This is a genomic window from Kribbella sp. WER1 (assembly GCF_054189145.1).
On sequence record NZ_CM135186.1, the window covers coordinates 4,611,897 to 5,055,646 of the forward strand.

The window sequence follows — 443,750 nt, forward strand, 5'->3', positions numbered from 1 at the left end:
GTCGACCCCTCCGCGACCAGCAGCTTCACGTGGTCCCGGGAGATCCCGCGCGCCTCCGGAGGTTCGCCGGCGTTCAGCGCGTCCGGCAGGTCGAACCTGGTGTGCGGGTGCATTTTCACGACGTCACCGCCGGCGCGAACTCGGCCGCTCGGTACCGCCCACTCGCCGGGCGCTTGTCCAGCAACTGCAGGAACGACGGTACGACGGTCGCGGGCTCCGGCCGGTCCGAGATGTCCTCCCCGGGGAACGCCGCCTGGTGCATCGCGGTCCGCAGATCGCCGGGGTCGACGGCGTACACCGCGAGCGCCGGGTGCTCCGCTGCAAGGATCCGCGTCGCGTGGTCGAGCGCCGCCTTCGCGGAGCCGTAACCACCCCAGGTCTCGTACGGCTCCACGGCAGCGTCGGAGCTGATGTTGATCAGCACACCGGACGCCGTGGTGAGCGCCGGGAGCAGGAGCTGTGTGAGGGCGAGCGGCGCGAGGACGTCGACCTCGTACACGCGACGGAGTTCGTCGAGGTCGGCCGCGGCGAGCGCCTGCAGCGGGCTCGGGCCGAGATAGCTGGCGTTGTTGACGAGCAGGTCGAGACGGCCGAGCTCGGTGATCGCGTCGAGCAGGTCGGCCCGGTGCTCCGGATCGGTGACGTCACCCGCGAGTGGTACGACGTCGGTCCGGGCCGCGAGCGCGTCCGCGGCGTCTTTCAGGGCTTCCGCACCGCGTGCGTCGATCACCAACGCCCAGCCCCGCTCGGCCAGACCGTGCGCCAACGCAAGCCCCAGCCCCGCGGAGGCACCGGTGATCAGAGCAACAGGACGTTCGGACGGTTCAGGAGTCATGCCAAAACCGTCGTACCTCAACCAAACTTGAAGTCAAGGGAGCAGGATGCCGGGGTTCAGGACGGCGTGTGGGTCGAGGGTTTTCTTGACGGCTTGTAAGACTTCGACGGCGAGTGGGCCGATCTCGGCGACGTAGGCGGCTTGGTGGTCGGTGCCGATGCCGTGGTGGTGGGAGATGGTGCCGCCGGCGGTCGCGATCGCCTGGGTGGCGGCGGCTTTCGCGGTTCGCCATTGGGTCACGGGGTCGTCGGTCTGAGCGCAGACGACGGTGAAGTAGAGCGATGCGCCGGTCTCGTACACGTGCGAGATGTGGCAGAGGACCAGCGGCGGCGTGCCGGGGAGGGCGCCGACCAGCGCGTCCGTGACAGCGGCCTTCAGCGCCGGGATGCGGGACCAGAACGCGGCGGTCTCCAGCGTCTCGACCAGCGCGCCTTCGTCGAGGAGTGGATCCCGGAGGTACGGCGCGCGGTACCGGCCGACGCGCCACGTCTCACCCGGCCCTTCGCCGAGGTTCGTACCGCCCGCCGCGGCGAGTACGTCGGCGGTCGCCTGGTTGTACGGGCCGTCGAAGCCGATGATCGCGAGTACGCCGCCCGCGCTGCCGCCGAGCACGTCCGGGGCGGCGAGGTTCACCGCGGTCTCGACCTCGTCGGACAGCCGGAGCACCGTCGGCAGCGGGCCGTCCTGCGCGAGTCGCCGTACCGCGGTCAGGCCGGCGTCGAACGTGTCGAACTTCCAGCCCTCGAAGTGCCGCTCGGCCGGACGCGGGCGGATCCGGACGACCACCGACGTGATGATGCCGAACGCCCCCTCGGAGCCGAGGAACAGTTGGCGGAGGTCCGGACCGGCGGCGGACATCGGCGCACGGCCGAGCTCGATCGTGCCGCGGGGCGTGGCGATCGTGAGCCCGACGACCATCTGGTCGAAGCGCCCGTAGCCGGCCGACGACTGGCCGCTGGACCGGGCCGCCGCGTACCCGCCGATCGAGGCGCCTTCGTACGACTGGGGGAAGTGGCCGAGGGTGTAGCCGCGCTCTGCCAGCAACGCCTCGGCGGCCGGGCCGCGGACGCCGGCCTGCAGGGTGGCCGTCCGCGAGATCTCGTCGAGTTCCACCAGTTGATCGAGCCGGCGGAGGTCGAGAGTGACGAAGCTCCTGGTCGGGGCCAGACCGCCTACTACCGAGGTGCCACCCGAGTACGGGACGACGGCCAGGTCGTGCTCAGCGGCGCCGGTCAGGATCGCCTGTACCTCGTCGTGGTTGCCCGGGTAGACGACGGCGTCCGGTACGTCGGTGGTGTCGGCGGCGCGGAATCGGAGCAGGTCAGTCGTCGAGTAACCGCGGGTGTGGGACCAGCGGGCGTCCCACTCGGTAGTCACCTGCTGAGGACCCACCACTGACGACAGGAAGCGCAGTTGGTCGTCGGTTGCCTGTGAGGTCTGCTCGGGTGCGGTGGTCGGGGACGCCGGACGGTGGATGCCCAGGTGCTTGAGTGCGTCGAGCGCGGCGGCGGGTAGTTCGGCGGGATGGGCCGGGTCGCCCCAGCGGCCGGGGGTGAGTTGCGCCACCGGGAGGTCGGATTCGGTCATCGCTGACTCCCTTTCGGTGGCCTGGACGAGGTAGCGTCGCTGGGAGGTGGAACCCCCTGGCTCCCACCTCCCAGCGACAGTTCCGGGAAGCCGCTGCACAGTTCCGGGAAAACGAAGGCGCTGATACACTTTGGCATGTGATGTCTCAGCGTAGCAGCGAAACAGAGCAAGAGACCAGCACCCGTCCGACGCCGGCGAACGCGATCGGCGAGGAGCGGATCCTGGACGCGGCGTACGAGTTGCTGCTCGCGATCGGGATGCGCCGGATGACGATGGCCGACATCGCCCGGCACGCCGAGGTCTCCCGCGCGACCCTGTACCGGCGCTGGCCGAACGTGCAGGCCGTGGTCGCCGCGCTGATGACCCGGGAGTGGACGATCGCGCTGGTGTCCGCGTTCCAGCCGGACGCCGTCGACGGCCGCGCGCGCCTGGTCGAGGGTGTCGTCGAGGTGGTCGCCAAGACCCGGGTGCACCCGCTGATGCGGAAGATCATCGAGCTCGACCCCGAGTTCCTCACGCCGTACCTGCTGGAGCGCCGCGGCAGCAGCACGGTCGCGCACCTCGCGCTGGTCGAGGAAGGTCTCCGCCAGGGGCAGGCCGACGGCTCGATCCGGGACGGCGACCCGGTCTGGCTGGCCCGGCAGATCATCCTGGTCTCGCTGGCGTCAGCGGTCTCCGGCCCGGTGATGGCGGAGAAGAACGAGTACCCGAAGCTCGACGAGGAGCTGCGCGTGATGCTGACGAGGTACCTGATGCCATGACCACCTTCGGCAACGCGAGTCTGAACGCGGCCCGCCGGACCCGGGAGCTCGGCGAGCTGACGGCGGTCGACGTGCTCGTGATCGGCGGCGGCGTGACCGGCGCCGGCGTCGCGCTGGACGCGGCCGCCCGCGGACTGAGCGTTGCCCTGGTGGAGAAGCACGACCTCGCGTTCGGCACCAGCCGGTGGAGCTCGAAGCTCGTGCACGGCGGCCTGCGGTACCTCGCGTCCGGTCACGTCGGGATCGCCTACGAGAGCGCCGTCGAGCGCGGGATCCTGATGAAGACGACCGCGCCGCACCTCGTGCATCCGGTCCCGCAGATCGCGCCATGGTTGCCGCAGGCAAAGTTCGTGCAGGCCGCGCTGCTGCGGTCCGCGTTCCTCGGCGGCGACGTACTGCGGACGTTCGCGCGGACCAGCGACGACTACCTCCCGCACTCCCGCCGGGTGTCCTCGGCCGAGATCCTGCGCTACGCGCCGACACTGCGCCCGGAAGGGATGCGCGGCGGCTTCCTCACCTGGGACGGGCAGTTGTACGACGACGCCCGCCTGGTGGTCGCGATCGCCCGCACCGCGGCGCAGTACGGCGCCCGCATCCTGACCCACGTGGCCGCGACCGACGTCACCGGGCAGGGCGCGGTGCTGGTCGACCAGCTGACCGGCGAGACGCTGTCAATGGACGCGCGGATCGTGATCAACGCGACCGGGATCTGGGCCGATCAGGTTGCCTCCGGCATCAAGCTCCGACCGAGCCGCGGCACCCATTTGGTGCTGCCACAGTCCGTGTTCGGCGGTCTGTCCGCGGTCCTCACGGTGCCGGTGCCGGGCGAGCTGCGCCGGGTGGTGATGGCGATCCCGGCGCCGGACGACCGGGTGTACGTCGGCCTCACGGACGTGGACGCCCCCGGCCCGGTCAGCGACGTACCGGAGGCAACCAACGCCGAGATCGACTTCCTGCTGAGCACGATCAGCGCCGCCGTCCAGCAGCCGGTGACCCGCGCGGACCTGCTCGGCACGTACGCCGGGCTGCGGCCGCTCCTCGACACCGGCCGGTCCGGCGGCACCGCGGACATCTCCCGGCGGCATGCGGTGATCACCAGCGACGACGGCGTCGTGACGATCGTCGGCGGCAAGCTCACGACGTACCGGCGGATGGCCGAGGACGTCCTCGACACGGCGCTCGACCAGTCGGAGGTCGAGGTCCGGCGGCAGTGCGAGACGCACCGGATCCCGCTGGTCGGCGCGGCCGATCGCGTGCAGCTCGCCGCGGTCCGGGCGCCGGCGCGGTTCGTCCAGCGGTACGGCGTGGAGGCGCCGCGGGTGATCGACGGTCCGCCGGAGTGGCGGGATCCGATCGCGCCCGGGCTGCGGACGACGTACGCCGAGCTGGCGTTCGCGATCCGGCACGAGGGCGCGCTGACCGAGGACGACGTACTCGATCGGCGGACGCGGATCGGCCTGTCGGCGACGGACCGGGAGCTGGCGCTGCCCGCGGTCCGGGAGGCGTTCGCCGCGGTCTGAGGTTAACTTAGCTGCGGGGAGGTGGAAGGTGACGCAGCCGTATCAGCCCGGGCCGTATCAACCCGCGCAATTCCAGCCAGGGCCGTATCAGCCCGTGCCGTACCAGCCGGTGTTGCCGCGGTTCCGGCCGTTGCGGGCGCTGGCCATCGTCAGCACGGTGCTGATGGGGCTGACCGCGGTCGCGGCGGTGATCCAGTGCGTGCTGCTCTGGCGCTCGTACGACCAGGTCAAACGACTCGTGTACGGGCTGCTCTCGGACGCCGAGATCGAGCGTGGCGCCCGATCGGTCGCCGGCGCCGGGCCGTTCCTGGACCTCCTCAGCTACCTGCTGATCGGGACGGCGATCGCGTTCCTGATCTGGCTGTGGCGCGCCCGGGACAACGTCGACTTCCTGCATTCACCGTTCGCCCCGCGGCCGGTCGTGCCGCAGTACCTCCTGCACCGCCACGCACCGGGCTGGGTGATCGGCTCGTGGGTCTGCCCGATCGTGCAGTTCTGGTACCCGTACCAGGTCGTCGACGACGTCGTCCGCGCCAGCAGGCCGCCTGAGAAGCCGCTCGGGCGGGTCCGCACGCTGCTGGTCGGGTGGTGGGCGACGTGGACCGGCTTCTGGGTGATCACGGTCGGCGGCGGGGCGATCGCGCTGATCGGGTTCATCGTGTGGGTCGTCCGCCTGGTCCAGGCGACCGACAACGGCACCGGCGAGTACGTCGACGTGTACGACCTACAGGACTTCATGGTGCACGTCGCGCTCGCCGTCGACATCGGGTTCACGGTCGCGACCGTGCTGCTGATCGTGGCCGGTGTCGCGATGGCCCTGCTGATGCGACAGGTCGGCGACTGGCAGGACGAACAGATGGCGCCGCCACCGCCGGTGCAGGACCACCGCCCGCCGTTGACACCGCAGTACGCGCCGCGGCACCCCGGTCCGGGATTCCCCACCTACGGCCGCTGAAGCAGGACGACGCTCGCGTCGTCGTACTGCTTCCACCGGCCCTCCGTCGTGGTCGCGTCGTACTGCCGGACGCGGTCGATCAGCTCACGCGGACCGGCGGTCGTGAGTACGTCGATCAGCTCGGCCCAGGAATGCCCGTACAGCTCGGTGAAGCGGGAGGCGCCGTCGGAGAGGATCGCGATCACGTCGACGGCGGCCAGGTCGGTGTTGCCGGTGATCGCCTCGTACGCCGCCTTGGGTTCGGTACTCGCGGCCCAGAACCCGCCGGGCTGGTTACGCAGCCGGCGTACCGCCTCGAGTGTCCGCTCCGGGAGCTGCGCGATCCGGTCGTCGCTGTGGACGGTGATCTGCCCGCCGGCGGACCGCATCACGACCGGGGAGTCGGCCAGGACCAGGTGCTCGACGTGGTCCGGGTGCAGCCGCACGATCGAGACCGTGGACGACGGACTGTCCGGATTGCTGACGTCGCAGGTGTCCGCGTGGGTCGCCCGGACGTTGGCGATCGCCTCCGCGAGCAGGTCGGGCAGCGGGGCGGACGTCTGCGCAAGTAGCGCCGGGGCCAGCTGGATCGCGAGCTGCTTCACCAGCCACGGGACGTCGTGAAGGCAGCCGGAGTCGACGCCCTTCGGTGCCGTCGCGCCGTCCAGGACGAGCGCGAAATCGGGGCCGGTCAGGACGAGATCCTCGTTGACGGCAGGTGGTCGCCGATCCGGCGCGGCCTCACTGAGCGAACGAATCTGCACCCGTCTAGTCTCGCTGAGCCCAACTGTCGGCGAGAGACTGGTCGAGCGCGACCTTGGGTGACCAACCGAGCTGCTCGCCGATCAGCGTGCTGTCGGACTGCTGCCACGGTGCACCGAGCAGGGTCTCCTGACCGGCCTCGTCGACGATCGTCGCCGCCAGGCCGCTGAGCTCGAAGAGTTGCCCGGCGACGTCCCGCGCGAGGGTCGCCCGGCCGGTACCGACGTTCAGCAGCGGCGGCAGCTTCCCGTCCGCGAGCGCGACCGCGAGGACCGCCTCGGCCACGTCCCGGACGTCGACGAAGTCCCGCCAGACGTCCAGCGCCCCGACCTCGATCAGCTGCCGCGTCCGCAGGTCCCGGATCACCCGGCCGGTGAGCGTACTGTCCGGCGCCCCCGGCCCGATCACGTCGAAGATCCGCAGTACGACGGCATCCGCGCCGGCCCGCTGCGCCCGGAGGACGAGCTCGGACCCGGCCAGCTTGGTGATCCCGTACGGGCCGAGCGGACGCGGGGCACTGTGCTCGGGCATGCTCGTCCCGTGCGCGGCGCCGCCGTACTCGGCCGCGGAACCGAGCTGGACGAACCGCGCGTGCCCGGCGTGGTCGCGGACGGAGGCGAGCAGCGCCTCGACGGCGATCACGTTCGCCCGGACCAGCTCGGCCGGCGCACCGAACGTGGCGCCGACCGCGTTGATGATCACGGTCGGCTTGTACATCCCGATCTGGGTGTCCAGCGCGTACGGGTGCATCGCGGTCAGGTCGCAGCGCCGGTACGGCTCGCTCCGGGTCCGGCTCAGCCCGCGGTACTCGATACCCCGGTCGGCGAGCAGCGCGCAGATCCTGGCGCCGAGAAAGCCTCCCGCGCCGAACACCATCACCCGCTCAGTTCCGGTCACCCCTCCATCGTGCGGCCCATATTTGTCGGTCGCCCTACCGTTCTCCTGCCTTAACATCACAACTCTGTAGGTGGGGCATGGCAGGGTGACGCTATGGCTACACATGCGGCAGCGCCTACCGAGTCGACCGTCCGGGACTGGGACGACGCGGATCCGTCGGGGCAGACGTACCGGCGGGTGCTGTTCGTCGACGCGGACCTGACCGAGGTGGAGAACCGCGGTGCGGTGTTCGAGGAGTGCACGTTCCGCGGGGTCCGGTTCAACGCGTCGACGCACACCGACGCCGCGTTCGTGAACTGCACGTTCGTCCGCTGCTCACTCTTCGACACGACGTTCACCCGGTGCAAGTTCGTCGGCAGCTTCTTCGACGACTGCGCGCACAGCCTGATGAAGGTGTCCGGCGGCGACTGGTCGTTCACCGGGCTGCCGGGCGCGGACCTGAAGGGCACCGAGTTCACCGGCGTGCGGCTCCGCGAGGCGGACCTGACCGGCGTCCGGGCGCAGAAGGCGGTGCTCCGGGATCTGGACCTGTCCGGCGCGATGCTGCAGAAGGCCGACTTCTCCGGCGCGGACCTGCGCGGATCGGACCTGTCGACGCTCGATCCGCTGACCGTCACGCTCAAGGACGCCCGGATCGACGTTACCCAAGCGATGGTGATCGCGGCCGCCCTGGGACTCGACGTACGGCCGTGACTGTGGATATCCCCAGGTAGTCACACGGTCATCCACGGTCCCATCCACAGCCTGTGGATAACTATCCGGATAACTGTGTATTCGTTCTGTGATATCTCCCAGCCGCGTTACGACGGGTCGGCGCGACCAGCGTCCCGCGGCGATGCCGGGCCGGTGGTCTGGACCGTACGACGAGCAGTCCGGTGTGCTCGACGACGTACGGCGCCGTGACCAACCGGCGCCCGCGGGTCGTGGCCAGCAGTCCGTGGGCGACCGTCTGCAGGGCCGCCGCGAGGCCGACGCCGCAGACGGACCCGAGCGAGTTCGTCAGTACGTCGTGCAACTGACAGGTGCGGCCGAGCGACGGCAACAGCGACTGGATCGCCTCGATCGCCGCCGACAGCCCGATCCCGGCCGCGATCGCCGCCGAACGGCGACCACCGGCCAGCGTCAGCATCCCGGTGAACGGGACGAACAGCAGCACGTTGAGCGGCGCCTGGATCGAGGTCAGACCGCCGATCCCCTCCATCCTGGCCCCGCACATCCCGACGGGTCCGTAGCGGAGCGGGGTCGGCGTGAGGGTGGCCGCGACCACCAGCGCGAACGCCGCCGGGAGGCAGAGCGCGGCCAGCCGGGGAATCAGGTCGCCGCGGTGGCGCATCGAGGAGAGAGCGATCGGCAACGTCATGCCGGTCAGCACGAGCCAGGTGTCCAAGAGGTGTGGGATACCGCGATAAGTCTCGAGCACGCGTCTGGTCCTCCGTGGTCGACCGGCTGACTCGAACCCTTCTCGACTTCCAGGACGACCATCTGCCGCCGCCTCCCGCCGCCGGAACCCCTGTCCGGACATCTGCACGCAGCCGTAAACCGTCCGTGACAGTTCGTGACAGTCCGTGCACAAACTGACACGGAAGGAAGGTGCTCGGGGCAACGATCATGTGCCAGCGGCGGACCGGTGGAGCGGGCCGCTCCACCGATCGGTGGAGGCGGGTGGAGCCGCCCGGGCGATGTGCCGGACCGGGTCCGAACGGGACAGTCGTAGTACCGAAAACACCCCGGAAAGGACCCACCGAGATGACTACCCCCGCGAACGTCGGACACCCGCGCAGCGCCGCCGCGTTGCGGAGCGTGCAACTCCTGGTGACCGGCTACCTCGCGATCAGCGTGCTCACACTGATCGCGATCATCGTCCTGCGGCACCACACCGACGTCGTCAACAGCGCCGTCTGGGTCCGCGGAACGATCGTCGTCGGCAGCTCGCTGCTGACCTTCCTCTTCGCCCGCCGTGCGGCCAAGGGTTCCCACCGCGGCTACCTGCGGCTCCGGATCGTGTCGGCCGTGATGCTGGTTGCGATCTTCGTGATCATCGCGCTGCCCGGCACGTTCCCGCTGTGGATGAAGGGTGAGCAGGCGGTCTGCGGACTGCTGCTGCTCGGCGTGACACTCGTGGTGAACGGCAAGCACCTTCGCTCGGTGTTCACTAAGTGACATGAGCGAGCGCAGCGAGCGAGCAAAAGTAGAGCCGAGCAACGCGTTCGCTCACACCGGAACCGAGCGCAGCGAGGTGGAGGTGTGAGCGAGCGCGTCTGGCCGGTGCGGTTGACGGTGGTGCCGTATGTGTTCCTCGCATGCCTCACCGCCGTCACCATCCTGATCAAGCGCGACCGGCCCGGGTCGCTCACCGTCGACCTGGTGCTGTGTGCGCTGATCGCGGTGTGGACGCTCGGCATGTTCACCCTCCGCCCGGCCAAGCGGACCGACCAGCGCTGGATCGGCGTCTTCATCGTCGGGTACGTCCTGCTGCTGGCCGTGCTGGTGGTGCGGGATCCGTGGTTCGGCTTCCTCACCCCGGCCGGCTACTTCTACACGTTCATCCTGCTGCCCTGGCCGATCGAGCTGGTCGGCGTCGGCAGCGTCGCGGTCGTCGCCGGATACGCCCAGTCGTACGCGATCCCGAAGTCGGACATCTTCGGACTGCTCGGGACCGCCGCCGTGATCGGCGTCAACGTGGTCGGGATGTGCCTCGCGTCCTGGCTCGGCCGCCGCGGCGAGGTGCTCAGCCAGCAGCGCAAGGACGCGGTCGACGCGCTCACCGAGACCAACCAGCGGCTCGAGGCGACGCTCGCTGAGAACGCCGTACTGCACGAGCAACTGGTGACCCAGGCCCGCGAGGCCGGGGTGATCGACGAGCGGCAGCGGATGGCCCGCGAGATCCACGACACGCTCGCACAGGGGCTGACCGGGATCGTCGCGCAGCTGCAGGCCGCCGAAACCGCGGACGACTGGCGACGGTACGTGACGACCGCGATCGGGCTCGCTAGGGAGAGCCTGACCGAGGCGCGGCGGTCGGTGCACGCGCTGCGTCCCCAGCCGCTGCAGTCGGCGACGCTGGGCGACGCGATCGCGGACGTCGTACGGCGGTGGTCGGCGCTGCACGGGGTCGACGTACAACTGACCACTACCGGCACGCAGCGGGTGATGACGCCCGAGGCGGAGTCGACCCTGCTCCGCGCGACACAGGAGGCGTTGGCGAACGTGGCGAAGTATGCACAGGCGACCCGGGTGGGTGTGACGCTGTCGTACATGGAGAAGAAGGTCGCGCTGGACGTGCGGGACGACGGCGCCGGGTTCGATCCGGCGGAGCCCCGGCCGGCGTCGGAGTCCGGCGGGTTCGGGCTGGTCGCGATGCGACAGCGGGTCGAGGCGCTGAACGGGACGCTGGAGATCGAGTCCGAGCCCGGATTCGGTACGGCGATCTCGGCGACCGTGCCGTTGACCGGAGCGGGCGCATGATCCGGCTGCTGATCGCCGACGACCACCCGATCGTCCGCGACGGGCTGAGCGGGATGTTCGCGGCGGAACCCGAGTTCGAGGTGGTCGGCCAGGCGGGCGACGGCGCGGAGGCGATCCGGCTGGCCGAGTCGCTGCAGCCGGACGTGATCCTGATGGACCTGCAGATGCCGGGCGTGAACGGCCTGGACGCGATCAGCGAGCTGGCCGAGCGCGGCGTCCGGTCGCGCGTCCTGGTGCTCACGACGTACGACACCGACGGGTACGTCGTACCCGCGATCGAGGCCGGCGCCACCGGGTACCTGCTCAAGGACGCGCCGCGGGACGAGCTGCTCCGCGCGGTCCGCTCCGCCGCCGAGGGTCGTTCGGTGCTCGCGCCGTCGGTGGCCAACACGCTGATGAACCACGTCCGCGCGCCGCGCACCCCGGAACAGCTGCTGAGCCCGCGGGAACTCGAAGTACTGCAACTGGTTGCCGGCGGCAACACGAACCGTGAGGCCGCCCGGCACCTGTTCATCAGCGAGGCCACGGTGAAGACGCACCTGCTGAACATCTACGCCAAGCTCGACGTCTCCGACCGCGCGGCCGCCGTCGCGGAGGCGTACAACCGCGGCTTGCTCACACCAGGCTGAGCCGGTACTCGCTGTCACGCCGGTCGGTGACGAACATGTACCCCGGCGCGTGCGTGATCGCGTACGGCGGCCGCGACGCCATCAACGCCGCCTGCGGAGTCACCCCACACGCCCAGAACACCGGTACGTCGCCGTCCGCCGCGTCCACCGGATCGCCGAAGTCCGGCCGCCCGAGGTCGGCGATCCCGAGCCCGGCCGGATCGCCGATGTGCACCGGACCGCCGTGCACGGCCGGCATCGCCCGGGTGATCCGGACCGCGTCGTCGACCCGGTCCGCGGGGATCTGCCGCATCGAGACCACCATCGGACCGTGGAGCCGGCCGCCGGGTTCGCACGCGCGGTCGGTCCGGTACATCGCGACGTTCCGCGCCTGCTCGACGTGCCGCAGCGGGATCCTCTCGGCGGCCAGCGCGGACTCGAACGTGAAGCTGCAGCCGAGCGAGAACGCGACCAGGTCGTCCCGCCAGAATTCGGTCGCGTCCGGCACCTCCGCGGCCAGCTCGCCGTCGCGCCAGATCCGGTACCGCGGGAGATCGGTCCGCAGATCGGCGCCGGACGCCAGCCGCGTCGTCGGGTCGCCCGGATCGCTGACGTCGAGGACCGGGCAGGCCTGTGGATTCCGCGTGCAGAACAGCAGCACGTCGTACGCCCAGTCGGCCGGGACGGCGATCAGGTTCGTCTGTGTGTAGCCGCCCGCCCAGCCGGTGGTCGGCACGCTGCAGTCGTCCCGGAACAGCGAGCGGGCCTGCGCCGCGGTCAGCGTTGCAATCGTCATGGGACCCCCTTGCTCAGGTGATCCCACGATAGATATTGTTCAACAATACGACAAGAGTCAGACGACGAGTTCGTGGAGTGTCAAGGTCGGTACTTGGCCACCGCTTCGGCGGTCGGGTGCTCGTCGGCGGCGTGCAGCCCGTCGATCACGCCGTCGATGTCCGCCGCCGGCCGGTTCTGGCTGAGCTTGAACTTCGCCTCGATCCGGGAGATCGCGATCTCCACCCCGACGATCGCCCGAAGCTGCCCACTGACGTACTTCGCCGGCGCGTCATCCACCGACCACGGCTCCGGCCGGCCCGCCTCGTGCAGCTCGGACAGCCGCCGTACGACGTCCTCGACCCAGGCGGGGTCGTCGTACACGGTCAGCGTTCCGTAGACGTGCGCGGTGAGGTAGTTCCAGGTCGGGACGACGCGCCCGTGCTCCCGCTTCGACGCGTACCAGGCAGGGGAGACGTACGCGTCCGGCCCGCGCATGATCACCAACGCCTCACCGATCGCCGGACGCTGCCAGTGCTCGTTGTTCCGCGCGAGATGCCCGAGCAGGACGTTCCGCTCACGATCATGGACGAACGGCAGCATCGTCGCCAGCAACCCGTCCGCCGTCATCGTCACCAGATCCGCCGCACCATGCTGAGCCAGCAACTCCTGCACGGCCACCTCATCCGGCGCGAAATGCGCAGGAACGTACATCATCCACATCCTCAACTCACGGGTCTTCCCCAGTCTCACCCCGACCGGCCCGCCACGGCAGATCCATTCGCCCGCGGTTTCACCAACCCATTCAGACGAGCGCGGCGACCACCGACGCGACCCGCTCGGCACTCCACATCACCGTCGGGTCCGCCTCGACCTGCCCGCTGACGACGGCGGCGATCGCCAGCCCCGGCAACGACCAGTCGGCCGGACGGCCGGTGCCGAGCGGATCGGCGTGCAGACGCTCGGTCGCGGCCGCCGGCGTCGACTGCGCGGTGATCACCAGGCCCCGCATCGTCGCGTTCGCCAGCGTCGCGACGGTCCGGAACCCGACCTCGGATCCCATCCGCAACCGATACCCGAGCAGGTCTGCGATCCGCTCGTACACCGCTGCGATCCGCTCCACGAATCCCTGCTCGGACGCGGCCAGCGCCTCCTGGATCTCGTCCCGGAGCTCGCCGTCCGCGAGGCTCTCGAACGTCGCATGCAGGGCGAGGTACGTCCGCCACTCCGTCGACCGGTGGATCGCGTCGAAGTCGTGCCAGGCACCGCGCCGGAGCAGTTCGCTCCACACCCACCGCCGCCCCTCCGCGGTCTGCAACTCGTCGGCGTGATCGGTCACGATCGCCCGAACCAGCGCGGTCCCGCCCTGCGCGCCGACGATGGCCGGCACCGCCGCCTTCGCCAGTGTGCGGAGCAGGTCGCCGACGAACAGGTCCTTGTACGGCCACCGCCGGTACGCCGCACTCCGCGAGACTCCTGAATCGCGGATCACGTCCTCGAGGCTGATGTGCTCGAGGCTCACGGTCAGACCGGACGCGTTCACCATCGCGACCGCCGAGTCGAGCATCCGGCGCGCGGTCTCCTCGTCGGAGATCCGCTGCCGACGCCGGGTCGGCCCACCCGCCAGCGTCATCGGGCCGTCGCCGGGTCGCGCTTCCACAGGTAGCTGACCGCTGCGAGCCCGGCCAGGCACGGCAGCGCGCCCGCGACCGTGACGAACAGCGGATGCGGCTGGGTGAAGTCATATAGCAGGATCGCGGACCCGAGCACGAACACCGCGGTCGCCGCGGGCTTGGCCCAGGTCTTGCCACGGCGGCCGGCCCAGGCGAGCACCAGCCACGCCATCAGACCGATCGCGCTGATCGTGAACAGATAGGTGAGGATGCTGGACTTCGCCATCTCCGCGTACTGCGTGCGTCCCGGGTAGGCCGCGAGCAGCCCGTGGCCGAGCCGATCTCCGGTCGCACCGTCGACGATCGGCGCCGCCACCCCGAGCACGGTGAGGCCGGCGCCGACGTACATCGCCCTGACTGCCTTGTTCGTCGATTCGCTCATGGGTCTCAAAGTACCAGACTTGATACTTGAAACACCATGTCTCAAACGTGACGACTGCGGAGCTCGGCAGCCTGGTCGTAGTCGCGGCGCCAGTCGCCGGTGGGTGGGAAGATGAGGCGCTCGGTGCCGGCAGCCTCGTAGGCGGCGAGTTGTTCGAGGGGGTCGCCGGTGAGTTGCGGGGCGACCACGGTGGCCTTCAGGTGTTTGCCGTCGGCACGTTCGTTGATGCGGTCCAGGGCCGCGCGGACCTCGTCCGGGGACTGCGCGATCGTCGCCCATCCGTCGGCGTACTTCGCCGCCCGGCGATGCGCCCGTACGCCGTTCCCGGCGACGAAGATCGGCGGCACCTTCGCGCTCGGCGAGATCTCGGCGCCGGCGATCAGGTCGGGCAGTACGGCGAGCGCCTCGTCCGTCAGCCGGCCGCGGTCCGTGAACTCGACCCCGGCGGCCTCCCATCCGGCGGCGCCGTGCGCCGGGTTGCCCGTACCGACGCCGAGCACGACGCGGTTGCCCGAGACGTACTGCAGCGCACTGATCTGCTTCGCCGCCCACGCCACCGGCCGCAGCGCCAGCAGCATCACGTTGTACCCGATCGTGATCCGCTCGGTCACCGCCGCGGCCGTCGCCAGTACGACGGAACTCTCCAGCAGCGGCGCGCTCGCGATCAGATGATCCGTCGACCAGACCGAGTCCAGCCCGACCTCCTCGGCGTACCGCGCGCTCTCCCGGACGTCACCCAGGATCGGCTGGTCGGGATCAGGTGTCGACGTCGGGAGGATGACTCCGAACTCAAGGCTCATACCGGCGACAACCCCGGCGTGGACCGGGCCTATTCCGGCTGGTCGGCCTTGGTCAGCGAGAGGACCGCCGGGCGGAGCAGTTCGACGATCTCGTCCGGGTCGGCGTCGGCGAGCTCGTCGAGTTTGACCAGGTGCCGGCCGAGCACCACCCCGATCAGGATCGCGCTCACGACCGCGGCGCGGAGGTTGCCGTCGACGCCGGGGATCGCCTTGCTGACCTTCACGCGCTCGGCGTGCGCGTTGCCGACCTCGGCGGCCGCGTCCGGGTGCGTGAGCATCGAGCGGAGGGCGGCCAGCGACGCGATCGGCTCCTCGATCAGCGACTGCCGGAGGATCCCGAGCAACTCCTCGGCGACCTCCTCGGGCGTGTCGCCGGTGACCAGCGGCGTCTCGGTCTTCGTCGCCTGCGCGAACAACTGCTCCTTGCTGCCGAAGTAGTGCATCACCAGCCCGGCGTCCACCTGCGCCGCGGCGGCGACCGCGCGGATCGTCGTCCGGTCGTAGCCGAGCGCGGCGAACAACCGGCCCGCGGCGGACAGGATCCGCTCCTGCGTGTCGATCCGCTGCTGGGCCCGCGACGGCCGGGGCGTGGGCTCACTCATCGGATTCATTCTACGACCGTTGACCCGTCGCCGGTTTCGTTCTACGCTCGTTGAACCGTTCTACATCCGTTGAATGAAGGAGCATCATGACCCCCGAGGAAGTCCTGGAACTCCGCCGCCGGCACCTGATCGCCGGCGACTACAACGCCTTCGCCGACCTGTTCGCCGAAGACGGCGTGATCGAACTCCCGTTCGCGGTCGGCGGCCTCCCCACCCGTCTCGAAGGCCGCGAAGCGATCCGCGAGTTCTCCCTCCGCACCAGCGACCGCCCGATCCAGATCATCGACCTGCACACCAACCAGCTCCACCACACAGCCGACCCCGAGGTCGTCGTCCTCGAACTCACCACGAACGCCCGCCACACGACCACGGGCGCCCCGTTCGAAGCCCGCTGCATCCAGGTCTTCCGCATCCAGAACGGCCAGATCAAACTCTTCCGCGACTACGTCGGCGCCCACACGATCCCGGACCTGACCAGCTGACGCACTAGGTTCGGGGGATGAGTCAGCGGGTGGGTGCTTACGCGGTGTGCGTCGACGACGGGCGGGTGCTGCTCGCGCGGTACGTGTCGCCGTACGGGGACGGGAGTTGGTGGACGTTGCCGGGCGGGGGCGTCGAGCAGAACGAGGATCCGTTCGACGCGGTGACGCGGGAGGTGATGGAGGAGACCGGGTACGAGTCGGTGGTCGAGGAACTGCTCGGGATCGACTCACGGATCGTGCCGGCCGCCGTACGTCGGCGTCGCGGGCGCGGGGATCACCAGAACATCGGCGTCTTCTACGCGGCCCGCATCACCGGCGGAACCACCCGCCCGGAGCCGAACGGCGAGACGGCCGAGTCGGCCTGGACACCGATCACCGACGTACCTGGACTGCACCGGGCGGCACTCGTCGACGTGGGGATCGCGTTGTGGGAATCCCGCCCACGAACCGGGCGAGTACCGGCGATCGCCGTCGGCGGGCTGGTCGAGCGCTGACGTCGATCCCCTGACAGCCTGTCAGACTTCCCGCAAGCCGCGCACCTTCTTTCACCTGCCGCCGCGGTGGGTGCGGCTGACGGATCACAGGCCTATGTGGAGGCGGGTCGGTTGCTCGACGAGACGTACCGGAGGTTGCGGGATGGATTCGAAGGCTGAGCTGTTGCGGGTGTTGCAGGGGACCCGGCTCACGTTGCTCGGGAAGCTTGACGGGTTGGGGGAGTACGACCGCCGTCGGCCGCTGGTGCCGACGGGGACCAACCTGCTCGGGCTGGTCAAACACCTTGCGGGGTTGGAGTACGGCTACCTCGGCGAGGCGCTCGGGCGCATGCCACCGGTGCGGCCGTCGTGGTTCCGGGACGACGTATCGACGGAGATCGACCTGTGGGCGACGCCGGACGAGTCGAGCGAGTACGTCGTCGGCCTGTACCGAGAGCTCGCCGCGCATTCCGACCGTACGGTCGCGGACCTCGAGCTCGACAGTCCGGCGTACGTCGCGCACTGGGCGGAAGGCCACCGCGACACGACCCTCGGCGTACTGCTGATCCGGATGCTCGCCGAGACCAGCCAGCACACCGGCCACGCGGACATCCTCCGCGAGCAGCTCGACGGGCGGCTCGGAGGTGGTGCCGCCGTCGCCGACGATCCCGCGTTCTGGAACGACCGCCACGCAGAGATCCAGTCGGCCGCCGACCACTTCAGCGATCGTCGCCGTCACCGCTGAGAACACCCCGCGACTTCCGGTCCGCGATCTTCGCAATGTTGCGCTCGGCAACATCCTCGAGGCGGATCCCCAGCCTTGTGGACAACTCCGACAGGTACCAGAGCACGTCGCCCAGCTCGAGCGTCAGCGCCTCCCGGTCCGCGTCGGTGATCACGCCCGCCCGGTCCCGGAAGATCTTCTTCACCTTGCCGGCGACCTCGCCCGCCTCGTTCACGAGCCCCAATGTCGGGTACACAATCGGGTGATCGGTCGAGACCAGGCCCGCGGTCCGCGCCGCGGCTGCCTGGTAACCACTGAAGTCGAACGCGCTCTGCTCGGTCATCGCGCAAGTCTGCCAGCCCGCACCGACAACCCTGACGGAGAGATCGATGGACAGCACCGGAGAGTTCGTCACCGAGACCTTCGCGTACGACGGCGGCCGCCAAGTCACCGTCTACGTACCGCCGACCATGCCGGAGGCCGTCGTGTACGCCGGCGACGGCCAGCTGATCTCGCAGTGGGGCCCGGACCTCGCGCGTGCCGACGTACCTCCGACGCTGGTGGCCGGCGTACATCGGACGGACGATCCGGACGAGATGGTGCGGATCCGCGAGTACTCGCCGTCGTTCGAACCGGAGCTGTTCGCGGCCCACGAGACGTTCTTCGTCGACGAGGTCCGCGACTGGGTCCGCACACGCTTCGGCGTCGCGCTCCCGGCCGAACGGACCGCGGTGTTCGGCGTCTCCGCCAGCGCGGAACTCGCTCTCGCGATGGGCGTCCGGCACCCCGACGTCTACGGCTCGGTCTTCGCGGCATCCCCCGGAGGCGGCTACCACCCACCGTCGGACCTGCTTGACCGGTTACCACGGACGTACCTCGTCGCCGGCACCGAGGAGCCCTGGTTCCTCGAGAACGCAACCCGCTGGTACGACGCGCTCCGCGCCGCGAACGTCGACGTGATCCTGACGGAACGCCCGGGGAACCACGGCGATCCGTTCTGGCAAGCGGAGTTCCCGTCGATGGTGCACTGGGCCTTCGGTCAGTAGGACCGTTCAACAGCGCTCGAAAGGGTGGCCTGCTGACGGACGGGGCGGTTTGCTGGTGCGACCAGCCAGCCGACAGACGGGTGCACATATGAAGAACCGAAGACTGTTGACCGCAGCAACCATGCTGCTCGCAACGGCCGCCACCTCTGTCGCGGTCGCCACCCCGGCCCACGCCGGCGGCCCTGCCCAGTCCGGCGGGTACTACGCGACGCTCGAACACTGCCTCAACCAGGGACAATGGCAACTAGCCACGCGCCCTGGCGACTGGTCCGACTACTACTGCAAGGGCACTGGCCCGGGCGCCAACGACCCGTGGCAGCTGTGGCTCGTCCCGCGGTAGCTCCTTGACCTACCCGGCCGACTCGACCACGTCGACCGAGATCTCGACGGCCGGCACCGTGCCGCGGTTCTCCAGCCAGTGCACGGTATTCCGGTCCTCGGGCCAGCCGAGGCCTGGTCCGTAATCGGTCGTCCTGCCGTCGCGGTGGTCGGTGATCGTCCCCTCGAGGACGTATACCGTCCCCGGCCCGCCGACGTGGTCGTGCAACGGGCCGAAGACCCCGCCCGGTTCGATCGTCACCATCCGCATCCGCAGCCGATGTCCGTCCATGCCCGGGATCTCGACCCCGAGATCGACCGACGCCAGCAACTCCACGGAGACCCCTTTGGACTGCTCACCGTTCATCTTCGCCCCCTCCGGCTAAGGAGAGTGTGCACCCGCGGACCACCGAACAGCTACTCGCCGGTGGCGCCGTCGATGCACTCGCGCAGCAGATCGGCGTGCCCGTTGTGCCGGGCGTACTCCTCGATCATGTGCAGGTAGATCCACCGCAGCGTGTAGTCCTCACCCGGACTCCGCTCGACCAGCCCGACCCCCGCGACGGCGGCCCGCGACCGGGCGACACTCGCCTGATAACTCGCCAGGTCGTCCCCGGGTCGAGGTCCTCGAAACTGTTCCTCGCGCCCGTACGTAGTTCCAGAAGTACCGGTGGTCCGGCTGCCCGTCGTACTCGTGGAACCACCCCTCGACCGCCGACAGATGCCGCACCAGCCCCAACAACGACAACCGCGACGGCGGCACCGCCCGCACCACCAACTGCTCCGGCCTCAGCCCACCACACTTCACCAGCAAGGTGGTCCGCTGAAACTCCAGCCGCCCCACCAACGCCTCCAACTCACCCACCGGATCAACCGGCGGCTCCACCCGCTCAGGCACACCCCAAACCGACATGCCCGAAAACTACCCCCGTCAGAACCCCGTGGTCCCGTCGATTCCCTCCCGAATGATGTCCGCATGCCCGTTGTGCCGCGCCGTCTCCTGCACCATGTGAAGCAGAATCGCCCGCAGATTCACCTCCGCACCCCAAGGCGTCACGACCACATCATCAAGCTCCCCACCAGCAACAACACCCCGAGCCCGCTCACAAACCGCCAAATACTGCCCCACCAGCCCATCAGCCGTCTCGTCGTCCCCCACCCGAAAGTCCTCATCCGCCGGCCACAGATCAGGCTCGTCAACCCCGCCATAAATCTTCAGAAACCACCCCTGCTCAGTCCCCGCCAAATGCTTCACCAGCCCCAAAAGACTGACCCCCGACCCCGTCATCACCCGCCGCAACGCCGCCTCATCCAGCCCATCCAACTTCCCCACCAAAGTCGCCCGCTGAAACTCCAACTGCTGAACCAACCCCTCCCGCTCCCCAACCACCCGCCCCGGCACCACCCGCTCCACACCCGCCCTGAACACCATCCCCCGACAATAGGGCTGGGCAGTTGAGCAGCGCAGGCTGTAAACAAGACAGCCCCATCAGCATGGGCGACATCATCGCGATCGACTTCAACACCGACCTGGAAGCAGACGGTGTCTTTCGCGGCGCCATCACCTTCGTGTACTCCGACGAGCGCAGCCCCTGACGTCAACGCCCCCGAGCGCCATCCCCCGCAGCCAGGCGGTCGAGTTCGTCGGCTCGACGGTGGTCCTTGGGACGACCCGCAGCTCGGCGCATGCTGACCAGATCGTCCAAGCGGAGGTAGTGGACCTCCAGCCCGTCGTCCGCCACCGCCTGGAGGCTGCGTGCGAAGTACTCCGCAACGGGGAGAGTGCCCCAAGGAAGCGCGGGAGTACAGCAGTCGCCGCCAACAGTGGCGGTAGAGAACAACACCTTGGGACCGAGGAACGACGCAGCCTCGCACGGAACCGGCAGGCCGTCCTCGTCCTTCAAGACGGCAGGTCCACCCTCGACCTGGGCGAACGCCGCGGCGAGCGCGGCCGCGTCGGCAGGGTCACCGTCCCACAACAGATCAAGATCACCGGTGAGCTCCATCGACCCATGCATGATGCCGGCCACCTGGCCGATCACCACGACCCGGACACCCGACCGCTGCAACGCCCGCAGCAGAGGAAACGGATCGAACCCGATCGCATCATCAGTACCGATGGTGCCGACCGTGTCATCCGCATCCACATGAGACAAACCAGTGACCGCCCGATCCCGAGTCAACGCAGCGATCCTGCCAACAGCCACCCCCAGTCGCGCCACCGGCTCACCCATCGGCACCCGTTCAAACACAGCCATCCAGCCATCATCCGCCGCGCCTGGTCCACCACCTCGGCACACCGGCCGAGCCCTGGTTGGCGATCGAAAGATGCCGGGGAGCGGTGTGCGCGGCGAACAACGAGAGCTAGCGAAAACCGATTGCGTGCTGAGTCAGAACCTCGGCAGAGTGGCGGTCATGCGGCCTGGGGATGTCCTGGACGAGTGGCGAACGCGTGGGTTTGTGATTCTGCCCGGGTTCTTGTCGACCGAGGAGCTGGCGCCGGCTCTCGGCGAACTGGCGACGATGTTTCCGACGGCCGAGGGATTTCACGACGGCACGGACGATCGCCGGTCGAGGTACGTCGAGGACGAGTTCGACGGCATCGACGCCTTCCCGTTCGCCGGCACCGAGTTCAGCATGCTTGCGGTGCATCCAAGGATCGTGGAACTTGCAGAGCTGCTGCTCGGACAGACCGATCTGCGGCTGTCATCGGCTGAGGCATGGGCGAAGTACACAGGTGCCACGTCGTACGACCAGGCACTGCACCGCGACTACCTGAACCAAACGATCCTGGTGCCATCCACCGACGACCGATACCAGCACCTCGAACTGTTCGTCTTTCTCGTCGATGTCCCCGAAGAGCTCGGGCCGCCGCACCTGGTGCCGTACGACCACACCGCGGACCTCCCGATGAACCCGAACTTCTACCCACGCAACGGCGGTAGCGGCGACTTCGTCTCCCGTGACGACAACAGCCGTCTGTACGACGCCGAGGAATCCGGGGCCGCTCCAGCGGGAACGGTGATCGCGTTCAACACCCGCACGTTCCACCGCGGGACCGGACTGCGGAAAGCGCTGGGCGCACGGTACTCAATGCAGCTCATCTATCGGCCGGCGGATGCGGACTGGGGCCAGCGCATCGCGTGGGCGACACGCAGCCACGAACCGGCCTGGTACGAGTTCGTCCACCGCGCAACGCCACGCCAGCTCGAACTGTTCGGCTTTCCTGCACCCGGCCATCCGTTCTGGACCGCCCAGACGCTCGCCGGCATCACCCAGAGGTATCCGAAGCTCGACATCACGCCCTGGCAGACCACGGCGCCGCGCTGACCCGGCGAAAACATCGATGTATCCACAGGGTTTGCCACAGTCGTGGAGAACCAAGCCCAACTGCCGGGACGCCGAGCCGGGGGAGGACGGTTGGGTTTCATCGACCCGGCCGGTGGCAAGATCCGCTGGCGGAACTTCTGGAAGAAATGCTTTGGTGGAGACGAGGGGACTTGAACCCCTAACCCCTGCCTTGCAAAGGCAGTGCTCTGCCAGTTGAGCTACGCCCCCGTGGGGTGGTCAGTGGCCCGGGGTTACCGGGTCGGCGACCTCGGCCCAGAGGTCCTTTTCGGCGCGGGACTGCTGGGTCTTCTTGTAGACAAAGTATCCGCCGACGCCGGCCAGTAGCACCAGCAGGAACTTTCTGAGCACTGGAGACTCCTCGGATCGGAACTTCGAACTACGTGATGGGTGGGCCTAACTGGATTTGAACCAGTGACCTCTGCCTTATCAGGGCAGCGCTCTAACCAACTGAGCTATAGGCCCGCGTTCTGCGGTGTCGAACCCGGGAGAGATTACCGCACCAAGTGCCGTACTCCCAAACCGGTTACGGCCGGGCCTCGATCGGCCCGGCCGGGGCCGGTCAGTCCTCCGACGCGAGCGTGACTTCGAGGCCGCCGAGGAGCGCGGCGGCGATGTTGTAGAGGAAGGATCCGAGGGTCGCGAGGGCGGTGATGATCAGCACATCGGCGCACGCGAGCAGGGTCGTGAAACCCATCACCTTGCCGGTGTTGATGTAGTTCTCCACCCGGAACGGCTCGCCGGTCGGTGTGCCGAGGACCTCGCGGACGGTCGAGTTGATGTTGTCGAACACGCCGGCCGCGCCGATCGCGGACCAGATGATGAAGACCGCCACCCAGGTGACGATGCCGAACGCGATCGCCAGCAGGAACGCCGTCTTCATCACCGACCACGGGTCGATGCGGGACATCCGCAGCCGGGCCTTCCGCGTCTGCGGCCGGCCGGACGACTTCGCGTCCTTCTCGGCGAGCCGGGCCTGCTTGGCCTCGGCCCGCTCGGCACGCTCCGCGGACTTGTCCGGCTTCGCCGCCTTCACCGCGGCGGCCTTGTCCAGGACGGCCTGGCGCGCCGCGTTCATCCGGTCACCGAACGACTCGGTCTTCTCGTCAGGCTGCTCGCCGTACGCCGCTCCGTTCGCTGCTGCGCCGTTCGCAGCGACGTCGCCCGGCACCGGGCCGGGAGTGGCCCACGGCTCCGGACGGCCCGGCGTACTCGGCGCCTGTTGCGGACGCACCGGAGCCGATCCGGCACCCGGAGTACCCGGACGGGGCTGCGGGCGGTACTCCGACGGTCGTTGACCGTTCGGAGTCGCGGCTCGCTGCTGGCCGTTGGCGCCGGGGACGCCGTTGGAACGACCGTTGGAAGCCGGGTTGCCCGGGGCAGCAGCCGGCTTCCCGCCCGGCGCGGTGCGCTGGGACTTGGAGCCGTCGGCCGCACCCTCAGGCCAGTTCGGCCTCGCGCGGTTGGTCATCAGTCACCCTCCTGGCCGGCTTCGTCGCTTTCGACGGTAGCCGCGCCGTCAACCTCCGTCGAACGCTCGTCACCATTCTGGACGCTCTCAGAGGGGGATTCGGTTGTCGATCCGTCCACATTCTGGGCACCTTCAGCGACAGTACCCGCGTCGGACCCCTCTGACTCCTCCTCGGCGACGGTCAGATCGGTGTTCCGGGCGATCGCCACCACCGCGTCGGACTCGCCGACCCCGGCGAACCGGACGCCCATCGTGTCCCGGCCCTTGACCGGCACGCTGTCGACCCGGCTGCGGACGACCTGGCCGCTGGCCTTGATCGCCAGCACCTGGTCCTCCTCGACGACGATGATCGCGCCGACCAGCGAGCCGCGGTCGTCGTTCAGCTTGACCGCCTTGATGCCGAGCCCGCCGCGACCCTGCTGGCGGTACTCCGAGACCTTCGACCGCTTGGCGTACCCGGCGCCGGTGACCGTGAAGACGAACTGCGAGTCCTCGTCCGCGCCGGCCCGGATCACCGACATCGACAGCAGCTCGTCCCCGGACCGGAACTTCATCCCGGTCACACCGGACGTCGCCCGGCCCATCGGCCGCAGCTGGTCGTCACTCGCGGTGAACCGGATCGACTGGCCCTTCCGGGACACCAGCAGCAGGTCGTCCTCGGCGCTGGCCAGGTCGGCCCCGATCAGCTCGTCGTCGTCCTCGCGGAAGTTCACCGCGATGATGCCGCTCTGCCGCGCGGAGTCGTAGTCCCGCAGCGCCGTCTTCTTGACCAGGCCCTTCTTGGTCGCGAGCAGCAGGTAGTCCGCCTGGTCGTAGTCACGCAGCGTCAGCACCTGCGCGATCTCCTCGTCCGGCTGGAACGACAGCAGGCCGGCGACGTGCGAGCCCTTCGCGTCCCGAGCAGACTCGGGCAGCTGCCACACCTTCGCCCGGTACACCCGGCCCTTGGTGGTGAAGAACAGCATCCAGTGGTGGTTCGTGGTGGCGAAGAAGTGGCTGATCTCGTCCTCGGCCCGCAGCTGCGCGCCCCGGACACCCTTGCCGCCGCGGTTCTGCGTCCGGTACAGGTCGGTCTTGGTGCGCTTCGCGTACCCGCCGCGGGTGATCGTGACGACCACGTCCTCGTCCGGCACCAGGTCCTGCACCGACAGGTCGCCGTCGGCGGCGATGATCTCGGTACGCCGCTCGTCGCCGTACCGCTCGACAATCTCGCCGAGCTCGTCCTTGACGATCGTGCGCTGCCGCTCCGGGCTGGCCAGGATGTCCTCGAGGTCGGCGATGATCGCCTCGAGCTCCTGCAACCGCTCGATGATCTTCTGCCGCTCCAGGGCGGCCAGCCGGCGCAGCTGCATGTCCAGGATGGCCTGCGCCTGGATCTCGTCGATGTCGAGCAGCTGGATCAGGCCGGTGCGCGCCTCGTCCACGTCGGGGCTGCGCCGGATCAGCGCGATCACCTCGTCGAGGGCGTCGAGCGCCTTTACGTAGCCGCGGTAGATGTGCGCGTTCTTCTCGGCCTCGCGCAGGCGGAACCGGGTCCGCCGCTGGATGACCTCGATCTGGTGGTCGATCCAGTGGGTGATGAACAGGTCCACGCTGAGCGTGCGCGGTACGCCGTCGACCAGGGCCAGCATGTTGCACCCGAAGGTGTCCTGCAGCGGCGTGTGCTTGTAGAGGTTGTTCAGTACGACGCGGGGCTGGGCATCCCGCTTCAGCACGATGACGAGCCGCTGACCGGTCCGGGAGGAGCTGTCGTCGCGGATGTCCGCGATGCCGCTCAGCTTCCCCGTGTTCACCAGATCGGCGATCTTCAGCGCCAGGTTGTCCGGGTTGACCATGTACGGCAGCTCGGTGACGACCAGGCTGGTGCGGCCCTTCGCGTCCTCCTCGATGTCGACGACCGCGCGCATCGTGACCGAGCCGCGACCGGTGCGGTACGCGTCGTCGATGCCCTTGTAGCCGACGATCAGCGCACCGTTCGGGAAGTCCGGGCCCTTGATGTTCTGTAGGCAGGCCTCGAGGAGCTCCTCCCGGGTCGCGTCCGGGTGCTCGAGCGCCCAGTCGACCGCGGCCGCGACCTCGCGCAGGTTGTGCGGCGGGATCTGCGTCGCCATGCCGACCGCGATCCCCGACGAGCCGTTGACCAGCAGGTTCGGGAAGCGGGCCGGCAGGATCACCGGCTCCTGCGACTTGCCGTCGTAGTTCGGCCGGAAGTCGACGGTGTCCTGGTCGATGTCGCGGACCATCTCCATCGCCAGCGGCGCCATCCGGCACTCGGTGTACCGCATCGCGGCCGCCGGGTCGTTACCGGGCGAACCGAAGTTCCCCTGGCCCTGGATCAGCGGCGCCCGCATCACCCACGGCTGCGCGAGCCGGACCAGGGTGTCGTAGATCGCCGAGTCGCCGTGCGGGTGGTACTGACCCATGACGTCACCGACGACGCGGGAGCACTTGTTGAAACCACGGTCCGGCCGGTAACCGCCGTCGTACATCGCGTAGAGGATCCGGCGGTGCACCGGCTTCAGGCCGTCGCGGACCTCGGGCAGCGCGCGGCCGACGATCACGGCCATCGCGTAGTCGAGGTACGACTGCTGCATCTCGGTCTGCAGGTCGAGCGGCTCGACCCGGTCGTGGCCCGGCGAGGTGGGGGTCTCGGTCATGAATAAGTCCCGTTCAAATCAGTACGTCGGAGGGCTGCAAGATCAGATGTCGAGGAAGCGAACGTCCTTGGCGTTGCGCTGGATGAAGCTGCGCCGCGCCTCGATGTCGTCACCCATCAGCGTCTGGAAGGTCTCGTCCGCCCGGATCGCGTCGTCCAGTGTGATCTGCAGGAGCACCCGGTTCGCCGGGTCCATCGTGGTGTCCCACAGCTCGTTCGCGTTCATCTCGCCCAGACCCTTGTAGCGCTGGATCGGGTTCTCCTTGGGCAGCTTCTTGCCGGCCTCGGCACCGGCCTCGAGCAGGCCGTCGCGCTCGCGGTCGGTGTACGCCAGCTCGTGCGGCTGGTTGCTCCAGCGGATCTTGTACAGCGGCGGCTGCGCGGCGTACACGTGACCGCGCTCGATCAGCGGCCGCATGAACCGGAACAGCAGCGTCAGGAGCAGCGTCCGGATGTGCTGGCCGTCGACGTCGGCGTCGGCCATGATCACGATCTTGTGGTACCGGAGCTTGTCCTCGTCGAAGTCCTCGTGGATGCCGGTGCCGAGCGCCGAGATGATCGCCTGGACCTCGTTGTTCTGCAGGACCTTGTCGATCCGGGCCTTCTCGACGTTCAGGATCTTGCCGCGGATCGGCAGGATGGCCTGGAACTTCGGGTCCCGGCCGCCCTTCGCGGAGCCGCCGGCCGAGTCACCCTCCACGATGTAGACCTCGCACTCCTCCGGGTTCGTCGACTGGCAGTCGGCGAGCTTTCCGGGGAGGCCGCCGCCGCCGAGCAGACCCTTGCGGTTCCGGGCCAGGTCGCGGGCCTTGCGGGCCGCGATCCGGGCGCTCGCCGCGGCACTCGCCTTGCGGATGATCTCGCGGCCCTCGGCCGGGTTCTGCTCGAACCAGGCGCCGAGCTTGTCGTTCACGACCCGCTGGACGAAGCCCTTGACCTCGGTGTTGCCGAGCTTGGTCTTGGTCTGGCCCTCGAACTGCGGCTCGGCCAGCTTCACCGAGATGATCGCGGTCAGACCCTCGCGGATGTCGTCACCGGTGAGCCTGTCCTCCTTCTTCTTGATCATCCCCTGGTCCTCGCCGAAGCCATTGACCAGTGAGGTGAGCGCGGCCCGGAAGCCCTCTTCGTGCGTGCCGCCCTCGTGGGTGTTGATCGCGTTCGCGAAGGTGTGCACGGACTCCTGGAAGGAGCCGCTCCACTGCAGCGCGACCTCGAGGCTCATGGTGTCGTCCGCGGTCGCCGCCTCGAACGAGATGACGTCGCGGTGCACGGTCTCGCGGATGCCGGTGAGGTACTTGACGTAGTCGACCAGGCCGTCGTTGTACTTGAACGACTGCTCGATCGGCTTGCCGTCCTCGTCGACGTGGTCCGGACGCTCGTCGCGGATCACCAACTCGAGGCCCTTGTTCAGGAACGCGTACTCACGGAAGCGGGTGACCAGCGTTTCGTAGGAGTACGTGGTGGTCTCGAACACGTCCGGGCTGGCCCAGAAGGTGATGGTCGTGCCGTTCGAGTCCGAGGTGCCGATCTCGGCCAGGTCCTCGTCCGGGTTGCCCATCGTGAACGTCTGCGTGTACAGCTTGCCGCCGGTCTTCACGTCGACCTGGAGCCGGGTGGACAACGCGTTCACGACCGAGACGCCGACGCCGTGCAGACCGCCGGACACCTTGTAACCGCCGCCGCCGAACTTGCCGCCGGCGTGCAGCACGGTCAGTACGACGGTGACGGCCGGCTTGCCCTCGGATTCGACGATGCCGACCGGGATACCGCGGCCGTTGTCCTCGACCCGTACCCCGCCGTCGGCGAGCAGCGTCACGACGATGCGGTCGCCGTACCCCGCCATCGCCTCGTCGACCGCGTTGTCGACCACCTCGGTGACCAGATGGTGCAGACCCCGCTCACCGGTCGACCCGATGTACATCCCGGGACGCTTCCGGACCGCGTCCAGCCCCTCCAGGACCTGGATGGCGCTCGCGTCGTACTCCCGCTCGACGACCGACGAGGGAATCTCGTCCAGATCGGGTGCGGTGGTATCGCTGGGGCCGATGGGGTCGGCGGACTGGTTGGCGTCGATCTCGATCGGCTCGTCGGTCACCGGTGGTTGTCCTCCTCGGACCCCGCGTTCGCGAGGCATCGCGGCACAGTAGAGCCGCCCTCTACGGTGATGGCAAAGGCGCGGCTCGCTCTACGGCCTCCATTCTACCCGTCGACCGAAGCAGAACCTGCCATCAGGCGCCTGAAACTCACCTCAGGGCGTCTTTTCGCCCTCGTCACCATGTCCCCTCTCGCGGGTGGGGGGCCAAAAAGCGCTCACGGGCGCTCAGTGGCCTTCGGCAGTTTCGCGACTGACCGTTCCGGCGATCTCCGGTCCAGACCGCTGATCGGACTCCGGGACGGCTGTGGACGACGGATGGTCGGCGCGCACCCACCGCCCCTTAGGATCGCAGCCGTGGAGAGTCTCGACGAGGTCATCGATGCGATGATCGCCGACCGGGTGATTCACCGGCACCGGCGTGTCTGGCTGCTGGTGATCGCCCTCGTCATCGCGGCGATCCTCGTGGTGCTCGCAACCGGCGGCTGGAAAGAGAAGAAGGGCCGCACGGTCCCGACCCTGGACGCACCCGCCACGGTGACGGCCGGCCGGTTCGAGTACACGTTCACTAAGGCGGAGATCTGGCGGAAGCCGAAGACCGAGTACAGCAAGGCCGAGGCCAGCCTGAAGGTCTACTTCACCGCGAAGAACATCGACTCCGAGGAGCAGACCAGCGACTCGGTCCAAGGCAATCTGATGCGCTTCGTGCCGCCGAACCACGCGGACCTGGTCGAGTCCAACGGCAATTCGTGCAAGGGCGACAACCTGAACTGGGTGCTGGTCTACGGCCTGCCGCCGGAGGAGTGCAGCACCAAGTTCGACGTCGGACCGAACTTCGCCCAGCAAGAGGTCGAGATCGGCATCCTGCAGGAGCACTACGAGGGTGACAACTCCGCACTGGGCGCGAACCCGAAGCCGTACTGGCACAACGAGGACGCCGCCGCGGTCGTCCGGCTGAAGACGTCCGTTGTCATCGACGACGGGAAGTCCAAATGAAGCTGTACCGCCCCGCGACCATCCTGGTCGGCCTGCTGTTCGTGCTGCTCGGCGGCGTGATCCGGCTGGCCGGCTCGGACAACGTGTACCACGACACCCCGAACCTGGCGATCGTCCGCGGCCAGATCGGGCAGTCGCTCGAGTACGCCGGCAGCGGCTCGACGATCAAGGTGACCCGGATCAAGTTCGCGCAGAAGCTGATCAGCGCCAAGGCGAGTGACGACGACAAGCCGATCGAGACCAACGGCGTCTTCGTCGCGGTCGAGTGGGACGCTGTCCGCGGCGTCGACAAGCCCGACTCGTTCACCCCGACCCTGACCACCGACGGCGGCAGTGTGTATACAGAGGTCAGCGACCCGTCCAACAGCGGGATCGACTTCCCGGACGCCGGCTTCGCGCGGACTGGTGCGGTGGTGTTCGAGGCGAACCCGGCCGACCTGAAGGGCCTGACGCTGCGGCTGAAGCCGAGCCTGTTCTTCAACGTGAACAGCAGCGAGATCCGGGTCGACCTCGGGATCCCCACCGACGCGATCGCCCAGCAGATGGTCGACACCGCCGAGGAACAGTACGTCGTGAACGACGCCGTCACCCGGGTCGCGTCGTGAACGTCGGGAGCCGGTCGACCCGGCTGATCGCGCAGGTCCTGGTGCTGATCGCCCTGCTGGCGGTCGGCGCGTTCGCGATGCTGCGCCCCTACCTCAGCGACGACGAGGACGCCTACAAGCAGGGCAGGATCGACCAGGTCGTCAGCCAAGGCCCCGTGACGATCGCGAGCGTCGAGTGGAAGCTCGACTCGCTGAAGGTTTACACGAAGATCCTGAACGAGGACGGCGAGCCGATCGAGCTCGCCGGTCCGGCCGGCACCGTGATCGTGCTGGCCGACATTACCGTGACGCCCAAGCCGGGCCTGTACCTCAAGGACCACGGGTTCACCTGCGACGCGGTACTGCGGGACAGCAAGGGCAACACGTGGGACGACCAGCAGGCGTACGGCTACCCGCTGCCGACGTACTGCGGTGACGACGACCATCCGTTCACGATGGACAAGCCGGCCAAGATCGCGAAGATCTTCGTCGTGCCGAAGAACGCCGTACCGAACCTGGTCGGGATCACCACCGAGGACTTCTACCTGCACAAGCGGGTGCTGATCACCCCCTGATCGGGGCGGGGTTCAGGCCGGAGCGGGCTGTGCCGCCTTCGGTGCCTTGGCGTCGGCGATCGCCTTCGCCTCGACGCGCCGTTCGCTGCCGACCGAGATGCACAGGTCGAACGCGGCGGCCAGCAACGCGATCCGGAGCGGCTCGAAGATCAGATCCCCGATCATGCTGGCGATCTCCATGTTCATCAGGCCCCAGTGCATCCCGTGGATGCCGAGCAGGCGCTCCAGCGCGACGAAGCCCCAGTCGTCGGCCAGCCACCACAGCGTGTAGACCAGGCAGACGACACCGAGGAACACCGGACCGACCCGGACCAGCAGCCGGAACGCGTTGATCGCCGGGTAGAACTTCTCCCGCAGACCGCCGAGCACCAGATCCGGTGCCTTGTAGGTCAGTTCGACGATCCGGCCGCGCGACGCGGTCTCCTGCTGCTCGGCCTGTCCGCCGAGCCGGCGCTCGAGGCGCGTGCCGCGGAAGACGCCGCCACTCGACAGCACCCGGTGACCGAACACGACCGTGGTGATCGCCAGCCAGGTCAGCGGCTCGGCGATGCCGTCCTTGAACAGCGGCCAGAGCGACTGCCAGAAGAAGCCCCAGAGGAACTCGATGCCGGCCGGGATCGGGATGTGGATCTTGTCGAAGATGTTCTTGAAGCCGTCCCACCAGTCCAACGACCAGTACCAGAAGCTCCGGTCCTTGAACCACCCCTTGCCCTCGGCGATCGCGAACGGCGTGATCACGAAGGTGAGCAGCACGAAGAACGACTCAGCCCAGACCTGGGCGAACTTCACCGGACGGCTGGGCCAGCGGTCGTCGACGCTTTGCAGGACCCGCCGGAGCACCAGCAGGATGATCAGCGCCGGCAGGTAGTTGTGCCAGCTGTGGATCCCGACCTTGAAGAACCCCGAGCCCTCCTGGGTGCCGACCTGCACCAGGAACGACGCGCTCAGCTGGCTGACCTGCTTGTCGAAGAAACCCCAGGCGGACCACACCGCGACCAGCGGCAGCAGCGTGACGGCCAGCAGCTCGAGCAGGCCGCGCTGCGTCGGGTCCGCGGTCTCCTCGGCCTCGCTGCTCGCGGCGTCGCGCCAGCGGTACAGCGACATCGCGCAGGTCCGGATCATGCCGACGGTCGCGGCGATCTGCAGCAACACACCGACGGCGAACAGGCCCGTACCGAGACTCGAGTGCAGGTGCTTCGCCAACCAGATCGCACCCTGCGAGCAGAGCGTGAAGCCGAGGTACCCGGCCGCCCACCAGGTGGTCATGGGCAGCAGGTTCTTCCACCAGAGCCGGAACGTATCCCCGATCAGGTGGACCATCTCGCGAAAGCCGTCGACGAGCGTGCGCATCGCGCCTGATCCTAGGGCATGGGTGGTGCTACAGCACCGTCGCGAGCAGGTGCAGTGGCACCACCGATGCCCTTAGGGGAGGCGTGGGTCCTACCGGCAATCCAGCCCGTTATCCGTAGGTGTCCCGGGGGCCGCGGCCGCCGCGGACCGTGCGGGTGCCTTTGCGCCAGGTGTAGGTGTTGGGGCCGAGGACCTTGACCTGGGTGACGGTGCCTTCGCCGAGTTCGGAGTTCAGGCGGAAGAGGAGTTGGGGGACCAGGAGGTCCAGTTGGACCTTCCAGGCGGTGGAGGACGTGCGGACCGTGAGCACGGTGTCGTCGTACGACTCCGGTTTGCAGTGTTCGGCCATTTCGGGGCCGACGATCGTCTGCCAGCGGGCCATCACGCCGTGGACCGCGACGTCGACCTCCCAGCCCTGGTCGCGCATCAGGCGGCCGAGCGTGTTGGTCAGCTTCTGGGGATCGCGGTCGTCGGGGCGGGCGCTGCTGATCTGGGCGCCGTCGATCCGTGGCCGGCGGCGGCGTTTGACCGGCTTGAAGCCGCCCTTGGCCGCCTGCTGCTTAAGTCGGCCGGCGAGCGACTTCGCCAGGTCGAGGCCCTGCTTGTCGTGCTCTTCCTCGCCCTCCGGAAGGTTCTCAGGAAGGCTCTCAGGGACGCTCTCGGAGGAATCCGGGGGTTCAGGCACGCTGAACGACCCCCTCACCCACCTCGAAGCGCTGCCCGCTGAGCTCAGCGGGCACGTCAGCGCCGACCGCGGCGGTCACCAGCACCTGCTCGGCCGGCGCGACCAGTTCCGCCAGCCGGTCCCGGCGCTGCGAGTCCAGCTCGGCGAACACATCGTCGAGGATCAGCACCGGTTCACCCCCGTCCGCGCGGAGCAGTTCGTACGACGCCAGCCGCAGCGCGAGCGCGAACGACCAGGACTCACCGTGACTCGCGTACCCCTTCGCGGGCAAGTCGCCGAGCCCGAGGACGACGTCGTCGCGGTGCGGGCCGACCAGCGAGACCCCGCGCTCGAGCTCGTCCTGGCGCTTCTCCCGGACGGCCGCGAGCAGGATCTCCTCGAGCTGCTCGCGGGACGCCACCCCGGGCTCGAGCAGGACGGACGACTTGTACTCCAGCCGCGCATCACCCTTGCCCCGGGCAACAGCGTCGTACGAGCTCGAAACCAGCGGACGGAGGGCTTCCAGCAGTTCGAGACGGGTCGCGAGCAGTTCGGAACCGGTCCGGGCCAGGTTCGAGTCCCAGACCTCGAGCGTGCGCAGCTGGCTCTCGGCGGCGCTCGACCGGTTCTGCCGGCGGGCCTGCGAGGCGCTCCGCAGCAACGAGTTCCGTTGCTTGAGCACCCGGTCGTAGTCCTGCCGTACGCCGGCCATCCGCGGCGCGCGCAGCGTCAGCAGCTCGTCCAGGAACCGGCGCCGCTCGGACGGATCGCCCTTCACCAGCGCGAGATCCTCCGGCGCGAACAGCACCGTCCGGAGCAGACCGAGCACCTCGCGCGGCCGCGGTACCGGCGAACGGTTGATCCGGGCGCGGTTCGCCTTGCCCGGGTTGATCTCCAGCTCGACGACCACGTCCCGGTCGTACTGGCTGCGGATCTCGGTCCGCACGATCGCCCGGGTGGCACCGGCCCGCACCAGCGGTGCGTCGTTCGCCACCCGGTGCGAGCCGAGCGTTGCGGTGTAGTGAATCGCCTCGACCAGGTTGGTCTTACCGTGGCCGTTCGGCCCGACGAAGGCCGTCACGCCCTGCGTGAGCTGGACCTCCGCCTGCTGGTAGGACCGGAAGTCGAGCAGACCCAGGGCGGTGACGTACACCTCAGTGCTTGGGTGGGGTGGCGTACGACGGGTCCGCGGCCTCGGCACCCTTCACCGCGTGACCGCCGAACTGGTTGCGCATCGCGGCGATCGCCTTCATCGCCGGCGAGTCGTCCTGCCGGGACGCGAACCGGGCGAACAGCGCGGACGAGATCGCCGGCACCGGGACCGCCAGATCGATCGCGGCCTCGACGGTCCAGCGGCCCTCACCGGAGTCTTCGGCGTACCCGCGGATCTTCTCCAGGTGGTTGTCGTCCTCGAGCGCGTTCACCAGCAGGTCCAGCAGCCAGGACCGGATCACGGTGCCCTCGCGCCAGGACTGGAACGCTTCCGGCACGTTCTCGACGATGTCGGAGGCCTCGAGCAGCTCGTAGCCCTCGGCGTACGCCTGCATGATGCCGTACTCGATGCCGTTGTGGACCATCTTCGAAAAGTGCCCGGCGCCGACCTTGCCGGCGTGCACGAAGCCGAACTCGCCCTCGGGCTTCAGCGCCTCGAAGATCGGCATCACCACGTCGACGGTGTCCTTGGCGCCGCCGCACATCAGCGCATAGCCGTTCTCCAGGCCCCAGACGCCGCCGGACACGCCGCAGTCGACGAACCGGATGTCCTTCTCGGCGAGCTGGGCGGCACGGCGGGTGTCGTCCGTCCAGCGGCTGTTGCCGCCGTCGATGACGATGTCACCGGGGGAGAGCAGCTCGGCCAGCTCGGTGACGACCGGGTCGATGGCCTGCACCGGCACCATCACCCAGACCACCTTCGGCTGGTCGGTGGCCGTCAGCTTGCCGACCATGTCGGCAAGATCCTTGGAGTCGGAGATGTCCTGGTTGTTGTCGAATCCGACCACGGTGTGCCCCGCGTTCCGGATCCGCTGGCGCATGTTGCCGCCCATCTTGCCGAGACCGACAAGGCCGAGCTCCATCTGAATCCCCTTGTTCTGTTGGCTTTTCAGCTGTTCAGGCGGACCGGCATCAGCACGTACCGGAACTCGCTGATCGGTTCGCCGTCGAAGTCCCGCACACCGGTCAGTTCGGCCGGCTTCGTCGCCTGCGTGAAGGCCAGGTGCGCGACCGGCGTACCGATCGCGCCGAGACCGTCCAGCAGGTACGTCGGGTTGAAGCCTACGGTCACCGGGTCGCCGACCACGCGCGCCTCCAGCGACTCCGACGCCTGCGCCTCGTCGCCGCTGCCGGCGTCCAGCGTCACGCTGTCGTCGTCGAAGGTCAGCCGGACCGGGGCGTTCCGCTCCGCGACCAGCGCGACCCGCTTGACAGCCTCGACCAGGGTCGCGGTGTCGATCCGCACCCGGGTCGCGATCGACGCGTCGTTCGGGATGATGCCGCGGACCTTCGGGAACTCGCCGTCCAGCAGCCGGGTGGTCGCACGCCGGTTGCCGCCGGAGACCTGGCCCTCGAAGCCGACGATGCCGTCACCCGTGCCCGGGGCGGCCAGCGAGACGGTCACGTCGGAGCCGGTCATCGCCTTCGCGGTGTCGGACAGCACCCGCGCCGGGACCAGCGCGGCCGCGGACGCGTCGGGGGACTCCGGGTTCCACTCGAGCTCGCGGATCGCCAGCCGGTAGCGGTCGGTGGCCAGCAGGGAGATCGTCGATCCCTCGATCTCGACCCGGACACCGGTCAGCACCGGCAGCGTGTCCTCGCGGCCGGCGGCCGTGACGACCTGTGAGACGGCCTGGGCGAAGACATCGGCCTTCACCGTGCCGCTGGCCGCCGGAAGCGACGGAAGGGCCGGGTATTCCTCTGTGGGAAGCGTCTGGAGGGTGAAGCGCGAGCTGCCACAGGTGACCTGTGCCTTCGCGCCGTCGACCGCGACGTCCACGGGCTGGTTCGGAAGACTCTTCGAGATGTCGGCGACCAGCCGGCCGGAGATCAGGCACTTGCCGACGTCCGCCACCTGTGCGGGCACCGTGACTCGGACCGAGGTCTCGTAGTCGAAGCCGGACAGGGTGATCTGCCCGTCCTCGGCCTCGACCAGAAGGCCGGCAAGGATCGGGACGCTGGGGCGACTGGGCAAGCTGCGCGCGGCCCAGGCCACCGACTCGGCCAGTACGTCGCGCTCGACGCGAAACTTCACCGCTGGGTGCCTCCTGTTTCGGCTGTGTGCCAGGCAGATCCTGCCACGGACAAGTGTGCTGTGCGCCATTCGGGCCGGACGTGGCGCTTCGGGCGGGTCGCGTCGGCGTCGTACCGATCCTGCTGCTGGTGCTCGTACTGCTGCCTCCGGGACCAGCCTGACAGGTCCCGCAAGCCGACGCGAGATCGGGGTTTTCCCCAGATCGGGCCGCTCGATCGTTTTCCGGCCTTCGAGCTCTCTATAGATTCCATAGTGTTCTTAGCACCGGTGGATAGTGTGGAAAAGCCCTGTCTTCGCAGGTCAGACCACGAATTGCCATGTGGATGCCATGTGGACAGTCTCCGCTTTGGTTGAGGACAGCCGTGGACGAAGATTTCTGTCCCCACAGCCGATCCACAACCAAAGCGAGGGTTTCCCACAGTTTTCCACAGCTGCGTCCCCAACCTGTGCGTCCTGATTACTGCTGCTTCGCCTGGTGCTTGATCCGGTTCGTCAGCTCGGTCACCTGGTTGAAAACGCTGCGTCGCTCGGACATCAGTTGGCGGATCTTCCGCTCCGCGTGCATCACCGTCGTGTGGTCGCGGCCGCCGAACTGCTGGCCGATCTTCGGCAGCGACAGATCGGTCAGCTCGCGGCACAGGTACATCGCGATCTGACGGGCGGTCACGAGGACGCGGCTGCGGCTCGAACCGCACAGGTCGTCGATCGAGAGCCCGAAGTACGACGCCGTCTGGCCCATGATCATGCTGGCCGTCACCTCGGGCTTGCTGCCCTCGGGGATCAGGTCCTTCAGCACGATCTCGGCCAGGCTCAGATCGACCGGCTGCCGGTTCAGGCTGGCGAACGCGGTGACACGGATCAGCGCGCCTTCGAGTTCCCGGATGTTCGTCTGCACCTTCGATGCGATGAACTCCAGCACCTCCGGCGGCGCGGTCAGCCGCTCGGTGGCCGCCTTCTTCCGCAGGATCGCGATCCGGGTCTCGAGGTCCGGCGGCTGGATGTCGGTGATCAGGCCCCACTCGAACCGGTTCCGCAGCCGGTCCTCGAGCGCCTCCAGCCGCTTCGGTGCGCGGTCGGAGCTGATCACGATCTGCTTGTTCGCGTTGTGGAGCGTGTTGAAGGTGTGGAAGAACTCTTCCTGGGTCTGGATCTTGCCTTCGAGGAACTGGATGTCGTCGATCAGCAGTACGTCGACATCGCGGTACCGGCGCTGGAACTGGGACGCCTTGTCGTCGCGGATCGCGTTGATGAAGTCGTTGGTGAACTCTTCGCTGGAGACGTACCGGACGCGCGCGCCGGTGTAGAGGCTGCGCACGTAGTGGCCGATCGCGTGCAGGAGATGGGTCTTGCCCAGACCGGAGTCGCCGTAGATCAGCTGCGGGTTGTACGCCTTGCCCGGCGCCTCGGCGACCGCGACGGCGGCCGCGTGCGCGAACCGGTTCGAGCTGCCGATGACGAACGTCTCGAACGTGTACTTCGGGTTCAGGCGGGCCTCGCCCTGCGCCTCCGTGGCCGGCTGGCTCGAACCGTTCGGCGGCGGGGCGACCGAGCCGAGCGGCTGACCGAACGGGGTCTGCTGCTGCGGCGCCGGCTGCTCGTAGTGCTGCGGCTGTGCGGGCTGCTGGTTGTACTGCGGGCCGTTGTCCGGATCGGTCAGCGCCGATTGGATGGTCGGCTGGTACGCGCCGTCGGTACGGAGCGGCTCGCGGACCGCGGGCGGTTGCGGCGCGGGCTGCTGGACCGGCTGCTGCGTGTACTGCGGTTGCTGCTGCGCGGGTTGCTGCATGGGGTTCTGCTGCAGCGGGTTGTGTTGCATGGGGCTCTGTTGCGGGTGGTTCTGCTGCAGAGAGTTCTGTTGGAGAGGGGTCTGGTGCAGCGGGCTTTGCTGGTGTTGCTGCGGCTGGTGCTGGGGGGCCTGCTGCTCCGGGTCGAGGGACGGGTCGACGGTGACGGCGATCCGGATGTCGCGGCCGAAGCTCTCGGTGAGGATCCGCTCGAGGTCCGGGCGGAGACGCGTCTCGAGCTGGCCGCGGGTGAAGTCGTCGGGGACCGCCACGATCGCTGTGCTCTCGTGGAGGGTGACCGGGCGTGAGTTGGTCAGCCAGGCGCGCTGGTTCGGCGGCAGGCCGGCGAGAACCCGCGCCCAGGCTTCGCCGAGATCGGTGACAGCCGGAGCCACCTCGGTCACGCGTGGCTGCTGCATCTGCTGCAGGTGCTGCTGAGGAGCGGGCTGCTGAGGTGCCTGCTGCTGGGGAGCCTGTTGCGGAGCCTGGTGGGGTGCGTGCTGTTGCGGCGCGTGCTGTTGGGGCTGCTCGTGAGCGGCCGGCTGGTGCACGGTCTGCTGGTGCACGGTCTGCTGGTGCACGGCTTGCTGTGGCTGGTGCTGCTGCTCGTGCTGTGGCGACTGCTGCTGGTGCGGCGGCTCTTGGCGCGGGGGCTCCTGCTGCACCGGCTGGTGCTGGTGGAACTGGTGCTGCTGGGCGACCGGCTGCTGCTCAGGCGCGCGCTGCTGCGGGGCCTGACTTTGCTGGTGCTGCTCAGGCTCGGGCTGCTGCTGGGGAGCTGGTTGCTGCGCAGCGGGCTGCGCCTGGTGGTGGAGCTGCTGCGGCTCCTGCGGCTGCTGGTCGGGCTGCTGCGCAGGGGTGGAGCGTTCGGGAGTTTCGTCGGCAGCGGGAGGGGGCTGCGTGGGGTTGTTGTCGGGTGACCACTGGTTTGTGGCTGTGTTGTCCACACGTGCCTCGCCCTCGTTGGGTGCCGAGCCAGCTGCGTTGCTGCTGCCGGTACCCCATTCCGCCCTTCCCCAGGCAGTACCCGGGTCGGGTTGGCGGTAGTTGCCGACGGCTGGGGCCGCACCGAAGTACGTCGTACCTGCGGTGGGCATGGGTGGGCCGGGCGGGAGATCGGTGGCCGCACGTTCGAGCTCGGATCGGTAGCCGTACGGCGCCGGCGGCGGCGCAGGACGGTACCCGAAGGCCGACGGCTCGGGCATCGGGATCGGGAGCGACGGGCTCAGGTAGTCACCAGGGTCCATCCGCGGCGCCGGTTCGGGCAGCGGAATCGGCAAGGTCTCGGCCTGCGGCGCAGCCTCACTCCGCCGCCGCGGCTCCGCCCGAGCAGGCTCCGGCCGAGGCCCCAGCTCCGGACGCGGCTCCGGGTCCGCGCGTGGGGTGGGCTCCGACCGAGGCATGGGCTCTGGGCGCGGCTCCGGCTCTGCCCGCGGCATCGGCTCCGGGCGCGGCGCGGGCTCGGACCTCAGCGTCGGCTCCGGATACGTCGGCTCCGGGCGCGACTGGTCCGGGCGCGACTGGTCCGGGCGCGACTGGTCCGGGCGCGACTGGTCCGGACGAAGGGGCTCGGTGCGCGGGGTCGGCTCGGGACGGGGCAGGGCCTCGGTGCGGGGCTGGGGCTCCGGAGCGGGTGGGACCTCGGTACGGAAGTTGGCTTCGGGTTCGGGGCGGATGTCGGCGTCGGGCTCGGGCCGCAGATCCTGACGGCCGTCGGCGCTGTAGTCCGTCCGGTACTCGCTTCCCGTGAATTCCGCCGGTGTGAATTCCGCACTGGCGGAATGGTCCTCGACCACGCGTTGCTCCCCGAATCCATCGCTACGGTGGCCGGCGCGTTCCGGAGGGATCCGGGCTGCGCGACCGTTCGACCCGACACCGTGCCGCCGCTCTGTCCACACGGTTGTCCACAGTTGTGAACGACCGCCGGGACAGGTTGGTTACCGATTGCGGGGTGTGGGACCTCTGGTGTGAGGGAGTGACGCTAACAAGTCCGCCCAGGCACCTTCAAGCCGTCATCCACAGGCTATGAACAGGAAATTGGGGGCAACCTCCGGCGTGTCGGGTAGACGCCGGAGCGTAGTCATGGTTGGAGATCGCTCTCCGTTGCCATCCGGTCCGGACAGTGACGAGCTCTCCGGCAACCAGTTACCCACTATGCTGTCCACAAGCCTGTGGAAAACTCTGGGGATACCTGGTTTGACCTGTCCACAGGAGGCCACGTACCGTGGATCGGTCGGTGTTGAGCCGGCCCTTTCGTGCTGCGCTCGCTGCGGGACCCTCTTCTGGTTCTCCGACGGTGTGCAGGACAGGCACCCGGGCAGATCCAATCAGTGGATTTGTCGACAAATTTGTGATCTCGAGTAACCGGAGTCATTCCAGTGAGCAAGCGGACGTTCCAGCCGAACAACCGTCGCCGGCACAAGAAGCACGGCTTCCGTCTTCGCATGCGTACCCGTGCGGGTCGCGCGATCATCGCCGCCCGCCGTGGCAAGGGTCGTCAGCGCCTCGCGGCCTGAGCGACCCGTCTGACGGTGACCACCTCGTGTTGCCCGCGTCGAACCGGTTGGTCCGGTCCGACGACTTCCGTCGCGCCGTCCGGTCCGGTCGGCGTGCGGCGCGACGCGCGGTGGTCTTGCATGTGCTGTTGGAGGCCGGTCACGCCGGCCCCCCGCGCGTCGGATTCGTTGTGAACAAGGCGGTGGGCAACGCGGTTCTGCGGAACCGGGTCCACCGCCGTCTGCGTGCTGTCCTGGCAGCGCGGATCCCGGAGTTGCCGGCCGGCAGCCTGACGGTGGTCCGGGCGCTGCCGTCGTCCGCCGCGGCGTCGTACGACGAGCTCGTCGCCGACGTCGACGGTGCGTTCCGCCGATTGTCGAAGCCATGATGCGGTTCAATCCCGTGCGCAGCGGGATCATCGGTTTCCTGAAGCTGTACCGCCTGCTGATCAGCCCGCTGTACGGGCAGGTCTGCAGGTTCTACCCGAGTTGTTCGGCGTATGCCCTGGAAGCGGTCGAGCGCCACGGTGCGGTGCGCGGTAGCTGGCTGGCGGTGAGGCGACTTCTCCGCTGCCACCCGTGGAACCCCGGAGGCTACGACCCCGTTCCACCCAAAGATGTCGACCAGCGCGGAGAGTCTGTCTCCGCCAACCAGCCCGGGCCGTCAGCCGACGCCGGGCCTGTGCAGCGAGGTGTGTGAGTGACTCTTCTGGCCATCCCCGGGCTCGCGGTGTGGGACGGGATCGTAGATCTGTTCAACACGGTCATGACGCCGCTGTACTGGGCCGTATCGGCACTGCTGGTCGGCTGGCACTGGCTGCTCAGCCAGGTCGTCGACGCGAACAGCGGTTGGGCCTGGGCCTTCTCCATCGTCGGTCTGACGGTGACGATCCGGACGATCCTGATCCCGCTCTTTGTCCGGCAGATCCGTTCCAGCCGGAACATGCAGCTGCTGCAGCCGAAGATGAAGGAGCTGCAGAAGAAGTACGGCCACGACCGGGAGAAGCTCGGTCAGGAAATGATGAAGCTGTACAAGGAGACCGGGACCAACCCGTTCTCCTCGTGCCTGCCGCTGCTGCTCCAGTCGCCGATCTTCCTGGCGCTGTTCCGGGTGCTCGACTACGCGGCCAAGGGCCAGTGGCACAGCGAGATCATGAAGCCGTATGTCAACTCGCTGCAGCACGCGAAGATCTTCGGCGCGGAGATCTCGCAGACCTTCCTGAAGGCGAGCGGTACCGGCTCGGGCAACGTCAAGGTCGTCGCGATCGTCCTGATCATCCTGATGACGGCGACCATGTTCACCACGCAGCTGCAGCTGATGCGGAAGAACATGCCGAAGGAGGCCCTCGAGGGCCAGGCCGCCCAGATGCAGAAGATCATGCTGTACGTCTTCCCGATCTTCTTCCTGATCGGTGGCTTCAACTTCCCGATCGGTGTACTGATCTACTGGTTCATCTCGAACCTGTGGACGATGGGCCAGCAGTTCTACGTGATCCGCCGGAACCCGGCCCCGGGGACGCCGGCGTACGACGCGATGCAGGCGCGTAAGCGGGAGCACAACCTGCGCCACGGCCGTCCGGCCGACGAGAACGTCCCGGGTACGGCGGGTGCGGCGACCGAGACCGCGACGACGGACCGGCGCCCGGCGCAGCGGCAGCAGCCGAAGCGGCAGTCGCGCAGCGACCGTAAGGGCGGCCCGGCGGCCACCGCGTCGAGCAACGGCCAGACGACCGAGGCGGACACCGCGGCGGTCCAGGACGAGACGCCGAAGCAGGACGCGCCCAAGAAGACTCAGGCCGGTGCTGCCAAGAAGCAGCCGGCCGCCAAGAAGGGGTCGGGAGGCAAGCGCCAGCCCGCGGCGAAGTCGGCCGCGCAGAAGAAGGCGGCGCAGAAGCGCTCCGGCGGATCGCGCTGACCCCCGCGCACCGCAATCCCTTTCTTTGACGAACCCGGGTCCCCGTGGGGCGGATCTTGACACTGTGAAGGAGTGGCCGTGACCGACGGCATGCAGAACACCGAGACGGCGGACGAGTCCGCCAGCCCGAAGAACTCCGCCTCGGAGCGGCTGAAGGCCCTCGAGGCGGAGAGCGACATCGCGGCCGACTACCTCGAGGAACTACTCGACATCGCCGACCTGGACGGCGACATCGACATGGACATCGACGGTGACCGGGCCGCGGTCTCGATCGTCGGCGCCGAGCTGAACAACCTGGTCGGCGAGAACGGCAAGGTGCTGGAGGCGCTCCAGGAGCTGACCCGGCTGGCGGTGTACCGGGAGACCGGCGAGCGCTCGCGGCTGATGCTGGACGTCTCGAACTACCGGGCGAACCGGAAGGCCGAGCTGGAAGAGGTCGGCCGGAAGGCGGTCGAGGAGGCCAAGGCGACCGGTACGCCGGTCCGCCTGGACCCGATGACGCCGTTCGAGCGCAAGGTCGTCCACGACGTCGTCGCGGCTGCCGGCCTGACGTCGGAGTCCGAGGGCGAGGAGCCGCGCCGCCGCGTGGTGGTCCAGCCGTGACCACAGCATGACCGTACACATGCCGCGCCTCCGGCGCGGCGGGCCATGGGGCTGTGCCTCCCGGCCTTCCCTCGTCGCTCCAGTCGCTCCAGTCGCTTCGCTCCCTCCGCTCCTCAGTCCAGGCCGGGAGGCCCCATGACCGAGGACGTTTCACGTGAAACCCCGCCGCTCGTGGACAAGCTGTTTCCACGGGCGGCGGTCCGGCTTTCGGCGTACGCCGAGTTGCTGGCCACCGAAGGCACCCTGCGCGGACTGATCGGGCCGCGGGAGGTCCCGCGGCTCTGGGACCGGCACCTGCTGAACTGTGCGGTCGTCGAGCGGCTGATTCCGGAGGAGTCGTCGGTCGCCGATGTCGGCACCGGCGCCGGCCTCCCGGGGATCGTGCTCGCGATCGTCCGGCCCGACCTCCAGGTGGATCTGGTCGAGCCGCTGCTCCGGAGGATCACGTTCCTGGAGGAAGCCGTCGACGCGTTGGGGCTCGACAACGCACGAGTGGTTCGAGCTCGGGCCGAGGACCTGCCGCCGGCGTCGTACGACGTGGTGACCTCGCGGGCGGTCGCTCCGCTGGCCAAGCTGGCGCGCTGGTGTCTGCCGCTCTGTGTCGAGGGCGGATTGATGCTGGCGATGAAAGGGGCGTCCGCAGAGGAGGAATTGGACGGCTCGGAACGCGAATTGATGAAGCTTGGTGCAGAGGTTTGTCATATTCACCAACTCGGCGGCGATGAACTGGCCCTCCCCACGACTGTGGTGAGTATTGTGGCCGGACGTGCTGCAGGGGGATCCCGGCACGGACGACACGGGAGGTGAGCGGGTTGGTGAGTCGTGCCCTCGGATGGCCCGAGAAGAGCACCGGTGAGCCGCGGCCATCGCAGGGCATCGGCTGGCCGACCGAGGCGGACCCGACCGTTCGTGTCGTGACTTCGGAGCCCGCTCCCGACGCCTCCCCGGCACCGGCACCGCCGGTCGCCACCGCGCCGGCTGGAACGCCGGTCGCCGCACCAACTGCCCCGCCCGCGGCCGCGCGGCCGGCGCCTCCGATCGACACCTCGGGACTGCGTGCCGCTGCCGCGGCCGGTCTCGACGGACCAACTACTGACGAGACCCGCGCTGTTTCACGTGAAACGCCGGAGATGCGGGATGATGGTTCCGGCCCCGATTCGACGCCACTGGTGGACGCCGAGACGGACCATTCGGAGTCTCCACCGCCTGTGGATGACCACCGCATGAAACTGCCCCTGCACACGGGAATTCGTCCACAGAAGCCTGTGGACGGAGCTGGGGGTAGACCCGCCCCGACCCCTACAGACATCCTCTTCGGGCCGAGTCCCGCACCTATTGGAATGGGCGCTATGACTGCCGCACAGATCGCCGCGCGGGCCACGACGGACGAGCTTCAGCGACGCCTCCTTGAGACTCCGATCGCCGCCGCGACCGAACGGACCCTGCTGGTGAATGAAGGACGCACAATGGGCCGTGAGTTCCCGCTGCCCGCCCAAACCCGCGTGTTCGTCGTGGCGAACCAGAAGGGTGGCGTCGGCAAGACGACCACCACGGTGAACGTCGCCGCCGGCCTGGCGCTGTACGGCGCGAAGATCCTCGTCATCGACCTCGACCCGCAGGGCAATGCTTCGACGGCCCTGGGTATCGAGCACGCCGAAGGTACGCCGGGCGTGTACGAGGCGGTCATCGAGGGCGAGCCGCTGAGCAAGCTGATCCAGCCGTGCGCCGAGCACCCCGGCATCCAGGTGATCCCGGCGACGATCGATCTGGCCGGTGCAGAGATCGAGCTCGTCAGCCTGGTGGCCCGCGAGAGCCGGCTGAAGACGGTGCTTGAGGCCTTCCTCTCCGAGACGGAGGCCGCGGGGGAGAAGTACGACTACGTCTTCATCGACTGCCCGCCGTCCCTCGGCCTGCTGACGGTGAACGCGCTGACCGCCGCACGCGAGGTCCTGGTGCCGATCCAGAGCGAGTACTACGCGCTCGAAGGCCTTTCCCAGCTCCTCCGCCACATCGACATGGTGAAGTCCCACCTGAACCCGGGGCTCGACGTGTCGACGATCCTGCTGACGATGTACGACGCCCGTACGAAGCTCGCCGGCGAGGTCGCGGCCGAGGTCCGCGGCCACTTCAAGGACGCCGTACTGCGGACCGCCGTGCCGCGGTCAGTGCGGATCTCGGAGGCGCCGAGCCACGGGCAGACCGTGCTCGCCTACGACCCGGCGTCGGCCGGTGCACTGTCGTACCTGGAGGCGTCCCGCGAGATCGCCATGCGGAACAACGCCTGAGGATCTACCGTGACACGCAGCCGTTCCACGTGAAACGGTTGCGTCGTGCGGTTCCGTTCCACGTGAAACGGGACACGGGGGTCGGTCCAGGAGTGCCGGAACCCGTTCGGCGTTGTGATAGGCCAGCAGTAGCTCAGCAGGATGTCGAACTCGAGGGAGCGCGATGAACACCCGACTCGGACGCGGACTTGGTGCGCTGATCCCCAGCTCGCCGGCCCCTGGCACCACGACCCTCGGCAGTAAGTCGTCCTCGATCCCGGGCGCACCCCCGGCACCGACGCCGGCCGAGCCCCTGGCGTCGTCGGAGCCGGAGCTTGCCGCGGTTCCCGGCGCCTCGTTCGCCGAGATCGACGTCGAGAAGATCACGCCGAACCCGAAGCAGCCGCGAACGGTCTTCGACGAGGACGCGATGGACGAGCTCGTCCACTCGGTCAAGGAGATCGGTCTGCTGCAGCCGATCGTCGTCCGGCGGCTCGAGGACGACACGTACGAACTGGTGATGGGTGAGCGGCGTTGGCGCGCGACCCAGGCGGCCGGGCTGACCACGATCCCCGCGATCGTCCGCGAGACGTCCGACGACGCGATGCTGCGCGATGCGCTGCTGGAGAACCTGCACCGCAGCCAGCTGAACCCGCTGGAAGAGGCGGCGGCGTACCAGCAGATGCTCGACGACTTCGGGTGCACGCAGGAAGTCCTCGCGACCCGGATCGGCCGCTCCCGTCCGCAGATCTCCAACACGCTGCGGCTGCTGAAGCTCCCGGCCTCGGTCCAGCGCCGCGTCGCCGCCGGCGTACTGTCGGCCGGTCATGCGCGGGCGCTGCTCGGTCTGCCGAGTGGCGATGCGATCGAGCGACTGGCACAGCGGATCGTCGCCGAGGGGCTCTCGGTGCGTACGGTCGAGGAGATCGTTGCGCTCGGCGACATGAACGCCGACGACGCGACTGCACCCCGGCGGCGGAACAAGCCGGTCGCTCCGCGGCTGGTCGACCTGGCGGACCGGCTGTCGGATCGGTTCGAGACCCGGGTGAAGGTCGACCTCGGGAAGACCAAGGGCAAGATCACCGTCGAGTTCGCTTCACTGGACGATCTGGAGCGGATCGTCACGCTGATGGATCCGAACAAGCAGAACGGGTCCTGACAAGCCCGACACGCCGCAAAAGCCCGCGAATCCTCAGCGCGGTCGGCCAGGAATCACAGGGATGTAAGTCGGCTCAGACGGCTTAGGATCGCGTTCAGCGAGGTAGTTCGAGGTTCGAACTACAGGGTTATCTCGACCAAGCTCTTTGTCGACAAAGTCACCTACCGGTTTCCGGGCAATGTTTCATGTGAAACATTGCGGGTCGCCACGATCCGGTAGGTGGCGGGGAGTGCGGAGGCTTTCGGTCCGAGCCCGGCATAGCTCTCGGGCTCCGGCGCTTCCTCGAACCGGGTGAGGGTGAGGCCGGCCTTCAGGAGAGCGGTGATGACATCGCTCGGTGGCCAGATGAAGGCCTGGAAGGTCGGCGCGTCCGGGTTGTCGCGAGCGCCGGTCGGACGCTTCGAGTTCTCGACCGCGGCGAGCGGCGTGGTACGCCCGAAGTAGTCGGCGGTGATCTCGATCTGGTTCGGACCGCGGACCGCCAAGGTCTCCCACACCGGATGGTGCTCGGCGATCAGGACGGACCCGCCGGGAGTGAGCCGGGCGGCGACCGACGTGGCGAAGACATCGAGGTCCGGCACCCAGCAGATGGCGCCCCAGCTCAGGTAGATGAGGTCGAACCCGGTTAGTGACTCGGGCAGCGCGAGCATGTCCGCGCGGACGAAGTCGGCCGGGATCCCAGCGGCCACCGACTTCTCGGTCGCCATCGCGAGCGCGATCTCGGAGATGTCGACGCCGGTGACGGAGGCGCCGAGCTGTGCCCAGGAGAGGACTTCGTCGCCACACGAGCAGGCGAGGTGCAGGACCCGGCGGCCACGCACATCGCCCGCCGCGGCCAGCTCCTCCGCAGTGAGGGTGGAGCCGCCCGCGCGGAAGAACGACGCGGTCTGGCCGGGACGGGCGTGGTGGATCTGGTTCCAGCTGGCCCGATTCGATTCCGTGATGTCGTGCAGCATGCGCGCGACGCTACGGCGGCGAACCGTAGCGGGACAACGGAATTAGCGACCGAGCAGCTCGTGCGACGTCTTGCGCTCGGCGTAGAACGACAGGAACGGGATCGTGCCGGCCAGCGCCATCAGGACGAGCCGCGGGAACGACCACCGCACCCGGCGGAACAGGTCGAACGTCAGCAGCAGGTACACGACGTACAGGAAGCCGTGCAGCGGGCCGATCACGTTCATCGCGCCGGGGTTGTCGGCGAAGTACTTCAGCGGCATCGCGAGGAACACCAGCAGGAGCAGCATCACACCCACCACGTACGCGATCACGCGGTACCGCATCAGTGCGCCGCGGACGGCCGGGGTGATCGGCTGCGCGGAGGTGGCGGGGTCGGCAGAGGAAGTCACGCTGAAACGGTACCGCTTGACTCCACGGCCGATCCGACCCGGTCCGCATCCGGACCGGCGGACCGAGCGTCGTCGCCGGACGGGTCGTCGCCTGAGGTGTCGCCGGCAGGGTCGTCCTCGTCGGGGGAGCGGTGCGCGTCCAGCACCATCCGGCCCCACATCCACAACGTGAAGGCGGCGAAGATCCACCACTGGAAGGCGTACGCCACGTTCCGTAGGCCCGCGCTTTCGGTCGGCGGCGGAGGCGGTACGACGGCGGCGGGCGCGGGCGACGTACCGGCCGCAGATGTCTGTACGACGAAGGCGTCGTACACCCGGTACTTCACGAGGTGCACGATGGTCGGGATCCGCAGTGACGACAGCACGCGTCCCTTGGCGGCATCGTCCGACGAGTCCTCGGCCTCGGACGCGACCACGGCTCCGGTCAGCGACACCGGACCGCTCGGCGCCTTCGCTGCCGGGTCGGACACCGAGGCGACCCAGCCGCGCACGACCATCACCGCATCGGTGTCGGAGAGCTTCAGCGGCGACACCACCCAGAACCCCTGGTGTCCGTCCTGCAGCCGGTCCGCGACGAATACCTGGTCCGCCGTCGGACCCCAGGTGCCGTCGATCGTCACCTGCCGCCCGACCGCCTTGGCCGGCAGACCTTCGTCGACCGTGAACAGCGACTGCAACGGCACGGGAGCGGCGGCCGCGCGATGCGCGGTGGCCTCGGCCGTCTTCGACTTGTAGACACCGAGCTGCCAGATCCCCATCGCGGTCATCACTCCGGCGATCGCGAGCGCGAGGGCGAGCAGGCCGATCCACCGTGGCTGGACAGCAGTCCGCCAGAGCGGCTGGGGTGTGGCGTCGGACATCGGCGTCAGCGGGCGGCGGCAGTAGCCAGCAGGTCGCGGCAGAGTACGCCGAGCTCGATCCCGGCGGCCTCGGCGGCGAGCGGGACGAGCGACGTCTCCGTCATCCCTGGCGCCACGTTGACCTCCAGGAACCACGGAACGCCGGCTGCGTCGACGACCAGGTCCGTCCGGGACAAGTCCCTCAGCCCCAGCGCCTGATGCGCCTGAACGGCCGCAGCGGCGCACGCACCGGCCGCCTCCGGCTCGAGCCGGGCGGGCACCACAAACTGTGTCGCACCGGCCGTGTACCGCGCCTCGTAGTCGTAGAACCCGGAGTCTGGGCGGATCTCCACCGCCGGCAGCGCGCGCGGTCCGTCGCCGACGTCGACGACCGTGACCGCTACCTCGGTGCCGTCGATGTACTGCTCGATCAACGCGACGGGTCCGTACGCGTAGCAGTTGACCATCGCCGCCGGCAGTTCGTCCGCGGACCGCACGATCGAGGCACCCAGCGCCGAACCGCCGCGGGCCGGCTTCACCACGAGCGGCAGCCCGATCTGCGTGACCACGGCCTCCATCAACGCGGCGGCGCCGAGCTCGCGGAACGTGTCGTGCCCGAGCACGACCGACGCGGGCGTGTGCAGCCCGGCGTTACCGACGACCGTCGACGCGACCGGCTTGTCGAACGCCGCACGGCACGCAGCCGCGTCGGCACCGACGTACGGAACGCCGTACAGGTCGAGGACCTGGCGGAGGGCGCCGTCCTCGCCGGTGACGCCGTGCAGGACGGGGAAGACCGCGTCCGGTGGATCCTCGCGCAATCGATCGACGAGGGAGGCATCGACGTCGCGTTGCTCGACCTCGACGCCGACGCTGCGCAGAGCGTCCGCCACGCGGCGGCCGGAGCGCAGCGAGACATCACGCTCGTGCGACAGACCGCCGGCCAGAACCAGCACTCGACCCAGATCACTCATCACAAATATCCCGATCACTCGTGGGCGTCTCCGGCGCGGTCGCCGGCCCCGAGGCCCACTGGAACGGTACCCCTACCGCATCATGGACCCCCGGCCACCCGTTGGTCCCTTGCGCAACCTTTGCGGTGGGACCTAGCTCAGTTCCGGCCCCGGAGCGTCGTAGTCACGGCCGGTGCCCGGGGGTAGCGGGCCGAAGGTCTGCCGGAGCTCCAGCTCCTCGTTGATCACCGCGGCCAGCCTGCCGACGCCCTCGGTGATCCGCTCCGGCGTCGGATGACAGTACGACAACCGCATGCACTGGGACCCGAAACCGTCGGAGAAGAAGGCGGTCCCGGGTACGTACGCGACCCGCGCGGTGACCGCTCGCGGCAGCATCGCCTTCGCGTCCAGGCCCTCCGGCAGGGTCAGCCAGACGTAGAAGCCGCCCCGTGGTTTCGTCCAGGTGGTTGCCGCTGGCATCTTTTCGGTCAGCGCCGCGAGCATCGCGTCCCGGCGCTCGCGGTACATCTCGCGGAACTGCTTCACCTGCCCCATCCAGTCGTGCCGGATCAGGTACGACGAGATCGCGAGCTGGCTGAACGTCGGCGGACACAACGTCGCGGACTCCTGCGCGAGCACGAGCTTCTCCCGGACCGCGTGCGGCGCGACTGCCCACCCGACCCGGAACCCGGGCGCGAACGTCTTCGAGAACGAGCCGAGGTAGATGACGCCTTCGCGATCCGCGGCCCGCAACGCCTTCTGCGGCTCACCTTCGAAACCGAGCAACCCGTACGGGTTGTCCTCGAGGATCAGCAGCTCGGCCCGCTGGCAGATCTCCAGCACGCGGGCGCGCCGCTCGTCGGACAGCGAGACACCGGCCGGGTTGTGGAAGTTCGGGATCGTGTAGAAGAACTTGACCCGCTTGCCGGCCGCCCGCACGGAGGCGATCGCCTGCTCCAGCGCCTCCGGTACGACGCCGTCGTCGTCCATCGCGACGTGCACGACCTCGCACTGGTACGCGCGGAAGACGCCGAGCGCGCCGACGTACGACGGCGCCTCGCAGATCACCACGTCGCCCGGATCGCAGAACACCCGCGTGACCAGGTCGACCGCCTGCTGGCTGCCGACCGTGACGACGACGTCGTCCGGGTGCGCCTCGATGCCCTCGAGCCGCATGATGTCGCAGATCTGGTCGCGCAGCGTCGGGTCGCCCTGACCGGAGCCGTACTGCATCGCGACCGCGCCGTTGTCGATCACCAGGTCGCGGACCGCGCCGCCGACGACGTCCAGCGGCAGGCCGCCGATGTTCGGCATCCCGCCGGCCAGTGAGACCACTTCCGGCCGGCTGGCGACCGAGAACAGGGCGCGGATCTCCGATGCGGTCATGCCCTTGGTCCGGGCTGCGTACGCCTCGACGTAGTTGTCGAGACGGGTCTGCCGGACATCGGGCACGTCAGCACTCACGAGGGCCACTCCAACGGTGATCGAGGGGGAAGTCACCAGGTTACGTCGAGAGACCTCAGTGCGGGCTGGGGATCGGCGTGACCTCTCACTACCATGCCTTATAGGGGCAGGTTCGACCATGCCGGAATCTGGCTGTTGAGACAGCCGGCGGACCGGTGCGGCCTGAGAGGCGGAGCGGAATGAGCGTGGGCAAGACAGCCGGGTGGACGCTCGGTGGTCTGCTGCTGGGCGTGCTGGCCGGGTTCGCCGGCGAGCTGTTCCGGCGGCAACCGGCCAAGGTGCAGCAGCGGTACGTCGCCCCGCGGGCGACCCGGACACCCGATGCGTGGACCCCGTCCGCGGTCCCGGAGCGGGCCGCCGCGGAGGTCACCGCGCCGGAGACCGAGCCGGCCGCCCGATGACGTGTCGTGACGAATCTAACAGTCCGTATCGCTGATCGGATGCGCTGATGGCCCGCCGGCTCGAACCGCTGACCCTCGACAACCTCGACGGGTTACCGGTGCCGTGCCGGGACTGTGTCTTCTGGGAGCTCGACCCGGTCGCGGCGCGGCACGCGATCCGCAACGGTGACACCGCCCTGGAGAAGGAGGCATGGCTGTCGCAGCTGCTGCTCGACTGGGGGACTGCCGGGATTCTGCTGTCCGTCGACGACGAGCCGGCCGGGTTCGCCGTGTACGCGCCGGCGAAGTACCTGCCGCGGATCCAGGCCTTCCCGACCGCACCGGTCAGCCCGGACGCCGTCGTACTGGCCACCGGGCGGATCCTGCCGCGGTACCTGGGGCTCGGGCTCGGGAAGGTCCTCGTGCAGGCGATCGCGAAGGACGTGATGAAGCGCGGCTTCCGCGCCGTCGAGGCGTTCGGGGACTCGCGCTGGGACGGGCCGAGCTGCGTGTGGCCGACCGAGTTCCTGCGGGCAGTCGGCTTTGGTGTGGTCCGGGAGCATCCGCGCAATCCACGGCTGCGGCTGGACCTTCGATCGACGATCACCTGGCGCAGCGAGATGGAGGCGGCGGTGGAGCGGCTGATGGGCGCGATCCGTCCGGAGCAGTCGCCGTCCGCGCCGGTCACCGTCCGGGACGCGTTGCGGACGGGCCCGGAGTAGACCGTGGTCTGGCTGGCGCTGGCCGACCTGATCGCGGTCGTGCACGGCGCTCTGCTGCTGTTCTTCCTGGTCGGCGGATTCCTCGCCTGGCGGTGGCCGCGGCTGATCTGGTTCCACCTCGTGATCCTGGTGTGGAACGCCGCGATCACACTCTTCAGCTTCACCTGTCCGGTGACCTGGACCGAGCAGTACTTCCGGAGCCTGGACGGCCGGCCCCGCTACCGAGGCGGCTTCATCCGGCACTACTTCGAAGGCCGACTCTGGCCGGTCGGAGACACGCCTCTCGTCACCTGGTCCGGCTTCGCCGTCGTCGTGATCGCCTATCTCGGGTTCTTCGTCGTCATGGTCCGGCGACGGTCGAAGGACCGAGCCTTTCGATCCTGATCGACAGGAGGGCAGGACGGCAGCCGTTGTGCTTTGCTCGCGCGCATGGGCAAGGGGCGGGTTCTGATCGTCGGCGCGAGTATCGCGGGTCCGGCGCTGGCGTGGTGGCTGAACAGCTACGGGTACCAGGTGACCGTCGTCGAGCGGGCGCCGGCGCTGCGGACGGGCGGATACAAGATCGACATCCGCGGCGCGGCGATCGACGTGGTCGAACGGATGGGGCTGAAGACCGTCCTCGAGGGGCTCGAGACCGACATGCGGTTCATGTCGTTCGTCAACGGCGCCGGGAAGCGGATGGTCGACGTACCGGCGGACCTGTTCATGGGGCGTGGCGAGGCCGACCTCGAGGTGATGCGTGGTGACCTCAGCCGGATCCTGTACGACGCGACGCGGAGCAGCGTCGAGTACGTCTTCGGGGAGACCGTCACGGGGGTGGACGCGGAGACCGGCGAGGTCACGTTCGGGCAGGCCGGGCCGCGGACGTTCGACCTGGTATTCGGCGCCGACGGGCTGCACTCCGCGGTCCGTGAGCTCGCCCTCGGCGGGAGCCCGCTGGACGATCTCGGCCACCTGGTCTCGATCGGTACCGTGCCGAACCATCTCGCGCTGGATCGCTGGGAGCTGATCTACTCGGTGCCCGGGCGGACCGTGAACCTGTACAGCACCGCGGGCAGCGCCGACGCGAAGGTGCTGTTTCTGGCCACGGCACCGGCCGGCGGCGTCGACCGGCACGACCGTTCGGCACAGCTGAGGTTCCTCGAGGACCGGTTCCGGGGTGCGGGTTGGGACACGGACCGGCTGCTCGACGGGATCGCTCAGGCGGACGACTTCTACTTCGACACGGTCAGCCAGGTCCGCCTCGACCGGTACGGCCAGGGACGCGTCGCACTGCTCGGCGACGCGGCATACTGCCCGTCCTTCGCCTCGGGGCAGGGGACCAGCCTCGCGCTCGTCGGCGCGTACGTGCTGGCCGGCGAGCTGTCCCGATCAGAGCCGCAGACGGCGTTCGCGCAGTACGAGCGCCTGATGCGGCCGTACGTCGAGCAGAACCTGAAGCTCGGGCGGGACAACCTCGGCCGGATGATCGCGAAGAGCACGTTGCAGAGCTGGATGGGCGCACAGCTGCTCCGCGTGCTGCCGCGGATGCCGGGCAAGGACGCGATGATCGCGAAGGTGACCAAGCCGATCCACGACGCGGCGCGCGCGATCGACCTGCCGCAGTACTGATCAGGGGCGACTCAGTGAGACCCCGGACGTGGGCCGGGTCCGGCCTCCCCATACTGGAGGGGTGCCCACCACCAGTACGCCGGTCGACGACTACCTGGCCGCGCTGCGCCGCGAGCTCCGGGGCCCGCGGCGGCGGAAGGCGGACCTGCTCGCCGAGGCGCGGGACCATCTGACCGACGCGACCGAGGCGTTCGAGGCGGACGGGAACGAGCGGTACGACGCGGAGCGCGCGGCGGTCGCCGACTTCGGCGAACTCGCGGACGTGGTCCCGGGGTACCGGGCCGAGCTGGCGATCAGCCAGAGCCGGCGGATCGCGATGATGCTGTTGTTCGCGCTGATGATCCAGCCGATCGTGTGGCAGGGCGGCGCCTGGATCTGGACGCAGGAGCCGGAATCGGCGAGTGCGCTCAACGACCTGCTGCAGACCGTCGTCCGGGCGATCGGCGGCGTCGTGATCGCGGGTGCGCTGCTCGCGGTCCTCGCGACCGGGGTCGGCGTCCGCTATCCCGTGGTGCGGGAGCACCTGAGCCGGGTGACGGCGCTCTTCGCGCTGGCCGGATCCGCGATGGTCGCCGGGATCGGCGTACTGATGGCGGCGACCAGCTCCCACGCGCCGGGCGTGCCGGCGTTCGGCGTGGTCGGGACGTTCGTCGTGCTGCCGCTCGCGCTGGTCAGCGTGCAGGCCGCGCGCGGTCTACGCCTGGCTCGGGCGTAGCACCCCCTCGACCACGGCCCGGAACGTCAGCCAGTCCTGCTTCCCGGACGCGAGCATCTTCGCGCCGGAGCTGGTGAGCTGGTACGTACGCCGCTTCCGCCCGCCGACCGTGCTCCACTCGCTGGCCAAGTACCCCGCGCGCTCGAGGCGCCGGAGCGCCGGGTAGAGCGTGCCGGTCGGCAGGTCGAGCTCGCCGCCGCTGCGCTCCAGCAGCGCCTCCATGATCGCGTAGCCGTGCAGCGGCTCGGCCTCGACGACCGCCAGGATCATCGGGTCCAGGTGTCCACGCAACGCATCCGCCTTCATGTAGCCAGTCTACTCATATGCCTGTTACTGTCGAGAGGCAACATGTAGCCAATCTACTTATCAAGGATCTCCGATGACTGTGGACGCTCCGATCCGACCAGCGACCCGACCCGGCGTGCTGCACCGGGTGTCCGGGTGGGCCATGCAGCACGCCGGTCTGGCGCTCGTGCTGTGGGTGGTCGTGCTGGCCGCCGTCACCGGCGCGGCGACGGTGGTCGGCGCCAACTACCGCGGCGACAACTCGCTGCCGGGCACCGACTCCCAGCGGGTGACCGACCTGTTCACGGCGCACCAGCCGAAGGGCGACACCGCATCGGTGCAGATCGTCGTCCGCGCCGACGGCGGCCTGGATGCGGACAAGTCCCGGGTCGAGTCGATGCTGGCCGCGGTCCGGGTCCTGCTGCACGTGTCCGCAGTTGCCGACCCGTTCGGTGGACAAGGAGATTTGTCGACAGATCGACGTACGGCGTATGCGACCGTGAGCCTGGACGTCGCGGCCGCGGACATGCCGGTGGACGGAGTACGGGCGATCATCCACCGCGCGCAGGACTTCGCCCGGCCGGGATTCCAGGTGGAGGTCGGGGGAGACCTGGCGCGGAGTGCGGCCGACAGCTCGGGCGGTGCGTCCGAAGGTGCCGGAATCCTTGCCGCGCTGGTGATCCTGGTGTTCCTGTTCGGATCGTTGCTCGCGGCAACACTTCCGTTGTTGACCGCGGTGTTCGCGGTCGGCAGCACGGTCGGCCTGCTGATGCTGGCGTCGCATCTGTTCAAGGTCCCGGAGTACACGACCCCGGTGATGATGCTGGTCGGGCTCGGCGTCGGGATCGACTATGCGTTGCTGATCTTCTCCCGGTATCGCCACGAGCTGGTGAAGGGCACGGCCGATCCGAAGGTCGTTGCCCTGGACACCGCGGGGCGGTCGGTGATGTTCGCCGGCTGTACGGTGGTGATCGCGCTGCTCGGCCTGCTGGCGTTGGGGCTCGGCTCGTTGCAGGGCATTGCGCTCGGCGTGACGATGACCGTACTGATGACGATGCTCGCGGCGGTGACGTTGCTGCCGTCGTTGCTGACCTTGTTCGGCAAGCGGATCGAGCGCAGTGTCCGCAAACATGCCGCGAAACAACGGCGTACGCCGGGGGACGGATGGCGGAAGCTGGCCGGCGTCGTCCAGCGCGGCCCGTGGGTGCCGTTGGTGCTCGGCGTCGTAGCGCTGGCGGCGTTGTCGTTGCCGGCGTTGGGGATGCGGCTCGGGTTCGCGGATGCCGGGACCGACGATCCGGCGAAGACCAGCCGGAAGGCGTACGACCTGTTGGCGGAAGGATTCGGGCCGGGGTTCAACGGACCGCTCGTTGTGGTGACCGAAGGAGGCCGGGCCGACCTGCTCGGACCGACGCTCGCGAAGGACCCCGACATCGCCGCGGTGACGCCGCCGCAGGTCACGCCGGACGGGAAGGTCACCACCGTGCTGGCGTTCCCGAAGTCGGCGCCGCAGGACGCGGCAACGAGCGAGCTCGTTCAGCGGCTGCGCAAGGACACGTTGCCGAAACTCGAAGGGACGTACCTGGTCGGCGGAGCGACGGCGGCCGCGGACGACTTCGCCGCCGCGGTGAGCAACCGGCTGCCGATCTTCGTCCTGGTGGTGGTCGGGTTGTCGGCGGTGCTGCTGATGGCGGTGTTCCGATCGGTGCTGATCCCGTTGAAGGCGGCTGTCCTCAACCTGCTCAGCATCGGCGCCTCGCTCGGCGTGATCACGCTCGTCTTCCAGCACGGCTGGTTCGGCGCGCAGGCCGGCCCGATCGAGGCCTTCGTCCCGGTGATGATCTTCGCGATCGTGTTCGGGTTGTCGATGGACTACGAGGTCTTCCTGGTCTCCCGGATCCACGAGGAATGGCGGCGTACCAAGGACACCACGGTCGCCGTCCGCGAAGGCCTCGCGACCACCGGCAGCGTGATCACCGCGGCAGCCGCGATCATGATCGTCGTCTTCGCCGCGTTCCTCCTCAGCCCAGACCGAATGCTCAAACAATTCGGCCTCGGCCTCGCCACCGCAGTACTCCTCGACGCCCTACTCATCCGCTGCATCATCGTCCCCGCCGTACTGCGCCTCTTCGGCACACGCGCGTGGTGGCTACCACGCGGCCTGAACCGGGCGCTACCGACGATCAAGCTCGAGGATCACGCGTAGTACAACTCAACCCACGTTGGTGTCGAAGGTTGCCAACCCCAACGACTTCCACGCATCGAGGAGGCGCTTGTCACCGGATGCGACGACAAGATCGGCGTCCTCCAACTGTTCGGCGGACGCGCAGTGAACAGCGTCGTACCCGCGCAGCGCCAGCAGGTCCGCGAGTTCGGCCGCCCGCTGGATCAATGGCTGGTCCACCTCGGCGATCTCGAGTTGTGCCCAGAGTTGGTCCAGCAGTCGTCGGCACGACGCATACGCCTGGTCGTCCAGGCGCGCCCCACGATGCGCTTGCGCGAGTGCGGCCGCGGTCTCGACATACAGCAATCGGCTCGAGACCACGGCGTCGGCGTCATCCCAGAACCGGCGACAGGCCGCACTGCTCGGCTCGCTGACCAGCAGCGGTACGAAGGCCGACGTGTCGAGATAACCGATCACCGGCGCTGCTCGTCGACGAGTTCGGTGACCAACCCCTCGGCATCAACCGGGTCCGGCGCGGGCTGCTTATTCTGGCGGGCGGGCTGCACCCGCCCTTCGGCACGAAGTTGCTCCAGCCGCGTCGGCCGGCCGACGGGCACGATGCGGGCCACCGGTTGCCCGTGGTCTGTGACAGTCACGGTGTGTCCGGAACGGACCTCGGCCAGATGGCGACTGAGGTTGTCGCGCAGTTCCCGAATGCCGACGTCCATGCCGACTCCCTTATGTGGCTACTTCTGTTGAGCCCATTGTAGCCACGGCGCCTTAAACGGTCAGCTGGCCGAGGCGGAGCATGCCGGTGGCGGCGTCCTGGTCCGGGGGGAGGTAGACGCGCTGGATGGCGACCACGATCGACTCGGCGATGACGTCGCGGAAGGCTGGGTCGGCGAGGCGGGCCGAGTCGTGGGGGTTGGTGACGTAGCCGATCTCCAGGCGGACGGCCGGCATCTTGGTGCGGCGCAGGAGGTCCCAGGTCTTCTCGTGGGTGCGGCAGTCGAGGAGGTCGGTGCGGGCGACGATCTCGCGCTGGACCAGGCCGGCGAACTGTTCGCCGACGCTGGACGAGGCGCCGTGCAGGTCGTTGCCGTAGAAGTACGTCGCGACGCCCTGCGCGTCCGGGTTCATCGAGCCGTCGGTGTGCAGGGAGACGCAGAGGTTCGCGTCGGTCTCGTTCGCGAAGGCGGCCCGGGCCAGCTCGTCCGGGCCCTGGTCGCGGCCGCGGGACAGGTACGCGCGGACGCCGGTGGCGCCGAGGCGGCCCTCGATCCGGGAAGCCAGGTCGTACGCGATGTCGGACTCACGCAGGCCGTACCCCTCCCAGCCGTAGTCGAAGCCGCCGTGCCCGGGGTCGATCACCACGGTCTTGCCGGACAGCCGCGGCCCGGCGGCGCGGACGGCCTCCCGCGCGCGCAGCGCGTCCGGACGACCGCCGGTCGCCATCGGGCGGATCCGCTGCAGCGCCTTGAACGTTGACGGACCACACGTACCGTCGGCCGGCAGACCCATGTTCCGCTGGAACTCGGTCACCGCGCGCTGCGTGTCCGCGCCGAAGATCCCGTCGATCCGGGCGACCGCGAAACCCAGCTCCTGCAGCTTCGCCTGCAGGCTCAGCACGTCGTCGCCGCTCAGCGGATGCGTCGGGACGAACGTCAGCAGCCGGTCGCCCAGCCGCCAGCGCGCGTCATCGATCGCGCGGTACGTCTGCGGGCCGACGATGCCGTCGATCATCAGCCCGCGTTGCTGCTGGAAGCCCCGGACGGCGTGCGCGGTCGCCTCGTCGTAGACGTCGTGGCCGCCGGTCAGCAGCCCCAGTCTCTGCAGCTTGCCGACGATCTCCGCGACCGCCTCACCGCTGTCGCCGATCCGGTACACGCCGTGCGGGGATTCCATCAGGTAAAGCTCCTTGCCGGTGTGGCGGGACAACTCAGGCGGTGAAGTCGGCCAGCTCCTTCAGCAGCGCCGCCTTCGGCTTGGCGCCGACGATGGACTTCGCCAGTTCACCGTTCACGTAGACGTTGATAGTAGGGATACCGGTGACCTTGTAGTTGCTCGGGGTGACCGGGTTCTCGTCGACGTTCATCTTCAGGAACGTGAGCTTGTCGCCGTGGTCCTGGTTCAGCTCCTCCAGGATCGGGGAGACCTGGCGGCACGGGCCACACCACTCGGCCCAGAAGTCCACCAGGACCGGCTTGTCGCTCTTCAGCACGGTCTGGTCGAACTCGGCGTCGGTGACAGCGTTCATCTTCTCGCCCACGGCGATAACTCCTTCAGGGTGATTGTGTATGAGGTCAGACGGAGACGGACTCGGTGGCGGCCGCGGCGTGCTCCGCGTCCTCCAGGGTGGCCAGGAAGCGCTCGGCGTCCAGGGCGGCGGCACAGCCCGTACCGGCGGCGGTGATCGCCTGCCGGTAGGTGTGGTCCACCAGGTCGCCGGCCGCGAACACGCCGCGCAGGTTGGTCTCGGTGCTGTCGGGCTTGACCAGCACGTACCCCTCCTCGTCCAGGTCGACCTGGCCCTTGACCAGCTCCGAGCGGGGGTCGTGGCCGATCGCGATGAACAGGCCGGTGGCCGGCAGCTCGCGGGTCTCGCCGGTGACGGTGTCCTTCAGCGTCAGGTGGCTGAGCTTGTCCTCGCCGTGGATCGTGTCGACCGCGGAGTTCCACTGGAACTCGAGCTTGTCGTTGGCGACCGCACGGTCGGCCATGATCTTCGACGCGCGCAGCTCGTCGCGGCGGTGCACCAGGTGCACCTTCTTCGCGAACTTGGTCAGGAAGGTGGCCTCCTCGACGGCGGAGTCGCCGCCGCCGACGACCGCGATCTCCTGGTCGCGGAAGAAGAATCCGTCACAGGTCGCACACCAGGACACGCCGTGCCCGGACAGCCGCTCCTCGTCGGCCAGGCCGAGCTTGCGGTAGCCGGAGCCCATCGCCAGGATGACGGCCTTCGCGCGGTGCTCGGTGCCGGTCGAGTCGGTGACCACCTTGACGTCGCCGGTCAGGTCGACCTTGATCACGTCGTCCGGCACGAGCTCGGCGCCGAAGCGCTCGGCCTGGGTCCGCATCTCGTCCATCAGCGCCGGGCCCATGATGCCCTGCGAGAAGCCGGGGAAGTTCTCCACCTCGGTGGTGTTCATCAGCGCGCCACCGGCGGTGACGGAGCCTTCGAACACCAACGGCTCCAACGCCGCACGGGCGGCGTACACGGCAGCCGTGTAACCGGCCGGCCCGGAGCCGACGATGATGACGTTGCGGACTGCGGTGGACTCGCTCATACAGGCGTTCCTCGGTGTCGTCGAGAACAGTGACGTCGTACTCAACGGATCCTAGAGGCCGACCATTCCCACGGTACCCATCGACAGCCCGCTCTACCGCATCGGCCGGATCAGCGGTTGCGGAGCGTCACTGTCGTGTCGTAGAACGACGTGCCGACGCCGCCGGGGGAGCTACATCCGGTGACCGCGAAGATCTGGATCTGGCTCACCGCCGCGCCCTGCAGCCCGATGATCGTGGCCCGCTTGCCGTCCACCTTGGCGGGCTGGACGAGCCGGACGTTCGAGTTCGAGCGGCCGGCCGCGAACGCACGGGCGCAGGCCTGCTCGTCGCTCGAGCCGTGCAGGATTGCGTTCGGGGTGTTGTCCAGCCAGCGCTTGGTGGCCGAGCCGATGTCCTTGCTCGCGATCGTCACGGTGTCGGCCGGCGGCGTGTTCGCGTCGGTGGATGCGGCTCCGTCGTTCGCCTGGTCCTTGGTGGCGAACACGACACCGACACCCAGCGCGGCGATCAGCACCACACCAGCGGCGGCGCCGAGCAGCTTCGGCAGGTGCCGGCGCGGCTCCTCGCGGAGCTGGGCCAGCGAGTGCACGCCGACGGTGGACGCGCGCAGCACCGACTCGGACACGATCACCGCGTCCAGGTGCTCGGCGACGTCGGTCGGCATCGGGATGTCGCTGCGGCCCTCCTCGGCGAGGTCTTCGGTCAGCTGCAGCAGGGCATCGTACGTCTGCTGGCACTCCGGGCATGCCTTCACATGCTCACGAGCGCTGTGTGCCTCGGGGGCAGGCAGCAGGTTCTCGATCAGGTCGGCGATCGTGTCCGTGTCCAGGTGCTCGAGGTGCTCACTGGTCGGCAGACCGGGATCGGTCATCGGGGGCTCGCCTCCTCACGGGAGGTGCGCGGCGTGTTCATAACGGACTCCGGGTAGGCGTCAGGCGTTCGGTCGCCAGAGGCAGGCGACTTCGCTTCGACGGCATACCCACTCATTCGGTTCCCACTGCTTCCGCGGCGGACTCTTTCTTGGAAGTTTGCCAATGCCGCAGCAACGGGAGCAGCTTGGCGCGGCCCCGGGCGCACCGGGACTTGACCGTGCCCGGCGCGCAGTCCAGGATCGCGGCCGCCTCCTCGATCGAGTACCCCTCCATGTCGACCAGGACCAGCGCCGCGCGCTGGTCCTCGTTGATCTGCTTCAGGGCGTTCAGTACGTCGAGCCGGCGCTCGCGGACCTCGGCCGGGTCGTCCTCGGCCGGGCCGGCCAGCTCGGCGGCGCGGTCCTCGTCCTCCGGCAGCGGGTCGGCCGCGCGCACCTGGCGGCGGCGGATCCGGTCCAGACAGGCGTTCACCACGATCCGGTGCAGCCAGGTGGTCACCTTGGCGTCGCCGCGGAACGAGTCCGCGCGCCGGAACGCCGAGATGAACGCCTCCTGGAGCGCGTCGGCGGCCTCCTCGGGTTCGCCGAGGGTGCGGATCGCGACCGCCCACATCCGGTCCCGGTGCCGCTTGACCAGGAACCCGAACGAGTCCGGGTTGCCGGCCACGTGCATCCGGAGCAGTTCGTGGTCGTCCAGCTCGTCGTAGCTGGTCGGGCCGGTCGGCCGGGCAGGCTGCGCGCCACCCTGGGCGACCGGGTCGTCGGCGCCGATGCGCGGGACGTCCGGACGACGGGGCGGCGGATTGCCCGAGTCGACGTGAGCGGTCATTTCTGGATCGTGACCTCCGCGATGGTGCCCTGGTAACCGTCCGACACCTTCGGCAGCTTGGTCAGCCAGACCAGGACGTACCGCGTCTCGGTCGGCGCCGAGGGGGTCAGGACCACCGTACCCTCGGGCTGGTCCGCCTTGGTCGCGACCGGCGTCCAGCCGCTGATCCCGGTCGGCGACGTGCTGGTGTCACCCTTCGGAACCATCAGCTGCAGGCTCGTGCCGTTGCCCTGCAGGAGCACCGCGACCTTGGACACCGGGGTCTTGGTGCCGAGGTCGTAGATGATGCCGACGCCGGTCTTCAGGCCGCCGAGGTTCGGGTTGCCCTTGTACGACTGCGTCTTCCAGGTCGTGCTCGGATCGCCGTCGTACGTGTTCGGGACGTCCTTGTGGTGCTCCTCGCCGTTGCCGGGCGGCGGGTCGAAGTCCTGAGCCCCGACGATCGTCGCTTTCCCGCCGGTGGTCGACGGGGTCGTGCTGGTCTGCGGCGGGGCACTGGTCGTCGTACCACCGGTGCCGCCATTGGTGCTGCCGTTGTCCTTGTTCATCGCACCCTTGAGCAGGAACTGCGCGAGCAGGATCACCGACAGCAGGGCGAGGATCGCGAGCAGGATCAGGATCCGGCCGCCCCACGAGCCCTTCTGCTTCTGCTTCGGCTCGTCCCGGCGACGGCCGTTCCCGTTCGTGGCCGTGGGCTGCCGGCGGACCGGTCGGGTGTCGGTCGACGGCTCGTACGCCGGCTGCGGCGGGCGGTACCCGTTCGGCTCCGAGGTGTACGTCGGGTCCAGGGCCGGCGGGGCGGACTGCGGCACCACCTGGGTGGCGTCGTCGACGCTGCCGTTCTGGCTGGCGACCTGGACGGTCTCGTCCATCTGGTTCGGCGGCTCGTGCGAGCTGCCGACGACACCGGACAGCGCGGCGGACAGACCGGCCGCGCTGGTGATCGGCGGCGCGTGGTGCCGCGGCGGGTCGCCGAGCAGCCGGTCGCTGATGTCGTCCAGCGACCGCGGTACGCCGGCGCGCACCTGGCGCGGGCTCAACAGCCGGCCGTGCTCGACCGGGGCCGGCTGCAGACCCCAGGCCGGGGCCGGGCCGGGCCAGCGGCCGGTGAGCGACGCGAAGAGCAACTGTCCGAGCGAGTGCACGTCCTCCTCGGGCGAACCCGCCCCGGACGAGCGCAGCGCCGCCTCGGTGGCGACACCGACGACCTTGATCGCGCCGGCGTCCGTGACCACCACGGTCGCCGGGCTGATCGCGCCGTGCGCGTAGCCGGTGCGGTGCAGGTTCTCCAGGGCCTCGGACACCTCGCGGGCCAGCCAGCCCGCCTGCTGCCCGGTGAGCGGGCCACTGCCGAGCATCCGCTCGAGCGACCGGCCGCCGGCCCATTCGCGCACGCAGTACGTCACGCCGTCGTGCATGTCGCAGTCGAGCACCCGGAGGAAGCGTGGGTCGTTCGCCGCGGCGGCCCGGCGGGCGGCGTCGAAGAGCAGGTTGGTCCGCGGGTCCCCGACCGGCAGCACGTCGACCACGACGGCCCGGCTGAGGACCTCGTCGACGGCCCGCCACACCCGGGCACCGTCGATCTCCGCGAGCAATTCCGCGATCCGGTACCGCCCGGCCAGCAGAGCACCAGGACTCACGGTCTGGTTCGACACGGTGTCTCTCGCCCTCCTAGAAGCGCCAGCGGCCTGATCGCAGGCCCCATGTTAGTGCCCCACTGACCAGACAGGTGGTGCACTAACGCACAAGCAGTTCGGATCAGCGCCCGATCGGCAGCTTCGATGTGACCATGGACACCACATCGTTCACCTCATGGATACGCAGTACCCGCGACACGGCGGCGTACACCGGCAGCATCACGATCGCCGCGACGGCGAGTTCGAGAATCGCGCCGAGCGGCCCGGACCAGTCGATCGCGAGGCCGAGGACCCACAGCACGATCTTGCCCGCACCGGCGCCGGCCACCGCCGCGATCACCATCGCGAGCAGCGGCAGCCCGATCCCGGCGCCCGGCACCCGCGGCACCCGCCGGCGCAGGACCGGCCGGGAGAGCAGGACCGCGACCAGGTAAGCGAGCGCGTACGCCGCGCCGAGCATCACGCCGCTGAACCGCAGGTGTGCATCGTCGAGCAGCACCCGGACCCCGAACAGCGCGGCGCCGATGTTCGTCGCCGCGATCACGCACTGCAGCAGGAACGGCGTCCGGGTGTCCTCGAAGGCGTAGAACGTGCGCAGCTGGAAGTACTGGATGGTGAACGGGACGACCCCGAGCGCGAGCGTCATCAGCGTGTACGACATCAGCGTCAGGTTGTTCCGGCCGGAGCCGTAGCCGGCGATCAGCGTCACGATCGGGTAGGCGAACGCGATCATCGCGGCCGCCGCCGGGACCACGATCGCCAGCGTCTGCCGGATCGAGCGGGCCGACATCCGGGCCACCTCGGCGGTGTCGCCGTCGGCGGCCAGCGCGGACATCTGCGGCAGCGCCGCGGTCGCGAGCGAGACCGTGACGATGCCGTGCGGCACCAGGATGATCAGCATCGCGGTGCTGTACGCGAACAGACCCGCCTTCGCGCCCGGGTCCTCGGAGGCGCTACCGGCGATCGCCAACTGGGTGACCACCACCAGTGTCACCTGGTTCACGGCGACGAAGAGCACCGTCCACAGCCCGAGCTTTGCGGTGTGGCCCAGACCGGTCCCGCGGAGCCCGAACTTGACCCGGTACCGGTGCCCGCTGGCGCGCAGGTACGGCAGCAGCACGAGCAGCTGCACCGCGATCCCGACCGTGTGCCCGAGCCCGAGCAACAGTTCCTCGCCGTGGCTGTACGTCGGAGGCGTGTCGCCGACCCGGTACACGAACAGGAACACCACGATCGAGGCGCACGCGACGATGTTGTTCGCGATCGGCGCCCACATCATCGGACCGAACCGGCGGCGCGCGTTCAGCACCTGACCGACCAGCACGAACGCCCCGTAGAAGAAGATCTGCGGCAGGCAGAGCCGGACGAACATCACCATCGACGCCCGTTCGGACGCCCGCTCCGCCTCGTGCAGCTCCGGTGGCAGGTACAGCTCGGCGATCGCCGGCGCCAGCAGCACACAGCCGACCGTGACGACCGCGAGGACCACGAAGCCGAAGGTCAGCACCCGGTTGGTGAAGTCCTGGCCGCCGTCGTCGTGGTTCTTGATCGCCCGCACCAGTTGCGGGACCAGGACCGTGTTGAACACGCCGCCGGCCAGCAGGATGTACAGACTGTTCGGGATCGTGTTCGCGGCGGTGAAGATGTCGCCGCGCAGCGCGGTGCCGATAGCGGCTGCGAGCAGGGCGATCCGGATGAATCCGAGCAGGCGGGACAGCACTGTTCCGGCTGCCATCACCGCCGCGGATCGCAGGGTGCGGTCAGCCATCCTTCGAACCGACTCCTTCTTTCAGGGACGTGCCCGGAGTCTCCTCCGGTACGCCGTTCGCCGCGGGGCGGCCGTGGGCGGGATCAGGGGTTTCGTCGCCGGACTCGCCGGGTTCCTCGGACCCGGCCGGCTCGGTGGACTCCGTCGTCGTGGTGACCGCGGCCGGGTTGCGGCGCTCGATCCGGACCCGGCGGTAGATCCGGACGAACGACGTACCGAACAGCAGCGCGCAGGCGGCGCCGACCAGGATCCAGCCGACGCTGCCGTACTGGCTGGCCTGGATCAGCAGCTCCTGGGACTTGCCGACCGGCTGGCCGGCCGCGTTCGTGACCTGGGCGTTCGCGCGGATCAGACCGTTCTGCTCGGCGCTCGCGTTGATCCGCGGGGTCCACTTCTGGCCCGGGCCGAGGATGACGGTCTGCGGGGTCTTGATCTTCAGGTCGGTCCGGTTCACCGGCGTGACGACGATGCCGACCCGGACCGACCAGTCGGTCTCGTTGGTGATCGTCAGCGGGAACGTGCCCTTGCTGCCGGCCAGGTTGACCTTGATCTCCTTGCGGAGCCCGCGGTCGACGCTGGCGTTCACCAGGTGCACCTTGCCGAGCTGCTGGTTGACGGAGCCGAGCTCGATCGCGCTGAAGTACTGCGCTTCCTCCTGGTATCCGGTCCAGCTGGTCGAGGTGGAGCGCAGCAACGCCTGGGTCATCACCTCGGGCAGCTGGCTGCCGTCGACGAGCAGGCTCTGCATCGTGCTGGTCGCCCGCTCGAGCTGCGAGACGCTCTGCAGCTGGCCCTCGGACAGGACCCCGTTGGTCCGCGGCGCGGTCGGTGCCTTGGTGGCCGCCGGCTTCGGGGTGGTCGCGACGATCGTGGTGAGGTCGGCAGGCTTGATCCACGGCAGCGACGACAGGCTGCCCGCGAGTGCCGCGGTGGCGGTCCCGGTCGGGTCCCAGCCGCGGGGCGGTACGGCGACCACCGAGGCGGTGTTCTTCCCGGCGGCCGCGATCAGCGCGGTCACCGCCGCGAACCGCTGCCGGACCTGGAGCGGGTTGTCCGCGGTCTCCGGGTCGGGGCCGCCCTCGGTGAGCGCCGAGTCCGCGATCACGGCCCGGACGGCGCGGTCCGGGCTGCCGGGCGTGAGTACGTCGTATACCGGGGTGCTGGTCAGGACCGGGCGAGTGCGGGCCGACCAGGACGAGCTGCTGACCAGGTTGAGGTCGTCGGCGGTGGAGCCGGCGAAACCTCCGGACGCGGCGCCCAGGTACCGGCTCGCGGCGGCGCCGCCCTCGAGCCAGAGGCCGTTGGTGAACGACGGGGTCAGCTCGCCGCCCGAGTGCTCGGTCCTGGTGCGGGCCCGTCCGACCAGGTCCTTCAGCGGATCACCGGCGTCCAGCAGCCCGGCGACGTCCGGATCGCCGTACGGCAGCAGGACGACTTGGTTGCCCCTGGCGGTCGTGGCCTCGAACTCCTTCAGCCAGGCGGCGGCCACGGTCTGCCCGGTGCCGGTCGTGGTCTGGCCGTTCTGGCCGAGGATCACGTAGCCCTTCGACATCTGCTTGATCTCGTCGAGCGTCGCGGGGTCGGCCAGCCAGGTGACCTTGCGGTTCTTGCCGAGCGCCAGCAGGCGGCCGAGCGAACCGGTCGGGGCGAGGGCCTTGGCCAGCGCCTCGTTCGCGAAGTTCCGGCCACCGAGCTGGGTCGGGCGGAAGCGCAGCGGTACGACGAGGGCGGTGTTCACGGTGCGCTGCAGCGGCTGTTTACCGATCACCGGCATCAGCAGCCGCGCCCGGCCGGCCATCACCCGGCCGCCGTCCGGTGTCTCGCCGCGGAACGTCACGCCGACCACGTACACGCCGGTGTCGGCGTCGATCCGCCATTCCTTCCACGGCACGGTCAGCGAGAAGTTGACGGTCTGTTTCGGCGCCAGCGGCTGCTCGAACCGCTGGTACGTCTGGCTGTCGTTGGTCAGGTTGCTGCAGCTGTCCCGCTTGTCCATCGGGACGTTCTGCTCGGTCGAGATCGCCTCCAGCGCGGCGGTGCTGGCCAGCCGGGTCCGGTCGATGCACGCCAGCGCCTGAGGGGCGTCGAAGGTGACCGAGCTGGTGTTCGTCACCCGGCCCTTGATCACCACCTGCTCACCGGGCTTGGGGGCGACCGGGCCGAACGTGTCGATGCTGACCTGGACGGCCGGCTCGTCGACCGGCTCGGCCTCGGCAGGAGCGCTGAGAGTCGCTGCCGAAGCAGCAACCAACAGGCCGGCACCCAGCACCGCTGGGAGCCTCAGTCGCCGTCTGAACACGCCGTCACCGTAACCTAGTTCCCCGTGTCACCCTTTGCCGACCAGTCACCCTCCGCCGGATCTCTGTCCGGCGTCCAGCGACGCGCCGTCCAGGCCCTGCTGGAACTCGCTCCCGTCGTCGACGAACTGGGCTCCCGGTTCGCTGCCGCCGGCCACGAGATCGCCCTGGTCGGCGGTCCTGTCCGGGACATTCTCCTCGGTCGGGGGAGCAAGGATCTGGACTTCACCACGTCAGCGCACCCCGATGTGATCGAGCGGTTGCTGTCCGGTTGGGCAGACCACGTGTGGGACATCGGCAAGGCGTTCGGCACCATCGGTTGTCGCAAGGGTGAGTGGGTCCTGGAAGTCACGACGTACAGGTCGGAAACCTACGATCCCACCTCGCGCAAACCGGAGGTGGCCTACGGCGACAGCCTGGAGGGCGATCTGGCCCGCCGGGACTTCGCGATGAACGCGATGGCGGTCCGGCTGCCGTCGCGGCAGTTCGTCGACCTGTACGGCGGGATCGAGGACGTCGCGCACAAGCGGATCCGCACTCCCGGTACGCCGGAGGACTCGTTCAGTGACGACCCGCTGCGGATGATGCGAGCCGCCCGGTTCGCCGCCCAGCTCGGCTTCACCCCGGACCCGGCCGTGGTCCAGGCGATGAAGGCGATGGCGGACCGGATCACGATCGTCTCCGCGGAACGGGTCCGGGACGAGCTGGAGAAGCTGATCTGCGCCGACCACCCGCGGATCGGGCTCGACCTGCTGGTCTCGACCGGTCTGGCCAAGCACGTGCTGCCGGAGCTCCCGGCGCTGCTGGAGACGGCCGACGAGCATCAGCGGCACAAGGATGTGTACCAGCACTCACTCACCGTCCTCGATCAGGCCATCGATCTGGAACCCCGCCTATCTGTTCCGACGCCGGACTTCGTCGTTCGGTTCGCAGCCTTGATCCACGACATCGGGAAACCGAAGACCCGGCGCTTCGAGGACGGCGGGAAGGTGACGTTCCACCACCACGACGTCAAGGGCGCGAAGATGGCCCGGAAGCGGATGAAGGCGCTGCGGTTCAGCAACGAGCAGATCGACCAGGTCAGCAAGCTGATCGAGCTGCACCTGCGCTTCCACGGGTACGGCGAGGGCGAGTGGACCGACTCCGCCGTCCGCCGGTACGTCCGCGACGCCGGCGACCAGCTCGAGCGGCTGCACGTCCTCACCCGCGCCGACTGCACCACCCGGAACCGCCGCAAGGCCGAGTCGCTGCGCGCCGCGTACGACGACCTCGAGGCCCGCATCGAGCGTCTCCAGGAACAGGAGGAGCTGGACGCGCTCCGTCCGGATCTGGACGGCAACCAGATCATGCGGATCCTCGACATCCCGCCGGGCCGCGAGGTCGGCGAGGCGTACAAGTTCCTGATGAACCTGCGCCTCGACGAAGGCCCGCTGGGGGAGGACCGCGCCCGCGAAGCGCTGCTCCGCTGGTGGGCCGAGCGCTCCTAGGGCGTGTCTCCTAATCCCCCGCCTACTGCGGGGCACCCGGCACGGCACCTCGCCGCGCGGGCGCAAAGGCCACGATGCTCCGCATCGAGACCTTCGCCCCCGCACGCCGAGCTACCGCACCGGGCACCTCCTCGCGACGGCGCGGGATTAGGAGACACGCCCTAGATCGCCTGCGGCCGCTGGGTGCCGTACGCCGTGGCGATCGCGGCGGCGGACTCCTCGTGCTTCTCGAATCGGACGTCGTTGATCGAGGCGACCGGTAGCGCCGGGTCGATCGAGTTGGTGAGGTACGCGGCGTCGTACGTCGCGAGGTCGGCGAGCGGCACCGGCTCCGTGGTGTGGGTGGGCAGGCCGCGCTGGAGGAGTTGCCGGCGGATACCGGGCAGGACCGGGGCTGCCGGGAAGATCAGCTGCGCGCCGCGGGCGAAGCAGATGTTCCAGATCGAGGCTTCGGAGATGTGCCCGTTCGCGGTGTGGAAGAGCGCGTCGTCGTACCCGTCCGCCTTCGCGCGGCGGCCGTAGTAGACGAGGTCGAACGTGCCGGTGTGCTTGAGGTGCGGGACCGCGCGCTCGTGCTGGTAGGTGCGCAGCCGGACCGGTTCGGTCGTGGGCATGACGGGCGGGCCGACGCGGGTGAGGAGATGTACCTCGTCGGTGGCGAAGACGTTGATGCGGACAGACAGGTCGCCCGAGCCGGCTTCGCGGAGGGCGGCGCGGAGGTCGTCGCGGACCCGGTCGGCGGGGAGGGCTTGGCCGAAGAGTTCACGGGTGCTGCGGTCCAGGCGGTCGAGATGCAGGTCTAGGCCGTCGACCCGGCCGTCGCGGACCTGCAGCGAGGTGAAGTGCCCGAAGCTGGTTGCGCGCAGCAACGTCGGGTCGACCGTCGGCCACCGGGTGCCGTCGAGCAGGAGGAACTCGTTCACGCCCATTAGTCTCGCGCTGTGGATGTGTGGAGTGTCATCGGGTGGGGCGGATCCGCGCTCGTCGTGCTGTCGTTGCTGCAGACCCGGATCCTGCGACTGCGGGTGCTGAACCTGATCGGCTGCGTGATCCTGGTCGCGTTCAACGCGGTCGTCGGCGTCTGGCCGATGGTCGGGATGAACGCGGTGCTCGCGGTCATCAACGTCGTCCACCTGTGGCGGCTGCTCCGGCACCGGCACGACGAGACGGCGTACCAGGTGCTCCAGGTGAACGCCGGCGACGCGTACCTCGGGTTCGTCCTCGACCGGCACCGCAACGACATCACCCGGTTCAACCCCGGCTTCACCGCCGGTACGAGCCCGTACGCGTTCCTCGTCCAGCACGGCGACCGGACCGTCGGCGTGGTCCTCGCGCACGACGCCGGCACCGGGCGCGCGCAGATCGACCTCGACTACGTGGTGCCGAAGTACCGCGACTTCACCCCGGGCGAGTTCGTGTACCGGCGCAGCGACGTGTTCACCGAGCAGGGGTTCCGGCAGGTGATCGCGCCGCCGCGGATGCGCGACTCGTCGACGTACCTCAAGAACCTCGGCTTCCGCCGCGACGGCGACGACCTGGTGCTGAACCTCTAGAGGTCCTTCGCGAAACAGAGCGAGGCGACCTCGTTCTCGAACGGCGGGTACGGCGGCGTCGGGCGGTACCCGTGGTTCGTGTAGAGCGCGATCGCCTCGGCCTGCTCGGTCCCGGTCTCCAGCCGGAGCATGGTGAGACCGCGGGATCTGGCCTGCGATTCCACGGTCTCCAGCAGCAACCGCGACAGTCCCCAGCCGCGGGCGGCCGGTGCGACGTACATGCGTTTGATCTCGCCGAGACCGGGAGCGACCGGTTGCAGGCCGACGCATCCCGCCGGGGTGCCGTCCAGCGTCAGAACGGTGAACGCGATGTCGGGATGCAGGTCCACCAGCGGCTGGTCCTCGCCGTACAGGGCTGCCAGCTCGGCCTGCTGAGCGGTCGTCAGCGCCAGCACCTCGGGATCCGTCGGCGCCGCCGCGCGCAGTTCCACACCCTCGATCACCATGCCGTCGCACGGTAGCAACCTGGCATGACGCTGCTGTTTCGTCTTTCTCTCCCGGAGGCCGAGCGGGCGTGAGGGATCAGCCGCCGAACAGTTTCCAGTCGCCCTCGCTGATCACCTCGACGTCGCCGTCGACGACCTTGATCGCGGTGTCGTCGTCGATCGCGTACGTCGGCACCGGGATGCCGGCTGCCCACTTCCCGATGTTCTCCGGGGTGGTGTCCGCCATGTCCGGATGCCCGAGATGCGGGTACAACGTGAAGTCCACCAACCCGAGGGCACGTTCGGCACCATCCCCCATGTCGCTGCCCGGCGGCACGAACTCCCGGTCGAACTCCGCGTCGCAGTTGTACGGCGTCACCGCGATGCTCCCCGCGCTCACCCCGAGGTACACCGAGGTCAGCGTCGGCAGCAGCTCCGCCAGACCGGACTGCCGCATCCAGTACGTCAGGTACAGGACGTCGCCGCCCCACACGATCAGCGCGTCCGCCTCCCGAACGGCCGGGACCCAGCTGTCCTCGCGGATCGTCGGGAGGGCGGTCAGTTCCAGCACGCCCACGGACTTCCAGCCGAGGTCGCACGGCGAACTCTTGGCGTTCCCCGAGATCGCGTTCCACCCCTGGACGGCGCCGCCGGGGAACGGGTAGATCCCGGTGGGGACGAAGAGCGCGCTGGACTCCGCGATCGGTTTGCCCAGGAGCTCGACGAGCGCGTCGGAGATGCTCTGGTTCCGGATACCCGACGATGTCAGCAGGAACTTCATGACGCCCGACGCTACTCCGGACTCGGCGTGGTCGCCCTCAGCGCGCGGCCGCGGAGGTAGCGCTGTTCGGTGGTGTTGGTGGTGAGTTTGGCCGCGGCGAGATACATCTCGGCGGCCTGTCCGGTGTCGCCGCGGAGTTCGAGGAGATGGGCTCGGACTGCGTGGTACCGATGGTTGCGGGTCGCTCGTGGCTCCGTGGCCAACGTGTCGAGCAGTGCAAGACCGGCGTCGGGCCCGTGCACCATCGCGGTGGCGACGGCCCGGTTGATCCGGACGACCGGCCCGTCCAGCAAGGGTTCCAACAAGTTGTACAGGGCAAGGATCTGCCGCCAGTCGGTCGGCTCCTCGCAGTGGACGGCGGCGATCGCGGCCTGCAACTGGTACGGCCCGAGCGGAGTCGTCCGCATCGCCCAGGTGATCAACTCGGTGCCCTCGGCAATCGCCGCGGAGTCCCACCGCGACCGGTCCTGCTGGTCGAGCGGTACCAGCGCGCCGTCGGCCGTGGTCCGGGCCGGGCGCCGCGCCTCGGTGAGCAGCATCAACGCGAGCAACCCGGCCACTTCACCGTCGTCCGGCAACAGCTCCCGCAGCATCCGCGCCAGCCGGATCGCCTCGCGGGCCAGGTCCACCCGGCCGAGCTCGTCGCCCGCAGTACTCGTGTGCCCTTCGGTGAAGATCAGGTACAGCACCTGCAGAACCGGCTCCCAGCCCTGGTCCGACTCCGGCCGGCGGAACGGCCGGCCGCGGAGTTTCTGTTTGGCGCGGCTGATCCGCTGCCCGATCGTGGCCTCCGGGGTGAGCAGGGCCGCGGCGATCTCGCCGGTCGTGAGCCCGCCGACGGCGCGGAGCGTCAACGGGATCTGCGAGGCCACCGGCAGGTCCGGATGGCAGCACAGGTACAGGACGGTCAGCGAGTCGTCGGTGTCGCCGACCGGCGCCGGCGCGAGGTCCGGCGTACGGACGATGTCCTCGCGCCGGCGGCGGGCCTCCTCGTTGCGGAGCAGGTCGATCAGCCGCCGGGAGGCGACCCGGATGAGCCAGGTACGCGGCTCCTCCGGGACGCCCTGGGCGGGCCACTGCTGCGCGGCGACGAGCAGCGCCTCCTGGACGGCGTCCTCGCACGTCTCGAAGTGCCCGTACCGGCGAACCAGCGCGCCGAGCACCTGCGGCGAGAGGCTCCGCAGCAGCTCCTCCATCGTCAGCCGGCCGGCCGCATGTCCTCAGGCCCGGCCATGATCGGCCGTACTTCGACGGTGTCGCCGACCGCCTCGACGATCCGGGCCGCGATCGCCATCACCCGGTCGTGGCTGTCGCAGTCGACGATCGCGAAGCTCGCGAGGACCTCCTTCGACTCGGCGAACGGCCCCTCGCTCGCGACCGGGCCGGCGTCCGTACGGCGTACCGTCCGGCTGAGCGCCGGATGCGCCAGCCCTTCGGTGCCGAGGAGTTCCCCGCTCGCGGTCAGCTCCGCGGCGAGGTCCTCGTAGAACTTGCACATCGCGACGAACTCGGGGCTGTTCACGTCGACCGTGTCCCAGCCCGACTGGTCGCCGTACGCGAGCAGCAGGTACTTCATCGCTCTCCTCCTTCAGGCCGCGCTGCGGACCATCGTCGCGTGGTACCCGCCGCCCGGGTACACCCAGTCTCCGATCAGGCGGTCCCCGCCGTCGGAGAACACACCCTTGAAGTAGCCGGGCGAGCCCTTGAACCCGCCCCAGATCGTCAGCTCGTCACCGGTCAACTCGTACACGTAGTCGAGCGTGTTGCCGTCCGCGTCGTACACCCGGGACTTCACCTCGGTACCGCGCTCCTCGCCGAACAGGTGCTCGTACCCGATGATCTCGGTGATCCGGACCTGGTGGCCGTCGTGGTCGAGCACTCCGCGCTGCATCAGGAAGTGCTCGCCGTCCATCCACGCGAAGGTCGTCGTGCCCGTGGCGCCGCCGGACACGTTCCAGGTGCCGACCAGGCGGCCGAGTCGCTGCAGTTCGTTCATGGTCGTAGTCCTCTCTGGTTCCTGCCTTGTGCTGCTACCTCGAAGCTGTCCGGCGGCTTTCGACAGCTGGGCTTTGTCCAGATTTGACTGCGAGGCAGTGCGCGAAACGGCTCGGTTGTGGCAGGTTTTGCTCATGAACCTACGGATCGGCATTGCCGGGATCGCCATCGAGTCCAGCACGTTCTCGCCGCACCGGGCTGGGCTGGCGGACTTCGACGTACGGCGTGGAGACCACCTGCTGGAGCGGTACACCGACTTCCTCGGCAAGGACTGGGCGCAAGGGATCGAGTGGGTACCGCTCGTGCACGCGCGGTCACTGCCCGGCGGCGCGGTGCTGCCGGAGGTGTACGACGACCTGTCCGCGGAGATCATCACCCGGCTGCAGGACGCCGGCGACCTCGACGGGTTCTTCTTCGACATCCACGGCGCGATGAGCGTCGTCGGCCGCCAGGACGCGGAGGCCGACCTGGCCACCCGGATCCGGGACGTGCTCGGCCCCGACGTCCTGATGTCGGCCTCGATGGACCTGCACGGCAACGTCTCCCGCGAGCTCGGGACGGCCGTCGACCTGATCACCTGTTACCGGATGGCGCCGCACGAGGACGCGATGGAGAGCCGTGAGCGCGCGCTCCGGAATCTCGTCGAGCGACTGCGCTCCGGCGGCGGCAAGCCCGGGAAGGCGTGGATCCAGGTCCCGGTGCTGCTGCCCGGCGAGAAGACCTCGACGCGGCTCGAGCCGGCGAAGTCGATCTACCACCGGGTGGCGGAGATCGCGGACGAGCCCGGCGTACTGGATGCGGCCGTGTGGGTCGGGTACGCGTGGGCGGACGAGCCGCGCTGCCGGGCCGCCGTCGTGGTCACCGGTGATGACACCGAGCTGATCACGGCGCGGGCGAACGAGTTGGCGAAGGCGTACTGGGATGCGCGGGACGCGTTCGCGTTCGTGGCGCCGACCGGGACACTGGACGAATGCGTGACGGCCGGTCTCGCGAGCAGCGCGCGGCCGTTCCTGATCAGCGACTCCGGCGACAACCCGACCGCGGGTGGCGCCGGCGACGTGTCCTGGACGCTCGGCGAACTGCTCAAGGTCGAGGACCTCGGCTCCGGCAAGGCCACCGCGATCCACGCCAGCATCACCGACCCGGACGCGGTCGCCGCCTGCGTGGCCGCCGGTGTCGGCAACCCGGTCGAGGTCACCGCAGGCGGCAAGGTCGACCCCGGCCCGTCGGGACCGGTCGCGCTGGCCGGCACGGTGTTCTCGATCTCCGAGGACCCGGTCGGCGGCACCGTCGCGGTCGTCAAGGCGGGCGGCCTGCACTCGATCCTGACCAGCCGCCGCAAGCCGTACCACCACATCGCCGACTTCACGCTCCTTGGCCTGGACCCCGCGAAGACCGACCTGGTCATCGTCAAGATCGGCTACCTGGAGCCGGAGCTGTACAACCTCGCCGCCGACTGGCTGCTCGCCCTCACTCCGGGCGGCGTCGACCAGGACCTGCTGCGCCTCGGCCACCACGGCGTACTCCGACCACTGTTCCCCTTCGACCCGGAGATGGCCGACCCTGACCTGACCCCGGAGCTGCTTCCTTAGTTCTTGCGGCTGAAGTCCGTGACGGCCGGCTGTTTCTCGAAGCCGGCCGACACGTACGCCGCGACGCCGCCGACGTTGCTGCTCGGCGTACACACGGTTGCGCTGGACGACCCCAGCTCCTGCAACGCAGCCGCTGCCGCGACGGTGATCGCCCGGCCGTACCCGTGGCCGCGGTGATCGCGGTGTGCGCCCAGCGGTTCGATCAGCCCGGGGCGTCCTTCCCCGGCGGACCAGACCGTCGTCGCGGCAACCGGCACGCCCACGTCGTCGTACCCGACCAGGCAGCGGCCCCGGCGGTACGGCGCTCCGGCGGCCATCGCCTGCCAGCGCTCCAACGTCAGCTTCGCGTTCGGGAACGCCGCGCGGTGTACCGCGATCCGGTCAGCGAGGATCCGGTCGCGGATGTTCTTCGCGTCGACGGACTCGATCGTCAGTCCGCAGTCCGGCACCGGCGTACCGAGGTCGCGGGTCAGCGGCGTCCACGGCTCGTCGGCCGCCCAGCCGCTGCGGTGCAGCAGTTCGCGGAACGCCGTACCGGCGCGGGCCTCGACGAGTCCGGCGTCGGCCGGCAGGACGCCCTGCGCGGGATCCGACAGGTCGGCCAGCAACCGCGCGGCGAACGGCTCGTCCTCGTCGACGCTCGGCGCGATCGCCATCCGGATCAGCCCGCTGTCGTCGTCCACCATGCCCGCGGCAACGAGTTCGCCGTCACGGCGCCAGGCCCGGACGGCCGCGGCCAGCGCCTCGGCGCCGTCGCACCAGTTCCACCCGAGGTCACCGGGGTGCAGCTGGACGGGCGCCCCGTGCCGCTGCCAGAGCGCGACGGCCTCGACGATCTCGTCCAACGAGTCCCGCGTCGCGGTCTCCAGTGTGATCGACATGTGCCGATCAAACCTCATGCCGCTGACCCGGCGCACGTACTTTCTAGAGCTTCCGCAGGACGTGCAGGGCCTCGATCGCGTGGTCGATCAGCCGGCCGGTGTTGTACGGGCGGTCCGCCTCGGGAAGGCCGGACCACTCGATCGCCAGGTCCTCGGTGTACGACAGCCACGCGTGGATGCGGAGGTACTCGGCGGACTTCGGGTCGTCGGCCACCTCGGGCGTGCCGAGGTACGTGAGGATCCGCTTGGTCAGGCCGGCGCGGGTCTCGTCGTACACCTCGACGGCGAAGTCGTCACCGCCGGCGGCGCCGCGGACGAACGAGATGTACGCCGTCCGGCGGCGCTCGATGAACGCGACGAACTGGACCAGCATCTCGCGCAGCTGATTCTCCGGCGACAGTGCCTCGTCGGGCTTGGTGACGCGGAGCAGCCGGCGGCCGGCCGCGGAGATGACCGCGACGTAGTAGTCGCGCTTGCTCGGGAAGTAGTGGAACAGCAGCCCGCGGGAGATCCCCGCGGCGCTCGCGATCTCGTCGATCGACAGCTCGTGGATCGGCTTGGTGCGAAGCATCATCAGGCCGATCTTGACCAGTTGCTTCTTGCGGTCGTCCGCTGTCAGACGGTGTTCCATCTATTGAGCATTGCTTAGACGCTGAGCTACGGTCAAGCTGAGGGAGAGGAGTCTTGATGGGGTTCGAACCTTCGGCCCGGGCACAGGACCTGATCGGTCGCGTGGAGTCCTTCCTGCGCACCGAGATCGAGCCGGCCGAGGCCGAGCTGCACAGCGCGATCCGCGCCGCCGGAGACCCCTGGCAGCCGCAGCCGATCATGAAGGACCTGCAGGCGAAGGCCCGCGCGGCCGGCCTGTGGAACCTGTTCCTGCCGCCCGCCGAGCCGGGCAACGAGCAGTACGGCGAAGGCCTGAGCAACCTCGATTACGCCCCGATCGCGGAACTCACCGGCCGGTCGTTCATCGCGCCGTACGTGTTCAACTGCAACGCGCCGGACACCGGCAACATGGAGGTGCTCCTCCGCTACGGCAACGCCGAGCAGCAGAAGACCTGGCTGGAACCGTTGCTGGACGGCACGATCCGGTCCGCGTTCTGCATGACCGAGCCGGACGTCGCGTCCTCCGACGCCACCAACATGGAGGCGACCGCGGTTGTCGACGGCGACGAGGTCGTCCTCAACGGCCGCAAGTGGTGGAGCACCGGTATCGGACACCCGGACTGCCGGCTGCTGATCTTCATGGGCCTCACCGACCCCGAAGCGCACCGGTACGCGCGGCACACCATGGTGCTCGTCCCGCGTGACGCCCCGGGCGTGAAGGTCGAGCGCCTGCTCCCGACGATGGGCCGGTACGACGAACCGTACGGCCACGGCGAGGTGTCGTTCACCGAGGTCCGGGTGCCGGCCGCGAACATCCTGGTCGGACCGGGCCGCGCGTTCGAGATCGCCCAAGGACGGCTCGGTCCGGGACGCGTGCACCACTGCATGCGGCTGATCGGACTGGCGGAGAAGTCGCTCGAGCTCGCCCTGCAGCGCGGGACCAGCCGGACCGCGTTCGGCAAGCCGATCGTCAACCTCGGCGGCAACCGGGAGCGGATCGCCGAGGCCCGGATCGCGATCAACCAGGCGCGATTGCTGGTCCTCCACACGGCGTACCTGCTGGACACGCAAGGACTGGCCGGGGCGTTGAGCGAGGTCAGCCAGATCAAGGTCGCGGTGCCGCGGATGGCGCAGGACGTCGTCGACATGGCGATCCAGTTGCACGGCGGCGGCGGGCTGTCCGAGGACTTCCCGCTCGCGGCCGCGTGGACGAGCGCCCGCGCGTTGCGGCTGGCCGACGGGCCGGACGAGGTGCATCGTGGAGTGGTCGCCAGGATCGAGTTGGCGTCGTACCTCTCGGCCGTTCAGGAGGCCAAGTGAGTCGTGTCCTCGTCACCGGCGCCGCGAGCGGTCTCGGCGCGGCCCTGGTCGCCCGCTTCGTTGCCGACGGCCACCAAGTGCTCAGTACGGACGTGGGGGAGGACGGACCCGCGCCGTACCTGAAGCTTGACGTCCGGAGCCCGGCGGACTGGGACGCGGCGGTCGCGTGGTGCCAGGACAACTGGGGCGGCCTGGACATCCTGGTGAACAACGCGGGGATCGCGACCGGCGGCCGGATCGAGGTCGAGACGCTCGACGAATGGGACCGGGTCGTCGACATCAACCTGATGGGCGTGGTCCGCGGGTGCCGGGCGTTCGTCCCGCTGTTCAAGGAGCAGCGGTCCGGGTACATCGTGAACACCGCGTCCGCGGCCGGGCTCGTGCATCCGCCGATGATGAGCTCGTACAACACCGTCAAGGCCGGCGTGGTTGCGCTGTCGGAGACGCTGTCGCACGAGCTGCATCCGTACGGCGTCACCGTGTCGGTGGTGTGCCCGTCGTTCTTCCGGACCAACCTCGCGGACTCGATCCGCGGCGCGGACAGTGCGATGGCCACGACCGCTCGGCAGCTGATCGAGAAGTCGCCGCGGTCCGCGGACGACATCGCGACGAACGTGCTGGCCGGGATCAAGAAGAAGCAGCACCTGATCAGCCCGGATCAGCCGGCCCGGGTCGCGTTCTGGACGAAGCGGCTGGTGCGGCCGTTGTACGACCGGCAGATGCGGCGGATCGCGGCGCGTGCACAGGCGCGCGCGACGGACGGGCGGTGACCGGAGTGCCGGAAGGCGCCCGGGCGGTGCGGGACGAGGACGCGTTCGACGTACCCGCGGTGGACGCCTGGCTGCGGGAGCAGACCGCCGTACCGGACGGGTTGCCGGAGGTGAAGCAGTTCTCCGGCGGTGCGTCGAATCTGACGTATCTACTGAGCTATCCGGGGCACGACCTGATCCTGCGGCGGCCGCCGGCCGGTACGAAGGCCAAGGGTGCGCACGACATGGGACGCGAGTTCCGGATCCAGAAGGGGCTCAAGCCGGTCTACCGGTACGTCCCGGAGATGATTGCCCACTGCAACGACGAGTCGGTGATCGGCTCCGAGTTCTACGTGATGGAACGGGTCGTCGGCACCATCCCCGGGCATCACCGGCTGGGCGTCGACCTGACGCCGGCGCAGACCCGGCAGCTCGGGTTCACGTTGATCGACACGCTGGTCGAACTGCACGCCGTCGATCCGGCGGCGGCCGGGCTCGCCGATCTCGGGCGCGGTGCCGGCTACGTCGAGCGTCAGGTCAGCGGGTGGACGGAGCGTTACCGCAAGGCGAAGACATGGAACGTGCCGAGCTACGAACGGGTGATGACCTGGCTGGCGGCGAACCAGCCTGTGGATGTCCGGACGTGCGTTATCCACAACGACTTCCGGCTGGACAACGTCGTACTGGCACCGGACGACCCGCTGCGGGTGGTCGGCGTACTGGACTGGGAGCTCGCCACGCTCGGCGATCCGTTGATGGATCTCGGCAGCGCCCTTGCGTACTGGGTGCAGGCCGACGACGACTGGGCGTTCCGCCGGTTCAAGCTGCAGCCGTCCGACGTACCGGGCATGATCACTCGCTCGGAGATCGTCGACTACTACGTGAAGCAGTCGGGTCTGCCTGTGGACAACTGGGCGTTCTACGAGGTGTTCGGGCTGTTCCGGCTCGCGGTGATCGCGCAGCAGATCTACTACCGCTACCACCACAAGCAGACCCGGAACCCGCGGTTCAAGAACTTCTGGCTCCCGGTCAACCTGCTCGAGCGGCGCTGCCGCCGGATCATCCGGCAGTCGTAGATGGCGGTCGTCTACCTGATCCGGCACGCGCAGGCGTCGTTCGGTGCGCGCGACTACGACAAGCTGTCGCCACTCGGCGAGCAGCAGGCTGTGCGGCTGGGCTCGACATTGAGCGAGGTCCGGGCCGATGTGGTGGTCTCGGGGTCGATGCGCAGGCACCAGCAGACCGCGTCGCTGGCGGGGTTCACCCCGGAGGTGGATGCGGGGTACGACGAGTTCGACCACCAGGAGTTGATCGTCGCCCACAAGCCGGCGTACAAGCGGCACACCGTGATGGTGGCCGACCTGGCGCGCAGCGGGCACCCGAAGAGGGCGTTCCAGGAGATGTTCACGGCCGCGACCCAGCGCTGGATCGACGGCGGCGACGGGTACGCCGAGACGTTCCAGGCGTTCTGCGACCGGTCGGAGGCAGCGGTACGGCGTACCGCCGAACGGCTCGGCAAGGGAGAGACCGCGCTCGTCTTCACATCCGGCGGGCCGATCGCGGCCGTGGTCAGCCGGCTGCTGTCCGGCGGCGACGGGCTGTGGACAAAGTTGAACCCGGTGACGATCAACACCGCGATCACGAAAGTCGTGTCCGGTCGCGGCGGGCTGACTGTGGTGAGCTACAACGAGCACGTCCACCTCGGTGCGGACCTGCTCACTTACAGATAGGACTCCCTCGATGCGACGGAACCTCCTGATCACCGGTGCCAGCTCCGGCCTCGGTGCGGAGATGGCGCGGCAGTTCGCCGCGAAGGGCCATGACCTGGCGCTGACCGCCCGGCGTACCGATCGGCTGGAAGTGCTCCGGGACGAACTTGCCGCGAGTTATCCACAGACAAAGGTGGTTATCCACAGCCTGGATGTGTGTGACCACGACCAGGTGTTCGACGTGTTCCGCGCTGTCGACGCCGAGTTGCCGCTGGACCGGGTCGTGGTGAACGCCGGGCTGGGGAAAGGCGCGCCGCTCGGCACCGGCCGGTTCGCCGCGAACCGGGAGACGGCGCTGACGAACTTCGTCGGAGCGCTTGCGCAGGCGGAGGCCGCCCTCGAACTGTTCCGGGCGCGGAACGCCGGACACCTGGTCCTGATCGCGTCGATCTCGGCGCTCCGCGGGATGCCGAAAACGGTCACGACGTACGCCGCGACGAAAGCCGGACTCGCCTCGCTGGGCGAGGGGCTGCGGCTGGAGTTGCTGGGGAAGCCGATCAAGGTGAGCACGATCTACCCCGGGTACATCCGGTCGGAGATGAACGATCGGGTCAAACACACGCCGTTCATCGTCGACACCGAGCCGGGCGTGCGGGCGATGGTCGCCGCGATCGAGGCGGAGAAGGCGAAGGCGTACGTACCGGCGCGGCCGTGGTGGCCGCTCGCCCAGGTGATGCGGGTGGCGCCGCTGCCGTTGCTGAAGAGGATGATCTGAATGCGGTGGGGGCTGACCGTTCCGCTGACCGGCGTACCGCTGCGGGAACATCGTGCTTTGATCTCTGAGCTGCACTCGTTGGGGTACACGGATCTGTGGTCCGCAGAGGTCGCTGGCGCGGACGCGTTCACGCCGCTGGTGCTCGCGTCCGAGTGGGACGCCTCGCTGCGGTTGGGGACGGCCGTCGTACCCGTGCACACGCGCGGGCCGGCCGCGCTCGCGATGAGTGCCGCCGCGCTGGCGGACCTCGCGCCCGGACGGTTCGTGCTCGGGATCGGGGCGTCGTCCGAGACCATCGTGACCGGGTGGAACGGGATCGCGTACGACCCGCCGCTGGCGCGGACCCGCGACGTACTGCGGTTCCTGCGGCAGGCGTTCGCGGGAGGTCGCGTGGACGGGACGTTCGACAGCTTCACCATCGAGCGCTTCCGGCTGGAGAAGGCACCCGACGTACCGCCGTCGATCATGCTCGCCGCGCTCCGCCCCCAGATGCTCCGCCTCGCCGCCCGCGAAGCCGACGGCGCGATCACCAACTGGCTCTCCGCCGACGACGTACGCCAGGTCCGCGCCGAACTCGGCCCCGGCAAAGAACTCGCCGCCCGCATCTTCGTCTGCGCCACCGAAGACGCCGACATGGCCCGCAACATCGGCCGCTACCTGATCGCCACCTACCTCACCGTCCCCGGCTACGCCGCCTTCCACGACTGGCTCGGCCGCGCCGGCCTGATGCAACCCATGCGCGAAGCCTGGTCCGCGGGCGACCGCAACGCAGCCATGGCCGCCATCCCCGAGTCGCTGATCGACGCCCTGATAGTCCACGGCACCCCCGACCAGTGCCGCACCCACATCAACCGTTACCTGGAAAACGGCCTCGACACCCCCATCATCGCCACCCTCCCCACCGGCACCAACCCCCTGGAAACCGCCCGCTCCCTAGCCCCCAACTAACCACCACCCCGCGAAAGGACACCGCTCCGCGGCGGCTGCTTGTTGGCGCCTTCGGCGCGCCCGGGCTTGTGAGGTCCGTGGGGCGGCCGTTCATGGGACCCGCTCGTTGAGGGGTTAGCGTCTGAGATGCGGGGTTAGCTACCCGTATACCGGTTGCAAACCCGGCGTTTCAGGCGTTAACCCCTCAAACGGTCACCACCGCTGACGGCCGAGGCCCGATGGTGCGTGGCCGGTGTCGCGGGTGTGGGCGGGGGTGAGGCAGGAGTGCCGGGGTAGGTCTTGCAGCGGGAGGATCTGCAGGGTGACAGGTAGTGCACCGCGAGACGCCGTACGCGATCTGCGATTTCGCGCTCGAGTGCACCGCCCAGGGACCGGCACCTCCTGCCGAGTTGCCGACCACAGCCCGCCCAGACACCAGGCCGCTCTGGGGCTGTGTCGACGACAAGGTGCTTCCGGATTGGCAGCCGCCCGCGGTTCCGGTCGAGTCGATCCCGGCGCGGGTTGTCAGGGCGGTGGTCGTCGACGCCCACATCCCGGAAGCCGACGTCCGCCTGATGACCAAGGCGCGGGCGGTCCAGCGGCTGGCCGAGTTCTACACCAGCGGGGAGTAGGTCAGCTGAGGCGGTTCGCCTTGAGCCAGGTGGTGGCTCGGCGGGGCGAGGCTCGGGAGAGCCAGGCGTCTTGGATTACTTCGGTGAGTTCTTGTGTGGTGAGGGCGCCCAGGTCGCGGGCTCGGATGAGGACGGAGGGGTGGCCGTCGAAGTGTGGAGTGGTGAAGAACGGGGTGGGGTCCGCCGCGAGGAGGGCGAGCTTTTCGGATTCGGAGTCGACCCAGATCATGATCACGTCGTCGTACTTCTCGCCGGTGACGGGGTCGACGGCGTCGGGGCGGGGAGTGCGGAAGAAGACGAAGGACTTGCCGCCGACCTGGTAGACGGGGCGGTCGGTGCCGTCGTCGCGTTCCCACTTGGTGACGTGCGGCATGCCGGACGCGATCTCGTGGACGTCGGCCAGGCGTGCCTTCCTCGGAGCCATGGGAGCGAGTCTAGGCGGGGATCCAGATCGTGAAGGTCGAGCCGGAGCCGGGGCGGCTGGTGACGGTGATGTGGCCGTGGTGGGCTTCGGTCAGGTGTTTGGTGATGGCGAGGCCGAGGCCGCTGCCGCCGGTGGTGCGGGTGCGGGAGACGTCGGCGCGGTAGAAGCGGTCGAAGACGTGCGGAAGGTGCTCGGCGGCGATCCCCGTCCCGTTGTCGGTCACGGTGAGGTTGTAGCCGTTGTCCACAGGGCGTACGCCGACCATCACGCGGCCGCCGGTCGGCGTGTAGCGGATGGCGTTCGAGACCAGGTTGCCGAGGGCCTGACGTATGCGGGCGCTGTCGACGACTGCCGGCGACGGACCGGAGGCCGTGGCGGTGAGGGTGACAGAGGCTGCTTCGGCGGCGGGTTGGTGGGCCATGACCACTTGCTGCGCGAGCTCGGTGAGGTCGCGGGGCGCGGGATGCAGGCGGAGCATGCCGGCGTCGGCCAGGGCGAGGTCCTGGAGGTCGGCGACCAGGTGTTCGAGGAGTGCGGTTTCCTCGAGGAGCGACGTGACGAGCGCGCCGTCGAGCGGTACGACGCCGTCCTCGGACGCCACCAGGTAGCCCTTGATGTTCGCGAGCGGCGTACGGAGTTCGTGGGCGACGTCGCTGACCATCGCCTTGCGCTGGAAGTCGTGCCGCTGGATCGCCTCGGCCATGTCGTTGAACGCGTGCCCGAGCCGCGCGACCTCGTCCTTCCCGCTGACGGGGACCCGCGCCGCATGATCGCCGTTCCGCATCCGTTGCGTCGCACCGGTCAGCGCGACGATTGGCCGGACCAATCGTCGGCCGGCGAACAGCATCACGAGCGCCGCGATCAGGAGTACGCCGAGCGCGGTCGCCGCGGTCCGGAGCAGGCCCTCGCCGGAGAACACGTTGAACGTGCTCTTCGCCCCGAGGTACAGCTTCGCCGGCGGAGCGACGTACGGCGTCAACGCCTGCACGCGGGCCTGCGCGACGCAGTTCGCGAACGTCTCGTCGACCGCGGCGTCGGTGATCGGCTCGACGGATCGCAGACCGGAGTAGTCGTTGATCTTGTACTTGATCCCGGCCGCGTCCAGGCATGCGGTGGACCGTCGTACCTCGTCGTCGTTGACGATCTTCGCCTTCGCGCTCGGTGCTGTCAGGCCGGGCGGGAGGCAGTCGTCCTTGGTGGGCGCGGAGTTCACCCGGATCCCGGCGACGGTTTGCGACGACTCGATCATCACCTGGGGGACGGTGCCGTCGCTCTGCGCCACGTTCGCCGACTTGCCCTTCGTGGCGAGGCAGTTCACGGCTTGCTTCGCGAGCTGCTTCCGCTGCTGGATCTCGTCGTCGGTGAGTCCCCAGTCCGACGCCGGCACGAACGGAACCCCGATCGCAGCGGTCGCCGCGAACCCGCTCGCGAACGTCACCGGCTTGCGCGTCTGGTACACGGTCATCGTGCTGTTTGCCTTCCCCAGCCCACCGCCGCGCGCGTCGATGGTTGCCGCAGGCACTGAAGGGAGTTCGGGGGCGGCGCCGAGCACTCGAGCCGAGTCCGCGATCACGGTCCCGTTCTCGGCGGTCACCGCGACCCGCCGGCCGAGCCGATCCGCGAGGTCGTGCACCACCTTGTCGACGCCCGACCAGGTCGGATGGTCGGAGGCGTACTTCGCCAGCTCCCCGTAGATCTCGCCGTCGACCTGCAGTTGGCCCGTATTCGCGTCGATCTCGCCCTGCAGCTTCTCCGAGGTGCTGTACGTCGCGATCAGCGCGGTCGCGATCACCGCCCCGAGTGCCACCGCGAGCGACAACCCGAGGAAGCGGACCAGCACGCTACGACGCATGGGTCTCCTCCGTCAGCTTGTAGCCGACGCCGTACACGGTGCGCAGGTACGTCGGAGCGCCCGGCGACGGCTCGATCTTCTTCCGCAGGTTCATCACGTGGACGTCGACGGTCCGGTCGAACACGTAGTGGTCGAAGCCGAACGCGTGCTCGAGCAACTGCTGCCGGGAGAACGCCCGCCCGGGCGACGCGGCCAGGCAGGCGAGGATCTTGAACTCCGCCGGCGTCAGCTCGACCAGCTTGCCCGCCAGGCGTACCTCGTGCCGGGACGGGTCGATCTCCAGCTCGCCGACGCGGTACACCTCGCCTTCGGAACGGATCCGGGTACGGCGCAACACCGTGCGGACCCGGGCGACCAGTTCGCGCGGGTTGTACGGCTTGGTCAGGTAGTCGTCCGCGCCGAGGTCGAGCCCGAGCAGCAGGTCGTCCTCGGTGGAGCGGGCGGTCAGCATGATGATCGGCACCCCTGAATCGGCTGAGCCGTCGGCGCGCAGTACCCGGCAGACGTCCAGACCGTCGACCTTCGGCATCATCACGTCGAGCACCAGCAGGTCCGGGCTGCGCCGGCGGGCCTCGTCGATGGCCTCCCGCCCGTCGTGCACGACGACGGTCAGGTGCCCTTCACGTTCGAGGTACCGCCGGATCAGCTCGGCCTGCTTGAGGTCGTCTTCGGCGACCAGAATCCGCGCTGGCATACCGATCAATGTCCCCGAAGTTGATGAGAATCCGATGAAGATCGGCTGAGAGCATCGGGTGCAAACCGGTCCTTCACAGGTTCTTCACGGTCCGGGCGGCACGCTCGACCGCCATGAAGAGCAAAACAGCACTCGCCGTCCTGGCGGTCCTCGCGTTGGCTGCCTGTGGCAACGACAAGGCGCCGGTCGCGTCCGATCAGAAGAGCGACAAGAGTCCGCTCGCGGAGTACATGGGCGACGGTTTCGTCAGTTCGTCGGGAGGCGGTGGCGCGTTCCGGATCGCCACCCGGGCGGGCGGTGCACAGCAGCCGAGCGACGAGGAGCTGGCCAAGCAGCGCAAGGTCGAGGACGCCACCGTCGCGTGCATGAAGGACGCCGGGTTCGAGTACGTCGCGGTCCCGCCGGAGCAGCAGGCGAAGGGGAAGTTCAGCGACGCGTTCAACCTGCCCGCGGACAAGTTCGCCGAGCAGTACGGGTACGGGATCAGCACGATCGACTGGTCGAAGGCGGGCGACGACGACAGCAACCCGAACGCGAAGATCCGTAAGGCGCTCTCGCCGACCGCGCAGAAGGCGTACGACAAGGCGCTGAACGGGCCGAACGCCAACGGGAACGGCGCGGTCGTGATCCAGGGCGGCGGCGACGGTCCGAACTCGAGCGGCGAGCAGGACCTCGGCTGCCGGGGCAAGGCGGTCAAGCAGGTGTACGGCGACAACAAGGGCGCGATCGACTTCAAGAAGTTCGACAGCCTGTTCAAGGACATCCAGGCGCTGCAGAAGCGGATCGACTCCGACCAGCGGGTGACCGACGCGACCAGCGCGTGGTCCGACTGCATGGCTGACGCCGGGCACTCCGGGTACAAGAAGGTCTCGGACCCGCGGGACGAAGTACAGCAGAAGCTCGACGCGTTGACCGGGAACCAGCCGCCGGCCAAGGGCAGCCCGTCGAAGACGATCGGGGGACCGCCGTCGTTCGACAAGGTCGACTCGGCGAAGCTGTCCGACCTGCGGAAGCTGGAGATCGAGCTCGCGACCGCGGACCAGAAGTGCAAGGCCATGGGGTACGACGACGCGTACAAGAAGGTGCAGTACGAGCAGGAGAAGGAGTTCGTCGACCAGCACAAGGCCGAGCTCGAGGCGTACCGCGACGAGACGGCGAACCGGTGACCGCTACACCCAAGTCCCGGCGCCGGGTGCTGGTCGGCGTCGCAGGGGTGGCCGTGGTGTCGCTCGGGATCGGGGTCGCGGCGGGCAGCCGGATCAGCTCGCCGGAGGACGCGGCCGCGAAGACCGCGCCGCCGGCCGCGTCCCAGATCACGGTGCCGGTCGCGAAGAAGCTGCTGTCGAGCAAGGTGGTCGGGAGGGGTGACGCATCGTTCGACGGCGCGGTGAACATCCGGGTCGAGACGGCCGGGCTGACCACGCCGCCGATCGTCACGGGCAAGGTCCCGACGGTCGGGTCGACGATCACCGAAGGCAAGGCGCTGCTGGAGATCACCGGGCGGCCGGTGATCGGGCTGGCCGGCGTACTGCCGATGTACCGGACCTTGTCGCCGGGGAGCAAGGGGCCGGACGTGCTGCAGTTGGAGCAGACGCTCGAGCGGCTCGGGTACGACCCGGGGACGGTGGACGACGAGTACACGCTGTCCACATCGGCCGCGGTGGAGAAGCTGTACGAGAACGCCGGGTACGACGCTCCCGCGCCGGAGGACCGCCTTACGCAGGCGGTCGACCAGGCGAAGAAGCAGGTCGACGCCGCGAAGAAGCAGCTCCGGCAGGCGCAGTCGCAACTCAAGGCGGCCAAGGATGCCAAGGCGAAAGACACCTCCGTCCAGCAAGGCGCGGTCGACGACGCCGAGCAGAACCTGTCGGACGCCCAGCAGGCGCGCTCCGACGCGGAGTTCAAGGCGGGTACGCCGCTGCCGGTGTCGGAGGTCGTCTACGTGAAGACGCTCCCGCGCCGCGTCGACGACGTGAAGGTTGAACGCGGCGGGACCGTCAACGGCGTGGTGATGTCGGCGAGCGGTGCGTCGCTGGTCGTCACGCTCAAGGTCGACGCGGAGACGGCGCAGCGGCTGAAGGCGGGGATGACCGCGGCGCTCGAGCTCAGCGACGGTACGTCGGTCGCGTCGAAGGTGCGGCGGGTGACGAAGAACGGGAACCAGTACGACGTGGTCGTCGCGCCGAACGCGTTGACCGGTAGTCAGCTGGCGCTGCTGCGGGACGCGAACGTCCGGGTGACGATCCCGGTGAAGAGCACCAGCGGCAAGGTGCTCGCCGTACCGGTGGCCGCGTTGTCGTCCGGGTCCGACGGGGCGTCGCGGGTCGAGGTACTGCGGGACGGGAAGGTCGAGCTGATTCCGGTCACGGTCGGGCTGTCGGCGGACGGGTTCGCGCAGGTGACGCCGAAGGGCGACGCGAAACTGAGCGAGGGCGATCAGGTGGTGGTGGGGAAGTGAGTACCGCGGTGGCGCTGCCGGCGCCGGTGGTGGAGATGATCGGGGTACGGCGGTTCTTCCCGGGGCCGCCCGAAGTCCGCGCGATCAAGGGGATCGACCTGACCGTCCGGGAAGGGGAGTACCTGTCGATCGTGGGGCCGTCCGGGTCCGGGAAGTCGACGTTGCTGCATCTGCTCGGGTTGTTGGACAACCCAACGGATGGGGTGTATCGGCTGGATGGCGTGGACACGATGCGACTGCGCGAACGCCGCCGGGCGGTGTTGCGCGGGCAGCGGATCGGGTTCGTCTTCCAGTCCTTTCATCTGCTCGACCATCGGACGGTGCTGGAGAACGTCGCGCTCTCGATGGTGTACGTCGGGGTGCCGCGCCGGGAACGGCTCGCCCGCGCCCGGGTCGCGCTGGAACGGGTCGGACTCGCACACCGGATGGAGTTCGCGCCGACCACCCTCTCGGGCGGCGAACGGCAGCGCGTCGCGATCGCCCGCGCACTGGTCGCCGAACCCAGCCTGCTGCTCGCGGACGAGCCGACCGGCAACCTGGACAGCAAGAACGCGGAGGCGATCCTGCAGGTGTTCGACGAACTGCACGCCGAGGGCATGACGCTGGCCGTCATCACCCACGACGCCCACGTCAGCCGCCGCGCCCAACGCCAGGTCCGCATAGTCGACGGAACCCTCCAGTGGTAACCCATTCAGGCCCCCCGGACCCGACCGGCGGGCCGTCCACGGCGCGGCGACGCCGGCTCCGGTCACGTCCAGCAATTCGTGATCTTCTGGACGAGGCCCTGGCCGGCGTTGCCGCTCGGCCTACGCGGTTGATTCTCACCACGTTGGGGACTGTGCTCGGGGTTGCTGCTCTGGTGGGGACTGTGGGGTTGGGGCAGACCGCAGCCGGGCAGATCACGCAGCGGTTCGACCTGGCCGCGGCTACTCGGGTGGTGGTGTCGCCGGACGACAAAGGTGGCCAGCAAGGGGAGGCCGCGACACAACTCCCGTGGGATGCCCCCGAGCGGATCCAGCGGCTGAACGGCGTCGACGCGGCCGGCACGGTCAGCAACCTGGAGATCGGCGACGACCTCGTGCAGAACGTCACCGGCCTCGACAGCGGCACCGGCAAGGCACTCCCGGTGATGGCCGGATCCGCCGGCCTCTGGGACGCCGTACGTGCGGTGCTGAAAACCGGAAGGTTCTTCGACGACGGCCACGACCGCCGCGCCGACAAAGTGGTTGTCCTCGGCAAGCATGCCGCGGAACGCCTCGGCATCAACCGGGTCGACGCGCAACCGGCCGTGTTCATCGGCGACCAGCCGTACACCGTGATCGGCATCCTCGACTCGGTCAGCGGCCGCGCCGAACTGAACGACGCGGTGATCATGCCGAACGGCACCGCCCGCGAGGCCTACAACCTGCAGTCCCCGGACGCGGTCGAGATCCGCACAGCCGTCGGCGCCGCGCAGCTCATCGCCGAACAGGCCCCGATCGCGATCCAGCCGAACGACCCGAGCACCCTGAACGTCGACGCTCCACCCAAACAGGGCGCCGTACGCAAAGGCGTCGAGTCCGACCTGAACGCGCTCTTCCTGCTCCTCGGCGCGGTGGCGCTCCTCGTCGGCGGACTGGGTATCGCGAACGTGACCCTCCTGTCCGTCCTGGAACGCATCTCCGAGATCGGCCTGCGCAGAGCCCTCGGCGCGGCGCGAAGACATATCGCCGTGCAGTTCCTGGTGGAGAGCGTGATCGTCGGCTTCCTCGGCGGCCTGCTCGGTACGGCGGTCGGCGTGATCCTGACTGTCAGCGTGTCCTGGATCCGCGACTGGACGCCGATCCTCGACAACCGGCTGGCGTTCGGTTCACCCCTGCTGGGTGCGTTCATCGGCCTGGTCGCCGGTACGTACCCCGCCTGGAAGGCCTCCGCCATCCAGCCGATCACCGCGCTGCGAGGCACGTGAGTACAGCAAGGCGGTGACCGCGTACCCGGCCACGATCAGCGCGAGCACCGGGTACGACTTCCCGCTGTCGGGCAGGATCGCCGCGCCGAGTGCGGCCGCGGAGACCTGTCCGACGTTGTAGATCATGTCGTACAGCGCGAACACCCGCCCGCGGTACACGTCGTCGACACCCGTCTGGACGAGTGTGTCGACGCTGATCTTCACGCCCTGCGAGCAGAACCCGACGAGGAACCCGCCGATCACCACCGCGGGCCGGGTGTAGAGCCCGATCGGTACGACGCTGACGACCGCGGCGCCGACGAACAGCCAGCTGATCCACCGGCGCAGCGACAGCACCCGGGTGCCCCACGGCGTGATCAGCGCGGCGACGAACACTCCGGCGCCGACCGCACCGGTCGCGATCGCCAGCCCGCCGAACGCCCGGTCGAGCTGCCCGGGCCCGTAGAAGTAGTTGCGGTACAGCAGGATCATCGAGACCGTCATCAGCCCGAAGAAGAACCGGAGCGAGCCGATCGCGACGAGACCGAGCGCGGGCTGCCGGCGTTCGCGGAGGTGCCGGCCACCGTCGACCAGGCCGGCCGCGATCGTCCGGAGCGCCTCGGCGATGCCGGGCTCGTCACCGCTCAGGTCGGGGCCGAGTTGGTCGCGGCGCAGCCGGAGCGCGAGCAGGGCGGCGGTGGTGTAGATGACCACGGTGAGCCCGAGGACGGTGAGGTCGGAGTCGACCAGCAGCTTCACGCCGGCACCGATCCCGCCGCCGACCAGGAACGCCGCCGTACCCGAGGTCGGGGTGACCGCGTTGGCCATCACGAGTTCGTCGCGCTCGACGACGTGCGGGAGGCCGGCGGACAGGCCGGAGAGCAGGAAGCGGTTGACGCCGAGCGTGAGCAGTACGGCGAGGTAGAACGGCACGCCCGCGTTGCCGACCGCGACGAGCGCGCCGACGCCGATCACGAGCACCGCGCGGGTCAGGTTCGCACCGAACAGGATCTGCCGGCGCGACCAGCGGTCAAGCAGTACGCCGGTGAACGGCCCGAGGATCGAGTACGGCAGCAACGACACCGCGAACAACCCGGCGATCGCGGCCGCATCCGGCGCCCGCTCCGGCGAGAACAGCACGTACGACGCGAGCGCGACCTGGAACACCCCGTCGCCGCACTGCGACGTCAGCCGAACCGCGAACAACCGCCGGAAATCCCGCCGCTGCAGCAACGTCCACAGATCCCGGATAAACCGCACGGCAGCACTGTAACTACTACTTGAGCCGTTCGGCGGCGGTGTTCCCGCGCTGACCGACCGGTACGACGCCCTCCACCCGACCGTGGCCCCCTCGACCGCGTCACCCATCCCGCGTCGTCCGATCAAGCCTCTGTTAAGGACATTGTCGGACGCGCCGCAGCCGAGGGAAGTGACGCCGTACGGGAGTAGTGTTTTTGTGCCGGTGTGACCGTCAGTGGCGCGCCGGTTACGATTGTTCTCAGTTCTGAACCGCAGCGCGGATGGGATGTTCATGGCCGAATCGCACGACGCCGACGTCGACCCGGGGGTCTACGAGCAGCTGCGCCTCGACCGACCGCACGCGGCACGGGTGTACGACTACTTCCTCGGTGGCAAGGACAACTTCGCCATCGACCGGCAGGCCGCCGAGCATCTGCTGAAGGCGTTCCCGGGCTGCCGCGTCACCGCCCAGTCGAACCGGATGTGGATGCACCGCGCCGCGCGGTACGCCGCCGACCAGGGCATCACGCAGTTCCTCGACGTCGGCACCGGCATCCCCACCAGCCCGAACTTGCACGAGATCGTCCAGAAGGTCGTCCCCGAGGCGCACGTCGTGTACGTCGACAACGACCCGATCGTGCTCACCCACGCGCGCGCCCTGCTCTCCAGCGAGCCGCTCGGCAAGACGGCGTACCTCGACGCCGACATCACCGTGCCCGGCACGGTCCTGCAGTCCGAAGAGGTCGGAGAACTGATCGACTTCGGCAAGCCGGTCGCGCTCAGCCTGGTCGGCGTCCTGCACTCGCTCGCCGACGACCTGAAGCCGTACGACATGGTCCGCGACCTGCTCGAGCCGCTGGCGCCCGGGTCGCTGCTGATCATCTCGCACGCGACGCAGGACTTCGCGCCGGAGATGTGGGACCGCGCGGTCCAGGGCTACAAGTCCGACGGCGGCGGCAACGCCCAGGTGCGCAACAAGGCGGACGTCACGCGCTTCTTCGCCGGCACCGAGCTGGTCGAGCCGGGCGTGGTGTCGCCGATCCGGTGGTTCCCGGACGAGGAGACGAACCGCCGGGTCGACTCGGGGGAGTTCACCGAGATCATGTGCAGCCTGTACTGCGGGGTCGGGCGTAAGCCGTAACCGGCCGATGGACCGCGCCGCGTATCCGCACCACCTGGCGATCACGCTGCGGTGGAAGGACAACGACGTGTACGGACATGTCAACAACGTCGAGTACTACAGCTTCTTCGACACGGTCATCAACGATTTCCTGATCCGCGTCGGCGGCCTCGACATCCACGCCGGCGAGGTGATCGGCCTGTGCGTGGACTCCCAGTGCACGTTCAAGCAGCCCCTCGAGTTCCCCGGCGTCGTCGACGCCGCCCTACGCTGCGCCCAACTCGGCAACTCCAGCGTCCGCTACGAACTCGCCCTCTTCCGCGAAGACACCCCCCACCCCGCCGCCACCGCCCGCTTCGTCCACGTCTTCGTCAACCGCACCACCCGCCGCCCAGTCCCGATCCCCACCCCCATCCGCACCGCGTTGGAAGGAATCACGCCATGATCGTGCGGGGCGCAGTTCTGCGCGAGATGGGTTTGCCGGCGCCGTACGTCGAGTCGCGTCCGCTGCGGGTGGAAGAGGTTGAGCTGGCGCCGCCCGGGCCGGGGGAGTTGCTGGTGCGGATCCGGGCCGCGGGACTCTGCCACTCGGATCTCTCGGTGATCGACGGTTCGCGTCCGCGGGTGATGCCGATGTTGCTCGGCCACGAGGCGACCGGCGAGGTCGTCCAGTCGTCGGCCGAAGGTTTCGCGCCAGGGGACGTCGTCGTCTGCGCCTTCGTCCCCGCCTGTGGAATCTGCGCGCCCTGCGCCTCCGGCCGCCCCGCCCTCTGCGAACCCGGCGCCGCCGCCAACACCTCTGGCACCCTCCTCACCGGCGCCCACCGCCTGACCACACCAGACGAAACAGTCCACCACCACCTGGGCATCTCCGGCTTCGCGGACCACGCCGTGATCTCCGCGCATTCAGCCGTGAAGATCGACCCGGCCCTCCCACCCGAGATCGCCGCGCTCTTCGGCTGCGCGGTCCTCACCGGCGTCGGCGCGGTAGTGAACACAGCCCAACTCCGCGCCGGCCGCAGTACCGCGGTCTTCGGACTGGGCGGTGTAGGCCTCTCCGCCCTCCTCGGCGCGGTACTCGTCGGCGCCCACCCGATCGTCGCCGTCGACGTCGTACCGGCCAAACTCCAGCTCGCCCTCGAACTCGGCGCCACCGCCGCGATCGACGCCCGCGCCGACGACGCCGTCGACCAGGTCCGGGAGGCGACGGCCGGCGGAGCGGAGTACGCCTTCGAGACAGTCGGCAGTGCCAAGGTCCTCGAGCAGGCGTACGCCGCCACCCGCCGCGGCGGCACCACGATCACCGTCGGCCTCCCGCACCCGTCGCAGCCATTCACGGTCCCCGCGGTCAGCCTGGTCGCCGAGGAACGCACCGTGAAGGGCTCGTACCTCGGCTCGTCGGTCCCGTCCCGCGACATCCCGCGGTACGTCGCGCTCTACCGGTCCGGCCGCCTCCCGGTCGACCGGCTGCTCAGCGCCACCGTTGGCCTCGACGACCTGAACGCGGCGTTCGACGACCTCGCCGCCGGTACGTCGATCCGTCAGGTGCTGCTCTTCTGAAGGTTCTCCGCGGCCTTGTGGAACGTCACGTCGTTCCGCTGCTGAGCCTCCTCGGTGTAGTTGTCACCGAAATACTCGGCGCCTGGGACCGGCCGGATCTCCAGCAGCCCGGAGGTGTCCGGGTCGCCGGCGCCCAGCGCGTCCGCCGCGATGCACCGCCAGCCCCATTCCTCCGCCTCCGCCCGGGACGCCACCTCGATCAGGCAGAACCCGGCGATCAGCTCCTTGGTCTCGGCGAACGGACCGTCGACCACCCGGCGCTTCCCCTCGTCGAGCTGCAGCCGGAAGCCCTGCGCACTCGGCAGCAGCCCGTCGCCTGCCAGCAGCACGCCCTGCTCCGCCATCTCGGCCATCACCAGGCCCATCGCGGTCAGCGCTGCCTCGCTCGGCGGCTGCCCGGCTTCGGACTCCTCGCTGGCCTTGAAGATCATCATGAATCGCATCGGGGACCCTCCCAAGTCGGCGTTAAATCCCGAGACGAATCTATACAGCGGCGGGGACCTTCGGGCAGGCTACGCACAGTGCGTTCGCGTACACCGCTCGTGAAGATGTCAAGTGAGGCACGCCGGAGTACCTGAGGAGTTCCCGCCCCATGCCAACCCGCCGCCCCCTGAACCGCCGCCGGATCAGTGCTCTTGCTGTCGCCGGTGCGCTCGCTTGTGGATCCCTGGCCGTCGCTCTGGGCAACCAGGCCGACGCCAAGGAGCCCGCCCCGCTCTCCATCGACCAACTGCTCGGCCGGGAACAGCCGGGCCGGACCGCGCTCGGCCGGGTCCAGTCCCGGCTCGACGAGGTCGCGGCGAAGAACAAGCTGACCACCGACCACCTCCGGCAGATCCTGACGAGTGACAAGACGGCCTGGCTGGATCACGGCGGCCGGCTGTTCTACCGTGAGCCGGTCGCCACCACCGTCGAGCGCTCGGCCGACGCCGCGGCGTCCCCGCGCTGGGCTCGGTCGGCCGTCGCCGGCGCGACCGGTCCGGCGTTCGAGCTGCACAGCAAGCCCGGCTCGAACCGGGTCATCTACCTCGACTTCACCGGCCACACCATCACCGGGACGGCGTGGAACGCGAACGGCAAGCCCGCGACGGTCACCATCACGCCGTACGACACCGACGGCAGTCCTTCGAGTTTCAGCATGGCCGAACAGGACGTCGTCCATGACGTCTGGGCCCGGGTCGCCGAGGACTACGCGCCGTTCGACGTCGACGTGACGACGCAGGAGCCGACCGCGGCCGCGATCGACCGCGCGGGTGCATCCGACCAGCAGTACGGCACGCGCGTCGTGATCGATCCGACCACCTGGTACCAGTCGAGCTGCGGCTGCGGCGGGGTCGCGTACGTCGGCGTGTACGACAACACCAGCAACCACGCGTACTACCAGCCGGCGCTGGTCTTCACGAAGGGCGTCGGCACCGGCGCGAAGAACATCGCCGAGGCCGCGGCCCACGAGGCCGGGCACAACGTCGGGCTCTCCCACGACGGCACGTCGTCCGTCGGGTACTACGCGGGCCACGGCGCGTGGGCGCCGATCATGGGCGTCGGGTACTCCAAGGCGATCAGCCAATGGAGCAAGGGCGAGTACACGGGCGCGAACAACAAGGAAGACGACTACGCGGTGATCGGCCAGAACGGGCTGACCCTGCGCGCCGACGACCACGGCAACACCACCGCGACCGCCGACCCGATCACCCTCGGCACGAGCGTGAAGGGCATCTACGAGAAGGACACCGACGTCGACCTGTTCCGGATCGACCTCAAGGCCGGGACCTTCACGTTCGCCGCGAACACCGCCGCGTCCGGCGCCGACCTGGACATCAAGCTCCAGCTGCTGAACGCGTCGGGCACCGTCGTCGCCACCGCCGACCCGGCGTCCGGACAGTCCAACGCGAGTACGCCGACCGGCCTGAGCGCCAGCATCACCCGCCAGATCACGGCCGGTCGGTACTACCTCCGCGTCCAGAACACCGGGTACGGCGATCCGCTGAACACCGGCTACTCGACGTACGGCAGTCGCGGCGCCTACACCGTCCGCGTCACCGCCGCCTGAGACCCCCGGGGCCGCCGATCCCACCGAGATCGACGGCCCCGGGTCTGCTGTGTGGGGGGAACCGCCCGCGGGGGGACGTGAGGAGGAACCCGTATGAACAGAATCCGCCGCGCCGGCGCACTCGCGTGTGCCGGTGCTGTCGCTTTCGGAGGGCTGGCTGTCGCGCTCGGCGGCCAGGCCGATGCGCAACAGACACCGATCGACCAGCTCCTGTCGCAGCCGGTGGTCGGCAGCCAGGTGCTCGGAAAGGTGCAGTCGCGGCTGGCTGAGGTGGCCGCGCACAACGGACTGCCGACGGACCAGTTGCGGCAGATCCTGGCCACCGACAAGACCGCGTGGCTCGATGCCGACAGCAAGTTGTTCTACCGCGAACCCGCGCTGACCGCGGCGCAGAAGGCGCCGGAGGCGTCGCCGCGCTGGGCCCGGACCGCCGTCGCCGGCGCGACCGGGCCGGCGTTCGAGCTGCACAGTAAGCCCGGCTCGAACCGGGTCATCTACCTGGACTTCGACGGCCACACGATCACCGGTACGGCGTGGAACGCGTCGAAGGGCATCGACCCGGTGAACATCTCGGCGTACGACACCGACGGCGATCCTTCGAGTTTCAGCACGGCCGAGCAGGATGTCGTCCGTGAGGTGTGGGCCCGGGTCGCGGAGGACTACGCGCCGTTCGACGTGGACGTGACGACGCAGGAGCCTGACCCGGCGGCAATCGACCGGGCGGGTGCGTCGGACCAGCAGTACGGGACGCGGGTTGTGATCGATCCGGACACCTGGTACCAGTCCGGCTGCGGGTGCGGCGGGGTTGCTTACGTCGGGGTGTACGACAACTCCTCGCAGCACGCGTACTACCAGCCGGCCCTGGTGTTCACGAAGGGCGTCGGCACCGGCGCGAAGAACCTGGCCGAGGCGGCGTCGCACGAGGCCGGGCACAACGTCGGGCTGTCGCACGACGGCACGTCGACGGTCGGGTACTACCAGGGCCACGGCGCCTGGGCTCCGATCATGGGCGTCGGCTACTACCGCGGCATCAGCCAGTGGAGCAAGGGCGAATACGCCGATGCGAACAACAAGGAAGACGATTTCGCGGTCGTCGGCACCCACGGCCTCGCCCTCCGCGCCGACGAGGCCGGCGACACGACCGCCGACGCCGCCGCGCTGACCGTCGGTACGCCGGTGTCCGGGATCATCGCGGCGGAGGACGACACCGACGTCTACCGCGTCGACGTGAGTGCCGCAGGCAACTACACCGCGACGGCGAACCCGGCCGCGGTCGGCGGCAACCTGGACATCAAGCTCGACCTGCTGGACAGCTCCGGCGCAGTCGTCGCCTCGAACGACCCAGCCTCCGGCCAAAGCGACGCAGGTACGCCGACCGGCCTCGGCGCGACCGTCACCGGCACCCTCCAGCCCGGTACGTACTACCTCCGGATCGACAACGTCGGGTACGGCGATCCGCTGAACACCGGGTATTCCACCTACGGCAGCCGCGGCGCGTACACGCTCGGCATCTCGCAGTCCTGAACCCTTGGGGCTGGTCGATCTCGCGCGGATCGACCAGCCACAGGTCCTAGATGGCCCGTTCGAGTGGGGCTGTGAGCGACTGCGGAGCGACCTCCAGCCGATCGAACCGCCAGCCTTTCGAGGTCCGCCGCGCGCCGTAGTGGTGGATCGCGGCGGCGATCTCCTCGGTCATGTCGTGCCGGACGAGCACGGCGAGGTCGTTCGCCCGCACGGTCGCGGTGTCGCCGTCGATCGTGATCACCAGGTTGGACTTGTTGTGCAAGGTGCGGACGTAGACGTCGTGCCCCTTGCGGGCCAGCTGGACAAGCGCCTCGATACCCACGGCCTCGCCGCGGAGCGACTTGACGACCACGTCGTCGGTGAACAGTTCGTCGCTTTCGTCGTACCGCAGTTCGTCGATCCACAGACTGTGCCGGGCAACCAGCTCGGCCAGCTCGCTGCGATCAATCAGTTCGCGCAGGTCGTTCATCAGGAGAACCCCTCAATAATTAGGCTGACTAACATTGGCGCCGCCAATGAATATAGATCGTTAGTCTGACTAACGCAACAGGCGTACGCTGTCCCCATGGACGAGGACCTGCGGTTCGATCACGGTGACCAGACGCCCGAGCGGCTGCGGGCGCAGCTGTCTCGTCTGGTCGGGATGACCGCGGCCCAGACGCAACGCGTTTCCAGCGAGGCGCTCCGCGCGATCGGGGCCCACAAGGACCACTTCGTCGTACTCGCGGCCCTCGCCGAGTTCGGCCCCGCGAGTCAGGCGGCGGTCGCCGGCCGCGCCCGTGTCTACAAGAGCGACCTGGTCGCCGTCCTCAACGAACTGTCGGAAGGTGGCTGGATCCGCCGCACCCCGGACCCAACCGACAAACGCCGCAACGTCATCACGATCACCCCCGCCGGCGAAGCCCGCCTAGCCGAGCTCGACGGCGTACTGTCCGCGGTCAACAACCACATCACGGCACCCCTGACCGCAGACGAACGGACTCAGCTCTTCGCCCTCCTGACCCGAGTCAACAACCACCTCTCCGCTCAGCCCTGAGCCCGCGGGATCAGGTGCCTGGCAGCGAGTGCAGCCAACGCCGCCGCGTTGTCACCCAGGACCGCGTCGTCGAACCGCACCACGCTCGAGTGATTCGACGGCGCCTCGCCTGCCGCCACGTCCTCCGGCCGCGCGCCCACCATCGCGAACGTTCCCGGCACCTCCCGCAGCACCATCGAGAAGTCCTCGGCGCCCATCAACGGATTCTGCAAGCGCTCGACCCGGTCCACGCCGAACATCTCGGTCAGCACCTCGGTCGTCTCCGCCGTACGCCCGGCATCGTTCACCGTCACCGGGTACTGCGGATTCAGCCGCGCGTCGACCGTGCAGCCGTGCGCGGCCGCGATCCGCTCCGCGAGCGCGGGCAGATCCCGCGTCAGCTGATCGAGCATCGCGTCGGACAGCGTTCGCACCGTCGCGCCGAGGCGGGCCGAGTTCGGGATGACGTTGATCGCAACGCCGGCCTCGAGTTGCGTCACCGTGACCACCACCGGGTCGAACACGTCGACCCGCCGCGTCACGTACGCCTGCAGCGCCAGCACGATCTCCGCCACCACCGGCACCGGATCCACCGTCGTCGCCGGCATCGACCCGTGCCCGCCCTTGCCGTACACGGTGATGTGCAACTGGTTCGAACTCGCCATCATCGTCCCCGGCCGCAACTGGAACACTCCCTTCCCGGCCTGCGCCCAGACATGCAACGCGTACGCCGCAACCGGCTTGTCGCCAGTCGCCTTCAGCAGCCCTTCACGCAGCATGTACCCGGCCCCGCCGAGCCCTTCCTCGCCGGGCTGGAACATGAAGATCACGTTCCCGTGCAGCTCCTCCCGACGTGCACTCAACAGCCGCGCCGCGCCGACCAGCCCCGCCGTGTGCAGATCGTGGCCGCAGGCATGCATGTTCCCGTTCTCCGCCGCATACTCCAGCCCCGTCTCCTCGACCACCGGCAAGGCGTCCATGTCCCCGCGTAACAACACGGTCGGACCCGGCGCCCCACCGCGCAACACCCCGACCACGGAGGTCACCTCGCGCCCGGTACTGGTCTCCAACGGCAACCCGGCCAACGCATCCATCACCACCTCCTGGGTCCGCGGCAACACCAGCCCCACCTCAGGCTCGCGATGCAGCACTCGCCGCAGCTCCACCAATCTCGCCAGAATCCCCGCACCCTCGGCAACGAAGCCCACAACCAACCTCCAGTCCCTTCCACACCAACGTGCCCGCCACCGTACCCACGTAGCCGCGAGATGTGGTGAGTGGTGAGAGTCGAGGTGTGATGCGGAAGTCGAGCAACGGGCGAGCAGGCGATCCATCAGGTGGCCTGTTCTGCTGCTACTGCGCGAGCGAGTGGGGCGATCAGGCGGCGGGCGCTGGGGCGGTCGGATGCGGGTTCCAGGGTGATGGCGAGTTCGTGAAGGCGTTCGGCTTCGGCGGCCAATTGGTCTGTGTCGAGTGACTCGATGGCGATGAGTACGCGCCGGAATTCGGCTCTGAAGGTCTGGAAGTCCATCGGTGCTGCCTCCGAGTAGATGCGGCTGGTGTTCATCTGGTCAGTTCCGGGGTGCGGGTGGCGGGACGAGGCTTGGACGGGGTGTGAGTGGTGGCTGTTGGGCGCGGGACAGCTAGGCCTGAGAGGGCTGTGCGGGTGCAGGCGTAGGTGGATTCGGCGGTCTGGATCTCCTGGTTGAGATGGGTCAGGACGGCCTCGGCGGTGCGGCGGGACTTGGCGGCTGCCTCGTCGGGGGAGGCGATTTCGTGACTGTCCAGGCGGGAGAGGCCGGTGCGGAGGATGGTTTCGAGTTGGGCCCGGGTGGGAGCGTCTGGCGGCTCGAGGGTGGGGAGGCGGGTCGAGTTGTAGAGGCGGCCGACGAGGAGGGGGAACTGGCCGGCGGCGGTTTGGCGGTTGAGGGACTTGAGGGTGTGGCCGGGTGGGTGGTTGGTGCGGGCGTCGAGATCGGCAGCCAGGTGGCGGACGGCGGGGACGAACGCGGGGTAGTAGCCGCCCGAACGGACGGACTTGATGCCGGGGGCAACCTTGTCGATGCCGAGGCGGCGGATGTACTCGTCCAGGTGGTCCTGGGCCCAGGCCTCGGTGACGCCTTCCTCCAGCTCGCGGCTGCCGGGTTTGAGGAAGCCTTCGCGGGCGGCGTCCTGGGTGGCGCCGGACGGGCCGAGGAAGTGGGCGTGCTCGTGCAGGATGGTTGCCAGCGATTCCTTGTAGGCGAGCAGGATCGGCGGCGCCTGGTACTCGCCGGCGTGCTCGTACATGTGCTGGAGCGGCTCGAGGATCTCCTCGCGGTCGAGGTACAGCGTGCCGTCCCAGTGGGCGAGGCCGAGCATCACGCTCGAGGTCGCGACGACGCCTCCGTTCCACGCGGACTGGTCGGCGCCGGCGAGTTCGCGGGCGGTCTCGCCGCTGATCGTGAGCAGGTCGCCGAGCGATTCCGGCGTACTCACGGGCGCATCGCGAGCGCGAGCCGGGTCAGGGAGTCGGCGGCGCGGCGGTATCTGGTCTGCTCGTGCGGATCGTCGGCGGCCGCCGCGAGCCGGGTGAGTTCGGTGATCAGCCAGTCGTTGCGGGCGCGCCGCTCCGCGCGGGCGTCGGCTGTGGTGCCGGTCGAGTGCTCCATGGGTTGTCCTCCCGAGTCGTGAAGTCGGCGGAGAACATACGGAGTTCGGTGCCTTTTCCACGGGGGACTTTCGGAGCTGTGGATAACTAGAACAGCGTGGGCGGCTCGGCTTCGACGGGTTCCGGGAGCGGGGCCAGCGTGGGAACGGCCGCGGCGACGGTGGCGTGGAAGCGGCGGGCCAGGTTGAGGGCCTCGGCGTTGTCGGGGGTGTGCAGGAAGATCGTCGGCGAGCGGCCTTCGGCGAGCCAGTTCACGACCAGGTCGACGAGGTACGCCCAGCCGTCGACGGTCTCGGCGACCGAGTCACGGCCGATGTACCGGACGATCGGGGAGCCGGTCAGCGCCCGGGTTCGGCGGGCCACGCGCGGCTTCTTCATCCACGCGTCGCGCTCGGCGAAGCTGGTCGGGCGGCGGGAGAACAGCGTGCCGGTGTCGAAGGGGATCCACTCGGCTTGAGCGCGGGCCAGCACCCGTTCGAGATTCGCCGCGGCCTGGGGCTCGTCGAAGAACGCGCGGTGCCGGACCTCCACGGCGTACCGCTGGTCGGTCGGCGCCTTGTGCAGGAAGGCGGCGAGCGTGCCGAGGTCGGTGGGGGAGAACGCGGCCGGCAGTTGGATCCAGACCGCGTGGTTGCGCGGGCCGAGCGGCTCGATCGCAGTGAGGAAGGCGCGGAGTTCCGCGTCGATGTTCGTGAGTCGTCGTTCGTGCGTGATGACCTGCGGCAGTTTCACCACGAAGCGGAAGTCGGGTGGTGTCTGCGCGGCCCAGTTCTCCACCGAGGACCGGGACGGCGTCGCGTAGAACGTCGTGTTGCTCTCGACTGCGTTGCACCACGACGCGTACGACCGCAGCTTGTCCCGCGACGGCTGCGGCCAGGCGGCATGCGTCCACTGCGCGCACCCGACGGACAGCATGCCTACAACTTTCGCACGTACTGCCGACACACGTGCACTCGCCCGAACCGCTCCCGCATCTCCGCCTCGGCCGAGATCGGCGCCTGCATGAACGCGTTCACGACCCGGTCCACGCCCTGGGGCGCCACGAGCGCCTCGTCCTGCCACGTCTTGTAGACATGGAGATACCGGAACTCCTCGATGAATCCGGACCGCCGGTACCAGTCGTTCGCGGACGCATCACCACGAGTCCACGCATCGAGTACGTCGGCCGACAAGCGTGGAAGTACTGCTTCGAGGAGTCTCGTCGCCAGGCCCCGACGTCGATGGTCGGGGTGGACGGCGAGCGTGGCGATGGTGGCGCGGTCCGGGAAGATCTCGACGTCCATCAGGCCGACGACCGTGCCGTCGTCGGCGGCCACCAGCCGATGGGCGGGGTTCTCGAACGTGGGCCGCTCGACGACCACGTCGTCGAAGTACTCGGTGTCGAAGAAGCTCAGCAGGCGGCAGCGCAGCCAGCCGGCGGCGTCGGAGTCGCGGTACTCACGGATCTCGGTCATCCGGCGCCATGATCGCACGCTGCCCCGCACCCGGCGAGGGGTACGGGGCAGCGTCCGGTGCGAATCAGATCAGCGCTCGACCTCGCCGCGGATGAACTTCTCGACGAGCTCGCGGCAGACGTCGTCGGCGTACTGCTCCGGCGGCGACTTCATGAAGTACGACGACGCGGACAGGATCGGGCCGCCGATGCCACGGTCCTTGGCGATCTTCGCGGCGCGGATCGCGTCGATGATGATGCCGGCCGAGTTCGGGGAGTCCCAGACCTCGAGCTTGTACTCCAGCGACAGCGGGACGTCGCCGAAGTTGCGCCCCTCGAGCCGGATGAAGGCCCACTTGCGGTCGTCCAGCCAGGCCACGTAGTCCGACGGGCCGATGTGGACGTTGCGGTCCTCGATCTCCTCGCGCAGCTGCGAGGTGACCGACTGGGTCTTGCTGATCTTCTTGGACTCCAGCCGCTCCCGCTCGAGCATGTTCTTGAAGTCCATGTTGCCGCCGACGTTCAGCTGGTACGTGCGGTCCACGGTGACACCGCGGTCCTCGAACAGCTTGGTCAGCACGCGGTGCGTGATGGTCGCGCCGATCTGCGACTTGATGTCGTCGCCGACGATCGGCAGCCCGGCCGCGGTGAACTTGTCCGCCCACTCCTTGGTACCGGCGATGAACACCGGCAGCGCGTTCACGAACGCGACACCCGCATCGATCGCGCACTGCGCGTAGAACTTCGCCGCCTGCTCCGAACCGACCGGCAGGTAGCAGACCAGGACGTCGACCTGCGCCTCACGCAGCGCCGCGACCACGTCGACCGGCGAGGCGTCGGACTCGGTGATGGTCTCGCGGTAGTACTTGCCGAGGCCGTCGAGAGTGTGACCGCGCTGCACCGTCACGCCGGTCGGCGGTACGTCGCAGATCTTGATCGTGTTGTTCTCGCTGGCGCCGATCGCGTCGGCGAGGTCCAGGCCGACCTTCTTGCCGTCGACGTCGAACGCGGCGACGAACTCCACGTCGCGCACGTGGTACTCGCCGAACACGACGTGCATCAGACCCGGGACACGCTCCTCGGGCTTGGCGTCGCGGTAGTAGTGCACGCCCTGGACGAGCGAGCTTGCGCAGTTGCCGACGCCGACGATCGCCACTCGGATCGAGGTCATCTGGAATCTCCTTGGGTAGGCGGATGGTGCTGGTCAGGGGGCCGCTGTTGGCGCCGCTCGCCGTCGATCAACTCGTTCAGCCAGCGGACCTCGCGCTCGGCCGACTCCAGGCCGTGCCGTTGCAGCTCGAGGGTGTAGGCGTCGACCCGCTCCGCCGTCCGGCTCATGGCCGCCCGGAAGTTGGCCAGTCGCTCCTCCATCCGGGCCCTGCGGCCCTCGAGGATGCGCAACCGGGTGGCCGGATCGGTCCGGCCGAAGAACGAGAAGCGGACGCCGAAGGTGTCGTCCTCCCAGGCCGACGGACCGGCTTCGTGCATCGCGTGCGCGAAGTAGTCCTTCCCGTCGGCGGTGATCGTGTACACGATCTTGGGCCGGCGACCCGACTCCGGCGTCCCGGGGTCGGCCGTGATCAGCCCGTTGCGGAGCATCGCCTTCAGGCACGGGTAGAGCGAACCGAACGACAGCACGCGTCCCCAGCCGAACTGGGCGTTGACGCGCTTGCGGAGCTCGTAACCGTGCATCGGCGCTTCGTGCAGCAGACCGAGTACGGCGAGCTCCAGGACCCCACTGCGGTTTCCCATGACTCACCTCCCACGGTCTAGTTTGTCATGACCTGATGTATCGGCTCGATACATCGTGCTGCCACTGTAAGCAGACCTGACGCCTGTGGACAACTCTTGACAAACACGACCTTTGTAACCCTCGAATCCCGCCGCGCCGAGAAACCTGTTACGTCAGGCGCCGAGCTGCGTTAATCGAATGACACCCAGCGTCGTAGCCCGGGAGCGGAGGGTAATGACCGACAGTCATGGGAAGCACGCCAGATCCGAGGTTGCGGCCGAAGGCGTGCTCGCCCGGCTGGCCCTGCGGTTCACCGCCTTCACCGAGAAGTGGCTCCCGGACGCGTTCGGGTTCGTCCTGGTCGGGACGTTCGTGGTGCTGCTGTTCGGCCTGGTCACCGGTGAGCCGCTGCTGAAGCGCCCGGACGACCCGGCCGCGACCAAGGGCTTCGGGATGGTCGATGCCTGGGGCATCGGGTTCTGGTCGCTGATCACATTCACCCTGCAGATGGCGATGATCATCATCGGCGGGTACGCCGTCGCCACCAGCGGCCCGGTCGCCCGGTTGATCACCCGGCTCGCGCGGATCCCGAAGAACCCGCGGAGCGCCGTCGCGTTCGTCGCCGCGGTCGCGATGATCGCGTCGTACCTGAACTGGGCCTTCAGTCTGATCTTCGCCGCGATCCTGGCGCGCGAGGTGGCCCGGAACGTCCCGAAGGCGGACTACCGTGCGCTCGGCGCGATGGCGTTCCTCGGCCTCGGAACCGTGTGGGCGCAGGGGTTGTCGGGCTCGGCCGCGTTGCAGGTCGCGAGCGCGAGCAGCAGCCCGCCGCCCGTGCAGGAGGTCATCAAGGCGGCCGGTCACGCCAGCGGATTGATCCCGCTCAGCGACACGATCTTCACCTGGCAGGCGATCGTCGCGACGCTGATCGTGTACGTCGTCGGCGTCGCGATGGCGTGGTTCATCGCGCCGGGCGAAGGCGCCGCGCGGACCGCGGCAGATATCGGCATCGAGCTCAAACCGCTGATCGGGCGTGGATCGCAGTACAACGGTCAACGCGAGGAGAAGCGCAGGCCCGGTGACTGGCTCGAGCACTCGCCGCTGTTCAGCCTGCTGATCGTGCTGCTCGGTGCGGTGTATCTCGTGCGCTACTTCAGCGGCAAGAACTTCTTCAACGCGCTGGACCTCAACACGGTCAACCTCGTGCTGTTCCTGCTCGCATTGCTGCTGCACTGGCGCCCGTGGCGGATGGCCCGCGCGGTCCGCGACGGCGCACCGGCGGCGGCCGGCGTACTGCTCCAGTTCCCCTTGTACGGCGGGATCTTCGGGATGATCGCGTACACCGGGATCTCCGCACGCCTGGCCGGCTGGCTGGTGCATGCGAGCAGCCAGTTCCTGTTCCCGCCGCTGGTCGCGATCTACTCGTGCATCCTCGGCATCTTCGTCCCCAGCGGCGGCAGCAAGTGGGTGATCGAGGCGCCGTACGTCCTGCAGGCCGCGAACACGCTGCACGTGGACGCGGGATGGATGGTTGTCGTGTACGACCTCGGGGAGGCGAGCGCCAACCTGCTGCAACCGTTCTGGATGCTGCCGACGCTCGCCATCCTCGGACTCAAGGCCCGCGACATCATGGGCTACACGTTCACGATGTTCTTGGCCTGCTTTCCTGCCGCACTGATCGCCGTGACGCTATTGGCTCCGCACGTCACCTCGTGACGCGGAAGTAGTCGAACTGTGCGGTCGCCTTGCCGTACTGCGCTTCTGTCTGCGCCGACGAGCCCTGCGACACCAGCCCGATGCGCGGCGTCGTACCGGCCGGCAGGGTCCACGCCGCGCCCCACACCCAATGCTTCCCGTCGGTGCTGGACGCCGCCCGGTACCGGTGCTCGCCGGTCTGCGGTACGACGTCGTGCGCCAGCCGCAGCCACGTCGTCTCGGCCGGCGGGCCGATCATCGCGCCGCCGAACGTGACCACCGACGGAGCACCGGCCGGCGTGAACCGCATCCGCTTGCCGAACTCGATGAACCGCCCGGTGCCGCCGGCAACATGGTCGAGCCGCATCCAGTTCTCGTCGTCCAGGTAGACCAGCAGACCGGCCTGCTGGTAGTTCCGGACCGTGTCGGTGCCGACGTCGAGGTGCAGTTTGGTCTCCACCACGAAGTTGCCGGTCGGCTGGTCGCGGAGCAGCAGTGACGCCTTCGCCGCGGTGTTGTTGTCGGTGAGGTCGTTCGCCTCCGTCTTCCACTGCAGCGCACCGTTGGCGACGGTGGCGTCGGGGCTGACGTTCCGCCAGGTCCAGCCGGAATTCAGGCCGCTCGTGAACTCGTCGGAGTACCGCGGGTCGATCCGGCCGATGCGGGGCGTCGGGGCTGCGCGGGTGACCGGCTTGTAGAGCGGAGCAACCGAGAAGTTGCTGGCACCGCCTACGGGCGCGGCGGCGCCAGCACCCGGCGCAGGCAGTTGCACTGTCGCCAACGGGTCGCCCAGGCGGTCCTCACTGAACTCTGCGGTCGCGTGGTTGTCGCGGAGCTCCAACGCGATGGTGCCGGGTACGTTCAGCGGCACTGGCACGCTACGGCTATAACCGGTCCGGTTGGTGACCTTGAGCTGACCCTGGCTCAATACAGCCGTCACACCGTGCGCTGAGACGCCTTGGCCGGTGCCCGTGACGTCTGCTTCGACCCGTACGTTGCCTGCTGTCGCAGTAGACGTGGTGACCGGCGAGACCTTGCTGGACTCGCTGGGACCGGTACCTGCGTTCACTTCCGGCCAGCCGTCGATCCAGTCGAGTCGATCGAGCAGCATCGGCCGGAGCAGCCAGCCGTTGCTGTTCGTCACGAACGGATCAGTGCGGTCGACCCCGTGGTACGCGAGCCACTGCTGGCCGCTCAGGTCCGTGACGACCGACGAGTGGCCGGTCCCGACCCAGCGGTTCCCGTTGGACGCGACCACCGGCGTACCACCGGTGCGCGAGGCGTTGAGGTCGTGGCCCTCGCGGTCGAGGAACGGGCCGAGCGGACTGCGCGACCGCCCCGCGAACACGGCGTACCCGGTGGTCGGGCCGGCGCAGCAGTTCGCAGAGGAGCCGAAGAGGTAGTAGTACCCGTCGTGCTTCACGACGTACGGGCCCTCGAAGCGGTCCCGGGCGACGTCGGTGACCGCTCCGGTCGTACGAAGCCCGTCCGGCGTCAGCCGTACGGCGTGGATGCCGCCGTTGTAGCTGCCCCAGTACAGGTACCGCGTACCGTCCGTGTCCGTGAACTCCGCCGGGTCGATGGTCCACTGGAATCCCCCACCCGCGGCCGGGCGCGGCGCGACCACCGGGGCGCCGGAGTCGGTCCACGGACCGGCCGGGGTCGGCGCGGTCGCCGCGCCGATCGCGTAGTCCCAGTCGCCCGGCGTCGTCGTGGTGTTCGGGACGGTGAAGTACAGGACGTACTTCCCGTCGATGTAGCGGATGTCCGGCGCCCAGAACCCGCTGCTCGGGTCCGCCCAGGTCGGGCGGTTGGTCGCGTTGAAGACCGAGCCGACCTTCTCCCAGTGGGTGAGGTCGCGGGAACGGGCGATCTTGTACGAGTCGCCGTCGTGCCCGTCCTTCGCGTACGGGCCGCCGGTCGAGTAGGCGTACCACCAGCCGTCGCGGCCCTTGATCATCGAAGGGTCCGGGAAGTCGGCGGAGTACCCGGCGGTGACGGGGTTCGAGTAGCCGGCGGCCGGCGGGGCCGCGGCGTGACTGACCGAGGAGACGAGCAGCGTCAGGCCCGCTGCGAGCAGTGAGAGGCGGATCACATCCTCAGGGAACCGGATGCTTCCAACGTTGTAAAGACTCCAGCTGAGAGTTCCCCTGGACCACTTTTCGCCAGGTCGGCCCGGTGTTGCTAGCATCCGGAGCGGATTCGGGCCTGTTACCACACCCACCGTAGTCTGTGGGGCAATGACTTCCGCGAGATCGTCGAGGATTGCACTGTGAGTGAAGCTCGTAGAAAGGCCGCCCCGTCGCGCCGGCGGAAGAAACACTGGGCGCTCCGGGTGCTGGGCTGGCTCGCCGCACTCTTGTTCCTCGGCGTCATCGGAGCGGTCGCAGCGTTCTTCATCATCTACCAGACGACGAAGATCCCGAACGCGAACGCCGACTTCCAGACCAACACCACCACGGTGACCTTCGCCGATGGGCGCAACCCGCTGGGTTCGTTCTATGAGCAGAACCGGCGCACCGTGCCGCTGTCGCAGATCCCGAAGTGGGTCCAGGACTCGGTGATCGCGGCGGAGGACCGGACGTTCTGGACAAACCCCGGCATCTCGCCCCAGGGCATGGTGCGGGCGGCCTGGAACATTGCCCAGGGTCAGCAGATGCAGGGTGGTTCGACGATCACCCAGCAGTACGTGAAAATCATGTACCTGACCCAGGAGCGGACGGTCTCCCGGAAGCTCAAAGAACTGTTCATCGCCACCAAACTCGGTCGGCAGCAGGACAAGAGCAAGACGCTCGAGGGTTATCTGAACACGATCTACTTCGGTCAGGGTGCGTACGGCATCGCCGCCGCCGGCAAGACCTATTTCGGGGTGAAGGAACCGAGTCAACTGTCGGTCCCGCAGACGGCACTGCTCGCGACCGTCCTCAACAACCCGACGCTGTTCGACGTCACCGATCCGGACCCGCGCACGAAGAAGCGGATCATCGACCGGTATCACTACGTCCTCAACGGTATGCAGCAACTGGGCACGATCACGCCAACCCAAGAGAAGCAGTACGGCGCTCGCCTACCGAGCCTTGAGAACTTGCAGAAAAAGAGCAGCCGCTACGCAGGACCGAACGGCTTCCTGCTCGACATGGCGCGTAAGGAGCTGGCGCAGCACTTCGACGAGGACGAAATCCAGGGCGGTGGCCTGACGGTCACGACGACCTTCAACTACCAGCAGCAGAAGCGGATGCTGGTGGCGGCCCAGAACGAGCTGCCGAAGAAGCGCGACGGACTGCATGTCGGGATGGCCGCGGTGCAGCCGGGGACCGGCCAGTTGCTGGCGTTGTACGGCGGTCCGGACTTCCTCAAGAGCCAGCTGAACTGGGCGACTGCGAAGGCGCGGCCGGGTTCGTCCTTCAAACCGTTCGCGCTGGCCGCGGCGCTTGAGGACAAGAAGTCGCTGTGGGGCGTCTATCAGGGCGACAGCCCGATCGTCGTCCAGGGACAGAAGTTCCGGAACGAGCTCGGCACCGACTACGGTGACGTCACCTTGATGAAGGCGACCGAGCAGTCGATCAACACCGCCTTCTACGACTTGGTCGACAACCAAATGGACAACGGTCCGGAGAAGGTCGTCGCCGCGGCGGAGGCGGCCGGTATCCCGGCTTCCAAGACACTCGAGGACGACAAGGCCAACCCGTCGACAGTGCTCGGCCCGAATGCGTACGCGTCGCCGGTCGACATGGCAAACGCCTACGCGACCTTCGCAGCCGGTGGTAAGTACACGCCGGTGCACGTCATCAAGGAAGTACGCGACGCCAAGGGCAAGGTCGTGTACTCGGACGCCGATCTGCTGAAGAAGCAGAAGCAGGCCTTCAGCCCGGAGATCGCCAACCTGGTGAACTACGCGCTGCAGAACGTGGTGCAGAAGGGCACCGGCGTGGGCGCGAAGGATCTCCAGCGCCCGGTCGCGGGCAAGACCGGCACCGCGGGTGGGGTCGCCGTCGAGGACCGTGCGAAGAACAAGGCGTGCGACGGCTGCAAGGACAACTCGGCGACGCTGACCTCGTGGTGGACCGGGTACACGCCGCAAGAGTCCACCTCCGTGCTGTACCGGGCCGGCGCCAGTGGTGAGTCCAACCTCGACCCGTACAGCAGCGACCCGGCATTCTTCGGTGGGAACTGGCCGCTGAAGACCTGGCTGGCGTTCATGTCCGCGGCCCTCGAAGGCGTGCCGACTGTGCCGTTCACGGAGCCGAACGGCGACGACATCAAGGACACGTCGACGCCGACGTACACACCGACGCCGACCGATACGCCGCCGCCCAGTACTCCGATCAACACACCGCCGCCGAGTACACCGCCGCCGAGTACCCCGCCACCCAATACGCCCCCGCCCAGCACGCCTCCGCCGAACACACCCGATCCGACGAAGACGAAGACCAAACCGACGCAGCCGACGAACACCCCCGTCATCACGCTGCCAACCGGTGGTCCGCCCCAGTCGACCAATACACCGAGGAAACCCGGCACCGGTCAGTAACCGCACCAGAACGGCACCCCGCACGGGGTGCCGTTCTCGTTGCAGCAACGTGCGCCTGCAACAACCTGCAGATTCGTTGACCCGGCAGCTACGGGATCACTACGTTCTCCGTGCGTGCATCACCGACTGCAGAGCGTGATCTCTGCCGAGAATATGGGGGATCTTCATGATGCGAACCAAGCTGCTCCGCGCCGTTCTGGCGCTACGATGCGGATCGGTGTCTCCGTACTTGCACTGCTAGCCGCGACTGCTTGCACCAGCCGCGCTCGGCAAGACAAGTTGGAGATCATCGATCCGCGGGGCGCCGAGTTCCAGCGTGCGCTGACGGTTACCAGGGCCCGACTGGCGCCGGCTGAGCGAGCTGTTCGCGCGGCCGCGCCGAAGGCCCGGGTCGTGGGCACCCGGGAGGAAGTCGGCTGTGTCCGTGGAAACAAGGGTCCGAAGGGACAGCAAGACCCTTGGGACTCAGAGTGCGGCGTTCGGCGAAGCTTGGGGCTCTTTGCACCGGACCCGGTCACAGCGCTGCTGGTGGCCGACAAGTCGCTGGCCGCGGCTGGGTACCACGGGAAGTGGTACCTCGCAGATGGCAAGACCGAGGTACCGATCGCGCGTTCGAGTGCTGTCGCCAGCGCGGTCTACGTCAACTCGGGTGGGAGCTTGGTTCGGATGCAGGTGGGACTGACCGGGCAGAAGCAGATGTTTCAGTCCTCTCGTCCGCGTCCTGGGTACTTCAATGACACCGTCGGGCAGAACTGGGAGCAGGTCGTACCGTTCGGTGCCACGTTCACGTCGCCGGTGATCGCGGCTGAGTTCCGGGTGGATCCGTTCATCAGGAGGCCGGTCACGTCTTGACGGCAACCGGGTTCGGGCGGCTGGAACCCGGATGGGGGACGATAGGGGGGTGACTCGGGCGGACTGTGGTGTGCGGTGGTGGCGGCGTGTTTGAGCGCGCGGCTGCCGGCGAGCCTCGGGCGGGGCGGGCGCGGCGGGCCCGGGTTGACGGGGTTTGGTGGCAGCGGTGGATGCCGTCGGCGCTCGGGCGGGACGTGCTCGGGTGGTGGCTGGTCAGCCGGTTGGGGCTGTTCGTACTGTCGGTGTCGGCGCCGTTGCTGTTCAACCGCGGTACCGACTACCCGAACGTGTGGCGGGCCTGGCTGCAGTGGGACGTCTGGCACCTGAACGCGGTCGCGCAGTACGGGTATAACCACGGTGAGCCTTCCGGTGCGCCGTTGGCCGCGTTCTTTCCCGGTTTCCCGTTGCTGGTGCACATCGTCAACTACAGCGGGATCGGCTACGTTGCCTCGGGCATCGTGGTGTCCGCGGTCGCCAGTGCGTTCGCGGGCGTGTACCTCGCCCGGCTGGCGGAGTACGAGTTCCCGGAGCTGAAGGGGCTGGGGCCGCATGCGGCCATGGTCTGGTACGGCGCTCCGGTCGGGGTGTTCCTTGCGGCCGGGTACACGGAGTCCCTCTTCTGTGCTTTTGCGTTCCCGGCGTGGCTGGCGGCGCGGCAGGGGCGTTGGGCGCGTGCGGCCGTGTTCGTCGCGCTGGCGTCGACCGTACGGGTGTCTGGGCTGTTCCTGATCTTCGCGCTCGGTGTGGAGTTCCTGACGTCGAAGAAGCGGGACTGGATGTCGCTGCCGTGGCTGGCGCTCCCGTTGGTACCCGTCCTGGGCTTCATGGCGTACCTGAAGCAGATCCACGGGTCCTGGTTCGCGTGGCACCAGGCGCAGGAGAAGGGCTGGCCCCGGACGTTCACCTGGCCGTGGACGTCGCTGCAGCACACCTTGGAGGCCGCAACCAAGGGCCGGTTCCCCGCGGACCGTATTGACTGGACCTGGATGTTCCGGGCCGAGCTGGTCGCGCTGTTCGTCCTCCTGGTGCTCCTGGTCTGGCTGGTCTGGCGGCGTTCCTGGGGCGAGGCCGCGTGGGTAGCGGCGACGTTGGGCGCCTTCTGTACGTCGTACTGGGTCTTCTCGCTCACCCGGGCGACCCTGCTGATGTGGCCGCTGTGGATCGGCCTAGCAGTGCTACTGAAGCGAAAACCATGGCTAGGCCGGCTGTACCTCGCCTTAGCGATACCACTGGCTGCTGTCTGGGCCGCAGCCTTCTTCACAGGCCGCTGGTCCGGCTGAGTCAGCCCGGTCCCGTCCGGCATGTGGACAGTTTTGGGATGAGGCAACCCCTCGGCGGGTTCGAGCGTCGATAGGGAAGAAGGGGTGGCAGTCCGGGCGGGGACCGCCACCCCTCATTACCAGTATTGAATTGAAGGCTGGCGGCGGAACCTCTCAGGGGCAGGCTCCGCCGGGTAATCCGTACCGAGGGCGACGGCAGCTGCCGTCGCCCTCGTGCTTTGTGCTCAGCCCCAGTTCCGGTCGATCGACTGCGACGGGGTCGGGCTCGGCTGGGCGGCGGCTCGCTTGTCGCTCGGGTGGGTGCCGGGCTCGACGCCCTTCAGGGTGCCGAGGAGTTCGATCTCGGCGAGCGTGACGCCGTCGGTCGCCGGGGCGAAGACCAGGCGGTACTGCGTGTACGCCTTCGGTGCGGCGACGCTGAAGGATCTCGTGTACGACGCCCACGCGAAGGACTCACCGGATCGGCGGTCCACGGTCGTCCACGTCGTACCGTCGTTCGAGCCCTCCAGGGTCCACGCGGACGGCGCCGTACCGGTGGCGCCGCTGGTCAGCGTGTACATGCCGACCGGTCGGCCCTGCGGAAGGGCGACCGTGACGGTCGGCTGGGCGCCGGTCAGGGTGACCTGCGTCTTCGCGTCGTTGTCGATCAGCTTCGAGACGTCCGTACCGCCCGCACCGATCACCGCGCCGGTGTCGGAGGTGGAGTCCCGCCAGGTCATCGGGTCCTCGCCGGGGGTGGTGATCGACGGCGGGGCGTCGTTGCGTCCGGTGCCCCACTTTGTCGGCCGGTCGGTCATCTCGAACTCGATCTTGCCGCCTCCTGCGATCAGGTCGTGCGGCAACGAGGTCGACGTCCACGGTTTCCCGTTGACGCGAACACTCTTCACGTAGATGTTCTTCGACGAGTTCTGCGGAGCGCTGACGACGAGCTTCTTGCCGCCGGCCAGCTTGATCGTCGCCTTGGTGAACAGCGGCGAGCCGATCGCGTACGACGGCGAGCCGACCTGCAGCGGGTAGAGGCCGAGCGCGCTGAACAGGTACCACGACGACATCTCGCCGTTGTCCTCGTCGCCCGGGTACCCCTGCCCGATCTCCGAGCCGGTGTACAACCTCGACAACACCTCACGGACGAGAGCCTGCGTCTTCCACGGCTGCCCGGCCACGTCGTACATGTAGGTGATGTGGTGCGACGGCTGGTTGCTGTGGCCGTACTGGCCCATCCGGACGTCGCGCGCCTCGAGCATCTCGTGGATCGTGCCGCCGTACCCGCCGGTGTGCAGGGCGTCCTCGGGCGTGCTGAAGAACTCGTCGAGCTTCTTCGCCAGCCCGTCCCGGCCGCCGTAGATCGCGGCCAACCCGGCGCCGTCCTGCGGGGTCGAGAACGCCATGTTCCACGCGTTCGTCTCGGTGTAGTCGTGGCCCCAGTCGCGCGGGTCGAACGTGCTGGGGGAGTTGCCCCAGACGCCGCTCGGGTCCTTGCCCTGGAAGAACCCGACGGCCGGGTCGAACAGCGTGACGTAGTTGCGGGCCCGGTTCAGGAAGTACTTGTAGTTGTCCAGGTACTCCTGTTTGCGCGGGTCGTTCTTCTTCGCCTTGTCGTACAGCGCCTTCGACAGGTTCGCGATCCCGAAGTCGTTGATGTAGCCGTCCATCGACCAGCTGAAGCCTTCGCCGGTGGTGTTGGCGGTGTAGCCGTTGAACGTGGACAGGTCCATGCCCTTGCGGCCGACGTTCTGCGACGGTGGTACGACGGACGCGTTCTTGACCGCGGCGTCGTACATGTCCTGGACGTCGATGCCCTTGATGCCCTTGAGGTACGCGTCGGCGAAGGCCACGTCGGACGACGTACCGACCATCAGGTTCGCGTACCCGGGGGAGGACCAGCGGGAGATCCAGCCGCCGTCCTTGTACTGCTGGACGAACCCGTTGACCAGGGCCGCCGCGTCGTCCTGGGAGAACAGCGAGTACGCCGGCCACACCGTGCGGTACGTGTCCCAGAAGCCGTTGTTCACGTACGTCTGCCCGGCGACGATCTTCGAACCGGTCGTGGTCGGCGTGTCCGTGCCCACCTTCGCGGAGGTCGGCGACGCGTACTTGATCACCGGGTCCTTCGTGGTGCCGGTGTTCTCGGAGCCGTTGTTCGGGTAGAGGAACAGCCGGTAGAGGTTCGAGTACAGCGAGGTCAGCTGGTCGGCGGTGGCGCCCTCGACCTCGATCGTGCTGAGCTTCTTGTCCCACAGCGCCTGGGCGTCGTCCTTGACCTTGCCGAACTTCGAGCCGGCCGGGAGCTCCAGCTCCAGGTTCTTACGTGCCTGCTCGGTGCCGATCAACGAGGTCGCGATCCGCAGCTGCACCTGGGTGGTCTTCGCGTCGAACATGAAGTAGCCGCCGACTGCTCCGCCGCCGCCGTTCGACAGCTTGCCCGAGGCAAGGACCTTCTGGTCGACCACGCCGTACACGAACAACCGGCCGGCGCCTGTGGACAACCCGCTCTTGATGTCGGAGTACCCGCTGACCACGCCGGTCGTCGGGTCGAGCGTGAGCCCGCCGCTGTTGCTGACGTTGTCGAAGACGAGCGACGCCTTGCCGGCCGGGAAGCTGAAGCGCAGCATCGCGGCGTGGTCGGTCGGCGCGATCTCGGCCGCGTTCCCGTTGTCGAACGTGACGCCGTAGTAGTACGGACGGGCGATCTCGTTGTCGTGGCTGAAGGACCAGGCGCGCGCCTTGCGGTCCGCGGTCGGCGTGTCCGCCGTCGACGGCATCACCTGGAACGTCTGCCGGTCACCCATCCACGGGCTCGGCTCGTGGCTGATCGACAACGCCTGCATGGTCGGCCGGTTGGCCTCGTTGTTGCCCTTGGCATAGTCGTACAGCCAGGACGTGGAGCCGGCGTTCGTGACCGGCGTCCAGAAGTTGAAGCCGTGCGGTACGGCGGTCGCCGGGAAGTTGTTGCCCCGCGAGAACCCGCCGGTCGCGTTCGTACCGCGGGTGGTGAGCGCGAGGTCCGACGGGTGCTTGGCCGCGGTCTTCTGGGCCGCGCGGTCCGGGTTGATCGCGGCGGCGATCCGGATGTCGTCGACCCAGCCGCGGAAGTCGGCCGGACCGGAGGGCTTGTCGTAGCCGATCAGGATCCGCTTGACGGTCTTGCCGGCCGCCACCGCGCCGAGATCGGCCTCGACGTTGTTCCACTGGTTCGTATACAGCGCCTTCGAATCGCCTTGGCCGCGCGGACTCAGCTCGAACCCGTGGTGGTCCTTCGCCTTCAGGTCGCTCAGGTACGTCCCGTCGTCGAACGCCAGGTCCAGCGCGGCGTACGTACTCGGGTAGCTGAGGTCGCCCTCGACGTGCTCGGGGAAGATCTTGTACGACAGCCTGGTGTCCTTGCCGACCTTGAGGTCGACGTCGGAGATCTTGTTCCACGTGTACCCGCGGCCCGTCGCGTCCTGGTGGCCGGCGTACCGGAAGGATTTGACGCCGGTGAAGCCGACGCGGGCGCGGGCGTTGTACGCGCTGGTCGGGCCGGAGTCGAGCCGCGACTCAGCGACCGGTCCCGGCGGCGGCAGCGGGTCTCCGTTCGAGAGGTACCAGTCGGCGAGCTGGACGATGTTCTCGCCGTGGTTCAGCGTGACGTCGAACTTGAAGTACGTGTACGCCGTGTCGTTGGCGAAGCTGTACTCCTTGGTCTGGAAGCGGTTCTCGAAGTTCTGGTTGGTCTGGGTGTCCAGCGTGGTCCAGGTGGTGCCGTCGTTCGAGCCCGACACCGTCCAGTTCTTCGGGTCGCGGCCGTCGGCGTCGTTCGCCGAGGTCAGGGCGTACTTCTTGATCACGACGGGCGCCGAGGTCTGGTAGACGAGCCAGCCGGTCGGCTCGAACACCAGCCACTTGGTGAACTTGTCCCCGTCGGCGGCGTTGGTGGCGATCTCACCGCCACCGGTGTTCTCGCCACTGGCGGTGACTTTGGTGACCTTGTCCATCTCGCTGCCGCCGACCCCGGTCGGCGTCGGGCCGCGGACACCGTCGGTGCGCGGTTTCCCGTCCGGACCGGTCTCCACAGCGTCGGTGTAGCCGGGCTGTGGCTGCCCGGGCTCGAACGAGGTGAAGTACGACGAACCGCTGACCACGGGCTGCTCGGAGGCGGCCGGTGACGCGGCATGCGCTGGCGTCATGGCAACAGACATTGTCACAACCAGCGTGAGAGACGTGACGAGCCCCAGTGGGCGGCGGAGATCCATCTACGCTCCTAGCACGGCCGGACCGGCGCGACCCCCGTCCGCCGGTGTGGGTACGCGGCCCCGATGACAAGGTTGTCAGCCCACGCCCGGCGGGAATCGTCTCCCGCCGATCACTCGCGGTCAAGACCTCGTCGCAGTCAGTCCGCCTTGGGGAGTGAGTTTTCCACAAGTGGCAACGGGATCGTGGTGCGGCCGGCACAGCCGGTAACTACAGTGAGCTTGCGCGGTCCGGTGGAGACCGCTCGTTCTCGGGAGGATCCGGTGGCTGGGAAGCCTGTGCGCCGGCAGTACACGCACCTGCTGCTGCCGCATGCCTCACTCGACGATCCGCAGCGGGCGCTGTTCGAGGTGGCGCTGCGGCCGGCCGGTTGGGTCGCGGACCCGGACGAGAACTCTACGATGGCGCTGCGCTGGACGAAGGGGCATGCGTCGCTTCGGGTGCAGACACTCGGGTGGTTCCCGCTGCTGGTGACCGTCGGCCCGATCGGCCGGCCGGCCGCGGTGCATCGGGACGCTGCCGCGCGGCTGACCGCGGCTGTGCTGGCCGGTGGCGGCAAGAGCTTCACCGACCGGCAACTGGTCGAGTACCTGCCGCAGGCACAGATCCGCTGGCAGCGGGCGTTACTGGAGCGTCAGCGGTTGTCCACAGCCGAGCGGATGCTCCAGGCCCGCCGCTGCGCGTACTGCGGTTCCTGGTCGGACACGTCCGCGACACACTGCGCGGGCTGCCGTCGGCGGTTCACGACCGCGGACGACCGTGAACGGGACACCACGGTCAGCCGCGCCACGGCAACGGTCAAAGAGGCAGAGTTGGCGCTCACGCAGCTGGCACGCGGTGTGATGCTGGAGCGGTTGGGCGGTGCCACGCATGGCTGAGGCTGTTGCGACCCGTGAGGCCGAGCAGTGGGGTTGGGAGTACCGCGGGCGCGAAGTGGTGCTCGTCGAGCAGCAGGACCCTCCTGTTCCCGCAGTACCGCCGCCGTCGGCCTTGGCCGCGTTGGAGAGCAAACGGGCCACGGCGGAGCGCCTGCGCCCGGTGCTGGTGTGGGTGGTGGCTGGCGCTGCCGTGGCCACGGTTGTGGTTGCTATTGTCGTGCAGCCGTTGCTGGCGTTGATACCTGCCGCGGCGGCGTTGGGGGTCGCGTGGCTCTGCTGGGGGCGGCCGGAGCTGCTTCGGCGTGCGACCGTGAAGGAGCACCAGCTGTGGCTCGCGGACTGTGTCAGCACGATGGCCGCCTTCGAACGCGACGTACAGGCGTGGCAGGACGACCGGAGGGAGCGCGAGCGCACCAAGTCGCTCGAGGTCGACGCCGTACGGCCGTGGGTTCCGGTGGGACCGGTGACCAAGGAACGGGTCGATCTGTACGGCGGTACTGCTGCGGGCTGGCGTGCTGCGTTGCTGGCAATGGGTACGTCGCTGATGAGCGCGGGCGGGCGGCTGGTCGTTCTTGATCTAACGCAGGACACCGTGGTCGAGCCGCTGCGCCAGCTGGCCGAAGAGCACGGTGCGCCGATCCGCGCGTCGGTAATACCCGAGCATTCGCTGAACCCATTGGCCGAGTTGAGCACTGACGAGGTCGGTGTGGTCGTGGCTGAAGGGCTACGAGCGGCAGAGCCCGAGCAGAGCGAGTCACGCGGTGTTGACGCGACCCTGGTGCAGCAGGTGGCCGAGTGCCTTCAAGATGCACCGGTCACGTTCAAGAGACTGCACTTGGCGTTCCAGGTGTTGCTGCGGCAGCTGACGCCGGACCAACGCGGCCTGTTGACGCGGTCCGAGTACGCGAAGCTGACCGATCTGCTGAGCGAATCCGCCCGGCGTTCGGCTGAGGCGCGGCTGTTCCGGCTGGCGGCTGGAGTGCAGCGGCTGGCGGCGGTCACCGGTGATGCCGCGATGGACGGCTGGGACGGCGAGGAGGTCTCGCTGCGGGTCTTCGAGCTGTCGCATCGGGAGTCCGAGCTGACGGCGGCGTTGCTGCGGCACCTCTTGTTCCAGATCACAATGGTCCGGATCCAGCGCGGCGAGCTGTCCGGTCGAGGCGAGCGGATCGTCGTGATCGCGGGCGCGGACGCCTTCGCGCGGCCGGAGCTGGAGCGGTTCGACAGCATCTGCCGGCGCAACGGGCTGCGGCTGGTGCTGCTGTTCGCGCATCTGCGGGACAGCGCGGTGGAGATCCTCGGCGGCGGGGACGCCGTACTGTTCATGCGGCTCGGCAACGCGAAGGAGGCCGAGCAGGCGGCGACGTTCATCGGCCGCCAACACCGGCTCGTGGCCAGCCAGTTCACGTACTCGCACGGGACGAACACGTCGGTGTCCACCTCCGACAGCACCACGCGCGGCAACAGCGCGTCGACGAGCGAGTCCCTCGGCGTACAGACGTCCGACAGCCGGCAGGCGACGTTCGGCCTGCTGTTCAACCGGCGGCACCGGTCCGGATCCAAGACGAGCGGCGAGCAGTACTCCGAGTCGACGACGGGCGGTACGTCGTGGTCGGAGTCGACGTCGACCTCGGAGTCGACCGGGACGAACGAGAGCACGTCGATCGGGTACCAGCGGACCTACGAGTACGCGATGGAACCGACCGTGCTGCAAGGGTTGTCGCCGACCGCGTTCGTGATGGTGGACCCGCTCGACCCGGCGAGCCCGCGGCTGGGGGACTGCGACCCGCGGTTGGCGCCGTCGTGATTCCGACGCAGCGCATCACCGAAGTACCGCTGGCCGGGGGAGCCGACGCCGAGGTCGCGCAGCGGCTGACCGCGCTGCGGCGTGGATTGCTGCCTGCGTTGACGTTGCAGGCTGCGGCCTGGGAGCCGTTCGGCTTCTGCTGGACACGTACTGTTCCTGGCGGTCCTCTCGAGATCCGCGCGGACGTTTGTCCGGTCGGGGCTCAGGCGGTGGCCGCGGAGGCGGTGGACTTCCCGTGCTGGGTCGGCGTTGGCGGTGTGCACGACGTACTGACTGCGTTGCCGGAGGTCGACGTCGAGCCGGCTGGGTTGCTGGAGGACTTGGTCGAGACATTGCCGCCGTTCGCGTGGCTGGTCACGGCTGTTCCTCTCGCGGATCGGGGTGAGCTGCTCGACGACCTGCATCTGCGGATGGCGATCGGGCTGGACCGGGAGAAGGCCTCCGGCCGGGACGCTCTCGAACTGGAACGCGACCGCGCCCGCTACCGGGACTTCTCGGCGGCGCAGGGCGGGCTGTGGACGGTGCGGATCCAGGTCGGCGCCGCGGACGAAGCCACGGCGCGGGTGATCGCGCGGACCTTGTGCGGGACGGCCGACCTGCACGCGACGCCGTACCACCTGACCTTGCGGGACGCGCAGTTCGTGGCAACCGGAGAGCTGCTCGCCGCGATCGGCCGGCCGCCGGTGCGGGAGATCGCCGGGGTGCGGGTGGTCGAGCAGGTGCGGTTCGACCTGACGCCGGAGACGCCCGCGGACGGGATCCCGCTCGGCGACGTCATCGACACCGCGGGGCGGGCGGTCGCGCCGATGACGGTCTCGCGGGACACGCTCAACCGGCACGCGTTCGTCGCCGGAGCGACCGGTTCGGGCAAGTCGCAGACGATCCGGCACCTGCTCGAAGGGTTGAGCGGGGCGGGCGTTCCGTGGCTGGTGATCGAGCCGGCGAAGGCGGAGTACGCCGGGATGGCCGGGCGGCTCGGCGCGGACTCCTCGGTCGCGGTCATCCGCCTCGGGGACCCGGACGCCGTACCCCTGAGCCTCAACCCGCTCGAGCCCGAGGCCGGGTTCCCGCTGCAGACGCACCTCGACCTGGTCCGCGCCCTGTTCCTCGCGGCCTTCGAAGCGCACGAACCTTTTCCACAGGTGCTGAGCCAGGCCTTGACGCGGTGCTACACGTCGTACGGCTGGGACCTCGCCCTCAGCCGCGGCGCCACGCAGTACCCGACGCTCGCGGACCTGCAGACGACGGCCCGCACGGTCGTCGACGACATCGGGTACGGCGCCGAGCTCGCCGCGGACGTCCGCGGATTCGTCGACGTCCGGCTCACCTCGCTCCTGCTCGGCACCCCCGGCCGCTTCCTCGGCGGCGGCCACCCGCTCGACGTCGCGGACCTGCTCCGCCGCAACGTCGTCCTCGAACTCGAAGACGTCGGCGACGACCAGGACAAGGCGTTCTGCATGGGCGTCGTCCTGATCCGCCTGATCGAACACCTCCGCGTCCACCGCACCGCATCTTCCGGCCTGCAGCACGTCACCGTCGTCGAAGAAGCCCACCGCTTGCTCAAGGCAACCACCGACGGAACCACCGACCACGCCGTCGAACTGTTCGCCGGACTGCTCGCCGAGATCCGCGCCTACGGCGAAGGAATCGTCGTCGCCGAGCAGATCCCCAGCAAGGTCATCCCCGACGTCGTCAAGAACTCCGCCCTCAAGATCCTCCACCGCCTCCCCGCCGCCGACGACCGCGAAACCGTCGGCGCCACCATGAACCTCACCACCCCCCAATCCCGAGCCGTAGTCTCCCTCCCACCCGGCCAAGCCGCCACCTTCACCGACGGCATGGACCGCCCGATCCTCGTCCGCATCCCCCACGGCGAACCCCGCGAACGACGAGCGCCGTCGCCGCCAACAGTCGCGGCAGCCGCCCGCCGGAGCTCGACCTGCGGGGTCAGCTGCGACGGGCGCCTCTGCACGGTCCGCGACATCGCGGACGCGGGACGGTTCCTCCGGGAGAACCCGCGCTTCGTCCTGTGGATAGAGCTGTTGACCGTCGCTCACCTCACCGCCGTACCGAAGCCGTTCCCGTCTGCTCCGTGGGCGTTCGGCGACGTTCCTCCCCAGGTCGTGGAATGCGCGATCGCCGAGGCCGCCGGATCAGCCGTCCTCGGCCGCGCCGACGCGATCGGCCGCGACGTCGTACCGTCCCGCTTCATCGAACACCTGGCTGACGTCGCTCTCGACGTCATCCGACACCACCGTCTCACCTGCCCCTCAACCGAGATCCCCTGGCAGGGCGGCGACTTCCGCTACGCCGACGTAGCCGACGCCCTCCGCACCTACACCGGCCCATACGACGCCCCGCACCCGTCGACCCAGGACTGGGAAGCCCGCGGCCTCAAACTCTGGGGCTCAACCATCGAACAACAAATCGGCAGCTACCTGAAGAGCCGTTCCGCCAACGCCTCACCCACCCTCCTCTTCGGCAACGGCACCCTCCTCGACACCACCGCCACCCTCCTCGACACCACCGCCACCCTCTCCAAATCCCCCGACCCCTACCTCCAACTCCTCACCGCCACCCGAGGCCTCACCATCCCTGGCAACTGGCACCGCTACCTCTTCCGCCCCCTCGAAACCCCGGCCATCTGATGGACCGCCCCTCCCGCAAACCCATCGAACCGAACGAACCCGCCGACCAACCCACAAGCCCCGCAAGCCCTGACGTGCCGACGCGTTCCGTCGCCGACAGCCGCCCTGTTCCTGACGACCGCGTATCGGAGACCATCGCCGATCCGCCCGACCGGCCACGCACCGATCCGCCTGGCACCGCGGACGCGCGACAGCGCGACCAGGCGGAGGAAGTCGCAGTGGAGCGTCCAACCGACGACAAGCCGGAACCGGCCCGCGACGCTGCAGACCACCTACCGACCAACCTCCGCGAGCAGATGCGCCAGGATCGGACCTTCACCCGGCTCGGGTGGGGAGTCGACGAGGCGGCGAGCACGCATCACGACGAGGCTCAGCCAAGTGGCTCGGACCCAGCCGATCGTCCAGCGAAAGAGTCGCGCCAGAGCGATGATCGTCGCGTCAATCCGCCCGACGCAGAGTCGCCCGCAGCAGAGCGCGCCGCCGCGGATGATTCGACCGCGGTGCAGGCCGACGACTCCGCTGCGACCTCTGCTCGGCACGCAGACACAGCCACGGATTACGACGGAGCAGCGGCGCATAGCGAGGACCAGACCGACCCCGAGGAGAAGACCGCACCTCCTGACTCGGCGGCGAAGCCCCCGGCGGACATGATCATCGAGCACGACCGGCGATGGGACTCGCGCCGAGCCGGTGCTCCGCCTGGCCCACTTCCGAAGTCGGCGGAGAACCTCGAGCCCGAGGTGATCGAACGGCTGGACCCGGGGGTTCGGCGGATACTCGAGTACCAGGGGGCCGCGGAGTACATCGCCGAGAAGTCGGACGACCGACCCTGGCTCGAGCCGGCTGCCGACGCTCCTCCTGCTGCGCAAAGGATCTTCACCGCCATTGACCAAGGTAAAGGTCATGCCCACATCCGTCATGGACCGATGGGTACGGACGAGATGTACGCGCGGCGCGTCGCCTATCTGGAGGATCCGGCGCAACTGGATCCAGCCCTGCGAGCGAAAAGCGTTGACGGACTGAGGCCGGACAAGATGCATTTCTGCGCGGACACTGCCACCCGGATCAACGACGCAACTGCGTTCGCCGCTGCGTATGCCGGGGTGATCGAGCATCCGAAGGTTCGAGAGGTTCTGGATGCACCCGTCGGCCAAATGCAACAGGCACACGCAGTAGAGATCCCGATTGCGGATCTCCTGGGTGTCGATGGCCATCTCTACTGCACCGGCTACCGTCTGGTGGGCGATTGGGCCGAGGCCAACGCGATTCGCAAAGAGTGGGCGACCGCGCGGGCGGAAGGTCGCGACCTCAGTGACCTTCCGGAGCCGCAGGCCGAACGGATACCGACGTTCGAGAACGGGACGATGATGGTGCGGTTCGGACGCGACCACGACAGCAACCGATTCTATGTAGCAACGATGTTCGTCCAGCCGCCACCGGACGAGGACTGAGGAAGGTCAAGGCATGGCAATCGCCAGGTACTGGCTGACGGACAAGGATGCGCCGTTCGCGACGGTTCTGAATTTCCTTGAGGCCTACTTTCATCCAGAGATCCGCGATGACAACTTCCAGGATCTCGTGCAGCGCGTGAGTTCGGCCGTCCCCGAGGACACCGAGCTCGTCACCTTCAAGCGTGAACTGATCCAACTCCTCCTGGGCGACCGAGAAGGCCTCCATCCCAAGGCACTCGCCACGGCCGCGGGCTACGACCAGCGAAGCGATGACGAGTTCCTGTCATGGTTCTGGCACGAGCTCTATCCCCATGAGCCGACCCCTGGCCGACGCGATTGAGCTCGGTGGGTTGTGCGCTTGAAGTGCTTGGGCAGTGACCCTGGGTGATGTGCGTGGTGGGGGGTGGACCGGCGCGGGTAGGTTGAGCGGTATGGATGAGCGTGTGCTGGTCACCGGGGCTTCCGGCTTTATCGGGCGGGCCGTGGTGGCGGCTTTGCGGGAGCGGGATGTGGCGGTTACTGCGGTGGATCGGGAGCCGCCGGATGCCTCGTGGGATGCGGGGGTGCACGTGGTGACGGGGGATCTTGCGGAGCAGGAGACGTGTGTGGCGGCGTTCGAGACGCGGCCTACCGCGGTGGTGCATCTCGCGGCGTTGACGTCAGTGTTGCGGTCGGTGGATGCGCCGATGCAGACGTTCGCGCAGAACGTGACGATTACGCAGGTGCTGTTGGAGTTGTCGCGGGGCAGCGGGGTGGACCGGTTCGTGCTCGCGTCGACCAATGCGGTGGTGGGTGATGTCGGTACGTCGACCATCACCGCGAACCTTCCGCTGCGGCCGTTGACGCCGTACGGCGCGACGAAGGCCGCGTGCGAGATGTTGCTGTCGGCGTACTCGGGGAGCTACGGGATGGCGACCGCCGCGCTGCGGTTCACGAATGTGTACGGGCCGGGCATGTCGCACAAGGACAGCTTCGTACCGCGGATGATGCGGGCCGCGTTGAGCGACGGCGGCGTGCGGGTGTACGGCGACGGGAAGCAGCGGCGGGACCTGGTCTTCATCGACGACGTGGTGAGCGGGATCCTGCTCGCGCTCGACAGCCGGTACGACGGGCGCGCGATCATCGGGTCGGGGCGTTCGGTGTCGGTGCTGGAGATGATCGAGACGGTGCGCGCGGTGACCGGGTGCAAGGTGCCGGCCGAGCACATCGACGCGCCGGCGGGGGAGATGCCGGCTGTGGTCGTGGACATCGCCAACGATCTCGGATACGAGCCGACGGTCTCGTTGGAGGACGGACTCGCCCGCACGTGGCAGTACTTCAAGAACCAGTGACCCTCAGTTCACTCGGGAAGTCGCTGCGGAAGGCGCTGCGGACGCACTGGCTGCTCGCCGTCTTCCTGACCCTGGGTCTGGTACTGCGGATCCTCGCGACGATCGGCTACACACCGGCGATCGTCTACGTGGACTCGGTGCAGTACCTGACCAACATGGGCAAGCTCAGCCCGGACCAGCTGAACCCGATCGGGTACGACTTCGTGCTCGGGCCGATGGTGTGGCTCGGCGGGCTCAAGCTGGTCGTGATCATCCAGCACCTGGTCGGCCTGCTGCTCGGCGTGGTGATCTACGCGCTGGCCCGCCGGCTGACGGTGTACCGCTGGCTGTCCGCGGTCGCCGCCGCGCCGATCCTGCTCGATGCGTACCAGGTGCAGATCGAGCAGAACATCATGGCCGAGACCACGTTCGACGTGATCCTGGTGGCGATCCTCTGGCTGCTGCTCGCGAAGGGCGTGCCGGGCTGGCGTCGCGCCGCGGTGGTCGGCGTACTCGTCGGTGCCGCGTTCACCGTCCGCGCGATCGGCATGGTGCTGTTGATCGCCGTCGTGCTCTACCTGGTCGTAGCCTCGCGGAAACGGCGCGCGGACCTGGTACGGCGTACCGCTGCCGCCGTCGCCGGGTTCGCGCTGGTCTTCGTGGCGTACGGCGCGTACTTCCGGATCGACACCGGCCGTTGGGGCTTCACCGGCGCCGAGAACGAGATCCTGTACGGGCGGACCGCCACGGTCGCGAACTGCGACAAGTTGCCGCTGAACGACGGCACCCGGTTGTTCTGCCCGAAGGAGCCGCTCGGGCAGCGCCTGGGCGTGGACAAGTACGCCCACGACCGGTACGGCGACAAGAACTGGCCGGGCCCGTTGCCGCCCGGTACGACGAAGCGCGAGCTGGCGACGGAGTTCGCGCACCTCGTGATCATCCACCAGCCGCTGGACGTGATCTGGGCGGCGTTGAAGGACTTCGCGAAGGGTTTCGCGCCGACGCGTACGACGTCGCCCGACGACGTACCGCTGGACCGTTGGCAGTTCCAGCTGGTCTATCCGAACCTCAAGGACCCCAACACCGCCAAGGCGGCCGTGAAATGGGGAGGGTCCGAGCCACACGTCTCTCACGTGCCCGCGGTCATCCTGCGCGGCTACCAGCTGCATGGCGGGTACACCTCGGGCGCACTGCTCGGGCTGTGCGTTCTGATCGCTCTTGCAGCTGTAGCGGGCGTAGGGCGTGCCAAGACGTCAGGGCTTCGTTCTGCGGCTCTACTGCCCGCAGCGGCCGGTGTAGTGCTGCTGCTCGGTTCTGCCGCGTTCGAGTTCTCCTGGCGCTACCAGCTCCCAGGACTAGTCTTCTTCCCCTTGGCAGGGGCCATAGGCCTCCGGGCGATCCTCGGCAAGGACCAGGCGCGCCCTGCGATGGCTCCGTACCCCGACGCGGTGGACGCAGCAGCAGCCAAGGGCCTTGGCGACGTAGCGCTCGCCCCGGTAGTCGTCGTCATCGCCGCGTACAACGAGGCCGCCGGACTCGGCCCGGTGCTGACGAACATGCCCAAGACCTGCGCGGGCATGCCCGTCGACGTCCTGGTCGTGGTGGACGGCGCCACCGACGACACGGCCGACGTCGCGAAAGACCACGGCGCGTACGTCTGCGTCGCCCCGGCGAACCGCGGCCAGGGCGCCGCCCTCCGGCTCGGGTATCACCTGGCGGCCGCCGGCGGAGCGCAGTACGTCGTGACGACCGACGCCGACGGGCAGTACGACAACGACGAGCTGGAGGTACTGCTCGAGCCGATCCTGCTCGACCGGGCCGACTTCGTCACCGGGTCGCGCCGCCTCGGGGCCGAGGACGCGGACAGCCGGCTGCGCTGGGTCGGCGTCCGGGTGTTCGCCGTACTGGCGTCGATCCTGACCCGGAAGAAGCTGACCGACACGTCGTTCGGGTTCCGCGCGATGCGGGCCGAACTCGCGACCGCGGTGACGTTGCGTGAGCCGCAGTACCAGTCGTCCGAGCTGCTGCTGGGTGCGCTCGCACTGCGGGCCCGCGTCGTCGAGCTGCCGATGACGATGCGCCGCCGCGGCGACGGGAGCAGCAAGAAGGGCCCGGGGATCGTGTACGGCGCGAACTACGGGCGGGTGATGACGACTACGTGGCTACGGGAGTACGTGCTTCGGCGGGGGCGGCGGAGGGCTTGGCGAACACCAGCCGATCGAACAGTACGAACTTCACGATGAACAGCACCGCGTAGGTCCCGAAATACGAGCCGGTCACCAAGAGTGTCTTCCACGCATGCGAGTCGATCCCCCGGACCAGGTGGTCGGTCAGCGAGGTGACCAGCGCGGCGGAGACGGCCGAGCCGATCACGATCAGTGTGTACGGCAGCTTCTGGCCGCTGCGGCCCCAGGTGTAGCGGCGGTTCAGTACGTAGTTCGGGATCGCGCCGGCGAGCCAGGCGACCAGCGTCGCGACGAGGGCCGGCGTACCGAACCAGTAACACAGAGCGAACGCGACCTGGCTGACCACGGTGGCGACCACGGAGGACGCCGAGTACTTCGCCCACAGCAACCATCTGCCGCGGCGGGACCGGAGCTTGGTGAGAGCGCGCATCGGGGCCTATTCTGCACCCCCGCACCGGCCGGCGGCAGCCCGCCGCGATTTCTCAGTCGATTGCCAGCGAATAGATGACTCCTGTCACGTTACGGGAGTGGGTACTCAGGATATGAAGGATCCTGACGATGGTTTCTGACGGAAGGCGGCCGAACCGTGCGCGTACTCGTCCTGGGCGGTGACGGCTACCTAGGGTGGCCGACCGCTCTGCACCTTTCCGACCGCGGCCATGACACGGCTGTGCTCGACAACATGGCCCGCCGCGGGTACGACCGCGAGCTGGGCGTCCAGAGCCTGGTCCCGATCGAGGATCTCGAGTCTCGGGTCAAGGCCTGGGAGGAGGTCTCCGGCAAGACCATCCCGGCGTACGTCGGCGACCTGCTCGACGCGGACTTCGTCTACCGGGTCCTGCAGGAGTTCAACCCGGACGCGATCGTGCACTTCGCCGAGCAGCGGGCCGCGCCGTACTCGATGATCGACCGCGAACACGCTGTGTACACGCAGCACAACAACGTGGTCGGCACGCTGAACCTGATGTACGCGATCGCTGAGATCAACCCGGACATCCACCTGGTGAAGCTCGGCACGATGGGCGAGTACGGGACGCCGAACATCGACATCGAGGAAGGCTGGCTGGAGGTCGAGCACAACGGCCGCAAGGACCGGATGCTCTACCCGAAGAAGCCGGGCTCGTTCTACCACCTGAGCAAGGTGCACGACTCGCACAACCTCGAGTTCGGCTGCCGGATCTGGGGGATGCGGGTCACCGATCTGAACCAGGGCGTCGTCTACGGTCAGCAGACCGAGCAGACGGTGCGCGACCCGCGGCTGCAGACCCGGTTCGACTACGACGCCGTCTTCGGTACGGTGCTCAACCGGTTCGCGATCCAGGCCGTCCTCGGCGAGCCGCTCACGGTGTACGGCGGCGGCGGCCAGACGCGGGGCTTCCTGGACATCCGGGACACCGTCGAGTGCATCCGGCTCGCGGTGGAGAACCCGGCCGACAAGGGCGAGTTCCGGGTCTTCAACCAGATGACTGAGAGCTACTCGGTGTCCCAGCTCGCCGAGCTGGTCGCGGAGTGCTTCCCCGGCCCGGTCCAGGTCGAGCACCTGGAGAACCCACGCGTCGAGCAGGCCGAGCACTACTACAACGTCAAGCACACCGGCCTGGTCGGCCTCGGCCTCCAGCCGCATCTGCTGTCCGAGACGCTGATCGAGTCGATGTTCGACATCGTCTCCGCCAACAAGGACCGCGTGGACCCGGCGGCGCTGCTGCCGACGGTTCGCTGGCAGGGTCCGCTCAAGAAGTAGCCGACACCAGCAGCGTCGGGATCGCGGCCAGGAAGCGATCCCGACGGCCTCGGCGTGCCTGCTCCGCGAGCCAGCCGGCCGCGTCCTCCTGCGTGATCAGTGCCTTCGCGACAGCTGCCTCGGCCGCGTCCTTGAGCTCCGGAGCCATCAGCTTGTGGTCGGTGACGACCTCGGTGTGTACGGCGACCTCGACATCGTGGAACCCGGTGTCCAGGAGTACGTCGCGCAGCGTGCGGGTGGCGCGCGGGGAGACCGTCCGGGACTGCAGCCCGAGCCCGATCACGTCGGTCAGGTCCTGGTCGGAGCTGTCGATCAGGAAGAACCCGTAGTCCTGGCCGCCGACCACGATCCGCCCGCCGCGGTGCAGCACCCGGCGGGCTTCGGCGATCGTCGGCCGTGGATCGTCCAGCAGGTGGAACAGCCGCAGCGCGCGGTACCCGTCCATCGACGCGTCCTCGAGCGGCAGCTCGTCGGAATGTGCCACGTGAAACATTGCGCCGGGTGCTCGCTCCCGGGCCGCCTCGATCGCGTCCGGGTCCGCGTCGACGCCGGTCACCTTGAGGCCCTTCCGGGCCAGCTCGGCGACCGCATGCCCGGTCCCGCACGCGACGTCCACGCAGGTCGCCCCGCGCTTCAGCGCCAGCATCCGGTACGACGCCGCGCGCAACTCGGCCGCACCGGGCCGCTCCTCGATCCGATCCAGAAAGCTCATACGGTCCACGCTGCAACCTCAGGTGGACCTGAAGTCAATCCATCGACACCTTGTCGTACGTCGTGATCGTGTGCCGGACGTCGAGGTCGACCTCGTCGCCGACCGCCGGCGGCGCCACCGCGGCGGGCAGGAACAGCATGCTGGCCTGCATGTGCGGCGGCTCCGCGAACCACCGCTGCTTGCCCTCGATGCTGAACGGCGACAACGCCATCCCGGCCGCGTCCAGGCCGCCCTTGGCCATCGCGATCGCCCGCTGCCGGACGGTCGCCGCGCCGGTCGGCGCCTCCAGCCCGACGCCGTGCGCCGTACCGCCGGAGACGATCAAGATGTGCCCGTCGCCGCTGACCCGGCGCTGCCGGTACCCGACCCGCTCGCCGCGCCGGACCGAGTGCACGTCGAGCACGGTCGCCTTCACCGAGAGCGCGCCGCGGTCGCCGAGCCACAGTCCGGTCCCCATCCGGAGCTTCACGTCGTCGCCGATGTCGGCCAGCTTCTGCGCCGGCACATGCGACACCCACAAGGTGTTCTTCCGTACGTCGAGCGCGGCCTTGGCCAGTTGCTGCGCCTCGCGGAGGTTCGCCGACGTACCGCCGGCGCCCATCGGGAAGTGCAGCGACCAGCCCTCGAACCGGATCCGGTCGAGCGCGTTCAGCAGCATCGTGTGCCGCAGTTCGCGGGCGCCGATGCCGTGCCGGCGCATCGAGGTCATCACCTCGATCAGCACCCGGCTGCCGGCCGGGATCGAGACCAGGTCGGCGAGGCGGCTGACCGTGTGGATCACGTTCTGGCTCTGCGGCATCTCCAGGAACGGCCGCCACGGCGACAGCACCACGACGTCCTCGCGTGGGTCCGCGGGAACCTCGAAGTACGTGCCGACCGCGACCGTCCGGGCGCCGAGCGCGCGCGCCTCCGCGAACAGCCGATGGTTGCCGAACCCGTACCCGTTGCCCTTGGCGACCGGGACGATGTCGGGGTTCCACGTGGAACGCAGGTGATCACGCCATCGATCGGAATCGACGTGCAGGACTAGGGGCATGGTGTCAACGCCGTCTCATGTAGAGGTCGAATGCGGTGTAGAGCGCCTTGTTCAACGGCAGGTCCCACTCACCGACGTACTCGACGGCCTCGCCGCCGGTACCGGTCTTGAACTGGATCAGCCCGACGTGCGGGTCGTTCGGGTCCAAGGTGTCGGTGATGCCCCGTAGGTCGTACACGGACGCGCCCGCCGCGAGTGCGTCCGTCATCATGCGCCACTGGATCGCGTTCGATCCGCGCACGTCCCGCTTGGCGGTCGAGCTGGCACCGTAGGAGTACCAGGAATGACCGCCGACCCGGACCCAGATCGTCGATGCGACCAGGTCGCCCTCGTGATGGGCGTTGTAGATCCGGAAGTCACAGCAATCGGCCGGCTGGTTGGCCATCGCGGCGTACATCTTCTCGAAGTACGGCAGCGGGCGCGGCGTGAAGTGGTCGCGGTGCGCGGTCTCGACGTACAGCGCGTGGAACGCCTTGATGTCCTCGGGCCCGCCCTGCGTCACCTCGACGCCGAGCTTGGTCGCCTTCTTGATGTTGCGCCGCCAGAGCTGGTTCATGCCCTTCAGCAGGTCGTCCTCGGTGCGGCCGGCCAATGGCACCTGGAAGACGTACTGCGGCTGCCCGGCCGCGAACCCCTCCGCGATGCGCGGCGGCTTCCAGCCGAGCTTGCGGAGCTTGTCCGCGACGGTCGCGCCGGACGGCTCGATCACGTCCGGGCGGACGTCGCCGAGCCGCGGCTGCTGCCCGCCGGCGATCGCGTCCTTGATCGTCTGCGCGCTCCACCGCCGGGTCGCGACCGGCGGACCCATCCGGATCCCGAACGCGCCGCGCTCGGCCAGGTGTGCGGCCAGCGGGCGCAGGTAGCTGCCGAGGTCGATCGCGTCCCAGTCGACGACCGGGCCCTCCGGGAGGTACGCGAGGTACCGCTTGACCTTCGGCATCTGCCGGTAGAGCACCAGCCCGGCGCCGACCAGCTGGCCGGGTGTGCCCGGTTCGTACCAGCCGAGTGACTCTGCCTTCCATTCGCTCTTCACCGCGGCCCAGCCGGGCGTCTGCAGGAAGCTCGCCGCCGGCTGCGCCGCGATGTACGCGGCGTGCTCGTCGGACGAGATGGTCCGGATGCTCAAGTCACTCACGGTGGGTCAGGCTACCGGCCCAGCCGCGGGAACCGTAGCTGAGCCGGTGTCTGATCAAACGAGCTTCTCGGAGAGCTCCCACAACCGAGTGGCCGACTCCGGATCGAGCGCGTACGCCGCGACGCCGGTGTTCTCGCCCGCGACATTGGGCAGCGCCTCGTTGTTGTCCTCGAAGTACCGGCCCGTCACGCCCTGGACCAGCGGCGAGGCGGCCAGCAGTACGGACGTCGCCGCGCCCTGCTCGGCGGTCTTCCAGCGGTACTGGTCCCAGTCCTGCTGCACCTCCGCCGAGACGTGCCGCTGCAGGGCGGTCCGGATGCCGCCGGGCATCAGCGCGTTCACGACGATCCCGTCCGTGGCCCACCGCTTGGCGCCCTCGACGGCGAACAGGATGTTCGCGGTCTTCGACTGCCCGTACGCCAGCCACGGCTGGTACTCCCGGTGCTCGAAGTGCAGATCGTCGAAGTCCACGCCCGACCGCAGGTGCGCGCTCGAACTGACCGAGACGACCCGTGCGTCGCCGGCCGCCGCGAGCGCGTCGTGCAGGCCGAGGGCGAGACCGAAGTGCCCGAGGTGGTTGGTGGCGAACTGGTGCTCCCAGCCTTCCGGCGTCCGGTTCAGCGGCTCCGCCATCACCCCGGCGTTGTTCACCAGGATGTGCAGCGGGCCGGCCCAGCCCTGCGCGAACGCATGCACCGAGGCCGGGTCGGCGAGTTCGATCGGCGCGACGAAGACGTGGTTGTTGCCGGTGTCCTCGATGATCTGCCCGGCGACGCGCTCGCCGGCGGCGGTGTTCCGGACGGCCAGGGTCACCTCGGCCCCGGCCCTGGCGAGTGCCCGGACGGTCTCGACCCCGATCCCGGACCCGCCGCCGGTGACGACCGCGCGGCGGCCGGTCAGATCGACCCCGGCGATCACCTCGGCCGCGGTCGACTCGTACCCGAAACGTGTGGTGAGTCTGCTCATTGGAGTCCGTCCTATGCTGTTAACCGGAGGAGCCTCCGGTATCCCGAGTTAACCGGAGGAGCCTCCGAATATCAAGTTCGGCTAGGTTGTGGAGTTCCGGAGGGGAGGGGACATGGGCAGTACGAGCGAGCGCCCGCTGCGGGCGGACGCCCAGCGCAACCGTGGTCAGATCCTGACCGCGGCGTCTCAGGCGTTCACGAAATGCGGGCTGGAGGCGACCCTCGAGGGCATCGCAAAGGACGCCGGCGTCGGGATCGGAACCCTCTACCGGCACTTCCCTACCCGGGAGGCCCTGATCGAGGCGGCGTACCGCAGCGAGCTCGCGGCCGTGTGTGACGCGGCCACCGAACTGCTCGGCACGCTCCCGCCCGCCGAGGCGCTGCGGGCTTGGATGGACCGGTTCATCGACTACATGTCCCGCAAGCTCGGCATGGCCGACGCGCTGCGCGCCGTGATCGCCTCCGGTGCCGACCCGTACGCCCACAGCCGCGACCTGCTGGTCGGCGCGATCACGCCGCTGCTCGAGGCAGGTGTTGCCGCCGGCGAGCTGCGGTCCGACGTGACCGCTGACGACGTACTGCTGAGCCTTAGCGGTGTCGGGCTGGCCGCGGGCGGGCGTCGCGAGCAGGCCGACCGCCTCCTCAACCTCCTCCTCGACGGACTCCGGTACGGCGCGTGAAGGTCGCCCTGGTGACCGGGTCGACGTCGGGGATCGGCGAGGCGACCGTACGGCGGTTCGCCGCGGACGGGATGACCGTCGCGGTGCACTCCCGGTCGACCCGTGACGCCGGCGAGAAGCTGGCCGCGGAGCTCGGCGGGTCGTACCACCAGGCCGACCTCTCCGACGACACCGCGGCCGCGGCGCTCGTACCGGACGTGCTCGCCGCGCACGGGCGGATCGACGTACTCGTGAACAACGCCGGCATCAGCTGGCCCGTCCCGCACGCGGACCTCGACGCGCTCACCGCCTCCGACTGGCGCCAGCTGCTCGACGTGAACCTGATCGCCCCCTGGCTCCTCTGTACGGCGGCCCTGCCCGCACTCCGCGAGACAGGCGGTTGCATCGTGAACGTGACCAGCCACGCGGGCGTTCGCCCGAAGGGCAGCTCGATCGCGTACGCCGCCTCGAAAGCCGCCCTGAACCACGTGACCAAACTCCTCGCCGCGGCACTCGGCCCCGACGTCCGCGTGAACGCGGTCGCCCCGGGCCTCGTCGACACCCCGCTGACCGAGTCGTGGACCGAAGCCCAGCACCTGTGGAAAACCTCGAGCCCGATGCGCCGCGCCGCCCAGCCCGCCGACGTCGCGGACCTGATCTCCGCGGTTGTCCACAACTCTTACCTCACCGGCGAGGTGATCCTCCTCGACGGCGGCCTCAACCTCCGCTGACCGATCCGGATTCTGTCCGTGGCTGGTCCTACGATCGCGGGATGTCTTTGGGTCGAGACTTCCGGCGGTTGTGGGTTGCGTTCACGGTCAGTGCGTTCGGATCGGCGGTCGGGCTCGGGGCGTTGCCGCTCGTCGCCGTGCTCGCGCTCGACTCCACCACCTTCCAGGTCTCGATGCTCGCCGCGTTGTCCGCGCTCGCCGGGGCGGCGCTCGCGTTGCCGATGGGCGACTTCATCGAGCAGCGGCACAAGCGGCCGGTGATGATCGCGTCGGACCTGGTGCGGTTCGTGGCGCTGGCGTCGGTGCCGGTCGCGGCCGCGTTCGGCGTACTGACATATGTGCACCTGTGTGTCGCGGGCGTGCTGCAGGCGGCGGGGACGATCGCGTTCCAGGCGGCGAGCGGGGCGCATCTGAAGGCCTTGGTTCCGGCGGCGGGGCGGGCCGAGGCGAACAGCCGGTTCGAGCAGACGAACTGGGTCTCGCTGAGCATCGGTCCGGCGCTCGGCGGTGCGCTGGTCAGCCTGGTCGGCGCGACCATGACGCTCGCCGTCGACGCGGTGTCGTTCCTCGGGTCGGCGCTCGGCATCCGGCGGATCCAGCAGCCCGAGCCGGAGCCGGTGAAGCGCGAGGGCAAGCGCGACATCACGGCCGGCTGGCGGTACATCTTCGAGCGTCGCAGCCTGCACGCCCTGTTCTGGAACGCGATGCTCTTCGGCGGTCCGGTGATGATGACGTCGCCGTTGCTGGCCGTCTTCATGCTGCGCGACCTCGGCCTCGCGCCGTGGAGCTACGGCGTGATGCTGGGCGTTTCGTGCATCGGCGGGATCGTCGGCGCGCGGATGGCGCCACGGCTGACGAAACGGTACGGCCTGCACTGGATGCTGCTCGTCTTCGGCGTACTGCGGGCACCGTGGCTGCTGCTGTTTCCGCTGGCGCCGCACGGGTGGGGCGGCTTCGTCGTACTCACGGTCGCCGAGACGGCGTTGCTCGTCGGGGCGGGGGCGTTCAACCCGTCGTTCGCGACGTACCGGATGGAGGTCACCGAGGACGGGTACATGGCGCGCGTCGTCGGATCGTGGTCGATCAGCTCGCGGTGCGTGCAGCCGGCGTTCATCGCGCTCGGCGGGGTGCTCGCGACGGTGGTCGGGATGCGGGGCGCGCTCTGGGTCGCGGGTATCTGCTGCACGCTGAGCGCCGTACTGCTGCCGTGGAAGTCGGCTAAACCAGCTGCATTGCCTGAGCCAGCCTGACGACCGAACCGACCTCTTCCACCTGACCGTCGAGGTACTCGGCAGCGGCCTCCGGCGGCAGCACCAGTACGTCGGTGACCTGTTCGCCGTCCGCGGGGTTCGTCGGCGGCTGCTCGATCACCACGTCCGCGACGTAGTTCGCCCAGTACGACACCGGGTGCGGCAGATGCGGACGGTACGGCGCCGGGCGCCGGTGGTCGGCCCGGTGTGCGCCGAGCCAGGTGAGCGGTCCGGTGAGCCGCGCGCCGGCCTCCTCGAGCAGCTCCCGCTCGACGAGCTGCTCGATCGTCTCGCCCGGTTCCCGGGTCCCGCCGGGCAGGAAACGCCAGCCGAGATCGTTGGCACAGACAACAACCCCGTCGGCGGTCCGGCAGACCACGTGCACGTTGCTGATCAACTCGTCCGGCGGCTGCTCCACCGTGTACCGGACGTCCAGCTCGCCCCACTCCCAGTACCCCGGCGCGAACAGGTCAGGGAACCGCTCCGCCCAGGGCTGCATAACCTCATTCTGCGCTACCGTCGCTGCCATGGCGCAGTCAGACCCCGAGCCCCGCCCACCCGCAGCGGAGCAGAACGGGCAGGTCGAGTCGGAGGAGACGGCTGCGTCGACCGAGTCGGCGGAGTCGAAAGAGCCGGAGCTGACCCCGGAGGAGAAAGCTCGCCGGACGGTCCGCACGTTCCTGTGGACGTGCGCCTGGCTCACCGTGCTCGCGGCGGCCTTCCTGCTCTCCGACATCGTCCAGTCGACCAAGTCCTTCGGCCCGGTCGGCTGGTTCAGCGTGGTGCTGACCTACCTGTCGGTGGCCGCCCTCCTTGTCGGGTACTTCGCCTGCGCGCTCGGCCGAGCCACCCTGCGCACCCGCCTGCTGAGCCGGTTCGACCTGTTCCAGGTCAGCACTCTGCTGATCGTCATCGCGGTCGTCTTCGGCCTGCTGATCCCGACCAGCCACAAGGCTGCCGTGGCGCTCCTGCTGCCGTGGGCGTTGACGTACTGGATGTACGGCCTGGACCGGGCCAAGCCGCCGGCCGACTCGGACGCGACTACGTGAGGTGTGACCGGAGGTAGTCGAGGTCGGCCTTCTGGCCGTTGTCCGCGTTCGGCGTCTCGACGACGACCGGGGCGCCGGCGGCCTGCACGACCGCGACGATGTCGGCCGGGTCGATGTGCCCGTCCTCGAAGTTGCTGTGCCGGTCCGCGCCGGAGCCGAACTCGTCGCGGGACCCGTTCGCGTGCACCAGGTCGATCCGCCCGGTGATCGCCAGCACCCGCTCGACGATCGTCGGCAGCTCCTCGCCGGCCGCATGGAAGTGGCACGTGTCCAGGCAGAACCCGACGTTCTCCAGCCGGTCGTTGCCGGACGCCTGCACCGCCTCCCAGAGCCGCTCGATGCGCTCCAACTGCCGGGCCATCGCGTTCTCCCCGCCGGCCGTGTTCTCGATCAGCAACGGCACCGGCAGGTCGGCCCGCTCGATGCACTTGCGCCAGTTGTCGAACCCGGCCTCCGGGTCGTCCTCGTCGCCGACGTGCCCGCCGTGCACGATCACGCCCTTGACGTCGATCTCGGCGGCCTTGTCCAGCGTCTGCTGCAACAGCTTCCGGCTCGGGATCCGGATCCGGTTGTTCGTGTTCGCGACGTTCAACCGGTACGGCGCATGCACGTACAGATCGACGCCTGCCGCGGACGCCCGCTCCTTGAGCGCGTCCTCACCGTCGGCGTACGCAAGCTTCGGCGCCTTGTAGTCCTGCGGATTCCCCAGGAAGAACTGCACCAGATCGGCCCCACGATCCGCGGCCTCCGCCAACGGATCCTCCTGGTCCACATGCGCACCGAGCTTCACAGTCATACCCACACCCTAGAACCGCCCACCGACAGTTCACGAACCCCAGCCGGCCGAGCGGGTGACCTGGCGTTGGCCGGGGGCGGGGGGCTGGACGGGGCGGCCTTCGAACTCTGTGGACAAGACGATGTGGGTGTTCATCTCGCCGTGTTCGCCGAGGCGTTCGAAGAGGCCTTCGAGGTGTTGCATCGAGGTGACGCGGACGCGGAGCATCGAGCAGGAGTTGCCGCTGAGCTTGTGGATCTCGAGGACTTCGGGGAAGTCCTCGGCGCGGGTGGTCTTGAGCAGGCAGCGGCCGGTGGTGCAGCGCATCTGGACGAACGCCGACAGCGGCTGGCCGGCGCGGGCGGGGTCGACCTCGGCGTGGTACCCGGTGATCACGCCCGCCTCTTCCAAGCGGCGTACCCGGTCGGCCACTGCGGGCGGGGAGAGGTTGACGCGCTTGCCGAGCTGGTTGAAGGACAGGCGGCCGTCGGACTGCAGTGCGGCGAGGATCTGCCAGTCGATGGAGTCAAGTTCTCGCTCCTGAAAGGTCATCTCTTCAGAACACCTTCGAAATCGATGGTGTGCAAGCCTGGACGCCTTTCTTCGGGTATTCTGCGGGCGGCTCCACCTTTCTAGCGTTGTGGGCATGCTGACTCCCGTCGTTCTCGCCGCCGCCCTGATGAACGCGGCAATGGTCGCTGCTAGCGCGGTCAGCGCGATCGTGATCGCCGACGACCTCGGTCCGGCATTGGCCGGGCTCCCTAACACCGCGGGCGTGCTCGGGACTGCCGTGGGCGCCGTACTGATCGGCCGTTGGACCTCACGGCTCAGCCGGGCTCAGGCGCTCCGCTTTGGGTACGCCGTGGGCGTGGCCGGCGCTGCGGGCACCGTACTGGCCGCTGTAGGTGCGCCGATCGCGCTCCTGTTCGTGGGGATGTTCCTACTGGGCGCAGGCAACGCGGCCAGCCTCCTGTCCCGCTACGCGGCGGCAGACCTCGCTCCGGCCGCCAAACGGGCGCGGGCGATGAGCACTGTCGTCTGGGCGAGCACACTCGGCGCTGCGGGCGGGCCGTTCCTCATGGCGCCCTCCCAGTCCGCCGCGTCCACCCTGGGCCTGCCCGAGCTCGCCGGACCGTTCCTACTCGCGCTGGCCGCAGTCTTCGCAGCGCTGGTCGCCTCGACGTACATCCGACGTACGGACGCCGCAGACGAGCCACAGGTCCGTACGGCGACCAGCGGGCGGCCTGTGCTCCTGGCCGCCGGCGTCATGGTCGTCGGGCAGCTCGTGATGGTGTCGGTGATGACGGCCGTCCCCGTCCACGCCCACCTGCACCACGACGGGCTGGGCGTGCTCGGCGTGATGCTGTCTGTCCACACCCTGGGGATGTTCGCGCTGTCGCCGCTAACCGGCTGGTGGATCGACCGCTCCGGGCCGCGCGTAGTGATGCTCGCCGGGCTAGCAGGACTGCTCGTAGCCGCCGTACTGGTCACCCGTACGGGCATGGTGTTCACGCCGTCACTGTTCCTGCTCGGGTACGCGTGGAACCTCTGCTACCTCGGCGGCAGCGCCCAGCTCGGATCAGCCACGCTGGAGAGCCGCGTGGAGTCCTCGATCTGGACGGTGTCCGCCCTGGCCACGGCCACGTCCCCTTGGCTGTTCACGCTGGGCGGCTTCCCCGTCCTGGCAGCACTCTCACTCACCCTCGCCGTACCGCTACTGGTCCTGGTGCTTCGCGAACGGACGGTGAGATTTGCTGACGTAAAGTGACTGCAGTCAGTCGCCGCGCCCACCGCGCTCGATGCCTCGCGCGTCCCGCTCCCGCGGCTCTCTTGCTCTCGGGCTCCGCTCCGACGATGGTCCCGCTTGGTCGCGCGGCGGAAACTCCACTCCGATGGAGATTCCCTGCTGCTCCCTGATGACCCGCATGTTCGTCTCCTGCCTGATGCGGGTTTGCTCCGCCATCTCCCGTTGCGCGCGCTCGAACCAGTCGTCCGCGATCTGCGGAGCCTTGGCCGGTTTCGGATCCGTGTAGCTGCCGCCGAATCCCTTCCACGTCGACTCCAGTTCGCGGCCGTACGCGATCACCTTCTGGACGAGGTCGATGCCGTTCGGCTTGTCCCGGAAGAGTCGGTTGGCCGTGTTGATCAGCCGCCCGACGCTGCCTGCGCCCGCGCGGTTCGGGCCCTTCTCGGTCATCTGCTCGAGCTGTCGGCGCAGCTCCTGGGCGGTCCGGCCTTCGCTTCGTTCGATTCGCTGCAGTGCCTCTTTGAGGTGAGGCTGCAGCTCCGGACCTGCCTGCTTCAGAGCCTTCGTCCGGAGGCGTTCCAGTTCCTGCTTGACGCGCTGGTCGTGCTTGGCCAGGCGGGCTCGGCGTTGGGCCTCGCTCTCGGCGCCGGATTCGACGTACAGCAGCTCGGCGTGGGCGCGGTGGCGCTGCACCGGTACGGCGGTGTCCGGTATGTCCCAGGCGATCCAGCCGGGCGCGGCCAGCGACTCGAAGTCGGCGCGTGCGTTCGCGGCGCGGTGGATCCGGTCGACCGTCACGGACCGTAGCGACTCGAGCAGATCTTCGGAGCCGTGCGCGTCGATGGCCGCGATCGTCTCGGGGACGCCGTACTGCTCGGCGAGCCGGATGTGGACGAGTTCGTGTTCGACCAGCGTGCGGAGGGCCCTCCGGTCCGCGGCGGCCACGGCGTCGAGCTCCGCGCGCAGCAGGCCGAGCGTGGCGGCGATCCGGGGGCTCGGATCGAGGTAATCCAGGACGATGCGGCCGTCCACGGTGCGGCGGGGATGCCTGTGGACAACGAGGTTATCCACAACCTCGCGCAGTACGGCCTCGTACCCGTCTCGGCTCCTGTCGGGGAGCAGATCGGCCGCGAGGTCCTCGAAGAACCTGTGCCCGTGCAGGTCCGCGGCCGCGATGGAGAAGTCGATCAGCGCGGGCAGGTGGCAGTACAACTGCTCCAACTCGGCGAGGTCCGTAGCGGGAAACACGATCGTCATGCCCCCGACGGTGGCGACCCGGCAGCCCCGGCGGGAGGGGCTGGCCGCGTCCGGCCAGGCGTTGGCAGCTTGGAGGCATCAGGCCTGTGGATATGGTCAAGTGGCCGTCCGAACGCTGGTACTCTTTTTGGTGTGGCCCGGTCCATCGACCGGGCTCATTGCTTGGCGCCGGTGGCAAGTGCCGGCGCGGAGCGCACCCGCATCGCCCTCCTGCCACGGAGAGACCGTGGCCGCCAAGTCCGAAGGAGGTGGAGTTCGCGCATGCGTCGTTACGAAGTCATGGTGATCCTCGACCCGGAGCTCGATGAGCGCACCGTGGAGCCGTCCATCGACCAGTACCTGAACATCGTCCGCAAGGAAGGTGGCACGGTCGAGAAGCTCGACATCTGGGGTCGTCGCAAGCTCGCTTATGACGTCAAGAAGAAGTCCGAAGGCATTTATGCCGTCGTCGACCTGACCGCCGAGCCGGCGGTGGTGAAGGAGCTCGACCGTCAGCTCACGCTGAACGAGTCGATCCTGCGCACCAAGGTCATCCGGCCGGACCAGCACTGACCCTGGGGTCGTCAGCAGCCATCGGTACTGTCGGCTCCAGCCGATACCAATAGCTGTAGACACAGCCACACCCGATAGCAGGAGGAACGGCAATGGCAGGCGAACCACCCATCACCCTGATCGGAAACCTCACGGGTGACCCGGAACTGCGCTTCACGCCCTCGGGCGCCGCGGTGGCGAATTTCACCGTCGCGTCGACCCCGCGGACGCTGGACCGGCAGAGCAACGAGTGGAAGGACGGGGAAACCCTCTTCATCTCGTGTTCGGTGTGGCGGCAGGTCGCCGAGAACGTTGCCGAGTCACTCACCCGCGGATCCCGGGTCGTCGTGACCGGGCGCCTGAAGGCGCGCAGCTACGACGACCGCGACGGGAACAAGCGCACCGTGTTCGAGTGCGATGTCGAGGAGATCGGCGCCAGCATGCGGTATGCGACGCTGAAGATCTCCAAGACCTCGCGCTCCGACGGCGGCGGTGGCGGCGGCTTCGGCGGTGGCGGCAACCAGGGTGGCGGTGGCTACCAGGGTGGCGGCAACCAAGGCGGCGGCTACGGCGGCAACCAAGGTGGCAACCAGGGGGGCGGCGCCCCCCAGAACGACCCCTGGGCAACCCCGCAGGGCGGCGGTCAGTCCGCCCAGCAGAACGACCCCTGGGCCAGCCAGGGCGGCGGCTCGATGGAGGAGCCTCCGTTCTGATCGGCCCGCAACACCACTAGTCAGTGACCATTCCGGCAGTCCTGCCGGGCTCTGGAAATAGGAAGAGAGCACCACAATGGCCAAGATCGTTCGGAAGCCGAAGAAGAAGGTCTGCGGCTTCTGCAAGGACAAGGCGACGTACGTCGATTACAAGGACACCGCGCTGCTGCGGAAGTTCATCTCGGACCGCGGCAAGATCCGCGCCCGCCGGGTGACCGGGAACTGCGTGCAGCACCAGCGCGACGTGGCCACCGCTATCAAGAACGCTCGTGAGGTGGCGCTGCTGCCGTACACGAGCACGGCTCGCTGAGGGAGGCGCGGACCATGAAGCTCATCCTGTCTCAGGAGGTCGAGGGCCTCGGAGCCCCCGGCGACATCGTCGAGGTCAAGGACGGCTACGGCCGGAACTACCTCGTCCCGCGCGGCCTGGCCATCGGCTGGACCCGCGGTGCGGAGAAGCAGATCCAGACGATCAAGCGGGCGCGCGACGCCCGGGCGATCCAGGGCAAGGAGCACGCGAGCGAGGTCAAGAACCAGCTCGAGCAGCTTGCCGTCAAGCTGGCGGTCAAGGCGGGTGACACCGGTCGCCTGTTCGGCTCGGTCACCCCGGCCGACATCGCCGGCGCGATCAAGGCCGCCGGCGGCCCCCTGGTCGAGAAGCGGGCGATCGCGATCGCCTCGCCGATCAAGACCACCGGCAAGCACCAGGTAGCCGTCCAACTGCACCCCGACGTGGCCGCCACGGTCCGCCTCGAGGTCGCAGCCGGCTGACAGCCGCAGCACAACGAAGGCCCGCATCCCCGTTGGGGGTGCGGGCCTTTGCCTTGTGCGGGCGATTCAGTTCTGTTGTGGACTCGGCCAGTCGGTGGGTTGAGGCTCGGTCGCTTCGCCCTTGACCGAGTCGGACGACGGCGGGGACGGCCAGTCCACCGGCTGCGGTTCGGCCGCGCTGCCCTGCTCGACGACGGTGACCGTCGGCCAGGCGGTCGGCGTCGGCTCCTCGTTGTCGGCGAGCGCACGCCCGGCCGGCAGCACCATCGTTGCCGCCAGCACCGCAGCCGTGAACCGCGCCGCCCGGCGCCCGAACCGACTCATTTCGACGGGTCCAGCGCGTAGAGGACGGAGCCGTACACGAGGATCGCGTGGTTGCCGGCGATGCCCCACGGCCGGGTCATGCCGGTCGGCATCAGGTAGGTCTTGCCGAGCGCCGACGCGGCGTACAGCTTCGTCGCGATCGTGCCGTAGACGTAGCCGCCGCTGATCGACAAGGGCTGGAAGTCCTTGATCGACGTGGTCTTGCCCGCGGTCAGGTTGATCATGCACTCGCCCCAGGCCGCGAACCTGTGCTGCACGTCCGGGACCCAGGCCCAGTGGTCGGGATCGGTGGACGAGGCGCTCGGGCAGATCGCGACAATCTTCCCGCTCGCCGTCGAATGCACGACCGGGATCGTTCGGTCCGGCTGCTTCGGGTCCGTCCACAGCACCAGCGTGTAGTCGGCGCTGGCGGTCACGACTTCCTTGAGGTTCCCCGACGGGACGCCCTTCGGCGGCGCCGGGTTGATCGTTACGAGGTCCTTGCCCGGCTGCGACCAGTCGAGCGGGCCGTTGGACAGGGCGTGCAGCGTCCGGTCGCCCTCGGCGAGCAGTGGCGTGGAGAACCGCAGCCCTTCCGGCGAGCCGACGAGCTTGCCGCCCGACACCACCATCGAGCCCGCGTCGCTGCTCAGCATGATCAGCGGAGACTTGCCGAAGTACGTGACCTTGGCGCCGTCCGGCAGCTCGAGCTTCGTCGGCAGCGCGCCGTTGCCGGCCCAGTACGACAAGGTGTCCGGCGTCGCGACCGCGAGTACCAGCTTGGAATCGACGGTCGTGTAGACCGGGCTGAGCGCGTCCTTGGTGACCTTGTCCTGCCACAGCAGCTTGCCGGCGCTGCTGAAGACCGCGACCTTCTGGTCCGTTGTCAGGATGGCGACCTCGGTACCGTCCGGCTTGATCGCCGGCGTACTGTTCGGCGCCATGTCCACCGTCCAGCTCGCGTGCGTCGACCAGCCCGGCGGCTGGGTCCGGGGCGGGTAATTGTCCGCCCTGACGTTCGGACCGGGCAGCACCGGGAGCTTCGGCGACTCGGTGACCACCGGCTTGTCGTGGCCGAGCTTGCTGAAGACGGACAGGTAGAGCACAGTGCCGAGGATGAGTACGAAAGCCACACCCATGGCCACGAAGATCGGCCACACCGACTTCTTGTTCCGGCGGTTGTCGGTGTCGATCGCATCGACCTGACCGTCCGGGTGGATGACCAGCGGCCAGGAGGCGCCGTCGGCCTCGACCGCGGTCGCCTTGACCGGGCGCCCCAACTGCGCCGCTCGCTCGGCGACCAACTGGATCGCGGCCTGCCGGGGATCGGAGTTGTTGAGCGGATGACTACGACCCGCGATCTTCACCTCGGCGTTGTGGTCGTCGTAGAGCCGAATCGTGACCTTCGGCCACGAAGGGATCTTCTCAGCCACGATGACCTCTCATTCCCGCCACAGGTCTCCCTCGTTCATCCGGTTCCGACGTCCTCGTTCTAGCATGTCCCCCGCACGAGGCATGCCAGGGATTCCGGGCACGCAGAAACCACGCGGGCCCGGCGGCTCGACTGACCCCGACAAGGGGGTAGAAACATCCTCGCCTGTGGATGGGTCATGAAAGTACACCCGGAAAGCGAGAGAATACGGTGGGCGACTGCCTGTGACGGAACGCGAGAGGAGGGGCCATGACGCAGAACCCGTGGACACGAGAGCAGTCTCCGGGTCCACAACAGCAGGCGTCAGCGGCTCCAGGACCTCAGCCGGACATCACCCCGCGAGGGCCGTCCGCCCCGCAGCACGGGGTGCCGGCGCCCGCGGAGGATCAGCGCTTGCCCAAGTTCGCGATTCCGGCGGCGGACACGTTGTGGTGGGTCGGTGTGCACGGTGGCGCCGGCGAGACGACGATGTCCGTGCTGCTTCCGGGGACCCGGGCGGCCAACCACCGTTGGCCGATCCCGCCACCGCCGGTGCCCACACCGGTGATCCTGGTCGCCCGGACCCACGGGTCCGGTCTGCGCGCCGCGCAGCGAGCCGCGATCGAGTGGGCCTCGGGAGTCGTGCAGGGCGTCGCCGTACTCGGCCTGGTGCTGATCGCGGACGCCCCGGGCCGGCTGCCCCGAGTGCTCGACGACTTCGCCGACATCGTCGGCGGAGGTGTCCCGAGGGTCTGGGACATTCCGTGGATCGAGGAGTGGCGTCGAGGGGAGGCTCCCACGCCTGACAACACCCCCGACGAGGTTTTCGAAGTACTTGAATCCATCTACGCACTTCGCGCGTCAAACCCAGCGGACTACCCCGCCCCGTACTGAAAGGTAAGAGAACCATGATGTTGGCACACCACCTGATCACGGAGCTCCCGAACGTGCTCCCCCAGGATGCGCCGCCCGGTGTCGAGGGTCCTTTGAAGCAGGTTCTGGGCTGGGTGAAGTGGCTTGCGTACGGCGTCTGCACGCTCGGCATCCTGATCGCCGGCGGCATGATGGCCGTCGGTCAGCGCCGCGGTGAGGGTGGCGAGCACGCCGCCCGTCTCGGCTGGGTGCTGGCCGCGTGCATCGTCATCGGCGCTGCCACCGCTCTGACCCAGGCCCTGGGAGGCTGGTAGTAGGTGGGGCTGTTCAGCAGGGGCACTGACTCCGATGGTGATTCCGACGGCGAAAACCCGACCCGCTCCTTCTTCGAGGAGCGTGGGTTCATCGCGTCGGCGATCATCATCGGAGCGGTGCTCATCTGCCTGGTGGTCTGGTTCATGACCCGTGGGTCGGGCTCCGGCCCGACCGCCGGTCCGACCCAGTCGCCGAGCACCTCTGCTCCTACCGGACAGCCCACCGAAGTAGAACCCACCGGCCCGCCCGCGACTCCGGTCGACACCCCACCGCCCGCCACCCAGACGGCCCCACCGCCGCCGACCAGCCACACCGGCGGGTGTCACGACAAGCAGCCGGACCAGGGCATTCCCCGAGCCGCTGCACCGACCGCGGTCACCTGGCAGTACGAGGCCCAGATGCTGGTCCCGCTGCAGGCGGCCAACGGTCCCGCGACCACCGGCCCGGACGGCGTCCGTTCGTGCTTCTCGCACTCGCCCACGGGCGCGGTGCTCGCCGCGATGGTGCTGCTCGGCCAGGTCCAGAATTCGGCCGTCAGCGTTGCCGCGCTGCGGGATCGGGTGCTGCCCGGCCCGGGCAAGACGCTGGCGATGGCCGCTGCCAAGCAGGACGCTCGCACGCCACCGACCGATGCCGGCAGCGTGCAGTTCGCCGGCTTCAAGGTGCTCTACTATCCGCAGAACGCCACCCAGACGATCGTTCAGATCGCGTGCGACCTGAACCGCAAGGCGTACGGGGCGATTCAGGTCACCATGCAGTGGTACCGCGGTGACTGGTACGCCGTCCTCCAGGACGACGGCACCTTCAACGGAACTGTGGAGCCCGACATCCTGTCCAGTCTCGACGGCTACGTTAGGTTCAGTGGTTCAGCATGATCGCACTTGGATGCTCGAAGTGGCCGTGGGACTGGGGCGACTGCATCAAGGACGGACTGAAGGTCGCCGTCGAGTGGGCGTTCGGTAAGTTCTTCGACTTCATCTTCGACGCGATCAAGAGCGTCGTCATCTCCGCCGTCGAGGCGGTGCTGAACGCGGTCGGCCTGATCTGGGTCCGGATCGGTACGCCGGACATCGCGGCGAACACCCCGGCGCTCTGGATCCAGGAGCACACCAAGTTCATCGCGTTGTTCATCGCGTCGATCGCGGTGATCGTCGGCGCGATCCAGATGGCGTTCTCGCACCGCGGTGAGCCGGCCAAGGAGATCCTGCGTTCGCTGATCACGCTGGTCGTGGTCTCGTTCTCGGCGACCGCTTTCGCGGGAGTGCTGATCGCGACGGCGGACGACTTCTCCGGCTGGATCATCGACCAGGCACTCGGGACCAACGACCACGAGTTCGCGAACCGGCTGGCAACACTGCTGATCGAGCCACTCAAGACTCCGAGCGAGGCGCTCGGCTTCTTGCTCGTGATCTTCGTCGGCATCCTGATGGTGATCACGTCGATCATCCAACTGGGCCTGATGCTGGTCCGTTACGCGATGCTGATCCTGCTGATCGGTGTGCTGCCGCTGACCGCGGCGGCGACGAACACCGAGATGGGGATGATGTGGTTCAAGCGCGCCTTGTCCTGGCTGGTCGCGTTCATCATCTACAAACCGGTGGCGGCGCTGATCTACGCCTCGGCGATCTACATGATGTCGGCCACGACCCCGACGTCCTCGCATGCGACGGGCGACACCAACCTGACCCTCAAGATCGTCATCGGCATCACGATGATGATCGTGGCCGTCGTCGCCCTGCCGGCCATTCTGAGATTCGTCTCGCCAAGGACGTCTTGACATGATTCCGCTGAACTGGGCCACGGATCTTCTCAAAGAGGCGTTGTCGAAGGTCCTGGCCCCTGTGATGGAAGCGGTGATGAGATTCGTGTTCGAGCCCATCCTGAACGCCATCGCCAAGGCTGTCGGAACCCTGATGGCCACGATCGCCACGTTCTGGATCTACGTGCCGACCCCGGACGTCGGCAACGCCGATGGGCAGCCGGCCAACGACACGGTCAGTTGGGTCTGGCAGCACACGAGCTTCATCGCGTTCTTCGTCGCCACGGTGGGACTGGTGTTCGGCTGTATCCAGATCGCCTGGGCGCAGCGCGGCGACTCGGCGCGTGAGGTACTGAAGTCGCTGATCACGCTCGGCATCGCCTCCGCGTTCGTGGTCGCCGCCGCGCAGGTGCTGGTCAAGGCCGGTGACATCTTCTCCAGCTGCATCGTGACCAGCGCCTTGGACACCGGGAACCAAGCCGGCTGGACGCAAGGCTGCCAAGACATAACGAACGCCGACCCCACCGCGTTCGGTACGACGATGGCGACCGTGCTGGGGTTCGGCGCAGTGGTGGCCGTCGCCGGTTCACCCTTGCTGATCGGCATCATGATCGCGATCGGCATCCTGACCGTGATCGCAAGCGTGATCCAGATCGTGCTGATGGTCGTCCGGACCGCGATGCTGATCCTGCTGCTCGGGGTGCTGCCGATCGCGGCGGCCGCGACACATACCGAGATGGGCAAGAACTGGTTCAAAAAGATCATCTCGTGGTTGCTCGCGTTCCTGTTGTACAAACCGGTCGCGGCGATCGTCTACGCGACAGCGATCCGCCTGGTCTCGAACAACGGCAACCTGAACTTCAAGTATTCGACGGCCGAGAAGATGCTCGAGGACCCGCACAACCTCGGCATGCTGGTGATGAACGTCGTCACCGGTCTGACGATGCTGGTCCTGGCCCTGTTCGCGATGCCGGCGCTGATGCGGTTCATCGCTCCGATGGTCGGGGCGACCGCGGGCGCGGCCGGAGCCGGCATGCTCGCGGCCCGAATGGCCGGCATGGACAAGCTCGGCGACATGGCGAACAAGAGTGCCGAACAGGGCAGCAGCGACGCCACCGGCAGCGGTGGCAGCGGCGAAGGCCCCAGCGGTGCACAGAACGTCGGAACCGCACCACAGCAAGCGCCTAGCGGTAGTGGCGCGGGCGGTGGCGGCGGTGGAGGCGCAGCGGCCGCGGGCGGTGAAGGCGGCGCGGCTGCGGGCGCGGGCGGCGGAGCGGCTGCCGGTGGTGGCGCAGCGGCCGGCGGCGGAGCGGCCGCGGGCGGTGGCGCTGCGGCTGCCGGTGGTGGTGCTGCCGCGGCCGCAGGCCCGGTCGGTGTCGCCGCGGTGGTCGCGATCAAGGCCGGCAAGGCCGTAAAGGACGGCGCCCAGGCACTGGGCACCGAAGCCATGGGCGAGGACGCCGGTGGCGGCGGTGGCGGTGGCGGGGGAGGCGGCGGTGGTGGCGGTGGTGGCGGTGGCGGCACTGGCCCGTCCGGCGCCACTCGCAACACCTCGCAGGGCTCGAACGACAGCGGTGGAGGCGACCAGCCACCACCTCCACCACCAGCACCGGACGGACCAAGTGGCAGCGGCTGAGAACGTACGACGCGCACCCCGCACCTACGGCAACTGGCGACAGCCCGCTTCGGCGGGTATCGCCGGTCTGGGCATGCTTGGCACCGGCCTGTTGATGGGTGGCCTGCTGGCCGTCGTCTTCGCGACGATGGCCGGCGGTATCCAGGCCGCCCTGGTCACGTTGCTGATCGTCGGCGCGGGGCTGGGGCTGCTGGTCACCAAGGACAAGCACGGGCAGTCCACGCTGCAGCGGCTCTCGACCTACATTGGATGGCAACGAGCAAAGATGGCTAAGCACAACCTTTACCGTTCCGGCCCGCTCGGTCGCACCGCTTGGGGCAAGTTCCAGCTCCCCGGTCTCGCCGCGGCCTCTCAGCTGAGTGAGTACCAGGACTCGTACGGGCGCCCGTTCGCGCTGCTGTTCTACCCGAGCACCCGGCACTTCACGGTCGTCATCAACGCCGAGCCCGACGGTGCCTCACTCGTCGACGAGGAGCAGGTCGACATCTGGGTGGCGCACTGGGGCCAGTGGCTGGCATCGCTCGGCCACGAGCCAGGCATTGTCGCCGCCTCGGTGACGGTGGAGACCGCGCCGGACACCGGCATCCGGCTGCGCCGCGAGGTCGGCAGCAACATGATGGACGGTACGCCGCCGATCGCCCGCGCGATGCTGACCGAGGTCGTGCAGACGTACCCCGAGGGCTCCGCGCTGGTGTCGGCCCGGGTCGCGCTGACCTTCAAGGGCACCGACCGGAGCGGCAAGCGCCGTAAGGAAGACGACATGGGTCGCGAGCTGGCAGCCCGGCTGCCCGCGCTCACCCAGAGCCTCAACGCGACCGGTGCGGGTGCGGCCCGGCCGGTCAGCGCGCAGGAGCTGTGCGAGGCGATCCGGATCGCGTACGACCCGGCGTCGGCGGCGTTGATCGACGAGGCCCGCGGCCAGGGCATGCCGCCCGAGCTGCAGTGGACCGATGTCGGCCCGGCCGCCGCGCAGGCGTTCTGGGACAAGTACCGGCACGACTCGGCCTGGTCCGTGACCTGGCAGATGTCACAGGCGCCGCGTGGTGAGGTGTTCTCGTCGGTCCTGTCGCAGCTGGTCGCGCCGCACGCGGACATCGACCGCAAGCGCGTGACGCTGCTCTACCGCCCGCTGGACGCCGGTACGGCGGCCCGGATGGTCGAGGCGGACAAGCGCAACGCGTCCTTCCGCGCCACGGCGTCCTCGCGCCCGTCCGCCCGGAACCTGGCAGAGGCCCGGGCCGCGGACCGGTCGGCACAGGAAGAGGCCCGCGGTGCGGGTCTGGTCAACTTCGGCATGGTCGTGACCGGCACGGTGATGACGGCGGAGCAGATCCCGGACATGATCGCCGCGGTCGACAACCTCGGAGCCACCGCCCGCGTGCTGCTGCGTACGTCGTACGGCTCGCAGGACTCTGCTTTCGTTGCCGGGTTGCCGCTGGGTGTCGTGATCCAGAGCCACCTGGCGGTTCCGGCCGGGCTGCGGGAATCTCTATGATTGAGCCCCGCACAGTGGCACCTGGGGAGTCACAGTGAGCGACAAGAAGCAGAAGCAGAAAAAGCCGGTGGATCCGACCCGCCGGGGCCGACGGCCGATGCCGCGCGGCTGGCCCGGTCCGGGCGGAGGCTACTCGACGTACCTGCAGGCTCCACAGGAGTGGCGTGGTACGACGGTCCAGGTCTGTGGAATGTGGCCGTTCGGCGCCGGTACGGGCAGCCCGATGGTGGGTGTGCCGATCGGGCGGAACATCCTGTCCGGCGCGACCATGTGCTGTGATCCGATCAGCTGGTTCATGCGGGCGAAGCTGATCTCGAACCCGTCGATGTTCGTGCTCGGCAAGCCGGGTCTGGGCAAGTCGACGATCACCCGGCGGATGGCGCTCGGCCTCGCCGGGTACGGCGTACAGCCGCTGGTGCTGGGCGACCTGAAGCCGGACTACAAGGACCTCATCGAGGCGCTCGGCGGGCAGGTCATCCAGCTCGGACGTGGTCGCGGGCACCTGAATGTGCTGGACCCGGGTGAGTCCCGCGAGGCCGCGCTGCGGCTGACCGGCAAGGCCCGGGAGGCGATCCAGGCGGACGCGCACGGTCGCCGGCAGACGATGGTGTCGGCGCTGATCGCGATCATGCGGAACCAGAACCCGAACGACCGCGAGGAGACCATCCTCGACGAGGCGCTCAAGGTCCTGGACGAGCGGTTCCAAGGTACGCCGGTGCTCCGCGACCTGCTGCAGGTCATCCAGGACGCCCCGGACCGGGTCCGCAACGTGGCGCTTGACCGCGGCAGCCTGGACCGCTACCGGCAGATCACCGAAGGCCTCGAGGCGTCGCTGATCGGTCTGGTCGGCGGTGGCCGGCTGGGCGAGATCTTCTCCGAGCAGACCGACAACCCGATGCAGATGGACCGCCCGGTCGTGTTCGACGTGTCGAACGTCGACGACTCGGAGACCAGCCTGCAGGCCGCCGTACTGCTGGCCTGCTGGTCGTACGGGTTCGGCGCGGTCGCGGTCTCCCAGGCGCTGGCGGACGCCGGGCTGGAGCCACGGCGGCACTACTTCGTCATCCTGGACGAGCTCTGGCGGGTACTGCGGGCCGGAAGTGGCCTGGTCGACCGGGTCGACGCGCTCACCCGTCTGAACCGGCAGCGTGGTGTCGGCATGGCGATGATCTCGCACACCATGTCCGACCTGCTGGCGCTGCCGAACCCCGAGGACCGGATGAAGGCGAAGGGTTTCGTCGAGCGTTCCGGCATGGTCATCTGCGGCGGTCTGCCGCGCGCCGAGATGGACAACCTGACCGAGGTCGTGTCGATGTCCATGGAGGAGCAGAACATGCTCGTCGGCTGGCAGGACCCGCCGGCCTGGGACCCGGCGACCGGCAAGGAGGCAGCGCCTCCTGGTCGAGGAAACTTCCTGATCAAGGTCGGTGGCCGCCCGGGGATCCCGGTGCATGTCGGTCTGACCTCGGTCGAGCGGGAGATCAACGACACCAACAAGCTGTGGACGACGGGCGAGAACGGTCAGCCACAGGTTGTCGAGGTTGCGCCGGACGGCTCCGAAGCCGTCGTCGGCGAGTACAACCTGGACGACCCTGCGATGCTGCCGCCGCCCGACCCGAACACCCGGGTCTCCGCGCGGACGGGAGTTGACGAGTAATGGCCGACGGCAAGCGGAGTACCGGACCGGGCGGGATCTCGCCCGAGGCGATCTTCATCTTCGTCGGCCTCGGCGCGCTCGCGATCGTCGTGTTCGTGGTGTGGATCGCGCTGAAGATCGCGTCGCTGGTCAACGGCACGCTGCCGGCGAACAACCCGTTCAACGCGATCGTCGACCTGGCCAAGGGCAACATCGCCTGGTCGGGTGCCGCGACCGGCGTGCTGATCGTCGAGGTCGTGGTGCTGCTCGGCATCACGAGCGGCATCTGGTGGTACGTCCGGAACCACAAGCAGTCGATCGGTCGGGTGGACCGGCAGGCGTCGTTGATGGCGAAGCGGTCGGAGATCTACAAGCTGACCCGTGAAGGCGCGCAGGAGAAGGCGAACCAGCTCGGTATCGCCGACTCGGGCCCGGGCATCCTGATCGGCCGGACGGTGCAGGGCAACCTCGAGGTCTTCGGCAACTGGGAAGACATGCACGTCGACATCTGGGGTCCGCGGACCGGTAAGACCACGTCGCGCGCGGTGCCGGCGATCCTGGACGCGCCGGGCTGCGTGATCGCCACCTCGAACAAGCGCGACATCGTCGACGCCACCCGCGGCCCGCGGTCGGAGAAGGGCCCGCTGTGGGTGTTCGACCCGCAGGAGGTCTGCGAGGAGCCGCCGAACTGGTGGTGGAACCCGCTGACCTACATCACCGACGAGACCAAGGCCCGTGAGCTGGCCGAGCACTTCGTCGCCTCGCAGCGCACCGTCGGCGCGCAGACCGACGCGTTCTTCGACGCCGCCGGTACGGACCTGCTGGCCGGTCTGCTGCTCGCCGCCGCGGTGGCGAAGCGGCCGATCACTCAGGTGTACAGCTGGCTGGCCGACCAGCGGAACGACGAGCCCGAGCGGATCCTCCGCAACACCCCGGGCCTGCAGCTGTCCGCGGACGCGCTGGCGGGTGTCATCAACGCCCCGGACAAGCAGCGCGCGGGTGTCTACGGTACGGCGCAGCAGAGCGCCCAGTTCCTGGTCAACCGCAAGGTCACCCGCTGGGTGATCCCGAACGGGCCGAACGACAACCGCCCGCAGTTCAACCCGCACGAGTTCGTCCGCAAGGGCGGCACGCTCTACAGCCTTTCCAAGGAAGGCGCTGGTACGGCGGGACCGCTGGTCACCGCGCTCACCGTCGCCGTCGCCGAGGCCGCCGAGCAGTACGCCCGCGGCTGCCCGCTCGGCCGGATGCCGAAGCCGTTGGTCGGCGTCCTGGACGAGGCCGCGAACGTCTGCCGCTGGAAGAACCTCCCGGACCTGTACTCGCACTTCGGTTCCCGCGGCATCGTGCTGATGACGATCCTGCAGTCCTGGGCGCAGGGCCAGGAGTGCTGGGGCGACCACGGCATGGAGAAGCTCTGGGGCTCGGCCAATATCCGCGTGTACGGCGGTGGCGGCGCGGACCCGAACTTCCTCGAGCGGCTCAGCAAGATGGTCGGCGAGTACGACATCCAGTCGAACTCGGTGTCCTACAACGAGGGCAAGCGCGGTACCAGCCAGCAGACCCAGCGGCACAACATCTTCGACGTGTCCGCGCTCGCCGCGCTGCCGGCCGGGCGGGCCGTCGTCCTGTCGTCGGGGCAGCCGGCGACGCTGGTGAAGACGGTCCCGTGGTTCAGCCGGCCGGACGCCGGTACGGTGAAGGCGTCGCTGGCGAAGTACGATCCCGGAGCGGCGTCGAACGTCCCGGTGAGCAACAACCCGTGGGTGGCCTCGCAGCAGCCGGCGCTCCAGCAGCGCGGCCCGGAGCGCCCGGTCTGGGAGCAGAACGAGGGGAACACCGGTGGATGGTGAACAGGAGCTCTTCTACCCGCACGTCGCGGAGTTCGTCGAAGACCGGCTGATCTACCTGTACACCCGGCGGCTCGGGCAGCAGTTCGTCTGGTGCCCCGAGTGGTACCGGCATGCGGAGGCGCTCAGCCGGCTGGACTCGATCTGGCGCGCCTGGGAGCACCTGCGGCTGGACCCGGCGACCGGGATGTCGGTCTGGTGGCGGGACCACGCGGACCCGCACATGATGGCGCTGCTGGACCCGGACGGCCCGTTCGCGGCCTGCCGGAACAACCAGCACACCGACTACCCGATCCCGCCGCTGCCGGTGCAAGAGCCGCCGGCCGGCCTCTTCTTCGACCAGCGCCAGCCGAACATCCGCGGCGTCTGAGATGTGGAAGGCGGCGAACCTGCTGCTCGCCTTCCTCGTCGAACTCCTTGCCCTCGGCATCTTCGCGCGCTGGGGCTGGCACACCGGCGGTACGACGGCGACCCGGCTGCTGCTCGCGGTCGGGCTGCCCGTCGTCGGGGCCGTCCTGTGGGGGCTGTTCGCGGCACCGAAGGCAACGCGCGGGCAGCTCGCCCGCTGGATCGTGAAGGTGCTGGTCTTCGGCCTCGCGGGTGCCGCCCTGTGGAGCCTGGGGCACCCGCTGCTCGGCATCGTGTTCGTCGTGGTGGTCGCCGCGAACTTGGCGATCATCCACACCCAGAAGCTGCAGCCTTAGCTGCGTTCCCGGCGCCGATCGATGGTCAGGTCGGGGGTGCCGGCCCGGCTCGGGTTCGGCTTCAGGGCCTTGCCCTTCTGGTCGCGAACCTGTGCGTGGCCGCGGACGTGCAGCCGCGCCTGGGGGAGCTGCGCCTCGGGCGCTTCCTCCGGCGGCGTACGGACGGCCTCGGACGCGTGCGGCTGGGCCTCGCGTGCCTCGGCGCGGTGATCCCGCGCGGACGCGTCGTACCCGTCGGCGATCCGGTCCTCGGCGACGGCGTTGCGCTCCTCGATGGTCGCCACGTTCTCCATCCGCCGGCCGGCCGCGTCGAGCTCCGCCGCGCCCGGATCGTCCGGTCGGACGGCTGCTTCGTCGCGCTCGTGCCGGCCGTGGGCGCGGTCGCCGAGACTGTGCTGGATGTCGGTCGTGGCGTTCTGCCGGTGTACGTCGCGCGCGTACTCGTCGGCGTATGCGAGCCGCATCGCCTGGCTGGCCTCCGCGGTGGCAAGGTCCTCGTTGCGGAGGCGGTGCTCCTCGAGGGTCTGCTGGTCCTTGGTGGCGAGCTCGATCTCCTCGGCGCGGGCGGCCGCCTCCTCCTCGTCGTCGAGGTGGGCGTGCTCGGCCTCTTCGTCGAGGTGTTTGCGGGTCTCGTCGTCGAGGTCGTGCGTCGGGTTCCGGTCGGCCTCGGCCCGAGCTTTGGCGGCGCGCCGCTCGCGGGCGGCCTCGGTGTCGTCGTCGCCCTGCTCCCGCTGAACGGGGTCGAGCTCGACGGACAGGTCGTCGTCGGTGTCGGGCATGCCGCTCCTTTCCTTCGGCTCAACGATGCCGTACCGCAGGGTCAGCGGGTAGCCCCGGTGACCAGCCAGCCGTCGCGCCGCTCGCGGGTCGTCAGCGTGAGGAATCGGAGCAACATGTAGCCGCCGAACGCCCACCACAACGCGACGATCCCGCCGCCTGCCCACAGCACCGCGAGCGCCAGCGGAACGTACAGCACGAGCGCCACCACACCCGCCAGCGCCAGGTACCGCCCGTCACCGGCCCCGATCAGTACGCCGTCCAGCACGAACACGACCCCGTTCACCGGCTGCCACAGCGCCGCGACGATCAGCACGGCCGCGAGCGTCCGCCGTACGTCGGGATCCGAGGTGAACCACGGGACGTACACGCCTCGCAGGCCCCACAACGCGAGCCCGCCGAGCAGCCCGGAGAACAGGCCCCACCACATCATCCGGCGGGTGATCGCCCGGGTCCCGGTGACGTCGCCGGCGCCGAGCGCGCGGCCGGTGAGCGCCTGCGCGGCGATCGCGATCGCGTCCAGCGCCAGCGCGAGGAACGACCACAGCGTGAACGCCACCTGATGCGCCGCCACGGACGTCGTCCCGAGCGCGGTCGCGACGAACGTCAGCAGGATGATCGCGGCCCGGAGCGTGAGCGTCCGGACGATCAGCGGTACGCCCATCTGCGCCGAGGCGAGGATGCCCGGGCGGTCCGGTCGCAGCTTGGCGCCGTCCCGCCGGGCGCCGCGGACCACCACGACGACCAGTGCGACCCCGGCCCCGGTCTGCGCGAGCGCCGTACCGAGGGCGGAGCCGGCGATGTTCAGGTGGACGCCGTACACGAGTAGCACGTTCAGGGCGATGTTCGCGAGGTTGGCCGTGATCGCGACGACCATAGGGGTCTTGGTGTCCTGCAGACCCCGCAGTACGCCGGTGGCCGCGAGCAGGAGCAGCATCGACGGGATGCCGAAGCAGGAGATCCGCAGGTACGTCACCGCGTACCCGGCGACCTCGGGCGACGGGTCGAACGCGCCGATGGCCTGCGGCGCGAACACCAGCCCGAGCAGCGCGAGTACGACGCCGAGCAGCAACGCCAGCCACAGCCCGTCGATGCCCTGCGCGAGCGCACCCTTGTGATCGCCGGCGCCGATCCGCCGCGCGACCGCGGACGTGGTGCCGTACGCGAGGAAGACGCAGACTCCGACCAGCGTCTGCAGGATTGTCCCGGCGACCCCGAGCGCGGCCAGTTGCGGCGTACCGAGGTGGCCGACGATCGCGGAGTCGGCGAGCAGCATCAGCGGCTCGGACACCAGCGCGAAGAAGGCCGGGACCGCGAGGCGCAGGATCTCGCGGTCCTGCTCGCCGAACCTCACCGGGGGCAGACAAATGTCAGGGGCATGGCCGCTATTGTGCCTGACGTAGCCTGTGGACAACCTGCGCTGTCCCGGACTCCGGAAGAACCTTCGGAAGTTTTTCTCCTCCACAGTTGTGCACCAGAGAAACCGCAGGTCAGGCCGCACATGTGGATCCGTTGTCCCCAGATATCCACAGGCTTGTGCCCAACCTGTGCACACGACTTCGGCGAGTTACCCACAGCTCATCCCCACCCCCTGTGGACGGCCAGGTGGCTTTGGGTCACAGGACCGGCGTACGGTCGCGAGGCCGATGCTGTTCGGCGGACCGGAAACTGTCCGTGGAGCTGGCTATGGTTCGATCAGGTGTTCGAATCCGGCACCGATGATCGGCAGGGCGGCGAGGAGGTCGGGCGAAGTGAGCGTGGCGGAGTTCCGCGGGGGCCAGGACGACGGCCACGAAGAGCGCAGTCCGGCGATGGGCTTCGACCGCACCCCACCGCAGGACCTGGCCGCCGAGCAGTGCGTCCTCGGCGCGATGATGCTGAGCAAGGACGCGATCGCCGACGTGATCGAGAACCTGCGCAGCACCGACTTCTACCGGCCGGCGCACGAGGTCGTCTTCGACGCGATCACCGACCTGTATGCACGGGGCGAGCCGGCCGACGCGATCACGGTCGCTGCCGAGCTCAACAAGCGCGGCGAGATGACCCGGATCGGCGGCGCGCCGTACGTCCACACGCTGGTCGCCTCCGTCCCGCTGGCCGCGAACGCGTCGTACTACGCGCACATCGTCCGCGAGAAGGCGATCCTCCGCCGCCTGGTCGAGGCCGGTACCAAGATCGTCCAGCTCGGGTATGCCGGCGAGGGCGAGGTCGACGACGTCGTCGACGAGGCGCAGGCGGAGATCTACTCGGTCACCGAGAAGCGCACCGCCGAGGACTACGCCCCGCTGAAGGACATCATGGAGGGCACCCTCGACGAGATCGAGGCGATCGACTCCCGCGGCGACGCGATGGTCGGCGTGCCGACCGGGTTCACCGACCTGGACGAGCTGACCAACGGGCTGCATCCCGGCCAGATGATCATCGTCGCCGCCCGGCCCGCGATGGGTAAGGCACTCGCGCTCGACACCCCGCTGCCGACGCCGTCCGGCTGGACCACGATGGCCGAGGTCGCGGTCGGCGACCAGCTACTGGACGCCGGCGGTTTGCCGACCACGGTGGTCGCGGCCACCGAGGTGATGGTGGACCGGCCATGTTTCCGGCTGTCGTTCTCCGACGGCAGCACGATCGTCGCCGACGCCGAGCACCAGTGGCGCGTCGAGGACGGCGGCCGCCCGGTGATCTGTACGACCGAAGACCTCTACACGGCGATGTCGGCGAGTCCCGGACTGACACCGTCGATCCCGGGGTCGGCGCCGCGGCAGATCACCGGTCACGGCTACCCGGCCGCGCTGACCGGCGAGGGGGAGCGGCGGCTGGAGTGGGTCGACCCGGTCGCGAGCGTCCCGGTGCGCTGCGTCGAGGTCGACAACGCCGACCATCTGTACCTGGCCGGCAAGACGATGATCCCGACCCACAACTCCACCCTCGGTCTGGACTTCGCCCGTTCCTGCTCGATCAAGCACGGCCTGACCTCGTGCATCTTCTCGCTGGAGATGAGCCGCAACGAGATCACCATGCGTCTGCTCTCCGCCGAGGCGAAGGTGCCGCTGCACCACATGCGCAACGGCAAGATGACCGACGAGGACTGGGCCCGGCTGGCCCGCAAGATGGGCGAGGTCTCCGAGGCCCCGCTGTTCATCGACGACTCGCCGAACCTGACGATGATGGAGATCCGCGCCAAGGCCCGCCGCCTCAAACAGCGCCACGACCTGAAGCTGATCATCATCGACTACCTGCAGCTGATGACATCCGGCAAGAAGGTCGAGTCCCGCCAGCTCGAAGTCTCCGAGTTCTCCCGCTCGATCAAACTCCTCGCCAAGGAACTAGAGCTCCCCGTCGTCGCCATCTGCCAGCTGAACCGAGGCTCCGAACAACGCTCCGACAAACGCCCGATGGCCTCCGACCTCCGCGAATCGGGCTGCCTGACCGCGGACACCCGGTTGCTGCGGGCGGACACTGGGGCGGAGATCACGCTCGGCGAGTTGCTTGCCGAAGACGTTCGTGACATCCCGGTCTGGTCGCTCGACGATCGGCTGAAGCTGGTGCCGCGGACCCTCACACACGCCTTCCCCAGCGGCGTGAAGGAAGTCTTCCGGGTCAAGCTCGCCTCCGGCCGTGAGGTCAAGGCCACCGCGAACCATCCGTTCTTGACCTACAACGGGTGGAAGCCGCTGGGTGAGCTGTCACCCGGCGCCCGATTGGGGTCGCTCCGGCACGTGCCGCCGCCGCTCGACGTCAAGCCGTGGGACGAAGACGAGCTCACCCTGCTTGCCCACCTGCTCGGCGACGGCTCGTTCGTGAAGCGCCAGCCGATCCGTTACGCGAGCATCGACGAGGCCAACCTGACCGCGGTGTCCGAGGCGGCGCAGCGGCGCTTCGGTATCACCGCGGTTCGCGACGAGTACGCCGCCGCCCGCGTCACCACCTTGCGCCTACCCGCGCCGTACCGGCTGGCGCGCGGCAAGCGCAACCCGATCGCCGCCTGGCTGGACGACCTCGGACTGTTCGGTCTCCGCAGCCACGAGAAGTTCCTTCCGGACGGCGTGTTCGGCCTTCCGAAGGATCAGGTGGCGCACTTCATCCGCCACCTCTGGGCGACCGACGGCTCGATCCGCTGGGACGAGAAGGCCGGCCAGGCACGGATCTACTACGCGAGCACCAGCCGCCGCCTCGTCGACGACCTGGCCCGCCTGCTCCTCCGCCACAACATCTTCAGCCGGATCAAGACGGCGAAGAAGGCTGGGTACCGCGACAGCTATCACTTGTACATCTACGGGGCCGAGAATCAGCTTCGGTTCTGCGACGGCATCGGCGTTCACGGCCTTCGAGGTCTGAAAGTGCTGGAGGTCGCGACCGCCCTGCGAGACGTCAAGGCCAACACCAATCTGGACACGGTTCCGCAGGAGGTCTGGTCCCAGGTCCGCCAGGTGCTTGCCAAGCGCAACGTCACGCACCGCGAGTTCGCGGCCGCCATGGGCACCCAGTTCTCCGGCTCGACGATGTGGAAGCACGCCCCGAGTCGTCAGCGCCTGGCCAAGGTCGCCGACATCCTCGACAACGCCGACCTCGAAGTGCTCGCCACCAACGACATCTTCTGGGACACCATCACATCGGTCGAGAGCCTCGGCGACCAAGAGGTGTACGACGCAACAGTCCTCGGGACGCACAACTTCGTCGCGAACGGCATCGCCCTCCACAACAGCCTGGAACAGGATGCTGACGTCGTGATCCTGCTGCATCGGGAGGATGCGTACGAGCGTGAGTCGACCCGGCCCGGTGAGGCGGACTTCATTGTCGCCAAGCACCGGAACGGGCCGACTGCGGACGTGGTGGTCGCGTTCCAGGGGCATTACTCACGCTTCGTGGACATGGCCCACGACGGCTAGCCGAGTTCGGGTTCGGCCCAGGTGGAGAGGCAGAAGGGGTGGCCGGCGGGGTCGGCGTAGACGAAGCAGTGGTCGGAGTTCGGCTGGTAGTCGAAGCGGGTGGCGCCGGCGTCCAGGACGCGGCGTTCGGTGGCTTCGAGGTCGTCGACGTAGAACTCGAGATGCATCTGCATCGGGATGTCGCCGTCCGGCCAGTCGGGCGGCCGGAAGTCGGCGACCTGCTGGAATGCGATGCTGCCGCCGTCGCCGGTGGTCATCGCCCACTGTTCGTCGCCCTTGGCGACACCTCGGGTGAGCACGGCGTAGAAGGTCGCGAGGGCCAGCGCGTCGGGTGCGTTGACGGTCACGCCGTTGAAGCTGATCCGGTCCGACATCAGTCGACCTTCCTGTCCTCGTATGCCGCGGTCAGCTCGGTCCAGCGCGCGTGCCAGGCGGTGGCGGGTCGCTCTCCCGACCAGCCGCCTTCGTGGGCGGCGCCGCCGAGGGCGAGCGATCGCCCGAGGTCCTCGAGGTGCGCCTGCCAGCCCGCTCCGTAGTAGTGCAGCTTGTCGACCGGCAGGCCGCGTTCCTCGACGACCAGCCGGGTCCGCGACCCTTCGGGCGTGAGCCAGGCCTCGAGTTGTCCCTCGTCCTCGGCGCCCGGCTCCGACGTGATCAACAGATGGTGGGGCGGCTCGCAGATCTCGATCCGCGCGGCGCCGTTCCAGCTGCTGGTGAAGACGAGCTGGACGGTGCCACCCACCCGGAGGTCGCCCGACACGTCGGCGATCCAGCGCGCGAGCCGGTCCGGCGTCGTACACGACTCCCAGAGGTCGTGGATGTCGGTGTCGTACACGTCGTCGACGCGTACCGCTCCACGGGTCTGGTCGAGTGCTCGCATGGTCCCGATCAGCTTCACTTGTTCCGCTCCTTCTTTCCCCGGGCGATCTCGGTGTGCAACGCGTCCAGCCGGTTCCGCCACAGCGCGCGATAGCCGTCCAGCCATTCGTCCACCTCGACGAGCGCCTCGGGGCGCAGGCTGTAGACCCTCCGCTGCGCGTCCTGCCGTACGTCGACCAGCCCGGCCTCCCGGAGCACCCGCAGGTGCCGCGAGACGCCGGGCCGGGCGATCGGAAGCGCGTCGGCCAGTTCGCCGGCCGTCGCCTGGTGGTCGCGAAGGATCTCCAGCATCGTCCGCCGACTCTCGTCGGCCAGCGCGTGCAGCACCGCATCCATGCACTGCACTGTACCCAATCGGTTACGTACCCACAAGGTTACATGCGCGCCACCGCAACGAAGACCGCCAATGCGAGCAGTACGACGTTCATCGCGACGCTGGAGTACTCCGACCGCCGGGCGTGGGTGACGATGGCGCCGACCATGACGACGGCCAGGCCGACCGCCGCGACCGGGGTGAGCCAGGCAGCGAGGTCGAACGCGCGGGGGAGGATCAGCCCGACGGCGCCGGCGATCTCGGCGACACCGATGAACTTGATCAGCCCGATCGGAAACGGCGCCGCCCAGCCCATCCGCGGGTTCGCGGCGAGCGCAGCCTTGGTGGCGGGGACCTTCATCACGCCGGACATCAGAAACAGCGCGGCGAGTACGCCGGCGACGATCCAAGCGGCCACGTTCACGCGGCGACTCCTTCGGGGAAGAGGATGACTTGAAAGTTCAAGTAATACGATAGAGCGATTGACATGAACATTCAAGTCATGGTGGGCCTGGCTATGCTGCTGGGATGGGGAGTGGGACGCGCTGGCTTCAGGACGACGAGCTCGAGACCTGGAAGAGCCTGCAGCTGGCGATGGCGCTGCTGACCAGCGCGCTCGGCGAGCAACTCCAGCGTGATTCGAACCTGAGCTTCCTGGAGTACTACGTCCTCGCCGGCCTCTCCGACCAGCCCGAGCACACGATGCGGCTGAGCAATCTCGCGGTCCTCGCCAACTCCGAGCTGTCCCGCCTGTCGCATCTGATCCGCCGACTGGAGAATCGCGGGCTGGTACGCCGCGAGCCCGACCCGAGCGACGGCCGCTTCACGAACGCGATCCTCACGCCCGACGGGTACGCCGAGCTGGTCAAAGCCGCCCCCGGCCACGTAGAACTGGTCCGTAAGCTGGTCTTCGACCCACTGTCCGAGACCGAACGGCGTGCACTGCAGTCGGCAATGTCCAAGCTGCTGCCCGGACTCCTCGGCGACTGTTAGCGGTTCTTCCAGCGCTCGGCGGAAATCGACTCCTGGGCGAGCAGCCGAAGCGAGGCGATCAGCGTCTCGCCGAGGATCGTCCCGATCACGACCGATTCGGCCAACTGGTCGCGCGTCGGATTGGCCGTCACTGCGTCGATCTCGAACTGGGTGAACCGCTCGACGGAGTCGGCGTACGTGTCGAGATGGGCGACGAGGCTGTCCTGTCCGAGGCTGCGGAGTGCGGCGATCGTGTCGATGAGGGTGGCGAGCGCGGGCGCCTCGGGGTCGACTTTCCAGTCGCGGTCGTGGATCAGCTGGGTGACCTGAGCGGTCGCGGCCGTACGCGCCTCGTCGGTCGCGGACAGCCGGCGCGTCGGGGTGAGTGCCCGATGGGCGCGCCCGATCTGCTCGTGCAGCGGCTCGGTGTCCGAGTCGAGTGACTCGAGGATCTCCTTCACGGTGGCCACCGGTACCTGCGCCAGTTCGGTCAGCGCGCGGATCAGTCGCAGCCGGCGGACGTGTGTCTCGCCGTACGACGCCTGGTTCGGGCTGCTGAGTTCGCCGGCCGGGAGCAGGCCCTCGCGTAAGTAGTACTTGATCGTCGGCACCGGGACGTCGGTCGCCTTGCTGAGTTCCCCGATTCGCATCGCTTGCCTTCCGCTGGACTGTCATGGATAGTATCAGTATCCATAAGCGGATACCTGAGCTATACATAAGGAGGCGAGTCGGATGATCCCGCTCGTACTGATTCTGGGCGCCGTCGGCTTCCGGGCGCTGGGTGCGCTCGGCGTCCGCCGGTTCGCGAGCCGGCCGGTGGCCGCGGCGCACGCGATGGCCGTGATGCTGGTGCTGACCGCGAGCGCGCACTTCGTCCCGGCGGGCGTGACGGTGATGCCCAATCACGCCGACATGGTCCGGATGGTCCCGCCGTTCCTCCCGTACGCCGACGCGCTCGTCTACGTCACCGGCGTCCTCGAGTTGCTCGGTGCCGCCGGACTGGTCGTCACCGCGACCCGCAAGCCGGCCGCCTACGCCCTGGCCGCGTTGTTCGTCGCCCTGCTGCCGGCCAACATCCACGCCGCGGTCGCGCACGTACCGTTCGCCGGCGGCGCGGCGACCCCGCTTTGCCAGCGCATCCCCGAACAGATCCTCTACCTCGCCGTCGCGCTCTGGATCGCGCGCTCGGCCACCAAGCCCGCACCAGTCAAGGAGCGCGTGTTCGCATGACCGACTCGTCCCGCACCATCGCCGGCGTCATCCTGCTCACGATCGTGACGATCCAGTTCGGCGGCTACTTCATGACCCGGATCGTCCGCGGTCAGGTCCCGATGACCGACTTCCAGAAGTCCTTCGCCCGCGCGGGCCACGCGCACGCCGGGGTGCTGGTGATCCTCAGCCTGGTCGGCCTGCTGTACGTCGACCAGACCGGGCTGACCGGGTTCTGGCTGTGGGTCGGCCGGCTCGCGCTCCCGGTCGCGGCGGTCCTGATGTCCGGCGGCTTCTTCGCCTCGTCGGCCGGCAAGGATCGCACCGCGCCGAACCAGTTCCTGTGGATCCTGTGGCTAGGCGCCGCCGCGCTCGCGGTCGGCGTCCTCACCCTCGGCGTCGGCCTGATCGTTGCCTAGCGCAAAGGACCGGGCGAGCCGGCCGCCGACGCGGCTGATCAGCGCGGCGGTCTCCGGGCTCGCCTGGTCGACGGTGAGCGGACCGAGGGCGGCCAGTGCGGCCACCTGAGTGAGGAGCATTCCGGAGGTGTCCGCGCTGAACCGGACCTTGCAGGACGAGTCGCCCACCGGCGTCACGATGCCGCGGACCACACCCTCGAACGTCGAGGTCACCTCGGCGGCGGAGGCCTCGACGGTCACCTCGACGGTGTGCTGGTACTGCGCGGACACGAACGACTCCACCAGGTACCGCGGCCCGTCCACCACCCGCGGCGTGAACCGGTGCAGCACCGACGCCACCGAGGTGATCCGGTCCACCCGGAACGTCCGCCAGTCGTCCCGGTCCGGGTCGAACGCGAGCAGGTACCACCGAAAGGCCAGCGTCAGCAGCTGATGCGGCTCCACCCGCCGCCGGGTCGTCTCCCGGCCGCGGCCGTTGTAGTCGAAGGCGACGATCTCGTGGTTCCGGCAGCAGCGGGCGAGGACGGCGAGCACGCCCGGATCGGCCTGCGGGAGACCTGGCCGCGGGATCGCCTCCGCAGCCGATCCGACCGCGGCGAGCTGCGGCCGGAGCCGCGCGGGCAGCACCTGCTCGAGCTTGGCGAGCGCGCTCATCGAGCTGTCTGCCATCCCGCTGACGCCGGCGCCCGCCGCGCCGACCAGGCTGACCGCGACGGCGATCGCCTCGTCGTCGTCCAGTTGCAGCGGCGGCAGGTGCGTCCCGGAGCCGAGCCGGTACCCGCCCGCGGTGCCGGTGGTCCCGGTGACCGGGTAGTCGAGCGCCCGCAGCCGGTCGACGTCCCGCCGTACCGTGCGTTCGGTGACGCCGAGGCGGTCGGCGAGCTCGCGGCCGGACCATTCGCGGCGGCTCTGCAGCAGGGACAGCAGCCGCAGCAGACGGCCCGGCAGGTCTCTCATGAGCCCCATGATGCCTTGCGGACAGGATGTGTCCGCAAGGGCTTCTAGCGTGAGTTGCATGATGCTGACGACGACAAGCACGGGGTACGACGAGGCGCGACTCGGTTTCCAGCGGCGGGACCCGCACCGGCCGGCGGTGATCTTCGAGGTCACAAGCGCCGACGAGGTACGGCAGGCGGTCCGGTACGCGATCGACCACGACCTGCGGATCGCCGTCCAGGCGGCCGGGCACGGGCTGACCGAGGGGATCGACGGCGGCGTACTGATCGCGACCTCCGGGTTCAACGGCGTGACGGTCGACGCCGAGAACAGGACGGCCTGGATCGAGGCCGGTGCGACCTGGCGGGACGTGCTGACCGCGACCGCGCCGTACGGGCTCGCGCCGTTGTCCGGCAGTGCGCCCGGCGTCGGCGCGATCTCGTACACGCTCGGCGGGGGACTGGGGCTGATGGCCCGCCGGCACGGGTACGCCGCGGACCACGTCCGGCGGATCGAGGTGGTGACCGCGGACGGCGTCCGGCGGAACGCGGAGGACGACCCGGACCTGTTCTGGGCGCTCCGGGGCGGCGGCGGGAACTTCGGGGTGGTCACCGGGATCGAGGTCGACCTGTTCGAGGTGCCGACGATCTTCGGCGGCAGCCTGTACTTCGACCTCGCCGACTACCCGGAGGTGCCGGAGGTGTGGCGGGAGTGGACGCGGACGGTGCCGGAGGAGGTGACGTCGGCGATCGCGATCCTGCCGATGCCGGACATCCCGCAGGTGCCGGCGTCGCTGCGCGGGAAGTACGTCGGCCAGGTCCAGGTCGCGATCCTCGGCGAGCGTGGTCCGGAGCTGGTCGCACCGCTGAGGGCGATCGGTACGCCGTTGATGGACACGGTCGGCGACCTGCCGTACGTCGACTCCGGGCGGATCTTCGCGGAGCCGGAGCGCCCCGACGCCTACACCTCCCTGAACGCGCTGCTCACCGATCTCGACGCCCTCAAGACGCTCCCGGGACCGGACGCGCCGCGCAGATACGTGATCGGCATCCGGCACCTCGGCGGGGCACTCGCTCGGCAGCCCGAGATCCCGAACGCCGTCGGTCATCGCGACGCGAAGTACTCACTGACCGTGCTCACCCCGGGCACCGGCGAACCCGGGACCGAGGTGCTCGAACCGTGGCGCGAGGCAACCATTGGCCGCGCCCTCAACTTCACCTTCGCGAAGCTGACCCCGGACGAGGTCGCCGAGGCGTACGACGACTACGACCGGCTGGCCGAACTCAGGCGTCGCTACGACCCGGAGCGTCGGCTGCGGGCGAACCACCAGCTCTAGTGTCCTGAGTCGGAGGTTCGGCGGCGCTTTCGGCGCCCAGGCACGCACCTCGCGGCACTCGCCCAGCGCCCACGATGCTCCGCATCGAGGCCACTGACCGAGCACCACGATGCACGCACCTGACCACCGAAATCACTCGCCGAACCTCCGACTCAGGACACTCGCGATCATCTCCTCGACCAAGGCGCCCTTGCCGGTGACATAGGCGCCGCGGTCGGTGGTGAGCAGGTGCGCCAGTTCGCGCTTGCGGGCGGCGTACCGCTCGCGGTCGGCGGCGTCCGCCCGTAGGTGGTCGCGCAGCAGCACGTGGTCGCGGTGTGCTTTGTTGCCGTCGACAACGACATACAGGTGGTGGTAGTGCACCGCGTTCGGCGGCAGCGCGAACGCCTCGCGGCCGGCGATGCCTTGGTCGCCCTCGTGCACGTATCCGGCCGCGGCCAGTCGGGCGATCGCGGTCCGGACCAGGTCGGCCGACGGTACGACGATGTCCACGTCGATGATCGGCTTCGCCGCCAGCCCGGGGACCGCGGTACTGCCGACGTGCTCGACCCGGTGCGGGAGCTCCGCCAGGTACGGCGTCAGCCGCCCGCGGATCTCGGCGAACCACAACGGCCAGCGCGGGTCGTACTCCACCACCTCGGCGGGAGCGCTCACAGAGCCGCCGTGACGTCGACCTCGACGAGCTGTCCCGGGAACCCGAGCTGGGCGACGCCGAGCAGCGTACTCGCAGTCGTGAACGCCGGTGCGAGGGCCGACTCGTTCAGCCGCGTCCACACCGCACTCAAGTCCTCGCGCTCGGAGCTGGCGACGTAGATCACGGTACGAACCACCTGATCAGGCGTCGCGCCGACGGCCTTCAACGCGGTCAGAATGTTGTCGATCACCTGCGCGGTCTGTCCTCCGAGACCGCCTGGGGCCAGCTCGCCGGACGGTTGCAGCGGGCACTGTCCGGCCAGGAACACCATCGTGTCCGCCTCGACCCGGGTCACGTGGTGATACCCGGGTGTGGCGTGCAGTCCGTCGGGGTTGCTGCGCTCGATCGTCACGCTCCGACCCAACGCGATCCCTCACGCGCCGGTCAAGAGATTTTGCACGTACCGCTTCTGCCACGGCGTCTCCACCGCGTGCTTGTCGTAGTGCTGCCGGACGTAGTCGACCGCCTGAGCGGCCGGCACCCCATCCAGTACGGCGAGGCACGCGAGCGCCGTACCGGTCCGTCCGCGGCCGCCGTTGCAGACCAGCTCGACGCGCCCGGTCGCGGTCCGCTCCAGCGCCTCGCGGAACGCCGTCAACGCCTGTGGACGGTCGACGGGCAGCCGGAAGTCCGGCCACTTCACCCAGTGCGACTCCCAGGGCACGTCGGGCGGTTCCTTCCCGAGCAGATACACGCCGTACGTCGGGAACGGCGCTGCCGCCGGGCCGTGCCGCAGACCGCGTCCGCGGACGAGCCGACCCGACGGCAGCTCCATCACTCCTGGTGCATGTTTGTCCCAGTAGCCCACGGGATCAGACTACGAGGCGCTCCTCGGTCGAGGTGGAGAACAGGTGCAGCTTGTCGGGATCCGGGGCCAGGTAGACCTCGGTGCCCTTGTCGTTGTGCAGGCGGGTGCCGATCCGGGCGATGATCTGCTGGTTCTCGGCGTGGTCCGCGGAGCCGTACAGGAACGCGTCCGAGCCGAGCTCCTCGATCACCGACACCTTCACCGGCAGGCCCTTGTCGGCCAGGTGCAGCGCTTCCGGGCGGACGCCGAGTGTCAGCGTCTTGTCGTCACCGGCCTTTGCCAGCAGGTCCCGCGCGATCGGGACCACGAAGTCGCCGATCTTCGCGCCGCCGTCGACGATCTCGGCGGTGATCAGGTTCATGGCCGGCGAGCCGATGAAGCCCGCGACGAACTTGTTCCGCGGCCGGTCGTACAGGTTCAGCGGCGTGTCGACCTGCTGCAGTACGCCGTCCTTCAGTACGGCCACCCGGTCGCCCATCGTCATGGCCTCGACCTGGTCGTGGGTCACGTACACCGTGGTGACTCCGAGCCGGTGCTGCAGCTCGGCGATCTGCGTACGCGTCTGGACCCGCAGCTTGGCGTCCAGGTTCGACAGCGGTTCGTCCATCAGGAAGACCTTCGGGCTGCGCACGATCGCGCGGCCCATCGCGACCCGCTGACGCTGACCGCCGGACAGCGCCTTCGGCTTCCGGTCGAGGTACTCCTCCAGACCGAGCAGCTTCGCCGCCTCCTGCACGCGCTGGGCGCGCTCCTCCTTGTGGATGCCCTGCATCTTCAGCGCGAAGCCCATGTTGTCGGCGACCGACATGTGCGGGTAGAGCGCGTAGTTCTGGAACACCATCGCGATGTCGCGCTCCTTCGGCGGGGCGTTCGTGACGTCCCGGTCGCCGATGAAGATCGCGCCCTCGTTCACCTCTTCGAGCCCGGCCAGCATCCGCAGCGCGGTCGACTTCCCCGAACCCGACGGGCCGACGAGCACCATGAACTCGCCGTCCTCGATGTCCAGGTCGAGCTTGTCCACCGCGGGGATGTCGGTGCCCGGGTACACCCGGGTGGCTCCCTTGAACGACACAGTAGCCATGTCGCTTCCTCTCCTTCGCCGGCAGGAACGTGCCGGACGATCCGTAGCAAAGGCCCCCAGGTCTTGGGTGTCTGATGAGCTACAACGGTCGTCCGCCGATTTACATTCCCGCGTGAAGCAAGGGTGCTAGAAGTACCGGCCGTCCGGGCTGATCAGCTCGAGCAGGGCGGTCACCGCGCGGCTCGGCCGGCGGCCGGCGGCGGTTGCCACGGACAACGTCCAGGTCAGGTCGACGTCCGCGAGCGGGATCTTCGCGACCCCGGGATCGCCGGTGAGTTCCGGCTCCGGGACGACCGCGACTCCGAGGCCGGCGCCGACGTAGTCCGGGATCGTGGTCAGTTCGGGGACCTCGACCTGGATCCGCCGCGGCCGCCCGATCGCCTCGAACGCCCGGTCGACCATCTTCCGGTTCCCGAAGCCGCTCGGCATGTCGACGAAGCGCTCGCCGGCGATGTCCTCGAGCCGGAGAGTCTCCCGCTGCGCGAGTTCGTGCCCGGCCGGCAGCAGTACGACGAACGCGACCGTGGCGATCTCGCGGACGTCGAGCCCGCCGAGCTCCGGCTTAGGCAGGCCGAGCAGTGCGACGTCGAGCCGGCCGTGCCGTACGTCGTCCGCAAGGCCGGTCGACCCGGTCGGCGAGGTGGCGACCTGCACCTCGACCAGCGGGTACTTGCGGTGGAACGCGCCCAGCAGTTCGGCCATGTTCACCAGGCTGAGCCGCGCGAGCGTACCGATCCGGATGCTGCCGCGCAGGCCGGTGGACGCCTCCTCGACAACGGCGCGGGCCCGGTCGAGCGCCTCCAGCGCGGCCTTCGCCTCGGGAAGCAGCGCCTGCCCGGCGGTGGACAAGACGACCCGGCGCGTCGAGCGGTCGAAGAGAGTCGTCTTCAGGTCGGTCTCCAACGCGCGAACGGCGGCCGACACCGTCGACTGGACGGTGAACATCCGCTGCGCCGCGCGGGTGAAGCTCAGCTCCTCGGCGACCGCGACGAAGTACTCGAGCTGGCGACTGTCCACAGGGTCAATTATCGGAGTTGCCGATAAGAGCGTGCAAGAACTTTCGTTGGACTCGATAGATCCGGCGCGGCAGCCTGGAAACATGTCCATCATGACGTCTTCGCGGACCGGCGTACGGATCCGGTTCGCTCATGCTCCGGGGTTCTGGGTGATCGCGGCGGCCTTCCTCACCACGATGGCCTTCTCGACGATCCCGACCCCGCTCTATGCGATCTACCAGCAGCGCGACGGGTTCCCGACGTCCGTGATCACGGTGATCTTCGCCAGCTACGCGGTCGGCGTGATGGCGTCGCTGTACCTGGCCGGTCACGTCAGCGACTGGCTCGGGCGGCGCCGGGTCGCCCTCGTCGCGGTCCTCGCGGAGGCGTTGTCGGCGGCGATCTTCCTGCTCTGGCCGGCCGTTCCCGGGCTGCTGCTCGCGCGGTTCATCTGCGGCGTCGGGGTCGGCGTACTGACCGCGACCGCCACCGCGCACCTGTCGGAGCTGCGGCAGATCGCACGGCCGGGGGAGGACCCGAGCCGGTCGGCGCTGATCTCGAGCATGGTGAACCTCGGTGGCCTGGCGTTCGGGCCGCTGATCGGCGGGCTGCTGGCGGAGTACGTCGACGCTCCGCTGCAGCGCCCGTACGAGATCTTCCTGGTGTTGCTGCTGCTCAGCGCGGTCGGGATCGCCTTGGTGCCGGAGACGGTCGAGCGGCTGGAGGAGCGGCCGGCGTACCGGCCGCAGCGGGTCTCGCTGCCGTCGTCGGCGCGGCCGTTGTTCTTCGCGTCCGCGATCGGGGCGTTCGCGGCGTTCGCGATCTTCGGGCTGTTCACGTCGCTGGCGCCGACGTTCCTGGCCGGCGTACTGCATCACACCTCGCGGTTGCTGGCCGGAGTGGTCACGTTCGCGGTGTTCATCGCGGGGGCGGCGAGTCAGGTGGTGTTCGTGCGGATGTCGCGGCCTCGGCAGTTGCGGCTCGGACTGGTTGCGATGAGCGTCGGCCTGGTCGGTGTCGCAGTCGGTGGGCTGCTGCCGAACCTCTGGCTGTTCGTCGTCGGCGGGGTCGTGGCGGGCGCCGGTGTGGGGCTGGTCTTCCGTGGCGCCGTCGCGACTGCCGCGTCGCTGGCGGATCCGTCGTCGCGCGGCGAGGTCCTGGCCGCGCTGTTCCTGATCGCGTACGCCGGACTCGCGATCCCGGTGCTTGCGATCGGCCTCGGAATCGCGCTGCTCCCGGCGCAGGTGGCGCTGCTGATCTTCTCGGCGCTGATCCTGGTCCTGGTCAACGCGGCAGTATTACGGATGCTCGCCGCCCAGCAGAAGTGATCTGATGCAGGCGTGGACCTCGCACGCGACTACGGACTGACCGTCACCGAGCTCGCGCCGCACCCCGGCGGATTCGCCACCGAGGGCTGGGTGGCGGACCGCCGCTGGTTCGTGAAGCGCTGGCAGGACGGCGCGGAGCCAGTGGGCCTGGCGCAGCTGGGGGAGTTGCGCGCGCTCGGGCTCCCGGTCGTCGAGCCGCTGCGTACGGTCGACGGCGAGCTGTCCGCGCTGAGCGGTTCCCGTGCGTACGCCGTCTTTCCTTATATCCAAGGACGTACGGCGACGTGGGCCGACTGGCGGGTCGTTGCGCGCGCGTTGCGCCGGGTGCACGAGGCGCCGTTGCGGGTCACGCTTCCGCCTTCTGATGTCAGTGAGCCGCAGATCCACAACCTGATGCGGTATTTGCAGCACCCGTGGGTCGTGGATCGCGCGGACGCGGTGCGTGCGGCGATCGCGCGGCTGGACGACGTACGGGCGCGGCTGGCGCCTGTACCGGAGGTCGTGTGCCACACCGACTTCCACGGGCTGAACGTGCTGATCGGGTCGGACAGCGACGTGGTGGCGATTCTCGACTGGGAGAACGCCGTCGTCGGGCCGCGCGAGTACGACCTGTGGGTGGCCGCGGACGGTGAGCCGCTCGAGGAGTTCCTCGACGAGTACGGCGCCCGCGACCTGGACGCCGATCACCTCGAGTTCGCGCTGCTCGCCCGTGGGCTGCGGGACCTGGCCGCGCGGGTGATGAACGACGTCGACCGGCCCGGCGTCGACACCTGGGGCTTCGACCGGATCGCCCGCGTCGACAGCGACCTCGAGATCTTCAGGCGGTACTGCGGCTAGCGCCCGGCCCGGGAAGTACGTCGATGTCGTCCGCGTGCATCGGCTTGCCGCAGTGCGCGCAGGTCAGGTCGACATGGCTGATCTCGCCGCACGCGTGGTGCCGGTACAGCACCGGCGGGCCCGCCGTACCGGCCAGCCATTTGTCGCCCCAGGCAACCATCACCATCAGGACGTCGACCAGCTCGCGGCCCTTGGTGGTCAGCACGTACTCGTACCGCGGCCGCTGGTCGTACGGCCGGCGCTCGATCACGTCGCGGTCGACCAGGTGGTTGAGCCGCTCGGTGAGCACCTTGCGGGAGATCCCGAGGTCCGCCTGGAGTTGCTCGAATCGGGCGAGGCCGACCCAGATGTCGCGCAGGATCAGCGGCGACCACGGCTCGCCGATCACGTCCAGCGTGCGCGCGATCGAGCACGCCATCTCACCGAAGTCCGTTCGCTGCATGGAATCAGTCTAGCCGTTGGGGTTCCCTTAAGGAACTTAAGCATGTAGCGTTCCTTCAAGGAACTCCGAACGGAAGGCGACACGATGAGCAAGGTCCTCGCCGCGCTGGCGGTCTCGGTCGACGGATACATCAGCGGCCGCGACTCCGGCCCGGACCACGGCCTCGGCGACGCGCCGATGCTGTTCGACTGGTATTTCGACGGCGACACCCCGAGCCGGGCGTTCGACGGGTTCAAGCTCAGCGCGCCGAGTGCGCGGGTGTTCGACACTGTGGCCGGTCGGGTCGGCGCGGTCATCGCCGGGCGCAAGACGTACGACGACTCCGGCCACTTCGGCGGCAACAGCCCGCATCCGAAGGCATCGCTGGTCGTGCTCAGTCATGGGTCGGTCGCCGAGATCAGCGAGCGGCAGACGCTCGCGCACACGATCAAGGAAGCCGTTGGTGCTGCGCGCGACCTGGCCGCCGGGATGGACGTCGGGCTGATGGGCGGTGGGGTCGTCACGTCGGCACTGCGCGCCGGGCTCGTCGACGAGCTGATCCTGCATCAGGTCCCGGTGCTGCTCGGCGGCGGACGACCGTTCTTCCAGGAGTTGCCGGACCACATCCGCCTGAACCTCGTCGAGGCCGTCCCGGCGCCCGGCGTCACCCACCTGCACTACGAGATCGTTCGCTGAAGGAGCACCGTCATGTTGAAGCCCGCCGTACGCGCCGCCGTCGACAGCACGTCGATCGCCCACCTGGCCACCGTCCTGCCCGACGGCTCGCCGCACTCGATCCCGCTGTGGGTCAGTACCCTCGACGACAAGATCATCTTCCTCACCGGGCCGACCTCCCAGAAGGCCCACAACCTCCGCCGCGACCCGCGCGTCGCGCTCTCGCTGGCTCCCGTCGACAACCCGTACGAGCCGGTCATCGTCCGGGGGCGTGTCGTCGAGTGGATCGACGGCGACCGCGGATGGGAGCTGGTGGACAAGATCGCGCTGAAGTACATCGGCCAGCCCTACTCCCGCGACCTCGACCGGGTAATCGGCGTAATCGACCCCGACCACCAAACCGTAGGCGTCTAGCGCCGCCCAGGTTGGGGAGGATTTCCGCCCGGATCGGCACAAGATCCTCCCCAGGCCGGTCGCGACAGGTGTGCGGGCGCGACCCGGCGGTTTCATTAGGATCTGCGTATGGGTGTGACTGTGGCGGTTGGGGAGCAGGGCGCTTACCTGGCGCGGGTCGGGCGGGCGGGGATGTTGCTGCTGCCGATGATCACGGGGATCGGCGAGCAGCTTCGGGAGTGGGCCGACGAGCTTGCCGGGGAAGGGATTACCGCGTTGGCGTGGGATCCGTTCAAGGGGCGGAGTACGGACAACGCCACTCGCGAGGAGTTGAGTGGGATGTTGCGGGGGATGGACGACGACGCGGCGTTGGCGGAGCAGGGGGAGTTGCTGGACTACATGTTCGGTGAGCTCGGGTGCAGCACGGTCGGGGTGATCGGGTGGTGCTTGGGTGGGCGGTTCGCCTTACTGCTCGGGGCGCGGGATCGGCGGGTTGCGAATGTGGTCGCGTTCCACCCGACGGTGCCGTCGGAGCGGCCGGCGCATCACGCGTACGACGCGATCGCCGAGGCGGCCGGGATCACGGCGCCGGTGCTGGTGAGTTACCCGGGCGCGGATGCCGCTGTACCGAATGCGGACTTCGAGACGTTGCAGACCGTGCTGCAGGCGCGGACCGTCGGGGCGACGTTCGCGCAGTACTTCCCGGGGGCGGACCACGGGTTCTCGGACAAGTCGCGGCACGGGAGGGACGTGAACGCGGACGCGTTCCGGCTGGCGTGGCCGCAGGCGCTTGCGTTCATGAAGTCGACGGTCGCCTGAGCGCGGACTCCGCCGCGCGGTGCAGCTCGCCGAGGCAGCCGCGGCCGGGTGTGCCTTCGGGGTAGCGCGCGATCACCTCGCGGACGGTGTCCGGTACGTGCTCGACCGCCCACGCGATCACGGCGTCGGCGGCGGCCGGATCACCGGTGGCGAGCTCTTGCGCGTACGCCGCGTACTGCGCCGCCCCGACGATGTGCTTCACCTGCGTGGCCGCCGCAAACGGATGCAGGTACGCCGACCCCGCCGCCCCGACCGCCGCCCGAGCCGCCGCCGCTCCCGCCGGCTCGAGGGACCCGGCCGCCTTGAGGGCTGCGAAGGCCGCGGTGCGGATGGCCTTCGTACGCTTGCCTCCGGCACCGAACTCCCGGACGGCCTCGATCGCCTCCCGCGCGCGCCGATCACCCGGCGCCGCCGCCTCGAACACCGGCAGCGCCCGCTCCGCGCAGTCCGCCGTCCACCGGCTCAGCTGTCGCAACTCGTCAAGACTCAAAGGGATTTCGGGATGATCCATGAGCCTCAACCGTATCGTTGAACTCGGCGGTTGAGACTTTCAGGCCGCCCGGCGATGGTCCGTCGGCGTGATTCCACGGACACGCTTGAACGCGACGCTCAACGCGAACGCATTCGCGTACCCCACCCGCCGGGCGATCGTCTCGACCGTGTCCCGGGTCGACCGCAGCTGGTCGGCCGCGAGCGTGATCCGCCACCCGGTCAGGTAGCTCATCGGCGCCTCACCCACGACGGCCGTGAATCGCCGCGCGAGCGACGCCCGCGACACCCCGACCCGCTCCGCGAGTTCGGTGACGTTCCACGGGTACGCCGGATCCTCGTGCAGCAGCCGCAACGCCGAGCCGGCCACCGGATCGGTCTGCGCCTGGTACCACCCGGGCGCATGCGACTCCGGCCGCGCGAACCACGCCCGCAACGTGGTGATCAACGCGAGGTCGAGCCACCGATCGAGCACCGTCTGCTGCCCGGGAACATCCCGCTGGATCTCGCTGGTGATCATCTCCATCACCGCCCCCGCCACCTCGGCCGCCGGTACGACGAGCACCGAGGGCAGCGCGGTCACCAGCCGCCGGCTGACGTCGCCCGCGACCGAATAGGTGCCGCTGGCAACCATGATCTCCCCGGACTTGCGGCCGCCGAACGTCCGGACGCCGAGCTGCGCCGAGTAGTCGACCGGTGCCCCGGGCAACCTTTCGCAGATCCCGCCGGGGTGGATCCGCAGTACCGGCGCGGTCTGGACGGTGTCGCCGACGACGTACGGCTCCGGGCCGGTGACGATCGCGACGTCGCCCTGCGCCATCCGCTGCGGCTCGGTCCCGGGCCGGGTGATCCAGCCGGATCCGCGGACGATCGTCGCCAACGCGAGCGGCGCCTCGTCGCGGATCTCCAGCGCCCACGGCAGATCCAGGATCGTCATGTTGAACACGCCGTCCTGTGCGCGCGTCCCGGTGAGCAGCTCGTCGAGTACGTCCATGCTCCGAGCCTAGGCCAGGATGAGCGCCTGGAACATCCAATTGCGGCAGACAGCCATGGTTTGTCTCATCCAGAGCCAGTGGAATGAAGCCATGACACCGATTCTGATCCTCAGCGGCAAAGGCAAGACCGGCCGTCGCGTCGCGGCCCAGCTCGACGCGCGCGGCATCCCGTACCGGCTGGCGTCGCGGTCCAGCGAGCCGCGGTTCGACTGGTACGACGAGAGCACCTGGGCGGACGCGGTCCGCGGTACGACGACGGCGTACCTCGCGCCGCCGGTCGGGCCGACCGGGCTGGCGCAGGCCGGCAAGTTTATCCAGCAGGCGAACGGGCTGCGGCGCGTGGTGCTGCTGTCCGGCCGCGGCGTCGGCAGCCCGGGGCGGGACTTCGCCGTGTACGACGGCCAGCTCGAGCTGGAGAGCGTCGTACAGGCGAGCGGCCTGGCCTGGACGATCGTGCAGCCGGCCTGGTTCGCGCAGGGTTTCAGCGAGGACTTCTTCCGGTACGACGTACTCGCCGGGCAGATCAGGTTGTCCGCGGGCACTGGCGGCGAGGCGTGGATCGACACCGACGACGTCGGCGACGTGATGACGACCGCGCTGCTCGACGACAAGTACGTCGGCCAGGTACTCCCGATCTCCGGGCCGCGCGTCCTGACGATGACCGACATCGCCGCGGAACTGACGACCGCGACCGGCCGACCGATCGAGTACGTCGACCTCGCCCCGGAGACGCACGTCGCCGAGCTGCTCGGCCACGGGCTCCCGCGCGAGGACGCCGAGGCCGTGCGCGACCTGTTCGCGGTGATCCGCAACCACCGCTCGGAGTACGTGTCGGACGGCGTCGAACGCGTCCTCGGCCGCCCGGCCCGCGACTTCACCGACTGGGCCCGGGAGACCGCCAAGACCGGAGTGTGGTGAGACGCGGACGCCCAGCACTCCACAACTGACGTGCGTCCGGCGGTCGCACGCTCAGCCCGCCGTGGGCGGGCGGATTGTGATGGCCTGGCGGTCCGCCTCCCCGCCCACCTGAGGTGCGGGGAGGCGGACCGCGTTCAGCGGAGAGCCAGTGCTTCCTCGTGGGTTAGTTCGCGGAGCTCGGACGCCGGGGTCTTCGCGCGCGGCTGGGTGCCGCCGCCGACCGCGCCGCCGCCGAAGACGATGTTCGCCCAGTTGTTCTGGGCAATCAGTACCGACGTGGTCTTGTCGCCGTTGATGTCCGCGGCCGTCGTGGTGTCGTTGGTGTCACCATCGCAGTTCCAGTCGATCGGCTGGTTCGCGGCGCCGGTCGTGGTTCGGGTCTTGCCGTCCGGGCATTTCCAGCTGGTCTTGTACCCGGCGCCGAGGCTGCCGAGGCCGACGGTCTCGTCCGGTCGCGCCTCGTTGATCGACGTCGGCTGGACGTTCGAGTAGCCCCAGTACTTGGTGCCGTCGGCCTTGAGGACGCCGCCGAGCTGGAACGAGTAGTTCATCACGCTCAGGTAGTTCGGCTTGTAGTTCAGCCCGTCGGCGCCGCCGTGCTGCAGCCCGAGGTTGTGCCCTCTCGTTGTATTTGGTGGGGTTTGGGATGTTGAACGCCTGCCCGCTGCTGCAGCCGCCGTCGTAGCTGTCGCCCCAGAGCATGTAGCGGCTAGCTCAATTGGAATTTGGCGGCCTTCCGGGCAGTCGCGAAGTTCGCCGCCTTGATCGCGTTCGTCTGGGTTGCCGACGGGTTCAGGTCGTCGTCGTACGTGACCTCGTTGCCGCCGCCCAGGTCGTACTTCGCGCCGCGGGCGCCGCCGGCGTCGAGGTGGATCGTGATGCCGGTGCTGCCGTCCGGGTTGCTCACCGGCGCGGTCGCGAAGACCTGCACGATCCGGTCCAGGGCCGCCGTACTGGCGAGCCGGCCGGACATGTAGTCCATCTCGACGAACAGGTCCTTCTTGTTCGGGTTCGCGCCCATCGCGGGCAGGTCGACGTCCACGACGGTGGCATCGGTTGCCGCGGCCGGAGCAGGTGCCGCGGCGGCGTGGGAGCCGGCCAGGGCAGCGGCGGCGAGCGAGGTCAGCGCGACGATCAAGGCGGGGCGGGGCCTCATCGGATCTCCTTTGGGGGCGGTGGGTGATCTGTGCGCTACCGTAGGTGAGATTTCGGGGCCGGAACGGCGCAGTGGCGACAGTGGCTCAATTGGGTCACCTGCCGGTAGCGGACAGAATCTGGCCGCTACCCGTGGCAGTCTGAGGGCATGGCCGAAACCTCCGCCCGCCTCCTCGCGCTGCTGTCGCTGCTGCAGGCCCGGCGCGACTGGCCCGGCGCCCTGCTCGCCTCCCGGCTCGAAGTGAGCCCGCGGACGGTACGCCGCGACGTCGATCGGCTGCGCGACCTCGGGTACCCGGTCCGCGCGACCAAGGGTCCCGACGGCGGGTACCGGCTGGACGCGGGCGCCGAGCTGCCGCCGCTGCTGTTCGACGACGACCAGGCGATCGCGGTCGCGGTGGCGTTGCAGACGGCAACGACCACGGTCACCGGGATCGAGGAGGGCGCACTGCGGGCGCTGGCCACGGTCCGTCAGGTGATGCCGGCGCGGTTGCGGCAGCGGGTCGACGCGCTGCAGGTCACCACGGTCGACCGGTACGCACACCGTCGTACGACGGTCGACTCGGATCTGCTGATCGCGATCGGGATGGCCGTCCGCGCGCAGGAGGTACTGCGCTTCGACTACGCCGCGCCCGGTGCGCCCGAGGGCGAGTGGGTGCCGCCGCGGAAGGTCGAGCCGCACCACCTGGTGACCTGGGGCGGCCGGTGGTACCTCGTCGGCTGGGACCTGGATCGCGGCGACTGGCGGACGTTCCGGGTCGACCGGATGACGCCGAAGACGCCGACCGGTCCGCGGTTCACGCCGCGCGAACTGCCCGCGCCGGACATCGCGACGTACATCTCGAGCCGGTTCCGCGGGCAGGACAAGAGCCCGTGCCGGGGCGAGGCGATCCTGCAGGCGAAGGCGTCGGACATCGCGCAGTGGGCCGGGTACGGCGCGGTCGTCGAGGAGCTGTCGCCGACGAGTTGCCGGCTCGCGCTCAGCGGGTGGTCGTGGACCGGGCTGGCCGCGACGTTCGGGATGTTCGAGTGCGATCTGGAGTTCATCGGCCCGCGGGAGTTGAAGGATGCCGCGATACACCTCGCGGCTCGTTACCAGGAGGCGTCGTCGTGAGTGCGGAACTGATCGTCGTGGATGCGGCCGCGTGGCGTGACTGGTTGCGCGCGAACCACCGCGAACCGGACGGCGTCTGGCTCGTGCTCGCGAAGAAGAACGTGACGACACCGACGAGCCTGACGTACGACGAGGCGCTCGAAGAGGCGTTGTGCCACGGGTGGATCGACGGGCAACGCCGCGGGCGAGACGACCAGACGTTCATCCAGCGGTACACGCCGCGCCGCGCCCGCAGCATGTGGTCGCAGCGGAACGTCGACCTGATCGCGCGCCTCGACCAGGAGGGACGGATGCACGACGCCGGCTGGGCCGAGGTCGAGCGGGCCAAGTCGGACGGGCGATGGGACAAGGCGTACAGCGGGGCGAGTGTCCGTGAGGTCCCGGACGATCTGGCGGCGGCGCTGGCCGCGGAGCCGCGGGCGCAGGCGATGTTCGAGATCCTGACCAGCGCGAACCGGTTCGCGGTGATCTTCCGGGTGAACGACGCGAAACGCCCCGAGACCAGGACGAAACGCATCACGCAGTACGTCGAACAACTGGCCCGCGGCGAGACCATCTACCCGCAGAAGCGGACGCTGTAGGTGGCGTCTGGTGATTCCCCGCCTACTGCGGGGCACCCGGCACGGCATCTCGCCGCACGGGTGCAAAGGCCACGATGCTCCGCATCGAGACCTTCGCCCCCGCACGCCGAGCTACCGCACCGGGCACCTCCTCGCTACGGCGCGGAATCACCAGACGCCACCTAGACGAGGTCGAGCGTCGCCTCCTGCCCCGCGGTGAGCGGGAAGTAGGCGATGAACGTGACGCCCTCGTCGGCGGTGTCGAACCGGCTGATCCGGTCGACGGCCGGCTCGTAGAACACGTCGCCCGGGTGCAGGATCTGCGGCTCGTCGTCGGCGTCCTGCTGGTAGATCGCCGACCCGGACAGGATGTTCCCGAACACCGGACCGTTGTGGACGTGCGCACCGAGCGCGGTGTGCGGCGCGATGGTGATCCGGCGGACCTCGACGCGCTGGACCGGGAGCGCCGCCGGCAGTTGCTGATCGAGGACGACGACACGGCTGATGTCTTCAGTCATGCCGTACATACTAATAGGTACAGACATCAGTAGAGGATCGGGTTCAGCGGCGACGAGATGGTCTCGCCCGGCTGGTCGCCCGGCATCCAGGTGGCCAGGTCGGCGACCTGGTTCGCGTTCACCGGCTCGGAGATCTCCATCGCGGCGTCGACGTAGATGACCGTCATCACCCGGCGCGGGATGTCGGTGGTGTTCGGCGGCGCGTGGTGGAACGTCCAGCCGAGGTGGTAGCTGACCTCGCCGAGCTCGTACGGCTCCGACACCTCGGCGAAGTCCTGCGCGGCCAGCGCCTCCTGCAGGACCCGCTCGGACTCGTCGCTGATCGGCAGATCCCGCCCGAACTCGAACGCCTGACTGCCGGCCGCGAACGACAGCGGCCCCATCTCCATCGGGGTGTCCTGCAGCGGCACCCAGACCGTCACGCAGCGGTCGGTCGCGAACGGCCAGTAGTACTGGTCCGCGTGCCACGGGGTGACGCCGCCGCCGGACTCCTTGTACAGCGCCTGATCGTGGTACAGCCGCACCGACTGCACCCCGAGCAACTGCGCCGCGATCCGCGCCAGCCGCGGCGACGACACGAACTCGAGCACCCGCTCGCTGTCCTGCCACAGGTTCGACACCTGCAGGAACGCCTTCCCGTAGGTGTCGCGCTCCTCCAACGGCAGATGCTGCGTGTTCAGCTCGATCACCTTGCCGGTGATCTCCGGCTCGTACTCCGCGATCGTCTCGGCGCTGAGCACGTTCTTCAGCTTCACGAATCCGTACTCGGCGAAGTGGGCGGCGGCGGACCGGCTGAGGGCGTAGTCGGTCTCGAGCTCCGGGCGGGTCAGAGTCATGGGAGACAAGAGTTCCCGCACCTTTGACGGCTGTAAAGATCAGTGATCAAATCTTTGCCCGGCGTGCACGTGCACATGCAAAACCGGTCAGGTCCGTAAAGCAAACCGGTCCAGCGCGGCGAGGATCAGCTCCTGCGTGGACCGCCTGCCGGCACCGTGCCCCTCCTGTTCGACCAGGTGCAACTCGGCCCCCGGCCAGGCCTGAGCCATCCGCCACGCGACATCCGCCGGGCTGCTGATGTCGAGCCGCCCGTGGATCAGGACACCGGGAATGCCCGCGAGCTTGCCCGCGTCACGAACCAGCACGTCCTCGTCCAGCCAGGCGGCATGTCCCCAGTAGTGCGTGACAAGCCGCGCAAGCCGAAGCCGCACCGCCGGGTCGTCGTACCGCGGATCCGGCCGCCAGCCCGGATGCGTCCGTACATGCGTGTCCTCCCAGTCGCACCAGTCGCGCGCGGCCTTCTCCCGGACGGCTGGATCGGTGTCGTGCAGGAGGCGGCTGTAGACGAGGGCGAGATTCCCGTCCCGCTCCTCCTCCGGTACGCCGTCCCGGAACCGCGCCCACTCCTCCGGGAAGATCCGCCCCATGTCACGGGTGATCCACTCGACCTCTCGCCGGGTCGTGTTGGTGACACTGAACAGCACGACCTCCGAGATCACCTCGGGATGCTGCTCGGCGTACGCGAGGCCGAGCGTCGCGCCCCAGGACGCGCCCAGCAGCAACCACCGCTCGATCCCGAGCAGCTGCCGCAGCTGCTCGAAGTCCGCGATCAGCTGCGCCGTCGTGTTCGCCGACAGATCCACCTCCGGCTCGGCGGCATCCGGCGTACTGCGCCCGCAGTTCCGCTGATCGACGAGAACCACCTTGTACTCAACAGGATCGAAGTACCGCCGCCACCAGGAACCGGCGCCGGACCCCGGTCCACCGTGCACCACCAGAGCCGGCTTCCCGTCAGGGTTGCCGCAGGTCTCCCAGTACACGTGATGCCCGTCGCCGACGTCGAGCAGGCCCTGGGCATACGGCTCGATCGCTGGGTACATGGTCAGAGAACTCCTGTGTAGGTGAGGGCGAAGGCGGCGCAGGGGAGGAGGAACAGGGTGGCCAGGACGATGATGCCCTTGAAGGACTGGTGGGGGCCGATGAGTTTCGGATACGCCGCGACCAGGACGGGGACCGTGATCAGTTCGAGGGGGAGCATCGTCCGCGGGATGATCGTGTCGGTGGCGGCGAGGACGACCGACAGGGTGGCGGCGGCGATCCACGCGGTGTAGGCGAGGCGGTACGTCGTGCGGGCGCCGAAGCGGACGGCGATCGTGTGGTAGCCCGCGGCGCGGTCCGCGTCGAGATCGGCGAGGGTGGTGGGGAGGTAGAGGCCGACGGCGGCGAGCGTGCCCTGGAGGCCGATCAGCCAGGGGAAGTCGCTGAGGTCGGGGTTGATCGCGGCCCAGCCGGCGAGCGGTCCGAAGGCGCCGAGCGCGAGCGCGTTCACGGCGACGTCGAAGCCGGCGCGGGTCTTCAACCGGACGGGCGGCACCGAGTACGCGTACCCGAGCAGTACGGCGAGCAGCACACCCAGCGCGAACACGACCCCAACGAGCAGGCTCAACCCGACCGCCGCCACCCCGGCCGCGAACGCGAGCCGCAGCGCCGTCCGGAGCGTGACCCGCCCATCCAGCAGCGGCGACTTCGCCTTGCGCGGGTTGAGCCGATCGCTGGGCAGGTCGTAGGCATCGTTGACCGCGAGGACCGCGAGCCACACCAGCGGACCCATCACGACCGCACCGACGATCAGCCGCGGCCACTCCGCGACGGGCGGGATCAGCCGGTGCGTCGCGAGCAGGATCCCTGTGTAGTAAGGGACGATCGACACCACCCAGAACGCGGGCCGGCCGACCGCGACCACATCACGAACCCGCGGTCCCCGTACCTGCACGTCCATGCGCACAGCTCCACTGTCCACCTCCGCGGTGCACCGCGTCCTCCCTCCATCGAGTGAACCTGCTCACCCGCGCGGCGGGATGTGAGCCACCGAACCCTTCTCGAGTGCGACCCACACGTCCCCGCCGGCCGCGAACACCCCGTGCGGCTCGGCGTCTTCGGCAAACCTCACTTCGGCGATGATGTTGCCCTGGGCATCGAGGTGGACCACGGCCGACGCCGCCCACAACGTGACCCAGCACCCGTCCGCCGTCGCCGCCACCGCATGGGGTTTCGACCCGGCCGGTACCGCGAACTCCTCGACCTTCCCGTCCGCGTCGATCCGGCCGACCCGATCCGCCGGCAGCTCGGTGAACCAGACACCGTCCGGCCCCGCGCCGATCCCGACCGGCCCGGCGCCGTCCGTCGGCAGGGGATAGGTGGTGACCTCCCCGGCCGTGCTCATCCGCCCGATCGCGTTCGTCTGATTGAGCGTGAACCACAGGTCCCCGGCGTACGTCGTGATCATCGCAGGGAAGGCCCCCGTCGTCCCGATCGGGTACGTCGTTACCTCGCCGTCGAGGGTGATCCGCCCGATCGCGTCGGCGCTCATCAACGTGCACCACAACGCCCCGTCCGGTCCGACGCACAGCCCGTACGGCGCGCCCGCGACCTCGACCGCCGACACGGTGCCGTCGTACCCGATCCGCCCGACCCGGTCGTCGCCGTTCCGGGTGAACCAGACCGCGTCGTCCGGCCCGTCGACGATCACGCTCGGGCGGGACTCGGGGGCTTCCAAGTCGAACACCCGCCCGGAAACGGTCGCGACCTGCCCGGTGTGGACGAGCGTCGTCCACACCTCGCCGCCGGCCGCGACCACGCCGTACGGAGCACCGTCAACTGCATGTTCAACAGACACAACTGGCCTCCTCTATTTCAAGCACAGCTCCGCGCCAGTGGGATGCGAAGCGGCGGTCGTGGCTCACGACCACGAGCGCGCCCAGGTAGCCGTCCAATGCGGCCTCCAGCTCCTCCACCAGGACGAGCGACAGGTGGTTCGTCGGCTCGTCCAGCAGCAATACGTCATACGGCGTTGTCAGCACCCGGGCCAGCGCGAGCCGTCGGCGTTGACCTGTGGACAACGCGCCGACCCGAGTCCCGAGCTGCTCCTGGCGGAACAGCCCGAGCCCGGCCGCGCCCGGCTGCCGCGCGAGCGCCTGGCGCAGCGTCAAGTCCGGTTGCGCCTCGTCCACGTCCTGCTGGAGGTACCCGATCCGCCCGCGGCGCTCGACGTACCCGGTGTCCGGCGGCAGTGCGCCCGCGAGCACGTCCAGCAAGGTCGACTTGCCGGCACCGTTCGGCCCGGTGATCAGCAGCCGGCCACCCGGGGGTACGTCGAGTGACGTCGGCCGCAGCCGGTCCGTGACCGCGACGCCGACCGCCTCCAGCCCGGCCGCCGCACCCGTCGTACGGATCGAGGCGGTGAACCGGAGCGGCTTCGCCGGAACGGCCGCCGGGTTCTCCTCCAGCCGGCGCAGGTGTTCCTTCGCGTTCCGGATCTTGCTCCGCTCGGCCTCGTTGACCCGGCCGGTCGCCCGGTCGTACGCGACCTTGTTGTTGTCCTTCATCGGCCGCCCGTACGCGACCCGGTCGGCCGTCGTCCGGACCTGCGCCCGCGCCTCCGCGACGTCGTCCTCCCACTGCTGCCGGGCCTGTTCGAGCCGCGCCCGTTCGGCGGCCTTCTCGTGCAGGTAACCCTGGAAACCGTTGCCGTACCGCGTCATCCGGTGCGTGTCGCCGTCCACCTCGAACAGCGTGGACGCGACCCGCTCCAGGAACGCCCGGTCGTGCGAGACGACCACCGTCGTACCGCGCCGGGACCGCAGGTGGTCCTCCAGCCAGGCCGCGGCCGACACGTCGAGGTGGTTCGTCGGCTCGTCGAGCAGCAGGATCTCCGGCGACGACGCGAGCACGGCGGCCAGGTGCAGCCGCGCGAGTTCACCGCCGGACAGCTCGGACAGCCGGCGGTCACCGGGCAGTGTGGACAGCCCCAGCCCGTACGTCGCGCGGGCGAACCGGGCGTCCGCGTCGTACCCCTCGCGGATCTCGAAGGCGGTCTGCAGCTCGCCGTACTCGGTCAACACGTCCTGCCCCTCGGCCAGGTGCGCTTCGAGTTCGCGCAGCCGGGTCTCGATCCGGCGCAGGTCCGCGAGTGCGTGATCGGCGAGCGCCCGTACGTCGAGGTGCAGCGGCAACGGGTTGTCCTGGGCAAGGAAACCGATGCTTCCGGCAACGGTCGGCGTACCGTCGGTGGCCGGCTCCAGACCGGCCAGGATCCGCAGCAGCGTCGACTTGCCGGAGCCGTTCTCGCCGATCAGGCCGCTGACCTGGCCGGGCGGGAAGGCGCAGCTGATCCGGTCGAGCACCAGACGGTGGTCGTAGGACTTGGAAACGTCGTGCAGGGACAGCTGGGTAGACATGAGGATCCTCCTGACCTCTCGCGGGTTCGTGATGGCGAACGGCGGGTCAGAAGATCACTGGCTACTCCCTAAGGCGACGAATGTTGCGTTAAGATGATGGCATGACCGACGACGTTCGCGCAACCAGGCCGGGAGGACGGACTGCCCGGGTGCGCGCCGACGTGCTCGCGGCCGTGGAGGCCGAGCTGGCCGAGCACGGGTACGACGGGCTCACGATCGACGCGGTCGCCGTACGCTCCGGCGTCCATCGCACCACGCTCTACCGCCGCTGGAAGACCGTGCCCGGGTTGCTCGTCGACCTGCTCGAAGCCGGCGCCGACGACGCGTGGACGCCCGCCGACACCGGATCGCTCGAGGGCGACCTGATCGCCGTCAACCGCGAGATCCACGCCGCGCTGACCGCCCGCCCGTCGGTCACCCAGGCGGTGATCGCCGCCTCGTTCCGTACGCCGGAAGCCGCCGAGGCACTGACCCGCTTCTGGAAGGACCGCTATGCGCGCACCGCCCTGCTCGTCCGTCGAGCCGTCGAACGGGGCGAGATTGAAGCCGGAGTCGACGCCCATCAGCTCCTGCTCACCGCGACCGCTCCGCTCTATCACCAGCTCGTGTTGCTCCGGCAGCCGATGTCGCGCGCGAAGGCCGATCACCACGCCCGGACGGCCGCAAAAGCCTTTGCGACCGCGCGTGACGCCGACCTACCGTGACGATATGGCTACCTCTCTCTACGCGCTCTCGATCGATGCAAAGGATCCAGCCCGGCTCGCGCGGTTCTGGGCCGGCATGCTCGGGTTCGAGCCGGCTGAGGGGAACGAGCTGCTGCCGAAGGACAACACCGGGTTCCGGCTGCGGTTCCTGCCGAGCGACGTCGTCAAGGACCGGCAGAACCAGGCGCACTTCGACCTGACCAGCCAGACGCCGGAGGAGCAGCAGCAGAGCGTCGCCCGGGCGCTCGAGCTCGGCGGCCGGCACATCGACATCGGCCAGACCGGCGAGGAGGGGCACATCGTCCTCGGGGACCCGGAGGGCAACGAGTTCTGCGTGATCGAGGCCGGGAACAACTTCCTCAAGGACACCGCGTTCGTCGGGTGCCTGACGTCCGACGGCTCCGAGGCGGTCGGGTACTTCTGGAGCAAGGCGCTCGACTGGCCGCTGGTCTGGGACCAGGACGAGGAGACCGCGATCCAGGCACCGTCGGGCGGACCGAAGATCAGCTGGGGCGGCGGGGAGGTGGCCCCGAAGGCGCCGAAGAACCGGCTGCACCTGGACCTGGTAGCGGACGGCGACCCCGAGGCCGAGGCCGCGCGGCTGGTGGCGCTCGGCGCGACCCGGCTGGAGAGCGGCCAGGAAGGCGCCGCCGCGATCCCGATGGCCGACCCGGACGGCAACGAGTTCTGCATCCTGATCACCCCGCCGGCCTGAAGCCCGCCCCGACTAGGGTCGTCCTCGACGCCTAGTTGAGGGAGACGTTTGTGACTGGTCGGTTGGCGAACGAGGTCGTGTTGGTGACCGGGGCCGCGCGGGGAATCGGACGGGCGGTCGCGGTGAAGGCGGCGGCGGAAGGTGCCGCGGTCGGGCTGGTCGACATCCTCGCGGACGAGCTGACCGCGACCACCGCGGAGCTGGCCGAGGCCGGTGCGAAGGTGGCCGCCGCGGTCGGTGACATCACCGACGAGGTGTCGGTCCGGCAGGCGGTCGGCAAGCTCACCGAGGACCTCGGCGGACCGGTCACCGTGCTGGTCAACAACGCCGGCAAGAACTCGTACGCCGACCCGGCCCGGATGTCGGTGTCCGAATGGGACGACGTGTTCGACGTCGACCTGAAGGGCGCGTTCCTGATGTCCCGGCAGGTCCTGCAGCCGATGATCGACGCCAAGCGCGGCGCGATCGTGAACATCGCGTCGATCCACTCCAAGCTCACCCAGGCCGGTATGTTCCCGTACGCCGCCGCGAAGTCCGGCCTGGTCGGGATGACCCGGTCGCTCGCGCTCGACGTCGCGCCGCACAACGTCCGGGTGAACGCGGTCAGCCCCGGCTACATCGCCACCGACCTGCTCGAGGAGTTCTTCGACACGATCCCGGGCGAACGCGAGAAGGCCCTCGGTGTGCACCCGCTCGGCCGGATCGGCACCCCGGAGAACGTCGCCGAGGTGGTCTGCTTCCTCGCCTCCGACGCGGCCTCCTTCGTCACCGGCGCCAACTGGGCCGTCGACGGCGGCCTCGGCATCCGCTACGCCTAGGGCGGGTCCTAGCCGGTCGCGCCCGGGTTGTAGGCGCAGGCCGACGTGAGGTCGCCGCTGTCGTCGGGTTTGGTGGTGACCTTCGGCTGGGTCGCGGTGGCCGGCGGCACGGTGGTGGTACGGCGCGGTACGGGCTTGGTACCGCGGACCGGGTTGATCGCCTGCGCCACCAGCGCGCGCATCGCCGCGTAGTTCGGGTTCCGGCCGTTCGGGAAGTTCTTCTTCTTGTCCAGGTCGACGTTCGCGATCTTCCCGGCCTTCACCCGCTGACCGAGCGGGACCAGCGCCTTCAGCAGGTTCTGCGGGATGTCGGTGCGGATCAGCTGCTCGCCGGCCTGCGCGATCTCCGAGTAGTTGGCGAGCACGTTCTGCGGGGTCGCCTGGTCGACGATCGCCTTGAACGTGCAGTGCTGCCGCGCCTGCCGCGCCAGGTCGCCGGTCTGCAGCCCGTACCGCCCGCGCGCGAACCACAGCGCGTCGGTGCCGTTGAGCTGCCGGTTCGGCCCGGGCGCGAGGTACCGGCTGGGTGGAATCTTCTTGTCGTCGTTGCCGCCGACCGGGACCGGGTAGTTGACGTTCACGGTGATCCCGCCGAGCGCGTCCACCAGCTTCGCGAATCCGGCCAGGTTGATCTGCACGTAGTAGTGGATCTGCAGCCCGAGCGCCTCGCCGACGGACAGCTTGAGTACGTCGGCACCCGGGTTGTCCGACGCGCCGATCAGCTCGGGCCACTGCTTCGGGATGTTGCGGTACATCGCATCCAAGTAGAACTCGGGCTGCTCGGCCGGCCCGTTCGGATCCCAGAACCCGCTCGGGAACTTCTTGTACAGCGCCGTACCGGCCGGGAACGGCATCCGCATGAAATTCCGGGTCAGCGAGATCAGCGACGTGTTGCCGGTCTTGGTGTCGATGCTCGCGACCATCACCGAGTCGGTCCGGACACCGTCCCGGTCGGCGCCGTCGTCCGCTCCGAGCAGCAGTACGTTCAGCCGCGGCAGCTGTTCCCAGATGTCCTTCTTCGGGATGATCGTCGGCCGCGTCTGGCTCTTCGTCTCCGAGCCGGCGAACACCTTCGTGACCAGTTCGCGTTGCGCCATCAGCGTCTGCGCGCCGCTCGCCGTACCGACCGCCAGCGAGAAGCACAGCGCGCCGATCACGAGCGACCCGAGCGTCCGGGACGCCGGCCCGGCGGTCAGCGGGCGGAGCATCTTGTACGACGTGACCAGCACGACGACCCACGCGAGCCCGACCGTGGCCAGGCCGACGACCATCCAGAGCAGCACGGCCGGATCCAGCGCCCACGAGATCACCGCGTCGCGCTGCCGGAGCCCGACGTACGCCGCCGCGCCGTACAGCGTGAGGCTCGCCAGCGTCACCGCCGTACCGAGCTTGGTCCGCCGTGCGACCAGGTACGCGGTCCCTGGGATGAGGATCCCGAGGACGGCGATTGCCAGGGCCCCGATCCCGGTCGGTCGGCGTGGTCCGGCACGACGTGCGCGGGCGGCGCGCGGGGCTCTGGTCTGGGCCATATCACCTACGATTCACTGACTCCGCAAAAAGTTGGCATGATCGATAAAGTGAACGAAAGTCAGACACAACAGCCGCTGGTCCGCCGGGCAGGTGCGAACGACGCGGGGTCGCTGGTCGAGTTGCGTGCGTTGATGCTGTCCGCGATGGGCGCCGACGTCGGCGGGCCGGACGCGCCGTGGCGGATCGAGGCGCGCGAGTGGTTCGCCGGGCAGCTGGCCTCGCCGGAGACGTTCGCGGCGTACGTCGTCGAGGACTCGAACGCGGGCGTCGTCGCCGGTGCGGCCGGGAACGTGCACGCGCATCCGCCAGGCCCGCGGGACGCGTCGACCGTCCGCGGGCATCTGTACAACGTCAGTACGCACCCGGACTTCCGGCGCCGCGGTCTGGCGAAGGCGTGCGTGGCGGCGCTGGTGGACTGGTTCCGGGACGAGACCGCCGTCGGTCAGATCGAGCTGCATGCGACCGACGACGGCATCGACCTCTACCGCGGGCTCGGGTTCATCGAGACGACGTACCCGACGTTGCGTTTCCGGACCACCACGGCGTAGCGCGGCTGGTGTCGCGGAGCGCGTTCGTCGAGCAGTGCACCTCGCCGCCGCCGAGGTGTGCCCAGAAGAAGTCCTCGACCCAGCGCACCCGGACGCCGTTGCCGGCCAGCGCGCGCTCCGTGACCTGCTTGAACACGTCCTGACCGTGCAGTCGCGGGCCGTGCGGGTCCGGGGCGGCGAACGAGCGATCGGTGATCGACAGGCCGTTCGTGATGCCGGGGCTCAGCGCCTTCAGCAACCCGTAGCCGGGCACCTTGTCGAAGAGCACCGGCAGCCGGACCAGCTCGCCGGCCTTGAGCCCGGTCGCCTTCAGCAGGACCTTCAGCTGGTCGTCGATGTGCTCGGCCGCTTCCTCGTTGCCGGGCAGGCCGCCGCGGAGCAGCTCGTCGACCGTCGGCTTGTACTTCGAGCCGGTGTCCGCGAACAGTCGCGCCGAGCCGCCGTGGTGTCGTTGCACGTCCCGCAACAGCCGGGCGGCGAGCCGTGGGTCGGCGACGGCGAGCGTCCAGCCGCGGGCGTTGTTCGCACGGACGACGTGGGTCGTCTCGTCCGCGTGCCCGATCATCAGCCAGGAGGTGTCGACGACGACCGGCGGCTGGTACCCCTGGCCCGTCACCATCGTGATGAACCCGGCGTCGGGGTGCCGCGCGCCCGATCCGTACACGATCCGGCCGTGCGGATAACCGGCGTACGGCGGGAGCGACTCGATGTTGCCGCCCATGTTCAGCAGGTCGTCGAGGCCTGGCGACGCCTTGTCGCCGAGCTGTTGGACGACGCCGACATCGGGTCCGCGGAGGTCGCGGTACAGCAGCCGGCCGGATGGGCGCGGGGTGTCCGCGGCCGGTAGGTCCCAGACGTTGCCGGAGCGGATCAGGATGCGCATCGTGTGCGGACCACCGACCGCCGGCATGCTCGCGGTCGCCGGTTCGAACGAGTCCTGCAGCCACATGTCTTTCCAGCCGTTCGGCGTCCCCTGCAGGAACCGGACTTTGGTTGCCTTGCGCAACGTCGCCGCGAAGGCGGGCCACTCGCCCGGCGCGCCTTGCTGGTACGGCGGGGTCCCGCCCCACCAGCCCTGCCCGGTGCTCGGTTTCGCGGCCAGGACCGTCTGCGCGGGTTGCAGATCGTTCTGCAGCATCAGCGGCGCGACCCGCATCCGCACGGCGTCCGTGCCGGTGTGTCCGCGATCCGTGACCGACAGCGTGACCGTGATCCGACCGTCCCAGACCTTCGGGTCGCGGACGATGTCGCGTCCCTCGAGCAGCAGGCGTACGCCGTGTCGCAGATCCTTCGCGGTGAGAGTGCCGACCGGGCCGCCGTTCGCGAAGACGCGGGCCTTGTCGGCCGGGGTGATCGTGACGGTGCCGGTGGCGTCGTCGGACAGGTTGCGCTCGGCATCGATCGACAGCGGCGCGAGGTCGGCCGCGTCGCGTGGGCCGTTGATCCGGTCGTCGGCCGCATCGTTGCAGGCGGCAAGCTTGTCGTCGACCGCGCGGCCGGGCGCGTCCAGGTCGGCGGGATCGACCGTACAGCGGTGTTCGTCGTCGTCCAGGTTCGGCAGGAAGATCGCGCCGCGGGCGTCGGTCCAGGTGGTCTTGCCGGCGTCGTCCGCCTGCGTGAGCAGGCCGTCCCGGTTGACGTCGGCGGTCAGTCGCGGTGCCGGCGTCGACAGCGGTGCCGTACCCCAGGCGGTGGCCGCGAGCAGGCTGCTGACGCCTGCGATCCAGCGTTTCATCGAAGGCTCCTTATTTGATACAGGTGTGCTTCTTCGATGAAACTACCCAGCGGTCGCCCGGCTGGGGAGATGGAGAATCCCTTCTCCACCCGTGGACGGAGAAGGGATGAACGGGGTCAGTCCTGCTGGAGGATCGAGAGGATGTTGCCCGCCGGATCCTTGAACCAGGCAATCAACGGTCCGCCGCCACGGTTGATCCCGAGCTCGTCCTGGGCCTCGTTGTACCGCTCGAACGTGACGCCGAGCGCGGTCAGCGCCCGCACGGTCTCCTCGATGTCCGGCACCGGGAAGTTGAGCACGGTGAACTCCGCCGGCACGTGGTTGTCCTTCGGATACACCAGCACCGTGTTGCCGCCACCGGTCCGCAGCTGCAACATCCCGTGCTCTTCACCGACGTCGAGCCCCAACGTCTTCGTGTAGAACTCCTGGGCCCGCGGGATGTCGTCCACCGAGAACCCACTGAACGCCTTGCTGTCCTGAAGCATCTGATGCCCTCCTAGTCACTCGACATCAGCTACGTCGTTACCACCAAGCCGTTTTCGACACTAGTTATGGGAAACCACCTGATGCTGTGGATTGACGGCAGCTGCGACCGAGGCGGACTCGAGGCCGTCGGCGACGGTGTGCAGTAGGCGGACCAGGTGGGCGGCGTCGGTCGGGCCGAGGATGCCGGTGACGACGTCGAGGACGCGGACGGTGAGGCCGTCGAGCTGGGAGAGTCGCGCCTGGCCCATCCCGGTGACGGCCAGTGTCGGCGTGGTCCGGACCATGCCGAGGGCTTCCAGGTCGGCGATCGCCAGCTCCGCCTCGCCCGGCGTGATGCCGACCTGCTGCGAGACCTCGTCCGGGGTCGTCCGGCCGTTCGCGATCGCGCTCAGCACCAGCGCGGCCGGCATCTTGATCCCGACCGCCTCCTGCAGGCCGAGGATCAACGGATGCGCATGCCCCCGGACCCGCTCGACCGCGTCCAGCAGCCGCAGCGCGTCGCCGACGTCGCTGATCAGGTGCTCCGTCTGGACCGCGGCGATCCCCGCCGGCCCCGGCCGGACCGGGGACGGTACGACGCCGCCGATCACCCGCTCCGGGACGACGAGCGCCTTCGCCACGACAGGTTCTTCGACAGCGTCCGTCAGCGGCCTGATACCAGCGTCTTCGATGGTCACGCCTCCAGCGTACGGAGCCGTTCCGACAGCTTCGGCGTGTCTTTCCTGAGGAAACACTGTGAATCTCATGACGTTGCCGTCATATTCTCCGCCCATGCAGCTCAGCGGTAAGCGAACCCTGGTGATCGGCGGCGGTGGCGGCGGCATCGGCCGCGCGACGACGGACCTGTTCGGCCGGGAGGGCGCCGCGGTGGTGGTCGCGGACCTCGACCCGGCCCGCGCCGCCGAGGCGGCGGACGCGGTCCGCGCGGCCGGCGGGACGGCGTACCCGGTCTCCGGCGACGTCCGGTCGGCGGACGACATCGAGGCGATGGTCGCGGGCGCGGTCCGGCAGCTCGGCGGGCTCGACGTACTGGTCACCGTGGTCGGCGGACAGGTCGCGTTCGTCCCGGCGGTGAAGCTGCACGAGATGGCCGACGCGGACTGGGACACGATCTACGAGGTCAACCTCCGGTACGTCGCCCGCGCGGTCCGTTCCGCGCTCCGGGTCTTCCTCGCCCAGGGCACCGGCGGCGTCATCGTCTCGGTCGGATCGGTGACGGGCTTCATGGCCGCGCCCGAGCAGGCGGCGTACGGCGTGATGAAGGCCGGCATCCTCAGCCTGGCGCGGACGGTCGCCGCGGAGTACGCCCGCGACGGCATCCGGATGAACGTCGCCGCGGCCGGCGCGATCGCCACCGCGGTCGCGAACGCGAACGTCGCCGACGAGGTCGTCGAGGAGATCCCGGTCGGGCGTTTCGGGCGCGCCGAGGAGGCGGCCCAGGCGGTCGCTTACCTCGCCTCCGACGCGGCGTCGTACATCACCGGCCAGCAGATCGTGCTGGACGGCGGGGTATCGGTCCGCGGGCCGTTCCAGTAATCGAACAGATGCGCGAAACAATGGGTCCGGAAGAGTTTTGCGGATTGTCCAGAATTTCCGGAATCGGGCGTGACCTCGGCTCTCCGTCCTCCGTTGGAAGTGACGTGACGGTGAACACAACACGGCGCACCGGCACCGCGCTCGCCCGCGTTTTCCAGGCCGACCACCCCTCGAAGTAACAGCCAGGAGGACCCGTGACAACCGCCACCGCCACTCAGACCGTTCAGCGCCGACGCGTGCGTGTCTGGTTCGGTGAGCACGTCATCGCCGACTACAACGCCGAGCCGGCGTTGGCCGAGCGGTATGCAGACGCCATGAGCCGCCGATTCGCCGGTCTCCGGGTCACGAATGACCCGATGCCGATGATCGACAAGCTCCCCGACCCCCTGCCCGGCGAGCGCATGTGGGACGTAGCGCCCCGCTGAGAAAGAATCCCCGGTACCTTTCGCGTTCCGTATCTCACCAGACAACCCACCCGGAACGACGCCAGGTCGAGCGCCTCACCTCGACCACTGAAGGACCGGTGTCGGGCGGCAGGTGAGCGTGGGCGTTCTGCCCCTCGCCTGCCGCCCATTTTCTCCCCTGTGAAATGCGCCTGATCAACCAGCAAAACCCCATTCGCACCGGATCCCCCAGGTCCGGTGCGAATGTTTTTCACTTCTGCGCGTAGTACTCCGGTTTCATCTGGATCAGCTGCACGTAATTCCCGTCCGGGTCGATCACGGTCGCGAACCAGCCGATCCCGCGGTCCTCCGGGTGCACCAGCCATTCGACGTCCAGCGTCCGCAGGTGCGCGGCTGCCTCCTGGATGTCGTCGACCGCGAAGTTCACGATGTGCCGGCCCGGCTCCGCGTTCGTCGCCGCCACGTCGTCGCGCTGCTCGACGACCAGCCCGAACCCGCCGAGGTCCAGGTTCCCGTAGCCGTCCACCTCCGCCCGGAACCCGTCCCGGTACCACGCCTTCAACCGCGCGGCGTCCGTACTCCCGAGCAACATGCTGTTCAGAATCACGCCCACTCCTTCTCTCGCCTGACGACGGTACGTCGGAGCCGCCGTGGCACCCTCGACATGACCTGCCGAACTCGCATCATGGAGCGATGAGGTTCACTGCTGAGCTCCTGTCCACCGGCAAGAACACGGCCGGCTTCGAGGTCCCGGACGAGGCCGTCGAGGGACTCGGTGGCGGCGGCCGCCCGAAGGTCAGCGCCACCGTCAACGGCTTCACTTTCCGTACGTCGATCGCGCGGATGGGCGGGCGGTACCTGCTCGGCGTCAGCGCGGAACGACGGACCGAGGCCGGCGTCGCGCCTGGTGAGGTGCTCGACGTCGAGGTCGAGCTGGACACCGCGCCGCGCGAGCTCGACGTACCCGAACCGCTGGCCGCGGCGCTCGCGGGCGACCCGGACGCGAAGGCGTTCTGGGACACGTTGAGCTACAGCAATCGGCAGTGGCACGTACTGCAGGTGACGTCGGCGAAGACCGACGCGACCCGTGACCGGCGGATCGAGAAGTCGATCGGAATGCTCCGGGAGCGCCGCGCCCGCTGAGCTTCCGCGACCCGGTCGCAGGAGCGGGGAACGGTTCATGTCGCGCACATCTCGTGGTCATGGAAAACGGCGATGATCCCGCCGTTTCCGCCACGAGAGGACAGTTGATGGGGCACTCGCACGACCACCCGCACAGTCACCCGCACAGCCATGACCACGAGCACGGCCACAGCCACGGCCACAGCCACGGCCACAGCCATGGGCACGACCACCACCACCCGAACACCGAGCTGGACCAGGCGACCCTCGCCGCGCTGGACACCTCCGTGCCGGACAGCGACCTGTCCCCCACCGAGGTGACCCGCCGCGGGCTGCTGCGTTCGGCCGGCATCCTCGGCGGTACGGCGGCCCTCGCGGTGACCGGTGCGCAGTTCGCGGCCGCGGCCGCGCCGAAGGACGGATGGGTCTTCCAGTCGGGCAACCGCCCCAGGGTCTGGCTGGCCGGCGATCACCACATCCACACCCAGCTCAGCTCGGACGGCATGTACCGCGTCATCGACCAGGCCCGGCACGCCGCGGCGTACGGCCTGGACTGGCTGGTGATCACCGACCACGGCGGCGCGACGCACGCGCGGATCGGCGTCGACCTGGTCAACCCGCAGATCAAGGCGGCCCGTTCGGAGCTCCGCGACACGCTGATCTTCCAGGGCCTGGAGTGGAACATCCCGGCCGCCGAGCACGGCACGGTCTTCGTTGCGCCGGGCAACCGTGAGGTCGACGTACTGAAGCAGTTCGAGAACAGCTACGACGGCAGCGTCAAGAACGCGAGCTCGAACTCGCCCGCCAACGAGGCACTCGCGGTGTCCGGTATCCAGTGGCTCGGCCAGCAGGTCGACAAGCGCCGGGTCGCAGACGCGCTGTTCCTCGCCAACCACCCGGCCCGCAACGGCATCGACAGCCCGCACGAGATCCGCAACTGGCGCGACGCCGACCCGCGGATCGCCGTCGGCTTCGAGGGCGCGCCCGGTCACCAGGCGGCCGGCCTGCCGACCCCGCTCGGCGGCGGCAGCGCCCGCGGGTACTACGGGAACTCGCCGAACGCGAACTCGTTCCCCGGCTACCCGGCCGAGAGCTACCGCACCTGGGGCGGCTTCGACTGGATGACCGCGACCGTCGGCGGGCTCTGGGACAGCCTGCTCGCCGAGGGCAAGCCGTGGTGGATCTCCGCGAACTCCGACTCGCACGTGAACTGGAACGAGACGTCCCGCCGTCCCGACGGTTCCAGCCAGGCGCAGTTCGACCGCGACGGCCGCTACATGGACCCGGTCTACGGCAATGCCGTCAACACCACGGCCGGTGACTTCTGGCCCGGCTACTACAGCCGGACGCACGTCGGCGCCGACCGCCGCGACTACCTCGCGGTCATGGAAGGTCTCCGCAACGGCCGCGTCTGGGTCGACCACGGCGGGCTCGTCAAGGGCGTCGAGGTCGAGGTCCGCGAGGTCGGCAAGAAGTACGGCGAACCGCTCGGCGGCGCGCTGCTGGTGAAGAAGGGCCGCGCGATCGAGCTGGTCGTCCGGATCACCACGCAGACGATGCCGAACTGGTCGAACTTCGTCCCGGCGCTGAACCGGGTCGACGTGATCCAGGGCTCGGTCACCGGACCGGTCTCCGACAAGGACACGATGACCGCGCCGAACACCAAGGTCGTCAAGCAGTGGGACACCTCGGGCAAGCGCGGCACCTTCGAACTGGTCTACCCGCTCGGCCGCGCCGAGGAGGCGCACTACGTCCGGGTCCGGGGCACCGACGGGAACCGCAGCCAGCCCGGGTACCACGGCGCGGCGGTGGACCCGGCCGGGCCGAAGCTGGACGTGGTCGGCGACGCCGACCCATGGGTCGACCTGTGGTTCTACACCAACCCGATCTGGGTGCTCCCCAAGTAAAGGACACACCGTTGTGATCATCGCGATCGATGCCGACAGCTCGGACACGGCGGCCGCCGACCACCTGCTGTACGAGGTGCTCGACGGCCTCGAGCAGCCGGTCCTCGCCCTCACCCACATGGTGGCGGGCAATGACCGGCCGCACGTCGCGGTCTCGCTGACCAGCACCGCGGACCTGGCCGACCCGGTCCGCGCGATGGTTGCCGACCGCAACGTCGGGCTGGCGGTCACCCGGCCCGGCGCGTCCGAGCCGGAGCTGGCCGGTCCGAGCCGACTGGTCCGCGGCGCGTACGTCGCCGCGGTCGAGGCGGCGCTCGGTACGTCGGGACGCGTGGTCCGCTGGCCCGGTCACGAGCAGGCGCACGGCGTACTGCCCGCGGCCGAGCTGCGGACCCGCTGCGGCATCGATCACCTGGAGGGCATCGGCGGCGTGCCGGTCGAGGACGGCACCTTGATCGACACCCTCGACTTCCTCCGCCCGGTCCGTCGCGACGGCCGGCTGGTCCTCCAGGTCCAGCCGGCCGCCGGCGACGTACTGATCCCGTTCGAACTTCAACACCAGCAGAAGTGCTGCGCGGACCACTGAACGAGCTACTGTCGCAGGTATGGGCGGTAAGACCGGCAAGTTCCTTGGTGTCCCCTACGACTGGCGCCCCCTGACCGGGGAGCGGCTCAAGTCCCGGTGGTGGAATCCCGACGACCCGCGGCTGTTCACGCCGAAGGCGCTCGGCTGGGGTTTCGACGTGAACTTCGCCCGCCTGTTCGGGCGGAAGGGCAAGGACTCAGAGGACGTCTGACTCCCGTAGTACCTCGGGAAGTTCGCCGACGACGCCGAGGCGCTGCGTGCAGCGGGTGAGCGCGACGTACAGGTCCCGCAGGCCGCGGGGCGACTCGATCACGATCCCGTCCGGGTCGACGACCAGCACCGAGTCGAACTCGAGGCCTTTCGCCTCGCGGGCGGTGAGCACGGTGACACCGCTGAGCCCGGCGACCGCCTCCTGGATCAGCTCGAGCCGGCTGCGGGACGTGATCACGCCGACCTCGCCGTACGCCGTCTCCTCGGCCGCCATCTTGTAGACGTACAAGGCCTGCTCGGCCGCCGGGACGTCGAGGTGCCACGGCGGCACGCCCGTCGACCGGACCGACACCGGCGCCTTCGCGGACGGGTCGACCTCCCGCAGGACCGCGTTCGCGAGCTCCATCGCCTCGGCCGGGGTGCGGTAGTTCAACGTCAGCTCAGCCAGCCGCCAACGGTCGCCGAACGTCTCGCCGAGAGCGCTCGACCACGACGTACCGCCGCCGACCGAACTGGTCTGTGCGACGTCGCCGACCACCGTCATCGACCGCAGCGGGCACCGCCGCGCGATCGCCCGCCACGTCATCGGGGACAGCTCCTGCGCCTCGTCGGCGATCACGTGCCCGTACGTCCAGCGCCGGTCCGCGGCCGCGCGATCGGCCAGCGTCCGGTCGTCGTCCGCCTCGTACCGCTCGGCGAACGCCTCCGCGTCCAGGATGTCCTTCGCGGTCAGGATCTCCGCCTCGTCGTCCTCGTCGAAGTCCGTCGACCCCGACCCCGAGAGTACGTCGAGAGCCCCCTGCGCGTAGGCGACCGCCCGGGCCCGCGCCGCTCGCTCGCGCGCCGCCTCGCTCCCGTCGTCGCCGAGCAACTCCGCGGCCTCGTCCAGCAGCGGTACGTCGCCCGGGCTCCAGTCGGCGCCGTACCGCAGGAGGTGCTCGCGGTCCAGCGCGGACAACTGCGGCGCCGCCGACGCCAGCAGGTCCTCGTCGCCGTACAGGTCCTCCAGCAGTCGCTGCGGGCTGAGCAGCGGCCAGAGCCGTTCGAGCAGGGCCTGGACTGCGGGCTCGGCGAGCACCTCATTGCGCAGCTCGGCCAGGTCGTACTCGTCCAGCAGTTGCTCGCCGTCGAGCGGGTCCGTGCCGATCAGCTCGGCGTACTGGTTCGTCAGGTGGTCGGTGATCTCGTTCAGCACGAACGGGCGGGCCTGGTTGTGGGTGAGGTTGCGGTTCCGCACCCGGGTGTGGGTGGCGCCAACGATCTCCGGGTCGAGGGTCAGCTCGGTCCGCTCCACGGTCACGTGCACCGGGCCGTCCGGGACCCACTGCCGGTCGGCGACCGCCTGCGCGATCACCTCGGCCATCACCGTCCGGCCCTTCACCTCGGCGCTTTCCGGCGACTCCGGCCGGGTCGCGGTGATTCCCGGGAACAGTTCGGCGATCGTGACCAGCCGGACGCCGTCCTCACCGAGCGACGGCAACACCTGGCCGATGAAGCGCAGGAACGCCGCATTCGGCCCGACGACGAGAATTCCGCGCTTTTCCAGCTGCTCGCGGTACGTGTACAGCAGAAATGCCGCGCGGTGCAGCGCGATCGCGGTCTTCCCGGTCCCCGGACCGCCTTGGACGACCAGGATTCCGGGCAGTTCGGAGCGGATGATCCGGTCCTGGTCGGCCTGGATCGTCTGCACGATCGACTCCATCCGGCCGGTCCGCCGGGCCTCCAGCGCCTTCATCAGCACGGCTTCGCCGATCACGCCGGTCCCCGGCTTGGACGGGTCGGCGGCCTCCCGGCCAAGATCCAGCTGCTCGTCCTGGACGTCGATCACCCGGCGCAACCGGGTCTGCACGTGCCGGCGGCGGACGACGCCGTGGTTCGCCACCGCGGTCGCGATGTAGAACGGCCGCGCGGCCGGGGCGCGCCAGTCGACGAGCAGCGGTTCGTAGTCGTCGTCGTGCAGCCCGATCCGGCCGAGGTGCAGCACCTCGCCGTCGGCGGAGTCCAGGCGGCCGAAGTACAGCCCCTCCTCGGCGGCGTTCAGCCGGGCCTGACGGAGCTTGATCTCGCGGATCCGGCCGTCCCGCTGGTGCAGGGCCTGGGCGTTGCGGGTGTGCACCAGCTGCTCGTCGTCGGCCCGCGCATCCGTCCGCTGCCGCTCGGTGTCGAGCGCAGCGTAGAACCTGACCAGGTTGTCCTGTTCGGCGTCTACCGGGTTCGGCAATTCGCTATCCCTTGTGTTAAAATGCGCGCGTTGATTTCGGCCTGCATTTCCGGAATTCGCTCCGACGCAGCCACAAATCCTTGAGTTTATCTCGGTGCCGGGTTTTCCTGTAGTGGTGTTCCACTCCATCGTCCCGCCGTATCTGCTCGAGCAACTCGAGCGGTCCGCGGGTGACCCCAGCGTCCGTGCCCGGATCCGGCAGTCGTTGCAGCACGACGCCGTACTGCGAACCCGGCCGGCGGCGAACCGCGAAACCGCGGCCGCGGAGGGCGGCCGGCAGCGCAAGGTGTACGACGCGCAGAACGGCACCGACCTGCCCGGCACACTGGTCCGCTCCGAAGGCCAGGGCCCCGTGCAGGACCAGCCGGTCAACCAGGCGTACGACGGCACCGGCGCGACCTGGACGCTGTACAAGGAGTGCTTCGGGCGGGACTCGATCGACGGCAACGGGCTCGTGCTGACCTCGACGGTGCACTACGACCGCGGGTACGCGAACGCGTTCTGGGACGGCTCGCAGATGGTGTTCGGCGACGGGGATGGGGTGGTCTTCGGCAACTTCACGTCGTCGGTCGACGTCACCGGGCACGAGCTGACCCACGGCGTCACGCAGTACACCGCGAACCTCGACTACCAGGGACAGTCCGGCGCGCTGAACGAGAGCATCTCGGACGTGTTCGGGTCGTTGGCCAAGCAGTACGCGAACCACCAGAGCGCGGCGGACGCCGACTGGCTGATCGGGGCGGGGCTGTTCCTGCCCGGCGTACAGGGTGTTGCCCTGCGGTCGATGAAGGCCCCGGGGACGGCGTACGACGATCCGCGGCTCGGCAAGGACCCGCAGCCCGCCGACATGTCCGGGTACGTCGACACGCAGGACGACAACGGCGGCGTACACATCAACTCCGGCATTCCGAACCACGCGTTCTACCTGGTCGCGACAGGGATCGGCGGGAACGCATACGACGACGCCGGGAAGATCTGGTACGGCACCCTGACCGGCGGCAAGCTCACGTCGTCGGCAACCTTCAAGGACTTCGCCGAAGCCACTCAAACCACCGCCCGCACCCTCTTCGGCGACGCCTCCACCCAACTCACCGCCGTCACCACCGCCTGGCAAACCGTCGGCGTCCTAGGCGACCAAACCCCCCTCATGAACGCCGCCCAAACTGATCTCCACACCACCACCCCACCGGCCGCACCCCTGGAGTGAAGCGCTGGCTCTGGTGGGTGAACGGCGTCGCGATGCCGGTGACCGCGGCGGCAGCGATCATCCAGCCTGTGAAGGTCAACTCGGCACCGTGCGGTAGTGAGGTGTGCGATCCGCACGGCTACATCTTGATCTTCACGAGCCTTCCCGCCGCGGGTGTCGTGCTGCTGGCGCTGGTCGCGCTGATCGTTCTCGCTTCGGGCAACCGGGCGGGGTTCGGCGTCGCGCTCGCTGCGGCTGTCTGCTGCGGCGGGTTGCTGGTGCTGACCGGCGCTGGGCTGTCCGGGCAACTGCTGTGGTCGATCGTCGGGCTGTCGCTGGTCGCAGCCGGGCTCGCAACTGCCGGCCTGCGGCTGGTGCCGAATCCGCCGCCGCTGGTGGAGCCGCCGTACCCGCCGGTCGGTCCGTAGGTGAGACGGCTTGACCTCAAGTCATGTTGAGGTATTAACGTCCTTCGACGTGATAGTTCATCCGCTCCGGCTCGCCGTGCTGACGCGCACCGTGGAGCCGGGGCGGTTCGGCACCGGAGTGACCCGGTGGTTCGTGCGCGAGGTCGAGCGGTCGGACGAGTTCAAGCTCGACCTGATCGACCTCAGCGGGACGCCGCTCGAGACGCTGCCGGCGCGGATCGAGGACGCGGACGCGGTGATGATCGTCACGGCCGAGTACAACCACGCCTACCCCGCGGACGTGAAGGCGGCGATCGACGCGGTCCGCCGGCCCTGGTACGCGAAGCCGGTCGGCTTCGTCGTGTACGGCGGCCGCTCCGGCGGACTCCGCGCCGCCGAGCAGCTTCGCCTGGTCTTCGGTGAACTGCACGCCGTGACGATCCGCGACACCCTCGGCTTTCGCGAAGAGGACTTCACGAACGGCGAACCCGTCGACCCCACCACCTCCACCGCCGCCGCCACCCTCCTCACCCAACTGGCCTGGTGGTCCCGCACCCTCCGCGACGCCCGAACCAACCCCTTACCCCGCCTGACCGGACCGCCAGGCCATCACAATCGCCGCCGTCCGGCCGCTCCACGCTCAGGCGGAGTGCGTTCGGCTGATTGTGATGGGCTGGAGATCCGGAATACCCACCGACTAACGCGCGTTGAGGCTAATCCGTGAGCGCCGAAGCGATGCCCCTGTCCGTGCTCGACCTCTCGCCGGTGCCGTCGGGCACCCGACCGTCGGAGGCATTGCACGAGACCCTCGAACTCGCCCGCACCGCGGAAGCCGCCGGATATCACCGGTTCTGGCTCGCCGAGCACCACAACATCCCGAGCGTGGCGAGTTCCACCCCCGAGGTGATGATCGCGGCCGTCGCCGCCGCCACCTCGACGATCCGGGTCGGCTCCGGCGGCATCATGCTCCCGAACCACTCCCCGCTCAAGGTCGCCGAAACCTTCCGCGTGCTCGGCGGGCTCTACCCGGACCGCATCGACCTCGGCCTCGGCCGCGCCCCCGGCACCGACCAGCGCACCGCGCTCGCGCTGCGCCGTAGCCGGGAGGCGCTCGGCGCCGACGACTTCACCGAGCAGTACGCCGAGCTCCGCGCGTACGTCGACGGCTTCCCCGCCGGCCACCCGTTCGAGCCGATCACCGCGCAGCCGTCCGACGTACCGTTGCCGCCGATCTGGATCCTCGGTTCCAGCACGTACGGCGGTCAGGCGGCCGCCGCGCTCGGCACCGGGTTCGCGTACGCCGGGCACTTCGGGACGCTCGACCCGGCCGGCGTGATCTCGGCGTACCAGACGAACTTCCAGCGTTTCGAGCACGACGGCGCCCCGCACGCGATCCTCGCGCTGGCCGCGATCGTCGCCGAGACCGAGGAGCGCGCCGCCCAGCTCGCCCGCGCGAACGCGCTCTCCACCCTCCGACTGCGCTCCGGCCGCCCCGGCCCGCTCCCGTCCCCGGAGGAAGCCGCCGAGTACCCATGGAGCGACGCCGAGGAGGCCGCGATCGAGGACTGGACCGGCCTGGTCACCGTCGGTACGCCGGACCAGGTGGCGACCGAACTCCGCCAGAAGGCGAACGCGGCCGGCGCCGACGAACTCATCATCACCACGAACATCCACAACCCGGCCGAACGCCGTACCTCGTTCCAGCTCCTCGCGGAAGCTTGGGGCCTCAAGCCCCGCTGACGCCGAGCTCCGGCCGCCGGCCTCCGCCTTTAGTGGGTATACGTCCGAGATGCTGGGTTTGCGCCCTGGATCCCGGACGTAAGCCCAGCATCTCAGACGCCTACCCACCAGAGGCATCAAACGTGTGCGCCGCGGACGTGCTCGAAGATCAGGCTCGTCTCGGCATGGCTGACCGCCGGATCGGCGGTCAGGTGGTCGAGCACGAACTCCCGCAGCGAGTCGGGAGTAGCTGCCGACACGTGCAGCAAGTAGTCGTTGGCTCCGCTGACATGGAACAGCGAGAGCACCCCGGGCAGCCGGGGAACCTTGGTGCGGAACCGGTCGATCTCGCCCCGGGAGTGCGCACCGATCCGGATCGCGATCAGCGCCTGCAGCGGCTGCCCGAGCGCGGCCAGGTCCACGTCGGCGTGGACGCCGCGAATCACCCCGCGTTCGCGTAACGAGCGGACCCGGGTCAGGCAGGTCGACGGCGCGATACCGACCGCCTCGGCGAGCGCGTTGTTCGGCATCCGACCGTCGGCCGTGAGCAGCTGGACCAGCTGCCGGTCCACCTCGTCCAGCCCGTCCGGGGCCGGCCGCGGAGCCGGTCCAGGGCTCCGACGATCCTTCGGCATGCCATCTACTGTAGGGCCATCCACAGAATCCACAGCGTGTGCACAAGCCTGTGGACGAATTTTCTTCGGAACTCTTGCGCTCAAATCGCAGAAGATTCCACAGTCGCCTCAGTTATCCACAGGCTGAGGAGGAAGCCCATGCTGGACACCCGAGCGGTACACGCGGGCCGCGACGACCTGATCGCGCGCGGCGTCCACGTCCCGCCGATCGACCTCTCCACGACCTATCCGCTGCCCGGCGTCGACACCGGCGGCGCGTCGTACGACGAACTCACCCATGGCCGCGGCCCGGACGGCGGGAGCCTCGTCTACCAGCGCCTGTGGAACCCGAACGTCGCCCGGTTCGAGGACGCGCTCGCCGAACTCGAGCACACCGACGGCGCGGTCGCCTTCGGCTCCGGCATGGCCGCGCTGACCGCCTGCCTGCTCGCCACCGTCGCCGCGGGCCGCCCGCACGTGGTCGCCGTCCGCCCGCTGTACGGCGGCACCGACCACCTGTTGTCCACAGGCCTCCTGGGGACAACCGTCAGCTATGCACAACCCGACGAGGTCGCCGCCGCGATCCGCCGGGACACCGGCCTGGTGATCGTCGAGACGCCGGCCAACCCGACCGTCGACCTCGTCGACCTCCGGTACGTCGCGACCGCGGCCGGCGACGTACCGCTGCTGGTCGACAACACCTTCGCGACGCCGGTCCTGCAGCAGCCGGCGCTGCACGGCGCGAGCCTGGTGTTGCACTCGGCAACCAAGTACCTGGGCGGGCACGGCGACGTGATGGGTGGCGTCGTCGCAGCCGGCCAGGAGTGGGTCGGCCGGCTCCGGCAGATCCGCGCGGTGACCGGTGGCCTGCTGCACCCGCTGGCGGCGTACGAACTGCATCGGGGGCTGCAGACGCTGCCGGTGCGGGTCCGGGCGCAGCAGGCGACCGCGATCAAGGTGGCGGACTGGCTGTCCGCGCAGCCGTCCGTCGAGCGGGTGTACTACCCGGGCTTGAGCGACCCGCAGGGCCTGATCGGTCGCCAGCAGTCCGGCCCCGGCGCCGTCCTCGCCTTCAGCCTGACCGGCGGCTTCGAGGCCGCGTCCCGGGTGGCTGCGCGGCTGCGGCTGATCACGCATGCGGTTTCGCTCGGCGGTGTCGACACGTTGATCCAGCACCCGGCCGCGCTCACCCACCGCCTGGTCGCGGCCGAGGCGAAGCCGGGCGACGGATTGCTCCGCCTGAGCCTCGGTCTGGAGGACCCGGAAGACCTCACCGAGGACCTCCGGAACGCGCTCGAAGGCTGATTCTGCGGAGAGCAGAAAGTCTGCTCAGGGCAGATCCGGTCCGGCCGGCCTGCGCCGGATGGCACACTCGGTACAGGAGATCCGGAGGCGAGGAGGGCCAGTCGTGTTGCTACGCCAGGTGATCGGAAACGTTTTCCGCCGACTTCGGCGCGAGCGGGGCATCACCCTGCGTGAGCTCGCCGAGCTGGCCCAGGTGTCGGTGCCGTACCTGTCCGAGATCGAGCGCGGGCGCAAGGAGCCGTCCTCGGAGATCCTTGCGGCGATCTGCCGGGCCCTCGAGCTCGAGCTCACCGACCTGCTGACCGAGGTGCAGTTCGACCTGACCACAGCGGTCCGCTCGACGCTGCCGATCCACCTCCAGACCGCCGCGATCCGCGTCGAGGACCGCACCCAGCGGATCCCGTTCGGCCCCCGCGCCTACTCGTCGATCCCGACGGCGTACACGCTGGTCGCGTAGAAAGACTGCGTGACTCACACAAAACGTCGGCCACCCGCGGTCCCGGGCTCGATCCCGGCTGTCCTGAACATATTCGAGTCCGAGGTGCGCTTCTACCGCGAGATCGCGCCGTACGTCGGCGTCCGTGTACCCGAGTGCTACCAGGCGGAGTCCGGTCCGGACGGCACGCTGCTCGTCCTCGAGGACCTGTCCGCGTGGACGCCGGGCGCCGACCCGGCCGCCGGAGCGCGGGCACTGCACGGCCTCCACGACCGCTGGACCGGGCAGGCCCCCGAGCGTTGGCCGTGGCTGCGACCGGTCGGTGCGGGTGACGACCTCGTGGCGGACTTGTACGACCGCACCTGGCCGGCCCTCGCCACCCGACGGGACCTCAGCGCGCCGGTCCGTGAGTTCGGCGAACGCCTCGTCGGGAAGGTCGTCCAGGCCGAGCGTGCCGTGGCGACGGTGGGTGCGCTGACTCTCGTCCACGGCGACGCCTCCGCGCAGAACCTGCGGACGTCGCCCGCCGGCGAGGTCGCCTTCCTGGACTGGGAAGACGTATCGGCAGCACCCGGCGTCCTCGACCTGGCCTGGTTCATGGTCTCGTCCGTGGACCCCGCCGACTGGCCGGCAGCCCTCGCCGCCTACGGACAAGCCGACGGGCTGACCGCAGTACTGCCGTCCGTTGCGGTCCAGGGCTATCTGACCATGGCTGACCTTCCGGACGGCTCGGCCGGCGGATGGATCGCGCGGCTGGAAGCGGCGGTGGGGATGCTGTGAGGTACGTCGTACGGTTCGAGGTGGACGATCGCGAGCTGTCCGCCCTGCACGCGGCTGCTTTCGAAGGTGAGCCCGACGTCCAGCCGTGGGCGGAGCGGCTGGAGCGTTGGGCACTGACGTGGGTCGGTGCCTTTAGCAACGATGAGCTGGTCGGGTTCGTGCAGGTGTGCTGGGACGGCGGTGCGCATGCGTTCCTGCTGGACACCGCCGTACATCCGGATCACGGTCGACGCGGGATCGGGAAGCAGCTGGTCCTGACCGCGGCCGCGGAGGCGCGTGCTGCTGGCTGCGAGTGGCTACATGTCGACTTCGAGCCCCATCTGACCGCGTTCTACCTGGACGCGTCCGGGTTCCGGCCGACCGACGCCGGGTTGCTCAAGCTTCGATAGCGGTCAGGAACTCGGTCGACACGCACGATGTCAGGCAGCGTTCCTTCGCGTCGCCGAGCAGGTCGGCGGTCCAGGTGGTGAACCCGCCGTCGCCGATCTCGTTGCCGGCGACGCCGATCCCGAGTGCGGTGCCGGCGTAGTAGTTCGCGCTCTTCGTCCGCTCGGTGTCCTCCGTCAATGGCACGCCGAGCGCCGGGCGGACCGTGTCGTCGATCCGGTCCCGCAGCCCGGACTCCTTGAACGCGGTGAAACGCAGCTCGGCCTTCTCACCCAGTACGGCGTGCCAGAAGGTCAGGTGGTCGATCAGCAGCTCGGCCTCGGTCCGGGACGATCCGGTGTCCCGCGCGCTCGACACCAGGACGAACAGCTCGAAGTGCGCGGCGAACCCCGGCGTGTCGAACGGTTGTGCGCGGACCACCCGCTGACAGGTGGCCAGGTGAACCCGCTCCTGCCCGGCGCGTCGGCGTACGGCGGCCTCGATCGCCAGCTCGTTCGTCGGGTCGCTGGCCACCTCGGTCCCGCGGATCGTGCTGACGATCTGGTGCTGGTTGATCGGGGCGACCGCGGAACACGTCCCGAGCGGCGCGAGCGGCGACAGCTGGACGCCGGCGAACTTCTCCGGCAGCAACTCCCACAGCCGCTGGTGGGTCCGCACCAGCCGACGCGGATCGACCGTCGACGGCCAGACGAACCGGTCCTGCTTCCAGCGTTGCAGCAGGCGGGCCGGCTTCACCGCGGTGGCCCGTTCCCGCATCACGTCGAGCAGCACGGACTGCAGCTCGGACTGGCTCAACCCGTTCACGAGGGCGTCCCGGCTGCCGTCCGGCAGCTTCGCCCAGAACCGTTCGCTGACGTCTCCCATCGCCCTACTCTGACGGATATTTCCCGGACGGCGCGCGCCATTTACCGGTATCGTCGAGGACATGAGTCCTCCCCATCGTTGACGTTCCGAGCGAGCGCTGTCGGCCCGGATCGTCGCGGTCACCGCGCTGCACGACTTCATCCCGCTGTATCCCCTGTATCAGCTGCTCTTCAAGGACCACGGGCTGTCGCCTGCCCAGATCTCGCTGCTGTTCGTGATCTGGTCCGCGACCGGATTCGTGCTCGAGGTCCCGTCCGGAGCCTGGGCGGACTCGTACTCGCGCCGCAAGCTGATGATCCTCGGTGCGCTGATCAGCGGACTCGGGTACGCCGTCTGGATCACGCTGCCGTCGTTCGCGGGATTCGCGGCCGGCTTCGTGCTGTGGGGTGCGTCGTCCGCGCTGATCTCCGGTACGTACGAAGCGTTCGTGTACGACGAGCTCACCGCGCAGGGCCGCGCCGACTTCTACCCGACCCTGCTGGGCCGCGCCCGATCCGCCGCCTTCGTGGCGAACCTGGCCGCGACTCTTCTCGCTTCACCGTTGTTCGAACTCGGCGGGTACGTCCTCGCCGGAGTGGTCAGCGTGCTGAGCTGCCTCGTCGAGGCCGCGGTCGCCTGGTCGTTGCCCGAAGCCCGCGCGGTCGACGCCGGCCACGAAACGACGCAGACCGCGTTCACGAACTACTTCCGGATGCTTCGCACAGGTGTGTCCGAGGTGCTGACCGGTGACGTCGTACGACGCGCGGTGCTGCTGGTCGCGTTGCTGGGCGGATTCCTGGCGTTCGACGAGTACTTCCCACTGTTCGGGCGCGAGGTTGGCGCGGCGGACGGCGTGATCCCGTTGCTGATCGCGGGCACCGTGGCCGCGCAGGCGATCGGCGGCGCGCTCGCGGGACCGGCGTACAAGTTGCCGGTAGCAACGTTCACGGTCGGGCTGGCCGCGGCCGCGGTGCTGATCGCGGCCGGCGCGCTCGGCCGTTCCGCGTGGGGCTTCCTGCCGATCGCCATCGGGTACGGCCTCCTGCAACTGGTGATCGTGGTCTCCGAGGCGCGTCTGCAGGACGCGATCACCGGCCCGGCCCGGGCGACCGTGACCTCGCTGTCCGGCCTGTTCGCCGAGGTGTCCGCGATCGCGGTGTACGGCGGCTTCGCGGTCGGCTCGCTCTGGTTCCCGATGTCGATCCTGATCGCGGCGCTGACAGTGCCCGTGCTGCTGACCGCGTTCGTCGTACCGCTCACGCTGCCGGGGCCGCGCAGTTCGGCCGGCGCCGAAGCAATCGACCCCTAGCCTCACAGCATGAGCGGCGAAAACGTTGTCCGAATATGAGGAAACAGGGTGTACTCGCGGCCGGGGCCGCCGTGGTGACCGTGGTGCTGTGGGCGTCGGCGTTCGTCGCGATCCGGCATGTCCGGGCGGACCTCTCGGCGGGGGCCCTGTCGCTCGGGCGGTTGCTCGTCGGCAGTGTGGTGCTCGGGGTGTTCGTGTTCGCCCGGCCGCGGCGGTGGCCTGCGCGGGCGGACTGGAAGTTGCTGCTGGCCTGCGGGTTGCTGTGGTTCGGGGTCTACAACGTGGCGCTGAACGCGGCCGAGCGGCACCTCGACGCGGGGACGACGGCGATGCTCGTGAACATCGGCCCGCTGCTCATCGCGCTGCTGGCGGGGCTGCTCCTGCGCGAGGGATTCCCGCGGCGGTTGGTGATCGGGAGCCTGGTCGCGTTCGGCGGGGTGGTGTTGATCGGGGTGTCGTCGTCGCACGGGAGTGCCGAGACGCGGGGCGTGGTGCTGTGCCTGGTGGCTGCGGCGGCGTACGCGATCGGGGTGGTGTCGCAGAAGCCATTGCTGGCTCGGCTGCCCGCGCTGGAGGTCACGTGGTTGTCGTGCGTGATCGGAGCGATCGCGTGCCTGCCGTTCGGGCCCGCGTTGGTGCGGGAGATCGGGCCGTCGACGGTGTGGTGGGTGGTGTTCCTCGGGGCGTTCCCGACTGCGATCGCGTTCACCACCTGGGCGTACGCGTTGGCTCGGACGACCGCGGGCCGGATGGGCGCCACGACGTACCTGGTGCCACCGCTGACGATCTCCCTCGGGTGGCTGCTGCTCGGTGAGAGCCCGGCGCCGCTCGCGTACGGCGGTGGCGTGCTCTGCCTGGTCGGGGTCGCGATCTCGCGTTACCGCGCGAGGCCGGCGACGAAGGTGGAGAGTCCCGCCTCGAAGCCGCTGTCGAAGTCGTAGGCGAGGCCCTCGGGTCCGAGCTCGGCGACGATCCGGGTCAGCGTCGGCGCCTTCGACGGAGGCAGGTCGCGTACCCGCGCGAGCAGGTCCGGGGCGAGCTCGAAGGTGTCGGCCTGGACGGACGCCTCGCCGAGCGTGAAGCCGTGGACGAAGTCGACCAGCGTGTTCGCGGCCTCGAAGATCTGCCGCGGCGCGAGGCCGGCCCGGTCGAGCGCGCGGTAGAACGGCTCCATCGTCACCACCACGACGCTCGAGACAGCGGAGGTGTCGGAGAGCACCTGGAGCGCGAGATTCGGATGCGCGCGCAGGCCGTTCCGGTATGCCCGGGCCGCGTCCTTCAGTTGCTCGTCCCAGGGCACTGCGGGTCCCGGGTCCGGCAGTTCCAGTTCGGCGAAGACCAGCTCCGCGAGGCCGGCCAGTACGGCGGCCTTGTTCGGCAGGTGGTGGTACAGCGACATCGGGTTGACGCCGAGGGTCGCCGCGAGCCGGCGCATGGTCAGCGCGTCGATGCCCTCGTCGTCGACGATCCGCAGCGCCGCGGTCAGGATCGCCGTCCGGCTCAGCCGCTCCTCCCCCGCCCGCGGCCGTCCGGAGCGCTTGCCGACGTTAACCATACGTCGTATGGTACATAATCGTACAACGTATGGATAAGGAGGACGGATGCAGCCGTTGGCGGGGAAGGTGGCGCTGGTCGCCGGGGCGACCCGGGCGGCCGGGCGCGGGATCGCGGTCGAGCTCGGGGCGGCCGGCGCGACCGTGTACGTGACCGGTCGCAGTACCCGGGCGCGGCGGTCGGAGATGGACCGCCCGGAGACGATCGAGGAGACGGCGGAGCTCGTCGACAAGGCCGGCGGGCGCGGGATCGCCATACCGGTGGATCATCTGGATCCCGCGCAGGTGCAGGCGCTGGTCGAGCGGATCGAGCGCGAACAGGGCGCGCTGCACCTTCTGGTGAACGACATCTGGGGCCAGCACGGCGAGCCCGAGTGGGACAAGACCGTGTGGGAGAGCGACCTCGCCGGCGGGCTGCGGCTGCTGGAGCTGGGCGTCAACACACACGCGATCACCGCGCACTACGCGTTGCCGTTGCTGATCAAGTCTCCCGGCGGGCTCGTCATCGAGATGACCGACGGCACGGCGGAGTACAACGCGGAGAACTACCGGGTGTCGTTCTTCTACGACCTCGCGAAGGGCGCGGTCGCGCGGATGGCGTTCGCGCTGGCGCACGAGCTGGACAAGTACGACGCGACCGCGGTGCTGCTGACGCCCGGGTGGTTGCGCTCGGAGGCGATGCTCGACGGGTTCGGCGTCCGTGAGGACAACTGGCGGGACGCGACCGAGCAGGTCCCGCACTTCGCGATCTCGGAGAGCCCGTCGTACGTCGGCCGCGCGGTGGCGGCGCTGGCGGCCGATCCCGACGTACGCCGATGGAACGGCAAGTCCACGTCGAGCGGCGAACTGGCCCGGCTGTACGACTTCACCGACCTGGACGGCAGCCGCCCCGACGCCTGGCGCTACATGGTCGAGGTCGAACACGCGGGCAAACCCGCCGACACCACCGGCTACCGCTAGAGCTCGTACGGCGGGCAGACATCGTCGGCGTTGGGCGCGGAGCCGACCGGCTCACCCGTCGACGCCAACGCCGCCGGCGGATGCGCGGCCGCGATCGGAACCCCCGTCGCGGCCGCCAACGCCAGCACCTCCCGCCGTGACGTGATCGCCCGCGCCGGATCCCGCTCGTACACGTACGTCAGCTCGGGCCGCCGTACCTGCGCCGCATGCACGAACACGTCCCCACCGAGAATCGCCCGCTCCGTCACCACCGACTGATGCCCCGGTGTATGCCCCGGCGTCGGCAACAACCGCGCCCCGAACACCTCACCCACCCCGTCCACCACCCGCAACTGCCCGGCCTCCTCGATCGGCCGAATCCGCTGCTCGTACGTCGCCCCGCCCCGCACATGTGCCAACTCGTCCCGCTGCACGACATACTCCGCCCGCGGAAACACCGGCCGCACGCCGTCCGACGCCCACCCCACATGATCCAGATGCACATGCGTCAACACCACCGCGTCGACGTCTCCAACCCCCACCCCCACCCGCCGCAACAACCCCGGCAACCGCCCCGAAACCCCCAACCACTCGGCAGCCTCCCCACCCGCCGGCCCAACCCCCGCATCCACCAGCACCACCCCCGCATCCCCCACCACCAGATAACTGTGGAAATGCAGCAACCACCCCTCCTCCCCCACCCCAGGCAAAGCCACCTCGACAGCCTCCGGAAACACCGCCACCGCATCACACAGCACAGTCACGTCCACAGTTGTCGAGTATCAGCTGAGGAGCATCCAGGTGGCGAGGGTGGTCATGAGGAGGGCTATGGCGGTGTCGAGGAGTTGCCAGGCTCGGGGGCGGGTGAAGAAGGGGGTTAGTTTGCGGGAGAAGAAGCCGAGGGCGAAGAACCAGAGGAAGCTGGCGGTGACGGCGCCGAGGCCGTAGAGCCAGCGGCCGTTGGTGCCTCGTTGGTTGGCGAGGGAGCCGAGGAGGACGACGGTGTCGAGGTAGACGTGCGGGTTGAGGTATGTGAAGCCGAGGCAGGCCAGTACGACGCTGCGGAGGGCGGTGGGGGCGTGGTCGGTAAGAGTGATGGCGCCGGGGTGGAAGGCGCGTTTGGCGGCCAGGAAGGCGTACGTGTAGAGGAAGGCGGCGCCGCCGAACTTCGCGATGTCGAGGGCGAGTTGGCTGCGGGTGAGGAGGGCGCCGAGGCCGAGGATGCCGCCGGAGATCAGCAGGGCGTCGGAGAGGGCGCAGGTCAGGACGACCGGTAGGACGTGCTCGCGGCGCAGGCCCTGGCGGAGGACGAACGCGTTCTGGGCGCCGATCGCCACGATCAGGGTCAGCGACGTGGCGAGGCCGGCGAAGTAGGGCATGGTTCGACCGTAGGCATCGGCGTCCCTTCAAACCAGCTAAAGATTCTGAAGCACCATTAGGATTGCTTCATCATGCAATTCGACTCGGTGCAGCTCGAGACGTTCGTGGCGGTGCTCGACGAGGGCAGTTTCGACGCGGCCGCGCGGCGGCTCAGCGTGACGCCGTCGGCGGTCAGTCAACGGATCAAGGCGTTGGAGAGCCGGCTCGGGCAGGTGGTGGTGATGCGCGGGAAGCCGGCCCGCGCGACGGCCGCGGGGGAGGCCTTGCTCCGGCTGGCGCGGCAGGTCGCGCTGCTCGAGGTCGAGGCGATCGCCGCCGTCCGCGGGACGGTCGACGCGCAGCGGATCCCGATCGCGGTGAACGCGGACTCGCTGAACAACTGGTTCCTGCCCGCGATGCTCGACCTGTCCCGGACCCACGACGCCCGGTTCCTGGTGCATCAGGAGGACGAGGAGCATTCGGCCGAGTACCTGCGCAACGGTACGGTCCTCGCCGCGGTCACCGCGGATCCGCGTCCGGTGCAGGGCTGCCGCGTCGTACCGCTCGGGAAGATGCGGTACCTCCCGCTCGCCACCCCGGAGTACGCCGAACGCTGGCTGGCCGGCAAACCGTTGCCCGAGGCATTGGCCGAGGCGCCGATGGTGATCTTCAACGAGAAGGACGTCCTGCAGCACCGGCTGCTCCGCAAGGTGACGCGGCGGAAGCTGGATCCGCCGGCGCACGCGATCCCGGCGTCGGCGCCGTTCCACGAGGCGGTCCGGATCGGGCTCGGCTGGGGGATGATCGAGGACCAGCTGGCCGGTCCCGAGCTGGCCGCCGGCCGGATGGTCAACGTTGCCCCGGGCAAGCACATCGACGTACCGCTGTACTGGCAGCACTGGAAGCTCGAGTCCGGCATCCTCGACGCGCTCACGGCCGCGGTACGGCGGGCCGCGGAAGCCGGCCTTCGTACGTCGGCAGGTCGATCGCGTTCCCGACCTTGAGCGACATGTCCCGGATCACGTTCTTCCACGGCAGGTACGGCATCAGCCGGTAGGACAGGTTCCGGACCCGGGTGAACCACTTCGTCGCCGGGATGAACCAGCGCGCCCCGTCCACCGCCTGCCGCTGACACGCCTCGACGAACCCTCGCATCCGGTCGTCGTACGCCGAGAACGCCCGGGCGTGATCGCCACCGGCCGCGTGCAGCTCGCCGGCCAGTACGTAGGCGCCGACGATCGCGAGACTCGTCCCCATCCCGGACAGCGGCGAGGCGCAGTACCCGGCGTCGCCGCAGAGCGCGACGCGGCCGCGGGAGTAGCTGTCGAGCTTGACCTGGCTGATCGAGTCGAAGTAGAAGTCCGGCGCCGTCCGCAGGCCGTCGAGCAGCGTCGGCACCTCCCAGCCCAGGTCCCTGAACTGTTCCTCGACGATCGCCTTCTGCGCAGCGGCGTCCCGCCTGTCGTAGGTGAGATCCGAGGACGCGAAGTAGAACAGCGCCTTCGCCTCGGTGTTCTCGCGAGCGCTGTACGTGCCGACGGTCTTCCCGGGGACGTTCAGGATCCGCCCGGTGTGGTCGAGCCCGAGGTGGTTCTCGACGGTGCAGACCGACGCGTAGTACCCGAGATCCTGGACGTACGACGACTCCGGCCCGAACGCGAGCCGCCGGACGTTCGAGTGCAGCCCGTCCGCGCCGACCACGAGGTCGAAGCGACGCGTCGTACCGCTCGCGAACACCACCTCGACGCCGTCGTCGTCCTGGGTGAGCGCGGTGATCGAGTCGTCGAAGAGGTACTCCGTGGTGTTCCGGGTCAGGTCGTAAAGGATCTCGACCAGGTCGCCGCGGAGGATCTCGAGCTCGCCGCTGAACGCCTCGGCGGAGGTGGTCGCGGTGACCTTGCCGGACTCGTCGACGTACGTCATCGCGCCCATCCGGGTGGCGCGTTCCCGGACCGCGGGCAGGATGCCCATCCGGTCGAGCACGGTCATCGACGCGCCGCGGAAGTCGACTGCGTACCCGCCGGGGCGCGGGGCCGGGGCGCGCTCGACCACCGTCGGCTCGTACCCGTACTGCTGCAGCCAGTAGGCCAGCGCCGGGCCGGCCACGCTTGCTCCTGAGATCAGAACTGTTGTCATGCGATGACTGTACGATGGTCTTAGACATTTGTGCAAGACAAGCGTGCTAGAGTTTGGGACATGGGAAACCGCGAGGCGTTGGTCGAGGGTGCCAAGACGTGCCTGCTGGAGAAGGGGTACAGCCGGACGACGGCGCGCGACATCGCGACCGCCGCCGGGGTGAGCCTGGCCGCGATCGGCTACCACTTCGGCTCGAAGGACAGGCTGCTGAACGAGGCTCTCCGCGCGCTCCTGATCGACGAGTGGGCGACGGAGGTCGCAGCGACCGGGCGGGCTCGCGAGGGGGCCCGGCCTCAGGATCGCTTCGTGCAGACCTGGGAGGGGATCGTCGAGGGCCTGCGGGAGCCTCGGATGCGGGCGTTGTGGGCCGCGCAGTTCGAGGTGCTCAGCCTGGGGGAAACCATGCCTGAGCTGGTCGCGGACCTGGTGAAGATGCAGGGGGAGGCCCGCGAGGGGCTGGCCGAGATGTTCGGCGCGCCCGAGGAGGCCGGGGGACTGCTGCAGGCGATGCTGCTCGGCGTCGTGGCGCAGAGCATGTTCGACCCGGCGAGTGCGCCGACCGGCGAGGAGCTCGCGCGATCGCTGCGGGCACTCGCCGACCGGGTCAGTCCCAGCGCATAGCCATCGGGTTGTCGGCGGGGATCAGCCCGTCGGCCATCAGTACGGCGCTCAACGGGTGCACCAGGTCGTGCAACTCGGCGGTCGACTCGTCCCCGAGCGCGCGCCACCCCTGATCGGCCAGGGCGTCCGTCGTGTCCTCCACCTGCTCCCGCAGCGCCCGCCCCGCCGGCGTGAGCGCTCCGGACGCGTCCAGCAGGCCGCGCACCCGAAGGTCCTCGGACGCCTCCGCCCACTCGTCGTCGCTCCACCGGCGGTTCAGCTGGAAGACCTCCTTGTCCGGCCCACCGGCCGCGGAGATCGTCACCAGCGCCTGGCACGGACTGAGCCCGGCCGCGACCAGCGCCGCGACATGCCCGTCACCGCGCGACTCCCGCAGGATCGTGGTCGCCTGCCAGAGCGCCAACGCCGGCTCCGTTGGCCATTCCAACGATGCATTCGCCGCCGCCAGCGGCCGCCCCGCGATCGGCGCCACCTCGGCCGCCTGCCGCGCCAGCTCCGCCGCCCGGTCGAACGCCGCCTCCGGGAACAGCCGTCGTACGGCGGTGTCCACAGCCGTCAGCCGGGCCGCGAGCAGTTGTTCCGGCATCGCGTAGGTCCACGCGTCCGGGAGCGACCGCGCGACCATCGCCGGGTGGAAGTTGTAGAACACGGCCGCCACGAACTCCGGACCCACCGGCCCGAGCGGAGCGGCGCGGCAGCCGAAGTAGCTCATCCACCCGCCCTTGAGCCCGAGCGCGTTCGTCGCCTGCCGCGTCTCCGGCGCGAAGTACGTGATCGCATGAAACGGCTCGAGCGTCTTCCACATCCGGCGGGCGCGATTCATGGCAATGGACGGTACATGACGTGCAAACCGACGTACCCGAGTTTGGGGTGGTCGAAGGTTTCGGGGACGGTGCCGGCGATGCGGAAGCCGAGGGACTGCCAGAGGTGGACGGCGGGTTCGTTGGTCTCCACGACCGCGTTGAACTGGATCGAGCGGAACCCGGCCTGACCGGCCCACGCGATCATGTCCTCGCAGAGCGCCCGGCCGACGCCGCGGCCGCGGGCCGTCCCGTCCACCATGAAGCTCGCGCTGGCGACGTGCGCGCCGGGGCCGGGGCGGTTCGGGTACATGTTCGCGCTGCCGAGAACGGTGCCGTCGGCATCGACCGCGACCGTGGTCCGCGCCAACGGTGAGCTGGACGGCGACATCCACAGCGCCCGCGCCTGCTCCTCGGTGAGGTCCGGGTCGTAGGTGTAGGTTTCCCGCGCGGTGACGATCTCGTGGAAGAACGGCCAGATGGCCGGCCAGTCCTCGGCGGTCGCGTTCCTGATTTCCACAGACATAGTGGGAGAAGCATCACCCGTCGTTCACCGGAAGCCAAGCGGATTGCGGCTAGGCTTCGCAGGGATGAGTAAATCCGTGACCCAAGGGCTGCCGAAGTGGACCCTTGTCGTGCCCGCGCTCGCCTTCCTGGATCTTGTCGGGTCCTGGCACCGGGACCTGGGCACGGTGCTGCTGCTCCTGGTCTGCATCGGTCTCGGTGCTGCCGTCTTCGCGGCGGTGCATCACGCCGAGGTGGTCGCGCACAAGGTCGGTGAGCCGTTCGGCACGCTGATCCTGGCGCTCGCGGTGACCGTCATCGAGGTCGCGCTGATCGTGACGCTGATGGCGTCCGGTGGTGACAAGGCCGCGTCGCTGGCCCGGGACACGGTGTTCGCCGCGGTGATGATCACCTGCAACGGCATCCTCGGGCTGGCGTTGGTGCTCGGTTCGCTGCGGCACCGCGTGCAGGTGTTCCGGGTGCAGGCGTCGTACTCGGCGCTGACCGTGATGACCGCGCTGGTGACGTTGAGCCTGGTGCTGCCGACGTTCACCACGAGCGCGGAGGGTCCGCAGTTCAGCACTGCGCAGCTCGCCTTCGCCGGTGTCACCTCCTTGGTGATGTACGGCGTGTTCGTGTTCATCCAGACGATCCGGCACCGTGACTACTTCCTCCCGGCCGATACGAACGGCGACGTCGACGAGGACGAGGACCATCACGCCGACGCGCCGAGCGGGGCGACCGCGCTGCTCAGCCTCGGGCTGCTGCTGGTCTGCCTGGTGTCGGTGGTCGGGCTCGCGAAGACCGTCTCGCCGAACCTTGAGCACGCCGTCCAGTCGGCCGGCCTGCCGCTGTCCGTGGTCGGTGTCGTGATCGCGATGCTGGTGCTGCTGCCGGAGACGATCGCGGCGGTGCGGGCAGCCCTCCGCAACCGTCTCCAGACCAGCGTCAACCTGGCGCTCGGCTCAGCGCTGGCCAGTATCGGCCTGACCATCCCCGCGATCGCGCTCGCCTCGATCTGGCTGAGCGGCCCGCTCGTCCTCGGGCTCGGCGGCAAGGAGATGGTGCTGTTCGCGCTGACGGTGGTGACCGGCATCATCACGCTGTCGACCGGTCGGGCCACGCTGCTGCAGGGCGCCGTTCATCTCGCGGTGTTCAGCGCGTTCCTGTTCCTTGCGGTAAGCCCCTGAGGTAGGCGGCCACCGCCTCCTGGTGGTTGTGTTCGGCCCAGCTCAGCGCGTTCCCGTGGTAGTTCGGGTCGCGGAGTTCCGGGTCGGCTCCGAGCTCGATGAGCCTCCGTACCGTCTCCAGGTGGCCGGTCAGAGCGGCGCGGTGGATCGGCGCGGTGGCCGGCCGGTTGAGGTCGTATCCGAGCCGTTGCAGCGGTTCCATCGCCTCTGTCCGGCCGACCTCGGCCGCGCGGACCGGAAGGTTCGGGTAGCGCGCGACGGCCCGGGCCGCCAGCGCGGGATCGACGTCACGGAGCTCCCCGCGCATCGCGGCGGCGTACACCTCGTGGATCTCGTCCAGCGGTGCGGCCCCACGGGCGCGGAGCAGCTCGGCGATCTCCGTGTGCCCCTGCACGGCGGCAAGCTCGTACGGGCGTTCGCCGCTGAAGCCCGGGTGCTGCGTCCCGACGCCTTCGGGATCGGCGCCTTGGGCAAGCACCAGTTCGACGCGATGCCGCAGACCGGCCATCGACGCGAACACCAGCTCGTCTTCGAGCAGTTGCTGAGGCGTCGGGTGTGCGGTCGTCATCCGCTCGTGCCACGGCCCGCCGTCCCCTCGGCCGAGCCCGTACTCCAGCAACAGCTCCAGGTGTACGTCGTCGTACGGCGGGGGACAGCCGGGACCGCAGTTGTACATGGTCTGGCTGTCGTTCGGGTCCGCGCCCGCGTCGAGCAGCAGCCGCGCCAGCTCGACGCGTTCGTGGTGCGGGGGCTGATCGCCTTCGCCGCGGCCGAACACCCCGGTGAGCGCGGTGAACGGTGACGGCATGCCCTGCCAGAGGTAGCCCGCGTTCGGGTCGGCGCCGTTCTCCAGCAGCTTGTGGGCGATCTCCAGCTGATGCGGCGCATCGAGGCGGCTGTACGTGAGGTAGAGCAGTGGTTGCCAGCGGTACGGCCCACCCTCGACGCTCGCCTGCGAGTAGTCGATGTCGGTGTCGCCGGCCACCACCTGCGTATAGATGTTGCTCTGGGCAATCTCCGGGAACCGCTGCAGCAGCGAGTGCACGGACCGTTGCCGGGCTGGATCGTCCTCGCCGTAGTGCAGGGTCGCGAGCCGCAGGAACTCGTCGGCGCGCTGCTCCGGCGTGTCGAGCGGCCCGCCGACGGACTGCCGGTGCGGGGACCGGCTGTAGTGGTCCACCAGTTCGAGGTGTCGCACGATCCGCGGCCAGCTGGGGAAGCCATAGCTGCGGGCGATCACGAGTTGCGCGTCCGCCAGCGTCTGCACGGGATGGAACTCGGCGGCGAGCGCGATCGCCACGCTGTCGCCGGCTCGGACGTCCTTGAGCAGAGACTTTGCCTGCCCGCGCAGGTGGTCGAGGTTCGGGTCGTCCGGAAGGTGTCGGGTCGGCATCGCCGACCTCCTCTCTACGAGCCTGCTGTCCGCGTCGTCAGGCGAGAAAGGAGGTCAATCCATACTCAGTACAAGCATCTCAGGTGGGCTGAGCCCTTCCCGCGGACCGGTGGCACCCTGAGCGCCTGCGTCGAGCGTAGCTCACCGCGGCCTCTCCATCCACCACTCGGTGAACTCGTGCGCCCGGTCCTTCGTCATCCGGATCACCCACAGGTTGCTGAACTCGCCCGGCGGATTCGTCAGGTACGTCGTCCAGCCGCGCACGAACGCCACGCCGTCCCCGAACCCGAGTACCTCGTACTCGAACGTCGTCTCGCCCGGCGCGTCCGCAAGGTCGAGCCAGGCGTCGACGATCGCCTCCTGGCCGACCACGGGCGGCTCGTCCGGCCGCCGGTACCAGGTGGCGTCCGCGGTCCAGAGCGCGGCGATGTCCTTCGGCTCGTTGCTCTCCCACGCCTTCCGGTACTTCTGCACCCAGCGGTCGAGGTCCTTCTCCTTCATGCGATCCGCCGGTGGTTGAGCACGACCGCGGCCGGACGGGCCAGTACGCCGGGGTGCTCGCGCGGGTCCGCGTCGTACGTGACGAGGTTGCCGGCGCCGCTCAACCCGAGGTACTGCTGCGCGCCGGTCGACGCGGCGGTGATCGCCTGCTCGACGGTCAGCCCGTGCTTGACCAGCATGTCGATCTCGCCGGCGACCGTGCCGACGACGTCGGACCCGGTCAGCACCTGGACGCCGTACCGCTCGGCCAGCGGGAGGACCGAGGCGAGGTACGCCGACCGTTCCTCGCGGCGGGCCCGTCGTTCGGGGGTCTCGTCCGGGTCCGGGCTGAACATCGCGGACAGCGTCGGCGTCCACGCGCCACCGCGGGCACCCAGCACCTCGAGGTCCTGCTCGGTCAGCGCCGTACCGTGCTCGACCGAGTCGATTCCCGCCTCGATCAGGCCGGTCACGTGGTCGGTGGTGACGTGCGCCGCGACCCGGGCGTTCCGCGAGTGCGCCAGTTCGACCATCGCCGCGACGAGCTCGAGGTCGTACGTCGGGCTGATCTTGCTGCCCCGGATCGGGCCGTCCGGGCCGACCTCCGGGAAGTCGCCGACGAGCTTCAGCCAGGTCGCGCCGTCGGCGATCTCCGCCTCGACCGCGGCCAGCAGTTGCTCGGGGGCGACCGGCTCGTGCGCCCGCGGGAAGTACGCCCCGGCCGGCGCGAGGAACCGGCCGGCGGCGAGGACGAGCGGTCGGCCGTCGTCCGGGTCCCGGGCGAGGCGCAGCGTGACGTCGCGGTTGCCGCCGACGTCGCGGAGCGCGCTGATGCCGGCACCGGTCAGCTCGGCCAGCCGTTCGGCCGCGAAGTCCTCGCCGCGCAGCACCGGCCCGTCCGGCGTCTCGTCGAAGGTCAGGTGGCAGTGCGAGTCGACCAGCCCGGGTACGGCGTACCGGCCGGGCAGCCGGTCGCCGTCGGGGTCCTGGCCGAACGTCAGGCGGGCGGTGTCCCCGGCGGGGAGGACGGTTCCTTCGAAGACCCAGGTCGTCATGCCTCCATCGTGCCCCAGATCACGTCCAGGTCGACTTGAACATGTTCAAAACTTCGGCGTACCGTCAGGGACGCAACGATTTGAACGTGTTCAAGAAGTGGGGCGGATGATGGATCTGACGGTCATGACGTACTTGCTGTACCTGCTGATCGCGGTGCCGCTGACGGTCTGGGTGGCCCGGACGCTGAGCCGGTACGGGCGGATCTTCCTGGTCGACGTGTTCCACGGGAACGAGGACATCGCCGACGCGGTGAACCGGCTGCTCGTGGTCGGGTTCTACCTGCTGAACCTCGGGTTCGTGACGCTGTTCCTGCGCAGCGGGACCCCGGTCGACAGCGGCAGCGGGATCTTCGAGCAGCTCAGCGTCAAGCTCGGGATCGTAATGCTCGTGCTCGGCGTGGTGCACCTGACGAACGTGTGGATCTTCAACAAGATCCGCAACCGCAGCAAGCTCGACACGATGACCCGCCCGCCGGTACCGCCGAACGACATGGTCCAGGGCCCTGCGTTCGCCGGTGGTCAGCCTCCGATCTGGCCGATCGAGCATGCGTGAACTGACAGTGCTGTACGACGCCGGGTGCCCGCTGTGCCGCCGGTTCAAGGACTGGCTGGCCGGACAGCGACCGGCGCCGGACGGGTACGGCGGGGTGGTGCGGCTGGTGTTCGTCGCGGCGGGGTCGGCGTACGCACGGTCGCGCTACCCCGCGCTCGACCACGCGGCGACGCTGCGCGAGATCACCGTGGTCGCGGACGACGGGTCGGTGTACGTCGGCGACCGGGCGTGGATCGTCTGCCTGTGGGCCACAGGGGAGCACAGGCACACCGCGGTACGGCTCTCGACTCCGGCGATGCGCCCGGTGGCGCGGGCGATGGTGCAGGCGGCGGCTGGGCTGCGGCGGATGAGCGGAGGTGATTACGCTGACGGGTGTGACGGACGGTGCGACCGCGAAGGGCGAGCAGACGCGTGAGCTGATCCTGACCACGGCGCTGCGGATGTTCCGGGAGCAGGGGTACGGCCGGACGACGATGCGCGCGATCGCCAACGAGGCGGGCGTTTCGGTCGGGAACGCGTACTACTACTACGGTTCCAAGGACCACCTCATGCAGGCGTACTACGACCTGCTCCAGGACCAGCACCGCGACGCGGTCGGGCCGGTGCTCGCCGCGGAACAGGCGTTCGTACCGCGGCTGACCGGCGTACTGCGGGCCTGGCTCGAGGTGGCCGCGCCGTACCACGAGTTCGCCGGCACGTTCTTCAAGACGGCGGCCGATCCGGGCAGCCCGCTGTCGCCGTTCAGCGACGAGTCCCGCCCGGCGCGGGACGCGAGCGTGGAGATCTTCCGGCAGGTCGTCGACGGGTCGGACCTGAAGCTCCCTGCCGACCTGCGGGCCGAGTTGCCCGAGCTGCTGTGGCTGTTCCAGATGGGGATCGTGCTGTTCTGGGTGCACGACAAGTCCGACGACGTACGGCGTACCCGCGCGCTGATCGACCGCGCCGTACCGCTCGTTGACCGGCTGCTCCGGTTGACCCGGATCCCGGGTGTGCGCGGTGTCACGAAGGACGTCGTGGGGCTGATCAACTCGATCAAGCCGTAGCGGCTACTCGCCGGTGGCGCCGTCGAGTCTCTCGCGGAGCAGGTCGGCGTGGCCGTTGTGGCGCGAATACTCCTCGATCATGTGGATGTAGAGGTAGCGGACCGAGTACGGCTCGTCATGGCCGGGGCGTTCGAAGGTGTCGTCGAGGGCGTACCTCGCGGCGAGTTCGTCGGAGCGCCGGACGATCGCGCGGTGGTCGGCGAGGTCCTGCTCCGCCTGCGCGGGCGTGACCAGGTCGAAGTCGCCGTCGGGGTGCTCGGCCGTCCAGTACTTCGCGGGCGAGTCGTACCCGGCCAGCGCCCGGTGGAACCAGTACTTCTCGACCTCGCTGAGATGCCGGACCAGACCGATCAGCGACAGGCTCGACGGGTCCGCGGTCCGGCGTACCAGCTGGTCGCCGGTCAGGCCGGAGACCTTCCACAGCAGTGTGCCGCGGTGGAAGTCGAGGAAGCCCTGCAGGAGCGTGCGTTCGTCGGCCGCGGTGGGCGGGTCCACTCGGAAGTCGGTCACCAGCAGACCGTAGCCGGTGTGAGATGTGTCCCGCCCGGTCGCACCCGTCGGTGCCGTAGACTGGTCGAGACGGCCCGCCCAGTTCTGCCTCGGGCCGGTGAGCGCAATAACTTTGCGCCAGCAGTCGACCACCACGCGCCGCGGCCTCACCGGCCGCGCCGGGCAGGACGACCCCCGAACTTTTGGAGTACTTCTATGGCGGCCCGCCGCCCCACGTCCACAACCACGCAATCCACTTCTCAAAGCCGTAAGCCTGCCGACGGTCCCGCGCGCACGGATGCCTCGCGCTCCGATGCTGCGCGCACGGATGCTTCGCGCGGCGACGCAGCGCGCCGGCCGCGTCGGCGGCGCCGTTCCGGTGCTGCTCGCAACGAGCAGACTGTCGGTGATGTTGCTGTGAGCAACGACCTGGAGACCCTCGGCGACGACGTCGTCGAGACAGTTGCCGACGACAACCGTACGTTCGCGGACCTCGGCGTCCCTGCCTCGCTGGTCGCGGCGCTGTCCGCGTCCGGGGTGACGAAGCCGTTCCCGATCCAGGCGGCGACGCTGCCGGATTCGCTGGCCGGCAAGGACGTTCTCGGCCGCGGCCGGACCGGATCCGGCAAGACGTACGCGTTCGTGCTGCCCGTCCTGGCCCGGCTCGCCGCGAGCGGTACCAAGCGCCGGCCGAACCAGCCGCGGGCGCTGATCCTCGCGCCGACCCGCGAACTCGCGACCCAGATCCAGGCGTCGATCACGCCGCTCGCCGACAAGCTCGGGCTGCGTTCGATGACGATCTTCGGCGGCGTCGGCCACGGACCGCAGATCACCGGGCTCCGCAAGGGCGCCGACATCGTCGTCGCCTGCCCCGGCCGGCTCGAGGACCACGTCCAGACCGGGCACGCGAAGCTCGGCGCCGTCGAGATCACGGTGCTCGACGAGGCCGATCACATGGCCGACCTCGGGTTCCTTCCCGCCGTACGACGGATCCTCGACCAGACACCGGGTACCGCTCAGCGGCTGCTGTTCTCGGCGACGCTGGACGCCGGGGTCGACGTCCTCGTCCGGCGGTTCATGACCGATCCGGTCACGCACAGCGTCGACTCGGCGCGGTCGCCGGTCGCGAAGATGACGCACCACGTGCTGCACGTCCGGTCGGACTCGCGGCTGCCGGTGCTGGTCGATCTGACCGCCGCGCCGGGGCGTTCGCTGGTGTTCACGCGGACGAAGTACGGCGCGAAGGCGCTGACGAAGAAGCTGATCGCCCAGGGCGTGCCGGCCGTCGAGCTACACGGGAACCTGTCGCAGGGCGCCCGTACGCGGAACCTGGAGGCGTTTGCCGACGGTACGGCGCGGACGCTGGTCGCGACGGACATCGCCGCCCGCGGGATCCACGTCGACGGCGTCACGCTGGTCATCCACGCCGACCCGCCCGTCGAGCACAAGGCGTACCTGCACCGCTCCGGCCGCACGGCCCGCGCCGGCGCCGAGGGCACGGTCGTCACGCTGATGACCGACGACCAGGTCTCCGACGTCCGCGACCTCACCCGCAAGGCCGGCATCAAACCCACCACCACCAAACTCGACCCCGGCCACCCCCTCCTCACCGAGCTGGCCCCCGGCGACCGCACGTACGTCGCACCCACCCCGAAGGAAACCCCCACCGGCCGCTCCTCCACAGGCCGCTCCTCCGGGCGCTCATCCGCACGCCGCTCCACCACCCGCCCGACGACCGGCGCCCGCTCCGCGACCACGACCGGCGACCGCTCCGCGACCACGGCCGGCGCAGCTGCCCGCGCCACCACCCGCTCCGAGCCGGGCCGGCCGAGCGCCTCTCGCGCCGACAACTCCCGCGCCGAAGGCGCCGGCCCAGCCCGCTCCAACCGCAGGCGCGGTGGCCGACGCCGCCGCCCCAGCGGCCAACAAGCCGCCTGACCACACATCAGCCCGGGCGCGCCCCGGGCTGCGCCGGGGCGCGTGACTGGAGACCAAGCCGCCCCAACCGCCGCCGCAGCGGCCAACAAGCCGCCTAACCCCGCCTCCGCCCCGGCACCGCCGGGGCGGGCACGGTGCGTCAGGCATCAGCCGGTCAAGTCGGCGCTCTGCAACCGGGCAGGGCAAGTGCGGGGCTCTGTAACTGGCAGGGCAAGTGCGGGCTCTGCCACCAGCCGGGCAAGTCCGGCGCTCCGCCAGCAGCGGGTGGGACGTGTGGCGCATGCGTGGGCGGCTGGTTGCCGCTCGCAGGTTGTCGGGCGGCGGCGGAGCGGCTGATGGTTGTTACCGTTTGGGTGGTTTGGGTTGATGGAAAGGGTGATGATGCGGGTTCGTACGGTGTTGAACGACCTGGTGCCGGGAGCGCTGGGTGTGACCGACTCGCATGATCATCTGTTCTTCCGGTCGGCCGTCCTGCCTGCGGAGCAGGTGTTGGACGGCGCAGAAGCAGCGGTCGCCGAGGTGCGGGCGTTTGCCGATGCGGGTGGGCAGGCGATCGTGCAGTGGACGCCGCACGGGTTGAACCGGCGCGCGGACCTGCTCCCAGGCATCTCCACCAGCACCGGCGTCGCGATCGTCGCCGCGACCGGTCTGCACCGCCGCGAGCACTACCCTGACGGCTACGTCGACAAGGTCTACGACCAGCTCGCCGAGATCTTCGTCCAGGAGCTGACGACCGGCATCGGCGACACTCAGGTCCGGGCCGGTCTGATCAAGGTCGCGGGCGGGTTTCACGTGCTCGACGCGCACGCCGAGCACGTCCTGCGTGCCGCCGCCGAGGCGCATCACGCGACGAACGCCCCGATCGCCATCCACCACGAGCTCGGCTCCGCCGCGGACGCCGTACTCGACCTGCTCGTCGACCGCCTCGACGTCCACCCGGCCGCCGTCATCCTCGGCCACCTGAACCGCTTCCCCGACCACCGCCTGCACCTCGACCTCGCCCGCCGTGGCGCCTGGCTCGCGTTCGACGGTCCGTCGCGGGCGAACAGCGCGACCGACCCGCGCCTGATCGACTGCCTGGCCGCGCTCGTCGACGGCGGGTACGCCGACCGCCTGCTGCTCGGCGGCGACACCACGACGGCCCGCGCCCGCGCCGCGACCGGCGAAGGCCCGGGCATGCCGTACCTGCTCACGCATCTCCGCCCGCGGATCACGGAGTACTTCGGTGCCGACGTCGCGGACGCCGTGTTCCGCACCAACCCAGCGCGCGCCTTCGCCACGGACTGGCGCGGCTAGCGGTACCTTCCCGGCATGAACGTGATCGCGCAGGTCTTCGTCGTCGTCGCGGGGCTGTTCCATGTGGTCGTGTTCACGATGGAGAGCCTGCTGTTCCGGAAGCCGAGCACGTACGGCCGATTTCTGGTGAAGGAGCCGGAGGTCGAGGTCGCGCGGCCGTGGGCGTTCAACCAGGGGTTCTACAACCTGTTCCTGGCGATCGGCGCGCTCGGCGGGCTGATCTGGGGTGGCGACAAGGGGCACGCGATCGCGCTCTTCGCGTGTGCGTGCATGGCCGGCGCCGGCGTCGTACTGTTCGCGTCCGACCGCCGGATGGCGCGCGCCGCGGCGACCCAGGCGGTCCCGCCGATCCTCGCGTTGGTGCTCGCCGCCGTCCTCTAGTTGACTTAAAGTGCACTTGAGGACCGACAGTTCTCGGCATGACCACCGTTGCCGAGCCGGCCGTCGAGACCGGCGGCGTCCTCTCCCCGCAGTACCGCGCGCTGACCGTCGGAATGGTTGCGCTGATCACGCTGACCGCGTTCGAGTCGCTGGCGGTCGCGACCGCGATGCCGACCGTGGCGCAGGCGCTCGACGGGCTGAACCTGTATGCGCTCGCGTTCGGCGGACCGCTGGCGTCCGGCGTCGTCGCGATGGTTGTCTCCGGCACCTGGTGTGACCTGAAGGGCCCGACCCGCCCGCTCTGGCACGGTACGGCGTGGTTCCTGGTCGGCCTGATCATCGCGGGCCTGGCGCCGTCGATGGAGATCCTCGTCGTCGGCCGGATCGTCCAAGGGTTCGGCTCCGGCCTGCTGATGGTCGCGCTGTACGTCGTCGTCGGCCACCTGTACCCCGCCGCCCTGCGCCCGCGGATCTTCGCCGCGTTCGCGACCGGCTGGGTCGTCCCTTCGCTGGTCGGACCAACGATCGCCGGCTTGATCGTCGAGCACACCAGCTGGCGGATCGTGTTCCTCGCGGTCCCGGCGATCGCGGTACCGGCGGTCCTCGTGATGCGGCCGGGACTGGCCCGGGCGAACACGTACGACGTACGCCAGGGCAAGCTGTGGGACAAGCGCGCGCTCTGGGCGGTCGCGGCGGCGGTCGGTGTCGGGCTGCTGCATTACGGCGGCCAGCAGCGCGGCGTACCGCAGCTCGTGCTGCTCGCGATCGGTCTGGCCGGTGTCGCCGTGTTCGGGCCGCGGCTGCTGCCGTCCGGGACGTTCACGTTCGGGCGCGGGCTGCCGTCGGTGATCGCGCTGCGTGGGCTGGTGGCGGCGTCCGGGTTCGGCGCGGAGGTGTTCCTGCCGCTGATGCTGACGCGGCAGCGCGGGTTGTCCCCGGCGCTCGCGGGGCTGGTGCTGACCATCAGCGCGCTGAGCTGGACGGCGGCGTCGTGGTACCGCGGCCGCCCGAAGCAGCCGTTCTCGCACGCGGTGTTCCTGCAGGCCGGGATGGTGGCGATCGTGCTCGGGATCGCCACGGCGGCGCTGACGCTCAGCCCGCAGGTCCCGATCCTGGTCGGCATCCTCGGCTGGAGCCTGACCGGGTTCGGCATGGGGTCGGTGTTCCCGACGTTGTCGGTGCTGGTGCTGGAGTACTCCGAGCGCGACGAGCAGGGCGCGAACAGCTCCGCGGCGCAGCTCAGCGACTCGTTGTCGACAGCAACGATACTGGCGATCGGCGGATCGTTGTTCGCGGCAATGGAACCGCATTCGGCGGTACTCGCGTACCTCGTCGCCTTCGGGCTCCCCGCAGTACTCGCACTACTCGGCGTCCCAGCGGGTCGCCGTACGTAGGTGGATCGTCCTCTAGTCCTTGGTGCCGGTGACCGCGATGCTGGCGCCGAGGCCGATGATCATCAGGCCGCCGGTGCCGCCGACCAGTTCGAGGCGGCGGGGGGAGCGAGCGAACCACTCCCGCGCCGTACCGGCCACGAACGCCCAGATGCTGTCCGAGCAGAGCGCGATCAGGTTGAAGACCGCGCCCAGGATCAGGATCTGCACCCACGCCGGGCTGCTCGCGCCCTTGTCCACGAACTGCGGCAGCACGGCCGCGAAGAACACCGCGGTCTTGGCATTGGTCACCCCGACGAGGAACCCCTGCCGCACGGTCATCCGCCCGCTGCTCGGCTTGACGCCGGTCGCGAGCGCCTCGGCCAGCGACTTGCGGGACCGGAACGCGTGCACGCCGAGGTAGATCAGGTACGCCGCGCCGCCGAGCTTGATCACGGTCAGCGCGATCGCGCTCGCGGCGATCAGCGTGCCGAGGCCGGCGGCGATCAGTACCAGCATGACCGCGGCGCCGAGCGTGTTGCCGATCATCGTCAGCACGGCTTCCCGGCGCCCGACGGCGAGCGCCCGGCCGACGATGAACAGCACGCTCGGGCCGGGGACGACGATGATGATGAACGCGGTGATCGCGAACGCGATCAGATGGTGAGCGGACGGCATTCCACCAGAGTAGGTGCGACGGCGTCGCGGCGCACCGGGAATCGGTGTCTGGTCTTCGGCCCGTTCGGCTGCCAGACTGCGGTAACCCGGTCCCGCGCCCAGAGGATCGGTCGTCACGGGGAGTCACGATGGCGGTGTCCGAGCAGCTGGCCCAGCGGTTCCGCGCGAATCACGAGCTGCTCGTCGGCGCTCGTGACCGCCTGCAGGCGGCGATCGACGCCGGTACGGCGAGTGACGACCAGCGGAAGCGGCTGGACACGGTCAAGGAGCTGCTCGTCCCGGTCAAGGACACCGCGGTCGATGCCGCGGGCAACGTCGTCGCGGTCGAGCGGCCGCGGCAGTTCCTGAAGGTCGACCCGGACGGCAAGGGCCGTGCGATCGAGGTCCTCGGCGATCTGGAGCACGCGGAGCACCTGGCGGTCGTCGTACCCGGGATGGGGAACAGCCTGGAAACGTTCCGCGGGCAGTCTGATCGCGGCGAGCTGATCCGGCAGGAGGCCGGCCCGGGGACCGCGGCGGTAGTGTGGTTCGACTACGACTCGCCGCAGGGGCTGCTCGAGGCCGCGAGCAAGGACGCGGCGATCGACGGCGGACCGCGGCTGGCGGAGTGCCTGGACGAGCTGGACGAGTTGAAGGACGAGAACGCCGACGTCACGGTCGTCGCGCACTCGTACGGCACCGACGTGGCAGCGCAGGCGGTGATGGAGAGCGGCGCGCGGCCGACGCGGCTGGTGATGACGGGGTCGCCGGGGATCGAGAAGTACGTCGACGAGGCCGCCGACTTCGTCCAGCCGCCGACCCGGCTGTTCACCGAGCGCGCGCCGGGGGACTACGTGGCGTACTCCGAATGGCACGGTCCGGATCCGGCGACGTTTCCGGACGCGGTCCGGATGGCGACCGCTGATCCACACGGGCAGGACCCGGTGTCGGTGCACTGGCACAACGAGTACTACCGGCAGAACAGCGAGGCGCTGCGGAACGTCGGGCGGGTGGTCCGCGGTGACCTGAACGCGATCACGACGACGGACACCAGCCGCGGCGAGGAGACCAAGCTGGCCTGGGGTGTCCCGCTGAACGAGGCGTCGCACCTGGCGTCGGCGGTGTACAACGAGGTGACGGGCAAGCCGGCGCGGGACGAGGCGTCGGCGGCGTACGGCGGGGTTGCGGCGCCGGGGCGGCCGTCGGTGGCGTCGGCGACCGCGGCCGTTGTCCAGGTGAAGGCGAACGTCGCGGCCCGGCCGGGCAGCGGGCAGTCGAAGGGTTCCGGGCGATGACGGGTGAGCGGGAGTTCCTGCGGGACGAGCTGGTGGCGGTGGCGGAAGCCGTCGTACCGGATCAGCGGCCGGTCGTCACAGGCGACCCGGGCCCGGTGAACCCCGGCGTACTGTTCGACGGCCGCGGACCGGCCACCGTCGCGCGGGTCACCGTCCAGACCGGCAACCCGAAGGCCCCGGACCCGGCCGCCGAGGTAGCCTCCGCGGCGGCCGCACTACGGGCCCGCGGCTGGAACGCGGACGTCGTACCACCGGAGAACGGCCATTACCGCGTCGCCGCCCACCGCGACGGGTACGACGTGGCCGTACACGCCTGGACGACGGACTGGCGGATCACGCTCACCGGCGAGACGCCCCCGCTCTAGGGAGTCGTGAGGCGCTCGGCCTCGCCGCGGAGTACGCAGAACTCGTTGCCCTCCGGGTCCTGCATGACGACCCAGCCCATGCCGTTCGCATCGCGGCGGTCGTGGGCGACGGTGGCGCCGAGGGTGAGCAGCCAGGCGACCTCCTCGTCGCGGGTGGTTTCGGGGACCAGGTCGAGGTGGGCGCGGTTCTTCACGGCCTTCTCGTCGTCGTTCTGCTCGAACAGCACCGTCACGCCGTCCGCGGGGACCGAGGCGTACGGGTCGCCGGGGTGGTCGTCGTCGGGGCGCTCGGCCTTCAGCACCTGAAGCCAGAAGCCGGCCAGCTCGTAGGGATTGTGGGCATCGAACGTCACGGTTCGCACGCGAGAAGTCATGCGAGAAGGCTACTTCTGGAAGAGCAGCCGGTCCTCAGGAATTTCGCTCACCTGGTACGGCGTGAACCCGGCCGCGCTCGCGAGCTCCGTCAGCGCTGCCCCGGTCCACCGGTGCACGTAGATGTTCATCGGATGACCGCCGTACCCCGAGGTCTTGTGGGTGGACTCCTCGCCGACATGGAACCCCAGCAACAGGAACCCACCCGGCGTCAGCACCCGCTCGAACTCCGCGAACGCCTGCGGTACGACGTCCCGCGGCAGATGGATGATCGACCACCACGCGACAACCGCCGCGACCGAACTGTCCGCAATCTCCAGCGCCGTCATCGACCCCACCCGGAAGTCGATCCCCGGATGATCCCGTCGCGCCACCTCGATCATCCCCGGCGACAGATCGACCCCGACCACCGGCAACCCACGCCCCGCCAGCAACCCCGTCGTCCGCCCCGGCCCACACCCGACATCAAGCACCGGCCGCCCACTCCCGGCCACCAACTTCCCCACCAGATCGAACGCCTCGACCTCCCAGTCGGCGCCGTCCACCACGAGCTCGGCGTACGAGGCCGCGACGTTGTCGTACGAGGTGCTGATGTCGTCCAAGTAGGTCACCCGGCCGACCCTAGAGCCGGCCGGGGACAGTTTTCAGGCCTTGCCGAGGGACTGTTTCTGGCGGCCGAGGCCTTCGATCTCGAGTTCCATCGTGTCGCCGGGGGAAAGGTACGGGAAGCGGCCGGACAGGGCGACGCCCTCGGGGGTGCCGGTGTTCACGATGTCGCCGGGGCTGAGGACCATGTACTGCGAAAGGTCGCGGATCAGCGCCGCGACCGAGAAGATCATGTCCCGGGTGTTCGAGTCCTGGCGGGGCTCGCCGTTCACCCAGGAGCGCAGGTTCAGGTTGGTGGGGTCGACCTCGTCGGCCGGGACCAGCGCGGGGCCGAGCGGGTTGAACGTCTCGCAGCACTTGCCCTTCGACCACTGGCCGCCGGAGACCTCGATCTGGAACGTGCGCTCGGAGACGTCGTTCGAGATCGTGTACGCCGCGACGCAGGCGAGCGCCTCCTCGTCGGTCTCGACGTACCGCGCCTGCTTGCCGATCACGACCGCGAGCTCGACCTCCCAGTCGGTCTTCACCGAACCGCGCGGGACGAGGACGTCGTCGTCCGGGCCGACGACCGTGTTCGGGTGCTTGAAGAACACGATCGGCTGCTTCGGCGGCTCGGCACCGCCCTCGGCGGCGTGGGCCGCGTAGTTCATCCCGATGCAGACCACCGCGCCGGGGCGGGCGACCGGGGCGCCGATCCGGAGGCCGGTGACGTCGGCCGCGGGCAGGTCGCCGGCTTCGAGGGCGGCGCGGGTCCGGGCGATGCCGTCCGCGGCCAGGAAAGCGCCGTCGATGTCGCCACCGGTTTCAAGAGTCAGCGAGGTCAGATCGTGAACGGTGCCGTCGGCGGCGCGCACGTACGGGCGCTCCTCACCGACCGGCCCGAGGCGGAGCAGTTCCACAGATGTCTCCCTAGGACTGGTCGAACATGGGCCGCAGCCGGGCGCGGGAGGCCTCGATGTGCGACCGCATCGCCGCGGCCGCCTCCTCCGCGCTGCCCTTGCGGACCGCGGTCACCACTGCCTTGTGCTCCCGCAACGCCTTCGTCGCGATGCCGCCACCGTAGTACAGCCGGAACAGGTGCAGGTGGCAGTGCGTCCGCTGGAAGGACAGCCGGGCGGTCTCGTTGCCGGACAGCTCCAGCACCAGGTCGTGGAACCGCTGGTCGTGCGCGGCCATCGCCCGGTAGCTCTCGTACGACGGCCGGTCCGGTACGTCGGTGTAGCTGAGCATCTCCGCCTTGAGCCGGGCGAGGTCGTCGTCGCCCACCCGTTCCGCGGCCCGCCCGGCGGCCCACGGCTCGATGTGCAGCCGGTACTCGAAGAGGTCCTCGAACTCGTCGCGGGTCAGCCGCGAGGACACCCGGTACCCGCGCAGCGGCTCTTTGATCACCAGCCCGTCGGACTCCAGCCGGGCCAGCGATTCGCGGATCGGGGTCTGGGAGATGCCCAGCTCGCGGGTCAGCGCGTCGATGTTGAGCCGGGTGCCCGGCTCGACAACGCTGTCCATGATCAGGCCCTTGACCGTCTCGTACACGTCGTCGCTCAGTACCTGGCGCTGGGGCAGCCGGGTGAGCTGCCCGGCCAGACCGGCGTGCGCATCAGTCACCTGTCGCTCCTCCCGGAGTCGTCGCAGTCCGTCTTGACGCACCCAGTGTGAGGCGGCAGCATCAGACTGCGCAATATCCTATAGGATCTTGGAGGCTCATGTGAGTACGGCGATCGTCCGGGCCGAGGCGTTCCTGGTCGACCTCGAGGTCGAAACCGTCCGGACCGACGCCGTCCAGGCGTTCCTCAAGCAGGAGACCGTCTTCGTCCGGCTGACCACGGCCGACGGACTGACCGGCCTCGGGTACTCGTACACGATCGGCACCGGCGGCACCGCCGTCCTCGCGCTGCTCCGCGACCACCTGCTGCCGCGGCTGGTCGGCGCGGACGCCCGCAACGTCGAGGCGTTGTGGTCCGATCTCTTCTGGTCCACGCATGCCACGACTGTAGGGGCAATCACGTCCCTCGCGCTGGCGTCGGTCGACACGGCGTTGTGGGACCTGCGCTGCCTGCGTGCGGGCGAACCGTTGTGGCGGTTGGCCGGTGGGTACCGGCAGCAGGTACCGCTGTACGACACCGAAGGCGGATGGTTGCACCTGACAACGGACGAGCTGGTCGCCGGCGCGCTCGCCTCGCAGCAGGCCGGCTGGCCGGGCGTGAAGCTCAAGGTCGGCAAGCCGCGCGTGCACGAGGACCTCGAACGGCTCCGAGCGGTCCGGGACGCGGTCGGGCCGGCGATGGACATCATGGTCGACGCGAACCAGTCGATGACGTACCCGGAAGCGCGCCGACGAGCGGCGGCGTTCGAGGCCGTGGACCTGTCGTGGTTCGAGGAGCCGCTGCCGGCCGACGACGTCACCGGTCACGTCCGGCTGGCCTCAGGGACCTCGATCCCGATCGCGGTCGGCGAGTCGCTGTACTCGGTCTCGCAGTTCCGCGAGTACGCCGCGGCCGGCGGCGCCGGGATCATCCAGGCCGACGTCGCCCGGATCGGCGGCATCACCCCGTGGCTGAAGGTCGCGCACCTGGCCGAGACGTTCAACCTCGAGATCTGCCCGCACTTCCTGATGGAGCTGCACGTCAGCCTCACCGCCGCGGTACCGAACGGCCGGTACGTCGAACACATCCCGCAGTTACGGGCGATCACGTCGTCCGAGATGGAGATCGTCGACGGGCACGCGGTCGCCCCCGACGTACCGGGCCTCGGCATCGACTGGGACCAGGACGCCATCGACGACCGCCGGGTCGGATGAAAGGGTACGACGTATGAGCAGAGTCGACGCACACCATCACGTCTGGGACCTGACCGTCCGCGAGCAGACCTGGATGACCGGTCCGGAGATGGACCCGATCCGGAAGAGCTTCTCGATCGCCGACCTGGAACCGCTCGCCGCGGCCGCCGACGTCACCCGGACGGTGCTGGTGCAGACCGTCGGCCTGGTCGAGGAGACCGTCGAGTTCCTGGAGATTGCCGCCGGCAACGATCTGGTGGCAGGCGTGGTCGGCTGGGTCGACCTGACCGCGCCCGACGTCGCCGACACGCTGGCGGCGCTGCAGGCCCGCCCGGACGGCTCGTACCTGAAGGCGATCCGCCACCAGGTCCACGACGAACCGGACGTCGACTGGCTGCTCCGCCCCGACGTCCAACGCGGCCTGAAGGCCGTCGCCGAGGCCGGCCTCGCCTACGACCTGCTCACCAAGTCCCCGCACCTCCCCGCCGCCGTCCAGACCGCCCGCAACCTCCCCGAACTCACCTTCGTCGTCGACCACATCTCCAAGCCCGTGATCGGCGAACCCCTCACCGACTGGGCCACCCAACTCCAGGCCCTGGCCGCCCTCCCCAACACCACCTGCAAACTCTCCGGCATGGTCACCGAAGCCTCCTGGACCACCTGGAAGCCGGCAGACCTCCAGCCGTACGCCGACGTCGTCCTGACCGCCTTCAGCCCGAACCGCGTCATGTTCGGCTCCGACTGGCCCGTCTGCCTCCTCGCCGCCTCCTACGCCCAGGTCGTCGAAACCGCCGACACCCTCACCACACTCCTCAGCACCGGCGACCGCGAATCCGTCTTCACCACCACAGCCACCAACACTTACAAGCTGTAAGAGTTACTCCGGCGGGACGAACTCGACGCGGACGCCGAGCTGAACAGCCTGGTCAGCTGCGACGGCCCGAGCGAGCGGCGAACGCGTCGAGAGTTGTGATCACCTCACGAGCGATCCATGCGCGGTCGCGCTTCCCGGTTGAGACCTGCTTGAGGATCTCGGCCTCGACGAGCTGATCGACGGCACGTCGTGCGGCCGGCTGCGAGATATCAAGGTGCTGCTGGACGTGCGCGACCGTCAGTGCCGGCTGGCGGAGTAGATGTGGCAGCAGGCGGCGAGCCGCCGAACCTTTCCGCGAGGGCAGGGTCTGCTGCCAGTCGTCGTAGATGCCGATGAGGTCGCTGACCAGCCGTCGGCCGTTGCCTACCGCGGCGAACGACGCACGGGTGAACTGCGTGATGATCGGCGCCGGATCACCCTCACGGTAGGAGCCGAGCGCTGTGAAGTACGCGGGGGTGTCGGTGAGTAGGCCTGCCGAGATCGGAACAGTCAGGCGTCGAGTCACACCTGACCTGCGGAGCATCGCGTGCACCGAAGTCCGGCCCGTCCGTCCGTTGCCGTCGTTGAACGGGTGGATCGTCTCGAACTGGGCGTGCGCGATCGAAAGCTGTGTCAGGACGGGAATGTCCGTACGTCGGCAGAAAGCGATGAGGTCCTCGAGGAGCGCTGGGACGCGCTCCTGCCGGGGTGGGACGAACGTCGCGGTGTGCGGAGTCGGCCCACCGCCGATCCAGACCTGCCCCTCCCGGACCAGTCCCGGGCGGGCGTAGGACTGATCGTGCATCAGGGCGCGGTGTGCGGCGAGGATCGAATCGACGCTGAGGTCGTCGGCGAGACCGATCGCTTTCTGCATGGCGTCGACGTTGGCTGCGACCAGACGGGCGTTCTGGCCGGCGGATTCGTTCAGCGTGGCGATCGCCAGCGCCTTGGCTCCTGCTGTGACGCCTTCGATCTGCGACGACGAGGCTGACTCGGTACGCAGCAGGACGACGGCCAGCGGCGCGAGTTCACCGTCGGCCGCCGGAAGCGATGCGGCCAGTTCGGCGTCGAACCGGGAGATCTCGATCAGCGCATCCTCGGCCGCGGCGGCAACGTCGGGCGGGATGTCGAACCGCAAGTCGGCGATGTCCGGCGGGATCGACGCGAGGTACGAACCCTGCGCCTCGGCTCGCTCACGCCGAGACATCGGCTGCTCGACCGTGTCCCACTCGCAACGCTCCCAGCCGACAGATAGTTGGTTCACGTCGCCCACTGTATAACCTTGTTCAAATAAAGTTATATAGCGCTTAGGCTAGCGGGACGAACTCGACGCGGACGCCGAGGAGGCGGATCGGGCGGCGGAGGTCGAACTTTTCCAGCAGGGTGAGGGCGGTGGTGGCGATGACTTCGGGGTCCTGGGTGGGGGAGGGGAGTTTGCGGCTCTTGATCGGGGTGTAGAAGTTCACGAAGCGGAGTTTGACCCATACGCGTTGGATCGTGCGGCCTTCGGCGACGACCTCCTGGGTGACCTCGACGGCGATGCGGTGGAGTTCGCGGGCGACCGAGTCGTGGTCGGGGAGGTCGGTGGGGAAGGTTTCCTCGTGGCTGCGGGAGACGGGTTCGCGGGGGACGTCGGTGAGCTGGGTGTCGCCGAGGCCGCGGCCCAAGGCGGCGTACCAGGTGCCCATTTTGGGGCCGAAGCGTTTCTTCAGGGTGTCGACGTCGGCGGCGGCGAGTTCGGCGACGGTGTGCAGGCCGAGTTCGTTGAGGTTGTGTTCCATCCGGGCGCCGATGCCCCACAGGTCGCGGACCGGGCGGTGGTCCATCACCTCCCGCCAATTGGCCGCGGTGAGGCGGTAGATGCCGGTGCGTTCGCCGGCGGCCTTCGCGAAGTTCGTGGCGAGTTTGGCGCGGGTCTTGTTGTCGCCGATGCCGACGCAGCAGGTCAGTCCGGTCCGTTCCTCGACGGCGGCCCGCAGGTCGGTCGCCAGTTTCTCCGGGTCGTCGGTCTCGGCGCCGACGAAGCACTCGTCCCAGCCCCACACCTCGACCACGACCGGGAACGTCCGGAGCGTGTCCATCACCTCGGCCGACGCCGCGTCGTACGCCGCCGGATCCGACGGCAGGAACACCGCATCAGGACACTTCTTGTACGCCGCCCGCACCGGCATCCCGGAGTGGACGCCGAAGGCGCGCGCCTCGTACGACGCGGTCGCGACCACCTGTCGTGGCAGGGTCGGGTCGCCCTGACCACCCACCACGACAGGCAGCCCGCGAAGTTCAGGCCGGCGCCGGATCTCGACGGCCGCGATGAACTGATCCATGTCCACGTGCAGGACCCACCAGCTCATACCTCACAGGTAACCACATCAGCTGGACGCACTGGAGTACGTCAGTATCCCGCGCCGCCAGACGAGCCGTACCAGCAGCAGCCCTGCCACGGACAGCCCGATCCCGAGCGCCACCGGTGACCACCCGAGGTCGCCGGCCAGCGCCCGGACCGGGAACGTCGTCGCGAACGCCACCGGGAACGCGAACGTCAGGAACGTCCGTACCGCCACCGGGAAGAAGACCAGCGGGTACCGCCCCGCCTCCACCAGGCTCAGGAACACGATCCCGATCGGGTTCACCGACTGCAGCCAGAAGGCCAGGAACGCCAGCGCCGACCACACACACGTCAGCAGCACCAGCCCGCAGCACATCAGCACCAGGGCCTGCAGGACCTGCCCCGGCCCGAAGCTGATCCCGGCCTGCACCAGCCCGATCACGAGTACGACGATGCCGCTGGCAACGTTCGTCAGCTCCGCGACGTTGATCCACCGCAGCGTCAGGTAGAACTGGCTCGACACCGGCCGCAGCAGGACGCCGTCCAGCTCGCCCTCGGTGAGGTACGTCGTCATCCGGTTCAGGTTCGGCGCGACGAATGTGGCGATCAGCCCGGTGACGATCTGGAACACGCCGACCAGCGCGATCACCTCCGCCCGCGACCACCCGTGCACGTCCGACGTGAACCCGAACAGCAGCAACGTCGGCACGATCCCCAGCCCGAGCTGCACCAGCCCGACCAGCAACGTGGTGAGGAAATGCGCCCGGTAGTGAGTCTCCCGGACGACGGCCTGCAGGAAGAACCGCCGCCACAGCTTCACGTGCAACCAGATCCTCATGCGCCCACCGCCGAGTACGCGCGGATACCGGCCGCCCACACGACACGGGCCAGGACGCCGAGTACGACGACGTACCCGAGCTGGAAGCCGAACCCGGCCAGCAACTCCCGCCCGGTCAGCTGCCCCGCGACGATCTCGACCGGGAACGACACCGTGTACCGGAACGGCTGGTGGTCGACGAATCCGCGCGACCAGGACGGCATCAGCACCAGCGGTACGACGGCACCGGACAGCACGCTCGAGACGATCACACGGGCCTGCACCAGCGCGCTGACGTCGTCCATCCAGAACGCCAACGACGCGATCAGGATGTCGATCGTGAACGTCAGCATCGCGCCGAGCACGATGCTGACCGCGAACAGCACCCAGCGCCCCGGGCCGGCCGGGATGCTCATCGAGTCCCGGAAGATCCACCACACGATCCCGATCATCGGCACCAGCGCGATCAGCTTCAGGAACTTCTCCGACAGGTTGTTCGCGACGAATCCGACCAGCAGCGACGCCGGCCGGATCATCCAGCTGGACAGCTTCCCGAGCCGGATGTCCTGCGCCAGGAAGCCGGCCATCCACGACGAGGTCGCCATCGTGACGAAGCCGAGCAGCACGAAGTACGTCGTCACGTACCGCTCGTCGACCGGCAGTTGCGCGCCGCTCGCCAGCGCGGTCCGCCAGATCAGCAGCGAAATGATCGGCACGCAGATGTTCGCGAGCATGAAGATCACCCACGCCGCGCGGTACACGGACTGCTGCGCGATCTCCGCCGCCGTCATCCGCCGGACGACGCGGAGGTTCCGCGTGACCGTACTCATGACGCATCGCCGAGCGTGCTGCGGTGCAGGAACAGGTCGCGCATGATGTCCTCGATGTCCGCGTCCGCGACATCCAGGTCGACGAGCGGGCCGAGCTTGATCAGCTGCTCCAGCACCGCACCGGCGCGCTCCCGGTCCGCCTCGAGTTCGACGGTGGTGCCGGAGACCGACGTCACCCCGTCGAGTCGACCGGCGTCTACCAGGGTCGCGTACGTCGCCCGCACCAGCTTGCGCGGGCGCGCCGTACGGACCAGGTCGTCCAGCCCGCCGTCGAACTGCATGCGGCCGTGGTCGATGATCATCACCCGCGAACAGAGCGCCTCGATGTCGTCCATGTCGTGGCTGGTGATCAGGATCGTGGTACCGCGGAGCCGGTTGACATCGGCCAGGAACGAACGGACGCGGGCCTTCGCGACCACGTCGAGCCCGATCGTGGGCTCGTCCAGGAACAGGATCTCCGGGCCGTGGACGAGCGCGGCCATCAGCTCGAGCTTCATGCGTTCACCGAGCGAGGTCTTGCGGACCTGGACGTTCAGCAGGTGCTCGACGTCGAGCAGCTCGGCGAGTTCGGCGACGTTGCGGTCGAACTCGGCGGTGGACAGGCCGTACATGTCCTTGTGCAGCAGCAGGCTCTCCATCGCCGGGACGTCCCACCACAGCATGGTCTTCTGGCCCATCACCAGCGCGATCCGGCGCAGGTAGTCCGGTTTGCGGTCCGACGGCGTGTGGCCGAGGACGTCCAGGTCGCCGGAGGTCGTGTAGAGCAGACCGGACAGCATCTTCAACGTCGTCGTCTTGCCGGCGCCGTTCGGGCCGAGCAGTCCGACGACCTCGCCGCTGCCGATCGCGAACGAGATCTTGTCGACGGCGAGCCGGGTCTCGTACTTGCGTCGTACCAGGCTCAACAGCGCGCCGCCGAGTCCGGCGCGCTGTTGATGGAACGTGTAGGTCTTCGTCAGGTCGCGTGCCGAGATAACAGGCGTCACGGAATGCACCGCTTTCGAGAGGAGTGTCGGGACCGGGCAGCGTCAACGCGTAAACGCGCAGAGCGCAGGCCGCTCACTTCGCCGAGCGAGATCAGCCGGGCGGACACGAAGGCCCGTCCCGGCTACGCGGTCCGGTCCGACCGCGAGTGCTGGGTTCGAATCAACCCTTATCTCGGCGAGATGTCGACATCGCTCCCTGTGGGTCCTTCCGACGTGCGGCTGCCACCCCCACGGTAATCCGCTCCGGAAAGCGTCGTCCAGCGTGTTTCAGCGTTGGAACGCCTGCCGGTGAGCCCCGACCCAGTCCGCGAAGGTCCGTGCCGGCCTCCCCAGCACCTTCTCCACGGTGTCGGTCGCGTCCGCGCCCAGGTCGCGCGCGTACCGCTCCATCAACGCGTTCGCGAACCCCTCCGGCAGCCCGTTCGCAACCATCCCGCGGACGGCAGCCGCAGCCGGCACCTCCTCGAACCGCAGCGGGCGCCCGAGCGCCGTCCCGAGGACCTCCACCAGTTGCCGCTGACTCAACGCCTCCGGCCCCGTGATCGCGAGCCGCTCCCCGTCCCACCGGTCGTCTACCAGCACCTCGGCCAGCACGGCGGACAGATCCGCCTCGTCGATCAACGCCTCGGCAAAGTCGCCGTACGGCGCCCGCACGACATCGCCGGCCCGGACCTGCCCGCCGTACAGCCCGATCGCGTTGGCCGCGAACGACGTCGGCCGTACGGCGACCCACGGCAGCCCGCCGGCGACGACCGCCGCCTCGACCTCCCGGTTCCGGTCCCCGTTCCACCGCGACGGCTGCAACGCCGGATCGTCGTCGACGTTGATCGCCGACATCACCACCACCCGCCGTACCCCACGCTCAGCCGCCAGCGCGACCAACTCCCCGGCCCGCTCACCCACCGCCCGCGGGTGCACGAACAGTACGTCGACGTCCTTCAGCGCGGGCGCCACGCTGTCCGGGTCGCCGAGGTCCGCCGCGAACCGCTCGACCCCGGCCGGCACATCCGTCACGGACCGCCCGACCACCCGAACCGCCGCCGCACGCCCGACGAGCGCCGCAACCAGCGGCCGCCCGACCGTCCCCGTCCCACCGGTGACCAGAATCATCATCCACTCCCAAGTATGAGTTCCATATATTATGATTTCCATACTAGCCACGAAGGAGACCGATGAACGAGCTCGAGCTGTCCGCCGGCACCCTCCAGTACGTCGACCGCGGGACCGGGCCGGCCGTCGTACTGCTGCACGGACTCCTGATGGACGCGTCGCTGTGGGACGACGTGATCGCGGACCTGTCCGCGGACCACCGCTGCCTCGCGCCGACGCTGCCGTTCGGCGCGCACCGGGTGCCGATGAACGCAGACCTCTCGCTCCCGGGGATCGCCCGCCTGGTCGGGGAGTTCCTCGACCGGCTCGACCTGGAGGACGTCGTACTCGTCGGCAACGACACCGGGGGAGCTGTCGTTCAGCTCGTCCTCCGGGACCACCCGAAGCGGGTCGGTCGGGCGGTGCTCGCGTCCTGTGAGGCGTTCGGCAACCTCCCGCCCGGGCTGACGGGGCGGTCGCTCGCTTTGTCCGGGAAGCTGCCGCCCGTGCTGTTCGGGGCGTTCATGCAGCAGCTGCGGGTGAAGGCGATCCGGCGATCGCCGCTCGCGTTCGGGACGTTGACGAAGCGCGGGGACGCGGCGACCGCTCGGTGGATCCGGCCGGTGCTCGAGCAGCCCGAGATCCGTGCGGAGACCGTACGGATGCTGCGGGCGGTGTTCGCGGATCGGCGGGTGCTCGAGGAGGCCGCGCCGGACCTCGCGCGCTTCGACCGGCCGGCGCTCGTGGTGTGGGCGGCCGACGACCGGGTGATGCCTCTCGACCACGCCCGGCGTCTCGCCGACCTGCTGCCGCGGGCCGAGCTCGAACTGGTCGACGACAGCTACACGCTGATCCCGCTGGACCAGCCGACCCGGTTCGCGGAGCTGATCAGGCGGTTCGCCTAAAGGCTCTTGCGCATCTGTTGCGAGGTCACGACGTACCCGAGGGAGTCGTACAACGAGATCGCCGTCGTGTTGTCGCCGAAGACGTTCAGCTCCAGGTCGGAGTATCCGCGGCGGCGGCACTCCTCCTCGGCGGCGAGCATGATCGCCCGGCCGTATCCTTTGCCGCGCTGAGTGGCCGCCACCTCGACGCCGTACACGAACGGCATCCGCGCCTTTGTGCTGATCCACAGCGTCCCGACAGCTATGCCGTCGGCGACCGCGGTCCAGAGCAGTTGCTTCTCGGTGTCCGGACCGTTCGGCAGCAGCTTCTCGGTCTCGTCGTACGAGATCTTCAGCGCCTCTTCCGCGGTCAACCCCCGCGCCGGCCCGATCGCCGCCGCGAACTTGGTCGCGAGCTGTTCCTTGAACTCCGGATACTCGCTCTGGCTCATCGGGCGAAGCTCCACCGTCGGCGTACTCACCCACTGACCATAGTCTGAGCGGCATGGAGTTGACGCTCGAGGTGGCTCAGAAGCTGTTGGCGACGCAGCCGTTCAGTGTGTTGGTCGGGGCGCGGGTGACCGCGTTCGGCGACGGCGGGGCGACGCTCGAGCTCGACATCCGCGAGGAACTGCAGCAGCAGAACGGGTTTCTGCACGGAGGCGTGCTGAGCTACGCGGCCGACAACGCGCTGACCTTCGCGGGCGGTACGGCGTTGGGTCCGGACGTGCTGACCGGTGGGTTCACGATCAACTACCTCCGCCCGGCGCAGGGCGACGTACTGCGAGCCGTCGCCAAGGTCGCGCATTCGACCAGCCGGCAGGCGACGTGCACCTGCGAGCTGCGCACGCTGGACGGCGACACCGAGACCCTGTGCGCGCTGGCCCAGGGCACGGTGATCGCCGTCCGTAGGTGACTACTTGAAGCTGGAGAGGAAAGTCTTGAGGATCGGGCCCGCGGTGTGCGAGCCGGACGCGCCGCCTTCGACGATCACCGCGAACGCGACGTCGCCGCGGTAACCGGCCATCCACGCGTTCGTGGTGACCTTGCCGCCTACGACTACCTCGGCGGTACCGGTCTTGGCCGCGACCGTGCCGCTCCCGGCAAGGACGCTCGCCGTACCGCCGGTGACCGTCGTCCGCATGAACGTGCGGAGCGCCGCCACCGTCGCCGCGGGCAGCGGGGACGCCGCCGGGCCGGCCGCGTCCTTGCCCTCCACCAGCACCGGCTTCATCGCCGTACCGTGGTCGACCGCCGCGGCGACCAGCGAGATCGCCAGCGGGCTGGCGGTGACCGTGCCCTGGCCGATCATCGACGCGGCCTCCTCGACGTCGTCCTTCGGCGCCGGGACCTGACCGCCGTACGCGCCGATCGACAGGTTCAGCTCGCGGCCGATGCCGAACATCGCGGCGGTCTTCGTCATCGCGTCCTTCGGCAGCTTCGCGTGCTGCGAGATGAACGCGGTGTTGCAGGACTCGTTGAACGCCTTCTGCATCGTGCCGGCGCCGTACGCGGTCAGACCGTCGTAGTTCTTGAAGGTCTTGCCGAACACGTTGATCGTCGGCGTGCACGGCAGCGGCGTCGTGGTGGTCTCACCCGCACCGAGCAGCGCGGCGGAGGTGACGATCTTGAATGTCGAACCCGGCGCGTACCGCCCCTGGAAGGCGCGGTTGTAGCTGCTCGGCTGCGGACCGTTCGCCGCGGCCAGGATCTGCCCGGTCGACGCCTGCACCGCGACCAGCGAGGCCGGCAGCTTGCTGGTCAGGAGCGCGGCCTCGGCGGCCTTCTGCATGTTCGTGTCGAGGGTCGTCTTCACCGGCTTGCCGGCGGCGCCCTGCTGGCTGAAGACCGTCTTGATCGTCATCTTGGTCTTGCCGTCCCGCAGCGTGACGGTCCCGCCCGGCGTACCGGCGAGCTGCTGCTGGAACGCGTACTGCAGGCCCGTCGTGCCGACCTGGTCCTGCGCCGACGCCGTCGGGCCGGCGTTCTTGAGCGTGTCCGCGGTCGCGGTCTTCATCGTGCCGATGATCGACTTCGCGAACGTCGCGGTCGGCGGCAGCGACTGCGTCCCGCCCATCGTCAGTACGCCGGGCAGCGCCTGCATCTTCGGCCGCAGCGCCGTCCACTCCTCGGCGCGGATCGTGATCGCGTCCACGAACTGCCCGGCCGGGGCCGCCTTCGCCCGCGCGGCCAGCTTCGTCCCGTCCACCTGCAGGTACTTCGTGAACGCCGCGTACGTCGCCGCGGTCGCCGTCGTACCGGAGGCGACGCCGACGATCACGACCTGCCGGTTCGCGGTCAGCGCGACGCCGTTGCGGTCCATGATCGACGCCCGGGCCGGCAGCGCCCGGACCCGCTTCAGGTAGTTGTTGTCGCCGAGCCCCGGGTAGATGGTGTCGCCGGACGCCTTGATCTTCCAGGTGTCACCGGTCTTCACCGCGGTCGCCGTACTGGTCCACTTCATCGTGCCGATCCCGCGCAGCTGCGCTTCGACGGCGAGGTTCTGCGTGCAGTTGCTGCCGTCGGAGCACTTCGGGTTGTCCTGCGGGGTGACGGTCACGGTGTTCGCCACCAGCGCACTGTCGACGTCGTCGAGGCGCTTGGCGAACACGGTCGGGTTGTCGGTGAGCGCGCCCGCAGCATCCGGTTTCCCGTTCGGCGCCCACGCCTTGACCCAGGCGTCGGCGAACTGCTTGATGACCGCTCCGGACGCCTTCTGCTCGTCGTTCCCGGAGCCTCCGCCGCCGGATTTGCTGTCCGAACAACCAGCGGTGATCAGCAGACTACTCAGGCAGACGATCGCAGTGGTTCGCTTCACGTTCCCAACTCTCGCACGACGACGGATGGACACCAGGACACGGCCTTCGGCGTGTGGCTACCTCGGAAAACCTACTCAACCTCGCCAAGTACGACGCCCGCACCGGCTGCGGAGTTGGCCGGAGAGCCGCTGCGAATCGGGACCAAGACGATCGGCGAATTGGTCTGCCGGAATCTGGAACCGCGTTCCACGGCCGCCCCGCGCGGCGTATTCTGCTCGTTTGTGACCCGCCTTGCGCTGCACAGCCGCCTGATCCCCGGAACCGAAGAGGCCTACGAGACCGAGCACGCCCGTGTCTGGCCGGAACTGATCACGGTGATGCACGCCGCCGGGATCAGCGACTGGTCGATCTGGCGCAGCGGCCGGGACCTGTTCCACCTGGTCGAGTCCGACGACTACGAGTCGGCGGTCGCCTACCTCCGCGACAACCCCACCGACCAGCGCTGGCAGCAGCACATGAGCCAGTTCGTCGAGGGCTTCGCCGAGAACCCGGAAGGCGTCGCCGGCCAGTCCCTGCGGCACGTCTGGACAATGAGCGAGCAGCGCGACTAGTACATCTCCCAGACCAGTACTTCGGCCCCGCCCGGCCCGGCGGTGAGACGCCCGCCGTCGTCGGTCAGCCGGACGGCGTCCGCGGTCCCGAGCGCGGCGTCGTCGAGGGCCGCCGTACCGGTCGCGACGAAGAGATGCAGGTACGGCGCGGCCGGCAGTTCGACCGTGCCGCCCGGGCCCAGCCGTGCGACGGACATCCCCGCCGCGGGCTGGTTGATCCGGATCGCCGTCGACGCCGCGTGCTTCGCGAGACCCGACGCCACCGGCACGAGCTCGCCCGTCGACAGGTCGAGCTCGGACTGTGCGTACGACGGTGGCAGGTCGAAGCGGTCCGGGCGGACCCACATCTGGACGTAGTGCACCGGGTCGGCGCCGTCGTTCCACTCCGAGTGCTGGATGCCGGAGCCCGCGGTCATCCGCTGGGCGAGTCCGGGATGTACCTCGCCGCTGTTCCCCTGCGAATCCCGGTGCGCCAGCGCGCCCCGCAGTACCCAGGTGACGATCTCCAGGTCCTGGTGCGGATGCGTGCCGAACCCGGTGCCGGGGGCAACCGTCTCGTCGTTGTGCGCGAGCAGGAAGCCGAACCCGACGTTCGCCGGGTCGTAGTGCGGGCCGAACGAGAACGAGTGCCGCGAGTCCAGCCACTCGCTCGCCGTCCGGAAACGCTCGTCCGCCCGATGGATCTCCACAGGCTCTAGTAATACCCCTTGTTCCCGTCCAGCAGCTCCCGCATCGCGTCCAGGTGCCCCACGTGCCGGGCGGTCTCCTCGACCATGTGGAGCAGCATCCAGCGCAGCGTCGCCTGCGCGGACCTGAAGTCCGGGTTCTTGCCGACGTCGTCCAGCGAGTGCGCCGCGACGATCTCGTTCGACTGCGTGCACTGCGCCTCGTACTCGTCCAGCAGCTGCGCGAGCGGTACGCCGGTGATCCGCATGTCGGCGTCCTCCGGCTCCTCCACGAACTGGAGGTTGCCCTCGGACGACTCGCCCAGGAACAGCACGTTGAACCAGCAGTGCTCGGTCCACCGCATGTGCGACACCAGCCCGGCCGGCGTCATCAGCGGGGAGTCCGGCAGCACCGCCCGGTACTCGTCGGCAGCGGCCAGGCCCTCCAGCTTCCAGCGCACCAGCGCGCGCTGCTGATCCAGCCAGCCGACCAGCTGTGTCCGCTCGTCCGCGACCAGCGGCGGTCGCTCCCGGGAGAAAGTCATGCCGGTGACCGTAGCCAATTCCCGCCGCCGTCGCAGTGCAATAAAAACGGACTGCGCCGCTCGGTGGGCGGCGCAGTCCGGTCTACTGGGTGTGACGCTCGATCAACCCGTCGGGTTCCCGTTGTCGGAGCCGAGTGTTGCGGTGATCGTCTGCGTCTTCCCGTTCCGGGTGATGGTGAGCTTCACCTGATCGCCCGGGCGGTGCGAGCGGACCGCGGCGACCAACGCGTCCCCTGACGCGATCGCCTTGCCGTCCACAGCGGTGACCACATCACCTGACTGCAGACCGGCCTTGCCCGCCGCACCGCCGGACGTGACCTCGCCGAGGCGTGCTCCGTTCGTGAGCCCGTCGGAGGACTGCGCGTCGCCGACCGTCACTCCGAGCCGCGCATGCGTGGCCTTGCCCTTGGCCACCAGCTCGTCGATGATCGGCTTGGCCTGGTCGATCGGGATTGCGAAGCCCAGGCCGATGTTCCCGCCTTCGGATTGTCCCGATCCGCCGGCGGTTTTGATCGCGCTGTTGATACCGACCACCTGGCCGGCGAGGTCGATCAGGGCGCCGCCGGAGTTCCCCGGGTTGATGGCGGCGTCCGTCTGGATAGCTGGGAAAACCGTCGTACTGTCCTGCTGCTGGTCGCCCGAGGTCACCGGCCGGTTCAGCGCCGAGACGATGCCGCTGGTCACGGTCGCCTCCAGCCCGTACGGCGAACCGATCGCGACCACGCCCTGCCCGACCGCCAGCTTCCCGCTCTGGCCGAGGGTGGCCGGCGTCAGGCCGCTGGTGTTCGCGTGGATGACCGCGAGGTCGGTGAGCGGGTCGGTGCCCTTGACCGTGGCCGGTACCGTACGGCCGTCGTTCAGGATGACGGTCAGCGTGGCGCCCTGCCCGGCGCCGGAGACCACGTGGTTGTTCGTGACGATCAGGCCGTCCTTGCTGATCACGATGCCCGACCCGGTCGCCTCCCCCTGCTGGCTGGCGACCGCGATCTTCACCACGCTCGGCAGCATCTTCGCGGCCGCGCTCTGCACGGTGCCGTCCGGTGCCGACGCCGGGGCCGCCTGGGTGCCGTTCAGCGGGGCGGTCACCGACGGGGTGTTCGTGCTGTAGTCGTTGCTGGCCGAGTACACGGCCGCACCGCCGACACCGCCCGCGGTACCGACCAGCAGCGCGGTGAGCGCGACCGCGGCGAGCCCGAGGCGACGCTTCGGCTTCGGGTCGGTGGTAGTGGTCTGCTGCGGACCGAGGGGCCAGTTCGGGCCCGGAGACGTCCCCTGATGCGTCCCCGGCCCGAACTGCGGGTAAGAACCCCCACCTGCGGGGTACTGGCCCTGCCGCTGCCCCTGCGGCCCCGAGTCCAGCCGCGGCTGCCCGCCCTGCGGCGCGTAGTGCTGCTGCTGATGCTGCCCGTACATCGGCAGCTGCTGCGTCCGCTCCGGCTCTTGCGGTCCCTGAACGTTCTGGCCGGGTTGCGGCTGCGGCTGCTGCGGCTGGTTCTCGGTCATGGCAGGTACTTTGTCGGCCGGACCTGAAAACCGCCTGAAGATCCGCTCGGAGTGACCGAAGAACTCCATGAAGATCCTCTGAAGGATCTGTCAGGTTCGGCTCAGGTCAGCGGGACTGGGTCGCGGCGTGCGGGAGCCAGAGGGTGAACTGGGCGCCGGCTCCGGGGGCGTTGCGGGCGTAGATCATGCCGCCGTGCTGTTCTGCCGCGTGCTTGACGATCGCCAGGCCCAGGCCGGAGCCGGGGCGGCTGCGGGCCTCACTGGAGCGGTAGAAGCGGTCGAAGACGTGCGGCAGGTCCGCCTCGGCGATGCCAGGGCCGGAGTCCGTCACGGTCAGTACGCCGTCGAGCAGCCGGACCGTCACGTGGCCGACGGGTGGGCCGTCGGTGCGCTGCTCCGCGCCGTCGGGGACGCTGTACTTCGCCGCGTTGTCGAGCAGGTTCATCACCGCACGGCCGAGCAGCCGCTCGTCACCCCAGACCGGGAACGGCGTCAGCTGCACGTCCCACTCCAGCCCGGGCGCGCGCCGGCGTACCTTCATGACCGCGTCCTGGACCACGTTGGACAGCTCGATCAACTCCGCGTTCCGGACCTGCGGGGTGTCCCGGGCCAGCTCGGTCAGGTCGCCGATCAGCTGGGTCAGCTCGTCCATCTGCGCGCGGACGTCGTCCAGCAACTGCTGCCGGTCCTCCGGGCGGAGACCGCCGCGCTTGTTCGCCTGCGCGAGCAGGTCGAGGTTGGTGCGGACGCTGGTCAACGGCGTACGCAACTCGTGCCCGGCGTCCCCGACCAGCCGCCGCTGCCGGTCCCGGGACTGCGCCAGCGCGTCAAGCATCGCGTTGAACGCCACGGCCAAGCGGGAGATCTCGTCCGTACCGGTCACCGGGATCGGTTTGAGGTCCTCGGTCGCCGCCACGTGCTCGGCCGCTCCCGTCAGCCGCGCCAACGGCCGCAGCCCGGAGCGCGCGACCGCGTTCCCGGCGAGCGCCGCCCCGATCACCCCGATCAACCCGAACGCCCACAGCACAATCCCCAGGTTGTGCAACGTCTGATCGATGGGACCCAACGACTGCGCGACGACCAAAGCTCCAGGCTGGAGGTAGTTCTGAGGTTCTGCCTGGCAATACCGGCTCATGTCCGGCGGACAGTAACTCGCGGGGACGGCGACCACGCGGAAGTGCGAGCCGGCGTTGCGGATGCCGGCGGTCCGCAGGCTGGCCGTGTTGCCCTGGTCCCTCGCGACCTGGAGCTCGTCTTGGCCCATCGGCGGCAGCAGGCTGTTCGGCGGCCCATACTGCTCTCCGGTGGCGCTGATCACGCCGACGCGGATGTCGCTCAGACCGAGAGCGTCGGAGGGGACGTTCTGCAAGATCGTGAGGTCCGTCAGGACGCCCTTCTTCGCGGCTTGGGCAGCACGCTCGGTCAGGCTGTTGTCCAAGTTCTGGTACATCTGCTGGCGCACCGTGACGTATGCCGCGACGCTGACGATTGCTACCGCGAGGCCGACGGCTACCGCGGCGAGCAGGGTTACGCGGGCGTGCAGGCTGAGTTTGTGGAGGGTTTCGTTCCACCAGGTCTGTGTGCGGGCAGCGGTGGCTGCCACCCGGTTGCCGTTGGCAACAGGTTGGGCAGGGGACTGCAGCGGCGGCGGTGCTGCCGGTTGCCGCGGGCCGTCGGCGTACGACGGGAAATCCTGGGGGTGTTGCTCGCTCACGGTGGGGTGTCTCTCAGGACGTAGCCGATGCCGCGCACGGTGTGGATCAGGCGCGGCAGACCGTTGACCTCGGTCTTGCGGCGCAGGTAGCCGATGTAGACCTCGAGCGAGTTCGCGGTCGTCGGGAAGTCGTAGCCCCAGACGGCGTCCAGGATGACGGCGCGCTCGAGGACGCGGCGCGGGTTCCGGATCAGCAGCTCGAGGAGGGAGAACTCGGTGCGGGTGAGCTGGATCGCGACGTCGCCGCGGTGTACTTCGTGGGCGTCGACGTCGACGACCAGGTCGCCGTACTGCAGCACCTCGCCGCGCTGGCCGCCCTCGCCGGGCGCGGTGCTGCGGCGCAGCAGCGCGCGCAGCCGGGCCAGCAGTTCCTCGAGCGCGAACGGCTTGGTCAGGTAGTCGTCGCCGCCGGCGTCCAGGCCGTCCACCCGGTCCGCGACCGCGTCCCGCGCGGTGAGCACCAGGATCGGCACATTGTTGCCCGCGGCCCGCAGTGCCTTGGTGGTCTCGAGCCCGTCCAGGCGTGGCATCATCACGTCCATCACGACGACGTCCGGCTCGACGTTCCCGATCACCGCGAGCGCCTCGGCGCCGTCGGACGCGGTCACCACCTCGAAGTCGTTGAACTCCAGCGAACGGCGCAGCGAGTCCCGGACCGCCCGGTCGTCGTCCACCACCAGTACCCGCATGTCTGCCCCGCTCCGCTCGAAGTTCCGCCACCGAGAGTAAGACGCTTCCGTAAGAATCGCCTGAGAACCCGCTGATGGCTCGCACAACACCAGAGACAAACCCTAGCGGCGCGAGATCGCCACCCCTGTCAGGCACAGGGCGCCGCCGGCTAGCGCGAGCGGTGTGGGCGTCTCGGAGAGGAGGAGCCAGGCGAGGAGGATTGCTACTACTGGTACGGCGTACACGGTGACGCCCATGCGGCCGGCGGTGGTGTGGCGGAGGGCGATGGCCCAGGTGGTGAAGCCGAGGGCGGTGGGGAACGCGGCCAGGTAGACGATCCACCAGATGGTGGTCGCGTCGGTGGTGCGGAGCTGGGTGACCAGCGACGGCGCGAACGGGAGGCAGACGACCGCGCCGATCGTGCAGGCGAGCCACGTGACCTCGGCGGACCCCAGCCGGGTGAGGAGCGGCTTCTGGGTGACGACGCCGACGGCGTACGAGATCGCGGCGACGACGCACAGGACGACGCCCCACGTCTCGGCGCGGCCGTTCGACGTCGACGTACCGATGACGACGATGCCCGCGAACGCGACCAGCCCGCCGATCACCAGCTGCCGCGGGAAGCCCTCGCCGAGGCCGAGGCCGGCGAGTACGGCGATCAGCAGCGGGGCGATGTGCACGAGCATGGCGGCCGTGCCGGCGTCGAGGCGGCGCTCGGCCCCGTTCAGCGCGAGGTTGTAGACGCCGAACCACAGCACGCCGCAGGCAATCAGCGGCAGCCAGTCGCGGCGCGCCGGCCAGCGGCGGGCGGAGCGGGTACGGCGCTTCGTGAGGAGCAGCGCACCGAGGAAGAGGCTGCCGAGGCCGAGCCGGGCGAGCGCGAGCGGGCCGGCGGAGATGTCGGTGCCGACGTGCCGGATGGCGACGAACGACGAGGCCCAGAGCAGGACGGTGACGGCAGCGGCGGCGGTAGGCACATCGTTTACCGTAGAAACAGGATCTGCCGGTTTCCATGGCAGATCGGAGGCTCTTGGCTGGTTGTTCTTATCGAAACGAGAAGTCGGATGCTTGATGAGCTGAATATTCGGATCCTGGACGAGCTGTCCGCCGATCCGCGGCTGCGGACTACCGAGCTGGCTCGGCGGCTGGGGGTGTCGACGCCGACGGTTCGGGAGCGGGTCGGGCGGTTGGAGGAGTCCGGGGTGATCCGTGGGTACCGGCTGGAGCTGGATCCGGCCGCGCTCGGACGGCCGGTCGCCGCGTGGGTGCGGCTGCGGCCGGGGCCGCACCAGATCCCGAAGATCGTCGCGCTGGCCGATCGGATACCGGAAGTGGTCGAGTGTCATCGGATCTCGGGCGAGGACTGCTTCCTGATGCGGATCCAGGTGGCCGAGATCGCCGCGCTGGAGGGTGTCCTGGACAAGTTCCAGGTGCACGGCCAGACAACCAGTTCGTTCGTGGTCTCCACACCCGTCCCGCCGCGCCCCGTCCCGTTGGCTTAGTGGCGGACCGCCACCCCATCACAATCGCGCCGCTCCGTGCACCGCGCGCTCAGCCTCACCCGGAGCCGGCGATTGTGATGGCCTTGGGGTCCGCATCGCGGCCCGACCACTCCCCACAGTGGTCCACATCACTAGTCTGGTGGCGAATTCAGCGACGTTCCCGGAAGGACCCTGGACCATGGCTGTCCGCAGAGTTGCCCTGCTCACCGCCGGCGGGCTTGCGCCCTGCCTGTCGTCCGCCGTCGGCGGACTGATCGAGCGCTACACCGAGGTGGCGCCCGACGTGGAGATCATCGCCTACCTGAACGGGTACCACGGCCTGCTCAGCGGCCGGTTCCTGACCGTCACGCCCGAGGTGCGGGAGAAGGCGGCCGTGCTGCACAAGTTCGGCGGCAGCCCGATCGGCAACAGCCGGGTGAAGCTGACCAACACCGCCGACCTGGTCAAGCGCGGCCTGATCCAGGACGGGCAGAACGCCCTCCAGGTGGCCGCCGAGCGGCTGGTCGCGGACGGCGTCGACGTACTGCACACGATCGGCGGCGACGACACCAACACGACCGCCGCCGACCTCGCGGCGTACCTGCAGGAGCACGACTACAACCTGACCGTGGTCGGCCTGCCGAAGACCATCGACAACGACGTGGTCCCGATCCGGCAGAGCCTCGGTGCCTGGACCGCGGCCGAGCAGGGCGCGCTGTTCGCGAAGAACATCATCGCCGAGCACAGCTCGAACCCGCGGATGCTGATCGTCCACGAGGTGATGGGCCGGAACTGCGGGTGGTTGACCGCGGCAACGGCTCAGGTGTACCAGGCCTGGGTCGACGAGCAGGAGTGGAACCCGGGCATCGGCCTGGACAAGGGCGGCTGGTCGGTGCACGCCGTGTACGTGCCGGAGGCAACGATCGACCTGGACGCCGAGGCCGAGCGGCTGCGCAGGGTGATGGACTCCGAGGACTGCGTCAACATCTTCCTGTCCGAGGGCGCCGGCGTACCGTCGATCGTGGCCGAGCTGGAGGCGCGCGGCGAGGAGGTCGGCCGGGACCCGTTCGGGCACGTGAAGCTGGACACCATCAACCCGGGGGCGTGGTTCGCGAAGCAGTTCGCGGAGCGGATCGGCGCCGAGAAGACGATGGTGCAGAAGAGCGGGTACTTCAGCCGGTCGGCCGCGGCGAACGACCGCGACCTCGCGCTGATCAAGGAGTGCACCGACTACGCCGTCGACGCGGCGCTGCGCGGTGAGTCCGGCGTCGTCGGCCACGACGAGGAGCGCGGCGACGAGCTGCGCGCGATCGAGTTCCCGCGGATCGCCGGCGGCAAGGAGTTCGACCCGGGCGTGGAGTGGTTCGTGACGCTCCGCTCGGAGATCGGTCAGGCTTAGGCCCTGGCTGGTGATCCACCGCCTACTGCGGGGCACCCGGCACGGCACCTCGCCGCACGGGTGCAAAGGCCACGATGCTCCGCATCGAGACCTTCGCCCCCGCGCGCCGAGCTACCGCACCGGGCACCTCCTCGCTACGGCGCTGCATCACCAGCCAGGGCCTGATCGCGGAGGCGGTCGACCCAGGCGTCGGCCGCCTTCTCGATCTGCACGAGGACGTCGTCGAAGCCGGCGTCTTCGCCGTAGTACGGATCCGGTACGTCGTCGCGCGCGAACAGCTGCGCGGCGTCGCCGTACCGGGTGAGCGTGTCCAGGTGGCCCGAGTCCATCGCGAGCATCAGGTCCCGGTCCGCGGACCGTCGGTAGTGCCGGGCGCGATGCGAGCTGCCGTCGTACCCGCGGCGGCGTAGCGCGGCGGCCGCGCGCGGGTCCATCGGGTCGCCGACGTGCCAGCCGCCGGTGCCCGAGCTCGAGACGTGTACGCCGTCGACACCCGCCTCGGCGAGCTTCGCGCGCAGCACGACCTCGCCCATCGGCGACCGGCAGATGTTCCCGGTGCAGACGATCTCGACCTGCACTAGTGGAGCTCGGCCTTCTCCGGCAGGACGGCGTTGATCAGCATGCCGACGACGCTGATGATGAGCGCGCCCCAGACTGCCGGCCAGAACCCGGCGACGTGGAACTGGACGTCGAGCTTGCCGGTGATCCAGGACGTCAGCCAGAGCATCAGGGCGTTGATCACGAAGGTCAGCAGACCGAGCGTGAGGATCAGCAGCGGGAACGACAGCACCTTCACGATCGGCTTCACGACCGCGTTCACGATGCCGAAGATCGCCGCGACGATCAGCAGCGTGACCACCCGGCGGCTGGTGGTAGCGCCCTCCAGGGTGATTCCGGACACCAGCCAGCTCGCCACCGCCAGCGCGACCGCATTCGCCAGCAACCTGATGATCAAGTTCTTCATACCGTCGATCCTCCCACTCAGGCGGTAACACCACGCTCCGTACACACCCTGGTCGAACCCTGGGTCTTGACATCGAAAATGACCAAGTGATCTGATCATTTTCATGAAACGGCCCCTGGTTGCGGTTGTCGCGTTGTCCCTCACGGCAGCGGCTCTCGCTGTCCCCGCCGCGTCCGCGGCTCCGACGAGCTGCGGCGCCGTCCAGACGAACTGGACCGCCACGACCACCCCGCACGCCGCGCCCGAGGGCCTGCTGAACGCGTACAGCAACACCGGCAAGGGCTGGACGGGCGCGGACAGCACGTACTCCGTCCCGCTGTCCGGCGGCCGTACGGCGTGGATCTTCTCCGACACGTTCCTCGGCCCGGTGAACGCGGACGGCAGCCGCCCGACGACCACGCCGTTCATCAACAACTCGTTCGTGATCCAGCACGGCACGGACCTGAAGACGGTCGCCGGCGGTACGGCGGCCGACCCGACGGCGCTGGTGCCACCGCCGTCCGACGGCTGGTACTGGTTCGGTGCCGCTCAGACGAGTCACGCCGGCCAGGACCTCGACGTGGTCGCGCTGCGGTTCCAGAAGACCGGTACGGGCCAGTGGGACTGGAAGTGGGCCAGCAACTACCTGGCGCGGTTCGACAGCAAGACGTTCACGTTGAAGTCCCTGACCCAGCTCCCGTCCGCGGCCGACGTGCAGTGGTCCGGCTGGCTGCTCCGCGACCACGGCTACACGTACGTCTACGGAGTCGAGGACCTGGGCGGCTCGAAGTACCAGCATGTCGCCCGTGTGCGCGGCGACGACCTCACGGCGAAGCCTTGGGAGTACTGGACCGGCTCGGGCTGGTCCAAGGACGAGACGGCCTCCGTGCGGGTGATGGAGGGTGTGGCCAACGAGCACAGCGTGACCCGTTGGGGTGACGGCTACCTGCTGACCACGCACAACACCAAGGAGCTGTTCAGCAAGAGCGTTCTCGGGTACTTCTCGTGCTCGCCGACCGGCCCGTGGGTGAAGCCGGTGGAGCTGTACCAGACGCCCGAGACGGGCGGGAACATCATCACGTACAACTCCCACGAGCACCCGGACCTCCGTCAGGGCACCTCGCTCCTGGTCAGCTACAACGTGAACAGCCTGGTCAGCGACGAGCTGTACGGCGACGTGAGCATCTACCGGCCGCGCTTCCTCAAGGTGACCCTGGCGGCGGCCAAGTGAGCGCCTCCGGCGGCGTCGTACGGCGCAGTCTCCTGGACGATCTGGCGACGTCGATGCTCGCGCTGATCGCGGAGCGGAAGCTGGCGCCGGGAGACCAGTTCGAGGCGGTACGGTCGCTGGCGGAGCGGTTCAAGGTTGCCGTACCGACTGTCCGGGAGGCCCTGCGCCGGCTCGAGGCGACCGGTGCGGTGGAGCTCCGGCACGGCTCCGGCGTGTACGTCGGCCCGAACGTCGGCCGGCTGGTCCTGGCGAACCCGCTCGCGCTGGAACCGAGCCCGGACCGGCTGGTGGAGCTGCTGCAGGCCCGTGCCCTGATCGAACCGCCGGTCGCCGCTCTGGCCGCGAAGACCCGGGCCGAGGCTCCGCTCGAGCAGATGGCCAAGGACCTGGACGCCGCCGCGGAGCTGATCGCCTCCGGGGACCATGCGCAGCTGGCCGAGGTGAACATGGACTTCCACCGCTCCCTGGCGCTGGCGTCCGGCAACGCGACGCTGGCCGAAGTGGTCGAGTCCGTCACGGTCGTGAACGCCCGCGAACAGCTGGAGATCCTGCACATCCACGGTGATCGCCAGGCCGACCTGGACGAGCACCGTGCGATCTACGACGCGATCCGGTCCGGTGACCCCGACCTGGCCGAACTGCTCACCCGCGAGCACCTGGACGGCGTACTGGCCGTCATCAACGAACGATTTCAGCATCCCTGAGCTGGAAGGACGCAACACATGCAACGCAACAACCGCAAGGCGCTGGCTGCCCTGGTGATCGCCGGCACGCTCGCGCTGTCCGCCTGTGGCGGCGGGGCCAAGCCCGGCAAGGCCACCGAGGACAAGCCGGTCGACTCGCTGAAGTTCTACAACGACAAGGGTGGCTGGAAGGACGCTTTCACCCAGGTCGGCGCGTCCAGCAAGAAGGACATCGGCGTCGGCATGGAGCCGGTCGGGTACTCGGACTCGAACACGTACACGGCGTTCATCCGGTCCTCGTTCCGGACCAAGGAGAAGGCCGACCTGTTCACCTGGCACACCGGCAAGGAGCTTCAGGATCTGGTGGACCAGAAGCTCGTTGCCGAGACCACCGACCAGTGGACCAAGGCGGTTGCTGACGGCAACGTCCCGGAGCAGCTCAAGCAGTACTTCACCTACGACGACAAGCAGTACTGCGTGCCGCTGAACGCGGGCTACTGGGTGATGTACTACAACAAGGCGGTCTTCAAGAAGGCCGGGATCACCGCGGCGCCGACGACCTGGGCCGAGCTGATGCAGGCGACGGACAAGCTCAAGGCGATCGGCGTGAAGCCGTTCTACCAGACCAACATCCTGTTCTCGTTCGTCTGGTTCGAGACGCTGCTGGCCGGCAAGGACCCCGATCTGTACGACAAGCTTGCGACCGGCAAGGCGAAGTACACCGACCAGGGTGTCGTCGACGTGATGAACGAGTGGAAGAAGATGATCGACGCCGGCGACTTCAGCGACCCGGGCTCGAAGACCGAGCCGCAGGCGCAGCTGAAGAACGGCGACGTCGCGATGATCAACTTCGGCACCTGGTTCAGCGGCAACCTGAACACGCTGAAGATGAAGCCCGGCACCGACTACGACTTCTTCGTGATCCCGAACGTGAACCCGTCGCTGCCGAAGACCTCGATGATCTTCGAGACCGGGCCGGTCTGCTCGGCCGCGGCCAGCGACCACGCGTCGACGGTGAAGAAGTGGACCGACTGGTGGCTCACTCCGAAGGCGCAGACCGACTGGGCGAACTCCCGCGGCGACCTGTCGTTCAACCCGAAGGCCGAGGTCAAGGATCCCGGGCTGGCGAAGCTCAACAAGGACGTCAACGGGTATCGCTTGATCAACCGGTGGTTCGAGGCGACGCCCGTACCGGTCGCGAACAAGGCGCTCGAGGTGTTCGGCGCGTTCGTGACGAAGCCGGGTGACCCGATGCCGGGCCTGCAGAAGATCCAGGCCGAGGCGGACGCGTACTGGGCCAAGCAGAAGTGAGGGATCGCACCGGAGCGCGGGCAGCTCCCCTGTTCGGGCTGCCCGCCGTAGCGGTCGTCGCGCTGCTGCTGTACGTGCCGTTCCTGTGGACGACGTACGTCAGCTTCACTTCGTACGACGGGTTGGCGTCACCGGTGTGGTCCGGTCTGGCCAACTACAAGGCGATGTTCAGCGACCCCGACCTGGTCGGGGCGCTGGTCAACACGCTGCTGTGGGTGGTCGGCATGATCACGCTGCCGGTGGCGCTCGGTCTGCTGGTCGCCGTGCTGACGTACGGCCACAAGTGGGGCATGTGGTTGCGGTTGCCGTTCCTGCTGCCGTACGCGATCTCCGGTGTCGCGGTCGGCGTCATCTGGGGCTTCGTACTGCAGCCGGACGGCGCACTGGGTCAGGCACTCGGGTTCTTCGGGCTCCCGGGTGCCCACACCGGCTGGCTGCAGTCCGGTCCGGGCAACACGATCATGATGATCATCGCCACCACCTGGCAGGCCGCCGGCGTCAACGCGCTGCTCTTCGTTGTGGGTCTTCAGTCCATCCCGGGTGAGCCCCTGGAGGCCGCCCGTCTGGACGGCGCCGACGGCTTCAAGCTGTTCCGGTACCACCTCTGGCCGCAGCTGAGAGCCATCACCACGGTCGTCATCGGCCTCTCGCTCGTGGGAAGCCTGAAGACGTTCGACGTCGTGTGGGTGATGACGCAAGGCGGTCCAGGTACTTCCTCGGAGACGCTCGCGCTCTCCATGTACAAGGAGACGTTCGTCCTGAACGACTACGGCCAGGGCGCGGCGATCGCACTGTTCCTGAGCCTGGTCACCTTCGCGGCCTCGATCCTGTACCTGCGCTACCAGCTGGGAGATGCCCGTGAGCAAGGTTAAGACGGGTGTGCTGATGTTTCTCGGGTTGCTGTGGCTGGCACCCGTGTACTTGCTGATCGTCAACGCGTCCAAGTCCGTCGACGGGTACGACGCCAAGACCGTGTGGAAACCGGCCGGCTTCGACCTGTTCGCGAACTTCGGGGACGCGTGGAGCAAGGCGTCGCTCGGTTCCACGCTGGTGTCGACGACCTTGTACAGCGTGGTCGCGCCGGTGCTCGCGGTCCTGGTCGGCGCGGCCGCCGGGTACGCGATCGTGGTACTCAAACTGAAGCGCGGGTTCCTGTGGTTCGTGTTCATCTTCGGCGGGACGATCTTCCCGTTGCAGATGATCCTGATGCCGTTGTTCTCCGGGTACGCGAACTCCGGGCTGTACGACACCCGGGTCGGGATGATCGTCGTGTACACCGCGATCAGCGTGCCGTTCTCGGCGTTCGTGATGCGGAACTTCTTCACCGGGATCGCGCGCAGCGTGTTCGAGGCCGCGATCGTCGACGGTGGCGGGCTGTTCCGGATCTTCCGCAGCATCTACCTGCCGATGGCCGGCTCCGCGCTGGCCGCGATCTTCATCCTGCAGGCGACCTTCGTCTGGAACGACCTGCTGCTCGGCCTGACTCTCAGCCAGTCCGACTCGGTCCGCCCGATCATGCCGGCCCTCACCGGCCTGCAGAGCACGTACGGCGGCGCCGCACTGCCGACCGTACTCGCCGGCGGCCTGCTCGTCTCCCTCCCGACCGTCATCCTCTTCCTCGCCGCCCAACGATTCTTCTCCCGGGGCCTGGCCCTGGGTCAGTTCTGACTGCTCTCTCGGAGGAAATATGCGAACCGCCACGCCATCACAATCGCCCGCCGCTCGCCCAGGCGAGCGTGACACCAACCGAAACGGAGGATTGTGATGGCCGGGGAGTCCGCCCCCCACCCCGTCCCCACGGACGGCGGTCACCGGACGATTGTCGTCACGGGTGGCGCCGCCGGCATCGGCCGGGGCGCCGTGGAACGCTTCCTCGCCGCAGGCGACCGCGTGGTCGTGCTCGACCGTGACACCTCTTCGCTCGCAGTGCTGGGCGATCAGGTGACCGGCGTTCAGGTAGACGTGTCGGACCGGGCAGCGCTTGCGTCCGTCGCGGATGAGATCGGCGAAGTGGACGCGTTGGTGTGTGCCGCGGGTGTCCAGCGCTACGGAACTGTTGTCGACACACCCTCGAACGTGTACGACGAAGTGATGGCCGTGAACGTCGGCGGCGTGTTCTTCGCCTGTCAGGCGTTCGTCCCGAAGCTCCCGCGCGGCGGCAGCGTCGTCGTGGTCGCGTCCGTGCAGGCGTACGCCGCGCAGACCGGCGTCGCGGCGTACTCGATGGGCAAGGGCGCCCTGCTCAGCCTGGTCCGCGCGATGGCGGTGGACCACGCGCCGGACGGGATCCGCGTGAACGCGGTCTGCCCGGGCTCAGTCGACACCCCGATGCTCCGGACCTCGGCCGCGCAGTTCGCCGGGGACCGGAGTACCGACGAGGTCGTCGCCGAGTGGGGCCGCTCGCACCCGCTCGGCCGGGTCGCGAACCCGGAAGAAGTTGCCGAGGTCATCTACTTCCTGTCCTCGCCGGCCGCGTCCTTCGTGACCGGTGCGGACGTGAAGGTCGACGGCGGGCTGACCGCCGGACTGCCCGTAGTACTGCCGGAGGGCCAGAAGTGAAGATCGTCGACGTACGCGCAACCACGGTGACCATGCCGTTGGAGGCGCCACTGCGGCACAGCAACGGAGCGCACTGGGGACGTTTCGTACGGACTGTCGTGGAGGTCGAGGCCGACAACGGGCTGATCGGGCTGGGCGAGATGGGCGGCGGCGGCCAGAGCGCCGAGGCCGCCGTCGCCGGGCTGAAGGAGTACCTGGTCGGCCACGACCCGGCCCGCACCGAGTCGCTGCGCTGGATGCTCGCGAACCCGACGGCGAGCCTGTACAACAACCGCACGCAGTTGCTCGCGGCCATCGAGTTCGCCTGCCTGGACCTGCAGGGCCGCGAGCTCGGCGTGCCCGTGCACGAGCTGCTCGGCGGCAAGGTCCGCTCGCATGTGCCCTTCGCGAGCTATCTGTTCTTCCGACACGCCAACGACGACGGCACCGGCGAGATCCGGACCGCCGAGCAGCTGGTCGCGCATGCGCGGGAACTGGTCGACGAGCACGGGTTCAGCGTGCACAAGCTGAAGGGCGGCGTCTTCCCGCCGGACTACGAGCGCGAGTGCTTCCGGGCGCTGGCCGAGGCGTTCCCGGGGCATCGGGTCCGCTTCGACCCGAACGGCGCGTTCAGCGTCGAGGAGGCGATCCGGTTCGCGCGCGGCATCGAGGACCTGGACAACGACTACCTCGAGGACCCGACCTGGGGCCTGAACGGGATGCGCCGGGTCCGCTCCAAGACCCCGATCCCGTTGGCCACGAACACCGTCGTGGTGAACTTCGAGCAGCTCGCCGCGAACGTCCGGGACCCCGCCGTCGACGTGATCCTGCTGGACACCACGTTCTGGGGCGGCATCCGGCCGTGCATCAAGGCGGCCGGCGTCTGCGAGACGTTCCAGCTCGGCGTCGCCGTGCACTCGTCGGGCGAGCTCGGCATCCAGCTCGCGACGATGCTGCACCTCGGCGCCGTCGTACCGAACCTGTCGTTCGCCGCCGACGCGCACTACCACCACCTGCGCGACGACATCATCGTCGGCGGCAAGCTCCCGTACGTCGACGGCGCGATCGCGGTCCCGGACGCGCCCGGCCTCGGCGTCGAGCTGGACCGCGACAAGCTGGCCGAGTACGCCGAGCTGTTCCGCGAGCTCGGCCCCTACCCGTACGACCGCGATCCGGCCCGCCCGGAGTGGTACCCCCTGCTACCGAACACCGATTGGGCAGACCCGTCATGATCCCGCGCAGCGCCGACCTGGCCAGCGACGTCCTCACCCACACGTACGACGACATGTTCAACCCGCCCGGGCTGACGAACTTCCTCGGCACCGCCCAGGTCGACCTCGACGTGGCCGGCATCCGGAGCGTGAACTTCCCGCCGTACTCGCACGGCGACACGATCACCGCGCAGCTGTACGTCGACGGCCGGCTGGCCCGCTCGTACGGCGGCACCGTCGAGGTCGTCTGGCGCCCCGACCGGGTCGTCCGCTCCACCACGGTCGACGGGTTGGAGGTGCGCACCACGACGGCCTGCGCTCCGGGACGACCGGCTGTCGTCGTCCAACTGGAGGTTGCGGGGGAGCCCGGGCGTACTGTCCGGGTGGGGCTTTCGCTGGCCAGTACGGCGACCCGCTCGGCTACCGGGTGGCTGAGCCCGGAGCCGCCGTCCGAGCCCAACACGCTGACGGTTGTCGGTGAGCGGGTGGTCGGGGCCGGGGCGTCCGGGTCAGCCGTGAGCGTGCAAGGTGTCGACGTACCCAGCACGGTGGATCGGGGGATGCTCGAGGCCGACGTCGTGCTCGACGAGGCAGGGCTTGGGCGGCTGTCGTACGTGCATGTGCTGGCGGGGACGTTGGACGAAGCCACGGAGCACTTCGACGTGTGCGTGGCCGACGTACCGGCGGTGATCTCGGTCGCGGAGAGCATGTGGGACGTGGCGATCGCGGATGCGTTCGATCCGGCCAGCGACGGGTTCAGCGGGTCGTTGCCGGTGCTGGAGACGTCCAACGAGGCGCTGCGGAAGCTGTACTGGTGGGGTGTGCTCGGGGTCATCTGGTTCCGCCGCGACAACCCGGCGAGCGTGCTCGGGCGGACGTACGACACGTTGATGCCGCGGTACTGGCAGACCACGACGTTCATCTGGGACTACAGCCTGTCGTCGCTGACGCATGCCCTGCTCGACCCGGAGCCGATGCGCAAGCACATCGAGCACTGGATCGACCTGGACATCCACAAGCACTTCGGCACCGAGTGGCTGACCGGCGGGCCGGTCGGTTACTGGTACTCCGTCAATGACTTCGCCATGACTCGTCTTGTGCGGGATTACGTACGTTTCACCGGCGATGACGCGTTCCTGGATGCTTCTGTCGGCCCGAAGGCCGTAGGGGAGCACGTGCACGACTGGGCGACCGCCTGGCGCGGGTTGCGCGGAGAGCACGCGCTGGCCGACTACGGCGGCATCGACAACCTGCTGGAGTGCGTGAGCAGCTATGTCCACGAGGTCGCCAGCTTCAACGCGGCCAACGTGTGGTGCATGCGAGTCGCGGCCGAGGTCGCGGACCGGTCCGGCGACAAGGACAGGGCCGCTCTGCTCCGCAAGGAGGCCTCGGCTCAGGCAGGCCACGTCAACGAGCTGTACGTCGAGGGCAAGGGCTTCTGGCATGCCCGGCAACCGGACGGCACGCTGGTACCGGTACGGCACTGCTACGACTTCAACATCATCGGTACGACGATCCCGGACGACCTGTCCGAGACCCAGCGCGCCGAGATGGTGACGTTCTTCCAGAACGAGCTGCAGACACCCACCTGGATGCGCGCCCTCTCGCCGTACGACGCCGACGCGGCGTACAGCGTCCGCCCGGACCACCAGTGGAACGGCGCCTACCCGGCGTGGCCGGCCGACGCGGGGCGAGCACTGTTCGCGCTCGGGCGTGGCGACGTACTGCTGGACTGGCTGCCGGGGCTCGCGAAGACGGCGAACCAGGGGCCGTGCGGGCAGGCGCACTTCGTCGAGGAGGCCCAGCCCGCGATGTCGGGTGGCGCCCGGAAGTCGCCGCCGCAGTACCCGTACCTGATCGACTGGTCCTGCTCCTCCTCCGGAGCCTGGGTCAGCCTGGTCCTCGAGGGCATCTTCGGCATCGAGGTAGCCCTCGACGGCACAGTCACCGCCAGCCCCCAGTTGGCAGACCTGGACCCCGACGCCCGCCTGACCGGCCTCCGGGGCGGCACCCGCACGTACGACGTCACCGCGGACGGCCTGACCACCGCGACCCCCTGACCGCCCGGCGCGAACCCTCCACCTGAGGGGGTATCGCTCGAACTGGAGGGTTGCCCCCTGGAAATTTCAGGGGGCAACCCTCCAGCTGAGGGGGCAGGTTCGGTCAGTGGGACGGGGTGGCGATGGCTTCGAGGAGGGACTCCTCGGCGCCGGCGAGGTGCCGCCGGAGCTCGGCGACGCATTCGTCGAGTTCGCCGCGTTCGAGCAGCCGGACGAGCTTGCGGTGCGACGCGACCTGCTGACGAGCGTCCTGACGCAGCGCATCCACCCGGGCCAGCGCCAACCGCGCCTCACCCGTGACGGAGTCCGCCGTCGCGATCAGCCGCTCACTCCCCGTGAGCGCGACCAGGCTCCGGTGGATCGCCAGATGCGTCTCGGTCAGCGCCTCCGGATCGGCCCCGTCCTTCGCGGTCGCGGCGAACACCCGCATCGCCTCCCGGACCCGCTCCCGGGCCGCCTCGTCGGCGTCGAACCACGCCCGGATCCCGGCCGACTCCAGCACGAACCGCGCCCGGCAGATGTCCGCCACCGCGCCCGGATGCAGGATCGCGACACTGACCCCCTTGTTCGGCTCCCGCACCGCGAGCCCCTCGGTGACCAGCATCGTCATCGCCTCCCGGATCGTGCTCCGGGCCACCCCCAACGCCTCCGCCAACGGCTGCTCCCGCAACGGCGTCCCAGGCTCCAGATCCCCCGCGAACAGCGCCGCCCGCAACGCGTCAACCACCCGATCCACCGTGGTCGACCGGTCCACCCGCAGCCGTTCGTACATGGGGAGATTCTCGTCCAGACCCGCCCCGTTGTCGCGCCCACCCCACCCCGCCGACCCACCCTGTGGATAACTCCCGACATGATGACCCGGTTTTCAGGCACCATTTTCCACTAGTGGCCGCCCCTTCCGCGGACCAACGCGGAAGCCACCCGAGCGAGCGAGGAGCAGATCGTGGGAGACAGCAAAGCGCTGCCGATCCTCGGCGGAATCGGTCTCGTGCTCGTCCTGCCGCTCGCCATCGTCATCATCATGCTGCTCAGCGTCCTGGGCGGCCTCGACTCCGCCGAGGCTCAGTGCGCCCAGGCCTCGCAGGAGAAGAGCCTCTTCGGCTACCCGACCTCCTCGCAGAAGATCGACGTGGACTGGACGTCGCCCGCGCCGAGCTTCCCGGGTCACGAGGGCTACGACTTCAACGTCAAGGCCGGCACCCCGGTGCTCTCCTCGATGGACGGCAAGGTCGTCCAGGCGTCCGGCAGCGAGGTCCGGATCCGCCGCGAGGACGTCGAGACCCGGTACCTGTACATGGGCAGCATCACGGTCGCCGTCGGCAAGGACGTGTCCCGGGGCGATCAGATCGGCACCTCCGGTTCCGGGACCGAGCCCGCCGAGAGCGGCGGCATGTCCGGCGACCACCTGCACTGGGAGATGTGGGTCGACAAGGACGGCAACGGCAAGTGGCAGACCCAGAAGCCGGAGAAGAACCCGTTCGAGCTCGACCCTTCGGACAGTGTCGGCGGCTGCAGCTGCCAGAACGGCAACCTCTCGGGCTCGAACAACCAGCAGAAGGCCTTCAACTACTTCGTCTCGGTGGGCTACAGCAAGGAGCAGTCGGCCGGCATCGTCGGCAACATGATCTCCGAGTCCGGCGTCGAGCCGGGCCGGAAGCAGGGCACCCCGCCGGGCACGGTGACCAAGGCGAGTGACGTGGTGGATGCCGGCGGCGCGGTCGGCTGGGGCATCGTGCAGTGGACGCCGCCGGGCAAGATGATCAACCCGGCCCGTTCCGCGGGGGCGAACGACGAGCAGATCGGCTCGCTGGCGTTCCAGCTGGACTTCCTGCACAAGCAGCTCCTCGGTCAGGGTCCGCTGTCGGAGAAGGAAGCCGGCGACGCGGTGAAGGCGGCGACCACCGTCGACCAGGCCGCGGTCGCGTTCGGCGGCAAGTTCGAGCGCTTCGCGGGCTACGAGGACCCGAACAACTCGCGGTACGCCGAGCGCAAGGCGAACGCGGAGCACGTGCTGAACACCTTCGGCGGCGGGGCGCCGGCCGCCGGTAGCAGCGACTCGTCGGCGGCCACCACGGACGTGTGTGGTGCCGGCAGCGGGAACATCGCCCAGGTGGCGAAGAACCTGGCCTGGCCCGACGACGCGCACAAGCACTGGGGCACCGACGCCAGCTTGGCGAAGCCGGAGTACGTCGCGGCGATGGCGAAGTACAACGACGGTCCCAACGGTCAGACCCCGTACAGCGACTGCGGGCGGTTCGTCGCGACCGTGCTGCACATGAGCGGTGCGGATCCGAAGTTCCCGAACGTGAGCACGGACGTCCAACGGTCGTACATGCTCGCTCATCCCGAGATCTACGACCACTGGGACACGACGCCACCGGGTGGCATGAAACCCGGCGACGTCCTGAACGGACCGGGTCACACGTATCTGTACGTTGGTCCGTGGGGCGACGGCGGCGGATTCGACTCGGCGTCGGCGTCGCTCGGCGATCACGTCCCGACGGCGAGCCACCTCTACAACGTCAGCCCGAGCGGCTTCTGGGTCTTCCGGGTCAAGGGCGGCAGCACGCCGACGACGACACCGGCGAACTGAGCAAGGACGGAGCAGCGATGCTTGAGGAGAACCGGCGGCCGTTGATCATCGGCGGCGTGGTGCTGGTGGTGCTCATCGTGCTGATCGGCAGCATCACGCTGGCCGGGCGTGGCGGCCCGCAGACCAAGCTGTCAGTGGAGTCGATCCCGAACGACCTCACGCTGACCCTCGACGGGCACCAGATTCCGGCGAACGGCGAGATCAAGATCAAGTCCGGCAAGCACACCATCGAGGGTGAGCGGCGCGGCTTCCAGAGCTACAGCCAGGACATCACCGTGACCGGCGACACGGCTGCCTACAAGATGTACCTCTATGCGAACAGCGCCGAGGGCCGGCAGTGGACCGCGAACAACCCGGAGCAGGAGCTGAAGCTCGAGCAGGAGGCCGGTCGGCACTACGACGAGATGCAGGCCCGGCTGCTCGACAAGTACCCGGTGATCGGTTACTTGCCATACGTCGGCGACGGGTTCGAAGCGACCCGGGCTCCCTCGAAGTCCGACCCGAAGAACCCGGAGGCCATCTCCCTCGCGATCGAGGTCTACGGGCCGCAGGGGCGGACCAAGGCTATGCAGTGGATCGAGGGGTACGGGTGGGATCCCAATACGCTCGACATCATTTGGACCACCGGGAAGTAGTGGTCAGGCGGGGAGGAGTAGCTCCCCGCCGGGGGTGGTGATCGCGGTCAGTGGGAAGTCCAGGGGGTTGGTGAGGCAGCGGGCCGAGCCGCCGCCCTTGTGGAATTCGGAGAGGTCGAGGACGACCACCCGGAGGCCCAGGTCGGTGAGGATGCCGCGGAGGCGGGGCGAGCAGGCGGGCATGATGATCGTCTCGTTGACGACGAGGGAGTTCGCGGAGAAGGCGAAGGCTTCCTCGTCGGTGAGGACGATCGGATCCGGGACGATGCCGGAGAGTTCGGCCTGGCCGGCGAGGTCGAAGGCCGGCGGGTAGACCATCGCGTGGGTGCTGTCGACCGGGCAGAACGGCAGGTCGAGGTGGTACATGCCCTCGTGCGCGATCCGCAGGCCGCGGACCCGGATGTTCCACTCGGTGGCCAGGTGCTTGAGCGCGTCGGCTTCGGTGCGCGGCCCGTACCCCACCACCAGGCTGTCACCGAAGACGAACGCGTCGCCGGACTCGAAGTGCGGGCCGACGCCCTCGCCGCCGACCCGGTCCAGGCGGAACCCGTGGCCGGTGAACCAGTCCGCGGCGCTCAGCGACTCCGCCCGGCGCGGCTCGAACCGCATGTGCGAGAGCATCGCGCGGCCGTCGGCGGCGGCCAGGCCGAGGTTCATCGCGTACACCATGTCGGGGGAGTCGGCGCGCTGCTCCAGTACGTCGACCTCGCCGCCGGCGTCCACGATCGCCTGCCGGAGCGCGTCCCACTGCTTCAGGGTGAGCGCCGGGTCCGGCTGGTCCTGCGTCGACATGTACGGGTTGATCACGTAGTCGATCCGGAAGTGGTCCGGCCGGACCATCAGATAGCGACGACCCCACTCCAGCGGCTGTCCCATGCGTACCTCCCTGAACCGTTGAGATCCCGACTGCAGGATCCCCTGATTGTCCGACAATCAGTCAGTTTGAGGCTCGCTGTTCCCGGAGTCAAACGGTCGCCTCGGGGAGGGTGGTTCCGGTGTGCGGTACGGACTAACCTGCGGGCATGACCCCTGACAATGAGGTTCGCTTTCGCGCCTGTCTGGACGACGTGCCGGCTTACAAGCCGGGCCGTCCGCCGGAGCGCACGGACGGCCGGCCGACGTACAAGTTGTCCAGCAACGAGAACCCGTACCCGCCGCTCCCGGGCGTGCTCGCCGCCGCCGCCGAGGCCGCCGGGCAGATGAACCGCTACCCGGACATGGGCGCGGTCGACCTGCTCGAGGCGTTGTCGGCCAGGTTCGGCGTACCGGTCGGTGATCTCGCGGTCGGTACCGGGTCGGTCGCGCTGCTCTATCACCTGCTGCAGGCGACGGTCGCGGACGGTGACGAGGTCGTGTACGCGTGGCGCTCGTTCGAGGCGTACCCGATCGCGGTGCAGCTGACCGGCGCGACGTCGGTCCAGGTACCGCTGACCGCGGACGCGCGGCACGACTTCAAGGCGATGGAGGCGGCGATCACCGACCGGACGAAGGTCGTGCTGGTCTGTACGCCGAACAACCCGACCGGCCCGGTCGTCCGCCGCGACGAGCTGGTCGCGTTCGTGGACGCCGTACCGTCGAACGTGCTGGTCGTGATCGACGAGGCGTACCGCGAGTTCGTCCGGGAGACCGACGTCGTGGACGGGGTCGAGCTGTACCGCGACCGGCCGAACGTGCTGGTACTGCGGACGTTCTCGAAGGCGTACGGGCTGGCCGGCTTCCGGGTCGGGTACGCGATCGGGCATCCGCCGGTGGTCGGCGCGATCCGCAAGTGCGCGCTTCCGTTCGGGGTCAGCTACGTCGCGCAGGCGGCTGCGATCGCCTCGCTCGCCGTCGAGGACGAACTACTCGCCCGCGTCGACGCGCTGATCGAGGAGCGTCGCCGGGTGATCGCCGAACTGCAGGCCGCGGGCTGGAACGTCCCGGAGTCGGAGACGAACTTCGTCTGGCTCGAGCTCGGCGACGACACCGTGAAGTTCGCCGAGGCCGTGCAGGCCGAGGGCGTGTCGGTCCGCCCGTTCCCCGGCGACGGCGTCCGGGTCACGATCGGCGAACGCGAGGCCAACGACCTGTTCCTCGCCGTCGCCCGCGCCTGGCGCCGGTGACCTCGCTCGTCTGGATCTCCGGCGCCTCGACCGGGATCGGCGCCGCCCTGGCCGCATCGGTTCCGTTCGAGGCCGCCCGGGTCGTCGACATCTCCCGCACCGGCGGTACGACCGAGCACCTCACGGCGGATCTCGCCGATCCGGCCGACTGGTCCCGGGTCGCGGCGCAGTTCGAGACCGAGCTGTCGACGTACGCCGGAGACCGGGTCGTGTTCATCCACAACGCCGGCACGATCGCCCCGATCGGCCCCGCGGCCGCCGCCGACCCGGAGTCCTACACGCGGGCCGTGCTGCTCAACTCCGCGGCTCCGCAGGTCCTGGGCGCCGCGTTCCTCCGCGCGACGGCCCACCTGACCTGCGAACGCCACCTGATCATGCTCTCCTCGGGCGCCGCGAAGACGGCGTACGCGGGCTGGTCGTCCTACAACGCCGGCAAAGCGGCCGTCGAACACTGGGTCCGCACCGTCGGTCAGGAACAACCCGAGAACGGCTGCCGTGTCCTCGCCGTAGCCCCCGGCGTCGTCGATACCGCCATGCAGTCCGCGATCCGCGCCACCGACGAGTCCGTCTTTCCTGCCGTCGCCCGCTTCCACACCCTCAAGCAGACCGGCGCGCTCAGCACCCCGGCCGCAGCAGCCGCCGGCATCTGGTCCCTCCTCACGAGACCTCTCCCGAACGGCTCCTGCGTGGATCTCCGCGAGCTCTGACACACAGAAGCGGCGCCGGGAGGAGTGAGGCTTGCTCCCGGCGCCGCCGCGGTGTTGCTCCGAATCAGTCAACCCACCGAGGTGGCTGGTTCGGGTCCTGCATCACTGACCAGGGAGGGTCAGTTGTTCTGCTCGTTGCTCTGCTCGCAGGTCTTCAGCGAGTCGATCGAGTTGCCGCTGTTGTCCAGACCCAGGATGCCTGTCGGGTTCGTCAGCGGAACGGTGCCGCCGATGCCGGTGGCGTCGATCTCGTTGTGGCAGACCTGCCACGGGCCAACCTTGTTGTCGCTGACCGAGACAACGCCGTTGCCGTCAGCCTTGTACCACTTGCGGTTCTGCTGGTTGTCCTGCTCGCAGGTCTTGACGGCGGTGATGCTGTTGCCGTTGTTGCCCCAGCCGATGATGCCGGTGATGTCCTGGGCCGGAACCGTGCCGCCGATGCCGGTACCGGCACCGAAGTTGTGGCAGGCCTGGACCGCGCCGAGGTCGTTGCGGTCGATGGCGACCAGCGAACCGTCCTTGCGCATGCCCCACCAGCGAGCGTGGTCGCCGTCGTAGTTGCCGGCGCCCTGGGACAGAGCCGACACCTGGTCGGTCAGACCCTCGACCTGGGCCTTCTTCTGCGCGTCGTCGAGCATGTTGGCGCCCGCGAAGCTCGCGACACCAAGAGTGGCAACGGTCGCCGCCGCGGCTGCGATGACGATCTTGCGAGTTACCTGCATTATGCCAGGTTTCCTTTCGGGTTTGACGGATTCGTCTTAGTGGTAACGACCCCTGGCACGGCCGGTTACAAACTTTTTCGTCAACTATTTTCCCTGATGCGGCAGTGATATTGGTGAGCGGAAGTTGAGATGTACAGGCCCGTAACCAGGGCAGATGTGCGTCGTTGAGTCAGCGCGGGTGACGGATGGCCCGGCGAATCGGAGATTGTTTCGGTGGGCTCGGTGGCTGCCGAATTGGCAATAGCACGATTCGTCGGAACAATTTGGAACCATTGCCGGAGTTTCGTGCCGTGTTTTTTCGGGGCAGGGCGCGACCGGCAGCCAGACCCGCTGCCGCGCGCATCGGCAGCGGTGGGAGACCCGGGTCCCTTGGGCCCGGGTCTTTCCTTTGTCAGGTACGCCGGCGCTCCGCCGTGACGACCAGGGCGACGCCGACGATGATCACCGCACCGCCGAGCAGGATCTGCCAGGTCAGCCGCTCGCTCAGGATCAGCCAGCCGAGGAACACCGCGACCGCCGGGTTCACGTACGCGTACGTCCCGACCAGCGAGATCGGCGCGTTCGCGAGCAGGTACGAGTACGCCGTGTACGCGAGCAGCGAGCCGAACACCACCAGGTACGCCAGCCCGATCCACCCGCTGCCGTGGATCCGGCCGAAGTGCAGCCGCCCCGGCTCGCCCCGCAGTACGCCGAACAGCACCATCGCCGTACCGCCGAAGACCATCTCGTAGAGCGCCGTCACCAGCGGGTCCCGGGGCAGGCCGAGCCGGGGCGCGTACCGCGAACCGGTCGCCCAGCAGATCGTGCCGACGACCAGGATCGCCACCGACAACGGCTTGGCGCTCGTGTTGCCACCCGACAGCGCGAGCAACGCCGCCCCGCCGAACCCGATCAGTACGCCGACCCACGTCATCGCGCGCGGCCGTTCGCCGCCGCCGACCCGCAGCAGCATCAGCCACAGCGGGATCGCCGCGACCAGCAGTGCCGCCAGCCCGGACGGGACCGTCTGCTCCGCGATCGCCACCGCGCCGTTGCCGAGGGCAAGCAGCAGGACACCGACCGTGGCCGCGCCGATCGCCTCCCGGCGGGTGATCCGCAGCCGCCGCCACCCGGACTTCAGGGCCAGCCCGGTCGCCATCAGGACCGACGCGGTCAGGAACCGGGTCGCCATCCCGAGCATCGGCGGGATCTCGGCCTCGACCACGACCCGGATCGCCAGGTACGTCGAACCCCAGACGACGTACACCACCGCGAGCGCGGTCCAGATCATCGCGCCGGAGGCCGGCCGCGCACCGGTCTCGACTACTTCGGCGGGGGCAGTGGCCATCGCGACCCTCCTCGGGATGTCAGGGGTGTTTTGCGGGAACGATGCTTACGCTAGGCCTCGCGCGCGCGGGCGCGCAAGGAGATATCCGGCCACCCGACCGCCGGATCCCGCCACGCGCGATCGGTCGAGACGAAGTTGTGACACGTGGTGGCCGCCGGGCGCGCTCGCTGTCAGGGGAGCGTGCAGATAGGACCAGTGGCTGGACTGGTGTCTCAGCGCAGGACCGATTTCGGTACCGCCGTACCCGCTGGAGTCCAGGAAGTTAGCGCATCAGGCACCTGGTCTGTACGGTGTCCGGCAAGATGGGAGTGAGACCAGTGAGGAGGTCCACTGCCAGCAGTGCATCAACCCCTGGAATCACGCGGACCAGCCTGCGAAAGCCGCACCCGGCAACAGCGGGGGGACCCGTGCAACGTTGCGGTCGCGGCGATCCCGCGCTCGAACCCGAGGAGTGCATGTGAGTGAGTCGGTGCCGGGCCTTGCCCCGGAAGTGTTCGCGCCCCACGAGGCGCCGGTCAGTCCGCCCCAGGCCCCCGAAGAGGTCGAGTTCGTCCAGCTCCTGACGCCCGAAGGCGAGCGCGTCGAGCACCCGGACTACTCGTTCGACCTCGACGACGAGGCGGTCAAGGGCTTCTACCGGGACATGGTCCTGGTTCGCCGGATCGACGCCGAGGCGACCGCCTTGCAGCGCCAGGGTGAGCTCGGCCTGTGGGCGTCGCTGCTCGGCCAGGAGGCCGCGCAGATCGGCTCCGGCCGTGCCCTGAACAAAAAGGACATGGTCTTCCCGACCTACCGGGAGCACGGCGTCGCCTGGTGCCAGGGGGTCAACCCGCTGAACCTGCTCGGCCTGTTCCGCGGCGTCGACCAGGGTGCGTGGGACCCGAAGGACAACAACTTCCACCTGTACACGATCGTGATCGGCGCCCAGACGCTGCACGCCACCGGGTACGCGATGGGCCAGCAGCGCGACCACGCGATCGGCGACGCCGACGACGGCGAGGCCACGATCGCGTACTTCGGCGACGGCGCCAGCAGCCAGGGTGACGTCAACGAGGCGTTCATCTGGGCCTCGGTGTTCAACGCCCCGGTCGTCTTCTTCTGCCAGAACAACCAGTGGGCGATCTCGGAGCCGATCGACCGGCAGACCCGGATCCCGCTGTACCAGCGCGCCGCCGGCTTCGGCTTCCCCGGCGTCCGCGTCGACGGCAACGACGTGCTCGCGACGTACGCCGTCACCCAGCAGGCGATGAAGCGCGCCCGCGAGGGCAGCGGGCCGACGCTGATCGAGGCGTACACGTACCGGATGGGCGCGCACACCACCTCCGACGACCCGACGAAGTACCGGCTGAACGAGGACCTCGAGCACTGGAAGCTCAAGGACCCGATCGAGCGCGTGCACGCGTACCTGACCCGGCACGCCGGCGTCGACCACGACTTCTTCGACGAGATCGACGCCGAGGCCGACAAGATCGCCGCCGAACTGCGGGCCGGCTGTCTGGCGCTGCCGGAGCCGACGCTGACCGACTTCTTCCAGCACGTGTACGTCGACGAGACACCGCAACTGGCCGAACAGCGCGAGCAGTACGCCGCGTACGCCGCATCGTTCGAAGGCGAGGGCTGAGCGATGACCAACATCACTCTCGGCAAGGCCATCAACGCCGGTCTGCGGGCCGCGATGGAGAAGGACCCGAAGGTCCTCGTGATGGGCGAGGACATCGGCAAGCTCGGCGGCGTCTTCCGGGTCACCGAAGGCCTGCAGAAGGACTTCGGCGAGGACCGGGTGATCGACACCCCGCTGGCCGAGTCGGGGATCATCGGGACCGCGGTCGGGCTCGCGCTGCGCGGGTACCGACCGGTCTGCGAGATCCAGTTCGACGGGTTCGTGTTCCCGGCGTACGACCAGATCATCAGCCAGGTCGCGAAGATGCACTACCGGTCGATGGGCAAGATCACGATGCCGGTCGTCATCCGGATCCCGTACGGCGGCGGCATCGGCGCGGTCGAGCACCACTCGGAGTCGCCGGAGACGCTGTTCGCGCACGTGGCCGGGCTGAAGGTGATCTCCTGCGGCGACCCGGTCGACGCGTACTGGATGATCCAGCAGGCGATCGCGTCCGACGACCCGGTGATCTTCTTCGAGCCGAAGCGGCGGTACCACGAGAAGGCCGAGCTGGACGAGTCCGCGGGGCCGTCGCTGCCGCTGCACAAGGCGAAGGTCGTCCGTGAGGGTACGGACGCGACGCTGCTCTGTTACGGGCCGATGGTGAAGACCTGCCTGCAGGCCGCCGAGGCCGCGGTCGAGGACGGGCGGAATCTCGAGGTCGTCGACCTGCGGACGATCGCGCCGTTCGACCTCGCGACGATCTTCGCCTCCGTGAAGAAGACGCGCCGCGCGGTCGTGGTGCACGAGGCGCCGCACTCGTTCGGCCCCGGGTCGGAGATCGCGGCGCGGGTGACGGAGGAGTGCTTCTACCACCTGGAAGCGCCGGTACTGCGCGTGACCGGGTACGACACGCCGTACCCGCCGTCGCGGATGGAGGACGAGTACCTGCCGGACCTGGACCGGGTACTCGACGGCGTCGACCGGGTGATGGGGTACTGATGGGCATCCAGCAGTTCCGCCTCCCCGACGTCGGCGAGGGGCTCGTCGAGGCCGAGATCGTCAGCTGGAAGGTCAAGCCCGGCGACACGGTCAAGCTCAACGACACCGTCGTCGAGATCGAGACCGCGAAGTCGCTGGTCGAACTCCCGATCCCGTACGCCGGCACCATTACCGAACTGTTGGTCCCCGAGGGCGAGACCGTCCCCGTCGGCACCCCCATCATCTCGGTCCAGACCGACGCGACGGCCGACGAGCCCACGCAGCCGGAGGAGAACGGCGGTCGCACCGCGGTCCTCGTCGGCTACGGCCCCAAAACCACCGAAGCCAAACGCCGCCAACGCAAACCCGCCGGCGTAGGCGGTGCGGGCGGCGTGGGCGCCGCGAGCACGGCCGGCGGTCCGGTCGGTCAGGTGCCCGCATCTCCGACGCCGGGCTCACCCGCCGCAGCCGCCCTGGCAACAACCCCCGTCCCACCCCCAGCGCCTGCCGCGCCTTCGACCCCGGCGCCACAGGCGCCGGTTGCCGGGGGCCACGTACTGGCGAAGCCGCCGGTGCGGAAGTTGGCGAAGGATCTGGGGATTGATCTGGGCGCGGTCGTGCCGACCGGTGCCGGGGGAGTGATCACCCGGGCGGATGTCGAAGCGTACGTCGCGACCCCACCGGCGCTCGAGGAACCGGCGTACCAGCCCATCTCAAGCGCTCAAGGTGACACCCGCGTCCCCGTGAAGGGCGTCCAGAAGGTGATGGCGCAGGCGATGGTCGCCAGCGCGTTCACCGCGCCGCACGTCACCGAGTGGATCACCGTCGACGTCAGCGCCACGATGGAGCTGGTCGAGCGGCTGAAGTCGGACAAGGCGTTCCGCGGCCTCCGCGTCTCCCCGCTGCTGATCGTCGCGAAGGCCGTCACGCTGGCGGCCCGCCGTACGCCGATCGTGAACGCGGCCTGGGACGAGCAGGCCCAGGAGATCGTCTACAAGGGCGCGGTCAACCTCGGCATCGCCGCGGCCACCCCGCGCGGGCTGATCGTCCCGAACATCAAGGGCGCCGACCAGCTCACCCTGCCGGACCTCTGCCGCGCGCTGAACGACCTGGTCGCCACCGCCCGCGAGGGCAAGACCCAGCCGGCGGACCAGGCGGGCGGTTCGTTCACGATCACGAATGTCGGCGTGTTCGGCGTCGACGCCGGTACGCCGATCATCAACCCGGGCGAGGCCGCGATCCTCGCGTTCGGCGCGGTCCGCAAGCAGCCGTGGGTGGTGGACGACGAGATCGTCCCGCGCTGGATCACCACGCTCGCGCTGTCCTTCGACCACCGCCTGATCGACGGCGAGAAGGGCTCCACCTTCCTCGCCGACGTCGCAAGCATCCTCGAGGATCCCGCCCGCGCATTGATGTTCTGACGCCGATGGCCCGGGCGCCTGCCCGGGCCATCACCTTTGCGGAAACAAACCCGCGCTAGGTGCCGATTTGTTTCCGCAGACGCGACGCCCCCGCGAAACCACCATCCTCGAAACCGCACAGAGCCTCCGCCTGCTACCCCCAGGCGTCCTCTGACCGCCAGCGCCAACCAGCCATCGACGGTCGTCCGCGTCGGCCGACGACCAACGAGCTGTACGTCGCGCGCCAGGTCCGCGGCGGCCGGCGCAGGGTCCGCAGTACGTCGTCCGTGTCGATGTCGATCGGGAACCGCAGAAAGATCTGGAACCGCTCGTCCTTCGCATGAAGCGCGACCAGGAACTTCTGTGGATCCCGATAATCGGCCCCGGCCCAGGTGAGCTCCAGCCCGGCCGGCGTGAGGTCGAGCCCGTTGTCGATCGGCGGAGGCTGCCAGTTGAGCCGCCCCACCGCTGCGTCGTACTGCGCGGCCTCGAAGGAGACGCCGTGGTCCACCGGCGCGTCACCGAACCAGTCCCAGTGCACGACGCCGTCCGTCCGGCTGATCTGCGCCTCGGTGGAACCGCACCCCGGCTCCCCACATCCGCAGCGACCGACGACGACCCGACTCAGTTCAGCCAGCCGATTGCAGGGTACGAGGAGGTCGAACGGGTGCATGCCCATCCCGCCGAGCGGCTCGGCGATGTTCAGGTCGTTGATGCGGACAGTCACCTCCGGCCCGAGTTCGCCGTCCTCGATCTCCAGACGGAGCGTGTCGGTCGGCAGGCGCGCGTACGGCGTACCGTCGACCGCCTGACCGGGTACCCGCGGATCAGGTCGAGGTATTCCCAATTCGTGAAGCGCCGCGATCAGCAGCACCCCGCGCCGACGGGTGCTCGCCGGCGCGGCGGTGAGCGCCCGAAGCGACGGCGAGTCGAGCCCGTCTACGATCGCCTCAGCTGCCGCGGCAGCCAGGTCGTCACCGCGCGCCGCCGCGTCGTACAGCCGCTGTTCGGGTGACGTGTCCACCGCAACATAATCCGCCTGACCGGCCTCGGTCGTGGTGAGAGGGTGTTCGAGTGGTGGTGATCTTGGTGGTGCTGGGGGCGGCGGTTCTGCACGCTACCTGGAACGCGATGGCGCACGGCGCGCCGGATCGGGTTGCCGGGTTGGCGTTGTTCGAGCTGGCAGCCGGGGTGATCGGGCTGGTTGCGGTGCTGGTGATGGGGCTGCCGCCGGCGGGGACGTGGGGGTACATCATCGCGTCGGCGATCCTGCACCTCGCCTACCTCGGCGGACTGCTGGCGTCGTACCAGTTGGGGCAGTTCAGTCAGATGTATCCGTTGGCCCGCGGTACGTCGCCGTGGGTGGTGGCGGTGGTGTCGATCGTCGTACTGCATCAGCAGTTGGCGCTGCTCGAGCTGGCCGGGGTACTCCTGGTCTCGGCCGGGCTGATCGGGCTGGTCTTCATCGGGCGGCCCGGTCGCAACCAGGTCCCGGCGATCTTCGCGGCGATCGGGACGGGGTTGATGATCGCGTCGTACACGGTGGTCGACGGGGTCGCTGTGCACAAGATGCCGGTGGCAACGTACATGGGCTGGGTCTTCATGCTGCAAGGGTTCGCGATGCCGATCGCCGTGCTGTTGTGGCGCGGTCCGCGGATCTTCGACCTGCCGCGCCCGGCGATGCTGTCCGGACTGGCGGGTGGTGTCGTGTCGATGGCGGCGTACGGCCTGGTGTTGTGGGCGCAGACCCGCGGGACGCTCGCCGCGATCGCCGCGCTCCGCGAGACCAGCATCATCTTCGGCGCGATCATCGGCGCCCTCTTCTTCCACGAACGCTTCGGCCCGAAGCGAGCCACCGCCGCGGCAGTGGTCGTCGCGGGGATCGTGCTGATCACGACGGGCTAGGTGCCCCGATCAATCGAATACGACCTGCAGATTGCGTTGGTGCGGGCCCGCCATCCAGTCCTGCTCCATCCGTACGTCGACCGGCTCCTGCCGCCGGCGCAGCGCCTCGAGGTACGCCCGGTCGGCAGCAATCCGCGCCATCACCGCAGCCCCCTCGGCAACTTCCCCATGCCCCGGAACCACCACGTCAACGTGCCGCGCAGCGTCCTCGAACCGATCGAGCGCCGCTCCGTACGCCTCCAGCTGACCGCTCTGCTGCGGATCGAGCATCGGAATCAGTACGTCGGACAGCATGTCCCCGACCAGCATCACCCCACGATCCGCCAACAGCACCGCGGCATGCCCCACCGCATGCCCGTCATGCTCGACAATCTTCCCCGGCACCGTCCCACCATCGGCCGGCAACGCGCTGACCACCGCAACCAGCTCGAGCGGTATCCCCTCCGCAGTCTCCGCCGCCATGGCCCGCGCCTCCTCCCGAGACCCGTTCGCAACCCGCGCACCCCCAGCAGTCGCATACCGCGGCACATCCCCGAACCGCGAATGCCACAACAAGTGATCAAAATGCGGATGCGTAGAAAACCCAGCCGCCACAGGAATCCCAAGCCGTTCCACATCATCGGCGAGCGCACTCAGCTCAGCCCCACTGATCCCCGGATCAACGAGCACCAGCCCCTCGTCGCCCCGCACCACAGTCGAGTTGCTCCACACCCACTCGCTCTGCCGCACCCAAACCCCATCACCCACCTGCTTCAACATCCCCACACTCTGTCAGCTGTCTCCACCTGGCGCGAGCGGAATGAGGGTGAGTGGGGGTCCCGGGCGGTGGACCCCCACTCGGTTCGGGGGTTAGCGGGTTACCGCGTCCAGGGCATCGGCTATTCCTTCGCCGTAGAAGGAGTTGTTGGCGGTGGTGCCGGTGCAGCGGGGGTCGGGGGTGCTGGGGCAGGCGGTGTCCTCGGCTTCGCGCTGGAGGGCTCGTTCGATGTCGCGAGGGCCCCACCAGGGGTGGGTGGACTTGATGAGGGCGGCGATGCCGGTGACGTGGGGGGAGGCCATGGAGGTGCCGCTCATCAGGCCGTAGCCGCCGCCGGGGAGGGTGGAGAGGATGGAGCTGCCGGGGGCGGCTACGTCGATCTTGTTGAGGCCGTAGTTGGAGAAGCTGCTGCGGGCCGTGGTCTTGGTGGTGCTGGCGACGGTGATCACGCCGGGGAGTTCGGTCGGCATGTCGAGGCAGTCGTTATTGATGGTGCGCGGTACGGCGGTGGAGTCGTTCGGGCTGCCGTTGTCCGTGGTCTTGTTCGCGAGGTCGTAGTTCGAGTTGCCCGCGGCCGCGACGGCGAGGGTGCCCTGGTCGGTGGCCCACGCGTACGCGCGGCGTACCGCTTCCTGGACCGCGCCCTGGTCGCCGTTGTCCTTGCACCAGAACTCGAACGGATCGATGTAGTAGCTGTGGTTCGTGACGGCCATGTGGTGCTCCGCGGCCCAGACGATCCCGCAGATCGAGTACTCCGGGTAGATGAAGCCGGCGTCGTTCACGACCTTGACGGAGGCGATCCGGACGCCGGGCGCGACGCCGACGATGCCGATGCCGTTCCGCGCGGCGGCGACGGTGCCGGCCACGTGCGTACCGTGTGAGCTGGTGGTCGGGCGCCAGGCGCCGGCGGTGCGGTCCGGTACGCCGTTGTTGACGCAGCTGACCGAGTCCGCGGCGTCGAAGTTCGGGGCGAGGTCGGGGTGGTTGTCGTCGACGCCGCTGTCGTTGATGCCGACGAGGACGCTGCGTGAACCGTCGGTGACGGTATGTGCCTGATCGGCCTTGATCTGCTGCATGTCCCACTGCTCGCCCTCGCGCGGGTCGGCGACCGGCGTGGCGGTGGCCTCGTCGACGGCGTTCATGCCGCCTTCGCTGACGGCGGCGGTGCGGGTGGCGCCGACGGACTCGACCTCGCGGCCGTTGTGGGTGGCGCGGATGTCGGTACGGAAGTCGGGGTTCGTGGACTGCGCGATCACGACGCCTAGTTGCCGGTACGACACGAGAACCTTGCCGCCGGCGTCCTTGACCGCGTCCTCGGTCTTGCGGACGTGACCGGGCGTGGCCTTCGTATTGACCACGTAGTTCATCAGCGGACCGGCCGTGGTGGCGGCGTGCGCGCCGGTGGTGGCGCCGAGTGACACGCAGACGAGCGCGGCGGCGGAGAGTCCGGCGGCCAGCCGGCGGGGACGGGGAGTTCGGGACACGAGGCCTCCTCAGGGGCAGGGGCCGGACGGACGGGTCCGGACCGGTAACCCGAGACTCTAGGCCGGATCGTGGAGAAGCGGAGTTCTTCGTCCACAACGCAGGGGAAACCCTGCGTCAAGGTGTGCACATCGTGTGGATACGCCTGTGGATAACTTGGGGAATATCCGGCTTCGACAGTGGATTGTCTGTGTGTGTAGGATAGATACAACAAAGATACGAGTCGTATGGGTGGGGTGGCAGTGGCAGGCGGGGACGCGGCGAGTGACGCGTTGACATTGGGTGACGAGACCGCGGAGATCGCGCGGGTGGTGGTCGAGGCGGCGCCGGGGGTGGAGAAGATCCCCGCGGCGGAGCGCGTGTACGCGTACGTGAAGGCCGCGATCTTGGATCGGGCGTACCCAGGCGGTGAGCTGCTCACCGAGGGTGAGCTGGCGACCGCGGTGGGTGTTTCCCGTACGCCGGTCCGCGAGGCCCTGCTCCGGCTCGAGGAGTCCGGCCTGGTCAAGCTGTACCCGAAGAAGGGCGCGCTCGTCCTGCCGGTGCTGCCGCAGGAGATCGACGACGTCCTCGAGGCCCGCGAGCTGATCGAGACGCACGCCGCCGCCAAGGTCTGGCCGCGCCGCAAGCAGCTGATCGAGACGCTGACCGAGCGCGTCGACGAGATGCGTGCGTACCGCAGGTCCGGCGACGCGAAGAGCTTCCTGGAGGCCGACCGAGCCTTCCACGAGGCGATCGTCGATGCCGCGGGCAACCAAATTCTGGCCAAGCTCTACAACAGCCTCCGGGACCGTCAGGTCCGGATGGGCGTGCCGGGGATCGAGGTCCAGCCGGCCCGGATGGACAAGTCGATCACCGCGCACCAGGAGATGATCGAGGCGCTCGGCGGGAACAGCGTCAAGCGCTTCCGCGAGCTCGTGATCGCGCACATCGAGACCGCCGCGACGGATCTGCGGGGCACTCGGTGAACGAACTTCGCTACCAACTGGGCGGACGGCGTGCCTGGGTGGTGTGGGCCACTGCTGTCTTCACGTACCTCGTCACCGTTCTGCACCGCGGATCGATGAGCGTTGCCGGCCTGCAGGCCGCCGAACGCTTCCACATCTCCGCGTCCGCGCTGGCCAGCTTCACCGTCGTCCAGCTCACGGTGTACGCCGCCATGCAGGTCCCGGTCGGCGTACTGCTGGACCGTTACGGCTCCAAGCGGCTGCTGATCGCTGCGTCCGGGCTGCTGTTCGTGGCGCAGTCCGCGTTCAGCATGGTCAACTCGTACCCCGCTGCCCTTGCCGCACGCGCAGTACTAGGTGTCGGCGACGCCCTGGTGTTCATCAGCGTGCTGCGGGTCGTCATGTCGTGGTTCCCCGCGCTACGGCAGCCCGTGATGTCGCAGGCGACAGGAATGCTCGGTGGGCTCGGGGCGATCATGTCGACCGTTCCGATGGCGGCTGCCTTCCACGCGTTCGGCTGGACCCCCACGTTCGCTACGGCGTCCGTGCTGAGCCTGCTGACCGGCGTACTCGTCCTACTGCTCGTCAAGAACACCCCGTACGACGAACCGCTCCGCCGCGCCAAGCCACCGCTCAACGAGGTCAAGAACAACCTGCGCCGCGCCTGGAAGGAACCGGGCACCCGGCTGGGCCTGTGGACGCACTTCACGACCAGCTTCTCCGGGAGCACGTTCGGACTGCTCTGGGGCTACCCGTTCCTCGTGCAAGGACAGGGGGTCGCCCCAACGACCGCCGCGGCCATGCTGATCATCCCCGTGCTCGCAGGCCTGCTCTACGGGCCGTTGGTCGGACGGTACGCCGCCAAGTTCCCGTTCTACCGCTCGTGGATCGTCCTGGCGGTGATCGCGGGCTCGGTCGTGATGTGGACCGTCGTACTGCTGTGGCCGGGTCGTGCGCCGATGCCCGTGCTGCTGGCGCTGATCGTGGTCCAGGCGGCCGGTGGACCGGGGTCGATGCTGGGCCTGGACTACGCCCGCACGTTCAACCCGGCCACCCGGTTCGGGGCCGCGAACGGGATGGTCAACACCGGCGGCTTCATCGCGACACTGCTCTGCATCGGGATGGTCGGCGTACTGCTGGACGCGTCGTCCGGCGGCGCTCCGCAGGCGATCGGTGACTTCAAGATCGCGCTCGCGTTCCAGTACGTGCTGTGGGCGATCGGCACCCGCCAGATCCTCAAGTACCGGCGGAAGGCGCGCGGCAACCTCGCGCGCTACAACCCCGAGGCGTACCAGGCGCTGCTGGCGAACCAGATCGTGCCGCTGAAGGGCTGAGACAGCGGTGTGCCAGGCCCGTGCCAGCACGGGGAGTCACGGTAGTCCCAGTACGTAACAACTGGGAGGAACCCGATGACCACAACGAACCAGGTCGCCATCGAGGCGGTCGGCTTGGTCAAGAAATATGGCAGTACGACCGCGCTTGCCGGCGTCGACCTGAGCGTGCCGACCGGCACCGTTCTCGGGGTCCTCGGCCCGAACGGCGCCGGCAAGACGACCGCGGTCCGCATCCTCGGCACGCTGCTCCGCCCGGACGGCGGGCACGCCACGGTCGGCGGGTACGACGTCGTCCGCGACGCCGGGAAGGTCCGGAGCATCATCGGCCTGACCGGGCAGTACGCGTCGGTCGACGAGGACATGTCCGGGCGCCGGAACCTGATCATGATCGGCCGGCTGCTCGGGTACTCGCGGCCGCAGTCCCGCGCCAAGGCGGACGAGTTGCTGGAGCGCTTCGAGCTGACCGACGCGGGCGACCGGATCGCGAAGACCTACTCCGGCGGTATGCGGAGAAGGCTCGACCTGGCCGCGAGCCTGGTCGGCAACCCGAGCATCCTGTACCTCGACGAGCCGACCACCGGCCTCGACCCGCACGCCCGCAACGGCGTCTGGGAGACGGTCCGGAACCTGGTCCTCGACGGTACGACGGTGCTGCTGACCACGCAGTACCTTGAGGAGGCGGACGCGCTGGCCGACTCGATCGTGGTGTTCGACAAGGGCGCCGTGGTCGCGAACGGGCGGCCCGCCGAACTCAAGGCACAGGCCGGCAAACAATCGCTCGACGTCCGCCCGGCCGAGCCGTCGCACATCGAACGGGTGGCCGCGATCGTCGCCGAATCGGTCGGTACCCGGCCGACCGTCGACGTGGTGAACACCCTGGTCAGCGTGCCGGTGACGGACGGCTCGTCGATGCCGGTCGTCGTACGGCGGCTGGACGAGGCCGGGATCGCGGTGACCGAACTGTCGCTGCGGCTGCCCAGCCTGGACGAGGTGTTCCTGGCGCTCACCGGTCACACCGCGGAGGAGCCGAAGGTCCTGGAAGGAGCGGGCCGATGAGCACGGTGGCAATCGAAACCCGACGGACCAACCCGTTCGCCTGGGTGCAGCAGAGCCTGACGCTGGCCTGGCGGAACATCGTCCGGATCCGGCAGAACCCGGAAGCCCTGGCGGACGTGACGTTCCAGCCGATCATCTTCCTGGTGCTGTTCCTGTTCGTGTTCGGCGGGGCGATCGCGCAGGGCGCCGGCTGGCGCGACTACCTGCCGTTCCTGCTGCCCGGGCTGCTGGTGCAGACGGTCGTGTTCTCCACGATGGGCACCGGCGTCGCGCTGAACGACGACTTCGCGAAGGGTGTGTTCGACCGGTTCCGGTCGCTGCCGATCGCCCGGATCGCGCCGCTGGTCGGCGCGGTGCTCGGCGACGCGGTCCGGTACACCCTGTCGATCGTGATCCTGATGGGGACCGGGTTCGCGCTCGGGTTCCGGTTCCAGAACGGCGTCGGGTACGGCGTACTCGCGCTCGTGGTCGTGCTGGCGTTCGCGTTGTCGATGTGCTGGATCTGGGTCTGGCTCGGGCTGTCGCTGAAGACCGCGCAGGGCGTCCAGGGTGTCGCGTTCCTGGTGATGTTCCCGCTGACGTTCGGCAGCAACGTGTTCGTGAAGACCGACACGCTGCCGGGTTTCCTGCAGGCGTTCGTGAAGGTCAACCCGGTCAAGTACCTGGTGGACACGATGCGCGGGCTGATGCTCGGCGGCCCGATCGAGAAGCCGCTGCTGATCACGCTGGCCTGGATGGTCGGCCTGGTCGCGGTCTTCGCCCCGCTGGCGATCCGCGCGTACCGGCGCCGTACCTGAGCAAATCTGTCGGTGGTGGGCGTCAGAGTGGTCGTATGACGACCAAGTGGACGCTCACCATCGACTGCGTGGACCCCGCGCTGGTCGCCCGCTTCTGGTGTACGGCGCTCGGCTACACGGAGGCGGATCCGCCGGCGGGATGGGATACCTGGGAGGCGTGGTTCACCGACCTGAACGTGCCCGAGGACGAGCGGAACGACGGCGCCGCGATCTCCGACCCGAACGGCGTCCTCCCGTCGATCTCGTTCCTCAAGGTGCCGGAGCCCCGCACCGTCAAGAACCGCCTGCACCTGGACCTCCAGGTGGCAGGCGGCCGCGCGCAACCCCAGCACCTCCGCGAACAACGCATCCGCACCACCGGCGCCGAACTCCAGGCCGCGGGCGCCACCCTGGTCGAGGAGTTCTCCACGAACGACGCCCTCGACCACCTCTGGATGCAAGACCCCGAGGGCAACGACTTCTGCGTGGTTTAACCGGGGTTGATCTCGCCGAAGGACAGGGGTTCGCGGGTGCACAGGTAGGTTGCCCAGTGCAACTTTGTGGGGTGGCCTGCCGGGTCGCGGGTGATGCGGAGGAGTTCGCCGGCTTCGCGGCCGGAGACGGTGCGGTAGGTGTCTTCGGCGACGCGTTCGAAGACGGCGGGGGACTGGTGCTCGGCGGCCGCGGGGGACTTGGCCTCGAGTACGCCGTTCTTCACCGAGAAGACGAACGGCGAGCCCTCGGTGAACCACGTGCCGAGAACGCCGGACAGCTCGTCCGGGACCGACGTACCGGGGACCCAGGCCTCGGGCGGCAGCGGGTCGTCCTCGAGGACCTTGATGATCAGGTCGGTCGCCAGCGCGCTCGGGGCCGGCGACGAGGTGGCGCCGAACAGCGCGATCCCCGCCGTACCGGAGGAGCGGTCGACGAACGTCGAGGTGATGTGGCCGGGCATGCCGCCGTCGTGGCCGACGAACAGCCGGTCGCCGCGGCGCAGCAGCATGAACCCGAGGCCGAAGGCCAGCTGCCACCGGTCCACGTCGGCCATGATCTGCACCTGGCACATCTCCTCGACGGTGTCCTTGGACAGCACCTCGTCGACCGGGTTCGCGACGAACATCGCCCACTTCGCCAGGTCCTCGGCCGTCGACGCCAGCCCGCCGCAGGCGTCCATCGCGCCGATGTCGAGCAGCGGCTCCTTGACCGGTACGTCGGAGAACGGCGGCACGTAGTACCCGGTCTGGGCCGGGCCGCCGTCCATGCCGACGGTGGTCCGGCGCATCTCCAGCGGGTCCAGGATCCGCGCCTTGACCGCGTCGTACCAGGACCGGCCGTCGAGCCGCGCGACGATCTCGCCGAGCAGCGAGAAGACCAGGTTCGAGTAGTGGAACCGATGGTGTGGCTTGCCGATCCGCTCGGCGGCGTTCCAGCCCGGGACGAGCTCCTCGCGGGACGGGAACTTCATCAGGTCCCAGACGTCGCCGACCGGTTCGCGCTGCATGCCGCTGGCGTGGCTGAGCATCTGCCGGACCGTGATGCCCTCGTGGCTGCTGTCCGGGATCAGCTTCTCGATCGGGTCGTCGAGGCTGAGCTTGCCCTCGTCGCGGAGCGCCATGATCGTGACCGCGGTCAGCGTCTTGCTCTGCGACGCGATCAGGAACTGCGAGTCGGCGGTCGGCGGTACGCCGGGGTTGTCCAGGTCGGCGGATCCGACGCCGGTGGACCAGGCCAGCGACCCGGCCCGGGCGACGGCGCCCACCACACCGGGCACCCGGCCCTTGGACTGACGTTCGGCGACGATTCGGGAGAGCGCGAGCTGCGTCGGCGCGGCAATTTCTGTCACGACTCCCGACCTTAAGGGAGCCGAGTGACAAAAGGCAGGGGTGTTTGGGCGGGAGGATGTGCGAGGCTGGTGGAGTGCGCATAGCGGTGCTCGGTCCTCTCGCGATGTGGGCGGCCGACGGGACTCCGCTCGACATCCGCGGCGTTCGCCTGCGCGGGCTGCTGGCGCGGCTGGCGCTGAGCGCGGGGCGGCCGGTCAGTGTCGAGACGCTGGTCGACGGCCTCTGGGGGAGCGAGGCGCCGAGTGCGAACGCGCTGCAGTCGCTCGTCTCCCGGCTGCGGGCGAGCCTGCCGGCGACCGAGTCGAGCATCTCGGTGCAGTCCGGTCCGGCCGGCTACACGCTGACGATCGGCCCGGACTGCGTGGACACCCTCCAGTTCGAGGACCTGGTACGGCGCGGCCGCGCGGTCCTCACGTCCGACCCGGAGCAGGCGCACGCGCTGCTCACCCAGGCCGACAAGCTGTGGCGGGGCGAGGCCCTGACCGACCTGCGCGACCTGCCGTTCGCCGCGGTCGAGGCGGACCGGCTCGCCGAGCTCCGGCTGGCCGCCGCGGAGGACCTGGCCGAGGCCGCCGTCAGCTGCGGCCATGCTCGCGACCTGATCGCCGACCTCGAACACCTCGCCGTCACGCACCCGCTCCGCGAACGCGTCCACGAGCTCCTCATCCGGGCCCTGTACGCCGACGGTCGCCAGGCGGAGGCCCTGACGGCGTACGAACGTATTCGCACCACCCTGGCCGATGAGCTCGGGGCTGATCCCGGCACGCGGCTCCGCGACCTGCACGTGTCGGTACTACGGGGCGATGCGGTCGACCCGGCCGCCAGGAGTTCCGCCGTACCGGCTCCTGCTCCGTCAGCGCCCCGGAGCAACCTGCGGGCTCCGTTGACGAGTTTTGTCGGCCGCCGGGAGGACGTGGTCGAGCTGACCCGGCTGCTGAGCAATGGGACCAGGCTGGTCACCATGGTCGGTCCAGGTGGTGCTGGTAAGACCAGGCTGGCCACTGAGACCGGTAGGTCTCTCGTAGACCAGGCCGGCGACGGCATCTGGTTCGTAGAACTCGCACCGTTGGGTGACGCGGCTGACGTCGCACCCGCCGTACTGTCCACTCTTGGCGCCAGTGAGTACGTCGACATGACACAGGCCCGGTTTGCGCCGCAACACATCCCTACGAGCCGCGCGGCGACCCAGCGGCTCGTGGAGGTCATCGGCGACCGGCGCATCCTGCTCGTGTTCGACAACTGCGAGCACCTGGTCCAGGAGGTCGCGGGACTCGTCGACTCGCTGCTCGCGTCGTGCCCGCGGCTCCGGGTGCTGACGACGAGCCGGGAACCGTTGAGCATCCCCGGCGAGCACCTGCACCCGGTCGGTCCGCTCGACTTGCCGCCGGAGGACGTGAGCACCGACGAGTACCCGTCGATGCAGCTGTTCGTCGACCGGGCCCGCGCCGTACGCCCTGACTTCCAGCTGACCGATGCGAACCGGGAGGCCGTGGCGGAGATCTGCCGGCGGCTGGATGGGATGCCGTTGGCGATCGAGCTGGCCGCCGCACGTCTGCGGGCGCTCAACCCGCCGCAGATCGTCGACCGGCTGGCCGACAGGTTCCGGCTGCTGACCAGTGGTTCGCGGACCGCGCTGCCGCGTCACCAGACGCTGCGGGCCGTCGTCGAGTGGAGCTGGGACCTGCTGGACCCGGACGAGCAGGCAGTCGCCCGGCGGCTCTCGCTGTTCTCCGGCGGCGCGACGCTCGAAGCTGCCGAGCAGATCTGCAGCGACGAACACATTCCCGCCGAGTCCGTGCTCGGCGTACTCGCGTCCCTTGTCGACAAGTCGCTCGTCGAAGCCGCCGCCGACCAACGGTCGGTGCGCTACCGGATGCTCGAGACGGTCCGTGCGTACGGCGCCGAGCAGCTGAAGGCCTCGGGTGAGTCCGACCGCTTCCGCTGGGCGCACACCGTGTATTTCAGCCGGATGCTCCGCAAGGCGCGGCCGAAGCTCCGCACCGGCGAGCAGATCGAGTGGATCGCCCGCCTCACCGCCGACAACGAGAACCTGATCGACGCGCTCCGGACCGCGATCGACGTCGGCTCCGCGCGGGTCGCAGTCCAGATGGTCGCGGTGCTCGGGGAGTACTGGACGATGAGCGGCCGCCCGGCCGAGGCGGTCACCTGGATGCAGGCGGCGCTCGCCGTACCGGGCCGGACCGTGCCGCTGGACAAGGCCGAGGCGCTGTACCTGCTCGCGCTTGGCCGGATGTCGACCGGACAGGACGCCGCGAAGGCGTTCCAGCAGGCCGCCCGCGGGCTGGCCACGGTCCGGTGGATGACCCGCAAGCACCCGATCCTGGTCGACTCCGGCATCGGGCTGTTCACCAACGCGGTCTGGGCCGCCGTACGCCGGGACAAGGCGACCTGCTTCGCCGAACTGGAGGCCGCCGGGCACCACCCCGATCCGTGGATCCGGAACATGGGCGTGATGACCAGCGCGATGTTCCGCGAGAACGAGGGCGAGGTCTCCGAGATGGCGGCCGACCTGACCGTCGCGCTCGCGGGGTTCCGCGAGATCGGCGACCGGTTCGGCCAGTCGATGGCGCTCCGCGGACTCGCCGGGTACCAGGCCAGCACCGGTGATCACGCTGCCGCACTTGAGTCGTTGATCGAGGCGCTCCGGCTGATCGAGGAGCTCGGGACCACCGAAGGCGTCAACCAGTTGCTCGGCAGCTGCGCGATGAGCCGGGTCGAGCTCGGCGACTACGACGGCGCCCGCGCCGACCTCCAGCGGGCGCTACAGCTCTCCGACGAGACCGGGTCGCGCGGCGGCGAGGCGATGGCGTACATGGGCCTGGCCAAGGTGGAGTTCCGGCTCGGGCGGATCGAGGAGGCGCGCGAGCTGGCCGAACGCGCGTACGCGACCCTCGACCTGGACGCCGAGCGGATGGCGCCGCACGGGCAGGCGGTGATGCTCGGCCAGCTGAGCCGGATCTACGCGTCCACCGGCGACGTCGGCAAGGCCCAGCAGTGCGCCCGGGAAGCCATCGGGCTGGCGCTCGGCACCGAGGACATGCCGGTCGCGGCCGCCGTCGTCGAGATCGCGCTGCACGCCGACCTGCTGACCAGCGAACCCGCCGAGGTCGCCCGCGTGTTCGGGCTGGCCGCCACCATGAAGGGCCTGCGGACCATCCCGGACGCCGACGTCCAGCGCCTCGTCGACCAACTCCGCGATGCCCTCGGCAACGAAGCCTACGAGGCCGCGTACGCCGCCGGCGCCACCGTCCCCCGCGACGAAGCCCTCGCCGAACTCCGAAAGCGCTATCTCGACTGAAGGGCGGGTCTGGTGATTCCCCGCCTACTGCGAGGCACCTCCCCGCGACGGCGCGGAATCACCAGACCCGCCCTACGCCGTAATCAGCTGTACGGCGAGGTCTCGTAGCGACTGTTGGACCTTGTGTTCCGGTGGGCGCGGGTCGGCGAGCATCCAGTCGTGGACGACGGCGTTCACCGCGCCGAGGAAGGCCAGCGCGAGGAAGCGGAAGTCCTTGCGCTTGATCTCGCCACGCTCGACCGCGGTGTCGCCGAGGTCGCGGACCTTGCCGACCAGCAGCTCCCGGAACGCGTTCCGCTGCTCCTCGACCGCCGGACTCGTGCCGACCACCTCGACGAACGAGATCCGGGCCCGCCGGAGGTCCGCCATGATGGTCCGCAGGTACGAGTCGACGGCCGCGGTGATCCGCTCGCGCACCGGCAGGTCGGCGGTCCGGGTGAGGGCCTCCCCGGTACTCCGGACCGCCAACTCGATCACCTGCGCATGCACCGCGAGCAGCACGGCTTCCTTGTTCTGGAACTCGTGGTAGAAGTGCCGGGTCGACACTTTCGCCTGTGTGCACAGGCGTTCCACGGATGTCGCCGGATATCCTTCGGTCCCGAAGAGCTCGAGCGCGGCAGCCAGCAGCCGCTCCCGGCGCGCGGCCTTCCACTCCTCGACTGACCGCCCGGAATAACGGCGTACGGAGGGTTCCCTCATCACACCTCTTGTCGCTACCCCGTGCCAGATCCCGGACATCTTATCCACCACGCGGCGCAGCTGTAACCGGGTTAGGTCATGTTCGGCGCTGGACCGCCGAACAGGACCTACTCCAGCTTCGTGTATCCGGTGCTGCCGTCGAGTAGTTCGCGGATGATGTCGAGGTGGCCGACGTGGCGGGCGGTCTCCTCGATCATGTGACAGAGCACGTACCGCAAGGACGCTGCCTTGTCAGCGGGTTGGCCCGCCTCGACGGTGTCCAGCGGCAGGTCCGCGATCGCGGCGTTCGAGCGCCGGCACTCCTCGTCGTACTCGTCGAGCAGCTGGTCGAGCGGTACGTCGTCGACGAACATCTCGGCGTCGACGTGCCCGCCCTCGGTCCACGGCGTCTGGCCGGTGTCGGGGACACCCGCGATCCCGAGCTGGAACCACGAGTACTCGTTCCAGCGCAGGTGCGCGACCAGCCCCGCCGGCGTCATCAGCGGCGAGGTCGGGACCACCTTGCGGTGGGCATCCTGCTCGCTCAGCCCGGCGCACTTCATCCGGACGAACGAACGCTGCAGGTCGAGCCATCCGATCAACTGCTCCCGCTCTCCGGCGGTCAGCGACGGACGTTGTGCTTCGGTCATACGACTTCTCCTAGGTGGTACGACGCCACCCCGGTCAGCCGCGGACACGGCAGCGGGGCAGCACGACAGTCGGACTCGACATCGCACTCACCTCCTCTCCGCAGCCGGGGTGTCGAAGCCCCCGGCCCTCGCACCGTAGCCGACCGACTCCCGAGCAGGAAACCCCATATCTGGCACTCTATGGACAACCAAGCGCCCGCACCGCGCATTCGAGGTGAGACGTGGATCCACGGTTCGACCTGCCGCTGTACACCCGTGCCGAGGTGGCGCTCCATCTCGGCCTGCCGGCCACCACGCTCGGCGACTGGCTGCGGTCCGGGGCCTTGGAGGCGGGCCGCGGGGGCCGGGGGGAGCCGACGATGACGTTCGCCGGCCTGGTGGAGACGCACATGCTCCGGCACCTCCGGCGTACCGGACTGTCGCTGCAGGCGATCGGCGAGGCCGCGGTGGCCCTCCGCTCCCGCGCCGGCCGCCGGTACCCGCTCGCCTGGTCCGGCCTCGCGCACGACGGCCGCGACCTGCTGGTGGAGATCGCCGCCGAGGGCCGCGAGGCCGGCTGGGAACGGATCCGCGACAGCCAGGGCGGCTTCCCCGGCGTACTCCGCCGCGGCTCGGCCGCCATCGGCTGGTCCGACGACGGCTACGCCGGAACCCTCCGCCTGGTGATCTACCCCGACATCGACGTCATCGTCGACCCAACCCGCGCCCACGGCCGCCCGTTGGTCGACGACGTCCCGGTTGAGGACATCGTCACCGAAATCCGCCACGGCACCCCGTACCGCGACACCGCCACCAAGTTCAACCTCGAAGACTTCGAACTGGAAGCCCTCATCCGCCCCCACCTCCGCCCCGCGGCCTACCGCAAGCCGCTCCACCCGAACGCGCCGGCCGACGTACTGCTCTGATCACATCTTCGTCAGCTCCCAGCGCTGGCAAGATCCGTTCCAGTAGGTCCAGGTCTCGACGAACGCAACCTTGCTCATCGCACACTCCGGTACGTCGACCGCATAGCCGGTGTCGGCCTGCTGGATCGACCAACTGCCGCCGACCGCGGGTTCGATCCGCCAGCGCTGACACTCCGACGAGTCGACCGGCGTGACGACGAGATGCGTGGCCAGGCCCCGGGAGCAACTGTCGGTCTGCAGCGCGGTCCCCGACGACGGGTCGATGATCTGGTACACGTCGTCGCCGAGCGGCTTGATCTGCCAGCGCTGACACGGACTGGCCGGGATCCAGTCCCAGGTCCGCACACCGCTCGCCGGCGTGCAGTCCTTGATGTCGAGGACGTAGTCCTTGGACGGGTCGCGCAGCGCGTGGATCTTGTAGCGGCCGTCGAGTTGGGTCGTGTTCAGGGCCGCGCGCAGGATCCATTGCTGCTCGGGTACGGCGGCACACGTCCGCTGGATGACCTTGGCGGCGTTTGCGGTGCCGGCATCCTGGACGGCGGCGCACTTGTCACTATGCGCGAAACGTAGCCGGAACACGGTGTCGTAGCTGCTGCCCTCGACATAGTCGAGCAGCACCTGCTGGTTCGCGTGACCTGTGCACTTCCATTGCACGACCGGTGTGTCCTCGTCGGTGCTCTCGTTGCCGACGTCGACGCAGCGTGGAGTCCCGTCGTACGCCGCCCCGTCGACGTGCACCATCTGCAGCTCGTACTGATCGGTGCCCGCGACAGGCACCACCCGGAACCGCTGATGCAGTCCGTTGAAGCAGTCCCACTGCTGGATCGGCGCCGGATCGGTCTGGCTGGCGCCGGCGACCTCCATGCACTTGCCGCTGTTCCGCGAGACCAACTCGTAGGTGCGCGGCTCCAGGTCGAACTTCGGACCACTCCCGGCGCCGACGGCGGGCTCCTTCCAGTCGGTCACCGGTGGGGCGAACGACGTACCGGTCGACAGCAGCCGGGACACCTCACGTCCGCCGCCGTCGAGCGAGCCGATCAGCGCGGCGTCGGCCTTCCCGTCCTTGTCGAAGTCGCCGACCTGCAGAGCGGTCCGCAGCGGATCGACCGTGCCGCCGGTCCACCAGTCGGCCGCGGTGTACGTCGTACCGGTCGAACGGAACACCTTCAGTGTCGTCCCGGCGCTGTTGTCGTACACCGACACCACATCGTCCTTGCCGTCGGCGTCGACATCGCCGACGTCCAGGTGCCCCTTGTCCAGGCAGTAGTCGCCGTCGTACGCCGTGGTCGGTGTGTCGAGGCCGGTGCCGGTCGATCGGTAGACGTCCACCACCGTTCGGCACAGGCTGACCTTCCGGAAGACCACGAGGTCGTCCTTGCCGTCGCCGTCGACGTCGGCAACGACCGGCTGGGTGGCCGACCAGTCGCCGCCGGACGTCGTCGTCTGCAGCCACTGCGCCGGAGCCGCGAGGTTGCCGCCGGGATACATCAGGACCCGCCAGGTCCCGTTGCCGGTGTTCAGTTGTACGACGATGTCGTCCGCGCCGTCGCCGGTCACGTCACCCGCGCTGACGTGGGCCGTGGCGATGGTCCAGTCGGGTTGTGGCGCCTTCCAGACCGGTGTCGACGGCGGGTCGTACCGGTTGCCGTCCGAGGGCAGCGTGTAGAGGGCGACCCGACGTCCGGGCTCGTCCCGGAAGAAGGCCACATCGGACCGGCCGTCCTTGGTGAAGTCGCCGCGGACCGGGCGGCTGCGCGACAACGCGAAACCGCCGTTGTTCTGGCTGTCCCAGGACATCGTCCCGGTGGCGAAGCTTCCGTTCCTGCTGTCCACGTTCCACACGCCGGTACGTCCGTTGCCCTGGTCGAGCACCATCACGACATCGGCAGCGCCGTCGCCGTTGACGTCACCGCGGACCGGAGCGGTGGCCGGGTTGGCCTTCGCCAGCAAGACGTACGCCTGCTGAGGCAACGGCCCGGGGTTGCCGGCGCGGTCCACGGCTCGCACCCACAATCGGGCGCTGGTGGCGACGCTGACCGGCAGGTCGGCAGTGCCGTCGGGCTTGGCCTTGACCGTGAGCAGCACTCGGTCCGCCGAGAATCCGTAGAGGTACGACGCGACGTCGGTGTCACCCACGGCTGGGGCGAGCTTGAGGATCCCGACCTCGCGCGCCGGCATCCCGGGCAGCCCTTTCGGGAAATCGGTCGACGTCACCACCGCCGCCCCCGGCGCGACGCTGTCGACGGTGAAATAGCAGGGCGGACTCGCGGGACCGTAGTCGATGCCGTCGTCCGGTATGCCGTCGTCGCTACGTGCCGTGTAGTAGTACGCCGTACTCTCGGCCAGGACGCCGGCGGGAATCGGTGACCAGGTGAACGCCGCGCCGTTCCCGGTGATGCCGGAGTCCTGTGTGTAGACCGTGCTGTCGTCGGACGCACGATGGATCTCCAACCGGCTGGTCACCGCGTCACCGTCCGGATCACCGGCGACCGCGGAGAAGGCGGGCCGCGGGGTGTTGATCGCGGTCGGGGCGGCCGCCGTTCCGCAGGGCTTCGGGTAGTCGAAGTTCACCTTGAGCGGCATCCGCGGTGCGTTGTTGTAGTCGACGACGATGGTCGCGGTCTCGCCGTGGAATCTCTTCCACTGGTACTCGTTGGTCTCGTCCGGAGCCCGCAGACCGAGCGAGACCGACGACTCGTGCCGGTCGGCGATGCCCTGGAACAGCGTCTTCAGCTCGGGCGTTTCCCAGCCCATCGTCATGTCCGGTTCGGAGTCCTTGGCGTGGCCGCTCGCCTGGCCGAGGAAGCCGAGCCAGCCGGTATTGTCCCACCGGACCGGTGCGGCGCGGCTGATCGGCGTGGTCTGGTACAGGTCGACCGGGTACGGGTTGCCGTCCGGCGAGTGGTCCAGCGAGATCGTGAACTTGGCCTTCGTCACCCGGGCGCCGGCGATCTTCGACGTGCTGAGGTTGAACAGCGACCGGTACGTGTCCCGGTCGGCGCCCCACGCCTGACCAACCTTGGCGCCCTGGTCGCGGTCGTAGTTCCAGTAGTCCGTGGTCGGGTGCAGTGCGTTGATGTGTGTCCACAGGTCGTCCGCGCGGTCGTCCCAGGAAGGATCGATCGTGACCGGGTAGCGGGTCGCGGCGGCGTCGAGCAGCGCCCGGTCGGGGCGGATCGTCAGCACACCGCGGTCCAGGGACGACGGGATGCCGACGGTGGCCGGCTCGGTGCCGGAGTCCCACATCAACGGCTGGCCGGAGGTGTAGACGAGCCGGCCCCGGGCGTCCGTGGCCAGCGTCGTACCGTCCGGCCTGTGGCTGAAGGAGAGGCCGGTGCCGCGCACCGTGAACCGCAGCTCGCGCAGGGCCGGATTGCTCGCGGCGGCGTGGGTCTTGACGATCAGTGCCTTGGCGAACCCTGACGGGCGCGCCTGGATCCTCAGATCCACGCCAGGCAACACTTCGGCGTACGTCGCGGTGTCGCCGCGCAATGCCGGCTCGGACAGTGTTCCCGGCCAGCCGAGGTGCAGCCGGCCACCGAGGCTGACGAGGTCCGCCCCCGAACCTCCCCCCGACAGAACCAGGCCGGAGTCGCTGGAGACCGGGCGGACTCTGCCGTCCGCATCGGCCCGCAGCGTCAGGTCGATCGGGGTCCCGGCCGCGGTGCGCTGCGGACTGGCGTGTTGGACCAGGGTGTGTGAGCCGTTCGGGTTCACGTAGACCTCGGCAGTAGGCGTGCGCTGCTCCGGGATCTCGATCCGATGACCGGTCTGACGCGCTCGGGCTGCAGCGGCATCCGTCTGCGGATCCTGCTGGACGACGGCGACCGGTACGGCCGTCGTCGGTGATTCGTGGCTGACCAGTAGTGGCAGGGAGACGGCGAACGCCGTCAGGAAGTGGGCGATGCGAAAGCTACGCACAGTCGGTCCTCCTGTCCCGGGACGGTCGACACCATCGCACCCGGACCGCCTGTTCCGGAAGGCTTTCGATGTGGGTCGACGAGACCATTCCACCGGCGTGGAACGTCTTGCGGGACTTGTCGTCACCCCTGTGCACTGGAGACCCCACTGCCGCCCATCAGGGGAGAATCCATGCGTATCCGCAGGCGATTGTGGATGACGTCGACGGCCGCCGCCGTGACGATCAGCCTGATCGCGACGACAGCCGGAGCCGCGCCCGCCGCGCCGCGTCCGGCCTCGAAGGTCGTCCAGAAAGGCAAGCCGCGTAAGGCTGCCACCGTCCCGACCGAGAACCTGTCCGCACGCCCGGGCGCTCCCGATCACGACGCCGACCTCGCGGTCACGTCCGTCCCCGCGCCGCGCTGGCCCGCCCCGGGACGAGCAGAGGTTGCCGTACCGGCTCCGGCCGCACAGTCGTCCGACTGGTCGGCGATGCTTGCCGGCCGCCCGGCATCGATCGTCGCCGGTCCCGCAGCGCAGGCAGGCACATTGCCGATCAAGGTCGGGCCGACCGCGAACGCCGCGGCGCCGGCCAAGGTAGCTGTCGAGCTCCTCGGCCGATCGGGGAGCGATCTGAAGTTCACGGTTCGCCGCGCCGATGGAGTCCAGAAGGCCGGCCGGGTGGGTCTACGACTGGACTACAGCGGATTCAAGCAGGCGTACGGCGGGGATTGGGCGACTCGGCTGCAGGTGTTGCAGGTCCCTGACTGTGCCGGGTGTGCCCCGAGGCGGGTGCCGAGCCGGAACAACGGCACCGGTGAGATCACCGCCGACGTACCGGCGACTGCGAAGGCCTCCACGTTCGTGCTCAGCGCGGCCGCCTCCGGCCCGTCGGGCGATGGTTCCGCGACGTCGTTGACCCCGACCGCCACCTGGCAGGCCGGTGGCTCCTCAGGTGACTTCACCTGGTCGTTCCCGATGCAGGTCCCGCCGAGCCTCGGCGGCCCGAAGCCGGACCTGCAGGTCGCCTACAACTCCGGCGCGATCGACGGCCGTACCACCGCCGCGAACAGCCAGGGTTCCTGGGTCGGGGCGGGGTTCGAGCTGGCGCCGGGCGGTTCGATCGAACGCCGCTACGCCTCCTGCGCCTCAAAGACCGAGCAGAAGGGCAACAACGGCACCAGTCCGACCGGCGACTACTGCTGGGCCACCGACAACGCCACCTTCAGCCTGAACGGCGCTGGCGGCGAGCTCGTCCTCGACGACGCGACCCAGACCTGGCACGCGCGGTCCGACGACGGCCTGAAGGTCGAGCGGCTGACCGGCGCCGACAACGGCGACGGCGGTCCGGACACCGGTCTCGGCGCCAAGGGCGAGTACTGGAAGATCACCGACAAGGGCGGTGTGCAGTACTTCTTCGGGCTGAACAAGTTGTCCGGGGCAACCAGTACGACGAACTCCACCTGGACGGTCCCGGTCGCCGGCAACAACAGTGGTGAGCCGTGCAACAGCACGACTTTCGCCGGCTCTTTCTGCAAGCAGGCCTACCGCTGGAACCTCGACTACGTCGTGGACCCGCACGGGAACACGATGAGCTACTACTACGACGTCGAGACCAACAAGTACGGCCGGGCCGGCAAGGGCACGCTGGTCGAGGACTACGTCCGGGCCGGAAACCTGAACCGGATCGAGTACGGCCAGCAGCAGGACAAGCTCAGCGCCGGCACCTCCCAGGTCGCGCGGGTCCGCTTCGAGACGGCCGACCGCTGTCTGAAGGCCGCCGGCTGTACGGCGGCCGACTTCGTCGACACCCCGCTGGACCAGGAATGCACGAGCGCGACCGACTGCGGTACCAAGACGTCGCCGACGTTCTGGACGAAGAAGCGGCTCAGCCGGGTCGTCACCGAGGTCTGGCGGGGTACGGCGTACCAGCCGGTCACGTCGTGGACGATGCAGCAGTCGTTCCTGGATCCGCAGGACGGCGGCCGATCGAGCATGCTCTGGCTCGACGGCATCACCAGCAGGGGTCTGGTCGACGGCGGGGACGTGGCATTGCCCCAGGTGACCTTCGCGGCGCAGATGCTGCCGAACCGGCTGTCCAGCCCGGACACCGCCGGACAGCCGGTGCTGAACTGGCCGCGGGTGCAGACGATCACCTACGGGTACGGCAGCCAGGTTGCCGTGCACTACCTGACGCCGGACTGCGTCAACCCCACCGATCTGCCGCTGCGTGACGACAACCACAAGCGGTGCTACCCGATCAAGTGGACACCGCCCGGCGAGGCGGAACGCGAGGACTGGTTCGGCAAGTACGTCGTCGACCAGGTCAAGGAGTCCGACCAAGTCGGCGGCTCCCCTGACCAGGTGACGAAGATCGAGTACCCGGGAACGCCCTCCTGGCGTCACGACGAGGAGGACGGTCTCGTCGAGGTCGATCGCAAGACCTGGTCGCAATGGCGCGGGTACGACAAGGTCAAGGTCACCACCGGCGACGGGGTCGACGGCCCGGCCACGGTGAAGCTCAACACCTACTACCGCGGCATGGACGGGGACGTCCGCGCCGACAATTCGGTGAAGTCGGTCGACATCACCGACTCGACCGGTGGCAGGTCACGGGATCTGAACGCGTTGACCGGCCGGCTCCGGGAACAGGCGACGTACTCCGGTGGCACGTTGGTGGAGCGGTCGATCACCGACCAGTGGGTGTCCAAGGACCCGACCGCGATCCGGCAGCGTCCGTGGGGTACGACGAAGACCTACCGGACCGGCGAGCAGGTGATCCGCCAGGACCAGGCGGTCAGCACCGGCTGGAAGCACAGCGAGTCCTCGAACACGTTCGACGAGGCCACCGGCCGGGTCACCGCGAAGAGCGACCTCGGTGACGCCGCGGACCCGAAGGACGACAAGTGCACCCGGCTCGAGTACTTCGACAATGCCGCGAAGGGCCTGGCTGATCTGCCGAGCCGGTCCCAGACCGTCGACGTCGCCTGCACCGCGGCCTGGACCAAGAACGATGTGGTGTCCGACGTGGTCACCAAGTACGACCCGGCTACGGGTGACCAGCTCCAGCAGCAGCGGCTGTCCGGGTTCGATTCGGCCGGCAAGGAGGTCTACCAGACCGTCAGCACGATGGACTACGACGCCTTCGGCCGGATCCGGCACACCACCAACGCCGGCAACAAGACGAGCACCGTCGACTACACACCGGCCGCCGGTGGTCCGTTGACCACGACCAAGACGACACAAGCCAACGGCCAGACCGCCACGAGCACGGTCGACCCTGCCTGGGGCGAAGAAGTCGCGGTCGTGGACCCCGCCGGCCGGACCACGACGACCAAGCGTGACGCCTTGGGCCGGGTGCTCGAAACCTGGCAGCCGGGCAACACCGGGTCGATCCCGGACGTCCGGAACGAGTACCGCGACGAGCAGGGCAAGCCCGGGATCACGACGGTCACCTCGCTGCGATCCGACGGCCGGACCGAGGTCCGGCGCGAGTTCAGCGACGGCCTCGGCCGCCGCCGGCAGACCCAGGAGGAAGGCGGGGACGGTATCGGCCGGGTGGTCACCGACTACCTGACAGACTCCCGCGGCCAGATCGTCAAGCAGAACGGGCCGTACGCCGACGACGCGCCACTCGGCTTCGACATCGTCAAGCCCGTCGACGAGAAGCGCGTTCCGGCGCAGAAGCTCACTTCGTACGACGCGCTCGGCCGGCCGCAGCAGGAGTCGTTCGTCTCGATGGGCGTCCAGCAGTGGACCCGCTCGCACACCAACGGCACCGGGATCGAGACTGTCGAACCGCCGGACGGCGAGCAGGCGACCACCCGGATCTCCGACCTCCAGGGCCGGCTGCTCGAACTCCGGGCGTACCACGGCAGCAAGGCGACCGGCGACTACGACAGCACGAAGTACACCTACACGCCGACCGGTCAGCTGGAGACGGTCACCGACCCGGCGGGCAACGTCTGGTCGTACAAGTACGACCTGCGCGGCCGAAAGATCGAGTCCCGAGACCCGGACCGCGGGCTCACGACGTACACCTACGACGACCTTGACCAGCTGCAAACGGCCACCGTCGCTCGGAAGAACGTCTTGACCTACACGTACGACGAACTCGGCCGGCAGACCTCCGTGAAGAAGGGGTCGACCGTACTGACCGACCTGACGTACGACACGGTCAAGCCGGGCGCCCTGTCGAGTGCGACGCGCTACGTGAACGGAAACGCCTACACGACGCGCTACACGGCGTACGACAACGCCGGCCGGCCTACGGCCACCGAGGTCGAGCTCCCGGCGTCCGAGGGCGCTCTTCAAGGTGTTTACGCGTCGACGACGACCTACACCGAAGACGGTCAGGTGAAGACCCGGACGCTGCCGAAGGCCGGGGACTTGGGCGCGGAGACCGTCACCTACGGGTACGACAAGCGCGGTCGGCCGATCACGCTGACCGGCGACGCGAAGTACGTCACCGACACCGAGTACACGGCGTACGGCGAGACCAGTCTGATCGTGATGGGTGACCAGAACACGGCCGGCTGGGCAGAGCAGATGTACGAGTACGAGGAGGGCTCGCACCGGTTGTCGCGGGCCGGTCTGCTCACGCAGAACGGGTTGGAGTCCGATGTCGCGTACGCCTACGACGCGGCCGGGAACGTCCTGAAGGCGACGGACACGCCGACGACCGGAGCGGCTGCGGACACGCAGTGCTTCGGGTACGACTACTACCGGCGGCTGACGCAGGCGTGGACGCCGGCGAGCGGCGACTGTGCGGCGACGCCGACGCAGAGCACCCTGGGCGGTCCCGCGCCGTACTGGTACGGCTGGACGTTCGATGCCATCGGCAATCGGAAGACCGAGCAGTACACGACGCCTACCGGTCAAACCAACGCCACCTACGAGTACCCGGCAGCGGGCCAGGCACGGCCGCACGCCGTGCAGAAGGTGACGACGACCGGCACCGGCGGTACCCGGGTCGACCAGTACGCGTACGACGAGGACGGCAACCTGAAGAGCCGGACCACGGGCGGGGTCACCGACTCGCTCATCTGGGGCGACGACGGCCAGCTGGCCCAGCTGGACGGCGGCGGCAAGCAGAGCAGCTACATCTACGACGCGAGCGGCAACCGGCTGCTGCGCAAGGACGCCTCGGGGACGACGCTGTTCCTCGACGACACCGAGCTGCAGCTGAAGACCGACGGCACCAAGGTCGGGACCCGGTACTACGCGCTCGGCGATCACCAGGTCGCGGTCCGTACCGCGAACAAGCTCGCCTGGGTCACCGGTGACCACCACGGCACGATGTCGATTACCGTCGATGCGGCGAACACGGCCGACGTCCAGCGTCGGCGGACCACGCCGTACGGCCAGATTCGGGGTACGGCGCCGACAGCCTGGCCGGGGCAGCGTGGATTCGTCGGGGGCGTGCAGGACGACCAGACCGGGTACGTCCGGCTGGGTGCCCGCGACTACGACCCCGGTACCGGGCGGTTCATTTCGACGGATCCGCAACTCGAGGTCGACGACCCGCAGCAGATGAACGCGTACGCGTACGCCAACAACAGCCCAGTCACGTTCAGCGACCCGGACGGCGAGCGGTACGTCACCGAGACCGTCACGACCCTGCGCGAGACGGTCCGGTCGGTCGCGAAGCGGATCACCGAGGAGAAGCAGAAGATCGTCAAGCACCAGCGGACGGTCATCCTGGCCGTCGGTCTGTACCTTGCGTTCCGGGCGCTGGGCTGGTGGTCGTTGGCCAACGCGCTGCTCAGTGTCGCCTACTACTACACCGTCCAGATCATCCGGATCACCCGCACGATCCAGGTCCTGGTCAAGGTCCAGGAACGCGTCACGAAGAAACTCAAACGGTGGGTCGGCGACGCCGAGGCCAAGGACCTGGACCGATTGCTCAGACAGTCCAACGACACCTTGAAGTACGCGATCCAGGCATCCAGGTCCGCGCTGACCACGCTTTCCTGGGCCAGCGCCCTGCGCGGAGCCAATCAGCAGCAGGGTGGGGGCGGCGGCGCTGCCTCCGGCGGCGCCGTGAAAACCGGGATGGACCCGTGCTACTGGTACGGGTGCACGAATCCGGACCCGAACATCGACAAACTCGACAACAAGGAGCCGGACCAGCCGACCTGGTACAAGTACCTCAAGACCGCCGTCGGAGGCACGATCGGAGGGGTCGCGGGCTTCGGGTGTGCAGCCCCCGCGGTGGTGACCGGCGCCGGCGCGGCCGCGGCCGGAGGATTCTGCGGCTCGTCGGTGGGCTTCGGGATCATCGAGCTGTTCGATCGGCTGTGGAACGCCCACCACACGACACCCCGGGAACAGGCCTACGACGACCAGCGCAAGAAGAACCGCGACACGTTCCGGGAGACCTGCCACACCTACAACGGATGCTGATAACTAGCGGGCGTCCTTGATGCGCTTGGCTTTGCCCAGCGAGCGCTCCAGGGCGTGGGGCGTCACGACTTCTACGGAGATCGTGACGCCCACGCGTTCCTTGACGCGGTCGGCCAAGTGCCGGGCGGCCGCGTCGTAGTCGGTCAGGTCCGGGGTGGCTTCGACCTGGACGGTTAGTTCGTCGAGGCGGGTGGGGCGGGTGAGGATGCAGAGGTAGTGGGGGGTGAGGCCGGGCACGAGGAGGATCTGTTCCTCGATCTGGGTGGGGAAGACGTTGACGCCGCGGACGATCATCATGTCGTCGGTGCGGCCGGTGATCTTCTGCATGCGGCGCATTCCGGGGCGGGCGGTGCCGGGGAGAAGGCGGGTCAGGTCGCGGGTGCGGTAGCGCAGGACCGGGAAGGCTTCCTTGGTCAGGGTGGTGAAGACCAGTTCGCCCTCGGAGCCGTCGGGGAGGACCTCGCCGGTGACCGGGTCGATGATCTCCGGGTAGAAGTGGTCCTCCCAGATGTGCAGGCCGTCCTTGGTTTCCACGCACTCCTGGGCGACGCCGGGGCCCATCACCTCGGACAGGCCGTAGATGTCGACGGCGTGGATCCCGGTTCGTTCCTCGACCTCGGTCCGCATCGCCTCGGTCCACGGTTCGGCGCCGAAGATGCCGATCCGCAGCGACGTGTCCCGCGGGTCCAGGCCGCGGCGTTCCAGTTCGTCGACGATCGACAGGAAGTACGACGGCGTGACCATGATGATCCGGGCGCCGAAGTCGCGGAGCAGGTCCACCTGCCGTTCGGTCATCCCGCCGGAGATCGGTACGACGGTGCACCCGAGCCGCTCGGCCCCGTAGTGCGCGCCGAGCCCGCCGGTGAACAGTCCGTACCCGTACGCGACATGGCAGACGTCTCCGGCACGCCCGCCGGCCGCGCGGATCGACCGCGCCATCAGGTCGGCCCAGTTGTCGAGATCCCGCTGCGTGTACCCGACCACGGTCGGCCGCCCGGTGGTCCCGGAGGACGCATGCACCCGCACCACTTCGGTCCGCGGTACCGCGAACATTCCGAACGGATAGTTGTCCCGCAGATCCTTCTTTGCGGTGAACGGCAGCCGCGACAGGTCGCTCAACGACTGCAGGTCGCCGGGTTTGAACCCGACCGCGTCCAGCGCGGAACGGTAGTGCGGCACGTTCTCGTACGCCCGCCGTACGGTTGCCTGTAGCAACGACAGCTGGCGGGACCGGAGCTCGTCGACGGACAGTTTCTCGCCGGGATCCCGCAATTCCGAGGGGCAAGCCTCACCGAACATGACGACTCCTAAGGACGGGCGAGCAGGGTCGCGATGCCCTGTCCGACGCCGATGCACATGGTGGCCAGCGCGTACCGGCCGTCGCGGTGCCGGAGCTCCAGCGCGGCGGTCAGCGCGAGCCGGGCGCCGGACATTCCGAGCGGGTGCCCGAGCGCGATCGCGCCGCCGTTCGGGTTCACGTGGTCGGCGTCGTCGGGCAGCCCGAGTTGCCGCAGTACGGCGAGGGACTGGGCGGCGAACGCCTCGTTCAGCTCGATCACGTCGATGTCGGACAGTGCGACCCCGGTCCGCGCGAGCAGCTTCCGGGTGGCCGGCGCGGGTCCTATCCCCATGATCCGCGGCGACACCCCGGCCGCGGCGGTACCGACGACCCGAGCCAGCGGCGTCACGCCGTACCGCTCCACCGCCTCCCCGCTCATCACGAGCAAGGCGGCCGCACCGTCGTTCACCCCCGAGGCATTGCCTGCCGTGACAGTCCCAGGCGTTCGGAAAGGTGTCTTCAAACCCGCGAGAGCTTCGAGGGACGTCTCCCGTGGATGCTCGTCGGCATCCACAACAGTCACAGAACCACGTTTGCCAGGTACCTCGACCGAGACGATCTCCTCGGCCAGCCGCCCGTTCGCCTGCGCCTTGGCGGCGCGCTGCTGGGAACGGAGCGCGAACAGGTCCTGGTCCTCGCGGGAGACGGAGAACTCGGCCGCGACGTTCTCGGCCGTCTCCGGCATCGAGTCGATCCCGTACTGCTCCTTCAGCACCGGATTCACGAACCGCCAGCCGATCGTGGTGTCGAACACCTCCGCCTGCCGGGCGAACGCGGTGGTTGCCTTCGGCATCACGAACGGTGCCCGCGACATCGACTCGACGCCGCCGGCCACCACGATGTCGTTGTCTCCGGCAATGATCGACCGGGCCGCCGCGGAGACCGCGTCCAGCCCGGACCCGCACAGCCGGTTGATCGTCGTCCCTGGGACCGAGTCCGGCAGGCCGGCCAGCAGGACCGCCATCCGGGCGACGTTGCGGTTGTCCTCGCCGGCCTGGTTCGCGCAGCCGAGGATCACGTCGTCGATCAGCGCCGGGTCGAGCGCGGTCCGGTTCAGCAGCGACGAGACGACGTGCGCGGCCAGGTCGTCGGGACGGACCGCCGACAACGCACCGGCGTACCGCCCGATCGGCGTCCGGACTCCGTCGACCAAGAACGCCTCACGAGTCATGGACTTCCTCCGAAAGAATCGTTCCCGAGAGTTGCCGGCTGCGGCCGCGGAACTCGGCGATCACCTCGTCGCCGCGGGTGACCGTGACGTCGTAGATCGCGTTCCGGCCGAACGTGGTCCGCTCCCGCGCCGTCGCGACCAGGACGTCGCCGCGCCGCGCCGGTGCCACGAACACGATGTCGCAGGCCTGCGCGACCGTGACCCGGTTGCGCGAGTTGCACGCGAACGCGAACGCCGAGTCGGCCAGACTGAACACGAATCCACCATGCGCGATTCCGTGCCCGTTGACCATGTCCTCGCGGACGGTCATCTCGACCTGCGCGGTCCCGTCGCCGACCTCGACCAGCTTCATCCCGAGCCCGGCGCTGGCGGTGTCCTCCGCCCACATCGCCGCCGCGACCCGCGCCGCCATGTCATCCATACGATCGCCCTGTCAGAAGTAGGCTTGTGACACCCTAGTACCGGTTGCGCCATTGACTGTAACATCGCAGACATGACCACGGACCTGCTCTCCTCCCACCGTGAGCGCCTCGACGGCGCGCTGAAGGCGATCCACGACCGCGGCTACCACTCCGCGTTCCCCGAGTCGCCGAGCCCCCGGGTGTACGGCGAGACCGCGGCGGCCGACGGCAAGACCGCGTTCGAGGCCCATCTGGGTGCGGCGTACGCGCTCGACATCCCCGGTGCGCGCGGAACGGTCGTGACCGAGCAGTCGCCGTACGGGATCACGATGGACGTCGCCTACCCGCGGGTGGTCGAGGACGGCCTGGACGAGCTGCTCGCGGCCGCCCGGGAGGGCCTGGCCGACTGGCGCCGGGCCGGGATCGACGGCCGGACCGGGGTCGTCCTGGAGATCCTCGACCGGCTGCACAAGCGCATCTTCGAGCTGGCGAACGCCGTCCAGCACACCAGCGGGCAGGCGTTCGTGATGGCGTTCCAGGCCGGCGGCGCGCATGCGCTCGACCGCGCGCTCGAGTCGGTCGCGTACGCGTACGAGGAGATGAACCGCTTCCCGGCCACCGCGACCTGGGAGAAGCCCGCGAAGGGCGACCCGATCCGGATGGAGAAGACGTTCACGGTCACCGGCCGCGGCGTCGCGCTGGTGATCGGCTGCAACACGTTCCCGACCTGGAACTCGTGGCCCGGTCTGTTCGCGAGCCTGGTCACGGGCAACGCCGTCGTCGTGAAACCGCACCCGGGCGCCGTACTGCCACTGGCGATCACCGTCGACGTCTGCCGCGAGGTCCTGGCCGAGGCCGGCTTCGACCCGAATCTGGTCACGCTCGCCACCGAACGGGCCGGCGACGGCCTGGCCAAGCCGCTCGCCCAGCGCCCCGAGGTGAAGCTGATCGACTTCACCGGCGGCAGCGAGTTCGGCGAATGGCTCGAGCAGAACGCCACCCAGGCCACCGTCTTCACCGAGAAGGCCGGGGTCAACGCGGTCGTCATCGACTCCACCGACTCCTTCAAGGCGCTCTGCAACAACCTCGCCTTCACGCTGAGCCTGTACTCGGGCCAGATGTGCACCACCACCCAGAACCTGTTCGTCCCGGCCGGCGGCATCGAGACCGACGAGGGCCACAAGTCCTTCGAGGAGGTAGGCGCCGGGCTCGCGACCGCGATCGGCAAGCTGCTCGGCGACGACGCCCGCGCGGTCGAGATCCTCGGCGGCATCGTCAACCAGGCCGTCATCAACCGCCTGGAGCTGGCCGGAGAGTACGGCGACGTGGTGCTCGAGTCCCGCGCGATCCAGCACCCGGCGTTCCCGGAGGCGGTGGTCCGGACGCCGTTGCTGGTCGCGATCGACGCCGAGGACGCCGACGTGTACGGGCGGGAGTGCTTCGGGCCGGTGGCGTTCCTGGTCCGGACCGCGGACACCGGGCAGTCGGTCGAGCTGTTCCGGTCGACGGTGACCGAGGACGGCGCGATGACCGCCGGCATCTACTCGACCGACCCGAAGGTCCTCGACGAAGCCCGGGACGCGGCCCTCGACGCGGGCGTCGCGCTCTCCGAGAACCTCACCGGCCAGGTGTTCGTGAACCAGTCCGCGGCGTTCAGCGACTTCCACGGCACCGGGGCCAATCCGGCGGCCAACGCGACCTACACCGACGGCGCTTACGTTGCGAGTCGCTTCCGCGTCATTCAATCTAGGCGTCATGTCTGAGGCCTTGGATTCTGAGAACCTGCGCGAAGCGCTCACCTATTTCGACAGCTGGCTGAAGTACAACCAGCACTACCAACGGATCCCCGGGGTCCAGGCCGCGGTGTTCGCGGGGGACAACGTGGTGTTCACCGGTGCGTACGGTCACGCCGACGTGGAGAACGACGTACCGCTGACCGACGACCACCTGTTCCGGATCGCGTCGCACTCGAAGACGTTCACCGGGACCGCCGTCCTGCAGTTGGTCGAGCAGGGCGTCCTGCGGCTGGACGACACGGCCGCGCAGCACGTGACCGCGATCGCCGGTACGCCGATCGGTGAGCGGACCGTCCGCGAACTGCTCGCGCATGCGGCCGGCGTCACCCGGGACAGCCAGGACGCCGACTGGTGGCAGCTGTCCACGGCGTTCCCGGACCGCGACCAGCTGATCGCCGTACTGCGGGACGCGGACTCGGCGGTGATCCCGGAGAACGAGCGGTTCAAGTACTCGAACATCGGCTTCGGGCTGCTCGGGCTCGTCGTCGAGGCGGTCAGCGGGACGTCGTACAACGAGTTCGTGCAGAAGTCGATCGTGGAGAAGCTCGGGCTGACCCGCCTCGGCCCGGAACTCGACCCGGCGCGGCTGGCCGAGTACGCGGCCGGCTACAGCTCGTTGACGTACGCCGACACCCGGGTCCCGATCGAGCATGTCGACACCGCGGCGCTGGCGTCGGCGACCGGGTTCTTCGGGAACGCGCGCGACCTGGTGACGTACTTCTCCGCGCACCTGCCCGGCGACGACCGGCTGCTGACGGACAAGTCGAAGCGCGAGATGCAGCACCCGCTGTGGACGACCGGGAGCGACGAGAAGGGCCGGTACGGGCTCGGGATCGCGATGACGAAGGTCGGCGACCGGGAGCTGATCGGGCACGGCGGCGGGTACCCGGGCCACATCACCCGGACGCTCGTCGACCCGGAGCAGCGCCTGGTCGTCTCGGTGCTGACGAACGCGATCGACGGCCCGGCGTCCCAGCTCGCGGAGGGGCTGTTCCGGCTGCTGGACCTGGCCGCGTCGAAGGACCGCGGCGACGCGACCGGGCTGGAGCGCTTCACCGGGCGGTACGCGAACCTGTGGGGCCTCACCGACGTGATGCTGATCGGCGGCCGGCTCTACATCACCGACCCGTCCGGCGGGAACCCGGCCGACGAGCCGATGCTGCTCGAGGCGGACGGCGACGCCCTGCGGGTCGTCGGCGGCAACGGCTACAGCTCGTACGGCGAGTCGTACCGCTTCACGTTCGGCGCGGACGGGACCGTGGAGACGGTGCGCGGCTCCAGTGGTCTCAGTCTGCACCCGATCGAGACGTTCGACCTCGGGGAGCGCGTTACCGTGGCTCGGTGACCATTCACGGCGACCATCCCTTCCTGCCGCCCGAGTCCGAGCGGAGTCCGGTACGGCGGTTCCGCGGGCGGCTGCCGTCGCCCGTGGGGCTGTGGACGACGGCGTACGACGGGAAGCGGGCCGGGCTCACGGTGTCGTCGATGCTGGTCGCGGACGGTGAGCCCGGGTACGTGATCGGCCTGCTGGACCCGGACTCGGACCTGTGGGAGACGTTGCGTGAGGCAAGGACCGCCGTGGTGTCGCTGCTCGGCGAACCGCACCGGCAGCTGGCCGACGCCTTCGGGTACGTCGCGCCGGCGCCGGGCGGCCCGTTCAAGCTGATCGACTGGACCGACACCGAGTGGGGCCCGGCCCCGGTCGGCGTCAGCACCTGGGCCGGCTGCACCCTCGTCGACCCGGACCCACCGGAGATCGGCTGGGGCCTGCACGTGCAGCTGGAGATCGCGCACGTCGAGTTCGGCGCCGACGACGCACCCGCCCTGGTGCACCGCCGCGGACGGTATTCGACTATCTAGCCAGGCCGCGGATGCGCTCCGCCTGGTGGTCCTGGAGTTCGATGCCCGCACCGAGGAAGTCGCGGATCGTCTCGAGCTCCGCGACCGAGTACTTCGCCAACCGCGCCGAGCCGAGCTTCTCCAGCGGCGCGTAGATCTCGGCGAGCCGCCGTACCGCGGCCGGAGTCGCCGCGACGAGCACCCGCCGCCGGTCCGCCTCGTCCCGGGTGCGCCCGGCGTACCCGGCCTGCTCCATCCGCTCGATCGCGGCCGTCATCGCCGCCGGACTCAATCCCGCCTCGGTCGCGAGCTGCCCCGCCGTCAACGGCCCACCGCGGACCAGCAGCCCGAGGCACAGCAGGTCGGTGCGGTTCACCCCGAGGACACCGGCTGCCGCCGCGTCCACACGGTCGGTCGCGTCCTGGAACCTGGCGATCGTCCCGGCGATCTCCGCGACCAGGGATTGTTTTGACACTCGAAACATTCTACCATCGAAGCAGTTATTTCGATGATCGAAACAAATGGAGCTGTCATGGCGGTCGAGGGCCTGCCCGGTTGGCTGCAGCCGGTGAACCGGCTGGTGAAGGTGCTGCACAAGCTGGGGATGCGGCCGGGGACGATCCACCTGCTGTCCGTGCCCGGGCGGTCGACCGGGCGGCTGCGGACCACGCCGGTGTCACCGCTGACCGTCGACGGACGGCGGTATGTGCTCAGCCCGGCACCGGAGGCGGACTGGGTCCGCAACGCGTCCGCGGCGGGCTGGGGTGTGCTGATTCAAGGGCGGAGCCGGCAGAAGGTCCGGCTCGAGCCGCTCGAGGACGTCCGGGACCGGGAGAAGGTGTTGCGCGCGTTCCCGGTCGAGGTGCCGCACGGCGTGCCGTTCTTCCTGCGGATCGGTGCCGTTACCGGCCCGACCCCGGACGAGTTCGCGGCCGCCGCGCCGCGGTCGGTGGTGTTCGAGGTCGTTGCAGTCTGAACTACGCTGGCCGGTATGCGAGCCACGGTGATTCACGGAGCGTACGACGTCCGGCTGGAAGAGCGGCCGGATCCGCGGATCGCGGGGCCGGGTGACGCGGTCGTCAAGGTCGTTGCCTCGTGCATCTGTGGCTCGGATCTGTGGCCGTACCGCGGGGAGAACCCGGTGCAGCAGCCGCGGCCGATCGGGCACGAGTTCGTCGGCGTCGTGGAGGAGATCGGCTCCGAGGTGCGGACCGTGAAGCCGGGCGACTTCGTGATCGCGCCGTTCGTGGTCAGCGACGGTACCTGCCCGCACTGCCTCGCCGGGTACCAGACCGCCTGCCAGAACCTGGTCGGGTACGGCAGCGCGAAGGCGGACGGCGGCCAGGGCGAGTACGTGAAGCTCCCGTACGCCGACGGCACGCTGGTCGCGACGCCGGAGATGCCGGACGCCGCGCTCGTCCCGTCGCTGCTCACGCTGTCCGACGTGATGGGTACCGGCTGGCACGCGGCACGTTCCGCGCGGGTGAAGCCCGGCGACACGGTCGTCGTCGTGGGCGACGGCGCGGTCGGGCTGTGCGGCGTACTGGCTGCGTCCCGGATGGGTGCGGAGCGGGTCGTTGCCTTGTCGCGGCATGAGCCCCGGCAGCAGCTGGCGACCGAGTTCGGTGCCACCGACCTGATCGCCGAACGAGGCGACGCGGCGCGGGACGCGGTGCTGGAGCTGACGAAGGGCGTCGGCGCGGACGCCGTCCTGGAGTGTGTCGGCACCGCGCAGTCGATGACGACCGCGTTCGAGGTCGCCCGGGCCGGGGCCACGGTCGGCTTCGTCGGCGTACCGCACGGGGTCGAGGTGCCGATCGGGACGATGTTCAGCCGGAACGTCGGCCTGAACGGAGGCGCCGCGCCGTGCCGGGCGTACCTGCCCGAGCTGATGGCCGACGTACTGGCGGGAGAAATCGATCCGGGGAAGGTGTTCGACTCGGAACTCCAGCTCGCGGACGTCGCCGCGGGGTACGCCGCGATGCACGAGCGGCAGGCGATCAAGGTGCTGCTCAAACCCTGACGTTGTGCGCAATCGCACTGTTCGAACAAGGAATGTGCGCGCTCACACTGTCCAGCGGCGCGGGGTCACGGCTGCGCAACGCGCCTGCGCGGAACGTTGACACTCGCGAGTAGCAGTTCCAGAGTTGGGGCGGTCAAGGGGGCAGGCTGCTCCATCAATCCGATCGGAGAGTGAATCATGCGTGGTGGTCTGAGTAAGACCCTGGCGCTGGTGGGTGCGGCGGGTCTTCTCGCGGTGAGCGCCTGCGGCAACAGCGACAACAGCGGCGGTGGCGGCAATTCGTCGGCGAGCAAGGACGTCACTGTCTTCACCTGGTGGGCCGACGGTGGTGAGAAGGCCGGCCTGGACGGCTTGGTGTCGGTGTTCGGCACCTCGTGCAAGGACTACAAGTTCGTGAACTCGGCAGTCGCCGGTGGCGCGGGCTCGAACGCCAAGCAGGTGCTGGCGAACGACCTGCAGGCGGGTAAGCCGCCGTCCACGTTCCAGGCGCACGCCGGCGCGGAGCTGAAGGACTACATCAACGCAGGCCAGGTCGACGACGTCAGCCAGCTGTACAAGGACTACGGGCTGGACAAGGCGTTCCCGCAGAACCTGCTCGACAACCTGACCGTCGACGGCAAGATCTACTCGATCCCGGCGAACATCCACCGGGCCAACATGGTCTGGGCGAACCCGACCGTGCTGAAGAAGGCGAGCCTCGACGCCACCAAGGCCCCGGCCTCGGTGGACGCCTGGATCGCCGACCTGACCAAGCTGAAGGCTGCCGGGGTGGCCGCGCCGCTGGCGATCTCCAAGGGTTTCGCGCAGGAGATGCTGGTCGAGGCCGTACTGCTGGCCGAGCTCGGTCCGGACAAGTTCAAGGGCCTGTGGGACGGCAAGACCGACTGGTCCGGCGGTGACGTGACCGGCGCGCTGAACAAGTACAAGACGCTGCTCACCTTCACCAACACCGACCGCGAGGCGATCGACTGGCCGGACGCGCTGGGCTACGTGAACAGCGGCAAGGCCGGCTACACGCTGATGGGTGACTGGGTCGCCGCGCAGCAGCTCGCCGACAAGGTGCCGGACACGGCGTACACGTACTGGCCGTCACCGGGGACGTCCGAGGACTTCCAGTTCCTCGCCGACTCGTTCACGCTGCCGACCAACGGTGCGGACCCCGACGGTGCGAAGTGCTGGCTGAAGACGGTCGGCTCCGCCGAGGGCCAGAAGGCCTTCAACACCAAGAAGGGCTCGATCCCGGCCCGTTCGGACGCCAACCCGGCGGACTACCCGAAGTACCAGCAGACCGCGATGGCGGACTGGAAGAAGGACAAGATCGTCCCGTCCTGCGCCCACGGTGCGGCCTGCACGCTGGGGCAGAACAACGACATCCTGTCCGCGCTGAGCCAGTTCAGCGGCAGCCCGGACGTCGCGAAGCTGCAGTCCGCGCTCGGTACCGCGATGAAGACGAGCTGATGCGGGTCGAGTTGCGGAACCTCGTCGAGTTGGAGGATTGAACGTGCACGGAAGAATCCGCACCTGGGGCCCCGGAGCCCTGGTGCTGCTGCCGACCGTGCTGCTGCTCGGGTACTTCGTCTACGGGCTGATCGCGTGGTCCTTCAACACCTCGCTGACGAACCGGCACACGGCCCGGAAGGGCCCGGCCGATTACGTCGGGTTCGAGAACTACGGGCACCTTTTCGGTGAGGACCGGTTCCTCAACTCGCTGAAGAACCTCGGCGTGCTCACGGTGGCGTTCATCGTGGGCACGCTGATCTTCGGCCTGCTCTGGGCACTGCTGCTGGAGAAAGGCGTGCCCGGCGAGTCGATCTTCCGGTCGATCTACCTGTTCCCGATGGCGATCTCGATGATCGCCTCGGGCGTGGTCTGGGGCTGGCTGCTGAACCCGTCCCAGGGCGCCGATGCCCGCGGGCTGAACCGGCTGTTCGAAATCCTCCATCTGCATTTCCTGGAGAATCCGTGGTGGACCGCCGGCAGTAGATGGACGACGATGGCGTCCATCGCGTTACCCGCGGTCTGGCAGCTGTCGGGGTACATCATGGCGCTGTTCCTGGCCGGCTTCCGCGGGATCCCGCCGGAGCTGCGCGAGGCGGCCCGGGTGGACGGTGCGTCCGAGTTCAAGCTGTACCGGCATGTGCTGTTCCCGCAGCTGTCGCCGATCGCGCTGTCCGCGCTGATCATCCTCGGGCACATGTCGCTGAAGCTGTTCGACCTGATCTACGCGATCACCGGGCCGAACCAGTTCCGTACCGAGGTGCCCGCGGTCTACATGTGGAACACCTTGCTGCGCAGTGACATGGCGAAGTCGGCCGCGATCGCGATCGTACTGCTGGCAGTTGTCGCTGTCCTGGTCATCCCGTACATCGCGTACACCGTCCGGCAGGAGAACGAGCAATGAGCGCCGACACCGCCACCGCCGCGACCGGTACCGCCGCCGCGGCGGTCCGCCGGAAGCCGCCGAAGAGCCGGGGCGTGATCGCGGACGGCTCGACCCGGCGCAGCCGGACGGTCCGGTACGTCCTGCTGCTGCTGTTCCTGCTGTTCGTGCTGATCCCGGTGTACGTCGTACTGATCACCAGCTTCAAGACCTCCGGCGACACCACGGCCGCGTCGCAGTGGAGCCTGCCGAAGACCTGGACGCTGGAGCCCTGGCGGAAGGCCTGGGACGTCCTGCAGCCGTACATGATCCGGTCGCTGTCGCTGGCCATCCCGGCCGCGATCATCTCCTCGCTGATCGGGTCGATGAACGGGTTCGTGCTGGCCCGCTGGCGGTTCCCGGGAGCGAACATCGTCTTCGCGTTCATCCTGTTCGGGATGTTCATCCCGTACCAGGCGGTGATGCTGCCGTTGCGGACGACGTTCACCGAACTGGACGTCACCCGCGGGGTGCCGACGCTGATCCTGGCGCACTGTATCTACGGCATCCCGATCTGCACGCTGATCTTCCGGAACTACTACGCGACCGTGGTCCCGAACGAGATCATCGAGTCGGCCCGGGTGGACGGCGCCGGGCTGGTGCAGACGTACCTGCGGATCATCCTGCCGATCTCGATCTCCGGGTTCGTGGTGACGCTGATCTGGCAGTTCACCTCGGTCTGGAACGACTTCCTGTTCGCGTTGTTCCTGACCCAACAGGACAATGGTCCCGTCACTCTCGGGCTGGCGGCGCTGGCCGGCGGGCAGAAGGTCGACTACGCCGCCTCGATGGCGGGTGCGCTGATCACGTCGCTGCCGACGCTGATCGTCTACATCGTGCTCGGCCGGTGGTTCATCGGCGGTCTGATGGCAGGCGCGCTGAAGGGCTGACCTTCTCGGTACTTCCCGACGGCCCGTGCGCACTCGAGCACGGGCCGTCGTCAAGTTATCCACAGGACGCGCGCAGGGGCCTGCGGCGGACCGGCTCCGGACGGTAATCTCACGGAGGTGACCAAGTCTCCGAGTGGACGGGACGGACGGCGCAGCCACCTGCGGCTCGTCGGCTCCGATCCCGGCGAACCGTGCGTGCCGCCGGCGGGTGTCGATGTCGACACCACGCCGAGCGTCGCTGTGCTGGAGACCCTGCTGGAAACGCTCTCCCTCGACCTGGCCGCGGTGCCGGCCGCGCTGCACCCGGTGATCGCCGAGGCGTCCGTGGCCCGCTCGGCGGCGATGCTCGCCGACCAGCTGTGGCCGGCCGGGCGTCCTGACGAGATCGGCGAGGTGGAGCGCTTCTTCTGGGCCGACGCAGCCCGGGTGCTCGGTGAGCGCCGTGACCTGGAGTCCTTCGTGCTGCTGACCAGCCTGGCCCGGACCGTCGGGCCGGCCGGCCGGCTGCCGCTGCAGCGGGCGCACGTGTCCCGCCTGCGGACCCAGGACGAGGTGCCCGAGTGGGTGACCCGGATCGCCGGGTTCCGGCTGACCAGCGCGATCGTGTCCGAGGACATCACCGGTGACGGGCTGAGCGTCGTGCTCGACTACGACGACGAGCAGCACCCGCACACCGTGGTGGTGTTCATCGACAACAACATCGGCGCGATCATCAAGGACGTGTTCGTCGGCCCGCCGGTGGATCGCGTCCTGGAGGCGTACCAGCGCGGCGGCCGGGTGACCATCCGGACCGTGCGGCCGCCGATCGCCGCCGGGATCATCCTGCAGGCGCTCGGCGAGACCCGGGACTACGACGATCCGCCGGTCAGCGAGGACTTCGAGTTCTTCACCGGCCTGCTGGTGAACCGGCTGACCCAGATGCCGGAGCGCCCGGTCCGCCCGCCGATGCGGCCGTTGCTGACCCCGCGGCAGCGCGAGCAGCTGGTCGAGGAGTTCCTCGTGTCCCGGTTCGCGGCCGGGCTGCCCGGCGACGCGGCCGACATCGCCCGGCTCTGGGTCGACCACGCGGTCGACCACACAGTCGGCGGCCCGCTGCGGGTCAGCGGCGTGCTGGTCGAGCTGTTCCTGGCGCACTGGCTGCCCCGCAAGGTGCTTGCCGACAGCACCTACTTCGACGCGGTCCCGGTAGTGGTGAAGGCCTGGCTCGAGTTCGCCGGCGACCGCGGCAGCCTGCCGCTGGACACCGTCGACGAGGCGGTCGACGCGGTCGATGTCTGGCAGCCCGCACTGGAGGCCGCCGCGATGATCGACCCGGTCGGCTCGAAGCCCGGCGAGCGCGTCTTCCTCGACGACACCACCAACGACCTCGAGGACGCCTACCGCGCCCTGTCCGGCCTCGGCTCCCCACCCCAGCCCGACCTCGAGGGCCTCGACAACCACCAGGCCGCCACCCTCTCGGTGCTCGCCCCGCACGCCTGGCTGATGGCCGGCGAAACCCTCGGTACGGCGTACGCCCCCGACGCGTTCGACATCGCCGAACGCCTGGTCCGCGACGCCCCCGACCTCCTCACCAAGGCCCGCCTCTCGACCTGGCCCCGCGCCATCGTCTGGCTGATCGCCCACCGCCACCGCCTGGTCGGCCCCGGCGAGACCCTCACCCCCTACACCCTCGCCACCGACCTCTCCTCCTCCCCGGCAACCCTCCGCAAAACCGCCAAACTCCTCACCGACACCCTGATCCTGCCGCGCTGACCGCGGCGGTTGGGCTGTCGCGGACAATGGGTGGCATGCATGTGCGTGCGCCGGAGTTGCGGGGTCGTGGGTGGTTGAACACCGGGGGCCGGGAGTTGGCGTTGGCCGACTTCCGGGGGCGGTTCCTGTTGCTGGACTTCTGGACGTTCTGTTGTGTCAACTGCCTGCATGTGCTCGACGAGTTGCGGCCGTTGGAGGAGAAGTACGGCGATGCGCTGGTGATCGTCGGGGTGCATTCGCCGAAGTTCGCGCATGAGGGGGAAGCGGCGGCGGTGCGGGCGGCCGTCGAGCGGTACGAGGTGGGGCATCCGGTGCTGGACGACCCGGAGCTGGTCACCTGGCAGAACTACACGGCCCGCGCCTGGCCGACGCTCGTGCTGGTGGATCCGAACGGGTACATCGTCGCGCAGTACTCCGGCGAAGGGCACCTGCACGCGCTGGATGCGTTGCTGGCGGAGCTTGTCGCCGAACACGAGGCCGCCGGAACGTTGACCCGCGGCAAGTCGCCGTACGTCGCGCCCGCGGCGAAGCCGACCGATCTGCGGTTCCCGGCGAAGGTGGTTGCGCTGGACAACGGGTTCCTGGTCGCGGACGCGGGGAACCACAGCATCGTGGAGCTTGCCGCCGACGCGACCACCGTCGTACGTCGGATCGGAACGGGCGAGCGTGGTTTCGTGGACGGCGGCGACTCCGAGGCGCGGTTCTCCGAGCCGAACGGGCTGGTCCTGCTCCCGGACGACATCGCCGCCCGGACCGGGTACGACCTGGTCGTGGCGGACACGGTCAATCACGCGCTCCGTGGGGTCCACCTGCAGAGCGGTGAGGTCACGACGCTGGTCGGCACCGGCAAGCAGTGGATGGACGGCGACGGCACCGACGTACTGAGTTCGCCGTGGGACGTCGCGTGGTGGGGCGGCAAGGTGTGGATCGCGATGGCCGGCGTACACCAGCTGTGGACGTTCGACCCGTTCACCGGGGTGACCGAGATTGCCGCGGGGACGACCAACGAAGGGCTGAAGGACGGTCCGCTCGACGAGGCGTGGTTCGCGCAGACCAGCGGGCTGGCGGCAGACGGGGAGCGGCTGTGGCTCGCCGACTCCGAGATCTCCGCGCTGCGCTGGATCGACCAGACCGTGCACACCGCCGTCGGCACCGGGCTCTTCGACTTCGGGCTGCGCGACGGCAAGGCGAGCGAGGCGTTGCTGCAGCACCCGCTCGGCGTGACCGTGCTGCCGGACGGCTCGATCGCGATCGCGGATACGTACAACGGCGCCGTCAGAAGATACGACCCGGCTACTGACATCGTCGAGACGATGGCTACCGGACTGGCCGAGCCCAGCGGGGCCGTTGTCATCGGCAACGAACTGCTGGTGGTCGAGTCCGCCGCGCACCGGCTGACCCGGATCCCGCTCGGCGCGTCGGCGACCGCGACCGAGTTCAGCACCCGGACCCAGCGTCCGCCGATGGACCTGGCGGCCGGCGAGGTCACCCTCGAGGTCGTCTTCACGCCGCCGCCCGGCCAGAAGCTCGACGACCGGTACGGCCCGTCGACCCGGCTGCTGGTCTCGTCCACCCCGGACAACCTGCTCCGCGAGGGCGCCGGCGATTCCACGGAGCTCGTACGGCGCTTGGTCGTCGACCCGCACGCTGGTTCCGGCGTACTGCATGTGGCTGTGCAGGCCGCGTCGTGCGACGACTCGGCCGAGGTCGAGTTCCCCGCCTGCCACATGCACCGGCAGGACTGGGGCGTCCCGGTCACCATCACCCCCGACGGCCCGAACCGGCTGGAACTGGTGCTGTCCGGCGGCAAGTAGGAGTTTGTGGTTCGGGTACCGGAGAGGCGTCAGACAGTCGCGGCCAGGAGCGAAGCGAGGACGTCGATGAGTATCGGTGTGGGCATCTTTCTGATGGTGGTGGGCGCCGTCCTGGCGTTCGCTGTCCGGGACACCTGGGACGCCGTCAACCTGCAGGTGGTCGGCTACATCCTGATGCTGGCCGGCCTGGCCGGCATCCTGCTGTCGTTCTACATCGCCAACCGCCGCCGCCGTGTCGAGACCAGCGCCATCGACCCGGCCGTCGAGGAGGAGTACCGCGTCGTGGAGGAGCACCACCGCGACGTACGGGAGTGACGCTCAGCTGCTGCGGAGTTCGATGTCGCCCGAGGTGGTGCTGACCGAGACGGAGTGCGAGCCGTTGTCGGTGTTGCCGAGTTTGTTCTCGATATCGCCGTGCCCGGTGTCGGTGCTGACCTTGTAGTCGGTGCCGGGCGCGGTGATCTGGACGTCGCCGCTGGTGTCCTTGGCGTGTACGTCGTTCGCCTCGGCGAGGGTCAGCTCGATGTCGCCTGAGGTCGTCTCGACGTCGACCGGGCCGCCCTTCAGGTCCTTGCCCTCGATGTCGCCGGAGTTCGCCTTGACGTCGAGTTTGCCGTTCAGGCCGTGCACCGACACGTCGCCGGAAGTCGCGTCCAGGTTGACGTCGCCGTCGATGTCGCGGAGTTCGAGGGAGCCTGAGGTTGCCTTGGCGTCGACGCCGCCGACCCCGGTGAGCTGTACGTCGCCACTGCCGCTCTCACCGGTCACCTTGGTGCCGCGCGGGACGGTGATCTCGTAGTCCGCGCTGCACTGCCAGCCGCATTTGCCGTCGAGCTTGAGGACGCCGTCGTGCACCGAGTATGCGTTGCCGTGCTTGAAGAACCAGTACTTGCGCTTCTCCCGCACAGTCGTCTGGCTGTCGTCGGAGACCTTGATCGTGATGTCGGAGTGACCGGCGGCGAGCTCGACCGAGGTGATCTTGTCGTCGATCTTGTGTGTGTCGTCCGAGCCCCGATCCCCGAACTGCCAGAACGCCAGCCCGGCCGCCGCTACCAGCAGTACCACGCCGAGCTGCTTGTTCTCCGCCATCGTCCGCCTCTTCTCGAGCCCACCCACGCTGTCGCAACGACAGTAGGCGTCGAGCCCACCTCGGAGGATCCGGCAGATCCCCCGAGGCCACCCTGAGCACTCCTCAGGGATCTACCGGTGCAGCTCGCCCCGGGACACCGACGCGGCAAGGTCGTCCCCGGTGGTGCCGAAGAAGGTCCGGGCCCAGAGCGAGTCCTCGTACCAGTACGGGCCGTCCTTGCCGGGCAGTGACGCCGGTGCCGCGCCGCGCTTGAGGGCTTGCCGGCATTCGGCGCACAGCGGCAGCGTCAGCGTGGTCCCGTTGGACTCGACCTTCGTCGGCCGTCCGGTCGAACGCCCGTGCAGCGGGTTGAAGGCACACAGCTCTGGTACGTCGGTCACGCGCCGGCCGGCTGCGGTCGCGACCGCGGCGTCGTACTCGCGGCGGCCCTTGTCCAGCAGCACCATCGCGCCGACCAGGTCGACGAGGTCCGGCGACGTGGCGTCGAGCACCTTCGACGCGGCGGCGTGGTCGTCCAGCGCGGCCTGCTGGTACGCCAGCCCGGCGCCTTCGGTCGTCGGCAGGGCCGCGAGCTGCGAGCCGAGCGTGGTGAGTTCCGCGGTCGTGTCCCGGGTCAGCTTCCGGCGCCGTTCGGCCGCCACCGTCGCGGCGACGTGTGGCGGGATCCGGAACGTCTTCTCCCGGTTCGGCCGCGACCCGGATCCGCGGACCCGCCCGATCACCAGCCCGAGCGCGACCAGCACGACCAGCCCGCCGACGATCCCGAGCGTGATCACGGTGCCGTGCCCGCCGGATTCGGAGCTGTCCCGGCGCGGCGGCGTCCCCGAGTTCGGGCGCGCGGACGTCTTCGGGATCCCCGGCTGGGCGAGCAGCTCGTACATCCGGGCCACCACCTCGGTCGGCCCCGCGTCGTACCCGGTGTCGTCCAGGGCCCGCTGCCGGGACGCGTTCAGCTTCTCCTCGCTGACCTGCGGCAGGTCCTTCGCCTCGTACCAAGGGAAGCGGCTGCCGCCGTCGACCACGACGTACAGGCCGGGCTTCTGGAGCGCGTCCATCACCAGTGTGAGGACGTTGCTCTCCTTGCCCTGGAACTCGTCGCTCGGGGTCAGCGGCAGGATGATCGTGTACGTCGGGTACCCGAGCGCGGCCGCCTTCTTCTTGACGTCGGCGCGCAGGTTCTCCGGCAGCGCGGTCTTGTACGCCGGGTCGATGTACAGCGAGTCCTTGAGCAGCGCGGTCGCGATCTCGTGCGCCCGCTGCGCCGGGGTCCCGGCGGGTGTGGCCTGAGCCGGCGCGGCGACCAGCACGGTCAGCGCGGCAGCCAGCCACGCGAGCAGAATCCGGGCCTTCACGAGCGTTCCTTCCGTCGTCGCGGAGTGGCGATCGCCGCCACGAGCAGTACGAGTCCGCCGAGGACGCCGCCGCCCATCAGGCCGAGCACGAGGCCGCCGCCGCCGTTGGCGAGCGCCTTGCCGACGGTGAACCTGTCCTCGACCGACGGCGACGAGGGCTCGGGGGCCGGGGTCGGCGTCGGTGTCGTCCGGGCAGGCTCCGGCGTACTCGACTTGTACTCCTTGATCCCGTCCAGGTAGTCCCTGAGCTGGCTGCTCAGCGACTGCTTCCCGTCCGGGTAGGTCCAGTCCGGTGCGTACGCCGCGATCTCGTGCGCGACGCCGTGCGTGTCGTCGCCGTCCATCACGACGTAGATGCCGGGCTTGCCGTTCGCGGCCGCGAACCGGCCGGCCAGGAGCTGAGTGTCGCCCCGCTCCGGGAACCAGGCGCCGGTCGGTACGACGGCGACGTACACCGGCCGGTTCGCCCCGGCGATGACCTTGTCCATCTCGTCGGTGTCGGCGATCGAGGCGTAGTCCGGGTCGACGTACACCGGCCCCGACCCCCAGGCCGCGACCGCGGCGGTGATCCGCGGATCGGTCGGCGTGGCCGCCCAGGCGGTACCGGTGAGCAGGATGACCGTTGCCGTCAGCAACAGGAGGAGCCGCCTCATCGGACCTCGTCCTTCCAGGCCGCGACCCGCTCCGGCAGATCGTCCGACAGCGCGCCGAAACCGCTCGCGACCATCGGGTTGTCCTCCGGCTCCAGGGTCCAGTACGGCACCTGCTTCCGGTCGTGACCGAGCAGCCCGGACTTCGACCAGACGCGGAGCCCGCGCGGTGTGTTCCCGCGCCGTACGACGCCCGCGCACTGCTGGCAGGCCGGCACCTCGACGTCGTCCGACCAGTCCACCGTCGCCGTACCGGGGGTGTGCGTCGGGTCGAAGAAGCACGGCGGCTGCAGGGCCGCGCCGGACGCGACCCGCTCGGCCTGGCGGGCCAGCACCAGCGCACCCGCGGCCGCGAGCAGGTCGTCCGGATGGTCGGCGCGCAGCGTCTGCGCGGCATCCAGCCGGCGGTACGCCTCGTCGCGCTGGTCCAGCTGTTTCGGCGTCCGGTTGCGGCGCCGGTCGAGCCGGGCGACGGCGCGCTCGGCCGCGGTGATCCGGTCGTCGGCCTTGAGTTGCACCTCCAACGCGTCGGTCGCCGGGTCTTCCTTGGCCGCCGGTTTGCTGCGCTTCGGCGTGGTCCGGCGGCGCCGCAGCGCGAGGACCAGCGTCAGCGTGAACCCGAGGACCGCGCCGATCCCCATCCCGATGTACGTCGACCGGTCCGCCTTGTCGGTCGTCGACAGGCCGTGGTCGCTGTGGTCGATCGGCGGCCGCCGATCCGCCGTCGGGACGGTCGGCAGTGCGCGGCCGTCGAGCGCCGTCGAGGCTTCCTGGATGGTCCGGACGATCGACGGCGCGGGCCGGTCCGTGGTCACCTCCAGGCGCTGCTTGTCGTCGTTCTGGACGCTGACCAGGTCGCGGCCGCGGAGCCCGCCGGCCCGGTACATCTCGGCGCTGACCGACCAGTACGTGCCGTTCACCACCGCGATCAGGTACAGGCCCGGCGTACCGATGCGTGCCTGCAGCAAGGTCGGCAGGTCGAACCGGGCCTCCCGGATCGGCGGCGTCCACGGCACGATCGCGACGTACACCGGCATGCCCGCGGTCCGCATCGCGGCCCGGATCCGGGTCAGCTCGGTGGCCGGGATCCCGCCGGCCAGCCGTGGGTCGACCGACAGGTGGTCGGTCCGCCAGGCCGCGGCGATCCGGTCCGGCAACTCCGGCGTCGCCGCCCGCGCCGGAACGGCGGGCAGCACGAAGAGGACCGCGAGCAGGGCGGTGAGGAGACGGGCGCGCATCGCGGACAGCGTACGACGACCAGACGGGGGCACATGCACACGGACGCAGGGGCGCATCGAACGGTTCCAGTCGCCACAGAGGGTGTCTTGGGATTCCGCGCCTACTGCGCGGCACTCGGCGGGCACCTCGGCGCACAATCCCAAGACACCCTCTAAGTTGGCGCGACCCTGGCTCGGACAGGGGAAACCAAGCCAGGGTCACGGTGTTGCAGGGCAGAAACGTTGCCGTATCACGACGCTCCGCAACAGGGCAGATCGTGGGGCAACCTGGGGCAGATCGGCGAAATCATGCCCCGAACCCTCCGGCTCGACCCGCGCAAGTGGCCGAGCCGGAGGAGCCTCAGAACGCGGACTCGGGGAGGTCCATGACGTCCAGATCGGTGAGCTCGGCCTTCACCCGCTCGGCCCGGACCGACGGCATCGTGGACCGCACGAACCACTGCGCCGCGGCCACCTTTCCGGCGTAAAAGTCCTGGTCAGCGGCCGAAAGGTCGCCACCGAGCCGCTCCAGCGCGACCTCGGCCTGCCGCAGCATCAGCCACGAGCAGACCACGTCGCCGAGGACGAACAGCAGCCGCGAGGTGTTCAGCCCGACCTTGTAGACGTTGCGGGGGTCGCCGTTCTCTGCCTGGGGATTGCTGGCCATCAGGGCCTGCCCCATGATGCCCAGGATTTTCTGCGTGTCCTCGAGGCCCTTGGCGAGCAGTCCACGCTCCTCCTTCAGGCGGCCGTTGCCCGCCTCGGAGGCGACGAACGCCTGCACCTGCTCGGCCAGATGCCCCAGTGCCTTGCCCTGGTCCTTGATGATCTTCCGGAAGAACAGGTCCTGGCCCTGGATCGCGGTCGTGCCCTCGTAGAGGGTGTCGATCTTCGCGTCCCGGACGTACTGCTCGATCGGGTAGTCCTGCAGGAAGCCGGAGCCGCCGAACGTCTGCAGCGACTCGGTGCCGAGCAGCGTCCACGACTTCTCCGAGCCGTACCCCTTCACCAGCGGCAGCAGCAGGTCGTTCACGCCCTCGGCGAGCTTGTCCCGCTCACCGGCGTACCGGGCCTGCTCGGCGCGGTCCTGGTACGTCGCCGTGAACAGCACGAGCGCCCGCAGTGCCTCGGCGTACGCCTTCTGCGTCAGCAACGACCGTCGTACGTCGGGGTGGTGGGTGATCGTGACGCGCGGCGCGTCCTTGGCCGGGTTGGTCATGTCCGCGCCCTGCACCCGCTCCTTGGCGTACTCGAGCGCGTTCAGGTAGCCGGTGGAGAGGGTGGCGATCGCCTTGGTGCCGACCATCATCCGGGCGTACTCGATCACCTGGAACATCTGCGCGATGCCGTCGTGCACCTCGCCGAGCAGCCAGCCCTTCGCGGGCACGCCGTCGCCGAAGGTGATCTCGCAGGTCGTCGAGACCTTGATGCCCATCTTCTTCTCGACGTTCGTGACGAAGGCGCCGTTGCGCTCACCGGTCAGCTCGCCGGTCTCCAGGTCGAAGTGGTACTTCGGGACCACGAACAGGCTCAGGCCCTTCGTGCCCGGACCACCGACGCCCTCGATGCCCTGCGGCCGCGCGAGCACCAGGTGGACGATGTTCTCGGTCATGTCCTGCTCGCCCGAGGTGATGAACCGCTTGACGCCCTCGATGTGCCAGGAGCCGTCGTCCTGCAGCGTGGCCTTGGTCCGCCCGGCGCCGACGTCGGAGCCGGCGTCCGGCTCGGTCAGCACCATGGTGGCGCCCCAGCCGCGCTCGATGATGTGGTGCGCGATCTTCTGGTCGCGCTCGGTGCCGTTGCGCCAGAGCACGTGCGCGAAGTTCGGGCCGGCGGCGTACATGTGCACCGGCGGGTTGGCGCCCAGCACCAGCTCGGCGGCCGCCCAGCGCAGCGACGGCGGGGTCGGCTGACCGCCGAGCTCAGCCGGCAGCTCGAGCTTGAACCATTCCGCGTCCATGTAGGCGTGGTAGCTCTTCTTGAACGCCTCTGGCATCCGGACCTCGTGGGCGTCGGGGTCGAAGACCGGCGGGTTCCGGTCGGCCTCCGCGAACGACTCGGCCAGCTCGTGCTTGGCCAGTCGGTCGACCTCCGCGAGCACCTCTCGGGCGGTGTCGACGTCCATCTCGGCGTACGGGCCCTGTCCGAGCACGTCACCCCGGCCCAGCACCTCGAGCAGGTTGAACTCGATGTCCCGCAGATTCGACTTGTAGTGACTCACGAAGGCTCCCTTACTCACGAGTAACTTAAGTATATACCCGTCGGTAATGAGGGCAAAGGGGGTTTGCTGTGACCTGTGACAGTATTAATGCCGCGACTCCGTCGCGGCGGGTCATGGGGCTCGACCTCCCGGTCTTCCCTCGTCGCTCTGGTCGCTGCGCTCCCGCCGCTCCTCAGTCCAGACCGGGAGGCCCCATGCCCAGGCTGATATACGAGACGCACTCGATCACCGTCGACAACGAGACCGGCTTCGCGACCGGATGGCTGCCGGGTGAGCTGTCCGTCGAGGGGCGGCGGCTCGCGGCGGAGCTGGGGGAGCGGCGGCGGGATGTCGACGTGGTGTTCAGCTCGGACCTGCGGCGCGCGGTGGAGACCGTCGAGCTCGCGGGGCTGACCGCGCCGCATCTCCAGGACTGGCGACTGCGGGAGTGCAACTACGGGATGCTGAACGGCGCGCCGATGGACGCGCTCGACCCCCGTGCCGAGCGCGTCCGGACCCCGTTCCCCGACGGCCAGTCGTACGCCGATGTCGTCGACCTGACCCGCTCGTTCCTGGCCGACGTCAAGCAGTGGTACCCCGACGCGACGGTCCTCGTCGTCGCGCACTCCGGCGAACAGGTGGGCCCTGGAACACCTGCTCGGGAGCGGGCGACCGATGGAGGAACTGATCGAGGCGCCGTTCAACTGGCAGCCAGGCTGGACCTACGCGTTGTAGACGGTGTTGCTGCCGTAGAGCTTCTGGGTGAAGGCGGACATGTACGACGATGTGTCCGCCTCGGTCAGGTTGTACGTGAGGAACACGCCGTACCCCTCGTTGACCGTCCGTTGGGCGAGGCTTGCCGCGGTGGACGAGCTGGTCGCGGTGTACGACACGGCGGCGGGCGAGAGCCGGGACTTCTCGCTCGGGCCGGCCGGGACGCCCCAGGTGCCGTAGTACGGGTTCCACGCGTAGTTGAAGGTCTCGGCGATGCTCTGGCCGTTGTAGCTCAGGCGGTCCGCGGCCGGGCCGATGTCGTACAGCGTGATCAGCTTGTTCGGCAGCTTCGCGCGGAGCGCCTGGACCAGGTACACGAACGAGAAGTCGTTCGGCTGACCGGTGCCGTTGTTGCCGTACTCCGCGTACTCGTCGTCGAAGTCGATCCCGTCCAGGCCGTACTGGTTGACGGCGTCCGCGAGCTGCTGGGCGAATGCGTCCGCGGACGCCTGGTCCGGGAAGTTCGCGAAGCCGGCGCCTTGGTGGTTGCCGAGGATCGACAGCAGCACCTTGATGCCCTTGGCCTGCAGCGGGCGGACCTGGGTCGCGACGTTGTCGAGCACACTCTGGACCTGCTGGTTGAACGAGAGGTACGCCTTGGTGCCGTCGTAGTTGATGTTCGCGGCGAAGATCACCGCGATGTCGATCACCTGTGAGCCGCCGTTGGCCAGCGTGTACTTGCCGGCGCTCAGCATGCTGTGGTCGTTGACCTCGATGTACGCGACGGTCACCGGTCCGGTCTTCGCGCGCGGGCGGCGTTTGCCGGCCGCGTCGGCCGGGAGCGCGGCACCGGTGGCGGCCGCGGCGGTACCGGCGGCCAGGGCTGACAACAGGGTCCTTCGCTTCATGAGCTGATCGACTCCTCGTCAAGGTGGGCGGTGTTGCTATATCGGTTAAGTAGCTCCCACCGCCTGCCGGAGAGGCCGTGATGACGGCTGAGATAAACCGGTATAGCGTCACTGATCATCAATCCGTGATCACCGGCTGTCAAGGCCCGGGGTCGATGACCGAGACTGGAGGTTGCGACCGGCCACCGACGGGAGTGACATGCGAGTGATCGGACTGATGTCCGGGACGTCGTACGACGCGATCGACGCCGCTGCCGCGGACCTGCGGCTGGACGGGGACCAGCTGGTCCTGACGCCGCTGGGGATGCTCAGCCAGCCGTATCCGGACGAGCTCCGCGCGGCGGTCGCGGCCGCGCTGCCGCCGGCGCCGACCACGATGGAGCAGGTCTGCCGGCTCGACACCGGGATCGGGCAGGCGTTCGCGGCGGTCGCACGGCAGGCGGTCGAGCAGCTGTGCGGCGGGTACGCGGACCTGATCGTGTCGCACGGACAGACGATGTACCACTGGGTCGACGGCGGCGTCGTCCACGGGACGATGCAGCTCGGGCAGCCCGCCTGGATCGCGGAGGCCACCGGCGTACCGGTCGTGTCCGACCTGCGGGCGCGGGACGTCGCCGCGGGCGGTCAGGGCGCGCCGCTGGTCAGCATCATCGACGTACTGTGGCTGCGTGGGCGTCCCGGCGTACCCGTCGCGCTGAACCTCGGCGGAATCGCGAACATCACCGTCGTGCACGGCGACCCGGTCGCGTTCGACACCGGTCCGGCGAATGCGCTGGTCGACGCCGTGGTGACCGAGCTGACCGGGCAGGCGTTCGACGCGGACGGGGTGATGGCCGCCCGCGGGCAGGTCCATCTCGAGCTGCTCGACCGGCTGCTGGCCGAGCCGTACTACGCCCGCCCGGCGCCGAAGTCGACGGGCAAGGAGCTGTTCAACCTCGAGTACGTCGCGCACGCCCTCGAAGGACTGCCGGTGATCCCGGCCGAGGACCTGGTCGCCACGGTGACCACGCTGACGGCGCGGACCGTCGCCGATGCGGTACGGCGGTACGGCGGGACCGAGGTGGTCGCGTCCGGCGGCGGGATCCGGAACCCGGTGCTGATGCATCTGCTCGCGGACGAGCTGGAGATACCGGTCCGGACCACCGACGAGTTGGGCATGCCGTCGGCGGCGAAGGAGGCGTACGCGTTCGCCGTCCTCGGGTTCCTGACCGTGCACGGCCTCGGCGCGACGGTGCCCAGTTGTACCGGCGCGCGGCACGCGAGCGTGCTCGGATCGGTCACTCCGGGACCGAGCGGCCTCCCGACGATTTCCGGCGAGGCACGACCTCCCCTGCGCCTTTTGGTCGAATGACCGCACACTAGGTACGTGACGAGGTTGTTCGTGGTGACCGGTGCGCCCGGTTCGGGGAAGTCGACGGTTGTGCCGGAGCTGGTCCGGCTCAACCCGGGCAATCTGGTCGTGATGGACATGGACGAGCTGCTGGACGACAACGGCCGGCTGCTCGGCATCTCGATCGCGAGTCCGACGGCGGCGCCGATCTGGCCGGCGTACAACGCGCTGTGGTTGCGGATCACCGAGCTGATCCGGCGCTCCGGCATCCCGGTGCTGCTGCTCACGCCGGGGCTGCCGACCGAGCTGCCGGAGGGGCGGTGGCTGCACCTGGACTGCCCGGACGCCGTACGGCGGAAGCGGCTGGCGGCACGGGGGTGGCCCGCGGTGCAGATCGAGGAGGCGGTCGCGGACGCGGCCGAGCTGCGCAAGTACGTGCCGCGGTCGGTGCTGTCGGACGTGAACCCGGAGCGGTGCGCGAAGGGGATCCTGGACTGGATCCGCGGCGAGCGCTTCGGGAAGACCCTCAGCCTGTGGGGCCGGCTCCGGAGTTGACCTTCGAGTGGGTGCAGGGATGAGGGTCAGACGCATGACGATCAGTGAGTTCGCACGGCTGGTGGGGCTGGCACCGAGTGCGCTGCGGTTCTACGACGACTGCGACCTGCTCCTCCCCGCCGAGGTCGACGCGACGACCGGCTACCGGTACTACGACCCGTCCCAGGCGCCGCGCGCCCGGCTGCTCCGCGACCTCCGCGAGATCGACCTGCCGCTCCCGGACGTCCGCGAGGCCCTCGACGCACCGCCCGCCGAGGTCGCCGAGCTGATCCGCGCCCACCTCCGCACCCTGCAGGCCAAGTCCACCGCCACCCAGGAAGCCGCCACCCGCCTCCTCACCCAACTCCTCTCGCACCGGTCCGCCACCCTCCTCGGCGGACCCGAACTCGCCAGCGCCATCCGCCAGGTCACCCCGGCGGCTGCCTCCGACGATTCGGCGCCTGCCTTGAGTTGTGTGCTGGTCGAGTTCTCCCCCGAGGAAGTCGTGTTCGTGGCGACGGACCGGTACCGGCTGGCGGTACGGACCGTGCGGCCGGTGGAGTTCGGCGGGACGAGCGGGCAGGTACTCGTGCCCGCGGCGGAGCTTGCCGCGGCGAGCCGGTGGGTCGCGGCAGGGGACGTCGTACGGCTGGAGGTGAACGGCGGGCTGGTCCTGGTGCGGGGTGACGAGTCGCGGGAGATGCCGGTCGTGGAGGCGGAGTATCCGGCGTACCAGCAGATCCTCGAAGGGCTCGCGCCGCCGACCTGCCGGGTGGTGGTGGACCGGCTGCGCTTGCTCGACGTCCTCGCGGGCCGGGAGATTGTTGCCGTTGACATCGACTCCGAAGTGCTGCGGATCGGCGACGAGGCGCGGCTCGACGTGATCGGTACCGGGTCCGTGCGGGTCGGGTTCACCGCGAGTCTGCTGGCCGCGGCCCTCGAGGCGAGCGTGGGGCCCGACGTACTGCTGGAGATCGGTGATCCGTCGCGGCCGGTCGTCGTCCGGTCGGCCGATCAGGGAACGTTCACCACCTTGGTGATGCCCGTCCGGCTGGACGGGTGAACCGGGCGTACTACGGCTGGCTGGCAGGCTCCACCCTCTCGGTGTTCGGCGACACCGCGCTGTTCTTCGCCCTCGGCTGGGCGGCGACCGGCATCGGCCCGCGGGTCGCCGCGCTCGTCCTCACCGGGTTCACCCTGCCGCGCGCCGTACTGCTGCTGCTCGGCGGCGTCCTCGGCGACCGCCTCGGGCCGCGCCGCCTGCTGCTCACCTGCACCGCGATCGTCGGTGTGTGCTGCTTCCTGCTCGCGGTCGTCGTAGGGATCCGCGGGGTGTCGGCCGGCGTACTGCTGGCGACGTCGATCACGGTCGGCACGGTCGACGCCTTCGCGATCCCGGCGTCCGGCGTACTGCCGCGCTTGTTCGTCCCTGACGATCAGTTGCCTCGGGCAATGGCTCTGCGGACGTCCGCGACCCAGGTCATCACGCTCGCGGGTGGCCCGCTGAGTGGGATGCTCGTCGCAACGCTCGGCCTCGTCGGCGCCTTGGTTGTCGACGGTGCCACCTTCGCCGTTCTGTTCCTTGTTTTGTTGATGTTGCGACCGCCGTACGACGTACCGCCGCAGCCGGACCGCCCGTCCGTCGTGCGCGCCGCGCTGGACGGGGTGCGCGTGGCGCTCGCGGATCCGGTGCTGCGGATGATCCTCGGTGTCGTCGGCCTGGTGGCGGCGTTCGTTCTTCCGGTGACGTCGCTCTGTGTTCCGTTGCTCGCCCGCGCGCACGGCTGGGCGGCCGGTCAGGCTGGTTTTGTTGTCGCAGGCAACGTATGTGGCAGCCTGCTCGTCGCCTTGCTGGTAGCCCGGTACGGGACGTTCTCACGCGCGGGTGTTGCCGGAGGCATCGGTTGCCTGCTGGCGGCGTTCGGTATCGCCGACCTGGCGCTCGCGCCGTCCGTCCCGCTGGCCGTCGGCGCGACGCTCGTCCAGGGCCTGGGCGTCGGCCTCTTCACGTCCCACCTGGCGCCGGTCTTCGTCCGCAGTACGCCGAAATCACACCTCACCCGGCTGCAATCCCTGCTGTCGTTGGTGCAAACCGTCCCGCTGATCGCATCCACCAACCTGCTGGCAACCATCGACGTACGCCACGCCCTGGACCTCGCCGCTACAGCAACCGCCCTGGCCGGCCTTATGTTGCTGAGGCTCTGAAGTCGATCTCGAACGTCGGATACTCCGGCTGCGGACACGGCTCCCCGCGATACCCGAGCGCCTCGTAGAACGGCGCCGACCGCTCGTGATGCGCCTGCCACTCCAGATACCGCACCCGCGTCGACGCCCACTCCACGACGCCCGCCATCAACTCCCGCCCGATCCCACCACCCCGCCGCTCCGGCACGACGTACAGATCGTGCAACCGCCCGTGATGCCGCGCCCCACCCCGCAGATGCGTCCCGTAGTCCTGCACCGCGGCGTACCCCACCAGCCCACCATCGTCGTACCCCAACGCCACCCACCGCGGATCCACCACCAACTCCGCGAAGAACCCCCGACTCTCCTCCTCCGAAAACGCCGTCCCAAACCCCTCCACCAACGGCCAAAACCCACCCCAGTCCGCCAACGTCACCACCCGAACACCCATCCCACCACCCTCTCAGTCGCCCAGTCCGCAAGCAGCTGATTTGTTGACAACATGTTGTCGCGATGACAACATGTTGTCTATGAGGACAGCGTATGTGGCGGTGTACGAGACGTTGGCGGACTGGGAGATCGGGTATCTGACGGTCGAGTTGCGGACCGGGCGGTTTACCGGGGAGTCGTGGCGGGTGGTGACGGTTGGGGAGTCGCTTGAGGCCGTTGTCACGATGGGTGGGCTGCGGATTGTGCCGGATGTGACGATCGCGGACGTGCGGCCGGACGCCGGGGATCTGCTGGTGCTGGCGGGGTCGGGGGAGTGGGACAACGGGGGTGGGGAGGAGTTTGCGAAGTTGGCGGGGCGGTTCCTCGACGACGGGGTGCCGGTGGCGGCGATCTGTGGGGCGACGGCGGGGCTGGCTCGGGCGGGGTTGCTGGACGGGCGGAAGCACACGAGCGCGGCCAAGGAGTACCTGCAGGCGACGGGGTATCAGGGCGCGGACGGGTACGTCGATGCGCGCGCGGTGATCGGTGGGGACCTGATCACGGCGGGGCCGGACTCGCCGGTGCAGTTCGCGCGGGCGGTGCTCGAGCGGCTCGGGCTGGCGGACGAGCGGAAGCTGGAGGCGTACGAGGGCGTGTTCCACCGTGCGGACCCGGCCGCCTACGCGACGCTGGTGGGATGACGCGCAAGGACGAGACGCCGCCGCGGGACGAGTGGCCGACGCCAGGCCCGCAGTCGGAAGGTGGTGCGGCGTTGACCGACGTCGTGCTGGCCACCTTCCGGCTGAATGCGCGGCTGATGGAGGCAGCGCAGGGGATGGCCGCGAACGGCGGCCTCACGGCGGCGTGGTGGCAGGTGCTCGGCGGCGTACTGCGGGAGCCGCACTCGGTCGCTGACGTCGGCCGGATCATGGGCGTGAGCCGGCAGGGCGTGCAGCGGATCGCGGATCTGCTGGTCGAACGCGGTCTCGCGGAGTACCGGCCGAACCCGGCGCATCGGCGGGCGAAACTGCTCGCCTGTACCGAGGCCGGGTACTACGCGATCCGGCAGATCGCGGTCGCGCAGCACCCGTGGACGTCGGAGTTGGCGGAGACCGTCGACATCGACGATCTCCGCACCACGCTGCGCACGATGCAGGCGCTGATCACCAAGCTGGAAGAAGCCTGACGGCGAGGCTGCTCCCGTAGGTGTGCCGAGTAGTGAAGGTGATGCGGGTCCCGGTGACGGTCCGCGTCACCTGTACTCCGTCGACCGGCGCGGAGGCCTTCAGGTACTGCGCCGGCAGGTTGACCGTGATGTTGTCGCGCCCCGTGGTGGGATCGGACACGGCAACGCTCACCGTCGCGCCGGCGCGTCGGACGAGCAGCGAAGCGGGACCGTCGACGGTGAGCCCGGGCAGATGGTGCAGACCGGGGCTGAAGGAGTTCGCGGCGGTCAGGTGCAGGCCGTTGTGCTGGATCGCCTGCAGCCTGGTCGTGTTGGTGAGCAGCGTGAGACGGCCGTGCCGGTAGGCGTTCAACGCGGATTCTGTTGCGTTGGGCACCAATGCGTACGCCAGTGTGTGCTTGCGCCCCGGCGGCTGGGCGTGAGTGAGGGCGAAGACCTGTTTGGTGACGGCGGTGTCCGGGTTCGACGTACGCACGACTCGACGGCTCCGCGTCACCTTCTCCACCTGCGCGGCGACGTCCGCCTCCTGCAGGAAGTAGTAGCCGACGGCAACTGTTCCGTCGGTGTAGCGGACCCACCGCGACGACCGCGAGACGTCCACCGGCGCGGCGGCGGACGCGATGCGGGTGTCGAGGGTCGTGGTGACGGCGCGGGTCGGGTCGCCGACGCCGGCGGCGAGTACGACGATCTCGTCGTCCAGCAGGAACCACGACTTGGTCGCGGACGCGTTCTTGTACACGACGAAGTCCGCAGGCAGGTCCCGCCGCGACGCGTACGCGAAGTCGTCCGACTGCACCCACCCGGCCGCGCCGTACGCGTCCAGCGTCGCGCCGCCGGAGTACGTGTTCGTCCCGACCGGGAAGTACACGTAGGTGTTCTGCGACTCGGACGACGCCGTGAAGCCCGCGGCCGCGTTGTCGTAGTACGCCGTCCCGTACAGCTCCGGCACCGACTTGCGGGTCTCGACCGGCGCGGTCACGCCACCGAGCGCGTACGGCGACACCGTGGTGAAGTAGTCGATGCCGAACGCCTGCGTCTGGTCCTGCCCGGACAGGTACAGGTAGTGCGCCCCGTCCCCCTGGAACCAGGGCAGCAGGTTCTCCCCGCTCATGTACTCGTACTTGCTGATCCGCGACGAGTTCCGCGCCAGCGCGAACGCGTACCCGGGCCGCCGGTGTACGGTCCGGTCCATCGCGTTGAACGCCGTACTGAGTGCCGCCGGGTTGAGGTCGGCCGGCACGATCGACGCGTCGGCCTTGAGGTCCGCGAACCGCCCGACGCTGACCGGCGACACGAAGCTGTTCACGTTGATCGTCGGCCGCGCGGTGAACTTCGCGAACGCCTTCAATCGGCCCGCGTCGGTACCGGTTGCGTAGTCGGCGAGGTCCACGATCGCCTCCACGACGACCGCGACGTCGTCGTACCCGGTGCCGGTCCGGGACACCGCGCGACCCTTGACGATCTCCATCATCCAGCCCTCGAAGATCAGCGGCGCGAACCCGTGCTCGACCCAGCCCTGCACCACCCCGACCAGGTCGTCGCCCTGCGCGTACTCCGTGCCCGCGAGCACCTTGATCGTCTGTACGACCCGGCTGAGCAGACCCTTCCCGTACGAACCCGTGTACGCCACCGACGCGTGCTGGATGAACGAGCCGTCGGCGTAGTACCCGTCCGTGACGCCGTGCTGCAGGTTGTACGGGTCGACGGTCGCGAACACCGTGAACTGGTCCTGGAGCGCCTTCCGGATCCGCGCGTCGTCGGCCAGCAGCGCGCCCTGGAGGACCCGGTTCGCGGTGATGTCGACCAGGTTCGCGCCGGTGTGGAACCGCGAGTCGAGGTCGACGTCGCCGTTCTTCCCGTTCCGCAGATACGCGTCCATCGAGGCGACGTATGTCGTGGTCAGGTCGGCCGGTGCGTCGATCAGCGCGAGCGTCTTCGACACGAACGCCGAGATGCCGATCTCCCAGGTGAACCAGTTGCCGTAGTACCCCTTGGATTGGTCGCCGTAGTAGTTGTCGTGCAGCCAGACCAGGCCGTTCAGGATCTTGTCGCGGACGGCGGCGGTCCGTAGATCGGCCGCGGCGCCGGGACGGCGGTAGGCGAGCGCGATCTCGTACAGGTGCTGGTACGACGAGCTCAGGTTCGGGTCGCTGGTGCCGAGCGGGAGGCCGGCGAACAGCTCGCCGGTGCCGGCGCGGTCGAGGGCGGCCAGCCAGGTCCGGGCGGTGCTGTCGATCGCGGCGACCTTGGCGGCGACCTCGGGCCGGGCGTTCGACTCCGCCGTACCGGCACAGATCGCGATCATGTTCGTCAGCAGCACGTTGGGTTCGGCGGCGTACGCGGTCGAAGCAGGCCGGACCGCGGTGAGCAGAGCGGTGGCGGGAACGGCGGACAGCAGGCAGCGACGGGTGAGCTCCACTGGTACTCCCGGGCGGATGGGAAAACCTGACCCCGGGAGTCAATCAGTAGAAACTATCTTTCGGCAATCGCTTACCTGATATTTTAGAGACCGCCGGCGCCGACCAACTGCGGGTCGATCGACAGCACCTGGATCTGCTTGCCGGACGCCTTCGTCGGGATGACCAGCGCGACCTGGTGCAGGTAGTCCTGGTGCAGGCTCTGCGTGTACTTGACCATGCTGCTGAACGCGGTCGCCTCGCCACTGGTCCAGTACGCGTTCGAGCCCGGCTCGACGCGCTGCAGGTACTGCTCGCTGAGCGACAGGAACACCAGCGCGTCGCCGTCCGCGGTGATGAACGTCAGCGGGTTGCCGGACGGGAGGAACGCGTCGGTGACGCTCGCGATGTACGGCTCGGCGGTGTCCGAGGCCCGCGTCTTCGTCCGCAGGTCGAGCAGGCTCTTCAGGCTCGGCGAACTCGCGAACGCCTGCGCCTGCGGAGCTTTCGCGCCGGCGGACAGGTACTCCGCGAGGTCCTTCGCGACCGCGGACGGCTGCGCGCGGAGCAGATTGAGGTCGGCGGTGTCCGGCGTCCGCAGGCCGTCGAGGGACGGCACCTGGACCGCCTTCGTCGGGTAGACCGAGTGTGTCAGCAGCCACGGGGAGCCCGCACTCTGCCGCTGCCAGACGCCGAGCTGCCGGCTGCCCGGCGCGTTCGACACGCCGGAGCTGACCACGAACCGCATCGGGTACGACGCGAACTGCGGGGCGCCGATCTCCGGGTTCGTGTAGCTGAACGGCTTCGAGACCTCCTTGCCGGCCGCGTCGAGCTTACGGCCGATCGCGAAACCCGCCTGGGTCTGCGCGAGGGTCGGGTTGCCCTCGATCGACGCGGAGATCTTCGCGTCCCGGGTCCGGTTCGCCTGGTTGTTGAGCTGGTTGTAGCGCTGGACGACGGCCTGCGCGTCGGCGAGCGTGACGGCCGGGCGGGTGTCCGCGACGGCGAAGCTGTTCTTCGGCGGGAGCAGGCCGCAGCTCGTTGTCGTCAGCAACAGGGCGCCGCTGGCGAGCAGGGCGGCGGTACGGCGGACGGCCTCGTCGCTCTTCACGAACTCCGGCGAGTCGGCCAGCGGGACGACCTCGTCGTCGGGCGTCTGCTCGGGCTCCTCGTACCGCGCTCCGGCGCCGATCAGCACCGGCGCCTTCGCCCGCTGGACCGCAGCCGCCGACATGAACATCGGCGCCGCCGGCAGCGCAACAGGAACGGGAAGTACAACTGGTTCGGGCTCGACAGGGGCCGGCTCTTCCTCAACGACCACCGCTGCAGCAGGCTCCTCCTCTTCTTCCGGGAGGGGAGCGAACGGGCTCACGCGGTCGGGGTGGAAGGGCGACACACGGTACGCCGGGTCGTCGTCCTCCTCGGCGATGATCGGCAGGTCCGCGGGCGCGGTCGAGACCAGCACCGGGATCCGGGTGGTGATGACCGGGATCTCCCGCGTGTCCGTGATCTCCTCCCGCACCGCCGGGCGACGCCGCCGGAGCAGCGCCACGCCGAACGCCAGCACCAGCACACCGGCCCCGAGAATCAGCAGGCAGATGCCGAACAGCCGGTGCACCTGCAGGCCGAACGTGACCTGCGCGCCGACCGCCGGCGTACCGTCCGCGTTCATCACGACGACGTCGTACCGCCCGTCCTGGACCGGCCAGCTGAGGGACTGCGCACCGGGCGCGGACTGTGCGACCCACCAGTCCAGCTCGCCCGGCGGGGTGAGCTTGTTGGTGCGGCCACGCACCTCCTCGGTGCCGAACGCGGCCGGCAGCCCGAACCGGACCACCTGCGTGTGCGCGACGCCGGCGAAGTAGTCGCGGACGTCGAGATCCTGGGCGATGCCAACGAACAGCGGCTTGTCGCCGGACACGCTGACGTGCAGCGTCGGACCGTGCCGGTCGAGCAGCGCCGGCGTACTGACCAGGGCGAGGCCCTTGCTGGCGAGCTCGCGGTGCGGGGTCGTGATCGTGTTGTCCGGGCCGACCAGCCAGAAGGCCGCGACGGCCCCGGCGACGGTGGCCACCAGGCCTGACAGTGCCAGCAGCAGGCCCAGGGTGATGCGGGCGAAACGCATGAAGAGGCTCCCGTTGGTACGACGAGCCCGGCCACGGACGGGTGCAGCCGGACGGCGGGATCGCGTCCCGGACCGCCTTCGGCAGGCCGAAAGCAGTATCCGAAACCTCACCCGTTGTCACTGACTAACTGATCCAACAAGGATCTGTTACGATCCCGATTATTAGCGAATGGTCATTCACAAACTCGGAGGCGGCGCGATGGCCCGGCCACGGCTGGTGAGCGACGACGTGATCCTGGACGCGACGCGGGAGGTGCTGGCCGAGCTCGGGCCGGTGAAACTCACCCTCGCGGCGGTCGGGGCGCGCGTCGGACTGGCCCCGCCGACCCTGATGCAGCGGTTCGGATCGAAGCGCGGACTGCTGCTCGCGTCCGCCGCCCGGTCCCCGCTGATGGTGCAGCGCCTCGCCGAGCAGGTGGCCGGGCGGAACAGCTCGCCGCTGGCCACCCTCCGGGACTTCGCGCTGACCGCGGTCGCCCACATCGAGCACCGCGAACAGCTCGGCAACGGTCTCGGCTTCGTCCAGCTCGACGTCGCGGACCCGGAGTTCCGGCGGCACGCGCTGGCGCACTCGGCCGCGATCGTCGACAGCTGCGACCGGTTCTACCGGGCCGCGGTCGAGGCCGGGGAGCTCCGCGCCGGCACCGACGTACCGGCGCTGGCGCGGCACACCCTTGTCTGTTTCAACGGCGCGCTCCAGGTCTGGGCGGTGAACGGCTGGGGCTCGCTGACCGGGTTCCTCGCCGAGCAGCTCGACCTGATGATCGCGCCCTATCTCAATCAGGAGTAGCAGTGTTCTTGCGGGTGGTGGTCTTCTATCTGGCCACGATGGTGTTCAGCGGGATCTTGAACGCGCTGCAGTCGGCGACCGGCCCCAGTCCGGACCTGATCCAGTTGGTGCAGTTCGCGCCGGCGCTCGGCGTGGGCGTGATGTTCCTGGCGTTCCGCCGTGCGACGAGGGTCGACGCGCGGTTCACGCCCGTCCGGGTCGCAGCCGGGCGGAGCGCGCTGGTGGTGGGCGTCGTGGTCGCGGCGATGCTGGTGTCGGTGCTGGTGCATGTGATCGCGGGGCGGCCGTGGCGGGCGGAGAGCCTGCCGTTCCCGTTCGGAGTGTTGGTGCTGACAATGATCGTCGGCGCGGCCGGGGAGGAGCTCGGCTGGCGCGCGTACCTGCAGCCGTACCTGCAGACCCGGTTCTCGGTACTGCGTTCCTCGCTGATCGTCGGCGTGCTGTGGGGTTTCTGGCACATCGGCGGGTTCGCCAACGGTCTGCTCTACATGGGGCTGTTCGTGGTGATGGCCGTCGCGTTGTCCGTGGTGATGGGCGCGGTGCTGCAGGGTGCCCGCCGTACCAACCTCCTGGTCGCGACGGCCGCGCACGCGGCGGTGAACCTCGGCTTGATCCTGCTCTTCGACGAGGAACAGGGCGACGTGTTCTCGATGGCCGTGCTCGCAGCGGTGTGGACGGTTGCCGCCGTCGTCCTAACGCAGGTACGACGCCCCGTTGAAGTCGAGGACCGCGCCGCTCGCCCAGTTCGCCTCGGCTGACGCGAGCCAGTGGATCGCGTTGCCGACCTCGTCGGCGGTCGCGACCCGGCCGAACGGGCTCTGCGCGCGGATCGCGTCGCCGCCCGGCCCGGCGAGGAAGCCCTCGGTCATGTCGGTGGCGATGAAGCCGGGTGCGATTGACGTCACGGTGATGTCATACGGCGCCAATGATGCCGCCAAGGACTGCCCGAGCGCGTGCAGTCCCGCCTTGGAGGCGCCGTACGCCGGGACGTCGGGCTCCCCGCGGTATGCCCCGCGGGAGCCGACGTTCACGATCGCGCCCCGCCGTACGCCCGCGGCGGGGTCCGTGTCGAGCATCTGCCGGGCGACGCACCAGGTCACGTGCGCGGCGCCTTCCAGGTTGACCGCGAGCGTACGGCGCCACGTGGCGACCCACTCGTCGTACGACGTCTCGGCCAGCGGGTGACCGACCCGCCGGGACCCCGCGACCGGCTCGTCGACGAACATCGCCGCGTTGTTCACCAGTACGTCGATCCGCCCGAGCGCCGCGGCCGATTCCGCAACCAGGGCAGGGATTGCGGCCGGATCGCCGAGGTCCGCGGCGACCACCGCATGCCCGTCGCCGGGCAGTTCCCCGCGGATCGCGTTCGCCCGGTCGACGGCACCGCGGCAGTGCAGCACGACGCGGTCGCCCGCTGCCGCGAACGCCCGTGCCGCGGCCGCGCCGACACCCCTGGATGCACCGGTGATCAGTACGCCTCTGCTCATGGAGGCATTCTGCCCTGACGCCAATTCGGCGGCGTCATGACATCACGGGGGTTGACAGTGACGTCACGATGACGTCATGCTTGCTGTCATGGAACTTGACCACTACCTCGAGTCGGTCCGGCGGAGCGTCGAGAACGCGACCGCCCTGGCCGACGAGCAAACCCGCTCCGTGGCACAGCGCCTCGGGGCCACGCTGGATGACGCGGGCCGCCTGGCCCTCATCTCAGCCCTGTCCGACGCCGCCGGGGAGATCAGCCGCGAGCTGTCCCCGGGCTCGGTCGAGCTCCGGATGGCCGGCGGCCGCCCGGAGTTCGTGGTCACGCCGGCACCCAGCCAGCTGACCGGTCCGGACGAGACCGACGACGACCTCGAGGACGACGTCCAGGACGTGACCGGCGAGCAGTTCGTGCCGGACGCCGACGAGCCGACCGCGCGGATCACGCTGCGGCTGCCGATGTCGATCAAGAACAAGGTGGACGAAGCCGCCGACGCCGAGGGCATCTCCTCGAACGCGTGGCTGATGCGCACCGTGATGACCGAGCTCAGCGCCGGCCGCCGCGGCCAGCGTCCGCCCCGGCCGCCGCGCCCGCCGCGTGGCCCGGTGTTCGGCCCCGAGGGCCCGCTGGGCCCGAACGGACCACTCGGCCCCGACGGCGTCTTCGGCCCGAACGGCGTCTTCGGTCCGAACGGCCCGTTCGGCGACGAGGGCGTGTTCGGCACCGACCGCGGCCGGGACCGCCGCCGCGACGACCGCGAACGGCGCCGCGAGGAGAAGGACCGGCGGCGCGAAGACAAGGACCGGCGCCGTGGCGGACACGGACCGGGTCAGCGAGTGACGGGATGGGCGGAATGAGCGAGCACAGCGCGACCCAGCTGAACGACGACGAGAACGACCGGATCGACCGGATCCGGATCGAGATCGGCTCCGGACTGGTCGAGATCGGGCCCAACCCCGACAGCGAGGGCACCCTGGTCTCGATGGAGGTCGACGGTGACGACGAAGGCGTGATCTGCGAGGTCCGAGGCGGCGAGCTGGTCATCGAGAGCCCGCGGAACGTCCGGCGCGGACCGGAGATCACGGTCCGGATCGCCACCTCCGCGGTGCTCGACGCCCGGGTGTCGACCGGGTCCGGCGACATCATGGCCGACGTACCGCTCGGCTCGGCGCGGCTCGCGACCGGCTCCGGTGATATCCGGCTGGCGTCGGCCGAGAGCGAGGTCGGTGTCAACACCGGCAGCGGCGACGTCAAGATCGGCCGCGCCGACGGTGCGGTCCGGGCCAGTACCGGCTCCGGCTCGATCGACATCGAGGAGGCCGGCGACGCGCTCGGCCTGAGCACCGGCTCCGGTGACGTCACGATCGGCGACGCCGCCGGTCCCACCTCCGTCAAGGTCGGCTCCGGAAGCATCACGATCGAGCGGATCCGCGACCACTCGGTCGCCACCTCCGGTTCCGGCGACGTCAAGGTCGAGATCGCCGACGGACCGAGCGTCCAGGCCGAGACGGCCCGCGGCGACGTCCAGATCGGCGTCCCGGACGGACTCCCGACGTACCTCGACCTCAAGACCGTCACCGGACGCATCCGGTGCGACCTCGAGCCCGGCGAGAAGCCGGCCGAGGGCGAGCGCGCCCTGATGCTGCGCGCCCGGACCGTCTCCGGCGACATCACCGTCGTCAAGGTCTGACCTCTTCACTACCGCACAAGGTCCCGCCACTGGGGGCGGGACCTGGGCGAAGCACTGCCGAAAACCATCACACGGGGACTGAGCGAGGGGAGCACCACCATGATCACCGAACACCAGGAAATCGCCCGCTACCGCGTCGCCGAGCAGCTGCGCGCCGCCGAGGGCAGGGCCCAACGCGCCGAGCGCAAGCCGCGCACCGGCCCACGGGAAGGCCTGGCCGGCGCCCTCCGCCGTCTCGCCGACAAGCTGGAACCCACCTCCCGGCACCTCACCGACCCGACCCCGCCCGCGCGCCACCGCGGGACCGGCCTCTCCATCGTCCGGTGAACGAGACCCTCGTCCTCGGCGCCCCCACCAGGCCCGGCGTGATTTCGATGCCCACAGCACCGAAAGCCGCAATCCCCACGCCGGGCAGGCCTGCGACCGGGCTGTACACGCTGCTGGAACGGCTCGGACTGATCGGCCCCGTCCCCGGAGGGCGCGAATAGCAGGAAACTGCAGCTTGGTGCAACGCCTGTGGATAACTCCCGGGCCGACCCACGAACACTGCTAGCGTTCAGTCGATCATTCTCGGTCGACCTGGGAGAGAAACCAACGATGTTGCGTCCGATGGTGGCAACCACAGCTGTCACCGCAGCCCTGATCCTGCTCGCGGGTTGCGGCGGCGACAAGAAGTCCGACTCGGGCTCCGACAACAACAGCGGCGACAAGTCCACCTCCTCCGCCTCCCCCACCGCCCCGAGCATTCCCACCTTCGACCCGCCGAAGTCCTTCGCCATCGGCGCGGCGTATCCGGTCATCAAGGACCCGACCGCGGCCACGCTGAACCCCGCGGACGTCGCGCTCGTCGGCAAGGTGGCCGTCGCCAGCGACAAGAAGGTCCTCACCGGGCACGACGTCACCGATCCCAGCAAGACCTGGTCGGTCCAGGCCGCGCCGGCCGCGACCACCACGATCAACAGCCGGGTGCCGGTGAAGGCGGTGAAGGTCGACGGCAAGGACGTCGCGGTCGTCGTCTACTCCGAGACCGACAAGGGCAACGGCACGCAGAAGCCGCAGGGCCTGATCGTCGTGCGCTGGGTGGACGTCTCGACCGGCCAGAAGCTGGCCGAGACCTCGACCAAGGCCACGGACGAGCAGCCCTCGATCGCGAAGGTGGCGTACGACGTCGAGAGCGGGCAGGTCGCCGTCCAGGTCGGCGGCACGATGTCGTACGGCGGACCGGCCGCCGCGACGCTGTTCGCCGACCCGGCCACCAAGAAGGCCACACTGATCCCCGGAATTGCCCCGGCCGCGGTGCACAACGGCGTGATCGGAGCCCAGAAGCCGGCCAAGACGGACAAGTCCAACGACGCTGCGATGGTGCTCGCCGACGGTGCGAGCGGAAAGATCACCAAGCAGCTCGCGCCGCTGCAGACCGCGTACGACGGAATCGCCGGGACCGGCAAGCACGCCTACTTCTACGGCATGAAGTACACCGACTACGACAACGGGACCTACGTCGCCGCCATCTATGCGCTCGACCTCTCGACCGGTGCGGTGGTGACCACCCCGATGCCGGCGAAGGGGACCGACTCCGGCAACGGGTGGGAGTGCCTCGCGGACGAGGCGACTTCTGTTGCCTGTGTCAGCCACGGGCAGGGCAACAACAGCGCGGACACGATCATGGGCTTCGACGACACGACCGGGAAGAAGACGTGGGGCTTCTCCAGCGATTCCGGGAACCGGGTCGTCCCGAAGATCACCGCCGCCTACCACGGCGTGCTGTACGCCCAGACCGAGGCGCAGTCGGTCCTGCTGGACGCGAAGACCGGTGCGGACCTGCCGAGCGCCGGGCCGTCGGGGAGCCCGAGCTCGAGCGACAGCCCGTCGACCGGGAGTACGCCGTCGGACGGCGACAGCCCGACTGCCGGTGACACCCCGTCCGACGGGGATTCACCATCGGACAGCCGGAGCACCGGGAACGGCGACCTCTCGCTCTTCGACGGCAAGATCGGATCGCCGTCGTCGGTCTCGCCGTACGGCGGTGTGTACAGCCAGCAGCCGCACGGGGACTACACCGTCACCAACGAGCTCGACTCGGTCTGCGTCTTCATCAAGGCGACCGCCTGATCCATCGAAAAGGGCCTCGGGGATTCCCCGGGGCCCTTTGTCGTTGGTCAGATGTCGGTGCGGTGGAAGTTTTTGTAGGAGCGGGACGGGGTGGGCCCGCGTTGGCCCTGGTAGCGGGAGCCGTACTTGGCGGAGCCGTACGGGTTTTCGGCGGGGGAGGAGAGGCGGAAGAAGCAGAGCTGGCCGATCTTCATGCCGGGCCACAGCTTGATCGGGAGGGTGGCGACGTTCGAGAGCTCGAGGGTGACGTGGCCGGAGAAGCCGGGGTCGATGAAGCCGGCGGTGGAGTGCGTGAGCAGGCCGAGGCGGCCGAGGGAGGACTTGCCCTCGAGGCGGGCGGCGACGTCGTCGGGGAGCGTGACCAGTTCGTAGGTCGATCCCAAGACGAACTCACCGGGATGCAGGATGAACGGTTCCTCGCCGTCGGGTTCCACCAGCCGGGTCAGGTCCGGCTGTTCCTCGGACGGGTCGATATGCGGGTACCGGTGGTTCTCGAAGACCCGGAAGAACCGGTCCAGCCGTACGTCGACGCTCGACGGTTGCACCATCGCGGCGTCGAACGGGTCCAGCTGGACCCGTTTCGCGTCGAGCTCGGACAGGATGTCACGGTCGGAGAGCAGCACGCTCGCACGTTAGCAGCGTGCTGCCCATCCGCACAGCCGCCTCGTCTCGGTCCCGCACATTTGCGGGTTCACCTCTCAGGTGCACCCTTCGCCCCCCCGCATGCGACGGGCGAAGGGACAACCGCCGAGGTTCACCTCTGAAATGGCGAGGGAGGCAGGAGGTGGTAGTGGAGCGTCCGGAGCCCTCAGCTCTCCGGGGGCCGCACCACCAGACCTGGGCCTGAGGCAACGATCGTCAGTTGGCCAGTTTGTTGAACTTCGACACCTGGGTGGCGAAGGTCTTCACCTGCGACGGCGACCAGTCCTTGAGCAGGTCCTCGATCACCTTGTGCCGCTTCTTCCGGGCCGCGGTCAGCTTGCGCTTGCCGGCCGCGGTCAGCGTCAGCAGGGTCGCACGCGCGTCCGACTTGTCGGCCGCCCGCTTCAGCAGGCCCTCTTCCTCCAGTCGCGCGCAGGCCCGGCTGACCGGTCCCTTGTCCACCTCGAGCGCTGCCACCAGGTCGGCCATCCGCACCGGCGCCAGTTCTTCCACGTGGTTCAGCAACGCGTACTGTGCCGGCTCCAGGTCCGGGTGCGCCTCGTCGGACAGCGTCCGCTGCAGACCGCGCAGCCGACGTGCCAACGTGACGAGCTCCTTCTCCAGGTTGTCCACCGCGTCACTTGTGTCTGTTGCCACCGTTCACCCCTTCATCCAGTTGCCCCGCAACCAGCTCGCCCGGTCCAGGACTCGCGTCCTCACGTTGCGTCAAATGTTGCCCCCGGCAACGCGTTCTAATCTGCCAGAAGATCACGAACCTGCCCAGTCCTGAACGCGCCCTTTGTGGAAAACTGCCCAAGAACCCCCGCTGCAAACCGCCCGAACCGCTCTTTTCGATGCGTTCGGCACCTTCCTGAGGTGTATCCCGCTGACGTCTCAGCAAACTTCCCCAGACCGCCCCAGAGCCGGCCGGGCGGCGTACTGCCCGGATCTGGGCAGCCGGTTCCGGCGCGCGGACCCGACGTGGTTGCGAGCCCCGACATCGGCTATGCTCGTCTCCGCTGCCGGGAGACCGGCCGCGCGGGTGTAGTTCAATGGCAGAACATCAGCTTCCCAAGCTGACAGTGCGGGTTCGATTCCCGTCACCCGCTCCGACGTAACGACATGACAAAAGCCCAGGTCAGAGGGGTAAGTCCCTGACCTGGGCTTCCGTTTGTCCCGGCTTGGGCCGGGCGGCCGTGCCATTAACGCGCCATTAGCCGACTCTGGCCAGCACCCCGCCGGCGCCGTCTTCCCCGTCCTGGTCCGCCGAACCGCCCGCCGCCTTCTGGCCGTTCTCGTCGCGTGCCATCTCCTGACCATCCACCGCCGACCTCCCCTCGACCGCCCGGACCGCCTTGCGCTTGGTTGCCTTGCCGCTCTTCTTCTTGGCCTTCTTCTTCCCGCCGGAGGCGAGTCCTTCGAGCTGGGCATTCATGTGCGCGGCGATCGACTCGTCAGCTTCCCGGCTCGCGTGCTGGTAGATGATCGCCGCCTGCATCGAGTCGTGCCCCATCCGTGCCATCAGGTCCTTAGTGGTCGCCTTGCTCGCCGCCGCCAGCATGTTGCCCGTGTGTCGCAGGTCATGAAAATGAAGTTCGGGTACGCCGACCTTCGCTGTCGCCTTCTTCCATGCAGTCAGTTTGTTGAAGCTGCTCCGCCGGATCGGGAGGCCGGATTCGAGCGAGAACACAAGCGAGTCCGGAGCAGACCCGCAGTACAGCTCCAGGTGTTCCCGGAGCAAGACGACGAGGGCGGCCGGGATGGAGACGGTGCGAATGCTCGCGCGAGACTTCGGCGGCCCGAGGGTCAGGCCTTCCCCGCGGACTTCGAGGTACTGCTGTCGGACTCGCACGGTTGCCGCGTCAAGGTCGACGTCCTGACGCTGCAAGGCAGTGATCTCACCGAACCGAAGGCTTGCCATTGCTGTCAGCAAGACCATCACGCGGTAGCGGTCAGGCATGGTCTGCATCAAACGGTTGACTTGAGCAAGCGTTAGATGAGGACGCTCGGGTGCGCTCTCCTTATCTGCGCCGGGGATGCGGCACGGGTTCGCCTTCAAGATCTCGTCCTCGCGAACGGCAGTCCACAGCACCGCTCGGAGAAGACGGTAGGCCTTGGCGACCATCCCGACGGAGACGCCATCCGCGAGGAGCTTCGATCGCCACTCACGAATGAGAGGCGGGCTCAGAGTGCCGAGCTGCACGTCACCGAGGTACGGACCAACGTGCTTCTTGAGCGTCCAGCGGTAGAGCTGAAGTGTCCGAGGCCGCAGGTTTGGACGCTGCTCAATCCATCGTTCGGCGTAGTCGCCGAGCCTGATCTTCGCCCGGTTCGGATCGGTCCACTCGTTCTTGAGTATCTCTGCTTCGATCAGGACCAAGTAGCGCTCGGCCGACTTCTCGTCGGGGAAGGTACGCGGCGCCGGCCGAAGCCTCCCATCGGGTCCGGGGTACCGAGCTTGATACCGGCCGGACTTGAGCTTGCGTACGTTGCCGAACCGCCGGTGACCTTCCTTGTTAGCCATCTCAGGCCACCTTCCGCAGACCGGCCCACACATCAGCCGCCGTCATCGGCTCGACCCGGTTGGACGTGATGTAGACCTGCACGTCCTCATCGGTGAGCCGCACCGAACGGCCCAACTTGTGGAAGCCGATCTGCCGCTCAGCGACGAGTCGGCGAACCTGGCGGGCGCTCAGCTTCATACGCTGGGCCGCCTCCTCGATCGTGTAGAGATCGTTCGATGCCATGTGACTCTCCCCAGATTTCCTAGGCCGCAGTTGCGGCGGATGAGTTGTCAGTTGCCGAATTGCAGTCGTCGGGTGGACGGGCCCGTTGCTTGGCTTGCTCGTACTGCGTGCGCCAGCGGATGCGGGTCGCGATGGCGTCGGCGAGGACTTCTTTGTGAGTCGGGATGCGGCGCGGCCCGCGTTCCTCACCCGGACGGATCGGCTGCCAGATGAACCGAGGTGCGCCGGTGTTGTCGGTGTGAGTGGCGAGGGCGTTCTGGTCTTCCATCTCGACGCCGGCCGCCGCGAGGGTTTGGCGGATGACCTCGGCTCGGTCGGCGCGGTGTTCGGTGAGGGTCTTGCCGGTCCACTGGCGCGAGACGAGCACGCGTCGACCGCCGAGGCCGAGGTGTTCGCGGTCGTGTGCCTTGGAGGAACATTCGCCGGGTACGACGTGGCCGTCTGCGTCCTTCGGCGTGACGCCGTACCGGAGCCAGTTGGCGCACTCGGGCGAGCACGGCAAGACCCGGACGTGAGCGTGCAGCTTGTTCATGTGGGCGAGCTGGGCCGGGTGGAGCTCGTCCCGGTCGTCGCCGTAGGTCTCGCCGATCGCCTTGCCGAGGTACTTGGTCAGGTAGCCGACTGCCTTGCCGACCTTGGCGTCGGAGTCGGCGACAATGCCTTGGTAGTCGATCTGCGAACCGAGCCGTACGACGTGCGCAGGTTGGGCAGCCGGGTCGGCGTCGAGGTCATCCAAAGCCTCGTCCCAGGTCGGCAGCAGAGCGCCGGTCGACGGATCCACGAAAGCGCCGGCCATCTCGTCCCAGACGGGCATGTCCGGCTTCGAGGCGCAGCCGTAGACGGGCCGCTGATGGCTGGGCCACCACACTTGGTGGTACGTCGCCTTGGCGACCTCGCGGACTGTGTCGCGGGCGACGGTGCCTCGCACGGCGGCATGCAGGTGTGGCGCCAGACGCTTCTGCGGCTCAACCACGGCGAAGTATTGCGCCTTGTAGCCAGCACACCGGCGAAGGTTCTGTATGAAGCGGTCGACCAGCTTCGGGAAGTGCAAGGCGTCGAGGGCTGCTCGGCGGTAGTTGTAGGCGTCGGGGTCGACCGGCGTCGACAGCAGAGGCGAGGTCCGGCCGTGGACCACACCGCACTCACACGGCACCATGCCTTTGCCCTGCACATGGTGAGGCAGTCGGTGAGTCGCGCCGTACGAGCCCAGCGTCAGCGTGATGAACATCGACGGTCGGTAGGTCTTGCCGTTAGGTGCTGTGAAGGTCGAGCCAACGGTGCGCTTGTCCATGGCGACCTTGGGCAGGTCGGCGGCGTCCTGGCGTCGTCGGGTAGACCTGACTCGGCGGGTGGTCTCGCCCTCGTCGTCCGTGCCGGGCGCGTCGTCGGGTGCGTCGTCCGCTTCCGCCGACACCTCGGGTTCGGTATCGCGGTGCCAGCCCTCACGGCACTGCTGCATCCGGAGACGACGGTTCGCCTCGGCGCAGGGAGGGCACTTGCTGACCAGCGTGGAACCGCACGACACCCCGACCACTCGGTCGGTGCCGGTCTGTGTGTCGAACACCCTGTTGAGCACCGGTCGTACGCAGACGCCGTTGGTTACGGCCAGGTCCCGGACAACGTCTAGTGGGAACCGGTCGAGGGTGGTCTGTGCGGTGAGGTTCATGCCACTGCCCTCCAGAGCGCGGCCCGGCCGTCGAGGACGACACTCAGCGCGCGGTCAACATCGGTGCCGAAGGCAAGCTCTTCCCGGATGGCGTCCCGCTCGGCCTCCGTCGTGCGGCCCCAAACGCCCTGTTCGTCGGCGACGATCGCGGCAGAGAGGCAGGATCGGACGACCGGGCAGAAGACGCAGAGTTCCTTGGGGTCCGTCGTACGACGAACGCCGCGCCGTGTCTCGTCGTCGGGGTAGAAGTCGTCCGTGTCGAGGTAGCCGGCGCAGTACGCCCGGTCCTGCCAGCGAACGTCAATCCTCCGGACAAGCGAGGCCCGCGACTTCTTGGAGAGTCCGGGAACCAGCGGGAGGACAAGCTGACCCGGTACCTGCCGCCTTGCGGTCATGCTGCTACTCCTTCCGGTGTCGAGATGCGTTCGGCAGCGCCGACCAGATCCGGCGCGTAGGTGTTCACGAGGTCAGCAATGTCCTCGTCAGTGATGTGGGAGAACCTGACTCGAATCGGCTCGGTCTCGCCGTCGACGGCGACATACCCGACGCCGGGCAAGGTCTCGGGGATCTTGTCGCAGCGTGCGCCCCGCTCGCGGGCACCATCAGCGAGGACCAGCCGAACCTGCTCGGCCTCGGCCATCCGCAGAGCAAGCCGGGTCGGGAAGAGATCCCGGAAGGGGAGCACCTCCTTGCGCGGATCTTGCAGCGCGCCAACCACGGTGATGCCAACGGCTCGACCCTGCGACAGCAGCAGGGAGAAGGCTTTGGCAATCCGTTTCTTCATGGCCGGATCGGTGACGTACGCCGTCAGTGACGCCAGCTCGTCCGCGATCAGGACGATGAACGGTTCATCGCGACTCGGTTTGAGGAGGCGAGACAAACCGCGGAGCTTGCCCTGACGACGACGCATGATCGCCACCAGATCTTCAAGCAGGGCGGCGAATGCCTCTTCGTACTCAGCATCGCTAGCGCCGTCCATGGCCGGGTCGGAGCCATAGCAGAACCGGTGGAACAACCGCCGGCCAAGTGCGAGCTCCATGCCGCCCTTCGGGTCGAGGACCCACAGTTGCACCAGGCCCGACCGGATGCCCGGGGCGAGCGCAGCGATGATCGACCACAACACCGAGCCCTTACCCGCACCGGTAGCGCCGGCCACCAGCAGATGTGTGTAGAGCAACCGAAGCCGGAACATCAGGCCGTCTTCACGACGAGCCACATCGAGCGCCTGGAGGTTCGGCGGATCAGCCGCCGGGATCGGGGCGACAATCTCGCGGAGCGGGTCATTGGTCAGGAACCACAGCACCAGTTGATCGCTCCGCCGAGGAAGCGCCCACGCGAACAGGCGTGCCATCCAGCCGTCGGCGCCACCCGGCCACCACGCCGGGATCATCGACGCTGCCGACCTGACGCGGCAGTCCTCAGCGCCGAAGGTACGCGCCAGCCGCTCGGAGTGCTCGGCGTAGTCGGTCAGGATCTGACCCGGCAGGAGCCGGACCGTCACCTGATCGACCATGCCCGACGATCGAACCTTGACGATCCGGGGAACGTACGTCCGATCGTCCAGGCGCACCGTGAGCGTGAGAGCCCGCATCGTCGTGTCCCAACGGGTCCGATACTCCAAGAACCGTCGCCGTGAGCCACGCAGTCGCCAGACGATCCGCTGCGCGAAAGAGTCGGGCCACCGCCAGCGCCAGCCTGCTAGGCCGGTCGCCGGTACAGCCGCAGTCGCAATGACCAACCAGGCATCGCCGCCAGTCCAGAGCTGATACGCCTTCAGCCCGAGCAACGGCACGATGATGAGCAGCGGGTGGCGGATCAGCCAGCCCGCCGCGCGGATCACGGCGCGTAGGCAGTACCAGATCACGACCCACTTGAGCCGGATGGCGACCGCGGGGGCGCGGAAGTTCACCGGACCCGTCCCGACCTCCTTGCCCTTGATCTTCGCCATGTCGATCAGCCGCCGTTCGGTCGCGTGTCATGGTGTGCAACCGCCCCGGTCGGAAGGCGAAGGGTGTACTTCGGGCACGGACCCGGCATGTGCCGGCGCTTGCCGCAGAACGGACACGGACCGACCTTCGCCCCGCCGTCCGGCACGCCGCAGTAACCGATCTCGTCACCGTCCGCCCGAGTGAAGACCTCCCGCGCCTGCCGCCCGCAGGTACAAAGCTCCCCCGGCTCGGCCCCGCGCCAGGAAGTCATCACAGCCACCCCTCCGAGTAGAGGACCCGAGCGCCGAGACGCTCAGCGGGCACGTCGTCCTCGTCCTCGTCGTAGCTGTCGTCCTCCCAGGAGTCGCCGTCGTCCTCCGAGTCGGACAGCCACGCCTGATGCTGGCTGAGCCAAGTGCGCGCCTCGAATCGCACGAACTTGCTCGGCTCGCCAGTCAGCAGCTCGCTCAGCAGGAAGGCCGCACGACCGTTCTGGTAGGCCAGATACTGGCCCGGGTCCACGCTCTCTGCGACGGTCATTGTTAGGCCGCCTTCTGCTCGGTCGCGCCGGAGCCGGGCATGTTCTTCGGGGCCCGAATGCCCATGCACCGGAAGCTCCAGCCCTGCCGTGCCCGGCAGCGGTGCGAGCGACCCTCGTCCGGAGCCGAGCAGCTCCGCGTGTCGACCCACGGCGCAGCGGTCATGCCCTGCGGCTCGATTGCCGTGAACGGCAGACCCGGCAGTGCCGGCGGGAGCACCGGCTGAACCTTGGTGATGATCCGGATGGTGAACGTCCGGTCCGCCTTGCGCGCCTCGGGGTCACCGTCCATCACGTCGAGGGTCCAGACCGGAAGGCCGGAGTCCTCGTCGATCGTCTGAACGGGGTTGGTCCTCGTCGACTTCTCGAAGTCCCGGGCCGCCGTGACCTCGGAGACTGCGAACAGACCATGCGGGAACGTGTCACCGAACTCAACAACGATCCTTCTCGGCATACCCATGGTGGTTCAGATCCCTTCATTGGATTCGTACCAACGTTTGGTACGGGACCAATATTTACCTTGGGGTTGGCGCGAAGTCAAGGAAGATGGGACCATTGGTTGGTACGAACCAGGAGGTTCCCTCGAATGGCACCGTCAGCACCGCTGTACCAGCGCATCGCAGCCGAGCTGCGCGAGCAGATCCGCACGGGCAAGATCAAGGCCGGCGAACGAGTGCCGACCGAGCAAGACCTCATGGCCGCCCATGACGTGTCGCGAAACACCGCCCGACTGGCGCTCGGCATGCTCCAGAACGAGGGCATGGTGACGAGCACGCCAGGACGCGGAACGATCGTGCGCGAGCGGATCATGGCCGACTATCACGCCACCTGGGCCGAGACTCGCGATCGTCGCGCCAGCGACCAGGCCGACGCGTTCCAATCCGAGATGGCCGAGCAGGGCCGGCATGCCGAGTACCGCGACTTCGCGATGAGCCTGGAAGTGGCTGGCCCCGACTTCTCCAACCGACTGCAGGTCGCGGAAGGCGACGCGCTCGTGTCCCGCGGCTTCGTCCGGTTCGCTGACAATCAGCCGCTCAGCATCCAGGTCAGCTACTACCCGATGGACATTGCTCAGCAGGCCGGTCTAGTCGTGCCGAACGACATTCCGGGCGGTGCGATTCGAGCTATGGCCAAGGTTGGGCACGAGGAGATCGGCTACCGCGACGAGATCACGGCGCGCATGCCGACCCCCGACGAGGCGCGCAAACTCCAACTCGGCTCAGGTACGCCGGTGATCATCTACGCCCGTACTACGTTCAGCGACAAGCGCCCGCTCCGCCTCACGCTGACCACCTTCGCCAGCGACCGAAACCGCGTGATCTACGAACTCGGCGACATGCGGGCCTACATGGCCCAAGAGGGTGCCGAGGCATGATCATCGAACGCGCCGACGCCGACGACCTGGGCGTCATCCTCGCCCTCCGCACCGAGGCTAGCGATTGGCTAGCCCAACGCGGCATCGACCAATGGGCGGTCGCGTGGCCGAACCCCGAGGAGCAGAACCGCCGCATCCTCGCCAGCATCGAGGCCGGCGAAACCTGGATGGTCCGCGACGAGAACGAAGCCACGATGGCAACCGTCGCCCTCGACACATTCTCGGATCCACGTCTCTGGACTCCCGAGGAACAGGCCGACCCGGCGATGTACATGCACCGCCTCATCGTCCGCCGCAAGCACGCCGGCCTAGGCGCCGAAATCATGGACTGGGCCTGCCACCGAGCCCACCGCCTCGGCCTCCACTGGCTCCGCATCGACGTGTGGACCGACAACATCGGCCTCCACAACTACTACCTCCGCAACGGCTTCAGCCACGTCCGTACGCTGGATCTCGCGGACTACCCTTCAGGTGCGTTGTTCCAGCGGCCGTGTGACGCTTGATTGAACAGCAACTGACCTGACGAATCCTGGGGACACTCGGCATATGGGCGACAGTGTGGAAGTAGGCGCGCGGATCGCCCTGCTTCGCAAGCACAAGCAGTTGACCCAACACGGACTCGCATCACTGGCGAACGTCTCGTACAGCCTGTTGACGAAGGTTGAGAGTGGCAGCCGTCCGGCGAGTGAAGGATTCTTGGCGGCGTGCGCCCGAGCGCTTGGCGTTGAGGTGTCGGTCCTACGCGACGACGCTGCGCCGGAGGTCTCGCGTGATCGGCACTTGGGCCAGTTGCTCACTCATGTGCGGACCCAGCTCGACCTGTACGACCTCGACCCTGACGAGTCCATCACGCCCCGGCCGCTGGAAGCTCTGCGCGAAGCGGTACGAGGAGCCAACATCGTTGGGCAAGCGGCCCGGTATGAGGCTCTCGTCCCTGTGCTCCCTGGGCTTTATGCCGAGCTGCACGCCGCCGCGAACACTTGGACTGGCACGCAGCAGGCGGACGCCTGGGGCCTGCTTGCGGAGGCATATCGGTGCGCTCACACGGTCGGGATCGCCGCGGGCTATCCGGATCTCTCGCTGACTGCGCTGAGCCGGATGGACTGGGCTGCTCAGCGGTCGGGGGATCGAGCGCCGGCCTTGCGGGCAGCACGTGAGTACCTCCGGGTTACGGCGTACCTGCGCAAGCACGACTACGAGACTTGCTGGAGCCTCAACAACGCGGGTCGTGCCCACCTTGAGGGGACCGACGCCCGAACGCCCGGAGCGCTGATTGCCGGTGGTCAGTTGAACCTCGGTGCGGCTGTGCTGTCGGCGCGTTCTGGTGATGCCGCGGCCGTCCGGGACTATCTGGACGAAGCCGAGCGGTACGCCGAGCTGACCGGCGAGGATCTCGAAACGTTTTGGTTCGGGTTCGGGCCGACCAATGTCGAGGCGCACCGTGTCATCACGATGATCGAGCTGGGCGACTACTCGCACGCGGTTCATCTTGGTGAGTTCATCCAGTTCCCGCGCGGTTGGTTGCCGACGAGAATCGGGCATCATCACTTCGACCTTGCCCGAGCGTACGAGCGGCTGAGCGCCCCAGAGCAGGCGCTCCGGCACCTCCAGATCGCGCGGCGAGTGGCGCCGGGGCAGGCACGTCGGCATCCGCACGTGCGAGGCGTCGTTACGGATCTGCTTCACTCCGCGCGCCACCCCTCCGAGGCACTCACCCGCTACGCGGCCTGGATAGGTATCTGACGTCGGTCGCGCTTTCACAAGCTGTGAAAGTTGCCTAGTCCACCCGTGGCGACGATTGATCACGTAGCGCACTGATGCAGCTACCGGAGTCGTTCCCTCGCCGGAAGGCTTCGCGGTCAACAACAACGGGTGAACACCATGACTACGGCATTCTGGGCCCTCGTCCTCGTCTTTGCCGGTGCTGTTCTGTACGCGATCCTCTGTCTACTTATCAAGCGCGAGCAGAGGCGTCGCCGATGAGCGCGCCGCCGACCGAACGACCGCAGATGCGCCGCGTCTGTGTCTGGTTCGGCAAACACAAGATTGTCGACCACGTCGCAGACCTGGCGACCGCGGCTCGCTTCGAAGAAGCCATGGGCCGGCGTTTCGGGAGTCTGCGCGTGACGAGCGAGGCGGTTGGAAGCGGCCGATGAACGCCACTCCGCCAGCCGTCGCCTATGTGGGTACCCACGTTCTCATCACCCAGAGCGAACTGGCGAGGGTCCGGCAATGCCTCGCGCGGTTCGCCGACGAGTGGGGGTACGCCCTCCGAACCATTCATGTAGAGGACCGGTCAACCGCCCCTGATGCCTTCGGTGCCTTGGTGGACCAGGTGGTCACGGAAGACATCACGACTGTCCTTGTCCCGAGTCTGCACCACTTCTCGGTCCTCGGACCTCCACTCGTGATCAAGGACCGCTTGCAAGAACTCATCGGCGGCCGGGTCATCCCGACCGGCTACACCCCCTGAACCGGCGGGGTTGACGTGCCGAACCCCTGCGTCCGCGTCAGCCCTGCCCACCACTCCGCGCCCCTGCCTGGATACCTCTCCTCACGTCCTCCCAGGCAGCGGCGCGGCTTCAGTTACCGGCGATCCCGGCCAGCGGGGTAGCCTCAAACGAAGGGAACGCGTCATGCCGAGAGACAACCGGCCACCGCAGCAGATCTGCCCGTCGTGCAAAGGCAAGTCGTGGAAGATCACCCCGAAACAGCGCATCAAGAACGGCAAGGTCGTGACCGAGAACGTGCACGAGCCGTGCCCTCAATGCGGAGGATCAGGATGGACGAACCGGTAAGCGTCAACGCCATCTGCCCGGAGTGCGACGGGAACGGCGTCATCCGCGTCAGCCGCGGAGTCGTCAGCCTCGACACCAACGAGGGCGGCTGGGCATCCGTGCTGGAGACCTGCAAGACCTGTCAGGGCGACGGCAAGCTGAAAGGCTTCCAGCCGCCCGTCTAGCTCGACCCGATCAACCCTCACAACCAGGCCCGGCCGGTGACGATCCCGGTCGGGCCTCGCCGTACCCGCCCAGCTCGGTTTCCTTGTGATCCGCCAACAGATCCGCGACACATGTCCGCCAACTGATTCGCGACTGCCTAGAAGCCTGGCGACATCTTGTACGCCAGCAACGTCCGGACGTGCAGATGTGCGGACGACCCGTTATGCGCAGGATGATGAGTCTATGTGGGTGCGACTGATGAGCTGGATGATCGCTGACAGCGAGCCTCTTTTGCCACACGCGGGTTCCCTGCTGACTGGTGTAGGTCTGCGTGTGCGGGGCGGGCTGACAGCCGCACCACTCGACTCGACGGACGGGATCGTCACGGCCCAAGGCGGGCACCCATATGAGGTCACGTACCAACTGACGGGTCGAGCGAATGAGCCGAGAGACGTTGACATGGACACCGGACGCGGCGGCCAGCACGCTGGCGTTGAGTTCGTCCTGACAGTCGGGTCTGACCGCTATCAGGTGCAAGCCGACGGCTGGGCACGGGACGTTCTGACCGGTTCCCGGGTGATGGTGATCGGCCGCCTGGAGCTGGTTGGTGAGTACGAGTGGGAGGCATACTCCCTCCATGAATCGCGGGCCGACTGGCTCGTGAAGGCCGTCGCGCCCGCTGACGATGAAGACACCATGCTCGACCTCGTCGCACGTCGAACGGCGAGCTAGGACAGAACGCCTCTACATGCCGCTATCTGTGCCTTCGCACTGCCAGAGATCATTTGGCGGACGAGTATCGCGCATCAGTCGACGGAGGCCAGCTCGGCTTCCTTGTCTGCCGGATTGACCTCTTAAGAATCAAGGCGCGCCGCAAGCGGCGCGCAGCGCGGCCCGGGCTTACGACCTGCCGGCCGACGCCCTCCGCCGCGCGCGCCATCTGCGTACGGCCGATCCTCAACCGCTCACTCCGACCGGCACGTCACCGGTGGCGGGATCAACGAAGGCTGGCGGGTTGCCCCCGTCCCCCTGGTCGCTCGATTGTACGGTCCGCACGACACGCATCAAGAGCGCCTACGGCGTCCCTGCGGGATCGGCAAGCCGACTCTTGACCCGCGCCGCGCTCCCCTGGGTTGGCAGCTATCAGGGGGACGGGGCAGGTATGGATCACAAGTCGCGGTGGTCACTGTTCGCCGATGGTCCGACGGGTACTCTTCCAATTGCGTGGATCAAGCCGATCCTTCACGCTCTTCACTTTGCTCTTCGCAAGCCGGCGAAGACGGCGCAGCAGCTGCCGCTTGGGTGGGCGCATGGACAGTTCCAGTGCGTGAACCTTCTCCTCGTATTTGTCGATGGCGAGTCTGTGTTGGTCCCACGTGCTCTGCCATCCGTCGTCATCGAGTGGAGTGGCCTGATAGATAGCGAACGTGATGTCCGAGATGCTCATCGACAGGTCAAAGAAGGCGACGGTGAAAGGAAACCACCCAGGGGCCTTGTGTCGCACGCTGATGACCCGATCATTCAGGTTGTTCAGCCTTCTACTCAGACGGCTGATGACCCGGTCTGCCTCCCGCCGGGCTTCACTTGCGGCCCGCAAGCCCTCCTCAACCTTCATGGCGTCGTACTTCGGATCGCCGCGGAACGTCAAGAAGAGGCGCTCGTCACCAGCCGCGGCTCGGTACTCGGCCATCGCTTTAGGGATCTCATCGCTCACCAGAACTGACAGGTCCGCGATCGACCGTTCCCAACGTTCGCGCCGACGAGTGCGGCTTTGAACCCACGGAACGATCAGCGATTGCAGAAGCACGGACGTGGTGAGAGCTAGGATCGCACCCACGAAGACCGGAATCAGTTTGTCCTGCACAACGCTCAACGTAGCTGACAGGACTACTCCATGGCACAGGAGGAAGCCGCGGTAAGCGTGCCATTGGCGTGCCATTACTGGTGGCCGGGTGGGGGTAGTCCAGGCCGGAGCGGGCCGGTTGAGCCAGGCGTGGGGATGGGGGCAGGCGGGGGAGTGGTGTGATTCCCAAGCTGACAGTGCGGGTTCGATTCCCGTCACCCGCTCCACAGCTCAGCCCCAGGTCAGTGGCACATTTCCGACCTGGGGCTGAGCCATGTCAGCGACCTGAATCCAGCCGCACTTCGTGATCGGCCGAGTCGTTGGCCGATGATCCCTAGGCCTGGGGAGGATTTTGGCCCCCGGATCGGTACGAGATACTCCCCACCCCGCCACCTGACCCTTCGGTACGGCCTATCGTTTGGCGGCATGAGCTATCCGCCGCAGCCGTTCCAGCCGCAGCCGCAGTTCCAGCCGCCGCAGCCGCAGTTCCAGCCGCAGTATCCGATGGGGATGCTGCAGTTGACCGTGCAGGGCAGTGTCATGACGTCGAGCCTGATCCCGCCGACGGTGCACCTGAACGGGTATCCGGTGCAGGTCAAGTACGGCCGGAACGACATCCCGGTGCCGGCCGGGTCGCTGCACATCGACGTGCACTGCCAGTGGATGCTCACCTACGGCCGGGCGGCGCTCGACTGCACCGTGCAGCCGAACCAGGCCGTGCCGGTCTTCTATGCCTCGCCGTACCACCAGTTCACGTCCGGGAGCATCGGGCACAGCAAGGTGAAGCGGAAGGGGCTCGGTGTGCTCCTGGGGGTGGTCGGGGTCATCGTCGCTGTGGCCGTGCTTGCGGCCGTGTTCGGCTGATGCAAACGATTGACCAGATGTGATGCCGGATGGCTATGCGATCTTCTTGAACGGTGGGTACGGCGTCGGCAAGTCGTCCGCGCTCGATCACATCGGTGACCTGCTCGCGCGGGCGGGGCGGCCGTTCAGTTTGATGGATGTGGACTGGTTTCATCGGTCCTGGCCGCCGGCTGAGCAGGACAACGCGTTCGTGGAGGCGCGCAACATCGCCGCGGTGTGGCGGTCGTACCGGGCGGTCGGGCCGCGGCAGTTGGTGATGTGCGGGGTGATCTCAACCGAGGCCGGGCGGGAGCGGTACGCCGACGCCGTCGAGTGTCCGGTGCGGACGGTTCGGCTGACGGCGGAGCCGGCGATCATCCGGAATCGGCTGCGCGGGCGGTACGCCGCGAGCCAGGCCGCGGCGCTCGAGTGGCACCTGGAGCGCTGCGACGAGATCGCGGACCGGCTGGCGGCGGCGGACCTGGACGAGCTGGTCATCGACACCAGCGCACTCGGCCCGCTCGACGTCGCCGAGCGGGTCCTGAGGCACTTCAGAATTGGTTCAAACAGTTGACCCAGAATGTTGCCTGGGTCAACTGTTCAGCTCCCGTAGACCTCGAGTTCGACGATCCGGGAGTAGGTGTGGTCGTTGCCGTCGAGGCAGAGGATGCGGACGGCGTCGGCTCGGGTCGGGGTGAACGTCGACGTGACGTGTCCCAGGGTGTTGCCGCGAATCTGGCTCACGGTTTGCCACGACCCGTCGACCTTGGCCTGGATGTCCCAGTCCCGGAGGCCGTTCACGTGGGCCGGGTATTTCGCGGAGTCGAGGGTGTACAGCTCGACGCGGTCGATCGTCGCGGGGGTGGACAGGGCGACGTCGTACGTGTCGGGGAACGCCGCGCGGGTGCCGTCGTTCCAGCCGGTCAGCGTGTCCCAGTGTTCGGAGTCCTTGTCGCCGTCGAGGGCGCCGCAGAGGGTGAAGTTGCCGTGGGTCGACGAGGCCGTGGCCTGTTCGCCGAGGGCGAGGTTGTCGCCGGGGCCCTTCGAGGGCAGCGGCTCGACGGTGACCGGGACGTTCACGCGGGTACGGTCGACCTCCACGCCGATCCGGTACGACCCGGGCTTCGCGTCCCGCGGTACCCGGACCTCCACCGGCGCGGTCACCGGCTGGTCGGGGTCGACCGCGGGCAGCCACGAGGAGAAGAGCGTCCGGGACAACTGCAGCGGTCCGGTCGGCGCGAGCGTCAGGTCGGCGTACCGGTCGTTCGCGCCGGTGTTGGTCATCGTGAGGTTGAGCGTGCCGGGCAGGCACGGGAGTCCAACGACGCTCAGTTGCCCGGGTACGACGCTCACCGCCACCCCGGACGTTGCCGCGGGCATCGAACTGGAGCCGAGCAGCGCCGCGGCCACCAGCGTGCCGGCCGCGACCACGGTCTGCCGGGGGATCCTCATGCCTGTACCTCCGCGATGCCGGGCCGGCCGTCCTCGACGAGGAGCTTGGCGCGGGTGCTGACGGTGCCGCCCTGGACGGACACCTTGTCGACGACGCGGTAGTCGGACGTCCACCGCTGGGGGGTGATCGTGCAGCTGACGTAGCCGCGCTGGAAGTTGCCGAACTTCAGGTGCGGGTTCTCCCGGAGCAGCGTCGCGCCGCCGGCGTCCAGGTCCTCGCCGTCGATCCCAGACGTGATCGACGTACCGACGAACTCGGCGCCGACCGTCGGCGACGTCGGGTCGGTGAAGTCGAGCTTCAGGTCGGACGCGACGCTGCGGTGCAGGTCGCCGGCGATCGACACGAGGTTGCGGACCTTGCGTTGCGCGGCGCCGCCGAGGACCCGGTTCCGGGACGCCTCGTACCCGTCCCAGGTGTCCATCGGTACCAGGACCTCCGGACCGTCCTTCGTGTCCAGGCGGGCGATCGCGGTCTGGTGTGCCATCACATTCCAGCGCGCCGAAGACGCGGCCCAGCCGTCGAGCAGCCACTTCTCCTGCGCGTCGCCGGTGATCGTCCGCGCCGGGTCGGCGGTCTCGGGGCCGGGTGCTTTGGTGCCGTCGCCGTACGCCTGGTCGGACCGGTACTGGCGGGTGTCGAGCACGCTGAACTCCGCGAGCCGCCCGTACCGGATCCGCCGGTACAGCTGCATGTCCGGGCCCTTCGGGAGTTGCGCGAGCCGCAGCGGCATGTGTTCCCAGTACGCGCGGAACGCGTTGGCCCGGCGTACCAGGAACTGCGCCGGCGGCGCGCTCGGATGCGCCTCGTCGGCCCAGTTGTCGACCACCTCGTGGTCGTCGAGCGTGACGACCCACGGCGCGACCGCGTGCGCATGCTGCAGATCGGGATCCAGCTTGTACGCCGCATAGCGCTGCCGGTACTCGTCCAGCGTCACCGTCTGCTGGGTGATGTACGGCTCGTTCGAATGCGGCCGGATGCCGCGGTCGATGCCGAACTCGTAGATGTAGTCGCCGAGGAAGAAGACGACGTCGTGGTCCCGCTGCGCCAGGTCGGCGTACGCCGTGTACCAGCCCTCCCACCACGCCTGGCAGGACGCGAACGCGAGCGACAGCGACGGCAGCACGGAGTCGTACGCCGGTGCCGTCTTGGTCCGGCCGACCGGGCTGAGCTGCCCGTTCACGCGGAAGCGGTACCAGTAGTGCCGCCACGGCCGGAGCCCCCGGACGTCGACGTGCACCGAGTGGCTCGACTCCGGCTGGGCCTTCGCCGTACCGCTGCGGACGACCCGGCGGAACTGCTCGTCCTCGGCGACCTGCCACTGGACCTCGACCGGGCGCCGGTCCATCCCGCCGAACGGCGCGAGTGGATCGGGGGCGAGCCGCGTCCAGATCACCACCGCGTCCGGCAGCGGGTCGCCCGAGGCGACGCCGAGCGTGAACGGGTCGCGCCGGTCCGGCTTGCCGGTCCAGCCGGCGGCCGCGGACCGGATCTCCGGGAGGCTACCGGTCAGCGCGAGCGCCGCCGCGGCCCCGCTGACCGTGAGGAAGTTCCGTCGGGTACTTCGCATCGGCATCCACCCACTCGATCATCGTGAGGTGATCACATCCGTAACGCGAGATTACGAGAAGTTCACGTGATCGGGTGCGAAGATGACCGATACCGGCCTACTTTGTGGGCGTGGCTGTATTCGTCACGTCGGACGGCCGATAGCCGGTGGGCTTGTGGTCGCAGGCGGCCAGGCCGAGAACGAGGGTGGCGGCGGCGACGGTGGCGATCGCGGCGCGGAGCTTCATGGTGGTTCTTCCTCCCCAGACGGTGCAGCCGCAGGAGTTTACGGTCTGGACCACCTGAGGAGGAAGGCAGATTGCAGCTAGTTGCAGCTAGTCGCCACGCTTGACGGAGGCGAGCAGCAGCTGGGCGACGTCCTGCACCTCGACCTCTTCGCGGGCCGAGCCGTCGGCCTGCTTGGCGGTGAGGCCGTCGGACAGCATCACCCGGCAGAATGGGCAGCCGGTGGCGATCTTGTCCGCGCCGGTCTCGACCGCCTCGGTGGTCCGGTTCAGGTTGATCCGGGTGCCGAGCTTCTCCTCCATCCACATCCGCGCGCCGCCGGCGCCGCAGCAGAACGACTTCGTCTGGTTGCGGGGCATCTCGGCGTACTCCGCGCCCGGGATGATGTCGAGCAGTTCGCGCGGGGCGTCGTACACCTGGTTGTGGCGACCGAGGTAGCACGGGTCGTGGTACGTGATCTTCTGGCCGTTGAGCGAGCTGTCGGCCGGCGCGACCGGGGTCAGCTTGCCGTCGCGGACGAGCCGGTTCAGCAGCTGGGTGTGGTGGATGACGTCGAGCTCGACGCCGAGCTGGGAGTACTCGTTCTTCAGGGTGTTGAAGCAGTGCGCGCAGGTGGAGACGACCTTGCGGACCTTGGTCTCCTTGAAGACCTCGGCGTTCTGCATCGCGAGCTGCTGGAACACGAACTCGTTGCCGGACCGCCGCGCCGGGTCGCCCGTACAGGTCTCGCCGTCACCCAGTACGGCGAAGGACACACCGGCGATGTTCAAGAGCTCCGCGACCGCCTGCGTGGTCTTCTTCGCGCGGTCCTCGAACGCTCCCGCGCAGCCGACCCAGAACAGGTAGTCGACCTCGTCCAGCGACTCGACGTCGGACCCGACCTGCTTGACCTCGAACGGCAGGTCCTTGGCCCAGTCCATCCGGCCGGACGGGTTCATGTTCCACGGGTTGCCCTTGTTCTCCAGGCCCTTGAACAGCCCGTTGAGCTCGGACGGGAACGACGACTCGATCAGCACCTGGTACCGGCGCATGTCCATGATCGCGTCGACGTGTTCGATGTCGACCGGGCACTGCTGCACGCACGCGCCGCACGACGTACAGGCCCAGAGCGCCTCCTCGTCGATGACAGCAACGTCCGCGGGTCCGACCAACGGCTTCTCCTGCTCGTCGATGACCAGCTGCGAGAGCGACTTCCGCTCGTCGTCGGAGGAGGCCAGCAGGTACGGCGCCTTGGCGTACGCGTGCTCGCGCAGGCCCATCATGATCAGCTTCGGCGACAGTGGCTTGTCGGTGTTCCAGGCCGGGCACTGCGACTGGCAACGGCCGCACTCGGTGCAGGTGGTGAAGTCGAGCAGGCCCTTCCAGGTGAAGTCCTCGACCTTGCCGACCCCGAGCGCCGCGTCCTCGTCGAGCTCGTCGATGTTCTCGAAGTCGATCGGGGCGCCGTTCACCATGATCGGCTGCAGCGCGCCGAGCGCCGTACCGCCGTCGGCCTTGCGCTTGAACCAGATGTTCGGCCAAGCCGTGAACCGGTGCCACGCGACACCCATCGTTGCGTTCAGCGAGATCGTGATCATCCAGGCGAACGAGATCAGGATCTTGATCATCGCGATCAGGTAGACCGCGTTCTCCAGACCGCCCTGGCTCAGACCGCCGAACAGTCCGCCGAGGAAGAACGTGCCGGGATAGTGGAACTTGCTGCCCTCGCCGAGCTGATACTCCAGACCGCGGAGCAGCAGGATGCAGATCAGTACGCCGAGGATCGTGTACTCGACGTAGTACGCCTGCCACGACGTCGAGCCGTAGAACCGGGACGAGCGCGGCTTGTCCCCCTTCGGGAGGTGCATCAGCCGGTAGATCATCAGTCCGACGATCGAGACCAGGCCCGTCCACGTGAGCGCCTCGCTGACCCACTCGAACACGAACCAGTGCCCGATGATCGGCAGCGCCCAGTGCGGGGAGAACAGCTGGCCGAACGCGGTCACCAGGGTCAGGAACAAGCCGATGAACCCGAAAGCGACGAACCAGTGCATCACCCCGATGTGACTCCACTGCAGCATCCGGGTGTGCCCGAGCGACTCCTTGACCAGGGTCAGCGTCCGCTTCCCCGGGTTGTCGGTCCGGCCGGCCGGCTGCCCGAGCTTGATCACGGACACGATGTGCCCGACCGTCTTGCCGAACAGCGCGACGGCGACCAGGGTCACCGCGAGCGAGACGACGATGGCGAGGATCTGCATACCAGGGATGTTATTGGTTGGTTACTCATGAGTCATGTCCTTGCGGCCATCGTCACGCCCGCGTGTTCCGGCTCACTTCACCTTTCGCCGCGGCCGGCGGATCTTGACGTCCTCGAGGCGGGTCGCCGTCGCGCGCAGGTGCCGGTGCTCCAGCCCGCGCGCTTCCAGCAGCGCGGCCGCCGTGAGCAGTCCGTCGTCGATCGCGCGGATCTCGGAGTACTCCCGCTGGGTCCGTTCCGCGAGGAGTGTCGCGATCAGCTCGGGCTTGCCGGCGAAGTTCGGCGGCGGCCGCAAGCAGCCGCTCGCGCGTCCGGGCCTGGCTCTCCGCCCGGGGGATCCGCTTCGTCACCTGCCTGAGCTGAGGTCGTGCGCGAACCGAGACGTGGCGTTCCTTGCGGTCGAAGTAGACCAATCCGTAAGTTTCCAACCACTGCAATCACAGTATCTGTCAACAGGTTTCTAAAGGAGAGTCATGCGTCTTCGTCGGGGAATCGCTGCTGGGGTACTGATCGCCACCGGGCTGGTGGTTCCGGGGGTGGCGTCGGCGGTGCCGGCCGCGGCCAAGAAGTGCGATACCGGGGCCGTGTACTGGTACACCAAGGGCGGCCACGAGGTGTACGTCGGGACGAATCTGCACAGCGACTGGATGGAGGGGCCGGGGCGGATCACCTACCAGAAGACCGCCACGTCGGAGTCGAACTCGTCCTGGTCCGGCGACCTCGGGGTGAGCATCCCGCTGGTGATCGCGGAGATCCAGAGCAAGTACGCGAAGACCGTCGGCAAGTCCCAGTCGGTCACCGACAGCTGGTCGTACACGGCCGAGGTCCCGAGCGGGAAGGTCCGGCGGCTGCAGCAGCTGAAGCAGTCCTGGCGGGTGCAGGTGGTGCGCTGGAAGTACACGACCGGCGACTGCAAGAAGACCAAGGAGCTCAGCAACAAGACCGCGACGTTCCCGACCAAGAACCGCGACTACCTGTGGATCCTGGTCGGGCGCGAGTAAATCAGCCGAGCAACCGGTGCAGACGGGCGGCGACCGCGGCATGCCGCGGATCGTCCGTCGGCAGCGCGGCCTCGAGCGACTCGAAGATCTCCAGGTCCTCGGCGCCGGTCGTGGTCTGCGCGAACTGCCAGAGCGCGTCCGGGCTGTGCGCGTCGAGCGCGGCCCGGCGGATCGTCGCGTCCAGCTCCTCGCGCTCGGAGCGCAGCGCGGGCGCGTCGGAGCGGGCGAGCAGCGGGCCGGCGTACAGCTCGAGGGCCTTCGGGAGGTCACCGGCGCGGAGTGCCTGCTGTACTTCGGTCACGTCGCCGGTGACGTCCGCGACGATCCGGTACGGCTTCGTGTCAAGGACTCCGCCGCCGAGCAGGTTCCGGAGGCGGTGCATCTCGGCGCGGACCGTCGTCGGGTTGCCCTCGTCGCCGTACAGCTGGAGCATCAGCTGCTCCGCGGTCAGGCCGGTGGGCTGCAGTAACAACAGTGCGAGTACTTCGGCCCGCCGCAACGTCAGCGCGATCTCGCGGCCGCCGACGACCGCGATCGGCTGACCCGAGCCGAGCAGCTTCAGGCGGAGCGACGGGCGCGAGCGGCGCAGCGACGTACCGGGCATCCGGAGTAGGTAGCCCTCGTCGAGGCGTTCGACCAGTCCTTCGCGGCCGTCGCCGAGGTCGATCCGGTCGGCGCCGTCCGGTACGACGAGGCGGTCCGGCAGCCATTCGAGTGGTTGTACGGCGAGCACCCGCCCGGTCGGGGTGAGCAGCGCGCCGGGCGCGTCGCCGAGCGCCATCAGGTGCCGCATGTTGCGGGCGCGGAGCATCTCGTCGGCGGCGGCCATCCGGACCTTGAGCTGGCCTTCGGCGAGCTGGGCGGCGGCGGTCACCAGCGCGACCATCGCGGGGTGGACGGTCCGCAGCGGACCGGAGACGTCGACCGCGCCGAGCAGCTTGCCGGTGTCGGGGTCGTGCACCGGCGCGGCGGCGCAGGTCCATTCGTGGATCCGCCGGACCAGGTGTTCCGCGGAGTGGATCTGGACCGGCTCGCCGACCGCGAGCGCCGTACCCATGCCGTTGGTCCCGACCTGGTCCTCGGACCAGACCGCGCCCTCGGACAGCGCGATCCGGTCGGCCGTCCGTTTCACGTCGGCGGCGCCCTCGCGCCACAGGATCATGCCCTGCGCGTCGGTGACGATCATGATGTGCGACGCCTCGTCGGCGATCGTCGTCAGGGTCTGCCGGAGCACCGGGAGGACGGCGCGGAGTGGGTGGTTGGCCCGGAGTTCCTCGACCATCCGTTGCTCGAGGATCATCGGCGGTAGGTCCAGGTCCGGGTCGACCGCGGCGGCCAGCGAGCGTTCCCAGGAGGCCGCGACCAGCGGACGCGGGTCGCTCGCGGGGTGGCTCCCGCCGAGCACGTCGTCGTACAGCCCGCTCAACCGGCGGGCCTGCTCCGGTGCGTCCATACAACCTCACTCCACGTTGCAACGTCCGTGCAACGTCGGGGTCCCTAGGTTCGGGTCAACGCCAGATCCGTTGGAGGACCTATGACGATCTTCGCAGCTCCCGGGCAGGATGGCAGCCCGGTCGCGTACAAATCGCGCTACGACCACTACATCGGCGGCGAGTGGGTCCCGCCGGTCAAGGGCCAGTACTTCGAGAACCCGACCCCGGTCACCGGTCAGAACTTCACCGAGATCGCCCGCGGTACGGCGGAGGACGTCGAGGCCGCGCTGGACGCCGCGCACGGTGCCGCGCCGGGCTGGGGCCGTACCTCGCCGGCCGAGCGGGCGAACATCCTGAACAAGATCGCCGACCGGATCGAGGCCAACCTCGAACTGCTCGCGGTCGCCGAGAGCTGGGACAACGGCAAGGCGGTCCGGGAGACGCTGGCCGCCGACATGCCGCTGGCGATCGACCACTTCCGGTACTTCGCCGGCGCGCTCCGGGCCCAGGAGGGTTCGGTGTCGGTGATCGACGACGACACGATCGCGTACCACTTCCACGAGCCGCTCGGCGTCGTCGGACAGATCATCCCGTGGAACTTCCCGATCCTGATGGCGGTCTGGAAGCTGGCGCCCGCGCTGGCGGCCGGCAACGCCGTCGTCCTGAAGCCGGCCGAGCAGACCCCGGCCTCCATCCACGTGCTGATGGAACTGATCGGCGACCTGCTGCCGCCGGGCGTGGTGAACATCGTCAACGGATTCGGCGTCGAGGCCGGCAAACCGCTTGCCTCTAGCAACAGAGTTGCCAAGGTCGCGTTCACTGGTGAGACCACGACCGGCCGGCTGATCATGCAGTACGCGTCCGAGAACATCATCCCGGTGACGCTCGAGCTCGGCGGCAAGAGCCCGAACGTGTTCTTCGCCGACGTCGCGTCCTCGAAGGACGACTTCTACGACAAGGCACTCGAGGGCTTCACGATGTTCGCGCTGAACCAGGGCGAGGTCTGCACCTGCCCGTCGCGGGCGCTGATCCAGTCCTCGATCTACGACGGTTTCCTGGCCGACGCGACCGCGCGGACCCAGGCGGTCAAGCTCGGAAACCCGCTGGACACCGACACGATGATGGGCGCCCAGGCGAGCAACGACCAGTACGAGAAGATCCTCGCCTACATCGGGATCGGCAAGGAGGAAGGTGCCCGGGTGGTCACCGGCGGCGCGCCGGCCGAGCTCGGCGGCGACCTGGCCGGCGGGTACTACATCCAGCCGACGATCTTCGAGGGCGACAACAAGATGCGGATCTTCCAGGAGGAGATCTTCGGGCCGGTCGTCTCGGTGACCAGGTTCGACGACTACGCGGACGCGATGAAGATCGCCAACGACACGCTGTACGGCCTCGGTGCGGGTGTCTGGTCGCGGGACATCAACACGGCGTACCGGGCCGGCCGGGAGATCCAGGCCGGGCGGGTGTGGACGAACAACTACCACGCGTACCCCGCGCACGCGGCGTTCGGCGGGTACAAGAACTCCGGCATCGGCCGCGAGAACCACAAGATGATGCTCGACCACTACCAGCAGACCAAGAACCTGCTGGTCAGCTACAGCCCTTCGAAGCTCGGGTTCTTCTGAGTGGTGGAGAAGGTGTTGCTCACTGACGAGGCGGCGCAGTGGTTGCGCCGCCTCACCGGGATGCACGGTCCGCTGATGTTCCACCAGTCCGGTGGGTGCTGCGACGGCAGTTCGCCGATGTGCTACCCGGACGGTGAATTCAGAACGGGGGCCGCGGACGTGCATCTTGGTGACCTGGTCGTCGACGGCCTGGAGCGGCCGATCGCCTTCTGGATGTCCGCGAACCAGTACGAGTACTGGAAGCACACCCAGCTCACCGTCGACGTGGTGAAAGGCCGCGGCAGCGGATTCTCCGTGGAGGCCCCCGAGGGCGTCCGCTTCCTGATCCGCTCCCGGCTGTTCACCGACCAAGAGTCCGCGGAACTCGGACTCCTCTGAACGAGTGCCGCCCGTCCGGTGGCGTTGCCGGACGGCCGGCACTCTCAGGTCGTTGAGATCACTAGCGGGCTGCCCGGGTTGTCGACGGCGTACGTGGTGCCGTCGACGGTGACTGCCTGCAGGTCGAGGTGGCCGGACTCGCATGTGAGTGTCAGCCTGCCTGAGGCGTACGTAGCGGTTCCCCAGCCGGTGCTGGTGGTGAAGGGGAAGCTCCAGCTGTCGTTGGAGCGGACGAGATCCAGCGGGGCGATTGTGATCGTCTTGGTGATCGCGTTGTAGCGGTAGCCGGTGAGGGCTTCCAGGACGGACCAGCCGGCGGCGTTGCGGATGTAGTGGTCGCCGCACTCGATCGGGTTGAACGGGTTGCGCCGGGTGCCGTCGTACCGGGCCCACATGCCCTGCAGGACCGCCATGCCCTCGTCGGTGAGTCCTTCGTACAGGCAGTGCGCGGCGACCTGGTACTCCGAGCCGGTCCACACCTCGTCGCAGTACCGGGTGGGTACGTCGGGGCGCCCGCCGTGCGGCCAGGTGCACATGAGCAGGCCGGTGTCGTCCTCGTCGGCGAAGACGCGGTACGGGTGCTCGAAGTCGTGGAAGTCCGTGCGGAGGTTGTGCCGGACGACGTTGCGCAGTGCCGTCCGTACGTGCTCCTCCGGGAGCAGATAGCCGAGGTCCAGCTGGTGCGCCCACCACTGGCCGATCAGCTGGTCGGCCAGGCAGCCGTCGCCCCACTGGAAGTCACGGGTCTCGTCCGGGTCGAGGATCTGCCGGTAGTACTCGCCGGTGAACAGCAGCTCGTCGTACGCCGTGCTGCCGGTCTCGAAGAGCGTGCGGTACTGCTTCGGGTCCTCGCCCAGCAAGAGCGCCATCTCCTCGGCTGCACGCAGCGCGGCCAGCCAGAGCGTGCCCATGAACGAGTTGACGCCGCACAGGTCGATGTCGTGCGTACTGGGCTGGATGCCACGCAGTACGCCGTCGCGCAGCCATTTGCCGTGGATGTGGTCCAGGAGACGGACGACGTTCGGCCAACGGTGCCGGAGCCAGTCGACGCCGGCGCCTTGGCGGACCTCCCGGTACGTTTTCAGCACGTTGCCGAGCATGCCGTCGAGGGCGGGCTCCTCCGGGCCGCCGATGACGACATCCCAGAGCTGCTTCATGTACAGGGGAGCGCGGACGCGGTGCGGGATGTACCCCTCGGGCGCCTGCATGACGTCGTACTCGGTGTCGCGCATGTTCCGTTCGAGGGACGGGAAGAGGCGGGAGAGCGTCTGCTCGTAGTTCCAGACGTGGGTGCAGTTGAGCGGGCAGGATCCGCCGTACCGGCCGCCCCACATCACGGTGGACGCGCCGAGGACGCCTTCGAAGCCGAGGACGTCGCCCTGCGCGGTCTGGAAGACGGTTGGGCTGCGGACGTCGGCCGCGAGCGCCGCGAGTCGCGCGCCGGCCTCGCCGGGGAGCGTGCTGTTGTCGAACGCCTCGGTCCACTTGGTGGTGAGCTCCCGCAGCTCGTCCCAGTGCTCGACGAAGCGCTCCGCGGCGGCGACGGCGTCCGGCGTACGGCGGGTGTGCGCGTTGCCGAGCCAGAAACGGCTGTGCCCGTACTCCGGGTGCGGGCCGAACTGGTTGAAGTCGACATATCGGTTCGGGAAGTGCCAGGCGAGCACGAACCGGAACTGCTTCGTGTCACCCGGCTCGAGGTGGAACGGGACGGCCAGCCCGCCGTTCCAGGTGCTGCCGGGCGCGCTGGCGCCGCTTGCGGGGGTCGCCGGACCGTTGAGGAAGGTAACAAACTCCTCGGGGCGACTCCACTGCGGGTGGACGAGGGCCTCGCCGTCAGCAGCAAGCACCAGCTGCCCGGCACCGGGATGGTCATCAGGCAGGCTGCCGTTATCGCACACCAACGAGGTCCAGCTTCCGCGCCGGACACGGTTGGTGTTGCCGCCGTACAGGCTGCAGGACGTGCCGTGAACGGGCGTGACGCCGTCCCAGCCGACGGCGTTCTGGAGCGCGCCGGCCAGCTTGCCGTGCAGGGCGATAGGCCCTGGATTGTGCAGCGTAAACGTGAACCCGACCACCGGCTGCGAGCTGGCGTCGGCATCACCCGGCACCAGCGGGTTGAACACCTCCAGGCTCACCTGCACAGGCAGATCGGTCTCGTACTCAACGCGTGCCTGCGGATACGTAGCAGTCACCTTGGTCGGTCCGATCGGACGGATGACCTCGTGCAGCTCCTGCTCGCCGGCCGGTACGACGTCGTCCGTCACCAACGGTGTGTTGGAGGGAGCAAGCGGGGGACCTTGGAGCAGCCGTACTTCGTCCAGCGGTGGTTCGACGCGGGACAGGCGCAGTGCGAAGAAGCTGTCCGGCACGTGCCCCTCGTGGTTGCCGAGGTTGTGCAACTGCCACTGGCGCAACGCGCCGTTGCCGGCCAGCGCGACAGTGCCGGTGCCGAGACCTCCCAGCGGCAGTGCGAAGTGTCGAAGGGTGTCACCGGTGTAGTGCATGTTTCTCCGTCCATGTACCAGCAGAGGCGAACAACGCAACAGGTCCTGGGGCAAGCAGTAACAGTGAAGCGGTAACCGACGTACCGAGCAGCAACGCGACAAAAGCCAACGCCAGCACGCCGAGCGGTACAAGCGGGGCACGGGCCACCAGGTGGAGCGCGGTGAACCACAGGCGCCTGCCCCGCAGCCCAGCGGTCACCCGCAGACTGAAGGCGTAGCAAGACGCGAGCAACAGCAGCACACCCGCACACCCACTGACAGCCAACGGCAGCAGGAACACAGGCCCGGAGTACAGCTGCCAGTTCAACAACCCCACAGCGACCACAACCCCCGGCACCAACCCAACGCCCACTCCAGCCAGGGCGTGCCTCCGCAAGTTCCTCATCAGCTCCGGGACGCCACCACGGTCCTCCCGCACCACCGCATCCGTGGTCGCGACCACGGATGCCCACACAGGACAGACGACGAAGGCAGCCAGCAGGACGGTCAGTGGTGAGAGCCCAGGACTGAACAGAACGACGAGAGCCGCCGCAGCGCAGGTCAGCACGCCGGCCGTGGCCAGGAGGGGGAGCTGGTGCCAGAGGGCTTTGAAAGCAGCCGGAAGGTACGTCATGCGCGCAACCCGGTGGTGGCGATCGACGCGATGAACGAGCGCTGGAAGATCAGGAACAGCACCAGGATCGGCAGCACCACCAGCGTGATCGCGGCGAACAGTACGACGGCCGGCCCGCCGCCCATCGCGCCTTGCAGCGACACGAGCCCGACCGGAAGCGTCATCTTCTCCGGCGTCGACAGGAAGATGTACGGCCAGAAGAAGTTGTTCCACGACGCCTCGAACACGAAGATCCCGAGCGCTGTCAACCCAGGCCGCGCCAGCGGCAGGATCACCCGGAACAGGATCCAGAAGTGCCCGGCGCCGTCCATGATCGCCGCCTCGTCCAGTTCCCGCGGGATCGACGAGATGTACTGCCGCAGGAAGAAGATCCCGAACACGTTCACCAGTGCCGGCAACCAGATCGCGACCGTGGTGTCCACCAGGTGCAGCCAGCGCATCATGATGAAGATCGGTACGACGGTCAGCTGCACCGGCACCACCAGGGCCGCCAGCAGCACCGAGAAGATCTGGTCCCGCCCGGGGAACCGCAGCCGGTTGAACGCGTACGCCGCCATCGCGCTGGTGAACAACGCCCCCGCCGTCGTGATCACCGCGATCTGCAGGCTGTTCCACGCCATCCGGGCGAACGGGATCAGCCCGGGCACCTGCTGGAAGTTCTGCACCGTCGGCGGGTTCGGGATCCACTGCGGCGGCAGCTGGAACGCGTTGATCGGCTCAGACAGCGCGTTCACGATCAGCCAGACCAGCGGCGCGATCATCACCACGCCACCAAGCACGAGCACGAGGTCGAGCAACCGACCCTTCATTGGTGCACCCATCGACGTGAAAGCCGGAACTGCAGCCCGGTGACGACCATGATCACGACGAACAGTACGAGCGACAGCGCCGCGGCGTACCCGACCTCGAAGGACTGGAAGCCCTTCTCGTACGTGTACTGCACGATGCTCCGGGTCGCGCCGTCCGGCCCACCCTGTGTCATGATCACCATCGGGTCGAAGATCTGGAACGCGCCGATGAACGTGATCACGGTGGCGAAGAAGATCGTCGGGGACATCACCGGCAGTGTGACGCTCCAGAACCGCCACCACGCGTTCGCGCCGTCCACCCGCGCGGCCTCGTGCAGCTGCGCCGGCACGGTCTGGAGTCCGGCCAGCAGGATGATGAACGTGTACCCGATCGTGTGCCACCAGTCGACCAGGATCAACGACGGCAACGCCCAGGTCGGCGACGCCAGCCAGTTCGTCGATGCCGAGAGGTAGTAGTTGACCAGCCCGAACGTCGGGTCCAGCACGTACTTCCAGATCAGCGCGACGGCCGCCCACGACACCAGGAACGGGAAGAAGTACGCCGTCCGGACGAAGTACTTCGTGCCGCGGGTCATCGTCCGGTGCACCCCGAGCGCGAGCAGCATCCCGAGGCCGATGTGTGTGACGACCGACGACAGCGCGAACACGAACGTGTTCAGCACCGCGCGGATCGTCGTACCGTCGCTCACCAGCTGCTTGAAGTTGTCGAGCCCGGCGAACTCCGGCGTACTCAGCAGGTCCCAGTGGAACAGGCTGAGCCCGAAGGCGGCGAGCAGCGGGAGAGCGACGAAGACGAGGAAGAGCAGGACGGCCGGACTGATGAACAGATAGCCCGGCAACCAGTCCCGGCGTTGCGGTTTCAGACCAATCCCTCCAGCGTGGTCTGCGCCTTGCCGAGCGCGTCGGCGGGCGCGGCGTTGCCGGTCAGGACCTGCTTCCAGCCGTCCTCGATCGCCTTCTGGATCGCGGCGCCCTTGTCCGGCGACGGGATCGGCGTCGCGTAGCTGAGCGCCTGGTACAGATACTGCGTTCCGGAAGGCGCGTCCTCGAGGAACGACTGGCTGTTCGCGATCGACTTCCGGGCCGGCACGATCGTGCCGCCGAGCTGCGCGAACGTCGACGAGCCTTCCTTCGAGATCAGGAACTTGATGAACGTCCAGGCGTCGTCCTTCTTCTTCGACGCCTTCAGGATCGGGTACCCGTTCCAGCCGACCGGCGAGCCCTGCTGCACCTTGGTCGGCCACGGTACGATGCCCATCTTGGTGGTGGCCTTCAGGTTCCGGATGCTGATGATCGGCCAGCGCCCGCCGCCGAACATCGCGAGCTTGCCCTGCGCCGCGGCCGTGAACGCGTCGAACGTGCCGCCCGGCGGCGGCGACAGCTTGTCGGCGACCAGCTTCCGGTTGAACTCGGCCGCCTCGATCGCCTTCGGGTCGTCGTACGTCGGCTTCGACCAGTCGTCGGTGAACGAGCTCGTCCCGTTGGTCAGCAGCCACGGCATGATCGCGGCGAAGTACGCCGAGTCGGCGGCGTACCCGAACGCGCCGGTCTTCGCCTTGATCTGCTCGCACGCGTGCCGGAAGTCGTCCCAGGTCCACTTCGCGGTCGGCTCCGGTACGCCGGCCTTCGCGAACAGGTCCTTCGAGTACCACATGCACATCGTGTTGAACTCGCCCGGCAGGTAGTACGTCTTGCCGTCGGTGGAGGCGTACTTCTTGTCCCACTCGACCAGGTTCGGGTCCATGTCGGCGTAGTACTCATCGATCGTCGACTGGTCCTTCTTGATGTAGTCGTCGAGCGGCGCGAGCAGGCCCTTGGACGCGAACAGCCGCTGGCCCTCGGTGGCGATCTGGATGACGTCCGGGACCTGGCCGCCGGCGATCCGGGTGGACAGCTTGTTGAAGAAGTCGCCCCAGTTCGACAGCGGGATGCCCTCGGCCTTGAGCTTGATCTCCGGGTGCTGCTCGGTGAACTTCGCGAACAGCTTGTTCCAGGTGGCCTGCTGCTCGGCCGTGCCCATGTAGACGAACGACAGCTCCTTGGACGAGGACCCGCCGCCGCTTCCGCCACCGCCGCATCCCGCGAGCGCGGCGGTCAGCGCCGTACCCCCGGTGGCCTGGAGGAACCGCCGCCGACTCAGCAAAGCCATGAGTAGACCTCTCTCAATGGGAAATCGATTTCTCGGCAGCATAGACCTGGGCGCCGAAACGGTGTCAAGATCAGGTGCCGGGAAACTCAGGGGGAATCCTTCACGGCTTTCGGAGCTGACGGTGACCGCGTGATCACGCGGGAAATCGCGTCGCGCTGGGCCGATTGTCACGGGACTGCCCATGACATTTGTCAGTGGTCCGATCGCTGGCCTCCGGTGGCGCACCGGACGGACGATGCGAAGACCCCCCAAATCAAGCCGGCCTCCGCCCACTGGCCGATCGGGATGGTGCGCGGAGGCCTGCCCAACCTCGAGGAGTCCAGTTGAGGCAACGGATTCTCGTCTCCGCCCTGAGCGCAGGTGCGCTCGCCGTCGTCGGTGTCACCGCGGCCATGTCGAGCGCTTCGGGCGCGGTCGGCGCGGCCACTCCGTACACCGCCGGCAAACATGACGCGAAGGTCTGCTCCGCGACCAGATCCGCCCACACCGCCGTTTGCGACGCCGTGAAGCTCGTCGACGCGAACGGTTTCGCCCCCAAGGCCAGTGCCCCGCCGTCGACCGGCCTGACCCCGTCCGGACTGCAGGACGCCTACAAGCTCAAGGGCCTGAAGGCGAACGGCCGGGCGGTCGCGATCGTCGACGCGTACGGCTACCCGAACCTCGAGCGCGACCTCGGCGTCTACCGCTCGCAGTTCGGCCTGTCCGCCTGTACGACGGCCAACGGCTGTCTGAAGGTCATCAACCAGACCGGCGGCAGCACGCTGCCGAAGTTCAACGCCGGCTGGGCCGGTGAGCAGGCGCTCGACGTGGACGCGGTCTCGGCCGCGGCGCCGGACGCCAAGATCATCGTGGTGCAGGCCAACTCGGCCAGCTTCGCGGACCTCGGCACCGCGGTCCAGACGGCCGCCAAGCAGGCCGGTGTCGTTGCCATCTCCAACAGTTACGGCGGCAGCGACGCGGACGACACCACGTACGGCAAGTACTACAACCACCCGGGTATCGCGGTCACCGCATCGACCGGTGACAACGGCTACCAGGGCGGCAGCTACCCGGCGTCGTCGTCGTACACGACAGCCGTCGGCGGTACGTCGTTGGTTGCCGCAAGCAACACCCGGGGCTGGAGCGAGTCCGTGTGGAGCGGCGCCGGCTCCGGGTGCTCGACGTACAACACGGCGCTGAGTGCGGCGTCGTCGTTCGACACCGGCTGCTCGAAGCGGGCGATGGCGGACGTGTCCGCCGCGGCCGACCCGGGCAAGGGCGGGATGGCGATCTACTACCCGACCAGCAAGACCGCGTCGACCTGGGCGCAGTTCGGCGGGACGAGTGAGGCGGCGCCGATCATCGCCGCGGTGTACGCGCTGTCCGGCAACACCACCGGCTACGCGAACGCGCTGCCGTACGGCCACGCGAGCTCGCTGTTCGACGTGACCAGCGGTAGCAACGGGACCTGCCCGACGACCCAGTGGTGCAACGCCCGCACCGGCTGGGACGGCCCGACCGGCCTCGGTACCCCGAACGGTGCCGGCGCCTTCTGAGCCGACGTTATTCGAACACTGGGAGCAGCCAGGCGATTGCTACGTGCAATCTCCCGGTTGCTCCCAGTACTGTTCCCAGCACGAAGGACAACCCTCAACTCCGCGGCAATCCGGTGATTTCTCTTCCCCGGACGCCCCCACAGGCTTAAGGTCAGCCCCCGGGACGGGTCGTGGAGGGCGACCCGCTGATACGAACTCCATGGAGATTTGCTGTGACCACATCACGCAGAGGGCGGGGGCTCCTGGCAGTCTCCGCCGTCTCCGCGGCCGCCATCGCGCTGGCCATGACCGCCGGTGGCGCGGACGCCGCGCAGACCGCCGGACCGGACAAGGGCAAGGCATCCCAGTCCGAGAACTTCACCGGCAAGGAGCAGAAGGGCTACTACGACGCCCGGACGCCCGACGCCAAGACCACCTACGCCCGGGCGGCCAAGGTGGCCGGCAAGGAGACGGCGGCATCGGAGAAGTTCCGGAACTCGCTCGGCACCCAGGGTGTCGTCGAGCTCGACCCGAACACCGGCACCCCGGCTCAGGTGACCAAGCTGAACGGCTTCCTCACCGGCAAGAGCGCCAAGAAGGCCGAGGTCATCGTCCTCGACTACGTGAAGGCGCACCCTGAGGTCTTCAAGCTGTCCGACGCGGACCTGGCGACGCTGAAGCTGCGCAAGGACTACGTCGACGACCTCGGCACGCACCACGTCTTCTGGTCCCAGGTCGTGGACGGCGTCGAGGTGTTCGGCAACGGCCTGAAGGCCAACGTGACCAAGCATGGCCAGATCGTCTCGATCATGGGTTCGCCCGTCGCCGGCCTCACCTCCGCCGCGCAGAGCCGCTCCGCCGCGGCCACGCCGAAGCTGTCCGCGGCCGGCGCCCGCAGCGCCGCCATCGAGGACGTCGGCGGCAGCGCGAAGTCGGCGACCGAGAAGTCCTCCGGGGTGAGCACCACCTTCAGCAACGGTGACACCGCGAAGCAGGTGTGGTTCCACACCGCCGACGGCCTTCGCAAGGGCTGGATGACCTACGTCAACGCGGGCGGCACCAAGGTGTACACGCACGTCATCGACGCGCAGACCGGTGCCCTCCTCTACCGGCGGAACCTGTCCAGTTCCGCCAACGGCGATGCACTCGTCCAGGACTACTACCCGGGCGCGGCCAAGGGCGGCACCCAGCGGGTCGAGAACCTGATCTACAACAAGTGGCTGCCGAAGAACGCGAAGACCCTCCTCGAAGGAACGTCGGTCGCGGCCTGGGCGGACGTCAACGACGACAACCAGCCGAACGCCGGCGAGACGGTCAAGGTGCCGGGCACCAAGACCGGCGCCGAGTACAAGCTGACCACCTTCCCGAACGCGTCGTCGTTCTGCTCGACCTCGTTCGTCTGTACCTGGGACCCGGCGAAGCCGGATTCCTGGAAGACGAACATGAACCAGGACGTCACCAACGCGTTCTACCTGGCCAGCAACTTCCACGACTGGCTGGCGAAGCCGCCGATCAGCTTCACCCCGGCGGCCGGTTCGTTCGACGCCGCGGGCGGCGACCCGGTCCACCTGAACGCGCTGGACGGCGCGGCCACCGGTGCCGACGGCGGCCCGGACGCGAACCACATCGACAACGCGAACATGAACACCCCGCCGGACGGCACCCCGCCGACCATGCAGATGTACCTGTGGCACCAGCCGGGCGCCACCGATGCCCAGGACCCGTGGGTCCCGTCCAGCGGGGCCAACGACGCCAGCATCCTGTACCACGAGTACACCCACGGTCTGTCGAACCGCCTCGTCGTCGACGCCCAGGGCAACTCCACGCTGAACAGCATCCAGGCCGGCTCGATGGGCGAGGCGTGGAGCGACTTCTACGCGATGGACTACCTGGTCTCGCACGGCCTGGAGAAGGACACCACCGCTCCGGGCGAGGTCCTCGAGGGCCGGTATGTCGCGCACGGCGAGCTGTTCCGCACCCAGGCGATCGACTGCCGGGTGAAGGCGGTCAGCCCGAACTGCATCCAGCCGGACGGCTCGAAGGGCGGCTACACGTACGCCGACTTCCCGACCATCGGCGGCTCGCCCGAGGTGCACGCCTCCGGTGAGGTGTGGGCGCAGACCCTCTGGGACCTGCGCGAGCGCTTCGGCCGTAGCTACGCGATGAGCATCATCACCCGCGCGATGGAACTCGCTCCGGCGGACCCGACGATGCTCGACATGCGCAACGCGATCGTCCAGGCCGACCTGATCGCCAGCGGCGGCAAGAACGCGGACATCATCTGGACCGTCTTCGCCAACCGCGGCATGGGCTGGTATGCCGGTGTCGTCGACGGCGGCGACGCCTACCCGGCGGAGGACTTCCACAAGCCGCCGACAGGTGCCACCACGACGCTCAGCGGCACCGTGAAGGACAAGGACACCGGCGCTCCGGTCGCAGGCGCGCTGGTCTACATCGGCGGTCACTCGTCCGGCTACGCCGGCGACTACGCCGGGTCGACCGATGCCCAGGGCAACTACAGCATCACCGGTGTGGCGCCGGGCACGTACCCGAAGGTCGTCGTCTCGGCCCCGGGCTACGAGCTGATCGTCCAGTCGGTCAAGGTTGCCAAGGGCACCCAGGCGGCCTTCACTCCGCGCCGCAACTGGGCGGCGGCATCCGGCGGTGGCACGGTTGCCGGGTTCAACGGCCCGGACTTCAGCCCGCAGTGTGGGCCGGCGTTCGCGATCGACAACGCGCAGGGCACCGGCTGGGGCAGCACGACCGGTGACGACAACGGCACCGCGACCAACCAGATGATCGCCAAGCACGTCGACATCAAGCTGCCCGCGAAGGTCAACATCAGCAACTTCAACATCGACCCGTCGAACACCTGTGGTGACCCGGGCAGCTCCTCGACCGGGCAGTACAAGGTCGAGACCTCGGTCGACGGTACGACCTGGGCCACTGCGGCGTCCGGCACCTTCGACGCCACGAACCGGGGCAAGTACAACCTGGTCGCCCCGACCGGCAACGCCACCGGCGTCCAGTACGTCCGGTTCTGGATGCTGAGCCCGCAGGTCCCGGACTTCCAGACCAACTGCCCGAACGGCGCGTTCGGCGGCTGCAAGTTCACCGACATGACCGAGATCCAGGTCTTCGGCACCAAGTAACGCGACACCCGCAAAGGCCGGCCGAGCGCACCCCGCTCGGCCGGCCTTTTCCTTGCCCACCGAACTGGAGGGTTGCCCACTGAGATTTTCGATGGGCAACCCTTCAGTTCAGTGGATGCCCTTCGAGTTGGAGGGTTTGGCCGGGGGGACGGTTTGGGCCCACTCGGCCCAGTCGGCGAGGGCGGAGTACACCCGGATGCCGGCCTCGATCGTGACCCGCATCGACTGGGTCTGCTCGCTGTAGCCGAACTCGCCGCGGTCCTTGCGGGCGGCGTAGTCGGAGTACTGCGCGGCGAGGTCGCGGTAGTACCGGGCCTCCGCCTCCAGGTGCTGCCGGAGTTCGTCGCGGTCCATCATCCAGAAGAACAGCGACCGCAGCAGCGGCTGCAGCCGCATCGTGTGGTCGACGTCGACCTCGGTCAGCCAGCGTTTCACCTCGGCCACTCCGGCGTCGGTGATCCGGTACGCCTTCCGCCGCCGCGGGCCCTCGCTCTCCACTTCGACGAGCCCCTCGCCGGCCAGCTTGTTCAGCTCGGCGTAGATCTTCGGGTGCTGCGCGGGCCAGATCGACCCGAGCACCTCGGTGAACCGGCGCGCCAGGTCGTACCCGCTGGCCGGCCCCTCCGCGAGCAGCCCGAGCAGTCCGTGCCGCAGTGACATCGCTGCCTCCTTTACTGACCGCCATCTTGACATGTCCCCACGGACATGTGCATGCTCAGATATGTCCCTAGGGACATGTCCCAGAGAACATCTCAAAGGGGGGTCGACATGAAGGCTGTTCTCGTCACAGGTTCGACCGGTGGCATCGGTGCCGCGACCGTCGGACTGCTGCGGCAGCGAGGATTCACGGTGTACGCCGGGGCGCGTGGTCGGGCCGACTTCGGGCCGGACGTGCGGGTGCTGCCGCTGGACGTGGCGGATCCGGAGAGTGTCGCCGCGGCGGCGAGGCAGGTCGCGGGTGAGGTCGACGGGCTGCGGGCGGTGATCAACAACGCGGGCGTGATCGTGCAGGGTCCGCTGGAGCTGGTGCCGGCCGACGAGTGGCGTCGGCAGTTGGAGGTGAACACGATCGGCCCGGCATCGGTGATCCGCGAGTTCCTGCCGCTGCTGCGCGCGGGGACGGCAACCGGCTCGTCGTCCCGCACCCCCGGTCGGATCGTGAATGTGAGTGCGGCGACAGGACGCGTCGCGATGCCGCTGCTCGGCGCCCTGTCCGCGAGCAAGGCCGGTCTCGAGGCGTTGTCGAACGCCCTTCGCCTGGAGCTGGCGCCGTGGAAGATCCCGGTCGTGGTGATCGAGCCCGGGACCACCGAGACCGAGATCTTCACCCGTGCCGGCGTCACCGCGGCCGCGGCACTGCAGCGGGCCGACCGCTCGCGCGTCGACCTGTACCGCGGACACCTGGCGGCGTACGAGACGGCCATGAGCCGTTTCAAGCCAGGCCCCGTCGACAAGGTCGCCGAGGTCATCGTCCAGGCGGTCGAGTCCCGCCACCCCCGTCGCCGCTACGCGATCGCCGAAGCCCGCACCTTCGGTGCCGTGCTCCCCAACCTGCCCGCGCCGCTCCGCGACCGCCTCCTCACCACCGCCACCGGCCTGAGCGCAGTAAAGCCCGCCGAGTCGTGAGCATCGGCTGCGAATCCTGGGTTCGCCCGGCCGGCGTCCGGATCTTGGACGATGGGCTGTAAGTGTAGTGACTTAGTCTAGTTTCGAGGGTGTGGAATCCGGCGCGCAGCGGTCGCCGGGTCGCCTAGGCGGGCGGCCCGGCGACCGAGCCGCGCTCGATCAGGGCCGGGGTCAGCGTGGTCCGGCGGACGCGGCGGTTCGTGTCGACGGCGGAGGTCACCCGGGAGACGACGTGGCTGACCAGGTCGTCGAGCGGCCAGTGGAACGTCGACAGCGGCGGCGTCAGCAGCTGCGACATCGGCTGGTCGTCGTACCCGAGCAGCGACAGGTCGTCGGGGATGCGCAGGCCGAGCTCGCGAGCGGCGGCGTACACGCCGAAGGCCATCGAGTCCGCGAGCGCGAGGATGCCGGTCGGCCGGTCGGCGGCGGTGAGCAGACTCCGGGCGACCTCGGTCGCGCCGGGCAGGTCGTGCGGGCACTGCAGCAGGCGGATCCGCAGGCCGAGGTCCTTCGCCACTCGCTGCGCGATTCCTTCGGCGGGGCGCTCCACCTCGAGCCGCCGGGTCGGGCTGAGTACGGCGATGTCGCGGTGACCGGCGTCCGCGAGCCGGCGCAGCGCCGTACTGACGCCGGTCTCGTTGTCGAGGATCACCTCGGACTTCGCCTTCGCGCCGGGCAGCGCGTCGCCGATCGCGATCACCGGCACCTGCTGCGCGATCTCCGCCCAGGCCTTGGCGGCCGGGTCGATCGGCACCACGACGATCGCGTCCGCGCGGTGGTCGACCAGGTGCTGGGCGAGCTCGAGCTGCCGGTCGGCGTCGCCGGCCGAGTCGATGATCCACGCGTTCCGGTCCGGGGCGAGCAGCTCGCGGCCGAGGGCGGCGGCGACCCGCTGCTGCCAGAGGTCCTCGAGCGACGCGCACAGCACGCCGACCGACCCGCTGCGGCCGGACGCGAGCGCGCGGGCGACCGGATCGGCCTGGTACCCGAGCCGCTCGGCGGCCTCCTGGACGCGCTGCCGGGTCTCGGGCGTGCCGTGCAGGCCGCGCAGTGCGTACGACACGGCGGCCATCGAGAGCCCGGTCTCGGCGGCGATGTCCTTGAGGGTCGGCCTCCGGCTCGTTCCGGACATGTCCATGACCCTAACCGGCGCCGTGGACAGAAACTTGACAGACGCACCTTTGAAGCGCTTCACTCTATTCATCCTGAAGCGCTTCAATCTGATCAAACCTGGAGGTCACGGTGATCGACGTTCACCAGCACCTCTGGCCGGAGGCCTTCGTGGACCGGCTCCGGGCCCGCCGGGAGCCGCCGTACCTGGACGGCTGGACGCTACACACCGCGACCGAGGCGCCGTACGACGTGGACCCCGCGGCGCACGAGCTCGGTAAGCGGGTTGCCGTCGAGCAGGACGCCGGGACGACGCTGGCCGCGGTCTCGCTGTCCAGCCCGCTCGGGATCGAGGAGCTCGGCGACGCCGACCTGCTCGCCGCGTGGCACGACGGAGCGGCCGAGTTCCCGGCGCCGTTCCGCGCCTGGGCCTCGGTGGACCTCCGCGAACCCGCCGGGCTGGAAGACCTTCTGGACAAGGGCTTTCTGGGGCTGCAGCTCCCGGCGCACGTGCTGACGACCCCTTCCGGTTGGGAAGCGCAGGCGGACGTGCTGCAGACGCTCGAGCGGCTGAACAAGCCGATCCTCGTCCACCCCGGGACGGCGACCGCGGCCGAGGCCGCCTGCTGGTGGGCGCCGGTCGTCGACTACACGACGCAGCTCCACGCCGCGTGGTGGGCCTGGCACGCGTACGGCGGACGGCGTACGCATCCGAAGCTCCGCCTCTGCTTCGTCGCCGCCGCGGGTCTCGCCCCGGTGCACCACGAACGGCTGACCGCCCGCGGCGGCCGGCTCGGCACCATCGACCCCAACCTGTACGTCGACACCTCGAGCTACGGCCCACAGGGGATCGACGCGGTCGCGCGGGTGCTCGGCATCGATCAGGTCGTGCACGGCACGGACCGGCCGTACGCCGGCATCACCGACCTCCGCCAGGGCGACGCCGCGACCGCGGTGATCCGCCACGACAACCCGCACCGCCTGCTGTTCGGTGCGGCTACTCCTGAGAGGGGAGTGCAGTGACTGCCCAGCCCATCGACGTCCCCGACGTTCCGGCGCGCCAGGCCACCCGGCTCGTGGAGCTCAACAACTGTCTGTCGCTGGACGACCTTCCGGGGCGTGATCTGAGTCCGGACGAACTGTCCGAGCTCGCCGCGTCGATCGCCGCGCAGCCGCACCTGTGGGAGGACCAGGTCGCGTACAGCGACGAGGAGCGGGTCTTCGCGTCCCTGCACCGGGACGCCAACGTCGACGTCTGGCTGATCTGCTGGACGCCGGTCAACGACACCGGCTGGCACGACCACGACGTCTCGTCCGGCGCGGTAGCCGTTGCCCGGGGCAAGCTTGTCGAGCACAACCTGGCGATCGGCACGGCCGCCATCGAGACCGAGGTCGAGGCCGGCGACGTCTACGGCTTCGGACCCGACCACATCCACCGCCTCACCGGCCTCGACAAGGGCAGCGTGACGGTCCACGCGTACAGCCCGCCGCTGTGGCGGATGGGGCAGTACTCGGTCAAGGACGGCGTACTGCGCCGCGTCTCCGTTTCCTATGCGGATGAGTTGCGGCCGATCGACTGACCTGGGTTGTACGGAGGAACGGGTAGTGCACCGCACCACCCGTTCCTCGGTCCGTCAGGAGTGCCGGAGTTGGCCTAGCAGTCCGTGGGCCTCGCCGTCGGTGCCGGCGGAGAACCACAGTACGTCGGTGCCGCCGGTGGTCGGCGTACCTTGCAGCAGCGCCCACAGGCCGTCGATCGTCAGCGGCCGGCCGGCAGTGTCGCGGACCTGTCCGGCGGGCTCGAAGCGGTGCCGTGACTTCGGGACCAGGATGTTGATCCGGCCGTCACCGAAGTTCCCGACCAGGAGCGTGCCGGCCGGCTGGCCCCAGCCGGCCGGAGCCATCGCCATACCCCACGGCGCGTTCAGTGAGCCGCGCGTCGCGACCCGGGTGATCAGCCGGCCGTCGGTGCCGTACTCGTCGACGAACCCGAGTCCGTGACCGTCGATCTCGTCACCGGTCTTCGCGTTAACCTTGGCGTACGAAACGAACAGCCGACCGTCGAGCGCCTGCACGTTGAACGGCCCGTACGACGCCGGCACGTGCCGGTCGCGGAACGCCCACGACGGCAGCTTCACCGGCATGAACGAGCTGTCGAACACGTCGATCCGGTGCTGCGTGAAGTTCGCCGCGAACAGCTGGTTGCCGGCGAGCGCGAGGCCCTTGTACTCGCCGCCCGGCGTGGTCACCTTGATCTCGGCCGCACCCATCGGCTGATCGACCACCCGGCTCCAGGCGGCGATCTGCCCCGTCTCGGTCGCGAAGATGAAGTTGGCCGGTGCGCTGGTGGTGCCGTTGCGGAGGACGAACCCGGAGCCCGGGTTGTTCACCTGACCCGTCGGCGACGGCATCCTCGGCTCGATCGCCGACACCTTCGCGACGGTGCCCGAGCCCGGCGCGGACGAGTACAGCGTCGATGCCGACGTACCGTTGTCGGACACCCACAGCGGCGTGGTGGCGCCGAGCGACAGACCCCACGGATTCACCAGGTCGGGGTCCTGGAGTACGGCCTTGCCGGGCTGGTCGGAGACCAGATCGACCTGCTGTACGGCGAGGTGGTGCGACGGACCGTGTGCGTCGGCAGTCGCGGGCGCGATCAGTGCGATGCCGCCGGCGAAGGCCGTGGCGACTGCGAGTACGCGCAAAGACATGACACTCCCCCTAGATCAGGATGTGGACGTCCTCCATACGTCGCGTCGCCGCGGGCGGTTCAAGGCCACTCGTACCGGAAGTGGATCTGGCCCGCGGGGGTCGCGGCTGGCTAGCGTTCGGGGCATGAGGATTCGCGTGGTCGATGCCTTCGCCGAACGAGCATTCACCGGGAACCCGGCGGCGGTCTGCGTGTTCGAGGCAGGTCCGTGGCCGGATGAGAGCTGGCTGCAGAGCGTGGCGGCTGAGATGAACCACGCCGAGACCGCCTTCGTCCGCCCGTCGGAACGGCTCGACGCGGACTGGGACCTGCGCTGGTTCACCCCAACCCTCGAGGAACGGCTCTGCGGGCACGCAACACTCGCCACGACCCACGCACTGGCCGCCGACGGCAAGGTTTCCGGGAAGACGTCGTACGCCACCCTCAGCGGCATCCTGACCGCGACGGTCGCTGACGACGGGATCACCCTCGACTTCCCGGTCAACCGGCCTGTTGCTACGCCCGCCCCGGACGGCCTGGCGGCGGCCATCCAGGCCGAGCCACTCGAGACCTACGTGACCGGCGAACTCCGCGACCTCTTGGTCGTCGTCCGTGATGAGGCGACGGTGCGGGCGGTGGTCCCGGACTACGACGCACTGGCCGGCATCATCGAGCGCGGGCGCCTGCGCGGGGTGATCGTCACGGCGGAGGGCTCGGAGTACGACTTCGTCTCCCGCTTCTTCGCCCCCGGCAGCGGCATCCCCGAGGACCCGGTCACCGGCAGCGCCCACACAAGCCTCGCCCCGTACTGGACCGAACGCCTCGGCCGGCCCACCCTGACGGGCTACCAGGCATCCGCCCGCGGCGGCGTCGTACGAGTCGTCCCAGCCGGCGACCGCGTACATCTAACAGGCCACGCGATCACGGTCCTCGACGGAGAGCTGCACGTCTGACGTACTAGCACGCCCCCGCGTGCTCCGCAGGTGCTCCGGTCACTGCGCTCCCCCCCGCACCTGCTACGCGGACTCCCACCCACCGGCTAGCGCCGGTCTTCTGCCCGCTACCGCGGGCGATTTGCGAGCTGCCGCTCGCGGGCGACTGCTAGGCGGGCGCACTCCGTGAGGCTCCGCGTGGTGAGTGCTGCGGGTGGTGAGTGGTGGCGGGGGAGACGGTGAGGAGGGGGTGGCGACACGTGGACGTGGTCAGCCCCGCGTGGTCCGCAGGTGCTCCGGCCGCTCGCCGTCCAGCCCCGAGTCACCGCTGATTGGACAACCCACGATCCTGCGGACAGCTCCTGGGGGCTGTGAACAGGTCATAGCATGTCGCCAGCCACCACAGGGTGTTCATGGTCGCGCATCGACGCCGACATCTTGAACGGATCGAACCGTCCGCGTGGGAATTGCACCGGTTAGAGCACACCATTGGCGCACCACATCCGCGCACCACATCCGCTCCAGGCGACAGCCAGCAGTCGCCGCTCACCACCTGCAGCCTCACGCATCACCTCCACTTGTGCAGTCACCCGCGAGCGGCAGCTCGCAAAACGCCCGCGGCAGCGGGCAGAAGGCCGGCGCTAAGCCGGTGGATGGGTGGGAGCGCGCGGAGCGGGTGCGGGAGGGAGCGGAGCGACCGGAGTACCTGCGGAGCACGCGGGGGGGTGACCACATCCGCGCGTCACCGCCCTCTCCTTCCCTTCAACACCACTCACTGCCCGCGCCAGTCAGCACCAGCGGCTTCGCGGAGTACGCGGGGGGCAAGCACCCCCCGCGCTCGCGTGTGAGGTTAGGCCCAGGTTTCGGCGTGGGTGGCTGTGCCGTTGGGGGCGATCAGTTCGGTGACTACGTCTTCGGCGTCTGCGTCGAGCGGCTCGAAGGGGGACTCTGGTACGACGTACGCGCGGGCGCCGGCGAGTAGTTCTGTGCCGGGGAGTTCGAACCAGGCTTCGCCGACCTCGCGGCTGATTTCGTAGATGGCTTGTTCGGCGCTGTCGACCGGGTCGCGGTCGCCGGATTCGTCGAGTTCGGCCGGGTGGCGTTCCTGGGCGGCGCGGCCGGCTTCGAGGAGTTCGTCGAGGTCGGTGATCCGGAGGTCGAAGCGGGAGACGACGCTGATCAGCTGGTCAGGCTCGGTCGACTCGTCGTCTTCGTCGTCGGTGGCATCGTCGAGGAGCAGGGCGGTCGTACCGGTGTGTTCGAAGACGGCGTCGTTCCAGTCCTCGACGACGCCTTCGAGGGCCGCGTTGTGTTCGAAGAGGGTGGTGTGGTCCTCGTCGCCGGTCATCGCGAGCAGGGCGTCGGTGTGTGCCTGGAGACGCTCAGCGAGCAGCCGGCTGGCCTCGGCGAGGGCGGCTCGGGTCTCCGCGGAGAAGAACTGGTCGGCGGGGGCGGGGGTGTCGATCTCGGTCACGTGCGTGTTCTTCCCTGTCTGTCGGCTGGGTTTGCCAGCCGTAAGTATGTGAGAAGCCTGTGAGAGGTCTGTCAGCGGGTGTGAGAGACCTGCGAGAACCCTCCTGACGGGGCAGTGAGCGATGTGCAGTGGAGCCATGAACGCCGAGAACATCGCAGGCCTGGTAGTGGCTGCTGCGCTGGTCCTCTACCTGATCGCCGCCCTGATCTTTCCCGAGAGGTTCTGATGTCCGACACCTCGGCCGGCCTGTTACAGGTCGGCTTCCTGATCCTGTGCCTGGCGGCGGTCTATCGACCGCTCGGCGGGTACATGGCTCGCGTCTACACGTCCGACCGCGACCTGCGCGTCGAGCGGGCCGCCTACAAGCTGTTCGGGGTCGACGCCAAGGCCGACCAGACCTGGGGCGTGTACGCCCGGGCGCTGATCGCGTTCTCGGCGGCGAGCCTGGTGCTGCTGTTCCTGTTGCAGCGCCTGCAGCACTGGCTGCCGCTCTCGCTCGGTCTCCCGAACGTGCCGAACGCGCTGGCCTTCAACACCGCGGCGTCGTTCGTCGCGAACACGAACTGGCAGTCGTACTCGCCCGAGGTCACGATGGGGTACGTCGTGCAGTTCGCCGGCCTGGCCGTGCAGAACTTCGTGTCCGCGGCGGTCGGCATCACCGTGGTGATCGCGCTGATCCGCGGGTTCGTTCGGTCGAAGACCGACCGGGTCGGCAACTTCTGGGTCGACCTGACCCGGACGCTGCTGCGGATCCTGCTGCCGATGGCGGTGGTCGGCGGCCTCGCGCTGGTCGCGATGGGCGTCGTCCAGAACTTCTCCGCCGGGCACGCGGTCACCTCGGTGGTCGGCCAGGCGCAGACGATCCCGGGCGGGCCGGTGGCCAGCCAGGAGGTCATCAAGGAGCTCGGTACGAACGGCGGCGGCTTCTACAACGCGAACTCCGCGCACCCGTTCGAGAACCCGAACGCGCTGTCGAACCTGTTCGAGATCTTCCTGTTGCTGGTGATCCCGGTGTGCCTGACCCGGACGTTCGGCCTGATGGTGAAGGACAAGCGGCAGGGATACGCGATCCTCGGCGTGATGGGCACGATCTGGGCGACCTTCGTCGTACTCGCGACGGTGTTCGAGCTCCAGGCGGCCGGTACGGCGACACAGGCCGCGGGTGCTGCGATGGAGGGCAAGGAGACACGCTTCGGCGAGTGGGCCTCGGCGCTGTTCGCGGTCTCCACGACCGGTACGTCGACCGGCGCGGTGAACGCGGCACACGACTCGTTCACCCCGCTCGGCGGCGGCGTACCGCTGTTCCACATGATGCTCGGGGAGGTGACGCCGGGCGGTACCGGGTCGGGCCTGTACGGGATGCTGATCCTCGCCGTGCTCGCGGTGTTCGTCGCGGGCCTGATGGTCGGGCGGACCCCGGAGTACCTGAAGAAGAAGATCACCGCGCGCGAGATGAAGCTGGTCGCGCTGTACATCCTGACCACGCCGACGATCGTGCTGGTCGGTACGTCGCTGGCGATGGGGCTGGCCTCGGCCCGCGGCTCGATCTTCAACACCGGCAGCCCGCACGGGTTCTCCGAGGTGCTGTACGCGTTCACGTCGGCGGCCAACAACAACGGCAGCGCGTTCGGCGGGCTGAGCGCGAACACGAACTTCTACAACATTGCCCTCGGACTCGCGATGCTGCTCGGCCGGTTCGTACCGATCGTGTTCGTGCTGGCGCTGGCCGGGACGCTCGCGAAGCAGCAGCCGGTACCGGTGACCCAGGGCACGCTGCCCACCCACAAGGCCCTGTTCGTGACGCTGCTGGTCGGCACCGTCGTGATCGTGACCGGCCTGACGTACTTCCCCGCTCTGACTCTTGGACCCCTCGCGGAGGGACTGTGACCACGCTGACGACACCGCCCGCTTCCAAGCCGGCGGCGACCCCGAAGAGAGCACCGTCGGGTCTGTTCGACCCGAAGATGCTGCTCCGTTCCCTGCCGGATGCGCTGCAGAAGCTCGACCCGCGGGTGATGGTGAAGAACCCGGTCATGTTCGTGGTCGAGGTGGGTGCGGTCGCGTCGACGATCTTCGCCTTCACCGATTCCAGCGTGTTCGTCTGGTGGATCGTGGTCTGGCTCTGGCTGACCGTGATCTTCGCGAACCTCGCGGAGGCGGTTGCCGAAGGCCGCGGCAAGGCCCAGGCGGAGACCCTGCGCCGGGCGAAGACCGAGACCACTGCCCGTCGGCTGCACGGTGACGAGGAGGAGCAGGTCCCGGCGACGCAACTGCAGCTGGGCGACCTGGTCGTCGTCGAAGCCGGCCAGATCATCCCGGGCGACGGTGACGTCGTCGAGGGTGTGGCGTCCGTGGACGAGTCGGCGATCACCGGCGAGTCGGCCCCGGTCATCCGGGAGTCCGGCGGCGACCGGAGCGCGGTCACCGGCGGTACCAAGGTGCTGTCCGACCGGATCGTCGTGAAGATCACCACCAAACCCGGTGAGAGCTTCATCGACCGGATGATCGCGCTGGTCGAAGGCGCGGCCCGGCAGAAGACGCCGAACGAGATCGCGCTGAACATCCTGCTGGCCAGCCTGACGATCGTGTTCCTGATCGCGACCGTCACGCTGCCGCCGTTCGCGAAGTACGCCGGGATCGACCTGAACATCGTGATCCTGGTCGCGCTGCTGGTCTGCCTGATCCCGACCACGATCGGCGCGCTGCTGTCCGCGATCGGTATCGCGGGCATGGACCGGCTGGTGCAGCGCAACGTACTGGCGATGTCCGGCCGCGCGGTCGAGGCCGCAGGTGACGTGAACACGCTGCTGCTCGACAAGACCGGCACGATCACGCTCGGGAACCGGCAGGCGTCCGAGTTCATCCCGGTCGACGGCGTGACGGACACCGAGCTGGCGGACGCCGCGCAGTTGTCGAGCCTCGCCGACGAGACGCCGGAGGGCCGGTCGATCGTCGTCCTGGCGAAGACCGGGTACGGGCTGCGTGAGCGGCACACCGGAGAGTTGCCGCACGCAACGTTCGTGGAGTTCACCGCGCAAACCCGGATGAGCGGCGTGGACGTCGACGACCGGCAGATCCGCAAGGGAGCGGCCGGCGCCGTGAACGCCTGGATCAGCCAGCACGGCGGGGCCGGCGACGCACAGCTCGGCGAGATCGTCGACGGCATCTCGGCCTCCGGCGGTACGCCGCTGGTGGTTGCCGAGAGCATCGGCGGCAAGGCCCGCGCGCTCGGCGTCGTCCACCTGAAGGACGTCGTCAAGGAAGGTATGCGGGAGCGGTTCGACCAGATGCGCGCGATGGGCATCCGGACCGTGATGATCACCGGCGACAACGCGCTGACCGCGAAGGCGATCGCCGACGAGGCCGGGGTGGACGACTTCCTGGCCGAGGCGACGCCCGAGGACAAGATGGCGTTGATCAAGAAGGAGCAGGAGGGTGGTCGCCTGGTCGCGATGACCGGTGACGGCACCAACGACGCGCCGGCGCTCGCGCAGGCCGACGTCGGTGTCGCGATGAACTCCGGTACGTCGGCCGCGAAGGAGGCCGGCAATATGGTCGACCTCGACTCGAACCCGACCAAGCTGATCGAGATCGTCGAGATCGGCAAGCAGTTGCTGATCACCCGCGGTTCGCTGACCACGTTCTCGATCGCGAACGACGTGGCGAAGTACTTCGCGATCCTGCCGGCGCTGTTCGCCTCGGCGTACCCGGGGCTGGACAAGCTGAACATCATGGGCCTGCACTCGCCGCAGTCGGCGATCGTGTCCGCGATCGTGTTCAACGCGCTGATCATCGTGCTGCTGGTGCCGCTGGCGCTGCGAGGTGTCCGGTACAAGCCGTCGTCGGCGTCGGCGATGCTGCGCCGGAACCTGCTGATCTACGGCGTCGGCGGACTGATCTCGCCGTTCGTCGGCATCAAGCTCCTCGACCTGGTGATCTCGCTGATCCCTGGTCTCCGCTGAAAGGTAATTGCCAATGACAAGCAATCTGCGTCAACTCGGCGTGGCGGTCCGAGTGCTGCTGGTGTTCACCGTCGTCCTCGGGGTCGTGTATCCGCTGTTCATGACCGGTGCCGCCCAGGCGCTGTTCCATGGGAACGCCAACGGTTCGATCATCAAGGTGAACGGCAAGGCGGTCGCCTCGGACCTGATCGGTCAGGAGTACAAGGGTCCGCAATGGTTCCAGACCAGGCCGTCGGCCGTGAACTACAACGGGATGGGTAGCGGCGCGTCGCAGTACGGGCCCAACAACCCCGAGCTCGTGAAGCTGATCGACCAGCGGCGGCAGGAGGTCGCCAAGCTGAACGGGGTGGACCCGTCACAGGTTCCGCCGGACGCGGTCACCGCGAGTGGCAGCGGGCTGGACCCGGACATCAGCCCGGCGTACGCCGCCATCCAGGTCGCCCGGGTCGCGCGCGAGCGCGGGTTGTCCGTGGAAAAGGTGCAGCAACTGGTGAAGGACAACACGCACGGTCGCGTACTGGGCTTCCTGGGGGAGCCGTACGTCAATGTCGTCACGCTCAACGCTGCGCTGGCATGATCGCTGTATGAAGCGCGGGCACCTGCGGGTCTATCTCGGTGCCGCGCCCGGTGTCGGCAAGACGTACAAGATGCTGGGCGAGGGGCAGCGGCGGCGTGCCCGCGGGACCGACGTGGTGGTCGGTTTCGTGGAGACGCACGGCCGGGTGCACACCGCGGAGATGCTGGAAGGGCTCGAGGTGGTGCCGCGGCGGATCGTCGACTACCGCGGCGCCAGCTTCACCGAGCTGGACCTGGACGCGGTCCTGGACCGGCGGCCGGAGGTGGCGCTGGTCGACGAGCTGGCGCACACGAACATCCCGGGCAGCCGGAACGAGAAGCGCTGGCAGGACATCGAGGAGCTGCTGGCCGCCGGGATCGACGTGATCTCGGCGGTCAACATCCAGCACCTCGAGTCGATCAACGACGTGGTCGAGAAGATCACCGGCGTACCGCAGCAGGAGACCGTCCCGGACCGGGTGGTCCGGGCCGCGGACCAGATCGAGCTGGTCGACATGACCCCGGAGGCGCTGCGCCGCCGGATGGCGCACGGCAACGTGTACGCCGCCGACAAGATCGACGCTGCCCTGGGCAACTACTTCCGGGTCGGCAACCTGTCCGCGCTCCGGGAACTCGCCCTGCTGTGGCTGGCCGACCGGGTGGATGCGGGGCTGCAGCAGTACCGCGCCGAGCACGACATCGACTCCACCTGGGAGGCCCGGGAGCGGGTCGTGGTCGCGCTGACCGGCGGCCCCGAGGGCGAGACGCTGATCCGCCGCGCGGCCCGGATCGCCGCCCGCTCGTCCGGCGGCGACCTGCTCGCCGTGCACGTGGCCCGGTCCGACGGCCTGACCGGCGCGAACCCGAGCAAGCTGGCCCAGCAGCGGAACCTGGTCGAGAAGCTCGGCGGGACGTACCACCAGGTGGTCGGCGACGACATCCCGGCCGCGCTGCTGACCTTTGCGAAGGCGGAGAACGCGACCCAGCTGGTCCTCGGTGGTAGCCGGCGGTCCCGGTTCGGGTCGGTGTTCACCGGGCCGGGGATCGGCGCCACCACGATCCGTGACTCCGGCGAGATCGACGTCCACATCGTCACGCATTCGCTGATGGGCCGCGGCCGGCTGCCACGGCTGCGCGGGAGCCTGTCGCGGCGCCGGAAGGTGCAGGGCTTCGTCCTGTCGATCGTGCTGCCGCCGCTGCTCGCGCTGATCCTCGGGCTCGGCGGTGACACGCTCAACCTGACCAGCAACGTACTGGCGTTCCTGTTCGCGGTCGTGGTGGTCGCGCTGGTCGGCGGCATGTGGCCGGCGATGGTGACCGCGATCGGCGGGTCGCTGGTGCTGAACTGGTTCTTCACGCCGCCGAAGCGGACGTTCACGATCGCCGAGGTCAACAACGCACTCGCGCTGCTGATCTTCATCCTGGTCGCGGCGATGGTCAGCTCGGTCGTCGACCGGGCGGCCCGGCGGACCAGGCAGGCGGCCCGGGCGGCCGCCGAGTCGGAGACGCTGGCGACCTTGGCCGGTTCGGTACTGCGCGGCGAGACCGCGCTGCCCGCTCTGCTGGAGCGGGTCCGGGAGGCGTTCGGGATGACCGGCGCGTGCCTGATGGAACGGATCGACGAGGACGAGCTGACCGAGGTCTGGCGGCCGCTCGCGTCGGCCGGCGTACTCACGTGTACCCGGCCGGAGGAGGCGGATGCGGAGATCCCGGCGCGCGACGATCTCGTACTGGTACTCCAAGGGCATCAGCTGGAGGCGGACGAACGCCGGCTGGTCGGCGCGTTCGCGGCGCACGCGGCGGCCCTGGTCGACCGTGCCCGGCTGAGCGAAGCGGCCGCGGAGGCGAAGCCGCTGGCAGAAGCGGACAAGCTGCGTACGGCGTTGCTCCGGGCGGTCGGGCACGACCTGAGGTCCCCGTTGGCCTCGGCGAAGGCGTCGGTGACGTCGCTGCGCAGCGACGACGTGGAGTGGAGCGACTCCGAGCGGGCCGAGCTGCTGGAAACCGCGGACGAGTCGCTGGACCGGTTGTCGCGGCTGGTCGACAACCTGCTGGACCTGAGTCGCCTGCAGGCCGGCGTACTCCCGGTGTTCCCCCGCCCGATGGCGCTCGACGAGATCCTCCCCGGCGTGCTGTCCGACCTCGGCGACGACGCCGACGAGGTCACCGTCGACATTCCGCACACACTGCCGCTCGTCGAGGCGGATCCGGCGCTGCTGGAGCGCGTCGTCGCGAACCTGCTGGCGAACGCGATCCGGTACTCGCCGCCTGGCCGGCCGCCGCTGGTCACCGGGAGCGCGCTCGGGCCGACCGTCGAGGTCCGGGTGATCGACCGCGGGCCGGGGATCCCGCAACAGCACCGGGACCGGGTGTTCGCGCCGTTCCAGCGGCTCGGCGACACCGACAACACCGTCGGCGTCGGCCTCGGGCTGGCGCTCGCCCGCGGACTCGCCGAGGCGATGCGGGGCAGCGTGCAGCCCGAGGACACTCCGGGTGGTGGACTGACCATGGTGGTGTCGATCCCGACCGCCGCAGCGCGTCCCGACGTACCGATCCCCGGCGCCCGCGAGCGCTCCGAACAGGAAGGCGCCCATGACCAGGGTCTTGGTGGTTGACGACGAGCCGCAGATCGTGCGGGCGCTACAGATCAACCTGAAGGCGCGCGGGTACGAGGTGCACCTGGCCGGCACCGGTACGTCGGCGTTGAAGGTGGCCGCGCAGAATCCGCCGGAGCTGGTGATCCTCGACCTCGGGCTGCCGGACTTCGACGGCGTCGAGGTGATCCGCGGGCTGCGCGGGTGGACCGACGCGCCGATCCTGGTGCTGTCCGGGCGGACCGACCAGACCGACAAGGTGGAGGCGCTGGACGCCGGCGCCGACGACTACGTGACCAAGCCGTTCGGGATCGACGAGCTGCTCGCCCGGATGCGCGCCGTACTGCGCCGCAGCAGCATCGCCCAGGACCAGCCGATGGTGACTGTCGGCGGCGCGCAGGTGGACCTGTCCGCGAAGCGCGTCACGCTGGAGAGCGGCGAGGACATCCGCCTCACGCCGACCGAGTGGCACCTGCTGGAGGTGCTCGTCCGCAACCCGGGCAAGCTGCTGGCGCAACGCCAGCTGCTGACCGAGGTCTGGGGCCCCGGCTACGAGACCGCGAGCGGCAACCTGCGCTTCTACATGGGCCAGCTCCGCCGCAAACTCGAACCGGACCCCGCCCGCCCCAAGCATCTGCTCACCGAACCGGGAATGGGATATCGGTTCGAGCCGTGAGGGGTGGACCGCCACGCCATCACAATCGCGCGACGGCGGCCGCCGTCCCGCTCACCGGCGGGTGGAGCGGGAAATTGTGATGGCCTGGGCGTCCGTTTCATTCAAGACGGGGGTGGGGGATCTGGGGGAGGGTGTGGGCATGGACATCTTCACGGCAGCACGGGACTTCGTACGGCGGGACGCTCGGGTGCTCGAGCGGCGGCTCTTCGCGACGGTTTTCGAGGGCGCGGACGCGCAGGGTGTGGTGGACGCGCTGCGCGGGTTCCAGAACGCCGACGGGGGATTCGGGTGGGGGCTGGAGCCGGACAAGCGCTGCCCGGACAGCCTGCCGCTCGACGTCGAGGTCGCGTTCGACACGCTGCTCGCGGCCGGCGCCCGCGACGACGACATGGTCCGTCGGGCCGTCGACTGGCTGGCCTCGATCGCGACGGAGGACGGCGCCGTACCGCTGTGTGGTCCGGCCATCGAGGGCTACCCGCGCGCCGAGCACATGACCGAGTGGACATACCAGCCCGGGCTGAACCCGACCGCCGGGCTGGTCGGCCGGATGCACCAGCTGGGTGTCGAGCACCCGTGGCGGGACAAGGCCGCCTCCTGGTGCGAGGCCGAGCTGGCGAACGGCTTCCCGGAGGACGCGCACGGCATGAGCGAGGTGCTGCAGTTCCTCGCACCGCGCCCGGACGTCGACCTCGACCGGGTCCGCGAGTGGCTCCCGAAGCTCGCCCACTACCGCGCCGAGGCGGACGACCCGTCGTACGGCGTGACGCCGCTGCAGTTCGCGACGACGCCGGACAGCGTGTGGCGCCCGCTCTTTACCGACGCACAGCTCGACGCCCACCTCGACCGGCTGATCGCCGACCAGCAGCCCGACGGCGGCTGGGCAATCACCTGGGAACCGCCGGGCCCGGCCGCCACCCTCGAGTACCGCGGCATCGTCACCGTCGGCGCCCTCCGCACCCTGAAGGCGTACAACCGCCTCTGATCGCCGGGGCTGTCCTGAAGGACAGAGGTGGGCTCGACCGGGGATGTGTCGACCAATGCCGCGGTACTCGTCCTTCGGTACGCCTAGCCCGCCTCGGCCGGGTGTTCGACCTGGCGGTCGCCCCATTGGGTGAGCAGGCCGCGGGCGATCTCCAGGTCCTCGCGGAGCGAACGGTCGGTCAGGTCGTCCGGGAGCGCGGCGAGGGCGTCGGCCAGCCAAGGGCCGACGGCAGCGGGGGAGAGGTCGTCGGGCGTCAGGCCGGCCAGGCGGATCGCGCGGACCGCGGTCACGAGTTCGCTGGCCAGGACCTCGCGGAGCGCGTCGAGGAGCTGCTTGGTCAGGACGGCGGCCTGCGGGGCGAAGCTGGCGTGCAGTTCGGCGCCGCGGGAGAGGGTCGCCGTACCGAGCGTGGCGGGCTGGGCGGCGGAGCGGACCGCGGCGAGCGCGTCGTGGGCGACGTACTCGATCATCATTACGCCCGAGCTCGCCTCGGCGCCGCTGGCCAGGAACCGGCTGAGGCCCGTGTAGTCCGGGTCGACCAGGTTCGCGACCCGGGTGGTGGAGAGGGTCGCGACGCTGTGCAGGCTGAGCCGGAGCGAGTCCAGCGCGAGTGCGATCGGCATCGCGTGCCAGTTGCCGTTGTGCAGCACGGTGTCGCCGGCCACCAGCGGGTTCTCCGCGGCGGCGTTGATGTCGATCCGCACACTGTTGCCCAGGGCATCGGAGTGGTCGACGGCCGGGCCGAGAACCTGGGCGAAGGCCCGCAGCCCGAACGGATCCTGGATGCGGGCGGGCCGCATCGGCAGGTTGTCGAGCAGGTCGCGCATCCGGCGGGCGACCCGCAGCTGCCCGGGTTGCGGACGGGCCTCGTGGACGCGGGCGTCGTACACCTCGGAGTTGCCGCGCAGCGCGACATGGGTGAGGGCGCCGACCAGCGGTACGACGTCGATCAGCGTCGCGGCCTCGACATACGCGAGGCAGCATTCGGCGAGCGTGAACGCGTTGCTGGACAGCAGCGGGAGGGCACTGGTGCCGTCGATGACGTCGCCGAGCGCGAGACCGAGTTCCGCGAGCGGGCCGAGGTCGCCGGTACCGATCGCGCCGCCGCGGTGCAGGTCGGGCAGGTCGTCGTCGTTGAGCAGGCCGACGATCGCGTCGGCGACCGCCGGTTCGAGCCCCGATCCGCCGGCCGCGAGCTGGTTCACCCGGATCAGCAGCCCGAGCCGGACCACGTCCTTCGGGTACGACGTCGTGCCGGTCGTGGAGTGCGACGACAGCAGCCGGGCGCCGTGCTCCGGGTCGGACGTGAGTACGTCGCGGTTCGCCCCGACCCCGGTGGTCCGCCCGTACACCGGCCGCCGCCGCGCGACCTCGGCGACCACCTGCGCCGATTCCCGCATCCGCTTCCGCGCGACATCGCCCAGCCGCACCGCCGTACGCCGCTGCCCCAACGCGACGGCGTCGAGCGGCGCCAATCCAGCACCCGTGAGCTCGACCGGTTCCATCTGCACAGTGTGAAACCACCGGTGCCTCGCCGGTAAGCGCCGCGCCTAGGTCGCCGTCTGAGATCCGAGACGTCGCCGGACGACCACCGCGAGCACGACCGCGACCAGCGCGAAGACGGTGTTGCCGAGGAAGGACGGGTGGTCGAGCTCGCGCGCCTGGCTGAAGCCGGCCCACGCGTACGTGAGCAGCGCGCCGGTCGCGAGCGCGAGCGTGTGCCGCGGCGTCCAGGTACGACGGCGCGCCCAGCGGAGCGCGATCGCCGTCGCGGCGCCGAACAGCACGAACCACCAGGCCGCCGAGATCCACTCGTTCGCGTCCGGGAACACGATCGACTCGAGCCAGTACACGCTCGTCAGCGCGAAGGCGGTCAGCCCGACGGCGAGCGGCCGCGGTACGTCGCCGTCCGTACGCCGCGGCGTACGGCGACCGAGGGCGAACGCGAGCGCGACCAGTCCGCCGATCACCACCGCGGAGACGGCGAACTCGGCCGGCGACGCGACGAAGTGGAAGCCGACCGCCTGCATCACGGCGAGCAGCGTCGAGCCGACGACGAAGATCGCCGCGACCGTGATCAGCCCACCGCGGCGCAACCAGGGTCCGCTCGGAGCGCAGGCCTCGATCAGGGCGATCGGTACGCAGATACTCCAGATCGTGTGCAGTGTGACCGTGCCCTGCAGCAGCGTCAGGCTGATCCCGAGCCCGGGGATCACCGCCATCCCGTCGAAGCTGTCGAGTCCGACGTACGCCGGATTGAACAGCATCTGGTCGATCGGGCCCTCCTCCAGCAGCCCGTACGCGAGGGCCATCAGCACGATCCCGGTCCAGCCGAGCCCGTGGCGGCGCGCGACCTCGCGGATCAGCACCGCGCCGCCGCCGTACATCGGCGCGAACAGGAAGATCGAGCCGAGCTTGCCGATCGGCTGGTTGCCGAGCAGGTACTCGCCGACGAACGGTGCCAGGAAGAACAACGCCAGAGCCCAACGCTTCACGCTTCCGACGCTAGTGTCCTGAGTCGGAAGTTCGACGGCGCTTTCGGCGCCCAGGCACGCACCTCGCGGCACTCGCCCAGCGCCCACGATGCTCCGCATCGAGGCCACTGACCGAGCACCACGATGCACGCACCTGACCACCGAAATCACTCGCCGAACTTCCGACTCAGGACACTAGGACACGGCGGCGCGCGAAACGTCCATCTTCGGTGGCCGGTGGTGCGACCAAAGAAAACAGCCCGTCAGTTGCCTGACGGGCTGTGGGTCACTTCTGGCCGTAGCGCCTCTTGAACTTCTCCACGCGGCCCTGGGTGTCCATCACGCGCTGCTGGCCCGTGTAGAACGGGTGGCTGGCGGACGAGATCTCGACGTCGACGACGGGATAGGTGTTCCCGTCCTCCCAGACGACGGTCTCGTTGCTCTCGCGGGTCGAACCGGTGAGGAAGCTGAAGTTGCCGGACTTGTCCCGGAAGACGACCCGGCGGTAGTCGGGGTGGATGTCCTTCTTCATGCTGCGGTACTTCCTTCCAAATAAGGGGCGAACGGATCGGTCAGGGGGTGCACCGCTTCGTCCGCACGCAGGACACAACCGTCGAGGCGCTCCCGTAATTCCCGGACGTCCAGCGCGGGGCCGGTGAGCGACAGGTACGACGCCCGGTCGCCGTACTCGGGGTGCCACTCGAGGGCGGACCGGGCCTGGTGCTGCTGCCCGACGGACGGCCAGCGGTCCGCGGGCAGGTCGGCCAGCCACGGGCCGAGGACGCCGAACACGACGTTCGTCCCGAAGCTGTCCCAGCTGAGCCGGTTGCGGTGCTGGGTCGCGATCCAGAGCGTGCCGCGGCCGCGGACCGTCCCCGCGACCAGGTCCTCGAGGGCGTCGTACAGCCGCTCGGGGTGGAACGGGCGGGTCGCCTGCCAGACGAAGGTCAGCCCGTCCGGCGCGGCGATGGAGCCGGGCTCGACGGTCCGGGGGAGCTGCGCGCGTACGTCGAGGAGCCCGGCCGGGCTGGTGCGGGTCGTGAGGCGCGGGTTGATCGCCCGGAGCAGGCTCGCGGTGGCGTCGTCGGGGGTGTTGAGGACGGCGGCGTCGGCGTACTCGAGCTGCCGTACGACGACCTCCGCGGTCGCTCGGCCGTCCTCGGCCGCGGTCGGGATACCGCGCTCGCGGAGCAGGTCCTCGCCCTGCAGGTCCTCGAGGACGCTCGCGGTGTCGACGGCGGTGACGATCCGGGCCACGTGCAGGTCGGGGTGCTGGTCGATCTCGGTGCTGATCGCGCGGGTGTCGCCGGCGGCCGGGACGTTCACGATCGCCACGCCGTACCGCTCGACGGCCGCGATGCTCGCGAGCAGCTCGACGAGGGATCCGCGCATCGCGCACGACACGCAGGGGTGACTCATCGTGATCACCTCCCGGTCGATCACGCCGGCGGTGGTCCGCGCGGTCCGGACGACGGCGCTCAGGTCGCGGACGTCGTACTCCACCAGGACACCGGTCGGCCCGGCCTCGACCAGCAGATTCCCCGCGACGTCAGCCCGGAACCCGTCGTCGATCCCGGTCAGCAAGGTCACCGGCAGCATCGACTCTCCTCGTCTTATTGAAAACGATAACCAATACCAAGTATCCTGGGTGACATGGCAAAGCGCAACGACCTCCGCCCGATCGTCAAACTCCGCAGCACCGCAGGCACCGGCTACACGTATGTAACGCGCAAGAACCGCCGGAACAATCCCGACCGCCTGGTCATCCGCAAGTACGACCCCACCCTCCGCGCCCACGTCGACTTCCGCGAAGAGCGCTGATGGCGACCACGGCCAAGATCGCCAAGAACAACCACCGCCGCCGCGTGGTCGCCCACCACGCGGCCCGGCGCCGTGCCCTCAAGGCGATCGTCGCCGCCCCCGGTTCGACGCCCGAGGACCGCGCGGAGGCCCAGCTCCGCCTCCAAAAACTCCCCCGAGACGCCAGCCCCACCCGCCTCCGCAACCGAGACACCATCGACGGCCGCCCCCGCGGCCACATCGGCAAGGCCGGCCTCTCCCGAATCCACTTCCGCGAACTCGCCCACCGCGGAGAACTCCCCGGCATCGTCAAGTCATCCTGGTGAGCCGGAGGGTTGTCCCTTCGCGTTGTCGGTTCTCTGCCCCTGTCAAGGGGTGAGAAGGGACAAGAGGAGGGGAGAATCCCTCCCGTCGGCGGGAGCAGGCTGGGGCTGGAGCGCGCGCCGGGCGGGTGCCACCTGGCGCAGCACCTCCACTTCTGGTGCCACCCGGCGAACGTCCACCCTCTGGTGCCACCCGGTACGTCCGCCTCTGGTGCGTCCCGGCGTAGCACGTCCGTCTCTGGTACGTCCGGCGTAGCAGCTCCGCCTCTGGTGCTTTCGCAGGTAGTTCGGCACCTGTCAGCTCTTCAACGCACCCGTAGTGCGGCACCTGTTGGTGGTTCAGCCGTGGAGGCGGCGGGTTAGGGCTTTGGCGGCTTGGCGGATCTTGTGGGCCAGGTGGGGGCGGTCCGTGGGCGGGACGGTGTCGGTGCGGAACGTGACCGAGATCGCCGCCACCGGATGGCCGGCGTGGTCGACCGCGGCGCTGGCGACCGACGCCATTCCGGGCGTGATGAAGGAGTCCTCCACCGCGAAGCCCTGGCGTTTCTCGTCGGACAGGAGGCGGCGGAGCTGACTCAGGCTCTGCGGGCCGTGATCGGTACGCCGTACGAACGACTCCGGCGCGGGGAACAACGCCCGCACCTGCGCCGGCGGCAGCTCGGCAAGCAACGCCCGCCCGGACGCGGTGAGCGTCGCAGGCAGCCGTACGCCGACATCCGTCACCAGCGTCACGGGCCGCGGCGGCTGCTCCTTCAGCAGATACACCAACTCCCGGCCATGCAGTACGCCGAGATGCGCCGTCTGCCCCACCTCGTGCACCAACTGCACCAGCAACGGCCGCGCCAACCGTTCCAGTGGATCGTGCCGCAGGTACGCCGACCCGATCTCGAAGGCCGCCACCCCGAGCCCGTACCGCTTCTCCTCGGGCAGATGGACGACGTACCCTTCGTCGATCATTGCCCGCAGCAAGTGGTACGTCGACGAGCGTGGCAGGCCGACCGCGGAGGCGATGCGCTCCATCGGCACCGGGCCGGGCTGGGTGGCCAGGAACGTCAGCACCCGCAGCGTGCGGGTCGAGGCGGGAACGTTGCCGCTCACAACGGCAGCGTAACCCTCAGACGCCTGTCGAACGTTTCTTTGCGCGGCTGCGTTGCAGCCAGAAGCGGAAGCTCTCCCCGGCGACCGCGATCGCGAACAGGCCGACGGCGACGCCCCAGTCGATGAAGTCGGGCCCGGACACGGCCAGGCCGACGCCGAGCGACAGCACCAGGAAGATCACCAGCGAGACGACGAACCGCTTCACAGCGGCTTCTCCGCGGTCCACGCGCCGGACGTCTCCCGGTACCCGAGCCACCGGTTGACGGCGAGCATCGGCTCGTTCGCCGCGTCGTTCCCGGTGGAGGCGAGGGTGAAGCCGGCGTCCCGGGACCGCGCCAGCGCCGCGGATTTCGCGACCTTCGCCAGCCCGCGCCCGCGTGCGGCCGGGATCGTCCCGGTCAGGTTGGACCAGATCACCTTCCGGTCGGGGTCCGCGGTCGTGGTCACGAAGGACAGCACCTGGTCCCCGTCGAGGACGGCGACGCTGAGGTCGTACCGGGTATCTGGGTTCTGCCACGACGTACGGACCCATTCGTCGTACGCCGGTCCGCCGGACAGCCCGCTCGGGTCGTCGTCGCGGACCTGGACCTCGGCGTCGTACAACTGCCGCGGTTCGAGTTCGCCGTACGTCGCCAGCCGCAGCCCGTCCGGTACCGGGAGTGGCTCCCGCGCCGCGGTCAGGTCGGCCGCGGAATGCGTCATCCGCCGCCCGACCGTGAACCCGTGCAGCTCCGCGAACCCGGTCGAGTCCTCGGCCACTGCGGTCAGTAGCCGCCCGGCGCCGAGCTCCCGCGCCCGGGCCGTGATCGCCTCGAGCAGCGCCGTACCGATCCCGCGACCGCGGTACTCCGGCGGCACTTGGATGGTGATCCGCACCCGCGGCGCCTCGGCGTCCGCCGGCGGCCGGTACAGGTTCGCGTACCCGACGACGTCCGGCCCGTCGACGGCGATCAGTACCTCTTGGGAGTGACCGTGCCGCAGTTGCAGCTCGACCGCCCGCGCCGTCTTCACCAGGTGCGGCATCGTGGCGGCCCAGACCCGGGCGACTCCTACTGCGTCTTCGGGCCGCGCCGGCCGGATCTCGAACCCCATGCCGGAACCCTACGACTACCGAGGGTCGCCACCCTCGTCTCGGATCCGAGACGAAAAGTGGTACGGCGCTGCTGGCCGGGGCGGATCCGGCGCGGTGCAATGGGCGAGTGGAACAGACGGTGATTGTCGGCGTCGGCCCGCTGACCCCGGCCCAGGTGGTCGCGGTGGCGCGGTACGGCGCACAGGTACGGATCGACGACCAGGCCCTCGAGGAGATCGCGAAGTCGCGCGCCTCGATCGAGGCGCTGGCCCATGCGGACACCCCGCACTACGGCGTCTCGACCGGGTTCGGCGCGCTCGCCACCCGGCACATCGCGCCGGAACTGCGGGCGCAGTTGCAGCGCAGCCTGATCCGGTCGCACGCGGCCGGCTCCGGCCCCGAGGTGGAGACCGAGGTGGTCCGCGCGCTGGCCCTGCTCCGGCTCTCGACCCTGGCGACCGGCCGTACCGGGGTGAAGGCCGAGACGGCGCAGGCGTACGCCGGTCTGCTGAACGCGTACCTGACGCCGGTCGTGCACGAGTACGGCAGCCTCGGCTGCTCCGGCGATCTCGCGCCGCTGTCCCACGTCGCGCTGGCGATCCTCGGCGAGGGCAAGGTCCGCGATGCCGACGGCAACCTTCTCGACGCGGGCGAGGCGCTGGCCGCGCACGGTCTAGAACCGGTCGTCCTCGCGGAGAAGGAAGGCCTCGCGCTGATCAACGGGACCGACGGCATGCTCGGCATGCTGGTCCTCGCACTCGCCGACCTCGACCGGCTGTTCACGACCGCCGACCTGGCCGCCGCGATGAGCGTCGAGGCCCAGCTCGGCACCGACCGTGTGTTCGCCGCGGATCTGCAGGCCCTGCGCCCACAGCCCGGTCAAGGAAAGTCCGCGGCCAATCTGCGCGCGATCCTGAAGGACAGCGCGATCGTCGCCAGCCACCGCGGCCCGGACTGCAACCGCGTCCAGGACGCGTACTCGCTGCGCTGCTCGCCCCAGGTCCACGGCGCCGCCCGCGACACCGCCGCCCACGCGCTCAACGTGGCGACCAACGAACTCGCCGCCGCGATCGACAACCCGGTTGTGCTGCCGGACGGGAGAGTCGAGTCCAACGGCAACTTCCACGGCGCCCCGATCGGGTACGTGCTGGACTTCCTCGCGATCGCCGTCGCGGACCTCGCGAGCATCAGCGAACGCCGTACCGACCGCTTCCTGGACGTCGCGCGCAACCACGGGCTGAACGCGTTCCTCGCCGACGATCCGGGCGTCGACAGCGGCCACATGATCGCGCAGTACACCCAGGCGGCGATCGTGTCCGAGCTGAAGCGGCTCGCCGTACCGGCCAGTGTGGACTCGATCCCGAGCAGTGCGATGCAGGAGGACCACGTCTCGATGGGCTGGTCCGCCGCGCGCAAGCTCCGCAAGGCCGTCGACGGTCTGCAGCGGGTGCTGGCGATCGAGATCCTGACCGCCGCGCGGGCGCTCGACCTGCGCGCCCCGCTGGAACCCGCGCCGGCCACCGCGGCTGCCCGCGCCGCGCTCCGGCAGTACGTCGAGGGCCCGGCCACCGACCGCTTCCTCGCCCCCGAGCTCGAACACTCCGTCCAGCTAGTTGCTGACGGCACCTACCTGCACGCGACCGAGGCCGTCACCGGCCCGCTGAACTGAAAGGCTGGATCACCCATGTCCGGACCACGACCCGTCCGCGCACCCCGCGGTACCACCCTGACCGCCCGCGGCTGGCAGCAGGAAGCCGCACTGCGGATGCTGCAGAACAACCTCGACCCGGAGGTCGCCGAGCACCCCGACGAGCTCGTCGTGTACGGCGGTTCCGGCAAGGCCGCGCGGGACTGGAACTCGTTCGACGCGATGGTCCGGACGCTGACCACGCTGAAGGACGACGAGACCATGCTCGTCCAGTCCGGCCGCCCGGTCGGCGTGATGCAGACCCACGAGTGGGCGCCGCGGGTGCTGATCGCGAACTCGAACCTGGTCGGCGACTGGGCCACCTGGGAGGAGTTCCGCAAGCTGGAGGCGATGGGGCTCACGATGTACGGCCAGATGACGGCCGGGTCGTGGATCTACATCGGCACCCAGGGCATCCTGCAGGGCACGTACGAGACGTTCGGCGCGGTCGCCGAGAAGAAGTTCGGTGGGACGCTGGCCGGCACGATCACGCTGACCGCGGGCCTCGGCGGGATGGGCGGCGCGCAGCCGCTGGCGGTGACGATGAACGACGGCGTCGCGATCTGCATCGACGTCGACGAGTCCCGGATCCAGCGCCGCATCGAGCACCGGTATCTCGACGTACGGGCGTCCTCTGTCGATGAAGCGCTTCAACTGGCCGAAGAGGCGAAGAAGGCGCGGACGCCGTTGTCGATCGGTGTCCTGGGCAACGCCGCGACGATCGTGCCGGACCTGCTGCGTCGCGGGGCGCCCATCGATGTCGTGACCGATCAGACGTCGGCGCACGACCCGTTGATGTACCTGCCGATCGGTGTCGAGTTCGAGGACTGGACGACCGCGCGGGAGAAGGACCCGGCCGGGTTCACCGCGCGTGCGCAGGAGTCGATGGCCAAGCACGTCCAGGCGATGGTCGAGTTCCAGGACGCCGGCGCCGAGGTGTTCGACTACGGCAACTCGATCCGGGACGAGGCGCGCAAGGCCGGATACGCCCGGGCGTTCGAGTTTCCCGGGTTCGTCCCGGCGTACATCCGGCCGCTGTTCTGTGAAGGGAAAGGGCCGTTCCGGTGGGCGGCGCTTTCGGGGAACCCGGCCGATATCGCTCGCACCGACCAGGCCATTCTCGACCTCTTCCCGGACAACGAGCACCTGGCCCGCTGGATCAAGCTGGCCGGCGAGCGGGTCGCGTTCCAGGGGCTGCCGGCCCGGATCTGCTGGCTCGGCCAGGGCGAGCGGGACAAGGCCGGCGTCCGGTTCAACGACATGGTCGCCTCCGGTGAACTCGAGGCCCCGATCGTGATCGGGCGCGACCACCTCGACACCGGCAGCGTCGCGTCGCCGTACCGGGAGACCGAAGGCATGCTAGACGGCTCGGACGCGATCGCGGACTGGCCGTTGCTGAACGCGATGGTGAACGTGGCCAGCGGCGCGTCCTGGGTGTCGATCCACCACGGCGGCGGCGTCGGCATCGGCCGGTCCATCCACGCCGGCCAGGTGTCCGTTGCCGACGGCACCGACCTGGCGCGGCGGAAGCTGGAACGGGTACTGACCAACGATCCGGCGATGGGTGTGATCCGTCACGTCGACGCCGGCTACGACAGGGCGGCCGAGGTCGCGGACGAGCGTGGGGTGCGCGTCCCGATGCGCGAAAGCTGACTGTCTGCGACGGGAGAAATCTGTAGCGCTACGGTACAGATTCCCGAGGAGCGAGAAACCGTGCGACCGCGTGGTTTCGGTCTGTGGTTCCGCTAGGGTCTTTCGGGCGACCGGACGACGAGCGCGAAGGGGCGCCATGATCGAGTTCGAGGACGTCACCAAGCAGTATCCGGACGGCACCGTCGCCGTCGACACCCTGTCCTTAAGGATCCCGAGCAACCAGATCACCGTGTTCGTCGGCCCGTCCGGCTGCGGCAAGACCACCTCGCTGCGGATGATCAACCGGACCATCGAACGCACCTCCGGGACGATCTCGATCGACGGTACCGACATCAACTCGCAGGATGCCGTGACGCTGCGGCGCGGGATCGGGTACGTGATCCAGAACGCCGGGCTGTTCCCGCACCGGACCGTGGTGGACAACATCGCGACCGTGCCGAAACTGCTCGGCTGGGACAAGCGCAAGGCCCGCGGGACCGCGATGGAGCTGCTCGAACGCGTCGGCCTGGACCCGAAGATGGCCGAGCGGTACCCGGCGCAGCTGTCCGGTGGCCAGCAGCAACGAGTCGGCGTCGCGCGGGCCCTGGCGGCCGATCCGGCGATCATGCTGATGGACGAGCCGTTCAGCGCCGTCGACCCGATCGTCCGGCACCAGCTGCAGGAGGAACTGCTCCGGCTGCAGCGCGACATCGGCAAGACCATCGTGTTCGTCACCCACGACATCGACGAGGCGATCAAGCTCGGCGACAACGTGGCCGTCCTGCAGGTCGGCGGGAAACTGGCCCAGTTCGCGCCGCCGGCCGAACTGCTCGGGAACCCGGCCGACGACTTCGTCCGCGGATTCGTCGGGCAGGACCGCGGCTACCGGGCGCTGACGTTCGTGTACACCGACCAGCTCACGGTGCAGCCGCTGCCGGCCGAGCTCGCGTTGAACGACGGCGTACCGGTCGGCTGGAAGAACGGCTCCGAGGCCATCGAGCCGGTCGGCGCGGTGTTCAAGCGCGGCGACTCGCTGCGCGCCGCACTCGACGCCGTACTGACGTCGCCGAACGGTCTCGGCGTGGTCGTCGACGACGAAGGCCGCGCGGTCGGCGTGGTCGACCAAGGTGCCGTGGCCGAGGCGTTGCGATCATGAGCTGGATCGGCGACAACCTCGGGCTGATCTGGGAACAGCTGTGGGAACACATCTACCTGGCGATCATCCCGGTGATCCTCGGGCTGATCATCTCGGTGCCGCTCGGGTACGTCGCGACCCGGTACGCGTGGCTCGCGAACCCGCTGATCGCGTTCGGCGGCCTGCTGTACTCGCTGCCGTCGATCGCGCTGTTCATCGTGCTGCCCGCGATCCTCGGGACCAAGGTGCTGTCCACGATCAACATCATCGTGGCGCTCACCGTCTACACCGTGTCGCTGCTGATCCGGAACGTGATCGACGGGCTCCGCTCGGTGCCGCCGGACGTCCGGCAGTCCGCGATCGCGGTCGGGTACGGATCGATGCACCGGCTCGTCGCGATCGACCTGCCGATCGCCGTACCGGTGATCTTCACCGGGCTGCGGGTCGTCACGGTCGCGAACATCTCGATGGTGAGCGTCGGCGCCGTGATCGGCATCGGCGGCCTCGGCGAACTCTTCACGCTCGGCTTCCAGAAGGCGTTCCTGACGCCGGTCGTGGTCGGCGTGGTGCTGTCGCTGGCGCTCGCGCTGCTCGCGGACTTCGTCCTGGTCACGCTGCAGCGGGTACTCACTCCCTGGGCGCGGGCCGCCGCGCCGGTCGCGGAGGTGGCCTGACATGTGGCAGTACCTGACCGACTCGTACAACTGGTCCGGCAACGAGGGCATCTGGGCGCGGATCCTCGAACACCTCTGGTACACGTTCGCCGCGCTCGGGCTGTCCGTCGTGATCGGGCTGCCGATCGGCCTGCGGATCGGGCACACCCGGCGCGGCGCGTTCCTGGCGATCAACGCCGGCAACGCGGCCCGGGCGCTGCCCAGCCTCGGGTTGCTGATGCTCGCCGTCCTGCTCACCAACCAGATCGGCTTCCTGCCGGTGCTGATCGCGCTGGTCGCGCTCGGCATCCCGCCGATCCTCGCGTCGACGTACGCCGGACTGTCCGGGGTGGACGCGGCGACCATCGACGCGGCCCGCGGGATGGGCATGACCGGGCGGGAGATCCTCACCAAGGTGGAGATCCCGATCGGGCTGCCGCTGATCATTTCCGGGATCCGCAGCGCCACCCTGCAGATCGTGTCCACCGCGACGATCGCGGCACTGGTCTCGCTCGGCGGCCTCGGCCGGTACGTGATCGACGGGCTGAAGCTGCGGGACTTCCCGCAGATGTTCACCGGCGCGCTGCTGGTCGCCCTGCTGGCGCTGCTGCTCGACGCGCTGTTCGCGCTGATCGGGCGGATCACCGTCTCGCCGGGGCTGAAACTCGGCTGAACTGTCGGGGGAACCTGATGAACTTGAGATACATCCATCGGCACCGGCCGGTGGCTGAACGAGAACACTGGAGGCTCTCGTGTTGAGATCCACGCTCATCCGTACTGCGATCGCCGGGGTGGCGGTGCTCGGCCTGGCCGGCTGTGGGGGTGGCGGCAACCAGCTCGGCAGCGACAACGCGGGGTCCTCGCCCGCGCCGTCGAAGGTGACCAGCATCACCGTCGGGTCCGCCGACTTCTCCGAGAGCCAGCTGCTGGCGGAGATCTACGGCCAGGCGCTCGCCGCCAAGGGCATCGACGTGAAGAAGAAGCCGAACATCGGCAACCGCGAGACGTACATGGCCGCGATCAAGGACGGGTCCGTCGACCTCGTCCCGGAGTACACCGGCGCCGCGCTGGCGTACTTCGACAAGAACTCCACCGAGACCGACCCGGACAAGGCGTACGACGCGCTGAAGAAGGCGCTGCCGTCCGGGCTGGAGATCCTGGAGAAGTCGCCGGCCGCCGACGAGGACACCATCGTGGTGACCAAGGCGACCGCGGACAAGTACAACCTGAAGTCGATCGGTGACCTGAAGGGCAAGAACCTGGTCGCCGGCGGCAGCTCCGAGTTCAAGGTGCGGACTGCCGGGCTGAAGGGCATGAAGGAGAAGTACGACGTCGACTTCAGCGACTACAAGACGCTGGACGCCGGCGGTCCGCTGAGCATCAAGGCGCTGGAGGACAACACCATCCAGGTGACCGACCTGTTCACCACCCAGTCGGTGATCAAGGACAAGGGCTGGGTCCAGCTGGAGGACCCGGAGCACATCCTGCCGCCGAACAACATCGTTCCGCTGATCCGGACCGACCACAAGTCCGACGAGGTCGCCGCCACGCTGAACGCGGTCGACGCCAAGCTCACCACCGACGACCTGACCGCCCTGGTCAAGCGCATCGACGTCGGCAAGGAAAGCGCGGACGCGGTCGCCAAGGACTGGCTGTCGAAGAACCCACTGTCTTGAGCTTCGAATCCCTGTGGGCGGACCAGTCCGCCATCGGCCGCGACCCGGAAACAGGCGGGTACACCCGCGGCGGCTGGTCCCCGACCGAACGCGAAGCAACCCACTGGTTCCTCGACCAGTGCGCCACCCGCAACCTGTCCGTCGAATCCGACAGCATCGGCAACCTCATCGCCTGGTGGGAACCGCGCGGAAAGCCGGCCGACCGGCCGGCTCCCCGCGTGGGCGGGTTCGGTGCAGACGACCTGTCCGGTGCACCCTCCACAACCCCGCCCGGGTACCCGGCGGGCGGGTTCGGTGCGGACCAGCGGTCCGGTGCATCCTCCACAACCCCGGTCGGGGAGCCGGCCGGAGGGCCGGCTGTCCGGCCGGGCGTCGTGACCGGGAGTCATCTCGACTCGGTGATCAACGGTGGGGCTTTTGATGGGCCCTTGGGTGTGGTTTCCGCTCTGGCGGCTGTGGACAAGTTGCGGGCGGAGGGGTTCGAGCCGGGGGTACCGATCGGGATCGGGGCCTTCGTGGAGGAAGAAGGGTCGCGGTTCGGGATGCCCTGTCTGGGGTCCCGGGTCGCGGCTGGGGTGTTGTCCGCCGAGAAGGCGCTGCAGTTGAAGGACCGTGCGGGTGTCGGGCTCGCGGAGGCGCTGGAGAAGGCCGGGCTGGACCCAGCCGGTCTGGGGCCTTCGCCGCTGCTGAAACGGATGGGAACATTCGTAGAACTGCATGTGGAACAAGGCCGCGGACTGACCGCACCGGTAGGCGTGGCGAGCTCGATCTGGCCGCATGGGCGGTACCGGTTCACGTTCGGTGGTGAGGCCAACCACGCCGGTACGACGCTCATGGAGGACCGGCACGACCCGATGCTGACGTACGCGATGACCGCCCTCGCCGCGAACAAACAGGCCCGTCTCGCCGGCGCCCGCGCGACCTTCGGCCGGGTGTCCGTCGAGCCGAACGGCACCAACGCCGTACCGTCCCAGGTGACCGCCTGGCTGGACGCCCGCGCCGCCGACACCGCCACCCTCGAATCGTTGCTCGCAGCAATCACCAGGCAAGCGACCGAACGCGCCGAGCGCGACGGCACCACCATCGTGGTCACCCCCGAGTCCGTCTCGCCGATCGTCGACTTCCCGGCCGGCCTGCGCGACCGTCTGGTCGGCGTCCTCGACGGCGCCCCGGTGCTGCCGACCGGCGCCGGTCACGACGCGGGTGTGTTCTCGGACGCCGGCATCCCGACCGCGATGCTGTTCGTCCGCAACCCGACCGGCGTCTCCCATTCACCCGCGGAGTACGCCGAGATGGACGACTGTCTCGCCGGCGTCGACGCGCTGGCCGCCGTACTGAAGGATCTCGCGAAGTGACGTTCTGGTGCGAAACCGCACTGCTCCCGAGCGGGCTTGCCTCGCGGGTCCTGCTCACGGTCGTCGACGGGCGGTTCACCGCGGTCGAACCGGACACCGACCCGGGCGCCGCGACGATCCTGCGCGGATTGGTGATCCCCGGCCTCGCGAACTGCCACAGCCACGCGTTCCACCGCGCGCTCCGCGGCCGGACGCAGACCGAGCGCGGCACGTTCTGGACCTGGCGCGAGCAGATGTACGCCGTCGCCGCCGCGCTCACCCCCGACTCGTACTACGACCTCGCGAAGGCCGTGTACGCCGAGATGCTGCTCGCCGGGATCACCGCGGTCGGCGAGTTCCACTACCTGCACCACGCCCCCGGCGGCCGTCGGTACGACGACCCGAACGCGATGGGCGCCGCCCTGATCGCGGCCGCCCGCGACGCCGGGATCCGGATCGCGCTGCTCGACACCTGTTACGTTGCCGGCGGCATCGACCAGCCGCTGAACGACGTACAGCAGCGGTTCAGCGACGGCGACGCGACCGGCTGGGCCTCCCGGGTCGGGCGGTTGAGCGGGGCCGACGACGTGGTGATCGGCGCGGCGGCGCATTCGATCCGTGGCGTCCCGCAGGAGCAGCTCGGCGCGGTCGCGTCGGCGTTCCCGGACGTACCGCTGCACATCCACCTGTCCGAGCAGGTCGCCGAGAACGAGGCGAGCCTCGCGGCGTACGGGCGGACGCCGACGCAGGTCCTCGACGAGGCGGGTTTCCTGAGCGGCCGGACGAGCGCCGTCCACGCGACCCACCTGACCTCGGTCGACATCGGCCTGCTCGGGAGCTCCGCGACGTACTCCTGCTTCTGCCCGACCACCGAGCGCGACCTCGCCGACGGCATCGGCCCGTCGGTGCAGCTCCGCGACGCGGGCTCCCCCTTGACGCTCGGCTCCGACAGCCACGCGGTCATCGACCTGTTCGAGGAGATGCGCGCGGTCGAGCTGAACGAACGCCTGGCTACCCAGGAACGCGGCCACTGGTCCGCGCCGGAGCTCCTGAAGGCCGCCACCGTCGACGGCCACCGCTCGATCGGCTTCCCCGACGCCGGAGCGATCGAGGTGGGCGCCCGAGCCGACCTGGTCGCCGTCCGCCTGGATACCGTCCGCACCGCCGGCACCGGTGGAACCTTGGAAACCGCCGTGTTCGCCGCCTCCGCCTCGGACGTTTCCGATGTAGTTGTTTCAGGCAATCACCTGGTTGCTAGCGGCAAGCACATTCGCATGGATGTCGCGGCCGAGCTGGCAACCTCGATCGAGGCGGTGACCCGATGACCTCGCTCCTGCTCACCGGCATCAACTCCCTGGTGACCAACGACCCCACCCACGGCGGCCTGCTCGGCGAACTCCACGACGCCGCCCTGGTCATCGACGGCAGCAAGATCGCCTGGGTCGGCCAACGCCAGCACGCCCCGGCCGCCGACGCCGCCACCGACCTCGGCGGCCGCGCGGTGATCCCCGGCTTCGTCGACTCCCATTCGCATCTCGTCTTCGCCGGCGACCGCGCCGAGGAGTTCGCGGCCCGCATGACGGGTACGCCGTACTCCGCCGGCGGCATCCGCACCACCGTCGCCGCCACTCGGGCCGCGTCCGACGAACAGCTGACCGCGAACGTCTCCCGCCTGGTCACCGAGATGCGCCGGCAGGGCACCACGACGGTCGAGATCAAGTCCGGCTACGGCCTCACCGTCGCCGACGAGGCGCGGGCGCTGCGGATCGCGGGCCAGTTCACCGACGAGACGACGTACCTCGGCGCGCACGTGGTCCCGGCCGACCAGGACCCCGCCGCGTACGTCGACCTGGTCACCGGCCCGATGCTCGACGCCGCCGCGCAGTACGCGAAGTGGATCGACGTGTTCGTCGAACGCGGCGCGTTCGACGCGGACCAGGCCCGCACGATCCTCCAGGCCGGCATCGCCCGCGGCCTCCAGCCCCGCATTCACGCGAACCAGTTGGGCGAGGGCCCCGGCGTACAACTCGCCGCCGAGGTCGGCGCCGCCTCCGCCGACCACTGCACGTACCTCACCGCCGCCGACGTCGACGCCCTCGCCTCCAGCGGCGTCGTCGCCGGCCTGCTCCCCGCGATCGAGTTCTCCACCAGATCGCCGTACCCCGACGCCCGCCGTCTCCTCGACGCCGGCGTCACCATCGCCCTCGCCACCGACTGCAACCCAGGCTCCGGCTACTCCTCCTCCATGCCCTTTTGCATCGCCCTGGCCGTCCGCGAAATGCACATGACCCCGGCCGAGGCCCTCTGGTCCGCCACCGCCGGCGGCGCCACCTCCCTCCGCCGCGCCGACCTGGGCCACCTGACCCCCAACGCCCCCGCCAACCTCGCCGTCCTCGACGCCCCCACCTACCTCCACCTCGCCTACCGCCCCGCGGTACCGCTCGTCAGCCGCACCCTCGTTGGTGGACGCGAGGTGTAGGTCGGACCGCCAGGCCATCACAACGGCGCCGATCCGGCCACTCTGAGCGTGACCGCGCGCGATTCCGTCACATTGTGATGGCCTGGGGATCCGGCAATCGCCGCGCGGATTGCCTCGAGCACCCACTCCGGGTCGAACATCACGTCCTCCCAGGAGAATCGCAGGAGCCGCCAGCCGCGGATCGTGAGACCGACGTGCCTGCGGCAGTCGCGGGCTAGGGCGGCGCGGGTCCCGTGGTAGGCGAAGCTGTCGGCCTCGATGGCGATCATCAGCACCGGATCGGCGAGGTCGATCCGCGCGGAGAACTGCTCGTCCCGGACAACCACCTGTGGCTCGAAGCCGCCGATGCCGGCCTCGATCAGGATCGCCCGGAGTGCCGACTCGAGTGGCGACTCGGCTCGTCCGTCCGCGGCCGCCGCGATCCGCCTCGCCCGCCGGGAGCCAGGTCCGCTCAGCCCGGCGGCGGCAACCATGAGCTGGGAACGATCCAGCGCCCGTCCGCGGAGCGCCGAATCGGCGACGGTAAGACCCGCTGCGAACGGCAGGGTTCGTGCACAGTCCAGGACCGTCTGGAGCTTGCTCGTACACACGCCGTCGGACGACACCTCGTCGGCCCAGTGCAGCTCGCAGCCCACCGGGCTCAGCCGCCGGTGTTGCCCGCGCGGGACGGTGACCTGCGGCTTGCCGGGCAGTTCCAGTACGCCGAAGCCGTGCAGTACGGCGGCGCTCGAGTGCGACACGACTCCACCCTGGGCACGTGCGGCCACGACGGGGTCGGGCGCGTTGGGCAGCGCGTAAACGCCCTTGGCGATCCGCCGGATTGATCCGTCGGTCAGGGCTGCGCGGATCGCCCGACCGGTGACCACGGCGCGTAGTTGCCCGTACGTCGCCGTGCCTTCCCGTCGGAGCAGCACGTCGACGACCTCGGGCATGGGCTTCATGGTGGCGCATCAGGCCGGACTTGCGACGACCGTTGTCCACAGGGACCGCCAGGCCATCACAACCGCCGAGCCGCCTTCCTTCGCACGCTTGAACACTCGACGGCGGCGCGATTGTGATGGCCTGGCGGTCCCTGTGGACACGAGGGCCCTGGGCTGGGGCCGAGGGGATGGTGAGGTGGCCGGTTGGGTCCTGGTGCGGGGCTAGGCCTGGGTGGCGGGTCAGGGCGGGGAGGCCGCCGACCAGCAGGAGGATTGCGGTCGGGACGAGGAACCTGACGCGCACGCCGGCGCTGGCGAGGATGCTCAGGAGCAGGCAGATCGCGGCGGCGGTGCCGAGGATGCCTCTGAGGATGGTGCGGCTGTTGCCGGTGGATGCGGCGATCGCGGTGCTCGGCGGTAGCGGGTCGGGTGGTCAGAGTTCTTTGGAGAGGAGGGGGGTTGTGGTGCCGTTGGCGAGGGTTTGGTGGCCGACCTCGTGGTAGCCGCGGGTGGTGTGGAAGGTGAAGGCGGGGGTACTGGGCGGTACGGCGGCGACGGTGCGGTCGAAGGGGTGGGCGGAGCGTTCGATGGCTCGGTAGACCTTGGAGGCGAGGCCTTGGCGGCGGTCGTCGGGGGCGATCACGATGCGCTCGATGTAGAGGAAGCGGTCGGCGTACGTCCGGGTGAACGCGGCGTACGCGAGGCCGTCGTACGCCGAGCCGGGGGTGAAAGTGAGGACGAAGCCGGCCGGGCGGCCGTCGAGGTCGACGACGGCGGCGTGGGCGGCGATCAGCCGGAGCCAGTCGAGGCGGTCGGCGTTGAGGGGCTCGACCAGGCCTTCGGCGGTGGCGTTCAGCGCGACGACCGCGGCGGCGTCGGCGGCGGTCATCGGGCGCAGTTTCACAGTGATCAGGATCGCACGGTAAACGTTTTCTCCGGGAGGGGTCTCCCTGGTCGCACCCTGGCCCGGACCCCGAAATCGGGGGCCGCCCTTGGGAATGACCTGGCCCATGTGCAATGTTGAGTCCAGTGAACTCAAGTTTGTTGCGTCACGGATTTGAACCGAGGCGGACGAACGGGCAACATTGAGTCTGCATCACTCAACTTCGTGGAGGTAAAGAATGGCCCGCGCGGTCGGAATCGATCTCGGTACGACGAACTCCGTCATCGCCGTACTGGAAGGTGGCGAGCCCACCGTCATCCCCAACGCCGAGGGTGCGCGCACGACGCCCTCGGTGGTGGCCTTCGCCAAGAACGGCGAGGTCCTGGTCGGCGAGGTGGCGAAGCGCCAGGCCACCACGAACGTCGACCGCACCATCCGCTCGGTGAAGCGGCACATGGGTGAGAACTGGTCCGTCGACATCGACGGCAAGAAGTTCACCCCGCAGCAGATCAGCGCGTTCGTGCTGCAGAAGCTGAAGCGGGACGCCGAGGCGTACCTCGGGGAGCAGGTCACGGACGCGGTCATCACCGTGCCGGCCTACTTCTCCGACGCGCAGCGCCAGGCGACCAAGGAGGCCGGCGAGATCGCGGGCCTGAAGGTGCACCGGATCGTCAACGAGCCGACCGCGGCCGCGCTCGCGTACGGCCTGGACAAGGGCACCGAGCAGACCATCCTGGTCTTCGACCTCGGTGGCGGTACCTTCGACGTCTCCCTGCTGGAGATCGGCGACGGTGTCTTCGAGGTGAAGGCGACCAGCGGCGACAACCACCTCGGTGGTGACGACTGGGACAACCGGATCGTCCAGTGGCTGGTGACCCAGTTCAAGAACAAGAACGGCACCGACCTGTCCGGCGACAAGATGGCCATGCAGCGGCTGAACGAGGCCGCCGAGAAGGCCAAGATCGAGCTGTCCAGTGCGGCCGAGACCACCATCCACCTGCCGTACCTGAGCCTCACCGACGCGGGTCCGCTGCACCTGGAGGAGAAGCTCTCCCGCGCCGAGTTCCAGAAGATGTCCAACGACCTGCTGGAGCGCGCCCGCGCCCCGTTCAAGGCCGTCATCAAGGACGCCGGCATCGACGTCAGCAAGATCGACCACGTGATCCTGGTCGGCGGCTCCACCCGGATGCCGGCCGTGGCGGACCTGGTCAAGGAGCTGACCGGTGGCAAGGACCCGAACAAGGGCGTGAACCCGGACGAGGTCGTCGCGGTCGGCGCCTCCCTGCAGGCCGGTGTGCTGAAGGGTGAGGTCAAGGACGTCCTGCTGCTCGACGTGACCCCGCTGAGCCTCGGCATCGAGACCAAGGGCGGCGTGTTCACCAAGATCATCGAGCGCAACACCACGATCCCGACCAAGGGCTCGGAGATCTTCACCACGGCCGAGGACAACCAGCCGTCGGTGATGATCCAGGTGTACCAGGGCGAGCGCGAGATGGCCCGCGACAACAAGTCGCTCGGCAACTTCGAGCTGACCGGCCTGCCGCCGGCGCCGCGGAACGTGCCGCAGATCGAGGTCACCTTCGACATCGACGCGAACGGCATCGTGCACGTGAACGCCAAGGACCTGGCCACCGGCAAGGAGCAGCGGATGACGGTGACCGGTGGCTCCGCGCTGCCGAAGACCGACATCGACCAGATGGTCCGCGACGCCGAGCAGTACGCCGAGGAGGACCGCAAGCGCCGCGAGGCCGTGGAGAACCGCAACCAGGCGGAGTCGCTGGTCTACCAGACCGAGAAGTTCCTGCAGGAGAACGAGGACAAGGTTCCGGACGACGTCAAGACCGAGGTCAAGGACGGCGTCGCCGAGCTGAAGAAGGCCCTCGAGGGTGACGACGCCGACGCGGTCAAGGCCGCCTCGGAGAAGCTCGCCCAGTCCAGCCAGAAGATGGGTGCCGCGATGTACGCGAACGCCCAGGCAGCGGGCGGACAGGCCGACGACAGCGCCACCTCCTCCGAGGACGCGAGCTCGAGCACCGGCAACGACGACGACGTCGTGGACGCCGAGATCGTGGACGAGGACCGGCCGCAGGACAAGACGGAGGACAAGTGACGGATCGACCGACCGGCAGCGAGTTCGGTGACGGCGAGCCCGTCGTCCGCGACAAACGCCGGATCGACCCGGAGACCGGCAAGCTGCGGGAGCCCTCGGACGGGGGCCCCGCGGCCGGCGGGCCGGGCGGCCAGCCGCCGCGGGACCCGTCGGACCTGACCGGTCCGTCCGCCCAGGAGGCCCTGTTGACCGAGGCGCTCGCGGAGCGTACGGCGGACCTGCAGCGACTGCAGGCCGAGTACGTGAACTACAAGCGCCGGGTGGACCGGGACCGCGAGGCGGCCCGGGAGCTGGTGGTCGGCACGGTCCTCACCGAACTGCTCGGGATCCTGGACGACATCGGCCGGGCCCGCGAGGCCGGCGAGCTGGAGGGCGCGTTCAAGGCGGTCTCCGAGTCGCTGGAGCGGGTCACCGAGAAGCTCGGCCTGGTGAAGTTCGGCGAGAAGGGTGACTCCTTCGACCCGCGGATCCACGAGGCCCTGCTGCACAACTATTCCGACGACGTCGACGGCCCGACCGCGACGATGATCATGCAACCGGGCTACCGGCTCGGCGAGCGGATCCTGCGGGCGGCCCGGGTGGCCGTCTCGGAGCCGACCGAGCAACTGCCGGCCGACGCCGCCAAGGCCGACGTACCGGTGGAGAACACAGATGAAGACGCGGACGGTTCCGCGGAGTAACAGCGGCCACGACGGGAGGGGAGGCGCCGGATGAGCACGAAGGACTGGATCGAGAAGGACTTCTACAAGGTTCTCGGCGTCTCCAAGACCGCCGAGCCCGACGAGATCAAGAAGGCCTACCGGAAGCTGGCGCGCCAGTACCACCCGGACTCCAACGCCGGTGACACCAAGGCGGAGGCCAAGTTCAAGGAGGTCTCCGAGGCGTACGACGTCGTCGGGGACGCGAAGAAGCGCAAGGAGTACGACGAGGCGCGCCGGCTGTTCGGCAGCGGCGGCTTCCGGATGCCGGGCGGCAGCAGCGGCCAGGGCGGCGGCGGGTTCAACTTCGACGTCGGCGACCTGTTCAACCGCAGCGGCGGCAACAGCGCCGGCGGCGGGCTCGGCGACATCCTGGGCGGCATGTTCGGTGGTGGTGGCCGGACCACGACCACCACGACAGCCCGTCCGCGGCGCGGCCAGGACATCGAGACCGAGGCGACGATCGAGTTCGCCGAGGCCGTGAACGGTGTCACGGTCGGGCTCCGGATGACCAGCGACGAGCCGTGCCCGACCTGCCGGGGGACCGGCGCGAAGTACGGCACGGTGCCGAAGGTCTGCCTGAAGTGCGAGGGCACGGGCATGCAGACCTCGGTCCAGGGTGGCGTGTTCGCGATGACCGAGCCGTGCACCGAGTGCAAGGGCCGGGGCCTGGTCGTCGACCAGCCGTGCGAGACCTGCCACGGTTCCGGCCGCGGCCAGTCGAGCAAGACCATGCAGGTCCGCATCCCGGCGGGCGTGCAGGACGGTCAGCGGATCCGGCTGAAGGGCAAGGGCGCGGCCGGCGAGCGCGGCGGACCGGCGGGCGACCTGTACGTCACCGTGCACGTCAAGGGGCACCGGATCTTCGGCCGCCAGGGTGAGCACCTGACCCTGAACGTCCCGGTGAGCTTCACCGAGGCGGCGCTCGGCGCGGAGATCAAGGTCCCGACCCTGGACGGCCTGCCCGTCACGGTCAGGATCCCGGCCGGTACTGCGAACGGCAGCAAGCTGCGCGTCCGCGGTAAGGGTTCGGTGCGCCGGGACGGGACGAAGGGCGACCTGCTGCTCACCCTCGAGGTGCAGGTGCCGCACGAGTTGACCGACGAGCAGAAGGAAAAGCTGCAGGAGTTCAACTCTGCGTCTGACCATCCTGATCTGCGGGCCGGGTTGTTCGGGAGCTCGTGATGGCCTCAGGAGCAAGCACGAGGCCGTTCAGCCAGGTGCCGACCTGGGACGACCGCACCCCGATCTACGTGATCTCGGTGGCGGCCCAGCTGGCCGGTATGCATCCGCAGACGTTACGCCAGTACGACCGGCTCGGCCTGGTGGTGCCGAGCCGGGCGTCCGGCCGCGGCCGGCGGTACTCGGCGTACGACGTGGCGAAGCTGAGGTACGTCCAGCACCTCAGTCAGGAAGAAGGCGTCAACCTGGCGGGAATTCGGCACATTCTCGCGCTACAGTCCGAAGTGGAGGACCTGCGCAAGCGGGTCAACCAGCTACTGGCAGAGGTCCAGCGCGGTGTCGGCGTCTCACGACGTTCCGCCGCCAGCCGGGTCTTCTCCGCCGGCCCCGCGGGCGACGTGATCGCCATGGGCCGGCAGCAGACGACCACCCGGTGGATCCGCACCCAGCCTCTGGAACTCGGCTCGCGCTGATCCCCCGCCACAACAAGGCCACCGGAGACGTTCCGAAACCCACCCCTCGGCGTCTCCGGCCTGGTGGAGGTCGTCGTTCCCCCTCGACGCCTCCGCAAGTCGAAGGTGCGCCACCCCCCGGCGCCCTTCGGCCACCGCAGGGTGGTCCCTCAAGGACCGCCCTGCGGTTCTTCAGTTCACCCGCCGTTCCTGTTGCGTACGGCGACCGACCGCATACCCTGGCCAGGTGACGCTGAAGCTGGAGACGGACCGGCTCGTGATCCGGGACTGGGAGGCTGGTTCGGATCAGAAGGATGGCGACGCCGACGCCGCGCTGGAGATCTACGGCTCCGCCGACGTGGCGCCCTGGTTGTCGCCCGCCATCGACAAGGTGCCGGATGTCACAACCATGCGTTTGATCCTGCAGTCCTGGATCGAGGCGCAGCCGAACTTCGTGGTCCCGGCCGGCCGCTGGGCGGTTGCCCGGAAGGACGACGGTGAGGTCGTCGGCGCGCTGCTGATCCGGTTGCTCCCGCCGTACGAGGAGGATCTGGAGATCGGCTGGCAGCTCCGGCCGAGCGCCTGGGGGCACGGGTACGCGACCGAGGCGAGCCGCGGGCTGATGCGCTGGGCGTTCGCCGGCGGCGAGGTCGACGAGCTGTTCGCGGTCGCCCGGCCGAACAACAAGCGCGCGATCGCGACCGCGAAGCGGCTCGGCATGGAGTGGGTCGGCGAGACCGACAAGTACTACGACCTGAACCTCCAGGTGTACCGGATCCGCGCGTCCGAGTTCCGCGCCTGAGCGATCAGCCCGACGGCGCAGAGCAGGTACGCGTTCGCGATCACCGTCTGTACGGCGCCGTAGTGGAACTCCTGGTCGTGCGCGAACGGGAGTCCGGTCACGAACACCGACGTCAGTACGACGGAGCTGATCAACGCGGTCCAGGTGATCGTCGCCGGCGATGGGCTGCTCGCCCATCGGTGACCCGGCGGCTGATCGACCGCTTCACTGAGAACCACGTCACCCCCGATCCGGCCTGGTGACCGCCGGCGGCGGTTAGAGCCGCGGGGGACGGCGTCGCCACCCCCCGCGGGTGCTCGCCTACTTCAGGCCGTAGGCCTTGGTGATCTGCTGGTTCACGGTGTTACCGGCCGCGTCCTGGGCGGTGAGTCGGAGCGAAGGGGACTGGCCGGCTGTTGAGGATAGGTGGGTGATGGTTGCCGTGTACGTCCCGTCCCCGGTCCTGTGCAGCGGTACCGGCGTCCAGGCGGACCCGTCGTACGACAGCTCGAGGGTCGCATCGGTGAAGCGGCTCGCCGTCGAGCCGGCCTGATGCCGGAGGCTGAGGGCCAGCGGTACCGGTTGCCCGGTCGGGACCCGGCCGAGCCAGTCGGCCGTGGGGAGATCGATGCCCGGGGTGATGATGGGCATGACCTCGTCCTTGCCGCCCTTCGAGGTCCAGGTCCAGGTCGACTTCACCGTCGGCGAGAACTTCCAGAAGGCGACGTCCCGTACGGCGGTCACGGTCGCCTTGAACCGCGCCGCGTCGTCCGGTATCTCGGCCCAGAGGGCGGTGTCGTCGGCGGATCCGATCTCCTTGCCGTTGCGCTCCACGACCACCTTCGAGCCGTCGTTGGACACCGCGCCGCTGAACTCCTGCTCATGCAGGTACGGGCTCACCTGGAAGTTGAAGTAGTCCCCGACCCAGCCGACGTGTCCACCGTCCAAGTACTCGCCGTTCTGGATCCCGCTGGTCAGCACCGGCGCCATCCAGCGTTCGGTCACCCGCTCGCCGGCGCGATAGGTCCGCGGCAGGGACACCGCGGACTGGACCGGCCCGGCCGCGTTGTTGTAGAACACGTCGCTGCCCCAGGCGGTCGAGTTCGCCTGGACGTACGACGTACGCGTCGACGGGACCGGGAAGGTTCGCAGGTAGTAGTTGCCGAGCGTGGTGCCGCCGGGCGTGGTCCCCGTGCGCTCCTCGGAGGTCTCCGTGCCGGTGACGTCGGCACCGAACGTCTCGCGGACGGTCGCGAGCTGTGCGGGTGTCACCACCGACCGGGTCTTCGCGGGGATCTGCCCCTGGGTGGACTCCATCAGGTCGTACACGTACGGAGTGTTGGCGATGCCAACGACATCGACGGGCTGTGCCTGCCCGATCAGCGTCTGCGCGGTCGCGCGGCTGATCCGCAGTGCCGGAATCGTCACCTTCTCCGTGCCCAGGTAGACCCAGAATCCGCTGAGTCCCTCGACTCCGGGCCGATCCGGGTTGTACATCATGGCGGCGGCTGCACCCGCGTCCTGAGCTGCCTTGACCAGATCGCCGATCGGGCGCTCGTCGGAGTCCTTCCACGCGAGCAGAGCGAGCTTTCCGCGTACTCCGGTGAGCTCGCCGGGCTGCGCCGTACCGCCGTCGACCGGCACCAGCCGCTTGGTCCCGGTGAATCGCGGTCCGCCGAGCAGATCGCGTACCTCGAGCTCGGCTCCAGCGGCCCGAGCTCGGTACGGCGGGACCTCCAGGCGGGAGTGCATCGCGAACTCCGACTTGGCCGTCGTCACCGCGCCACCCGGCACGGCCAGCGCGAGCTGCGGATTGCCTGTCGGGGTACTGATCTGGAAGCCCGCACCGAGGGCGCCAGGCACATTGATCAGGTAGGAGACGGAACTGCCGCTCGGCATCAGTTCGTTGTGCCCGAGGGCCGACTGCTCCACCGGCTGCGCCTTCCGGCCGTCGAGCGTGACCGTCTGCGGAGCCGACAGTTGTAGTTCGCCGGTGGAGGCGAGGGTGAAACCACCGATCGTCGTGTCGGTCGCGTCCTGCAGGAACGCGGCCTCGAAGACGTACTTGCCAGGCGGCAGCCGCAACGTCGCTGTTCCGTTCCGAAGCACCAGATCATCCGGAGACTCCTGCGGTTGCGGTCCGTCCAGCCGGGCGCCACTCAGCAGACCGTTCGCAGGCTGTCCGTCCTTGGCGATGCCACGAATGGTGAGGTCGTACAACTCCGGCTCGGTGGACCACCCGAACGCAGTGACAAGCGGATCCGCGCCGGCCGCCGTCGCGGTGATCCGGCCGGAGAACGTTCCGGCGCCGGCGGCCAGGCGGTCCGCGGTCACGGTGACGCTTGCTTCGCTGCCGGCCGGCACGACCAGTTCGTTCGCGCTGAGCTTCGGGGCAGCGGCGGCCGGTTCCATCGTCGCGGCCAGGTTGAGCGTGACCGGCGCGGTGGTCGGATTGTGGTAGGTCAGCGTGCGGGTGACCGTGTCCTCGCTCGGATGCGGCCACTTGAGTGCGCCGAACTCCAGTTTGCCGGCGTCCACGGAGACGCTGGTGTCCGTCGCCTGATCGGCGTCCACTCGGCCGGCGCCCTCCTCGCCGACGGCGGCGCCCTGCGGGTCGGCGGTCGACATCAGACGTGCCTTCAGTTGCCCGGCCTTCCAGTCCGGGTGGGCCTGCTCGATCAGCGCGGCGACCCCGGCGACGTGCGGCGTCGCCATCGAGGTGCCGCTGAGGCTGGTGTAGTGCTCGTCGACGGGCGTCCCCAGATCGGTGCCGGCCGCGCGGGCGGCGACGATGTCGGTGCCGGGCGCGGAGATCTCGGGTTTGAGCACTCCGTCGCGGATCCGCGGTCCGCGGCAGGAGGTCGGATTCAGCGACCCGTCCCTCGTCAGGTTGCCGACCGCAAGTGCCTCGTCGGCCGCCGCGGGCGAGGTGACGTGGGCCGGTGCCGGTCCGGCACAGTTGCCTGCGGCAACCACGAACAGCGTGCCGCTGCTCTGGCTGAGTCGGTTGAGCGCGGCGGAGACCTCGTCGGTGCCGTCGCTCGGGTCGCTGCCGCCCAGGCTCAGGTTGACCACGGCGGCGCCTTGCTGCACGGCCCACTCCATCCCGGCGATGACAGCGGACATGCTCCCGAAGCCGTCGTCGTCGAGCACCTTGCCGTTCAGCAGGGTGGCGTCCGGGGCTACACCCTTGTACTTGCCGCCGGACGCGGCGCCGTCGCCGGCCGCGATGCTTGCGACATGCGTACCGTGGCCGAAGTGGTCGATGGTGTCCTTCGCGTCGGAGAAGTTCGCGCTCGCCCCGATCCGGCCCTGGAAGTCGGGGTGGCCTGTGTCGATGCCCGTGTCCAGGACCGCGATCTTCACACCGTTCCCGGTGAACCCGCGCTGCCAGGCAGCCGGTGCGCCGATCTGCGGCACGCTCCAGTCGGTGCTCGCCCGGACCCGGCGGTCGAGCGTGACGCGCCGGATCGAGGTCGCGACCCGCCCTTTGGGTGCGATCGACGCCCAGAAATCACGGGTCTTCGCCTTGTCCACCACGGCTGCGCGGGCGTCGATGCTGGTGAGCGCGCGGCTGTTCGTCGTGCCGCGGAGCGCGGTCTTCTGGGCACCGGCGTACTCGACGATCACCGGTACGGACCTGGAGTGGGCGTCGTCACGACCGTCGGCGCGGAGCGCAGTGATGTCGAACAAGGACAGGTCGAGCCGGCCGGCCCGTACGTCGGCTGCGGCGGCGGACGGCAGGACGATCGTGTGGCCGCCCGTGTAGCTCGTCACGAAACTGGACGACCGGTCACCGGCCGCAGCGGCGAACCCGACCCGATCCCGCTTCCCGGCCTGGCTCGTGACCGTAACCCGGTCGCCGGTGACCAACGTGAACGTCGCAGTCGTCGGCCGCGCGGCAGCCGGGACGGTGGGCGTGGGTGGTACGGCGGCGGCCGGTGGGGCGGCGGTTGCGAGCGCCAGGGATGCGACCAAGGCGAACGTCTTCCAACGGTGGTTCACAGATCCTCCGGAAGGGAGCGGAAACGTGGTCACCTTGTGTACTGGGTCGGGCGCCCAGGACGTTGCAAGTACTACGACCTGAACCTCCAGGTGTACCGGATCCGCGCGTCCGAGTTCCGCGCCTGAGCGATCAGTCCGACGGCGCAGAGCAGGTACGCGTTCGCGATCACCGTCTGTACGGCGCCGTAGTGGAACTCCTGGTCGTGCGCGAACGGCAGCCACCACGGCAGCCCGGTCACGAACACCCCGGTCAGTACGACGGCCCACGCCGTACGCCAGGAGAGTACGACGGAGCAGCGCGACCAGGCGAGCGCGGCCGCGGGCACGATCCACACCCAGTGGCCGGTCCACGAGATCGGTGACACCAGCAGACCGGTGAGCGCGGTCACCACGACCGCGTCGAAGGGCAGACCGCGCTCCGACAACCGGCGGGCGATCAGCAGTCCGGTGATCCCGACGACGGTTGCTGCGAGCAACCAGAGCGGTACGGCGGGGCCGCCGGCCAGGCGGGCGATCGCGCCGTGCAGCGACTGGTTGCTGATGTAGTGCGCCGGCCCCGGGCGGCTCGGGTCGAACACGTACCTGGTCCAGAAGTCGATCGTTGCCCGCGGCATCACGACGTACCCGAGCAGCAGGGTGCCGGCCGTCGTACCGCTCGCGATCGCGGCCTCGCGGAAGCGCTTGGTGACCAGCAGATACAGGATGAAGATGCCCGGGGTGAGTTTGATGCCGGTGGCAACGCCGATCAGGACGCCGCGGAACCGTGTCCGCCGCCCGGTCAGGTCCAGCATCAGGAGCGCGAGCAGCACGAGGTTGATCTGGCCGAGGCCGAACGTCGACCGCACCGGCTCGAAGGCCAGTCCCGCGAAGGCGGTCCCGATCCCGGCGAGCGGTCCCCAGTGCAGCGCCTTCGCGGTGGTCCGGCCGATCACCAGCAGCGCGGCCGCGGACGCCAGCGTGATCAGTACCCGGGCGAACCCGGCGCCGAGCGCGAACGGCGCGAAAATCAACGCCGCGAACGGCGGATAGGTGAACCCGAGCCCGAGATCGGGGATGTTGTAGTGGTCGTGGCCGTGCACGAACGCGCGGGCGGCGGCGTGGTACACCCGCAGGTCGCCCATGTCCGCGTTCCACGGATGCCAGACCAGCAGGCAGAGAACCGGGAACGTCGTTGCTGCGAGCACCGGAATCGTCCGCCGTCGGACGCGCTCCGGTTCGAGGTCGATCGTCATGTCGTCGACGATTCCGCCGACCGCTGCCCCGGCACATCGCCGCTGAGAGCCAACCCGGATCGCCGCCGCGAGCCACCTCGGCGGCCCGGGAATGCCACTCGAGAGTGACCCGGGTGTCATTCCTGAGAGTGACGGCACGCGGCGCCGTGGCATCGCACAATGGGTGCGTGCAGCGACTGTGGCGATCCCTGTGGCCGGACGTCGCGTTGGCGGTGGCCGGACTGCTCAGCCTGCAGGTGGGTGCCGCCGACAACGGTTCCGCCGCCTGGCCGTACGCCGCGGTGTGGGTCCAGCTGCCGATGATGCTGCTTCCGCTGCTGATCGCCGTACGCCGGATCGAACCCGTCGTCGTACTCCCGGGCCTGGTCGGCGCCGCCTACCTGGCGGGTCTGGTCGGCCAGCCCGACTGGTTCCTGCTGGCCGGGGTGGTTCTCGCCCTCTGGTCGCTGGCCGGTCGCTGTAGCGTGCCGGTTGTACTCGCGGCCGGCGCCTGCTCTGCCGCGCTGCCGTTGCTGCTGAATCAGGTCCGCGGGGTCCTGGTGAATCTCGTCTACTCGCCCGGGGACCCCGACATCGGTCAGCTCCGCACCCACGGCTGGTCGCGGTGGCAGGCGATCTCGGTGATGGTCCTCGCGCTCGTCTTCCTGGTGGCCCGCCGGCGAAGCTGGTCCCACGCCGTCCCAATGGCCACCCGGCTGCGCGACCTGCGCGCCTTCCTTCGCGCTCCAGAGCACGACCGGCAACGCGACGTACTGCTGGCCGTCGCGATCTCAGGTCTGGTGATGGCGCAGGTCGGGCGGGACGTGTTCCACCATGATCTCTGGTGGACCGCGCCCGGTTGGATGCCGTACGTGGTCGCGTACGTCGGCCTGACTTTGGTACTGCGTCGCTTCCCGGTCGTGCCGGTGGTCGCGCTGGCCGCCGCGGCACTGATCGCCAACTGGCAGGCGTCCACGCCGATGCTGACGTTGTACGCCGCGCTCGGGATCGCGCTGTACCGCCTGATCGTCGTACCGGCCGCGAACCGCAGCTTGCGCTGGACGGTACCGACGGCGGTCGGAGTACTGGTCGCGATGCCATTGATCACGTGGCGGATGCGGTACCCGGTGATGGTGCGCATCTTCCCGAAGCTCGAGCACGGCAGCCTCGAACAACGCGCCGACGGGATCCTGCACAACCTGGAATACGAGGCGATCGTCCAGCACCAGTGGCCGATCAGCTTCGCTCTCGCGCTGCTGCTCCCGGTCTGTGCGGGCGTCGCGGTCCGGTTCTACCGGCGGAACGTGCAATCCGCCGAGCGGGAGGCCGAGCTCGAGCGGACCGCCGTCGAGGGCGAGGCCGCCCGGGTGGTGCTGACCGAGCGCTCGTACATCGCGCGGGACCTGCACGACGTGGTCGCGCACGCGGTGAACCTGATGGTGATCCAGGCGGAGACCGGTCCGGACCTGGTACGCCGCGGCGACGACGACGTACTGGCCGGGTTCCAGCGGATCGGGGACGCCGGGCGGCGGGCGTTGAGCGAGTTGGACCGGTTGCTGTCGGCGCTGCGGGACGCGGACGGCGTACCGGATCCGCAGCTGGCGCCGCAGCCCGGGCTGGCCGATCTGTCACAGTTGGTGGCGGACGTGTCGGACGACCACCTGCCGATCGAGCTCGACCTGCAGGGCGATCCGGACGGGCCGCCCGAGGGGCAGCAGGTGGCGGCGTACCGGGTGGTGCAGGAGGCGTTGACGAACGTCGTACGGCACGCGAAAGCGTCGGCGGCGCGGGTGCTGGTGCAGGTCGACGAGACGGGGGTGCGGGTCGAGGTGGCCGACGACGGCAGCGGGTTCGACGTCGAGGCTGCCGCGCGCGGCACCCGGCACGGGCTGGCCGGGATGCGCGAGCGGGTCCGGATCGAGGGCGGCACCCTGGACCTGCGCAGTACGCCGGGATCCGGGACGACCGTCAGCGCCTGGTTCCCGGTGGGCAGCGGCCGGTGAACCCGATCAAGGTGATGGTGGTCGACGATCAGGACCTGGTCCGGGACGGGATCGCGATGATCCTGGACGGGCAGCCGGATATCGAGGTGGTCGCGCAGGCCGCCGACGGTGCTGACGCGGTCCGCCAGGCGGCCGCAATCCTGGACCTGGCCGTCGTCCTGATGGACGTCCGGATGCCGGTGATGGACGGCATCGAGGCCACCCGGCAGCTGGCCGGCGGACCGCGGGTGGTGATCCTGACCACCTTCGACCTGGACGAGTACGTGTACGACGCGCTCCGCGCCGGGGCGAGCGGGTTCCTGCTGAAGCGGTCCTCGCGGGACGAGCTGATCAACGCGGTCCGGGTGATCGCAGCCGGCGACGCGCTGCTGGCACCGCCGGTGACCAGGCGGCTGATCGACCGCTTCGCCGAGAACCACGTCGACCCGGAGCTGGTCGCGAAACTCGACGCGCTGACCGCGCGGGAGCGGGAGATCCTGGTCCTGGTCGCGAAGGGCAACTCGAACGCCGAGATCGCCGCCGAACTGCACCTGACCGAGCACACGGTGAAGACCCACGTCAGCCGGATGCTCTCCAAGACCGGCACCCGGGACCGCGTCCAGGCCGTGATCCTCGCCTACAACGCGGGCTTGGTGACCGCCGGTCGCGGTTGAGAACCCTGGTTCGGCCCTGAGATTTTCCAGAGTTGAGTGGAATGGACTCAAGTTTGGATAGGTTGTATCTGGTAACTGTTGTGTTGCTGGAACGAAAGGCTGGAACTAGATGGACGTTCAGCGGTTGACGACGCTGGCCCGGGAAACCCTGTCGGTCGCGATCCGTCAGACCTCCGCGGCGGGCAACCCGACCGTGGAACCGATTCACCTGCTGTCCGCGCTGCTCGCGCAGCCCGAGGGCACGACGATCGGCCTGCTCGAGGCGGCCGGTGCCGACCTCGACACGGTCCGCCGGAAGACCGCCGAGCAGTTGAGCCGGCTGCCGAAGGCGAGTGGCGGCAGCGTGCAGGCGCCGAGCCTGTCGCCGAAGACCGGCGACGTGCTGAACCAGGCGGAGCAGCGAGCGCTCGGGCTGGGCGATGAATACGTATCCACCGAGCATCTGCTGATCGCGCTGGCGACCGTCGAGGGCGCCGCGCAGAGTGCGCTCGGGGTGACTGCCGACGCGCTGCTGACCGCGTTCGGCGAGATGCGCGGCAACCGGCGGATCACCTCCCCGGAGGCCGAGGGCACCACCAAGACCCTGGAGAAGTACGGCGTCGACCTGACGCAGCGCGCGCAGGACGGCAAGCTCGACCCGGTGATCGGGCGGGACTCCGAGATCCGGCGCGTGGTGCAGGTGCTGTCGCGGCGTACCAAGAACAACCCGGTGCTGATCGGTGAGCCCGGCGTCGGCAAGACCGCCGTCGTCGAGGGGCTCGCCCAGCGGATCATCGCGGGCGACGTACCGGAGTCGCTGCGCGGTCGCCGGCTGATCAGCCTGGACCTCGGCGCGATGGTCGCGGGCGCGAAGTACCGCGGTGAGTTCGAGGAGCGGCTGAAGGCGGTCCTGACCGAGATCAAGGAGTCGGACGGCCAGATCATCACGTTCATCGACGAGCTGCACACGGTCGTCGGCGCCGGCGCGTCCGGCGAGGGCGCGATGGACGCCGGGAACATGCTGAAGCCGATGCTGGCCCGCGGCGAGCTGCGGATGATCGGCGCCACCACGCTGGACGAGTACCGGACCCGGATCGAGAAGGACCCGGCGCTGGAGCGGCGGTTCCAGCAGGTGTTCGTCGGCGAGCCGTCGGTCGAGGACTCGATCGCGATCCTGCGCGGCCTGAAGGAGCGGTACGAGGCGCACCACAAGGTCGCGATCTCGGATTCCGCGCTGGTCGCCGCGGCGACGCTGTCGAACCGGTACATCACCGGCCGGCAGCTGCCGGACAAGGCGATCGACCTGGTCGACGAGGCCGCGTCCCGGCTGCGGATGGAGATCGACTCGTCCCCGGTCGAGATCGACTCGCTGCGCCGTACCGTCGACCGGCTGAAGATGGAGGAGCTCGCGCTGTCCCGCGAGGAGGACGCCTCGTCGCAGGAGCGGCTGGAGCGGCTGCGCGCCGACCTCGCCGACCGCGAGGAGGAGCTGCGGGCGCTCGAGGCCCGCTGGGAGCGGGAGAAATCCGGCCTGAACCGGGTCGGCGAGATCAAGGAGCGGATCGACGAGCTCCGCGGCCAGGCCGAGCGCGCCCAGCGTGACGGCGACCTGGAGACCGCGTCCCGGCTGCTGTACGGCGAGATCCCGCAGCTCAGCAAGGAGCTCGAGGAGGCCGACGCCGAGGAAGAGGTCGCCGAAGGCCCCGAGGCGATGGTGAACGAGGAGGTCGGCCCGACCGAGATCGCCGAGGTGATCGCGATGTGGACCGGCATCCCGACCGGCCGGCTACTCGAGGGCGAGACCGGCAAGCTGCTCCGGATGGAGGACGAGCTCGGCCACCGGCTGATCGGCCAGCGCAAGGCGGTCAAGGCCGTCAGCGACGCGGTCCGCCGGGCGCGCGCGGGCATCTCCGACCCGGACCGGCCGACGGGTTCGTTCCTGTTCCTCGGCCCGACCGGTGTCGGCAAGACCGAGCTGGCGAAGGCGCTCGCGGACTTCCTGTTCGACGACGAGCGGGCGATGGTCCGGATCGACATGTCGGAGTACGGCGAGAAGCACAGCGTCGCGCGGCTGGTCGGCGCCCCGCCCGGCTACGTCGGGTACGAGGAGGGCGGCCAGCTGACCGAGGCGGTCCGCCGGCGTCCGTACTCGGTGATCCTGCTGGACGAGGTGGAGAAGGCGCACCCCGAGGTCTTCGACATCCTGCTGCAGGTGCTCGACGACGGGCGGCTGACCGACGGCCAGGGTCGTACGGTCGACTTCCGGAACGTGATCCTGATCCTGACCAGCAACCTGGGGTCGGCGTACCTGGCCGACGTCACGCTCGACGACAAGCTCAAGCGCGACCAGGTGATGGCGACCGTGCGGCAGTCGTTCAAGCCGGAGTTCATCAACCGGCTGGACGAGATCGTGCTGTTCGACGCGCTCGGCAGCGAGGAGCTGACGCAGATCGTCGGGCTGCAGATCGGCAGCCTGCAGCGGCGGCTCGCCGACCGGCGGATCACGCTGGACGTCGACGAGGGCGCGATGGAGTGGCTGGCGATGACCGGGTACGACCCGGTGTTCGGCGCCCGTCCGCTGCGCCGGCTGGTGCAGTCCGCGATCGGCGACGAACTCGCCCGCGGCCTGCTGAACGGCTCGATCCGCGACGGCGAGACCGTCCGGGTGACGCTCAACGAGTCCAAGGACGCGCTGGACGTGTCCGCGGCCTGAACACCCGCGAAAGGGCCCGGCTTCGGCCGGGCCCTTTCTGGTCTATGCGAGCTCGTAGCTGAGCGCGATGACGCCCGACTCCAGGGTGCGCTGGGCGGCGAGTTTCAGCTCGGTGCGAGGACCCGACAGCTTGGCGCCGGTGCCGAGCACCAACGGGTGCACCAGTAGGTCCAGTTGGTCGACCAGCCCGTTCTCCAGCAGGGTGTGCAGCAGTTGCGGGTTGCCGTACATCATGATGTCGCCGCCGTCCTGCTCCTTGATCCGCTTCAGGGCCGCGATCGCGTCGCCCTCCAGGAGGGTCGCGTTCCAGGTCAGCTCGCCGGTCAAGGTGCTGGAGGCAACCAGCTTGGGCAGCTCCCGGAGCCGGTCCGCGTACGGTCCGCCGGCGGTACCCCAGGCGGCCGAGAACATCTCGTAGGTACGGCGCCCGCACAGGAAGTAGTCGCACGACGCGAGCTTCTCGATCGACAGCCGCACCGCCTCCTCCCCGAAGTACGCCTGCGCCCACCCGCCGAACGACGTACCGCCGAAGCCGCCCGGATCCTCCACCACACCGTCGAGGGTGATCAGGGTCGAAGCGATGATCTTGCGCATGATTTCTCCTCATCGGTCAGGTGTGTAGACCGGCGGTGCGGCCGAAAGGAATCGGCGAGAATGGGACTGTGATTTCGCGAGCTGACTGGACGAACACGACCCACGACTGGGCGGCCTCGGTCGACCGGACACACCTGGACGCGATCCGCGCGGATCCGGCGCGGTACGCACCCGGAGGCGCCCGGCACCTGCTGCTGGAGGTGCTCGCCTACCCCGAGGACGAGGCCGAGTCGGCCGGGGTGCGCGGGAGGTGCGAGGTCGAGCTGTACGGCGACGGGTCGATCGCGGTCACCGACCACGGGCGCGGGACCGATACCCGGGTCGACGAGCACGGGAACGTCGTGAAGAAGCCGATCATGGCGACCAAGGACCTGCGGTTCTTCGACGACCCGGCCGCGCCGCTGCTCCCGGACGGGCATCCGCGGCGCGGGATGTCGGTGGTCGCCGCGCTCAGCGAGTGGCTCGTGCACACGAACCGGCGGGTGAACGGCGCCTGGACACAGCGGTACGAGTACGGCGTACCGGTCAGCGGTCTGCAGCCGATCGAGCCGGACGGCAGCACCGGGACCACCGTGCACTTCCGGCCGGCCGCCGGGATCGCGCCGCTGGACGGGTTCCCGCACCTCGACGTTTCCGTCATCCGGCTTGGGTGATCTGGGAGGATCGAGGGACACGAGGGGGTCGTGGAAGGAAGGTCGATGACAGGGCAGCACGGCGACGGACCAGGACCGTACAGCGGGTTGTTCGGTAGCGTTCCGGATTCGTACGGCTACCGCCCGGCCGTCCGGCCGAAGCAGGTGACGATCGCCGCGGTCATCTCCGCCGGGCTGGGCGCGATGTGCCTGCTGCTCGCCGTCCTGACGCTCACGTCCGCGGGCGCCCAGATCTCCGAAGTCCTCACGGGTTCGCGCGGCAACACCTCGGTCGCGGTCGCCGCGGCGCTGGTCTGCGCGTTCATCTACCTGGTCCCGGCGGTCTACCTCCGCAAGGGCTCCGCGTGGGCGCGGTACGTCGTGATCGGGGTCGCCGCGATGGGCATCGCCGGCGGCCTGATGGCACTGCCCGCGAGCCTGCTCGGGCTGGCGATCCACGTCGCGCTGCTGATCCTGATGCTGCAGCGCCCCACCAAACTGTGGTTCCAGCACCGCTGACGTCCCGGGAGACCCGTATGGAGATCTGGATCAACCCTGCCTGCTCGAAATGCCGGGCCGCCACCAAGGCCTTCGACGACGCCGGCCTCGCCTACACCGTACGGCGCTACCTCGACGACCCGCCGACCCCCGCGGAACTGACCGCTGTCCTCACCCGCCTCAACCTCGAACCGTGGGACATCGTCCGCACCAACGAACCCGAGGCCAAGCCGCTCCGCGACCTCCCGCGCGACGCCGCGAACCGCACCGCCTGGATCCAGGCCCTGGCCGACACCCCGATCCTGATCCAGCGCCCGATCATCACCGCGGACGACGACACCACCGCCGTCGCCCGCGACCCGGAAACCCTCGCCCAGTTCCTGCGCTAGAGCTTCTGCAGCCGGGTCAGGGCCTCGCGGAGGACCTCCGGGCGCTTGCAGAATGCCCAGCGGACCAGGGGTTTGCCGGCTTCGAGGTTGTCGTAGAAGACCTGGTGGGGGATCGCCACCACGCCGGCTTTCTCCGGCAGTTGGCGGCAGAACTCGATGCCGTCGGTGTAGCCGAGCGGGCGGATGTCGGTGGTGATGAAGTACGTCGCGGCCGGGCGGTGCACCTCGAAGCCGAGGTCGGCGAGGCCGTCGGCGAGCAGGTCGCGGCGGGTCCGCAGGCCGTCCCGCAGCTGGTCGTAGTAGTCGTTGCCGAGGGCAAGCGCATCGGCAACGGCGGGCTGGAACGGGGCGCCCGACGTGTACGTGAGGAACTGCTTCGCGGTGTTCACCGCGGTCACCACCTCGGGCGATCCGGTCACCCAGCCGATCTTCCAGCCGGTGACCGCGAACGTCTTCCCGGCGCTGCTGATCGACACGGTCCGCTCCGCCATCCCGTCGTACGACGCCAGCGGCCGGTGTGTGCCGTCGTACACCAGGTGTTCGTAGACCTCGTCGGTGATCACGACCAGGTCGTGGTCGATCGCGACCTCGCAGATCCCGCGCAGTTCCTCGTCGGTGAGGACGGTGCCGGTGGGGTTGTGCGGTGAGTTGATCAGCAGCACCTTCGTCCGCGGCGTGACCGCGGCCCGGAGCTCGTCGAGATCCAGCCGGTACGACGGGGCGCGCAGCGTGACCGGGATCCGGCGGCCGCCCGCGAACGCGATGCCGGCCGCGTACGAGTCGTAGTACGGCTCGAGCGCGATCACCTCGTCGCCGGGCTCGACGTACGCGAGGAGGGCGGCCGCGATCGCCTCGGTGGCGCCGGTGGTGACCAGGACCTGGGTGTCGGGGTCGTACGTGAGTCCGTAGAACCGCTGCTGGTGGTCGGCGACCGCCTGCCGGAGCGCGGGGATGCCGCGGCCCGGCGGGTACTGGTTCGCGCCGGAGCGGATCGCCGCGATCGCGCCCTCCAGCAACGAGTCCGGCCCGTCCTGGTCCGGGAAACCCTGGCCGAGGTTCACCGACCCGGTCGCCACCGCCAGCGCCGACATCTCCGCGAAGATCGTCGTACCCAGCCCGTCCAACCGCTCAGCGTGTGCGCGCATCGTCTAACCCTCGATCGTGGTGACCATGTGCGCAAGCCAGGCGCGCGCGGTCTCCCGGTCGGTCTTGCTGAAGGCCGCCTCGAGCTCGTTCTCGACCTTGCGGATCGCCGGCGCTGCCTCGGCCAGCCGGCGCTCGCCGCCCGCGGTCAGATGCACCTGCTGGGTACGGCGGTCCTTCGGGTTGGGGCGCCGTTCGACGAGGCCGGCACGCTCCATGCCGGTGATCAGCTCGTTCGCGGATTGCCGCGTCGTACCGACCACCCGCCCGACCTCGGCGACCGTGAGACCCGGGTCCTCCCGCACGCAGAGCAGCGTCCCGTACTGCTGCACCGACAGCTCGTGCTCGGCGAGCGCGGCCGCCAGCGCCGACCGCATGCTCAGCCAGGCGTGCCGCACCAGGAAGGTCACACAGCCGGTCTCGTCGTGAGGGTCCATACAGCACATTCTGCCGAAAAGGAGATTGACAGGTTCCTGTCAATCGAGGATGATCGGAAACCTCGTCAGGGTCCTGTCAATCATAGGAGACTTTCGTGTCCACCATCGACCCTTCGCAGAATCCAAGCCGGCAACGCCGCATCCTCGCCGTCCTGGTCGTCTCGGCCGTGCTGATCTGGATCGACTCGACCGTTCTCGGCATCGCCCTCGAGCGCCTCGCCGACCCCGTCGACGGGCTCGGCGCCACGCCCGGCCAACTGCAGTGGGCGGTCGGGATCTACTCGCTGCTGTTCGCCACCGCACTCTTCCTGGCCGGTGCGCTCGGCGACCGGTACGGACATCGCACCGTGCTGATGACCGGCCTCGTGATCTTCGGCGCCGCGTCCGCCTGGGCCGCGTGGGCGACCGACCCGGTCGGCCTGATCCTGGCCCGCGCCACCATGGGTCTCGGCGGCGCGCTGATCATGCCGACCTCGATGGCGATCATCGGCTGGACGTTCCCACCCGAGCGCCGGGCCGGCGCGATCGCGATCTGGTCGTCCTCCGCGGGCCTCGGCGTCGCCGTCGGGCCGGTGCTCGGCGGCCTGCTGATCGACCACTTCTGGTGGGGTTCGGTGTTCACGATCAACCTGCCGATCGTCGCGTTCGGCCTGGTCGGCGCGGCCGTCGTACTGCCGAATCCGCGCAGCCCGCGGCGCCGCCGGCTCGACCCGCTCGGCCTCGGGCTGTCCACCCTCGGCTTGCTCGTCCTGTCGTACGGGCTGATCGAAGGCGGCCATCAGGGCGGCTGGAACCGCTGGCAGGTCTGGGTGAGTATCGCCGCCGGCCTCGTGCTGCTCGCCGGGTTCCTGTTCTCCGAATGGCGTGAGCACGAGCCGAGCTTCGACCCGCGGCTGTTCGGCAACCGCCGGTTCGCGGCCGGGAACTTCTCGCTCGCCGCGGTCTTCCTGACGATCACCGGGCAGAGCTTCTACCTCACGTTCTACCTCCAGGGCGCGCGCGGGATGAGCGCGCTGCACGCCGGCCTGATGTCGTTGCCCGGTGCGGTCGGCGTGATCGTCGGCTCGCCGCTCGGCGCCCGCCTGGCGGCGCGGCTCGGCGTCGCGAAGGTCTCCGGTCCGGCGATCCTCACGCTCTCACTGTGCTTCGCCGCGAACCTGCTGTACGACGTGAACACCTCGCTGGTCGTAATCGGGATCATCGGCGGCCTGGCCGGGCTCGCGATCGGGATGACCGTCGCGCCGACCACCGCGGCCGTGATGGCGACGCTGCCGATGGACCGGATCGGGGCCGGCTCCGCGGTCAGCAACGCGTTGCGGCAGGTCGGCAGCGTGCTCGGTGTCGCCGTACTCGGGACCGTCGTGTCGTCGACGTACCAGCACCGGATCGCGCCGGCGCTGACCGGCCTGCCGGACGCCTTCGGTACGTCGGCCGAGGCGACCCGGCATGCGGCCGTGGTCCTGCATCGTCCGGAGCTGGTGCAGGCGGCGAACGACACGTTCGTCCACGCGATGCACGTTGCGGCGGGGGTTGCCGCGGGGTTCGTGCTCACCGGTGCGGTCGTGCTGGCGCTCGCGTTCAGGACCGCCAGGCCATCACAATCGGGCGTCGGGGGCGGGGCTGAGCGGGAGCGCGCCGGGATCGGGTGATTGTGATGGCCTGGCGATCCACCTTCGCACCATGAAGACGTCGATCGGGTCCTCGCTGTCCGGCACGAAGCCGTGCCGTTCGTAGAGCCGTCGGGCCGGGCTGCCTTGGAGGACGTTCAGCCAGACGTCCTGGTCGAGGTCCAGCACCGACCGCAGTACGCCGGAGCCGACGCCGCGGCCCTGGTACTCCGGGGCGAGGTAGAAGTGCTCGAGCCACAGGCGGTCGGCCGGGCGGAGCGTGACGGATCCGGCGAACGTGCCGTCGACCTCGATGATCTGCGTGTACTCCGGGGTGTACGCGTCCCGCAGGCGCTGCCGGACCCGGTGCTCGTCGTACCGGCCGAGGCGCTCCAGATCGGGGCGCATCACGACGGCCCGGAGTTCGGCGATCGTGTCGAGGTCGGCGGCGGTCGCGGGACGCAACGCCCAGCTCATGCGGGGCGCGGTTCGGGGCGGAGGGCGCGGAGCCAGAGCTCGGTCTGGGCGATGTGCGCGGAGGCGGCGGTCGCGGCGGCGGCCGGGTCGCGGGTCTGGATCGCGGACAGGATCGCGCGGTGACCGCGGTCGCTGGTCTGCTTGATCGCGTCGAAGTCGGCGCCCGGCTCGAAGATCCGGTAGTGCCCGCCGCGGCCGCGGATCACCTCGGTGAGCGCGGTGACGGTCGGGTTGCCGCCGGCGATACAGATCAGCCCGTGGAACTCCGCGTCCAGGTGCTGGATCTCGGTTGCGTCGGTGGTCGACTCCAGCCGGTCGAGGACCGCGCCGAGCTTCGCGCCCAGCTCCGGGTCCTGGCGCGCGGCCGCGGCTGCGGTCGCGTGCGACTCGAGCACCCGGCGTACCTCCAGCAGTTCGAGGACGCCTTCGAGCGGGATCAGCTCGACCGACAGCGAGAACCGGCTGATGATCGCGGCCGGGTCCAGCGCCGACACGTACGTCCCCGAGCCGTGCCGGGACTCGATCACGCCGAGCGCGCCGAGCGACCGGACCGCCTCCCGCAGCGAACTCCGGGACACCCCGAGGTCGTCGCACAACTCCGGCTCCGGCGGGAACTTCGCCCCCGGCCCGAGCTCCCCGGACGCGATCATCTGCCGCAACCCGGCCAGCGCCTTGTCCGTAGCAGCCATCCCCTCACCTCCCCCCGAAGCGTAAGTCCTCAGACCACTTTTGGTCACATCTGCCTTCCTTCCGCCTGCGGGTTCACCGCGGTCGGGTAACTCATCAGACGTTTGCTCGGAGGAAACCGGAGACGTCCGCGGCCCGCCAACGACGCTCGGCGAGCTGTTCGTACGGCGTACCGGCGGACACCCAGACGGTCGTCATCCCGCGCTCGTGCGGCAGCGCGAGGTTCACCTCGAGATCGTCGAACATCGCCGCCCGCGCCGGGTCGATCCCGAACCGGGTGAGGAACGCGTCCAGGCTCTCGGCGTACGGCTTCGGGATCAGGTCGCCCGCGAGGATGTCGAACACCCCGTCGATGTGGTCGCGCAGCCCGAGCCGGGAGAGCACCTGCTCCGCGTGGTACGCCGACCCGTTCGTGTACACGTACCGCCGCCCCGGCAACTCCTCCAGTACGCCGACCAGCACCGGGTCCGGCTCGATCACCGAGTAGTCCATCCGGCGCTCGAACCCGAGGAACTCGTGCGGGTCGATCGTCCCGGTCAGCATCGCGCCGCGCAGCGACGTCCCGTACTCCGCGACCAGCTCGGACTGGATCCGGCGAGCGCCGGCGAGGTCGGTCGCGTAGTACTCGGCGATCGTCGACAGGATGCCGTGCGTCAGCTGCGCGGAGAGCGCCGATCCGGCCGGGTACAGCGTGTTGTCGAGATCGAGAACCCAGGTGTCGATGTCCGCCAGCACCCTGCCAATGTAGGTGACAGACTGGGGAAGTCATCGACGGAGGGTTGGAGCATGTCGACTGCGCTCGTGACCGGGCCGGCGACCGGGATCGGTCGGGCGTTCGCGGAGAAGCTGGCGCTGGAGGGGTACGACCTCGTGCTGGTTTCCCGGGACGAGGCGCGGCTGAAGGAGGTTGCGGCCGAGATCACGCGGCTGCACGGGGTCCAGTGCGAGGTGCTGGCCGCGGACCTGACCGACGCCGACGAGCTGGCCCGTGTCGAGGCGCGCTTCCGGAGCGGGCCGATCGAAGTACTCGTGAACAACGCCGGCTTCGGGCAGAAGAGGCCTTTCTGGGAGAACCCGGTCGACGTCGAGGAGAAGCAGCTCGACCTGCTGGTCCGGGTCGTCCTGCGGCTGACGCACGCCGCCGTACTGCCGATGATCGAGCGTGGTTCGGGTGCGGTGATCAACGTGTCCTCGGTCGCCGGGTTCCTGCAGCGGAACATCTACAGCGCGCACAAGGCCTGGGTGACGAGCTTCTCCGCCGGGCTGGCGACCGGGTTGCACGCCAAGGGCGTCGCGGTGATGGCGTTGTGCCCCGGGTTCGTGCACACCGAGTTCCACGAGCGGATGGAGATGGACAAGTCGGTCATCCCGTCGTTCATGTGGCTGGACGCGACCGACCTGGTCGACGCGGCCTGGAAGGACCTGATGCGCGGCAAGGCGATCTCGATCCCGAGCCGCCGGTACAAGCTGATCGCGGCCGTGGCGCGGTTCACCCCGCGGGCGTTGATCGCGCGGGTGTCAACCGTGGGCCTGGACGGACGCCGCCGGCCGTAGCGATTCGTAGAGCGTCTTGGTGAGCGTCGCGGCGTACCGCTCGGTGTCCGCGGGTGTCGGGGCCGTGCCGGTGAAGTTCACCTCGAAGCCGCGCTGGAAGCACGCCCCGAGCAGCAACGCCGCCGCGGCCGGCACATCGGCGGTACGCCGGATCCGCCCGAGCTTCTGCTCCTCGCGCAGGTAGAGCACCAGGCCCTCCTGGGCGCGATGCGGTCCGGCGTTGAGCTCCTCCAGGCGGAGCCGGTGCGCGGTCAGCAGCTCGCGCGACGAGAACAGCGACACCAGGATCGGGAAACCCTCGATGTAGAAGTCGATCGCGGTCCGGGCCAGCCGGGCCAGGTTGCCGCGGACCGTCCCGCTGCCGGGGTTGCCGATCAGTTCCTTCAGCGAGCCGGGCAGCTCGGGCATCCGCTCGTGCAGGACCGCGAGCAGGATCGCCGACTTGTCCGCGAAGTGCTTGTAGAGCGCGGCCTCGGAGTACCCCGCGACCTGGGCGATCGAGCGGGTGGTGGCCCGCGCGTATCCCTGCGTCCGCAGCACGTCCGCGGCCGCGTCCAGGATCTCGTCTCGGGTGCCCACGTCCGCACCTTACCTTGACAGGTTGGTGAGTGTTCACTAACCATGGTGAGTGAGTGTTTACTAACCTGGAGGAGTGACGATGAAGCTGGTGGTGTTCGGGGCGTCCGGGCGGATCGGGACCGAACTGGTGCGCCAGGCGGTGGCGGCGGGGCACGAGGTCACGGCCGTCGTCCGGGAGGGTTCGACGCTTCAAGTGGCGATCCCGGAGCTCCGGCTGGTCGCGGCCCGCGCCGGTGTGGCCGGCGGCCTGGCCGAGGTGGTGACGGCCGACGTGATGGACCCGAAGTCGATCGCCCCGGTGATCGCGGGTCAGGACGCCGTACTGTCCGCGCTCGGCCCGCGCCCGAAAGGCCCGAGCAACGTGCTGACCACCGGTGCGACCAGCGTGCTGCAGGCGCTGGGCGACGTACGCCGGTACCTGGTCGTCAGCGTGGCCGGCATCCACGGAGGCAACGACGACCTGTTCACGCAGTACGTCGCGAAGCCGATCCTGCAACGCCTGCTCCGCGAGGGATTCGCCGACGCCCGCCGGATGGAGGAACTGATCGGCGCGAGCACCGTCGACTGGACGATCTGCTGCCCGCCCCGCCTGTCCGACAAGCCCGCGAAGGGCACCTTCCGGAGCAACACCGAAGGCAGCGTCCGTGGTGGCTTCAGCATGACCCGCGCCGACGTCGCCACCTACATGCTCAACGCGATCGACGACACCTCCGTCGTCCGGAAGACCGTGGTGATCTCCAACTAGAGCTTCTCGGCGACCTCGGTCAGGACGGCGAGGGTCGCGGTGATCAAGGGGTGGTCGGCGCGGCTGGTGCGGACGGCGGCGTAGACGCGGCGGGTGGGGACCGGATCGGGGAGTGGGCGGATCAGCGCGAGGGTCGGTTCGGGGACGGCGAGGCGGGGGACGAGCGAGACGCCGCCGCCGGCCGCGACCAGGGCCGCGACCGCGCGGAAGTCGTCGGACTGGTGCACGATCCGGGGCTGGAAGCCCGCCTGTTCGCAGGCGAGCAGGACGACGTCGCGGATCGGATTGCCCGGTGCCGGCATCACCCAGTCGTCGTTCGCCAGCGCCTCCAGTTCGATCGGGGAATCGGCGGGGTGGGTCGGGGGGAGGACCGCGACGAAGGGCTCGGCGTACAAGGGGATTCTTGTCAGGCGGCGGTCGTCGGGGCGGGGGGAGCCGCGGTGTTCGACGGCGATTGCCAGGTCGGCGTCGCCGTCGAGGAGTTGGGTGATGCCTTGGTGGCCTTCGGCGTCCCGGACGACCAGGCTGAGGCCGGGACTGGTCTCGTGCAGCCGGGTCAGCGCGGGCGCGACCAGCAGGCTGATCGCGGTGGCGAACGCCGTCACCCGGACCTCGCCGTTCGCGCCGTTCGCGTGCAGCCGCATCGCGTCCTCGGCGCGTTCGACCTCGGCCAGGATCGTGTCGGCGTGGGCGAGCAGCAGGCGGCCGGCGGACGTGATCGCCACCCGGCGGCCGCGGCGTTCGAGCAGTTCCTGGCCGACCTCCGTCTCCAGGGCCGCCAGTTGCTGGGAGACCGCCGAGGGCGTCAGGTGCAGCACCTCGGCGGCCGCGGTCACGGTGCCGTGGTCAGCAAGCGCGCGCAACACCCGCAGGCGTCGTACCTCGATCACGGTCCTCAGCTTGGCACACGACGTCGCGGGAAGCGGTACGGCGTTCGCGCAGCCGCTGGAGGGCGTCGCGGAGTGGACGGCGCTTGGGGACATGCGGACGCCGCGGGGCGTCGGGCATCGCGGAGTGGGTCTGTTCGTGGATCGACTTGATGACGGTGAACGGTACGTAGTGCATGTCTTCGACAGTAGAAATCCGGCGTTGATACGTCCAATGAAAGTTGTGCGCACAGTTCATGCAACTGGTGCATGATGGTGGGATGGAACTGCGGCAGCTCAGGTCGTTCGTGACGGTGGCCGAGGAGATGAACGTCGGACGCGCGGCCGTCCGGCTGCACCTGACCCAGCCGTCGCTGAGTCGGCAGATCGCCGCCCTGGAACGCGATCTGGGCGTCGAGCTGTTCGCCCGGGTGAAGCGCCGGTTCGTACTGACAGCCGCGGGGGAGACATTCCTGGCCGAGGCGCGGGACCTGCTGCGGCGGTCCGACGAGGCGGTGCGCGCGGCGCAGCGGACGCAGCGCGGGGAGCTCGGGACGTTGCGGCTGCGGTTCGTGCAGTCGGCGACGTTCGAGGTTCTGCCGCGGCTGCTCGGCGCGTTCCGGCAGACGTACCCGGAGGTCGTGCTGGACCTGGAGGCGTGGACGACGCTCCGGCAGACCGAGGCGTTGCGCGACGGGCGGATCGACGTCGGGCTGATGCGGCCGAGTACGCCGGCCGGCGGGAGCGCCGTCGTACAGCTCGCGCCCGCGCTGACGTCGCGAGTCGTCGCCGAGGACCGGGTGCTGGTGACGTTGCCGGCGCGGCACCGGCTGGCGCGGCGGAAACGGCTGCGGCTGGCGGACCTCGCGGACGAGCCGTTCGTGTTCTACACGCGGTCGAGCGGGCCGGCCGTGTACGACACGATCGTCGGGTTCTGCCGCGCGGCCGGGTTCACGCCGCGGATCGAGCAGGAGGCCGCCGACGTCCAGACGATCGTGTCGCTGGTCGCGGCCGGGCTCGGCGTCTCGCTGCTGATCGGTCCGACACCGCCGTCCAACCCGGACGCCGTGGTGTACCGCGAGTTGTCCGACGACCTACCACCCTGGCAACTCTCCGTCGCCTGGTCGCCGGACAACCGCTCGCCCGTCCTGGCGCGCTTTCTCGAATTGGTGTAGCACCCAACAGGCCCTAGCCGAAGACGTCGGGGTCGCCGCCCGTGCGGACGCCGGTCTCCAGGTCCGCGATCGCGGCCATGTCGTCGTTGTCCAGGGCGAAGTCGAAGACCTCGAAGTTCTCCTGGATCCGGCTCGGCGTGACGGTCTTCGGGATCACCACGTTGCCGAGCTGCAGGTGCCAGCGGATCATCACCTGGGCCGGCGACTTGCCGTACTTCGTGCCGATCGCGTCCAGCGCCGCGTTGCCGAGCAGCTGACCGGAAGCCAGCGGGCTCCACGCCTCGGTGACGATGTCGTTCTCGGCGTTGAACGCGCGCAGCTCGTCCTGCGGCAGCGCCGGGTGCAGCTCGATCTGGTTCACCGCCGGGCGGATCGTGGTCTCCTCGAAGATCCGCCGGAGCGCCGGCTCGTGGAAGTTCGAGACGCCGATCGCGCGCACCCGCTTGTCGGCGTACAGCTGCTCGAGCGCCTTCCAGGTGTCGACGTACAGGTCCCGCTGCAGCGACTGCCAGTGGATCAGGTACAGGTCGACGGTCTCCAGGCCGAGCTTCTCGAGGCTGCTGTCGAAAGCCTTCAGCGTGCTGTCGTAGCCCTGGTCGGAGTTCCACACCTTGGTGGTGACGAACAGTTCGTCACGCGGCAGCCCGGCCGCGGCGATGGCCCGGCCGACACCGGCCTCGTTGCCGTAGATCGCGGCGGTGTCGATGTGCCGGTAGCCGGTCTCGAAGGCCGCGGTCACCACGTCGGTGACGATCGCGTCCTCGACCTGCCAGACCCCCAGGCCCAGCTGCGGGATCTCGACGCCGTTGTCCAGAGTGATGGAGGGGACTGTGCTCATCTGCCCATTCCACCCGGCAAAAGGTTTCCGGCCCAGTCATCTGACGTGTGACAACAACCTCATTAACCGGCAGTAACCACCGCATGGGTCTTGGCGTTGGGCTCGAGGAAGCGGAGCAGCCCGCTGCCCTCCCGCTCCAACTCTGCCTGGGTCTTCTTCAGCGTCTTGCCGAACGGCGTGAGCGTGAGAGTGGCCACACCGCGCTTCAGCTCGCTCGTCCACAGCCCGGCCACGAAGCCGTCGACGGTGTACGTCGCCTTGACCCGGAGGTTCTTCGTGAACACGGCCGGCTTGTACTCGTCCGCGATGATCCGCTCCCGCTTCGCGTGCGACAGCAGCAGGTTGTCGAACTCCGGCAGGAACCGCACCGGCGCCGGCGTATCCGCCTCCGGCCGAGGCGCATCGGGTACGTCGTACAACGTCTTGCCGCTCTCGTCCTGGAACGTCTCGAGGTCGAGCTCGTCGAACAACGGCTTCGCCTTCTGCAGGCCGGACCACGTCTGGAAGTCGGCGGGCGTCGCCGGGCCGAACGCCTGCAGGTACCGCGTGACCAGCTCCGCGACCTCCGCTTGCTGGTGCAGCTTTTCGCCGATCCACTCCTCGGCCGGGGTGAAGCGCGAGTTCGCCGTCCAGGACCAGCGGACGTCGGCCGGATACATCACCAGCGGCACCAGCATCCGCGTACAGAACCCGAGGGCCCGCTCGTTCACGTCCGGGAACTGCTGCTGCAGCGCATCCCGCACCTCGGTGAACGTCAACGGCTCCTTCGCCAGCAACTTCTCCGCAGCGGCCACCACCTTGCTCGGCTCAAGCCCCGCCGCCCGCTCCCCGAGCACCTTCATCCCCGCCGCCAGCACCGGCGCCACCGTCACCCGGAAGCGCAGATAGTCCGCCGCCGTCACCAGATGCAACGTCCCGCGCAGGAACGTCGCCCGTACGACGTCCCGCCCGGCCACCGCCCGGTCGAGCTCGTCCTCCTCGAACCCGTCGACCCGCGACCACAACCCGACGTACGGATGCTTGGGCTCCTGCCCCTGCATCCCCGCCAGCCGCTCCACCACCTCGACGGCCGGCACCGCCTCCCGCGCTAGCAACAACTGCCGCGCCAGCGTCGCCCGGTTGACCGCCCGCCCACTCATCACACCCATGCCCGCATCCTGCCCGCCGGCGCCGACAAAGTCAGCCGATCCCCGGTGATGCAACGGCGAGCGCGTTTCGGCGGCAGGCGTCCGCCAGCCGGTCGTCGTACGTCACCACGACATCGGCGTCGACCAGGACAGCTGTCGCCAGGTGCAGCGCGTCGAGGCTGCGCAGGATCATCGGCTCGATCCGGCGGGCGACGCTGACGATCTCGCCGGTCATCGGCCGCTCGTCGATACCGGACATCGCGTCGTCGATCAGCTCGCCGGCGTCGGCCGGTGACTTCACCCGTGCGAGAACGGCGCGGGAGACCTCGACCCACGCCAATGAGGACGAGGCCAGCACATCGCCTGCTCGGTAGCACGTGTCGAGATAGTCGATCAGTACGTCGGACTCCGGCTCGGCGACGACCCGCTTGATCAGGGCGCTGCTGTCGAAGTACACCCGCATCAGAAGCGGTCGTCCCGATCGAGCAGGTCGAGGCTCGTGGTGCCCTTCGGCAGTCGCAGGCGCGGTCGCACCTTGCGGTAGGGCACCCGGGCCGGCTGCACAGTGCGGGAGCTCCAGGCGCGTTGGCGCTCGGTCATCTGTGCCTCCAGAGACTGTTCGACGATCAGGTGCAGCCGGTGGCCGATCGCATCCCGGACGATCTCCTGCTGAGACCGGCCGGTGCGCTCAGCCTCGGCCTGCAGAGCCGCTGCGGTCTCCTCGGGAAGTCTCAGGTTCATGGCCATGCGTCAAACGGTACCACATTGGTACCGCGAGCTGGTACCAATGTCAGCTGTAGTCCTTCTCGTCGTACTTCGGGAGGCGGAGGATCTGCCGGATCTGCGCGGACGGAGCCTTGCCGGCCGCGGCTGTTGCTTCCTTCAGGTGATCGGACATCTCGGACTTGGTGCCGGCGGCGGCGACCTTCAGCCAGTGCGGGTGGGCGGCGGCGTCGGCGTTCGCGAGGGCGCTGATCTGTTTCGAGACCGAGGACGGCCAGGTGACCTTCAGCAGGGCGCGGGACTCGGCGAGGTTCGCGGCGGCGACGGCTTTCGCGCGGTTCTGCAGGGTGGTGACCGACATGTTCTCGTTCGCGGCCTTCTCGAAGCTCTCCAGCGCGACGTTGTACGGACGGGTGATCTGCAGGTACTTCGCTCCCGCGGCGGCGGGGGTCAGCGCCGCCGGGGCCGTGCGTACGGCGGGGGCCGTGGTCGGCGGCCGGTACCGCGCCTCGTCCGGCGGCTGGATCGTCGGTTTGCTGCTCGACAACGCGGGCGACGGCGCCGTGGTGGCCGGCCCTTCGTCGGCGCCGCATCCCGCCGCAACGAACACTGCACTCACTACTCCGACAACGGCCACCAAATGGCGCATGAGGCTCCTCACCCGGGGACGGACCGGGCAACTTTAGCGGGCCTGGACGCCTACTCGGCCAACGAGTTCCGAGCTTCGATGAACGCCGCGATGGCGCGCTCCACGTCCTCGGTCGAGTGCGCCGCGGACAGCTGGACCCGGATGCGCGCCTTGCCCTGCGGTACGACGGGATACGAGAAGCCGATCACGTAGATCCCGAGGTCCAGCAGCTTGTCCGCGAGGCGTCCGGCGGCCGCGGCGTCGCCGATCATCACCGGCGAGATCGGGTGGTCGCCGGGGAGGACGTCGAAGCCGGCCTCGGTCATCTTGGTGCGGAAGAGCGCGGTGTTCGCGGCGAGCTTGTCGCGGAGGGCGCTGGAGGTGCCGATCAGTTCCAGGGCCTTCAGCGACGCGGCGGTCACGGACGGGGCGAGCGAGTTCGAGAACAGGTACGGCCGGGAGCGCTGGCGGAGCAGCTCGACGATCTCGCGGCGGGCGGAGACGTAACCGCCGGACGCGCCGCCGAGGGCCTTGCCGAGCGTGCCGGTGACGATGTCGACGCGGTCCTTCACGCCGAACAGGGACGGCGTACCGGCGCCGTCGGGGCCGACGAAGCCGACCGCGTGCGAGTCGTCGACCATCACGAGCGCGTCGTACCGCTCGGCCAGGTCGCAGATCTCGTCCAGCGGGGCGACGTACCCGTCCATCGAGAACACACCGTCGGTGGCGATCAGCCGGTACCGCGCGTCGGCGGCGTCCTTCAGCTGCGCCTCCAGGTCGGCCATGTCGCGGTTCTTGTACCGGTACCGCTTGGCCTTCGAGAGCCGGACGCCGTCGATGATGCTGGCGTGGTTCAGCTCGTCGGAGATGATCGCGTCCTCGGAGCCGAGCAGCGTCTCGAAGAGGCCGCCGTTCGCGTCGAAGCAGGAGCTGTAGAGAATCGTGTCCTCGGTGCCGAGGAAGTTGCTCAGGGCACCTTCCAGGTCCTTGTGGATCTGCTGGGTACCGCAGATGAAGCGCACCGAGGACAGCCCGAAGCCCCACCGGTCCAGCGCGTCCTTGGCGGCCGCGACGACGTCGGGGTGGTCGGACAGGCCGAGGTAGTTGTTCGCGCAGAAGTTCAGCACCTCGTTGCCGGTAGCAACTGAGATCAGCGCCTGTTGCGGTGACGTGATCACCCGCTCGGACTTGTACAGCCCGGCGTCCCGGATCTCGCCGATGGTCGCCGTCAGGTCGTCCCGCATCCGCCCGAACATCAGTGCTTCTCCTCCAGGGTCGCCGTCGTCCAGTCCATGATCACCTTGCCGCACTGCCCCTGCCGCGCGACGTCGAACGCGCGCTCGAAGTCGCCGTACCCGAACCGGTGGGTGATCACCGGTGTCAGGTCCAGGCCGCGCTCCAGCATCACCGACATCGAGTACCAGGTCTCGAACATCTCCCGGCCGTAGATGCCCTTGATCGTCAGCATGTTGAGCACCACGGTGCCCCAGTCGATCGCGATCTCGTCGGCCGGCAGCCCGAGCATCGCGACCTTGCCGCCGTGCGTCATGTTCGCGAGCAGTTCGCGGAGCGCGGCCGGCTGCCCGGACATCTCCATCCCGACGTCGAACCCCTCGCGCATCCCGAGGCTCTGCTGGGCCTGCGCGATGGTCTCCTCGGCGACGTTCACCGCGCGGGTGACGCCGATCTTCCGGGCCAGGTCCAGGCGGTACTCCGACAGGTCGGTGATCACCACGTTCCGCGCACCGGCGTGCAGCGCGACCGCGGCGGCCATCACGCCGATCGGCCCGGCGCCGGTGATCAGCACGTCCTCGCCGACCAGCGGGAAGGACAGCGCGGTGTGTACGGCGTTCCCGAACG

The 443,750-nt window shown here is 69.1% G+C and carries 451 protein-coding genes, 3 tRNA genes and 2 pseudogenes (2 of these 456 cut by a window edge); 235 read left to right on the top strand and 221 right to left on the bottom strand.

Translation table 11 applies throughout. From position 1 onward, the window contains the following. The 3 genes in view from ACXJJ3_RS22215 to ACXJJ3_RS22225 are tightly spaced (at most 33 nt apart) and all read right to left on the bottom strand, a layout consistent with a single transcriptional unit that may run on beyond the window. A protein-coding gene (locus ACXJJ3_RS22215) for an S-adenosylmethionine:tRNA ribosyltransferase-isomerase (RefSeq protein WP_458171931.1) crosses the window boundary here: on the bottom strand, positions 1–113 show its start. The gene continues 886 nt to the left of window position 1, outside the view; only the first 113 of its 999 coding nucleotides appear in the window; the start codon lies at positions 111–113; the stop codon falls past the left edge of the window. 2 nt (positions 114–115) lie between these two features. Continuing rightward, on the bottom strand, positions 116–835 hold the full coding sequence (locus tag ACXJJ3_RS22220; RefSeq protein WP_458163744.1) for an SDR family NAD(P)-dependent oxidoreductase: 720 nt from the start codon (positions 833–835) through the stop codon (positions 116–118). Between the two features lie 33 nt (positions 836–868). After that, on the bottom strand, positions 869–2,422 hold the full coding sequence (locus tag ACXJJ3_RS22225) for an FAD-binding oxidoreductase (protein WP_458163746.1): 1,554 nt from the start codon (positions 2,420–2,422) through the stop codon (positions 869–871). 140 nt (positions 2,423–2,562) lie between these two features. On the opposite strand from ACXJJ3_RS22225, the gene ACXJJ3_RS22230 reads away from it, so the two are divergent. Genes ACXJJ3_RS22230 through ACXJJ3_RS22240 form a run of 3 tightly spaced genes read left to right on the top strand, consistent with a single transcriptional unit; the run spans position 2,563 to position 5,658 of the window. Then, on the top strand, positions 2,563–3,183 hold the full coding sequence (locus ACXJJ3_RS22230) for a TetR/AcrR family transcriptional regulator (RefSeq protein ID WP_458171932.1): 621 nt from the start codon (positions 2,563–2,565) through the stop codon (positions 3,181–3,183). Next, positions 3,180–4,703 carry a glycerol-3-phosphate dehydrogenase/oxidase gene (locus ACXJJ3_RS22235; RefSeq protein ID WP_458163749.1) on the top strand — a complete coding sequence of 508 codons (1,524 nt, stop codon included), beginning with the start codon at positions 3,180–3,182 and terminating at the stop codon, positions 4,701–4,703. Before ACXJJ3_RS22230 ends, ACXJJ3_RS22235 begins: the two co-directional genes overlap by 4 nt. A 28-nt stretch (positions 4,704–4,731) precedes the next feature. Beyond that, positions 4,732–5,658: a DUF4328 domain-containing protein gene (locus ACXJJ3_RS22240; protein ID WP_458163751.1), complete on the top strand. Its 927-nt coding sequence runs from the start codon at positions 4,732–4,734 to the stop codon at positions 5,656–5,658. Here the strand turns inward: ACXJJ3_RS22240 and ACXJJ3_RS22245 are convergent. Next, positions 5,646–6,401 (bottom strand): protein phosphatase 2C domain-containing protein, encoded by a 756-nt coding sequence (locus tag ACXJJ3_RS22245; RefSeq protein ID WP_458163753.1) that lies wholly within the window; start codon positions 6,399–6,401, stop codon positions 5,646–5,648. The two genes, ACXJJ3_RS22240 and ACXJJ3_RS22245, sit on opposite strands and share 13 nt — an antisense overlap. Before the next feature lie 4 nt (positions 6,402–6,405). Continuing rightward, complete coding sequence (locus ACXJJ3_RS22250) at positions 6,406–7,296, bottom strand: NAD-dependent epimerase/dehydratase family protein (protein WP_458163755.1); 891 nt, start codon at positions 7,294–7,296, stop codon at positions 6,406–6,408. 93 nt (positions 7,297–7,389) lie between these two features. Here ACXJJ3_RS22250 and ACXJJ3_RS22255 point away from each other — a divergent pair, with 93 nt between their 5' ends. Further along, positions 7,390–7,989 (top strand): pentapeptide repeat-containing protein, encoded by a 600-nt coding sequence (locus ACXJJ3_RS22255; RefSeq protein WP_458163757.1) that lies wholly within the window; start codon positions 7,390–7,392, stop codon positions 7,987–7,989. 61 nt (positions 7,990–8,050) lie between these two features. On the opposite strand, the gene ACXJJ3_RS22260 is transcribed toward ACXJJ3_RS22255, so the two are convergent. Next, positions 8,051–8,716, bottom strand: a complete 666-nt coding sequence (locus tag ACXJJ3_RS22260; RefSeq protein WP_458163758.1) for a VanZ family protein — start codon at positions 8,714–8,716, stop codon at positions 8,051–8,053. A 326-nt stretch (positions 8,717–9,042) separates the two neighbouring features. On the opposite strand from ACXJJ3_RS22260, the gene ACXJJ3_RS22265 reads away from it, so the two are divergent. The 3 genes from ACXJJ3_RS22265 to ACXJJ3_RS22275 all read left to right on the top strand — a co-directional run bounded on the left by ACXJJ3_RS22265 (position 9,043) and on the right by ACXJJ3_RS22275 (position 11,390). Then, a complete protein-coding gene (locus ACXJJ3_RS22265; RefSeq protein WP_458163759.1) occupies positions 9,043–9,456 on the top strand; it encodes a hypothetical protein in 414 nt (137 codons plus the stop codon). Between the two features lie 84 nt (positions 9,457–9,540). After that, positions 9,541–10,761 carry a sensor histidine kinase gene (locus tag ACXJJ3_RS22270; protein WP_458163760.1) on the top strand — a complete coding sequence of 407 codons (1,221 nt, stop codon included), beginning with the start codon at positions 9,541–9,543 and terminating at the stop codon, positions 10,759–10,761. Further along, positions 10,758–11,390, top strand: a complete 633-nt coding sequence (locus ACXJJ3_RS22275) for a response regulator (protein WP_458163761.1) — start codon at positions 10,758–10,760, stop codon at positions 11,388–11,390. Before ACXJJ3_RS22270 ends, ACXJJ3_RS22275 begins: the two co-directional genes overlap by 4 nt. Here the strand turns inward: ACXJJ3_RS22275 and ACXJJ3_RS22280 are convergent. The 6 genes from ACXJJ3_RS22280 to ACXJJ3_RS22305 form a co-directional block, all read right to left on the bottom strand. After that, positions 11,377–12,165: a putative hydro-lyase gene (locus ACXJJ3_RS22280; protein WP_458163762.1), complete on the bottom strand. Its 789-nt coding sequence runs from the start codon at positions 12,163–12,165 to the stop codon at positions 11,377–11,379. The two genes, ACXJJ3_RS22275 and ACXJJ3_RS22280, sit on opposite strands and share 14 nt — an antisense overlap. Before the next feature lie 80 nt (positions 12,166–12,245). Further along, positions 12,246–12,860: an FMN-binding negative transcriptional regulator gene (locus ACXJJ3_RS22285; protein ID WP_458163763.1), complete on the bottom strand. Its 615-nt coding sequence runs from the start codon at positions 12,858–12,860 to the stop codon at positions 12,246–12,248. An 88-nt stretch (positions 12,861–12,948) separates the two neighbouring features. Continuing rightward, positions 12,949–13,803, bottom strand: a complete 855-nt coding sequence (locus ACXJJ3_RS22290; protein WP_458163764.1) for a hypothetical protein — start codon at positions 13,801–13,803, stop codon at positions 12,949–12,951. Then, positions 13,773–14,198 (bottom strand): hypothetical protein, encoded by a 426-nt coding sequence (locus ACXJJ3_RS22295; RefSeq protein ID WP_458163765.1) that lies wholly within the window; start codon positions 14,196–14,198, stop codon positions 13,773–13,775. Before ACXJJ3_RS22295 ends, ACXJJ3_RS22290 begins: the two co-directional genes overlap by 31 nt. A gap of 41 nt (positions 14,199–14,239) precedes the next feature. Continuing rightward, positions 14,240–14,998 (bottom strand): LLM class flavin-dependent oxidoreductase, encoded by a 759-nt coding sequence (locus ACXJJ3_RS22300; protein WP_458163766.1) that lies wholly within the window; start codon positions 14,996–14,998, stop codon positions 14,240–14,242. 29 nt (positions 14,999–15,027) lie between these two features. Then, positions 15,028–15,600, bottom strand: coding sequence for a TetR family transcriptional regulator (locus ACXJJ3_RS22305; protein WP_458163767.1), 573 nt, complete (start codon positions 15,598–15,600; stop codon positions 15,028–15,030). Positions 15,601–15,686: 86 nt separating this feature from the next. Here ACXJJ3_RS22305 and ACXJJ3_RS22310 point away from each other — a divergent pair, with 86 nt between their 5' ends. From ACXJJ3_RS22310 to ACXJJ3_RS22320, 3 genes are all read left to right on the top strand, one after another. Beyond that, positions 15,687–16,082: a nuclear transport factor 2 family protein gene (locus tag ACXJJ3_RS22310; RefSeq protein ID WP_458163768.1), complete on the top strand. Its 396-nt coding sequence runs from the start codon at positions 15,687–15,689 to the stop codon at positions 16,080–16,082. Positions 16,083–16,099: 17 nt separating this feature from the next. Continuing rightward, on the top strand, positions 16,100–16,576 hold the full coding sequence (locus ACXJJ3_RS22315) for an NUDIX hydrolase (RefSeq protein WP_458163769.1): 477 nt from the start codon (positions 16,100–16,102) through the stop codon (positions 16,574–16,576). A 142-nt stretch (positions 16,577–16,718) separates the two neighbouring features. Continuing rightward, positions 16,719–17,300 carry a DinB family protein gene (locus tag ACXJJ3_RS22320; protein WP_458163770.1) on the top strand — a complete coding sequence of 194 codons (582 nt, stop codon included), beginning with the start codon at positions 16,719–16,721 and terminating at the stop codon, positions 17,298–17,300. On the opposite strand, the gene ACXJJ3_RS22325 is transcribed toward ACXJJ3_RS22320, so the two are convergent. After that, positions 17,275–17,622 carry a nucleoside triphosphate pyrophosphohydrolase family protein gene (locus ACXJJ3_RS22325; protein WP_458163771.1) on the bottom strand — a complete coding sequence of 116 codons (348 nt, stop codon included), beginning with the start codon at positions 17,620–17,622 and terminating at the stop codon, positions 17,275–17,277. The genes ACXJJ3_RS22320 and ACXJJ3_RS22325 overlap by 26 nt on opposite strands. A 46-nt stretch (positions 17,623–17,668) precedes the next feature. Between ACXJJ3_RS22325 and ACXJJ3_RS22330 the strand changes: the two genes are divergently transcribed. Together ACXJJ3_RS22330 and ACXJJ3_RS22335 are read left to right on the top strand one after the other, a co-directional pair. Next, positions 17,669–18,325: an alpha/beta hydrolase gene (locus ACXJJ3_RS22330; RefSeq protein ID WP_458163772.1), complete on the top strand. Its 657-nt coding sequence runs from the start codon at positions 17,669–17,671 to the stop codon at positions 18,323–18,325. An 88-nt stretch (positions 18,326–18,413) separates the two neighbouring features. Further along, complete coding sequence (locus ACXJJ3_RS22335) at positions 18,414–18,665, top strand: hypothetical protein (protein ID WP_458163773.1); 252 nt, start codon at positions 18,414–18,416, stop codon at positions 18,663–18,665. Between the two features lie 9 nt (positions 18,666–18,674). On the opposite strand, the gene ACXJJ3_RS22340 is transcribed toward ACXJJ3_RS22335, so the two are convergent. From ACXJJ3_RS22340 to ACXJJ3_RS22360, 5 genes are all read right to left on the bottom strand, one after another. After that, positions 18,675–19,010 (bottom strand): cupin domain-containing protein, encoded by a 336-nt coding sequence (locus tag ACXJJ3_RS22340; protein ID WP_458163774.1) that lies wholly within the window; start codon positions 19,008–19,010, stop codon positions 18,675–18,677. A gap of 50 nt (positions 19,011–19,060) precedes the next feature. Then, positions 19,061–19,249: a mycothiol transferase gene (locus ACXJJ3_RS22345; RefSeq protein ID WP_458171933.1), complete on the bottom strand. Its 189-nt coding sequence runs from the start codon at positions 19,247–19,249 to the stop codon at positions 19,061–19,063. Next, positions 19,170–19,556 carry a mycothiol transferase gene (locus ACXJJ3_RS22350; RefSeq protein WP_458163775.1) on the bottom strand — a complete coding sequence of 129 codons (387 nt, stop codon included), beginning with the start codon at positions 19,554–19,556 and terminating at the stop codon, positions 19,170–19,172. The genes ACXJJ3_RS22345 and ACXJJ3_RS22350 overlap by 80 nt, the downstream gene beginning before the upstream one ends. Positions 19,557–19,574: 18 nt before the next feature. Next, positions 19,575–20,075 carry a DinB family protein gene (locus tag ACXJJ3_RS22355; protein WP_458163776.1) on the bottom strand — a complete coding sequence of 167 codons (501 nt, stop codon included), beginning with the start codon at positions 20,073–20,075 and terminating at the stop codon, positions 19,575–19,577. A 166-nt stretch (positions 20,076–20,241) separates the two neighbouring features. Further along, positions 20,242–20,877, bottom strand: a complete 636-nt coding sequence (locus tag ACXJJ3_RS22360) for a hypothetical protein (RefSeq protein ID WP_458163777.1) — start codon at positions 20,875–20,877, stop codon at positions 20,242–20,244. 109 nt (positions 20,878–20,986) lie between these two features. Here ACXJJ3_RS22360 and ACXJJ3_RS22365 point away from each other — a divergent pair, with 109 nt between their 5' ends. Continuing rightward, on the top strand, positions 20,987–21,973 hold the full coding sequence (locus tag ACXJJ3_RS22365; RefSeq protein ID WP_458163778.1) for a phytanoyl-CoA dioxygenase family protein: 987 nt from the start codon (positions 20,987–20,989) through the stop codon (positions 21,971–21,973). 152 nt (positions 21,974–22,125) lie between these two features. Here ACXJJ3_RS22365 and ACXJJ3_RS22370 read toward each other — a convergent pair. The 6 genes from ACXJJ3_RS22370 to gyrB form a co-directional block, all read right to left on the bottom strand. Continuing rightward, a tRNA-Ala gene (locus ACXJJ3_RS22370) sits at positions 22,126–22,201 on the bottom strand. A 9-nt stretch (positions 22,202–22,210) separates the two neighbouring features. Next, entirely contained in the window at positions 22,211–22,342 is a 132-nt protein-coding gene (locus ACXJJ3_RS22375) for a DLW-39 family protein (protein WP_209696738.1), read from the bottom strand. A gap of 40 nt (positions 22,343–22,382) precedes the next feature. Beyond that, positions 22,383–22,456, bottom strand: a tRNA-Ile gene (locus ACXJJ3_RS22380). A gap of 97 nt (positions 22,457–22,553) precedes the next feature. Next, positions 22,554–23,462, bottom strand: a complete 909-nt coding sequence (locus tag ACXJJ3_RS22385) for a DUF3566 domain-containing protein (RefSeq protein ID WP_458163779.1) — start codon at positions 23,460–23,462, stop codon at positions 22,554–22,556. Further along, positions 23,462–26,119, bottom strand: coding sequence for a DNA gyrase subunit A (gyrA, locus tag ACXJJ3_RS22390; RefSeq protein WP_458163780.1), 2,658 nt, complete (start codon positions 26,117–26,119; stop codon positions 23,462–23,464). The genes ACXJJ3_RS22385 and gyrA overlap by 1 nt, the downstream gene beginning before the upstream one ends. Positions 26,120–26,161: 42 nt before the next feature. Continuing rightward, positions 26,162–28,252, bottom strand: a complete 2,091-nt coding sequence (gene gyrB, locus ACXJJ3_RS22395; protein WP_458163781.1) for a DNA topoisomerase (ATP-hydrolyzing) subunit B — start codon at positions 28,250–28,252, stop codon at positions 26,162–26,164. Between the two features lie 315 nt (positions 28,253–28,567). Here gyrB and ACXJJ3_RS22400 point away from each other — a divergent pair, with 315 nt between their 5' ends. From ACXJJ3_RS22400 to ACXJJ3_RS22410, 3 genes are read left to right on the top strand one after another with little or no spacing between them, the layout of a single operon-like run. Further along, positions 28,568–29,206 carry a hypothetical protein gene (locus ACXJJ3_RS22400; protein ID WP_458163782.1) on the top strand — a complete coding sequence of 213 codons (639 nt, stop codon included), beginning with the start codon at positions 28,568–28,570 and terminating at the stop codon, positions 29,204–29,206. Beyond that, a complete protein-coding gene (locus tag ACXJJ3_RS22405; RefSeq protein ID WP_458163783.1) occupies positions 29,203–29,811 on the top strand; it encodes a hypothetical protein in 609 nt (202 codons plus the stop codon). Before ACXJJ3_RS22400 ends, ACXJJ3_RS22405 begins: the two co-directional genes overlap by 4 nt. Beyond that, positions 29,808–30,365: a hypothetical protein gene (locus ACXJJ3_RS22410; RefSeq protein ID WP_458163784.1), complete on the top strand. Its 558-nt coding sequence runs from the start codon at positions 29,808–29,810 to the stop codon at positions 30,363–30,365. The genes ACXJJ3_RS22405 and ACXJJ3_RS22410 overlap by 4 nt, the downstream gene beginning before the upstream one ends. 12 nt (positions 30,366–30,377) lie before the next feature. Here ACXJJ3_RS22410 and ACXJJ3_RS22415 read toward each other — a convergent pair whose 3' ends face one another. The 6 genes from ACXJJ3_RS22415 to dnaA all read right to left on the bottom strand — a co-directional run bounded on the left by ACXJJ3_RS22415 (position 30,378) and on the right by dnaA (position 37,814). Continuing rightward, a complete protein-coding gene (locus ACXJJ3_RS22415; protein WP_458163785.1) occupies positions 30,378–31,715 on the bottom strand; it encodes a hypothetical protein in 1,338 nt (445 codons plus the stop codon). 109 nt (positions 31,716–31,824) lie between these two features. Next, the gene (locus tag ACXJJ3_RS22420; RefSeq protein WP_458163786.1) at positions 31,825–32,400 is read right to left on the bottom strand and encodes a DUF721 domain-containing protein; all 576 of its coding nucleotides are present in this window, start codon (positions 32,398–32,400) and stop codon (positions 31,825–31,827) included. Next, positions 32,393–33,532 carry a DNA replication/repair protein RecF gene (gene recF / locus ACXJJ3_RS22425; protein ID WP_458163787.1) on the bottom strand — a complete coding sequence of 380 codons (1,140 nt, stop codon included), beginning with the start codon at positions 33,530–33,532 and terminating at the stop codon, positions 32,393–32,395. Before recF ends, ACXJJ3_RS22420 begins: the two co-directional genes overlap by 8 nt. Position 33,533: 1 nt before the next feature. After that, the gene (gene gnd, locus ACXJJ3_RS22430) at positions 33,534–34,454 is read right to left on the bottom strand and encodes a phosphogluconate dehydrogenase (NAD(+)-dependent, decarboxylating) (RefSeq protein WP_458163788.1); all 921 of its coding nucleotides are present in this window, start codon (positions 34,452–34,454) and stop codon (positions 33,534–33,536) included. 26 nt (positions 34,455–34,480) lie between these two features. Continuing rightward, the gene (gene dnaN / locus ACXJJ3_RS22435; protein WP_458163789.1) at positions 34,481–35,626 is read right to left on the bottom strand and encodes a DNA polymerase III subunit beta; all 1,146 of its coding nucleotides are present in this window, start codon (positions 35,624–35,626) and stop codon (positions 34,481–34,483) included. Positions 35,627–36,083: 457 nt separating this feature from the next. Then, on the bottom strand, positions 36,084–37,814 hold the full coding sequence (dnaA, locus tag ACXJJ3_RS22440; RefSeq protein ID WP_458163790.1) for a chromosomal replication initiator protein DnaA: 1,731 nt from the start codon (positions 37,812–37,814) through the stop codon (positions 36,084–36,086). A gap of 93 nt (positions 37,815–37,907) precedes the next feature. On the opposite strand from dnaA, the gene ACXJJ3_RS22445 reads away from it, so the two are divergent. The 9 genes and pseudogenes from ACXJJ3_RS22445 to ACXJJ3_RS22485 all read left to right on the top strand — a co-directional run bounded on the left by ACXJJ3_RS22445 (position 37,908) and on the right by ACXJJ3_RS22485 (position 45,846). Beyond that, positions 37,908–38,330 (top strand): hypothetical protein, encoded by a 423-nt coding sequence (locus ACXJJ3_RS22445; RefSeq protein ID WP_458163791.1) that lies wholly within the window; start codon positions 37,908–37,910, stop codon positions 38,328–38,330. A gap of 1,458 nt (positions 38,331–39,788) precedes the next feature. Continuing rightward, on the top strand, positions 39,789–39,926 hold the full coding sequence (gene rpmH / locus ACXJJ3_RS22450) for a 50S ribosomal protein L34 (RefSeq protein ID WP_130386492.1): 138 nt from the start codon (positions 39,789–39,791) through the stop codon (positions 39,924–39,926). A gap of 26 nt (positions 39,927–39,952) precedes the next feature. Beyond that, positions 39,953–40,294: a ribonuclease P protein component gene (gene rnpA, locus ACXJJ3_RS22455; protein ID WP_458163792.1), complete on the top strand. Its 342-nt coding sequence runs from the start codon at positions 39,953–39,955 to the stop codon at positions 40,292–40,294. Then, complete coding sequence (gene yidD, locus ACXJJ3_RS22460) at positions 40,291–40,605, top strand: membrane protein insertion efficiency factor YidD (protein WP_425554039.1); 315 nt, start codon at positions 40,291–40,293, stop codon at positions 40,603–40,605. Before rnpA ends, yidD begins: the two co-directional genes overlap by 4 nt. 9 nt (positions 40,606–40,614) lie before the next feature. After that, positions 40,615–41,595: pseudogene (gene yidC, locus ACXJJ3_RS22465) on the top strand (membrane protein insertase YidC); the annotation flags it as partial. A gap of 303 nt (positions 41,596–41,898) precedes the next feature. After that, entirely contained in the window at positions 41,899–42,423 is a 525-nt protein-coding gene (locus ACXJJ3_RS22470) for a Jag family protein (protein ID WP_458163793.1), read from the top strand. 135 nt (positions 42,424–42,558) lie between these two features. Then, the gene (rsmG, locus tag ACXJJ3_RS22475) at positions 42,559–43,230 is read left to right on the top strand and encodes a 16S rRNA (guanine(527)-N(7))-methyltransferase RsmG (RefSeq protein WP_458163794.1); all 672 of its coding nucleotides are present in this window, start codon (positions 42,559–42,561) and stop codon (positions 43,228–43,230) included. A gap of 542 nt (positions 43,231–43,772) precedes the next feature. Then, positions 43,773–44,708 carry a ParA family protein gene (locus ACXJJ3_RS22480; RefSeq protein ID WP_458163795.1) on the top strand — a complete coding sequence of 312 codons (936 nt, stop codon included), beginning with the start codon at positions 43,773–43,775 and terminating at the stop codon, positions 44,706–44,708. 163 nt (positions 44,709–44,871) lie between these two features. Next, positions 44,872–45,846, top strand: a complete 975-nt coding sequence (locus ACXJJ3_RS22485; protein ID WP_458163796.1) for a ParB/RepB/Spo0J family partition protein — start codon at positions 44,872–44,874, stop codon at positions 45,844–45,846. Positions 45,847–46,007: 161 nt separating this feature from the next. Here ACXJJ3_RS22485 and ACXJJ3_RS22490 read toward each other — a convergent pair whose 3' ends face one another. The 5 genes from ACXJJ3_RS22490 to ACXJJ3_RS22510 form a co-directional block, all read right to left on the bottom strand. Then, a complete protein-coding gene (locus ACXJJ3_RS22490) occupies positions 46,008–46,802 on the bottom strand; it encodes a class I SAM-dependent methyltransferase (protein ID WP_458163797.1) in 795 nt (264 codons plus the stop codon). Positions 46,803–46,844: 42 nt separating this feature from the next. Continuing rightward, positions 46,845–47,192: a DUF3817 domain-containing protein gene (locus tag ACXJJ3_RS22495; RefSeq protein ID WP_458163798.1), complete on the bottom strand. Its 348-nt coding sequence runs from the start codon at positions 47,190–47,192 to the stop codon at positions 46,845–46,847. Further along, positions 47,189–48,052 carry an SURF1 family protein gene (locus tag ACXJJ3_RS22500; RefSeq protein ID WP_458163799.1) on the bottom strand — a complete coding sequence of 288 codons (864 nt, stop codon included), beginning with the start codon at positions 48,050–48,052 and terminating at the stop codon, positions 47,189–47,191. Before ACXJJ3_RS22500 ends, ACXJJ3_RS22495 begins: the two co-directional genes overlap by 4 nt. A 5-nt stretch (positions 48,053–48,057) precedes the next feature. Next, a complete protein-coding gene (locus ACXJJ3_RS22505; protein ID WP_458163800.1) occupies positions 48,058–49,005 on the bottom strand; it encodes a D-alanine--D-alanine ligase family protein in 948 nt (315 codons plus the stop codon). A 132-nt stretch (positions 49,006–49,137) separates the two neighbouring features. After that, entirely contained in the window at positions 49,138–50,448 is a 1,311-nt protein-coding gene (locus ACXJJ3_RS22510) for an aminotransferase-like domain-containing protein (protein ID WP_458163801.1), read from the bottom strand. 179 nt (positions 50,449–50,627) lie between these two features. Here ACXJJ3_RS22510 and ACXJJ3_RS22515 point away from each other — a divergent pair, with 179 nt between their 5' ends. The 5 genes from ACXJJ3_RS22515 to ACXJJ3_RS22535 all read left to right on the top strand — a co-directional run bounded on the left by ACXJJ3_RS22515 (position 50,628) and on the right by ACXJJ3_RS22535 (position 53,876). Further along, positions 50,628–50,849: a hypothetical protein gene (locus ACXJJ3_RS22515; RefSeq protein ID WP_458163802.1), complete on the top strand. Its 222-nt coding sequence runs from the start codon at positions 50,628–50,630 to the stop codon at positions 50,847–50,849. 47 nt (positions 50,850–50,896) lie between these two features. Beyond that, the gene (locus ACXJJ3_RS22520) at positions 50,897–51,550 is read left to right on the top strand and encodes a GNAT family N-acetyltransferase (RefSeq protein WP_458163803.1); all 654 of its coding nucleotides are present in this window, start codon (positions 50,897–50,899) and stop codon (positions 51,548–51,550) included. 3 nt (positions 51,551–51,553) lie between these two features. After that, a complete protein-coding gene (locus tag ACXJJ3_RS22525) occupies positions 51,554–51,934 on the top strand; it encodes a DUF2784 domain-containing protein (RefSeq protein WP_458163804.1) in 381 nt (126 codons plus the stop codon). 45 nt (positions 51,935–51,979) lie between these two features. Next, positions 51,980–53,161 carry an FAD-dependent monooxygenase gene (locus ACXJJ3_RS22530; protein ID WP_458163805.1) on the top strand — a complete coding sequence of 394 codons (1,182 nt, stop codon included), beginning with the start codon at positions 51,980–51,982 and terminating at the stop codon, positions 53,159–53,161. Between the two features lie 61 nt (positions 53,162–53,222). Continuing rightward, positions 53,223–53,876, top strand: a complete 654-nt coding sequence (locus ACXJJ3_RS22535; protein ID WP_458163806.1) for a permease prefix domain 1-containing protein — start codon at positions 53,223–53,225, stop codon at positions 53,874–53,876. Here the strand turns inward: ACXJJ3_RS22535 and ACXJJ3_RS22540 are convergent. Beyond that, positions 53,856–54,182, bottom strand: a complete 327-nt coding sequence (locus ACXJJ3_RS22540; protein WP_325036865.1) for a PadR family transcriptional regulator — start codon at positions 54,180–54,182, stop codon at positions 53,856–53,858. The genes ACXJJ3_RS22535 and ACXJJ3_RS22540 overlap by 21 nt on opposite strands. A gap of 73 nt (positions 54,183–54,255) precedes the next feature. Between ACXJJ3_RS22540 and ACXJJ3_RS22545 the strand changes: the two genes are divergently transcribed. Further along, on the top strand, positions 54,256–56,367 hold the full coding sequence (locus ACXJJ3_RS22545; protein ID WP_458163807.1) for an MMPL family transporter: 2,112 nt from the start codon (positions 54,256–54,258) through the stop codon (positions 56,365–56,367). A 6-nt stretch (positions 56,368–56,373) separates the two neighbouring features. Here the strand turns inward: ACXJJ3_RS22545 and ACXJJ3_RS22550 are convergent, their stop codons facing one another. The 10 genes from ACXJJ3_RS22550 to ACXJJ3_RS22595 all read right to left on the bottom strand — a co-directional run bounded on the left by ACXJJ3_RS22550 (position 56,374) and on the right by ACXJJ3_RS22595 (position 67,017). Continuing rightward, a complete protein-coding gene (locus tag ACXJJ3_RS22550; RefSeq protein ID WP_458163808.1) occupies positions 56,374–56,802 on the bottom strand; it encodes a type II toxin-antitoxin system VapC family toxin in 429 nt (142 codons plus the stop codon). Next, on the bottom strand, positions 56,799–57,053 hold the full coding sequence (locus ACXJJ3_RS22555) for a type II toxin-antitoxin system Phd/YefM family antitoxin (protein WP_458163809.1): 255 nt from the start codon (positions 57,051–57,053) through the stop codon (positions 56,799–56,801). The genes ACXJJ3_RS22550 and ACXJJ3_RS22555 overlap by 4 nt, the downstream gene beginning before the upstream one ends. Before the next feature lie 52 nt (positions 57,054–57,105). Further along, positions 57,106–58,230 (bottom strand): N-acetylmuramoyl-L-alanine amidase, encoded by a 1,125-nt coding sequence (locus ACXJJ3_RS22560; RefSeq protein ID WP_458163810.1) that lies wholly within the window; start codon positions 58,228–58,230, stop codon positions 57,106–57,108. Positions 58,231–58,264: 34 nt separating this feature from the next. Beyond that, positions 58,265–58,582, bottom strand: a complete 318-nt coding sequence (gene trxA, locus ACXJJ3_RS22565) for a thioredoxin (RefSeq protein WP_458171934.1) — start codon at positions 58,580–58,582, stop codon at positions 58,265–58,267. Between the two features lie 46 nt (positions 58,583–58,628). Then, positions 58,629–59,612 carry a thioredoxin-disulfide reductase gene (trxB, locus tag ACXJJ3_RS22570; RefSeq protein ID WP_458163811.1) on the bottom strand — a complete coding sequence of 328 codons (984 nt, stop codon included), beginning with the start codon at positions 59,610–59,612 and terminating at the stop codon, positions 58,629–58,631. A gap of 110 nt (positions 59,613–59,722) precedes the next feature. Then, positions 59,723–60,484, bottom strand: a complete 762-nt coding sequence (locus ACXJJ3_RS22575) for an anti-sigma factor family protein (RefSeq protein ID WP_458163812.1) — start codon at positions 60,482–60,484, stop codon at positions 59,723–59,725. Between the two features lie 112 nt (positions 60,485–60,596). After that, positions 60,597–61,313, bottom strand: coding sequence for an RNA polymerase sigma factor SigM (sigM, locus tag ACXJJ3_RS22580; RefSeq protein ID WP_458163813.1), 717 nt, complete (start codon positions 61,311–61,313; stop codon positions 60,597–60,599). Continuing rightward, a complete protein-coding gene (locus tag ACXJJ3_RS22585) occupies positions 61,310–62,968 on the bottom strand; it encodes a protein kinase family protein (RefSeq protein WP_458163814.1) in 1,659 nt (552 codons plus the stop codon). Before ACXJJ3_RS22585 ends, sigM begins: the two co-directional genes overlap by 4 nt. Before the next feature lie 103 nt (positions 62,969–63,071). Further along, positions 63,072–64,718 carry a murein biosynthesis integral membrane protein MurJ gene (gene murJ, locus ACXJJ3_RS22590; RefSeq protein ID WP_458163815.1) on the bottom strand — a complete coding sequence of 549 codons (1,647 nt, stop codon included), beginning with the start codon at positions 64,716–64,718 and terminating at the stop codon, positions 63,072–63,074. Next, entirely contained in the window at positions 64,711–67,017 is a 2,307-nt protein-coding gene (locus tag ACXJJ3_RS22595) for a hypothetical protein (RefSeq protein ID WP_458163816.1), read from the bottom strand. The genes murJ and ACXJJ3_RS22595 overlap by 8 nt, the downstream gene beginning before the upstream one ends. 63 nt (positions 67,018–67,080) lie before the next feature. On the opposite strand from ACXJJ3_RS22595, the gene ACXJJ3_RS22600 reads away from it, so the two are divergent. After that, positions 67,081–68,502 carry a CCA tRNA nucleotidyltransferase gene (locus ACXJJ3_RS22600; RefSeq protein ID WP_458171935.1) on the top strand — a complete coding sequence of 474 codons (1,422 nt, stop codon included), beginning with the start codon at positions 67,081–67,083 and terminating at the stop codon, positions 68,500–68,502. 161 nt (positions 68,503–68,663) lie between these two features. On the opposite strand, the gene ACXJJ3_RS22605 is transcribed toward ACXJJ3_RS22600, so the two are convergent. Continuing rightward, positions 68,664–69,425: an aminotransferase class IV gene (locus tag ACXJJ3_RS22605; RefSeq protein ID WP_458163817.1), complete on the bottom strand. Its 762-nt coding sequence runs from the start codon at positions 69,423–69,425 to the stop codon at positions 68,664–68,666. 18 nt (positions 69,426–69,443) lie between these two features. On the opposite strand from ACXJJ3_RS22605, the gene ACXJJ3_RS22610 reads away from it, so the two are divergent. Continuing rightward, positions 69,444–70,055 carry a hypothetical protein gene (locus ACXJJ3_RS22610; RefSeq protein WP_458163818.1) on the top strand — a complete coding sequence of 204 codons (612 nt, stop codon included), beginning with the start codon at positions 69,444–69,446 and terminating at the stop codon, positions 70,053–70,055. On the opposite strand, the gene ACXJJ3_RS22615 is transcribed toward ACXJJ3_RS22610, so the two are convergent. The 5 genes from ACXJJ3_RS22615 to ACXJJ3_RS22635 all read right to left on the bottom strand — a co-directional run bounded on the left by ACXJJ3_RS22615 (position 70,052) and on the right by ACXJJ3_RS22635 (position 73,257). After that, positions 70,052–70,501: a GNAT family N-acetyltransferase gene (locus ACXJJ3_RS22615; protein ID WP_458163819.1), complete on the bottom strand. Its 450-nt coding sequence runs from the start codon at positions 70,499–70,501 to the stop codon at positions 70,052–70,054. The genes ACXJJ3_RS22610 and ACXJJ3_RS22615 overlap by 4 nt on opposite strands. A 76-nt stretch (positions 70,502–70,577) precedes the next feature. Beyond that, the gene (locus ACXJJ3_RS22620; protein ID WP_458163820.1) at positions 70,578–71,261 is read right to left on the bottom strand and encodes a Type 1 glutamine amidotransferase-like domain-containing protein; all 684 of its coding nucleotides are present in this window, start codon (positions 71,259–71,261) and stop codon (positions 70,578–70,580) included. 11 nt (positions 71,262–71,272) lie between these two features. Then, on the bottom strand, positions 71,273–72,457 hold the full coding sequence (locus tag ACXJJ3_RS22625) for an RNA polymerase sigma factor (protein ID WP_458163821.1): 1,185 nt from the start codon (positions 72,455–72,457) through the stop codon (positions 71,273–71,275). A gap of 2 nt (positions 72,458–72,459) precedes the next feature. Next, positions 72,460–72,837 carry a YciI family protein gene (locus tag ACXJJ3_RS22630; protein WP_458163822.1) on the bottom strand — a complete coding sequence of 126 codons (378 nt, stop codon included), beginning with the start codon at positions 72,835–72,837 and terminating at the stop codon, positions 72,460–72,462. A gap of 12 nt (positions 72,838–72,849) precedes the next feature. Then, a complete protein-coding gene (locus ACXJJ3_RS22635; RefSeq protein ID WP_458163823.1) occupies positions 72,850–73,257 on the bottom strand; it encodes a hypothetical protein in 408 nt (135 codons plus the stop codon). Between the two features lie 133 nt (positions 73,258–73,390). On the opposite strand from ACXJJ3_RS22635, the gene ACXJJ3_RS22640 reads away from it, so the two are divergent. Next, positions 73,391–74,848 (top strand): M81 family metallopeptidase, encoded by a 1,458-nt coding sequence (locus ACXJJ3_RS22640; protein ID WP_458163824.1) that lies wholly within the window; start codon positions 73,391–73,393, stop codon positions 74,846–74,848. Here the strand turns inward: ACXJJ3_RS22640 and ACXJJ3_RS22645 are convergent. Both ACXJJ3_RS22645 and ACXJJ3_RS22650 read right to left on the bottom strand, forming a co-directional pair. After that, the gene (locus ACXJJ3_RS22645) at positions 74,845–75,729 is read right to left on the bottom strand and encodes a GNAT family N-acetyltransferase (protein WP_458163825.1); all 885 of its coding nucleotides are present in this window, start codon (positions 75,727–75,729) and stop codon (positions 74,845–74,847) included. The genes ACXJJ3_RS22640 and ACXJJ3_RS22645 overlap by 4 nt on opposite strands. Positions 75,730–75,772: 43 nt before the next feature. Further along, positions 75,773–76,360, bottom strand: coding sequence for a TetR/AcrR family transcriptional regulator (locus ACXJJ3_RS22650; protein ID WP_458163826.1), 588 nt, complete (start codon positions 76,358–76,360; stop codon positions 75,773–75,775). 56 nt (positions 76,361–76,416) lie between these two features. On the opposite strand from ACXJJ3_RS22650, the gene ACXJJ3_RS22655 reads away from it, so the two are divergent. From ACXJJ3_RS22655 to ACXJJ3_RS22685, 7 genes are all read left to right on the top strand, one after another. Next, on the top strand, positions 76,417–77,658 hold the full coding sequence (locus tag ACXJJ3_RS22655; protein WP_458163827.1) for an acyl-CoA dehydrogenase family protein: 1,242 nt from the start codon (positions 76,417–76,419) through the stop codon (positions 77,656–77,658). Further along, positions 77,655–78,428 (top strand): SDR family NAD(P)-dependent oxidoreductase, encoded by a 774-nt coding sequence (locus ACXJJ3_RS22660; RefSeq protein WP_458163828.1) that lies wholly within the window; start codon positions 77,655–77,657, stop codon positions 78,426–78,428. Before ACXJJ3_RS22655 ends, ACXJJ3_RS22660 begins: the two co-directional genes overlap by 4 nt. Further along, a complete protein-coding gene (locus ACXJJ3_RS22665; protein ID WP_458163829.1) occupies positions 78,425–79,483 on the top strand; it encodes a phosphotransferase family protein in 1,059 nt (352 codons plus the stop codon). Before ACXJJ3_RS22660 ends, ACXJJ3_RS22665 begins: the two co-directional genes overlap by 4 nt. Further along, complete coding sequence (locus tag ACXJJ3_RS22670; RefSeq protein WP_458163830.1) at positions 79,484–80,137, top strand: histidine phosphatase family protein; 654 nt, start codon at positions 79,484–79,486, stop codon at positions 80,135–80,137. A gap of 10 nt (positions 80,138–80,147) precedes the next feature. Continuing rightward, entirely contained in the window at positions 80,148–80,891 is a 744-nt protein-coding gene (locus tag ACXJJ3_RS22675; protein ID WP_458163831.1) for an SDR family oxidoreductase, read from the top strand. Beyond that, on the top strand, positions 80,892–81,839 hold the full coding sequence (locus ACXJJ3_RS22680; RefSeq protein WP_458163832.1) for an LLM class F420-dependent oxidoreductase: 948 nt from the start codon (positions 80,892–80,894) through the stop codon (positions 81,837–81,839). Positions 81,840–82,150: 311 nt separating this feature from the next. Further along, positions 82,151–82,450 (top strand): hypothetical protein, encoded by a 300-nt coding sequence (locus ACXJJ3_RS22685; protein WP_458163833.1) that lies wholly within the window; start codon positions 82,151–82,153, stop codon positions 82,448–82,450. Position 82,451: 1 nt separating this feature from the next. On the opposite strand, the gene ACXJJ3_RS22690 is transcribed toward ACXJJ3_RS22685, so the two are convergent. The 3 genes from ACXJJ3_RS22690 to ACXJJ3_RS22700 are packed head-to-tail and all read right to left on the bottom strand — an operon-like array spanning position 82,452 to position 85,420. Continuing rightward, entirely contained in the window at positions 82,452–82,874 is a 423-nt protein-coding gene (locus ACXJJ3_RS22690; protein WP_458163834.1) for an MmcQ/YjbR family DNA-binding protein, read from the bottom strand. A gap of 10 nt (positions 82,875–82,884) precedes the next feature. Next, positions 82,885–84,726, bottom strand: coding sequence for a sensor histidine kinase (locus ACXJJ3_RS22695; protein ID WP_458163835.1), 1,842 nt, complete (start codon positions 84,724–84,726; stop codon positions 82,885–82,887). Beyond that, positions 84,716–85,420 carry a response regulator transcription factor gene (locus tag ACXJJ3_RS22700; RefSeq protein ID WP_458163836.1) on the bottom strand — a complete coding sequence of 235 codons (705 nt, stop codon included), beginning with the start codon at positions 85,418–85,420 and terminating at the stop codon, positions 84,716–84,718. Before ACXJJ3_RS22700 ends, ACXJJ3_RS22695 begins: the two co-directional genes overlap by 11 nt. Positions 85,421–85,533: 113 nt before the next feature. On the opposite strand from ACXJJ3_RS22700, the gene ACXJJ3_RS22705 reads away from it, so the two are divergent. From ACXJJ3_RS22705 to ACXJJ3_RS22720, 4 genes are all read left to right on the top strand, one after another. After that, positions 85,534–86,586, top strand: coding sequence for a hypothetical protein (locus tag ACXJJ3_RS22705; protein ID WP_458163837.1), 1,053 nt, complete (start codon positions 85,534–85,536; stop codon positions 86,584–86,586). Beyond that, positions 86,583–87,878 carry a peptidoglycan-binding protein gene (locus ACXJJ3_RS22710; RefSeq protein WP_458163838.1) on the top strand — a complete coding sequence of 432 codons (1,296 nt, stop codon included), beginning with the start codon at positions 86,583–86,585 and terminating at the stop codon, positions 87,876–87,878. The genes ACXJJ3_RS22705 and ACXJJ3_RS22710 overlap by 4 nt, the downstream gene beginning before the upstream one ends. Positions 87,879–87,913: 35 nt before the next feature. Further along, positions 87,914–88,564, top strand: a complete 651-nt coding sequence (locus tag ACXJJ3_RS22715; protein WP_458171936.1) for an ABC transporter ATP-binding protein — start codon at positions 87,914–87,916, stop codon at positions 88,562–88,564. 143 nt (positions 88,565–88,707) lie between these two features. Then, positions 88,708–89,826, top strand: a complete 1,119-nt coding sequence (locus ACXJJ3_RS22720) for an ABC transporter permease (protein WP_458163839.1) — start codon at positions 88,708–88,710, stop codon at positions 89,824–89,826. Here the strand turns inward: ACXJJ3_RS22720 and ACXJJ3_RS22725 are convergent. Continuing rightward, positions 89,728–91,065 carry an MFS transporter gene (locus ACXJJ3_RS22725; protein ID WP_458163840.1) on the bottom strand — a complete coding sequence of 446 codons (1,338 nt, stop codon included), beginning with the start codon at positions 91,063–91,065 and terminating at the stop codon, positions 89,728–89,730. The genes ACXJJ3_RS22720 and ACXJJ3_RS22725 overlap by 99 nt on opposite strands. A gap of 271 nt (positions 91,066–91,336) precedes the next feature. On the opposite strand from ACXJJ3_RS22725, the gene ACXJJ3_RS22730 reads away from it, so the two are divergent. From ACXJJ3_RS22730 to ACXJJ3_RS22740, 3 genes are read left to right on the top strand one after another with little or no spacing between them, the layout of a single operon-like run. Then, a complete protein-coding gene (locus ACXJJ3_RS22730; protein ID WP_458163841.1) occupies positions 91,337–92,185 on the top strand; it encodes an SAM-dependent methyltransferase in 849 nt (282 codons plus the stop codon). 7 nt (positions 92,186–92,192) lie between these two features. After that, positions 92,193–92,609: an acyl-CoA thioesterase gene (locus ACXJJ3_RS22735; protein ID WP_458163842.1), complete on the top strand. Its 417-nt coding sequence runs from the start codon at positions 92,193–92,195 to the stop codon at positions 92,607–92,609. Then, positions 92,606–93,724, top strand: coding sequence for a zinc-dependent alcohol dehydrogenase family protein (locus ACXJJ3_RS22740; RefSeq protein ID WP_458163843.1), 1,119 nt, complete (start codon positions 92,606–92,608; stop codon positions 93,722–93,724). The genes ACXJJ3_RS22735 and ACXJJ3_RS22740 overlap by 4 nt, the downstream gene beginning before the upstream one ends. Here ACXJJ3_RS22740 and ACXJJ3_RS22745 read toward each other — a convergent pair. Next, positions 93,706–94,167, bottom strand: a complete 462-nt coding sequence (locus tag ACXJJ3_RS22745) for a YciI family protein (protein ID WP_458163844.1) — start codon at positions 94,165–94,167, stop codon at positions 93,706–93,708. The genes ACXJJ3_RS22740 and ACXJJ3_RS22745 overlap by 19 nt on opposite strands. Before the next feature lie 149 nt (positions 94,168–94,316). On the opposite strand from ACXJJ3_RS22745, the gene ACXJJ3_RS22750 reads away from it, so the two are divergent. Then, complete coding sequence (locus ACXJJ3_RS22750; RefSeq protein WP_458163845.1) at positions 94,317–95,774, top strand: PPC domain-containing protein; 1,458 nt, start codon at positions 94,317–94,319, stop codon at positions 95,772–95,774. A gap of 93 nt (positions 95,775–95,867) precedes the next feature. Beyond that, entirely contained in the window at positions 95,868–97,298 is a 1,431-nt protein-coding gene (locus ACXJJ3_RS22755) for a pre-peptidase C-terminal domain-containing protein (RefSeq protein ID WP_458163846.1), read from the top strand. A gap of 46 nt (positions 97,299–97,344) precedes the next feature. Here ACXJJ3_RS22755 and ACXJJ3_RS22760 read toward each other — a convergent pair whose 3' ends face one another. Continuing rightward, complete coding sequence (locus ACXJJ3_RS22760; RefSeq protein WP_458163847.1) at positions 97,345–97,767, bottom strand: nuclear transport factor 2 family protein; 423 nt, start codon at positions 97,765–97,767, stop codon at positions 97,345–97,347. Between the two features lie 96 nt (positions 97,768–97,863). Between ACXJJ3_RS22760 and ACXJJ3_RS22765 the strand changes: the two genes are divergently transcribed. Beyond that, positions 97,864–98,334 (top strand): MarR family winged helix-turn-helix transcriptional regulator, encoded by a 471-nt coding sequence (locus ACXJJ3_RS22765; protein WP_458163848.1) that lies wholly within the window; start codon positions 97,864–97,866, stop codon positions 98,332–98,334. On the opposite strand, the gene ACXJJ3_RS22770 is transcribed toward ACXJJ3_RS22765, so the two are convergent. The 8 genes from ACXJJ3_RS22770 to ACXJJ3_RS22805 all read right to left on the bottom strand — a co-directional run bounded on the left by ACXJJ3_RS22770 (position 98,325) and on the right by ACXJJ3_RS22805 (position 104,147). Then, complete coding sequence (locus tag ACXJJ3_RS22770) at positions 98,325–99,479, bottom strand: M20 metallopeptidase family protein (protein ID WP_458163849.1); 1,155 nt, start codon at positions 99,477–99,479, stop codon at positions 98,325–98,327. The genes ACXJJ3_RS22765 and ACXJJ3_RS22770 overlap by 10 nt on opposite strands. 167 nt (positions 99,480–99,646) lie before the next feature. Beyond that, entirely contained in the window at positions 99,647–99,880 is a 234-nt protein-coding gene (locus ACXJJ3_RS22775) for a hypothetical protein (protein WP_458163850.1), read from the bottom strand. Further along, entirely contained in the window at positions 99,877–100,791 is a 915-nt protein-coding gene (locus tag ACXJJ3_RS22780; protein ID WP_458163851.1) for a hypothetical protein, read from the bottom strand. Before ACXJJ3_RS22780 ends, ACXJJ3_RS22775 begins: the two co-directional genes overlap by 4 nt. Beyond that, complete coding sequence (locus tag ACXJJ3_RS22785; RefSeq protein WP_458163852.1) at positions 100,788–100,964, bottom strand: hypothetical protein; 177 nt, start codon at positions 100,962–100,964, stop codon at positions 100,788–100,790. Before ACXJJ3_RS22785 ends, ACXJJ3_RS22780 begins: the two co-directional genes overlap by 4 nt. Positions 100,965–101,050: 86 nt before the next feature. Further along, on the bottom strand, positions 101,051–101,878 hold the full coding sequence (locus tag ACXJJ3_RS22790) for a DUF72 domain-containing protein (RefSeq protein ID WP_458163853.1): 828 nt from the start codon (positions 101,876–101,878) through the stop codon (positions 101,051–101,053). A gap of 2 nt (positions 101,879–101,880) precedes the next feature. Further along, complete coding sequence (locus tag ACXJJ3_RS22795; RefSeq protein WP_458163854.1) at positions 101,881–102,417, bottom strand: GNAT family N-acetyltransferase; 537 nt, start codon at positions 102,415–102,417, stop codon at positions 101,881–101,883. Positions 102,418–102,486: 69 nt separating this feature from the next. Continuing rightward, positions 102,487–103,566: an inositol-3-phosphate synthase gene (locus ACXJJ3_RS22800; protein WP_458163855.1), complete on the bottom strand. Its 1,080-nt coding sequence runs from the start codon at positions 103,564–103,566 to the stop codon at positions 102,487–102,489. After that, positions 103,563–104,147 carry a PadR family transcriptional regulator gene (locus tag ACXJJ3_RS22805; RefSeq protein WP_131284360.1) on the bottom strand — a complete coding sequence of 195 codons (585 nt, stop codon included), beginning with the start codon at positions 104,145–104,147 and terminating at the stop codon, positions 103,563–103,565. The genes ACXJJ3_RS22800 and ACXJJ3_RS22805 overlap by 4 nt, the downstream gene beginning before the upstream one ends. 214 nt (positions 104,148–104,361) lie before the next feature. On the opposite strand from ACXJJ3_RS22805, the gene ACXJJ3_RS22810 reads away from it, so the two are divergent. Beyond that, positions 104,362–105,843, top strand: a complete 1,482-nt coding sequence (locus ACXJJ3_RS22810; RefSeq protein WP_458163856.1) for a short-chain fatty acid transporter — start codon at positions 104,362–104,364, stop codon at positions 105,841–105,843. Here the strand turns inward: ACXJJ3_RS22810 and ACXJJ3_RS22815 are convergent. Continuing rightward, positions 105,833–107,917, bottom strand: a complete 2,085-nt coding sequence (locus tag ACXJJ3_RS22815; RefSeq protein ID WP_458163857.1) for a family 43 glycosylhydrolase — start codon at positions 107,915–107,917, stop codon at positions 105,833–105,835. The genes ACXJJ3_RS22810 and ACXJJ3_RS22815 overlap by 11 nt on opposite strands. A gap of 177 nt (positions 107,918–108,094) precedes the next feature. On the opposite strand from ACXJJ3_RS22815, the gene ACXJJ3_RS22820 reads away from it, so the two are divergent. The 3 genes from ACXJJ3_RS22820 to ACXJJ3_RS22830 all read left to right on the top strand — a co-directional run bounded on the left by ACXJJ3_RS22820 (position 108,095) and on the right by ACXJJ3_RS22830 (position 112,485). Next, on the top strand, positions 108,095–110,353 hold the full coding sequence (locus tag ACXJJ3_RS22820) for a transglycosylase domain-containing protein (protein ID WP_458163858.1): 2,259 nt from the start codon (positions 108,095–108,097) through the stop codon (positions 110,351–110,353). A gap of 528 nt (positions 110,354–110,881) precedes the next feature. Beyond that, complete coding sequence (locus tag ACXJJ3_RS22825; protein ID WP_458163859.1) at positions 110,882–111,205, top strand: hypothetical protein; 324 nt, start codon at positions 110,882–110,884, stop codon at positions 111,203–111,205. A gap of 86 nt (positions 111,206–111,291) precedes the next feature. Then, complete coding sequence (locus ACXJJ3_RS22830; RefSeq protein WP_458163860.1) at positions 111,292–112,485, top strand: mannosyltransferase family protein; 1,194 nt, start codon at positions 111,292–111,294, stop codon at positions 112,483–112,485. 224 nt (positions 112,486–112,709) lie between these two features. Here the strand turns inward: ACXJJ3_RS22830 and ACXJJ3_RS22835 are convergent, their stop codons facing one another. Next, positions 112,710–116,651, bottom strand: a complete 3,942-nt coding sequence (locus tag ACXJJ3_RS22835; RefSeq protein WP_458163861.1) for a GH92 family glycosyl hydrolase — start codon at positions 116,649–116,651, stop codon at positions 112,710–112,712. Between the two features lie 327 nt (positions 116,652–116,978). Here ACXJJ3_RS22835 and ACXJJ3_RS22840 point away from each other — a divergent pair, with 327 nt between their 5' ends. The 7 genes from ACXJJ3_RS22840 (at position 116,979) to ACXJJ3_RS22870 (ending at position 127,052) form a co-directional block, all read left to right on the top strand. Beyond that, positions 116,979–117,593, top strand: coding sequence for a hypothetical protein (locus ACXJJ3_RS22840; protein WP_458163862.1), 615 nt, complete (start codon positions 116,979–116,981; stop codon positions 117,591–117,593). Next, entirely contained in the window at positions 117,586–119,400 is a 1,815-nt protein-coding gene (locus ACXJJ3_RS22845) for a hypothetical protein (RefSeq protein ID WP_458163863.1), read from the top strand. Before ACXJJ3_RS22840 ends, ACXJJ3_RS22845 begins: the two co-directional genes overlap by 8 nt. Then, complete coding sequence (locus ACXJJ3_RS22850; RefSeq protein ID WP_458163864.1) at positions 119,397–122,048, top strand: ATP-binding protein; 2,652 nt, start codon at positions 119,397–119,399, stop codon at positions 122,046–122,048. Before ACXJJ3_RS22845 ends, ACXJJ3_RS22850 begins: the two co-directional genes overlap by 4 nt. A 74-nt stretch (positions 122,049–122,122) precedes the next feature. Then, the gene (locus tag ACXJJ3_RS22855) at positions 122,123–123,499 is read left to right on the top strand and encodes a hypothetical protein (protein WP_458163865.1); all 1,377 of its coding nucleotides are present in this window, start codon (positions 122,123–122,125) and stop codon (positions 123,497–123,499) included. A gap of 13 nt (positions 123,500–123,512) precedes the next feature. Beyond that, on the top strand, positions 123,513–123,839 hold the full coding sequence (locus ACXJJ3_RS22860; RefSeq protein WP_458163866.1) for a hypothetical protein: 327 nt from the start codon (positions 123,513–123,515) through the stop codon (positions 123,837–123,839). A 91-nt stretch (positions 123,840–123,930) separates the two neighbouring features. Continuing rightward, positions 123,931–124,830 (top strand): NAD-dependent epimerase/dehydratase family protein, encoded by a 900-nt coding sequence (locus ACXJJ3_RS22865; protein WP_458163867.1) that lies wholly within the window; start codon positions 123,931–123,933, stop codon positions 124,828–124,830. Next, positions 124,827–127,052 carry a glycosyltransferase gene (locus ACXJJ3_RS22870; protein WP_458163868.1) on the top strand — a complete coding sequence of 742 codons (2,226 nt, stop codon included), beginning with the start codon at positions 124,827–124,829 and terminating at the stop codon, positions 127,050–127,052. Before ACXJJ3_RS22865 ends, ACXJJ3_RS22870 begins: the two co-directional genes overlap by 4 nt. Here the strand turns inward: ACXJJ3_RS22870 and ACXJJ3_RS22875 are convergent. Beyond that, positions 126,964–127,425 carry a GtrA family protein gene (locus tag ACXJJ3_RS22875; RefSeq protein WP_458163869.1) on the bottom strand — a complete coding sequence of 154 codons (462 nt, stop codon included), beginning with the start codon at positions 127,423–127,425 and terminating at the stop codon, positions 126,964–126,966. The two genes, ACXJJ3_RS22870 and ACXJJ3_RS22875, sit on opposite strands and share 89 nt — an antisense overlap. Positions 127,426–127,581: 156 nt before the next feature. On the opposite strand from ACXJJ3_RS22875, the gene ACXJJ3_RS22880 reads away from it, so the two are divergent. Next, positions 127,582–128,736 (top strand): NAD-dependent epimerase/dehydratase family protein, encoded by a 1,155-nt coding sequence (locus tag ACXJJ3_RS22880; RefSeq protein ID WP_458163870.1) that lies wholly within the window; start codon positions 127,582–127,584, stop codon positions 128,734–128,736. On the opposite strand, the gene ACXJJ3_RS22885 is transcribed toward ACXJJ3_RS22880, so the two are convergent. Genes ACXJJ3_RS22885 through ACXJJ3_RS22900 form a run of 4 tightly spaced genes read right to left on the bottom strand, consistent with a single transcriptional unit; the run spans position 128,726 to position 132,585 of the window. Next, positions 128,726–129,448, bottom strand: coding sequence for a methyltransferase domain-containing protein (locus ACXJJ3_RS22885; protein ID WP_458163871.1), 723 nt, complete (start codon positions 129,446–129,448; stop codon positions 128,726–128,728). The two genes, ACXJJ3_RS22880 and ACXJJ3_RS22885, sit on opposite strands and share 11 nt — an antisense overlap. Positions 129,449–129,482: 34 nt before the next feature. After that, the gene (locus tag ACXJJ3_RS22890; protein WP_458163872.1) at positions 129,483–130,484 is read right to left on the bottom strand and encodes an alanine racemase; all 1,002 of its coding nucleotides are present in this window, start codon (positions 130,482–130,484) and stop codon (positions 129,483–129,485) included. A 4-nt stretch (positions 130,485–130,488) separates the two neighbouring features. Continuing rightward, positions 130,489–131,619, bottom strand: coding sequence for a lipid II:glycine glycyltransferase FemX (locus ACXJJ3_RS22895; RefSeq protein ID WP_458163873.1), 1,131 nt, complete (start codon positions 131,617–131,619; stop codon positions 130,489–130,491). 54 nt (positions 131,620–131,673) lie between these two features. Further along, positions 131,674–132,585 carry an SDR family NAD(P)-dependent oxidoreductase gene (locus tag ACXJJ3_RS22900; protein WP_458163874.1) on the bottom strand — a complete coding sequence of 304 codons (912 nt, stop codon included), beginning with the start codon at positions 132,583–132,585 and terminating at the stop codon, positions 131,674–131,676. Positions 132,586–132,697: 112 nt separating this feature from the next. Between ACXJJ3_RS22900 and ACXJJ3_RS22905 the strand changes: the two genes are divergently transcribed. From ACXJJ3_RS22905 to ACXJJ3_RS22915, 3 genes are read left to right on the top strand one after another with little or no spacing between them, the layout of a single operon-like run. Further along, on the top strand, positions 132,698–133,264 hold the full coding sequence (locus ACXJJ3_RS22905; RefSeq protein WP_458163875.1) for a TetR/AcrR family transcriptional regulator: 567 nt from the start codon (positions 132,698–132,700) through the stop codon (positions 133,262–133,264). Next, positions 133,261–133,974 carry an SDR family NAD(P)-dependent oxidoreductase gene (locus ACXJJ3_RS22910; RefSeq protein ID WP_458163876.1) on the top strand — a complete coding sequence of 238 codons (714 nt, stop codon included), beginning with the start codon at positions 133,261–133,263 and terminating at the stop codon, positions 133,972–133,974. The genes ACXJJ3_RS22905 and ACXJJ3_RS22910 overlap by 4 nt, the downstream gene beginning before the upstream one ends. A 41-nt stretch (positions 133,975–134,015) precedes the next feature. Next, positions 134,016–135,224: an MFS transporter gene (locus ACXJJ3_RS22915; RefSeq protein WP_458163877.1), complete on the top strand. Its 1,209-nt coding sequence runs from the start codon at positions 134,016–134,018 to the stop codon at positions 135,222–135,224. On the opposite strand, the gene ACXJJ3_RS22920 is transcribed toward ACXJJ3_RS22915, so the two are convergent. Beyond that, positions 135,193–135,723 carry an NUDIX domain-containing protein gene (locus ACXJJ3_RS22920; RefSeq protein WP_458163878.1) on the bottom strand — a complete coding sequence of 177 codons (531 nt, stop codon included), beginning with the start codon at positions 135,721–135,723 and terminating at the stop codon, positions 135,193–135,195. The genes ACXJJ3_RS22915 and ACXJJ3_RS22920 overlap by 32 nt on opposite strands. A gap of 28 nt (positions 135,724–135,751) precedes the next feature. Here ACXJJ3_RS22920 and ACXJJ3_RS22925 point away from each other — a divergent pair, with 28 nt between their 5' ends. Continuing rightward, the gene (locus ACXJJ3_RS22925; RefSeq protein ID WP_458163879.1) at positions 135,752–136,273 is read left to right on the top strand and encodes a hypothetical protein; all 522 of its coding nucleotides are present in this window, start codon (positions 135,752–135,754) and stop codon (positions 136,271–136,273) included. Here ACXJJ3_RS22925 and ACXJJ3_RS22930 read toward each other — a convergent pair. Beyond that, positions 136,266–137,069 carry a deoxyribonuclease IV gene (locus ACXJJ3_RS22930; protein WP_458163880.1) on the bottom strand — a complete coding sequence of 268 codons (804 nt, stop codon included), beginning with the start codon at positions 137,067–137,069 and terminating at the stop codon, positions 136,266–136,268. The two genes, ACXJJ3_RS22925 and ACXJJ3_RS22930, sit on opposite strands and share 8 nt — an antisense overlap. A gap of 30 nt (positions 137,070–137,099) precedes the next feature. Further along, on the bottom strand, positions 137,100–137,600 hold the full coding sequence (locus ACXJJ3_RS22935) for an Lrp/AsnC family transcriptional regulator (RefSeq protein ID WP_458163881.1): 501 nt from the start codon (positions 137,598–137,600) through the stop codon (positions 137,100–137,102). A 94-nt stretch (positions 137,601–137,694) separates the two neighbouring features. Here ACXJJ3_RS22935 and ACXJJ3_RS22940 point away from each other — a divergent pair, with 94 nt between their 5' ends. Next, complete coding sequence (locus ACXJJ3_RS22940) at positions 137,695–138,816, top strand: MFS transporter (RefSeq protein ID WP_458163882.1); 1,122 nt, start codon at positions 137,695–137,697, stop codon at positions 138,814–138,816. A gap of 6 nt (positions 138,817–138,822) precedes the next feature. On the opposite strand, the gene ACXJJ3_RS22945 is transcribed toward ACXJJ3_RS22940, so the two are convergent. Next, entirely contained in the window at positions 138,823–140,052 is a 1,230-nt protein-coding gene (locus ACXJJ3_RS22945; RefSeq protein ID WP_458163883.1) for a hypothetical protein, read from the bottom strand. 261 nt (positions 140,053–140,313) lie between these two features. Here ACXJJ3_RS22945 and rpsF point away from each other — a divergent pair, with 261 nt between their 5' ends. The 4 genes from rpsF to rplI all read left to right on the top strand — a co-directional run bounded on the left by rpsF (position 140,314) and on the right by rplI (position 142,067). Then, positions 140,314–140,604 carry a 30S ribosomal protein S6 gene (rpsF, locus tag ACXJJ3_RS22950; protein ID WP_130386399.1) on the top strand — a complete coding sequence of 97 codons (291 nt, stop codon included), beginning with the start codon at positions 140,314–140,316 and terminating at the stop codon, positions 140,602–140,604. Positions 140,605–140,696: 92 nt separating this feature from the next. After that, positions 140,697–141,296 (top strand): single-stranded DNA-binding protein, encoded by a 600-nt coding sequence (locus tag ACXJJ3_RS22955; RefSeq protein ID WP_458163884.1) that lies wholly within the window; start codon positions 140,697–140,699, stop codon positions 141,294–141,296. Between the two features lie 76 nt (positions 141,297–141,372). After that, entirely contained in the window at positions 141,373–141,606 is a 234-nt protein-coding gene (rpsR, locus tag ACXJJ3_RS22960; protein ID WP_132320771.1) for a 30S ribosomal protein S18, read from the top strand. A 14-nt stretch (positions 141,607–141,620) separates the two neighbouring features. Beyond that, complete coding sequence (rplI, locus tag ACXJJ3_RS22965) at positions 141,621–142,067, top strand: 50S ribosomal protein L9 (RefSeq protein WP_458163885.1); 447 nt, start codon at positions 141,621–141,623, stop codon at positions 142,065–142,067. 66 nt (positions 142,068–142,133) lie between these two features. On the opposite strand, the gene ACXJJ3_RS22970 is transcribed toward rplI, so the two are convergent. Further along, the gene (locus ACXJJ3_RS22970; RefSeq protein ID WP_458163886.1) at positions 142,134–142,391 is read right to left on the bottom strand and encodes a hypothetical protein; all 258 of its coding nucleotides are present in this window, start codon (positions 142,389–142,391) and stop codon (positions 142,134–142,136) included. Then, positions 142,388–143,803, bottom strand: coding sequence for a hypothetical protein (locus ACXJJ3_RS22975; RefSeq protein ID WP_458163887.1), 1,416 nt, complete (start codon positions 143,801–143,803; stop codon positions 142,388–142,390). The genes ACXJJ3_RS22970 and ACXJJ3_RS22975 overlap by 4 nt, the downstream gene beginning before the upstream one ends. A 392-nt stretch (positions 143,804–144,195) precedes the next feature. Between ACXJJ3_RS22975 and ACXJJ3_RS22980 the strand changes: the two genes are divergently transcribed. From ACXJJ3_RS22980 to ACXJJ3_RS23025, 10 genes are read left to right on the top strand one after another with little or no spacing between them, the layout of a single operon-like run. Beyond that, positions 144,196–144,675 carry a DUF6668 family protein gene (locus ACXJJ3_RS22980; RefSeq protein WP_325042293.1) on the top strand — a complete coding sequence of 160 codons (480 nt, stop codon included), beginning with the start codon at positions 144,196–144,198 and terminating at the stop codon, positions 144,673–144,675. 14 nt (positions 144,676–144,689) lie between these two features. Next, positions 144,690–144,968: a TrbC/VirB2 family protein gene (locus tag ACXJJ3_RS22985; RefSeq protein ID WP_209696637.1), complete on the top strand. Its 279-nt coding sequence runs from the start codon at positions 144,690–144,692 to the stop codon at positions 144,966–144,968. A 3-nt stretch (positions 144,969–144,971) separates the two neighbouring features. Then, positions 144,972–145,844: a hypothetical protein gene (locus tag ACXJJ3_RS22990; RefSeq protein WP_458163888.1), complete on the top strand. Its 873-nt coding sequence runs from the start codon at positions 144,972–144,974 to the stop codon at positions 145,842–145,844. Further along, a complete protein-coding gene (locus ACXJJ3_RS22995) occupies positions 145,841–146,746 on the top strand; it encodes a hypothetical protein (protein ID WP_458163889.1) in 906 nt (301 codons plus the stop codon). Before ACXJJ3_RS22990 ends, ACXJJ3_RS22995 begins: the two co-directional genes overlap by 4 nt. A gap of 1 nt (position 146,747) precedes the next feature. Beyond that, entirely contained in the window at positions 146,748–148,364 is a 1,617-nt protein-coding gene (locus tag ACXJJ3_RS23000) for a hypothetical protein (RefSeq protein WP_458163890.1), read from the top strand. Beyond that, positions 148,351–149,859, top strand: a complete 1,509-nt coding sequence (locus tag ACXJJ3_RS23005) for an SCO6880 family protein (protein ID WP_458163891.1) — start codon at positions 148,351–148,353, stop codon at positions 149,857–149,859. The genes ACXJJ3_RS23000 and ACXJJ3_RS23005 overlap by 14 nt, the downstream gene beginning before the upstream one ends. A gap of 34 nt (positions 149,860–149,893) precedes the next feature. Further along, positions 149,894–151,516 carry an ATP/GTP-binding protein gene (locus ACXJJ3_RS23010; protein WP_458163892.1) on the top strand — a complete coding sequence of 541 codons (1,623 nt, stop codon included), beginning with the start codon at positions 149,894–149,896 and terminating at the stop codon, positions 151,514–151,516. Further along, positions 151,516–153,348, top strand: a complete 1,833-nt coding sequence (locus tag ACXJJ3_RS23015) for a type IV secretory system conjugative DNA transfer family protein (protein ID WP_458163893.1) — start codon at positions 151,516–151,518, stop codon at positions 153,346–153,348. Before ACXJJ3_RS23010 ends, ACXJJ3_RS23015 begins: the two co-directional genes overlap by 1 nt. Beyond that, positions 153,338–153,715 (top strand): DUF4913 domain-containing protein, encoded by a 378-nt coding sequence (locus ACXJJ3_RS23020; RefSeq protein WP_141856453.1) that lies wholly within the window; start codon positions 153,338–153,340, stop codon positions 153,713–153,715. The genes ACXJJ3_RS23015 and ACXJJ3_RS23020 overlap by 11 nt, the downstream gene beginning before the upstream one ends. A gap of 1 nt (position 153,716) precedes the next feature. Continuing rightward, on the top strand, positions 153,717–154,049 hold the full coding sequence (locus ACXJJ3_RS23025) for a YrdB family protein (protein ID WP_458163894.1): 333 nt from the start codon (positions 153,717–153,719) through the stop codon (positions 154,047–154,049). Here the strand turns inward: ACXJJ3_RS23025 and ACXJJ3_RS23030 are convergent. Together ACXJJ3_RS23030 and ACXJJ3_RS23035 are read right to left on the bottom strand one after the other, a co-directional pair. After that, a complete protein-coding gene (locus ACXJJ3_RS23030) occupies positions 154,046–154,828 on the bottom strand; it encodes a hypothetical protein (RefSeq protein ID WP_458163895.1) in 783 nt (260 codons plus the stop codon). The two genes, ACXJJ3_RS23025 and ACXJJ3_RS23030, sit on opposite strands and share 4 nt — an antisense overlap. Positions 154,829–154,869: 41 nt before the next feature. Next, entirely contained in the window at positions 154,870–156,180 is a 1,311-nt protein-coding gene (locus ACXJJ3_RS23035; RefSeq protein ID WP_458163896.1) for an MATE family efflux transporter, read from the bottom strand. A 364-nt stretch (positions 156,181–156,544) separates the two neighbouring features. Here ACXJJ3_RS23035 and ACXJJ3_RS23040 point away from each other — a divergent pair, with 364 nt between their 5' ends. Continuing rightward, entirely contained in the window at positions 156,545–159,712 is a 3,168-nt protein-coding gene (locus tag ACXJJ3_RS23040; protein WP_458163897.1) for a replicative DNA helicase, read from the top strand. Here the strand turns inward: ACXJJ3_RS23040 and ACXJJ3_RS23045 are convergent. The 4 genes from ACXJJ3_RS23045 to ACXJJ3_RS23060 are packed head-to-tail and all read right to left on the bottom strand — an operon-like array spanning position 159,709 to position 161,328. After that, positions 159,709–160,086: a VOC family protein gene (locus ACXJJ3_RS23045; RefSeq protein ID WP_458163898.1), complete on the bottom strand. Its 378-nt coding sequence runs from the start codon at positions 160,084–160,086 to the stop codon at positions 159,709–159,711. The genes ACXJJ3_RS23040 and ACXJJ3_RS23045 overlap by 4 nt on opposite strands. Next, positions 160,086–160,610 carry an SRPBCC domain-containing protein gene (locus ACXJJ3_RS23050; protein WP_458163899.1) on the bottom strand — a complete coding sequence of 175 codons (525 nt, stop codon included), beginning with the start codon at positions 160,608–160,610 and terminating at the stop codon, positions 160,086–160,088. The genes ACXJJ3_RS23045 and ACXJJ3_RS23050 overlap by 1 nt, the downstream gene beginning before the upstream one ends. Then, positions 160,607–160,927 (bottom strand): ArsR/SmtB family transcription factor, encoded by a 321-nt coding sequence (locus ACXJJ3_RS23055; protein ID WP_458163900.1) that lies wholly within the window; start codon positions 160,925–160,927, stop codon positions 160,607–160,609. Before ACXJJ3_RS23055 ends, ACXJJ3_RS23050 begins: the two co-directional genes overlap by 4 nt. Positions 160,928–160,965: 38 nt before the next feature. Further along, complete coding sequence (locus tag ACXJJ3_RS23060; RefSeq protein ID WP_458163901.1) at positions 160,966–161,328, bottom strand: DoxX family protein; 363 nt, start codon at positions 161,326–161,328, stop codon at positions 160,966–160,968. A gap of 104 nt (positions 161,329–161,432) precedes the next feature. Between ACXJJ3_RS23060 and ACXJJ3_RS23065 the strand changes: the two genes are divergently transcribed. Then, positions 161,433–161,897 carry a MarR family winged helix-turn-helix transcriptional regulator gene (locus ACXJJ3_RS23065; RefSeq protein WP_458163902.1) on the top strand — a complete coding sequence of 155 codons (465 nt, stop codon included), beginning with the start codon at positions 161,433–161,435 and terminating at the stop codon, positions 161,895–161,897. Here ACXJJ3_RS23065 and ACXJJ3_RS23070 read toward each other — a convergent pair. After that, positions 161,894–162,526 (bottom strand): MerR family transcriptional regulator, encoded by a 633-nt coding sequence (locus ACXJJ3_RS23070; protein ID WP_458163903.1) that lies wholly within the window; start codon positions 162,524–162,526, stop codon positions 161,894–161,896. The genes ACXJJ3_RS23065 and ACXJJ3_RS23070 overlap by 4 nt on opposite strands. A gap of 82 nt (positions 162,527–162,608) precedes the next feature. Here ACXJJ3_RS23070 and ACXJJ3_RS23075 point away from each other — a divergent pair, with 82 nt between their 5' ends. Together ACXJJ3_RS23075 and ACXJJ3_RS23080 are read left to right on the top strand one after the other, a co-directional pair. Next, positions 162,609–163,106, top strand: a complete 498-nt coding sequence (locus ACXJJ3_RS23075; protein ID WP_458163904.1) for a DoxX family protein — start codon at positions 162,609–162,611, stop codon at positions 163,104–163,106. Beyond that, positions 163,103–163,504, top strand: coding sequence for a hypothetical protein (locus ACXJJ3_RS23080; protein WP_458163905.1), 402 nt, complete (start codon positions 163,103–163,105; stop codon positions 163,502–163,504). The genes ACXJJ3_RS23075 and ACXJJ3_RS23080 overlap by 4 nt, the downstream gene beginning before the upstream one ends. On the opposite strand, the gene ACXJJ3_RS23085 is transcribed toward ACXJJ3_RS23080, so the two are convergent. Further along, on the bottom strand, positions 163,442–164,461 hold the full coding sequence (locus ACXJJ3_RS23085; RefSeq protein ID WP_458163906.1) for a helix-turn-helix transcriptional regulator: 1,020 nt from the start codon (positions 164,459–164,461) through the stop codon (positions 163,442–163,444). The genes ACXJJ3_RS23080 and ACXJJ3_RS23085 overlap by 63 nt on opposite strands. Before the next feature lie 58 nt (positions 164,462–164,519). Here ACXJJ3_RS23085 and ACXJJ3_RS23090 point away from each other — a divergent pair, with 58 nt between their 5' ends. Further along, a complete protein-coding gene (locus tag ACXJJ3_RS23090; RefSeq protein ID WP_458163907.1) occupies positions 164,520–165,776 on the top strand; it encodes an FAD-binding oxidoreductase in 1,257 nt (418 codons plus the stop codon). Positions 165,777–165,908: 132 nt separating this feature from the next. Here ACXJJ3_RS23090 and ACXJJ3_RS23095 read toward each other — a convergent pair whose 3' ends face one another. The 5 genes from ACXJJ3_RS23095 to ACXJJ3_RS23115 form a co-directional block, all read right to left on the bottom strand. After that, positions 165,909–166,430 carry a GrpB family protein gene (locus ACXJJ3_RS23095; RefSeq protein ID WP_458163908.1) on the bottom strand — a complete coding sequence of 174 codons (522 nt, stop codon included), beginning with the start codon at positions 166,428–166,430 and terminating at the stop codon, positions 165,909–165,911. Then, a complete protein-coding gene (locus ACXJJ3_RS23100; RefSeq protein WP_458163909.1) occupies positions 166,427–166,822 on the bottom strand; it encodes a RidA family protein in 396 nt (131 codons plus the stop codon). The genes ACXJJ3_RS23095 and ACXJJ3_RS23100 overlap by 4 nt, the downstream gene beginning before the upstream one ends. A 21-nt stretch (positions 166,823–166,843) precedes the next feature. Further along, a complete protein-coding gene (locus ACXJJ3_RS23105; protein ID WP_458163910.1) occupies positions 166,844–167,245 on the bottom strand; it encodes a protein-tyrosine phosphatase family protein in 402 nt (133 codons plus the stop codon). A gap of 37 nt (positions 167,246–167,282) precedes the next feature. Further along, complete coding sequence (locus ACXJJ3_RS23110; RefSeq protein WP_458163911.1) at positions 167,283–168,359, bottom strand: ABC transporter ATP-binding protein; 1,077 nt, start codon at positions 168,357–168,359, stop codon at positions 167,283–167,285. Between the two features lie 126 nt (positions 168,360–168,485). Next, positions 168,486–169,376 (bottom strand): LysR family transcriptional regulator, encoded by an 891-nt coding sequence (locus ACXJJ3_RS23115; protein ID WP_458163912.1) that lies wholly within the window; start codon positions 169,374–169,376, stop codon positions 168,486–168,488. 91 nt (positions 169,377–169,467) lie between these two features. On the opposite strand from ACXJJ3_RS23115, the gene ACXJJ3_RS23120 reads away from it, so the two are divergent. Beyond that, positions 169,468–170,682, top strand: a complete 1,215-nt coding sequence (locus tag ACXJJ3_RS23120; protein WP_458163913.1) for an MFS transporter — start codon at positions 169,468–169,470, stop codon at positions 170,680–170,682. 12 nt (positions 170,683–170,694) lie between these two features. Beyond that, complete coding sequence (locus tag ACXJJ3_RS23125) at positions 170,695–171,519, top strand: phosphotransferase enzyme family protein (protein ID WP_458163914.1); 825 nt, start codon at positions 170,695–170,697, stop codon at positions 171,517–171,519. Here ACXJJ3_RS23125 and ACXJJ3_RS23130 read toward each other — a convergent pair. Further along, positions 171,500–171,961 carry a winged helix-turn-helix transcriptional regulator gene (locus ACXJJ3_RS23130; protein ID WP_458163915.1) on the bottom strand — a complete coding sequence of 154 codons (462 nt, stop codon included), beginning with the start codon at positions 171,959–171,961 and terminating at the stop codon, positions 171,500–171,502. The two genes, ACXJJ3_RS23125 and ACXJJ3_RS23130, sit on opposite strands and share 20 nt — an antisense overlap. A gap of 84 nt (positions 171,962–172,045) precedes the next feature. On the opposite strand from ACXJJ3_RS23130, the gene ACXJJ3_RS23135 reads away from it, so the two are divergent. From ACXJJ3_RS23135 to ACXJJ3_RS23145, 3 genes are all read left to right on the top strand, one after another. After that, positions 172,046–172,636: a dihydrofolate reductase family protein gene (locus tag ACXJJ3_RS23135; protein WP_458163916.1), complete on the top strand. Its 591-nt coding sequence runs from the start codon at positions 172,046–172,048 to the stop codon at positions 172,634–172,636. Positions 172,637–172,648: 12 nt separating this feature from the next. Continuing rightward, a complete protein-coding gene (locus ACXJJ3_RS23140; protein ID WP_458163917.1) occupies positions 172,649–173,029 on the top strand; it encodes a pyridoxamine 5'-phosphate oxidase family protein in 381 nt (126 codons plus the stop codon). A 108-nt stretch (positions 173,030–173,137) separates the two neighbouring features. Next, positions 173,138–173,827 (top strand): dienelactone hydrolase family protein, encoded by a 690-nt coding sequence (locus ACXJJ3_RS23145; RefSeq protein WP_458163918.1) that lies wholly within the window; start codon positions 173,138–173,140, stop codon positions 173,825–173,827. On the opposite strand, the gene ACXJJ3_RS23150 is transcribed toward ACXJJ3_RS23145, so the two are convergent. Together ACXJJ3_RS23150 and ACXJJ3_RS23155 are read right to left on the bottom strand one after the other, a co-directional pair. Further along, entirely contained in the window at positions 173,805–174,338 is a 534-nt protein-coding gene (locus ACXJJ3_RS23150; RefSeq protein WP_458163919.1) for a putative immunity protein, read from the bottom strand. The two genes, ACXJJ3_RS23145 and ACXJJ3_RS23150, sit on opposite strands and share 23 nt — an antisense overlap. Positions 174,339–174,377: 39 nt before the next feature. After that, positions 174,378–175,310, bottom strand: a complete 933-nt coding sequence (locus ACXJJ3_RS23155) for an AraC family transcriptional regulator (RefSeq protein ID WP_458163920.1) — start codon at positions 175,308–175,310, stop codon at positions 174,378–174,380. Between the two features lie 91 nt (positions 175,311–175,401). On the opposite strand from ACXJJ3_RS23155, the gene ACXJJ3_RS23160 reads away from it, so the two are divergent. Further along, on the top strand, positions 175,402–176,229 hold the full coding sequence (locus ACXJJ3_RS23160; RefSeq protein WP_458163921.1) for an NAD(P)H-binding protein: 828 nt from the start codon (positions 175,402–175,404) through the stop codon (positions 176,227–176,229). A 134-nt stretch (positions 176,230–176,363) separates the two neighbouring features. On the opposite strand, the gene ACXJJ3_RS23165 is transcribed toward ACXJJ3_RS23160, so the two are convergent. Both ACXJJ3_RS23165 and ACXJJ3_RS23170 read right to left on the bottom strand, forming a co-directional pair. Next, positions 176,364–176,780, bottom strand: coding sequence for a hypothetical protein (locus tag ACXJJ3_RS23165; RefSeq protein WP_458163922.1), 417 nt, complete (start codon positions 176,778–176,780; stop codon positions 176,364–176,366). Positions 176,781–176,938: 158 nt separating this feature from the next. Continuing rightward, on the bottom strand, positions 176,939–177,385 hold the full coding sequence (locus tag ACXJJ3_RS23170) for a hypothetical protein (protein ID WP_458163923.1): 447 nt from the start codon (positions 177,383–177,385) through the stop codon (positions 176,939–176,941). Positions 177,386–177,532: 147 nt separating this feature from the next. Here ACXJJ3_RS23170 and ACXJJ3_RS23175 point away from each other — a divergent pair, with 147 nt between their 5' ends. Together ACXJJ3_RS23175 and ACXJJ3_RS23180 are read left to right on the top strand one after the other, a co-directional pair. Further along, positions 177,533–178,498, top strand: a complete 966-nt coding sequence (locus ACXJJ3_RS23175) for a helix-turn-helix transcriptional regulator (RefSeq protein WP_458163924.1) — start codon at positions 177,533–177,535, stop codon at positions 178,496–178,498. Beyond that, positions 178,495–179,079 carry a YdeI/OmpD-associated family protein gene (locus tag ACXJJ3_RS23180; protein WP_458163925.1) on the top strand — a complete coding sequence of 195 codons (585 nt, stop codon included), beginning with the start codon at positions 178,495–178,497 and terminating at the stop codon, positions 179,077–179,079. The genes ACXJJ3_RS23175 and ACXJJ3_RS23180 overlap by 4 nt, the downstream gene beginning before the upstream one ends. A gap of 161 nt (positions 179,080–179,240) precedes the next feature. Here the strand turns inward: ACXJJ3_RS23180 and ACXJJ3_RS23185 are convergent, their stop codons facing one another. The 6 genes from ACXJJ3_RS23185 to ACXJJ3_RS23210 all read right to left on the bottom strand — a co-directional run bounded on the left by ACXJJ3_RS23185 (position 179,241) and on the right by ACXJJ3_RS23210 (position 184,810). Continuing rightward, positions 179,241–179,576 carry a cupin domain-containing protein gene (locus ACXJJ3_RS23185; RefSeq protein WP_458163926.1) on the bottom strand — a complete coding sequence of 112 codons (336 nt, stop codon included), beginning with the start codon at positions 179,574–179,576 and terminating at the stop codon, positions 179,241–179,243. 26 nt (positions 179,577–179,602) lie between these two features. Further along, positions 179,603–180,412, bottom strand: a complete 810-nt coding sequence (locus tag ACXJJ3_RS23190; RefSeq protein WP_458163927.1) for a phytanoyl-CoA dioxygenase family protein — start codon at positions 180,410–180,412, stop codon at positions 179,603–179,605. An 87-nt stretch (positions 180,413–180,499) separates the two neighbouring features. Further along, positions 180,500–181,453: a prolyl aminopeptidase gene (gene pip / locus ACXJJ3_RS23195; protein ID WP_458163928.1), complete on the bottom strand. Its 954-nt coding sequence runs from the start codon at positions 181,451–181,453 to the stop codon at positions 180,500–180,502. A 2-nt stretch (positions 181,454–181,455) separates the two neighbouring features. Next, on the bottom strand, positions 181,456–182,352 hold the full coding sequence (locus ACXJJ3_RS23200) for a UbiA prenyltransferase family protein (RefSeq protein ID WP_458163929.1): 897 nt from the start codon (positions 182,350–182,352) through the stop codon (positions 181,456–181,458). A 63-nt stretch (positions 182,353–182,415) separates the two neighbouring features. After that, positions 182,416–183,249: a Vgb family protein gene (locus ACXJJ3_RS23205; protein ID WP_458163930.1), complete on the bottom strand. Its 834-nt coding sequence runs from the start codon at positions 183,247–183,249 to the stop codon at positions 182,416–182,418. Continuing rightward, the gene (locus ACXJJ3_RS23210) at positions 183,239–184,810 is read right to left on the bottom strand and encodes an ABC-F family ATP-binding cassette domain-containing protein (RefSeq protein WP_458163931.1); all 1,572 of its coding nucleotides are present in this window, start codon (positions 184,808–184,810) and stop codon (positions 183,239–183,241) included. The genes ACXJJ3_RS23205 and ACXJJ3_RS23210 overlap by 11 nt, the downstream gene beginning before the upstream one ends. A gap of 101 nt (positions 184,811–184,911) precedes the next feature. Here ACXJJ3_RS23210 and ACXJJ3_RS23215 point away from each other — a divergent pair, with 101 nt between their 5' ends. From ACXJJ3_RS23215 to ACXJJ3_RS23225, 3 genes are read left to right on the top strand one after another with little or no spacing between them, the layout of a single operon-like run. Continuing rightward, entirely contained in the window at positions 184,912–185,514 is a 603-nt protein-coding gene (locus tag ACXJJ3_RS23215; protein WP_458163932.1) for a TetR/AcrR family transcriptional regulator, read from the top strand. Between the two features lie 4 nt (positions 185,515–185,518). Then, a complete protein-coding gene (locus tag ACXJJ3_RS23220; RefSeq protein WP_458163933.1) occupies positions 185,519–186,229 on the top strand; it encodes a VOC family protein in 711 nt (236 codons plus the stop codon). Between the two features lie 50 nt (positions 186,230–186,279). Beyond that, the gene (locus ACXJJ3_RS23225; protein ID WP_458163934.1) at positions 186,280–187,047 is read left to right on the top strand and encodes an SDR family NAD(P)-dependent oxidoreductase; all 768 of its coding nucleotides are present in this window, start codon (positions 186,280–186,282) and stop codon (positions 187,045–187,047) included. 8 nt (positions 187,048–187,055) lie between these two features. Here ACXJJ3_RS23225 and ACXJJ3_RS23230 read toward each other — a convergent pair whose 3' ends face one another. Further along, on the bottom strand, positions 187,056–188,576 hold the full coding sequence (locus tag ACXJJ3_RS23230) for an LCP family protein (RefSeq protein WP_458163935.1): 1,521 nt from the start codon (positions 188,574–188,576) through the stop codon (positions 187,056–187,058). A 48-nt stretch (positions 188,577–188,624) separates the two neighbouring features. Here ACXJJ3_RS23230 and ACXJJ3_RS23235 point away from each other — a divergent pair, with 48 nt between their 5' ends. Then, positions 188,625–189,125, top strand: coding sequence for a GNAT family N-acetyltransferase (locus tag ACXJJ3_RS23235; RefSeq protein WP_458163936.1), 501 nt, complete (start codon positions 188,625–188,627; stop codon positions 189,123–189,125). Here ACXJJ3_RS23235 and ACXJJ3_RS23240 read toward each other — a convergent pair. The 3 genes from ACXJJ3_RS23240 to ACXJJ3_RS23250 all read right to left on the bottom strand — a co-directional run bounded on the left by ACXJJ3_RS23240 (position 189,076) and on the right by ACXJJ3_RS23250 (position 192,023). Continuing rightward, positions 189,076–190,860 (bottom strand): protein-arginine deiminase family protein, encoded by a 1,785-nt coding sequence (locus ACXJJ3_RS23240; protein WP_458163937.1) that lies wholly within the window; start codon positions 190,858–190,860, stop codon positions 189,076–189,078. The genes ACXJJ3_RS23235 and ACXJJ3_RS23240 overlap by 50 nt on opposite strands. Before the next feature lie 116 nt (positions 190,861–190,976). Continuing rightward, a complete protein-coding gene (locus ACXJJ3_RS23245; protein WP_458163938.1) occupies positions 190,977–191,345 on the bottom strand; it encodes a VOC family protein in 369 nt (122 codons plus the stop codon). A gap of 60 nt (positions 191,346–191,405) precedes the next feature. Next, positions 191,406–192,023, bottom strand: coding sequence for a MarR family transcriptional regulator (locus ACXJJ3_RS23250; RefSeq protein ID WP_458163939.1), 618 nt, complete (start codon positions 192,021–192,023; stop codon positions 191,406–191,408). A gap of 94 nt (positions 192,024–192,117) precedes the next feature. On the opposite strand from ACXJJ3_RS23250, the gene ACXJJ3_RS23255 reads away from it, so the two are divergent. Both ACXJJ3_RS23255 and ACXJJ3_RS23260 read left to right on the top strand, forming a co-directional pair. Next, positions 192,118–192,882, top strand: a complete 765-nt coding sequence (locus tag ACXJJ3_RS23255; RefSeq protein WP_458163940.1) for an SDR family NAD(P)-dependent oxidoreductase — start codon at positions 192,118–192,120, stop codon at positions 192,880–192,882. Positions 192,883–193,076: 194 nt separating this feature from the next. Next, the gene (locus tag ACXJJ3_RS23260; RefSeq protein ID WP_141856379.1) at positions 193,077–193,307 is read left to right on the top strand and encodes a hypothetical protein; all 231 of its coding nucleotides are present in this window, start codon (positions 193,077–193,079) and stop codon (positions 193,305–193,307) included. Positions 193,308–193,536: 229 nt separating this feature from the next. On the opposite strand, the gene ACXJJ3_RS23265 is transcribed toward ACXJJ3_RS23260, so the two are convergent. After that, positions 193,537–193,893 carry a VOC family protein gene (locus ACXJJ3_RS23265; protein WP_458163941.1) on the bottom strand — a complete coding sequence of 119 codons (357 nt, stop codon included), beginning with the start codon at positions 193,891–193,893 and terminating at the stop codon, positions 193,537–193,539. Between the two features lie 86 nt (positions 193,894–193,979). Here ACXJJ3_RS23265 and ACXJJ3_RS23270 point away from each other — a divergent pair, with 86 nt between their 5' ends. The 4 genes from ACXJJ3_RS23270 to ACXJJ3_RS23285 all read left to right on the top strand — a co-directional run bounded on the left by ACXJJ3_RS23270 (position 193,980) and on the right by ACXJJ3_RS23285 (position 197,112). Further along, on the top strand, positions 193,980–194,429 hold the full coding sequence (locus ACXJJ3_RS23270) for a YdeI/OmpD-associated family protein (RefSeq protein WP_458163942.1): 450 nt from the start codon (positions 193,980–193,982) through the stop codon (positions 194,427–194,429). Positions 194,430–194,536: 107 nt separating this feature from the next. Continuing rightward, positions 194,537–196,315, top strand: coding sequence for a PHP domain-containing protein (locus tag ACXJJ3_RS23275; RefSeq protein WP_458163943.1), 1,779 nt, complete (start codon positions 194,537–194,539; stop codon positions 196,313–196,315). Between the two features lie 13 nt (positions 196,316–196,328). Beyond that, the gene (locus tag ACXJJ3_RS23280; protein WP_458163944.1) at positions 196,329–196,901 is read left to right on the top strand and encodes a hypothetical protein; all 573 of its coding nucleotides are present in this window, start codon (positions 196,329–196,331) and stop codon (positions 196,899–196,901) included. A gap of 19 nt (positions 196,902–196,920) precedes the next feature. After that, positions 196,921–197,112: a DUF5808 domain-containing protein gene (locus ACXJJ3_RS23285; RefSeq protein WP_458163945.1), complete on the top strand. Its 192-nt coding sequence runs from the start codon at positions 196,921–196,923 to the stop codon at positions 197,110–197,112. Here ACXJJ3_RS23285 and ACXJJ3_RS23290 read toward each other — a convergent pair. Continuing rightward, a complete protein-coding gene (locus ACXJJ3_RS23290) occupies positions 197,098–199,332 on the bottom strand; it encodes a HelD family protein (RefSeq protein WP_458163946.1) in 2,235 nt (744 codons plus the stop codon). The genes ACXJJ3_RS23285 and ACXJJ3_RS23290 overlap by 15 nt on opposite strands. Positions 199,333–199,447: 115 nt before the next feature. Here ACXJJ3_RS23290 and ACXJJ3_RS23295 point away from each other — a divergent pair, with 115 nt between their 5' ends. From ACXJJ3_RS23295 to ACXJJ3_RS23310, 4 genes are read left to right on the top strand one after another with little or no spacing between them, the layout of a single operon-like run. After that, the gene (locus ACXJJ3_RS23295; RefSeq protein WP_458163947.1) at positions 199,448–200,539 is read left to right on the top strand and encodes a M4 family metallopeptidase; all 1,092 of its coding nucleotides are present in this window, start codon (positions 199,448–199,450) and stop codon (positions 200,537–200,539) included. Beyond that, complete coding sequence (locus ACXJJ3_RS23300) at positions 200,536–200,946, top strand: hypothetical protein (protein ID WP_458163948.1); 411 nt, start codon at positions 200,536–200,538, stop codon at positions 200,944–200,946. The genes ACXJJ3_RS23295 and ACXJJ3_RS23300 overlap by 4 nt, the downstream gene beginning before the upstream one ends. Before the next feature lie 49 nt (positions 200,947–200,995). Continuing rightward, positions 200,996–201,649, top strand: a complete 654-nt coding sequence (locus ACXJJ3_RS23305) for an NADPH-dependent FMN reductase (protein WP_458163949.1) — start codon at positions 200,996–200,998, stop codon at positions 201,647–201,649. Next, on the top strand, positions 201,646–202,665 hold the full coding sequence (locus ACXJJ3_RS23310) for an LLM class flavin-dependent oxidoreductase (RefSeq protein WP_458163950.1): 1,020 nt from the start codon (positions 201,646–201,648) through the stop codon (positions 202,663–202,665). The genes ACXJJ3_RS23305 and ACXJJ3_RS23310 overlap by 4 nt, the downstream gene beginning before the upstream one ends. 116 nt (positions 202,666–202,781) lie before the next feature. Here the strand turns inward: ACXJJ3_RS23310 and ACXJJ3_RS23315 are convergent, their stop codons facing one another. Continuing rightward, positions 202,782–203,279, bottom strand: coding sequence for an Lrp/AsnC family transcriptional regulator (locus ACXJJ3_RS23315; protein WP_458163951.1), 498 nt, complete (start codon positions 203,277–203,279; stop codon positions 202,782–202,784). Positions 203,280–203,417: 138 nt separating this feature from the next. On the opposite strand from ACXJJ3_RS23315, the gene ACXJJ3_RS23320 reads away from it, so the two are divergent. The 4 genes from ACXJJ3_RS23320 to ACXJJ3_RS23335 all read left to right on the top strand — a co-directional run bounded on the left by ACXJJ3_RS23320 (position 203,418) and on the right by ACXJJ3_RS23335 (position 206,168). Continuing rightward, positions 203,418–204,563 (top strand): trans-sulfuration enzyme family protein, encoded by a 1,146-nt coding sequence (locus tag ACXJJ3_RS23320; protein WP_458163952.1) that lies wholly within the window; start codon positions 203,418–203,420, stop codon positions 204,561–204,563. A gap of 103 nt (positions 204,564–204,666) precedes the next feature. After that, a complete protein-coding gene (locus tag ACXJJ3_RS23325) occupies positions 204,667–205,020 on the top strand; it encodes a helix-turn-helix domain-containing protein (protein ID WP_458163953.1) in 354 nt (117 codons plus the stop codon). Positions 205,021–205,104: 84 nt separating this feature from the next. Further along, complete coding sequence (locus ACXJJ3_RS23330) at positions 205,105–205,779, top strand: phosphotransferase (RefSeq protein ID WP_458163954.1); 675 nt, start codon at positions 205,105–205,107, stop codon at positions 205,777–205,779. Further along, positions 205,776–206,168, top strand: coding sequence for a GNAT family N-acetyltransferase (locus ACXJJ3_RS23335; protein WP_458163955.1), 393 nt, complete (start codon positions 205,776–205,778; stop codon positions 206,166–206,168). The genes ACXJJ3_RS23330 and ACXJJ3_RS23335 overlap by 4 nt, the downstream gene beginning before the upstream one ends. On the opposite strand, the gene ACXJJ3_RS23340 is transcribed toward ACXJJ3_RS23335, so the two are convergent. Continuing rightward, entirely contained in the window at positions 206,155–207,030 is an 876-nt protein-coding gene (locus ACXJJ3_RS23340; protein WP_458163956.1) for a hypothetical protein, read from the bottom strand. The two genes, ACXJJ3_RS23335 and ACXJJ3_RS23340, sit on opposite strands and share 14 nt — an antisense overlap. A gap of 154 nt (positions 207,031–207,184) precedes the next feature. Between ACXJJ3_RS23340 and ACXJJ3_RS23345 the strand changes: the two genes are divergently transcribed. Both ACXJJ3_RS23345 and ACXJJ3_RS23350 read left to right on the top strand, forming a co-directional pair. Continuing rightward, entirely contained in the window at positions 207,185–208,318 is a 1,134-nt protein-coding gene (locus ACXJJ3_RS23345) for an MFS transporter (protein WP_458171937.1), read from the top strand. Positions 208,319–208,353: 35 nt separating this feature from the next. Beyond that, positions 208,354–209,259, top strand: coding sequence for a DMT family transporter (locus ACXJJ3_RS23350; RefSeq protein WP_458163957.1), 906 nt, complete (start codon positions 208,354–208,356; stop codon positions 209,257–209,259). On the opposite strand, the gene ACXJJ3_RS23355 is transcribed toward ACXJJ3_RS23350, so the two are convergent. Continuing rightward, positions 209,196–209,873 (bottom strand): TetR/AcrR family transcriptional regulator, encoded by a 678-nt coding sequence (locus ACXJJ3_RS23355; protein WP_458163958.1) that lies wholly within the window; start codon positions 209,871–209,873, stop codon positions 209,196–209,198. The two genes, ACXJJ3_RS23350 and ACXJJ3_RS23355, sit on opposite strands and share 64 nt — an antisense overlap. Before the next feature lie 46 nt (positions 209,874–209,919). On the opposite strand from ACXJJ3_RS23355, the gene ACXJJ3_RS23360 reads away from it, so the two are divergent. Next, complete coding sequence (locus ACXJJ3_RS23360) at positions 209,920–210,831, top strand: SDR family oxidoreductase (RefSeq protein WP_458163959.1); 912 nt, start codon at positions 209,920–209,922, stop codon at positions 210,829–210,831. On the opposite strand, the gene ACXJJ3_RS23365 is transcribed toward ACXJJ3_RS23360, so the two are convergent. Beyond that, complete coding sequence (locus ACXJJ3_RS23365; protein WP_458163960.1) at positions 210,828–211,580, bottom strand: MBL fold metallo-hydrolase; 753 nt, start codon at positions 211,578–211,580, stop codon at positions 210,828–210,830. The genes ACXJJ3_RS23360 and ACXJJ3_RS23365 overlap by 4 nt on opposite strands. Positions 211,581–211,592: 12 nt before the next feature. Next, positions 211,593–212,189: a LysE/ArgO family amino acid transporter gene (locus ACXJJ3_RS23370; protein WP_458163961.1), complete on the bottom strand. Its 597-nt coding sequence runs from the start codon at positions 212,187–212,189 to the stop codon at positions 211,593–211,595. A 72-nt stretch (positions 212,190–212,261) separates the two neighbouring features. Here ACXJJ3_RS23370 and ACXJJ3_RS23375 point away from each other — a divergent pair, with 72 nt between their 5' ends. Next, on the top strand, positions 212,262–213,173 hold the full coding sequence (locus ACXJJ3_RS23375; RefSeq protein ID WP_458163962.1) for a LysR family transcriptional regulator ArgP: 912 nt from the start codon (positions 212,262–212,264) through the stop codon (positions 213,171–213,173). On the opposite strand, the gene ACXJJ3_RS23380 is transcribed toward ACXJJ3_RS23375, so the two are convergent. Then, a complete protein-coding gene (locus ACXJJ3_RS23380) occupies positions 213,100–214,305 on the bottom strand; it encodes an FAD-dependent monooxygenase (protein WP_458163963.1) in 1,206 nt (401 codons plus the stop codon). The two genes, ACXJJ3_RS23375 and ACXJJ3_RS23380, sit on opposite strands and share 74 nt — an antisense overlap. Before the next feature lie 60 nt (positions 214,306–214,365). Here ACXJJ3_RS23380 and ACXJJ3_RS23385 point away from each other — a divergent pair, with 60 nt between their 5' ends. After that, complete coding sequence (locus ACXJJ3_RS23385) at positions 214,366–214,926, top strand: TetR/AcrR family transcriptional regulator (RefSeq protein WP_458163964.1); 561 nt, start codon at positions 214,366–214,368, stop codon at positions 214,924–214,926. Here ACXJJ3_RS23385 and ACXJJ3_RS23390 read toward each other — a convergent pair. Then, positions 214,910–215,749, bottom strand: coding sequence for an SCO6745 family protein (locus ACXJJ3_RS23390; protein ID WP_458163965.1), 840 nt, complete (start codon positions 215,747–215,749; stop codon positions 214,910–214,912). The genes ACXJJ3_RS23385 and ACXJJ3_RS23390 overlap by 17 nt on opposite strands. Continuing rightward, complete coding sequence (locus ACXJJ3_RS23395; protein WP_458163966.1) at positions 215,746–216,246, bottom strand: N-acetyltransferase family protein; 501 nt, start codon at positions 216,244–216,246, stop codon at positions 215,746–215,748. Before ACXJJ3_RS23395 ends, ACXJJ3_RS23390 begins: the two co-directional genes overlap by 4 nt. A 70-nt stretch (positions 216,247–216,316) precedes the next feature. On the opposite strand from ACXJJ3_RS23395, the gene ACXJJ3_RS23400 reads away from it, so the two are divergent. Beyond that, the gene (locus ACXJJ3_RS23400) at positions 216,317–217,420 is read left to right on the top strand and encodes a calcium:proton antiporter (protein WP_458163967.1); all 1,104 of its coding nucleotides are present in this window, start codon (positions 216,317–216,319) and stop codon (positions 217,418–217,420) included. Here ACXJJ3_RS23400 and ACXJJ3_RS23405 read toward each other — a convergent pair. From ACXJJ3_RS23405 to ACXJJ3_RS23415, 3 genes are all read right to left on the bottom strand, one after another. Next, the gene (locus tag ACXJJ3_RS23405) at positions 217,386–218,813 is read right to left on the bottom strand and encodes an ankyrin repeat domain-containing protein (RefSeq protein ID WP_458163968.1); all 1,428 of its coding nucleotides are present in this window, start codon (positions 218,811–218,813) and stop codon (positions 217,386–217,388) included. The two genes, ACXJJ3_RS23400 and ACXJJ3_RS23405, sit on opposite strands and share 35 nt — an antisense overlap. A 141-nt stretch (positions 218,814–218,954) precedes the next feature. Further along, entirely contained in the window at positions 218,955–219,314 is a 360-nt protein-coding gene (locus tag ACXJJ3_RS23410; RefSeq protein WP_458163969.1) for a YybH family protein, read from the bottom strand. Continuing rightward, positions 219,311–220,348, bottom strand: coding sequence for an amidohydrolase family protein (locus ACXJJ3_RS23415; protein WP_458163970.1), 1,038 nt, complete (start codon positions 220,346–220,348; stop codon positions 219,311–219,313). Before ACXJJ3_RS23415 ends, ACXJJ3_RS23410 begins: the two co-directional genes overlap by 4 nt. A gap of 106 nt (positions 220,349–220,454) precedes the next feature. On the opposite strand from ACXJJ3_RS23415, the gene ACXJJ3_RS23420 reads away from it, so the two are divergent. The 3 genes from ACXJJ3_RS23420 to ACXJJ3_RS23430 are packed head-to-tail and all read left to right on the top strand — an operon-like array spanning position 220,455 to position 221,944. After that, entirely contained in the window at positions 220,455–220,901 is a 447-nt protein-coding gene (locus ACXJJ3_RS23420) for a hypothetical protein (RefSeq protein ID WP_458163971.1), read from the top strand. Then, positions 220,894–221,316 carry a thiol-disulfide oxidoreductase DCC family protein gene (locus ACXJJ3_RS23425; protein ID WP_458163972.1) on the top strand — a complete coding sequence of 141 codons (423 nt, stop codon included), beginning with the start codon at positions 220,894–220,896 and terminating at the stop codon, positions 221,314–221,316. The genes ACXJJ3_RS23420 and ACXJJ3_RS23425 overlap by 8 nt, the downstream gene beginning before the upstream one ends. Next, positions 221,276–221,944 (top strand): TetR family transcriptional regulator, encoded by a 669-nt coding sequence (locus ACXJJ3_RS23430; protein WP_458163973.1) that lies wholly within the window; start codon positions 221,276–221,278, stop codon positions 221,942–221,944. Before ACXJJ3_RS23425 ends, ACXJJ3_RS23430 begins: the two co-directional genes overlap by 41 nt. Positions 221,945–221,947: 3 nt before the next feature. Here ACXJJ3_RS23430 and ACXJJ3_RS23435 read toward each other — a convergent pair whose 3' ends face one another. Beyond that, positions 221,948–222,454, bottom strand: coding sequence for a DinB family protein (locus tag ACXJJ3_RS23435; protein ID WP_458163974.1), 507 nt, complete (start codon positions 222,452–222,454; stop codon positions 221,948–221,950). A gap of 396 nt (positions 222,455–222,850) precedes the next feature. Between ACXJJ3_RS23435 and ACXJJ3_RS23440 the strand changes: the two genes are divergently transcribed. The 4 genes from ACXJJ3_RS23440 (at position 222,851) to ACXJJ3_RS23455 (ending at position 227,442) form a co-directional block, all read left to right on the top strand. Next, positions 222,851–224,371 carry a DEAD/DEAH box helicase gene (locus tag ACXJJ3_RS23440; protein WP_458163975.1) on the top strand — a complete coding sequence of 507 codons (1,521 nt, stop codon included), beginning with the start codon at positions 222,851–222,853 and terminating at the stop codon, positions 224,369–224,371. Positions 224,372–224,749: 378 nt separating this feature from the next. Then, complete coding sequence (locus ACXJJ3_RS23445; RefSeq protein WP_458163976.1) at positions 224,750–225,667, top strand: phosphotriesterase family protein; 918 nt, start codon at positions 224,750–224,752, stop codon at positions 225,665–225,667. A gap of 15 nt (positions 225,668–225,682) precedes the next feature. Next, complete coding sequence (locus ACXJJ3_RS23450) at positions 225,683–226,048, top strand: DUF1304 domain-containing protein (RefSeq protein ID WP_458163977.1); 366 nt, start codon at positions 225,683–225,685, stop codon at positions 226,046–226,048. Positions 226,049–226,086: 38 nt separating this feature from the next. Further along, positions 226,087–227,442 (top strand): MFS transporter, encoded by a 1,356-nt coding sequence (locus ACXJJ3_RS23455; RefSeq protein WP_458163978.1) that lies wholly within the window; start codon positions 226,087–226,089, stop codon positions 227,440–227,442. A 12-nt stretch (positions 227,443–227,454) separates the two neighbouring features. On the opposite strand, the gene ACXJJ3_RS23460 is transcribed toward ACXJJ3_RS23455, so the two are convergent. Continuing rightward, the gene (locus tag ACXJJ3_RS23460) at positions 227,455–228,096 is read right to left on the bottom strand and encodes a LysE family translocator (protein ID WP_458163979.1); all 642 of its coding nucleotides are present in this window, start codon (positions 228,094–228,096) and stop codon (positions 227,455–227,457) included. A 128-nt stretch (positions 228,097–228,224) separates the two neighbouring features. On the opposite strand from ACXJJ3_RS23460, the gene ACXJJ3_RS23465 reads away from it, so the two are divergent. Next, positions 228,225–229,370 carry an alpha/beta hydrolase gene (locus tag ACXJJ3_RS23465; RefSeq protein WP_458163980.1) on the top strand — a complete coding sequence of 382 codons (1,146 nt, stop codon included), beginning with the start codon at positions 228,225–228,227 and terminating at the stop codon, positions 229,368–229,370. Continuing rightward, a complete protein-coding gene (locus ACXJJ3_RS23470) occupies positions 229,367–229,735 on the top strand; it encodes a hypothetical protein (protein WP_458163981.1) in 369 nt (122 codons plus the stop codon). Before ACXJJ3_RS23465 ends, ACXJJ3_RS23470 begins: the two co-directional genes overlap by 4 nt. Here ACXJJ3_RS23470 and ACXJJ3_RS23475 read toward each other — a convergent pair. Genes ACXJJ3_RS23475 through ACXJJ3_RS23490 form a run of 4 tightly spaced genes read right to left on the bottom strand, consistent with a single transcriptional unit; the run spans position 229,732 to position 232,318 of the window. Beyond that, positions 229,732–230,109, bottom strand: a complete 378-nt coding sequence (locus tag ACXJJ3_RS23475; protein ID WP_458163982.1) for a VOC family protein — start codon at positions 230,107–230,109, stop codon at positions 229,732–229,734. The genes ACXJJ3_RS23470 and ACXJJ3_RS23475 overlap by 4 nt on opposite strands. 9 nt (positions 230,110–230,118) lie before the next feature. After that, positions 230,119–230,718, bottom strand: coding sequence for a class I SAM-dependent DNA methyltransferase (locus ACXJJ3_RS23480; protein WP_458163983.1), 600 nt, complete (start codon positions 230,716–230,718; stop codon positions 230,119–230,121). 33 nt (positions 230,719–230,751) lie between these two features. Next, positions 230,752–231,612: a fumarylacetoacetate hydrolase family protein gene (locus ACXJJ3_RS23485; protein ID WP_458163984.1), complete on the bottom strand. Its 861-nt coding sequence runs from the start codon at positions 231,610–231,612 to the stop codon at positions 230,752–230,754. Positions 231,613–231,622: 10 nt separating this feature from the next. Beyond that, positions 231,623–232,318 (bottom strand): GntR family transcriptional regulator, encoded by a 696-nt coding sequence (locus ACXJJ3_RS23490; protein WP_458163985.1) that lies wholly within the window; start codon positions 232,316–232,318, stop codon positions 231,623–231,625. An 88-nt stretch (positions 232,319–232,406) separates the two neighbouring features. Here ACXJJ3_RS23490 and ACXJJ3_RS23495 point away from each other — a divergent pair, with 88 nt between their 5' ends. Both ACXJJ3_RS23495 and ACXJJ3_RS23500 read left to right on the top strand, forming a co-directional pair. Beyond that, positions 232,407–233,510 carry a mandelate racemase/muconate lactonizing enzyme family protein gene (locus ACXJJ3_RS23495; protein WP_458163986.1) on the top strand — a complete coding sequence of 368 codons (1,104 nt, stop codon included), beginning with the start codon at positions 232,407–232,409 and terminating at the stop codon, positions 233,508–233,510. Between the two features lie 13 nt (positions 233,511–233,523). Beyond that, a complete protein-coding gene (locus ACXJJ3_RS23500; protein WP_458163987.1) occupies positions 233,524–234,363 on the top strand; it encodes an amidohydrolase family protein in 840 nt (279 codons plus the stop codon). A gap of 52 nt (positions 234,364–234,415) precedes the next feature. On the opposite strand, the gene ACXJJ3_RS23505 is transcribed toward ACXJJ3_RS23500, so the two are convergent. The 6 genes from ACXJJ3_RS23505 to ACXJJ3_RS23530 all read right to left on the bottom strand — a co-directional run bounded on the left by ACXJJ3_RS23505 (position 234,416) and on the right by ACXJJ3_RS23530 (position 240,414). Beyond that, entirely contained in the window at positions 234,416–235,606 is a 1,191-nt protein-coding gene (locus tag ACXJJ3_RS23505) for a Fic family protein (RefSeq protein ID WP_458163988.1), read from the bottom strand. 43 nt (positions 235,607–235,649) lie between these two features. After that, complete coding sequence (locus ACXJJ3_RS23510) at positions 235,650–236,693, bottom strand: DNA polymerase IV (protein ID WP_458163989.1); 1,044 nt, start codon at positions 236,691–236,693, stop codon at positions 235,650–235,652. Positions 236,694–236,711: 18 nt separating this feature from the next. After that, positions 236,712–237,506, bottom strand: a complete 795-nt coding sequence (locus tag ACXJJ3_RS23515; RefSeq protein ID WP_458163990.1) for an ABC transporter permease — start codon at positions 237,504–237,506, stop codon at positions 236,712–236,714. Then, positions 237,503–238,315: an ABC transporter permease gene (locus ACXJJ3_RS23520; protein ID WP_458163991.1), complete on the bottom strand. Its 813-nt coding sequence runs from the start codon at positions 238,313–238,315 to the stop codon at positions 237,503–237,505. The genes ACXJJ3_RS23515 and ACXJJ3_RS23520 overlap by 4 nt, the downstream gene beginning before the upstream one ends. Next, positions 238,312–239,301: an ABC transporter ATP-binding protein gene (locus tag ACXJJ3_RS23525; protein ID WP_458163992.1), complete on the bottom strand. Its 990-nt coding sequence runs from the start codon at positions 239,299–239,301 to the stop codon at positions 238,312–238,314. Before ACXJJ3_RS23525 ends, ACXJJ3_RS23520 begins: the two co-directional genes overlap by 4 nt. A 267-nt stretch (positions 239,302–239,568) precedes the next feature. After that, positions 239,569–240,414 (bottom strand): NmrA family NAD(P)-binding protein, encoded by an 846-nt coding sequence (locus ACXJJ3_RS23530; RefSeq protein ID WP_458163993.1) that lies wholly within the window; start codon positions 240,412–240,414, stop codon positions 239,569–239,571. Between the two features lie 59 nt (positions 240,415–240,473). Between ACXJJ3_RS23530 and ACXJJ3_RS23535 the strand changes: the two genes are divergently transcribed. After that, a complete protein-coding gene (locus tag ACXJJ3_RS23535) occupies positions 240,474–241,295 on the top strand; it encodes an alpha/beta fold hydrolase (RefSeq protein ID WP_458163994.1) in 822 nt (273 codons plus the stop codon). On the opposite strand, the gene ACXJJ3_RS23540 is transcribed toward ACXJJ3_RS23535, so the two are convergent. After that, positions 241,292–241,756: an N-acetyltransferase family protein gene (locus ACXJJ3_RS23540; RefSeq protein WP_458163995.1), complete on the bottom strand. Its 465-nt coding sequence runs from the start codon at positions 241,754–241,756 to the stop codon at positions 241,292–241,294. The genes ACXJJ3_RS23535 and ACXJJ3_RS23540 overlap by 4 nt on opposite strands. A 23-nt stretch (positions 241,757–241,779) precedes the next feature. Between ACXJJ3_RS23540 and ACXJJ3_RS23545 the strand changes: the two genes are divergently transcribed. Further along, positions 241,780–242,190, top strand: a complete 411-nt coding sequence (locus ACXJJ3_RS23545) for a PaaI family thioesterase (protein WP_458163996.1) — start codon at positions 241,780–241,782, stop codon at positions 242,188–242,190. On the opposite strand, the gene ACXJJ3_RS23550 is transcribed toward ACXJJ3_RS23545, so the two are convergent. Next, on the bottom strand, positions 242,191–244,092 hold the full coding sequence (locus tag ACXJJ3_RS23550; protein ID WP_458163997.1) for a penicillin-binding transpeptidase domain-containing protein: 1,902 nt from the start codon (positions 244,090–244,092) through the stop codon (positions 242,191–242,193). A gap of 222 nt (positions 244,093–244,314) precedes the next feature. On the opposite strand from ACXJJ3_RS23550, the gene ACXJJ3_RS23555 reads away from it, so the two are divergent. Next, positions 244,315–244,644 (top strand): L-rhamnose mutarotase, encoded by a 330-nt coding sequence (locus ACXJJ3_RS23555; RefSeq protein ID WP_458163998.1) that lies wholly within the window; start codon positions 244,315–244,317, stop codon positions 244,642–244,644. Here the strand turns inward: ACXJJ3_RS23555 and ACXJJ3_RS23560 are convergent. The 6 genes from ACXJJ3_RS23560 to ACXJJ3_RS23585 all read right to left on the bottom strand — a co-directional run bounded on the left by ACXJJ3_RS23560 (position 244,641) and on the right by ACXJJ3_RS23585 (position 250,717). Beyond that, positions 244,641–245,333, bottom strand: coding sequence for a pirin family protein (locus tag ACXJJ3_RS23560; RefSeq protein WP_458163999.1), 693 nt, complete (start codon positions 245,331–245,333; stop codon positions 244,641–244,643). The genes ACXJJ3_RS23555 and ACXJJ3_RS23560 overlap by 4 nt on opposite strands. Before the next feature lie 5 nt (positions 245,334–245,338). Beyond that, complete coding sequence (locus ACXJJ3_RS23565; protein WP_458164000.1) at positions 245,339–245,854, bottom strand: DinB family protein; 516 nt, start codon at positions 245,852–245,854, stop codon at positions 245,339–245,341. Positions 245,855–245,956: 102 nt separating this feature from the next. After that, positions 245,957–247,357, bottom strand: coding sequence for a trypsin-like peptidase domain-containing protein (locus ACXJJ3_RS23570; protein ID WP_458164001.1), 1,401 nt, complete (start codon positions 247,355–247,357; stop codon positions 245,957–245,959). A gap of 106 nt (positions 247,358–247,463) precedes the next feature. Next, entirely contained in the window at positions 247,464–249,071 is a 1,608-nt protein-coding gene (locus tag ACXJJ3_RS23575) for a sensor histidine kinase (protein WP_458164002.1), read from the bottom strand. Then, entirely contained in the window at positions 249,068–249,760 is a 693-nt protein-coding gene (locus ACXJJ3_RS23580) for a response regulator transcription factor (RefSeq protein WP_325036129.1), read from the bottom strand. Before ACXJJ3_RS23580 ends, ACXJJ3_RS23575 begins: the two co-directional genes overlap by 4 nt. A 102-nt stretch (positions 249,761–249,862) precedes the next feature. Continuing rightward, positions 249,863–250,717, bottom strand: a complete 855-nt coding sequence (locus ACXJJ3_RS23585) for a DMT family transporter (RefSeq protein ID WP_458164003.1) — start codon at positions 250,715–250,717, stop codon at positions 249,863–249,865. A gap of 87 nt (positions 250,718–250,804) precedes the next feature. On the opposite strand from ACXJJ3_RS23585, the gene ACXJJ3_RS23590 reads away from it, so the two are divergent. After that, positions 250,805–251,242: an Lrp/AsnC family transcriptional regulator gene (locus tag ACXJJ3_RS23590; RefSeq protein ID WP_458164004.1), complete on the top strand. Its 438-nt coding sequence runs from the start codon at positions 250,805–250,807 to the stop codon at positions 251,240–251,242. A 178-nt stretch (positions 251,243–251,420) separates the two neighbouring features. Further along, positions 251,421–252,620, top strand: a complete 1,200-nt coding sequence (locus ACXJJ3_RS23595; RefSeq protein ID WP_458164005.1) for a pyrophosphate--fructose-6-phosphate 1-phosphotransferase — start codon at positions 251,421–251,423, stop codon at positions 252,618–252,620. Between the two features lie 134 nt (positions 252,621–252,754). Here ACXJJ3_RS23595 and ACXJJ3_RS23600 read toward each other — a convergent pair whose 3' ends face one another. Both ACXJJ3_RS23600 and ACXJJ3_RS23605 read right to left on the bottom strand, forming a co-directional pair. Beyond that, positions 252,755–253,198, bottom strand: coding sequence for a low molecular weight protein-tyrosine-phosphatase (locus tag ACXJJ3_RS23600; protein ID WP_458164006.1), 444 nt, complete (start codon positions 253,196–253,198; stop codon positions 252,755–252,757). After that, complete coding sequence (locus ACXJJ3_RS23605; protein WP_458164007.1) at positions 253,198–253,584, bottom strand: phage holin family protein; 387 nt, start codon at positions 253,582–253,584, stop codon at positions 253,198–253,200. The genes ACXJJ3_RS23600 and ACXJJ3_RS23605 overlap by 1 nt, the downstream gene beginning before the upstream one ends. 103 nt (positions 253,585–253,687) lie before the next feature. Between ACXJJ3_RS23605 and ACXJJ3_RS23610 the strand changes: the two genes are divergently transcribed. From ACXJJ3_RS23610 to ACXJJ3_RS23645, 8 genes are all read left to right on the top strand, one after another. Continuing rightward, positions 253,688–254,794 (top strand): DUF4185 domain-containing protein, encoded by a 1,107-nt coding sequence (locus ACXJJ3_RS23610; RefSeq protein ID WP_458164008.1) that lies wholly within the window; start codon positions 253,688–253,690, stop codon positions 254,792–254,794. Continuing rightward, entirely contained in the window at positions 254,791–255,498 is a 708-nt protein-coding gene (locus ACXJJ3_RS23615) for a FadR/GntR family transcriptional regulator (protein ID WP_458164009.1), read from the top strand. Before ACXJJ3_RS23610 ends, ACXJJ3_RS23615 begins: the two co-directional genes overlap by 4 nt. An 18-nt stretch (positions 255,499–255,516) precedes the next feature. Beyond that, a complete protein-coding gene (locus ACXJJ3_RS23620) occupies positions 255,517–256,788 on the top strand; it encodes an ABC transporter substrate-binding protein (RefSeq protein ID WP_458164010.1) in 1,272 nt (423 codons plus the stop codon). Then, complete coding sequence (locus ACXJJ3_RS23625; RefSeq protein WP_458164011.1) at positions 256,785–257,660, top strand: carbohydrate ABC transporter permease; 876 nt, start codon at positions 256,785–256,787, stop codon at positions 257,658–257,660. Before ACXJJ3_RS23620 ends, ACXJJ3_RS23625 begins: the two co-directional genes overlap by 4 nt. After that, positions 257,647–258,456, top strand: coding sequence for a carbohydrate ABC transporter permease (locus tag ACXJJ3_RS23630; RefSeq protein ID WP_458164012.1), 810 nt, complete (start codon positions 257,647–257,649; stop codon positions 258,454–258,456). Before ACXJJ3_RS23625 ends, ACXJJ3_RS23630 begins: the two co-directional genes overlap by 14 nt. A 96-nt stretch (positions 258,457–258,552) precedes the next feature. Beyond that, positions 258,553–259,347 carry an SDR family NAD(P)-dependent oxidoreductase gene (locus tag ACXJJ3_RS23635; protein ID WP_458164013.1) on the top strand — a complete coding sequence of 265 codons (795 nt, stop codon included), beginning with the start codon at positions 258,553–258,555 and terminating at the stop codon, positions 259,345–259,347. Then, a complete protein-coding gene (locus tag ACXJJ3_RS23640) occupies positions 259,344–260,558 on the top strand; it encodes an enolase C-terminal domain-like protein (RefSeq protein WP_458164014.1) in 1,215 nt (404 codons plus the stop codon). Before ACXJJ3_RS23635 ends, ACXJJ3_RS23640 begins: the two co-directional genes overlap by 4 nt. Next, positions 260,555–262,597, top strand: coding sequence for a hypothetical protein (locus tag ACXJJ3_RS23645; RefSeq protein ID WP_458164015.1), 2,043 nt, complete (start codon positions 260,555–260,557; stop codon positions 262,595–262,597). Before ACXJJ3_RS23640 ends, ACXJJ3_RS23645 begins: the two co-directional genes overlap by 4 nt. Before the next feature lie 103 nt (positions 262,598–262,700). On the opposite strand, the gene ACXJJ3_RS23650 is transcribed toward ACXJJ3_RS23645, so the two are convergent. Further along, positions 262,701–263,369, bottom strand: a complete 669-nt coding sequence (locus ACXJJ3_RS23650; protein WP_458164016.1) for a GntR family transcriptional regulator — start codon at positions 263,367–263,369, stop codon at positions 262,701–262,703. A gap of 171 nt (positions 263,370–263,540) precedes the next feature. On the opposite strand from ACXJJ3_RS23650, the gene ACXJJ3_RS23655 reads away from it, so the two are divergent. Next, the gene (locus ACXJJ3_RS23655; RefSeq protein ID WP_458164017.1) at positions 263,541–265,190 is read left to right on the top strand and encodes a phage tail tip lysozyme; all 1,650 of its coding nucleotides are present in this window, start codon (positions 263,541–263,543) and stop codon (positions 265,188–265,190) included. 17 nt (positions 265,191–265,207) lie between these two features. After that, positions 265,208–265,825 (top strand): PEGA domain-containing protein, encoded by a 618-nt coding sequence (locus tag ACXJJ3_RS23660; RefSeq protein WP_458164018.1) that lies wholly within the window; start codon positions 265,208–265,210, stop codon positions 265,823–265,825. Between the two features lie 3 nt (positions 265,826–265,828). Here ACXJJ3_RS23660 and ACXJJ3_RS23665 read toward each other — a convergent pair whose 3' ends face one another. After that, complete coding sequence (locus ACXJJ3_RS23665) at positions 265,829–266,701, bottom strand: dimethylarginine dimethylaminohydrolase family protein (RefSeq protein ID WP_458164019.1); 873 nt, start codon at positions 266,699–266,701, stop codon at positions 265,829–265,831. A gap of 146 nt (positions 266,702–266,847) precedes the next feature. On the opposite strand from ACXJJ3_RS23665, the gene hisC reads away from it, so the two are divergent. Then, positions 266,848–267,927, top strand: coding sequence for a histidinol-phosphate transaminase (gene hisC, locus ACXJJ3_RS23670; protein WP_458164020.1), 1,080 nt, complete (start codon positions 266,848–266,850; stop codon positions 267,925–267,927). Next, complete coding sequence (locus tag ACXJJ3_RS23675) at positions 267,924–268,634, top strand: SDR family NAD(P)-dependent oxidoreductase (protein ID WP_458164021.1); 711 nt, start codon at positions 267,924–267,926, stop codon at positions 268,632–268,634. The genes hisC and ACXJJ3_RS23675 overlap by 4 nt, the downstream gene beginning before the upstream one ends. 119 nt (positions 268,635–268,753) lie before the next feature. Here the strand turns inward: ACXJJ3_RS23675 and ACXJJ3_RS23680 are convergent, their stop codons facing one another. Together ACXJJ3_RS23680 and ACXJJ3_RS23685 are read right to left on the bottom strand one after the other, a co-directional pair. Then, positions 268,754–269,356: a hypothetical protein gene (locus ACXJJ3_RS23680; protein WP_458164022.1), complete on the bottom strand. Its 603-nt coding sequence runs from the start codon at positions 269,354–269,356 to the stop codon at positions 268,754–268,756. A 391-nt stretch (positions 269,357–269,747) separates the two neighbouring features. Next, complete coding sequence (locus ACXJJ3_RS23685) at positions 269,748–270,683, bottom strand: EamA family transporter (protein ID WP_458164023.1); 936 nt, start codon at positions 270,681–270,683, stop codon at positions 269,748–269,750. Positions 270,684–271,140: 457 nt separating this feature from the next. On the opposite strand from ACXJJ3_RS23685, the gene pdhA reads away from it, so the two are divergent. The 3 genes from pdhA to ACXJJ3_RS23700 are packed head-to-tail and all read left to right on the top strand — an operon-like array spanning position 271,141 to position 274,685. Next, the gene (gene pdhA, locus ACXJJ3_RS23690; RefSeq protein ID WP_458164024.1) at positions 271,141–272,304 is read left to right on the top strand and encodes a pyruvate dehydrogenase (acetyl-transferring) E1 component subunit alpha; all 1,164 of its coding nucleotides are present in this window, start codon (positions 271,141–271,143) and stop codon (positions 272,302–272,304) included. Positions 272,305–272,307: 3 nt separating this feature from the next. Continuing rightward, complete coding sequence (locus tag ACXJJ3_RS23695; RefSeq protein WP_458164025.1) at positions 272,308–273,285, top strand: alpha-ketoacid dehydrogenase subunit beta; 978 nt, start codon at positions 272,308–272,310, stop codon at positions 273,283–273,285. Continuing rightward, the gene (locus tag ACXJJ3_RS23700; RefSeq protein ID WP_458164026.1) at positions 273,285–274,685 is read left to right on the top strand and encodes a dihydrolipoamide acetyltransferase family protein; all 1,401 of its coding nucleotides are present in this window, start codon (positions 273,285–273,287) and stop codon (positions 274,683–274,685) included. Before ACXJJ3_RS23695 ends, ACXJJ3_RS23700 begins: the two co-directional genes overlap by 1 nt. Positions 274,686–274,818: 133 nt before the next feature. Here the strand turns inward: ACXJJ3_RS23700 and ACXJJ3_RS23705 are convergent, their stop codons facing one another. After that, positions 274,819–275,688, bottom strand: coding sequence for a hypothetical protein (locus ACXJJ3_RS23705; RefSeq protein ID WP_458164027.1), 870 nt, complete (start codon positions 275,686–275,688; stop codon positions 274,819–274,821). A gap of 50 nt (positions 275,689–275,738) precedes the next feature. On the opposite strand from ACXJJ3_RS23705, the gene ACXJJ3_RS23710 reads away from it, so the two are divergent. Then, positions 275,739–276,569 carry an EamA family transporter gene (locus ACXJJ3_RS23710; RefSeq protein WP_458164028.1) on the top strand — a complete coding sequence of 277 codons (831 nt, stop codon included), beginning with the start codon at positions 275,739–275,741 and terminating at the stop codon, positions 276,567–276,569. 9 nt (positions 276,570–276,578) lie between these two features. On the opposite strand, the gene ACXJJ3_RS23715 is transcribed toward ACXJJ3_RS23710, so the two are convergent. Together ACXJJ3_RS23715 and ACXJJ3_RS23720 are read right to left on the bottom strand one after the other, a co-directional pair. Then, positions 276,579–277,328, bottom strand: coding sequence for an MBL fold metallo-hydrolase (locus ACXJJ3_RS23715; RefSeq protein WP_458164029.1), 750 nt, complete (start codon positions 277,326–277,328; stop codon positions 276,579–276,581). Between the two features lie 90 nt (positions 277,329–277,418). Further along, positions 277,419–278,810, bottom strand: coding sequence for a S8 family peptidase (locus ACXJJ3_RS23720; protein ID WP_458164030.1), 1,392 nt, complete (start codon positions 278,808–278,810; stop codon positions 277,419–277,421). Between the two features lie 234 nt (positions 278,811–279,044). Between ACXJJ3_RS23720 and ACXJJ3_RS23725 the strand changes: the two genes are divergently transcribed. The 5 genes from ACXJJ3_RS23725 (at position 279,045) to ACXJJ3_RS23745 (ending at position 283,415) form a co-directional block, all read left to right on the top strand. Continuing rightward, on the top strand, positions 279,045–279,776 hold the full coding sequence (locus tag ACXJJ3_RS23725) for a GntR family transcriptional regulator (protein WP_458164031.1): 732 nt from the start codon (positions 279,045–279,047) through the stop codon (positions 279,774–279,776). Next, on the top strand, positions 279,773–281,089 hold the full coding sequence (locus ACXJJ3_RS23730) for an MFS transporter (RefSeq protein WP_458164032.1): 1,317 nt from the start codon (positions 279,773–279,775) through the stop codon (positions 281,087–281,089). The genes ACXJJ3_RS23725 and ACXJJ3_RS23730 overlap by 4 nt, the downstream gene beginning before the upstream one ends. 75 nt (positions 281,090–281,164) lie before the next feature. Next, positions 281,165–282,145, top strand: coding sequence for an ATP-binding cassette domain-containing protein (locus ACXJJ3_RS23735; protein WP_458164033.1), 981 nt, complete (start codon positions 281,165–281,167; stop codon positions 282,143–282,145). Then, complete coding sequence (locus ACXJJ3_RS23740) at positions 282,142–282,942, top strand: ABC transporter permease (RefSeq protein ID WP_458164034.1); 801 nt, start codon at positions 282,142–282,144, stop codon at positions 282,940–282,942. Before ACXJJ3_RS23735 ends, ACXJJ3_RS23740 begins: the two co-directional genes overlap by 4 nt. Positions 282,943–282,977: 35 nt before the next feature. After that, positions 282,978–283,415 carry a VOC family protein gene (locus ACXJJ3_RS23745; protein WP_458164035.1) on the top strand — a complete coding sequence of 146 codons (438 nt, stop codon included), beginning with the start codon at positions 282,978–282,980 and terminating at the stop codon, positions 283,413–283,415. On the opposite strand, the gene ACXJJ3_RS23750 is transcribed toward ACXJJ3_RS23745, so the two are convergent. After that, positions 283,412–284,764 carry a serine hydrolase domain-containing protein gene (locus ACXJJ3_RS23750; protein WP_458164036.1) on the bottom strand — a complete coding sequence of 451 codons (1,353 nt, stop codon included), beginning with the start codon at positions 284,762–284,764 and terminating at the stop codon, positions 283,412–283,414. The genes ACXJJ3_RS23745 and ACXJJ3_RS23750 overlap by 4 nt on opposite strands. 86 nt (positions 284,765–284,850) lie before the next feature. Between ACXJJ3_RS23750 and ACXJJ3_RS23755 the strand changes: the two genes are divergently transcribed. After that, positions 284,851–288,084 (top strand): BTAD domain-containing putative transcriptional regulator, encoded by a 3,234-nt coding sequence (locus tag ACXJJ3_RS23755; protein ID WP_458164037.1) that lies wholly within the window; start codon positions 284,851–284,853, stop codon positions 288,082–288,084. A gap of 72 nt (positions 288,085–288,156) precedes the next feature. On the opposite strand, the gene ACXJJ3_RS23760 is transcribed toward ACXJJ3_RS23755, so the two are convergent. After that, entirely contained in the window at positions 288,157–288,783 is a 627-nt protein-coding gene (locus ACXJJ3_RS23760) for a TetR/AcrR family transcriptional regulator (RefSeq protein WP_458164038.1), read from the bottom strand. A 107-nt stretch (positions 288,784–288,890) separates the two neighbouring features. Next, the gene (locus ACXJJ3_RS23765; RefSeq protein ID WP_458164039.1) at positions 288,891–289,412 is read right to left on the bottom strand and encodes a DinB family protein; all 522 of its coding nucleotides are present in this window, start codon (positions 289,410–289,412) and stop codon (positions 288,891–288,893) included. 221 nt (positions 289,413–289,633) lie between these two features. Here ACXJJ3_RS23765 and ACXJJ3_RS23770 point away from each other — a divergent pair, with 221 nt between their 5' ends. Beyond that, a complete protein-coding gene (locus tag ACXJJ3_RS23770) occupies positions 289,634–290,317 on the top strand; it encodes a MerR family transcriptional regulator (protein WP_458164040.1) in 684 nt (227 codons plus the stop codon). Here the strand turns inward: ACXJJ3_RS23770 and ACXJJ3_RS23775 are convergent, their stop codons facing one another. Further along, positions 290,318–294,238, bottom strand: coding sequence for an RICIN domain-containing protein (locus ACXJJ3_RS23775; protein WP_458164041.1), 3,921 nt, complete (start codon positions 294,236–294,238; stop codon positions 290,318–290,320). A gap of 171 nt (positions 294,239–294,409) precedes the next feature. Here ACXJJ3_RS23775 and ACXJJ3_RS23780 point away from each other — a divergent pair, with 171 nt between their 5' ends. Continuing rightward, positions 294,410–300,622 (top strand): RHS repeat domain-containing protein, encoded by a 6,213-nt coding sequence (locus ACXJJ3_RS23780; RefSeq protein WP_458164042.1) that lies wholly within the window; start codon positions 294,410–294,412, stop codon positions 300,620–300,622. A gap of 3 nt (positions 300,623–300,625) precedes the next feature. Here the strand turns inward: ACXJJ3_RS23780 and paaK are convergent, their stop codons facing one another. Genes paaK through paaI form a run of 3 tightly spaced genes read right to left on the bottom strand, consistent with a single transcriptional unit; the run spans position 300,626 to position 303,553 of the window. Next, entirely contained in the window at positions 300,626–301,921 is a 1,296-nt protein-coding gene (gene paaK, locus ACXJJ3_RS23785) for a phenylacetate--CoA ligase PaaK (RefSeq protein ID WP_458164043.1), read from the bottom strand. A gap of 8 nt (positions 301,922–301,929) precedes the next feature. After that, positions 301,930–303,132 (bottom strand): 3-oxoadipyl-CoA thiolase, encoded by a 1,203-nt coding sequence (pcaF, locus tag ACXJJ3_RS23790; RefSeq protein WP_458164044.1) that lies wholly within the window; start codon positions 303,130–303,132, stop codon positions 301,930–301,932. Continuing rightward, the gene (gene paaI, locus ACXJJ3_RS23795; RefSeq protein WP_458164045.1) at positions 303,122–303,553 is read right to left on the bottom strand and encodes a hydroxyphenylacetyl-CoA thioesterase PaaI; all 432 of its coding nucleotides are present in this window, start codon (positions 303,551–303,553) and stop codon (positions 303,122–303,124) included. Before paaI ends, pcaF begins: the two co-directional genes overlap by 11 nt. A gap of 72 nt (positions 303,554–303,625) precedes the next feature. Between paaI and paaN the strand changes: the two genes are divergently transcribed. From paaN to ACXJJ3_RS23810, 3 genes are read left to right on the top strand one after another with little or no spacing between them, the layout of a single operon-like run. Then, positions 303,626–305,296 carry a phenylacetic acid degradation protein PaaN gene (gene paaN / locus ACXJJ3_RS23800; protein WP_458164046.1) on the top strand — a complete coding sequence of 557 codons (1,671 nt, stop codon included), beginning with the start codon at positions 303,626–303,628 and terminating at the stop codon, positions 305,294–305,296. Then, on the top strand, positions 305,289–306,674 hold the full coding sequence (locus ACXJJ3_RS23805) for a serine hydrolase domain-containing protein (protein ID WP_458164047.1): 1,386 nt from the start codon (positions 305,289–305,291) through the stop codon (positions 306,672–306,674). The genes paaN and ACXJJ3_RS23805 overlap by 8 nt, the downstream gene beginning before the upstream one ends. Next, a complete protein-coding gene (locus ACXJJ3_RS23810) occupies positions 306,671–307,189 on the top strand; it encodes a flavin reductase family protein (protein ID WP_458164048.1) in 519 nt (172 codons plus the stop codon). Before ACXJJ3_RS23805 ends, ACXJJ3_RS23810 begins: the two co-directional genes overlap by 4 nt. On the opposite strand, the gene ACXJJ3_RS23815 is transcribed toward ACXJJ3_RS23810, so the two are convergent. Beyond that, complete coding sequence (locus tag ACXJJ3_RS23815) at positions 307,182–307,643, bottom strand: MarR family winged helix-turn-helix transcriptional regulator (RefSeq protein WP_458164049.1); 462 nt, start codon at positions 307,641–307,643, stop codon at positions 307,182–307,184. The genes ACXJJ3_RS23810 and ACXJJ3_RS23815 overlap by 8 nt on opposite strands. Before the next feature lie 57 nt (positions 307,644–307,700). Here ACXJJ3_RS23815 and ACXJJ3_RS23820 point away from each other — a divergent pair, with 57 nt between their 5' ends. From ACXJJ3_RS23820 to ACXJJ3_RS23855, 8 genes are all read left to right on the top strand, one after another. After that, complete coding sequence (locus tag ACXJJ3_RS23820) at positions 307,701–308,144, top strand: deazaflavin-dependent nitroreductase (RefSeq protein WP_458164050.1); 444 nt, start codon at positions 307,701–307,703, stop codon at positions 308,142–308,144. Positions 308,145–308,159: 15 nt separating this feature from the next. Beyond that, positions 308,160–309,191, top strand: a complete 1,032-nt coding sequence (locus tag ACXJJ3_RS23825) for a zinc-dependent alcohol dehydrogenase family protein (RefSeq protein WP_458164051.1) — start codon at positions 308,160–308,162, stop codon at positions 309,189–309,191. Between the two features lie 177 nt (positions 309,192–309,368). Then, on the top strand, positions 309,369–310,649 hold the full coding sequence (locus ACXJJ3_RS23830; protein WP_458164052.1) for an ABC transporter substrate-binding protein: 1,281 nt from the start codon (positions 309,369–309,371) through the stop codon (positions 310,647–310,649). A gap of 43 nt (positions 310,650–310,692) precedes the next feature. Further along, positions 310,693–311,592, top strand: coding sequence for a carbohydrate ABC transporter permease (locus ACXJJ3_RS23835; RefSeq protein WP_458164053.1), 900 nt, complete (start codon positions 310,693–310,695; stop codon positions 311,590–311,592). Continuing rightward, entirely contained in the window at positions 311,589–312,500 is a 912-nt protein-coding gene (locus tag ACXJJ3_RS23840; protein WP_458164054.1) for a carbohydrate ABC transporter permease, read from the top strand. The genes ACXJJ3_RS23835 and ACXJJ3_RS23840 overlap by 4 nt, the downstream gene beginning before the upstream one ends. Positions 312,501–312,617: 117 nt before the next feature. Beyond that, complete coding sequence (locus ACXJJ3_RS23845) at positions 312,618–314,252, top strand: hypothetical protein (RefSeq protein ID WP_458164055.1); 1,635 nt, start codon at positions 312,618–312,620, stop codon at positions 314,250–314,252. A 35-nt stretch (positions 314,253–314,287) separates the two neighbouring features. Continuing rightward, positions 314,288–316,066, top strand: a complete 1,779-nt coding sequence (locus tag ACXJJ3_RS23850; protein ID WP_458164056.1) for an NHL domain-containing thioredoxin family protein — start codon at positions 314,288–314,290, stop codon at positions 316,064–316,066. A gap of 66 nt (positions 316,067–316,132) precedes the next feature. Continuing rightward, the gene (locus ACXJJ3_RS23855) at positions 316,133–316,381 is read left to right on the top strand and encodes a DUF6458 family protein (RefSeq protein WP_458164057.1); all 249 of its coding nucleotides are present in this window, start codon (positions 316,133–316,135) and stop codon (positions 316,379–316,381) included. A 3-nt stretch (positions 316,382–316,384) separates the two neighbouring features. Here ACXJJ3_RS23855 and ACXJJ3_RS23860 read toward each other — a convergent pair whose 3' ends face one another. The 5 genes from ACXJJ3_RS23860 to ACXJJ3_RS23880 form a co-directional block, all read right to left on the bottom strand. Then, positions 316,385–317,155, bottom strand: coding sequence for a DUF4097 family beta strand repeat-containing protein (locus ACXJJ3_RS23860; protein WP_458164058.1), 771 nt, complete (start codon positions 317,153–317,155; stop codon positions 316,385–316,387). A 111-nt stretch (positions 317,156–317,266) separates the two neighbouring features. Further along, positions 317,267–318,508 carry a hypothetical protein gene (locus ACXJJ3_RS23865; protein ID WP_458164059.1) on the bottom strand — a complete coding sequence of 414 codons (1,242 nt, stop codon included), beginning with the start codon at positions 318,506–318,508 and terminating at the stop codon, positions 317,267–317,269. Continuing rightward, positions 318,505–319,161: a hypothetical protein gene (locus tag ACXJJ3_RS23870; protein WP_458164060.1), complete on the bottom strand. Its 657-nt coding sequence runs from the start codon at positions 319,159–319,161 to the stop codon at positions 318,505–318,507. Before ACXJJ3_RS23870 ends, ACXJJ3_RS23865 begins: the two co-directional genes overlap by 4 nt. Further along, positions 319,158–320,396, bottom strand: a complete 1,239-nt coding sequence (locus ACXJJ3_RS23875) for a hypothetical protein (protein WP_458164061.1) — start codon at positions 320,394–320,396, stop codon at positions 319,158–319,160. The genes ACXJJ3_RS23870 and ACXJJ3_RS23875 overlap by 4 nt, the downstream gene beginning before the upstream one ends. A gap of 340 nt (positions 320,397–320,736) precedes the next feature. Then, on the bottom strand, positions 320,737–322,596 hold the full coding sequence (locus ACXJJ3_RS23880; protein ID WP_458164062.1) for an acyl-CoA dehydrogenase: 1,860 nt from the start codon (positions 322,594–322,596) through the stop codon (positions 320,737–320,739). Positions 322,597–322,790: 194 nt separating this feature from the next. Between ACXJJ3_RS23880 and ACXJJ3_RS23885 the strand changes: the two are divergent. Further along, positions 322,791–323,147: pseudogene (locus tag ACXJJ3_RS23885) on the top strand (histidine phosphatase family protein); the annotation flags it as partial. Positions 323,148–323,297: 150 nt separating this feature from the next. On the opposite strand, the gene ACXJJ3_RS23890 reads toward ACXJJ3_RS23885, so the two are convergent. After that, a complete protein-coding gene (locus tag ACXJJ3_RS23890; protein WP_458164063.1) occupies positions 323,298–324,197 on the bottom strand; it encodes an endo-beta-N-acetylglucosaminidase H in 900 nt (299 codons plus the stop codon). Between the two features lie 199 nt (positions 324,198–324,396). Here ACXJJ3_RS23890 and ACXJJ3_RS23895 point away from each other — a divergent pair, with 199 nt between their 5' ends. The 4 genes from ACXJJ3_RS23895 to ACXJJ3_RS23910 are packed head-to-tail and all read left to right on the top strand — an operon-like array spanning position 324,397 to position 328,266. Next, positions 324,397–325,548, top strand: coding sequence for an anhydro-N-acetylmuramic acid kinase (locus ACXJJ3_RS23895; RefSeq protein WP_458164064.1), 1,152 nt, complete (start codon positions 324,397–324,399; stop codon positions 325,546–325,548). Positions 325,549–325,563: 15 nt separating this feature from the next. Beyond that, entirely contained in the window at positions 325,564–326,082 is a 519-nt protein-coding gene (locus ACXJJ3_RS23900) for an AAA family ATPase (protein WP_458164065.1), read from the top strand. A 34-nt stretch (positions 326,083–326,116) separates the two neighbouring features. Further along, positions 326,117–327,124 carry a DNA polymerase III subunit beta family protein gene (locus tag ACXJJ3_RS23905; RefSeq protein WP_458164066.1) on the top strand — a complete coding sequence of 336 codons (1,008 nt, stop codon included), beginning with the start codon at positions 326,117–326,119 and terminating at the stop codon, positions 327,122–327,124. Continuing rightward, complete coding sequence (locus ACXJJ3_RS23910) at positions 327,121–328,266, top strand: MFS transporter (RefSeq protein WP_458164067.1); 1,146 nt, start codon at positions 327,121–327,123, stop codon at positions 328,264–328,266. The genes ACXJJ3_RS23905 and ACXJJ3_RS23910 overlap by 4 nt, the downstream gene beginning before the upstream one ends. Here the strand turns inward: ACXJJ3_RS23910 and ACXJJ3_RS23915 are convergent. Beyond that, positions 328,247–328,696 (bottom strand): N-acetyltransferase family protein, encoded by a 450-nt coding sequence (locus tag ACXJJ3_RS23915; protein ID WP_458164068.1) that lies wholly within the window; start codon positions 328,694–328,696, stop codon positions 328,247–328,249. The two genes, ACXJJ3_RS23910 and ACXJJ3_RS23915, sit on opposite strands and share 20 nt — an antisense overlap. Positions 328,697–328,775: 79 nt before the next feature. Between ACXJJ3_RS23915 and ACXJJ3_RS23920 the strand changes: the two genes are divergently transcribed. Continuing rightward, positions 328,776–329,375 (top strand): DJ-1/PfpI family protein, encoded by a 600-nt coding sequence (locus ACXJJ3_RS23920; protein WP_458164069.1) that lies wholly within the window; start codon positions 328,776–328,778, stop codon positions 329,373–329,375. Then, positions 329,372–329,860 carry a MarR family winged helix-turn-helix transcriptional regulator gene (locus ACXJJ3_RS23925; RefSeq protein ID WP_458164070.1) on the top strand — a complete coding sequence of 163 codons (489 nt, stop codon included), beginning with the start codon at positions 329,372–329,374 and terminating at the stop codon, positions 329,858–329,860. The genes ACXJJ3_RS23920 and ACXJJ3_RS23925 overlap by 4 nt, the downstream gene beginning before the upstream one ends. On the opposite strand, the gene ACXJJ3_RS23930 is transcribed toward ACXJJ3_RS23925, so the two are convergent. Continuing rightward, positions 329,838–332,279: a polysaccharide lyase family 8 super-sandwich domain-containing protein gene (locus tag ACXJJ3_RS23930; RefSeq protein ID WP_458164071.1), complete on the bottom strand. Its 2,442-nt coding sequence runs from the start codon at positions 332,277–332,279 to the stop codon at positions 329,838–329,840. The genes ACXJJ3_RS23925 and ACXJJ3_RS23930 overlap by 23 nt on opposite strands. Before the next feature lie 83 nt (positions 332,280–332,362). Beyond that, entirely contained in the window at positions 332,363–334,381 is a 2,019-nt protein-coding gene (locus tag ACXJJ3_RS23935; protein ID WP_458164072.1) for a hypothetical protein, read from the bottom strand. 169 nt (positions 334,382–334,550) lie between these two features. Here ACXJJ3_RS23935 and ACXJJ3_RS23940 point away from each other — a divergent pair, with 169 nt between their 5' ends. Together ACXJJ3_RS23940 and ACXJJ3_RS23945 are read left to right on the top strand one after the other, a co-directional pair. Then, complete coding sequence (locus ACXJJ3_RS23940; RefSeq protein ID WP_458164073.1) at positions 334,551–335,171, top strand: TetR/AcrR family transcriptional regulator; 621 nt, start codon at positions 334,551–334,553, stop codon at positions 335,169–335,171. 2 nt (positions 335,172–335,173) lie between these two features. Further along, positions 335,174–335,929 (top strand): CPBP family intramembrane glutamic endopeptidase, encoded by a 756-nt coding sequence (locus ACXJJ3_RS23945; RefSeq protein ID WP_458164074.1) that lies wholly within the window; start codon positions 335,174–335,176, stop codon positions 335,927–335,929. Here ACXJJ3_RS23945 and ACXJJ3_RS23950 read toward each other — a convergent pair. Continuing rightward, entirely contained in the window at positions 335,864–336,658 is a 795-nt protein-coding gene (locus ACXJJ3_RS23950; protein ID WP_458164075.1) for an SDR family NAD(P)-dependent oxidoreductase, read from the bottom strand. The genes ACXJJ3_RS23945 and ACXJJ3_RS23950 overlap by 66 nt on opposite strands. Positions 336,659–336,746: 88 nt before the next feature. On the opposite strand from ACXJJ3_RS23950, the gene ACXJJ3_RS23955 reads away from it, so the two are divergent. The 4 genes from ACXJJ3_RS23955 to ACXJJ3_RS23970 all read left to right on the top strand — a co-directional run bounded on the left by ACXJJ3_RS23955 (position 336,747) and on the right by ACXJJ3_RS23970 (position 340,456). Then, positions 336,747–337,511: a hypothetical protein gene (locus ACXJJ3_RS23955; RefSeq protein ID WP_458164076.1), complete on the top strand. Its 765-nt coding sequence runs from the start codon at positions 336,747–336,749 to the stop codon at positions 337,509–337,511. After that, a complete protein-coding gene (locus ACXJJ3_RS23960; RefSeq protein ID WP_458164077.1) occupies positions 337,508–338,344 on the top strand; it encodes a DUF4097 family beta strand repeat-containing protein in 837 nt (278 codons plus the stop codon). Before ACXJJ3_RS23955 ends, ACXJJ3_RS23960 begins: the two co-directional genes overlap by 4 nt. Positions 338,345–338,443: 99 nt before the next feature. Further along, a complete protein-coding gene (locus ACXJJ3_RS23965; RefSeq protein WP_458164078.1) occupies positions 338,444–338,671 on the top strand; it encodes a hypothetical protein in 228 nt (75 codons plus the stop codon). 282 nt (positions 338,672–338,953) lie between these two features. After that, complete coding sequence (locus tag ACXJJ3_RS23970) at positions 338,954–340,456, top strand: hypothetical protein (protein WP_458164079.1); 1,503 nt, start codon at positions 338,954–338,956, stop codon at positions 340,454–340,456. A gap of 47 nt (positions 340,457–340,503) precedes the next feature. Here ACXJJ3_RS23970 and dcd read toward each other — a convergent pair whose 3' ends face one another. Both dcd and ACXJJ3_RS23980 read right to left on the bottom strand, forming a co-directional pair. Next, positions 340,504–341,079: a dCTP deaminase gene (dcd, locus tag ACXJJ3_RS23975; protein ID WP_458164080.1), complete on the bottom strand. Its 576-nt coding sequence runs from the start codon at positions 341,077–341,079 to the stop codon at positions 340,504–340,506. Between the two features lie 235 nt (positions 341,080–341,314). Next, positions 341,315–341,755: a MarR family winged helix-turn-helix transcriptional regulator gene (locus ACXJJ3_RS23980; RefSeq protein ID WP_209696476.1), complete on the bottom strand. Its 441-nt coding sequence runs from the start codon at positions 341,753–341,755 to the stop codon at positions 341,315–341,317. A gap of 381 nt (positions 341,756–342,136) precedes the next feature. Between ACXJJ3_RS23980 and ACXJJ3_RS23985 the strand changes: the two genes are divergently transcribed. Next, positions 342,137–342,207, top strand: a tRNA-Gly gene (locus ACXJJ3_RS23985). 104 nt (positions 342,208–342,311) lie between these two features. Here the strand turns inward: ACXJJ3_RS23985 and ACXJJ3_RS23990 are convergent. From ACXJJ3_RS23990 to ACXJJ3_RS24020, 7 genes are all read right to left on the bottom strand, one after another. Next, the gene (locus ACXJJ3_RS23990) at positions 342,312–343,622 is read right to left on the bottom strand and encodes a tyrosine-type recombinase/integrase (protein ID WP_458164081.1); all 1,311 of its coding nucleotides are present in this window, start codon (positions 343,620–343,622) and stop codon (positions 342,312–342,314) included. Between the two features lies 1 nt (position 343,623). Further along, positions 343,624–343,845, bottom strand: coding sequence for an excisionase family DNA-binding protein (locus tag ACXJJ3_RS23995; RefSeq protein WP_458164082.1), 222 nt, complete (start codon positions 343,843–343,845; stop codon positions 343,624–343,626). A gap of 19 nt (positions 343,846–343,864) precedes the next feature. Then, a complete protein-coding gene (locus ACXJJ3_RS24000; protein ID WP_458164083.1) occupies positions 343,865–345,511 on the bottom strand; it encodes a replication initiator in 1,647 nt (548 codons plus the stop codon). Next, a complete protein-coding gene (locus ACXJJ3_RS24005; RefSeq protein WP_458164084.1) occupies positions 345,508–345,906 on the bottom strand; it encodes a WhiB family transcriptional regulator in 399 nt (132 codons plus the stop codon). The genes ACXJJ3_RS24000 and ACXJJ3_RS24005 overlap by 4 nt, the downstream gene beginning before the upstream one ends. Further along, positions 345,903–347,459 carry an FtsK/SpoIIIE domain-containing protein gene (locus ACXJJ3_RS24010; protein ID WP_458164085.1) on the bottom strand — a complete coding sequence of 519 codons (1,557 nt, stop codon included), beginning with the start codon at positions 347,457–347,459 and terminating at the stop codon, positions 345,903–345,905. The genes ACXJJ3_RS24005 and ACXJJ3_RS24010 overlap by 4 nt, the downstream gene beginning before the upstream one ends. Before the next feature lie 250 nt (positions 347,460–347,709). After that, the gene (locus tag ACXJJ3_RS24015) at positions 347,710–347,979 is read right to left on the bottom strand and encodes a hypothetical protein (protein ID WP_458164086.1); all 270 of its coding nucleotides are present in this window, start codon (positions 347,977–347,979) and stop codon (positions 347,710–347,712) included. Between the two features lie 2 nt (positions 347,980–347,981). Further along, positions 347,982–348,431, bottom strand: coding sequence for a plasmid replication, integration and excision activator (locus tag ACXJJ3_RS24020; RefSeq protein ID WP_458164087.1), 450 nt, complete (start codon positions 348,429–348,431; stop codon positions 347,982–347,984). Between the two features lie 132 nt (positions 348,432–348,563). On the opposite strand from ACXJJ3_RS24020, the gene ACXJJ3_RS24025 reads away from it, so the two are divergent. The 7 genes from ACXJJ3_RS24025 to ACXJJ3_RS24055 all read left to right on the top strand — a co-directional run bounded on the left by ACXJJ3_RS24025 (position 348,564) and on the right by ACXJJ3_RS24055 (position 353,026). Further along, on the top strand, positions 348,564–349,352 hold the full coding sequence (locus ACXJJ3_RS24025) for a GntR family transcriptional regulator (protein WP_458164088.1): 789 nt from the start codon (positions 348,564–348,566) through the stop codon (positions 349,350–349,352). Beyond that, positions 349,349–349,855 (top strand): GNAT family N-acetyltransferase, encoded by a 507-nt coding sequence (locus ACXJJ3_RS24030; RefSeq protein WP_458164089.1) that lies wholly within the window; start codon positions 349,349–349,351, stop codon positions 349,853–349,855. The genes ACXJJ3_RS24025 and ACXJJ3_RS24030 overlap by 4 nt, the downstream gene beginning before the upstream one ends. A gap of 43 nt (positions 349,856–349,898) precedes the next feature. Beyond that, positions 349,899–351,095: a helix-turn-helix domain-containing protein gene (locus ACXJJ3_RS24035; RefSeq protein ID WP_458164090.1), complete on the top strand. Its 1,197-nt coding sequence runs from the start codon at positions 349,899–349,901 to the stop codon at positions 351,093–351,095. 236 nt (positions 351,096–351,331) lie between these two features. After that, entirely contained in the window at positions 351,332–351,508 is a 177-nt protein-coding gene (locus ACXJJ3_RS24040) for a hypothetical protein (RefSeq protein ID WP_458164091.1), read from the top strand. After that, a complete protein-coding gene (locus ACXJJ3_RS24045) occupies positions 351,505–351,825 on the top strand; it encodes a hypothetical protein (protein ID WP_458164092.1) in 321 nt (106 codons plus the stop codon). Before ACXJJ3_RS24040 ends, ACXJJ3_RS24045 begins: the two co-directional genes overlap by 4 nt. Positions 351,826–352,134: 309 nt before the next feature. Further along, positions 352,135–352,314, top strand: coding sequence for a hypothetical protein (locus tag ACXJJ3_RS24050; protein ID WP_458164093.1), 180 nt, complete (start codon positions 352,135–352,137; stop codon positions 352,312–352,314). A 238-nt stretch (positions 352,315–352,552) separates the two neighbouring features. Beyond that, positions 352,553–353,026: a hypothetical protein gene (locus ACXJJ3_RS24055; protein WP_458164094.1), complete on the top strand. Its 474-nt coding sequence runs from the start codon at positions 352,553–352,555 to the stop codon at positions 353,024–353,026. 451 nt (positions 353,027–353,477) lie between these two features. Here the strand turns inward: ACXJJ3_RS24055 and ACXJJ3_RS24060 are convergent, their stop codons facing one another. Continuing rightward, complete coding sequence (locus ACXJJ3_RS24060; protein WP_458164095.1) at positions 353,478–354,158, bottom strand: hypothetical protein; 681 nt, start codon at positions 354,156–354,158, stop codon at positions 353,478–353,480. A gap of 405 nt (positions 354,159–354,563) precedes the next feature. On the opposite strand from ACXJJ3_RS24060, the gene ACXJJ3_RS24065 reads away from it, so the two are divergent. Next, positions 354,564–355,001, top strand: coding sequence for a hypothetical protein (locus ACXJJ3_RS24065; RefSeq protein ID WP_458164096.1), 438 nt, complete (start codon positions 354,564–354,566; stop codon positions 354,999–355,001). Between the two features lie 22 nt (positions 355,002–355,023). Then, on the top strand, positions 355,024–355,554 hold the full coding sequence (locus ACXJJ3_RS24070; RefSeq protein ID WP_458164097.1) for a hypothetical protein: 531 nt from the start codon (positions 355,024–355,026) through the stop codon (positions 355,552–355,554). Between the two features lie 26 nt (positions 355,555–355,580). Here the strand turns inward: ACXJJ3_RS24070 and ACXJJ3_RS24075 are convergent, their stop codons facing one another. From ACXJJ3_RS24075 to ACXJJ3_RS24095, 5 genes are all read right to left on the bottom strand, one after another. Next, on the bottom strand, positions 355,581–356,432 hold the full coding sequence (locus ACXJJ3_RS24075; RefSeq protein WP_458164098.1) for a galactose-binding domain-containing protein: 852 nt from the start codon (positions 356,430–356,432) through the stop codon (positions 355,581–355,583). Further along, positions 356,429–358,000, bottom strand: a complete 1,572-nt coding sequence (locus tag ACXJJ3_RS24080) for an alkaline phosphatase D family protein (protein WP_458164099.1) — start codon at positions 357,998–358,000, stop codon at positions 356,429–356,431. Before ACXJJ3_RS24080 ends, ACXJJ3_RS24075 begins: the two co-directional genes overlap by 4 nt. 97 nt (positions 358,001–358,097) lie before the next feature. Further along, positions 358,098–358,226 carry a hypothetical protein gene (locus ACXJJ3_RS24085; RefSeq protein ID WP_458164100.1) on the bottom strand — a complete coding sequence of 43 codons (129 nt, stop codon included), beginning with the start codon at positions 358,224–358,226 and terminating at the stop codon, positions 358,098–358,100. Between the two features lie 87 nt (positions 358,227–358,313). After that, complete coding sequence (locus ACXJJ3_RS24090; RefSeq protein WP_458164101.1) at positions 358,314–360,461, bottom strand: (Fe-S)-binding protein; 2,148 nt, start codon at positions 360,459–360,461, stop codon at positions 358,314–358,316. Between the two features lie 72 nt (positions 360,462–360,533). Then, positions 360,534–360,755 carry a DUF6204 family protein gene (locus ACXJJ3_RS24095; protein ID WP_458164102.1) on the bottom strand — a complete coding sequence of 74 codons (222 nt, stop codon included), beginning with the start codon at positions 360,753–360,755 and terminating at the stop codon, positions 360,534–360,536. Between the two features lie 178 nt (positions 360,756–360,933). Between ACXJJ3_RS24095 and ACXJJ3_RS24100 the strand changes: the two genes are divergently transcribed. After that, positions 360,934–361,461: a hypothetical protein gene (locus ACXJJ3_RS24100; protein WP_458164103.1), complete on the top strand. Its 528-nt coding sequence runs from the start codon at positions 360,934–360,936 to the stop codon at positions 361,459–361,461. A gap of 1 nt (position 361,462) precedes the next feature. Here ACXJJ3_RS24100 and ACXJJ3_RS24105 read toward each other — a convergent pair whose 3' ends face one another. Beyond that, complete coding sequence (locus ACXJJ3_RS24105; RefSeq protein WP_458164104.1) at positions 361,463–362,914, bottom strand: GAF domain-containing protein; 1,452 nt, start codon at positions 362,912–362,914, stop codon at positions 361,463–361,465. A gap of 81 nt (positions 362,915–362,995) precedes the next feature. Between ACXJJ3_RS24105 and adh the strand changes: the two genes are divergently transcribed. After that, positions 362,996–364,519 carry an aldehyde dehydrogenase gene (gene adh, locus ACXJJ3_RS24110; RefSeq protein ID WP_458164105.1) on the top strand — a complete coding sequence of 508 codons (1,524 nt, stop codon included), beginning with the start codon at positions 362,996–362,998 and terminating at the stop codon, positions 364,517–364,519. Between the two features lie 12 nt (positions 364,520–364,531). Next, positions 364,532–364,897, top strand: a complete 366-nt coding sequence (locus ACXJJ3_RS24115; protein WP_458164106.1) for a DUF779 domain-containing protein — start codon at positions 364,532–364,534, stop codon at positions 364,895–364,897. A 44-nt stretch (positions 364,898–364,941) separates the two neighbouring features. Here ACXJJ3_RS24115 and ACXJJ3_RS24120 read toward each other — a convergent pair whose 3' ends face one another. The 5 genes from ACXJJ3_RS24120 to ACXJJ3_RS24140 are packed head-to-tail and all read right to left on the bottom strand — an operon-like array spanning position 364,942 to position 370,972. After that, entirely contained in the window at positions 364,942–367,401 is a 2,460-nt protein-coding gene (locus tag ACXJJ3_RS24120; RefSeq protein WP_458164107.1) for a GH116 family glycosyl-hydrolase, read from the bottom strand. Continuing rightward, positions 367,385–368,014 (bottom strand): hypothetical protein, encoded by a 630-nt coding sequence (locus ACXJJ3_RS24125; protein WP_458164108.1) that lies wholly within the window; start codon positions 368,012–368,014, stop codon positions 367,385–367,387. The genes ACXJJ3_RS24120 and ACXJJ3_RS24125 overlap by 17 nt, the downstream gene beginning before the upstream one ends. Beyond that, on the bottom strand, positions 368,011–368,823 hold the full coding sequence (locus ACXJJ3_RS24130; protein ID WP_458164109.1) for a carbohydrate ABC transporter permease: 813 nt from the start codon (positions 368,821–368,823) through the stop codon (positions 368,011–368,013). Before ACXJJ3_RS24130 ends, ACXJJ3_RS24125 begins: the two co-directional genes overlap by 4 nt. Next, on the bottom strand, positions 368,820–369,662 hold the full coding sequence (locus ACXJJ3_RS24135) for a carbohydrate ABC transporter permease (RefSeq protein ID WP_458164110.1): 843 nt from the start codon (positions 369,660–369,662) through the stop codon (positions 368,820–368,822). The genes ACXJJ3_RS24130 and ACXJJ3_RS24135 overlap by 4 nt, the downstream gene beginning before the upstream one ends. A gap of 20 nt (positions 369,663–369,682) precedes the next feature. Continuing rightward, positions 369,683–370,972, bottom strand: a complete 1,290-nt coding sequence (locus tag ACXJJ3_RS24140; RefSeq protein WP_458164111.1) for an ABC transporter substrate-binding protein — start codon at positions 370,970–370,972, stop codon at positions 369,683–369,685. Positions 370,973–371,295: 323 nt separating this feature from the next. Here ACXJJ3_RS24140 and ACXJJ3_RS24145 point away from each other — a divergent pair, with 323 nt between their 5' ends. Both ACXJJ3_RS24145 and ACXJJ3_RS24150 read left to right on the top strand, forming a co-directional pair. Further along, positions 371,296–372,507: a S53 family peptidase gene (locus tag ACXJJ3_RS24145; protein WP_458164112.1), complete on the top strand. Its 1,212-nt coding sequence runs from the start codon at positions 371,296–371,298 to the stop codon at positions 372,505–372,507. Between the two features lie 212 nt (positions 372,508–372,719). Then, positions 372,720–375,638, top strand: coding sequence for a M36 family metallopeptidase (locus tag ACXJJ3_RS24150; protein WP_458164113.1), 2,919 nt, complete (start codon positions 372,720–372,722; stop codon positions 375,636–375,638). Between the two features lie 108 nt (positions 375,639–375,746). On the opposite strand, the gene ACXJJ3_RS24155 is transcribed toward ACXJJ3_RS24150, so the two are convergent. Continuing rightward, positions 375,747–376,298 carry a PadR family transcriptional regulator gene (locus ACXJJ3_RS24155; RefSeq protein ID WP_458164114.1) on the bottom strand — a complete coding sequence of 184 codons (552 nt, stop codon included), beginning with the start codon at positions 376,296–376,298 and terminating at the stop codon, positions 375,747–375,749. A 108-nt stretch (positions 376,299–376,406) separates the two neighbouring features. Here ACXJJ3_RS24155 and ACXJJ3_RS24160 point away from each other — a divergent pair, with 108 nt between their 5' ends. Next, a complete protein-coding gene (locus tag ACXJJ3_RS24160) occupies positions 376,407–377,264 on the top strand; it encodes an SDR family NAD(P)-dependent oxidoreductase (RefSeq protein WP_458164115.1) in 858 nt (285 codons plus the stop codon). Between the two features lie 124 nt (positions 377,265–377,388). Here the strand turns inward: ACXJJ3_RS24160 and ACXJJ3_RS24165 are convergent, their stop codons facing one another. Beyond that, positions 377,389–378,396, bottom strand: coding sequence for a LacI family DNA-binding transcriptional regulator (locus ACXJJ3_RS24165; protein WP_458164116.1), 1,008 nt, complete (start codon positions 378,394–378,396; stop codon positions 377,389–377,391). Between the two features lie 110 nt (positions 378,397–378,506). Between ACXJJ3_RS24165 and ACXJJ3_RS24170 the strand changes: the two genes are divergently transcribed. Further along, the gene (locus ACXJJ3_RS24170) at positions 378,507–379,397 is read left to right on the top strand and encodes an amidohydrolase family protein (protein ID WP_458164117.1); all 891 of its coding nucleotides are present in this window, start codon (positions 378,507–378,509) and stop codon (positions 379,395–379,397) included. Continuing rightward, positions 379,394–379,954 carry a cysteine dioxygenase gene (locus tag ACXJJ3_RS24175; RefSeq protein WP_458164118.1) on the top strand — a complete coding sequence of 187 codons (561 nt, stop codon included), beginning with the start codon at positions 379,394–379,396 and terminating at the stop codon, positions 379,952–379,954. The genes ACXJJ3_RS24170 and ACXJJ3_RS24175 overlap by 4 nt, the downstream gene beginning before the upstream one ends. A 54-nt stretch (positions 379,955–380,008) precedes the next feature. On the opposite strand, the gene ACXJJ3_RS24180 is transcribed toward ACXJJ3_RS24175, so the two are convergent. Continuing rightward, positions 380,009–381,085 (bottom strand): TIGR03118 family protein, encoded by a 1,077-nt coding sequence (locus ACXJJ3_RS24180; protein ID WP_458164119.1) that lies wholly within the window; start codon positions 381,083–381,085, stop codon positions 380,009–380,011. Positions 381,086–381,209: 124 nt separating this feature from the next. Between ACXJJ3_RS24180 and ACXJJ3_RS24185 the strand changes: the two genes are divergently transcribed. Then, the gene (locus tag ACXJJ3_RS24185; RefSeq protein ID WP_458164120.1) at positions 381,210–382,016 is read left to right on the top strand and encodes a PhzF family phenazine biosynthesis protein; all 807 of its coding nucleotides are present in this window, start codon (positions 381,210–381,212) and stop codon (positions 382,014–382,016) included. Between the two features lie 829 nt (positions 382,017–382,845). Here the strand turns inward: ACXJJ3_RS24185 and ACXJJ3_RS24190 are convergent. Further along, on the bottom strand, positions 382,846–383,469 hold the full coding sequence (locus ACXJJ3_RS24190; protein ID WP_458164121.1) for a hypothetical protein: 624 nt from the start codon (positions 383,467–383,469) through the stop codon (positions 382,846–382,848). A gap of 136 nt (positions 383,470–383,605) precedes the next feature. On the opposite strand from ACXJJ3_RS24190, the gene kdpF reads away from it, so the two are divergent. The 7 genes from kdpF (at position 383,606) to ACXJJ3_RS24225 (ending at position 392,238) form a co-directional block, all read left to right on the top strand. Then, a complete protein-coding gene (gene kdpF / locus ACXJJ3_RS24195) occupies positions 383,606–383,695 on the top strand; it encodes a K(+)-transporting ATPase subunit F (RefSeq protein ID WP_184839334.1) in 90 nt (29 codons plus the stop codon). Next, a complete protein-coding gene (gene kdpA / locus ACXJJ3_RS24200) occupies positions 383,695–385,356 on the top strand; it encodes a potassium-transporting ATPase subunit KdpA (RefSeq protein WP_458164122.1) in 1,662 nt (553 codons plus the stop codon). Before kdpF ends, kdpA begins: the two co-directional genes overlap by 1 nt. Then, entirely contained in the window at positions 385,353–387,431 is a 2,079-nt protein-coding gene (gene kdpB, locus ACXJJ3_RS24205; RefSeq protein ID WP_458164123.1) for a potassium-transporting ATPase subunit KdpB, read from the top strand. Before kdpA ends, kdpB begins: the two co-directional genes overlap by 4 nt. 7 nt (positions 387,432–387,438) lie before the next feature. Then, entirely contained in the window at positions 387,439–388,008 is a 570-nt protein-coding gene (gene kdpC, locus ACXJJ3_RS24210; RefSeq protein ID WP_458164124.1) for a potassium-transporting ATPase subunit KdpC, read from the top strand. A 7-nt stretch (positions 388,009–388,015) separates the two neighbouring features. After that, positions 388,016–390,601 carry a DUF4118 domain-containing protein gene (locus ACXJJ3_RS24215; protein ID WP_458164125.1) on the top strand — a complete coding sequence of 862 codons (2,586 nt, stop codon included), beginning with the start codon at positions 388,016–388,018 and terminating at the stop codon, positions 390,599–390,601. Further along, positions 390,579–391,256, top strand: coding sequence for a response regulator (locus tag ACXJJ3_RS24220; RefSeq protein WP_458164126.1), 678 nt, complete (start codon positions 390,579–390,581; stop codon positions 391,254–391,256). Before ACXJJ3_RS24215 ends, ACXJJ3_RS24220 begins: the two co-directional genes overlap by 23 nt. Positions 391,257–391,395: 139 nt before the next feature. Beyond that, entirely contained in the window at positions 391,396–392,238 is an 843-nt protein-coding gene (locus ACXJJ3_RS24225; RefSeq protein WP_458164127.1) for a hypothetical protein, read from the top strand. A gap of 83 nt (positions 392,239–392,321) precedes the next feature. Here ACXJJ3_RS24225 and ACXJJ3_RS24230 read toward each other — a convergent pair whose 3' ends face one another. From ACXJJ3_RS24230 to ACXJJ3_RS24245, 4 genes are all read right to left on the bottom strand, one after another. Then, the gene (locus tag ACXJJ3_RS24230) at positions 392,322–393,743 is read right to left on the bottom strand and encodes an aromatic amino acid lyase (RefSeq protein ID WP_458164128.1); all 1,422 of its coding nucleotides are present in this window, start codon (positions 393,741–393,743) and stop codon (positions 392,322–392,324) included. Positions 393,744–393,788: 45 nt separating this feature from the next. Beyond that, complete coding sequence (locus tag ACXJJ3_RS24235; RefSeq protein ID WP_458164129.1) at positions 393,789–394,733, bottom strand: hypothetical protein; 945 nt, start codon at positions 394,731–394,733, stop codon at positions 393,789–393,791. Positions 394,734–394,998: 265 nt separating this feature from the next. Then, positions 394,999–395,244: a type B 50S ribosomal protein L31 gene (locus tag ACXJJ3_RS24240; RefSeq protein ID WP_325039478.1), complete on the bottom strand. Its 246-nt coding sequence runs from the start codon at positions 395,242–395,244 to the stop codon at positions 394,999–395,001. Continuing rightward, complete coding sequence (locus ACXJJ3_RS24245) at positions 395,241–396,311, bottom strand: GTP-binding protein (protein ID WP_458164130.1); 1,071 nt, start codon at positions 396,309–396,311, stop codon at positions 395,241–395,243. Before ACXJJ3_RS24245 ends, ACXJJ3_RS24240 begins: the two co-directional genes overlap by 4 nt. A gap of 54 nt (positions 396,312–396,365) precedes the next feature. On the opposite strand from ACXJJ3_RS24245, the gene rpmG reads away from it, so the two are divergent. Further along, positions 396,366–396,533: a 50S ribosomal protein L33 gene (gene rpmG / locus ACXJJ3_RS24250; RefSeq protein ID WP_458164131.1), complete on the top strand. Its 168-nt coding sequence runs from the start codon at positions 396,366–396,368 to the stop codon at positions 396,531–396,533. Continuing rightward, a complete protein-coding gene (gene rpsN / locus ACXJJ3_RS24255) occupies positions 396,533–396,838 on the top strand; it encodes a 30S ribosomal protein S14 (protein ID WP_458164132.1) in 306 nt (101 codons plus the stop codon). Before rpmG ends, rpsN begins: the two co-directional genes overlap by 1 nt. A gap of 336 nt (positions 396,839–397,174) precedes the next feature. On the opposite strand, the gene ACXJJ3_RS24260 is transcribed toward rpsN, so the two are convergent. The 3 genes from ACXJJ3_RS24260 to ACXJJ3_RS24270 are packed head-to-tail and all read right to left on the bottom strand — an operon-like array spanning position 397,175 to position 399,025. Further along, positions 397,175–397,933 (bottom strand): IclR family transcriptional regulator, encoded by a 759-nt coding sequence (locus tag ACXJJ3_RS24260; protein WP_458164133.1) that lies wholly within the window; start codon positions 397,931–397,933, stop codon positions 397,175–397,177. A gap of 16 nt (positions 397,934–397,949) precedes the next feature. Continuing rightward, positions 397,950–398,138: a hypothetical protein gene (locus ACXJJ3_RS24265; RefSeq protein WP_458164134.1), complete on the bottom strand. Its 189-nt coding sequence runs from the start codon at positions 398,136–398,138 to the stop codon at positions 397,950–397,952. Then, positions 398,135–399,025 carry a GNAT family N-acetyltransferase gene (locus tag ACXJJ3_RS24270; RefSeq protein ID WP_458164135.1) on the bottom strand — a complete coding sequence of 297 codons (891 nt, stop codon included), beginning with the start codon at positions 399,023–399,025 and terminating at the stop codon, positions 398,135–398,137. Before ACXJJ3_RS24270 ends, ACXJJ3_RS24265 begins: the two co-directional genes overlap by 4 nt. 107 nt (positions 399,026–399,132) lie before the next feature. Between ACXJJ3_RS24270 and hutH the strand changes: the two genes are divergently transcribed. From hutH to hutI, 9 genes are all read left to right on the top strand, one after another. Further along, complete coding sequence (gene hutH / locus ACXJJ3_RS24275; protein WP_458164136.1) at positions 399,133–400,674, top strand: histidine ammonia-lyase; 1,542 nt, start codon at positions 399,133–399,135, stop codon at positions 400,672–400,674. A gap of 15 nt (positions 400,675–400,689) precedes the next feature. After that, positions 400,690–402,345 (top strand): urocanate hydratase, encoded by a 1,656-nt coding sequence (gene hutU, locus ACXJJ3_RS24280; RefSeq protein ID WP_458164137.1) that lies wholly within the window; start codon positions 400,690–400,692, stop codon positions 402,343–402,345. A 136-nt stretch (positions 402,346–402,481) separates the two neighbouring features. Next, the gene (locus ACXJJ3_RS24285; protein WP_458164138.1) at positions 402,482–403,480 is read left to right on the top strand and encodes an ABC transporter ATP-binding protein; all 999 of its coding nucleotides are present in this window, start codon (positions 402,482–402,484) and stop codon (positions 403,478–403,480) included. Continuing rightward, positions 403,477–404,133 (top strand): ABC transporter permease, encoded by a 657-nt coding sequence (locus tag ACXJJ3_RS24290; RefSeq protein ID WP_458164139.1) that lies wholly within the window; start codon positions 403,477–403,479, stop codon positions 404,131–404,133. The genes ACXJJ3_RS24285 and ACXJJ3_RS24290 overlap by 4 nt, the downstream gene beginning before the upstream one ends. A gap of 1 nt (position 404,134) precedes the next feature. After that, on the top strand, positions 404,135–404,785 hold the full coding sequence (locus ACXJJ3_RS24295; RefSeq protein ID WP_458164140.1) for an ABC transporter permease: 651 nt from the start codon (positions 404,135–404,137) through the stop codon (positions 404,783–404,785). 79 nt (positions 404,786–404,864) lie between these two features. Continuing rightward, positions 404,865–405,788, top strand: coding sequence for an ABC transporter substrate-binding protein (locus ACXJJ3_RS24300; RefSeq protein ID WP_458164141.1), 924 nt, complete (start codon positions 404,865–404,867; stop codon positions 405,786–405,788). After that, positions 405,785–407,143: an allantoate amidohydrolase gene (locus tag ACXJJ3_RS24305; RefSeq protein ID WP_458164142.1), complete on the top strand. Its 1,359-nt coding sequence runs from the start codon at positions 405,785–405,787 to the stop codon at positions 407,141–407,143. Before ACXJJ3_RS24300 ends, ACXJJ3_RS24305 begins: the two co-directional genes overlap by 4 nt. Next, positions 407,140–408,447 carry a formimidoylglutamate deiminase gene (locus ACXJJ3_RS24310; protein ID WP_458164143.1) on the top strand — a complete coding sequence of 436 codons (1,308 nt, stop codon included), beginning with the start codon at positions 407,140–407,142 and terminating at the stop codon, positions 408,445–408,447. The genes ACXJJ3_RS24305 and ACXJJ3_RS24310 overlap by 4 nt, the downstream gene beginning before the upstream one ends. Beyond that, on the top strand, positions 408,444–409,601 hold the full coding sequence (hutI, locus tag ACXJJ3_RS24315; protein WP_458164144.1) for an imidazolonepropionase: 1,158 nt from the start codon (positions 408,444–408,446) through the stop codon (positions 409,599–409,601). Before ACXJJ3_RS24310 ends, hutI begins: the two co-directional genes overlap by 4 nt. 17 nt (positions 409,602–409,618) lie before the next feature. On the opposite strand, the gene ACXJJ3_RS24320 is transcribed toward hutI, so the two are convergent. Together ACXJJ3_RS24320 and ACXJJ3_RS24325 are read right to left on the bottom strand one after the other, a co-directional pair. Then, complete coding sequence (locus ACXJJ3_RS24320) at positions 409,619–410,533, bottom strand: DUF559 domain-containing protein (protein ID WP_458164145.1); 915 nt, start codon at positions 410,531–410,533, stop codon at positions 409,619–409,621. Between the two features lie 421 nt (positions 410,534–410,954). Next, complete coding sequence (locus ACXJJ3_RS24325) at positions 410,955–411,425, bottom strand: GNAT family N-acetyltransferase (protein WP_458164146.1); 471 nt, start codon at positions 411,423–411,425, stop codon at positions 410,955–410,957. Between the two features lie 217 nt (positions 411,426–411,642). On the opposite strand from ACXJJ3_RS24325, the gene dnaK reads away from it, so the two are divergent. From dnaK to ACXJJ3_RS24350, 5 genes are all read left to right on the top strand, one after another. Continuing rightward, positions 411,643–413,514, top strand: coding sequence for a molecular chaperone DnaK (dnaK, locus tag ACXJJ3_RS24330; RefSeq protein WP_458164147.1), 1,872 nt, complete (start codon positions 411,643–411,645; stop codon positions 413,512–413,514). After that, a complete protein-coding gene (grpE, locus tag ACXJJ3_RS24335) occupies positions 413,511–414,194 on the top strand; it encodes a nucleotide exchange factor GrpE (protein WP_458164148.1) in 684 nt (227 codons plus the stop codon). The genes dnaK and grpE overlap by 4 nt, the downstream gene beginning before the upstream one ends. Positions 414,195–414,224: 30 nt before the next feature. Further along, positions 414,225–415,397, top strand: coding sequence for a molecular chaperone DnaJ (dnaJ, locus tag ACXJJ3_RS24340; RefSeq protein WP_458164149.1), 1,173 nt, complete (start codon positions 414,225–414,227; stop codon positions 415,395–415,397). Continuing rightward, a complete protein-coding gene (locus tag ACXJJ3_RS24345) occupies positions 415,397–415,867 on the top strand; it encodes a heat shock protein transcriptional repressor HspR (protein ID WP_458164150.1) in 471 nt (156 codons plus the stop codon). Before dnaJ ends, ACXJJ3_RS24345 begins: the two co-directional genes overlap by 1 nt. A gap of 226 nt (positions 415,868–416,093) precedes the next feature. Continuing rightward, entirely contained in the window at positions 416,094–416,648 is a 555-nt protein-coding gene (locus ACXJJ3_RS24350; protein ID WP_458164151.1) for a GNAT family N-acetyltransferase, read from the top strand. Here the strand turns inward: ACXJJ3_RS24350 and ACXJJ3_RS24355 are convergent. The 3 genes from ACXJJ3_RS24355 to ACXJJ3_RS24365 all read right to left on the bottom strand — a co-directional run bounded on the left by ACXJJ3_RS24355 (position 416,594) and on the right by ACXJJ3_RS24365 (position 421,864). Beyond that, entirely contained in the window at positions 416,594–416,866 is a 273-nt protein-coding gene (locus tag ACXJJ3_RS24355) for a hypothetical protein (RefSeq protein ID WP_458164152.1), read from the bottom strand. The genes ACXJJ3_RS24350 and ACXJJ3_RS24355 overlap by 55 nt on opposite strands. Before the next feature lie 82 nt (positions 416,867–416,948). Next, entirely contained in the window at positions 416,949–420,632 is a 3,684-nt protein-coding gene (locus ACXJJ3_RS24360) for a S8 family peptidase (protein WP_458164153.1), read from the bottom strand. Positions 420,633–420,703: 71 nt separating this feature from the next. Further along, positions 420,704–421,864: a glycosyltransferase 87 family protein gene (locus ACXJJ3_RS24365; RefSeq protein ID WP_458164154.1), complete on the bottom strand. Its 1,161-nt coding sequence runs from the start codon at positions 421,862–421,864 to the stop codon at positions 420,704–420,706. 167 nt (positions 421,865–422,031) lie between these two features. Between ACXJJ3_RS24365 and ACXJJ3_RS24370 the strand changes: the two genes are divergently transcribed. From ACXJJ3_RS24370 to clpB, 3 genes are all read left to right on the top strand, one after another. Beyond that, on the top strand, positions 422,032–423,846 hold the full coding sequence (locus ACXJJ3_RS24370; RefSeq protein ID WP_458164155.1) for a sensor histidine kinase: 1,815 nt from the start codon (positions 422,032–422,034) through the stop codon (positions 423,844–423,846). After that, on the top strand, positions 423,843–424,499 hold the full coding sequence (locus tag ACXJJ3_RS24375; protein ID WP_458164156.1) for a response regulator transcription factor: 657 nt from the start codon (positions 423,843–423,845) through the stop codon (positions 424,497–424,499). Before ACXJJ3_RS24370 ends, ACXJJ3_RS24375 begins: the two co-directional genes overlap by 4 nt. A 109-nt stretch (positions 424,500–424,608) precedes the next feature. Continuing rightward, positions 424,609–427,191, top strand: coding sequence for an ATP-dependent chaperone ClpB (gene clpB, locus ACXJJ3_RS24380; RefSeq protein ID WP_458164157.1), 2,583 nt, complete (start codon positions 424,609–424,611; stop codon positions 427,189–427,191). A gap of 42 nt (positions 427,192–427,233) precedes the next feature. Here the strand turns inward: clpB and ACXJJ3_RS24385 are convergent, their stop codons facing one another. After that, on the bottom strand, positions 427,234–427,785 hold the full coding sequence (locus ACXJJ3_RS24385; RefSeq protein WP_458164158.1) for a dihydrofolate reductase family protein: 552 nt from the start codon (positions 427,783–427,785) through the stop codon (positions 427,234–427,236). 68 nt (positions 427,786–427,853) lie between these two features. On the opposite strand from ACXJJ3_RS24385, the gene ACXJJ3_RS24390 reads away from it, so the two are divergent. The 3 genes from ACXJJ3_RS24390 to ACXJJ3_RS24400 are packed head-to-tail and all read left to right on the top strand — an operon-like array spanning position 427,854 to position 429,304. Then, complete coding sequence (locus ACXJJ3_RS24390; protein ID WP_458164159.1) at positions 427,854–428,438, top strand: hypothetical protein; 585 nt, start codon at positions 427,854–427,856, stop codon at positions 428,436–428,438. A gap of 45 nt (positions 428,439–428,483) precedes the next feature. Then, positions 428,484–428,936: a hypothetical protein gene (locus tag ACXJJ3_RS24395; protein ID WP_458164160.1), complete on the top strand. Its 453-nt coding sequence runs from the start codon at positions 428,484–428,486 to the stop codon at positions 428,934–428,936. Positions 428,937–428,953: 17 nt separating this feature from the next. Continuing rightward, on the top strand, positions 428,954–429,304 hold the full coding sequence (locus ACXJJ3_RS24400; RefSeq protein WP_458164161.1) for an ArsC/Spx/MgsR family protein: 351 nt from the start codon (positions 428,954–428,956) through the stop codon (positions 429,302–429,304). On the opposite strand, the gene ACXJJ3_RS24405 is transcribed toward ACXJJ3_RS24400, so the two are convergent. Both ACXJJ3_RS24405 and ACXJJ3_RS24410 read right to left on the bottom strand, forming a co-directional pair. After that, on the bottom strand, positions 429,301–430,449 hold the full coding sequence (locus ACXJJ3_RS24405; RefSeq protein WP_458164162.1) for a pyridoxal phosphate-dependent aminotransferase: 1,149 nt from the start codon (positions 430,447–430,449) through the stop codon (positions 429,301–429,303). The two genes, ACXJJ3_RS24400 and ACXJJ3_RS24405, sit on opposite strands and share 4 nt — an antisense overlap. A gap of 3 nt (positions 430,450–430,452) precedes the next feature. Beyond that, positions 430,453–430,884, bottom strand: coding sequence for a MarR family winged helix-turn-helix transcriptional regulator (locus tag ACXJJ3_RS24410; protein WP_458164163.1), 432 nt, complete (start codon positions 430,882–430,884; stop codon positions 430,453–430,455). 95 nt (positions 430,885–430,979) lie between these two features. Here ACXJJ3_RS24410 and ACXJJ3_RS24415 point away from each other — a divergent pair, with 95 nt between their 5' ends. Next, positions 430,980–432,533: an MFS transporter gene (locus ACXJJ3_RS24415; protein WP_458164164.1), complete on the top strand. Its 1,554-nt coding sequence runs from the start codon at positions 430,980–430,982 to the stop codon at positions 432,531–432,533. Here ACXJJ3_RS24415 and ACXJJ3_RS24420 read toward each other — a convergent pair. The 3 genes from ACXJJ3_RS24420 to ACXJJ3_RS24430 form a co-directional block, all read right to left on the bottom strand. Further along, positions 432,480–432,968 carry a GNAT family N-acetyltransferase gene (locus ACXJJ3_RS24420; RefSeq protein ID WP_458164165.1) on the bottom strand — a complete coding sequence of 163 codons (489 nt, stop codon included), beginning with the start codon at positions 432,966–432,968 and terminating at the stop codon, positions 432,480–432,482. The genes ACXJJ3_RS24415 and ACXJJ3_RS24420 overlap by 54 nt on opposite strands. Beyond that, positions 432,965–433,657, bottom strand: a complete 693-nt coding sequence (locus ACXJJ3_RS24425; RefSeq protein ID WP_458164166.1) for a FadR/GntR family transcriptional regulator — start codon at positions 433,655–433,657, stop codon at positions 432,965–432,967. Before ACXJJ3_RS24425 ends, ACXJJ3_RS24420 begins: the two co-directional genes overlap by 4 nt. 94 nt (positions 433,658–433,751) lie before the next feature. Beyond that, positions 433,752–434,390 carry an HAD-IA family hydrolase gene (locus ACXJJ3_RS24430; protein ID WP_458164167.1) on the bottom strand — a complete coding sequence of 213 codons (639 nt, stop codon included), beginning with the start codon at positions 434,388–434,390 and terminating at the stop codon, positions 433,752–433,754. Between the two features lie 51 nt (positions 434,391–434,441). On the opposite strand from ACXJJ3_RS24430, the gene ACXJJ3_RS24435 reads away from it, so the two are divergent. Beyond that, positions 434,442–435,209: an SDR family NAD(P)-dependent oxidoreductase gene (locus ACXJJ3_RS24435; protein ID WP_458164168.1), complete on the top strand. Its 768-nt coding sequence runs from the start codon at positions 434,442–434,444 to the stop codon at positions 435,207–435,209. Here ACXJJ3_RS24435 and ACXJJ3_RS24440 read toward each other — a convergent pair. Next, entirely contained in the window at positions 435,174–435,788 is a 615-nt protein-coding gene (locus ACXJJ3_RS24440; RefSeq protein ID WP_458164169.1) for a TetR/AcrR family transcriptional regulator, read from the bottom strand. The two genes, ACXJJ3_RS24435 and ACXJJ3_RS24440, sit on opposite strands and share 36 nt — an antisense overlap. A gap of 79 nt (positions 435,789–435,867) precedes the next feature. On the opposite strand from ACXJJ3_RS24440, the gene ACXJJ3_RS24445 reads away from it, so the two are divergent. Further along, positions 435,868–436,533: an NAD(P)-dependent oxidoreductase gene (locus ACXJJ3_RS24445; protein ID WP_458171938.1), complete on the top strand. Its 666-nt coding sequence runs from the start codon at positions 435,868–435,870 to the stop codon at positions 436,531–436,533. Here ACXJJ3_RS24445 and ACXJJ3_RS24450 read toward each other — a convergent pair. Beyond that, entirely contained in the window at positions 436,530–437,516 is a 987-nt protein-coding gene (locus tag ACXJJ3_RS24450) for a LysR family transcriptional regulator (RefSeq protein ID WP_458164170.1), read from the bottom strand. The genes ACXJJ3_RS24445 and ACXJJ3_RS24450 overlap by 4 nt on opposite strands. Before the next feature lie 164 nt (positions 437,517–437,680). Here ACXJJ3_RS24450 and ACXJJ3_RS24455 point away from each other — a divergent pair, with 164 nt between their 5' ends. Continuing rightward, positions 437,681–438,574: a LysR family transcriptional regulator gene (locus ACXJJ3_RS24455; RefSeq protein ID WP_458164171.1), complete on the top strand. Its 894-nt coding sequence runs from the start codon at positions 437,681–437,683 to the stop codon at positions 438,572–438,574. Between the two features lie 13 nt (positions 438,575–438,587). Here the strand turns inward: ACXJJ3_RS24455 and ACXJJ3_RS24460 are convergent, their stop codons facing one another. The 7 genes from ACXJJ3_RS24460 to tdh form a co-directional block, all read right to left on the bottom strand. Further along, positions 438,588–439,412 (bottom strand): aldo/keto reductase, encoded by an 825-nt coding sequence (locus ACXJJ3_RS24460; RefSeq protein ID WP_458164172.1) that lies wholly within the window; start codon positions 439,410–439,412, stop codon positions 438,588–438,590. 62 nt (positions 439,413–439,474) lie between these two features. Continuing rightward, positions 439,475–440,560 carry a winged helix DNA-binding domain-containing protein gene (locus ACXJJ3_RS24465; protein WP_458164173.1) on the bottom strand — a complete coding sequence of 362 codons (1,086 nt, stop codon included), beginning with the start codon at positions 440,558–440,560 and terminating at the stop codon, positions 439,475–439,477. Between the two features lie 31 nt (positions 440,561–440,591). Beyond that, entirely contained in the window at positions 440,592–441,002 is a 411-nt protein-coding gene (locus ACXJJ3_RS24470; protein WP_458164174.1) for a type II toxin-antitoxin system VapC family toxin, read from the bottom strand. Continuing rightward, positions 441,002–441,286, bottom strand: coding sequence for a ribbon-helix-helix protein, CopG family (locus tag ACXJJ3_RS24475; protein ID WP_458164175.1), 285 nt, complete (start codon positions 441,284–441,286; stop codon positions 441,002–441,004). The genes ACXJJ3_RS24470 and ACXJJ3_RS24475 overlap by 1 nt, the downstream gene beginning before the upstream one ends. Before the next feature lie 43 nt (positions 441,287–441,329). Further along, the gene (locus ACXJJ3_RS24480; protein ID WP_458164176.1) at positions 441,330–441,911 is read right to left on the bottom strand and encodes a hypothetical protein; all 582 of its coding nucleotides are present in this window, start codon (positions 441,909–441,911) and stop codon (positions 441,330–441,332) included. Between the two features lie 50 nt (positions 441,912–441,961). Next, positions 441,962–443,146, bottom strand: a complete 1,185-nt coding sequence (locus tag ACXJJ3_RS24485) for a glycine C-acetyltransferase (protein WP_458164177.1) — start codon at positions 443,144–443,146, stop codon at positions 441,962–441,964. Continuing rightward, positions 443,146–443,750: the 3' portion of an L-threonine 3-dehydrogenase gene (gene tdh, locus ACXJJ3_RS24490; protein ID WP_458164178.1), read on the bottom strand. Its footprint extends 445 nt past the window's final position; only the last 605 of its 1,050 coding nucleotides appear in the window; its start codon lies beyond the right edge, outside the window; it ends in the stop codon at positions 443,146–443,148. The genes ACXJJ3_RS24485 and tdh overlap by 1 nt, the downstream gene beginning before the upstream one ends.

What these genes read in the sequence shown, in the direction of transcription:
- ACXJJ3_RS22220 (WP_458163744.1), bottom strand. Translation starts at nt 835, where the DNA reads ATGACTCCTGAACCGTCCGAACGTCCTGTTGCTCTGATCACCGGTGCC.
- ACXJJ3_RS22225 (WP_458163746.1), bottom strand. Translation starts at nt 2,422, where the DNA reads ATGACCGAATCCGACCTCCCGGTGGCGCAACTCACCCCCGGCCGCTGG.
- ACXJJ3_RS22230 (WP_458171932.1), top strand. Translation starts at nt 2,563, where the DNA reads ATGTCTCAGCGTAGCAGCGAAACAGAGCAAGAGACCAGCACCCGTCCG.
- ACXJJ3_RS22235 (WP_458163749.1), top strand. Translation starts at nt 3,180, where the DNA reads ATGACCACCTTCGGCAACGCGAGTCTGAACGCGGCCCGCCGGACCCGG.
- ACXJJ3_RS22255 (WP_458163757.1), top strand. Translation starts at nt 7,390, where the DNA reads ATGGCTACACATGCGGCAGCGCCTACCGAGTCGACCGTCCGGGACTGG.
- ACXJJ3_RS22265 (WP_458163759.1), top strand. Translation starts at nt 9,043, where the DNA reads ATGACTACCCCCGCGAACGTCGGACACCCGCGCAGCGCCGCCGCGTTG.
- ACXJJ3_RS22275 (WP_458163761.1), top strand. Translation starts at nt 10,758, where the DNA reads ATGATCCGGCTGCTGATCGCCGACGACCACCCGATCGTCCGCGACGGG.
- ACXJJ3_RS22280 (WP_458163762.1), bottom strand. Translation starts at nt 12,165, where the DNA reads ATGACGATTGCAACGCTGACCGCGGCGCAGGCCCGCTCGCTGTTCCGG.
- ACXJJ3_RS22285 (WP_458163763.1), bottom strand. Translation starts at nt 12,860, where the DNA reads ATGATGTACGTTCCTGCGCATTTCGCGCCGGATGAGGTGGCCGTGCAG.
- ACXJJ3_RS22295 (WP_458163765.1), bottom strand. Translation starts at nt 14,198, where the DNA reads ATGAGCGAATCGACGAACAAGGCAGTCAGGGCGATGTACGTCGGCGCC.
- ACXJJ3_RS22300 (WP_458163766.1), bottom strand. Translation starts at nt 14,998, where the DNA reads ATGAGCCTTGAGTTCGGAGTCATCCTCCCGACGTCGACACCTGATCCC.
- ACXJJ3_RS22305 (WP_458163767.1), bottom strand. Translation starts at nt 15,600, where the DNA reads ATGAGTGAGCCCACGCCCCGGCCGTCGCGGGCCCAGCAGCGGATCGAC.
- ACXJJ3_RS22310 (WP_458163768.1), top strand. Translation starts at nt 15,687, where the DNA reads ATGACCCCCGAGGAAGTCCTGGAACTCCGCCGCCGGCACCTGATCGCC.
- ACXJJ3_RS22315 (WP_458163769.1), top strand. Translation starts at nt 16,100, where the DNA reads ATGAGTCAGCGGGTGGGTGCTTACGCGGTGTGCGTCGACGACGGGCGG.
- ACXJJ3_RS22320 (WP_458163770.1), top strand. Translation starts at nt 16,719, where the DNA reads ATGGATTCGAAGGCTGAGCTGTTGCGGGTGTTGCAGGGGACCCGGCTC.
- ACXJJ3_RS22325 (WP_458163771.1), bottom strand. Translation starts at nt 17,622, where the DNA reads ATGACCGAGCAGAGCGCGTTCGACTTCAGTGGTTACCAGGCAGCCGCG.
- ACXJJ3_RS22330 (WP_458163772.1), top strand. Translation starts at nt 17,669, where the DNA reads ATGGACAGCACCGGAGAGTTCGTCACCGAGACCTTCGCGTACGACGGC.
- ACXJJ3_RS22335 (WP_458163773.1), top strand. Translation starts at nt 18,414, where the DNA reads ATGAAGAACCGAAGACTGTTGACCGCAGCAACCATGCTGCTCGCAACG.
- ACXJJ3_RS22340 (WP_458163774.1), bottom strand. Translation starts at nt 19,010, where the DNA reads ATGAACGGTGAGCAGTCCAAAGGGGTCTCCGTGGAGTTGCTGGCGTCG.
- ACXJJ3_RS22350 (WP_458163775.1), bottom strand. Translation starts at nt 19,556, where the DNA reads ATGTCGGTTTGGGGTGTGCCTGAGCGGGTGGAGCCGCCGGTTGATCCG.
- ACXJJ3_RS22355 (WP_458163776.1), bottom strand. Translation starts at nt 20,075, where the DNA reads ATGGTGTTCAGGGCGGGTGTGGAGCGGGTGGTGCCGGGGCGGGTGGTT.
- ACXJJ3_RS22360 (WP_458163777.1), bottom strand. Translation starts at nt 20,877, where the DNA reads ATGGGTGAGCCGGTGGCGCGACTGGGGGTGGCTGTTGGCAGGATCGCT.
- ACXJJ3_RS22385 (WP_458163779.1), bottom strand. Translation starts at nt 23,462, where the DNA reads ATGACCAACCGCGCGAGGCCGAACTGGCCTGAGGGTGCGGCCGACGGC.
- gyrA (WP_458163780.1), bottom strand. Translation starts at nt 26,119, where the DNA reads ATGACCGAGACCCCCACCTCGCCGGGCCACGACCGGGTCGAGCCGCTC.
- gyrB (WP_458163781.1), bottom strand. Translation starts at nt 28,252, where the DNA reads ATGCCTCGCGAACGCGGGGTCCGAGGAGGACAACCACCGGTGACCGAC.
- ACXJJ3_RS22405 (WP_458163783.1), top strand. Translation starts at nt 29,203, where the DNA reads ATGAAGCTGTACCGCCCCGCGACCATCCTGGTCGGCCTGCTGTTCGTG.
- ACXJJ3_RS22415 (WP_458163785.1), bottom strand. Translation starts at nt 31,715, where the DNA reads ATGCGCACGCTCGTCGACGGCTTTCGCGAGATGGTCCACCTGATCGGG.
- gnd (WP_458163788.1), bottom strand. Translation starts at nt 34,454, where the DNA reads ATGGAGCTCGGCCTTGTCGGTCTCGGCAAGATGGGCGGCAACATGCGC.
- yidD (WP_425554039.1), top strand. Translation starts at nt 40,291, where the DNA reads ATGATGCGGTTCAATCCCGTGCGCAGCGGGATCATCGGTTTCCTGAAG.
- rsmG (WP_458163794.1), top strand. Translation starts at nt 42,559, where the DNA reads ATGACCGAGGACGTTTCACGTGAAACCCCGCCGCTCGTGGACAAGCTG.
- ACXJJ3_RS22480 (WP_458163795.1), top strand. Translation starts at nt 43,773, where the DNA reads ATGACTGCCGCACAGATCGCCGCGCGGGCCACGACGGACGAGCTTCAG.
- ACXJJ3_RS22485 (WP_458163796.1), top strand. Translation starts at nt 44,872, where the DNA reads ATGAACACCCGACTCGGACGCGGACTTGGTGCGCTGATCCCCAGCTCG.
- ACXJJ3_RS22490 (WP_458163797.1), bottom strand. Translation starts at nt 46,802, where the DNA reads ATGCTGCACGACATCACGGAATCGAATCGGGCCAGCTGGAACCAGATC.
- ACXJJ3_RS22500 (WP_458163799.1), bottom strand. Translation starts at nt 48,052, where the DNA reads ATGTCCGACGCCACACCCCAGCCGCTCTGGCGGACTGCTGTCCAGCCA.
- ACXJJ3_RS22505 (WP_458163800.1), bottom strand. Translation starts at nt 49,005, where the DNA reads ATGAGTGATCTGGGTCGAGTGCTGGTTCTGGCCGGCGGTCTGTCGCAC.
- ACXJJ3_RS22515 (WP_458163802.1), top strand. Translation starts at nt 50,628, where the DNA reads ATGAGCGTGGGCAAGACAGCCGGGTGGACGCTCGGTGGTCTGCTGCTG.
- ACXJJ3_RS22520 (WP_458163803.1), top strand. Translation starts at nt 50,897, where the DNA reads ATGGCCCGCCGGCTCGAACCGCTGACCCTCGACAACCTCGACGGGTTA.
- ACXJJ3_RS22530 (WP_458163805.1), top strand. Translation starts at nt 51,980, where the DNA reads ATGGGCAAGGGGCGGGTTCTGATCGTCGGCGCGAGTATCGCGGGTCCG.
- ACXJJ3_RS22540 (WP_325036865.1), bottom strand. Translation starts at nt 54,182, where the DNA reads ATGAAGGCGGATGCGTTGCGTGGACACCTGGACCCGATGATCCTGGCG.
- ACXJJ3_RS22545 (WP_458163807.1), top strand. Translation starts at nt 54,256, where the DNA reads ATGACTGTGGACGCTCCGATCCGACCAGCGACCCGACCCGGCGTGCTG.
- ACXJJ3_RS22555 (WP_458163809.1), bottom strand. Translation starts at nt 57,053, where the DNA reads ATGGACGTCGGCATTCGGGAACTGCGCGACAACCTCAGTCGCCATCTG.
- ACXJJ3_RS22560 (WP_458163810.1), bottom strand. Translation starts at nt 58,230, where the DNA reads ATGGAATCCCCGCACGGCGTGTACCGGATCGGCGACAGCGGTGAGGCG.
- trxA (WP_458171934.1), bottom strand. Translation starts at nt 58,582, where the DNA reads ATGAACGCTGTCACCGACGCCGAGTTCGACCAGACCGTGCTGAAGAGC.
- trxB (WP_458163811.1), bottom strand. Translation starts at nt 59,612, where the DNA reads ATGAGCGAGTCCACCGCAGTCCGCAACGTCATCATCGTCGGCTCCGGG.
- ACXJJ3_RS22575 (WP_458163812.1), bottom strand. Translation starts at nt 60,484, where the DNA reads ATGACCGATCCCGGTCTGCCGACCAGTGAGCACCTCGAGCACCTGGAC.
- sigM (WP_458163813.1), bottom strand. Translation starts at nt 61,313, where the DNA reads ATGACCGCTCACGTCGACTCGGGCAATCCGCCGCCCCGTCGTCCGGAC.
- murJ (WP_458163815.1), bottom strand. Translation starts at nt 64,718, where the DNA reads ATGGCTGACCGCACCCTGCGATCCGCGGCGGTGATGGCAGCCGGAACA.
- ACXJJ3_RS22615 (WP_458163819.1), bottom strand. Translation starts at nt 70,501, where the DNA reads ATGGTGATCGAGGGTGTGGAACTGCGCGCGGCGGCGCCGACGGATCCC.
- ACXJJ3_RS22620 (WP_458163820.1), bottom strand. Translation starts at nt 71,261, where the DNA reads ATGAAGTTCCTGCTGACATCGTCGGGTATCCGGAACCAGAGCATCTCC.
- ACXJJ3_RS22625 (WP_458163821.1), bottom strand. Translation starts at nt 72,457, where the DNA reads ATGGAGGAGCTGCTGCGGAGCCTCTCGCCGCAGGTGCTCGGCGCGCTG.
- ACXJJ3_RS22630 (WP_458163822.1), bottom strand. Translation starts at nt 72,837, where the DNA reads ATGAAGTACCTGCTGCTCGCGTACGGCGACCAGTCGGGCTGGGACACG.
- ACXJJ3_RS22635 (WP_458163823.1), bottom strand. Translation starts at nt 73,257, where the DNA reads ATGAACGAACTGCAGCGACTCGGCCGCCTGGTCGGCACCTGGAACGTG.
- ACXJJ3_RS22640 (WP_458163824.1), top strand. Translation starts at nt 73,391, where the DNA reads ATGAACCTACGGATCGGCATTGCCGGGATCGCCATCGAGTCCAGCACG.
- ACXJJ3_RS22645 (WP_458163825.1), bottom strand. Translation starts at nt 75,729, where the DNA reads ATGTCGATCACACTGGAGACCGCGACGCGGGACTCGTTGGACGAGATC.
- ACXJJ3_RS22650 (WP_458163826.1), bottom strand. Translation starts at nt 76,360, where the DNA reads ATGGAACACCGTCTGACAGCGGACGACCGCAAGAAGCAACTGGTCAAG.
- ACXJJ3_RS22655 (WP_458163827.1), top strand. Translation starts at nt 76,417, where the DNA reads ATGGGGTTCGAACCTTCGGCCCGGGCACAGGACCTGATCGGTCGCGTG.
- ACXJJ3_RS22670 (WP_458163830.1), top strand. Translation starts at nt 79,484, where the DNA reads ATGGCGGTCGTCTACCTGATCCGGCACGCGCAGGCGTCGTTCGGTGCG.
- ACXJJ3_RS22675 (WP_458163831.1), top strand. Translation starts at nt 80,148, where the DNA reads ATGCGACGGAACCTCCTGATCACCGGTGCCAGCTCCGGCCTCGGTGCG.
- ACXJJ3_RS22680 (WP_458163832.1), top strand. Translation starts at nt 80,892, where the DNA reads ATGCGGTGGGGGCTGACCGTTCCGCTGACCGGCGTACCGCTGCGGGAA.
- ACXJJ3_RS22690 (WP_458163834.1), bottom strand. Translation starts at nt 82,874, where the DNA reads ATGGCTCCGAGGAAGGCACGCCTGGCCGACGTCCACGAGATCGCGTCC.
- ACXJJ3_RS22695 (WP_458163835.1), bottom strand. Translation starts at nt 84,726, where the DNA reads ATGCGTCGTAGCGTGCTGGTCCGCTTCCTCGGGTTGTCGCTCGCGGTG.
- ACXJJ3_RS22700 (WP_458163836.1), bottom strand. Translation starts at nt 85,420, where the DNA reads ATGCCAGCGCGGATTCTGGTCGCCGAAGACGACCTCAAGCAGGCCGAG.
- ACXJJ3_RS22705 (WP_458163837.1), top strand. Translation starts at nt 85,534, where the DNA reads ATGAAGAGCAAAACAGCACTCGCCGTCCTGGCGGTCCTCGCGTTGGCT.
- ACXJJ3_RS22715 (WP_458171936.1), top strand. Translation starts at nt 87,914, where the DNA reads ATGATCGGGGTACGGCGGTTCTTCCCGGGGCCGCCCGAAGTCCGCGCG.
- ACXJJ3_RS22730 (WP_458163841.1), top strand. Translation starts at nt 91,337, where the DNA reads ATGGCCGAATCGCACGACGCCGACGTCGACCCGGGGGTCTACGAGCAG.
- ACXJJ3_RS22735 (WP_458163842.1), top strand. Translation starts at nt 92,193, where the DNA reads ATGGACCGCGCCGCGTATCCGCACCACCTGGCGATCACGCTGCGGTGG.
- ACXJJ3_RS22740 (WP_458163843.1), top strand. Translation starts at nt 92,606, where the DNA reads ATGATCGTGCGGGGCGCAGTTCTGCGCGAGATGGGTTTGCCGGCGCCG.
- ACXJJ3_RS22745 (WP_458163844.1), bottom strand. Translation starts at nt 94,167, where the DNA reads ATGCGATTCATGATGATCTTCAAGGCCAGCGAGGAGTCCGAAGCCGGG.
- ACXJJ3_RS22750 (WP_458163845.1), top strand. Translation starts at nt 94,317, where the DNA reads ATGCCAACCCGCCGCCCCCTGAACCGCCGCCGGATCAGTGCTCTTGCT.
- ACXJJ3_RS22755 (WP_458163846.1), top strand. Translation starts at nt 95,868, where the DNA reads ATGAACAGAATCCGCCGCGCCGGCGCACTCGCGTGTGCCGGTGCTGTC.
- ACXJJ3_RS22760 (WP_458163847.1), bottom strand. Translation starts at nt 97,767, where the DNA reads ATGAACGACCTGCGCGAACTGATTGATCGCAGCGAGCTGGCCGAGCTG.
- ACXJJ3_RS22765 (WP_458163848.1), top strand. Translation starts at nt 97,864, where the DNA reads ATGGACGAGGACCTGCGGTTCGATCACGGTGACCAGACGCCCGAGCGG.
- ACXJJ3_RS22775 (WP_458163850.1), bottom strand. Translation starts at nt 99,880, where the DNA reads ATGAACACCAGCCGCATCTACTCGGAGGCAGCACCGATGGACTTCCAG.
- ACXJJ3_RS22785 (WP_458163852.1), bottom strand. Translation starts at nt 100,964, where the DNA reads ATGGAGCACTCGACCGGCACCACAGCCGACGCCCGCGCGGAGCGGCGC.
- ACXJJ3_RS22790 (WP_458163853.1), bottom strand. Translation starts at nt 101,878, where the DNA reads ATGCTGTCCGTCGGGTGCGCGCAGTGGACGCATGCCGCCTGGCCGCAG.
- ACXJJ3_RS22795 (WP_458163854.1), bottom strand. Translation starts at nt 102,417, where the DNA reads ATGACCGAGATCCGTGAGTACCGCGACTCCGACGCCGCCGGCTGGCTG.
- ACXJJ3_RS22800 (WP_458163855.1), bottom strand. Translation starts at nt 103,566, where the DNA reads ATGACCTCGATCCGAGTGGCGATCGTCGGCGTCGGCAACTGCGCAAGC.
- ACXJJ3_RS22805 (WP_131284360.1), bottom strand. Translation starts at nt 104,147, where the DNA reads ATGGGAAACCGCAGTGGGGTCCTGGAGCTCGCCGTACTCGGTCTGCTG.
- ACXJJ3_RS22810 (WP_458163856.1), top strand. Translation starts at nt 104,362, where the DNA reads ATGACCGACAGTCATGGGAAGCACGCCAGATCCGAGGTTGCGGCCGAA.
- ACXJJ3_RS22835 (WP_458163861.1), bottom strand. Translation starts at nt 116,651, where the DNA reads ATGACGCCAGCGCATGCCGCGTCACCGGCCGCCTCCGAGCAGCCCGTG.
- ACXJJ3_RS22845 (WP_458163863.1), top strand. Translation starts at nt 117,586, where the DNA reads ATGGCTGAGGCTGTTGCGACCCGTGAGGCCGAGCAGTGGGGTTGGGAG.
- ACXJJ3_RS22860 (WP_458163866.1), top strand. Translation starts at nt 123,513, where the DNA reads ATGGCAATCGCCAGGTACTGGCTGACGGACAAGGATGCGCCGTTCGCG.
- ACXJJ3_RS22865 (WP_458163867.1), top strand. Translation starts at nt 123,931, where the DNA reads ATGGATGAGCGTGTGCTGGTCACCGGGGCTTCCGGCTTTATCGGGCGG.
- ACXJJ3_RS22875 (WP_458163869.1), bottom strand. Translation starts at nt 127,425, where the DNA reads ATGCGCGCTCTCACCAAGCTCCGGTCCCGCCGCGGCAGATGGTTGCTG.
- ACXJJ3_RS22885 (WP_458163871.1), bottom strand. Translation starts at nt 129,448, where the DNA reads ATGAGCTTTCTGGATCGGATCGAGGAGCGGCCCGGTGCGGCCGAGTTG.
- ACXJJ3_RS22890 (WP_458163872.1), bottom strand. Translation starts at nt 130,484, where the DNA reads ATGCCCCTAGTCCTGCACGTCGATTCCGATCGATGGCGTGATCACCTG.
- ACXJJ3_RS22900 (WP_458163874.1), bottom strand. Translation starts at nt 132,585, where the DNA reads ATGAGCAGACTCACCACACGTTTCGGGTACGAGTCGACCGCGGCCGAG.
- ACXJJ3_RS22905 (WP_458163875.1), top strand. Translation starts at nt 132,698, where the DNA reads ATGGGCAGTACGAGCGAGCGCCCGCTGCGGGCGGACGCCCAGCGCAAC.
- ACXJJ3_RS22915 (WP_458163877.1), top strand. Translation starts at nt 134,016, where the DNA reads ATGTCTTTGGGTCGAGACTTCCGGCGGTTGTGGGTTGCGTTCACGGTC.
- ACXJJ3_RS22920 (WP_458163878.1), bottom strand. Translation starts at nt 135,723, where the DNA reads ATGCAGCCCTGGGCGGAGCGGTTCCCTGACCTGTTCGCGCCGGGGTAC.
- ACXJJ3_RS22925 (WP_458163879.1), top strand. Translation starts at nt 135,752, where the DNA reads ATGGCGCAGTCAGACCCCGAGCCCCGCCCACCCGCAGCGGAGCAGAAC.
- ACXJJ3_RS22930 (WP_458163880.1), bottom strand. Translation starts at nt 137,069, where the DNA reads ATGACTGTGAAGCTCGGTGCGCATGTGGACCAGGAGGATCCGTTGGCG.
- ACXJJ3_RS22935 (WP_458163881.1), bottom strand. Translation starts at nt 137,600, where the DNA reads ATGACCTTTCAGGAGCGAGAACTTGACTCCATCGACTGGCAGATCCTC.
- ACXJJ3_RS22940 (WP_458163882.1), top strand. Translation starts at nt 137,695, where the DNA reads ATGCTGACTCCCGTCGTTCTCGCCGCCGCCCTGATGAACGCGGCAATG.
- ACXJJ3_RS22945 (WP_458163883.1), bottom strand. Translation starts at nt 140,052, where the DNA reads ATGACGATCGTGTTTCCCGCTACGGACCTCGCCGAGTTGGAGCAGTTG.
- rpsF (WP_130386399.1), top strand. Translation starts at nt 140,314, where the DNA reads ATGCGTCGTTACGAAGTCATGGTGATCCTCGACCCGGAGCTCGATGAG.
- ACXJJ3_RS22955 (WP_458163884.1), top strand. Translation starts at nt 140,697, where the DNA reads ATGGCAGGCGAACCACCCATCACCCTGATCGGAAACCTCACGGGTGAC.
- rpsR (WP_132320771.1), top strand. Translation starts at nt 141,373, where the DNA reads ATGGCCAAGATCGTTCGGAAGCCGAAGAAGAAGGTCTGCGGCTTCTGC.
- rplI (WP_458163885.1), top strand. Translation starts at nt 141,621, where the DNA reads ATGAAGCTCATCCTGTCTCAGGAGGTCGAGGGCCTCGGAGCCCCCGGC.
- ACXJJ3_RS22970 (WP_458163886.1), bottom strand. Translation starts at nt 142,391, where the DNA reads ATGAGTCGGTTCGGGCGCCGGGCGGCGCGGTTCACGGCTGCGGTGCTG.
- ACXJJ3_RS22985 (WP_209696637.1), top strand. Translation starts at nt 144,690, where the DNA reads ATGATGTTGGCACACCACCTGATCACGGAGCTCCCGAACGTGCTCCCC.
- ACXJJ3_RS22995 (WP_458163889.1), top strand. Translation starts at nt 145,841, where the DNA reads ATGATCGCACTTGGATGCTCGAAGTGGCCGTGGGACTGGGGCGACTGC.
- ACXJJ3_RS23000 (WP_458163890.1), top strand. Translation starts at nt 146,748, where the DNA reads ATGATTCCGCTGAACTGGGCCACGGATCTTCTCAAAGAGGCGTTGTCG.
- ACXJJ3_RS23015 (WP_458163893.1), top strand. Translation starts at nt 151,516, where the DNA reads ATGGCCGACGGCAAGCGGAGTACCGGACCGGGCGGGATCTCGCCCGAG.
- ACXJJ3_RS23025 (WP_458163894.1), top strand. Translation starts at nt 153,717, where the DNA reads ATGTGGAAGGCGGCGAACCTGCTGCTCGCCTTCCTCGTCGAACTCCTT.
- ACXJJ3_RS23030 (WP_458163895.1), bottom strand. Translation starts at nt 154,828, where the DNA reads ATGCCCGACACCGACGACGACCTGTCCGTCGAGCTCGACCCCGTTCAG.
- ACXJJ3_RS23040 (WP_458163897.1), top strand. Translation starts at nt 156,545, where the DNA reads ATGATCGGCAGGGCGGCGAGGAGGTCGGGCGAAGTGAGCGTGGCGGAG.
- ACXJJ3_RS23045 (WP_458163898.1), bottom strand. Translation starts at nt 160,086, where the DNA reads ATGTCGGACCGGATCAGCTTCAACGGCGTGACCGTCAACGCACCCGAC.
- ACXJJ3_RS23055 (WP_458163900.1), bottom strand. Translation starts at nt 160,927, where the DNA reads ATGGATGCGGTGCTGCACGCGCTGGCCGACGAGAGTCGGCGGACGATG.
- ACXJJ3_RS23065 (WP_458163902.1), top strand. Translation starts at nt 161,433, where the DNA reads ATGGGGAGTGGGACGCGCTGGCTTCAGGACGACGAGCTCGAGACCTGG.
- ACXJJ3_RS23070 (WP_458163903.1), bottom strand. Translation starts at nt 162,526, where the DNA reads ATGCGAATCGGGGAACTCAGCAAGGCGACCGACGTCCCGGTGCCGACG.
- ACXJJ3_RS23075 (WP_458163904.1), top strand. Translation starts at nt 162,609, where the DNA reads ATGATCCCGCTCGTACTGATTCTGGGCGCCGTCGGCTTCCGGGCGCTG.
- ACXJJ3_RS23080 (WP_458163905.1), top strand. Translation starts at nt 163,103, where the DNA reads ATGACCGACTCGTCCCGCACCATCGCCGGCGTCATCCTGCTCACGATC.
- ACXJJ3_RS23085 (WP_458163906.1), bottom strand. Translation starts at nt 164,461, where the DNA reads ATGAGAGACCTGCCGGGCCGTCTGCTGCGGCTGCTGTCCCTGCTGCAG.
- ACXJJ3_RS23090 (WP_458163907.1), top strand. Translation starts at nt 164,520, where the DNA reads ATGATGCTGACGACGACAAGCACGGGGTACGACGAGGCGCGACTCGGT.
- ACXJJ3_RS23105 (WP_458163910.1), bottom strand. Translation starts at nt 167,245, where the DNA reads ATGGAGCTGCCGTCGGGTCGGCTCGTCCGCGGACGCGGTCTGCGGCAC.
- ACXJJ3_RS23110 (WP_458163911.1), bottom strand. Translation starts at nt 168,359, where the DNA reads ATGGCTACTGTGTCGTTCAAGGGAGCCACCCGGGTGTACCCGGGCACC.
- ACXJJ3_RS23120 (WP_458163913.1), top strand. Translation starts at nt 169,468, where the DNA reads ATGACGTCTTCGCGGACCGGCGTACGGATCCGGTTCGCTCATGCTCCG.
- ACXJJ3_RS23130 (WP_458163915.1), bottom strand. Translation starts at nt 171,961, where the DNA reads ATGCAGCGAACGGACTTCGGTGAGATGGCGTGCTCGATCGCGCGCACG.
- ACXJJ3_RS23135 (WP_458163916.1), top strand. Translation starts at nt 172,046, where the DNA reads ATGAGCAAGGTCCTCGCCGCGCTGGCGGTCTCGGTCGACGGATACATC.
- ACXJJ3_RS23140 (WP_458163917.1), top strand. Translation starts at nt 172,649, where the DNA reads ATGTTGAAGCCCGCCGTACGCGCCGCCGTCGACAGCACGTCGATCGCC.
- ACXJJ3_RS23145 (WP_458163918.1), top strand. Translation starts at nt 173,138, where the DNA reads ATGGGTGTGACTGTGGCGGTTGGGGAGCAGGGCGCTTACCTGGCGCGG.
- ACXJJ3_RS23150 (WP_458163919.1), bottom strand. Translation starts at nt 174,338, where the DNA reads ATGGATCATCCCGAAATCCCTTTGAGTCTTGACGAGTTGCGACAGCTG.
- ACXJJ3_RS23155 (WP_458163920.1), bottom strand. Translation starts at nt 175,310, where the DNA reads ATGGACGTACTCGACGAGCTGCTCACCGGGACGCGCGCACAGGACGGC.
- ACXJJ3_RS23160 (WP_458163921.1), top strand. Translation starts at nt 175,402, where the DNA reads ATGACACCGATTCTGATCCTCAGCGGCAAAGGCAAGACCGGCCGTCGC.
- ACXJJ3_RS23165 (WP_458163922.1), bottom strand. Translation starts at nt 176,780, where the DNA reads ATGAACTACTCGTTCCAGCTCGGCGGCGTCCTCAAGGCCGACGGCACC.
- ACXJJ3_RS23170 (WP_458163923.1), bottom strand. Translation starts at nt 177,385, where the DNA reads ATGAGGCCCCGCCCCGCCTTGATCGTCGCGCTGACCTCGCTCGCCGCC.
- ACXJJ3_RS23175 (WP_458163924.1), top strand. Translation starts at nt 177,533, where the DNA reads ATGGCCGAAACCTCCGCCCGCCTCCTCGCGCTGCTGTCGCTGCTGCAG.
- ACXJJ3_RS23185 (WP_458163926.1), bottom strand. Translation starts at nt 179,576, where the DNA reads ATGACTGAAGACATCAGCCGTGTCGTCGTCCTCGATCAGCAACTGCCG.
- ACXJJ3_RS23190 (WP_458163927.1), bottom strand. Translation starts at nt 180,412, where the DNA reads ATGACTCTGACCCGCCCGGAGCTCGAGACCGACTACGCCCTCAGCCGG.
- pip (WP_458163928.1), bottom strand. Translation starts at nt 181,453, where the DNA reads ATGTACCCAGCGATCGAGCCGTATGCCCAGGGCCTGCTCGACGTCGGC.
- ACXJJ3_RS23200 (WP_458163929.1), bottom strand. Translation starts at nt 182,352, where the DNA reads ATGGACGTGCAGGTACGGGGACCGCGGGTTCGTGATGTGGTCGCGGTC.
- ACXJJ3_RS23210 (WP_458163931.1), bottom strand. Translation starts at nt 184,810, where the DNA reads ATGTCTACCCAGCTGTCCCTGCACGACGTTTCCAAGTCCTACGACCAC.
- ACXJJ3_RS23215 (WP_458163932.1), top strand. Translation starts at nt 184,912, where the DNA reads ATGACCGACGACGTTCGCGCAACCAGGCCGGGAGGACGGACTGCCCGG.
- ACXJJ3_RS23220 (WP_458163933.1), top strand. Translation starts at nt 185,519, where the DNA reads ATGGCTACCTCTCTCTACGCGCTCTCGATCGATGCAAAGGATCCAGCC.
- ACXJJ3_RS23230 (WP_458163935.1), bottom strand. Translation starts at nt 188,576, where the DNA reads ATGGCCCAGACCAGAGCCCCGCGCGCCGCCCGCGCACGTCGTGCCGGA.
- ACXJJ3_RS23240 (WP_458163937.1), bottom strand. Translation starts at nt 190,860, where the DNA reads ATGAAACGCTGGATCGCAGGCGTCAGCAGCCTGCTCGCGGCCACCGCC.
- ACXJJ3_RS23245 (WP_458163938.1), bottom strand. Translation starts at nt 191,345, where the DNA reads ATGCTTCAGGACAGCAAGGCGTTCAGTGGGTTCTCGGTGGACGACATC.
- ACXJJ3_RS23255 (WP_458163940.1), top strand. Translation starts at nt 192,118, where the DNA reads ATGCAGCTCAGCGGTAAGCGAACCCTGGTGATCGGCGGCGGTGGCGGC.
- ACXJJ3_RS23270 (WP_458163942.1), top strand. Translation starts at nt 193,980, where the DNA reads ATGAGGTTCACTGCTGAGCTCCTGTCCACCGGCAAGAACACGGCCGGC.
- ACXJJ3_RS23275 (WP_458163943.1), top strand. Translation starts at nt 194,537, where the DNA reads ATGGGGCACTCGCACGACCACCCGCACAGTCACCCGCACAGCCATGAC.
- ACXJJ3_RS23285 (WP_458163945.1), top strand. Translation starts at nt 196,921, where the DNA reads ATGGGCGGTAAGACCGGCAAGTTCCTTGGTGTCCCCTACGACTGGCGC.
- ACXJJ3_RS23315 (WP_458163951.1), bottom strand. Translation starts at nt 203,279, where the DNA reads ATGCCGAAGGATCGTCGGAGCCCTGGACCGGCTCCGCGGCCGGCCCCG.
- ACXJJ3_RS23320 (WP_458163952.1), top strand. Translation starts at nt 203,418, where the DNA reads ATGCTGGACACCCGAGCGGTACACGCGGGCCGCGACGACCTGATCGCG.
- ACXJJ3_RS23340 (WP_458163956.1), bottom strand. Translation starts at nt 207,030, where the DNA reads ATGGGAGACGTCAGCGAACGGTTCTGGGCGAAGCTGCCGGACGGCAGC.
- ACXJJ3_RS23350 (WP_458163957.1), top strand. Translation starts at nt 208,354, where the DNA reads ATGAGGAAACAGGGTGTACTCGCGGCCGGGGCCGCCGTGGTGACCGTG.
- ACXJJ3_RS23355 (WP_458163958.1), bottom strand. Translation starts at nt 209,873, where the DNA reads ATGGTTAACGTCGGCAAGCGCTCCGGACGGCCGCGGGCGGGGGAGGAG.
- ACXJJ3_RS23360 (WP_458163959.1), top strand. Translation starts at nt 209,920, where the DNA reads ATGCAGCCGTTGGCGGGGAAGGTGGCGCTGGTCGCCGGGGCGACCCGG.
- ACXJJ3_RS23370 (WP_458163961.1), bottom strand. Translation starts at nt 212,189, where the DNA reads ATGCCCTACTTCGCCGGCCTCGCCACGTCGCTGACCCTGATCGTGGCG.
- ACXJJ3_RS23375 (WP_458163962.1), top strand. Translation starts at nt 212,262, where the DNA reads ATGCAATTCGACTCGGTGCAGCTCGAGACGTTCGTGGCGGTGCTCGAC.
- ACXJJ3_RS23380 (WP_458163963.1), bottom strand. Translation starts at nt 214,305, where the DNA reads ATGACAACAGTTCTGATCTCAGGAGCAAGCGTGGCCGGCCCGGCGCTG.
- ACXJJ3_RS23385 (WP_458163964.1), top strand. Translation starts at nt 214,366, where the DNA reads ATGGGAAACCGCGAGGCGTTGGTCGAGGGTGCCAAGACGTGCCTGCTG.
- ACXJJ3_RS23390 (WP_458163965.1), bottom strand. Translation starts at nt 215,749, where the DNA reads ATGAATCGCGCCCGCCGGATGTGGAAGACGCTCGAGCCGTTTCATGCG.
- ACXJJ3_RS23400 (WP_458163967.1), top strand. Translation starts at nt 216,317, where the DNA reads ATGAGTAAATCCGTGACCCAAGGGCTGCCGAAGTGGACCCTTGTCGTG.
- ACXJJ3_RS23405 (WP_458163968.1), bottom strand. Translation starts at nt 218,813, where the DNA reads ATGCCGACCCGACACCTTCCGGACGACCCGAACCTCGACCACCTGCGC.
- ACXJJ3_RS23410 (WP_458163969.1), bottom strand. Translation starts at nt 219,314, where the DNA reads ATGAAGGAGAAGGACCTCGACCGCTGGGTGCAGAAGTACCGGAAGGCG.
- ACXJJ3_RS23415 (WP_458163970.1), bottom strand. Translation starts at nt 220,348, where the DNA reads ATGACGACCTGGGTCTTCGAAGGAACCGTCCTCCCCGCCGGGGACACC.
- ACXJJ3_RS23420 (WP_458163971.1), top strand. Translation starts at nt 220,455, where the DNA reads ATGATGGATCTGACGGTCATGACGTACTTGCTGTACCTGCTGATCGCG.
- ACXJJ3_RS23425 (WP_458163972.1), top strand. Translation starts at nt 220,894, where the DNA reads ATGCGTGAACTGACAGTGCTGTACGACGCCGGGTGCCCGCTGTGCCGC.
- ACXJJ3_RS23445 (WP_458163976.1), top strand. Translation starts at nt 224,750, where the DNA reads ATGATGCGGGTTCGTACGGTGTTGAACGACCTGGTGCCGGGAGCGCTG.
- ACXJJ3_RS23450 (WP_458163977.1), top strand. Translation starts at nt 225,683, where the DNA reads ATGAACGTGATCGCGCAGGTCTTCGTCGTCGTCGCGGGGCTGTTCCAT.
- ACXJJ3_RS23455 (WP_458163978.1), top strand. Translation starts at nt 226,087, where the DNA reads ATGACCACCGTTGCCGAGCCGGCCGTCGAGACCGGCGGCGTCCTCTCC.
- ACXJJ3_RS23460 (WP_458163979.1), bottom strand. Translation starts at nt 228,096, where the DNA reads ATGCCGTCCGCTCACCATCTGATCGCGTTCGCGATCACCGCGTTCATC.
- ACXJJ3_RS23465 (WP_458163980.1), top strand. Translation starts at nt 228,225, where the DNA reads ATGGCGGTGTCCGAGCAGCTGGCCCAGCGGTTCCGCGCGAATCACGAG.
- ACXJJ3_RS23470 (WP_458163981.1), top strand. Translation starts at nt 229,367, where the DNA reads ATGACGGGTGAGCGGGAGTTCCTGCGGGACGAGCTGGTGGCGGTGGCG.
- ACXJJ3_RS23475 (WP_458163982.1), bottom strand. Translation starts at nt 230,109, where the DNA reads ATGACTTCTCGCGTGCGAACCGTGACGTTCGATGCCCACAATCCCTAC.
- ACXJJ3_RS23500 (WP_458163987.1), top strand. Translation starts at nt 233,524, where the DNA reads ATGAGCAGAGTCGACGCACACCATCACGTCTGGGACCTGACCGTCCGC.
- ACXJJ3_RS23510 (WP_458163989.1), bottom strand. Translation starts at nt 236,693, where the DNA reads ATGAGCTGGTGGGTCCTGCACGTGGACATGGATCAGTTCATCGCGGCC.
- ACXJJ3_RS23515 (WP_458163990.1), bottom strand. Translation starts at nt 237,506, where the DNA reads ATGAGGATCTGGTTGCACGTGAAGCTGTGGCGGCGGTTCTTCCTGCAG.
- ACXJJ3_RS23520 (WP_458163991.1), bottom strand. Translation starts at nt 238,315, where the DNA reads ATGAGTACGGTCACGCGGAACCTCCGCGTCGTCCGGCGGATGACGGCG.
- ACXJJ3_RS23530 (WP_458163993.1), bottom strand. Translation starts at nt 240,414, where the DNA reads ATGATGATTCTGGTCACCGGTGGGACGGGGACGGTCGGGCGGCCGCTG.
- ACXJJ3_RS23535 (WP_458163994.1), top strand. Translation starts at nt 240,474, where the DNA reads ATGAACGAGCTCGAGCTGTCCGCCGGCACCCTCCAGTACGTCGACCGC.
- ACXJJ3_RS23545 (WP_458163996.1), top strand. Translation starts at nt 241,780, where the DNA reads ATGGAGTTGACGCTCGAGGTGGCTCAGAAGCTGTTGGCGACGCAGCCG.
- ACXJJ3_RS23565 (WP_458164000.1), bottom strand. Translation starts at nt 245,854, where the DNA reads ATGACTTTCTCCCGGGAGCGACCGCCGCTGGTCGCGGACGAGCGGACA.
- ACXJJ3_RS23570 (WP_458164001.1), bottom strand. Translation starts at nt 247,357, where the DNA reads ATGACCGAGAACCAGCCGCAGCAGCCGCAGCCGCAACCCGGCCAGAAC.
- ACXJJ3_RS23580 (WP_325036129.1), bottom strand. Translation starts at nt 249,760, where the DNA reads ATGCGGGTACTGGTGGTGGACGACGACCGGGCGGTCCGGGACTCGCTG.
- ACXJJ3_RS23590 (WP_458164004.1), top strand. Translation starts at nt 250,805, where the DNA reads ATGCTTGATGAGCTGAATATTCGGATCCTGGACGAGCTGTCCGCCGAT.
- ACXJJ3_RS23595 (WP_458164005.1), top strand. Translation starts at nt 251,421, where the DNA reads ATGGCTGTCCGCAGAGTTGCCCTGCTCACCGCCGGCGGGCTTGCGCCC.
- ACXJJ3_RS23605 (WP_458164007.1), bottom strand. Translation starts at nt 253,584, where the DNA reads ATGAAGAACTTGATCATCAGGTTGCTGGCGAATGCGGTCGCGCTGGCG.
- ACXJJ3_RS23610 (WP_458164008.1), top strand. Translation starts at nt 253,688, where the DNA reads ATGAAACGGCCCCTGGTTGCGGTTGTCGCGTTGTCCCTCACGGCAGCG.
- ACXJJ3_RS23620 (WP_458164010.1), top strand. Translation starts at nt 255,517, where the DNA reads ATGCAACGCAACAACCGCAAGGCGCTGGCTGCCCTGGTGATCGCCGGC.
- ACXJJ3_RS23635 (WP_458164013.1), top strand. Translation starts at nt 258,553, where the DNA reads ATGGCCGGGGAGTCCGCCCCCCACCCCGTCCCCACGGACGGCGGTCAC.
- ACXJJ3_RS23645 (WP_458164015.1), top strand. Translation starts at nt 260,555, where the DNA reads ATGATCCCGCGCAGCGCCGACCTGGCCAGCGACGTCCTCACCCACACG.
- ACXJJ3_RS23650 (WP_458164016.1), bottom strand. Translation starts at nt 263,369, where the DNA reads ATGTACGAACGGCTGCGGGTGGACCGGTCGACCACGGTGGATCGGGTG.
- ACXJJ3_RS23660 (WP_458164018.1), top strand. Translation starts at nt 265,208, where the DNA reads ATGCTTGAGGAGAACCGGCGGCCGTTGATCATCGGCGGCGTGGTGCTG.
- ACXJJ3_RS23665 (WP_458164019.1), bottom strand. Translation starts at nt 266,701, where the DNA reads ATGGGACAGCCGCTGGAGTGGGGTCGTCGCTATCTGATGGTCCGGCCG.
- hisC (WP_458164020.1), top strand. Translation starts at nt 266,848, where the DNA reads ATGACCCCTGACAATGAGGTTCGCTTTCGCGCCTGTCTGGACGACGTG.
- ACXJJ3_RS23680 (WP_458164022.1), bottom strand. Translation starts at nt 269,356, where the DNA reads ATGCAGGTAACTCGCAAGATCGTCATCGCAGCCGCGGCGGCGACCGTT.
- ACXJJ3_RS23685 (WP_458164023.1), bottom strand. Translation starts at nt 270,683, where the DNA reads ATGGCCACTGCCCCCGCCGAAGTAGTCGAGACCGGTGCGCGGCCGGCC.
- ACXJJ3_RS23695 (WP_458164025.1), top strand. Translation starts at nt 272,308, where the DNA reads ATGACCAACATCACTCTCGGCAAGGCCATCAACGCCGGTCTGCGGGCC.
- ACXJJ3_RS23700 (WP_458164026.1), top strand. Translation starts at nt 273,285, where the DNA reads ATGGGCATCCAGCAGTTCCGCCTCCCCGACGTCGGCGAGGGGCTCGTC.
- ACXJJ3_RS23715 (WP_458164029.1), bottom strand. Translation starts at nt 277,328, where the DNA reads ATGTTGAAGCAGGTGGGTGATGGGGTTTGGGTGCGGCAGAGCGAGTGG.
- ACXJJ3_RS23735 (WP_458164033.1), top strand. Translation starts at nt 281,165, where the DNA reads ATGACCACAACGAACCAGGTCGCCATCGAGGCGGTCGGCTTGGTCAAG.
- ACXJJ3_RS23740 (WP_458164034.1), top strand. Translation starts at nt 282,142, where the DNA reads ATGAGCACGGTGGCAATCGAAACCCGACGGACCAACCCGTTCGCCTGG.
- ACXJJ3_RS23745 (WP_458164035.1), top strand. Translation starts at nt 282,978, where the DNA reads ATGACGACCAAGTGGACGCTCACCATCGACTGCGTGGACCCCGCGCTG.
- ACXJJ3_RS23760 (WP_458164038.1), bottom strand. Translation starts at nt 288,783, where the DNA reads ATGAGGGAACCCTCCGTACGCCGTTATTCCGGGCGGTCAGTCGAGGAG.
- ACXJJ3_RS23765 (WP_458164039.1), bottom strand. Translation starts at nt 289,412, where the DNA reads ATGACCGAAGCACAACGTCCGTCGCTGACCGCCGGAGAGCGGGAGCAG.
- ACXJJ3_RS23780 (WP_458164042.1), top strand. Translation starts at nt 294,410, where the DNA reads ATGCGTATCCGCAGGCGATTGTGGATGACGTCGACGGCCGCCGCCGTG.
- paaK (WP_458164043.1), bottom strand. Translation starts at nt 301,921, where the DNA reads ATGTTCGGTGAGGCTTGCCCCTCGGAATTGCGGGATCCCGGCGAGAAA.
- pcaF (WP_458164044.1), bottom strand. Translation starts at nt 303,132, where the DNA reads ATGACTCGTGAGGCGTTCTTGGTCGACGGAGTCCGGACGCCGATCGGG.
- paaI (WP_458164045.1), bottom strand. Translation starts at nt 303,553, where the DNA reads ATGGATGACATGGCGGCGCGGGTCGCGGCGGCGATGTGGGCGGAGGAC.
- paaN (WP_458164046.1), top strand. Translation starts at nt 303,626, where the DNA reads ATGACCACGGACCTGCTCTCCTCCCACCGTGAGCGCCTCGACGGCGCG.
- ACXJJ3_RS23805 (WP_458164047.1), top strand. Translation starts at nt 305,289, where the DNA reads ATGTCTGAGGCCTTGGATTCTGAGAACCTGCGCGAAGCGCTCACCTAT.
- ACXJJ3_RS23820 (WP_458164050.1), top strand. Translation starts at nt 307,701, where the DNA reads ATGGCGGTCGAGGGCCTGCCCGGTTGGCTGCAGCCGGTGAACCGGCTG.
- ACXJJ3_RS23825 (WP_458164051.1), top strand. Translation starts at nt 308,160, where the DNA reads ATGCGAGCCACGGTGATTCACGGAGCGTACGACGTCCGGCTGGAAGAG.
- ACXJJ3_RS23830 (WP_458164052.1), top strand. Translation starts at nt 309,369, where the DNA reads ATGCGTGGTGGTCTGAGTAAGACCCTGGCGCTGGTGGGTGCGGCGGGT.
- ACXJJ3_RS23840 (WP_458164054.1), top strand. Translation starts at nt 311,589, where the DNA reads ATGAGCGCCGACACCGCCACCGCCGCGACCGGTACCGCCGCCGCGGCG.
- ACXJJ3_RS23850 (WP_458164056.1), top strand. Translation starts at nt 314,288, where the DNA reads ATGCATGTGCGTGCGCCGGAGTTGCGGGGTCGTGGGTGGTTGAACACC.
- ACXJJ3_RS23855 (WP_458164057.1), top strand. Translation starts at nt 316,133, where the DNA reads ATGAGTATCGGTGTGGGCATCTTTCTGATGGTGGTGGGCGCCGTCCTG.
- ACXJJ3_RS23860 (WP_458164058.1), bottom strand. Translation starts at nt 317,155, where the DNA reads ATGGCGGAGAACAAGCAGCTCGGCGTGGTACTGCTGGTAGCGGCGGCC.
- ACXJJ3_RS23870 (WP_458164060.1), bottom strand. Translation starts at nt 319,161, where the DNA reads ATGAGGCGGCTCCTCCTGTTGCTGACGGCAACGGTCATCCTGCTCACC.
- ACXJJ3_RS23875 (WP_458164061.1), bottom strand. Translation starts at nt 320,396, where the DNA reads ATGCGCGCCCGTCTCCTCACCGCCCTGCTCGCGGTCCTCTTCGTGCTG.
- ACXJJ3_RS23890 (WP_458164063.1), bottom strand. Translation starts at nt 324,197, where the DNA reads ATGAAGCGAAGGACCCTGTTGTCAGCCCTGGCCGCCGGTACCGCCGCG.
- ACXJJ3_RS23895 (WP_458164064.1), top strand. Translation starts at nt 324,397, where the DNA reads ATGCGAGTGATCGGACTGATGTCCGGGACGTCGTACGACGCGATCGAC.
- ACXJJ3_RS23905 (WP_458164066.1), top strand. Translation starts at nt 326,117, where the DNA reads ATGACGATCAGTGAGTTCGCACGGCTGGTGGGGCTGGCACCGAGTGCG.
- ACXJJ3_RS23915 (WP_458164068.1), bottom strand. Translation starts at nt 328,696, where the DNA reads ATGGGTGTTCGGGTGGTGACGTTGGCGGACTGGGGTGGGTTTTGGCCG.
- ACXJJ3_RS23920 (WP_458164069.1), top strand. Translation starts at nt 328,776, where the DNA reads ATGAGGACAGCGTATGTGGCGGTGTACGAGACGTTGGCGGACTGGGAG.
- ACXJJ3_RS23925 (WP_458164070.1), top strand. Translation starts at nt 329,372, where the DNA reads ATGACGCGCAAGGACGAGACGCCGCCGCGGGACGAGTGGCCGACGCCA.
- ACXJJ3_RS23935 (WP_458164072.1), bottom strand. Translation starts at nt 334,381, where the DNA reads ATGCGTTTCGCCCGCATCACCCTGGGCCTGCTGCTGGCACTGTCAGGC.
- ACXJJ3_RS23940 (WP_458164073.1), top strand. Translation starts at nt 334,551, where the DNA reads ATGGTCATTCACAAACTCGGAGGCGGCGCGATGGCCCGGCCACGGCTG.
- ACXJJ3_RS23950 (WP_458164075.1), bottom strand. Translation starts at nt 336,658, where the DNA reads ATGAGCAGAGGCGTACTGATCACCGGTGCATCCAGGGGTGTCGGCGCG.
- ACXJJ3_RS23955 (WP_458164076.1), top strand. Translation starts at nt 336,747, where the DNA reads ATGGAACTTGACCACTACCTCGAGTCGGTCCGGCGGAGCGTCGAGAAC.
- ACXJJ3_RS23960 (WP_458164077.1), top strand. Translation starts at nt 337,508, where the DNA reads ATGAGCGAGCACAGCGCGACCCAGCTGAACGACGACGAGAACGACCGG.
- ACXJJ3_RS23965 (WP_458164078.1), top strand. Translation starts at nt 338,444, where the DNA reads ATGATCACCGAACACCAGGAAATCGCCCGCTACCGCGTCGCCGAGCAG.
- ACXJJ3_RS23970 (WP_458164079.1), top strand. Translation starts at nt 338,954, where the DNA reads ATGGTGGCAACCACAGCTGTCACCGCAGCCCTGATCCTGCTCGCGGGT.
- ACXJJ3_RS23990 (WP_458164081.1), bottom strand. Translation starts at nt 343,622, where the DNA reads ATGGCTAACAAGGAAGGTCACCGGCGGTTCGGCAACGTACGCAAGCTC.
- ACXJJ3_RS23995 (WP_458164082.1), bottom strand. Translation starts at nt 343,845, where the DNA reads ATGGCATCGAACGATCTCTACACGATCGAGGAGGCGGCCCAGCGTATG.
- ACXJJ3_RS24000 (WP_458164083.1), bottom strand. Translation starts at nt 345,511, where the DNA reads ATGAACCTCACCGCACAGACCACCCTCGACCGGTTCCCACTAGACGTT.
- ACXJJ3_RS24005 (WP_458164084.1), bottom strand. Translation starts at nt 345,906, where the DNA reads ATGACCGCAAGGCGGCAGGTACCGGGTCAGCTTGTCCTCCCGCTGGTT.
- ACXJJ3_RS24010 (WP_458164085.1), bottom strand. Translation starts at nt 347,459, where the DNA reads ATGGCGAAGATCAAGGGCAAGGAGGTCGGGACGGGTCCGGTGAACTTC.
- ACXJJ3_RS24015 (WP_458164086.1), bottom strand. Translation starts at nt 347,979, where the DNA reads ATGACCGTCGCAGAGAGCGTGGACCCGGGCCAGTATCTGGCCTACCAG.
- ACXJJ3_RS24020 (WP_458164087.1), bottom strand. Translation starts at nt 348,431, where the DNA reads ATGCCGAGAAGGATCGTTGTTGAGTTCGGTGACACGTTCCCGCATGGT.
- ACXJJ3_RS24025 (WP_458164088.1), top strand. Translation starts at nt 348,564, where the DNA reads ATGGCACCGTCAGCACCGCTGTACCAGCGCATCGCAGCCGAGCTGCGC.
- ACXJJ3_RS24030 (WP_458164089.1), top strand. Translation starts at nt 349,349, where the DNA reads ATGATCATCGAACGCGCCGACGCCGACGACCTGGGCGTCATCCTCGCC.
- ACXJJ3_RS24035 (WP_458164090.1), top strand. Translation starts at nt 349,899, where the DNA reads ATGGGCGACAGTGTGGAAGTAGGCGCGCGGATCGCCCTGCTTCGCAAG.
- ACXJJ3_RS24040 (WP_458164091.1), top strand. Translation starts at nt 351,332, where the DNA reads ATGAGCGCGCCGCCGACCGAACGACCGCAGATGCGCCGCGTCTGTGTC.
- ACXJJ3_RS24045 (WP_458164092.1), top strand. Translation starts at nt 351,505, where the DNA reads ATGAACGCCACTCCGCCAGCCGTCGCCTATGTGGGTACCCACGTTCTC.
- ACXJJ3_RS24050 (WP_458164093.1), top strand. Translation starts at nt 352,135, where the DNA reads ATGGACGAACCGGTAAGCGTCAACGCCATCTGCCCGGAGTGCGACGGG.
- ACXJJ3_RS24055 (WP_458164094.1), top strand. Translation starts at nt 352,553, where the DNA reads ATGAGCTGGATGATCGCTGACAGCGAGCCTCTTTTGCCACACGCGGGT.
- ACXJJ3_RS24065 (WP_458164096.1), top strand. Translation starts at nt 354,564, where the DNA reads ATGAGCTATCCGCCGCAGCCGTTCCAGCCGCAGCCGCAGTTCCAGCCG.
- ACXJJ3_RS24070 (WP_458164097.1), top strand. Translation starts at nt 355,024, where the DNA reads ATGCCGGATGGCTATGCGATCTTCTTGAACGGTGGGTACGGCGTCGGC.
- ACXJJ3_RS24075 (WP_458164098.1), bottom strand. Translation starts at nt 356,432, where the DNA reads ATGAGGATCCCCCGGCAGACCGTGGTCGCGGCCGGCACGCTGGTGGCC.
- ACXJJ3_RS24080 (WP_458164099.1), bottom strand. Translation starts at nt 358,000, where the DNA reads ATGCGAAGTACCCGACGGAACTTCCTCACGGTCAGCGGGGCCGCGGCG.
- ACXJJ3_RS24085 (WP_458164100.1), bottom strand. Translation starts at nt 358,226, where the DNA reads ATGAAGCTCCGCGCCGCGATCGCCACCGTCGCCGCCGCCACCCTCGTT.
- ACXJJ3_RS24090 (WP_458164101.1), bottom strand. Translation starts at nt 360,461, where the DNA reads ATGCAGATCCTCGCCATCGTCGTCTCGCTCGCGGTGACCCTGGTCGCC.
- ACXJJ3_RS24100 (WP_458164103.1), top strand. Translation starts at nt 360,934, where the DNA reads ATGCGTCTTCGTCGGGGAATCGCTGCTGGGGTACTGATCGCCACCGGG.
- ACXJJ3_RS24105 (WP_458164104.1), bottom strand. Translation starts at nt 362,914, where the DNA reads ATGGACGCACCGGAGCAGGCCCGCCGGTTGAGCGGGCTGTACGACGAC.
- adh (WP_458164105.1), top strand. Translation starts at nt 362,996, where the DNA reads ATGACGATCTTCGCAGCTCCCGGGCAGGATGGCAGCCCGGTCGCGTAC.
- ACXJJ3_RS24120 (WP_458164107.1), bottom strand. Translation starts at nt 367,401, where the DNA reads ATGCACTACACCGGTGACACCCTTCGACACTTCGCACTGCCGCTGGGA.
- ACXJJ3_RS24125 (WP_458164108.1), bottom strand. Translation starts at nt 368,014, where the DNA reads ATGACGTACCTTCCGGCTGCTTTCAAAGCCCTCTGGCACCAGCTCCCC.
- ACXJJ3_RS24130 (WP_458164109.1), bottom strand. Translation starts at nt 368,823, where the DNA reads ATGAAGGGTCGGTTGCTCGACCTCGTGCTCGTGCTTGGTGGCGTGGTG.
- ACXJJ3_RS24140 (WP_458164111.1), bottom strand. Translation starts at nt 370,972, where the DNA reads ATGGCTTTGCTGAGTCGGCGGCGGTTCCTCCAGGCCACCGGGGGTACG.
- ACXJJ3_RS24155 (WP_458164114.1), bottom strand. Translation starts at nt 376,298, where the DNA reads ATGTCACTGCGGCACGGACTGCTCGGGCTGCTCGCGGAGGGGCCGGCC.
- ACXJJ3_RS24160 (WP_458164115.1), top strand. Translation starts at nt 376,407, where the DNA reads ATGAAGGCTGTTCTCGTCACAGGTTCGACCGGTGGCATCGGTGCCGCG.
- ACXJJ3_RS24165 (WP_458164116.1), bottom strand. Translation starts at nt 378,396, where the DNA reads ATGTCCGGAACGAGCCGGAGGCCGACCCTCAAGGACATCGCCGCCGAG.
- ACXJJ3_RS24180 (WP_458164119.1), bottom strand. Translation starts at nt 381,085, where the DNA reads ATGTCTTTGCGCGTACTCGCAGTCGCCACGGCCTTCGCCGGCGGCATC.
- ACXJJ3_RS24185 (WP_458164120.1), top strand. Translation starts at nt 381,210, where the DNA reads ATGAGGATTCGCGTGGTCGATGCCTTCGCCGAACGAGCATTCACCGGG.
- kdpF (WP_184839334.1), top strand. Translation starts at nt 383,606, where the DNA reads ATGAACGCCGAGAACATCGCAGGCCTGGTAGTGGCTGCTGCGCTGGTC.
- kdpA (WP_458164122.1), top strand. Translation starts at nt 383,695, where the DNA reads ATGTCCGACACCTCGGCCGGCCTGTTACAGGTCGGCTTCCTGATCCTG.
- ACXJJ3_RS24215 (WP_458164125.1), top strand. Translation starts at nt 388,016, where the DNA reads ATGAAGCGCGGGCACCTGCGGGTCTATCTCGGTGCCGCGCCCGGTGTC.
- ACXJJ3_RS24220 (WP_458164126.1), top strand. Translation starts at nt 390,579, where the DNA reads ATGACCAGGGTCTTGGTGGTTGACGACGAGCCGCAGATCGTGCGGGCG.
- ACXJJ3_RS24225 (WP_458164127.1), top strand. Translation starts at nt 391,396, where the DNA reads ATGGACATCTTCACGGCAGCACGGGACTTCGTACGGCGGGACGCTCGG.
- ACXJJ3_RS24230 (WP_458164128.1), bottom strand. Translation starts at nt 393,743, where the DNA reads ATGGAACCGGTCGAGCTCACGGGTGCTGGATTGGCGCCGCTCGACGCC.
- ACXJJ3_RS24240 (WP_325039478.1), bottom strand. Translation starts at nt 395,244, where the DNA reads ATGAAGAAGGACATCCACCCCGACTACCGCCGGGTCGTCTTCCGGGAC.
- ACXJJ3_RS24245 (WP_458164130.1), bottom strand. Translation starts at nt 396,311, where the DNA reads ATGCTGCCGGTGACCTTGCTGACCGGGATCGACGACGGGTTCCGGGCT.
- rpmG (WP_458164131.1), top strand. Translation starts at nt 396,366, where the DNA reads ATGGCAAAGCGCAACGACCTCCGCCCGATCGTCAAACTCCGCAGCACC.
- rpsN (WP_458164132.1), top strand. Translation starts at nt 396,533, where the DNA reads ATGGCGACCACGGCCAAGATCGCCAAGAACAACCACCGCCGCCGCGTG.
- ACXJJ3_RS24270 (WP_458164135.1), bottom strand. Translation starts at nt 399,025, where the DNA reads ATGGGGTTCGAGATCCGGCCGGCGCGGCCCGAAGACGCAGTAGGAGTC.
- hutU (WP_458164137.1), top strand. Translation starts at nt 400,690, where the DNA reads ATGTCCGGACCACGACCCGTCCGCGCACCCCGCGGTACCACCCTGACC.
- ACXJJ3_RS24285 (WP_458164138.1), top strand. Translation starts at nt 402,482, where the DNA reads ATGATCGAGTTCGAGGACGTCACCAAGCAGTATCCGGACGGCACCGTC.
- ACXJJ3_RS24290 (WP_458164139.1), top strand. Translation starts at nt 403,477, where the DNA reads ATGAGCTGGATCGGCGACAACCTCGGGCTGATCTGGGAACAGCTGTGG.
- ACXJJ3_RS24295 (WP_458164140.1), top strand. Translation starts at nt 404,135, where the DNA reads ATGTGGCAGTACCTGACCGACTCGTACAACTGGTCCGGCAACGAGGGC.
- hutI (WP_458164144.1), top strand. Translation starts at nt 408,444, where the DNA reads ATGACCTCGCTCCTGCTCACCGGCATCAACTCCCTGGTGACCAACGAC.
- ACXJJ3_RS24320 (WP_458164145.1), bottom strand. Translation starts at nt 410,533, where the DNA reads ATGCCCGAGGTCGTCGACGTGCTGCTCCGACGGGAAGGCACGGCGACG.
- dnaK (WP_458164147.1), top strand. Translation starts at nt 411,643, where the DNA reads ATGGCCCGCGCGGTCGGAATCGATCTCGGTACGACGAACTCCGTCATC.
- dnaJ (WP_458164149.1), top strand. Translation starts at nt 414,225, where the DNA reads ATGAGCACGAAGGACTGGATCGAGAAGGACTTCTACAAGGTTCTCGGC.
- ACXJJ3_RS24345 (WP_458164150.1), top strand. Translation starts at nt 415,397, where the DNA reads ATGGCCTCAGGAGCAAGCACGAGGCCGTTCAGCCAGGTGCCGACCTGG.
- ACXJJ3_RS24365 (WP_458164154.1), bottom strand. Translation starts at nt 421,864, where the DNA reads ATGACGATCGACCTCGAACCGGAGCGCGTCCGACGGCGGACGATTCCG.
- clpB (WP_458164157.1), top strand. Translation starts at nt 424,609, where the DNA reads ATGGACGTTCAGCGGTTGACGACGCTGGCCCGGGAAACCCTGTCGGTC.
- ACXJJ3_RS24385 (WP_458164158.1), bottom strand. Translation starts at nt 427,785, where the DNA reads ATGCGCAAGATCATCGCTTCGACCCTGATCACCCTCGACGGTGTGGTG.
- ACXJJ3_RS24395 (WP_458164160.1), top strand. Translation starts at nt 428,484, where the DNA reads ATGACAGGGCAGCACGGCGACGGACCAGGACCGTACAGCGGGTTGTTC.
- ACXJJ3_RS24400 (WP_458164161.1), top strand. Translation starts at nt 428,954, where the DNA reads ATGGAGATCTGGATCAACCCTGCCTGCTCGAAATGCCGGGCCGCCACC.
- ACXJJ3_RS24405 (WP_458164162.1), bottom strand. Translation starts at nt 430,449, where the DNA reads ATGCGCGCACACGCTGAGCGGTTGGACGGGCTGGGTACGACGATCTTC.
- ACXJJ3_RS24410 (WP_458164163.1), bottom strand. Translation starts at nt 430,884, where the DNA reads ATGGACCCTCACGACGAGACCGGCTGTGTGACCTTCCTGGTGCGGCAC.
- ACXJJ3_RS24420 (WP_458164165.1), bottom strand. Translation starts at nt 432,968, where the DNA reads ATGAGCTGGGCGTTGCGTCCCGCGACCGCCGCCGACCTCGACACGATC.
- ACXJJ3_RS24425 (WP_458164166.1), bottom strand. Translation starts at nt 433,657, where the DNA reads ATGGCTGCTACGGACAAGGCGCTGGCCGGGTTGCGGCAGATGATCGCG.
- ACXJJ3_RS24435 (WP_458164168.1), top strand. Translation starts at nt 434,442, where the DNA reads ATGTCGACTGCGCTCGTGACCGGGCCGGCGACCGGGATCGGTCGGGCG.
- ACXJJ3_RS24445 (WP_458171938.1), top strand. Translation starts at nt 435,868, where the DNA reads ATGAAGCTGGTGGTGTTCGGGGCGTCCGGGCGGATCGGGACCGAACTG.
- ACXJJ3_RS24450 (WP_458164170.1), bottom strand. Translation starts at nt 437,516, where the DNA reads ATGTCCCCAAGCGCCGTCCACTCCGCGACGCCCTCCAGCGGCTGCGCG.
- ACXJJ3_RS24455 (WP_458164171.1), top strand. Translation starts at nt 437,681, where the DNA reads ATGGAACTGCGGCAGCTCAGGTCGTTCGTGACGGTGGCCGAGGAGATG.
- ACXJJ3_RS24460 (WP_458164172.1), bottom strand. Translation starts at nt 439,412, where the DNA reads ATGAGCACAGTCCCCTCCATCACTCTGGACAACGGCGTCGAGATCCCG.
- ACXJJ3_RS24465 (WP_458164173.1), bottom strand. Translation starts at nt 440,560, where the DNA reads ATGGGTGTGATGAGTGGGCGGGCGGTCAACCGGGCGACGCTGGCGCGG.
- ACXJJ3_RS24470 (WP_458164174.1), bottom strand. Translation starts at nt 441,002, where the DNA reads ATGCGGGTGTACTTCGACAGCAGCGCCCTGATCAAGCGGGTCGTCGCC.
- ACXJJ3_RS24475 (WP_458164175.1), bottom strand. Translation starts at nt 441,286, where the DNA reads ATGGCCATGAACCTGAGACTTCCCGAGGAGACCGCAGCGGCTCTGCAG.
- ACXJJ3_RS24480 (WP_458164176.1), bottom strand. Translation starts at nt 441,911, where the DNA reads ATGCGCCATTTGGTGGCCGTTGTCGGAGTAGTGAGTGCAGTGTTCGTT.
- ACXJJ3_RS24485 (WP_458164177.1), bottom strand. Translation starts at nt 443,146, where the DNA reads ATGTTCGGGCGGATGCGGGACGACCTGACGGCGACCATCGGCGAGATC.